Below are 461,373 nucleotides of genomic sequence, written 5' to 3'. Positions count from 1 at the left end.
TGTGCGTAGAATGCTCGAGCTGCATGGGGGGGATATCAGCCTGGCTAATTCCACGGCTGGGGCCTGTTTCCGTTTTTCATTGCCGCTGGCGGATTCTCCACTAAATAGCTGACGATAATGTTCTGGCGATAAGCGCTATACCGCAATCCTCGTGTGAACCCGTGGCCATTGCGTAAAAGTTGGTAGGTTGTCAGTGATAATGAGAATTTTTATCATATATCGATAATTCATCAACTTATCTTTGATAAGCGCAAGGAGATCGTATGTCACAGGATGCCGACAACCTGTATATCGTCAGAACCAAAGCGGTTGCTGGCTGTTTTTCCATGTTTTTACTGATGTTTGGTCTCACGTTTACCCCGTTATTTTTCCCCGCGAGCCAGACACTGCTTGCCAAAGGGCTACTTTTTCCGCTGCTGTTTGCGCTGGAATTTGTTGTGCTGGTTCCGCTGTATTATTTCTTCTTCAGAAAAAGAGAGGGGTTGGGCAAAGGAATTTTCAACGCCAGGTGGTTTACCATTTTGTTCGTGGCGCTGTTGTTTATTCAGCTCATCCTGCCATGGATTCTGGGCCTCAGACAAACCGAAGCGTGGGTGACCAGCCAGATATCCCTAAACAGCTACGCGCTGTGGTTATCCACTCTGACTCTGATATTTATTGCGCCAGTTTATGAAGAAATTGTTTTCAGGGGCTGTTTATTCAACGCATTCCAGTACTGGTTCAATAATAAAACCTGGCTGTCGTCGGTGGTGGTATCGGTCATTTTTGCCATCATGCATACACAGTATGTGGATTTGCGCACGTTGCTGATGTTGTTTCTTGTGTCGCAGGTTTTGATCATCGCCAGACTGAGAAGTAACGGGCTGTTGATGCCGGTTATGCTGCATATAGTGATGAACGGGACGGTTATTGCCCTGCAAATGGCGGCTCAGACGTTACAGCCTGGTTGATGAAGGTGATGCCCGGAACCCGGGCATCGTAGATTAAACGTGCAGACGATGGTGCAGACGTGTGCCGACCAGCAATGCCAGCACCAGCATCAGGGCGATAAATCCACCCACGCCGTTCCAGCCGTAGCTGTGCCAGAATACGCCGCCCAGCGTACCGGCAATGCTTGAACCCAGATAATAGCTGAACAGATACAGGGAAGACGCCTGACCTTTAGCGCGTTTTGCCCGCGGTCCAATCCAACTGCTTGCCACAGAGTGCGCGGCAAAGAACCCGGCTGAAAAGAGCAGCATCCCGGCAAAGATCAACCACAGCGAAGTGAACAGAGTCATCAACAGTCCAGCCAACATTACGCCGGTTGAAAAGAGCATTACCGGGCCACGTCCATAGCGGGTAGTCATAGAACCCGCTTTCGGCGAACTCCAGGTCCCGGTCAGATACGCTACGGAAAGCAGGCCGACCACCGCTTGGCTGAGTTCCCACGGAGAGAGCATCAGACGGTAGCCGATGTAATTAAACAGCGTGACAAACGACCCCATCAGTAAAAAGCCTTCCGCAAACAGCAGCGGCAACCCTCTGTCGCGCCAGTGCAAACGAAAGTTGATAAACAACGTTTTCGGGCGTAGCGACGTTGGTCTGAAATGACGTGATTCCGGTAAGATTTTCCAGAACATCAGCGCGGAGGCGAGGGCAAAACACCCAATCGCCGCCAGCGCGATACGCCAGTTAAAAAAGTCGGTAAAAACGCCGCTGATCAAACGACCACTCATACCACCAATTGAGTTACCGCTGATATATAAGCCCATTGAAAAGGCGACGAAGCTGGGGTGAATTTCCTCGCTCAGATAGGTCATTCCCACTGCCGCCACGCCGCTGAGCGAAAGCCCTATCAGCGCGCGCATGATTAAAATACCGTGCCAACTGGTCATCATCGTCGAAAGCAACGTACAGCAGGACGCGAGCAGTAGCGCCGTAACCATTACCGGCTTGCGGCCTATCGCATCGGAAAGTGGACCGGTAAACAGTAAACCGATCGCCAGCATCGCCGTTGAGATGGAAAGCGAAATACTGCTGCTGGCAGGAGAGACTCCAAACTCGTTTGAGAGCACTGGTAGTATGGGTTGCACACAATAGAGGAGAGCAAAAGTCGCCAACCCGGCGGAAAACAGCGCCAGAGTGACGCGCATAAATGGGGATGTTCCGCGTTTGATAAAACCATCCGGCGGGGTAACTATCTGTTCATCAACATCGCTGGTTGGCGCGGTATCGACAGTTGTTGTACGGCTCACTTGAAATCCTTGCTCAATCAAAACTTCTACAGGACTAGCCTTAAGAGTATGAAAATCACAATATTCTGTCTAATATATTAATAATCTCAAATGATATCTTAAAAATATGAATATCGAACTGCGTCATTTACGTTACTTTGTAGCGGTTGCCGAAGAGCTGCATTTTGGTCGGGCGGCGGCGCGGCTGAATATATCGCAACCGCCGCTTAGCCAGCAGATCCAAATCCTGGAGCAGCAGGTCGGCGCCCGGCTTCTGGCGCGGACTAATCGCAGCGTGGCGCTGACCTCTGCCGGAAAGCAGTTCCTGGCGGACAGTCGGCAAATCCTCGGTTTGGTTAATGAAGCCGCTGCCAGGGCTGAGCGGCTTCATCTGGGAGAAGCGGGGGAATTGCGTATCGGTTTTACGTCTTCGGCACCGTTTATCAAAGCGGTTTCAGATACCTTATCCGTGTTTCGCCAAAGCTACCCTGCAGTGCATATGCAAACCCGCGAAATGAATACGCGCGAGCAAATTGCTCCGCTTAATGAAGGAACGCTGGATTTGGGACTTCTGCGCAACACACAGCTTCCTGAAACGCTGGAGCATGAAATCATTCTGCATGAGCCGCTGATGGCGATGATCCCGCGTACGCATCCGCTGGCGCAAAAGCCCGTGGTCACATTGGCGGAACTGGCCAATGAGCCATTTGTCTTTTTTGACCCCCATGTAGGGACGGGGTTGTATGACGATATTCTTGGCCTGATGCGTCGCTATGGACTGAAGCCGACTATCGCTCAGGAGGTTGGTGAGGCGATGACTATCATCGGGCTGGTGGCCGCAGGATTAGGTGTCTCCATTCTTCCCGCTTCCTTTAAACGGGTGCAATTGTATGAAATGTGTTGGATCCCGATAGCGGAGGAAGATGCCGTTTCAGAAATGTGGTTAGTGTGGCCAAAGCATCATGAGCAAAGTCACGCCGCGCAACGCTTTCGGGAACAGCTTCTGGCGGTCGTTAAGGCGATTAATTTAGTTTAAAAATGAGCGAAAATGTGCAGTAAATCACAAGGCTAAGTAAAAAGTTGACGGAAGCCATTGAAGTGCTTCACCATAGCCCGCAGATTATTTCGGAGCGCGAAAATAAAGGGAGTAAGTGGTGGTTGCTGATAGTCAGCCTGGGCATATCGATCAAATTAAGCAGACCAATGCTGGCGCAGTTTACCGCCTGATTGATCAGCTGGGTCCGGTATCGCGTATTGATCTCTCTCGCCTGGCGCAACTGGCGCCAGCCAGTATTACTAAAATTGTCCGCGAAATGCTCGAAGCGCACCTGGTGCAAGAGCTGGAAATCAAGGAAGCGGGCAGCCGTGGGCGTCCGGCTGTTGGGCTGGTTGTTGAAACGGAAGCCTGGCACTATTTATCCATTCGTATCAGTCGCGGCGAGATCTTTCTGGCACTGCGCGATCTGAGCAGCAAACTGGTGGTAGAAGATTGTCTCGAAATGGCGCTGGTCAGTGAAACACCGCTGCTGGAACGTGTTATTACTCAGGTCGACCAGTTTTTCATCCGGCACCAACAAAAGCTGGAACGCTTAACCTCCATCGCCATCACCTTACCCGGCATTATTGATACTGAAAACGGTATCGTGCATCGCATGCCATTTTACGAAGATGTCAAAGAGATGCCGCTGGGCCAGGCGCTTGAGAACCATACTGGCGTACCGGTCTATATTCAGCATGACATTAGCGCCTGGACCATGGCTGAGGCGCTTTTCGGCGCATCGCGCGGCGCGCGCGACGTCATCCAGGTGGTGATCGATCATAACGTGGGTGCCGGGGTGATCACTGACGGTCATTTACTGCATGCTGGTAGCAGTAGCCTGGTGGAAATTGGCCATACGCAGGTGGATCCGTACGGTAAACGCTGCTACTGCGGTAACCATGGGTGTCTGGAAACGATCGCCAGCGTCGACAGCGTGCTCGAACTGGCGCAGGTGCGCTTGAAGCAGTCAATGAGTTCTTCTTTACACGGACAACCGCTGACGGTAGACGCACTGTGTCTGGCGGCAATGCAGGGTGATTTATTGGCGAAAGATATCATTAGCGGCGTAGGGACCCACGTCGGACGCATTCTGGCCATCATGGTGAATTTGTTCAACCCGCAAAAGATATTGATTGGTTCTCCGCTCAGTAAAGCGTCGGATATTCTGTTCCCCACTATTGCTGACAGCATTCGTCAGCAGGCGCTCCCGGCCTACAGTCAGCATATAGTCGTTGAAAGTACGCAATTCACCAATCAAGGGACGATGGCGGGGGCCGCGCTCGTTAAGGACGCGATGTATAACGGTTCTTTGTTGATTCGTCTATTACAGGGTTAACATTTTTTAACTGTTGTACGAAAAATTGCGCTATCTCAAGCTGATTCTCGTCATCATACCTTAGACTTTCTCCACTGTTTTATTTTCCTGATTTATATTTTCAAAGCATAACGGTGGAGTTAGTGATGCTGAAGCGTTTCTTTATTACAGGTACAGACACTTCTGTTGGGAAGACCGTGGTTTCCCGCGCATTACTACAAGCGTTAGCGTCAGGGGGTAAAAGCGTTGCGGGTTACAAACCCGTAGCCAAAGGAAGCAAAGAGACACCTGAAGGCCTGCGCAACAAAGATGCGCTGGTGCTGCAAAGCGTGTCCACTATCGAACTGCCTTACGAAGCGGTCAACCCGATTGCGCTCAGCGAAGACGAAAGTAGCGTAGCGCATAGTGGTCCGGTCAATTACACTCTGTTATCCAACGGTCTCGCAAGCCTCAGCGAAAAAGTCGATCATGTTGTCGTGGAAGGTACCGGAGGCTGGCGCAGTCTGATGAACGATCTGCGTCCGTTATCGGAGTGGGTGGTGCAGGAACAACTGCCGGTGCTGATGGTGGTGGGTATCCAGGAAGGCTGTATTAATCATGCCATCCTCACCGCACAGGCGATTGCCAGCGACGGACTGCCGCTGATTGGCTGGGTCGCGAACCGAATCAACCCGGGGCTGGCGCATTATGCGGAAATCATTGATGTGCTAAGTAAAAAATTACCCGCTCCGTTAATCGGCGAACTACCTTATCTGCCTCGTGCAGAGCAGCGCGAGCTGTCTCAGTACATCCGTCTGTCAATGCTCGGCAGCGTGCTGTCGGTAGATAGAGTCCTGGCGTAACGTTCGCGACAGCACTGACGCCAACACGCAGGCAATCAGCAATCCGGGGAGTAGACGATACTCCCCGGTCATTTCACAAACCATCAGCGTCGACATTATTGGCGCATGCGTAGTTGCTGCCAGCAGCGTGGCCATCCCCGTTAATCCCAGCAAAATGGCAATCTCATCCGGACCCGGAAGCCACAAGCCCCATACCCGTCCCAGCAGCATGCCCACCGACAGACCGACAAACAGCGTTGGCGTGAACACGCCGCCTGGCGCGCCGGATCCACTGCTGGCAAGCACAGCCAGTAATTTGCAGATGAAGATCCCGCTCACCACGGCCAGCAATGGTGGGGAAAGTAAATATGACTGCACCACGCTGTAGCCATTACCCCAGACTGCTGGTGTGAGTAATGACAGCAGGCCAACGATCAGCCCGCCAAGCGCCAGTTGCCACGGGGGCGAGAGTTTAAAGCGTAAAAAAACATTATGACTGGCGGTCATTAACCACATAAAAAGCGGTCCGCAAACGCCGGCAGCCAGACCCGTACTGACGATCATGACGTATTCCAGCACATGCAGCTCCCGTGTGAAGTGCACGGCATACAGCAGCGCATTGCTGTCGCTCAGCACATTGGTGGTGAGCAGAGCGACGACGGCGGAGACCACCACCGGTCCCAATGACGCCAGGATCAACGTGCCGAACAACACTTCGGCAATAAATAAACTGCCTGCCAGCGGAGCATGGTACGCTCCGGCCATACCCGCAGCGGCGCCGCAGGCAATCCATAACTTCCATTCTGTACGCGGGGTAAAACGTTGAGCAAAGCAGGAGGCCGCAAGCGCCGCCAGTAAAATCATGGCGCCTTCACGCCCGATGGCGCTCCCGCTGGCAACGACCAGTAACGAGGCCAGCGATTTCACCAGGCTTGCACTGACGTCAAATTGTCCGTCGGTTTGCAGGGCCTCCATATAATCAGTGGGAGCCTGCGGGCGTAAACGGTTGAACTTTTGCCATCCCCAAAGCAGCAATCCTGCCGCCAGCCCCCCTAATGCAGGCGTCAGCATACGTCTTAAAGGGGAAAGGTTTGTCGCTGCATTGACCAGACTCCCGGTGTCGTTGCTCAGGAACAACCATTCGAGAAGAAACATAGCATGACGAAATCCTGCTACGGCCAACGCAGCAAGGATACCAATCAGCGCGGCAATCAGCAGGCGGCGAAACATGGCGCGCAGGTCTGGATAAGCATGTAAATGATGCATGTGTGGCCAGAGAGGAAGTTTCAGACGCTGTATTTTGCGGCTATTTGACAACAGAAGCAAAAGCTCAGCGTGCGCAACAGGATGCACGACAGGCAGGATGCATCCTGCCTGTCGTGAAATTAACGAAACAGGGGCTTATCAGCTATCGGGATCAGTAACTGCGACTGCCACTGGGCCAGCGTCAGGCGCGCCAGCTCACCCAGCGCCTGGTAAAACGGGTGGTCAGCTTTTTCGATAAATACCTCAAGGAAGCGCGATGACCACGGGAAAAGATGCCAGGCCAGCAGCTGTTCGCACTCGGTGTGGCGTTCGTTCTCAGCAAGCCAGGCTGTCAACAATAGCAGCGAACCAAAGTGATCTTCTGGCTCATTTTGCTGCATGGCAAACTGGATGCCGTTGTCCCGCATCCACTGACGCAGAGCCAGCGTGGAGTCGCCAAACAACACATTTTCACGATCCAGCCAGACGGATCCCCAGGGCGGAGAAGGTAGCGCATACGGACCGACAAACAAGCGTTGCCAGGCCTGCGGCAGAGGCTCATCGGTCTCGGCTTGCAGTTGTGCTGCCAGCGGGGAGAGTGTTGCTTGATCAAGCGGCCATTGCGCCTGCCAGCCATCGGCCCTTAACGCACTGACTACTGCAGAGGCTTCCACGCTGTCTGGCGCATAGTAAAACAGCGCGCCAAGTACGCGCGCTGCGGTAGAAAAGTTGTCACCTTGCGAAAAATGGGTCATGCAAAAAATCCTGAACAGTGCGGGTTACCCCGCACCCAAAAGTTAACCTGCAACAGCCATGCCGACTGTCATATGTAAACCGTAAAACAAACCCCGGCCGATGATTTCACCGCCAAGTACTAAAACCAGGCCCAGCGCCAGTCCGCCGACTGACGGCTCTTTGCGACGGATTAACGGACATATCCAGCAACCCAGACCCGCAGCCAGCAACAGGACACGCCAGACCTGTAAACTGCCATAGTCGGGAACCAACGCGCTGGCGTTTTGTACCGAGCTGTGAATATCACTGAGCGATACACCCTGCAGGACAATAACGGCCACCGCCACCAGCAGGGCCACAACGCTGATACTGGCGAATCTGGCGGCGTTAAAAGAAACACCCGCGGCGCGCAGCAGCAGGGCGGCAAACAGTGGTCCGCTTAGCAACAGTGTCATAAAAAATGCCAGCGTGGTGTAGCCATTATACCAGGTCGGAACGGTATCTATCTGGTAGACGCTGGTCATCGCCAACACAAAAACCAGGCCCAGCAGCATGCCAGCCAGCAGCCAGATTTTACCTAACGCTGCGGGCATTTTACCGAGAAACGCCACCAGCCACCACAGGCCGCCGACGGCGAAAAACAGAGAACCGCTGGCGATTTCATTACTCAGCGCAGATGCGCCGACCCTGTTCAGCGAGTTAAAGGCGCGCAGCGGTGAACCTAAATGCATTACCGAGGCGAGAAAGGCGATGCCCATCACCAGCCACAGAAAAAACATGCTGCGCACGATACGTTGTTTTGCCATTCCGTCTTTAGCGGTCAGCCAGCCATAGCCACTCACTATCAGCGCGCCAGCCACGCACTGGCCGAGCACCGTAAACAGGACCAGCGGCCATTCATGCCATCCATTGCCCATGTTACACCTCCTTCGGATTTGCCAGATAACCCGTGGTATCCCCGGTCGGGCGGCTATTGGCGTTGGGTTTGATCACAATGCTCGGTTTGGTGAAATGCGCGCCCGGCAGCGGAGCGACTGCCGCCAGCTCACCGTGTTTTTTGCGCAGTGCATCAATGGGACCAAAGTCCAGCGCGCGCAGCGGGCAGGACTCGACGCAGATGGGCTTTTTGCCGTCGGCGACGCGGTCATGACAACCGTCACACTTGGTCATATGTCCTTTGGCGGCATTGTACTGCGGCGCGCCATACGGGCAGGCCATGTGGCAGTAGCGACAGCCGATGCAAACGTCTTCATCAACCACCACAAAACCATCTTCACGTTTATGCATGGCTCCGCTGGGGCAAACCTTGGTGCAGGCTGGATCTTCGCAGTGGTTACAGGCAATGGAGAGGTAATAGGCGAAAACATTCTGGTGCCAGACGCCGTTATCTTCCTGCCAGTCACCACCTGCGTACTCGTAAATCCGCCGGAAACTGACGTCGGGGGTGAGGTCTTTGTAGTCTTTGCAGGCCAGCTCGCAGGTTTTACACCCGGTGCAACGGCTGGAATCAATAAAAAATCCATACTGAGTTGTCATGGGTTAGTCCTTATACCTTTTCAACCTGAACGAGATTACTGTGGGATGGATTCCCCTTCGCTAATGGAGAAGGTCGATGCGACGTGAGAATGTTAATGGAACCACCATGATCGATCCGATCGCCGAACATATCGGCATTGAGCCAGGCACCTTGTCCGATAGCTGTGACGCCGGGCAAAATGCGCGGTGTAACTTTCGCGCTGATCAACATCTGGCCATTATTGTTAAACACCCTTACCGTGTCGCCGTTACGAATACCACGTGCATTGGCATCAATGGGGTTTATCCAGACCTCCTGCGGGCAAGCCTGCTGTAAAACATCGATATTGCCGTAGCTGGAGTGGGTTCTCGCCTTATAGTGGAACCCCGTGAGCTGCAGTGGATACGTTTGGCGCTTAGGATCGTCCCAACCGTCAAAGCCTGGGGCATAAGCAGGAAGAGGATGAACAATTTCGTCGTCTTTGAGTTCCCATGTTTCTGCGATGACGGCAAGCCGTTCAGAGTAAATCTCAATTTTCCCTGATGGCGTTTTCAATGGGTTAGCGGCGGGATCTTCCCGGAAAGAACGAAAGGCAACATAGTGTTCTTCGGGACATTTTTTCTTGAATATGCCTGTCGTTTTCATTTCCTCGTAATCCGGCATTTCCGGGTTACGCTCTTTGGTTTTGGCATGAAGGTATTTCACCCATTCATGTTGTGTACGACCCTCGGTGAATTTTTGGTACACATCCGGGCCCAAACGTTTGGCGACTTCACTGAGCATCCAGTAAATGGGTTTACGTTCAAATTTTGGCGAAGTCGCAGGTTGACCAAGGATGACATACCCCATGTTCCCGGCAGACTCGTGGGAGATGAGATCTTCCTGTTCGGTTGGCATCAGGTCAGGCAGCAGGATGTCGCAGTATTTTGCGGAGGCAGTCATAAAATGCTCAATACCGACGATCATCTCGCACTTGCTGTCATCCTGTAAGACTTCATGGGTATGCGAGATATTGCCATGCTGGTTGACGAGCGTATTACTGGCATAACACCAGATAAATTTGATAGGCACGTCCAGCTTATCTTTGCCGCGAACACCATCTCTGGTCGCGGTCATCTCTGCGCCATGATCGATAGCATCCGTCCAGGTAAAGACAGATATCTGCGTTTTAACCGGATTTTCTAACATGGAGAACCATTCCACGCCCAGATCCCACGTCCCTTCACGCATCCCTGAGTTACCACCGTTTATCCCCACATTGCCGGTTAAAACGGAGAGCATCGTAATCGCGCGAGCGGTTTGTTCACCATTGGAGTGACGCTGCGGTCCCCAGCCCTGGCAGATATAAGCGGGTTTCGCTGCGCCGATTTCACGCGCTAAGTGGATAATTTTCTCAGACGGAATGCTGGTAATGTGAGAAGCCCATTCTGGCGTTTTGGCAACTCCGTCTGGCCCATCCCCCAGAATGTATGCCTTATAGTGCGCATTACGCGGTGCACTGGCGGGAAGAGTGGTTTCATCGTAGCCGACGCAGTATTTATCAAGAAAAGGTTTATCGATGAGATCTTCGGTGATCAACACCCAGGCAATTGCCGCAGCCAGTGCAGCGTCAGTTCCTGGTCGAATAGGAAGCCATTCATCTTCACGACCAGCGGCAGTATCGTTATAACGAGGATCGATAACGATCATTCGTGCGTTAGAACGTTCGCGGGCTTGCTCAACATACCAGGTTACACCACCGCCGCTCATACGGGTTTCGGCAGGGTTGTTGCCAAACATGACAACCAGTTTTGTATTGGCGATGTCGTCCGGGCTGTTGCCGTCGTTAGCACCAAACATATAACTCATGGCGGCGCTGATTTGCGCGGTACTATAGCTACCATAGCGACTCAAATAGCCGCCGCATGAATTCATCAAGCGATAGGGGACGTTGGAGTTTGTAATATTCCCACCATCTACACCTGTACCGTACAGCACATGGACCGCTTCGTTGCCGTAATCCTTCAGGATCCGCTGCAAATTACCGCTAATAGTGTCCAGCGCTTCATCCCAGGTGATCCGCTCAAATTTTCCTTCTCCACGCTTGCCTACGCGTTTCATTGGATATTTCAGGCGGTCAGGGTGATTCATCCGGCGACGGATCGATCGGCCGCGCAAGCAGGCGCGTACCTGGTGATTACCATAGGTATCATCGCCCGTTGTGTCAGACTCTACCCAGTAAACGGCATCATCTTTAACGTGCAGACGTAAAAGGCAACGGCTGCCGCAGTTAACGGTACAGGAACTCCAGACAGCCTTCTCTTCAACCGGTTGCATCGCTTGTTGTACTGCCGCGGCAGCGGATCTCATACCAAAGGGTAAGGACAGGCTACCCGCGGCAAGCGCCAGTGAACCGATAGCTGAGGACTTCACTAACGTCCTACGGCTGATGCCTCCGGATTGTTCGGTTTCAGACATAACTCACTCCATTGAAATCATCGCTATATATCTAATTATATAATGAATAAATAGCATGCTAATTGTAGGACGAGTTTACCCATTTATAGGTATGTTTTATTAATGCGTATCAAAGTGTGGGGCGATCTTATTAATGTGTCTCGAAATGGACTTTCAAATACTGACAATACTAAGCCCAGCGCCAGCCCTGAAAACTTCCTCATCGAGAACGTTTCGTCCTCTTTGCAACGGCTGGAATCAATAAAAAATCCATGCTGAGTTGTCATAGGGTAGTCCTTAAACTTTCTCGATCTCGACCAGATTAGTATGCTGTGGATTGCCTTTTGCCAGAGGAGACGGGCGCTGAGTGGTCAAGGTGTTGACGCAGGCGCCATGGTCAATCTTATCGCCGGCCATATTGGCATCGTGCCATGCGCCCTGGCCCATTGCGCTTACGCCGGGCAGGATCCGCGGCGTCACTTTCGCAGGGATGCGCAGTTCACCGCGATCGTTAAAGACCCGCACCATATCGCCATTTGCAATCCCCCGTTTTTGGGCATCGACCGGGTTTATCCACACTTCCTGACGGCAGGACGCCTGGAGAACATCGATATTGCCGTAGCTGGAGTGCGTACGGGATTTGTAGTGGAAGCCAAACATTTGCAGTGGGAAAGAACTGCGTTTTGGGTCATCCCATCCTTCAAACGTTGAGGCGTAAACGGGAAGCGGGCTAATCACTTCATCTTTTTGCAACTCCCAGGTGTTGGCAATCTTCGCCAGTCGGCTGGAGTAAATTTCAATCTTACCCGACGGTGTTTTAAGCGGATTGGCCTGCGGATCGTCGCGGAATTTTTTATAGGCGACAAAGTGCCCGTTTGGATCTTTGCGTTTATAGATCCCCATTTTTTTCAGCTCGTCATAAGAAGGGAGAGCGGGGTCCTTAGCCAGCATTTTCGCGTACAGATACTGAAGCCATTGCTCCTGGGTACGACCTTCCGTAAACCGTTGATACACATCATTGCCAAGACGCTTTGCAACTTCACTCATTATCCAGTAAATCGGTTTGCGCTCGAACTTAGGCGACGTCGCAGGTTGAATAAAAATGAGATACCCCATATTGCCCGCGTAGTCGTTTGGAATGATGTCTTCCTGTTCAACGGTCATTAAATCAGGCAGTAGAATATCGGCATATTTGGCTGAAGAGGTCATGAAGTTTTCAATGACAACTATCATTTCGCATTTCGTGTCGTCCTGAAGGATCTCATGCGTTTTATTGATATCTGAGTGCTGATTGGTGATGGTATTGCCCGCGTAGTTCCAGATAAATTTAATCGGCACGTCGAGCTTATCTTTTCCGCGTACGCCATCGCGGGTAGCGGTCATTTCCTGACCCCGGGCGATTGCGTCCGTCCAGCTAAAACAGGATATCTGGGTTTTGATGGGGTTCTCTGGTAGCGGCATACGTTCAATCGTGATGGTGTAGGTTGATTCTCGTGCACCACTATTGCCGCCGTTGATGCCGACGTTGCCGGTGAGGATTGGCAACATGGCGATTGCGCGTGAGGTCAGTTCACCGTTAGCCTGACGTTGCGGCCCCCAACCCTGACAAATATATGCCGGTTTTGTACTGCCGATTTCCCGTGCCAGTTTAATAATGCGTTCGGCTGGGATCCCGGTGATATGTGAAGCCCATTGCGGAGTTTTGGCAATACCGTCATCACCGTTGCCCAGAATATAGGCTTTGTAGTGTCCGTTAGCCGGCGCGTCGACGGGCAGGGTTTTTTCGTCATAACCAACGCAGTACGTGTCAAGGAATGCCTGGTCGACGAGATCTTCGTTAATCAGGACCCAGGCGATTCCCGCCACTAATGCGGCATCAGTTCCCGGACGAATAGGGAGCCACTCATCTTCACGACCCGCTGCGGTATCAGTATATCGCGGGTCAATGACGATCATCCGGGCATTAGAGCGCTCCCGGGCCTGTTCAAGGAAATAAGTTATTCCGCCGCCGCTCATACGCGTTTCGGCAGGGTTATTGCCGAACATCACTACCAGCTTCGTGTTTTCGATATCGGAAGTGCTGTTGCCTTCGTTAGAACCGTAGGTGTAAGGCATTGCCGCCGCGATTTGCGCGGTACTGTAGGTGCCGTAATGGCTCAGGAAACCGCCATAGCAGTTCATCAGGCGAGCCACCAGCGAGGCATAAGGTGAGGAGCGAGTAATGTTGCCGCCTACAATGCCAGAGGTGTAGTTGATATACACGGCCTCGTTACCGTATTTGTGCACGGTATTTTTCAAACTGGCACTGATGGTATCCAGCGCTTCCTGCCAGGTTATGCGCTCGAATTTCCCTTCACCGCGTTTGCCCACGCGCTTCATTGGGTAATTCAGGCGATCCGGATGATTGATCCGTCGACGAATTGAGCGCCCACGCAAACAGGCGCGAACCTGGTGTTGACCGTAAATGTCGTCTCCGGTCGTATCGGACTCCACCCATACGACTTCGTCATCTTTGACGTGGAGTTGCAGGGCACAACGGCTGCCGCAGTTCACCGAACAAGCACCCCAAACCACTTTTTCTTCAGCAGGTTGTAGCGCCTGTTGTACCGCAGCGGCTGCAGTGCGCATTCCGAAAGGTAACGACAGCCCACCTGCAGCAAGCGCCAGCGAACCGATTGCCGAGGATTTCACTAACGTCCTGCGGCTGATGCCTCCATATTGCTCAGTTTCAGACATAACTCACTCCATTATAGTTATCGCTATATATTAATTTCTATAACGAAATTAATAGCATGCTAATAATGGTTTGAGTTTACCTGGTTATGAGTATGTCATATTAATGCATATCAAACTGGAGTGACCCTCCGCGCACGGAGGGTGTAATTTATTGCGGTTCGGCGACGTGTCCATCCTGTGCTGGGGTTCTATTGGCAGGGGCGTTGCCACTGTTGGTACGGGTATAGAGAATTTTATGTGTGTCGTTTGCACAATGGCCCACGACCAGTGAATCAGGCTGATCGGCCTGATCGTTGGGGACAATGTTCAGCGTAAAGCTGGATTCTGCCACGCCGTTATTAATGATGCGCTGTTCGATATCGCTTTTCACGCGTTCACATGACGCCGGTGCCGCCAGAACCTGCGGGGACGCGACTACCAGTAAGAGCGCGGCAATTCCTGTTATGTATTTCATCATCAGCTCCTTTATTATCGATATAGACTAAGATTAGCATTTCTGGTGTAAATAACTGTATTTGCTAATATGATTGAGAATTATCTTCTTATCCCGGTGAAAAATGTGAAGAAACAGACCCTGTTAGGATTCCTGTGTGTCGTACTGGTCGGGTGTGATAACGCCAAAGGCCTGGATTCCTTTACGCCGGAAATGGCCAGTTTTTCCAATGAATTTGATTTCGATCCTCTGCGCGGGCCGGTAAAAGATTTCAGCCAGACGCTGCTTAATGACAAAGGTGAAGTCACCAAACGCGTTGTCGGTACGCTCTCACAGGAAGGGTGCTTCGATACGCTTGAGTTGCATGATATCGAAAACAATACCGGTATGGCGCTGGTCCTGGATGCTAACTATTATCGGGATGCCGAAACGCTGGAAAAACGGATCCGCTTACAGGGTAAATGCCAGTTAGCAGAGCTGCCTGCGGCGGGTGTGGTGTGGGATACCGACGATAACGGTTTCGTTGTTTCTGCCACGGGAAAAGAGATGAAAGTGAAATATCGCTATGATGCGGAAGGCTACCCGTTGGGCAAAACAACCGTCAATAAGGACAATACCTTGCAGGTTGATGCCAAACCATCGGTCGACCCGTTGAAGAAACTGGATTACACCGCAGTGAGCCTGCTCAACGATCATCCGTTAGGTAATGTCAAACAAACGTGCAAGTACGATGACTATGCTAATCCTGTCAACTGCCGGCTCGTTATCGTTGACGAGAGCGTTAAGCCGGCAGTTGAACATCATTACTCAATTGAAAACACTATCGATTACTACTAATCGCCTTTACTGAGCGGTAGGTTGCAACAGGTTAGGACCTGACGTTTTATGTTCTGCCAGATACTGCTGCTGGAAGATGCACATGCGGATAGTGTTGCGGTATTGGCCGTTGATAAAGAATTCATGAATCAGCTCACCTTCGACCATAAAGCCGAGTTTACGATAGATATGGATGGCTTTTTCGTTCTCTTTATCAACGATCAGATACAGCTTATATAAGTTGAGTACGGTAAAGCCGTAATCCATTGCCAGCTTTGCCGCGCGCGTTGCCAGACCTTTGCCCTGATAGTCAGGCGAAATAATGATCTGGAATTCGGCCCGACGGTGCACATGGTTAATTTCAACCAGCTCCACCAGACCGGCTTTTTCACCGTCACACTCCACCACGAAGCGACGTTCGCTTTGGTCGTGAATATGCTTGTCGTACAGGTCTGACAGCTCAACAAACGCTTCGTAAGGTTCTTCAAACCAGTAACGCATTACGCTGGCGTTATTATCAAGCTGATGGACGAATCGTAAATCTTCACGCTCCAGCGGGCGCAACTTAACACTGAGGGCGCTAGTCATATCGTATCCTTTCAATATCCTTCAACGTGCAATGATTATGGGGCAACGGTGCGGCCAGTACGGCGGTCAAGGCAGCGCAGGGTGTTGGGTTCCCAGTACGCATTAATATTAGCGCTCTGTTCGCACTTATCACGGCTATCGAACGCCGCGTCGGTTTTGTCCCACTCTTTCTCTACACGTTTATTAACTTTCTGGCGTAGCTGACGCGTATCGTTCCATTGTTCCTTTTCCATTGCTGCCTGTTGACGACTTTGCGCACTGTCTCCGGATTCAATGATCAGTTTACTGGTTTCAGCGAATGCGGAAGAGGTGTACACAGCCGCAGCCAGCGTCAGCATAGCCGTCAGGCACAGGCGTTTGGTCAGTGTAATTTTCATGGCGAATTCCTTTTATGGGAAAGGGAAAAAACGATAAAACAGGGTTAAATTCTACACTATTCCGGCTTCCGGGCATACCCACTCAGCGGATATGGATACGCTGGCAATATTCTGTCGTATCATGCTTAAACCTAAGGTAACTGAATAACATCAATGCTTAAGACTACTTTGCTTTTTTTCGTCACCGCATTATGCGAAATCATTGGCTGCTTTTTACCCTGGCTCTGGCTTAAGCGAGGGGCTACGGCCTGGCTACTGATACCCGCCGGGGTGTCACTGGCGTTATTCGTCTGGTTGCTGACGCTGCATCCGGCAGCAAGCGGACGTGTTTATGCAGCCTATGGCGGGGTGTACGTGGTGACCGCGCTGCTATGGCTACGCATTGTCGATGGCGTAAAATTGAGCCTGTATGACTGGTCAGGCGCGGTGGTGGCGCTGTGCGGCATGCTGATCATTGTGGCTGGATGGGGGCGCGCATAGCGCCTTTTTTGTGATCAATCAGCGCTTTTTTGATCATTATACTTGTATGGTAGTAGCTCAGTTGGGTAAATTTCCTGCATCACAAGAACAGATGTAAGGGATAAAAAATGAAGATTGTTGGGGCTGAAGTGTTTGTCACCTGTCCGGGGCGTAATTTTGTAACGTTGAAAATTACGACAGAAGATGGCATCACCGGACTGGGAGATGCCACATTAAACGGACGCGAGTTGTCCGTGGCGTCCTATCTGAAAGATCATGTTTGCCCGCAGCTAATTGGCCGGGATGCACACCGAATCGAGGACATCTGGCAGTTCTTCTACAAAGGCGCGTACTGGCGTCGTGGTCCGGTCACCATGTCGGCGATTTCCGCAGTGGATATGGCGCTATGGGACATCAAAGCGAAAGCGGCAAATATGCCATTGTACCAGTTGCTCGGCGGTGCTTCTCGTGAAGGGGTTATGGTCTACTGTCACACCACAGGCCATACCGTTGATGACGTACTCGAAGACTATGCGCGTCATAAAGAGATGGGCTTTAAAGCCATTCGCGTACAGTGTGGCGTACCTGGCATGAAAACCACTTACGGCATGTCTAAAGGAAAAGGACAGGCCTATGAACCGGCCACCAAAGGGCAATGGCCGGAAGAGCAGTTGTGGTCAACGGAGAAATACCTGGATTTCACGCCAAAACTGTTTGCTGCCGTACGCGATAAGTTTGGTTTCAACGAACATCTTCTGCACGATATGCACCACCGTCTGACGCCTATTGAAGCGGCCCGTTTCGGCAAAAGCATTGAACAATACCGTCTGTTCTGGATGGAAGACCCAACCCCGGCTGAAAACCAGGAGTGCTTCCGCCTGATCCGCCAGCATACGGTCACTCCGATTGCGGTAGGGGAAGTGTTCAACAGTATCTGGGACTGTAAACAGCTGATTGAAGAACAACTGATCGACTATATCCGTACCACCATCACCCATGCGGGTGGTATCACCGGTATGCGCCGGATTGCCGATTTCGCCTCGCTGTATCAGGTACGTACCGGTTCACATGGGCCTTCCGATTTGTCACCAGTATGCATGGCCGCCGCGCTGCACTTTGATCTGTGGGTGCCGAACTTTGGCGTACAGGAATATATGGGATATTCCGAGCAGATGCTGGAAGTGTTCCCACATAACTGGACCTTTGATAACGGCTATATGCACCCAGGAGACAAACCCGGTCTTGGGATCGAGTTTGACGAAAAACTGGCGGCGAAATATCCGTATGATCCTGCGTATCTGCCCGTTGCTCGCCTGGAAGATGGCACATTGTGGAACTGGTAAGGAGTGAGTTGCTATGAAAAGTATTGTGATTGAAAAACCGAATGTGCTGAATATTGCCGAGCGACCGATACCTGAACCCTCAGCCGGCGAGGTCAGGGTAAAGGTGAAACTGGCGGGAATTTGTGGTTCTGACAGCCATATTTATCGCGGACACAATCCATTTGCACAATACCCGCGGGTGATTGGCCACGAGTTTTTTGGCGTAATTGATGCGGTAGGCGACGGCGTGGACTGTTCACGAATGGGTGAGCGCGTGTCTGTTGATCCGGTCATCAGCTGTGGACATTGTTATCCCTGTTCAATTGGTAAACCTAACGTCTGCACGTCATTAGTGGTACTGGGTGTGCATCGCGATGGCGGTTTCAGCGAATACGCCGTGGTACCGGCGAAAAATGCCTGGACTATCCCGGATGCAGTGCCTGATGAACATGCCGTTATGGTGGAGCCTTTTACCATCGCTGCAAACGTGACAGGGCAAATTAACCCAACAGAGAACGATATCGCACTAATTTATGGCGCGGGCCCTATGGGGCTGACCACCGTACAGGCGCTTAAACGTGTCTATAAAGTAAAAACAGTGGTGATTGCCGACAGAATCGATGAACGCCTGAATATGGCAAAGCAGTGCGGTGCAGACTGGGCCATCAATAATAGTCGGCAATCGCTGCAGGATTTTCTGACGGAAAAAGGGCTAAAACCGACCATCATCGTGGATGCGGCTTGTCATCCATCCATTTTACAGGAGGCTATCACGCTGGCATCGCCAGCCGCGCGGATTGTTCTGATGGGTTTCTCCAGTGAACCTTGTCAGATTGTTCAACAAGGCATTACCGGGAAAGAACTTTCAATTTATTCTTCAAGATTAAATGCGAACAAATTCCCGGTTGTTATTGATTGGTTGGTTAACGGACTTATCGATCCTAATCAACTTATTACCCATACTTTTGACTATCACCACGTTACAGACGCAATTGAATTGTTTGAGAAAGATCAGCAGCGCTGCTGCAAAGTTTTACTCACATTCTCTGAATAATATAAATAACTGCGAGTAAGTGGTACGCATCTTACCTCTTAGAGATAGCCAATATGAACCAAGAAAAGCACGAAAGATCGACGATGGATCTGGTTAGAGCTGCCGTATCCGGATGGTTGGGAACTGCGCTCGAATTTATGGATTTTCAGTTATATTCCTTGGGTGCCGCGCTGGTATTCCATGAGATATTTTTCCCGGAACAGTCTGCCGCGATGGCGCTCATTTTAGCGATGGGTACCTACGGTGCAGGATATATTGCTCGTATCGTCGGAGCATTTATATTTGGCAAAATGGGAGACAGCATTGGCCGTAAAAAGGTGCTGTTTATTACTATCACCATGATGGGGATCTGTACAACTTTAATAGGCGTACTGCCTACGTATGCGCAAATTGGCATCTTTGCCCCCGTATTGCTGGTGACGCTGCGCATCGTGCAAGGGCTTGGCGCAGGGGCTGAGATCTCGGGCGCGGGTACCATGCTTGCTGAATATGCGCCAAAAGGTAAACGCGGGATCATTTCTTCGCTTGTTGCTATGGGGACCAACTGTGGAACCCTTAGCGCAACGGCCATTTGGGCGGTGATGTTCTTCGCTCTTGACCGCGAAGAGCTGTTAGCCTGGGGCTGGCGAATTCCGTTCCTGGCAAGTGTCGTGGTGATGATTTTTGCCATCTGGTTACGTATGAATCTCAAAGAAAGCCCGGTATTTGAGAAAGTTAATGATGAAGAAAATGCGTCGGCATTAAACAATGCTTCGGAAAATACGCTGGGAGCGATGTTTACCAGTAAATCCTTCTGGCTGGCAACCGGTTTACGCTTTGGTCAGGCGGGCAACTCCGGGTTAATCCAAACCTTTCTTGCCGGTTATTTAGTACAGACATTGTTATTTGATAAATCAATACCCACCGATGCCCTAATGATTAGTTCGGTACTTGGATTTATTACCATACCGCTGCTCGGTTGGTTATCTGATAAGTTTGGTCGTCGGTTGCCTTATATTATTCTGAATATTTCAGCAATTATCCTGGCTTATCCGATGCTGTCAATTATCGTGGATAAAACGTATAGCCCGGGCGTTATTATGACGGCACTTATTGTTATTCATAACTTTGCCGTATTGGGATTATTTGCTCTCGAAAATATTACCATGGCGGAAATGTTCGGTGCCCGTAACCGATTCACACGCATGGCGATCTCAAAAGAAGCGGGCGGGTTGGTTGCCGTTGGTTTTGGTCCGGTTCTGGCAGGTATCTTCTGCAACATGACAAATTCCTGGTGGCCAATTCTGGTGATGGTCATCGCCTACTCACTGATTGGTCTGATTTCCGCGTTGCTGATGCCGGAAGTGAAAGACCGCGATCTGAGCGTGCTTGAGGATGCTGCCGAGGTGAATAAAGCCGAGAAGGTTCGTTGCTCGGTGACTCAGACAAACTGATGCCAGACAGTAGCATGGATGGATGTCTCTTACGCCGTCCATGCTATTACACAGCTTTTCATGATGTCATACCAATCATAAAAAGCTTAATGCAAATCAAAACATACAACCATACAGGCGTTACTCTGAGACAGTCCTGATTCCATTGATAAGTAGGCCATACCATGCAAAACAAGCTCCTGGCAGCAAAGGCTGTGCTTCCCGACTACGATCGTACAAAACTGGTTCCGCGTATTGTCCATCTGGGTTTTGGCGCGTTTCACCGCGCACATCAGGGGGTTTACGCTGATATTCTGGCTGCAGAACATGACAGTGACTGGGGTTATTGCGAAGTGAACCTGATTGGCGGTGAGCAGCAGATTGCCGATCTCAAACAGCAAGATAATCTGTATACCGTTGCAGAAATGTCTGCGGATGCCTGGACTGCAAGAGTCGTGGGCGTGGTGAAAAATGCCCTGCATGCGCAGGTTGATGGTCTGGAAAGCGTACTGGCCGCGATGTGCGAACCGCAGGTTGCGATCGTTTCCCTGACCATCACCGAGAAAGGATATTGCCACTCTCCGGCGACCGGTCAATTGATGTTAGACAACCCAATGATTGCCGCCGATCTGCAAAACCCTACACAACCAAAAACTGCGCCAGGCGTTGTTGTTGAGGCTCTTGCGCGTCGCAAAGGTGCGGGTTTAGGCGCCTTTACCGTGATGTCTTGCGACAACATGCCAGAAAACGGTCATGTGATGCGCAATGTTGTCACTGCGTATGCCCGGGCGGTAGATGCTGATCTGGCTGCGTGGATTGAACAACATGTGACATTCCCTTCAACAATGGTTGACCGCATCGTCCCGGCGGTTACCCAGGATACGCTGGACAAAATTGAACGCATCACCGGCGTTCGCGACCCGGCAGGCGTGGCATGCGAACCGTTCCGTCAGTGGGTTATTGAAGATAACTTTGTCGCCGGTCGCCCTGAATGGGAGAAGGCTGGCGCGGAGCTGGTCGCTGATGTTATTCCGTTTGAAGAGATGAAACTGCGTATGCTTAACGGCAGTCACTCTTTTCTTGCTTATCTTGGCTATCTGGCTGGGTATCAGCACATTAACGACTGTATGGGCGATGAAAACTATCGTCTTGCCGCCCGCGCGCTGATGCTGCAGGAACAAGCGCCAACCCTGAAAGTTAAGGGCGTGGATCTACAGCACTATGCCGATCTGTTAATTGAGCGCTACAGCAACCCGGCACTGCGTCATCGTACCTGGCAGATTGCTATGGATGGCAGTCAAAAATTGCCGCAGCGTATGCTTGATTCCGTTCGCTGGCACATTGTACACGGTAGCTGCTTTGAGTTACTGGCCCTGGGCGTGGCAGGCTGGATGCGCTACGTCGGCGGTGTGGATGAACAGGGCCAGGCGATTGAAATTAGCGATCCACTGTTGCCGGTGATCCAGAATGCAGTGCGTAGCAGTAACGAAGGTGAAGAGCGCGTTCAGGCGCTGCTGGCTATCGATGCTATATTTGGGCGTGAACTGCCGCAGGTTGAACGGTTCAAAAACCAGGTCACACAAGCGTATCTTGCTTTACTGGCAGAAGGGGCGAAGGCAACGGTTGCGAAGTATGCTGCAAAACTGAAGTAAAGAAGAACACCTTTCAGGTCGCCATCTGGCTGTAAACGGGCCAGATGGCGCATTGTTTTCTGGCATTCACACCAATTAGTTCATGCCCAAACGAATCAGTTCGAGGGGGGCATATTTACCTTCACACCCTTCGATTTCCACTGTTTTTCCGCGGCGAATTTGCTCAGCGGTCAGGCCATCGGTATCTATCGCTGTAATGCGGCCTGTGAGTCCGGAGTCGCTAATCATGACGCGGCTGCCAGTGGTGATTGCGTTGCGGTTACGATCGTATGTTTTCATGGTGTTTTCTCCTTTCCAACTTACCGTCAAAGCCCGTGGGCTTTTAGTCCCACGTAACGGGCGCAATATAAATACGCTTCTCGTTAATGATTTTTTTTGTTTTCGATCAAAATCACAGCTTTTTTTATGCAGATGTGCGGGAGAGGGAAACATACAGGAGAAACTCACCTCGATGTGAGGTGAGTGTGGTATTAATCTTCGCTGAACCAGTCGCTATTTTCCTGACGGATCAACTGAACGGACTCACCAATTTCCTGGAGGTGCAGCATCATTGCACGCTCAACGGCATCGCCATCATGTTTCTCAAGTGCGGCAAAGATATCGTGATGCTGACGCAGCAGCATTTCTGGCGGGGAAATATGATCCAGGCTCATATAACGAACGCGGTCGATCGTGGCCTTAATATTCTCGACGGTGTCCCAGGCAAGCTGGCACTCGGCGATGAGAGCCAGTTTCTGATGAAACTCGTCATCAAGCTGGAAGAAATCATTAATTTGCTTGCGGTCAATCGCAATGCGCTGCTGATGCAGGTTTTGCTCGAGCTGATAACACTGTTTATCGGTGATCAATGATGCGGCGCGGCGGACCACGGCACATTCAATTGCCTGGCGAACAAAACAGCCGTTTTGTACCTGCGACAGCGAAATTTTATTCACGTAGCTGCCACGCTGCGGACGGATCTGAATCAGGCCATTCTCTGCCAGTTTAATGAATGCTTCTCGTACCGGCTGGCGTGACACATTAAAGCGTACGGAAACCTCTTTCTCCGACAACGGGGTACCGGGCGCAATCAGACAATGCACGATATCACGACGAAGAATACGGTAAATCTGTTGATTTACTGGCTGTGTAGGGTTGAGCTGCGTTTCTACGGTCATTCATTCTTACTTTTTAGAGAGTTAACCCAGGTATTTTATCACTTATTTCAGGCTATCTATACCCGGCGCAAGGCCGGGCAGAGAAATTAGCCACGATGAATACTCAGTCCGGCAAAAGACTGTGCCACAGGCATCATTTCAAGGGTGTTAATGTTGACATGAGCGGGTAAAGACGCCACCCACCATACCGCTTCAGTGACATCTTGCGGGGTCAGCGCTGTGGTATTTTCGTAAGCTTTTTCAGCTTTAGCGTCATCGCCTTTGAAACGGACATTTGAGAACTCCGTACCGCCAACCAGACCCGGTTCAATGTCGGTGACGCGAATCGCAGTACCGTGTAAGTCAGTACGTAAATTCAGGCTAAACTGGCGAACAAACGCCTTGGTTGCACCATAGACGTTACCGCCAGCGTATGGCCAACTGCCCGCCGTAGAACCAATATTGATAATATGACCGCGGTTGCGCTCAACCATACCAGGCAGAACAGCACGGGTCATATAAACCAGGCCTTTGTTGTTGGTGTCGATCATATTTTCCCAGTCTTCAATGCTGGCTTTATGAGCAGGCTCAAGGCCCAGCGCCAGACCCGCGTTGTTGACCAGAATATCAATATTGCGCCATTCAGCAGGTAAGGCGTCCAGCATCTCTTCAATTGATGCACGATTACGTACGTCCAGTTGCGCAGTATAGAGACGGTCACCCAACACATCTTTGAGTTCCTGCAGGCGCTCCTGGCGGCGTCCGGTGGCAATAACTTTATGCCCATTCTCAATAAAACGACGCGTAATGCACTCACCAAAACCTGCGGTTGCTCCGGTTACTAAAACGATCATCTCACTGTTCCTCAACGCTTTTTATGTAGTACTACCATAGCACGTCACTTCCGTTCAGAGCTATTGCTGCTTAACACGATTGCGGTCGATTCGTGGGAAGTCTACTCTGGTAAACAAATCGTTTTCAGGAGTGAAAGATGTCGTTAACGAATCCTTTTTTACACCACAGCACATTACCTTATCAGGCGCCGCAGTTTGATCAGATTGACGTGCAACATTATCGTCCTGCGTTCGATGAAGGTGTGCGTCAAAAGCGCGCAGAGATCGCAGGGATTGTGCAAAACCCGCAGCGCCCTGATTTTGCGAATACTTTACTGGCGCTTGAGCAAAGTGGCGCGCTGCTCACGCGGGTGACCAGCGTTTTCTTTGCGATGACGGCGGCGCACACCAACGATGAACTACAACGCCTTGACGAAGAGTTTTCCGCAGAGTTGGCGAGCCTTGCCAATGATATCTATCTCAATAGTGCGCTTTTCGCCCGCGTCGAAAACGTCTGGCAACGGCGCAGTTCCTCAGGACTGGATAGCGAATCAATACGCCTGCTGGAAGTCGTCTACCAGCGTTTTGTATTGGCCGGCGCCTGTCTGAATGAGACGGATAAAGCCCGCCTTAAAGCGCTTAATACGGAGTCAGCCACGCTGACCAGCCAGTTTAATCAACGCCTGCTGGCGGCGAACAAGTCTGGTGCTATGGTGGTGGATGATGTCCGGCATCTGGACGGGCTCAGCACAGAGGAAATTGCTGTTGCCGCCGAAACTGCAAGGGAAAAAGGGCTTGAAGCGCGTTGGGTTATCCCGTTATTAAACACCACTCAGCAACCAGCGCTTGCGGTATTACGCGATCGTCAGACCCGTGAAAATCTTTTCACCCGCGCATGGACACGGGCTGAAAACAATGATGCTAACGACACTCGGGCTATTATTCAGCGACTGGTGGAGATCCGGATGCAGCAGGCGAAACTGCTCGGTTTTGCTAATTACGCTGCATGGAAAATTGCCGACCAGATGGCAAAAACGCCGGAAGCGGCACTGACATTCATGCGGTCTATTGTTCCGGCCGCGCGAGCGCGAGCGTTAGATGAGCAGGCTGAAATCCAGAAAGTTATCTTTCAGCAAGACGGGCAGTTTAGCGCCGAGGCCTGGGACTGGTCGTTTTATGCCGAGCAGGTCCGTCGTGAGAAATATGCCCTTGATGAGGCTCAGCTCAAACCTTATTTTTCCCTGGATTCGGTACTGAACGAGGGCGTTTTCTGGACGGCCAATCAGCTCTATGGCATCAAATTCGTGGAGCGATTCGACATTCCTGTTTATCACCCGGATGTACGGGTATGGGAAATATTCGATCATGATGGCATAGGGTTGGCGTTATTTTACGGTGATTTCTTTGCCCGGGAATCAAAAAGCGGTGGAGCCTGGATGGGTAATTTTGTTGAGCAATCGCTACTTAACGAAACCAGACCGGTTATTTACAACGTCTGTAATTATCAAAAACCTGCAAAAGAGCAGCCCGCGTTACTGCTGTGGGATGATGTTATTACGTTATTTCATGAGTTTGGACATACGTTGCACGGTCTGTTTGCCACTCAGCGTTATGCCACACTTTCAGGAACCAATACTCCGCGGGATTTTGTCGAGTTCCCTTCGCAGATCAACGAGCACTGGGCGAGTCATCCGCAAGTCTTTTCCCGTTTTGCCCGGCATGTTGATACCGGGGAGCACATGCCGCAGGCATTGCGAGATAAAATGCAGCAGGCAAGTTTGTTTAACAAAGGTTACGACATGACTGAACTGCTCAGCGCCGCATTGCTGGATATGCGCTGGCACTCTCTGGAAATGAGCGACGCATGTCATCCGGTCGATCAATTTGAACAGCAGGCGCTGGTGGCCGAAGGGTTGGATCTCAAGGCCGTGCCGCCACGTTATCGCAGTAGTTATTTTGCCCATATTTTCGGCGGCGGCTATGCCGCTGGTTATTACGCCTACCTGTGGACGCAAATGCTGGCCGACGACGGCTATCAGTGGTTTGTAGAGCAGGGCGGATTAACCCGGGAAAACGGGCAGAAATTCCGCGATGCGATTTTGTCGCGCGGGAATAGCACTGATTTAGCTGTGCTTTATCGCCACTGGAGCGGACGCGATCCACAAATGGAGCCGATGCTCAAACATCGTGGTTTGAGCGCGTAAGGTTTGTTTAGATGACGAGAAGAACCGGGCGTGATGCCCGGTTTTTTATCTTGTGTTCATCGTTCCAATTGATAACGCTTATTCTCATTTTAACTATGCTGTCCGAGTTGTATATTGTTTTGCTTGATATGTTTTCGTTTCATTAAATATGAAACAAGGAAAGGGGTGATTAATATATCTCATTGATATTTAATGGTTAAATGTGAGTTTCAATCATCTTGCGACCTATAATGAAGGAGGCGTTAATTTGTTGTCTAATAACTACTATTAAAAAATTTACATAAATTTTCTTTTTTGTCGTTAAGATAATTACATCTGAGACGCTCGAACAGGGAGGGAGGTCGTGATGATGAAAAATACGGCGGAAATAGATGCGATTTTGCTAGCATTGAACAAGTCCATTGATGCTCACTATAAATGGATGGTGAAAATGTTCCGCTGCGTTGTGTCCTCCGATGTCACTCAGCCGGATATTGTAGGTGACAACTCTCATTTTGTTTGTCAATTTGGACAGTGGCTTAATTATCATCCATTGCACAATGAGGATGATTGTAGTTATGTAAGTAAGATAAATGCAGCCCATGAAAAGATGCATTTATTAGGAAAGGAGTTGCTATTGGCAATAGTGGAGAATCGTAGCCATTCATGGCATTTCGACAGCTTCCAGGACGCGTTACTGGCATTTACGTCTGCTGTAATGGACTACAAAATATATTTACTGAACATCCGCAGTAATATCGATGTATTAACAGGCTTACCCGGTAGAAGAATGCTCGATGAGTCTTTTGACCAGCAGTTACTCGATGCCGAGCCGCTTAATCTCTATATCTTGTTGCTGGACATCGACCGTTTTAAGCACATTAACGATACTTATGGTCACCTGGTGGGGGACGTGGTACTACGCGCTCTGGCATCAAATTTGTTGTCATGGACACGATATGATGAGGTGGCTTACCGCTACGGTGGTGAAGAGTTTATTATCATCATCCGCACAAAAACGGATGAACAGGCTTGCCAGGCAGGTTTGCGATTGTGTCAGCTTATTGGCCAGAAAAAAATACCCTATGCTGATGGAGAGATCGGAATCACGGTAACGGCTGGAATAACACGAGTTCAACAGGGAGAAGCGCTGGATACCGCTCTTGGTCGGGCTGATAACGCGATGTATCAAGGAAAACAGACCGGCAGGAATCGCTGTATGTTCATGGATGAACGCGAGCGGATCACTCTGGTTGACGCCAGTGATGAGATCTCATACCCCTTGAGCGCGTGAGATTTGCGAACACCGTTTCAAGGTAGTTGCGTTTCGTTTAACTTTCATTGGGGTTGTCGATGATAGATTAGTCAAATATCCGTTATCTTCGCAGGGAATTGCCAGATAGCGTATAAAAGCAAAACACAAATCTATCCATGCAAGCATTCACCGCTGGTTTATCCGGCGGTTTTTTTTATCTGTAAACCAGGGAAAAAGTGCCAGGAGGGCGATTCAGGTAAAAAAAATGGCCCCTTGTGCAGTTACGCTACAAGGGGCCGGGTCGGTGCAGGACTATCTCCGTTCATCAATCATCCCATCTGTGGCTAAAATACGCGGCCAGGAAACCGGAAAATAAAATAATTCCCAGAACAGCCATAAAAATATTCATATTACCCAGCATAGTAAATGCTCCTTTATCTGTGAGTTTCCTCTCTTACCTTAAGTTCACCTCGCTTATGACTATAGTAGCAATTCAATCTTAAACAAAGGCTGAACTGTGTGATTATTTTGGCTGAAAAGTAAAATTTTGACGTGATGGCGTCGGGAAAAATAAATAATAGTGACGAGACACATTTATCTGTAGGCAAATAACCCTGCTTTTCAACCCGGAGACGCCGTTATCACGGTGTGCTGCAGACACAGATTGTTGCACGTTTATAATGCAGAGTTGTCTCATGGTGGTTCAATTTTTCGTTTGATTAATCCTTCTGGTGGGAGATTTTAATACTAATCTTTGTAAACGATGCGCTAATCTATTGATTTTATGTGATGTTTTAATATCTGGCATCGTTTTTGCCTTATCACTTCTGAATACCCTTTATTTGCACCGTTTTGTCTGCCCGGCTGCACCGGAGCTTTCAGCAAGTCTAATTTCAGGAGTGAAACTATGCAGCGTCGTACATTTTTAAAAGCTTTTGCGCTTTCCGCCTCTGTAGTAGCAATGGGAATGAGTTTTACCGTTCAGGCAGCCGACACCATTAAAGTTGGCATCATGCATTCGTTATCCGGCACGATGGCTATTTCCGAAACGCCGCTGAAAGATGTGGCGTTGATGACCATTGATGAAATCAATGCGAAGGGTGGTGTGTTGGGTAAAAAGCTGGAGCCTGTAGTGGTTGACCCGGCCTCGAACTGGCCGTTATTTGCTGAAAAAGCACGTCAGTTGCTGAGTCAGGATAAGGTGGCGGTGGTTTTCGGCTGCTGGACATCGGTTTCGCGTAAATCTGTTTTACCGGTGTTTGAAGAATTAAACGGTCTGCTGTTTTACCCGGTGCAATATGAAGGTGAGGAGATGTCGCCTAACGTCTTCTATACCGGCGCGGCGCCTAACCAACAGGCGATCCCGGCGGTTGAGTACCTGATGAGTGAGGACGGCGGCAGCGCTAAGCGCTTCTACCTGCTGGGTACGGACTATGTCTATCCGCGTACGACTAACAAAATTTTACGCGCCTTTTTGCATTCGAAAGGCGTTGCCGATAAAGACATCGAAGAGGTGTATACCCCATTCGGACACAGCGATTACCAGACCATTGTCGCCAGTATTAAAAAATTCGCCGCAGGGGGGAAAACGGCGGTGGTATCAACCATCAACGGGGATTCTAACGTTCCATTCTATAAAGAGTTAGCGAACCAGGGGCTGAAAGCCACCGATGTTCCGGTGGTGGCATTCTCCGTGGGTGAGGAGGAATTACGAGGAATTGATACCAAACCGCTGGTGGGCAACCTTGCTGCGTGGAACTACTTTGAGTCCGTAGATAATGCGGCCAATAAAAAGTTCGTCGCGGATTATCGGGCGTATGCCAAAGCCCATAAGCTACCAAACGCGGATTCGGTGGTAACGAACGATCCTATGGAAGCCACCTGGGTAGGCCTGCATATGTGGGCGCAAGCGGTAGAAAAAGCCGGAACTACCGATGTGGATAAAGTTCGCGCCGCTATGGCGGGGCAATCATTCGCTGCGCCATCAGGTTTTACCCTGACCATGGATGCAACCAACCATCACCTGCATAAACCCGTCATGATTGGCGAGATTGAAGGCAACGGCCAGTTTAACGTGGTGTGGCAAACCGATGAGCCGGTCCGCGCCCAGCCGTGGAGTCCGTACATCGCCGGTAATGATAAAAAATCTGACCAGCCCGTGAAAACCGCCAGCAACTGATCTTACGCCCTCCCGCGGGAGGGCAACGCTTTGGAGAACGCTTATGAAAGCTATGCGTTTTATTCGTGGTGTGCTGTTGCTGATGTGGTTTATGCCGTGGATAGCGCAGGCCGCAGATGCCGATACCTTTACCGCCGGCAGCCGAACTCAGCAGGCCGCCTTGCTTGAACAATGGGCGGTGAATCCAGACGTTCAGCGTATGCCGCTGCTTAGCGCGCTGCGAGATGAGAACCTGCTGACCGATGACGCGAAAAATGCGTTCATCGTGGACGACTCGCACGTACAGCCGTTAGGAGTCGCGGCATCTCCGTCCGGCGAGCTTAAAAAAGTCCGCCTGACTAACCGCCTGCGTAATCTGGTGGCCGGAACGTGGGCCGTTCATCAACTTTTAAGTGACAGTGTCACCATGAGAAAAGGGGCAGCACGTACATTACAACGTGAGGCACAGCCGGGCATGCTGCCGTTTTTGCAGCAACAACTGGCCCGGGAGCCAGATGCTGGCGTGAAATCCGCGCTGGAGATTGCACTGGCAAACCTGCAACTAACCAGCACCTTGCCAGAGGTCAGACGGCAGGCCATCGAACTTCTCGGGGCGTCAAACGATCCTGAAACCCAGGCACGCCTGCTGCCATTCACCCAGGCTGAACATGAACCTGATGCGCGCGTTCGTGCGGCCGCTGGCGAAAGCCTGAATTCCATCGCGCATCGCATGAAGGTTGGCGATCTTCTTGGACAGGCATTTATGGGGCTGTCGCTGGGCTCAATTTTGCTGTTGGCGGCACTGGGGCTGGCTATTACCTACGGGCTACTCGGCGTCATTAATATGGCGCATGGCGAGATGTTAATGCTTGGCGCTTACTGTACCTGGATGGTGCAACAGATTATCGGCCAGTTTTTCCCGCAATGGTTGGCCTGGTATCCGGTTATTGCGCTTCCGGTCGCCTTTTTACTTACCGCGGCGGTGGGAATGCTGCTCGAGCGCGGGGTGATTCGCCATTTATACGGACGTCCACTCGAAACACTGCTGGCGACATGGGGGATCAGTCTGATGCTGATCCAGTTGGTGCGTATGACCTTCGGCGCGCAAAACCTTGAAGTCGCCAATCCGGCATGGCTTTCCGGCGGCATTCAGGTTTATGCCAATCTGATTTTGCCGTGGAACCGAATTGTGGTGCTTGGCTTTGCCATGCTGGTGCTGTTCTTCACCTGGCTGTTGTTGAATAAAACGCGTCTCGGGCTGCGCGTGCGTGCAGTGACGCAAAATCGCAATATGGCGGCCTGCTGCGGCGTACCTACCGGACGCGTCGATATGCTGGCTTTTGGTCTTGGTTCAGGGATTGCCGGGCTGGGGGGCGTCGCGCTCTCGCAATTAGGCAACGTAGGACCGGAACTGGGGCAAAGCTACATTATCGATTCGTTTCTTGTGGTGGTGCTGGGCGGTGTTGGGCAACTCGCCGGGAGTGTGGCCGCCGCGTTTGGGCTGGGGATCTTCAACAAAATTCTTGAGCCTCAGGTGGGGGCGGTTCTCGGCAAAATTATGATTCTGGTGCTGATTATTCTGTTTATTCAGAAACGTCCTCAAGGGCTGTTCGCGCTAAAAGGGAGGGTTATTGACTGATGACGATGCCAATGACATTGACGCTGGCGCGTAAAGCGCCGCGGGCGACACGCGTCCTGGGACTGTGCTTATTGCTCGCGTTGATTGTTCTGCCGTTTCTGGCGCTGTTACCTGCGGAACATCCGCTGGCCATATCGGTGTGGACGCTGACGCTGGCCGGAAAAATTCTCTGCTATGCCATTGTGGCGGTCGCGCTGGATCTGGTGTGGGGTTATGCGGGAATGCTTTCGCTGGGCCACGGTATCTTCTTTGCGCTTGGGGGCTATGCGATGGGAATGTACCTGATGCGTCAGGCCTCCGGCGAAGAGTTACCGGCCTTTATGTCGTTCCTGTCGTGGACCGAGCTGCCCTGGTTTTGGTGGGGGACGCAACACTTTATCTGGGCGATGCTGCTGGTTGTGCTGGTGCCGGGCCTGCTGGCCCTGGTATTTGGTTGGTTTGCCTTCCGTTCAAAAATCAAAGGGGTCTATTTTTCCATCATGACCCAGGCTCTGACTTTCGCCGGAATGCTGCTGTTTTTCCGTAACGAAACCGGCTTTGGAGGAAATAACGGTTTTACTGGCTTTACCACCATTCTGGGATTCCCGGTGACCGCGACCTCAACCCGTATTGCGCTGTTTCTGGCGACAGTCCTGCTGCTGGTTCTGGCAATATGGCTGGGGCTGGCGCTGGCCCGCAGTAAGTTTGGTCGTATTCTGACTGCCGTACGCGACGCCGAGAATCGTCTGATGTTTTGTGGATACGATCCAAAAGGTTTCAAGCTGCTGGTGTGGACGCTTTCCGCCGTGCTGTGCGGTCTGGCGGGTGCGCTGTATGTTCCACAGGTGGGAATCATTAACCCCAGCGAAATGTCGCCGACTAACTCGATTGAAGCGGCGATTTGGGTTGCGCTCGGCGGGCGTGGAACCCTGATCGGCCCGGTTTTTGGCGCCGTACTGGTGAATGGCGCTAAAAGCCTGTTTACCGTCATCATGCCGGAATACTGGCAGCTGTTTCTTGGCCTGATCTTTATCGGCGTTACGCTTTTTTTACCTCGCGGCGTGATTGGCCTGTTTCGCAAGGGAGACAAATAATGCAGCCAGATGAAGGACTTTTCACTCGCCAGATGCCTGGGGATCGGTTTCGCGACCAAACGGACCCCGTGTTACAGCTGGAAAAAATTAACGTTAATTTCGATGGATTTCAGGCGTTAACGGATCTCACGCTCAATATTGGCGTTGGGGAGTTGCGTTGCATCATTGGTCCCAACGGCGCCGGAAAAACGACGCTAATGGATGTCATTACCGGCAAAACCAGGCCGCAAAGCGGTCGTGCGATATACGATCAGTCAACCGACTTAACAACGCTGGATCCCATCGCCATTGCACGTCAGGGGATTGGGCGGAAATTTCAGAAGCCCACGGTATTTGAAGCGTTAACGGTGGAGGAGAACCTGGAGCTGGCGCTGAAAAGCGATAAATCTGTCTGGGGCTCTCTACGGGCGCGCCTAACAGGCGAACAGCGGGATCGTATTGATGAAATACTGGCGCTGTTGCGCCTGGGTAACGAGCGGGCCCGTCGCGCCGGGCTGCTTTCGCACGGGCAGAAACAATTTCTTGAAATTGGCATGCTGCTGGTTCAGGAACCTCATTTACTGCTGCTGGATGAGCCTGCTGCGGGTATGACGGATGCGGAGACGGAATACACGGCGGAGCTGTTTCGCCAGCTTGCCGGGAAGCACTCCCTGATGGTTGTTGAACACGATATGGGATTTGTCGAAACCATCGCCGATCGCGTCACGGTATTACATCAGGGACGTGTACTGGCTCAGGGGAGTCTGCGTGAAGTGCAGGCCAATGAGCAGGTTATTGAAGTTTATCTCGGACGTTAAGGGGTGCAGATGCTGCAGGTGAAAGAACTGAATCAATATTATGGTGGCAGTCATATTCTGCGAGGTGTGAACTTTGACGCGCGTATCGGCGAGGTGACATGTCTGCTGGGGCGTAACGGCGTGGGGAAAACGACGCTTCTGAAGTGCCTGATGGGGCTTATTCCTGCCCGTAGTGGAAGCGTGCTCTGGCAGGAAAAAAATGTCACTCAGTGGAAACCACATCAGCGGGTCAGGGCCGGTGTGGCGTATGTCCCACAGGGGCGCGATATTTTTCCACGTCTGACGGTGGAAGAGAATCTGTTGCTCGGCCTTTCCCGTTTTTCAGCACAGGAGGCCCGATGCGTTCCGGATGATATCTACGCGCTCTTTCCGGTTTTACAGGAGATGAAGCACCGGCGGGGCGGTGATTTGTCCGGTGGGCAACAGCAGCAACTGGCGATTGGACGGGCGCTGGCAAGTCGCCCGCAGCTGTTGATCCTCGATGAACCCACTGAGGGGATCCAGCCGTCAGTGATTAAAGAGATTGGTCAGGTGATTTCTCAACTGGCGCACCGGGGAGATATGGCCATTTTACTGGTGGAGCAGTTCTATGATTTTGCGCAGCAGTTGGCCGATAAATATCTGATTATGTCGCGCGGCATTATTATTCAAAGCGGCGACGGCAAAAATATGGAGACCGAGGGCGTCCGGGGACTGGTCGCCATTTGAAATATGCGACAGAGCGGCTTCGGCTCTGTCGCTTTACTCATTAGCAGACCGCTGTCTGTCCCCAGGGTTTGGTGCGCATGCCTTTTATCATTAGCGCCCAGGCAAGGATGATTGCGACCATCAGCGCCACAAACAGCGACCACGGCGGCAATGTAGTTAAAATGACGCCGCTGACTAATGGGTTTACCGCTGCGCCCAGCCAGCCTAACGACTGAGCGGAAAAGTAACTGGCTTTCATGCCAGTTGGCGCGATGTTGTCGATGAGCATGTATTCACCTGGCGCGTAAATAACTTCACCAATAGTGAAAAAGGCGGCAGATATCCCCCATAACAACAGACTATTACCGGAGAAGGTGAAGCCAACCAGGCCAACCACAAAGAACAGCGTCGCCACCGTCATTAACGGGCGGATATTCGTGGCGGTGAGCCTGCGGCCGAAGGCATATTGCAGTGATACCACAATAGCGGCGTTGACGGGCAGAACCACTGCCACCACCTTCTCGGCAAAATCGCCGTCAGCAACCACCATGACGTATTGTGAAATACAGGACGCAAACGCGCCGCTAACGAATGACGCCAGGAATGCGGATAGCGTAAACCAGCATAATGCTCTGTCGCGTAGTAGTACCGAGGGGGACCAAACCGCGGCGTTTAAACCTTCTGATGCTGCCGGTGAACGTTTTACCCAGGTCTGGATAAACACCAGTGGTAGGGCTGAACAAGCCGCAGCGAGCCAAAACGGCAGGTTAATGCTTTGCATCACCAGCAGCGTGCCCAGCGGTGGGCCAACGGTCCAGCCAATGTTCAGCACGGTATAGTTAAGCGAGAAAATTTTCGTTTTGTTGGTCGCGGAGAGGTTATCGGCAAACCAGGCCTTCAAAACCGTGGCGAAGACGGAGTAGGCGCAGTTGATCAGAGCGAAAAGCAGAACCACCACCACCACGTTATGCACCAGTGGAATAGCAATAAAGCCTGATGCAAAGCCGCAGATAGCCAGCAGCATGTAGCGTTTTTTATCGAACTTGTCGGCCAGAATACCAAAGCCAAGGCTGAACACCACGCCAATGGTCAGAGCGACCGTCATCGCATAACCGATCAGGTCGACGCTCAGGTTGTACTGTCGACTGAGGTAGATAGTCATAAATGGCAGCGTGGCGCCACGGCCAATCGTTAATAACAATGATGATGCGAGTAACGCGAGAGTGGACCTTCTCAAAGAGATATTCATTTTCCTGCCCGACAATGCATGTTGTTATGTTTTTTTAGATATCAAAAACAAATAGCATGCTAAAAGTGTGATGTACACTCAATAAGTTGTCCGAAAACGCCCTGTGTGGCCTACCTGAATTAATGATCTGTTACGGCACAACGATTTCCGTTACTTTAACTTGTTTACAAAAATTTAATATTTGCAGGGGCAGTGGTATGTCGCGTAAAGACGGGTTATTAGCGTTACTGGTCGTTGTGGTTTGGGGGCTGAACTTTGTTGTCATTAAAGTGGGGCTGCACAATATGCCCCCCTTAATGCTGGCAGGACTGCGATTTTTACTGGTGGCGTTTCCGGCGATATTCTTTGTTGCCCGTCCGAAAATACCGCTTTCGCTACTACTCGGTTATGGACTAACCATCAGTTTTGGGCAGTTCGCGTTTCTCTTTAGCGCCATCAAATTCGGTATGCCTGCCGGGTTAGCTTCTCTGGTATTACAGGCTCAGGCATTTTTCACCATCATTCTGGGGGCATTTGCCTTTGGCGAGCGTCTGCAGGGTAAACAACTGGTAGGAATTGCGCTGGCGGTCTTTGGCGTGCTGGTGTTGATTGAGGCCAGTCTGAACGGACAGCATGTCGGCATGCTCGGTTTTATGCTGACGCTGGCGGCGGCGCTGAGCTGGGCCTGCGGTAATATCTTTAACAAAAAAATCATGCAGCACCCGTCACGCCCGGCCGTGATGTCGCTGGTGGTATGGAGTGCGTTGATTCCTGTTGTTCCATTCTTCCTGGCCTCATTACTTCTCGATGGACCGGCGCAAATTACCCAAAGTCTGGTGGCAATAGATATGACCACCATTCTGTCACTGGTCTATCTGGCGTTTGTGGCGACCATTGTGGGTTACGGTATCTGGGGTTCTTTACTCGGGCGTTATGAGACCTGGCGTGTCGCGCCGTTGTCGCTGTTGGTACCGGTGGTTGGACTGGCGAGCGCGGCCGTGCTGCTGGATGAAACGCTGACCGGATTGCAACTGCTTGGTGCGTTACTGATCATGGCGGGGTTGTATATCAATGTGTTTGGCTTTCGGTTGCGTAAGACTGCGCAGGCGAGAGGATAAAAAAAGCCCCGCAGTGACGGGGCAAAAAAATCACAGGTTGCGCATATTGTAATAAGGCACACCTAATTCGTCGGATTTGTCGCTGCCTGCACCCATATGATTAAAATCGAACGGGGACTGATCGTGCGCTGGCGGCATAATCATCGCGTCGCGACTGTTTTGTGTGGCAGGCTGCGCGGTCTGTTCCGCCATGCTCTGGCCCGAAACAACAAACAGCAGGGCCAGCATTGCATAAGACAGAAGTTTCATGATTTCCTCGGTTACGTCGTTAACTGGCGATTAGCAATTACATTGATTGAGTGGAAGCAAATAGCGCGATTCGCCGTGCATATTCGTCATACGGTATTTATGCGGCGGAACATCAAAATAGTTTTTGAATGTTCGGGTCAGCGTTTGCTGAGACTCAAAGCCGTAACGTTCCGCCAGATAAAGGATCGGCTCGTTACTCTCTTTTAATTTTTGTGCTATTTCAGTCATTTTACGGCTGCGGATGTATTGGCCCAGTGAATGACCGGTTTCTTTTTTAAACATCCGTTGCAGGTGCCATTTGGAGTAACCTGAACGCTCTGACACTTTTTCCAGTGAGAGCGGCGATTCAAGGTTATTTTCGATCCAGTCCAAAATGCTATGAATAGTGATTGTGTCAGTATTGCGTCTGGACATCGTCATACCTCTTTCTGTTTACGGCAGGATTTTCTTAAGCAAATGCTCAAGCGTGGTCACTTCATCCGCCGTTAAGTTTTTTGTTAGTTCCTGGTGTAGGTCTTGCCCTACTAATTGATGACACTGCTCGCAAATTGCTGCGCCATGCTCGGTGAGTTTCACCAGCACGCCCCGCTTGTCATGTGGATTCGGAAGCCTTTCAATCCAGCCTTTACAGGCCAGTCTGTCCAGCATCCGCGTCAGAGCGCCGAGATCGACAGACAGCACTTTTTTCAATTCGACAGGGGTGATGCACACCGCGCAACGGATGGAGCAAAGCACCTTGAACTGCGATGCCGTGATATCCAGCGGTGACAGATAGTCGTTTAGCAAACGATCTTTTTTCTGATTAACCATGTAGATCAAACGACCCAGTGGGATGATTTCGTTAAACAGATCACTGGTGCTTTTCACAATGGTTGCCCTGGCAAGTAGTTAGTCACGGCTGATATTATTGCTTAGGCAAATATAAGTCAAATGAATGAGTCGGCAAATGCCACGTTTTGCTAAAGCATCAGGCCGAACACCTGGCGTGTGTAAATTTAACGGTTTGATAATTATGGTTTATACCTGCAGATGAAAAATGAATCCTTACAGCGCGAAAATGGCTTATCTCCCGGATTTCACCGTATACTTGCCGTTGACGATTAACGCACAGGAAAGATGACATTATGATGGACTTGTTTAAAGCAATAGGACTGGGGCTGGTAGTCCTGTTACCGTTGGCAAACCCGTTAACCACCGTGGCGTTGTTCCTTGGCCTTGCCGGCAACATGAACAGCGCAGAGCGTAACCGTCAGTCACTCATGGCGTCCGTTTACGTGTTCGCTATCATGATGGTGGCTTACTACGCCGGACAACTGGTGATGAACACCTTTGGGATTTCGATTCCCGGGCTACGTATTGCGGGTGGGTTAATCGTTGCGTTTATCGGCTTTCGGATGTTGTTTCCACAGCAGAAGGCGCATGATTCTCCGGAAGCGAGAAGCAAATCAGAAGAACTCGAAGACGAACCGACGGCCAATATTGCATTTGTTCCGCTGGCCATGCCAAGCACCGCGGGTCCGGGTACGATTGCAATGATCATCAGTTCGGCGTCAACCGTGCGTCATGGTTCCGAGTTTCCGGACTGGGTGATCATGGTCGCGCCGCCGATTATTTTTGCGGCAGTCGGGGTGATCCTGTGGGGCAGTTTGCGCAGTTCCGGTGGGATTATGCGCCTGGTCGGTAAAGGCGGGATTGAGGCGATTTCCCGTCTGATGGGCTTCCTGCTGGTATGTATGGGCGTGCAGTTTATTATTAACGGCGTGCTGGAAATCATTAAAACTTACGCTTAAAACAACGCGCCCGGCATGGCCTGCCGGGCACGGTTTTTTTTACGAATGTTGAGGCTGTTCTTCCAGTGATACCGGCCATTTACGGAAGATAATTATCGACCAGATCAACGCCAAAACGGCAGGCACTGCGCCGACATAACCAATCGTAGACATTGACCAGTGCAGACTCACCTGATTTCCCACCAGCGCGCCAGCCCCTATACCGATATTAAAAATGCCTGAGAAAAGGGCCATTGCGACGTCGGTGGCATCCGGGGCCAGCGCCAGCACTTTGACCTGCATACCCAGACCTATCAACATAATGGCGATGCCCCAGAATATACTCAGGACGGCCAGATGCATTTCGCTGTTCGCGGCGGGAAGTAACAACACCAGGCACACCGTCAGCAGGGCAATGGCGCTGCTAATCAGTACGGATGCATGTTGATTACCCAGCTTGCCAAAAATGACGCTACCGACAATTCCCGCACCCCCCAGAACCAGCAGTAGCACGGTTGCAAAGTTTGCGCTCAGCCCGGCGACGGTCTGCACAAACGGTTCGATATAGCTGTAGGCCGTGTAATGCGCGGTGACCACAATCACTGTCAGCAGATACAGGCTCATTAACGCCGGACGATGAAATAACACGGGCAGGCTTTTCAATGAACCAGAATGCTCGCTGGGTAATTTGGGCAGGAGCTTAATCAGGCAAAGCAGGGTAACTAACGCCCCCATACCGATGGCGAAGAAGGTGGTGCGCCAGCCAAAATACTGGCCAACGATCCGCCCGATAGGCAGACCAAGCACCATCGCCAGCGCGGTGCCGGTCGCAATCAGACTGAGCGCCTGCGCGCGTTTCCCGGCAGGTGCCAGGCGAATCGCCAGCGAGGCGGTGATCGACCAGAAAATGGCGTGCGCAAAAGCAATACCAATACGGCTAATTACCAGCACGGTAAAATTCCATGCCAGGAAAGAGAGTACGTGGCTGGCGATAAACACCACAAACAAGCAGATCAGAAGTTTACGTCGTTCTACCTGGCTGGTAAGCAGCATGAAAGGCAGCGACATCAGAGCCACAACCCAGGCGTAGATCGTCAGCATGATCCCGACCTGCGCGGTCTGCATATTAAAACTTTGTGCGATGTCGGACAGCAAACCGACAGGGACAAACTCAGTGGTATTAAAAATAAAACCGGCAATGGCAAGCGTAACTACCCGTAGCCACGCGACCTTGCGGGAAACAGTGTCTGTTGTCATATCAAATAGGTGGATTAGCTGCGAAAAGGTAAGGTCACGATCTTAAAACGTTTGCTGGCGAAAATACAATCATTTCGTGATTTATATCACATTATTCTGCTGAATGTTTGGCGGTTTTTCGGGGAACCGGTCAGTACGATGACTGACCGGGAAACAGAGCAAAGTAATTGCAGGTGTTAATGCTGTCGTGCCTGGTTCATGCACAATGCGTCATACTCGCTGTCAACGATGGGTTCGACTTTGCCCATTAAAAACAGGTAATTCAAAATACCCAGTACGACGAGTGCCGCGGAAAATACAAGAGCCCACGTAAATGAACCCGTGGCAGCGACGATTGCACCTGTAATAATCGGGCCGACTGCACCGCCCATGTTTGAGACGGTATTCTGTAACCCGGCAACAATCGACACGCTGTTTTTGGGGGCAACATCGCCTGGTAATGCCCAGACCTGTGAGGCCGCGACGGTAGTTCCTGATTTAGCTACACACAGTAAAAAGACAGTCATGAAAACGGAGTCAGTAAAGGGGGCAAAACCAATACATAAAGCCATCAATAAACCAATAGTCAGGAATAATTTTCTTGTAGCGGTGAGCGATAATATCCGTTTATGTACCATGCGATCCGACGCCCAACCTGCGAACACTTCAATCACCATTCCGCAAAGCAATGGTAGGGCCGCGACCATACCCATTTTGATAAAATCCATACCTTTGTCTTTTACCAGATAGGTCGGCAACCAGGTAATAAAGAAATACGAAGTGTAATTGATGGTGAAAAAACCGATACACATTGCCCAGATATTGCGATAGCGTAGCAACTTATACCATCGCATGGGTAATACAGATTTATCACCATGTTTCTGTTTTTGCCCCTCGCGAATATGTTTCACTTCCGCCGGGCTGATTTTTTTGTGATCTTCCGGGTTTTCGGTATAAATAAAATACCACGCAATGACCCATAAAATTCCCACGCTACCAATAATAAGAAACGTTAATCGCCAGTCGAATTGATAAATCATCCAGACGATCAGCGGCATGGCAACGGCTCCGCCGAATTTTGAGGCACTGTCAAACAACCCGGAAACAGTTGCTCGCTCTCTGTCAGGGAACCATCGTGCGGCGATCCCCGCATTGCTTGGATAGGCAGCGGCTTCACCCACGCCCAAAGCCAGTCTGAGTGCCAGCAGCGACTTAAAACCAGTGGCCAGCCCCATCATTGATGTGGCTATTGACCACCACGCTACGGCAATGCCCAGACCTTTTTTCTGGCCGAAGCGATCGGCGAACCAGCCTGCAGGTATTTGCAATAAGGAGTATGACCAAAAGAATGCTGCCATTATAAACCCCATCATTTCGGGATCGAGCTTAAGCTCATCAATAAGATGCGGAGCAGCAGCTGATAATACCGTTCGGTCAATATAGTTAATTGCAATAGCAAGCCACATTAATCCCGCAATCCACCAGCGAATTCGGGATTTTTCAGCTAAATTATTCATATATTTGGCCCATGGTAGATGTTTATTGTTTTAGTATGAAGGGTACATTTTTACCGTTCTTTTAGAGTGAGTTCATAATGTTTTGCGGCTTATGTTGATGTATGACGCACGCAATAATATTGTGTACGCATTGCTCTCCAATATTGCTCACCGCACCTTCGGTATATCCTGCGATGTGCGCCGTCGGAATAAAGTTTTCAAGGGCAAACAAAGGATGTGAATTGCAGGGCTCCTGTATAAAGACATCGGCTGCAGCTCCTTTAATAACGCCCTGAGTCAGCGCCTGGAACAGATCCTCTTCATTAACGACACCACCGCGTGAAACATTGATTAAATAGCTGCTTTTCTTCATTTTCTGCATGCGGGCCAAATCAAAGAGATTTTTTGTTTCAGGGGTTAGCGGTGTATGGAGGGTAATAAAATCACTGTTTTCTGTTAAAGCATCTAATGAGACATACTCAACGCAATTTGCTTTGGCGAATGACTCATCCTGCCAGGCATCGTGTGCCAGTATGCGCATGTTGAAACCGCGGGCACGTAGCGCGACCTGTTTACCTATGTTGCCCAGCCCAATGATACCTATGGTTTTGCCATAGACATCAGAGGCGAAAATACGTGGCCAATTTCCGGCGCGAGTTTGCTCAATTGCACCGGGTAATTGCCGCGCACAGTTGAGAATCAATGAAAAAGCAAAATCGGCGACGGCATGTTTGTTGGCATCCGGCACATTGGTAACATAAATGCCTTTTTCCCGGGTGGCATCCAGGTCGATGTTATCGACACCGACGCCATGCTTACAGACGATTTTCAGCTGAGGGGCCGCTGCCAGCAATTCAGCATTAACCTCTGTGAAGGCAACGATCATCGCCACCGTGTCTGCAAGGTATGGTTCGAGTTCTTTTCGTCCGATATCTGCGGGAAGCATGATTAATTTAAGACCCGCATCCTGCAGTTGCTCGATTGGCTGCCGATCGTATTTGGCAAATGACGGAGAAGTACAGATGACGTTCATAATACAATCCTGTTAGTTAAGCGGCGTTACCGCCGCTGTAAAAGAGGTTATTGCAGATAGTTATTGATAATCTGTTGGATCAGATTTTCCTGTTGTGCGTTAAACGTGACAGCGTAACGACTTGCGCCAACCTCATGCCCCATGATTTGCAACGCTTTTTTGACTGCAGCGGGCGAGAAGGCAACTTTATAGAGATCGGTTCGCAAACCCGTGACGCTTTCCTGTGCCTCATGCGATCCGGCAATATCACCGGCCTTGAATCGCGCCCAGATAGCATTAATTTCTTTTGGCGCCACGTTTGCCAGACCAGAAATACAGGCAGAACAACCGTCAACGAATCCCTGGTGAATCAGCGAATCCGGCCCATTCAACACATCAAAACCTTCAATATCTTTGACGGCGTCAAGGAATCCACCGAGGCTTTCATAGCTACCGGCGCTGTCTTTGATGCCAATGATGTTGGGATGCGCCGCCAGCACTCTTGCGGTTGCCGGTTCAATGGTGTTACCCGTACGTGCCGGGATGTTATAGAGAAATACCGGCACCGATAGCGCGTCGGCAATCGCGGTATAGTGGGCAATCAGTTCCTGCTGTTTGAGCGGAACAAAATACGGGGTAATCACCGATACGGCATCGACGCCCAGTTTTTCTATTTGTTTACCCAGACGAATGGTTTCACGGGTTGAGATTTCACCAATATGCGCCACCACATTTGCCCGTCCAGCAACTTCCTCAACGCAAGTACGGGTCACCGCTATTTTTTCTTCCTCGTTAAGTACAAAAAACTCGCCATTGGTGCCGCCGCAGAAAATACCGTTTCCAGCGTTTAGCTGGCGATTAACCTGGTTTTTGAGTTCGGTGAGGTTTAATGCCCCTTCGTTATCGAAAGGGGTGACGATTGCCGTCAGTACGCCACAGATTTTTTTACTCATGATTCACTCCTTTGGTAATCAGTTCTGGAAAAAGTGTTTGATAAATAGCCTTAACATCGTCATGGCTCACCTGACAGGGCGCGTTGTTCATAAGACGTTTTACGTTAAGCGCGGCATCGGCCAGCGCGGAAAGGTCAGTGGAGGGCACGCCAAGCGTTGCCAGGTTGTCGGGCAGGTTGAGCCGTTTCACGAGCGCGGAGAAGTACTCCACCAGCGCGAAAGATTTTTCTTCAGCGCTGAGTGTGCGATCGGCGTCAGGTAGCAGATCCCAGACCTGGGCAAATTTGTTGACCGCGTGAGGGCGAACCACCTTCATGCAGGGTGCTAACAGAATCGCGTTAGCGACACCATGTGGGAGATGGTATCGCCCCCCCAGCGGATAAGAGAGCGCATGAACCAGATGTGTACCGGCGTGATTAATCGCTACACCGCCATAGTATGACGCCCACAGCATTTCCAGTTTAGCCAGCAAATTGTTCGGTTCATTAACCGAGGTTTCGATGTTTTTCAACAATTTCTGTAAACCGATGAGCGCAGCGTTGTCGCTGATTGGGTTGGCGATAGTTGCTGTAAAGCACTCAATCAGATGACAGAGCGCGTCAATGCCGGTGGATGAGGCGATGTGCGCTGGCATGCTGGTGGTGAGTTCCGGTAGCAAGGCGACATAATCCGGCAGCAGCACCGGGGAGATGATACCCACCTTGGTGTTTTGTTCGGGGATGGCCAGTATCGCGTTTGGAGTGGCTTCTGAACCCGTGCCTGCTGTGGCGGGGATTAGCACGGAGGTCACACGTTGTTGCGGTTTTTCACCTGCCAGCATGGCGTCAAGCGTCGGGGACTCAGGGTGACATAAGACGGAGAGCAGTTTCGCCACATCCAGTACGCTACCGCCGCCAATGCCTATCACCATTTCCACATTGAGGTCAGCCACGCGTTTGACGAGTTTGCTGACGTCATGATGTCCCGGCTCGGCGGGTACGTTATCAATCAGTGTCACCTGACGGCCATCATTAGCCAGCAGGGTACGGATCTGCGCTACTGCATCCAGTCGAACAATATTTGCATCAGTTACCAGCAGTAACTGGCGTTTACCGCTCAGTAATGGCTCCAGAGCGGGGATGGCATGCGAACCGCTGATCACGGTGCTATTAATTGTTGCCACAACATTCTCCTGTTGTTTGAGTGATTGAATTCGCTCACTGTGATTCAGGAACGATGACATCATGGGCTAAATTTATAATTTATCTCGGAACTGAATAACTTGAGCTTGCTCACACTTAATCAATTGTGATTGAATATAATCATTAACAACACATAACGACCCGGAGCATGGATGAGTAAACAAGTAGCTAGACCGCAAATCCTGGTTATCGCCGATGACTTTACCGGGGGGAACGATGCGGGGGTCAGCCTTGCGCTGACGGGAATGACGGTGAATGTCGCCTTCACGTTACCCTCCACCGAGGAGACCGACGTACTGGTCGTTAACAGTGATAGTCGTGCGTTGGATGCACCGCAGGCATCTTCCCGCGTGAGAGCTTTAGCGCTTGCCTGTCATGCAGACTCGCGGGCGCTGTGGCTAAAGAAAATGGATTCCACATTACGTGGCAACCCAGGGGCCGAAGTTGAGGCGTTAATGCAGGTCACCGGTAAAAATCTGGCCATTGTTGCGCCAGCGTTTCCCCTGGCCGGTCGGACGACTGAAGAAGGTCTTTGCCTTATCAACGGTGTCCCGGTTACCCAAACCGAATTTGCCAGTGACCCGAAAACCCCGGTAGCTAGCGCTGATATTTGTGCGGTACTTCAGGCACAAACCACCATCACATGCCGGGCTATGTCACTGAGTGACTATTTGCAACGCCTGACAGAACCTGCCGCTGATATGCCGCAAATTTGGGTGGTTGATGCGCAGAGTAATGCCGATCTCGATGCCATTGTTGTTGAAGCAAGGGAGCGAAATGATACGCCGCTTTTGGTGGGGTCAGCAGGAATCTGTGACGCACTGGCTCGCCATATCCAGACGGCATCTTCCCGGCGTTTACTGGCGATTGTGGGCTCAATGAGTGAAATTGCTCAACGCCAGATTGCTGTTGTGCGCAGAAACCCGCAGGTAGAGACGGTATTCATTGATATCGAAGATATGTTGAAGGGGGCTGTGACGGGGTACGTTGCCCGCATTATTGGCGTTCTGGCATCCGGTAAACACTGCATTGTTCACACTTGTCCTGATACTGATGCGCGGCACCATATTCCGCATCTTTGCGCCCGCTGGCAGGTAAGTCGCGCTCAGTTGGGCGAAAAAATCTGCCAGTTCCTTGGGCAACTTACCCGACAGGTTGCTGATGATATCTCACCCGCTGCGCTGTATCTCTCTGGCGGCGATGTTGCTATGGCGGTTGCTGAAGCGCTCGGAGCAACAGGATTTCGTATCAGCGACCGTGTGGCCCAGTGCGTGCCGTATGGTCATTTTGTTGGTGGATACTGGCAGCGCCCGGTTATGACAAAAGCAGGGGGGTTTGGTGACGAAACGACCTTGCGTCAGGTTTTGAATTATGTTGAGGAGAAAATGAGTGAATAACACTATTGCGGTAACCATGGGCGATCCGGCGGGTATTGGACCGGAGATCATTCTTAAATCACTGGCGGAGGGAGAGCTTTCTGGCGCGCCGGTCATTGTTGTTGGATGCGTGCAGACGCTGCGACGGATCCAGTCATTGAATATAACACCGCCAGCGGAACTTCGGGTGATTGAAAGTGTAGCCCAGGCGCAATTCGCCGCAGGTGTAATCAATGTCATTGATGAACCGCTTGCCGATCCAGATTCTCTCCAGCCCGGTGTAGTGCAAGCACAGGCCGGGGATCTGGCTTATCGCTGTATCAAACGTGCCACGAAGTTGGCGCTGAATGGCGAAGTTAAAGCGATAGCCACTGCGCCTCTGAATAAAGAAGCATTACATCTGGCGGGTCATCATTATCCTGGGCATACCGAACTGCTGGCGCAACTGACCAACAGTAAAGATTATGCAATGGTGCTGTATACCGACCAGCTCAAAGTCATCCATGTCACCACCCATATTGCGTTACGAACATTCCTGGATACGCTCAGCGAACAGCGGGTGAAAACTGTTATTCAGGTAGCACATGATTTCCTGCGTCGCGTTGGGTATGAAAATCCGCGTATTGCGGTGGCGGGGGTGAATCCACATGCTGGAGAAAATGGTCTTTTTGGCGATGAAGAAATCAAAATAGTTGGACCCGCAATCCAGACTATGCAGGCGCTGGGACTAAATGTCACCGGGCCGTGCCCACCGGATACGGTATTTATGCAGTGCCACGAAGGAATGTACGACATGGTGGTAGCGATGTATCACGATCAGGGGCATATTCCGCTAAAATTGCTTGGATTCTATGATGGGGTGAATATCACCGCCGGGTTACCGTTTATTCGCACCTCTGCAGACCACGGTACGGCGTTTGATATTGCCTGGACAGGTAAAGCCAAGTCTGAGAGCATGGCGGTGTCCATCCAGTTAGCAATGCAAATCACGCGGGATTAAAATGAAGGGATATAATCGGTTAGAACAGATTATGGATTATCTGAAAGGGCATAATCTGGCGACGGTAGAACAGTTGGTTGCCGTGACGGGCGCCTCTCCGGCGACTATTCGTCGCGACCTGATTAAACTCGATCAGGAAGGCGTGATCAGCCGTACCCATGGTGGTGTGACGCTTAACCGATTTATCCCATCGCAGCCTACTACGCATGAGAAAATGCAACGCAGTCTGCAAGAAAAACAAGCGATCGCCAGCGCGGCAGCAAGCCTGGTGAAGGCAGGGGATTCTATTGTTCTGGATGCAGGTACGACAATGATTGAACTGGCTCGTCAGCTCACCCATCTGCCGCTGCGGGTCATCACCAGCGATCTGCACATCGCACTTTTTTTCTCCGAGTTTAAACAAATTGAAGTGACGATCATTGGCGGGCGGATTGATGACTCCAGCCAGTCATGCATCGGCGAGCATGGGCGTAAACTGTTGCAGAGCGTCTGGCCGGATATCGCGTTTTTAAGCTGTAACGGTTGGGATCTGGCGCGTGGGATCACCGCGCCGACGGAAGAGAAGGCCGGGGTAAAACGTGACCTGATTGCCAACGCCAGTCGCCGGGTACTGCTGGCAGACAGTTCAAAATATGGCGCGTGGTCATTGTTTAATGTTACCCATTTGAATGCGCTGACGGATATTGTGACCGATGCCCGGCTCAATGAGGGCGTGCGCGAGCAACTAGAACAATTACCCTGCCAACTGACGATTGCCAGTTAATCCCTATTCTGCGACAACTGGGGGTTCAAGACCTCAATAAACGCTTCCAGTTGCCTCGTCATTGCGCCTCTGCGCCAGACCAGCCACGTATTCAGCCAGCGCCAGTTTTCGCTTAGCGCCCAGGCGTTGACCTGATGATGCCCAGGCATGCTCTCCAGCATCGAGCGCGGGATCAGCGCGATACCCGCGCCGGCAATAACGCAGGCCAGCATTCCGTGATACGACTCCATTTCATGAATGGTGCCGGGCATTGCGCGATCGGCATGAAACCAGCTTTCAAAGTGGCGGCGATAGGAACAGTTGGCGCGAAAGGCGTAAATACTACAACCGTTAACATCACTGGCCCGCTGGATGGGAGGGTGACCGTGCGGCGTGACAATCATCATCTCTTCACGGTAGACCGGCATTCCTTCAAGGCCAGGATGGGTAATCGGACCGTCAACAAAGGCGGCGTTCAGCGTCCCCTCGAGCACACCATCCAGCATCGTGCCCGAAGGGCCTGTCGCCAGCGCAAACTGAATTTTGGGGTAACGCTGGTTATATTCCGCCAGCGTGGCGGGGATTCGCACAGCGGCAGTACTTTCCAGCGAGCCAAGAGAGAACAACCCCTGAGGTTCATCCCCGGCGACGACCATTCTCGCTTCCTCAACCAGTGCGAGGATCCGCTGGCTGTAGCGCAAAAAGTTGTGCCCGGATGGGGAAAGCCGCAGACGCTGGTTTTCACGAATAAACAGATCAACGCCAAGGTCGGCTTCAAGCTGGCGAATGCGGGTGGTGAGATTAGATGGCACGCGATGCACCTTTGCGGCCGCCTGCGTAATACTGCCGGTCTCTGCGACGGCATTGAACATTTCCAGTTGCGTCAGATCCATGTTGTTCTCTATTCGTGAATGGCGTGGTTAATATTATTCATTTTTCAGAAAGAGTAAATATGCGCATGATATAACCATACCTTGCGATAAAGAGAGGCAACTATGACTATCACAGCAGCAACACATGCGATTTCCGTTAATCCTGCTAATGGAGAAAGGCTGGCAGCGATGCCATGGGCGAGCGCTGAAGAGATTGCACATGCGCTGAGCCTTGCTGCGAAAGGCTACAGCGAATGGAAACATACTTCCGTTGAACACCGTGCGCAAACGCTGCGTGATATCGGGCAGGCTCTGCGTCATCGTGCGGAAGAGATGGCGCAATGTATTTCCCGCGAAATGGGCAAACCCATCAAGCAGGCACGGGGTGAAGTTGCCAAATCGGCCGCATTGTGCGACTGGTACGCCGAACATGGCCCGGCGATGCTCAATCCTGAACCTACGCTGGTGGAAAACAATCAGGCGGTGATTGAGTACCGCCCCGTAGGAACCATTCTGGCGATCATGCCGTGGAACTTCCCACTCTGGCAGGTACTGCGTGGCGCTATTCCGATTCTGTTGGCCGGAAATGGCTACCTGTTAAAGCATGCACCGAATGTAACCGGCTGTGCTGCGATTATCGCCCAGGTATTTGCTGATGCGAACGTTCCCGCCGGGGTTTACGGTTGGGTTAATGCCGACAACACTGGGGTAAGTCAGATGATCAATGACCCGCGTATTGCGGCGGTAACGGTGACGGGCAGTGTTCGTGCCGGTGCGGCGATTGGCGCTCAGGCAGGGGCGGCGTTGAAGAAATGTGTGCTTGAGCTGGGTGGTTCCGATCCGTTTATTGTCCTTAATGATGCTGATCTTGACCTGGCCGTTAAGGCGGCAGTTGCCGGGCGTTACCAGAACACTGGGCAGGTGTGTGCGGCAGCCAAGCGTTTCATTATTGAAGAAGGTATTGCGGCAGAATTTACGGCTCGTTTTGTCGCGGCCGCGAGCGCGCTCAAAATGGGCGATCCGCTGAACGAAGAAAACGATCTGGGTCCGATGGCGCGATTTGATCTGCGTGATGAGCTTCATCAGCAGGTTGAAGCCTCCCTTGCTGAAGGAGCGCGATTACTTCTTGGCGGGGAAAAAATTGCAGGCCACGGCAATTACTATGCTGTGACGGTACTGGGTGATGTCACTCCAGAGATGACGGCTTTTCGTCAGGAGCTGTTTGGCCCGGTTGCAGCGATTACCGTGGCAAAGAATGCGGAACATGCCTTAGCACTGGCAAATGATAGTGATTTCGGTTTATCCGCCACGGTGTTCACCGCAGATGAAGCGCTGGCGCAGAATATGGCGTCACGCCTGGAATGTGGAGGCGTATTCATCAATGGCTTCAGTGCCAGCGATGCCCGTGTTGCATTTGGCGGCGTGAAGAAAAGTGGTTTTGGCCGCGAGCTCTCTCACTTTGGCCTGCATGAGTTCTGTAACGTGCAGACCGTCTGGAAAAACCGCCTCTGATGGTGTGGGTGCCTCCATCGGGGGCACCTGTCTTATTTCTGCAATTTTTCTGTCATTTACTCTCCGTATATTCGCGTCTAACGCTTTGATACAGAAGAGTAATATGAACATAACGCAAATTTTTCAACGTCTGATCCCCCGTCAGTTTGGTTTGTTAACTGGTATTTTCTGCATAATTGCACTGTTCTCTGTATTGCAGGTCGCGTCCTCTTTGATGCTCTCGGCCTCAGTCAGCGACGCGCAGCATAATGAAGGTCGTAATCAGCTCGCGCTAATACAGCAGGCGAAGATCGATGAAGCGAGGGTGGCATTATTGTCTGCCAGCGATCTGCTTAACCGGGCTGGAGTTTATTTTATGCAGGATGCCGCCACCGGCTCTGATGGAAGTTGGCGGCCATTAATGGAGGAGGCTCATCGGGCGCTGACACAGTCAAAAACCGCATGGGATGCATGGAGTCATTTAAAACCGCAGCCGGATCCAGAACTCACGGAGAGCTATCAGCGCTTTTATAGCGGCATTCAGGAACAGGCGGACGGGCTGATGCAGTCCGGTTCGATTGACGCTTTTTTTGCCGTGCCCGTACAGGCGTTTCAGTCAGATTTTAACGACAACTACGCCCGCTTTCAGCAGGAAAGTGGGCGACATGCGGAAGTCGGGCGTCAGAAATTGTTGACCAGTCTTGAGCGTTTACAGCATCTGTTTTTGTTTATTCCTCTGGTGCTGGTGGTTATCGCTGTGCTGGTCTGGCGCAGTATGTCTCGTTGGGTGATAACACCGCTGCGACGGCTGATCGATCATATCGATATTTTAGCGGCAGGCGATCTTTCCCGACCAGCTCCGCAGGTGAGTCAGTTCAATCGGGAAGTGATGCAATTAAGTTTGCGAATTGCTGCAATGCAGCAGGGACTCTGCGCGCTGGTACAGCAGGTGAATGACGCCACAACCGCAATGGTGGGGAACATCAGCGAACTTGCGCAAAATAATAAGCAGTTGTATCAGCAATCGGCGAAACAAAGTGAAGAGTTGAGTACCGTGACTTCGCATATTGGTTTCCTTGAAACGCATGTTGAGGATAACAGTGGCTTTGCTCAACTGGCGAATCAGCGTGCTGTACAGGCCCGTGATATTGCGGCGGGCGGAGACCGAATGATGGCGACGGTAAATGCGTCAATGCAGGCGATTGTGACGCGCTCGTCTGAAATGCGCGGAATTATAACGCTAATCGACAACATCGCGTTTCAGACAAACATCCTCGCACTGAACGCGGCAATCGAGGCTGCACATGCTGGGGAACAAGGGCGCGGGTTTGCAGTGGTCGCCAAAGAAGTTGGACTTCTGGCGCGAAAAAGCGGTCAGTCGACGCAGAATATTCAGGCGCTCATTCAACACTCTTTACAGGGCATTGAAGAGGGCTTTCATGCCGTAAACGGGCTGGATGAGAATCTACAGCAGGTTATTTCGCTGGTGGAAAACCTCGGCGCATTGCTGAACGATATTTCGGCGGCAACGTTAAATCAGGGGGACAGTATTCACCAGTTGACTCGTAAGCTTCATGTTCTGAACGGAGAGGCCCGGCAAACCAGCGATCTGGTGAATGCCGCATCCAATTCTTCCTTGCAGCTACATCATGAATCTCACCAGCTTATGCAGGCAGTGGCCAGATTCCGCCTTCCGGCCTGACGCTGCGTATTCAGCTCTGTTATACTCGCAGGCCTTTCATACCTGCGAGCAAGGAGCATGTTGTGGCCAGGGCCATGGACAATTCAATTTTAGAGACCATTGTGCAGCAGGTTCGTCCGCTGATTGGTCAAGGTAAAGTCGCTGATTACATTCCTGCATTAGCTTCCGTGGACGGTTCAAAACTGGGTATTGCCATTTGCACCGTCGATGGACAGCACTATCAGGCGGGGGATGCGCAAGAGCGCTTTTCTATTCAGTCAATTTCAAAGGTGCTCAGTCTGGTCGTGGCGATGCGTCATTATCAGGAGGATGAGATCTGGCAACGTGTCGGCAAGGATCCATCCGGTCATCCTTTTAACTCCCTGGTACAGCTGGAAATGGAACAGGGGATCCCGCGTAATCCCTTCATCAATGCCGGGGCGCTGGTGGTTTGCGACATGCTGCAAGGGCGACTGAGCGCACCGCGTCAACGGATGCTGGAAGTGGTTAGGGCGTTAAGCGGCGTATCGGATATCGCCTATGATTCGACAGTGGCGCGTTCTGAGTTTGAGCACTCGGCGCGTAACGCGGCTATCGCCTGGCTGATGAAATCATTTGGCAATTTCCATCATGATGTGACCACCGTTTTACAAAATTACTTTCACTATTGTGCGTTGAAAATGAGCTGTGTAGAACTGGCGCGTACGTTCGTCTTTCTGGCAAATCAGGGACACGCCTTTCATCTTGCGGAGCCCGTGGTTACGCCCATGCAGGCCAGGCAGATCAACGCGTTGATGGCTACCAGTGGCATGTATCAGAACGCAGGGGAATTTGCCTGGCGAGTAGGTTTACCGGCGAAATCTGGCGTTGGCGGCGGTATAGTGGCTATCGTTCCCCACGAGATGGCGATTGCCGTCTGGAGTCCGGAACTGGATCCTGCGGGAAATTCGCTGGCGGGTATCGCCGTGCTGGAGCAATTAACACAACAACTGGGGCGCTCGGTTTACTGATGAATACGCTCGATCCTCTTTTTGCCAGGCTGGCGAAATCAACGTTTCGCTCGCGGTTTCGTCTTGGTCAGAAAGAAAGGCAGTATTGTCTGGATAAAGGTGCGCCGGTTATCGAGCAACACGCTGCGGATTTTATTGCCAAACGGCTGGCCCCGGCGTTACCGGTCAATGATGGTAAGCAGACGCCCATGCGTGGGCATCCGGTCTTTATCGCTCAACATGCCACGGCCACCTGTTGTCGGGGCTGTCTGGCGAAATGGCATGATATTCCTCAGGGTGTCGCGCTTAACGATGAGCAGCAACGTTACGTTGTCATGGTTATTTATCACTGGTTAGTGCTTCAAATGAATAAGCCATAGATAACATAATCCTATGATATGTCTCCTTGTGTTGTGCTTTTGTTAAAAGCAGTATAAAGGGGTCAATCTAAGGAGAAAAAATGGCTACCTGCAAACCCTGCTTTGTGATGAGTACGGCACAGATTCTGTCGAGAATCGACGAGCTCAGCGACATCCTTGAAACATGCGTCAATGATGGCGCCTCTGTCAGCTTTATGCTGCCTTTTACGAGTGAAAAGTCACGACCTTTCTGGATGAGCGTCGCGCAAAGTGTCGACCGTGGAGAAAGGATTGTTCTGGGGGCACAGGACGCACAGGGGGTTCTAGTTGGTACCGTCCAGCTCATTATCGATCAACCCGAAAACCAACCCCATCGTGCGGATGTCGCCAAACTACTGGTTCACACCTCTGCGCGACGGGGCGGTGTGGCCCGGGAATTGATGAACGGACTCGAACGTTGCGCGCATCAACAAGGTAAGACGCTGCTGGTTCTTGATACGGCCACGGGCAGTGGCGCTGAGTTGTTCTACCACAATTGCGGATGGCAAAAAGTTGGGGTGATACCCGACTATGCCAAAATGCCCGACGGGACGCTGACCGGGACCACACTTTTCTATAAAACTCTCTAATTTGTTATCGGGGATTGATCAAAACAGGGTTTCAATGTATTAAAGTTTGCTAACCTATTGGACCAATTCAATCAGGTTGTATGACTAATCATAAAGGGAACCCATTGTGCAAACACTAAATCGTCGCGATTTCCCCGGTGCTCAGTATCCTGAACGCATCATTCAGTTTGGTGAAGGAAACTTCCTGCGCGCCTTCGTTGACTGGCAGGTTGATCTGCTGAATGAGCATACCGATCTGAACGCAGGTGTGGTCATTGTTCGTCCTATCGAAAGTACCTTCCCACCATCGCTGAGTACACAGGATGGTCTCTACACCACCATTATTCGTGGCTTGAATGAGAAGGGCGATGCCGTAAGTGATGCTCGTTTAATTCGTTCAGTTAACCGCGAAATCAGCGTCTATAGCGAATACGATGAGTTCCTGAAGCTGGCGCATAATCCAGATATGCGTTTTGTTTTTTCTAACACCACTGAAGCAGGCATCAGTTACCACGCGGGCGATAAGTTTGAGGATGCACCGGCGGTGAGTTATCCCGCTAAACTGACCCGGCTGCTGTTCGAGCGGTTCAGCCATTTTAATGGTGCGTCGGATAAAGGCTGGATAATCATCCCTTGCGAACTGATTGATTACAATGGTGATGCGCTGCGTGAACTGGTCCTGCGCTACGCTCAGGAGTGGGCGCTACCGGAAGCATTTATTCAGTGGCTGGATCAAGCCAACGCATTTTGTTCCACGCTGGTGGACCGCATTGTTACCGGTTATCCGCGTGACGAAGTAGCGCAACTTGAAGCTGAGCTTGGCTATCATGATGCATTCCTGGATACGGCTGAACACTTCTATCTGTTTGTCATTCAGGGGCCAAAGTCATTAGCCGCCGAACTGCGTCTGGATAAATATCCGCTCAATGTCCTGATTGTTGATGACATCAAACCGTACAAAGAACGGAAAGTGGCCATTCTCAACGGCGCGCACACCGCACTGGTTCCTGTTGCCTGGCAGGCAGGGCTCGATACTGTGGGTGAGGCGATGAATGACGCAGAGATTTGCGCCTTCGTTGAAAAAGCTATTTATGAAGAGATCATTCCGGTACTGGATTTACCTCGCGATGAGCTGGCATCTTTCGCCAGCGCGGTGACCGGTCGATTCTGCAATCCGTACATCAAGCATCAGCTGCTGTCGATTGCCCTGAACGGCATGACTAAATTCCGTACCCGTATATTGCCGCAGTTGCTGGCAGGGCAACAGGCCAGCGGCAAACTGCCGGCGCGCCTGACGTTTGCGCTTGCCGCGCTGATTGCCTTTTATCGTGGAGAGCGTAACGGTGAGTCATATCCGGTTCAGGATGATGCGCACTGGGTGGAGCGCTTTCAACAGCTTTGGTCTCAGCATCATGACCGCCAGATAAACACCGAAGATCTGGTTAAATCTGTACTGGGCGTTAAAGAGCACTGGGAGCAGGACCTGACTCAGGTTTCTGGGCTGGTGGAGCAGGTTTCTGCCGATCTGGATACCATTCTGGCAAAAGGCATGCGTGAAGCCGTTAAACCACTGTGCTAAGAAAACAGCCCGGCTCAGGCCGGGTTTTTTGCAAAACAATTATTAGTTACAACATACTATTGTATGTTAAATACTAAGCCATTCTGTAACTCAGGTGCGGGAATTGTCTGGCAGGAAAAAGATGTTTAGTTAATGTTGCGATTAACTTGCAACATTGATCACTATCGCGTCTAATGTGACGGGTTTCACATTTTTCCGAAGATAACCATGATCGTTCGCCCCCAACAACACTGGCTACGCCTGATTTTCGTCTGGCATGGTTCCGTATTATCAAAAATCTTTTCACGTCTGTTGCTGAACTTCCTGCTCTCCATCGCCGTTATTATCATGCTTCCGTGGTATACGATGCTGGGTATTAAATTTACGCTGGCGCCGTTCAGCATTCTCGGCGTGGCTATTGCTATCTTTTTAGGCTTTCGCAATAACGCCTGCTATTCACGTTACGTTGAGGCCCGCCACCTTTGGGGGCAGTTGATGATTGCTTCCCGATCGCTTTTACGAGAGGTAAAGACCACCTTACCGGATGACGTCGAACTGGGGCAGTTTGTTCGTCTGCAAATCGCGTTTGCCCACTGTTTACGCATGACTTTACGCCGAAAACCGCAGGCAGCGCCGTTGGCGAAGTACCTCAGCGAGAAAGATCTGCAGACGGTATTTGCCTCACAATCACCGGCAAACCGCATATTGTTGCTGATGGGGGAGTGGTTGGCCGTGCGCAGGCGTAATGGACAACTATCAGATATATTATTCCATAGTTTAAACAATAGGTTAAATGATATGTCTGCGGTGCTGGCAGGTTGTGAGCGGATTGCGAATACTCCGGTCCCGTTTGCGTATACTTTGATCCTTCATCGCACGGTGTACCTGTTTTGTATCATGTTGCCATTCGCCTTAGTGGTGGATCTGCACTACATGACACCTTTCATTTCAGTGCTTATTTCCTACACTTTTATTTCGCTCGACACGCTTGCAGAAGAACTGGAAGATCCGTTTGGTACAGAGAACAACGACCTGCCGCTGGATGCGATTTGCAATGCTATTGAAATCGATTTACTGCAAATGAACGATGAAACAAATGTGCCAGCAAAACACATGCCGGATAAACATTATCAACTCACTTAGCGACGTTCGTTTTGCCACCAGGCGGGTTGCATATCGGAAAACGAATGAAACTCTGGGGCCAGATCTTCATCGTTAGGATCGTCAAAAGCTCCGGCTAAAAGTGCAATTACCGGGGCGTCATCAATGGCGCCCACGGAACTCCCGCACTGAGGGCAAAAGGCCCGACTGGTCGTTTCAGATGAGCGCCAGGTTGTCGGTTTTCCGGCTTTTCCCGTCCATTCTACATTTTCTGCAGCAAACTCAATCCAGACGACGGTCGGCACGCCAGTATGTTTCCGGCATATATCGCAGGAACAGGTATGGGAATTATTAGGACTGCTGGCAGTGAAGCGGATCGAGCCACACAGACACCCACCAATGTAGACTTTAGACATAACAACTCCCGTCAGAAATACGTGGCAAGACACTAGCAGATGCATGCCATTGCCACTAGAACCTTATAATAAAAAGGCGAGGGCGCGCATAGACGATAGTTCATTCCTGTGATCTGTCTGATGATTAACGCTTAACTATTGCGTCTGGCAACCATAAACATTCGCGGAAACGCCAGTAAAATTTTGCCATTCTCCTGTAATGGATATTGCTCCTGCAGGAGTTCGTGGTAGCGCGCCAGGTACTGGCGTTGCTCTCTTTCGCTCAAATCCTGCAACCAGGGGCGCAGGCCTGTAGAACTTACCCAGTCGATAATCGCCTGATGAGAATCCATAATGTGATAATACGTTGTGCGCCAGATATCTACCTCACAACCTGCCTCGCTCAAGATATCATAGTAGGCGTGTACGCCTGGAAGTGGCGTCCGGCCCCGGTCGGGATAACCCTGTTCATAAGCTACTTCGCGCATCAGAACATGCGTGGGTTCCAGCCAGTTATCCGGCATTTGCACGGCCAAAACGCCGTTGCGACCAAGAAGCGATACCAGATTTGGCAACAGTTCATAGTGATTGGGTACCCACTGTAATGACGCATTGGCATAAAGCAGATCTACGGGATGCTCTACCTGGAACTTACTGATATCCGCTTCAATAAAACGGCATGTCGGTAATACGTTTCGCGCCTCATTAAGCATGGCGGGTGAGGAATCAACTCCGGTTATTACAGCCGAGGGCCAGCGCTGATATAGCAATGCCGTACTGTTTCCCGGACCACAGCCAAGATCGACGACTGAACGGACACTCTCTAACGCCACTCTGCTGAGTAATTCCGCAGCGGGTCTTGAACGTTCAGTTTCATATTGCAGATAAAGCGAAGGGTTCCAGTCGGCCATGAATGAATCTCCAGTATGAGAGAAAAAGGCGGAAAGGGTGCATAAATCCTTGCCGATGAGCCATTTCTTTTAGAAGATTATATGAAAATGAAAGATAAGGGCAGAAATATGCTGGAAACATCGAGACTGGTTTTACGCCAGTGGGAAGCCAAAGACAGAGCCCCGTTTGCTGCGCTAAATGCCGATCCGGACGTGATGCGTTTCTTTCCGACTCCGCTGCAACGAACGGAAAGCGACAACCTGGCTGCAAGGTTCGAGGAAGGCATTACAGAGCGCGGTTGGGGATTCTGGGTCGTTGAACTTAAAGAAACACACCAGTTTGTGGGGTGTGTAGGTTTACATCCACAGCCTGATAAATTTCACTTTTCACCCTGTACCGAAATAGGCTGGCGTCTGGCTAAAGACTACTGGCACCAGGGGCTGGCATTGGAAGCCGCCGAGGCATGCCTGACGTTTGCTTTCGAGGAGCTGGGGTTAAGTGAGGTGGTTTCATTTACTTCCGTACTGAATAAACCGTCAGAGCGCCTGATGATACGGTTGGGCATGAATAAGACTGAAGAGTTCCTGCATCCCGCGTTGCCGTCTGATCATCGGCTAGCACAACACGTCCTGTATCGTCTTTGCCGATAATTAGTCAGACTATTTTGAACCCTTTCTCATATCAGAAAAAATAACTAAGCCTATTCCAGCTAAAATAATAATGCTTGCAAGAAGGATCCTGGCGGTGAGCGTTTCACCCAAAAACACGATCCCGCCGAGCGTGGCGAGACAAGGAACGCTGAGCTGGATGGTACTGGCCGTCGTGGCTTTGAGCAACGGAAGAAGCGAGTACCAGAGCAGGTAAGCGCCTCCCGATGTTAGTGCGCCTGATAATACTCCCAGCATGATTCCGTTTATATCAATGTGAAGATGGGTATGAAAGATGAGGGGAATAATCAGTGCAACCGGGACCGTCAGGATGAAATTACCACTCGTTGAGGCTACGGCATGCGTGATTTTTTTCCCTGCGATACTGTACATAGCCCAGGCAACACCGGAAATAATCATCATGACTGAGGCATACAAGGAAGGCCGCTCAGCACCAGGAAGTAGCAATATCGCTATTCCAACCAATGCTCCCAGAATCCCTGTTATTTTTAATATTACGAGTTTTTCTTTCTGAGCTAATCCCCATACCGTCATGACGAGCTGAACGGTACCAAAGAGCAGCAGGGCGCCGGTGCCGGTATTGAGCGAAACATAGGCAACGGAGAATGAGAAAACATAAATGCAAAGTAGCAGGGCGTTTAACCATCTAAACTCTATTTTTTTACTCTCAGATGCTATCGTGATGAATAAATAAAGGGCAATCGCACCACTGATTAACCTGAGACTGCTAAAAGAAATGGCATCGGCGTGCATACCCTTTAGCGCGATTCGGCAAAGCACTGAATTTCCTGCAAATGCGCTCATTGCGATAACGATTTTGATAAGCAAGTTAGCGTCCTCAATCTAATACAACAGTCAGTGCCGGTGCCGGTGTTCAGGTTTCAAAAACAGGTGTTTTGATCGATGTATTTACCCACATCTACGACGTTGTTCGTTTCAGGATCGACATTGAGAACCACAAAACGCGTTTGCGGACAAAATTGCTCAGCACTTTTCTTGCTGCATTCAGTTTGCAGCCATCGATGTTGACCATAATCGGTGACAACCGTATTGAGATTGCTATATTCGCTGCATACAAAACCTTTTTCAGTCGCTCTTTGTCTCGCGGCATCCAGACTCAGACCAACAACATTCAGGCTGTCGACTTCTTTGGCATGTGCGCTGTCGGAAACGCGGGTCAATACGCATCCCGTTAGCGTACAGGCAAAGAGCAGTAAGAGTGCCAGGCGTTGGATGGGTTGAGCATTTTTATTACGCATTGTCTGGATAGTGGTCAATTTTATTACCGTTTTTCTGAAAGTGAGCGATGCCTCATGGAGCAGTATATAACGATTACATGCATCTGCTTTAGAATCGCCGACATGCTGCTTTCCGTTTTTAAATGAAACATTTCAATGCCGGGACGCACAGAATAAATAAGGGAGATAGATATCAGTTAGGTCGCGGCGCTTTAAACAACGGTTCGACATCATTATTGAGCAGCACAAGGACTACCATAAAACCCTTAGATTCTTCCTCATCCCATCTTGGTGCGCATAATGTATATTATGTTAAATCACCTACTGTGGTAAATAAGTTCATAAGACACTCCCACTAATCGATAAATCAATACGTTAGGATTTCTGATCTCCCTCTCGTTTCTTGCATTAGGTACAGAGTACATTCTCTTCATATCCATGTTAATTTTGAGGTAAATATTGTGTATTCACTAAAGCAGTTGGTTATCTCAGACCGTAAAAGACGATGGATCCTGATGGACTTGGAAACCTCTCTGCCGTTGCTGTATCCCCTTAGGTACCATATTGACCATTTGGCTTTCCGCTCATTGTCCACACAGTCAGCTTCACTTCAATCTGTGAAGTTTTTTTACGAATTCTGGAGGCAAAAGTATGGTGTCTCGTTTTGCTACAGCTTCTATTCATCTGACCACAATCCAGACATTGCTGTCGGTGAAATGCCCGCATTTTGGATGTATCTAGAAAATGGCCATAACGTCCAGTCAAATGTGTTGTCTTTAACGAGAGTCACAAAAGCCAATAGCTTAACTCATACAGTCAGAGTTCGTGCTGTGATCCATTTCATTTCTTTTTTGGTTAACACCTACATATCACCTGCATACCGGGATGACTCTCCCAAAGCATTATCACTTTTGGCTTCGCGTTTACACACCCGTTTACAGCTTTGCCGGGAGAATTATCGAACGCTTACATCAAACAAATTTTCGCTACATAGTCACAGCAGCCAAGGATTTCAGAGTTTGTCTGGGGCAATGGTGCTCAGCCTGTATGGAATAATAACCCCCTCTTCTGCCCAAAAGCATAACCCGCTAAATCCTTTCCCTTCCGGGCATCTTCAGTTCCGCAATTTTTTGATTATTCGTCTGTTGTTAAATTATGGTTTACGAACAGGTGAGCTATTGTTGTTAGAGTGCAGCTCAATTAAACCTAATTTAAAAGGTGATAAGTTTAGTTTGATTGTGACAACTGTCGACGAGGCATACGAACCAAGAAAGAATGCGCCATCTCTCAAAAATGCATGGGCTAATCGTGTGTTGGAGCTCGATAAGCAGGATTATATTTTTTTAAGCATTTATATAGCAAAGCTTCGACCAAAAACTGATAAACACGATTTCATCTTTACATCGAGTCAACAGTCAGCGAAGCCTTTGTCCTACACATCAGTTCATTCTATTTTTTCGAAAGTCGATAAGGTCTTCACTAACCAATATCCAGAGTACAAATCACCATTGTACTCTGACTCGTTGCAACGATTGACTCCGCATACAACCCGACATACTTGGGCCTTTTTGACATTGCAAAAAATATGGCATTCAAAATATTTGAAACGCCAGCAAAATAAAACACACTTTATTGCTGGAGTCCCTTCCCTCTCAGGGATAATGGAAGAAGCCAAAGATGAACTACGACTGATGGGTGGATGGAGTCCGACAAGTCAAATGCCTGATCTATACGCAAAACGTTTCCTGTCTGAGCAGGCTAATGCTGCCAATGTCCAACGAATTATTCAAGACAATGCAGCGCTACATAATACGTTAGATACTATAATGGATAGATATAACGATGACATCATTTGATAATGCATTAAAATCTGACGAAGGGAACTCAGGTTACCCTCCTGATTTAGCCCAGGCTATCTTTGAACTCGATATTCCTGATCGAATTTATCTAAAAACGGCAATGGAGTTTGATGATAAATATATTGTTAACAAAGGAGATAAATGGGCTTTCGATTATTCAGGCAGTCGGCGATATCTTGTTTTCAATCAAGATCATATCTCAAATAAATTAAATAAGTATATCTGTTTCAAATATGCATCGACTAGATTTCCAACCAAACTTCCAGCGTTGCACCTTGATTGGAGGAATATCATTTCATATTGTCGAGAACATGGTGGGTTTTCGCTTAGTACGCTCCGATTATTTATCGAAAAAGAGGATATTGATAATGCTACTTTTTATTCCGTGTTATTCGGATTAAAAATACTTTGTGCTGAAACATTCCCAGGTTTCAATCTTGAAGATTACGATGATCTTGAGTTCGTCCCTCGACCGTATCTCGAACATTGGGGGGTTTACCAAGAAATCGATAATATTCTTGACCCTCTTGAAAAAAACATGATTTGCAATGGACTGTTTGAAATGGCTTCGTTGTTACGCGATGGCAAAAGTTTCAGTCACAGCGAAGTGCGAAATGCAGCTATCCTTGGGTTGGCTTATGTAACGGGTGCACGCCCAGCACAACTCGCTAGGCTGGCGGTCAAAGATGTTCGTATCGATACACGAAATCAGGAATCTGGTCTGATTCGATACAGTGTTTTTTTACCATATGCTAAACAAAGACGAGTGACGACAGAGCGGTTATTTCTGGCGATCCCCCCAGAAATTGGGGAGTTAATTATGAACTATACCGTGAGATACAAGAAAAACCCCGAAGATAAACTATTCGATTTCAGCGTTTCAGCTCCGCATTATGTGTCTCAGGCAATTAATCAGGCAATCCTAAATTTCTGTCCTCCTGAATATCAAGCCGCCGTAGCATGTGGCGAAGCTGCATTGCCCACAATTATACCCACTGATTTACGCCACAATGTTGGGCACTCTTTGGCGATGCAAGGTGCTAGCGCTGAAGAGATAGCACATGTACTGGGGCACACCTCTCTTGCCGTAGCTAAATACTACATTATGGCAACTCCCGCCTTGGCCTTGATCCGTGCTAAAGCGCTTGGGTCGAATCCCGTTTGGCAAAATATGGTGGCTATGATGCTCACTGGGGAACTGGTCGACTCAGCACATTGGAAAGGCCATCCAGTGGTGGGACTCGTTGGTGACGAGTTGCATGATAAAATTGGTGGTTGTTCCAGGAACAGTAGTACATGCCCTTTCAGCGAAGTGCGTTCTTGTTACGGCTGTCTGTATTATCGCCCTTTTACGGATGGTGAACATCAGGCTCTACTTGAATGCGTCAAAAAAGAAGTCGATGAACTAATCGCTATTTCAGACGGTGTAGGTAATTCTCGAAATCCGCTCATTTTAATCCATGAAACCACACAGTTTGAAATTGAGTCTGTTATCGCCCGCTGCCGTTTTCATCAGAACAGGTGAAGTCCAATGAAAAATCACTTTGAGCATTTTCAGGCTTTTATTGAAGAGCAAAAAAAATGGTTCGAACAGCACCTGTCTGCTGATTTTGCCCAAACATGGAATGATCATATCTGGGTAAGTGGTAACCAGGGAAGTGGATGGTTGCGAGGGAACGGCAGAAATACATTACGTTTTGATGAGATGAACAGATTCAAAGGTATTGTAGAACATCTGCCCATCGACAAAGAATATAGTCAGTTCATGAAAGCTATGCTGGTAGTGGTTTACCGACAGGGAAATAGGAGTATGTCGCCAGCGGTGGCAAAGGCAACTTTAATGATTCTGAAACGATGGTACCATGCGATGCTTTATGAGACAGGACAGACCCATCCATCTTACCTGAGCACAGTTGTCATTCAACGAGCGATGGATCTTCTCAGTAGCGTTTCATCTCCTGGTGACCCCAATACAGCTAACTATAAAGGGCGGTGCGTTAGCCTTCAAAAATTGGTCAATCACTTCACATTTACGTTGGTTAAACTGCAATACAACTCTGATGTGAAGTATACCAACAAAACCAACTTGACCCGCAAAGCCCGGGAAACCATGGCGCTGAAACAGCAGGCCAAGCTGTCTGATACCACTACCGATGGTGAAGATGCGTTGATTACCATTCGCGGATTTCTGAACATAGTTGCATTAATCCAGCGGGTGGAAAGTGATGCTGAGAAAATCGCGTTGAATTGCCTGTTGTTATTGGTTATTACCGGCTTTCGCTCCATTGAAGCGTTTAATCTCAGACAGGATGCCCTGTTTAAACGCCAGATTGATGATCCGGCAATCTGTAAACGATTTCAGGACAAGGGATTACCCGATTATTTTCTTGGTATCCGTTATGTTGGTGTCAAAGGTGCCGGGGAGCGAACGCATTGGGTAGAACCACTGGCAGTACCGCTGGTCGAGAATATATTCAGTACCGTTAAAATGTTGACCGCACCAATACGAAGCCATCTTACTTATCTACGGGCAAAATCTTTTGATGATTACCTGCCACAGGCCATCAGCAACATGCCCGGTGAACGAGTCGAACTGGATGATGTGGTGAAGTACATCACCCAAACTACCTCAAGTTTTCGGGGCCGGGCAGGACAACGGGACAAAACATCCAAAGCCCTTAGCAAAAGAGGTGTGCTGCCCGTTCAAGAAATACCAGGCCCGAAAAACAGCAAATCTATCTATTATTCCAAGACTGATCTCAATTATTACATTAAGACTGAATTTGGCCTGGCGAATGCCAACGAACCCTGTACACACGCCTGGATGGAAAATGGCAAACGCTACCAAGTTAACTACGAGGACCTGCTATTTCTACACGAGAAGGGTTCGCTGGCATTAAAGCGCACTCTGGCTTTGCTTGCTACACCGATACCCTTCACTAACACACTTATGAATAAATTCTTAGGCAATGTTGAGCCTGATGGATCAGTATTCAGCAAATATCAATTACTGGAGGAGGATGGCACCTCGACGCGGATGCGTACCCACATTCCCCGGCACAACATCAATACCTTTCTTGCTATTGCGGATATCTCTGACCACTTACAGGCAATGTTGATGGGTCGAGTGGACATCACGCAGAATCAGCATTATCAACATCTTGCGCTTGCAGAACGGCGAAAAGCCGCCTCGTTGGTGCCCTTGCAGCCAATATCGACAGCACTAACTGCCGCGCCCTCTTCGTCCTCCATTGCTACGCCACTGGAAATCGTCAAACGGACCGGCCAACTGGCGGTCACGGAACACATGACTTTGGACAATACCATCAAAGCCAACCTGCATACTTTTGACGATCGGGATGATGTAGCCAGGTTTGTCGAGGCGTCATTTGCTAACGGCCTCTTTGAAGATGTTGCTGCCGCCTTTGAAGAAATCCGCGACGCAGAAGGACCAGAGCAAGCCTCTGACATGGTGGCAAGACATGCCGTGCTGTATCCGCTGAAATTTGGCTCCTGTATGCGGGAAGTTAACCTCTGGGGATGTCCTTATCGACTGAAATGCCAGAGTGCTGCCTTTTGTGAACATTTCACGCTGACAGGCCGGATAGATGAGCTACCAAATCTGATTGCCAAAAAACAGGCTTTACAGCAAGCACATTCGAAGTTGACCCAACTTACTCAACATCAGCCTGATTACCAGACCAGACTGGCCGACATCGAACGACGGTTACAGCAACTCGAGGCGATACAAGCACAATGGCATCGTCGTGCCAAGACTCAACAACTGGTTGCTGCGGAGAGTGTGTTGTCTGGTGGAGTAATCACCGAGGGCAAAGTCCGTACACTGGCCCAGCTTTTTGCACTTGAATACCAACAATTGATGCAGGAGAAAGACTGATGCGCGGCAAGGAACTGAACACACTGATTGAGCACGAATTACAACTGATGCTGGTTGAAGGCTTTGACAAGTCCCCTATTTCCGCCAAGGCCCTGCATATTAGGCTCAAGGCAAAAGGTATCGTTAACGGTGGTTTAAGTACGCTGAGCAGCCTAGAGCGTAAACGCCTAATTGCTGCCTATGTTGATCAGCAACTTGGCCCATTGAATCTACGCCCAAAAGAAAAACAGCAATACGTCAACCGCAAAACCCGTCAGGCTTTGCTGGCCAGAAACCAGCAGTTGCAGGCTGAAGTAAGTGAATTGCGAGACCAATTAGCGCAAAATACCCTTTCGTTGATAGAAATTGTCAAAGCGGTAAAAATCAATTCGGTTATACCGGTGGAAAGCCTGTTGGCCAACCATATGATTCGGGAACTACATAAGTAGTCATATTTCTGACATAGAAGATTTAGCCGACAGCTTCCCGGTTGTCGGCAGAATGCTGGTTGTATTGATAAACATATATTTATGGCTCCCTCTTTTGAGTTTGTTATCTGAGAGGGCGTCTTCCACTGTGATGCCGTGCTTGGTTCATTGCATCAGTGTAATGCTACACTTTCGTTACCTTCAAAAAGTTCAGTCACTTTATGTGTAATATCATTTTTTGTCAGCATGCTTTTCGCCTGGATGCATTTTTGAGTGCTTCGATAAGATTACTTCGCTCTTCCTCTGTCATCCGTGATATGAGTAATGCAAGTTCAGCTGTGGTCTGATCATCACAAAAAAAGTAGTTCAACGGCACGTTTAACTCTGCCGCCATCCGTCGAAGCGTATCAATATCGGGGACATGGCGCCCTTTCTCATAATGATTCATACGACTGCTAGCCGAAGCGGGATCAAACCCAACAAGGAGGCCCAATGAGCGCTGTGATAAACCCGCCCTGCATCTCGCTTCCTTAAGTCTTTCTGGTATCGGATTTTTTTCAGACACTGATTCATCTTCATTGGCCTCGAATGCTTAGATTGTCTAAGTATCTGCCATTGTTGTATACTTAGCAATCCTAAGTTAACTGCCTTGTTTTAGTCATATGAATAGTCGAGTATCCAACCCTGAGTCGTACATATTTTCTGCAATAATCCACATTGGCAAGGATAACTTCACCAGTAATGATGTAGCAAAAATTCTTGTGGAGCGATTTTCACTCCCGAAAACTTATCGAAAGGCAAAAGCTTTTGCTTATAACCAAACTCAATATCTAGTAAAAAAAGGATTATTAAATAAAGTAAGAAAATCAGGCGTGTATCAATATTTATACTCAATCACATCAGAATTCAATATAGCAAAAGAAAATGTGCAATTAATTGAGGCAAGCCACAAAACCTCCCTTCAACTTTCAAGTGCTACCAGCCATGAACACAGTGATGTAAACATTCAAATAAGATCTCTCATTGAAAAATACAGCAGTGAATTGGAAAAAGTGTCAGGAGCAAAAGAAATTTATGAAGAATTGATAATTGCCGTGCCGAGCAGGGAAAATGAATTCAGGAAACTTTCTCTTGAGCAAGATAAAAGACATATTAAGATAAATGAAAAAATAAACACACTGATTGGGATTGTTAATAAAAACATTGCAATAAGGCAATGAGCTTTAAAAAGGATTTGAAGTTTAATACAGTCATGAAAAAGAGAGGGCAAGACCGACCCTGCCCTCTCCCTTCATGCACTGATAAACCTCAATAATATGAGTGTTAGCAGCGTGTACCACTATATGCTAGTCCTGAAAAATATAATCTTAGTCAGTCCCAGATGCAACCTTTAACACTTTAATGCAACAAATTAAACAACGAGTTCATCCTTACAACTTAAGAGCTGTAAAGTAAAAAAAACACCCTGAAGGCTGTTTTTTTACGCAATGTGAACTTATTTTAAATAATCGACATGGTCACCTACTTATGGATAATGTTTTCCCGGTCAGACTTCTTAGCCAGTTACGGCCACTTTTAATTGGTTTTCGTAAATCAAAAGGATTAACTCAAAGAGAATTATCCGCCAGGTTGGGTGTCACTCAGCAGACTTATGCTCGCCTTGAAGCAAACCCTTCAAAAGCAAGTTTTCAGCGTCTATACAACGTGTTAAATATTTTAGGAGTGGAGATTTCGCTTAGTTCTGGATCTATTTCAACTTATACAAAGGCTTCAAATTTGGCTGAAAAGGAGTTTGATTCACCGGCAAGGCGTGAAGAATGGTGATAGAAGCTAGGCTATTTGATAGGGCTGTACGTCAGGCACTGCCCCTAATGACGTCGAACATGCAGCTTCGGTAGATGATTTACAACGGCAATGCGCCGCCGTTGTGGTGTTCGGACCAGTTGTACCGGGCAGTGGCGATAATGTGATTTCTTTCGACCGACCCGTGGTGGATGCGAAAAGTCAGGGCTAAGATTTCGCATTTGCTACGGAGAGCGCCTGCCGCTACATGATAGGTAAAGGCCATCGCAACATCGCGCTGGTTATCGATAACGAGACGGATGACGCAAGCAAGCGAATGGTTGAAGGTTATCGCAACGTGTTGCAGAACTACTCATTTCCGTTTAATCACCAGTTGGTATTAACAGCCAATGAGAATGTCGAACGCGCGCTGTTGACGCTTATTAATAGTCTGAGCAAGTTCTCTTCCATCGTAGTTAAGCGTGATGCTTATGCTGCAGAGACCATGCGCCTGTTCCGAGAATTTAATATTGCCGTGCCTCAGGAGGTATCCCTCCTCAGTCTTGAGGATTCACCGTTGGCCACGAAGTTATACCCGCAACTGACCTGCATTTCCTGGCCAATGGAACCCCTCCTGTGGAGTGCCCCCGAGCCCGTAGACAAATCTGCCCTATAGTTTGAGCATAGGAGAAGTCTATGGGCACACCACGTTTTACCCCTGAATTTAAGGAGATAGCGCCTAACCGCGTACAGCGTGAATTTACTGTGGTAAAGCCCAATCAGGTCTGGGTAACAGATATTACTTATATCCGCACCTGGCAGGGCTGGCTGTATCTGGCAGTGGTCATCGATCTCTTCGCCCGTAATGTGGTGGGCTGGTCGATGAAACCAACACTGTCGCGCGAGCTGGCACTGGATGCGTTGCTGATGGCGGTCTGGCGGCGAAAGCTTTCAGAAAACGTCACTGTGCACAGCGATCAGGGTAGTCAGTATGGCAGTGATGACTGGCAGCGGTTCTGCCAGGCCAACAATCTGGCGCCAAGCATGAGCCGTCGAGGAAACTGCTGGGATAATGCAGTGGCAGAATCGTTCTTCAGTTCACTCAAAAAAGAGCGCATCAGGAAGCGGATATATAAAACCCGGGACATGGCCCGGGCGGATATTTTCGATTACATTGAAGTGTTCTACAACCGTAACCGACGCCACAGCCACCTCGGTGGCGTCAGCCCGGAGGCCTTCGAAAAGGCCTCGCCGTGAGGACAGAAACTGTCTACCGGAGCGTGGTCACTCCATAAATGACTCTGAGGTGTCTGTTAAAACCGTGGCGATTCATTTCGAATAGTTAGCGAGACAAGGTGAACGCAACCAATCGCGCAATTCCGCCCCATTTGTGAAGTTAGCAGCCGTATCGGTGACGGCTTTGATGGCGGCCAGTCGTGAATTGAACCCGTCTGGATCAGAATTGAGGCGGAGTGATTCATTGTCCCCGTTTCGACAGCTGGAACAGCAAGGCCGAGTTCATAATCCTCCAACGCTAGTGGAGGCATGCCTACGGTATCACCGTTGGCGGTGGTACGTACCCGCAACGCCTCCATAGCCCAAGGAAGACGATAGCCCAGACCGGCCTCAATAAATTGCAATGCGTCTACCTCATCTCCGGCGATCATCATTGCCAACGGATGCCCGAGCAGCCAACCTCTGAGGATTTCACGCCAGTTCGCTGGGAGTATGTCTGGCTCAAACGGATAAAAGGTGAACACTCGTTCGACGATATCTGTGATCGCAGCGATTGCAGCCTCATGATCTGATACAATCAAGGCTGTATTGGCTTGCATGAGAAGATTGTTCGCCACCGGTGCAATTGCATCCAGCGCACGTCCTGCTCACATCAAGCTGGACAAGAACAATCCCCAGGCAGGCTGCGAGAGTAAACAACTGTTTGCAGGTCGGTGAATTTGTCATTTAATCTCCCCCGTTTAAGTATTATTTTCGTCATCAGACGAAAAACATCATTCATGTCAGCCTGCCAGCAATGTCTGCAAGACAGTGACCGCCGGGCTGATGCGAAAGGAAGATTTTAACCCTGTGAGATGCGATTTATAATAATCATAAGTCCACGATACTTTCGTGAAAGTATACTGTAAGGAAGGGCACTGCCAGTCAGTCATTTTCAGCAACATAAGGACGAAGCGGATAAACAGGCCCTTCACGGTATTGCATGCGATGCGCCGTTGGAGAAAACCCATTGACACGCTTAAAGACGGTACTGAAGGTGCTTTCATTGGCATAGCCAAGCCGGAAGGACAGATACTTAACTTATTCAAGTGCTTAGTATAATCCTGTAAAGAACGGAGTTCTAATGTGGAAAATCTGACGCTGGACAGACTCGCAGGTATCATTTCATTCGCTCGCGTTGCATCTCTTGGTAGTTTCACTGCGGCTTCCCGTGTTTTGTCTATTTCCCCCTCTGCCGTAAGTAAAAACGTCAAAAGACTTGAAGAACGACTTGGTATTAAATTATTTAACCGAACTACACGTTCGCTTACGTTGACACCGGAAGGGGCCGAGCTTTATGAGAAAGCTGTGCGTTTACTTCGCGAAGCTGAGGATATCGAGCAGACTGCCTTTGCTGCCCGTCACGAGCCGGCAGGCCTGATTAAAGTGACAGCTTCTATTCCAGTCGGCAAATGTCTTATTGCACCCCATTTACCCGATTTTCGCAGGCGATATCCGAATCTTGGCGTTGAACTAAGTCTCTCAGACATGATGACAGATCTGATCGAGGAAGGAATTGATTTGGCGGTACGCATAGGTCCAGTTGCTGATTCCAGACTTATAGCAAGCCCTCTTACGCCGAATATTGTTAGCGCCTACGCTTCGCCTGGCTACCTCGAAAAAAGAGGCGTGCCGGAAACACCTAAGGCATTAGCAGGGCATGAGCTAGTCAGGGTTCGATATCACAGCACAGGACAGATCATGAAGTGGCATTTTCGTGAAAATGACGTAATAACTGAAGTTGATCCAATCGCAGCCATCACCGTTAATAGCCCTGAAGCCGTGCTGGCCATAATCCTTCATGGTGGTGGAATAGGAATGCTACCTACATTTCTTGCTACACAGCACGTGGCGAGTGGAGAACTGGTTCCGGTTATGCCTGAAAGATGGGCCGTGCGGCATAATATTACCGCATTTTGGGCTGAAAGCCGACGGGGAAATCCGAACGTTCAAGTCTTCAGTACATTCCTGAAAGAAATCATTCCCACTTCCGCGCCCTGGAACCAACTTTTCAATATGGATTATACAGGCTAACTCGAAATTCTCCCTGGTAGAAAATCGAATGATTTTCTACCAGGGATTCATGACAACTCTTATGAAGACCTTTCATCACATCCAAGTTTTCTATACCACGACCTAACTATTCTGCTACTTGCGTCTGTGAAAGTATTGTTCTTTGCTGTTGAACACAATAATGAATCAATATTCCTGAAGAATAGGGAGAGATACATTTAAGATTTTACTCCATGGGACAACTTAAAAACATTTTATTGTTGACTGTATGGAATAACTATAAAGAAATAGTAGAGGATAGTGCGTTGTTTACTTTTATGATATTTTTAGCACACATAGTAAATTGGGTTAAAATTTCTTTGATTGGAGGTCTGAGTGAAAATTTCGATTATTGGTACCGGTATGGTCGGACGCGCCTTTGCGCTGCGCCTGACAGATTTAGGACATGATGTAGTAGTGGGAACCCGAAATGTGGATGCTACGCGTCACCGTACCTCTCCTGATGCTAAGGGTATACCCGCCTGGCAATTCTGGGCTAAAGAACACCCTGAAATTAATCTTGTTTCCTTTATTGATGCTGGTCGGTTTGCCGAAATCATCGTAAACGCAACAGAAGGTTCAAATACCCTACAAGCCTTGAGTGTGGTAGGTAAGGACAATATGAAAGGTAAAATTATCCTGGATCTTGCGCTGCCCCTCACCTATTCCCCCGATGATATACCGCGTCTGACATTTGCCAATGATGACAGCCTGGGCGAACAGATTCAACGGACATTCCCCGACTCGCATGTTGTTAAATCCCTTAACACGATGGCTTATTCTATCATGCTTAATCCTGCACTGCTGCCAGGCTCACATAATGTGTTTATGTCCGCAGAAAGTAACGACGCTAAATCAAGGATAAAAGAACTACTTATGCAATTGGGATGGCCAGATGGGAGTATCATGGATTTAGGCGGCATAATAACATCAAGAGCTACGGAAATGTACTCCACATTACTATTTCAGATATCAAAAAACATCGGGGGATATAATTTCAATATTTCCATTGTCAAATAGCAAACAAAAACCATAAAGCTTTTTAAGAAAGCTTTATGGTAATTAATTCTGTTCAATGAATTATCACTATTCTGGAAGTCCTTCCACAATGTAGGTTCTGGTGTTGCCTGAACGCTGCCTCACCGGAATCAGTTTTTGATATTCTGGTGAGTTGTACCATGCTTCTGCCTGAGATAATGAGTCAAATTTAATAATGATTAATCGCCCTTGTGCACCAAATCCTTCCTTAACATCCATATTACCTCCACGAACAATGAAACGCCCGCTGAACGGCTTAAAGGTTGCCTCTACGTTCTGACTGTAAGGCTTTATACTTTGAGCATCCGTTAACTGAAACTCTGCAATATAGTATGCTGGTTTTTTTTCGTTAGCGGTAGGCTGACTGGCACTGGCTGAGGTAATCCCTAACCCCAAAAGGCATGCCAAAAGAACATAACGAAGAGTAATATTCATACTTCCTCTATTTAAAATAGAGCCTGCCGACAGTCATGGTTAATGACTGATAAGATCAGTGTCAGAAGGCTCATAAATTAATAATTAAAGCCCTGTAAAAAACTTATCACAGAACCCGTACAGGTAAAAATTTAACGCAGATTGCGGGCGTCAAAAGCCTTCTTAAAATATGGCATTGCAGCAAAAGTATTAGGCCAGCCAATGTAAAATGCCAGCTGTGTAAGTATTTCCGAAGCCTGTTCCTGTTCGAGCCCATTATCCATAGCCCTGTTTAAGTGATAGGGAACGGGCCCGACATTACCTGTAGTGACTAGAGTAACTACGGTAATAAGACTTCGGTCTCTTGGCGCCAGTGCAGGGCGTAACCATAATTCCCTGAACAAAGCCTCTGTGGTGTATTTGATTACTCCCGGTGCCACTGAACCATATTCTTTATTGACATCGGCTTCACGTGCACGTTCTACCTCCGCATTAAGCGGTAACAGGTTAACATCCTTGCCTGGCAAATCCTCAGACCTAATCCCCCTTTTCTTAAAAACAGGTCGTATTGCTACGGCTGCTGAGTAGGCGTTTGGCTGTCCAGCGTAGAATGCAAGATGGGTTATCATTTCTGATATTTGGGCGGGACTGACGCCGTTATCAAGCGCTATTTCGGTATACATCGGTAATTCTGTTGTATCATTTCTGGCTATCAGCGCAGCCATGGTAATCAGACTTCTGTCTCTTCTTGACAGCTCAGTACGATTCCATAAATCATTATGAATGAAGGCCTGGCTATAGGCCTGGAGCGCGGGAGCCACTTCAGCAACGCTTTCTCTGGCTGGGTTAGCATAAATTTTTGATGTTTTATCTTCCTCCATGGCGGAGATATTTCCTGAAAGCGTGGTTGTGGCTATCAGCATAAGTAATGATGACTTATTCATTTCTCCCCCTGTGACAGTTTCTGTGTGTATTGCAGTTCGGTAACTTTTTCAAGCCAGTCAACATTCTGCCCCTGGTCGTTTTTTTCCTGAACGGCAATATGGCTCATCATGCTGTCCATGGTGGCACCATGCCAGTGTTTAACACCGGGTAAAAAATTCACGACATCACCGGCTTTTACTGAAATTTTCGCCTTTCCCCATTCCTGTACCCAGCCATTTCCGGAGGTAATATAGAGAGTTTGCCCTACCGGGTGGGTGTGCCAGTCTGTACGGGCGCCAGGTTCAAAGGTGACCATTGAGCCGCTCAGACGCTGAGGGGATGCAAGGTTCAGAAAAAGAGGATCCAGGAACACACGACCTGTAAAATGCGCCACTGGCGTCTGGGTTGTCTTTCTTTCCTGACCTGAAGAAATAATGATCCCGGAATTTTCATTGGTATTAAGACTCACTGGACTTTTGCTGCCAGATATGTCTGCTGCAATAACGTAGCTGCTTAGCAATACCGGGCTGAACAGTATGCTGGAAACAACTTTTTTCATAACATCTCCTTTTTCACATGTAATAAAAAGTGTTTCTTTGCCAGTAAAAAAACATCCCTGTCGTTAAGTTAATTAATAATTAATTTTTAATAATTTTTTCTACCACGGTACAACTTCACCATCTTCAAAGAAGCCACCGGTAGGACCATCAGATGGCAGAAGTGCCAGTTCAACTGCGGTTCTGGCTCCTTCAGAGACAGGTCGCCCGCCAACTGCACCAGGCACGAGTTCGGTATCGGTAAAGTTAGGGTTGGCTGCATTGACTTTTACCGGTGAATCCCGAAGCTCCCAGGCCAGCTGCACGGTCAGCATATTAAGTGCAGCTTTTGACGCGTTATAGCCAATCAGTTTTGTGTCCGCAAATTCCCACGAAGGATCTTCATTTAAGGCCAGTGAACCCAGACCACTGGACATATTGACAATACGTCCGGCCGGGGATTTTTTAATCAGCGGCAGCATAATCTGCGTAACCTCAAGTGCACCATAAAAGTTGGTCTCAAACGTCCGTCTGACGGTATCAACAGAGGTTGTTGAAGGCACACCGTCCTGCGGATCAATTACGCCGGCATTATTGACAAGAATATCCAGGTGGCCGTGTTCTTTTTCAATAAGTTGAGCCGCCTGTTCGATGCTTTCTTTTTTATCCAGATCAATCAGGACTGCACGCGCATCCACACCTTCCGCAATCAGTTTCTCAACGGCCGCTTTACCGCGGGATTCATTACGTGCCCCTACATATACGGTAATACCCTGTAAACCCAGTTTATGGGCAATCTCATAGCCCAGGCCTTTATTCGCACCTGTAATCAGGGCGATTTTTTTCTCGGTCGACATAATAATTCCTCCTAGTATTTGGTATCAGGCAGCCAGACGGTCTGACAGTGTTTTCTGAAAACGATTGATTTTTTCCTGGTCAGCAGACGCAACCTCAAAAAAGGCAATCGGCTGAACATATTTCATCCCTACATACAGGGCACTTGCTTTCAGAGGCGTCAATACTTCCTCCATTGAGCTTTTAATTAACCCTTCATGCGAATAGGTAAATTCACTCGCGCCGGCGGAGGTCACAACCAGCAGTTCTTTTCCTTTTAACGCCTCACCGCCGGGGCCAAACGCCCATCCGTATGTCCACACCTGATTGAGATAGGCTTTCAGCATAGGCGTCAGATTGAACCAGTGTGTCGGATACAGGAAAACAATACGATCCATATCGTTACAGGCATCCTGTTCAGCCTGAATATTAATGGATTCAGTCTTATTTCCGTAGAGCGACTCCAGGTTACGGACTGTCACGTCTTTCAGATCCTGTACGGCATTCTGAAGAGCCTGGATCACGGTAGACTGATTTGGATACGGATGTGAAACAATAACTAATGTCTTCATTATATTAACTTCCGTTCATTTAGTTGGTGTTTCTGGTACACCGTCTACAAGCCATGCGTGAGTCTTCGCTGCAGCATGGCGATGATGAATGATTGCCTGGTATTCGGGAGAACTGTGCCACGCCTTAGCCTGCTCGCGGCTGTCGAAGCGTAGCATAACGAAAATACCGTCAGGTTCTTTACCTTCAACCGTTTCTGCATTACCACCTAAAATCAGGAGTGTGCCGCCATAAAGTTTATAACTTGCTTCGACCTTTTCCTGATACGGTTTCAGTAACTCAGGGTCGTTTATTTTCACATCAAAGATAAAATAAGCTGGGATTTGATTTTCCATGCTGATCTCCGGTTGTATATTTAAAAAAGCATCAGATACATGCTTCTAAAATTGTTCTGCATTGCTCTGGCGTAATTGACTGATGCTCGCCCAGACTGGTCATGTCATGTTTTATTAACTGTTCAGTGACGGCGTTGACAGCATTCTGTCCAAGCCCATATTCCGAAAGACGGGTTTTTATCCCCAGACTTTCAAAAAAGCGCCGTGTCTGTTGAATCGCCAGGTCAATTCTTTCATTCTCATCACCTTCCGCAATTCCCCATATCCGTGATGCGTACTGGAGTAACTTTTCTCGTTTACGGTCACGATATAACGCCATGACAGAGGGAAGAATAATTGCCAGAGTGCGCCCATGATCGATTTCATATAACGCCGTCAACTCATGACCGATATAATGCGTTGTCCAGTCCTGAGGTACGCCCGCACCAATCAGACCATTCAGTGCCATGGCTGCGGCCCACATAAGATTTGCCCGGGAATCGTACTGTGCGGGTTCATGTACCACTTTCGAGCCTATCTCCACCAGAGTCTGCATCACTCCTTCGGCAAAACGATCCTGGATCCGGGCTTCGACGGGCCAGGTCAGGTATTGTTCCGCGACGTGTACAAATGCATCAACGATGCCATTGGCAAGCTGCCGGGCAGGCAAGGTATAGGTCCTGGTCGGATCCAGGATGGAAAACCGGGGGAACACAAAGGGGGTCTGCAGAACCGCTTTCGTCTTCGTTGCTTTTCGGGTGATCACGGCAGCGGAGTTCATTTCTGAACCTGTTGCGGGCAGCGTCAGCACCACACCAAAGGGTAATGCCTCCGTCACGCTGCTGCCTCCGTCAGCCAGGATGTTCCACGAGTGTCCGGAATACTTTGCCGCTGCCGCAATAAATTTGGTGCCATCAATAACTGAGCCCCCCCCAACAGCCAGTAAAAAAGAGACTCGCTTGTCGCAGGCAAGCGCCACTGCCCGGCTTAATGTTTCCCAGGTCGGATTCGCTTCGATACCGCTGAATTCATAAATCTCACGCCCCGCTAACGCCAGACGGACCTCTGACAGCGTCCCATTACGCTCAGCACTGTGACCGCCAGACAGGATCAGGACTCTGGCATCCACAGGGACGAGGTTATTGATGGCTCCGGTGCTTTGCCCGCCAAAAATTATCCGGGTTGGGTTATGAAACTCAAAATTCTGCATTACATGCTCCCTATACTTCACGACAATCGAAACTGTCGCGTGATGAGTGAAGTATGCGCGCTTTTATTGGTAACTTTAATGAGGGGTATGGTTGAAGGATGCATAACCAGAAGTTGATAATCAGCTGCACAGGTTGTGCTAACTGTGCAGCTGCGAAGGTTACGGCAGGCCACCAAAGCCTGCCATTTTTGATACCCGCAGCGTCTAATCCTGATCGCTGTCTTCACGTTGCGGGATCGGCGGAAAACGCCTGCGAACCACCACAAAGAACACCGGAACAAAGAAGATTGCGAGAACGGTCGCGGCCACCATGCCCCCCATCACGCCGGTTCCGACAGCGATACGGGCTCCGGAACCTGCTCCCGTACTCAGGGCCAGAGGCATAACGCCAAGAATAAACGCCAGTGAGGTCATCAGAATGGGCCGCAGACGCAGGCTGACCGCTTCCAAGGTGGCTTCAGTAAGCCCTTTGGCTTCTTTTATCATCTTATCGTTAGCAAATTCCACAATAAGAATGGCGTTTTTGGCTGACAATCCAATGGTGGTCAACAGCCCTACCACGAAATAAGTGTCGTTATTCAGCCCCCGTAACTGGGTCGCCAGTATGGCCCCGGCCACACCCAGGGGGACTACCAGAATGACAGAAAAAGGGATTGACCAGCTTTCATATAAAGCGGCAAGACACAGGAAGACAATCAGCAGCGATAAGGCATACAACGCCGGAGCCTGCTGGCCACTGAGTCTTTCCTGATATGAGATCCCCGTCCAGTCAAAACCTATTCCTTCCGGAAGCTCTGACGCCAGTTCCTCCATCAGAGCCATCGCTTCTCCGGAACTCTTTCCGGGAGCCGGCTGCCCCAGAATTTCAACAGAAGGTATCCCGTTATAGCGTTCAAGTCGTGGCGAACCATATGCCCAGCTGGCTGCAGAAAAGGCAGAGAAGGGAACCATAGCACCGTTCACCGCTCTTACATGCCATTTAGCTATATCATCCGGCAGCATGCGCCAGGGAGCATCACTCATGACATATACCCGTTTGACCCGTCCGTTATCGATAAAGTCGTCGACGTAGTTTCCGGCCCATGCCGTGCTGAGCGTCGTATTGATATCCTCCAGGGAAATGCCCATTGCCGACGCCTTTGCCTGGTCGATACTGACCCTGAACTGAGGCATATCCTCCATTCCGTTCGGACGTACGCCGGTGAGTATATCCGGGTGCTGGCGAGCTTTATCAAGCAATGTATTTCGTGCTTCAATCAGTTTTTCATGACCGAGACCGCCACGATCAAGCAGCTGAAAATCAAATCCATTTGCGTTACCAAGCGCAATGATCGGCGGCAGATTAAACGGTACTATCAGCGCATCGGGAAGCGATGAAAATGCCTGTGTAGCCCTGCTGACAATGCCATCCACTGAATTCTCTGGCCCCCGTCTTTCATCCCAGGGTTTAAGCCCGACAAAGGCAATGCCCATATTCTGTCCCCGACCGGCGAAGCCAAAACCGTTGACGGTGACGACATTCTGCACATTCGGCTTTTCTTTTTCGCGATAATACTGGCTCACCTGATCAAGGATTTTCTGGGTCCGTTCCTGAGTTGCACCGGGGGGCAGGATCACCTGGGTTGCAAAAATCCCCTGATCTTCTGCCGGAAGAAATGAGGTTGGCATACGGACAAAAAGTATGGCCATTCCGATAACCAGCAAGCCATACAACAACAGAAAACGGCCCGTGCGGGTCAGCATGGCCGCTACCGAACGGGAGTAATGGGCACTGCTGTTGCTGAATATCCGGTTAAACCAGTAAAACAGTCCTCGCTGTGCTGGCCGGTGACCGGGTTTCAGCAGTGTCGCGCAGAGCGCCGGGGTTAAGGTCAGGGCGACCAGAACGGACAGAACCATAGCGGAGACAATGGTGATGGAAAACTGGCGGTAAATGACGCCGGTACTGCCGCCAAAAAATGCCATCGGGACAAAAACCGCGGACAATACCATCGCAATCCCGACAAGCGCCCCCTGTATCTGCGTCATCGATCGCCGGGTAGCGGTTCGTGGCCCCACATTCTCTTCTGCCATCACCCTTTCGACATTTTCAACCACAACGATAGCGTCATCCACCAGTAACCCGATAGCCAGCACCATGCCGAACATGGTCAGTATATTGATGGAGTAGCCAAACGCTGCCAGTACGCCGAATGTCCCCAGCAGCACGACAGGGACTGCAATGGTCGGGATCAGTGTGGCCCTGAAATTCTGCAAAAAAAGATACATGACGAGAAAGACCAGCACGATGGCTTCCAGAAGCGTTTTTACCACCTCCTGAATCGATATGCTGATAAACGGGGTTGTGTCATAGGGGTAGACGACTTTTAATCCCGGAGGGAAGAACGGCGCAAGCTCTGCCAGCCTGTCTTTGATGAGCTGTGCAGTATCAATCGCATTGGCCCCGCTCGCCAGCTGGATCCCCAGCGAGGACGCGGGTTTACCGTTGGCGCTGACCACAAACTGATAATTTTCTGCACCGCGCTCCACGCGCGCTACATCATGCAGTTTCACCTCTGAGCCATCAGGGTTTACTTTAAGCAGGATATTCCCGAACTCTTCCGGAGAAGTCAGACGTGTCTGCGCAATAATAGAGGCATTGAGTTGCTGGCCACTGACAGAAGGGGCTCCTCCGAGCTGGCCTGCGGGGATCTGAGCATTCTGAACGCCAATCATCCTTGACACGTCAGCAGGGGTCAGCTGATAGCTGTTAAGCTTATTGGGATCGAGCCAGATCCTCATGGCGAAAGGCGAGCCAAACTGAGTTGTGTTCCCGACGCCATTTATCCTGCTGACAGGCTCCCTGATATTTGACGCGACATAGTCGGCAACCTTATCCATGGACATCCGGCCGGTTTCATCAAAAAAGCTGATAACCTGAAAAAAGGCACTTGAAGATTTTCGCACCGTGATGCCCTGTTGCTGAACCGCACGCGGCAGTAACGGTGTGGCAACCTGTAATTTGTTCTGCACCTGAACCTGTGCAATATCAGCATCAGTACCATTTTCAAAGGATAACGTCAGCTGTAGCGCCCCTGATGAATCACTTGTCGATGACATATACATCAATCCATCCAGACCCGTCATATTCTGTTCAATGATCTGGGTCACCGTATTCTGCATTGTCACCGCATCGGCTCCCGGATAATTGACCTGTATCTGAATGGCCGTCGGAGCGACATCTGGATACTGTTCGATGGGCAGTTTAAGGATAGCGATTATCCCGGCCAGCATGACAATGATAGCCAGCACCCAGGCGAAAATTGGGCGTTTAATAAAGAAAATGGACATTGAGGAGAACCCTGGTAAACAGTTAATGTTTGTTTTGAGGGCGTTCAGAGATATTGGATAAACGCCGGTACTGTGCCGGTGGCACATGATATTTCTGGGAAAAAGAGCGGGTAAATGCAGGCTGAGATTCAAATCCATATTTCATTGAAATGGATATGATGCTTTCGTGAGTGTGTTGCAGGTCGTGTGCGGCAAGTGATAATTTTTTATCCCTGATATAACAGGCCATGGTGATATTCATGGTCTGCATAAACACGCGCTGAAGGTGCCATTTAGAATAACCAGCACGTGCCGCGACATCATCAATACGGATAGGTTTATGTATGTTGGTATCAATCCATAAGATGATTTCATCGATGATATTCTCAAGTTTTACCATAGCACTTCCTGTGAAAAAGCTGCAGGGATGCCCGGAGAGGAGCGGTAAGTTCAATATCATTACCGCCTTCTCCATCAGGTCTGTTATTTATAGATTTCAGCAACCGCAAATAACTTATTATCCCCACCCAAAGAAATGACTTTGAATGCGGTGGCACCCTGTTTATCTGCTTTTTCTGAAAGACTGTTTACAGCCTCATCGACTGTTGATGCGCCCGTTACCGAAACAACACCCTGTTTTACATTACTGGTGTTATGTGCAACCTGTGTGGCAGCATTAACCTGGTGTGCAGAAAAAGCCAGAACCAGTACCGCGATAATGGTTTTCAGTGATTTCATAAGGTATTCCTCATCAATATTAAGCCCGGGAGGCAGTTTATAAAGAAAATGACACCATCCTGGCAGGGCCGGGAGATAATTATGGTGTGTTATGTGATTTTATTATTATGCTCTGACGACATTCTGACATCAGACCATGGTTAAGTTTACGGAAAGGAGTATGCAGCAGTTTTTATGTCAGGTAAACGCTGACGCTGGTTGATACATAATCAACTACAAGTTAATAATCATTATTTCTTTTTAGGCTACAAAGCTCAGAATGGTAAGTTTAAGTAAAGATAATAAAATTACTGCCTTAGACAGTTCATTCTTACACTAATTAACAGGGTAACTTATTTATATCAGGAATATGCGTCCGCTGTGGTCTGTGGCCTGAATCGTCTCCCGCTAAATTACACCTGTTTTTTTCTCTTTTGTGCGAACGTAACCTCATATGCTCTCTGGTGTACGCCGCTTATCTAAGAGGTGAGGTATGATAATGTTCGTCGTATTCTTAACGCTCTGCTCGACAGTGATGAGCCTCCTCTTAACATTAAGTGCAGGAAACGACGATGTTGAACGACTTTTCTGGCAATAAAGGACAATGACTTATGGAACTCTCTCAACGCGTACGCGCGATCCTTTCTTTTGTGGAGGCCAGCGATGCTGGCAGCTTTGCCTCAGCCGCACGGGCGCTGGGGATCAGTTCTGCGGCAGTAAGTAAGAATGTCGCGAGCCTGGAACAGGCGCTCGGGATCCGCTTGATGAACCGGACGACCCGAAAGCTCAGTATCACGGAAGAGGGGGAGGTCTTTCTGAAACAGGCCAGAATCGCTATTGAGGCGCTGGATACTGCCGTTGACACGGTTATTGCCAGAAAGATGGAAACGAGTGGTCATGTACGCATTTCGACGAGTGCCGCATTCGGGCGTGATCAGCTTATACCTGTCCTCCCGGGTCTTCGTACCCGTTATCCGGCGCTGTCCGTGGAGGTCGATTTTGATGACAGGGTCGTTGACCTGGTCAGGGATAACTATGATTTAGCCATCCGGGGGGGGCGTATCATTGATTCATCTCTTGTATCCCGTCCGGTCTGCCGGTTGAGTATGGTGTTAGTCGCATCACCAGACTATCTTGAGGCTCACGGTACTCCCCGGATACCGGAAGATCTGAAACGTCATAATCTTATCGCCCGCCGGTTTCTTGGCGGTAAGTTAACCCCATGGGGATTTCGGATGAATGATGGCAGCCTGACCACAATGGAGCCCGATTCTCCTGTGCTCACATTGTCTGCGCCTGAAGCGCAGATCCAGGCCGCGTGCCTTGGCATGGGGATCGCTCAGGTTGGCGTGCATCATGCGCTGGAAAGTCTGCGTAGCGGAAAACTCAAAACGGTGTTGTTAGGTCAGCATGATCCGGGCAGTTACGAACTGGTTATCCAGTATCCACATCGCGCACTCATTGCGCCGCGCGTAAGAGCGACGGTGGAGTATTTACTGGCCGCATTTAAACAGGATGAATCCATTCATTATTCACTGGATGAACTGCAACATTATTCTTAATCCACCAGTTCACCGGTTAAATCCGGTGACTGATGATCAAGCCGTTCCCCCTGCCGGGGTAAAATCCCGGATTAACTGTTTTCATACTGATGACTGCGCTTCCGTCTCCTTCCGTTACGTAGTTGCTCCGAAGTCAGTCGCCCACAGGGTACATTAATATGTTGCCGCAAAAAAACAGCCGTTAAACCGGCATAGATTCTTAACGTTATGTTAATTATAAATCAACTATGCATGCCCTAAACGTTTTTAATGCACGGTATATACTTATTCCGCGCGTTGAGATGCCCTGTTCGTTATGCACTCCGGATCAATACATACGCGTATCGGTTTCAGAAGATCCTGCTGAGAATACATTATTGTAAATATCCTCAGGGTTATATTGCTTCACTCATTTCGTCACAGGAGAGTTGATAGATGAAAAAGTTACCAAAAATTGCCTTGGGCACGTGGTCATGGGGGACCGGATTTGCGGGTGGAGATACCGTTTTCGGCAACAGCTTGTCTGACGAACAAATGAAAGACGTGTTTGACACCGCAATGCAGGCCGGACTGAATTTATGGGATACGGCTGCAGTGTATGGCATGGGAAGCTCAGAGGAAGCTGTAGGGAAACTTGTACGACAATACCCGCGTGAAGAGATTATTGTTTCAACAAAATTTACGCCCCAGATTGCTGATTTAAAACAGGAAAAACCCGTCGAAGCCATGCTTGAAGACAGTCTTAAGCGTCTTGGCGTGGATGACATTGATATCTACTGGATCCACAATCCCTTTGACGTTGAAAAATGGACCCCGGGCCTCATCCCACTGCTCAAAAGTGGCAAAGTGAAGCGTGTTGGCGTATCCAACCATAATCTGGCTCAGATCCAGCGTGCCAATGCCATTCTGGGCGAAGCGGGCTTTGCTGTCAGCGCGGTTCAGAACCATTACAGCCTGCTTTATCGCGATTCGGAAAATGCCGGCATTCTGGATTACTGCAAAGCACATGATATTCAGTTCTTTGCCTATATGGTTCTTGAGCAGGGGGCACTGAGTGGCCGTTACAACCCTCAGAACCCAATGCCAGAGGGCAGCGGGCGTGCTGAAACCTATAATAAAGTTTTACCGCAACTGCAAAAACTGACCGATGCGATGAAAACGATTGGTGAAAAGAAAGGTGCCAGCGTTGCCCAGGTTGCCATTGCGTGGGCAATCGGCAAAGGGACTTTGCCGATCATTGGCGCAACTAAAGTCCACCATATCGCCGATGCTGCATCTGCAGCGAATTTAGAACTGACAGAGGCTGAAATCGCCACAATCGAACAGCTTTCTCTGGAAGCCGGTGTGAATACCCGGGGCTCCTGGGAGCAGCCAATGATGTAATCAACCGCATCGGTTGATATCACAAAAGAGGTATCGTTCTGAAAAAAGGGCAAAGGGAATTCAAAATCTTTGCCTTTTTATCATTTCGCGGTTGTTGATTACGTTGAAACCCACAACAATGTTGATATTTTTGTTGAAGTAGTAAGTAGCATCGATATCGAGATATTTTTCGGTGTGCTGGTCACAGTAGGATTTGAACCAATATTTCTCCCTTTCTGCGAGTTATAGGCAACAAACGGCTGCAGCTTAAAATCGAACTCATAAGAGGCATAGTTCTCAACCATCTGAGATTATTAACATAGCCATATGCCATGGTGGTATCGTAAGCGTTACAAAAGTGTGAGGTATTATAGGCCTGCGAAAAAAATTCTAAAACCCTCACCTTCTCAGCCATCATTTTCCTGAGTTGACGGCACGTGGATGATATCTGTGCTTAGGCATATAGTAGTCCGCAAAGTCTACAAGAAATTGTGCTTCCCCACCCTTCAATTTATTGTAATAAGCTGGTTTGACGTTATCCGCATCTTTCCAACGCTGAAAACTCATCTGTTCGAGAGCCTGCTCGCGCTGTTCTTTTAGCTTCCGAGTTGAACGCTTTCAATTAAGAAGGCGTTCAATAATGTTGTAAGATATCTTACTTTGACAGGCGCTCGATGAGCTGGCGCTGATATTCAGGCAACTGGCTCGCACTTACCCCCTGGAAAACTAGAGGTGGTAGCCATGTCATGCCTGCATGTAATGCACTGGCTTTCATGGGTGTGAAAATATCGGCAAGCTCTGTACCTGTTCTGCCATTTTTTCCGTAAGTTGAGTCGTTACCGGCAGCAGTAGTAACAATAAGCATTTCCTTACCCTTCCATAAATCTGGGCCAACGCTACCCCATGTGTCATTCATATACGATTTCATCATTGGGGTAATATTGAACCAGTGAGTGGGAAAGATAAACACTATCCTGTCGTTTTCGCGTGTAATACGCCTTTCCTCATCACCGTTTATTTTGCGTGTATCAAAACCATAGAGGGTTTCAAGGTTACGAACAGTCACTCCATCAACGCTCTCAGCCGCCTGCTGTAGCCCTTTAACCATAACGGACCGCTCCGGATACGGATGAGAAACGATTACAAGTGTTCTTATAGGGCTTTTCTCTTTACTGATGGCCGCTTTTAGTGGCATCACTAAGACCAGCAGAAAAAGCGCCAGCATTTTAACAGGATAGCCCGGAAAGAGTGATTTCATACTTGTCTCCAGTATCAGGGAAATTAAAGTTTTACAGGCAGATTTTGCCTCACAGAACACGCAGTATCGCTTTTACAGCAAATCACGAAGGTAAAATCTCAATCGTTGCCGCTCTGGCGCGAGTCCCTGTCATTACGGAAACATAGCTGCTGCCGGAGTACTTTTTCAGGTAAGCCAGGTCAATTTTACTTTCAAGCTTAAGGTCTGATGGTTTTGCGAACAGGACGTCGAACTCCTGTCCAATAGCCAGTATCTTACCCTTTTGCTGGGACAATGCAGCCTGATACCATTTTGAACTGGTACCATTATAGGCTCGGACGAAAAGTCGGTTATCCACCTGCACTTCCCAAATCCATGTCGGCGTACCGGTCGTATTCATATCGGGATGATACGGAGCGATTTTAAGGTCATCGGCAGCATCTATTCTTGTTAATACTTCAGAGTTCCAGAACATAAACCTCTCCTCTTTCATAAACGGTTGCTTTTTTCTCTTGCATGTCGCGCAGACACTACATCTGAAAACATCGGATGGTGCTATGGCTTACTTATTAAGATTTTTGTTAAAAAATGCAGTGATGTTATCGAACGGGATTTTATCCATACGATCATATAAATCGACATGTGTGGCATCTTTAACAATTAGAAGCTCTTTTGGTTGATTTGCCGCTTCATAAGCTGTTTTGGAGAAATAAAGCGAATGTGCTTTTTCGCCATGGAGGAACAGGATCGGGCGCGGAGAAATTTCCTTAATATAGGTCATGAGCGGGAAATTCATGAAGGGCATCGGCGTTGTCACGGACCATGAGTTACCAGAGTTGACGGCTCGTGGATGATAGCCGCGTTTGGTCATGTAATAGTCCGCATAGTCCACCAGGAACTGTGCTTCACCGCCCTTCAATTTATTATAGGCTGGCTGGTATGCAGGTTTGCCGTTTGCCGCATCTTCCCAGCGCTGGAGGCTCATCTTCTCCAGCGCCTGTTCGCGTTGCTCCGGTGTTACGCTGTCATTGTAGCCTTTCGACATCACGCGGCTCATATCATACATGGTGCTGGCAACGACCGCTTTTACGCGTTTATCCACGGCAACTGCGTTCAGGGCAATCCCACCCATGCCGCAGATACCGATGACACCGATACGTTCACGATCCACATAAGGTTGCAGTCCAATGAAATCGACTGCGGCCATAAAGTCTTCGGTATTAATATCAGGTGAAGCAATATTGCGGGGTTCACCGCTGCTTTCACCGGTATAAGACGGATCAAATGCCAGCGTCACGAATCCGCGCTCTGCTAAGGTCTGAGCATAGAGACCTGAGGCCTGCTCTTTTACCGCGCCAAATGGCCCGGAAATCACAAGCGCAGCAAGCTTCTTGTTCCCGCGATCTTTAGGAAGATATACATCAGCGGCAAGTGTAATGCCGTAACGGTTCTTAAAAGTAACTTTTTGATGATCCACTTTTTCGCTCCTTGGGAAAGTTTTATCCCACGTCTGAACCAGTCGGACTGAAGAATCTGGTGTGCCTTGTGCAGGCTGGGCGACCGCCGCTTCTGTTGAAATCAGAGCCATCGCTCCGGCAAGGATTGCGCCATTAAAAAAGTGCGTTGAAGATTTTACCTTCATGATTTTAAAACCTTTCATTGGATGTTGAGGGTTATGTTTCAGACAGCATGCATGAGCATTTCAGTTACAACTTCCGGCGGGTAATCACTGGCAATACCAAACGCTTTGACATTGATCTGGACGTTCTCAACGATAGCGGGCAGATCTGCTTCCCTGATGTTCAGCTGTTCAAGACGTGTTGGCGTACCAATTTCTTCGAACCACTTCTCAAGCGCTGCGATGCCGTCGTCTGCCGAACTGAGTCCGAACACATATTTTGCGAAACGCTCAAACTGCGGTGTATTTCGGTTTTTGTACCATTTCATCCAGGCGGGCATAACAACGGACAACCCTGCCCCATGCGGGACGTTGAAAAGTGCGGATAAAGAGTGCTCGATTGCATGATTCGGATAACTGAATCCGGCACAGCCTGACAGGATAAAACCGTTTTGAGCAAGGGTTGCAGCCCAGGCAAATTCCCCACGCGCAGCCTCATCATTCGGACAGGCGATGAGCGTTGGTGTGGTTTCAATTACCGTATTCAGGAGTGCTTCAACCAGACGCGACTGAATTTCAGGCTGAACTGTTGCAGTGAAGTACACTTCGATAAGGTGTGAAATGATATCAGCGGCAGAATAGACTAGGTAATCGCGGGAGACGCCCGCCATCAGTGTCGGACTCAGTACGGATACCACCGGACGCGTGTAGTCGTTACCGAACGATAATTTTTCATGTGTTTCTTCATTGGTGACAACGGCATACGGGTTCATTTCGCTTCCCGTTGCGGCCAGAGTAAGAATGGCAAACAAAGGTAAAGCAGAGGAAAGCTCGCCTTTACTAACGAATAAATCCCAGACGTCCCCATTATAATGTGCACCGGCCGCAATAGCCTTAGCACTGTCAAGTACGGAGCCGCCTCCAACGCTCAGGACAGCGTCCACGTTATGGCGTTTCGCCAGTTCCACTCCTTCACGGACTTTGGATATCACCGGATTACTTACGATACTGCCAAGTTCTATATACTCGATGCCGTTATCGGCAAGATTCTGGCTGACCGTATCGAACAGGCCTTCTCGTTTAATACGTTCGCTTCCGTAGCACAGCAGGACTTTACGTGCGCCAGCACTGGCAATGTGTACACCGATAGTATCCTCTTTTCCGGAACCGAATTCGATTCGGGTTGGGTTGTAGAAAGTAAACTCTTTCACGTATTTTCCTCCGGATAACCTGTCTGGCAGTTAAAAATGCCCTTAACCTGAACGGGTTAAATTTGCTCGCGGTAATCCCTGGCTTAAAGGACAAAGCCTCATTTCGGTGTTGTTATTTTGAGTTCGTTTAATGGAAGGTGTTATTAAAATACTCTGCATTATTTGCCTGATCCTCTGAACCTGATCTCAAAGCGTATATTTCAATTTTCATAGCTGCTAAGTTGTTAACGTCAAAAGACATAACAAATGTGAGGCATTACAGAATGATTTCTGACAAGTCGGTTGAAAAACTACTGGGTGAACTTTCGGTCGATATTGCTCAGCGCACTCCCTGCACCGGTGATTTCCCTACAGCCGTAGAAGGACTCGAATTGTTCCGCCGAAACGAACCCGCCTCTCCGGTAAGCTGCCTTGTCCCTCCCAGTATCGTTCTGGTGGCCGATGGCGCGAAGATCATGTGGGTTGGTGGTGAACCTTACGAATACAATGCGGAAAAATTCCTGATCACCTCTCTTGACCTGCCAGCCAGCTCGGAAATATTACAGGCTTCGACATCCCGTCCCTGCGTGGGCGCAGCCTATAAACTTGACCAGCGCGTACTGATGGAATTAATTGCACAGGGAAGCCTGCCGCCGGTTAAAAAACGAGACGCGGGAACGGGTGTCGGTATAGGAACTATTACTGATGTTTTGCTGGAGCCTTTCTGCCGTCTGCTTTCTTTACTTGACGAGCCTGAAGCCATTCCTGTTCTCGGGCCGCTGATTAAAAGAGAGATACATTACCGGCTTTTGATGAGCGATCAGTCCGATCATCTCAGACAGATTGCAGCAGTAGACGGCCATGGTTACCGTATCGGTAAAGCTATTGACTGGTTAAAGACCAATATTGCATCACCTTTACGCGTAGAAGAACTGGCAGGTCGGGTGCAAATGAGCACGCCCTCTTTCCACCAACACTTCAGGCAGCTTGCGGGCATGAGCCCGCTACGGTATCAGAAATGGCTGCGCCTCAATGAAGCCAGGCGACTGATGCTGAATGAACATTACGATGTCACCACAGCAGCCTATGCTGTCGGTTACGAAAGCCTGTCCCATTTCAGCCGGGAATATACGCGGATGTTCGGGCAATCACCCAAGAGGGATATTACTGTGCTGAGAAAGTCAGCCGGTAAGCTTTAGTAAATTCTTGACTGCCCTGCCTCCCCCGGTGAAATCGATTATATGTGACGGCTGTTTTTGACCTTTCAATATTAGTTGGTTATGGACATCGAAACTCAATGAAGGTGTATACAGACTACCATCCCGTCATCAACATGCTCCATCAAGTGAGCAATTTCGTTGATGAGATGTCCTGCACCATGCCCCGTTAACAATACTAAGTAGTTCATGAAGTGATCTTGAATTGAGGTTAGATTTACATTAAAAATACTCAATAAAGCAATGAGTTATGACATGCGTTTCTTATGAACTGAGTTTTCGCACAACATAAGTTAAATTTAACCTCCATAGATCTTTTACTTCATGGATATCTGGTTCAGCCACAGAAATCAGCATGTTGTGAATTTTGAGATACCTCCCTTTTCTTGCATTAGGTCTGTCGTACATTTAGTTCATAATTGGCCGCAGACTACGATTAATCATACACTTACCCATCCCCCATCTTCTTCTTGCTGGACGTTATGTTTGTCGGCTACTTTGTTCATAACAATACTATATATGAGGTTTAATGCCCCAGCTTGCAATCGAGCGCGCCGCCTCATCAATGATCACTCAGTCGTAGATATTCTCCTGAATGACAATGTGCCCCTGTCCAATACCTACGCATGTGCCAGCCACTAACTGCCTGGACCGCGAATAAAACTCGTCCAAGTTCACTCGCTCTCCCGACATAGCATCCTGCATATCACGGGATATTTAGCTAACTCCTTTACTCGTCTTGCCTCATCAGGTCTGACACCATACCCCGTACACAGCCTGGAAATCAGAATATCTTTTGCTGCAGATACTTTCGCTCCTTTGTATCGAAAAGCATCAGGCTGGGTTCAGCATCAAAGCCATGTGTCGGGTGCTGCGCGTGGCCCGCAGAGGCTGGTGCGCCTGGTGCTCCCGGCGTCATCAGATAAACACGCGACAGCACTTCCTTCTGGCCTGTGATGCCGCAGTTCTCAGGGCATTCACTGATGCAAAACAACGGTATGGTGCGCCACGACTTGCGAATGAGCTCCCGGTCTACAACAACAAAACGATAGCAGCCAGCCTGCGTCGTTATGGGCTGCTCCGTCATTTCCAGCACGCCGGGGGCCACGACCTGCATAGCGCGATATTTTTTATTCTTAAATTCACCGGTCAAAGAGCGGGGAGCGTCAGATAAGAATCAAATCACCCTCTATCGTCATGTTCTGAGCCAATAACCAACGGTTAAGGGAGGCTTTAATGACCTGCTGATGGACGCATTCGAATTGATGGGCCGTCCCTTCCCCGCTGACGTGAATGGCATACTGCAGCCTGCCAACAGAGGCATCAGTGTTTTTTTTACAGATAAGGGGCATTCCAGTCAGGAGTTCACCGCGGGTCTCGATATCAAGATGGGTCAGCGTGATGCCCGCACTAATGGCTTCCTGAACAAAGGCGGCCGTCATGCAGGCGTTAAAAGCTGCCAGCATCAGATCCTGAGGGCCGGGCGCCCGCCCTTCGCCACCCAGCGCGACAGGTTCATCTGAATCGATAACGTGGCTTTGACGCTTGTCCCCCGTCATAGACTGGCAGCGCGTGCGGCTGGCCATGCCCCCCTGCCATGTGGTGACAAGGTCATAGTTTGCGGTCTGGATTTGCATAAGTACTCCAGTGCCGCACGCGGTCGCCCACGTGCGGCAGAGTCATCAGGCGTTACGGCCAGCCATCACGCCACCATCGATATCCCAGATGGCGCCGGTGACCCAGCCAGTCTTGTCAGAAAGCAGGAAGGCAACGGTCTCCGCGATATCGACCGGGGTACCCACACGGCCAATCGGGTGGAAGCTGTCGAAGCTGTTCATCACGTCCTTCACGTCGTCTTTCGGAATGAAGCCTTCGTAAATCGGCGTGTGAACAACGGCCGGAGAAACGGCATTCACGCGGATCCCTTTTTCGCCAAGCTCAATCGCCAGGTTTTTGGTCAGTGCGTGCAGACCGGCTTTCGCCATGGAATAAGCAGCAGAAGGAGTGGCACCGATGGCCTGCTGCGCCCACATTGAACCGATATTAACGATTGAACCTTTAATACCGGCTTCTACCATATTGCGCACCACGTCGCGGGTAATGAAGAAGGTCGCACGGTTAATGTCCATATACATGTCGTAGTCAGACGTTTCATTGTCGACGAAGGGTTTCGGGAAGAACACACCCGCTGCATTCACCAGCAGGCTAATGTCTTTATGTTCCGCGTTGATAGTATTAATAACGTGCTGCATGCCTTCTTCTTTCATCAGGTCAGCAACGATGATGGAGACCTGACCATCAGCAGAAAGCGCCTGACGGGCCTGTTCAGCCTTGTCCTGACGATTGCCAACCAGCACCACGCTGCCACCATTTTTCAGAACCAGTTTCGCCGTTTCGAAACCCATACCGCTCGTACCGCCGACCACTAACAGTTTTTTACCGGAGAAAGATGCGTTCATCGCTAACCTCTTTACATTCATTGGATTGTCATTGATGAGAAGGCAGCCCCCTCATCCTGTGAAATCAGAATGCCACCCTCCCCCGGTATTAACGACTGAGAAGAAATTGCGACGCAGGAAAGAAAATCTTTCTCGTTAACGTATACTGAAGAAAATAATGAGTCAGGAAATATGAAATGAGATCGCTAAATCGCCTGAAATGGCTGCATGCTTTTGAAGCTACAGCCCGGCATGGAAGTTTTACTGGCGCGGCACAGGAGCTGGGCGTCACGCCAGCCGCAGTAGGCCAGCTTGTCCGCGCACTGGAAGACTGGGTGGGACATCCGCTTCTTCACCGCACCCGTTCAGGGAAGGAGCGCCTGACGCTGGTTGATGAAGCACAGGAAGCCCTGCTGGACATCACCCAGGGATTGGACAAACTGGAATCTGGACTGAACAAACTACGCGGACGTCGCGCGCGTTCGGTCGTCGTAGTAACCGCCTCTCAGGTACTGATGATGAACTGGCTAATGGAACGACTGAACCGGTTCTCAGAAACCCATGAAAGTATCGACCTGCGGCTTAACGTTACGGAAAAACTAATGGACGTGTCGCACGGGGAGGCGGATATCGGTATCCGTTGTGGACAGGGGGATTGGCCGGGCGTCAATAAAACCTGGCTGATGGATGAAGAAGCCGTACTGGTTTGCAGTCCGCGTCTTGTTCCGGAAGGCAAAATAACCTGTGGCGAGTGGCTGGCCACGCAAAAGCTTATTTATGATGATACCCCTCACCCCGGCGCAGATTTTCCATCGTGGGACGAGGTGCTCCAGACTGTGAATGCCCCCGAGGCACTTGAAAGCGGACTTCATATCAATTCCACCTCAGCGGTGATTCTGTCCGCTCTGAGCGGTCGTGGTGTAGCTATCGTACGATATGCTCTGGTGAAGAAACTTATCGAAACCGGACAGCTTGCGCAGCTGCAGCCCGACTATCGCTGGCCGCTAAAATGGTCGTATTATCTGGTGACCCCGCAGCAGCAGGTTATGCGTAGTGAAGTTAATATTTTTCACGACTGGCTACTTCAGGACGTCCTGTCGGAAAGTGAATAATATCCAGGTACAGGCATTACTCGACCGCGTGATGCCCCTTCCGCTACCAACCTCACGACATAGAATTTCTTCACCGCTTCGCAAGAATATCTGATTTGTTGAAGTTACCGGGCTTTCTGATAATCGTCCCCAGTGAATGATATACACCCTTACTAATGCGCCAGAGACGTTGGCAAGGGACGTCATTTTTATCTGAAACCTATACCAACCGGAGCCCAACATGTTTTTAAACTGGAATGAATATCGCAGCGGCCTGCTCGCAACCATCGGTAAATTTGCCAAATTACAGCCAGAATTTATGAAAGGCTTTCAGCAGATGGACAAAGGCGCATCTGAGAATAAACATCTCGATCCCAAGACCCACGAACTGATCGCGCTGGCCGTCGCCGTCACCACGCGCTGCGATGGTTGTCTGGCCGTGCATGTAGATGCTGCGGTTAAGCACGGAGCCACCCGAGAAGAGATTGCAGAGGCATTGGCCGTCGCCATTAACCTGAACACTGGTGCAGCGCTGACATACACTGCACGTGCCCTGGATGTTTACGACAGCCTGCCGAACAAATAACCCCTAAAGGGCACCTGCAAGGGTGCCATATTATGAATATGATGTTACTGAATTCAGATTTTTCACAGCGTGCTGTAATGACGCCTGACCGCTACCAGTGGGTAGCTTCCCCTCAGCCTGGTGTCGAACGAGTGATGCTCGACAGAATCGGCCGCGAGCAGGCCCGCGCGACCAGTCTTGTCAGGTATGCCCCTGACTCTATGTTTCCTGTACACAATCACCCTGGTGGAGAAGAAATTCTTGTCCTGAGCGGCATCTTTACTGAGAACGGGACAAATTATCCGGCAGGCTGGTACCTGCGCAGCCCGGATGGTTCTTCTCACCAACCTTCGAGTCATGGCGGTACGACTATTTTCGTGAAGCTGCGCCAGATGAATCCTGAAGAACGGCAGCCTTTAAGAATCAATACGAAGGATATGTCGAACTGGCACGGTCAACCGGGAAGACAAGTATGCCCTCTTTTCTCCAGCACATCTGAAACCGTCATGCTACTGAAAATCGCGCCTGGAGAGCGTCTTTTTTGTACTCCCCTGACTGGAGGAGCAGAGCTGATGATACTGGAAGGGACTCTCACAGATCCGCAAGGCGAATATGAGAAAGGTAGTTGGTTACGGCTGCCGCCAGGAGATATGCCCGCATTGCTGGCCGCTGGGACGGATACTCTTCTCTATTTGAAAACGGGACATCTTAGCCCAGAAACCCTGTTCGGAGTCACTTCATGAGCGGCAAAGTTGTTATTATCGGCGCAGGCGTGAGTGGTTTATACGCCGCGACATTACTTCAAAAGGCGGGTGTGGCCTGTACGATACTCGAGGCAAGAGAAAGAACCGGCGGGCGTGTCCTTTCAAGCCAGATGTTAGCAAACACCCCTGACGGACTTCATGTCGATATGGGTGCTACATGGTTCTGGCCTGATATGCAGCCCGAACTCGCGCGCCTTGTTAATGCGCTCGATCTCTCTCTTATCCCGCAGACTCGCCCGGGAGAAATGATGTTTGAACGCCATTGCCATTCTGCACCACAACGTTATCCATCGTATGAAACATCACCACCATCATTCAGGCTAAAAGGCGGTATGCAGGCCCTGACATCTGCGTTGAAAAGTCAGATCCCGTCCGGGAAAATTATGCTCGGCCAGCAGGTTATGGCAGTCTCCAGTAAGGGTGAAGAAGTACTGGTGCAGAGCCGAGCGGAAAATGGTAAAAGCATGGCCTACGCCTGTGATCACCTCCTGCTGGCTCTGCCACCCGCACAGGCGGCAAGAATTGACTTCAAACCGGCGTTGCCAGATGGGCTGCTTACAGGCTGGAGTAAGATCCCAACATGGATGGCTCCCCATGCTAAATATGTCGCCTTATATAATAAAGATTTCCTGCAGCAACAAAATCTCTCTGGTGATGCAAGCAGTCAGATTGGGCCTATGGTAGAAATTCACGATGTGTCCGAGCCAGAATCAGGTATCACCGCGATATTTGGTTTTATCGGTGTGCCAGCACAAGCGAGAAGGAAAGTCTCTGAAGCTGTACTTATGCAGATGTGCCGGGAACAGCTTGTACGATTGTTTGGCCAGTCTGCGGCAGACCCACTAAGAGAATTTATAAAAGACTGGGCAGCCGATCCTTTTACGGCGACAAAACAGGATTTGCGGCAGGAGTTTGGGCATTCATTACCTGAACAGACGCCAGTGAACGGAGTTTGGGCAGGTAAAATGACGGGGATTGCCAGTGAATGGTCGCCACAATTTTCAGGTTATCTTGCGGGCGCAGTTGATGCTGCATCAGAGGGAGTTAATCATTTACTGCAGCGATTATAAATTATGATAGGCTCCAGTGCCGCTTGACCTCAAGTGCAGCCACAAGGGCTGCCCGATTCCTAAGCCATGTTCTGGCAATAAAGTTGTATAGAAAAAACTATCTGGCGTAAGCAAGCTCTATCATGGAATCTGTCAGCACTTCGGAAAACGGCGCAGTATCTAACTGTACGAACTCCCAGGACTGTTGATTTTGTAGAACACTTCTGATGAGGAGATTGTTAAGAGCATGACCGGATTTATATGCGGTGAACGCGCCCAAAATGTTATAGCCGCAGACAAAAAGATCTCCTATTGCATCGAGTGTTTTATGTCGGACAAACTCATCTTCGTATCGCAGCCCGTCTTTATTCAGCACCCGGAACTCATCAAGGCCAATTGCATTGTCTAAACTCGCACCCAGACCCAAGCCCTTCGACTGAAGATACTCAACGTCGCGCAAGAAACCGAACGTACGGGCCCGGGAGATTTCAGCGATATAAACTTCAGGATTCAAGGTGGTTGTATATCTTTTATTGTCCGAACTTATCGCTGGATGATTAAAATCAATAGTAAAATCCAGGTGAAAACCGTTAAAGGGGGCTAAGGTTGCCCATTTATCGTCAAGCTCTACACGTATTTCTTCGTTAATTTTTAGGAATTTCTTAGGGGCACTCTGCTCAATGACACCTGCATCATTGAGCAGTAAATATACAAATGGCGCAGAACTTCCATCTACAATGGGAATTTCACCTGCGTTAAGTTCGATCAAAAGATTATCGATTCCTAACCCAGATATTGCCGAGAGTAAATGTTCGATTGTTGAAACTCGTACACCATCATCATTGAAGATAGTAGTAGCAAGCGTCGTTTCATTAATACTTTCGGCACGTAAAGGAATATCGACTGCTGGGTGCAGATCAACACGACGAAAAACGATCCCCGTATTGATTCCTGCAGGAATGACATTCATTTGGACTTTTAATCCACTATGTAACCCTATGCCTGTCATTGAAACAGAGGTTCTGATAGTTTTTTGCTTAATCATATCAAGGCCTGTAATCGAAACTAATTCTCTTTGCAAATGTATTCGAGTAGTAAATTAAATCAATAGCAACGCAGTCAGCGACTCGCTTAGCTCTCGCTGACTGAATCTATTTCCTACAAAGTTGATTTCTCAGGTGTGCGAGTGATGTCTGTGTCGTAAACGATGGGAGCGCCCAAAAAATCCACATGCTCTCTTTTAGGCCCAAAAGGACTCATAAGGAACTGCATGAGCTTCGTCTTTTCTAGTCGCTTCCACCTATAAAATAGCGCAATACCCAGTTTGGTTGAAGGTTGTTCGAGTCGTATAGTCCAGGGTTTTATCGACTGAGCTTGTTGCACATAGGGTCGCATTTTTTGCTCGTACGCTTTGTATGCAGCATGATGATCCTCACTGGTCAACAGTGACTTGGCCAAAATATATGCACCTACGATTGAAAGAGTGGTACCCATACCACTTACAGGCGTCGCGCAATAAGCCGCATCCCCAAGCAATACGACTCTTCCCCTGGACCATGAGTCCATTCGTATCTGCCCAAGATCTTCAAAGAAGATATCGTCAGTTTTATCAAGTTCTTCAAGTATGCGTGGTGCTTCCCAGCCATCGTTCCTGAAAGTGCTTTTTATGAAGCTATTAACGGCACTTCGGCCTGTAAGGTCAATGCCTCGATTACTGCTTCTGATATACAGATATGCCCGGGTTGAGCGTCCCTGGTCCGGGCGTAACAGAATAGACTTTCCACCCGTACAATTGTTCCAGCGCACCCATGTCCCATCCTGAGGCTGATAAGGCATCGCAAAATAGGCAGTGTATAGACCAATGTGATGAACAGGAACCTTACCAAAAACGAGTTCGCGCGTGGATGACCGCATACCTTCAGCAATAACCATAAGGTCAAAAGTTCTCTGAGCATGATTTTTGAAGTTAACAATGACTTCAGCTTCATTCTCGTGACAGGAAGTGACGTAATCTCCAAAAATATACTCAACATCATCTTGTGTCGATTTCAGCAGAAGCGTCGATAAGTCGGCTCTGAGTATTTCTATATCTGTAACAAATGACTTCTTCCCACCTGCACTTGGATATTCAGCCTGAATGATATTTTTGCTGTCAACGAAGCGCAAACCCTCTTCATTTGTCATTAATTCTGAAATGTCTTTAAGAAGCCCCATGCGCTCAACCACATCACGGCCTTCATCGCGAATGTCTACAGTTTGCCCCGTTAAGCGTAAGCTTGATGCTCGCTCAACGACAGTGACCTTATGCCCTTGCTTAGCTAACCAAAATGCCAGTGTTGGTCCGGCAATACCTGATCCACAAATGAGAATGTTCTTTTTTTGATCTATCTGTTTCATATTTAAACCATCGTTATCTAATTTTCAATTCCACGCAGAGCGCCAGGAATGATGCAGAGAATGTGTAGACTGCTTCAAATAGAGCTCAGCAAAAACGAGCAAAACCAGCGTTAGCGTTAAAAAAAATCATCTGAGCGGCAACGTTTTCTTTGATTTAATGGAGTCAAAACAGAATGAATAACTGATTTAAATATTACACAGAAACCTGACAGTTGAATTTTCATGAGTATCCTCACATTGCTAATGATTCTACTGAATCATTTAAGGAATGTGCTGAACTATCAGTTCACCTGCACAGTAAGTTAATACTATGTTAAGGCTCCATCTTTATTGGGTCAATCACAAATTGAATGCCCAAATAAAGATTGCCAGACATAACCAATTGATTTGGCGCATATTTATCAATTAATTACTTGTGTCGCTGGCGACAATTAAACATATGATGTCGTAAAACCTACATTCTTAAGCGCTAATTTTTCATTTAACGCCTATTGTACCAAGGTGAAACACTCCCTCTTATCATATAAATCCTTCACCTTTCGTTTTAAAGTTCAGCATGGCGAGATAGCAATGTTATTTGTCGCTTTATCAATATTCTCTGCCAGAACAAAATAATACTGTATCCACGATCAAACCGGGGCCACTCCGCCCTGCGATGTGAATAAAAATCACTCTCATTGGCATTCAGGTTGTTTATACCAGGAACAAAACATGTATCGCTCTTCTGTAAACGCGTCTCGCAAAGTATCTGGACTAAGCCCCCTTTTTGTAACCCTGAAAATCGCCTTACTGTCAGCTCTTACAGCAAACACCGTATACGCAGAAGATAGCATTCTGGTCAGCGCTGATGCTGAAAAAAACAGCAGCGAAGACCCCTGGGGAGCAACTCCTGGGCTGGTATCCAAAAAGTCGGCTACGGGTACAAAAACCAGTTCTGATATAAAAAATATCCCCCAGTCCATTTCCGTGATCACCCGAAAAGAAATCGATATTTTGCAGCCTAAATCGTTAAAGGACGCGCTCGGATATACGCCAGGAGTAACCGTATCTGACAGAGGTAGCTCTAACGCTTTTGATATGGTTAAGATTCGTGGTTTTTCATCCGGACAGGGACAAAACAACTATCTGGATGGCCTCAAACTCACTGGCGACAACTGGAACGAGATGTCGACCGAACCCTATTTGCTCGAACGGATTGAGGTACTTCGAGGCCCCGCCTCAGTTCTGTATGGAATGAGTAATCCTGGTGGCATTGTTTCGATGGTAAGCAAGCGCCCGATCTACACTCCAGTACGCGAAGTGCAGTTTAAAATGGGATCGAATAACCTCATGCAAACTGGTTTCGATTTCGGTGACACGCTGGATGACCTGGGGATTTACGCCTTCAGGATTACAGGGATGGCCCGTTCTTCCGATGAGGAACAAAGCCTTTCAAGGCAGCGGCGTTTCGCAATAGCGCCTTCTTTTACCTGGCGTCCGGACGAAAACACAACGTTTACATTCTTGTCCAACATTCAGAACGAACCTGAGGTGGGATATTATGGATGGATGCCAAGACAAGGTACTTTAGATCCGTTGCCTGACGGGGTTAGACTGCCTGACGATTTTGACGACAGCGCACCCAATAATACCTGGTCACGTTACCAGCGATCCGTAGGATATAGCTTCGAACGGGTATTGTCCGACAACTATACGTTCAGGCAGAACCTGCGTTATTCCAGAGTCAAAACGTCACAGCAAAGTGTCTATGGAAGAGGAATTTGCTCCACGACTGATTGCCCTGATGTACCTTCTGCCGATTTAAATCACACGATCTCGCGCGGGCAATTTATTGATAACGAGCGGATGAATAGTTTCTCTGTGGATACTCAGCTTGAGAGTGATTTTCACACAGCGAATATTGACCACACTCTTTTATCAGGTATCGATTACAGAAATTTAAACAATGACATCAGTAACCTGTATGGTTCTGCGACATCTCTGGATTTGTATAATCCAGAGCAGAATGATTTTGCTTTTGGTGACGCAGAACCTTATGCGCATGACAAGACTCGTCAGACAGGTATTTATGTACAGGATCAGGCGCAGTATGAAAACTGGTTGCTCACGCTGGGGGGACGCTATGACTGGTCACGTCAGGAAACCTATCTTCGCCAGACAAATACCGGTATCTCCCGAAACGACCATCAGTTTACCTGGCGGAGTGGATTAAATTACCTGTTTGATAATGGCATCACACCTTACATCAGCTACAGCCAGTCATTTGAACCTAACAGCTTCGGGTTATCTTCAACTCCTCCGGTCTCCTATGCACCATCACGAGGTGAACAGTACGAAGCGGGCGTGCGCTATGTGCCACATGGACGTTCTGCCATGCTCAGTGCAGCAGTATATCAACTCACCAAAACGCATAATCTGACAACAGACCCAGATAACCCTCTGTTTAAAGTGGCCGCTGGTGAAATTGAAGTCCAGGGTATTGAACTCGAAGCGAAAGCCGGATTAACGGATAATCTGAACTTAATTTCCTCATACAGCTATACACACGCTGAATATACCAAAGACACACAACTAAAGGGAAAGACGCCTGATCAGGTTCCTGAACATCAGGCTTCCCTCTGGCTCGACTACACCTTCAGTCAGGGAGCACTGAATGGGTTGACCCTTGGAAGCGGAGGGCGTTTTATTGGCTCCAGTTGGGGGGATTCAGAGAATACGTTCAAAGTGGGTAGTGTTGCCGTCTGGAACGGACTGGTTAGCTATGAACTTAGCCAGCTCGGACTGAGAGGGGCAAACATTGCTCTTAACGTTACTAATATTCTGGACCGAAAATACGTTTCAAGCTGTTTTGCCGACTATGGCTGTTTCCGTGGCGCTGGGCGCCAGATGACAGCCACTGCCACGTTCCATTTCTGAGGGTAAACGGGCAGGCACCTGCCCGCTTTACAGGGTCTGATGAACAATACGATAAAACACAATGCGCTATTTCTATTGTCAGAAGCAGCATTTCAAATTAACGGACAACAATTATTATATCCATCCTCGGTCACTATCCCAGGCGGGGAATTTAACGCCCTGATAGGGCATAATGGCTCGGGTAAATCAACGCTGCTCAGGCTATTTGGCAAACATCTTTCTCCTTCAACGGGGAGTCTTATATTTCAGGGACGTCCTGTCGAGCAATGGGGACATGCTGAATTTGCGCGCGAAGTTGCATACCTACCTCAGCACCTCCCTGCCGCACAGGGCATGACAGTCAGGGAGTTGGTTTCATTAGGACGCTATCCCTGGCATGGCGCACTGGGCCGATTTACCCAATACGATATGCAGAAAGTTGATGAAGCAATCGCTGACACAGGACTGTCACGACTCTCTAAGAGGCTGGTTGACTCTTTGTCCGGCGGTGAAAGGCAAAGAGCATGGATTGCGATGACTCTTGCACAAGACACTAAATGTCTTTTACTTGATGAGCCGACCTCAGCGCTGGATATTGCCCAGCAGTCTGAAATATTGTGTCTGCTAAAAAAATTATGCCATCTAAAGGAAATCACAATCATCGCGGTACTGCACGATATAAATATGGCAGCCCGATATTGCAGTAATCTTCTCGCGCTTAAATCCGGACATTTAATTGCTCTGGGTTCGCCCGCTGAGATTGTTACACCGGCGTCATTAAATACTATTTATGGTATTCAGATGGGTACCTTTTCCCATCCGGTTGAAGGGCATCCTGTCTGTTATGTTCAGTAATAACCCCTCCCCTGCAGTGGCAGATTTTAAACGTCGGCAATTTTTAAAGTATCTGGCTGGCTTATCCTTATTCCTGGGGTTACCTGCGGTCGGTAAAAGTCCCGCTCCCTCGCGCGATCTGCAGCGAATAGCAGCCACAGAATGGCTGGCTGTTGAAATGCTTCTGACGCTGGGTGTTATGCCCTTTGCTGTATCAGAAATTGAGAATTACCGATCACTGGTTAAGGAGCCCGTCTTGCCTGATGGCTCCACGGAACTCGGTTTAAGAACAGAGCCAAATACGGAACTTTTAGCAGCGATGCAACCCGATCTTATCGTTTACGCGGAAGGTTACGGCCCTTCACCGTCAGTATATAACTCGATTGCCCCATCTTTTGGTCTTGTATACAGCGATAAAAATGGCAGACCGCTCACAACGTCCTGCCAATCCCTGACGGCGCTCTCTGTCCGATTAGGTCGATACGACAGGGCGAAAGCAATAATTGCTACCATCGAGTCAGAAATCTCTGCACTGAGGCTTAAATATGCTCAAAAGAAAAGAAGACCACTACTTTTAATGTCGCTTGTTGACCAGCGACATGCTCTGGTTTTTGGACAAAATAGCCTGTTTCTTGAGGTTATGAGCAAAGCAGGTATTCCGGGAGGATGGCAGGGAGACACCAGTTTCTGGGGAAGTGCGGTCGTTGGGATAGAACAACTAATAGGTCTGCAAGAAACCGAGGTTATTTGCTTCACTGAAAATGATGATACAACAATGGCAAACCTTGCAGATACCGCACTCTGGAAGATGATGCCTTTTGTAAAAGAAGAGCGTTTCAGACGGGTGCCCGGTATCTGGTATTACGGAGGTCCAGTAACAGCGCTGCGCTTTTGCCATCTGCTTGATGCAATTCTGGAGGAGATATGATTTCTCTTCGCTTATCCACCTTACCCGTCGCGGTGATAACGGCCAGTATCTTAGTCATTTTCAACGTAAATCACATTTTACCGATAGAGTTGTGGGCTGCTTACAGTCCTTTTAATACACATTACGCGGTTGAAATAACCTTACTTCAGTACAGTTTTTTACCCCGTTCAGCGATGTCTGTGATGATCGGTGCAGGGCTTGGGCTGGCCGGTCTGCTTTTCCAGCAGGTGCTACGTAATCCTCTGGCAGAACCCTCAACACTAGGTATTGCTAACGGGGCTCAGCTAGGCATGACAATGGCGACTCTCTGGGGTTGTAATATAATTTCTCCAGGTACGGGTTCGCTCCTTGGCGCTGTTTTTATGGGGGCTGTCATCGCGTTTATGACGCGAGGAAAACAGCTTTCTCCGGTAGGGTTGATTCTTATAGGGTTAGTCCTGACCCTTTACTGCAGCGCTGTCAGCCAACTGATTGGTCTGTATTTTCACGAAAGATTACAGAGCGTTCTTCTGTGGGGAACAGGTTCGCTGACGCAAACTGACTGGGCAGTCGTCCTGCGCCTGCTTCCGCAGTTGTTGATTTCTTTCATCATTATTCTAACGCTACATCGGCCCCTGACGTTACTTGGCATGGATGAAATGATGTCCAGAAACCTGGGGCTTAAGCTTCAGCTCATACGGCCCTTTGCGCTTCTGGTAGGCATATACCTTACGGCTACTCTGGTGACATCTGTTGGCATCATTGGATTCATCGGGCTATTTGCGCCTCTAATTACAAGGCTACTTGGTGTTAGACGTCTGGTAACGCTGATCATGATGGTGCCAGTAACCGGCGCGCTGTTGCTTTTCATTTCGGATCAAATCGTCATTTTACTGGCATCTTACTGGAAGGAGATCCCTACTGGCACTGTCACGGCCGTTGTTGGTGCACCAGGGCTCATTTTATTACTTCCCAGGCTCAAAGAGCGTATGTATTCAACAGCCGGGGAATCTGAAAACTATTCAGCTTCCAAAAGAAGCCTGAAAAAATGGCTTTTGTCAGGTGTAATTATGCTTTCAGCCCTGACGCTATTAGCATCAGGGCTGGGGAAAAATGCTAACGGCTGGGCCTGGGCTACAGAATCCGTGCTTTCGTTCCGAATCCCACGGGTACTTGGCGCGTTTTCTGCAGGAATCATGCTCGCCCTTGCTGGTTGTATTATTCAACGCCTGACCGGAAACCCGGTAGCCAGCCCGGAGGTCATGGGCGTAAGTACCGGTGCGGCAGCAGGTATGGTGATTGGAATGCTGGCATTTCCTGGAAACATAACAGCCTGGTATTTTCCTGCAGCCTGTCTGGGTTCAGTGGCCACGCTGATCATTGTTACCACCATAGCTGGTATCAGAGATTTTTCTCCCCAACGTATGATGTTAACCGGGATGGCACTAAACGCTGCATTTCTGGCTTTACTAATGCTTATGATTTCAGGTGGCGATCCCAGAACCTCCATGCTGCTATCGTGGTTTGCGGGTTCAACATATGGTTTAACGGCTGAAAAAGCTATTAGCGTGTCTCTGGCTGCGCTAGTGCTTACCTTTTGTATTCCGCTGGTTCATCGATGGCTGTCATTACTTCCATTTGGCGGGGTTGTTGCGCGTTCATTAGGAGTGCCCCTGTCACTGAGCCGTCTCGCGTTAATGTCACTTGCGGCTGTGCTAACCGCCCTTTCCATTTTCATTGTCGGCCCACTAAGTTTTGTCGGCCTTATGGCTCCGCATATTGCCAGATATCTGGGCTTCAGGAGAGTGACGGGACAGTTGGCAATAGCAGGCCTGGCAGGAGCCAGTCTGATGGTCGTATCAGACTGGGTAGGTAGAATGGCTGTGTTTCCATGGCAATTACCTGCGGGCTTAATCGCGGCATTAGTTGGCGTTCCATTCTTTTTATGGCTAATTCGAAGCCGCTGATTCAAATCGGAAATAGCGCGATGGCGTAGTGCCAAACATCGCCCGAAAAGAGGCAATAAAGCTTGAGGATGATTCATAGCCTGCCTCAAGTGCGACTCGGGTGACATTTTCACCGTAAGCCAGCTTTTCGACGGCGAACAGCATACGGTGACGGTGTCTCCATGCGCCAAAAGATAGATGCGTTTCCTTTGAGAAAATGCGCTCAATCGTACGTGCACTCGCCCCCACTTCGCGAGCGAGCACGTTAAGAGGATCCCGGTTTCCCGGGTCTTTTTTTAAGAGCTCTATCACTCTCAGCGCGCGCTCATCTCTGGGAAGATTCAAATCAAGCGGAGAGAGATCAAGCTTTTTGATCTGGTCGATCAAGACTGTAGAAAGCCTGTATTCAGGCGTATTAGTTTCATAATCCCAGGCATGTTGGGAACAGGTTGCAATCAACTCCCGTACCAGGGCGGTGACCTCAACGACACAACATTGAGCAAAGCTAGTGAATGGATAGATAACTGGGTCAATATAAAGAATATTGATTTCTGCCGGGCGCTTGACCGTAAGTGCATGCTTAGTGCCGCCGCTGATCCATAGCGCACGACTCGGTGGCAAGATCCACTCCCCAACAGCAGTAGACATATGAACCACCCCACGGGTGGCATAAATCAATTGATGCCGCTGATGACTATGTTGTGCCGTTGTGTAAGGTTCACAAATTTCTGTCTGACCTACGATCAGAGCAGCAGCATTATCAGGGTTAGCTGAATTTTGGCGATTTATCGACATATTTCGTCATAACAGATAAATTTTACCAAGCATACAATACGTAGAATCTGTCCTCAATCGAAATGATTATCAGGAACAGAATGATTATGAGTCAAAATGAAAGCAACGTTGATAGCATCAACGACGCTCAGCTTGCTAAAAAGCTGAGTTCCGCGAAATGGTCTACACGTGTAGCATTTTTTATAGCAGGTTTTAGCCTCTCCTGCTGGGCACCTTTAGTACCTTATGCTCAACAACGGATCCATGCTGATTCTGCCATGTTGGGTTCAATTCTGCTTTGCCTGGGACTTGGTGCCGTGGTTGGTATGCCTACTGCGGGTGGGCTCGCAGGTAAAGTCGGCAGCAAAAAAATAATCCTTGCGGGTGCGTGTGGTTTATTTATTGCTTTGCCATTACTTGCAATGGTTTCTACACCAATAGCACTGGGCCTGACCTTGCTTCTTTTCGGAGCGTCAATTGGCGCAACGGACGTCGCAGCTAACATTCATGGCACTGAAGTACAGAATGCAGCTGGCCGTCCAATGATGTCTGGCTTTCACGGCTTCTACAGTATCGGCGGACTTGCGGGCGCAAGCTTTGTTACGTTACTGATTGCTTCAGGACTGGATATCAAAATCGCCGCTGGTGCAGCCGCGCTGGTTGTATTGATTAGTATCTCTTTAGCTGCATCGGGTTTTTTCACCAACCGCTCGACAGAAGATCATCCACTTTTCGTGGTGCCAAAAGGCAAGGTTATTGGGATCGGTGTGCTCGCAATGATTATTTTCCTTGCGGAAGGAGCCATGCTTGACTGGGGAGCTATCTTCCTGATTCAAGTGAAAAACGTGGCAGCTGGTGTGGCAGGAACAGGATATGTGGTGTTTGCAATCGCTATGGCGTTGAGCCGCTTTATCGGCGACCGCGTGGTTACCATTATGGGTGAAAAATCCATGCTCCTTTCCGGAGTGGTATTCACCGCTATTGGTATTTACCTTGCGACTGTTTTCAACACTTACGAGTGGGTTCTTGCTGCAATGGCAGTGGCTGGTTTTGCTGCCGGTAATGTCGTCCCTGTACTGTTTTCTTTGGCTGGGCGTCAAAAATCGATGCCAGCAACACTGGCTATATCAGCAGCAAGTATTCTCGGGTACCTAGGGGTATTGCTTGGGCCAGCGTTGATTGGTTATGCAGCGCATTTTATTGGTCTGACGAATGCTTTCATTTCACTCAGCGTCGTTGTTCTGCTTTCGGCTTCCATAGTTACAGTAGTTATGTCGAAAACAGAAGATAACTAAAAGAGTTTCAAAAACTGATTGTCACAGCCAGACGGCCTGATAGGAATCAGGCCTTCTGATATTGTCATGTTAAACACCATGCCTCTTCGGAAACATGTTAATGAACTCAAGTAAAACCGTCACTGCCGATCCACTACACATTCCTAAAATAGCGAAAACGTCATTCAAAATATTGGGGGCAATAAGCGCAGCTCATTTATTGAATGACATGATACAGTCGCTACTCCTGGCTCTGTATCCATTGCTACAGCCTGAGTTTTCACTCAGCTTTGTGCAGATTGGCCTGATTACATTAACGTTTCAGGTCACGTCTTCCCTGTTGCAACCTCTTATTGGCATTTATACTGATAAATATCCACAACCGCGTTCTTTACCTGTCGGGATGGGATTTACACTCGTAGGTCTGATTATGCTCTCATTAGCTCAAACCTATCCTGAATTACTGATTGCGGCTGCTTTAGTAGGTACCGGTTCGTCTGTATTCCATCCCGAATCGTCAAGAGTAGCAAGAATGGCTTCAGGCGGCAGACACGGGCTGGCTCAGTCACTATTCCAGGTCGGGGGTAATCTTGGTAGCGCTTTAGGGCCCTTACTGGCTGCGATAATTATTGCACCGTACGGCAAAGGTCATGTGGCATGGTTTGTGCTGGCAGCCTTGCTAGCTATGATTATTTTAATGCAGGTTAGCCGATGGTACAGGGTACAGACTAAAAACACAGGGCCTGCAAATGCTGCAAGTGAAATATCACCTTTTCCGAGAAAAACGATTATCACTGGCATCAGTGTCTTGCTGATATTGATATTTTCCAAGTTTGTATACATGTCAAGCTTGAGTAGTTACTACACCTTCTATCTCATCAACAAGTTTAATTTGCCTGTGCAAAAGGCACAGCTCTATCTTTTTGCTTTTCTGTTTGCAGCTGCAGCCGGAACGGTAATTGGAGGGCCACTAGGGGATCGCTTCGGAAGGAAAAAGGTTATATGGTGTTCAATCCTGGGCGCTGCGCCATTTAGTCTTTTTCTGCCATATCTGAATCTGGAAATGACCTGTTTATTTACAATAATAATTGGTCTGGTACTTTCATCTGCATTTTCAGCAATATTAGTATTTGCTCAGGAACTCGTACCTGGCCGCATTGGTATGATCTCAGGTCTGTTCTTTGGGTTTGCATTTGGCATGGGTGGACTTGGTGCAGCAGGGCTAGGTGTTATTGCTGATCATTCTGGAATCGACACGGTCTTCCAACTATGTTCTTTCCTGCCTCTGATTGGATTAATGACAGTATTTTTGCCAAAGAAAGAGTGAGCTAAAAAATATGAGGCAGTACGTTGACACGTTCTGCTTCATATTCTGACTCTACTTAAGAATTAAAGATATTTCATAATCCAGCATTTTCGCATCAAGCTCAGCGGCAATTTGACTTATTAAGGTATCAAGGCGAGTATCAGTAAGTTCAATGATCTTTCTTGGATAGATGTAAGAGATATGCTTACTCCTTTCTATTTTTTTGATTTCATAAAAAGCATCGTTAGATAAAGTTAGTACTTTTATTAGCACTCCTTTATGTACCAGGCGCCTGAGTATATTATACACGGTAGACTGCGCGATTTTATTACTTGACTGTAGAGAATTATAAACATCCATGGCTGTTAATTTTTCCTCTCCAGCCATATCGATAGTATTTACAACCACAACCTCTTGAGCATTTAAATTTATAAACATGATAACACCTACTGAAAGAATTAATTTTAGCAAACCATAAACTTACATTTAAACCTAATCAACTCATTAAAAGCAAGTAAATATTAATATGAAAAATGCGACAATATATGATCAGATGATATTCAAAGTAATTAATGAACTAGATACAGGAGACTTTACCGTTACAGAAATATTCAAATTTTGCTTAGCAAAAGGATATGATATACCACAATCAATGATATATAAAGCGGTCGCAAACCTTGTTAAATTAGGAAAAATACAAAAAATAACAAGTAATGAAAGATCTTGTCGCTACGAAAAATGTGACGAAGGTAAAAATGTAAAACTCATTTGTACCAAATGCCATAAAGAACTAAAGATTCATGACAAGAGAATAGATGGGTTGTTAGTGACAATAGCAAGTGAAAACAAGAGGAAAGTTGCAGAAAGCAATCTGAAAATATATGTATCTCATATTAGCCGCATATGTCAACATGACTGATATCAAACTGATATATTTCAAACTTACTGTAAAAATTCACGATTGAAGCATATTAAATATATTTATGGCACTTGTATGGTGCATGTAGGAATAATGCACACATATTAATTTCCAGTATAAAATACGGTGTAATTTATCATTACCCATGGCACACTTTGTAAAAGAAATTATCAAAGAATAATTTAGCCTCGATCCGCAAAGTATCTTCCAGGTGGTTTTCCTGCTAAATTTTTGAACATTGTTATAAATGCATTTACTGAATCATAACCTAAATCATTAGCTACTCTTTGAACTGAGTCCCCTTTAGATAGATTTCGCATAGCAATGCTTAAATGCAATTGTCGATGCCATTTGCCAAAAGTTAATCCTGTCTCTTTCACTACTAATCGTGATAATGTTCTGCTGCTCATACCTAGATATTTACTCCACTCAGCCAATGTTCTTCTGTCTGAAGGATCTGCCAGCCATGTCTCTATTATCTTTGTTAGTCTAGGTTCTTTAGATATTGGTAAACAAAAATTTTCAATAGGCATCTTGCTCAATTCTTCAAGAAGGACTGAAGCTTTAAGAAACGTCAAACTGCCCTTCATATAATCTGATGGCTGTTCAGTAATATCTAAAATTAGCTCACGCACTAATGGAGAAACGGAGATGGTACAGCAACAGTGTGGTAATACTGCAGAAAACACAGACTCAATAAAAAGCATACATAGCCTGACATCCGTTGTAGCACGAATACTATGTGGCATATCACCAGGAATCCAGACACAGCATTGAGGTGGAACCATCCAGAGTTCGTTTACAACTTCGCAAGAAACAGCGCCAGATAGAGACATAACAAGCTGACCATGCCGGTGAACATGGAATGGAAGTTGTTCATCCACGTGCATACCAATCTTCATCCCTGCAACTGGTCCCAGAGTATCATTTCCATCAAAATCCCAAAGTTTAGGCATTCGTTCTGGCTTCATCATTTTGTCCGTTTTTAGGTATAGGAAGTCATTATATCTATATTACCCCATCGTACAAATTGTTACCTTAGGCCAACGTTAATACATATAGAGACTTTTCATGGAACAAAAACATCTCGCGGCACAAGTCAAAAAGCCAGCGTTGATACTTATCGGCTTGCTGGCAATTGCAACGACTCTTAGAGCCCCAATACTGGGTGTAGGCCCCCTGGTGCAAACACTCCAGTCAGAATTATCAATGACAAGTACTATGGCGGGTTTCATAACCGCCTTCCCTCTGATAGCGTTAGGACTGATTGCTCCTTTTGCAGGAAAACTGTCCCGGTATATCGGTTTTGAAAAATCAATTGTAATAGCTCTGCTTATTATGATTGTTGGCGTTTGCATACGATCCGCAGGACAGGAATGGCAATTATACTTTGGCACAGTGTTGATTGGCGTTAGCATCGCTATAGGTAACGTTCTGCTACCAGGAATGGTAAAACGCGACTTCCCAAATAAAATTGCCAAAGTTACCGGCAATTATGGAATGGCTATCGGGCTTTCAGCTGCTTTAACATCAGCAACAGCGGTGCCTCTGATGAACTATTTTGGATGGCAGACCGCGCTGGTATGCTCGTTGATTTTCCCTGGCATTGCGCTACTTCTAGTGACCTTAAGAATAGGCCGGGAAGGTAATCTATCTCCCATAACAACTTCCCTTGGGAAGAGCAACAAAAACGTTTGGTCCTCGATCCTAGGGTGGCAAGTGACCTTATTCATGTCACTGAATTCCATAATATTTTATGCAATTGTGACCTGGTTACCTTCTATTTTAACGGACGCAGGTAACACCAGAGAAGCGGCAGGATCTATACATGGCTTTATGCAACTTGCCTCAATCGTGCCTGGGTTAGTCCTTGGTCCAATTGTTGCCAGAATGAAGGATCAACGTATTGCTGCGGCTCTTTTGAGCATTCTTCAGTTAGTGGCGCTGGGCGGATTTATTTATCAGCCATCATTTGCGTTTATTTGGGCTTTTATATTTGGAATGGGAAGTGGGGGAGCATTGATCCTTTCACTGATGTTCATCGGTCTCAGAACATCCAGCCCACAAGAAGCCGCATCACTATCAGGTATGGCTCAGTGTGTTAACTTCCTGATTGGAGCATTTGGACCTGCCCTGGCTGGTAAAATGTATGCACTATCAGGAAGTTGGCTCTCAACGTTGTACGCAGGGATTTTATTGGCTGCAATTATGGCACTAGTTGGTATCTTTGCAGGTAGAAATAAGACAATCTGAAACGCTCACCTTAACCCCGCTCGTTTGAGCGGGGTTTACTCCATCAGGCTTCATGGTACCGCCTACAGCAACCAGAAGGCTCAACCATCTACTCTTTTAAATCACAATTTGGGAACCAGCGTTTCTCCGTTACTGCGAATAACATTACGGTACCAATAAAAACTTGCCTTGCGGTAACGAGCAAGATCACCATGTCCTTTATCATCGCGATTTACATAGATAAATCCGTAACGTTTACCTAGTTCTGCCGTGGAGTTGCTTACTAGATCAATAGGGCCCCAAGACGTGTAACCCATGACGTCGACACCGTCTTCTATTGCTTCGTATACCTGGTACAGGTGGTTGTTCAAATATGCAATACGGTAATCATCATCTACAGTGAAGTCATCTTTTAGAGTGTCTTTTGCCCCCAGACCATTCTCGACAATAAATAATGGTTTTTGATAACGATCCCAAAGGATATTTAGCAAGATTCGCATCCCCGTCGCATCAATAGTCCATCCCCATTCAGAGGACGGAAGTAAAGGGTTTGAAATCATGCTAAGTATATTTCCACGCGATTTTTCAATAATCTCGTCATCCGTGCTGGCACAACCACTGTTATAGTAGCTAAAGGAGATAAAATCGACCGTATTCGTCTTAAGATGCTCACGGTCTTGTTCTGTTATATCCAGTTCAATCATGTTTTCACGGAAAAAACGCAGCATATAACCAGGGTAGCAGCCCCTACTCTGAACATCACCAAAGAACAGCCAACCGCGATTTTCTTCCATAGCTTTAAGAACGTCGTCCGGGCTACAGGTAAGCGGATACAATAGTCCTCCCAGCAGCATGTTACCGATTTTTGCATCGCTAACAATTTCATGGCATTTCCCTACCACAATAGCGCTGGCCACCAGTTGATGATGGATCGCCTGATATATTTCAGACTGACTGCTGCCTTCCGGTAATCCAACACCAGTCATAGGTGCGTGCAGAGACATGTTTATTTCATTGAATGTTAACCATAACTTAACTTTATCTTTATAGCGCTCAAACGCTGTCTCTGCATATTTAACAAAAAGGTCAATAAGAAGCCGGTTTCCCCAGCCATGGTAACGCGTGACTAAATTCCACGGCATCTCGTAGTGAGATAGCGTCACCATAGGGGTAATCCCATGGCTAAGCAACTCATCGAACAACCGATCATAATGAGCGAGACCGGCTTCGTTTGGAGTTTGTTCATCGCCATCAGGGAAAATCCTCGCCCATGCAATGGACACTCGCAGACAGGTAAACCCCATTTCGGCAAATAGCTTTATATCTTCCGGATACCGGTGATAAAAGTCGATGGCAACATCTTTGATGCTGCTAACGTTTTCTTTACGCGGAATCACTCCACCAAAAATACCTTTAGGTTGAACATCGGAGGTTGAGAGTCCTTTTCCGTCCTGATTCCATGCCCCTTCGACTTGGTTTGCAGCGATGGCACCACCCCAGTAAAAATTATCCGGAAATCTTTTCATTTTATCCTCCATCATTTATTGATGCTCATTAAGAATGCGTTACTGGTCACTTTATCTTCTTCTGTCAGACGTATCGCGTTGTAACTATCACTATTGTTAATCAACACTGGTGTATCCAGTAAATATCCTGCCTTCTGAATAAAATCGATATCGAATTCAAGCAAAAGCTCTCCGGCTTTGACGCTATCGCCAGATTTAACATGAGCAATAAACCCTTCACCATTCAACCTGACCGTATTTATACCGACATGAATTAATAATTCGACACCATTATCACTAACCATATTGATTGCATGTTTAGAACTGAACAGGGATGAAATTACGCCATCAAATGGCGCAACAACTTTACCTGATGTTGGAATAATCCCTACACCTTGACCTAATAACCCACTTGAAAAAGTGTGGTCTTTAACCTCGGCGATGTTGATAACTTTCCCTGTTAACGGGGATTGAATAATTATTTCACTATTGTCATTTTTATCTATTATGGCCTGTTCTGCCTTTGGCAAACCAAAAAACAGTGTCAGGACAGTGGAAAGTATCAGCGATACAAGCGTACCGATAATAGCTCCCCATACGGTCATATCCATACCGGTAGGCGGGATCATTTGTGCAAGTGTAAAGAAACTGGTCAGTCCAAAGGAGTAAATACTGCCGCGGAAGCTGCCGACGATCATCCCACCAACAGCGCCAGCAATACATCCGAAAATAAATGGTTTCCTGTTCGGTAGGTTGACACCGTATACAGCAGGTTCTGTAATGCCGAATATAGCTGCACTCACTGCTGAACCTGAGAGCGTTTTTAACTTCGGATCCTTTGTTTTGAGAAACACACCTAAAGCTGCACCCAATTGTCCTACAACAGCAGGCACCAGCAATGGCTGCATAATGTCATGACCCAACACAGTGACATTGTTGAGCATCACGGGTACAAGACCCCAGTGCAGGCCAAACATAACGCAGACCTGCCACAACGCCCCCATTATGATACCCGCGACAGCTGGCGCAAACTCATATGCGGCCAGGAAGGCGTTCGCCATTGACTCGCTAAGCCAGGTAGCAATGGGACCGATGAGTAAAAAAGAGAATGGTACGACAACGGCTAGTGCGATAAACGGTGTAAATAAATTTTTTACAGCTGACGGCAGTATTTTATTACAATTCTTCTCGACAAGACTGCTGAGCCACGATGCGAAAATAACGGGTATAACTGAACCAGCATAATTAATGTATGTAATTGGGATACCAAAAAAGGTGTCTGACGTCCCCCCCAACTGTAGTTGAGCATCAAAAGCCGAAATCATGCTTGGGTGCATTAAAGCGCCACCAATCACCATGGAAAGGAACGGAGAACCACCGAATCTTTTACCCGCCGTATAACCCAGCACCAGAGGAAAGAAATAGAACAAAGCGTCCCCGGCAGCTGAGAAAATCTTAAAGGCTCCACTTGATTCAGACATTACTCCACAGACCACTGAAAGGGCTAGTAGCCCTTTCAGTATACCTGAGGCAGCAAGTACACCCAAAAAAGGCGTAAAAATGCCAGAAACTACGTTAATTAGGCGGCTGAACAAGTTTTCTTTTGATTTATCACCATTGTCCTCAACATTATCAGGAAGTAACTTGTCCGTGGCCCCTAAAGCCTCAATTGCCTGATACACCTCGGAAACATTGTTACCGATGACAATCTGTAGCTGGCCACCACTTTCAACAACCATAATTACATCTGCATGATCATGAAGCTCTTTTTTATTAGCATTTGTGTTGCTTATCAATTCAAAACGAAGTCTTGTTGCACAATGGCTAACACTTTTAATGTTTTCACGCCCACCAACACCATTAATTATGAACTCTGCAAGTGACTGATATTTCATAGGGGTTTTACCTTTCAGAAAACAAAAAAAACCCACCCAAACCAGTTAGAACTGGTTCGAAGTAGGTTTTGCCTGCATATGCAGTAACAATCCAATCTGTCACAAAAAAATAAGTTAAAGGAATGCCTTTAAAGTTTTCACTTTTAGGAAACTTATTATTTCTGTCAAATAGGTTATATACCAATTGTTATCTTAAAAAAAGGTAACAAACTTAAGTTGTCGTATTATCACTATATAACGTCGATTTATGAATACTTACCTGCAACACTATAATGAATCCAGTGCTACCCATACTCTGCTCGCTTTTGACATGACCGAAAGCTTACAGTGCGCAGTGTCTGCTTTGTCTTGGAGTTCAACGGGTAGCTGCAACGCTTTCCATCGGTTGAACTCATAGCATAGAGTGGATACCCAACATTCATTATCGCCAGTTCATTCAGGGATAAAACTATGCTTTTCTGGTGGCCTCTGCTAACTGTGAAAATCCAGCCCTATTTTTTGCTCAAGGAGTTACAGATGGTACATAAATCAAAACGACCAATTGGCATCTGACTGGCTCAGAGTGGCAATATTTAATTGGTTCATGAAGTAAACTTCTGACAAAACGATTAATAATGATTAAATTAATTTAAAAACAAGGACCTATTAATGATATCATCTATGAACCATTTTTATACACAACATAAGTTAAATGCAATCTAATGATCTCTCAGTTCATGGCCCTCAGCATATGGCGCTCACTCGCGTGCTTACCCTTCCCCAATCCGGCTTCGGTTAAAGCGAATAAGTTTTCTATCCGTTCTGGTGCCGGAAACATGGCGTCAGTTTCTGTTCGTCGAACTCATACATGCGGTCCTGGCCACCAACTGTCTGCCAGCAATCTTCACAGAATCCTTTAATGAAACTAACTTCAGCGTAAAATCGCTTCCGCTATTTTTTCCTGCTCATCAATGCGCTGAGCAATCCGTGTGTTTACTTGCGACTGCTGCGGTAAAGCTTCAGTCAGATCCTTCGAATAAAAACTCGTTTGATATCTATAGTCTCTCTGATGCGATGTCCGCTGTTACGAATTAGCCCGACCCGGCTATCCTTTGGATACATTTTCAAGGGTTGGTAACGGTGATGATAAACGACAAGGTCAAACCTATAGTCGCATTTGAACGTGGAGGCGGTTTTTGATTCCCGGGAAAAGAACGCCCTGACTCATCCTGTGGGCAAACAGTGAACATGACTGTCTGCTTTGAGTGTAAAACAGACAGTCACCTGGATTTTCTACGTAAACTTTATCTATTTCTTATAATCAATGCATCTGGCTGGATGTTTTTATAACAAATTTGTAAGTTCAAAATCAGCCACAATGACACTTCCCTTTTAATTTACAATTAAAGGTTTGCAACGTTATGATATACTTTTTGAACATCATCGTCAGCCTCAAGAGCGTCAACGAGTCCTTCAAAGATTTCTAAATCTTCAGGTGAAAGTTCAATTTCTGATTGAGCAATCATTTCTAATTCTGTTGTTGAGAACTCAGTAATGCCAGCTTCTTTTAAAGCAGCAATTCCTTTGTGGAGATCTGTAGATTCAGTATAAACAACGATGTTCCCTTCTTCTTCGGTTACATCGCGGACATCTACTTCGGCATTCAGCAAAACTTCAAAAATATGGTCAGGGTCTGTTCCTTTAAATACAATCACCCCGGTATTGTCAAACATATAGCTGACTGCACCTGCTGCTCCAATATTCCCGCCTTTTTTATTGAAGATTGAGCGGACATTAGCAATTGTACGATTAACATTGGAAGTCAATGTTTCAGCGATAATCAGTGAACCACTTGGGCCAAAGCCTTCATAGCGCCCTTGTACGAACGTTTCATCGCTGCCACCTTTGGCTTTATCGATTGCTTTATCAATAACGTGCTTAGGAACCTGGGCTTGTTTTGCACGCTCAATAACGAATTTTAAAGCTGAGTTTGATTCTGGGTCAGGCTCACCTTGCTTAGCGGCAGCATAGATTTCTACACCAAATTTTGCATATATATTAGACGTTGCACCGTCTTTAGCTGTTTTTTTAGCAACAATGTTTGCCCATTTACGTCCCACTGGAATGGTCTCCTCAAAAATTCATTTATGCTACGGACAGGTTAATAACCTGCATATTTTTCCGCCGCATTATATCATGATACACAAACTCTCGTCCATGAAAACAAAAATATACAGATTATATGGAGTGTTACTTTAATTACATTAATTATTAACATTATGGATAAAATATTCCCACATTATATTTCAGATCTTTTTTATTCTTAATAATTGAACCGCAGCAATAATAAAAAACCCGTCATTGCTGACGGGTTATTACATGATTTCTATCTACAATTAAGGCGTCACAATGTTAAACCAGAAATCAAAACTGTCTAAATATCCGACGAACTCGTCAAGTTTGGCGTGATTGCCAGTGATCTGTACCTCACCTTTCTCTTCCGCTTGCTTCAGCGATTCTTCCTTCAGGATAATTTTGTTCAACGTCGCCCGATTCAGCGTAATGGAGGCATCAGCATGACTGGCCTGAGTATCAGCACTATGGTTAAGAACACCGTTTTCTAGTTCCAACTTGTATTTACCACCGTCAGCGCCTAAATCAACGTTGAAGACAGCCTGGGCATTTGCCGCTTTTTCGCCATTAATATGTACAGCCAGATAATCGAAGAACATTTCCGGCGACATAGCTTTAACCGTATCCGGGCTGGCGGTATTGGGGGTTGCGCCTTTTACCACACCATTGCGTAATTCTTGCGCACCAGTCAGATAAAAATTACGCCATGGACCGGACTCTGCCTGGTAACCCATCTGCTCAAGAGCATCGGCTTCCAGATTACGAGCCTCTTTATTGCTCGGATCCGCAAAGACGATATTGTTAGTCACCTGCGCCACCCAACGGTAATTACCATGGTCATAATCCGCTTTTGCTTTTTGCATGATGGCATCGGCCCCTCCCATATAATCGACATATTTCTTCGCGGCATCTACTGGCGGTAGTTCGTTCAGCGTTGCCGGGTTACCGTTGAACCAGCCGAGGTAAAAGACATAAGTTGCTTTCACGTCATGGCTAACGGAACCATAGTATCCGCGGCTGGCCCATGATTTTTCCAGACCAGACGGCAGTTTGAAGTTAGCGGCGATTTCGTCACGAGTCAGACCCTGGTTAGCCATCCGCAATGTTTGATCGTTGATGTAACGGTACATATCGCGCTGGCTCTTCATTAACTTCACAACATTTTCATTACCCCAGGTTGGCCAGTGGTGCTGAGCAATAATAATGCTCGCCTTACCTCCCCAGCGGCCAATAACGTCATTGATATATTTTGACCATGCCAGCGGATCGCGGATCTTCGCGCCCCGCAGCGAATAGGTGTTATGCAGCGTGTGGGTTACATCTTCAGCGGCCTCAATCATTCCCTTCTCTTCTACATACCACAGCATTTCAGAGGGCGCTTCTGAACCAGGCGCCATCATGAAATCATAGGTTAGACCGTCGATAACTTCTTTCTGCCCGGTGTGGGTAATGTAATTAGTAGGTTCAATCAGTGTCACCGTACCCGCAGAGGTTGTCGTACCAAGGCCTGCACCTACCTGACCTTTTGCATCCGGTTTTAACAGATTGCCATACATATAACTGGCCCGGCGACTCATGGCGTTACCTGCCATAATATTTTCAGATACGGCCTCCTTCATAAAACCAGCCGGTGCATATACCTTCACTTTGCCGGATTTAACATCAGCTTCATCCACGACACCACGTACGCCGCCGTAGTGGTCAACATGGCTGTGCGTATAAATGACGGCAACAACGGGTTTTTTACCGCGATTTTCATAATAAAGATCCATTCCGACTTTTGCCGTTTCTGCCGATACCAGCGGATCAATGACCGTAATTCCCTCTTTCCCCTCCATTATCGTCATATTCGAGAGATCCAGATTACGGATTTGATATACACCATCGGTTACCTGGAACAGACCACCGATATTGATCAACTGCGACTGACGCCACAGGCTTGGATTAACCGTAGCGGGAGCTTTTTCGCCTTCCTTGATAAAAGCATATTGCTGCGGATCCCAAACGATGTTCCCTTGCTTTCCTTTGATTAGTTCATCGGGAAGCGGAGCGATAAATCCCTTATGGGCATTTACGAAATCTGTTTTATCAGTGAATGGCAATTGCCCGTATAAGGCATCATTCGCGCTTTTGGTTTGAGCTGTAGCATCTTTTGCCCCTTCCTGTGCGATTGCAGGAAGTGACATTAACGATGTCGAACAGACACCGGCTAAAGCCAGATAGCTTACTCGTTTATTTAGTTTCATAAATTCTCTGCTAATAATAAATTTTCAAGCAGGATCAAAACTGCTTCATTGATTATTGACATGCATCTGCGATGCGATGTTTATCAGGACGGCGTGATTGAGTATTGAAAGGTTAACATAACCTTATAAGCCAGTATCATTAAAAAATATTTAATTATAAATTTTTATTTAAATAAATCATCCGTAGACAATGGATTGTTTAAAAAGATAATGACTGGCATCCATTTCCTTAGGTCAATAAATATGCGTGCACTTTATCTATTACTCATCATTGGAACCCTCTCTGGTTGTAGCTCTTCGCCACCGGAGAAAGTAATTAGAATTAATAAAATGATTATTCCTGTTATCCAGAATAACTCCGTGACTAAATCGAGCAGTAATTCGAGATCCTTGTCGTTATATCAAGAAAATAAACTGCAAATTAAAAACGTGGCAAACACGCTAAAAAGTGATTATCTTCATGATGTTAAGCGTAATGAGATGTTTGATGTTCATAGCCAGGCATACCAGGTGTATGCTTCATTATCTAAGCTTGAGCAAATGCAACAGATGAACAATTTTTATTATAAGGAGCATAATCAAACGGGTCTGTTGAGCATCAATCAGTCGGTTAATTCTCTTATTGAATAATAAAAGAGCCTCCTCATTGATGAATGTGGAGGCTCTTAAATATGGGCTGTTTGATTAACTAAGGTTAGTCATGCTGGCCAAAACGATATGACAGCCCCGCCGTAACAGAACTGACATCGCTGGTTGCTCCAATCTGGTTTTCGTTACCGACATTGCTTACCCATTGATACTCAAGGCGCCCTGCCCAATTATTATTAAAGGCATATTCAGTACCTACCGCCACTACCGGACGGACACCGGTATCAAAACGATTATTCCCTTTAATATCGGACTCTGCGCGATATCCCATGGCACCTGCCCGACCATATACATCCCAGGCATCGTTCAGACCATAACTTGCTTTCAGTGTGAGTTGCAGCCCCTGGCTTTTCATTTGCGAACCTGATGCGCCATTTTTACCATTGAACTGCATATTACCTAAATAATCATAACCACCTTCAACGGCGAGCCATGGTGTAATTTGATAACCGGTGAATACACCGCCACCAACATTATCGCCATCGGTGCCAACATTACCAAATTTTTCACCGTGATTATTGCTCTGTTGAGTGGTGCTGGAGTCAAAATAGTGTGACCAACCAAATTTCCCGCCAGCATACCAGGTTCCGACATCCGCTGCAGCAAAAGCGGTTGTGGCTGTAAAAGCGTTAGCAATAATAAGTGTAATAAGCGTCTTTTTCATGATTTTCCTATCGAGGCTTTCAGTTACGATTGATACAAATAACGTGTCGCTACAATAGGGTATTTAAGTTGTGGTGATAATTACTTTTTAATTTATTTTTGGATTTACTCAAAATCGCTCAGGTAATTTATTGATGGTGGTAAGATATCCCCCGCGTTCAAAATCAATATAGCCTCCTTTTTTTAGGGCTGAAATGACATTTAAAACGCTGCTGCGTGATAAGTGGGTGCGATCCTGAATGTAATCCAAAATAGACATGCGTTTGCGGGTCTCTTCCGGTAACAAAATCATTTCCTCGAGATGGTTTCGTATCACCGAATAGGTACGCTGCTGTACCACTAGATCATCGCGATAAAAGAGATAACCCGTGTGATATGAAAGCACAGCCGCCGCATCTTCCCACAACCCTTGTTGATGGAAGAGCTCTCGCGCTTTATCGGCATCCACGCGTAATATTGTCGACTCGGCTTCTGCGCGTAATAAGTGACCATGGACCGGCTGGATCATCTCGGCAATACCGAACAGATGAGGTTCATAGACAGTCACAATTAACAGGCCATCAGACGAACGTAAGATGGAGAGTTCTCCTTGCAGGAAAAGATATAGCTGAGGCTTATTTTTGTATTTCCACATGATACGGCGTCGAGGTACAACCTTAAGCTTTTCTGCAATTGGCTCAAGCACTTGCATTAAACGTTGTATGCTTTGTTCAGGGCGTACCGGGGGTGAAATTTGCATGTTCAAACCTGTATTCTTTTGATTGAGATAACGCTATGATTCTACGTATATTCCATGAAGAATAGTACAGCCTCATATTAAAACCATAGGTTGCGCAATACTAAAAGTACAAATTTATTTTTATTTAAATGATTTTTTTAGAAGGCCACCAGCAGACGTTCACTGAACATTAGTGCATGGATGCTTTGCTATGGTGATTATTGACAATACATAACATTTCGACTTGATAACAACGATGCTAAAACTGATAGCTGTAGTTAACGCTGGCAAACCAAAGCCACGGATTTTTATACTCACCGGCATAGATATCAGATTTAACGCTGGATGACTGCATATGCAAATACTCAACGGCTACCCCGATATTACTGGCTGGGGTAATCTGGTACTGAGCTCCGGTGGCAAATCGCCATTCATCCCCGGTCGGTAACGAAAGCGCGGCATTACTTTGTGTTTTGTACGGTGAACTGTCAAATGCGACCCCGGCATTAATTCGCCACTGCTCATCGGGATGATATTGCACACCCACCGCCGTATGCCATGTATCTTTCAGCCTATTATCACGATCGTCAGGTTGACCATTTATTGTAATCTGAGGGCTACCAAACTGACTCCAGTCCTGCCAGCCAAGATCCCCCATCACTGACCATCTTCGGTTAATATCGTGAACCAAGCTAGCCATTACCTGCTGTGGCGCGCGGACCTGGGCGGAAATCGGCAGGTCATAGCCAATATTAGGTAGATGTGGGAAACGCGCTTTGCCGTCAATATTGAAATGATAATCAGTCTTGCTGCTCCAGGTTATGCCCGCCCGTGTTTTGTCATTTAAATCCATCAATAAGCCAAGGCGGTAATTCATCGCCCAGTCATGATCGCTTTGTTTTTCATCGTGGCCGTCGACATTTCTTTTTAAAGACAGAAAACCGTAGTTCAAACCCGCAGCAGCACCAACCGACACCTTGTCACTCAGTTTCCATGCAACGCCTGGACTCAGCGTCATCGCAACCAGGGTGCTTTGTTTAATCAACCGATCCCCGGCCCAGTTGCCAAAATCGATACCCAACCCATAGTTGCCATATAATCCCAGCCCGGCTGAAACGGTATCGCTCAGGCGTTGCGCATAAAACATACTGGAATTGGGGAACAGCGTCATTACGTTCCCCGGACTTTGCCTTTCGTCAGCGCTATTGTTCAGCGTATAGGGAATATCTCCCCCCATCGCCTGCAACCCTCCGCTGACCATATGGTCAGACAGACGGGTCATTCCCGCTGGGTTCGTTAATAGCGTTGAGGCATCCTGAGCGCGAGCGGCCTGCCCTGCACCAGCGAGTGCTGTATCCTCCGTTCCGACTTCATAAAAATAGAGCGTACTGGCGTTACCGAATGCCGAAAAGAGCATTCCGGAAAGAAGAATTATATTTTTTTTCATTGTATTACCTGTCTGGATGGGAACTTAACAAAACGTAGGCCAGTTATCACACAGTATTGATTTACGCTAATAGCATAATCAGGCCTCTGGAATGATGTCGCGTTAAGTTTCATCCAATATTAAATTTTATAATCTGCCCCTGCTCTCTTAAATATCGCCTTAATGAGAATTCTTCTTAATAAGAAATTTGGCATTAATTCAAATGTAAAGAAATGAAAATTTAATGTTTTCATAAAAAAGTATGAGTGAAGTCGGCAACGGAAAAACCATAGTTATGATCATCACATAAATGTAATCTGAGTTTAAAAAAACCTACACATTCACTGCTTGAGAAGACCTCGTCTTCTCAAAACTTCGCGCCCCGAATATGCCTTTAATTTCAATAAGGCACGGTTAGCATTGGTCACTAAAACCCAATTCATAAGTGAGGTGAATATCTTATTGGTCTGGTTAAATATCTGGAGAATAACACCATTCCGGTCGTGGATATCGTTTGTGTTTTAAAATACGGAGCTTAATCATGTACTAACAATCAGATATCTGATGCGACTCATTCTTCTGTCCGCTTTTGTAAGCAGAAGAAAAGAGTGATGATAGCTAATACAGGTAAAGATAGGGGTAATGACTTATGGCCTCACAATATGACTTTACTGTCACTCTGCACGATCTGGCTTTTATTCTTAAGCAGATCAAAATATCCGAAGCGGCAACTAACGCGGATGGTAGCGTTAATGATGAAATGCTTCGAGAATTAGTCTCCAGTCCGCTATTACCTTATGGCCTTCGTACGGTGGATGGTTCATGGAATAACCTTTTACCGGGTCAAGAGTTATACGGCTCTGCCGACCAGACTATGCCAAGATTAACCGCATTAAACTGGCAAGACGCGGATGAAATGACCAGTTATATCCAAATTGGCGGGATGGTTATTGATGCTGACCCGCGAATTATCAGTAACTTAATTTCGGACCAGACGGCTTCAAACCCGGCGGCTCTGGAGGTATTCAACGCATTAAAAGATGCGCCTGGTGGTGGTACTATTACAGGAGAAGGCAGCTTATCTATTCCCAACCAGTCTCCGGATATTGGACTTTCCCCCGCTTTTAATGGCTGGATGACCTTCTTTGGTCAGTTTTTCGACCACGGTCTGGATTTGATACCGAAAGGTGGCAACGGTATTGTTTTCATTCCGCTACAGCCAGACGACCCATTATATGTTGAGGGGTCGGATACAAACTTTATGCTATTAACCCGGGCGACGGTCAACGAAAACCGAGAGACGGTAAACCTGACAACCCCTTTCATTGATCAAAACCAGACCTACACCTCCCACCCTTCACATCAGATTTTCATCCGCGAATACGTAATCATTGACGGTAAACCCGAGCCAACGGGAAATCTGTTAGGCGGCGCTAACGGAGGACTGGCGACCTGGGCTGACGTTAAAAATCAGGCTGAAACTCTACTGGGTATAAAACTCACCGATCAGGATGTTTTTAATGTTCCTCTGCTGGCAACGGACCGCTACGGTAATTTGATTTTAAGTGAAAACGGGAAGGTACAGATTGTGACCACCAACGGCCTGGTTGAAGCCAATGGCGGCCTGTTACCTGCGGAGACGTTCCGCACCGGCCACGCGTTTCTGGATGATATTGCTCATACTGCCGCGCCAAAAGCGGGCCTGCTGGCGGATGATGACAGTGCTATCGGCGGCGAAGGAGCGCAACCTGCGGGAACCTATGATAACGAACTGCTCGACCGCCACTTTATCACCGGCGATGGGCGTGGTAATGAAAACATTGGCTTAACCGCTGTGCATGCCGTTTTTCACAGCGAACATAATCGCCTGGTTGAACAGTATAAAACCACACTGCTGGAAACCGGCGACATCGACCTCATTAACCAGTGGTTGATGCCGAATCACCAAATCACTGAGATGCCTGCCAATACCAGTACTCTGGTATGGAATGGCGAGTACTTATTCCAGGCCGGTCGCTTCTCCACGGAAATGCAGTACCAGCACCTCGTGTTTGAGGAGTTTGCACGTACCGTACAACCCGCCGTCGATCCGTTTGTCTTCTCCAACACGGCGGATATTAACCCCCTTATCTTTGCCGAGTTTGCGCACGTGGTTTACCGTTTCGGGCATTCAATGCTGACAGAAACCGTGGCGCGTACCAACATTGATATGCAAAGCGGCGATATCGGCCTGATAGCCGCGTTCCTGAATCCTGTGGCATTCAATGAAATCAACGGTGCCACCGTCACTGACGACCAGGCCATCGGCGCGATTGTGCGTGGTATGACGCGTCAGGTGGGCAATGAAATTGATGAGTTTATTACCGATGCTCTGCGTAATAATCTCATCGGCCTGCCCCTTGATTTAGGCGCGCTTAATATTGCCCGTGGCCGTGATACGGCAATGCCTTCGCTGAACCAGGCTCGCGAGCAGTTTTTTGCATTAAGCGGTGATAGCCAACTACGCCCCTATACCAGTTGGGCTGACTTTACCACCTACCTGAAAAACCCGGCCTCTATTATTAACTTTATGGCCGCTTACGGTCAGCATGAACTGATCCTCAATGCCACCAGCCTTGAAGGTAAACGCGCGGCGGTTAACTTCCTGCTGTTTGGCGATGCCAATAACGCCCCACCTGCGGATGCAATGGATTTCTTTAATAGCACCGGGGCGTGGGCAACGAAAGAAACCGGCCTGAATATGGTCGATTTCTGGATTGGCGGACTGGCTGAGCGCAAAAATGAATTTGGCGGCATGTTGGGTTCAACCTTCAACTTTGTTTTTGAAACGCAAATGGAAATGTTGCAGGACGGCGATCGTTTCTACTACCTGAGCCGCGTTCAGGGGTTGAACTTACTCAATGAACTGGAGGCCAACTCGTTTTCCGCGCTGGTAATGCGTAACAGCGATCTTGGTGAGGAGGGTTCCTCTCACCTGCCCGCCAACCTGTTCCAGACGCCGGACCATATTTTTGAAGTGAACCGCGTGCTGCAAACGGAAATCGACCCGAAATGGGGTAATCCGCTGAAAGATCTGCTCTCGCCGTTGTTGGTGCGTCGCGACCCTGGCGCGGATGTTGACGGCGATAGCTTTGCGGACGGTGGTTATCTGAAATATACCGGTGATGGGCATGTGGTACTTGGCGGAACGGCAGGCAACGATACGTTAATCGGCGGTAAAGGGATCGACAGCCTGTGGGGCGATGGCGGAGATGACCGACTGGACGGCGGTGACGAAGCCGATGTGGTCCACGGCGGTGACGGTGATGACATTATTACCGATACCGGTACACCCGTTGGCGATGCTGACTTCCTGCACGGCGATGCCGGACATGACGTTATTTTCTCCGGAAATGGCAACGATCTGGTCTTTGGCGGCAGCGGCAGCGACTTCGTGGTGGTCGGTGAAGATGCGCAGGAGGTCTTCTCGGGTCAGGATAATGACTTTGCGCTTGGCGGCTCGGGTGGTGATTTCCTGATGGGCAACGAAGGCGATGACTGGCTGGAAGGCGGCGACGGGTTTGACACGCTGGCGGGTGATAACTCTGAGCTGTTCTTCAACAGTACCATTATCGGTCACGATGTCCTTAACGGTCAGGGTAACGACACCGACTACGATGGCGAAGCTGGTGACGACATCATGGTTCAGGGCGCGGGGATCCAGCGTAATAATGGTATGGCCGGTTTCGACTGGGCTATCCATAAAGGCGACCCAAACGGCGCTAACTCTGATCTTGGGATCCCAATTTTCGTTAACCAGCAGGAATTTATTCTGCGCGATCGTTTTGACCTGGTTGAGGGGCTGTCGGGCTGGAAATACGACGATATCCTGACCGGGACGGAACAGCCGATAGGCACCGCCCCGGTTCAGGGTGTTCCCCTCTCTAACAACCTGACCCAGGAAGGTGCGGACCGGATCAACGGGCTTCAGGCCATTCTCGGCGTAGAACGTTCTGCTAACCCGGACGCGGTGCTACTGAACCCTGATGATGGTAGCGATATTTTACTCGGCGGCGGCGGTAGCGACCGCATTATGGGTAAAGCTGGTAACGATATTATTGATGGCGATGCGTGGCTCAACGTGCGTATTGCCGTTACCGGTATGGCAGGACTCACCAGCGCCGAAGGCATGACCGAACTGAAGTCGTACATGCTTGCTGGCACGCTGAAACCGAATCAACTGTCGATTGTGCGCGAAATTCTGCATGAAGGTAACGGCACGGAAACCGACGTTGCGGTGTACCGTGATGTCAGCAGCAACTATGTCTTCACCCGTATGGCTGACGGTAGCCTGCGTGTCGATCACGCTACGCCCAATGCCGCGCTGAACCTGAATGATGGCATTGATCGTTTGTTGAACATCGAAAAACTGGAGTTTGGCGATGCTCAGCAGTTGTGGGTGACGGCGCAGCAAGCGACGGGCGATCTCACCATCAGCAATCCTAACCCTTCGGTGGGCGATCTGCTGCGCGTCAACGTGGCGAATTTGCTGGACGGTAATGGGCTGGCAGCGGATGTGGCCATCACGATGACCTGGCAGGCATTCGTCAACGGCCAATGGCGGGATCAGGCAACCGGTGCGGAGTTCAGAGTGCCTGGCGCTATTCAGGGCGCGCCGCTGCGTGTGGTAGCCAGTTTTAACGACCGTATGGGTGACGCAGAAACGCTGGTGTCGGCACAAACTCAGGCAATCCTGCCGAGAAATCAGGCCACCACCGGTGCGCCGGTAATTAATGACCTCACTCCGACTGAAAGTCTGACGCTGACCGCGGTGGTTTCGGGCATTGCGGACGCAGACGGTCTGAGCGGCGGTAATTTCACCTATCAATGGAGAATGAGTTCGCCAACCGGATTCGTCAACATTAACGGCGCGACATCCGCGACCTATACGCCGGGCCAGGCCATGGTCGGTCGAACGCTGCAGGTGGTGGTTACCGTCGTCGACGATGAAGGCAACCCCCCTGTTGTTCTGACCTCGACCACCACACAGCCTGTGGGCGATCTGATTGTCGGTACCAACGGCGCGAACATGCTCGTCGGTACCGCATGGAGCGATATTCTGCGCGGTGAAGGTGGGAATGACACTTTGTTGGGCGGCGCAGGTGACGATCTGCTCGTGGGCGGTGCGGGTAACGACAGTCTGTCTGGTCAGGCGGGGCAAGATATCCTGCAGGGGGATGCGGGTAATGACACGCTTGATGGTGGTCTTGGCGCCGACAGTATGACCGGCGGCGCGGGCGATGATACCTACATCGTTGATGATTTCGGTGATGTGGTTATTGAAGGTGTGAATGGCGGTACGGACATTGTGCGTACCGGCCTCAGCAGCTATGACCTCACTGACAACGTGGAAGAACTGGTCTTTACCGGCAGCGGCAGCTTTATCGGTACCGGGAATGCTATTGCTAACACCATTACGGGCGGTTCCGGCAATGACTATCTGTTTGGTATGGGAGGTAATGACCAGTTGTTTGGCGGTACCGGGAATGACTTCCTCGATGGCGGAGATGGCGCTGATAACCTGCAGGGCGGAAACGGCAACGACGTCATGATTGGCGGCGCGGGCGCGGATACCCTCTCCGGCGGTAGCGGCGACGATATTCTCAATGGCCAGGAGGGTAACGACATTCTTGACGGAGGGGCCGGGAGCGATATCTTCGCCTTCGGTGCTAACTTTGGGCAGGACCGGATCACCGGTTTTGACAGTAACCCCAACGGCGGCCAGGACTTCCTCGATCTCGTCTTGTTAGGCATCAACGCGGGTAATTTTGCCAGCAGCGTGTCTATCACCGGAAACAATGGCAACACTATTGTGACTATCGGCACTGACACCATCACATTAGTGGGCGTCAATTCGACCACCGTGAATATTGGTGACTTTTATCTGGAAATGCCCACCACCCTTGCCAGCAACAATGGCAATAGTTCATTGATCGTATAAGGAGAAGACTATGTCGCGCCAGCATACGCCAACAGAACTGAATGATGCATTCAAAGGAACGAAACCCACTTTTCTGATGCTGCTGTTTTTTAGTTGTGTGATTAATATGCTTATGCTGGCGCCGGCAATTTATATGCTACAAGTATACGACCGCGTGCTGGTGAGTAAAAATACCACCACGCTGTTAATGCTAACCTTATTGATTGTCGGCTTGTACATCGTTATAGCCATGATTGAATCCGCCCGCGCGCAGGTCATGGTCAGGCTTGGCAACCGGCTGGATATAAAGCTAAGCCAGTTAGTCTTTAATGCGGCATTTAAAAGAAAGATGGTTACCGGTGATAATAACCCGGCGCAATCTTTAGCCGAACTGGATCAGCTCCGTCAGTTTCTTTCCGGGAATAGTCTGTTCGCCCTGCTGGATATTCCCTGGACGCCGATATATCTGTTCATCGCCTTTCTGGTCCATCCTCTGCTGGGCTATCTCTCCCTCGGTGGAATAACGTTATTATTCATTCTGACGCTGGTCTCGGAAATCGCTACCAAGCGCCCTATTCAACAAGCGCACGCCTTAACGATTAACAATGCCAGTAAACTGAATAAACAGCTACAAAACTCCGATGCCATTGAGGCGATGGGAATGCTCTCAACCCTGAAGTCCAACTGGCAGGAACAGCATAACAAAGTGCTGGCGTTACAAACGCTGATTGCCGACAAAACGGCCGGGTTAAGCAGTCTCAGCCGCTTTGTGCGGGTGTTGCTGCAGTCGATTGCGCTGGGCGCCGGGGCTTTACTGGTGATCGGCGGCCATATTACCCCGGGCCTGATGATTGCCGCGTCGATTATTCTTGGCCGCGTCCTGAACCCGGTAGAACAGGTGATCGGCAGTTGGAAGCAGTTTGTGCAGTTTCGTAGCGCCTGGCACCAGCTCTCTGACCTGCTGAAAGAGTATCCGGCACCGAAAGAGGTGCTGACCCTGCCTCGTCCGAACGGCAACATCAGCGTTGAAGGTGTTTTTGCTGCGGCTCCCGGTCAGTCTTCCCCACTATTGCGTAATATCTCATTCCAGTTGGAACAAGGCGAAGTGCTGGGGATTATCGGTCCCTCTGCCTCAGGGAAGACATCGCTGGCCAAGGTTTTGGTTGGCGTCTGGAAGCCGTTATCAGGAAAGGTCAGATTAGACGGGGCGGATATTTGTCAGTGGGATAAAGCACTGCTGGGTCCGTCCATTGGCTATCTGCCGCAGGATGTTGAACTGTTTGACGGCACCATCGCGCAAAACATTGCCCGTTTCACCACAAATGACAGTGAGCTTATCGTCGCTGCCGCCCTGCTGGCCGGCGTACATGAGATGATTCTGCGTTTGCCGCAAGGATACGACACACCGCTTGGCGCAGGTGGGTACCAGCTCTCCGGCGGGCAGCGACAGCGTATCGGGCTGGCTCGCGCCGTTTACAACAACCCTGCGTTTATCGTGCTTGATGAACCGAATGCCAATCTTGACGACGCGGGGGAGTTCGCACTCATTAAAGCCATCAATACCCTGCGCACGCAGGGACAAACTACCGTCATTATCTCGCACCGACCCACGCTGCTCGGCGTGGTCAATAAAGTTTTGCTGCTTAACGATGGCGCTATACAGGAGTTTGGCACCCGCGATCAGGTTTTTGCCCATTTGCGTCAGGCCAACGTACTGAAACCGGTGGCTACGCCTTCTCCATCCACTACTGAACAGCAACGTGAGGCCTGATGATGAAAAAGAATCCCCACAACGCGGCCTCCGCTGGCGTAGATACCAATATCTGGTCGCCGATTATTCGGGGCGTGATCGTCATTATGCTGGGTGTCGGCAGCTTTATCCTCTGGGCTGTACAAGCGCCGTTAGATGCGGGCGTGGTCGCCGATGGCACGGTAACCGTATCGAGTAACCGTAAAACCATTCAGCATCTGAGTGGCGGTCGGGTAACGGATATCTTTATCAAAGAAGGCGACCTGGTGAAGAAAAACCAGGTTCTCGTCCGGCTGGATAAAATGCAGCTCGAAATGCGTTTCAGCGCCTTAAATGCCCAGTATATTTCTGCTAAAAGTATTGAAGACCGCCTGCTGGCAGAACGCGATGGTCTGGAAACAATCGGCTTTAATACGACGTTGACGCAGCAGTTCTCCGGCAATAAACGGCTGGCGGAAGTGAGAAATCTGCAGGCTAAACTTTTCGATACGCGCCGCAAGACCATTCAGGACGAACTATCGATGATTCAGGAGACGCTCGATGGCCTGGTGGGACAAACGGATAATCTTTATAAAATAAAAGGCTATCGCGACCGCCAGTTCAATCTGATTAACCGGGAACTGGGTGCTATTCGCGCACTGAGTGAAAAAAACTATTACCCCAAAGCGCAGTTACTGGTGCTTGAGCGCGAAGCAGCAGAAATATCCAGCAGCGTTTCAGAAGATATACTTAATATTGCCAAACTGAAATCCCAGCAGAATGAATTAAAAATTAAAGCCTACCAGGTGCGTCATCAATATTTACGTGAGGTTGAGTCTGAACTGACCGAAAACCAAAAAGAGGTGGCAATGTTGGAGGATGAACTGGTATCCACGCGTCATGAACTGGATAACACCGAGATCCGCTCGCCGATTAACGGCATCGTGCTGGATGTTAAAGTCAGTACCGTTGGCGGCGTCATCCAGCCTGGAGAACATTTAATGGATATCGTTGCCGCCGGGCAACCGATGCAAATCGATGCCAAAATACCGGTGCACGCCATTGATAAACTGGTCCCCGGTTTAACCGTTGATGTGCTATTCCCTGCCCTTAACCACGCGCTGTTACCGTCGGTCCCGGCCCGGGTTCTCACCATCTCGGCGGATCGTTTAATTGATGAGGCCACACAGCAGCCTTACTACCTTGCTGAAGTACAGGTTTCAGCAGAGGGCGCGCGTTTGCTGGGCGATTACAAAATTAAAGCGGGAATGCCCGCCAGCGTGACGATCAAGACCGGTGAACGAACCCTGATGAGTTACCTGTTTAAACCGTTGATTGCCCGTCTGGAACTGGCCTTTAAAGAGTATTGATCCATCCATTGCCGGTTGGGTGCTCGTCTTGTCGCGCCATGCCGGTTTCTGCCATTGCTGGCAGCTTTGCTTTCTTGTAACCTTCTTCCCGTAAAATCTGGAACCACTGAACTGGACTTCATATGAATGCTCATATTTCTAAAGACCCATTACATGGCGTAACGCTTGAAATGCAGGTCAATGCCCTGGTTGATCGTTATGGTTGGGCTGAACTGGCGCAACGCATTAATATCAACTGCTTTAAAAATGAACCGAGCGTTAAATCCAGTCTGAAGTTTTTGCGCCGTACGCCGTGGGCGCGGGCAGAAGTCGAAGCGCTGTACCTTGATTCGCTGCATGACCAGGTCTCAAACAACACCCCCGAACCGGCCTTCGACCCATGGGCTAACAGCCGCAACAAGAAGAATTAAGAGCAAAATCTGATGTCAGCATCCGGTTTTATTTCAGGAAATTATCAGAAAAAACTGGCGAATGTTCTCGCCCGTTCCCGCGCCAGGCTGCCGCTAACCAACATGAAGTGGTTCGCGCTGCTGGTAGGCAGTATGTTGCTACTGGGCAGTTGTTCATCGCAACCGCCCGGCTCCAGAATTACGCCACAGCCTCCGGTGAGTAAACCACAGCAAAGCAAGGAGCCGGTGCGTGGTATCTGGCTGGCAACGGTTTCGCGTCTGGACTGGCCGCCGATTTCATCTGTCAACATCAGTTCGCCTGCCGCTCGCATCAGCCAGCAGCAAAAAGCGCTGACGGACAAGCTGGACAACCTGAAGCGGCTTGGTATTAACACCGTTTTTTTCCAGGTGAAACCTGATGCCACCGCGTTGTGGCAGTCTAAAATCTTGCCATGGTCAGATACCCTGACCGGTAGGATTGGTCAGGATCCGGGTTACGATCCACTCCAGTTTATGCTCGATGAAGCGCATAAACGCGGCATGAAAGTCCATGCCTGGTTTAACCCCTACCGCGTGTCCGTGAACACCAGGCCTTCGACGGTCACCGAACTAAACAATACCCTGACGCAGACGCCCTCCAGCGTTTATGTCCTGCACCGGGACTGGATCCGCACCTCGGGTGAGCGTTTTGTGTTAGATCCCGGTATTCCCGAAGTGCGTGACTGGATAACCAGCATCGTGGCTGAAGTCGTTGAGAATTACCCGGTTGACGGCGTGCAGTTTGATGATTACTTCTATACCGAATCTCCCGGATCTGCGCTCAACGACACTCAGACCTTCAGAAGATACGGCCAGGGATTCGCTTCCAAAGCGGACTGGCGGCGCGATAACACGCAACGACTGATCGCCCAGGTTTCGCGGACCATCAAGAAACTCAAACCTGAAGTCGAGTTTGGCGTCAGTCCTGCGGGCGTGTGGCGCAACCGTTCGCACGATCCGGCAGGTTCCGACACGCGCGGTGCGGCAGCGTATGATGAATCGTATGCTGACACCCGTCGTTGGGTGCAACTAGGTCTGCTGGACTACATCGCTCCGCAGCTGTACTGGCCTTTTGCCCGCGACGCGGCGCGCTACGATGTACTGGCAAAATGGTGGGCTGATGTCGTCAAATCAACCAACACCCGCCTGTATATTGGGGTGGCGCTGTATAAAGTCGGCGAACCGTCGCGAAAAGAGCCGGACTGGACGGTCAAAGGCGGCGTACCGGAGCTGAAAAAACAGCTCGATCTGAACGAGTCTGAACCGCACATTAATGGCACAATTCTGTTTCGCGAAGATTACCTTAATCAGCCGCAAACGCAGGAAGCCGTGACCTACATTCGCAATCGTTGGGGGCGCTAATGGTTGTCCTGACCGCGAAGCCTGAGCCAGACGCTCACGTAGCGGCTAAATTTCCCCACAAAAACACCGGCGAAGATGCCGCCAGTAATGATAGCCATGGCACTCATTGCGGGCTGGCGTAAAACGTCGGGGGAAACGGCGTTAAGTACGCCAAGTACGTACTTAACGCTGAATGCCAGCAGCATAAACGGCAATGCGGAATAGTCCGCCGGACGGTGAATACTCCGCGGTGCGCTACCTCGACTCAAACGGCTGGGGTTAATCAACATGTAGCCAATTATCGCGCCACTGATAATACCTATTACCCACTGGATATAGGTAATGAGGGTCGGATCGCGATAAGTGATTAAATCGTAGATATCCCAGAACAGAAAAATAGCGGGGATTAGCGCCAGTTTTTCCAGCGTGACGGTGGCGGGCGTTCTGGCTTTAATCCCCCGGTAAAGCAGAAAGACAAACAACAGATACACCCAAACTGGTGTGTGTTCCAGCATACCCAAGACAAATTCAGCCATAACATTGCCCCGCTCAGCTTTAATTCTCCGGTAAGTGTAGCGGCTATATCTGCGTCACCGGGACATTAACCGGCGGACATTATCATTAATTTGTTTCTGTATCGTATTCAGCGTGGATTGCGTTATCTGATCGGGATATTTATCCCTGGCGACAGCGCTCAATCCTGTGGCAGAGTGACAGACCTTTTCGATTATGCCGTTCACATGATCAGCAGATAACTCAGCTTCCTGAACGCCTAGCGACAGAAGGTGCTTTCTTTCGATATCCAGCGCCTCTCCCAGTACGTCCATTTGGTGATATCCACCAGGCCCTTCACACCAGGTGACGTCGTAGGCCGGAGCCAGAGTCCAGTTTCCATCAGCTGACATTAAATAGGCAAAATTCTTCGGATGATCGTCGCGGTTGTTAAATGCTACGTTGAAAACCACGCGTTCGAACGCTTTTGCCTTTTCTCTGACATCATTGGTACAAATCTGCGTAGCGCGCAGAAAATCCCGGTAGTCTAAAGCGCCGGGTATCTGGTAATTTGCCCCGGTAAGTGCCGCCAGGCTCTGCATAGGAATACGTATCGACTGGTCACGGTCGAAACGGCGAGTGGCAAATGCAGCCTGTCCGCCGGGCAGATTAAAATACGCCGTGTCTGGCGTGGTGATCCCACATTGGCGCAAGCATTCAGCATAAACCGCTTCGATGGCACATACCTCAGCATGCTCATGCCTGGCGGGAAATTTAATCAGCCAGCTTTCGCTCCCGGGTAGCGGCGCCGTGGTGAATTTAGACGTGACAGTGTCACGATAAAGTAGCGCCTTAGGCCTTGCTCCCTGTGGCGAACCGCCCATCTGGAGTAGTTTTTGCAAGAATTCCCCGCCTTCCCCGCTCAGGACTTCCTGAACCTCCGCGGCCAGTTGTGCGAGAGGAACATCCTCTTTTGACAGCGTCTCGACATCTGACTGAACGGGCTGGAATGTCATGGCGCCCATCGCGTTGTTGCCGACCCAGGTTAAGCGCTCCAATGGACCAATGCGTGCTGCGTTGAGCCCGCGGCGTTTAAATAGTCGGTCCATCAACAGCATACCCCAGCCATCAGGTAGCGAATCATAGACCGGCCCTGGTAATCCCAACTGATGAGCCGGGAAATCCCTGCGTAAACGGGGACCGTTTAGCGGTAACATCAGTCGGGACAGTTCCAGCCCCTTACGTAAGGCCTCTTCACTGTATTCAAAGGCGATCAACGGACGTCCGGTCAGGGCTGTGGAAGACACCAGTTTGCCCCACAGCCATTTCTCACCCCAGCCTTCATAGAAGACATCAACTTGCTCAGGCATCAGAATTTTTCCTTTTGATCCGCTGACGTGCTGCGCTCTTTTCGTAACGCAAAATATCATCGAGACTATCAATCCTGGGTTTGAATAACCCCTCCAGCGCATCGCCATAGCCTAACACCATCGCGACTTTGACCAGATTCTCAAATCCTACATTTTTCCCCGCTTCCAGATTCGAAACGGTATTCACACCGACCCCTGAACGCGCGGCAACATCAGCCTGCGTCATTTGCCGGGCGAGTCGTTCTTTACGCAATCTGTCGCAAAGTAGTTTGACGATATCGGCTGCAGTATTTAGCGTTAAATCCATAATATTGGCTCTTATTGGGATATAAACGACTTTACACCCAATATTATAGAGTTAAGCGGGGAATGATTCAAAGCCTTATAAGGCACAATAAAAGGGAGTTAAACCGGAAAATCTTGCTTAAGGGCCATTATACTGGAGTTATCCGGGCACATTGCCTGTACCCGGATAGGGTGTGGTTATCCGGCAACGCCAGGCTCAGGTAATCTGAAGGATGAGACCAGCAGTGCCAACTGTTCCGCCTCCTCTTTCAGCGCCTGCGTCCGTGCTGCGGCATCATCAATTAATGAGGCGTTTTGCTGAACGGTGCTGTCCATTTCGGTAACGGCCAGCGTAACTTCGGAAACGCCCTTACGTTGTTCTTCACCCGCAACGCGTATTTCCCCCATCAACTGGCGCACCTGACGCACATTGCTCACCAGTTCTCCCAGACGTTCGCCGGCAGTGTGGATTTGCTGACTTCCGCTACCTACATGAGAAACGGATTCATCAATCAACGCTTTAATTTCCTGGGCAGCAGTGGCACTGCGCTGAGCCAGCGTGCGCACTTCTGAGGCCACGACGGCAAACCCTCTGCCAGCATCACCCGCTCTGGCGGCTTCAACCGCGGCATTCAGGGCGAGAATATTGGTCTGGAACGCAATGCTGTCGATGACCGCGACAATTTCCACCATTCTGCCGGATGAGGCGCTGACGTTATCCATCGTAGAGATCACGCCCTGCATCACATCGCCGCAACGGTTTGCCGTTTGCGCGGTACTGTCGGATAGCTCATCCGCCAGTTGTGTGTTACTGGCATTTTGATGAACGGTCGCATTTAACTGCTCCATAGCCGCCGAACTCTCTTCCAGAGCAGCAGCCTGCTGCGTTACGCGAGATGAAAGCTCCATATTACTGTCAGCCAGGCTAACGGCGTTATTCGCCACCACTGTGCTACTGCTTCTGACGGTGATCAGAATGGCTGAGATTTTATCGACGAACAGGTTAAACGCCTCGGCAATAGCAGAGATCTCATCTTTGCCGCGAACATCCAGACGACGGGTAAGATCGCCTTCGCCCTGCGCGATGTCATCAAGAGCCTGACGGGTATCATCGAGACGTGAAATCAGTCGGCGAACCACCAGCCAGGATCCCACCAGCAACAACGTCATTATCGGGATTAATACTTCCAGGACGTCCTGCATCATTACTTTGGCAAGGCCGACGATACGCGACTCAGGTGTCACCAGACCGACAACCCAACCGGTATCCGCCATCGGGAACAGCATTACCCGTGACGCCGTATTCAGAACGTTGTCGTTTGCAAGCGTAATCGTCTTCACCCCATCGGCCGGGCGCAGAGATTTCAGCCCCTTTTCCACCGGGATAAGCCATTGCGCGCTTTGCGCCAGATCGTTAATGGTTTTATATTTTGCCAGGTCGGCCTGCGGGAAATAGAGAATTTGTCCCTGCTTGTCTACCACAAACGCGTAGCCGCCGGTGCTGTTGCCCTGCTGCTGCATGAAAGTAGCGACATTATCCAGGCGAATGTCGGTGGTGGCGACCCCGGCAAACTTGCCCGCCAGTTGATAAGGCACGCTGCATGTCACCATGTTGACGCCAGAACTGGCATCCTGGTAAACATCAGACCATAGGCAGTTGTTTTGTGATTGCCCTTTGGCGTGCTGATACCAGCTTTCATTGTGGTATCCGCTTGATCCTTCGACATTGTAGTCGTTGGAATACGCCAGTTTTCCTTCAGCATTACGCGCCCAGAAAAAGCTTCTTTTCTCTACACCAGCGGTGAAGGCATCAGGTTCTGGCCAGATGCCGCCGCCGGTAATAATCGAGTCTTTACCTTCACCAATCAGATGTGGAACGACGTTTTGGTACAGAGATTCATCATTTGGCAGCACCTCAGCCAGCCGTGACAGGCTGACGGTCTCGCCTTCAATTCTGGACAATACGGTACTCAATTGACGGGTTAAACCTTGCCCTGTTTCTTCGATCAGGGCGGTGTTGATTTCAACGACGCGCGGCTGACCACGCCAGAGCATAATCACCACTATCACAAGGCTCGTGACTGCAAGCAGCAGAATGCCGCCGATGGTTAAACGCGTTGAAATACGAGTAGGATACCAGGCCATACAAACTCCTTCTGCAAAAGGCTAACTTTTATCCAGTATCGGCACAGGAGTTTATATCTTTATAAAGTTTTCTTAAGTATTACAAAACAAATAAGTGACGTTGTCACGAATAGCAAAACCCAGCACTCTGGCTGGGTTTTAATAACAACTTAATCTTATTTGGATAATTCTTTTTTGATTTCGTCTTTTATTTTGCTTAATTCACTCTGAGGATGTTTTTTACAAAGTTCAACGGTCAGGGGAACAGCAGTCGTCACGGTTTCGTTATAGTCTACGTAATCGCCACCTTTGAAGTCTTCGTCTTCATTGAGCACCCAGAAAGCCACCGGAGCCATAGTTTGCGGGTTCAAATCAATAAACTCCTGGCAGCTCATGCCTTTCGGAGTCACTTCAGTTTTAGCGTTATCAGTTGCTGCATTGACGCTGACACTGGTTAACAGCGCTGCGACCAGAATACCAGCTGTAGAAAGAGAAAATTTATTCATTGTAGAACTCCATTTATAATATAAATAATATCTACACTTGCGCTTCAAACCGTTAATGTAGTTCGCAAAAATAATACCCCTACCATCATGAGAATAAAGATTGCCGCCATGGATATAGCTGAAATTTATATTTCACATTACTGATTCTGATGTTTGGGCGTAAAACGTGGCCACAATGTGATCGTTCCGACGAAATCAACAGAATCCTGCCCCGCTCCCCCTGCCGCTGCACCAAAACTGAACTACGCTGCACAAATGTTGATCATTAGTTAACGAATATGAGTTTGTTTTAACAAAAACAGCCAGTGTGCCGCTGTTACCGACCTGGCACGCGTCCTGCATTGTTAATTTGCTAACAGTGAACCGTAATCTGACAGACAACTAACAGCGAGAAGGTAATGACAGCGAAACCTGAGTTGTTTACCCGCATAGAGCAGACCTTTAGCCAGCTGACGCCCAGCGAAAAGCGCGTGGCCGGGTGGCTGTTAGCCCATGCTGTACAGATCCCTTTTGAAACCGCGGATGGTATCGCTAAAGCAACCGGAACCAGCGGTATTACCGTTGGACGCTATCTGCGTAAACTGGGGTTTCGCAATCTGGAAGATGCAAAAGCCAGTCTGCGAGAGCTACCCGTTGTCCCGTATCAGCCCTGGGGAATGAACGAGCGACTAGACTCCTGGCACCAACAGCAAAGCCTGCCGGATCGCGCGCAGCAGTCGCTGTTACTGGAAATCGACGCCATTACCCACGTCTATCAACTTGCACAAAGCGAAACGTTTTTACGCATTGCGCAGCAGCTGGCGCATGCGGAAGCCGTGTATATTCTCGGGATCCAGTCCACCCGTGGGATCGCCAACGCCTTTTTTAGTCACCTGGAATACCTGCGACCTAAAGTTAGCTACTCCGAAGGGCTTTCCGGCAGTTGGGTGGAGTCGCTGAATTCGGGATTCACCCAGCCTTACGTGGTGATCACCGATATGCGCGCCTATTCCGCTATCTCGCGACAATATTGCCGCGTCGCCACGGAACGTTGCATTCCGCTGGCGCTAATCACCGATGTGTGGTGTCCATGGGCCAGAGACTATTCTATTGATTTACTTCAGGTAAAAACCGACACCGGACATTTCTGGGACTCACTGGCGCCGGTGAGTTGTTTGTTCAATTTATTACTCTCTGCGGTGGTGGCCCAACTGGGTGACTCCCTCGCAGGACGCCTGCAAACCAATCGCCAGTTACAACAACAATTTGGTCAATTCGAACAATGAACAGGAAACGTGCTATGTCAGAAACCCCAGAACTGGTCGATCTGTCGGTGATATTTCCGTCGCTGCATATCGATCTTAAATACGCCACTGCCGACAACATTACCGGTGCACCTATCTATCGGGAAGCGCGCTGCCTGTTGCACGCCGAGGCGGTAACCGCGCTGGCTAAAAGCATTAGTATTGCGCAACTGGCGGGATTGTCGCTGGTGGTGTACGACGCGTATCGCCCTCAGCAGGCGCAGGCGGTACTGTGGAATGCCTGTCCTGATCCCCAGTACGTTGTTGATGTGGCGATAGGATCCAATCACAGTCGCGGAACGGCCATTGACGTTACGTTAATGGACGATCGTGGCGTTCTACTCGATATGGGGGCCGGTTTTGATGAAATGCACGACCGTTCCCATGCCTGGCACCCTTCTGTTCCTCCGGCTGCGCAGCGCAATCGGCTGCTGCTCAATGCCATTATGTTCGGGGGCGGTTTTGTCGGTATCAACAGCGAGTGGTGGCATTTTGAATTACCTGATGCCGCTCGTTATCCGCTGCTTGACGACCAGATAGCCTGTTTCCCTGCTTCACCCATAACAACACAACATCCCCTTTAATTCTGGAGCCTGGTTATGAAGACTACACCTGCGTTAAACGCGTTTTTTCGCCCCGCTCTGATAGCCGTTGCGTTGGCGTTTGCCCTACCCGCCGCGCAGGCCGCCGTGCCTAAAGACATGCTGGTGATTGGTAAAGCCGCCGATCCTCAGACGCTCGATCCCGCCGTGACCATCGATAACAACGACTGGACGGTCACCTATCCCTCTTATCAGCGGTTGGTTCAGTACAAAACCGATGGTGGCAAAGGTTCCACGGAAGTTGAAGGCGATTTAGCCAGTGGCTGGAAAGCCTCGGACGACCAGAAAGAGTGGACGTTTACTCTGAAAAACGATGCCAAATTCGCCGACGGAACGCCGGTGACGGCTGATGCGGTAAAGCAATCCTTCGAACGTTTGCTCAAAATTGGTCAGGGTCCCGCAGAAGCGTTCCCGAAAGACCTGAAGGTTGAGGCGATCGATAACACCACGGTGAAATTTACCCTGAGCCAGCCGTTTGCTCCGTTTCTGTATACGCTGGCAAATGACGGGGCTTCAATTATTAACCCGGCTATCTTAAAAGAGCATGCCGCAGACGATGCCCGCGGATTCCTCGCGCAGAACACGGCGGGTTCCGGGCCATTCATGCTTAAAAGCTGGCAAAAAGGACAACAGCTGGTGCTGGTGCCTAACCCGCATTATGCCGGCACTAAACCGACGTTTAAGCGGGTTTCGGTAAAAATCATCGGTGAAAGCGCCTCCCGCCGCCTGCAATTGTCGCGTGGCGATATCGACATTGCCGATGCGCTTCCTGTTGACCAACTGGCTGCCTTAAAACAAGAAGGCAAAGTGAACGTAGCGGATTACCCCTCATTGCGCGTGACCTATCTGTATCTCAACAACAGTAAGGCCCCGCTCAATCAGGTGGATTTACGCCGCGCCATCTCGTGGGCCACCGATTATAAAGGCATGGTCAACGGGATCCTGAGCGGCAATGGGAAGCAAATGCGTGGCCCGATCCCTGAAGGCATGTGGGGTTTTGACGACAAGGCCATGCAGTACAGCTTCGATGAAGCCAAAGCGAAAGCGGCCCTGGACAACGTTGCCACCAAACCTGAAAGCCTGGGCTTCCTGTACTCTGATAATGACCCTAACTGGGAACCTATCGCGCTCGCGACCCAGGCAAGCCTTGGCAAACTGGGCATTAAGGTGAAGCTGGAAAAACTGGCGAACGCCACTATGCGTGACCGCGTGGGTAAAGGCGATTACGACATTGCCATTGGCAACTGGAGCCCGGACTTCGCCGACCCGTACATGTTTATGAACTACTGGTTTGAGTCAGACAAGAAAGGCTTGCCGGGTAACCGTTCGTTCTATGAAAACGCTGAGGTCGATAAACTCCTGCGTAGCGCGCTGGCCACGACCGATCAGGTTGCCAGAACCAATGACTACCAGCAGGCGCAAACCATCGTGATTGATGAAGCAGCCTACATCTATCTATTCCAGAAAAACTATCAGCTGGCGATGAACAAAGACGTCAAAGGATTTGTATTCAATCCGATGCTGGAACAGGTCTTCAATATCTCCACCATGAGTAAATAAGCCACGTTGATGCGGAGCCGCTCTGGCTCCGCAAGGGGAAGCTAATGACGTTCTGGAGTATTTTACGCCAGCGATGCTGGGGACTTATTCTGGTGGTTATCGGTGTTTGCGTAATCACCTTTATTATTTCACACCTGATACCAGGCGACCCCGCGCGGCTGCTGGCGGGCGATCGCGCCAGCGATGAAATTGTCGAAAATATTCGCCAACAGCTGGGGCTGAATCAGCCGCTGTATGTGCAGTTTTTTCGCTATGTCAGCGACATTTTTCATGGCGATTTAGGCATCTCTATTCGCACCGGACGTCCGGTACTGGATGAGCTACGCATTTTCTTCCCCGCTACCCTTGAGCTGGCTTTCTGCTCCTTGTTGCTGGCGCTGATTATTGGGATTCCGTTAGGTATTTTATCTGCAGTATGGCGCAACCGCTGGCTTGATCACCTCGTTCGCCTGATGGCGATCACCGGCATCTCCACGCCTGCATTCTGGCTGGGGCTGGGGGTTATCGTGCTGTTTTATGGGCATCTGCAAATTTTACCCGGCGGCGGGCGTTTAGACGACTGGCTGGATCCGCCTGCTCACGTTACCGGGTTCTATCTGATAGATGCACTGCTGGAAGGCAATGGCGAAGTCTTTTTCAATGCGCTTCAGCACCTGATCCTGCCATCACTGACGCTGGCATTTGTGCACCTGGGGATTGTCGCTCGCCAGATTCGCTCCGCCATGCTTGAGCAACTGAGTGAAGATTACATTCGTACCGCTCGCGCCAGCGGGCTGCCGGGCTGGTACATCGTATTGTGTTACGCGTTGCCTAATGCGCTCATCCCCTCGATAACCGTTCTCGGCCTGGCATTAGGCGATCTGCTCTACGGCGCGGTGCTGACTGAAACGGTCTTCGCCTGGCCAGGCATGGGCGCGTGGGTGGTGACGTCGATTCAGGCGCTCGACTTCCCGGCGGTAATGGGATTTGCCGTAGTGGTCTCTTTCGCCTATGTGCTGGTTAACCTGGTGGTGGATTTGCTCTATTTGTGGATAGACCCACGAATTGGACGTGGAGGCGCACAATGATGCTCACACAAGAAACGCCGACCGCCCCTCAGACAACACGCCGCCGCACGGACTGGGCTAAACTGTTCTGGATGATGAAAAGCAGCCCACTGACGATGGTTGGCGGGGTCATCATTGTACTGATACTACTGCTAATGGTGCTGTCGCCGTGGCTAACCCCTTACGATCCCAATGCTATCAATTTGAGTGCACGTCTGCTACCCCCGTCAGCCGCGCACTGGTTTGGTACCGATGAAGTTGGCCGCGATCTGTTCAGTCGCGTTTTGGTGGGAAGTCAGCAGTCGGTCGTTGCGGGGCTGGTGGTGGTGGGTATTGCCGGAGGATTGGGTTCGCTGCTGGGGTGTCTGTCTGGCGTCATGGGCGGACGTGCCGATGCGATTATTATGCGGATAATGGACATTATGCTGTCTATTCCCTCGCTGGTGCTGACGATGGCGCTGGCCGCCGCGCTGGGTCCAAGCCTGTTTAACGCCATGCTGGCGATTGCCATCGTACGTATTCCGTTTTATGTGCGCCTCGCCCGCGGTCAAACGTTAGTGGTGCGCCAGTTTACCTATGTGCAGGCCGCACGAACCTACGGGGCTTCACGCTGGCATTTGATTAGCTGGCACATTTTACGTAACTCTCTGCCGCCGCTCATTGTGCAGGCGTCGCTGGACATCGGCAGCGCGATCCTGATGGCCGCCACGCTCGGGTTTATTGGTCTGGGTGCACAGCAGCCCAGTGCTGAATGGGGGGCGATGGTCGCAATTGGCCGCAACTACGTGCTTGATCAGTGGTGGTATTGCGCTTTTCCTGGCGCCGCCATTCTGATTACCGCCGTGGGTTTTAATCTCTTTGGCGATGGTATTCGCGATCTGCTGGATCCGAAAGCCGGAGGAAAACAGTCATGACACAACCTGTGCTGGAAATTGAAGATTTGCATCTGAGTTTCCCCGGCTATAAAGCTGACGTGCATGCGCTGAACCATGTATCGCTGCATATCAACCGCGGAGAAATCGTTGGCGTGGTGGGTGAATCCGGTTCCGGTAAGTCCGTGACGGCTATGCTCACCATGCGTTTGTTGCCGGAGGGAAGCTATCATATTCACCAGGGGCGCGTTTCGCTGCTGGGTGAAGATGTGCTCAACGCCAGCGAGAAGCAAATGCGCCAATGGCGCGGCGCACGTGTGGCGATGATCTTTCAGGAACCCATGACGGCGCTGAATCCGACCCGACGTATAGGTCAGCAAATGGTGGAAGTTATTCGCCATCATCAGGCGTTAAGCCGCACGGATGCTCGTCAGAAAGCCATCGCTTTACTCGACGAAATGCAAATCCCGGACGCGTCGGAAGTCATGAAACGTTTCCCGTTTGAGCTTTCCGGCGGGATGCGTCAGCGGGTAATGATTGCCCTGGCCTTTTCGTGCGAGCCGGAGCTTATCATTGCCGATGAACCGACCACCGCGCTGGACGTCACGGTACAACTGCAGGTGCTGCGTTTGCTGAAGTTAAAAGCGCGCGCCAGCGGGACAGCCGTATTATTTATCAGCCATGATATGGCGGTGGTTTCACAGTTATGCGATCGGTTATACGTCATGTATGCCGGGAGTGTGATTGAGAGTGGCCCGACGCAAACTGTTATTCAACGCCCAACGCATCCCTATTCCATTGGTCTACTGAAATGCGCGCCGGAACACGGTGAGCCACGCGCATTACTGCCCGCAATTCCCGGTACCGTGCCGAACTTAACCTGTTTACCGGCCGGATGCGCATTTCGCGAGCGCTGCTTTGCCGCTGGCCCACGTTGTGAAGAAACGCCTGCGTTAAGCAGTCAGGGAGGCGCGGATCAACAATCTGCCTGCTGGTATCCGCAACTGGAGACAACACATGTCTGATTTTTTACTGGCGCTGCAGGATGTTCATGTCAACTTCCCTGCGCGTAAAAACTGGCTCGGCAAAGTAACGGAACGGGTGCATGCGCTCAACGGCCTGGATTTACAGATCCGTCAGGGAGAAACGCTGGGGATTGTCGGTGAGTCCGGCTGCGGAAAAAGTACACTGGCGCAACTGCTGATGGGGATGCTGAAACCCAGTCAGGGTAACTATGCTTGCCGGGGGGACACGCAGCACAACGGTATGCAGATGGTCTTTCAGGATCCCCTTTCATCGCTGGATCCGCGCTTACCGGTGTGGCGGATAATGACCGAGCCGGTGTGGATCCAAAAGCGGAGTCCGGAGCGTGAGCGACGCATGCTTGCCGAGGATTTGGCGCGCCAGGTGGGGATTCGCCCGGAATACCTCGATCGCCTGCCGCATGCGTTTTCTGGCGGACAGCGTCAGCGTATTGCCATCGCCCGGGCGCTATCATCAGAGCCCAATGTGATTGTTCTCGATGAACCTACCTCGGCGCTGGATATCTCCGTGCAGGCGCAAATTCTCAACCTGCTGGTGTCATTGCAGGCGCGCAGGAATCTGACTTACGTGCTGATATCGCACAACGTGTCGGTGGTCCGCCATATGAGCGACCGGGTGGCGGTAATGTACCTCGGGCAAATTGTCGAGCTCGGCGATGCGCAGCAGGTACTCACTCAGCCCGCTCATCCCTACACGCGATTATTACTGGACTCGGTCCCCAAAACGGGCGCACCGCTGGCGGAAGATTTGGTGTTGCGCAAAACCGAACTCCCGGGGAACCGTACGCTGCCTCAGGGCTGCTTTTTCCGTGACAGATGTCCGCTGGCAACCCGCGGTTGTGAGCAGAAACAGCCATTGCTGAAAAGTGACACCGGATGTGAGGTTCGCTGCTGGCGGGCGTTGGCATAACCTTAACGGCTGGCGTAATGCGTGAGAGCATCAGGCGCAATAGGCCTTTTTCAGTGAATCCACCAACACTTCTGAGGCGGTGGACAACTTATGATGCGCCGAACGCAAAACGCCGATCCGCCGCTGGATCACCGGCGTATCCAGATCGATACAGGTAGCGCCCAGCTCGGTCATTTGCGTACGGCACAGGGCGGGTACGGCACTGCCGCCCAGTCCGTTGGCTACCAGCCGGCCAATGGTCACCAGTTGATGGCTCTCCAGCGCCACCTCCAGCGTATGTCCACTTTGCACCAGTTGTTCTTCCAGCATCAGGCGCACGGCAGAAGGACGTTGCAGTGTGATGAAATCCAGCGTTAACAGTTCGCGCCACGCAATACGATCCCTGCCCGCCAGCCGGCACGTTGGCGGCACAATGGCGATAAAACGATCCACACCGAGCGGCGTGAAATGCAGATGACCTGAATAGTCCGGCTCAAAGGCAATCCCCATCTCTACCCGCCCTTCACTGACCATTTCAATTACGTGTTCGTTAATCACATCGTGAACCGTTACGTTGATACCGGAGTAGGAGTCCCGAAACGTTTTTAGTACCGATGGCAGGACGTTAGCAGCGAATGAGGGCATGGCGGCAATAGAGATTTTCCCGCGCTGTAGCGTGAATCGCTGGCGCATTGCCTCTTCCGTATTTTCCCAGTCCGCCAGCAGTTGTCGCCCCATGTTCAGCAGCGTTTCGCCCTCTTGCGTCAGGGTCACTTTGCGTGTGGTTCTCAACAGTAACGCCCCGCCCAGCGAATCCTCCAGTCCTTTAATCGCCAGACTTAGTGCGGGTTGCGACATATTCAGTCGTTCACTGGCATGAGCAAAATTCAGAGTGTGAGCTACCGCTAAAAACGCGCGTAACTGTTTGATGCTCATTCCCATTTCGCATTCCCTTAACTTGTTGAATACCTTTAATTAACATTAAATTGATAAAAAAACCCAATGAGTGAGTCACAAATTTAAAATTAACAAATCATTTTTCACCCCCAATGATGTCAGCAAGGACAACAGAAGGGGCAAGTGTATGGCTGGACTGGATAAACGGGTTGCCACTTATCAAGAGGCGCTGGAAGGACTAACCGATAACATGACGTTGCTGGCTGGCGGTTTTGGCTTATGTGGGATCCCTGAGAACCTGATTGCCGAAGTACGTCGTCGGGAGGTTCAAGGGCTTACGGTTGTGTCAAACAACTGCGGCGTGGATGGTTTTGGCCTTGGTGTACTGCTGGAAACGCGCCAGGTACGCAAGGTTGTCGCATCTTATGTGGGTGAAAACGCCCTCTTTGAGCAACAGGTACTTAATGGTGAACTGGAAGCTATCCTGACGCCGCAGGGCACGCTGGCAGAGCAACTGCGTGCGGGCGGTGCGGGGATCCCGGCATTCTATACCGCAACCGGATACGGGACCCCGGTTGCGCAAGGCAAAGAAGTTCGCGAGTTTGCCGGACGCCCTTACATCTTAGAACAGGCGATAACCGGTGATTTTGCGTTGGTTAAAGGCTGGAAAGCTGACTGGTACGGCAACGTTATTTATCGCCACACCGCGCAGAATTTTAATCCGCTGATGGCCGCCGCCGGGCGTATTACCGTTGTGGAAGTCGAAGAAATTGTCCCTCCCGGAGAGCTGGATCCCGCCGCAATTCACACCCCAGGAATTTTCGTTAACCGCCTGATTCAAGGGCAGTTTGAAAAACGTATTGAACAACGCACCCTGCGCCAGAAAGGAGCCTGACCATGTTAACGCGTGAACAAATGGCGATGCGTGTTGCCCGCGAACTGCGCGACGGTTATTACGTCAACCTTGGGATTGGTATCCCCACTCTGGTGGCGAACTATATTCCCGATGGCATGGACGTAATGCTGCAATCGGAAAATGGTTTGCTGGGTATGGGCCCGTTTCCTACGGAAGATGAAATTGATGCTGACATGATCAACGCCGGGAAACAGACCGTGACGGCGCGCAAAGGTGCGGCGATCTTCGATTCGGCGCAATCTTTCGCCATGATCCGCGGCGGCCACGTTGATCTTACGGTGCTTGGCGCATTTGAAGTGGATGTTAACGGCAATATCGCCTCATGGATGATCCCCGGAAAAATGGTGAAAGGCATGGGCGGCGCGATGGACCTGGTTGCCGGAGCCGACAACATCATCGTGGTGATGACGCATGCCTCCAAAAGCGGAGAGTCGAAACTGCTCCCCGCCTGCACCCTGCCGCTGACCGGCGTAGCCTGCATTAAACGCGTGCTTACCGATCTGGCGCTACTGGAAATTGCCGACGGCGCGTTCATTCTGCGTGAGCGTGCGCCGGGCATCAGTGTGGATGAGATTGTCGCCAGAACCGCCGGCAAGCTGATCGTTCCCGAAAATGTCCCCGAAATGCACTTTAGCTGAGGAGCTGACCATGCAGGATGTTGTTATTGTCGCGGCAACGCGCACCCCGATTGGCAGTTTTCATGGCGCACTGGCGCCGCTTTCGGCGGTTGAACTGGGTTCGGTGGTGATCCGTTCGTTGCTGGAAAAAACAGCCGTAACCCCTGAGCAAATTGATGAAGTGATTTTAGGTCAGGTCCTGACGGCGGGCTGCGGCCAGAATCCGGCCAGACAAACGGCATTACGCGCAGGCCTGCCGGTAACTACGCCGGCGTTAACCATTAATCTGGTGTGCGGCTCGGGCCTTAAAGCGGTGCATCAGGCGGTACAGGCTATTCGCTGCGGCGATGCGCAAATCGTGATTGCCGGTGGGCAAGAGAGCATGAGCAATGCGCCCTATTTTCTCGATGGCGCTCGGGCGGGCCTGCGACTGGGTCATGCCAGCATGAAAGACAGCGTGGTGCATGACGGTCTGTGGGATGCGTTCAACGACTATCACATGGGTATTACCGCCGAAAATCTGGCGGATAAGTTTGCCATTAGTCGTGAGCAGCAGGACGCTTTTGCCCTTCGCTCCCAGCAAAAAGCCGCCGCCGCCATTGAAGGTGGTCGTTTTAGCGCGGAAATCACGCCGGTCAGCGTCCCACAGGGCAAAAAACCGCCGCGTGTAGTGGATCATGACGAACAGCCACGTCCGGATACTCAGGCCGATAAACTGGCGCAGCTCAAGCCAGCATTTCGCCCAGGTAACGGCACGGTGACCGCCGGGAATGCCTCGTCAATCAATGATGGCGCCGCCGCGGTAATGTTGATGAGCGCCGCCAAAGCGGCAGAACTCAACCTGCCGGTTATGGGCCGGGTGGCGGGCTACGCCGTCTCCGGCGTCGACCCTGCGATTATGGGCATTGGGCCAGTAGAAGCGTCACTCCAGTGCCTGAAGCGAGCGGGCTGGACGTTAAATGATGTCGATCTCATTGAAGCCAACGAAGCCTTTGCCGCACAAGCGCTGGCGGTTGGCGAATCCCTGAACTGGGACGGTAATCGGGTGAACGTGAACGGCGGAGCGATTGCGCTGGGCCATCCCATTGGTGCCTCAGGTTGTCGAATTCTGGTGACACTGCTGCATGAAATGTCCCGCAGCAATGCCGTCAAAGGGCTGGCTACGCTGTGCGTAGGCGGCGGTCAGGGCGTAGCACTGGCGGTGGAACGTTCGCAGGAGGCATCTCATGCAAAGTAAACCTATCTGCGTACTGGGTGCGGGTTTGATGGGCGTCGGTATTGCCACTCACTTCGCCCGGTATGGTCACGATGTCTGGCTGTATGACACCGACAGCAGCCGCATTGCGGACATTGGCGCCGTTGCCAGCGGCATTATGGATGAACTGATTGCTACCGAACAGTTTGCCGCAGACGAAAAAACACAGGTTGTGAGCCGTCTGCATGGCACTACCTCGCTACAAGATATTGCCGCGTGTGGGTTGCTGATTGAAGCCATCCCGGAGCGACTCGAACTCAAGCACGCGTTGTATGCGCAACTGGAAGAGCTGATCGCGCCGGAGGCCGTGATTGCCAGTAATACCAGCGGCCTGCCGCCGGATGCGCTGGCAGAAAAGCTCGCCCATCCCGAACGCTTGCTGATCGCCCATTTCTGGCACCCGCCGCATTTTATTCCGTTGGTCGAAATTGTCCCCGGCACGGCCACGAAGCCAGAATACCTGCATGCGCTGCAACAGCGACTGCTTTCAATGCAACTGGAAGCCGTGGTGCTCGATCGCGCCGCACCGGGGTTTGTTGGTAATCGCCTGCAGTTTGCCCTGCTGCGCGAAGCGTTGCATATCGTCAAAAGCGGTATCGCCAGCGCAGAGGTGGTGGACCAGGTCATGCGCGCCTCGCTTGGTCGTCGCTATGCGATGGTTGGTCCGCTGGAGGCGGCAGATATGACCGGACTTTCTACGGTGCAGGATATTTGTCGGCATCTGCTACCGGAACTGGCAACCGGTAGCGACATGATGTCGCTGGTCGCTGACAAAGTTGCCAACGGTGATACCGGTTTACGCAGCGGTCAGGGATTTTATCGTTGGGATGATTCGCGCAAGGAATATATCCAGCAACGCAGAGAGCATCAGCTGCGCTTTGCCCTGAAACCGTAACTTCTCTTTCTGTACCCCACTATAACAATGATATTGAGGAGTCATGATGAGTGTATTAATCGCCCTGGCAGCGCTGGGCCTGCTGATGCTGGCAGCCTATCGCGGATATAGCGTCATACTTTTTGCCCCCATCGCGGCATTAGGTGCTGTATTGCTTACCGAACCCAGCGCCGTCGGACCTGCTTTTACCGGCCTGTTTATGGAAAAAATGGTCGGTTTTGTGAAGCTTTACTTCCCGGTGTTCTTGCTGGGAGCAGTGTTTGGCAAGTTAATCGAGTTATCTGGTTTTTCACGCTCCATTGTCGCCGCCGCCATCAACATTCTCGGCCGTCGCCACGCCATCCCGGTGATTGTGCTGGTGTGTGCGCTGTTGACCTACGGTGGCGTGTCGCTGTTTGTAGTGGCGTTTGCGGTGTATCCGTTTGCGGCGGAACTGTTCCGCCAGAGTAATATCCAAAGCGCCTGATCCCGGCAACCGTTGCGCTGGGGGCCTTCTCTTTCACTATGGACGCCCTGCCAGGCACGCCGCAGATCCAGAACATTATTCCGACCAGCTTCTTTGGGACTAACGCCTGGGCCGCGCCGTGGCTGGGTTTGATAGGTTCCGTGTTTATTATCGTTGTCGGTCTGGTTTATCTCGAGCGCCAGCGTCGTAAAGCCCAGTCGAAGAATGAAGGATATGGCACTGAACTGTTAAACGAGCCCGAAACGCCAGATAACATTAATCTGCCGAACCCGATAATTGCTATCTCTCCGCTGATCCTGGTTGGCGTATTTAACCTGCTGTTCACCCGCTGGATCCCCCAATGGTATGGCGCCACGCATCAGTTAGAGCTTCCGGGTCTTGCCAAACCGATTACCACCGAAGTCGGTAAAATCACTGCTATCTGGGCGGTAGAAGCGGCGCTGATTTCTGGAATTTTACTGGTGGTACTCTTCGGCTATCGCAACATTAAAGGTCGTCTGGCGGAAGGGAGCAGAACGGCGGTTGGCGGTGCGATCCTCGCAGCGATGAACACCGCATCAGAGTACGGCTTTGGCGCAGTGATCGCCGCCCTGCCGGGTTTCCTTGTGTTGTCCAAAGCGCTGGCGGCCATTCCCGATCCACTGCTCAATGAGGCTATCAGCATCACCACGCTTGCCGGGATCACCGGTTCGGCGTCTGGCGGGATGAGTATTGCCCTCGCCGCCATGTCTGACACTTTTATTGCCGCTGCCCATGCCGCCAATATCCCACTTGAAGTCTTCCACCGCGTGGCGTCAATGGCCAGCGGTGGTATGGACACCCTGCCACACAACGGCGCGGTCATTACCCTGCTGGCCATTACCGGTCTCAGCCATCGTCAGGCGTACGGTGGGATTTTCGCCATTACCGTCATTAAAAGTCTGGCCGTGCTGTTTGTTATCGGCGTCTTCTACACCACCGGAATTGTTTAAGGAGAATCATCATGAACTTAACGGGAAAAACTGCCCTTGTAACCGGTTCAACCAGCGGTATCGGATTAGGCATCGCACAGGTGCTGGCGCAAGCGGGAGCAACCCTGATCCTTAACGGGTTTGGCGATGTTGAAGCCGCCAAAGACGCCGTGGCGCAGTATGGCAAAACGCCGGGCTATCATGGCGCGGACCTGAGCGATGAAGCGCAAATTGCTGACATGATGCGCTATGCTGCAAGCGAATTTGGCGGTGTGGATATCCTGGTTAATAACGCCGGGATACAGCACGTTTCACCGGTGGAAACCTTCCCGGTTGATAAATGGAACGCGATTATCGCCATTAATCTCTCTTCTGTCTTTCACACCACGCGCCTGGCGCTTCCCGGCATGCGTAAGCGTAACTGGGGGCGCATTATTAATATCGCTTCTGTTCACGGGCTGGTGGCCTCAAAAGAGAAGTCCGCCTATGTGGCAGCGAAGCATGGCGTGGTGGGACTAACCAAGACCATTGCGCTGGAAACCGCGCAAACGGGCATCACCTGCAATGCGCTGTGCCCCGGTTGGGTGCTCACACCGCTGGTCCAGCAGCAGATTGATAAACGAATTGCCGAAGGCGCTGAGCCTGAAGCCGCGCGTGACGCCCTGCTGGCGGAAAAGCAGCCGTCGCGCGAATTCGTCACGCCGGAACAGTTGGGTGAGCTGGCGCTATTTTTGTGCTCAGACGGCGCGGCGCAGGTGCGAGGCGTTGCGTGGAATATGGATGGCGGTTGGGTAGCGCAATAACATCATCTGGTGCCGGATAAGACGCAGTCGCATCCGGCACGCCACGATTAAGACTTCAACTGATAATCCAGCGTAATTTCCGCGTTCAGCACCTGCGATACCGGGCAGCCCGCTTTCGCTTTCTGGATAATGCCGTCAAACGTGGCGGCATCGATCCCCGGGACGCTCACCTCGCTGTGCAGCGCGACTTTGGTGATAGCAAACCCGGCATCCACTTTATCCAGAGAAACATCGGCAGTGGTATCAATGGCATCTGGCGTAAAACCCGCTTCGCCCAACATCAGAGAAAGCGCCATTGAGAAGCAGGCCGCATGGGCCGCGCCAATCAACTCCTCGGGATTGGTGCCTTTCACCCCTTCGAATCGGGTATTAAACCCATACGGTTGCTGATTCAACACGCCACTTTCGGTCGATACGGTACCTTTACCGCGCTTAATGTCGCCTTCCCAGTGTGCCTGACCTTTCTTATGGATAGTCATTACCGTTCTCCTGTGTTGTCGTTGGAGTTACAAGTATAGGACGGCTGAGAAAAAGCATGGCACATACGGGAAAGTTCTCATTTGCCGCTTAAGCATTGACCTTTCAGATAAAATGACCGACCATCCAGAAAGCCGTTATTTTGAACATCGGCTTTCTATCAGGTTGTATTTCGTCCGTTGTCATACGGGCTCGCCCTTGAAACCAGTAACAGGATTAAGGAGTTAGAATGAAATCGAACCGTCAGGCCCGTCATATTCTCGGACTGGACCACAAAATCTCAAATCAACGTAAATCCGTGACCGAAGGTGACAAAACCAGCGTGGTCAATAATCCTACCGGAAGAAAGCGCCGCGCTGACGGCAAGTAGACCTTTCGCACGTCTGACTGAATAACGAGATAAACACCATTGCAACCGCAGTGGTGTTTTTGCTTATAAAACCCCTTTACCCATTCACAATGCTTTATACTTCGCCCGTTTCCCTGGCGAACAGGCCACATACGATCATAAAGAGTGCCAGGGACGGTTATTCAAAAAAGAGTGAGTGACATGGAAAACGAAACTAAAAAACTGCGTTCCCTTTACATCCCTTACGCTGGCCCGGTACTGCTGGAATTCCCCTTACTGAATAAAGGGAGCGCTTTCAGTGTGGAAGAACGCCGTAACTTCAACCTGCTGGGGTTACTGCCGGAAGTGGTCGAGACGATTGAAGAACAGGCCGAACGCGCCTGGATCCAATATCAGGGATTCAAAACTGAAATTGATAAACACATTTATCTGCGTAACATCCAGGACACCAACGAAACCCTGTTTTACCGACTCGTGCATAATCACCTCGATGAGATGATGCCGGTTATCTACACCCCAACGGTCGGCGCGGCCTGTGAGCGTTTCTCTGAGATCTATCGTCGCGCGCGCGGCGTATTTATCTCTTATCAGAACCGCCACAATATGGACGACATCCTGCAAAACGTTCCTAACCACAATATCAAGGTTATCGTCGTTACCGATGGCGAACGTATTTTGGGTCTTGGCGATCAGGGCATCGGCGGAATGGGGATTCCAATCGGTAAACTGTCGCTGTATACCGCGTGTGGCGGAATTAGCCCGGCCTACACCCTGCCAGTGGTACTTGACGTCGGGACCAACAATCAGCAACTGCTCAACGATCCGCTGTATATGGGCTGGCGTAATCCGCGCATCACTGATGATGAGTACTACGAATTTGTCGATGAATTCATCCAGGCCGTGAAGCATCGCTGGCCGGACGTACTGTTGCAGTTTGAAGACTTCGCGCAGAAAAACGCCATGCCTCTCCTGACCCGTTATCGCGATGAAATCTGCTCGTTTAACGACGATATTCAGGGTACCGCGGCGGTGACCGTTGGCACGCTGATTGCTGCCAGCCGCGCGGCCGGTAGCCAGTTGAGCGAACAAAATATCGTCTTCCTCGGGGCGGGTTCCGCCGGTTGCGGGATTGCCGAGCAGATCATCGCGCAAATCCAGCGTGAAGGCTTAAGCGAAGAAGCGGCGCGTCAACGCGTATTCATGGTTGATCGCTTTGGCCTGTTAACCGATAAGATGCCGAACCTGCTCTCTTTCCAGACCAAACTGGTGCAAAAACGAGAAAACCTCCAGCACTGGGATACGCAAGAAGATGTGCTGTCGCTACTCGACGTGGTACGCAACGTTAAGCCGGATATCCTGATTGGTGTTTCCGGACAGACCGGCCTGTTTACAGAAGAAATCATTCGCGAAATGCATAAACATTGTCCGCGTCCGATCGTCATGCCGCTGTCTAACCCGACTTCCCGCGTAGAAGCTACGCCACAGGATATTATCGCCTGGACAGAAGGTAATGCGCTGGTTGCGACCGGTAGCCCGTTCGCGCCGGTACTGTGGAAAGAGAAAATTTATCCGATCGCCCAGTGTAACAACGCCTATATCTTCCCGGGTATCGGTCTGGGGGTTATTGCTTCTGGCGCGTCGCGCATCACTGATGAAATGCTGATGTCGGCAAGCGAAACGCTGGCGCAGTATTCACCGCTGGTGCTCAACGGCGAAGGACTGGTGTTACCGGAGCTGAAAGACATTCAGACGGTGTCGCGCGCCATCGCTTTTGCCGTGGGGAAAATGGCCCAGCAGCAAGGCGTGGCGGTTAAAACGTCCGCCGAAGCGCTACAACAGGCGATTGACGATAATTTCTGGCAGGCGGAATATCGCGACTACCGTCGTACTTCTATCTGACGCTTTGCCCGGCGGCAAACTGCTGCCGGGCAATGTTAAGCGTTTGATGAACAAAAGGCTGTATGTGGATCACTGCTCTGAAAGTTCAAGCTCAGCAATAACCGGCAGGTGATCGCTCGCCGTAGACCACGTAAATTCGGATGAATTATGTGGGATCTGCAGATTTTTGACGTTCCACTTTTGCCCTTTAAATGTGAAAATATGGTCTATATCAATCGCTGGGTTAACGGCTGGCCAACTGCGCGTATCAATTCCCTCTTTCGTCACTTCATTGAAAAAGTAACGTATTTCTTTAAGGGGTTGTTCATCCCGGGTTGAATTGAAATCGCCCGCCAGGATTTTAATTGAAGATGCGATATCCGGGAAATCTGTTGTTGCGTCACCAATGCTAATATCTAACAGGTAACGCGCCTGCTCAGTTCGCATGGTTGGATCTTTTTGCCAGTCGAGGTGAGTTACCATGATGATCGGTGCGGAATCAAAGCCGGGAACATCTATCTGCGCCAGTAATGCCACACGCTGTTCTGCATCACCCGACGGTAATTTCACGACCTGCGAATGCAGTATTTTATATTTGGAAAGAAGACCTAATCCGTATTCACCGCCGTCAAAGTCGATAGCTTTTCCAAAGACATAATGCAGTTTATTGGCATCAGCGATTTTTTTGAGTTGATCAATTTTTTGGCTACGACCTGTTTTATTATCAACCTCCGGAACCGCAATAATATCGGCATTTATTCTTTCAATCGCCGAATTAAGTGCAGTAAAATCCGCTACATCAGCAGAGGCTTCATTTTTACCAATGTTATAGGTGGCAATCTTTAAATGAGGTTTTTGTTGCGTGTAAATTTTGTCGGGAACCCCACCTTTTTGAACTTTAAGTATCTCATTACCCGCAAGTTTTTCACTTGCCTGTGCATTTGCAAATAAACATCCCAGCGCAATCATCGTTAATGTAATTGTTTTTTTCATGTTATCTATTCTCCAAATAATAAAATAGTGTGCAGAGGATACTGGAGAATGTAGATCGTTGTTGTGATCCTTAACTCATACTTTTGACGCGATGAAAATTAACTTTCGCATGAATAATCTGCGTTCATTCCTTCTGAATCAAGGTAACTGTTCCCGTATCAGTGTTTACGGTTCCAATGCTGCCGCGTGCAAAGCTTGCGCGACCGCGTAACTTGCGATTACACTTTCGCTACCGATCAACATTCTGAAAAACAAAAGGAGGATACTTATGCTGTACTGTGAACGTTTTATCGTTTCACATGCTTTTGGCGATCGCCAGTGCTCAAGCGTTATCGGTATCGTGCTGCGATAACTTCTGCTTGAGCGAAGCTAACTTCTAAATCCCCTTCTCTCGGGCTTACCGGGTTATCGTCAGCGATGTTTGACGAGGCGTTTTCACGCCTGTAACTCTTGAGTAAGCAACAATGAGCACATTACTAACCGCACAATCCTTACACGTTGATACGGCATTCGGCACGCTATTCGACGATCTTTCCTTTACCCTGAAAAAAGGCGACCGCATCGGGCTTATCGGTTACAACGGCTGTGGCAAAAGCACGCTGTTAAAACTGCTCGACGGCACGATCTCGCCCACCAGTGGGGCAATCGCGCAGGCGAATCACTGTCATCTCGCTCGTGTGGAACAACATCTACCTGACGATATACTGCCGCTTACGCTGCAGGAAGCCGTTCTCGCTCAACTTCCCGAGCATGAACGCGCAGCTCAGCAGTGGCGGGTTGAAGCACTGCTTGCCGAAATGGGGTTCACGCCGGAGAATTTATCCCTGACAGCACAAACGCTGAGCGGCGGCCAACATACGCGTCTGCTATTAGCGCGGGCGCTGATGCGAAATCCTGACTTACTGCTGCTGGATGAGCCGGGTAACCACCTGGATTTGCCCACATTACTGTGGCTGGAACAGTTCTTACAGAACTGGTCTGGCAGTTTTGTGGTGGTTTCTCACGACCCGCAGCTGCTGGACGCGGTGACTCACGGAACGTGGATCTTGCGCGATCGCACTCTCCATGCTTTTGATCTGCCCTGTAGCGCGGCGCGTCAGGCGCTGGCAGAAAGAGACGTCAGCGATGCTTTGCGCCATAAGGCTGAACAAAAGGAGATCGACCGTGTGGCCGCCAGCGCCAGGCGGCTGGCTACCTGGGGGCGGGTCTACGACAACGAAGATCTCTCCCGCAAGGCCAAACAGATGGAAAAACAGGTACAACGCCTGAAAGAGGTACAGACGGAAGTGACGTCAGGGAGTCAGTGGACGCTAACATTGCAGGGGGATGCTCTGCGTGCGGATCGTTTGCTGGAGATGACAAATCTGTCCGTAGCCCCTGCTCCCGGCGCTGATACGCTGTTTTCCATTGCCGGTATCCGGTTAAAAAGTGGCGATCGCGTGGCGATTGTCGGGCGTAACGGTTGCGGGAAATCGTCGCTGTTAAGGCTTATCTGGCAACAGTTTCAGTCACAGATGGCATCACCTTCACTGGTGTTACACCCGCGCGTTACGCTGGGGTATTACGACCAGACGCTGCATCAGCTCGCAGACAACGATTCGTTATTTGACGCGCTGGAAGCGTTTGCCCCGCAGCCGGAGATTCGCAAGATGGCGCTGATTAGCGCGGGTTTTCCGTGGGTCCGACATGCGCAGCGAGTCAGTACATTAAGCGGCGGTGAACGATCCCGGCTGCTGTTTGTGGGTCTGACGCTTGCGCGCTACAGCCTGCTAATGCTCGATGAACCGACCAACCATCTGGATATGGAAGGTAAAGAAGCGCTGGCAGAAACGCTGCAGAGCTATAACGGCGGCGTGTTGCTGGTCAGTCATGACCGTCAGCTTATCAGCCAAAGCTGTAACCGGTTTTGGTTAATCGACAATGGCGAACTGAGCGAATGGCACGATCTGGACGCGGTCAATGCGCGTATTCGGGAAACATCCTCTGAGATAACTGTTCCCAAAACGGTGGTCGAAGCGAGGTCCGAAATCAGCGTTGACAGCGATGGATTGCTGGAACAACTCCTCGAGCTGGAGCAACGTCTGGCCGACGATCTTGCGCGCAAGCCAAAACATCAAAAGCCGTTGTTACAGGCACAATGGCGGAAGGAGATTGAGCGTCTGAACTCACAACTGGAGTAAACCGCATTGCCGGATGGCGCAAGCTTATCCGGCCTACATCAGCAAAATGCGCGTGTAGGCCCGTCATCCGGCAATTCTTGCGTGACGCTTTCCAGATATTCCCCTTCTCCCTTTTTCTTTTTGCACATTCGCCGCAAAATTTAAAACATCGCAATCCTGGTGTTGCGCTTAAAGGAACATTAATGGTAATGTTCCTCTTGAAGGAACAAGGAAGATATGGATGATCATGAACTTCAGACACAAAGGATTGCGCGATTTGTTTCTTTATGGGCGAACATCAGGCGTTATGGCGAAGCATGTCCGACGATTACGACACAGGCTTGCCGTTATTGATGCGGCAAGTAAGGTTACAGATATCAATATGCCCGGCTATAAGCTACATCCTCTGGTGGGTGAGCGTGACGGCATATGGGCAATTACTGTTTCAGGTAACTGGCGTATTACGTTTGAATTCGTCAATGGCGATGCGTACATACTGGACTACGAGGACTATCATTGATGAAGATGGCAAATCATCCCCGTCCTGGGGATATCATTCAGGAAGCGCTGGACGAACTCAATGTCAGCCTGCGCGAGTTTGCCAGGGCTATGGAAATTGCACCTTCAACGGCAAGTCGACTATTAACCGGGAAAGCGGCCCTGACGCCTGAGATGGCGATTAAACTCTCTGTGGTGATTGGCAGTTCACCCGAAATGTGGTTAAACCTGCAAAATACCTGGAGTCTGGCAGAGGCCCAAAAAAGCGTGGATATTTCACGCCTGCGTAAGCTGGCAGTACAATGATAAAAGTTGAATGCCGGATCAACTTTTGCCATCCGGCATGCTAATTATTGCTGCGGTTTTTTCTCTTTCCAGGCCTCCCAGGCCTGTTTGATCTCTTGCTTCGCCGTAGCGGCATCGTTGAAACCGTTTAATTCGACCTTCTTGCGCCCTTCCGGCAGATCTTTGTACACGCGGAAGAAAGATTCCAGACGTTGAACTTCAATCTTTGGCAGATCGCTCAGCTCTTTGATGTTGTCATAAGTAGGGTCAATTTTACTGGCCGGAACGGCAACAATTTTGTCGTCCTTTTCACCGCCGTCGATCATCTTCAGTACGCCAATAGCGCGCAGCTTAATCAACGTTCCCGGAGTCAGCGGCGCGCGGGTATAAAAGATAACATCCAGCGGGTCGCCGTCACCGGCTAAAGACTGGGTCAGAGAACCGTAGTTGGCGGGATAGGCAACCGGCATGGACTGGAAGCGATCGGCAATGATAAAACCGGTTTTGGCGTCAGTTTCATATTTGATTATTCCACCTGCCGGGATTTCGGTCACGGCATAAAACTCTTCCGGGTTATTCTCCGGCTGCGGAAATTCGAGGACATTCTGCGCCTGAGCGGATGCACAAAGAAATAGGCTGACTGCGAGTAATTTTTTCACCAGATGCATTGTCTTTTAACTCTTCTATTATTGGAAAGACAACACCTTACGTTCAGCAGATGACAGAAACATGACGTTTTTTTGGCAAAAAAATGGCGCTACATCGGTAGCGCCATTACGTACAGGGAACGTCAGGAGTTAGTTAACCCCTTCCTCGCTCTCTTTTTTCGCTTCTTGTCTTTCAACTTCGCGATACCAGCGTGGGTGATGTTTCTTCGCCCAGCGACGGCTCACTTTCCCTTCAACCATGCCTTTAATCGATCCTTTCACCCAGAATGCCATATACATATGGATGAGGATGGCGTGCATCAGGATAATCCCCGCCGCCGCATGGATCAGCAGGCTATAGCGCACAACCTGCATCGGGAAGAACTGCGCAAAGTACGGACGCCAGATAATGATACCAGTAATCAACAGCACGAAAATCATGCTCATGATTGACCAGAACATCATTTTCTGCCCGGCATTGTACTTGCCCACATCCGCCACTTTATGTTCATTGCCTTTCAGCACTTCCACAATGTTTTTCAGCCACGGGATATCTTTTTTATCCGGGATGTTGTGGTGAACAAAGCGTACAAACATGAACATCAGCGCCACGAAGATCAGTATGCCGAAGAACGGGTGCAAAATGCGTCCCATCTGCGGCGTACCGAAGGTCTGCGTCAGCCATTGCAGAGTCGGGAAGAAAAAAGAAATCCCCGACAACGCCACCAGGAAGAAGCAGATCACCACCGTCCAGTGACAGGCGCGGTCGATAAACTTCGTGCGCACAATCATTTTCGACTTACTCATGATGATCCTCCTCGTCGTCGTCCACTTCCTTATTCGGGCCGATACCAATGTAGTGGTAAATCAGCCCGGCGAAGGTGGCGATAAATCCGGCAGCGGCCAGCGGTTTCAGCGCCCCTTTCCACAGATTGATAGAGGTATCGATCTGCGGATCTTTCGGCAGGCCATGATACAGCTCCGGCTGGTTGGCATGATGCAGAACGTACATAACGTGCGTACCACCCACACCTTCCGGATTGTAGAGACCGGCGTGTTCGAAACCGCGAGCCTTCAGTTTTGCCACGCGCTGTTCGCCCATTTCCAGCATTTCCTGCTTAGTGCCGAAATGTATTGCTCCGGTCGGACAAGTCTTCACGCAGGCAGGTTCCTGCCCGACGCTGACCCGGTCCACACACAGCGTACATTTATACACGCGGTTATCCTCTTTATTGAGGCGCGGAATATTAAATGGACACCCGGCAATACAGTAGCCGCAGCCAATACAGTGTTCTGACTGGAAATCGACAATCCCGTTGGCGTACTGGATGATAGCTCCGGCAGACGGGCATGCCTTCAGGCAGCCCGGATCTTCACAGTGCATACAGCCGTCTTTACGAATCAACCACTCCAGCTTGCCGTTCTGTTCGGTTTCGGTAAACCGCATCACCGTCCAGGACTTGGCGCTGAGATCGGCGGGGTTATCATACACCCCGACGCAGTGGCCGACTTCATCGCGGATATCGTTCCACTCTGAGCATGCCACCTGACAAGCTTTACAGCCTATACAGGTGGAAACGTCGATCAGCTTCGCGACCTCCGCTTTATAATCACGGGCCTGAGGCGGCGGCGTGATGGAGTTTGTTGCGGACCTTTTGATGATGTCCTGCGTTTCCATAGACATATGTTCGCCTCCCTTACGCCTTCTCGATGTTAACTAAAAACGCTTTGTATTCCGGCGTTTGCGAGTTTGCATCACCGACATTCGGCGTCAGGGTGTTGGCGATATAGCCTTTACGCGCGACTCCTTCAAAGCCCCAGTGGATTGGGATCCCAACCGTTTCAACCTGCTGACCGTTGACGTTCAAAGTACGCAGACGACGGGTCACCACGGCAACTGCGCGAATAAATCCACGCTTGCTGCTGACTTTCACGTGATCGCCGTTGTTGATACCTTTCGCTGCCGCCAGCGTTTCGCTGATTTCCACAAACTGCTCTGGCTGGGCAATCGCATTCAGCAATGCGTGCTTGGTCCAGGTATGGAAATGTTCGGTCAGACGATAGGTCGTCCCGACGTACGGGAAGTCCTGTTTCGTACCCATGCGGAGCTTATCCGCTTCGTACAGACGCGCTGCCGGGTTGGAGATCACGTTCGGGTGCAGCGGGTTAGTACCCAGCGGAGTTTCCATCGGCTCGTAGTGTTCCGGGAACGGACCTTCCGCCATCTTATCGATAGCAAACAGACGCCCCAGCCCTTCCGGCTGCATGATAAACGGATTGGTGCCGCTGCCTGGCGCTGCGGTATTGAAGTCCGGGATATCGTTCCCCGTCCACTTCGTACCGTTCCACTGGATAAGCATGCGTTTTGGATCCCACGGTTTACCCTGTGGATCCGCCGAAGCGCGGTTATACAGCACGCGACGGTTCAACGGCCATGCCCAGGCCCAGCCCAGCGTATTACCGAGACCTGACGGGTCGGCATTATCGCGATTGGCCATCTGGTTGCCCTGCTCGGTCCAGCTACCGGTATAAATCCAGCAGGACGATGACGTAGAACCATCATCACGCAGCAACGCAAAGCTGTTGAGCAACTGACCTTTTTTTGCAACCAGCACGCCGTTGGCATCATAGAGGTCTTCCAGCGCATAGCCGTTGTTCTCTTTTGCCACTTCCTCGGAGTGCGGTTCGTCCGGCTGCTTATAGTTCCAGCTCATTTTCAGAACGGGTTCTATCGCTTTACCGCCTTCAGTGCGATACATGTCGCGCAGACGATGGTAAATACCGGCCAGAATTTCGCCGTCGTTGCGGGCTTCACCCGGTGCGTCCTGACCTTTCCAGTGCCACTGCAGCCAGCGGCCGGAGTTGGCGATGGAGCCGTCCTCTTCCGCAAAGCAGGTCGATGGCAAACGGAAGACTTCGGTCTGAATAGATGCCGGATCGACGTCGTTTGATTCACCGTGGTTCTGCCAGAACGTTGAGGTTTCGGTCACCAGCGGATCGATAACCACCAGATACTTCAGTTTGCTCAGGCACTGCACCACTTTGTTTTTGTCCGGGAAGGACGCAACGGGGTTAAAGCCCTGACAGATGTAGCCGGTGACTTTTCCGCTATCCATCATGTTGAAGTATTTGATGACGTCGTAGGACTGATCCCACTTCGGCAGCCACTCAAAGCCCCAGTCGTTCTCTTTCTGCGCCGCATTGCCGTAGAAAGATTTCATTAGACTGACGAAGAACTTCGGATAGTTACCCCAGTAGTTAACCTGGTCGGCCAACGTCGCTTTTGGCGTATTAGCAGCCAGATAGGTTTGCAGATCCGTCTGTTTCTCTGACGGCAGCGTCAGGTAACCTGGCAGACTGGTAGAGAGCAGACCTAAGTCGGTTAATCCCTGAATGTTGGAGTGACCACGTAAGGCGTTAACCCCGCCACCTGCCATCCCCATGTTGCCGAGCAGCAACTGGATCATCGCCATGGTACGGATGTTCTGCGCCCCTACGGTATGCTGTGTCCAGCCCAGCGCATACAGGAACGTAGTGGTGCGATCCGCCGCGCTGGTGGAAGCCAGTACTTCGCAGACTTTCAGGAAGTCTTCTTTCGGCGTACCGCAGATGTTTTCCACCACATCTGGCGTGTAGCGGGAAACGTGCTGTTTTAGCAGATTCCACACGCAGCGAGGATGGCTTAACGTTTCATCGCGTTTCGCGTAGCCGTTTTCATCGAACTGGTAGTTCCAGGACGATTTATCGTATTGGCGTTTTTCCGCGTCATAGCCGCTGAACAGACCGTCTTCAAAAGCAAAGTCATCCCGCACCAGCAGACTGGCGTTGGTGTAATGCTTCACGTATTCAGCGTTAATTTTGTTGTTTTCAATCAGGTACAGTAAGACGCCGGACAGGAACGTAATGTCCGTGCCGGAACGAATTGGCGCATAGATATCCGCCACCGAGGCTGTACGAGTAAAACGAGGGTCAACAACAATCAGCGTGGCATCATTGTTGTTTTTGGCTTCCATCGCCCAGCGGAATCCCACCGGATGTGCTTCAGCGGCATTACCGCCCATCACCATCACGACGTTAGCGTTTTTAATATCAACCCAGTGGTTGGTCATCGCACCGCGACCAAATGTTGGAGCAAGACTTGCTACCGTTGGTCCGTGTCAGACGCGCGCCTGGTTGTCTACTGCCAGCATGCCGAGTGAGCGCACAAATTTTTGCGTCAGCATGCCAGTTTCATTACTTGCCGCAGATGCGCATAGCATCCCGGTTGAAAGCCAGCGGTTTACCGTTACGCCCTGCTCATTCTTCTCAATAAAGTTGGCGTCACGGTCAGTTTTCATCAGCTTCGCGATGCGGGTGAATGCTTCATCCCAGCTGATACGCTGCCATTTGTCGGAACCAGGAGCGCGATATTCCGGGTAACGCAGACGGTTTTCACTGTGCACGTAATCCAGTAATCCTGCGCCCTTAGGACATAATGCCCCGCGGCTCACCGGATGATCCGGATCCCCTTCAATATGGTAAATCGACTCTTTGGCGTTTTTTGCTCCATCTCCCAGGCTATACATTAATAGCCCGCAACCTACGGAACAGTATGTGCAGGTGTTTCGGATCTCTTTGGCGCGTAACAGCTTATAGTTTCGCGCCTGAGCCAGTGCCATTTTGGGTGCAAAACCCAGAGCGGCTACTGTTGTTCCCGCCATACCGCCCGCGCAGATTTTAAAAAATTGTCTGCGGCTGACGTCCATTGCTTTCCTCTTTTTTGCAGGGGTTCGTACAGGAAATCTCTCAAATTGCGCGAGCGCGGCAGTCTGAAAGATGCCATGTACAACTTCGCGACGAAACTATCAGCTATATCCATATTTTTTTTGCGTCAAATCAATAACGAAACGGTTCCGCTACTAAATAGTGCACTTTGTTTAACCTTTGTACCCATAAGGGAGTATGGGAAAGGCAATTGATTAGCGCGCTACGGTATAAAAGTGCTATAAATTTCAGCTTAATTTTTTGCCAGCACCATGGACAGACAATCAGAATGACAAAACAAAAAGCAACGTTAATTGGGCTCATTGCCATAGTGCTCTGGAGCACTATGGTCGGACTCATGCGTGGAGTAAGTGAAGGGCTGGGTCCTGCGGGCGGCGCGGCAATGATTTTTTCGTTAAGCGGCCTGTTACTGATTTTTACCGTCGGCTTTCCGAATATCAGGAAAATACCTGTTCGCTATTTAATCGCCGGTAGCGTGCTTTTTGTTAGCTATGAAATCTGTTTAGCGCTGGCTCTCGGTTATGCGGCTACTCGTCACCAGGCTATTGAAGTCGGTATGGTTAATTATCTCTGGCCAAGTCTGACGATATTGTTTGCTATTTTATTTAATGGTCAAAAAACAACCTGGCTGGTAATCCCTGGATTAATTATCGCATTGACCGGGGTGTGTTGGGTGTTGGGTGGCGAAAATGGCCTTAACCTTGATGAAATTATCAGCAATGTTGCCAGCAGTCCGCTCAGCTATTTTCTCGCCTTTCTCGGCGCTTTTATCTGGGCAACGTATTGCACGGTGACCAATAAATATGCAAAAGGCTTTAACGGCATCACCGTGTTCGTTTTACTGACGGCAGCAACTTTGTGGGTTTACTATTTTATTACCCCTCAACCGCAAATGGTTTTCAGTACTTCGGTGACGATTAAAATGTTCACTGCAGCGTTAACGTTAGGATTTGCCTATGCTGCGTGGAATATTGGCATTTTGCACGGCAACGTGACCGTCATGGCTGTTGGGTCTTATTTTACCCCGGTGCTCTCCTCCGCGCTGGCCGCTGTGTTGCTCAGCGCCCCGCTGTCGCTTTCGTTCTGGCAAGGTGCGCTGATGGTCTGCGCAGGCTCTCTGCTTTGCTGGCTGGCAACGCGACGAGCCTGATAAAAAGTCGGGTTTTATCACAAACAAATAAAACCCGGCTATACTTTAGGCAAATTGATGAATAATATTTGTCCATCCTACCTGCGAATTATGTTTATATTTGTTTAATTAAATGTTAAATATATGGTAATTAATTAACGTCCGAAAGTATTACCGGGTCATCTATAATCTCTTCACTTGTATATATTACACCTACGAAATTAACACCATTTAAACCATAGCCCGCACAATAGTCCCGTATGTAAATATACCCATTCAGATCTGTCACATATTATGATTAATACAATCAGCTATATTATGTAGATCTGGATCACACAACTTCAAATATTTCGCAATAATATGAAACTTATTATTGAACTTATACCACTGCGTCATTTAAAAATAGTTTGCCATTGACGAACCCATTCGTTTAGCAATGGTTTAGGAAACACACCAAGAAAAAATTATAAGGATTATTTAGAATGAAACTTAAATTAGTTGCAGTGGCAGTGACTAGCCTGTTGGCGGCAGGTGCGGTAAACGCAGCTGAGGTATATAACAAAGACGCAAACAAACTGGATATCTACGGTAAAGTTCACGCTCAGCATTACTTCTCTGACGACAACGGCAGCGATGGCGACAAAACCTACGCGCGTCTGGGCTTCAAGGGCGAAACCCAGATCAACGACCAACTGGTTGGTTTCGGTCAGTGGGAATATGAATTCAAGGGCAACCGTTCTGAAGATCAGGGTTCCGAAGCAGACAAAACTCGTCTGGCATTCGCTGGCCTGAAATTCGCTGAATACGGTTCTTTCGACTACGGTCGTAACTACGGCGTAGCATACGACATCGGCGCATGGACCGACGTTCTGCCAGAGTTCGGTGGCGATACCTGGACCCAGACTGACGTCTTCATGACCCAGCGTGCTACTGGCGTTGCAACCTATCGTAACACCGACTTCTTCGGTCTGGTTGAAGGTCTGAATTTTGCCCTGCAGTACCAGGGTAAAAACGACCGTAGCAACGACAAAGAAGCTAACGGTGACGGCTTCGGTCTGTCTACCACTTATGAGTACGAAGGCTTCGGTGTAGGTGCAACCTATGCGAAATCTGACCGTACTGATTCTCAGAACAACCACAATGGTCTGTTCAAAGCTGACGGTAAGAATGCTGAAGTTTGGGCTGCTGGCCTGAAATATGATGCGAACAACATCTACCTGGCAACTACCTACTCTGAAACCCGTAACATGACTACCTTTGGTGGTACTGTTAACGGTAGTAAGATCAATGGTATTGCAAATCAAGCACAGAACTTTGAAGCTGTTGCTCAGTACCAGTTCGACTTCGGTCTGCGTCCGTCCATCGCTTACCTGAAATCCAAAGGTAAAGACATTGCATTCTTCGGCGACCAGGATCTGGTTGAATACGTAGACCTGGGTGCTACCTACTACTTCAACAAAAACATGTCTACCTTCGTTGATTACAAAATCAATCTGCTGGACGACAACAACTTCACCCGCGCTGCCGGTGTAAGCACTGACAACATCGTGGCTGTTGGTCTGAACTACCAGTTCTAATTTTGTTGTAGCCTGAATAAAAAGCCAGTCCTTCCAGGGCTGGCTTTTTCTCTTAATGTAGACTCGGTCATAAGGAGTATGCCGTGCAGACATTCACTGGTCGTTGTCTTTGCGGACAGAGTCATTTTACCGTCGACGTCGAAATGCTGGATGTCTATGCCTGCCATTGCACCCTGTGCCAGAAGTGGTCGGGCGGCATCGCTATGTATCTGGAAGCCAGCAGTCATCCGCTGATGTCGCCAGATTCAGCAGAACCTGCGCACTTTCCTTCTTCAAATCGTGGTGAACGTTTCTTTTGTTCTGGTTGCGGGTGCCCGCTGTGGTTTACCCTGACGGGCAGCGATCGCTATTTTGTGCCGTGGACGCTGCTGGAGCTTAATGAGGTAGATCGCCGCCGCCTGGTGTTAGCGGCAGAGATCTATACGGAAACGCAGCCCGCATTCTGGAGACTGACGGGGCAATACGCTCGACTCAGTGGGAAAGAAGTCGAAGAGATGGATTACCCCTGTCATTTAGCTCATTAGTTATTGACGCTGTACCTTTGCCAGACTGAACCACATTCCTACCGCTAATACGATAAGCATGCTGCCGGCGCTGCTTAAGGCTACGCTGTGCGACCAGGTAAAGGCTTCTTTAGCAGCCGACAGCAACGCCTCACTCAGCGACGATGGGAGCGAATGCGCCAACTGCACCGCCTCACCCATTGACGATGAGGCTCGTTCTATCTCCTGCGGATTAAGGCCAACTGGCGGCAGAATCGAGGCTGAAAAGCTGCGGCTTAACAGCAAACCAAAGATAGCGATCCCAAGCCCGGCGCCCAGTTCATAAGCCATCGTCTCAATGGCGCCCGCGGCTGCGGCTTTTTCTGCCGGAGCTGCCGCCATGATAGCCGCCGTTGAAGCCAGAAGCGCACTGGCGGCGCTGAAGCCGAGCAAAGCCATCAAAATCCAGGCTTGTACCTGTTGGCTACTGAAATCCGTCATCGCCAGGCCGTAAAAGCTAACGGCGCTCAGCGCCATGCCCGCCGTGGCCACACACCGTAATCCCAGACGTGACACCAGCATGCCGGCAATCGGTCCGCTGAAGCCGCTTGCCAGCATCACCGGCAGCATAAAAAGGCCCGCCTGATAAGGCGTTAAACCATGAACAAACTGTAGCTCCTGAGCCATCAGTAACTCGAACCCTACCAGAGTTATCATCGCGGTCATCGCCATCACTACGCCGCTTAAGATAATGCGATGCGTGAACAACCGCATATCAATCATCGGGCGGGAAGCAGCTAGCTGGATACGGACAAACTGCCACAACAATAAAGCGCCGGTTAACAACGTCAGCGCGATCGCAACGGTCGCCGTATGCCCTTTCAGGGCGGTTTTAGCGCTGTAGACCAGCAGCAGAATGGCGACAATCAGCATTATCGCATGACCAAAATTTAACGATTGATCGCGACGTCCGGCCTGACGCGGCACTAAGCGTGCAGTTAAGGCCATTACCACCAGGACAATCGGCACATTAATTAAGAACACGGATCCCCAGTAGAAGTGCTCCAGCAGCATCCCGCCAACGAGTGGGCCAAATGCCGCACCGCCAGAACCGACCGCGGCCCAGACGCCGAGCGCCATATTACGATGCCGTTGCTCTGCGAACGTGGCGCGAATCCCCGCAAGCGTTGCCGGCACAATCATCGCCGCGCCAATCGCCAATACCGCCCGGGTGGCTATCAGCCAGCTTGCGCTGTGGGCAAAAGCGGCCGCCAGCGATGCGAGACCAAACAGTCCAGCGCCTAACAGCAGCAGGCGTTTAAAGCCGATGCGATCGCCCAGCGCGCCCATTGGCAATACCATACCGGCCATTACCAGGGAATAAATATCAATGATCCACAGCAGCTCGTTACCACTGGCACCCAGCGTCATACTCAGCGTGGGCGCGGCAACGTGCAGCACCGTTGCATCAATCGCAACAGGGATGTAGACCAGCACAATAATGACTAACGTTAACCACTGACGAAACATAAAACTCCCTAACGAAACTTAAACTGGACACACGTCCAACTTGAGCGATCCTACGGAAAATTGAACATATGTCCAACTTTTTGTTAGACTGCGTGATACACGAGTACAGGAGGAAAGATGAGCTATCTGAATCGGGATGAACGTCGGGAAGTTATTCTGCAGGCGGCCATGCGTGTCGCGCTTGAGGAAGGGTTTACCGCGATGACGGTGCGACGCATTGCATCTGAAGCACATGTGGCAACGGGCCAACTACACCACCACTTTGCCTCTGCCGGCGAACTTAAATCCCAGGCATTTGTACGTCTGATCCGTACCCTGCTCGATGCGGAACTGGTCAGTGAAAATGCCAGTTTTCGTGAGCGACTGCATGCCATGCTGGGCAGCGAAGATGGCGGATTCGAACCCTATATTAAGCTATGGCGTGAAGCGCAGGTTGTGGCGGGTAAAGATCCAGAAATCAAAAGCGCCTACCTGTTGACCATGCGGATGTGGCACGAAGAAACCGCCAACATCATCACTCAGGGACAGAAAGCCGGTGAGTTTTCCTCCACCCCAGATGCTGCCGACGTCGCCTGGCGCTTAATCGCATTGGTCTGCGGTCTGGATGGTATGTACATATTAGGCATTGAGGAAATGGCCGATCCTGCATTCGATCGCCATCTTGACCGTATGATTACGCTGGAACTTCTTCCATCATGAGCGCCGCACCACTACATAACCCGCTCAAAAGCGACGAACTATTTCATCTCATGGATGATACGTTCAATCACCAGAAGTTACTTTGTATGATAATGCTATTCTTGTGGTATCCATTCAGGGTTTATTGTAAATCTACCAACCCGTGCTAGCTGAACTGCAGAACTCCATTTTTTATCGATTTCCGGAGCTGCTTGTTTAATCAGCTTAGCGCATTTATCGTGTATTACCCCACCAAAATCATTCAATCCTGAAACGACTTCAGTATTAGGGATATCACCGAAATTAAAATAGATACTTTGTGCATCGATATTATAAGTCATTGGTAATGATTGAGTGAGAATGTCATTGCTTTCTTTAAATTTTGTTAAAAAACCATCGCCAAATACTGTTTTGTGAGGATAAGTGGCACCTTTAAGTTCCAGACCAACGTTTACGTAGCGGCGGAGGCCATTTTCGTCTTTGATATATTTATCTAATTGTGTTGGCGACATCGCACTGGCGATATTTTCCGGAATATCGTGTGATGTGATATATGGAAACGGTTTATCAATGATAAAATCATTTAACCTTTTGGTTAATGGTACGGTCAGTTGGCAGTATACCTTTGGGTTAAAGTCGCTATAGGGATCCGTATATCCCGTAATACTTATTTTCTGAGTATAGACAGAAACTTCCGCTTTTTCCCAGTTCAAACTCGTAGACTGGCTGCCATTTTTCTCCATGCCAGCTCTTTGTACAACATTAAGCAAATCTCTTTCACTCGCATCTTTCGCATTGGCTATATTAGTAAAGTTGACGGTTAAATTTGTATTCCGGGCATCTTTTAATCGTTCAACGTTTGATACCAACGATTCCAATTGTTCTTGAGTGTAGCCCTTATCTACTAACGTTACATAAAAAAAATGGTCATTACCTGAACTTTCTAATTCAGAAACTTCAATATCTTTTGAAGTCAAATTTTGATCAGCGCTGGTTATTAATGAAACAATATAGCTTTTATTAAAGCTGCCTTCTGGATTTATCCACTCACCTTTAATCTCTGCTTCTTTGCAACCAATTAAAAACAATGGAATAGATAACGATAAGAGATTTTTTTTGAAATTTAAAGAAAGCATTTCATATCCTTTTTTGAACGCCGTTAATTTCATGTCAACTGAAATTATTTTATCATGTAAATTACCATATAAATATTTTAAAACTATGTGGATGTGAAAAATCAGAATATATCAATAATTGGACTGATCTTGAGATACCGTGACACCTCTTTCTCCTGCCCGCAACGAAGTGGATACTCAAAAGTAAAACAGTAATCAAACTCTGACGAAAAAGAGATGTGTCTTGATAACCTAGCCCTACATCACAACCTTGATCACATGTTGGCACTGAAGTTATGTAACTGATGTTAGAGATGTATTCATAATGCACTTTTTATGTTTACAATTGGTAACACTTAAGCAGCATGTAATTCTCCCATCACGCCGCGTTATTGCGCTTTTTTATCTATTCTTTCAGTCAATATTCCTAAAACTTTTCAATAGTTTCTAAAAAGAAGCCGCGCGGCGCTGCATGCGTTTATTTCTTTTTCATGAACGGCATGTGCATGGAGAATAATATGTCATCATCAAATGAGAAAAATAATCGTTATCTTTTAACTGACTGGAAACCAGAGAACCCCGGCTTTTGGGAAAACAAAGGCAAGCACATTGCACGCAGAAACCTATGGATATCAGTGAGTTGCTTGCTGCTTGCTTTCTGCGTCTGGATGTTGTTCAGCGCCGTTGCCGTCAATCTGAATAAAATAGGCTTTAATTTCACCACCGACCAACTGTTTTTATTAACGGCATTGCCCTCTCTTTCTGGTGCAATATTGCGCGTTCCCTACTCCTTTATGGTACCTATATTTGGTGGGCGCCGTTGGACCATTTTCAGTACGATCATTCTGATTATTCCCTGCGTCTGGCTCGGATTTGCCGTGCAAAATACCGCTACTCCGTTTGGCGTATTTATTATTATTGCGCTGATGTGTGGTTTTGCTGGCGCTAACTTTGCCTCCAGCATGGGCAATATCAGCTTTTTCTTCCCCAAAGCGAAGCAAGGCAGTGCGTTAGGCGTAAACGGCGGTCTCGGAAACCTCGGCGTCAGCGTAATGCAGTTGATTGCGCCTTTGGTTATCTTTCTGCCCATCTTTACCTTTTTGGGCGTTCAGGGCGTACCGCAAGCTGACGGCTCGTTATTGTCGCTGGCCAATGCCGCATGGATTTGGGTGCCGTTACTGCTGATAGCCACCGTGGCGGCAGGTATGGGAATGAACGACATTGCCAGTTCGAAGGCTTCGATCGCTTCCCAATTACCGGTCCTCAAGCGTTTTCATCTGTGGTTATTAAGCCTGCTGTATCTTGCCACCTTCGGTTCATTTATCGGTTTTTCTGCAGGTTTTGCCATGCTGGCAAAAACCCAGTTTCCTGACGTGAATATCCTGCAACTGGCGTTCTTCGGCCCTTTCATCGGCGCGCTTGCGCGATCGGCGGGCGGCGTTATCTCTGACAAGTTCGGCGGTGTACGCGTCACGTTAATTAACTTCATCTTTATGGCGCTGTTTAGCGCCCTGCTGTTTCTCACCCTGCCAGGATCAGGCGAAGGGAACTTTGTCGCTTTCTACCTGGTGTTTATGGGATTGTTCCTGACCGCGGGTCTGGGAAGCGGGTCGACCTTCCAGATGATTGCGGTGATCTTTCGCAAAATCACGATTTACCGGGTGAAGCTGCATGGTGGTACCGAAGAGCAGGCTCAACGTGAAGCGGTAACCGATACCGCCGCCGCCCTGGGATTCATCTCAGCCATTGGCGCTGTAGGGGGCTTCTTCATCCCTAAAGCGTTTGGCTCATCACTGGCGTTGACAGGCTCTCCGGTGGGTGCCATGAAAATATTCCTCGTGTTTTACATCGTCTGCGTGCTGGTGACCTGGCTGGTCTATGGCCGTAAATCACAAAAAAAATAACGAAATGGATACCGCAGGATCGGACATTCGGCCAGGCCGGGAGTTCGATTCACCGTCGGCAATATTATCGAAGCAGGAGTTATGTCATGAGTAAACTGTTAGACCGCTTTCGCTACTTTAAACAAAAGGGCGATACGTTTGCCGAGGGGCACGGGCAAGTGATGCACACCAACCGGGACTGGGAAGACAGTTATCGTCAGCGCTGGCAGTTCGACAAAATTGTGCGTTCTACCCACGGTGTTAACTGTACCGGCTCATGCAGCTGGAAAATCTACGTCAAAAATGGACTGGTAACCTGGGAAACGCAGCAAACCGACTACCCACGAACCCGCCCTGACTTGCCAAATCATGAACCCCGCGGCTGCCCGCGCGGCGCCAGCTATTCCTGGTATCTTTACAGCGCCAACCGCCTGAAGTATCCGCTGGTGCGTAAACGTCTGATAGAACTGTGGCGCGATGCCCTGTCCCGCCAGCCCGATCCGGTGCTGGCCTGGGAATCCATTATGAACGACCCGCAAAAATGCCAGAGCTACAAGCAGGTACGCGGGCGCGGAGGTTTTATCCGCTCCAACTGGAAAGAGCTTAATCAGTTGATTGCCGCCGCTAACGTCTGGACAGTGAAAACCTATGGCCCGGACCGCGTGGCTGGATTCTCCCCGATCCCTGCGATGTCGATGGTCTCCTATGCTGCAGGTACACGCTATCTCTCGCTACTGGGCGGAACCTGCCTGAGTTTCTATGACTGGTACTGCGACTTACCGCCCGCCTCACCAATGACCTGGGGTGAGCAAACCGATGTGCCAGAATCCGCCGACTGGTATAACTCCAGTTATATCATCGCCTGGGGCTCTAACGTGCCGCAGACCCGTACCCCAGATGCGCACTTTTTCACCGAAGTACGCTACAAGGGCACCAAGACGATTGCCATTACACCGGATTACTCGGAAGTCGCTAAACTGTGCGACCAGTGGCTGGCACCTAAGCAAGGCACCGACAGTGCGCTGGCGATGGCAATGGGCCACGTCATCCTGAAAGAGTTCCACCTCGACAATCCCAGCGATTATTTCCTCAATTACTGTCGTCGCTATACCGATATGCCGATGCTGGTTTTACTGGATGCCCGGGAAGATGGCAGCTATGTGCCTGGACGCATGATGCGCGCCTCAGACCTTGTCGATGGTCTGGGTGAAAGCAACAATCCGGAGTGGAAAACGGTAGCCTTTAACAGTGCTGGCGAACTGGTTGTCCCGAACGGATCTATCGGTTTTCGCTGGGGTGAGCAAGGCAAATGGAACCTGGAACCCCTGGCGGCTGGCGCGGAAACTGAGCTTACTCTCTCGCTGCTCGGTCAGCATGATGAAGTGACCGGCGTGGCATTCCCCTATTTTGGCGGAAATGAAAACCCGCATTTTCGCAGCGTAAAACAAGAACCGGTGCTGATCCGTCAACTGCCGGTAAAACATCTTACCCTCGCCGATGGCAGCCGTTGCCCGGTGGTGAGCGTCTATGATCTGGTATTGGCGAATTACGGCCTCGACCGTGGTCTGGATGACGTTCATAGCGCGCAAGATTACAGCGAAGTGAAAGCCTATACCCCTGCCTGGGGCGAGCAAATTACCGGCGTGCCACGCCGTCATATCGAACAAATCGCCCGCGAGTTTGCCGATACGGCGCATAAAACGCATGGCCGTTCGATGATCATTCTCGGGGCTGGCGTCAACCACTGGTATCACATGGATATGAACTACCGTGGCATGATTAACATCCTCGTGTTCTGTGGATGCGTGGGGCAAAGCGGCGGTGGCTGGGCGCACTATGTGGGCCAAGAGAAACTGCGACCGCAAACAGGTTGGTTACCGCTGGCCTTTGCGCTCGACTGGAACCGACCACCCCGTCAGATGAACAGCACTTCGTTTTTCTACAACCACTCCAGCCAGTGGCGTTATGAAAAACTCACCGCGCAAGAACTCCTCTCTCCGCTGGCCGATGCGTCGAAGTTTACCGGACATTTGATTGACTTTAACGTGCGTGCAGAAAGGATGGGCTGGCTGCCGTCCGCGCCGCAGCTTAACCTCAACCCACTGACCGTTAAAGCAAAAGCCGAACAGGCGGGGCTGTCTCCTGCGCAATACACCGCCCAGGCGCTGAAATCGGGGGATATTCGTTTTGCCTGCGAGCAGCCGGATAGCGGTAGCAACCATCCGCGCAACCTCTTCGTCTGGCGCTCTAACCTGCTCGGCTCCTCCGGTAAAGGGCATGAATACATGCTCAAGTATTTACTGGGTACCGAAAGCGGGATCCAGGGGGAAGCGCTTGGCTCAAGCGAGGGTATCAAACCTGAAGAGGTTGAATGGCAGTCGGCGGCGATAGAGGGCAAACTTGATCTGCTGGTCACGCTCGATTTCCGTATGTCGAGCACCTGCCTGTTCTCCGATATCGTTTTGCCAACCGCTACCTGGTATGAAAAAGACGATATGAACACCTCGGATATGCATCCGTTTATTCATCCGCTGTCGGCGGCGGTCGATCCCGCCTGGGAATCGAAGAGCGACTGGGAAATTTATAAAGGCATCGCCAAAGTATTCTCTGAAGTTTGCGTCGGACATCTTGGACAAGAAACGGATGTGGTATTGCAACCGCTGCAACACGACTCCCCGGCAGAGCTGGCGCAGCCGTTTGACATTCTGGACTGGCGCAAAGGCGAATGCGATCTTCTTCCTGGGAAAACGGCGCCCAATATCGCCGTTGTGGAACGCGACTACCCTGCCACCTACGAACGCTTTACTTCACTTGGTCCACTCATGGACAAGCTCGGCAACGGTGGGAAAGGCATAGCGTGGAATACCCAGGCGGAAGTCGATTTCCTCGGCAAGCTTAACTACACCAAGCGCGAAGGTCCGGCGAAAGGAAGACCGCTAATTGACACCGCGCTGGATGCCTCTGAGGTGATCCTTGCCCTGGCGCCGGAAACGAACGGTCAGGTGGCGGTGAAAGCCTGGGAAGCGCTGGGGGCGATGACCGGACGCGACCATACGCATCTGGCGTTGAACAAAGAAGACGAGAAGATCCGTTTTCGCGATATTCAGGCCCAGCCGCGCAAAATCATCTCCAGCCCTACCTGGTCTGGGCTGGAAAGTGAACATGTCTCTTATAACGCTGGCTATACCAACGTCCATGAGCTGATCCCCTGGCGTACCCTGTCCGGTCGCCAGCAGTTGTATCAGGATCACGCATGGATGCGTGCGTTTGGTGAAAGTCTGGTGGCGTATCGCCCGCCTATTGATACCCGCAGCGTCAGCGAAATGCGCGAAGTTCCGCCTAACGGCTTCCCGGAAAAAGCGCTCAACTTCCTGACCCCACACCAGAAATGGGGGATCCACTCTACCTACAGCGAAAACCTGCTGATGCTGACGCTGTCACGTGGCGGACCCATTGTCTGGATCAGCGAGACCGATGCCAAAGAGTTGGGCATTGAGGATAACGACTGGATTGAAGCCTTCAACGCCAACGGCGCGCTTACCGCGCGTGCAGTGGTGAGTCAACGCGTGCCGCCGGGAATGACCATGATGTATCACGCTCAGGAGCGAATCATGAATATCCCCGGCTCGGAAGTCACCGGAATGCGTGGCGGGATCCATAACTCGGTCACCCGCGTCTGCCCGAAACCCACGCATATGATTGGCGGCTATGCGCAACTGGCATACAGCTTCAACTATTACGGCACGGTCGGCTCTAACCGCGATGAGTTCATCATGATTAGAAAAATGAAAAATATTAACTGGCTGGATGATGAAGGTCGCGATCAGGTACAGGAGGCGAAAAAATGAAAATACGCTCACAGGTAGGCATGGTTCTTAATCTGGATAAGTGCATCGGCTGCCACACCTGCTCCGTTACCTGCAAAAACGTCTGGACCGGACGTGAAGGGATGGAATACGCGTGGTTTAACAACGTCGAGACCAAACCGGGTATAGGTTATCCGAAGAACTGGGAAGATCAGGAAGAGTGGCAAGGCGGCTGGGTTCGCGATGTTAACGGCAAAATAAGACCGCGTCTGGGCGGCAAGATGGGCGTAATCACCAAAATTTTCGCCAACCCGGTGATCCCGCAAATTGACGACTACTATGAACCGTTTACCTACGATTATCAGCATCTGCATAGCGCGCCGGAAAGCAAGAATCAGCCCACCGCACGTCCGCGCTCGCTGATTGATGGTAAACGGATGGACAAGATAATCTGGGGTCCCAACTGGGAAGAGCTGCTGGGCGGCGAGTTCTCAAAACGCGCCCGCGACCGTAACTTTGAGAAAATGCAAAAGGAGATGTACGGGCAATTCGAAAACACCTTCATGATGTATTTACCGCGCCTGTGCGAACATTGCCTGAACCCAAGTTGCGTCGCCACTTGCCCGAGTGGTGCCATCTATAAGCGTGAAGAAGATGGCATCGTGCTGATCGATCAGGACAAATGTCGCGGCTGGCGCTTGTGCATCAGCGGTTGTCCGTACAAAAAAATCTACTTTAACTGGAAGAGCGGTAAGTCTGAGAAGTGCATTTTCTGCTACCCGCGTATTGAGTCTGGCCAGCCGACGGTATGTTCGGAAACCTGCGTTGGACGTATTCGTTATCTCGGCGTATTGCTGTACGACGCCGACCGTATTGAAGAAGCGGCCAGCACCGAGCATGAGACCGATCTCTATGAGCGTCAGTGCGATGTGTTCCTTAATCCGCACGACCCGGCGGTCATTGAAGAAGCGTTAAAACAAGGTATTCCGCACAACGTCATCGAAGCGGCCCAACGTTCGCCAGTTTACAAAATGGCGATGGACTGGAAGCTGGCGCTGCCGCTGCACCCGGAATATCGCACCCTGCCGATGGTCTGGTATGTTCCGCCGTTGTCACCGATTCAGTCGGTCGCTGATGCGGGCGGGCTGCCGCACAATGGCAACATTCTTCCTGCGGTTGAATCACTGCGAATTCCGGTTCAGTACCTCGCCAACATGCTAAGCGCAGGCGATACCGGTCCGGTGCTACGCGCGCTCAAACGGATGATGGCCATGCGCCACTATATGCGCGCGCAAACCGTCGAAGGCGTGACGGACACCCGCGCGATTGAGGAAGTGGGTCTGAACGTTGAGCAGGTTGAGGAGATGTACCGCTATCTGGCCATCGCCAACTATGAAGACCGCTTCGTGATCCCAACCAGTCACCGTGAAATGGCGCGTGACGCCTTCCCGGAGAAAAATGGTTGCGGGTTTACCTTTGGTGACGGCTGCCATGGTTCAGATACCAAATTCAACCTGTTTAACAGCAGTCGTATTGATGCCATCGACATCACCGAAGTGCGCGATAAAGCGGAGGGGGAATAATGCAAATCCTGAAGGTTATCGGCCTGCTGATGGAATATCCCGACGAGCTGCTGTGGGAGTGTAAAGACGAGGCGCTGGCGCTTGTGGCCAGCGATGCCCCTATGCTTACCGAATTTAGCCAGGGGTTGCTCAATGCGCCACTGCTGGATAAACAAGCCGAATGGTGCGAAATATTCGACCGGGGCCGGGCCACCTCTCTGCTGTTGTTTGAACACGTCCACGCCGAGTCCCGTGATCGGGGCCAGGCGATGGTTGATCTGCTGGCACAGTACGAAAAGGTCGGGCTACAGCTTGACTGCCGCGAACTGCCGGATCATTTGCCGTTGTATCTGGAGTATCTGAGCGTGCTGCCGGAGGCCGAGGCCAAAGAAGGACTGCAGAACGTCGCACCGATTCTGGCGTTACTGGGTGGGCGCTTAAAACAGCGCGATACACCGTGGTATCAACTGTTCGACGCCCTGCTGCTGCTTGCCGGAAGCCCTCTTTCAAGTGACAGTGTCACTAAGCAGGTTGGCGCGGAAACCCGCGATGATACCCGTCAGGCGCTGGATGCAGTCTGGGAAGAGGAACAGGTGAAGTTTATCGAAGATAACGCCACCGCCTGCGACAGTTCACCGTTACAAAACTATCAACGACGCTTTAGCCAGGACGTGGCGCCGCAGTATGTCGACGTCAGCGCGGGAGGCCCGAAATGATACAGTACCTGAACGTCTTTTTTTACGATATCTACCCGTATCTGTGTGGGACGGTGTTTATCCTCGGCAGTTGGCTACGCTATGACTACGGGCAATACACCTGGCGCGCCTCTTCCAGCCAGATGCTGGACAAACGCGGTATGGTATTATGGTCCAACCTGTTCCACATCGGCATTCTGGGGATCTTTTTCGGACACCTGTTCGGCATGTTAACGCCGCACTGGATGTATGCCTGGTTCCTGCCGATTGCGGTAAAGCAACAGATGGCAATGATTGCCGGTGGGCTATGCGGCGTGCTAACGCTGGTTGGTGGCGCAGGTTTGCTGGTGCGCCGTCTGACCAACCCGCGTATTCGTGCGACATCTTCCACCGCCGATATTCTGATCCTCTGCGTTCTGTTGATTCAGTGTATCCTCGGCTTAACCACCATCCCGTTCTCTGCGCAACATCCAGACGGCAGTGAAATGCTGAAACTGGTCGGTTGGGCCCAGTCGGTGGTGACCTTCCAGGGCGGCGCATCTGCGCATCTGGATGGCGTGGCGTTGATTTTCCGTGTGCATCTGGTTCTTGGGATGACTATCTTCCTGCTGTTCCCGTTCACTCGCCTGGTCCACGTCTGGAGTGCACCGTTTGAGTACTTTACCCGTCGCTACCAAATAGTGCGTTCCCGCCGATAATTTCCTCTGCTGCCCGGTAGCGCTTGCGCTTACCGGGCCTGGATGGCGCATGATGGGGAAACGTTACGTGTTCAGGGACATCAGGGCCGCGCGCTCGGGCGTGACGGGATTGTTGATGTAACGGTGACTATCCGTGAAAACCTGCCGGAAAAAGTCACCATTACCGGTTCGGCGGTGAACTTGTTTCACGCAGAATGGGCAATAGATTTTTAATCATTTCCGTAAGCCGGATAAGGCGATGACGCCGCATCCGGCATGACTTACGATGCCCCTATTTTCCCGCCTCCGGATGCGTATCAAACGCCGCCATAACCGTCGCCAGCTCACCGAGTGTAAACCCATGCTTCACATCATCCACGCCTAGTCCAAAACGTTCTTGCAACAAAGCATACAGGCTGGCGACGTCCGGCAGATTAATCTGCTCCACCGCGTGTCCATCCTGATAATGGGTAAAGTGAAAATTGGTTAATGTTAATTTCCCGCCGTCAGGCAGATGACGACACATCAGCAGATGATGGCGAAAATGCGATTGTGGCCAGTGAGCAGACCAAAAGTTGCCCATCAGATAATCGCTCTGGTGCTGTACCACCAGGTCGAAATGGTACATCGATTGCCAGTGTTCATGATGACGGAATTGCAGGATCCAGTCTTCACCTTCCTGAATCAGCCGATACTCGCCGTGTGGCGTCTTCTGCTCAATGTTAGCCTGCAGACGAATCGGCGCCGTCAGCGTTTGCCCGCCGAAGCCAACGTCGGCAATCCACTGTTCTCCCTGTAACTCGACCAGCAACAAACGATGCGTGCGCGGCGGCAGGCTTGACGGATTTGCCAGTACCACACGCCCGAGCAGACTGCGTACGTTAAAACCGATCTCACGTAGCGCTCGTTCAAACACTCCGTTCTGTTCAAAGCAATAACCGCCGCGACGCGCCGTTACCAGCTTCTCTTCCAGCGACAAATCGTCAAGCTGCATTTCACGGGGCAGCAATACATCCAGGTTTTCAAAAGGTATGGCGGCGTTGTGCAATAAATGCAGCGCTCGTAAGGTTTCAATGTCGACCCAGGCCAAATCTGACCAACCAATACGGGCAAAATAAGTGGTTAAAAAAGGCGTCATACGGAGTTCCTGTTCGGTTAATGCAGTACTTATAACGCATTTTTAAATTTACGCCGTCGATTTTGTGCGTTGTTCCTCCTGGTGAGGCGACAAAATCGCTAATACCGTTAATATCTATGTTTATTGTGGTGTGTTATCTCTCAGCCAAGGAGCATCCATGAGCCATTTTCGTCCGATCGAATTAAAACACGCCAGTCGGCTACTCAATCACGGTCCTACGATATTGATAACCAGCCGGGATGAGCATACCGAGCGGCGCAATGTGATGGCAGCGGCATGGTCAATGCCCGTGGAGTTTGAACCACCGCGGGTAGCAATTGTTGTTGATAAGACCGCCTGGTCGCGTGAACTAATCGAACGTAGCGGTAAATTCGGCATCGTTATTCCGGGCGTTGCCGCCGTCAACTGGACCTGGGCCGTAGGCAGCGTTTCTGGTCGAGCGGAAGATAAATTCAACTGCTACGGCATTCCCGTAGTGCAAGGACCGGTCCTGGGTTTACCGCTGATAGAAGCGAAATGCCTGGCCTGGATGGAATGTCGCCTGTTGCCGGCCACTGCGGCACTAGAAAAATATGACACGCTGTTTGGGGAAGTCGTCTCGGCTGCCGCTGATGAGAGAGCCTTTGTCGAAGGACGCTGGCAGTTTGATGATGGCAAGCTCAATACGTTGCATCACCTTGGAGCCGGAACGTTTGTCTCCAGCGGGAAGCGTTTTATCGCTGGTGAATGATACTCTGCCAACGGATGGCAGTTCTCCGCTGTCATCCGCAACTGTTTTCTTAAAACTGCTGAAAAACCAATCAGATAAATTCTCCCTCCTTCCTTGCTGAATCATTCGCGTGAATTATAGTTAATCTTGCACTAACGCAAATATCTAATCAAAACATTATCCGTGAAAGCAGCATCCCCCAACTCTACTTATGAAGTGTCAGAGAGGTTTTACGATGCAACTTAATAGAATCGCACAGAGTTTTATACTGGCTGGGTTACTCACATCGTTTTCTGTTCCCGTTATGGCCGCTGAAGCTCCCAAAGACGCCACCGCCGCCACGCAACAAGCCAACAACGCGCTTTACAACCAACTACCATTCTCCGATAACACCGACTTTACCGATGCCCACAAAGGCTTTATCGCGCCACTCCCGCAGGAAGTGATCAAAGGTGAAGAGGGAAATGTTATCTGGAATCCGCAGCAATACGCGTTCATCAAAGAAGGCGATAAAGCGCCGGATACGGTAAACCCGAGCCTGTGGCGCCAGTCCCAGTTGATCAACATTAGCGGGCTATTTGAAGTAACGGATGGCGTTTACCAGATTCGTAACCTCGATCTGTCGAACATGACCATTATTGAAGGTAAAGAAGGCGTTACCGTCGTTGACCCGCTGGTTTCTGCAGAAACGGCTAAGGTCGGGATGGATCTTTACTTTAAAAACCGCGGTCAAAAACCGGTTGTCGCGGTGATTTATACCCACAGCCACGTTGACCATTACGGCGGCGTACGCGGCGTTGTTGATGAAGCCGACGTTAAAGCGGGCAAAGTGAAAATTTATGCGCCTGCCGGATTTATGGAAGCAGCGGTCGCTGAGAATATCATGGCAGGTAACGTCATGAGCCGTCGCGCGAGCTACATGTACGGCAACCTGCTAAAACCTGATGTCAAAGGTCAGGTCGGCGCGGGACTGGGAACCACAACTTCTGCGGGAACCGTTACCCTGATTGCGCCAACGAATATCATTGAGAAAGATGGACAAAAAGAGGTCATTGACGGCCTGACCTATGATTTCATGCTGGCTCCGGGTTCTGAAGCGCCTTCGGAGATGCTGTGGTACATCGAAGAGAAGAAACTGATTGAATCTGCTGAAGATGTCACCCACACCCTGCACAATACCTACTCTCTGCGCGGAGCCAAAATCCGTGAACCGCTGCCGTGGTCCAAATACATCAACGAAGCGATTGTCCGCTGGGGTGATAAAGCAGAAGTGCTGATGGCGCAGCACCACTGGCCTACCTGGGGTAATGACAAGGTTGTAAGCCTGCTGAAAAGCCAGCGCGATTTGTACCGTTACATCAACGACCAGACGTTGCGCATGGCTAACGAAGGTCTGACCCGCGATGAGATCGCCGCAAACTTTAAGCTACCGGACTCACTGGCCCACACCTGGGCTAACCGCGGTTACTATGGCTCCGTGAGCCATGATGTAAAAGCAACCTATGTGCTCTATCTCGGCTGGTTTGACGGCAACCCGGCAACGCTGGATGAACTGCCGCCGGAAGAATCTGCGAAGAAATTTGTTGACTACATGGGCGGTGCGGACGCCATTTTGCAGAAAGCAAAAGCCGACTATGACCAGGGTAACTACCGTTGGGTAGCTCAGGTGGTGAGCAAAGTGGTGTTTGCCGATCCGAATAACCAGGCCGCGCGTAATCTGGAAGCGGATGCGCTGGAGCAATTGGGATATCAGGCTGAATCCGGCCCGTGGCGTAACTTCTATCTGACCGGGGCGCAAGAGCTGCGTAACGGCGTAGTCAAAGGCCCAACCCCGAATACCGCCAGCCCGGATACCGTTCGCGCCATGACGCCGGAAATGTTCTTCGATTATCTGGCGGTGCATATCAACGGACAAAAAGCGGGCGATGCGAAGTCGGTGTTTAACATCGATCTGGGTAGCGACGGTGGTAAATACAAACTTGAGCTGGAGAATGGCGTACTGAACCATACCGCCAATGCCGAGGCAAAAGACGCCGACGCCACCGTCACGCTGAATCGCGACACGCTGAACAAAATCATCCTCAAGGAAGTGACGCTAAAACAGGCGCAAGACAGCGGTGATGTGAAGATAACCGGTGACGGCGCCAAGCTTGATGCCATGCTCGGCTATATGGATAAGTTCGAATTCTGGTTCAACATCGTTACGCCGTAATCACAACGAAAATGGGCGGATTATCCGCCCGTTTTTTCTTACATACTGTAGCCGGGTTTTTTAATCAACTTTGCCATCTGCGGCGCTATTTCCGCATCCCACACGCCCTGCCACGCCTCGGGCTCAATTTCATTGAGCGCCACGCTCACGGAACTGTCTTTGCTTTGCAAATGACGAATAATGACCTCGGTAATATCCGCCGCCAGCGCATTTTTTTGTTCGTCGGTAAGGGAGCGGGGAAAACATTTAATATCAACGTGCGGCATAGCAGATTCCTTAATGTTTTGGGATGCAGGTAACTTATGCGGACTCTCGTTCAACCAGGTGAAATCCGACATCAATAATATCGTCTTCACGCGGGATTTGTTCGATACGATCGGCAAGCAGAGAGGCGGCACGTTGTCCAATGGCCCGTCGGTCGACGCTGACGGTGGTGATGGCTGGTCGGTTACTGGCAGCAAAATCGAGATCGCCAAAACCGATAACCGCTAACTCCTGCGGCACGCGTAGACCACGACTTTCGGCTTCCATGATCGCCCCCTGGGCTAGCGTATCTGAGCTACAGACAATGACATCAAAAGCGCCTTCAGCCAATAGTTGAGCTAATCCGCTGCGCCCCAATGCCAGAGAGGCCGGTAGCGGGACATCCACCTGAGCCTCAGCGGCAATACCATGACGACTCAGCGCATCGCACAGTCCTTGTTTACGCTGGCCTGCCCGACGATCGGCTGTCCATAGCAAGCCAGGACGGCGATAGCCTTTTTCCAGCAAATAATCTGCCACCGCCATCCCGACTTTTTCATGCGAAAATCCGACCAGCATATCAATAGGTGTTGGCGTTAAATCCCAGATCTCCACGACCGGAATGGCTGCATTAAGAATCACCTTTTTCAGTTCGGCGGTATGATGAATGCCGGTGAGCAGTACGCCATCCGGGCGGCGAGAAAGCAGTGTCGCCACCAGCTCAGCCTCTGTTTGCGGCGTATAACCCGACACGCAGAGTAAGATGTGGTATCCGCGTTCAGCCAGTTCATCGCTCAATGACTGGATGGTATCGACAAACATATTGTTGTTAATTTGCGGGACCACCACGGCGATAAGCTTACTGCGTCGTGACGCCAGTCCGCCGGCCAGCGCGTTGGGAATATAGCCGGTGGTGCGTACCGCTTGCATTACTTTTTCCACCGTTTTCGGGCGCACCAACTGCGGGGTATTCAACGCCCTGCTCACCGTCATGGGTGACAATCCCGCGGTACGGGCAACATCTTCCAGCGTGGGGGCGCGCGGAGGTCTGGAGTTTTTCACTGTCGATGCCCTTGTCAAAAATCGCCGATGTATCCTGGCATTATTCATCATGATTTGGGCTATTGCCAGCGTCGCTCGGTGATAATGCAGGGAAAACAGCAGCTTAGTTAATTATCGCCGCTCAAAATGATAGCGCAATCACAACGATTTGTGCATTTCTCCATAAAGTATTGGAATGTGACGTCGTTTATAATTTACCACCCTTTTCTCTCAGTATTTGTGAGCAATTGTTCAAATCGCAGTCAATTCACTGGCACAGTGATTGCGCTAACATTAAAAATGATAGCGCAATCATTTGTTATCACCAGGAGAGAACATTATGTCTTTAAGTGCCAATTCTGATGCCGTGACCTATGCCAAATCGGCCAATGCAAAAACCGCGGCAGAAACCGGCGATCGGATCGAATGGGTTAAGCTATCCCTCGCTTTCCTTCCCCTGGCAACACCAGTAAGCGATGCCAAAGTGCTGACCGGTCGTCAGAAACCTCTAACCGAAGTCGCCATTATCATCGCCGAGATCCGCAGCCGTGACGGGTTTGAAGGCGTTGGATTCAGTTACTCAAAGCGGGCTGGCGGTCAGGGGATCTATGCGCATGCCAAAGAAATTGCCGATAACCTGTTAGGCGAAGACCCAAACGATATCGACAAGATCTACACCAAGCTGCTGTGGGCTGGCGCCTCCGTGGGACGTAGCGGCATGGCGGTTCAGGCAATCTCCCCTATCGATATCGCCTTGTGGGATATGAAGGCCAAGCGTGCAGGGTTGCCGCTGGCAAAACTGCTGGGTTCGCATCGGGACTCCGTGCAGTGCTACAACACCTCCGGTGGATTCCTGCATACCCCGCTGAATCAGGTGCTTAAAAACGTGGTTATTTCCCGTGAAAACGGCATTGGCGGTATCAAGCTCAAGGTTGGTCAACCAAACTGCGCTGAGGATATTCGTCGCTTAACCGCGGTGCGTGAAGCGCTGGGTGATGACTTCCCGCTGATGGTCGATGCCAATCAGCAGTGGGACCGGGAAACCGCCATCCGTATGGGACGTAAAATGGAGCAGTTCAATCTGATCTGGATTGAAGAGCCTCTGGACGCCTACGACGTTGAAGGTCACGCCCAACTGGCCGCCGCGCTTGACACCCCGATTGCCACCGGTGAAATGTTGACCAGCTTCCGCGAACATGAACAGTTGATCCTCGGAAATGCCAGCGATTATGTGCAGCCCGATGCTCCGCGTGTGGGGGGAATTTCACCGTTCCTGAAAATTATGGACCTGGCGGCGAAACACGGACGCAAACTGGCTCCGCACTTCGCCATGGAAGTTCACCTGCATCTGTCCGCAGCGTATCCCCTTGAGCCATGGCTGGAACATTTTGAATGGCTGAACCCGTTATTTAATGAACAGCTTGAGTTGCGTGATGGCCGGATGTGGGTTTCCGACCGTCATGGCCTGGGGTTTAGCATCAGCGAGCAGACGCGCCGCTGGACACAATTGACCTGCGAGTTTGGTAAACGTCCTTAATTTATTTGGCGGGTAAGTAATACCCGCCCTCTTCCCTACGGAAACGCTCTCAACCTTATGAAAGGAGTGGGTGATGAACACAATAATAAAGCGTACAAAAGTGCGTTACGGCATTCTGATATTTCTGTTTCTTGCTACCGTATTTAATTACGCCGATCGCGCGACATTATCCGTCGTGGCTCCGATTATGAGCAAAGAATTAGGTTTTGATCCTGAAGCCATGGGGCTGGCCTTTTCTGCCTTCGGTATTTCTTATGTCATTATGCAACTGCCCGGCGGCTGGCTCCTGGATCGCTATGGTTCTCGTCTGGTATACGGCTGCGCATTGATTGGCTGGTCGCTGGTAACGATGTTTCAGGGCACCATTTATCTGTACGCCAGCCCACTTGTCGTATTGATTATCTTACGACTACTGATGGGGGCGATTGAAGCTCCAGCCTTTCCGGCCAACAGCCGATTAAGCGTGCAGTGGTTTCCTAATAACGAACGGGGCTTTGTTACCTCTGTCTATCAGGCCGCACAATATATCTCGTTAGGGATTATTACGCCGTTAATGACGATTATTTTGCATAATCTAAGTTGGCACTTTGTTTTTTATTACATTGGGGCGATTGGCGTTATTCTTGGCATTTTCTGGCTGGTGAAGGTCAGAGACCCTATGCATCACCCGAAGGTAAACCAGCAGGAAATTGACTATATCAGGGAAGGCGGTGGCGAACCGTCGCTGGGTAATAAAAAAGAGCCACAGAAAATTACCTTTGCGCAAATCAAAAGCGTCTGCGTCAACCGCATGATGATTGGCGTTTATATTGGACAGTTCTGCGTGACGTCAATCACCTGGTTTTTCCTGACCTGGTTTCCTACCTATCTGTATCAGGCTAAAGGCATGTCGATCCTTAAAGTGGGATTTGTCGCCAGTATCCCTGCCATTGCCGGTTTTATCGGTGGATTGTTGGGCGGCGTTTTCTCCGACTGGCTTTTAAAACGCGGCTACAGCCTGACAATTGCCCGTAAGCTGCCGGTTATCTGTGGGATGTTGCTTTCCTGCGTCATCGTTATCGCGAATTACACATCGTCAGAATTTGTGGTTATCGCCGCGATGAGTCTGGCGTTCTTCGCCAAAGGCTTTGGCAATCTGGGATGGTGCGTTCTCAGCGATACCTCACCAAAAGAAGTGCTTGGCATTGCAGGAGGCGTATTCAATATGTGCGGCAATATGGCCAGTATCATCACACCACTGGTGATCGGCGTCATTCTGGCGAATACCCAGTCCTTTGATTACGCCATCCTGTATGTCGGCTCGATGGGGCTGATCGGCCTGGTTTCCTATCTGTTTATCGTGGGTCCGTTGGATCGTATTACGCTCACCCCTTCTGTTGCGTAATTTAAACTTATGGCGATAGTCCGCCCGCTGTTCCGGGAATTGCACTCCTGCGGAACAGCGTTTTTTTTATTTAAATAATCTTATTGTTTTTCAGTACAGTACGCAGCCGTGGGTGCTGACAAACCGCATCGGCGATAGCGCTAATATTCGGCGTGTTGTCCTGAAACCAGTCATGACCCGGTCCCCAGGTGCGCATAACGGCAATATAAACGTCCAGCAGCGTTAACTGCTCCCCGAACGCGTACGGCTCGGCGCTTAGCTGGTCGTTCAGCCATATATAAAGCGATTTACGGTACTCAATACCGTTCTTTTTCAACTGCGCCGGGGCGTCCGGTGCCCAGCGTTGTGGGTAATCGGCATAGGTAAACGTGGGATAGACATTTGCCACCAGCCATATCAACAGACGCTGAAACTGCTGGCGTTCGGCGTGCCCAACGGGTGGTGAAAGTGCTGGACAACGATCGAGGATCATCAGCGCGATCGCCGCCGTTTCCGTCATCACGCTGCCATTTTCCAGTATCAGTGTGGGCACCTGGCATAGCGGATTCATTGTTTTAAGCAACTCCCGCGAAGGACCATCGCTGTCAAAACCGTCCACATCAATAAAGCGGTAAGGGATATCCGCCAGTGTGAGCATCACTTCACTGATGGCCGATCCCCAGCCCGGTACCCCATAGACCTTAATCATGCTGCACCCCACAAAGTTAAAACCCTAAGTGTAGAGCAGCATTCGACATCCTATGCAGACATGCCCATCTTTCCCTGAAACTCACAGCACTTTCGACAAGAACTGCTGGGTACGTGTGTGGCGTGGATGATTCAACACCTGCTCGCTGCTGCCCTGCTCGACGATTTTGCCATCGACCATAAACACCACCTGATCCGCGACTTCCCGGGCGAAGCCAATCTCGTGCGTCACCACAACCAACGTGGTTCCCGACTGTGCCAGTGCTTTAATGACATCCAGCACTTCACCGACCAGTTCAGGATCCAGCGCAGATGTCGGTTCATCAAACAGCATAACGCGCGGATTTAGCGCCAGCGCACGGGCAATAGCGATCCGCTGCTGCTGACCGCCGGACAGATGTCGCGACCAGGCATCGGCTTTATTCCGCAGTCCTACCGCATCAAGCAGAGTTAATGCTCGCTCGGTGGCGGCTTTTCGCGATGCCAGACCGTGCGCAATGGGCGCTTCAATCAAATTCTCCAGCACGGTTAAGTGCGGGAACAGATTAAAATTCTGGAACACATAGCCGACGTTAACGCGCTGGCGCAAAATTTCCGCCTCTTTCAGCTCATACAGCGTGTCTCCCTGCCGACGATAGCCAATGTAATCACCATCGATTTGAATAAATCCCTCATCGACGCGTTCCAGATGGTTGATGGTCCGCAGGAGTGTGGATTTCCCTGAACCGGACGGCCCGAGAATGACCGTTACCGTACCAGGAGGGATCTCCAGCGACACATTATCCAATGCTTTGTGGCGGCCAAAGTATTTGCTGACGCCGGTAATGGAAATATGGCCTTCAGGCGAGTGGGACATGGACGGTCTCCTGCTGTGGATGTTGACGACTGCGTTTTTCTGCACGACTCACTCGGGCAGTATTGATGGCTGAACGTCGTTCGCTGCGCGCCAGCGCGCGTTCGACCAGGTGCTGAATTAGCGACAAAACGCTGGTGATCACCAGATACCATACCGCGCCCACCATCAGCAGCGGGATCACTTCCTGCGTGCGGTTGTAGATCATCTGGATGGTATAGAACAGCTCCGGCATTGCCAGCACGTATACCATCGCTGTCCCTTTCGCCAGACTGATGATTTCATTGAAGCCAGCAGGCAAAATGGTGCGCAGCGCCTGCGGCAGAATAATCCGCAGCGTACGTCGCCATGCCGGTAAACCCAGCGCTGCCGCTGCCTCATACTGACCGTGATCGACCCCTAAAAATCCACCCCGAATAATTTCAGCGGTATAGGCGCTTTGCACCAGTGTCAGGCCAATCACCGCAGTGGAAAACTGGCCGAGCACATTGATGGTCTCAAAACTTCCCCACTGAATGGGCGTAAACGGAATACCAATCGCCAGCGTGTCGTACAGATAGGAGAAGTTGTATAAAACGATCAGCACCACAATCAGCGGTAACGAACGAAACAGCCAGATGTATCCCCATGCCAGAAAGTTCAACAGCCAGGAAGATGAAAGCCGTGCCAGCGCCAACAGACCGCCGATAAGAATACTCAACAGCGTCCCGATAAGCGTCAGTAACAGCGTTTGCCCGAGGCCGGACAAGATAACCGGATCAAAGAACCAGCGGGCAAACACGCCCCATTCCCAGCGCGGATTAAACGCCACAGACTGGATAATCACCGCCAGAACAAACAAAGCAATGACCGCGCCAACGGTGCGCATGGGATAACGCGCCGGTACGACTTTAATGCTATCCGTCGTTTTCATCTTCTCTCCTCAGGCGATTCTGGCCTGACCGGCGATAGTTAACAGTTTGGTAAAGCGCAGCCGGCCATCAAACGGCGGCAGGCTGTACTCTTCGGGATCGCGCGTCGTATCAAATTGCGGATCGTAGCCCTGACTTAAGTAAAGCCGGACGGCTTCCGGCTGGCGAAATCCCGTGGTCAGATAAATCCGGCTGTAGCCCGCGAGCAGCGCCCGGCGTTCCAGCTCCTGCACCACACGCGCCGCCAACCCCTGCTGACGCAGGCTGCTTTTCGTCCAGATCCGCTTAATCTCAGCGGTGTCCTTGTCGTAAGGTTTGTAAGCTCCGGTGGCGATAATCTCACCGCGGCGCTCCAGTACCACGAAAAGTCCCTGAGGCGCCAGATACCATTCCGTCAGTTCTACTTCAGCGTCGCGAGAAAAATAATCGCCATAGCGGGCGGCATATTCACCGAACAGACCGTTCAAAATGGGCTGCAGTTCGCTGGCTTCAGGTGAGACCACGCGAAATTTATCGCTCACGATGACCTCCTTAGTCGCCTAAACCGGCCGGGTTTATTTCAGATTGCGGAATACGTTCCACCCCTTCACCCCAGCGATTCAGCACCTTGTCATAGTCGCCGTTGCCAATGACCCCGTTGAGGGCAGTTTGTACTGGCAAAACCAGACCGCTGTCCTTTTTCAGCGTCACGGCAATATGCGCCGCTTTTGGCCAACCGCCATCAACGCTACCCACTAATTGTGTTTTACCGTTGAGCGCGGCTTTCCACGCGCCAATAACGTTGGGCCCGAAGTAGGCATCGGCACGGCCCGACTGCAGTGCCAGGGTTTGCGCGGCATCGTCTTTGGTATACACCGGCGTAAACGGCTGCAACCCTTTCTTCACGTTCTCATCGTTCCAGGCGAGCAGGATGGCTTCCTGGTTCGTCCCCGAACCGACGATGATGCGCAGACCGGCGATATCTTCCGCCTGATCGATTTTCTTCAGCTTGCTGCCGGTTTTGACATAAAAGCCAAGAGAGTCTTTCCGGTACGTCGCGAAATCGAATTTCTCTTTGCGCGCTTTGGTGACGGTAATATTGCTGATCGCGGCATCGTATTTGCCGGAAGTGACGCCCAGCGGCCAGTCTTCCCATGACGTGGGTACAACGTTGAGCTCCAGCCCCAGACTGTCTGCCACCAGACGCGCGATGTCCGCCTCGCTGCCGATCAGTGTTTTATTGTCATCGGCAAAGACGGTCAGCGGCGGCTGGCTGAGCCCGGCAATCGCCACGGTGAATTTGCCCGGTACGGCCAGGTGCAGGTTTGCTGGCAACTGTGCAATCGCCTGCGGATTTTTTACCGTATTAATCGGCGCTTTATTCGCTTCCAGGCTTACGCCCGTGCCGTTGATCGTTACCTCATTTGCCCAGACGGTAGCGCTGAAAGCCAGTGACAGCGCGAGGAATACTGATTTTTTCTGCATAGCGTTTTCTCTTATTGTGTGAATTGATTTGCAGGTGTCGCTAATCCCAGACTTGCGCGCAGGGTCGTACCGGGATATTCATGGCGGAACAGGCCGCGCGCCTGAAGCTCGGGGACAACCTGTTCGACAAACCGCGGGAAGGTATCCGGCGTTCCGCCCTGGATGATAAAACCGTCAGCGGCTTTTTCGTCGAACCACTGCTGCAGACCGTCGGCAACCTGTTGCGGCGTGCCGCTGAAGCGCGGACGTGGGCTGGCCGCCTCCAGTGCAACCTGGCGGAGAGTTAAGCCACGCTCACGCGCAGTGCGTTTGATCTCATCAGTCGTACTGCGAAAGCTGTTTTGCCCGAGAGAGCCCAGATCCGGGAACGGTGCATCCAGCGGATATTGGGTAAAATCATGATGTTCAAAGTAGCGACCAAGGTAGTTCAGTGCGTCGGTAATAGAGACCAGCGCAGCGGTAGTCTGATACTGCTGCTCAACGTCTTCCGCGCTGTCGCCAACAATAACGCTAACGCCCTGGAATATATGCAGTTGATCGGGATGTCGTCCGGCGTTTTCCAGCTGGCTTTTTACATCCTGATAGAACGCTTTCGCCTCTGCCAGCGACTCCTGATGGGTAAAAATGGCATCAGCATGCTCCGCCGCTAATTTCTTGCCATCTGCTGAAGCGCCCGCCTGAAATATAATCGGACGGCCTTGTGGCGTACGCCCAATATTTAATGGCCCAGCGACCTGGAAATAATCTCCATGATGGTTAAGCGTGTGCAGTTTTTGCGGATTAAAAAATTCCCCGCTTGTTTTATTACGGGTAAAAGCATCGTCTTCCCAGGAATCCCACAATCCTTTCACTACCTTTAAATATTCATCGGCAATACGATAACGCTGAGCATGCTCTGGATGCTGAGCACGGGAATAGTTTTTTGCCGATCCTTCCAGAGGCGACGTAACCACGTTCCATCCTGCGCGCCCCTGACTGAGGTGGTCCAGACTGGCGAACTGCCGTGCGGTCGTAAACGGCTCGCTGTATGAGGTGGACACCGTGCCAACCAGCCCCAGATTCTGGGTGATGCTGGCCAAAGCGGATAATACCGTTAACGGCTCAAAACGATTTAAAAAGTGCGGGATTGATTTTTCATTAATATACAGACCATCGGCGACAAAAATAAAATCCAGCTTCCCTTTTTCCGCAATAAGCGCTGTCTCTTTGACAAAATCAAAATTAATACTGGCATCGGCCTGAGCCGCTGGATGACGCCATGCGGACATATTTCCCGATGCGCCATGCAGAATAGTGCCGAGCCGTAGTTGCCGATTTTCAGCCATAATACCCCCTACCCAACAGGTAAACTTAAAGATGTGCGAATGCCGTTTTTGCTAACTGCGCAAAATAATGCGCGGCAGGTTCAATTAAACGCTCGTCCGGTTTGAATCCCGGGTGATGTAATCCGTATTCACTGGCGCTGCCAATACTGACGAATGCGCCTGGCGTATTTTGCAGGTAGACGGCAAAATCCTCCCCGCCCATATGCAGATCGGCATGGTGGGTGGTATAACCTGACTGTTTCGCCACCGCGGTGGCAATACCGGCCCAACGATCATCATTTACCAACGCGGTCGGTCCCGCATGCCAGATTACGTCGATTTGTGCGCCAAAGGCGTGAGCAAATCCGGCAGCGATGTCATTAACTCGGGCCTTAACCTGCTGCTGTACCTGGGTTCTGTGCGTTCTGAGCGTCCCTTCCAGCTCAACGGACTCTGGTAATACGTTCCATGTATTTCCTCCCTGAATACGGGTTACGCTTAGCACGACTGAATCCAGCGTGTTAACGTCGCGACTGGCAACGCTTTGCAACACCGTTACCAGTTGGCTGGCGAGCAGGATGGCATCTTTGCCTTCATGCGGACGCGCCGCATGTGCACCTTTGCCATTAATGCGCAGTACGAAGCGGTCGACATTGGCATAAAATGCGCCGCCGCGTGTGGCAAATTCGCCCACCGGTAAACCCGGCTCATTGTGCATACCAAAAATAGCCGCTACGTTTTGTAGCGCACCAGCGCGGATCAGCGTTTTTGCGCCACCGAAACTCTCTTCAGCTGGCTGAAATAAAATACGTACTCGCCCCGGTAGGTATGTTTCCTGCTGTTTAAGCAGCAGCGCAGCGCCAAGCATGACGCTGCTGTGAACATCGTGCCCGCAGGCATGCATCACACCCGGCGTGAGGGAGCGAAACGGAACATCGGCACTTTCTTCAATTGGTAGCGCATCGATATCCGCGCGCAGCGCGATGATATCTTCTCCCTGGCCGATTTCCGCGACCAGACCGGTTTTCAACTCAAACGGCAAAATGTCGACGTCCGCTGCGCGCAACCAGGCGTGAATGCGCGCCGTGGTTGCTTCCTCCTGCAGGGAAAGCTCCGGATGCTGATGTAATTCACGACGCCAGTCGATAAGCGTTGAGCCGAGGGTCATCAGAGCACCTCCACGGCGTTATGGGCTTGCGCCAACAAACGCAGCGATGTCAGACGCGCGTGCCCTTCCGCCACTGGCGTGTCGATAATGAACTCGTCAATACCAAATTGCGTATGCAGAGCATTCAACTTTGCCATCACTTCCTGAGCGGTGCCGTGTAACAACGCCAGCTCACGACGCGCTATTTTGCGTGGGGGACTGCCAGCCTGTGCGGCAAATGCCAGCGCCTGTTCTTCGCTGGCTACTGTGACACGTTGACCATCTTCCAGTTCTACGCCCCAGATTTGTACGTTTTCCGCCAGTTGCGCAGCGGTGTCGTGACTGTCCGCCACAATCACCTGGACGGCGACTATCGTCGGGCATGTGCTGTGGGCCTGCCAGAAAGACAAAACGTCATGCAATAACGCTCTGTCACCGTTAAGGTGCGCAGCGAAGATAAAATTCCAGTCGGATTGCGCTGCTAATTGAGCGCTTTGCACACTGGCTCCCAGCACAAATCCTTCCGGCGGTAACGGTGGAATTGGCGTTGGGAATACCGTCACCCCACTTTCCGTTCCACTCAGCACCAGCCAGTCGTTAAGCTGGGAAAGCTGGTCAGCAAAACTGCCTTTTTCATCCTGATGTAGTCCCTGCTGTAACGCCTGGGTCGAAAGCGGTAAGCCGCCAGGGGCTTTCCCTACGCCGAGATCGACACGTCCAGGGGCCAGTGATGCCAGAAGATTGAAGTTTTCCGCCACTTTGTACGGGCTGTAATGTTGCAACATCACGCCGCCGGAACCTACGCGGATACGCTGGGTTTGCCCGAGGATCCAGGCGATCACCAACTCCGGCGATGGACTGGCCAGCTGTGGCGTATTATGGTGTTCCGCGATCCAGAAACGATGGTATCCCCACTCTTCTGCCAGTTGCGCCAGACGCAACGTCCGGTCAAGCGCCATCGCGGCGGTTTCACCTTCCCCGATGGGGCTTTTATCCAGAATACTCAGGCGATATGACATGTTACGGGCCTATGCTTGTTAACATGTCTTTATTATTAATTTATTGAATAACCATACAGAAACATTTAATTCACATTTGTTCAGCTAAAAAGTAGATAACCAACCCTGTTGCCATCAGGGATAATACCAGGGGCTTGTTTTACTGGTCGGAACACTCAGCGGAACAAATCCGGACTTTATGGCCTACAAAATATAATAGGGTTACTGGTTTCACAGAAATAGCATCAAAATAATTTCATACCAGTTTTCTTTTTACGAAAACGTTTTTTAGCGCGATTTACGTTAAGTCAGGTTAAACGACTTGCAACGTTATGCGGTTGTATTAAATGTTTCACTTTTATGACGCTGAATGAATAGTTCACCTGGTTTTTTTAAATTTAAATACTTCCACAGCAATGATGATTAGTAGAGAATGCAGCGTTTCTTATTAAAACGGTTTAAAACAGCTTTTTAATATCCCCCGATTTTATTGCGGGGATTTTTGTATGGATTATACATACCATCATGGGGCCTCTATGAAAAGTAACATGCCCGTTACACAAATTGAGCACACACTTAACGGCAAAGCGACGCTGCTTTCAACGACGGATAAAGAAAGTCATATTACCTACGCCAACTCTGCTTTTATTGATGCCAGTGGATTTGACGAACATCAGTTAATGGGCGAACCGCATAATATTATTCGCCATCCCGACATGCCTCCGGCTGCTTTCGCCGATATGTGGTACACGCTACAGCAGGGAGACAGCTGGACAGGGATGGTGAAAAATCGCCGGCAGAATGGCGACCATTACTGGGTTCGCGCCAACGTTACGCCGGTCTGGCACAATGAAAAGCTCACTGGCTACATCTCGGTGCGTACCGTTCCTTCGCGCGATGAAATAACTCAAAGCGAAAGCTTATATCAAAAAATTAATAATCAGCAGCTTAAAGGATTTCAACTTTTTAAGGGCATTATGATTCGTCGCGGCATATTGTCATGGGCATCAATGTTTAAATGGTTGAGTATTAGTCAGCGCGTCAATTATTCTTTAGGGGTAATCTCCCTGTTCTCTTTGTTATTTATCTTCGCCCCTGTCAATCCATTTATTCAGGCGGGTGGATTGTTGTTCTTATTTCTAATGCTTGCTATTTACCTTAAGTATCAAATTTGTCAGCCAGTTAATACGCTACTGACGCAAATGAAGAAAGTGGTATCGGGGCGAAAACCTGATAACTGTCATTTAAATCGGGTGGATGAGATCGGAATGCTGATGCGTCTGGTTAATCAATCCGGGCTTAATCTGAATTCTCTGGTCGATGACGTCAGTAAGCAAATAACCGGTATTCGCGCTATCAGTCAGCGGGTATCAAAAGAAGGTACAGCGCTGCATAAGCGTTCAGAAGAAACCTCTGCCGACCTGCAACAAACGGCTGCAGCCATCGAAGAAATTGGCAGTGCGGTACAGCAAACCGCTGAAACCGCGGCACATACTATGACTATGGCCGATAAAACCAGCGCCAACGCAGCAGAAGGTGGCGATATCATGAAACAAACTATCGCCATGATGCAGGCGATATCGCGTGACAATGGACAGATCGTCGACATCATTGGCGTTATCGACAGCATCGCCTTTCAGACCAATATTCTGGCGCTCAATGCCGCGGTTGAGGCCGCACGAGCCGGGGAATCAGGGCGCGGCTTCGCCGTTGTCGCGGCAGAAGTTCGCAATCTGGCGCAGCACTCGGCGTCGGCGGCAAAAGAGATTAAACAGCTTATTGAGAAGAATGTCGCTAACGTTAACAGCGGCGTCAAAATGGTGGAGCAAACGGAAACGCATCTCACCGGGATGATTGGCGATGTAATGCAGATGTCGATGATGATCAAAGACATTAGTCTGGCCACGCGCGAGCAAACCCAGGCGCTGGATCTGATTAACGATTCGATTTCACGCGTTGGCGCCATGACACACAATAATGCCGAGATGGTGGAGCGCGTCACCGACGCTACCGCCGATCTGACCCAGCGTTCATCGCGCTTACAGCAGGCCGTTCAGGTCTTTGGCGTATCAGCATAACGTTGCAGCGCTTATCGGGTAAATGTCTCGATAAGCGCACGCCTCTCCATGTATTAACACCCTTCTCTTTTATTGGCTGAATCGAGGCCACACCGCACCAGCTGTGGCTGCATAAAAATGCTGAATTCTTGTTATCGGGGCTTTGCGGAACCGATCAATTGAATGTAGGATGCTCGGCCGGCCGTTTTACTCCGTAACACCATGAAGGGTAAGGCTGTTTTCGCCGCAACTGGTGCGGCAAAAAGGATTTTGTATTTTGTCAGGTCAACAGGAATCGTAATGAACACAAACAACACGCAAGCCGCGGAGCAACATGCGGCGAAACGACGCTGGTTGAATGCCCACGAAGAGGGGTATCACAAAGCGATGGGCAATCGACAGGTACAAATGATCGCCATTGGTGGCGCAATTGGTACCGGGCTGTTTTTAGGCGCTGGCGCACGCTTGCAGATGGCCGGCCCCGCTCTGGCGCTGGTCTATCTGGTGTGTGGTATTTTTTCGTTCTTTATACTGCGCGCGCTCGGCGAGCTGGTTTTACATCGCCCTTCCAGCGGCAGTTTTGTCTCCTACGCCCGCGAGTTTCTCGGCGAAAAGGCCGCCTACGTGGCGGGCTGGATGTACTTCATCAACTGGGCAATGACCGGTATTGTCGATATCACCGCGGTGGCGTTGTATATGCACTACTGGGGCGCCTTTGGTGATGTACCGCAATGGGTGTTCGCTCTCGGCGCGCTGGCCATTGTCGGCACCATGAACATGATCGGCGTGAAATGGTTCGCAGAGATGGAGTTTTGGTTTGCGTTGGTGAAAGTGCTGGCAATTGTCATTTTCCTTGTAGTGGGTACCGTCTTTTTAGGCACCGGAAAACCGCTGGACGGTAACGCCACGGGTTTTCATTTGATTACCGACAACGGCGGATTCTTCCCGCATGGCCTGCTGCCTGCGTTAGTTCTGGTACAGGGTGTGGTTTTCGCATTCGCCTCTATTGAACTGGTGGGTACAGCCGCCGGTGAGTGCAAAGATCCGCAAACGATGGTGCCGAAAGCGATCAATAGCGTCATCTGGCGTATTGGTCTGTTCTATGTGGGTTCTGTCGTACTGCTGGTTCTGTTATTGCCATGGAACGCCTATCAGGCGGGGCAAAGTCCGTTTGTTACTTTCTTTTCCAAACTGGGCGTGCCGTACATTGGCAGTATCATGAATATTGTGGTGCTCACCGCGGCGCTTTCCAGCCTTAATTCAGGGTTGTACTGCACCGGACGTATTTTACGTTCCATGTCGATGGGCGGATCGGCGCCGAAATTTATGGCTAAAATGAGTCGTCAACAGGTGCCCTGGGCTGGGATCCTCGCCACGCTGGTCGTGTATGTCGTCGGTGTTTTCCTGAACTATCTGGTGCCGTCGCAGGTATTTGAGATCGTGTTGAACTTCGCGTCATTAGGCATTATTGCGTCATGGGGATTTATCATGGTCTGTCAGATGCGTCTGCGCCGGGCCATAAAAGAAGGCAAAACGGCAGACGTCAGCTTTAAACTGCCGGGCGCGCCATTTACCTCCTGGTTAACGCTGCTGTTCCTGCTGAGCGTTCTGGTGCTGATGGCGTTTGATTATCCGAACGGCACCTATACCATCGCCTCATTACCGCTGATTGCTATCCTGCTGGTTGCGGGCTGGTTCGGCGTTCGTAAACGCGTTGCAGAAATCCACCGCACCGCGCCATAACGGCAGAAGGCCTGACAGGTTACCCCTTCAGGCCTTCTTTTTTAGTTCGCTTCAATCAACTGCGCAACGTCGTTGCTGTTAATTTCCCGCGCATTCCCATCCTGATCGGTATAGCTGGTCATTCCCGTGTCTTTATCCAGTTTTGGCTTACCCTGGGTGGTGATGGTTTGTCCGCTTTTCGTCGTCATGACGTAATCGGTGGTGCATCCTGCCAGGGTAAACAGCATCACGCCTGCACACAGACAGATAAGTGGCTTTTTCATGGTATTCCTGCGTTATTCAGTTAGCCGTTGAGGGCGTAGTGTAAGTCCCTGAAGTGGGTGAGGCTACTGGCGGGGTGTAACGAGGCGTATCGTGGGGTTTAGAGAAATGACAGGAGGGGTTTCCCCCTCCATTTATATTACAGCGCAATACGAATAACATCGTCCGGCTGAGTGGCTTCCTGCTCGCGAGTGGATTTTTGTTTCACGCTGACGTACAGGGTTTTACCATCGGCGGAGAGCGCCAGGCTGTTCGGGAATGTTGGGGTCTCGAACGTTTTAACGACTTTATAGCTTTTCGCGTCGATCACGCTCACTTTGCCGGCCTGACGATGGGTCACGTAGGCTTCATTACGTGCCGGGTTAAACAGTACGGCCAGGGATTCTGGCGCAGCGACTTTTGCCAGAACGTTGCCATTACGGGTGTCGATGACCAGCACTTCCGCCCCTTTAGAGTCGGTGACAAAGGCGCGGTTGCCCGCGGTGTCCAGGCTCAGGTTGATGAAGAAATGCTCTTTTCCATCATCCAGCAGCTTTTTACGGCTGAGAATTTTGTTGGTGGTAGTATCGACGGTGATGAATTCACCGTCCGCATTGGCGGTGTACAGGCGCTTAGCTTTACTGTCGACAGCCAGAGCGGTGCTCATTTTGCCGGTATTTTGAATGGTGTCCTTCAGTTTAATAGCATCACCGTCCACAACCCAAATCACGCTCTCTTTACCAATACCGCTAATGTATACGGTGTTGGTAGCATCATCGGCGACCAGTTCACGCGGCTGCAGCGGGCGAACATCTTCAGAACGCTTACGCGCATCAAGTACCAGGCGTCCTTTCACCGCGCCGGTTTTGGCATCCATCGCCGTTACCGCGCTGTTTACCGTGTTGCCGAACCACAGCGTTTGCGTGGCGTTGTTGATGGTGGCGCCGAACGGTTTGAGATCGTTATGAATAACCTGAGTCACTTCGAGGGTGACCGGGTCAAGACGATAAACCACCCCGCCGGTATCCAGTTTGCGGCTCTGTGAGGTCGCCAGCCACAGTGCGTTCTCTTGCTGGCTGTATGCCATTTCATAGGCACCTTTGCCCACGGCTTTGCGCAGCAGTTCTTCTGCAGCCTGCGTAGTAAAAGATGATGCAACGAGCAGTGAACCTAACAGTAAAGAACCACGCAGACGCGGTGAAAACAGATGACGTAAAGACATGACGACTCCCTTTGATAAATTCGTTTGTTACTGCTTCACATAGCTTCAATGAGCAAAATCATGGTTTTGCTTTTTTTGGAATGAGAATAGTAATCATTATTCATCGCAAAGTGGAGCACTTCTTCACATATTGACTACAATCGTTTTCATTGCCCGAAAAATTACCGCAATTACGCAGCGCTAAAATTCATCTTTTATAAAAAAATTCACATGCTTACCGTTCGTTTTTCAACGTAAGCATCATAACTGGCCTTATTCATGACGATTTTTTCAGCCCGCTATACTGTTGTTCCTGTTTCTTTATTGCCTGCCTTCTTCTCGCCTTTTGCCTTGGCAGAAAGTGAGATAAACGATCAAACGCTGATCGTGAGTGCGACGCCACAGTCCTTTTCTGAGCTGGATACTCCTGCTGCCGTCAGCGTTGTTGACGGGGAGGATATGCGTCTGGCAACGCCGCGCATTAACTTGTCTGAATCCCTGACCAGCGTCCCGGGGCTACAGGTACAAAACCGACAGAATTACGCCCAGGACCTCCAGCTATCGATTCGTGGATTTGGTTCGCGAACCACTTATGGTATCCGCGGTATTCGTTTGTACGTCGATGGTATTCCAGCAACCATGCCGGATGGACAGGGTCAAACATCCAATATCGACATTAGCAGCGTACAAAATATTGAGGTTTTACGCGGCCCCTTCTCTGCTCTGTATGGCAATGCGTCCGGCGGAGTGATGAATGTCAGTACTGAAACGGGACATGAGCCGCCAACCATTGAAGCCAGTAGTTATTACGGCAGTTTTGGCACCTGGCGCTACGGGTTAAAAGCAACGGGAGCTCTGGGCGATGGTACTCAGCAAGGCGATGTGGATTACACCGTTTCAACAACCCGGTTTACCACCCACGGTTATCGCGATCACAGTAGCGCGCAAAAAAATCTGGCCAATGCCAAACTTGGCGTGCGCATAGACGATGCGAGCAAACTGACTCTGATTTTCAATAGTGTAGACAGTAAAGCCGACGATCCCGGCGGTCTTACCGAGTCGGAATGGCAGGTCGATCCGCAGCAATCGCCCCGCGCTGAGCAATTCGATACGCGAAAAACCATCAAGCAGACCCAGGCGGGATTGCGCTATGAACGCCAGCTTAGCGCGCAGGATGATATCAGCATCATGACCTATGCGGGGGAACGTGAAACCACTCAGTATCAGTCAATCCCGATGGCTCCACAGTTAAAACCGTCTCATGCGGGAGGCGTCATTACCCTGCAACGTCATTATCAGGGGATAGACAACCGCTGGACTCATCGGGGTGAGCTGGGCATACCCGTGACTTTCACCACCGGTCTGAATTATGAAAACATGAGCGAAAACCGTAAAGGCTACAATAACTTCCGTCTTGATGATGGCGTGCCGGAGTATGGGCAAAAAGGCGACTTACGCCGTAACGAACGCAACCTGATGTGGAATGTCGACCCCTATCTGCAAACCCAGTGGCAATTAACGCAGAAACTCTCACTGGATGCCGGCGTTCGTTACAGTTCAGTGTGGTTTGATTCTAACGATCGCTATATTACGCCCGGTAACGGAGATGACAGCGGTGACGCCAGCTATCACCAATGGTTGCCTGCCGGATCGTTAAAATATGCCATCACCGATGCCTGGAACGTCTATTTGGCCGCGGGTCGCGGGTTCGAAACACCCACCATCAACGAACTGTCCTACCGTTCCGACGGCCAAAGCGGCATGAATTTTGGTTTACAGCCGTCCACAAGTGACACCGTTGAAATCGGTAGCAAAACACGTGTTGGCGATGGATTGTTTACCGCGGCCTTGTTCCAGACTAACACGGACGACGAAATCGTCGTTGACAGCAGCAACGGCGGACGGACAACGTATAAAAACGCCGGAAAAACTCGCCGTCAGGGAGGCGAGTTATCCTGGGACCAACGCTTTGCCGCAAACTGGCGCGCAAAAGCGTCATGGACCTGGCTGGATGCCACCTACCGCAGCAACGTTTGTGGGGATCAAAACTGCAATGGCAACCGACTGCCCGGCATAGCGCAAAACATGGGATTTGCGTCACTGGGCTACGTTCCTGATGAAGGTTGGTATGCGGGAGCAGATGTTCGTTATATGGGCGACATTATGGCCAATGATGAAAATACGGCGAAAGCCCCGTCATATACCGTTGTTGGCTTGAATATCGGTTATAAATTTTATTACAGCAGTCTCATGGTAGACCTGTTCGGTCGGGTAGATAATCTGTTCGATAAAACTTATGTCGGCTCGGTGATTGTGAATGAGTCAAATGGCAGATACTACGAACCGGCGCCAGGACGAAACTATGGCGTAGGTATTAATCTGGCCTGGCATTTTGAGTAAAACTGGCGGGAATGACTCCCGCCATCAGTTTTTACGCATCATCGGCAAGACGAATAACCACCTTGCCGAAGTTTTTACCGGTCAGCAAACCGATAAAAGTCTGCGGTGCATTTTCCAGACCGTCGGTGATTTGCTCGCGGTAATGGATTTTGCCCTCTTTAACCCAGCGCCCCATCTCCCGCTGAAACTCATGAATGCGGTGACCGTAATCCTGACCAATAATAAAGCCCTGCATGCGGATACGCTTTTTCAGTAGCGTTGCCATCAGCAAAGGTAATCTGTCAGGTCCTGCCGGAAGCGATGTGGCGTTATAACCGCTGACCAGTCCGCAAAGCGGAATGCGCGCAGAGGTGTTGAGTAACGGCAGGACTGCGTCAAATACCTTACCGCCAACGTTTTCGTAATAAATATCAATCCCCTGCGGGCAGGCTTTTGCCAGCTGTTGCGCAAAATCTTGCGCGTGGTGATCGAGACAGATATCAAAACCCAGTACTTCGGTGGCATGTCGACATTTCTCTGCCCCGCCAGCAACGCCGATCACCCGGCAGCCTTTGAGCTTACCAATCTGCCCTACCGTTGCGCCAACCGGGCCGGTCGCGGCGGCTACCACCAGCGTTTCTCCCGCTTTCGGCTGACCGATATCCAGCAGCCCCATATAAGCGGTAAAACCGGGCATCCCCATAACACCCAGCGCCCAGGAAGGATGCTCGGGATTATCGCCAAGCTTCACCAGGCCACTACCGTCGGAGATGTCATAATCCTGCCAGCCGCTGTAGCTCAGCACCCACTCGCCAGGCTGGTAGTCAGGATGGTTGGATGACTCCACTCGACTTACGGTGCCGCCCACCATAACGCCGCCAATCTCTACCGGTGGGGAGTAAGATGGCTCATCGCTCATACGGCCACGCATGTACGGATCGAGGGAAAGAAAAACGGTACGCAGTAAAACCTGGCCTTCACCCGGCGTTGCCACCTCATCTTCTTCAAGACGGAAGTTTTCCGCAACCGGCGCGCCATGCGGGCGGGAAGCCAGTACCCAGCGACGATTACGATTAGTCTGTTGACCCATGATGTGCTCCTCTGCTTTTGGCATGAATCCATCAATAGTAGCAGCCTGTGCCTGCCATTTAGCTGACGGCATGATTTAACCGCACAACCAGGTAAACGCAGGGTTGCGCGGTTTCATTGATAAATCGACAGTCATTCGGCGGGCCAAGTTCCAGACAATCGCCCGCCTGCATTTCATGACGTACGTCTCCTTCTACAAAGACGAGTTCTCCCTGTTGTAGCCAGATAAGCTGTCTGGCCTGCACGTAGGAAGAGGCTGGCATTGGGATATCGCTACCGGCAGGCAATTCTATCTGCACCAGATCGATAGGCAGATCGCTGCGCGGTGAAACATGGCGGCGCAGATAGTGGCTTTGCGGGTCGTGCCAGACGGGCTGGTCAGCGAAGCGCAGCAGCTTGCCCTCCTGCATTTCGGCCCGCGCAATCAGCATAGACATGCTGATACCAAAGGCTCCGGAGAGCCTGCCCAGCAGCGTGGCCGTTGGGCTGCTCTCACCGCGCTCTATTTTGTGGATCATCGCCCGCGACACCCCTGCTCGCTCGGCAAGTTCCGTCAGTGACCAGCCGCGAGATTCCCGCTCAATGCGAATTCTTGCTCCGATCCGTTGATTTATGCTGTCTTCAATAGTATTCATATTGTAATACTATAGTGAACAATCCCTGAGGTTCAACATGTCAATTCGATTTGCCAGCAAAGAAGACTGTGCCGCCATTGCAGAAATCTACAACCACGCGGTACTGCATACGGCGGCTATCTGGAACGATCAAACCGTCGATGCCGAAAACCGTATCTCCTGGTATGAAGCCCGCCAGTTGATGGGCTATCCGGTGCTGGTGAGTGAAGACCGTGGCGTGGTCACGGGGTACGCCTCCTTTGGCGACTGGAGAAACTTTGATGGATTCCGTCATACTGTTGAACATTCGGTATACGTACATCCGGATCATCAGGGAAAGGGCCTGGGACAAGCGCTGCTCAGCAGACTGATAGCAGAAGCGCGCGAGTGCGGCAAGCACGTGATGGTGGCGGGCATTGAGTCTCAGAATCAGGCGTCGCTACATCTGCACAGCACGCTGGGTTTTAAAATTACCGCGCAAATGCCGCAGGTTGGCACCAAATTTGGTCGCTGGCTGGATCTGACCTTCATGCAATTACAATTAGACGATCGCCGCGATCCGGATGCCAGCAGATGAACCAGACGCTGACCCTCTCCTTTCTGATTGCCGCAGGTATTGGTCTGGTGGTGCAAAATACCTTGATGGTACGCATTACGCAGACATCCTCGACGATCCTCATCGCCATGTTGCTTAACTCGCTGGTCGGGATCGTGCTGTTTGTCAGCATACTGTGGTTTAAGCAAGGTGCGGCGGGATTTGGTGAGCTGGCCTCCAGCGTACGCTGGTGGACGCTAATCCCCGGATTACTGGGATCGTTCTTTGTTTTTGCCAGTATCAGTGGGTACCAAAATGTGGGGGCTGCGACCACTATCGCGGTGCTGGTGGCCAGCCAGTTAATCGGCGGACTGGTGCTGGATATTCTGCGCAGCCACGGCGTGCCGCTGCGAGCGCTGGTGGGTCCGGTCTGCGGCGCGGTGCTGCTGGTCGTCGGGGCCTGGCTGGTGGCGAGACGCTCATTTTAATTACGCTTATCCGGCCTACGAAACGTGCATGCAGGCCGGATAAGAGGCAACAAAAAGTCAGAGAATAGAGCCGCCTTTGGTCAACTGTTCGCGACGGGATTCCATATCCTCTTTATGCTGACGGCCATGATGTGCGATCGCCGTACGCAAACGCTGTTGCTGGGTATAGCGTTCTTCCCGGCTCAGCGCGGCATCATCGCTGAGTTCAATCAGCAATTCGTTCATATGCGTAATGACGCTCTCTTCAATGGCGGCATCAACACGTGCGCTAACCTCATCCAGATGCGACATAACCTCTCCTTAACTCATTAATTTAATTTTGCTTTTGAAAAATCACTGCCCATCAGGCTGACGCTGTATCCGCTAACGTTGCTGCGCGTAGCGTAGAACGTTTTGCCGTTTGCCAATGCAATCCACGGAGCCTGCTGGTAAAAAATCTCTTGCGACTGCTGGTAAAGCGCGGCGCGTTCCTCTGGTTTGCTTACCAGTTTCGCCTTTTGCACCAGCGAATTATACTCTTTATCGCACCAGCGCGCGGCGTTAGATCCGGTTTTAATGCTGTCGCAGCCCAGCAGTACATCGGCGAAGTTATCCGGATCGCCGTTGTCTGACATCCAGCCGAACAGCGCGGTGTCATGCTCACCTTTGCGCATTCCGGAGAGATATTCGCCCCACTCGTACGACACAATTTTCGCCTTCACGCCAACCTTTGCCCAGTCGCTCTGGATCATCTCGGCAATTCGTCGGGAGTTCGGGTTATATGGGCGCTGAACCGGCATTGACCACAGCGTCGCTTCAAAGCCATTTTCCAGCCCAGCCTGCTTCAGCAGGTCTTTCGCTTTTTGCGGGTCGTAAGCGTAATCCTGCAGATCTTTATTAAAGCCCATCATATTCGGTGGAATCGGCGATTTTGCCACCGTACCGGAACCTAAAAAGACAGCGTTTATAATGGCCTTTTTATCGGTCGCGTAGTTTAGCGCCTGACGTACCAGCACGTTATCAAACGGTTTTTTCTCGGTATTAAACGCCAGATACCCGACGTTTAGCGCTTCAACTGAATGCAGCGTCAAATCTTTATTCTTTTTAATCTCGTCAAATTGTACGGGGGCTGGCGCCGGGATTATCTGGCATTCATTGGTTTGCAGTTTTGCCAATCTGGTCTGAACGTTTGGCGTGATGGAGAAGATCAGGTGCTTCGTTGGGACAGCGCCATCCCAGTAGTTAGGGTTAGCGAGATAGCGGATTTGCGAATCCTGCTTGTACTGCTGCAACACGTATGGCCCGGTGCCAATCGGCCAGTTATCGACATTTTCCGGGGTACCTTTTTTCAACATCGCGTCGGCATACTCGGCAGAGAGGATGGAGGCAAAATCCATTCCCCAGTCGGCAAGAAATGCGGCGTTAGGTTCATTGAGGACAAACTGAACGTGATAGTCATCGACCCTCTTAACTTCTTTAATCAGTTTATCCAGACCGACATCGTTAAAGTATTCGTAGCTTCCCTGAGAAATCTTATGATACGGATGATCGGCATCTTTCTGCCGTAATACCGAGAAAATCACGTCATCAGCGTTGAAGTCGCGGGTCGGTTTAAAGAATTTATTACTGTTAAATTTTACGCCCTGACGCAGGGTAAAAGTGTAGGTTTTACCGTCCGGGGAAATCGTCCAGTCCGTTGCCAGAGAGGGTACTGGCGTATTTTTTACCGGGTCGAAGTTGATGAGTCGGTTGTAGAGCACTTGTGAACTGGCCACAAACGATGGACCGGAACTGGCAATTTGCGGGTTAAAAGATTCCGGCGATGCTTCTGAGCAGTAGATGATGGTGTCAGTATTGGCCGCGAACGCTGCGCCTGACGGTAAGACGGCGCTGAGAGCCAGCGCGAGTAACGTTTTCCTTGCAATCATGGTTATAAGCCTTCTTATTTTATTATTAACTGGAATATCAGAGCATAGCTGACAAAAACTGACCAATAACAAATCACTATCAGGTTATTCTAATCTGGTGTATTTCGCTGAATAATTCATCAGCCTGAGCGAATTAATTTCCCTTAAGTCTTTTTCAAAACGTCAAGATTTTTCCCGGCACTCTATGCCATGAAAATTCGCCCCTTTTTGCCTCTCTTCCACCGTTTGCTCGTTTTTATAAAACGTAAAGTAGATACGTGAAGAAGTCTAAGGGGTAACAACGTGGCAAAAACTCTCTTGCGCAGCGGCAATTTGGATGACTATCAGGCCGTGGGCGGCGGCGGTCAGGCCGTGTTTGATTCAGCATTGCAAATTCGTGAAACGCTTCGTCTACGCAAACAGCAGGCGATGGTGGATTGTCTGGCGATCCCACAAATTAACGACAGCGGCGATCGGGTGGACTGGTACTCGCGGGTTGAAGGGAAAGCCGTTGCGTGGAAAGCCGCTGATGAAGATGCACGTTTTCGTGCGCTGCGCTATCTGGGGAGCACGCTGGAAAATGCGGCGGCCCTGAGCCGTAAAAGCCTGCAATCGGGTAAAACCTCCCTGCAGCTATTTGGCTCACTGCTCGAAAAAGCCATCCAGTTTCCTGGTGAAAACCACGTGTTTCTGGTTGATGGCAAACCCGTTATTACGTTCTGGGGCTTCGTCAATCTGAATGAAAATCCTCGCGACGATGTGCTTGATTGCCTGCGCCTTATTGACAATCCTCCGGTCATCACCGTAACAGAGCCTGAACCGGAAGAAGAAACCACCGCGGAAATCACCTTCGCCGAGGCCGACGCGCCTTTGCTGACCCCGGTCGTTGAGCTGCCTAAACCGGCAGAGCCTGAACCTCAACCCCCGGTCGTTGTTAACGAACCTGAAGTTACACCGCCCCCGGTACAGAAAAAGCCCGCACGCCGCCTGCCGCTGTGGAGCCTGCCCGTTGCCGCAGTGATCGTTGCCGCCATTGTTGGACCACTGCTGTGGAAGCAACAAACCGCCGAGCCCGTACCCGTAGTGCCTCACGGCGAGGTTGCGAAAGCTGATGTGGCGCCGCTGCCAGAACTGACATCGGCACTGCCGCTGCATCGGGCTGAAGTGATCCCGGCTGCGAAAAAAGAGAAACCCGTCGAAGGGCCGGTTGTGATCGCTGCTATTCCAAAAGATGCGCTGGTGATGGACGCCAACCAGATGAAGGCTGGAACGACGCGTTTTCTTAACGGCAACTGGCGCGTCATAGTCGATGTTAAAGATCCGGTTAGCGGTAAAGCGCCGTCGCTGCGCTATCAGATCCAGACCAATAAAGGCACTGCGCGCGTGGTTCATGGCGACAATATCGTTTGTCGCGCCGAGATTTTCTCCGGTTTGCACCAGTCAGGTGAATTAATGATTAAGAGTCGCGGCAATGCCCGTTGTACGGACGGTTCTCGTTATCCGATGCCTGAAATTACCTGCAAAGCGGGAACCAATGACGTCGCCGCCTGTACCGCACGATATGACGCTCACGCGGAAATCCCTCTGACGATCAAAAAGATAGGTGCCTGATTTTATGTTGGTGAATCTGTGTGACTACAAACAGAGCGTGACGCTCATCGCCAATAGCGGTGTGCAATTTCTGGATTTTGGCCTGACGCCGCAGGAGTCTGCGCATCATGGCCGCTTTGTGCGCAAAACGGCCAACGGCCCCCTGCTACGGCTGGACTTCGATCTGACAACGGGACGCTATACCCTGCCAGGCAGCACCGGCGGTCAGCCCGAAGTCGTAAAGCCGGAAAGCACCCAAATGCTGCATTATTCCCTGGACGTGCTCGACGGCGTCTGGCTGCCGCTGCCGTTCCTGCGCTTTAACCCGCCGCGAACGTTTGTTGAAGGCCCGGATAACTGGGCGCGCGTACAGGTACGAAAACTGGCGCAACCTGACAGCGCGGGCAACACTCACCGCGTTACCGTGGCGCTGGACAGCCAGCTCACTGAAAATGCCCCTGCGGCATTAACCCCCAACGAAAATGACCTGCTAAACGGTACACGGTTTGCGCTAGCCTGGCATGACAACGAAATTGCTGATTTCCTCGACCAGACCTGGATTGACGGCTGGTTGCGCGAATCCTTTATGCATCATGTCACTCAACATGAGAATCGCTCTGAACAAGAGATCCAGCAGGCGCTGCGTAACTTTGAATACCAGGCGCACTGGTTGAATGTTCTGACCCTGTTAGGCGAGCAGCTTTCTGTCCCGGAAGTGAAACTGGTCACCCATACCCTCAGCACGCCCGCCATTCCGGTCGATCTTATCCTGGATATCGGTAATACCCATACCTGTGGCGTCCTGATTGAAGATCACGGCGATGCCAATGACGGACTACGCCAGACCGCTGAATTGCAGGTGCGTTCCTTAAGTGAGCCACAGTTCCTTAACGATCCGCTGTTTACCAGCCGGCTGGAGTTTTCCGAAGCCCGTTTTGGCAAGCAGCACTTTTCCGTTGAGAGCGGTCGCGATGATGCCTTTATCTGGCCGTCGATTGTTCGCGTTGGCGACGAAGCCCGAAAGCTGGCGATGCAGCGCATGGGCACCGAAGGCAGCAGTGGGATCTCCAGCCCGCGCCGTTATCTGTGGGATGAAACGCCGGTACTGCATGACTGGCGCTTTAGCCAGATGAATGGCAAAACCCAGCGCGAACCGCTGGCTACCGCCTTCCCGCTGATGAACCTGATGAACGATGACGGTCAACCGCTGTTCAGTCTGCCGCAGGACGATCGTCTGCCAGTGTTCTCACCGCAATACAGTCGCAGCACGCTGATGACGCATATGCTGTGCGAAATACTGGCCCAGGCGCTGGGGCAAATCAACAGCGTGGCGACGCGTTTGCGCCTCGGATTCCCGGCGTCTCCTCGTCAGTTGCGGACGCTGATCCTGACTCTGCCGTCGGCGATGCCCAAACAGGAGCGCGAGATTTTCCGCCTGCGCATGTTTGAGGCTATTGCGCTGGTCTGGAAAGCGATGGGCTGGCATCCGCAGGATGAAGATTTTACGACCCGTAAGCAGCAGGAAAAGAGCGTGGTTCCCGTACCGGAGATCCAGATGGAATGGGATGAGGCCAGCTGTGGGCAACTGGTGTGGCTGTATAACGAAGCTATCTCTCACTACGATGGTCACACCGAATCATTCTTTAACGCCCTGGCCCGCCCGGACCGTTTGCCGGAGCCTGGTGAGACTAAAGGCCGAGCGTTGCGCGTGGCATCGATCGACATCGGCGGCGGGACAACGGATATGGCCGTCGTCCATTATCAGCTTGATGACGGCGTTGGCGCGAACGTCAAAATTACCCCGCATCTGCTGTTCCGTGAAGGTTTTAAGGTCGCGGGCGACGACATGCTGCTGGACGTGATTCAGCGCTGCGTGTTGCCCGCGCTGCAAACCCGCTTACAACAGGCTGGCGTGACCGATGCCGCCGCATTGCTGGCCACGCTATTTGGCGATTCCGGGCGTATCGACACCCAGGCGATTCTGCGTCAACAAACGGCATTACAGCTCTTTATGCCGCTTGGTCATGCGGTACTCTCAGCCTGGGAACAAAGCGATATTAACGATCCGGTAGCCGGGTTGCATGCCACCTTTGGCGAACTCCTGAGCCAGCAACCCACGCGCAACGTAATGAATTACATTCAGCAAGCTATCGATCATGCGTTACCAGCAGGATCGCCAGCGTTTGATGTCCGGAGTGTACCGCTACAGGTGCAGTTCAGACAGTTACAAGAGGCGTTACTGGCGGGGCAATTTACCCTGACCTCCCCGCTACACGCGGTCTGTGAGGCCATTTCACACTATCGCTGCGATATTTTATTAGTAACAGGCAGGCCCGCCTGTTTACCGGGCGTACAGGCGTTGATCCGCCATCTGCAGCCCGTTCCGGTTAATCGTATGATCTGGATGGATAACTACCGTGTACATGAGTGGTATCCGTTTAGCCAACAGGGGCGGATTGGTAACCCCAAATCCACCGCGGCAGTCGGTGCTATGTTGTGCAGCCTGGCGCTGGATTTGCGCTTGCCGCGCTTTAACTTTAAAGCTGCCGACATCGGCGCTTACTCGACCGTACGTTATCTCGGCGTGCTGGATAATACGGTCAATACCCTGCGCGATGAGAACATCTGGTATCACGATATCGATCTGGATAAACCCGGCGCGAAGTTGGATGCCCGCCTGCACTTCCCATTACGTGGCAACGTGACGTTAGGTTTCCGCCAACTGGCAAACAGCCGCTGGCCTGCCACGCCGCTGTATACGCTCAGCATAAATTCTGCCGAACTGGCAAAAACCATCGCCGGAGATGGCGTGTTGAATGTACGGCTGCAGCTACGCGGCGGTAGCAAAGAAAACGGCCCGGAATTCTTCGTGCTGAGCGATGCCTGGTTACAGGATGGCACCCCCGTTGCCGCCAATGCCTTAACGTTAAAACTGAATACGCTGGCAGACCGTCGCCATAGCGGTAGCCATTACTGGATTGATAGCGGGAGCGTGTACCTGAAATGAGTAAGATGTTAAACACCGCGCAGGCCGCCATCACATGGGTCGCTGATACCCGTCAACGTTCGGCGCGTCTTGATGATGAAGCCGATGCCCTGCTGGCGCAGCTCACCCTCGCCGCCGTGAATGAAGCTGCATTGAAGACGACCTTTTCATCGCAAGGATGCGTTGGGTTATACGGGCATTCGCAATCGGCAAAAGCACACCTGCTCGCGGCGTTGTGCAGCAATGCCAATGGCAAAGTGAATATCGTTACCCCGGATCGCAGTTTTGATTATTTTTCGCATATTAATCCTGGCCATGCGCCAACCAATATGGCGATCCGCTTTACGCGTGATGAAAATCCGCTCGATAGTGAATGGCCGTTGCGTCTGCGATTACTTAGTGAAGCCGAACTGGTACAGCTTTTTATTACCCAGTTTTGCGCCCTCCCGGACAACCGCCAGGTTGAGAAATCGATTATTGAGGCGCGCCTGGAAAAATGGCAGACGCTGCGTCAGCGTCATCCGGTACCGGGAATTACCGCACACGATGTTGCAGCAATTGGCCGTTTCTGGCGCTCCAGCGTGCCAGCCAACCAGCAGCAAATCGACGATGCGCTTTGGCATCAGTTTGCCACACTGCTGCCGGCACTGGATCTGACGACCCGGGCAAACGCCTGGGCGTTACTGTGGGGAGAACAACCAGAGCTCACGCAGCAGTGGCTGGCGCTGGCGCATACGCTGCAACAAACCGGGAACGCGCAGGAACTGGCGGCTCCGTTGAGCCTGCTGGTTGACCATTTTGGTTTACCTGCCGAGAGTTTCCTGACTCAGGTGGCATTGACTGGCAATGAGGCGCAGAGCGATGTGGTGGTTCATCCCATTGAAAACCATCAGTTGCTCAATGCGGTCAGTCTCTCGCAGGCGTCACTGGCGCTGCTGACGCGCGAACTGGTCCTGACGGTTGAAGACGCCGTACTGGAGAATGTCGATCTGCTCGATATCCCCCTCGCCCCGGATGCGCATTCCCATCCGCTGTGGCAGGCCAAATTAGACTGGATGCTGGAATATTATCGCCAGCATCTGCAACCGGATGTGCTCTTAATCTGTAATGCGGTATCGACCCGTTCCCAGACGCCTGCTATCACCCGCAAGCTACTGGGCTGGGTTAACGATACTCAGCCTGTCCATGATGCCGCATTGCCGGGCGTGGTTTGGGCCATTACCCCGCAGGATGCACGCTTTAGCACCCAGCAAAATCTTGATGAGTCCGTGCAGCAATTAATGGGCAAACCCGGACTACATTGGGGCACGCTGCAGGCGCTGGATAAACATAGCTTACAACGCCTTGTCGAATGGCTGACTCAGGCAACTTCGCCACAGCAGCGTCAGGCCAGATTGACCTCCCTGCGTGAGCAGCACCAGCAGCGCGTACGCGAAACCCTGATCGGCTGGATTAATCCCGTTGAGACCGAATCTGGAGGCAATGAGTGGGTGATCCGCCAGCTACAAGCTCAGGCGGCAAAGCATGGTGAACTCCTGGATGGTTTGCTCCCGCCGATGCGTCTCTTTGAGTCGCTGCTGCGGGTTCAGCAGCCACGCGAGGAACAGGTAAGCGGGTTATTTAATGAGGAGATTGACCTGTTTGCCGAGGTGCGTGACACACCGCTCTCACCGGATAGCAAAGAGAGCGGTTATCAGGCGCACAAAATGTGGGTTAATCACGTGCGCCAGTGGTGTCGCGATGAGAATAATGCCCGTCGTTTACGTCTCGAACCGCGTACGCTAAGGCAGGTCGCCGATATCCTCGTCACCGCCAGCTATCGCCTGGAGATGCCGCAACGCTTACAGCGCATTATGCAGCGAGAAAACGTCTGCGCCGCGCAGCTTCACGCCGATATTGGTGATTTTATTACCTGGCTTGGATTTGCCAATGTCGCCGAAGAACAGCGTCCTGCCAGCAGGATCCAAAAAGGATCGGCTATTTTTAGCGCGCCGAAGCAACAGCCGATGTTACGCCTGACGAAGCTGGATGAACAACCTTCGCACGGCGCAAGCCGGTACGTTTACGACTGGCTGGTCGCGTTGTATACCCGCGCCAATGAAAACGTGGGATATCAGCATCCGCAGGATGTCAGCGAAGCCGATAAAAAACGATTAGATGCCCTGTTTTCCTCCTGAAACGGCGTTAACGCCGTCATCAGAAGAGAGAAAACATTAACGCGACGGGAAAACTCATCGGCCAGGTCGCCCCGACTAATACCGCGCTGAGAAAACGAATTCGCTTTTTATCGCGGGAAAGAAACCAGGTGATGATTGCCGTGATAGCGGCCATCACCGCGTAAAAAACCAACATTTTTTGGTACAGAGACATGTAAGGCGTCCGGGCCGAAAGGTAAAATCGCGCGCAATATGCTCTTTTTCATGACCCACATCAAGTTTTATTAATTATTTTAAGGGAAACAGCGGGAAAACAAGCCGTTTTCATTATGTTCAGAATCCGTACTATTGCGGATAGTTATAACCCGTACTATACCCATAGGGGTTATAACGAAAGGTGGCACAAATGAATGTTTCCAGTAAAACTGTGGTGCTGATAAATATATTTGCTGCTGTAGGACTTTTCAGTCTGATTTCCGCAAGGTTCGGCTGGTTTGCTTGATGTGATTCTTGTTGATTAATTGCAGCGTCCGCTGGCAGAGGGGGTCTTCTCTCTGCCATTAGTGCACGATCTTCCCACTCTCCCGCCGCCGGGTAAATTATCCTTAGTATGTAATGTCCCTAATCCTTCTGCGGCATTATATTGCCCGAATAACGGCTCGGCGTTGTGCCGGTATGTTGATGGAAGAACGCGATAAAAGCGCTGTCGCTGACAAACTCCAGATATTGCGCCATCTGGCTAATAGGGCATCCATCCGCCAGCATCTCCATGGCTTTTAGCAACCTGAATTGCTGCCGCCAGTTCTGATAATTCATCCCGGTATCCCGGGTAAATATTCGACCGATTGTTCTCTCACATGCCCCAACCCGTCGGGACAATTGATTCAGTCGCGGTGGGAGTTCGCCCATACGTAATCCCTCTAGCCACACGTTCAACCGCGGATCTGAGGGAAACTGCAACGTCCAGTTTTCACTGCGGGCGGCGCGTATTTCCTCACAAAAAACGGTGATGAGGCTGGCCTGCTGCGCGGCTGGCATATCCCATGGCCAGAAAGCCATACGTTCTATCACTTCAAAAAAGAGAGGGTTAACCTCGACTATCTGCAGCGGTAACTCAGATAATGGCAATGCGGTTGAAAAGTACAAAGAACGATAAGCCATCCCCCCTCGCATTATGGCGCGATGTACCGTCCCGGCCGGGATCCAAACCGCACGCCGTGGCGGTAACAGACACAGAGCCTGCTCCAGCTCGATCGTAATGCTCCCCGCAGCCGAAAAAAGTAGCTGATGACGAAGGTGGCTGTGCCGTCCTGAATCATGTAGCCCCATATCGGCGGCTATACCGATTACCGGTTTGTCAAAGCTATCCGCATCGAAAGCATCATCAGGCGCAATTTTCATTATCTGTCCGATATTTGATATTTAATGTCCTGATAATGGTAATGAGACACACCCCTTTCAGCAATAATGCCCGCCTGTTTTGTTTCTCTGGATATTGTATGAATACGCTTCGCCGCCCGCCGCTGTGGCTTCTTACGCTACTGATTATGTTCCCGCAACTGGTGGAAACCATCTACAGCCCGGCACTGCCAGGTATCGCCACTGCTTTTCACATCAGCAGTGAGCGTGCGGCTCAAACACTCTCCGTTTACTTTGCTGCCTTCGCCGTCGGTGTGGCGATGTGGGGTTGGCTGAGCGACTGCATCGGGCGACGTTGGGCTATGCTGGCAGGACTTATTTGTTATGGAACAGGCTGTGCCTTAGCCATTGTTGCCGCCGACTTCAGCGTTTTACTGCTGGCACGGATGGTCTCCGCCATCGGAGCGGCTGCCGGGTCAGTGGTGGTACAGACCATGCTAAGGGACAGTTATGAATCACCCGCGCTATCCCGCGTCTTTTCTGTGATGGGCGCCGCACTGGCATTGAGTCCGGTTTTCGGCCTGCTAAGCGGAGGTTGGCTGGTAAGCCTGTACGGTCATACTGGTGTATTTGTTGCCCTTATGCTGCTGGCGCTGCTACTGCTAATACTGACAGCAACCCTTTTGCCGGAAACAAGGCCGGAGAATACGGTCCGCCCACGGATGACGGTGCTCTTTCCCCGTATGGCGCGGGACGGTGAGCTGTGGAAAAATGCCATCCTGGTCGCGTTGTTAAATACCATGCTGTTTAGTTATTACAGCCTGGCGCCATTTCTTTTCGGGCAGTTGGGATGGCGTTCCCGAGCCTTTGGCTGGACAGGAGTGTTACTTGCGCTGTCTTCACTGTCGGGTAGCCTGCTGAACCGGAGGTTGCTAACGGCAGGTCTTACACCGGAACAACTGGTACGTTATGCCTGTGCGCTGGCAGCGTTGTCAGGTCTCGTCGCGTGGTGGCTACAGCACTGCGCGTGGATCCTGCTGCCGGTGTTCGGCGTGGTGTTAGCCTATGGGATCGCGATTCCTAATGTGCTGAGTCAGGCGCTGCGTCACTACCGTGAACAAGCCGGTGCTGCCGGTGCGTTGTTCGGGTTGAGCTATTACCTGTTACTGGGAATGATGCTGGGGTTGGCAGGCATGGTGCAACAGTTGGGGCTGGTTCTGAGCGTTTGTGCGCTACTCGCCTGGCTTTGCAGCTTGCGCCGCTGATACCCGGACGGTAAACCAGAAAGCACAAAGCCCCGACATTAAGCTGGGGCTTTGTTGTTTCAATTAGCCTGACCTCGCGGATATTTCCAACTTACCGCCGTCCGATGGCGACGAGGCCAGTGGCGCGAATAGTATCGACACACGTTTGCCAGTATTTAGCTATCCGTGCCCCCTTTACCGTTCGCGCTTAAGAAATTACTCATGCTTGATCATGACATGGCGAACAATCGTGTAATCCTCCAGTCCATAAACCGACATATCCTTGCCATAACCAGACTGTTTTTGCCCACCGTGCGGCATCTCACTAACCAGCGTGAAGTGAGTATTGACCCAGGTGCAACCATACTGCAGGCGAGCGCTAAATCGATGCGCGCGTCCCACATCCCGGGTCCAGACGGAAGAGGCCAGGCCGTATTTCGAATCGTTAGCCCACGCCAGCACCTGATCCTCATCCTCAAATACGGTTACGCTGACCACCGGGCCGAAAACTTCCCGCTGCACGATGGCATCATCCTGCTTTGCCCCGGCCAGCAGCGTCGGAGCAAAGTAGTAGCCTGCGCCATCCACTTTTTTACCACCGGTGATGACTTTGATATGCCCCAGCGCTTTGGCTTCATCGACCGCTTTCGTCACGCGATCGAGATGCGCCTGCGAGCTTACCGGTCCCAGCTCGGTCGATTCGTCATTCGGTGCGCCGATTTTCAGGCTTGCTACCGCAGCGCCAAGTTTCTCGACCAGCGCGTCATAAATGCCTTTCTGGGCATAAATTCGACAAGCCGCGGTACAATCTTGTCCAGCGTTGTAATAGCCAAAAGTTCGCACGCCGCTCACCACAGCATCCAGATCGGCATCATCAAAAATGATGACCGGAGCTTTGCCGCCCAGTTCCATATGCGTGCGCTTAATCGAAGGCGCGGTATGCTGGATAATGTGTTCACCGGTCGCAATGGAGCCTGTCAGAGAAACCATCCGGACTTTTTCATGACCGGTCAGCGGATCGCCTACCGTTTTGCCACGGCCAAACAGCACGTTGATAACGCCAGCCGGATAAATATCTTTGGCAAAATCAGCCAGCTTAAGCGCCGTCAGCGGGGTAATTTCTGACGGTTTAATCACCACACAGTTACCCGCCGCCAGTGCCGGCGCCAGCTTCCACGCCGCCATCATCAGCGGATAGTTCCACGGTGCAATAGAGGCCACCACGCCCAGCGGATCACGACGGATCATCGACGTATGCCCTTCCAGATACTCTCCGGCCGCCTGTCCTTGCAGGGTACGAGCCGCCCCGGCAAAGAAGCGGAAAACATCGACAATTGCCGGAATTTCATCGTTGAGGACGCAGTGCAACGGCTTACCACAGTTGAGTGATTCCAGCTCTGCGAAGGTTTGCGCGTTATCGGCGATTGCGTCAGCCAGTTTCAGCAGCAGTTCTGAACGCACTTTTGGCGTGGTTTGCCCCCAGGCGGCAAACGCGCTGTCGGCTGCGCGTACCGCGGCATCAACCTGCGCGGCTGAGGCTTCGGCAATCTCCAGAATGAGTTCACCAGTGGCAGGGTTATAGACTGGCTGCTTTTCACCTTCACCGTTGACCAGCTCGCCATTAATCAGTAATTGATGTTGCATAGCAATTTCCCATATCGTCGTTTATTTACCGTTTCCAGCGAGAGTGTCGCCTTCACGCGTTAGCCACCAGGCCCCTAAAATTGGCAGTGTCGTCACTAGCATTACCAGCAATGCCACAACGTTGGTGACAGGCACATCTCGTGGTCGACCCAACTGATTGAGCAGCCACAAAGGAAGTGTTCTTTCATGTCCGGCGGTGAACGTTGTCACGATGATTTCATCAAACGACAAGGCAAACGCCAGCATCCCCCCCGCCAGCAGCGCCGATGCCAGGTTTGGCAGCACGACATAACGAAAGGTTTGCCAGCCATTGGCGCCAAGATCCATAGACGCTTCAACCAGACTCCATGAGGTACGGCGAAAACGCGCCACGACGTTGTTAAATACCACCACCACGCAAAACGTCGCATGGCCCACGACGATCGTAAGAAAACCGGGTTCCAGGTTGATGGTTTTAAACGCCGTCAACAGCGCCAGGCCGGTAATAATCCCCGGCAGCGCGATCGGCAACAGCAGCAACAGCGATATTGCGCTTTTACCAAAAAAGTCCCTGCGCCACAGTGCTGCAGCGGCCAGCGTCCCCAGAACGAGGGCGATAGCTGTCGACAACGCAGCGATTTTAAGTGACAACGTCACCGATTCCAGAATATCGCCACGCTGCGCTGCAACGCTAAACCACTTCAGCGTTAACCCCTGCGGTGGAAAACTAAAAGCAGCCTCCTCAGTATTAAAAGCATAGGTGGCGATGATGAGGATGGGAAAGTGCAGGAAAATAACCCCACCCCATGCCGCCAGTTTGAGTAACCAGGGTGCGCGTTCAGAGTGCATCAAAAGCTCCCAGACGCTTCACGAACGCCAGATACAGTGCGATTAATACAATCGGCACCAGAGTAAATGCCGCCGCCATCGGCATATTGCCAATCGCCCCTTGCTGCGAATACACCATGTTGCCGATGAAATAGCCCGGCGGCCCCACCAGTTGCGGCACGATAAAATCGCCCAACGTCAGAGAGAAGGTAAAAATCGAGCCTGCCGCAATACCGGGTATCGCCAGTGGGAGGACCACATAGCGGAAAGTTTGACGCGGACGTGCGCCTAAATCAGCGGAGGCCTGTAATAGCGACGGCGGGAGTCTCTCCAGCGCGGCTTGTACCGGCAGGATCATAAACGGCAGCCAGATGTAGACGAACACCAGAAAGCGCCCTAACCCTGAAGTCGACAGCGTATTGCCGCCGACGGCAGGCAGCGTCAGAAACGAGAGCAGCAGCGGCTCCAGCCCCAGATGGGTTAAAAACCATTGCGCCACGCCGTCTTTAGCCAACAGTAACGTCCATGCGTAGGCTTTAACGATGTAGCTGGCCCACATCGGCAACATCACCGCAATGTAAAAAAAGGCTTTCATTTTGCCGCTGGTATAGCGCGCCATGTACCACGCCATCGGAAACGCCAGAATCGCGCTGGCAATGGTGACCGCCACCGCCATCGTCAGGGTACGCAAAATGATGTCGTAGTTGGCCGGATTAAACAGCGCCTGCAAATTCGCCAGCGTCAGGTCCGGCGTGACCGACATGGTGAAATCGTCGAAGGTATAAAAACCCTGCCACAACAGCGTCAGCAATGAGCCGAAGTAGACAATGCCAAACCACATCAGCGGTCCGAGGAGCAGCAAAAACAGCCCCAACCCCGGATTACGCCAGAAGAAACCTGAAATCCGGTTCAGACCTGTCGACTGTGGAGGCGAATGTAAGACATTCATAGCCATTCACCTCTCCTCAACCAGCGGTACCATCACGTCGCGTGACCACGACGCCATCACCTGCTGACCTGGCGACAACGTTGAGGGCAGCATTTCGCCCGTCAGATTCGCCTGGCTAACCAGCAACTTTTCACCACCGGCCAGTTTCAGTTCAAATCGTGTCGCCGCGCCCTGGTACTGCACCGCCTGGATAACTCCCGTAGCCTGGACTTCTCCCCCGGCATCATTCAAACGAATATGTTCCGGGCGCAGGGAGAACATCCCCTGTAACCCGCAAACGTTCGCTGACATCGTGGCATCAAAGACATTGGACGTCCCGACGAAACTTGCCACAAACGGTGTCCGCGGACGCATGTACAGTTCGCGCGGAGAATCCACCTGTTCGATGCGACCGTTATTAAACACCGCCACACGATCGGACATCGACAGGGCTTCCCCCTGATCGTGAGTGACAAAAATGAAGGTGATACCAAGAGATTGCTGTAATTTTTTCAGCTCCAACTGCATCTGTTCACGCAGCTTGAGATCCAATGCCCCGAGCGGTTCATCCAACAGCAGGACGCGCGGCTCATTGACCAGCGCCCGGGCAATCGCCACGCGCTGCCGCTGACCACCGGAAAGTTGCGACGGTTTGCGTTCATAAACAAAACCGAGCGCAACTTTATCCAGCGCCTCTCGCGCTTTGGCGTGGCGCTGTTTTTTATCAATGCCTTTGACCATCAGCCCGTAGGCGACGTTGTCGAGAATCGACATATGCGGGAACAACGCGTAATCCTGAAATACCGTATTGACGTCCCGTTCCCAGGGCGGCAATTCGCTGGCCTGCTTACCAAAAATGGTGATTGCGCCGCCTGACAGCTGCTCAAACCCTGCAATCAGGCGCAGACAGGTGGTCTTGCCGGAGCCGGATGGCCCCAGCATAGAGAAAAACTCACCGTCATTAATCGCAATACTTACGCCATCAACTGCACGAACATCCCCGTACAGACGCGAGACGTTATGAAACTCCACTGCGTACGTCATAAAACCCCCAGCGGAATTAACGACCGCCCATAATGGCGATGTAATCCTGCGTCCAGCGACTGTAAGGAACGAATTTGCCACCTTCTGCGATCGGCGTTTTCCAGAAGGCAATTTTGTCAAAGTAACTATAGCCGTTGGTTTCACAGCCCTTTTCACCCAGCAACGGGCTGGCTTTACAGCCTTCAGGCACTACTGGCAGAGAACCAAACCAGGCCGCAACGTCGCCTTGAACTTTCGGGGTTAATGACCAGTTCATCCATTGGTAAGCACATACCGGGTGTTTCGCTTCGCTGTGCAGCATGGTGGTATCAGCCCATCCGGTAACCCCTTCTTTTGGGAAAACCGTGGCAATAGGTTGGCCTTCCCCTTTCAGAGCGTTAGCCTGATAAGGCCATGCGCTTGACGCCACCACACCTTCGTTTTTAAAGTCGCTCATTTGCACGGTGGTATCATGCCAATAGCGATGGATTAGCGCGTGCTGATCGCTCAGAACTTTGATAACCGCCTGATACTGCTGTTCGGTGAGCTGATAGGGATCGGTAATGCCCAGCTGCGGCTGAGTTGCTTTAACGAATAACGCGGCATCGGCAATATAGATCGGCCCATCGTAGGCCTGAACGCGCCCTTTATTGCTTTTCCCGTCCGCAAGTTTTTGTTCAACAAAAACCACGCTCCAGCTATCTGGCGGCGTTGGGAAGATTTTTGTGTTATACATCAGCAGGTTTGGTCCCCACTGGTACGGCGTGCCGTAAACTTTTCCGCCAACGTTGAACCACTCGCCTTTTACCACGCGTGGATCGATGCTTTTCCAGTTTGGGATCAGCGCGGTATTAATCGGCTGAACGCGTTTACCCATAATCAGACGCAATGAGGCGTCACCGGAAGCGGTAACCAGGTCGTAGCCGCCTTTTGCCATCAGGCTGACCATCTCATCAGATGTGGCCGCCGTTTTGACATTGACCGCGCAGCCAGTATCTTTCTCAAACTGCGAGACCCAATCATATTGTTTATCGGTCTGTCCACGTTCGATGTAGCCCGGCCAGGCAATAATATCCAGACGGCCTTCCGGTTTATCTAATGATGTCGGGGGTTCGGCTGCCTGTGCAGTCATCAGCGTCATACTGAGTGCGCACAGGCTACTGAGGGCAAGCTGCTTGCTCATAACGTCTTACTCCTGTCTAAAAAATATTGAGCGGCAGCCTTGCCGTAAATATATGTCCTTTCCTAAAAATAGTCGGGGTGTGGTAAGCGTTCCTGTTGGCGCAAGGAAATTTAATCAGGTTGTGAGCTAACGCTCATTACGCTACTGACGCTGACCGGGGATTTTATCTTCTGGAGTATAGACAAAGAGTTAGATGCAATGGTGGCAATAGTAATAACTATTGATTTTTTGTATGGTAGCGCCCGATATAAATAACATCAGGGCGAGGTATCCTCTATTTCTGAAATATGAACGCGCCATTCTTTTATATTAAATAGCGCGTTATGTTTTATTTCATCATCTCGCGAATTAATTTTCCCAACTGTTTTACAGCCTGTTCCTCACGTTCCCCCCAGTGCCATGCGGTATTAAAACGGAAGAAACGTGTCCAGCTCCCCGAGGTCGAGAACATTTTTCCCGGCGCAATGCTGATATGGTGCGCCAGCGCCTGGGTGCTGAGCACGCCTGCATCAAGCGGTTCTGGCAGTTCCAGCCACAGGAAATAGCCGCTGTCGTTGTGGTGAATTTTGACTTCCGCCGGAAGATGACGCAGCAGCGTTTGCCAGGCTTGCTGTTTGCGCTCCGCCAGCTGTCGGCGTAAGCGACGCAGATGTGCGTCATAGCGCCGGGTTGAGAGGTAATCCACCAGTGCAAGCTGCATAGGGGAACTGGTGGATAAGGTGCTCATTAGCTGGAGTCGCTGAATACGCCGGGCATGCTTCCCGGCCGCTACCCAGCCAACGCGAAATCCGGGCACCAGGCACTTCGAGAAAGACGAACAATGCAAAACGCTGTCGGCGCGATCCCAGGCTTTGGCGGGCAGTGGTTTTTCACGGCCAAAATACAGCTCGCTGTAGACATCATCCTCTATCAGCATTACATGGTATTTCTCCAGCAATGCGACCAGATGCGCCTTCTTCTCTGGGTTGAGCGTAAAACCAAGCGGATTTTGGCTATTGGTCATCAGCCAGCAGGCTTTGACCGGATACTCCTGCAACGCCTGCTCCAGCGCGGTAAGATCGATCCCCTCTTTTACGTCGGTGGCGATCGAAAGCGCCTTCAGGCGTAATCGTTCAAGGGCCTGCAACGCCCCGTAAAAACACGGGTTTTCGACAATCACCCAGTCCCCCGGTTCAGTAACTGCCTGCAGGCTCAGGTTGAGGGCTTCCAGCGCACCGGTAGTGATGACTATTTCATCAGGTGAAATGGTCATCCCCTGTTGAGCATAGCGACGGGCAATGGCATGGCGCAGTTCAGCATTTCCCGGCGGCAGGTTTTCGATCACGCTCATGGCGGTGGCGGTTTTACTCACCTGCGCCAGCGAGCGGTTCAACTGCTGGAGGGGAAACAGACGCGGATCGGGGAATGCAGAGGCAAATGGCATCACTGACGCATCCCGACTGGCCTGCAACATATCAAAAATATAGGTGTTGATATCCACCGCTTCATCGCGCATTACCTGCGCCTGCGGCGCGGCCAGTTCACGTTCAGGGCGCGCAGCAACGTAGTAACCCGACTGTGGTCGGGCGATAATTCGCCCCTGACTCTCCAGCAACTGGTAGGCGTGTCCGACGGTCATAAAACTCATGCCGCTGCTGACCACCTGTTCACGCAATGATGGCAAGCGATCGCCGGGCTGCCATACGCCAGACGCGATTTGATCGCGAATTTGCTCAGCCAGTCGCTGGTATTTTTTCATTTTTTGTCCTGATTACCGGTGTCGGTGACAACCACTGTATATATCAGTTTACATAATCAGGGTATTTTATATAACTGTTATAGTTAACAGTTTTACAACATCGCTAATGACAGTTCTTTGCCTAAGGCGCGGGCAGCTATCTGCACAGCATCAATTTTTGTCGCGTGCTTTAAATCGAATAAGCGAGTGATTTCCTGCTTAGGCCTGCCGATCCTGTTTGCCAGTTCCTGCTGGGTAATATTCGATTCAAGGAAGGCATTTAACAACAGAACTTTAGACGCAACGCTCAGTGGTATTTCCACATAGTCAGCGCCAGCGACAACCGCCGAAGGCAAAGGAATCGGTTCGTTATCGTCGAAATAGAATTCAAAAGCGGTGACCAATGCGGCTTGCGCAGCCTGCAAAGCATCATGACGGGTTTCTCCCTGAGTTAATGCTTCAGGAATATCCGGAAAAGACACCACAAACCCACCTTCCACGGCGGGTACTAGATTAACGGGATAACGCATGATTTTCTCAAAATTTCTCATATAATCAGCCTTATATTGATGATGATTACTGTAAGCCTGGCTGCTTTTGGATCGCTTTTCGCAGAGCCTCTTTTATCTCATCACCAGGATGCCTGAGCATAACGCTACGCCTTCCCTGATACCTCAACTTCAGATGATTTGAGCCGTTTGTAACTTCAACTCCCTGAGATTCAAGCCAGCGTCTGAACTCACTTTGCTTCACTGCGCCTCCCTGTCGTCTATTATACACACAAAGTAAACATTTATGATTACTCTTTAATTACCTTGCTAGTAACATCGCAAAATTACTAGCGTGGGAAGGACGCTATTCAATAACGGGAACCCAGCTTCCAGATTTCATATCAGCCGGGCCAATCTATAACAGCGCGACAACTGTTATGGTTAAAAAGAACTGTTCTGTTTCTGCCTTCCAGTGCTTCGCAGCCTTAGAATTGCGCTAAATCAATTTTGCCTGCGGAGTTAAGCATGTTCGGTCTTGACGCGTTTCACCTGGCAAGGATCCAGTTCGCGTTTACGGTATCCTTTCACATCATCTTTCCGGCCATTACCATTGGCCTCGCCAGTTATCTGGCGGTGCTCGAAGGGTTATGGCTAAAAACGAAAAATCCCGTCTGGCGCTCGCTATACCATTTCTGGTCGAAAATATTCGCCGTAAACTTTGGGATGGGCGTAGTTTCCGGGCTGGTGATGGCCTATCAGTTCGGCACCAACTGGAGCGGTTTTTCCGAGTTCGCCGGTAGCATCACCGGGCCGCTTCTGACCTATGAAGTGCTCACCGCCTTCTTCCTTGAAGCAGGTTTCCTCGGGGTAATGCTGTTTGGCTGGAACCGGGTTGGCCCGGGGCTTCACTTCTTCGCGACCTGTATGGTTGCGCTGGGTACTATTATTTCTACCTTCTGGATCCTCGCCTCCAACAGTTGGATGCAAACGCCGCAGGGTTACGAAATAGTTAACGGCCAGGTCGTTCCCGTCGACTGGTTCGCCGTTATTTTCAATCCTTCATTCCCTTATCGTTTGCTGCATATGTCCGTTGCCGCTTTCCTGAGCAGCGCGCTGTTTGTCGCAGCGTCGGGCGCATGGCATTTATTGCGCGGGAATAACACTCCGGCTATTCGCGCCATGTTCTCAATGGCGCTATGGATGACGTTAATCGTCGCCCCACTGCAGGCTTTGATTGGCGATATGCACGGTTTGAATACACTGAAGCATCAGCCTGCAAAAATTGCCGCGATTGAAGGACACTGGGAAAATCCGCCCGGTGAGCCTACTCCGCTATTGCTGTTCGGTTGGCCGGATATGGAGCAGGAGCGCACCCGCTATGGGCTGGAAATCCCGGCGCTGGGTAGTCTGATCCTGACGCATAGTCTGGATAAGCAGGTTCCGGCCCTTAAAGAGTTTCCTAAAGAAGACAGGCCCAACTCTACCATGGTGTTCTGGTCGTTTCGCATAATGGCCGGACTGGGCATGCTGATGATCCTGTTGGGCGCATTTGCTCTGTGGCTGCGCTATAAGCAACGTTTATACACCTCGCGCCCTTTCCTACGCTTTGCCTTGCGGATGGGTCCCTCCGGTCTGATTGCCATCCTTGCTGGCTGGGTGACTACTGAAGTTGGCCGTCAGCCGTGGGTGGTTTACGGGTTGCAACGTACGGAGGATGCGGTTTCCGCCCATGGCGATTTACATATGAGTATCAGCCTGCTGTCCTTCTTTGTGGTGTACAGCTCGGTGTTTGGCGTGGGTTACAGCTACATGATCCGCCTGATCCGCAAAGGGCCGCAGGAAGATGACCCGACCGTTCCGCCCACCGGCACGCCTGCCCGGCCGCTTTCTGCTGCCGTCCTCGACTCTCAACCGGAGGCACACCGCTAATGGGTATCGATTTATCAGTTATCTGGTTTGTAATTATCGTGTTCGCCACGTTGATGTATATCGTGATGGACGGTTTTGATCTTGGGATCGGTATCTTATTCCCGGCGATTCAGGACTCTGATGACCGCGATGTGATGGTCAACAGCGTCGCCCCGGTATGGGACGGCAATGAAACCTGGCTGGTGCTGGGCGGAGCCGGATTATTCGGCGCTTTCCCCCTGGCCTATGCGGTGATTGTCGATGCGCTGACGATCCCGCTGACACTGATGCTAATCGGCCTGATTTTTCGCGGCGTCGCCTTCGAGTTTCGTTTTAAAGCCACGCCGGCGCATCGACCATTCTGGGATAAAGCTTTTCTCGGCGGTTCAATCCTCGCGACATTCACCCAGGGTGTCGTGGTGGGTGCCGTACTCAATGGATTTTCCGTCACCGGACGCAGCTACAGCGGCGGTCCTTTCGACTGGCTGACCCCGTTTACGCTGTTCTGCGGCGTTGGCCTGGTTGTAGCCTACGCTCTGCTGGGAGCGACGTGGCTGGTGATGAAAAGCGAAAATCCGTTGCAGGAAAAAATGCGCCGTGTGGCAAAAAAACTGCTGCTGACGATGCTGGTTGTCATTGCCATTATCAGCCTGTGGACGCCGCTGGCGCACAGTGCGATTGCCGAGCGTTGGTTTAGCCTGCCCAACCTGTGGTTCCTGATGCCGGTTCCACTGCTGGTTGCGCTTATCAGCATCTGGCTGTGGCGTTCACTGGGGCAGCATCACTGCCATACGCTGCCTTTTGCATTGACGCTGGGGTTGATTTTTCTTGGGTTCAGCGGGCTGGGGATCAGTATCTGGCCACATATCATTCCGCCGTCCATTACGCTCTGGCAGGCGGCGGCTCCGGCGCAAAGTCAGGGCTTTATGTTGGTTGGCGCACTGCTGATTATCCCGATAATCCTGGTGTACACCTTCTGGAGTTACTACGTTTTTCGCGGCAAAGTTCAACATGGTGAGGGGTATCATTGATGCAACAAACAATCTGGAAACGCCTGATGTGGCTGGTGATCCTCTGGGGCGGCAGCGTGCTGGCTCTCGCCGCCGTTGGTATGTTCTTTCGTCTCCTGATGACGGCCGCCGGATTTAAGTCCTGAATCTCTCCCTGATAACAACCGGGCAGCGTCGCGCTACCCGGTTGTGACAAATCCCAACGTTGGCTAAACAAAAATGTAAAAAACATCGAAATGACAAAACAGAGATTGTCATTATGCCGATTAAAATATTGAATAGTCACCAGGCGAAATTATCGCCAATTCCGCAGCTAACGTACCAGAGGGTGCATGATGTTTAAGAAAGGGTTAACGGTGTTATTGCTGGCCAGCGCGCTTTTTTCCGGTCAGCTTTTCGCTACTAATCAGGGACATGAGTATCTTCAGGTGCAGGATGCCGATCACTTACTACGACATACCGCCGACAGCGATGAACTGCGAGTGACGGCGGAAGAATCCGCCGCCGATCTTCGCGAACACCATTACTGGCAAAAATCACGCAAGCCCGATACTCATCTGAGCTGACCTTTAGTTTTTACGCTTTGGCAACGTTTTCAGCAGTTCTTCGGGGCTGACGGAAGCCACCACGCTGCCCGGCAACGGCATCTTCAGAATGTGATGTTTCATCTTGCCGATCACGTGCATTTCGCATGGTCGGCAATCAAATTTCAGCGTCAGGACCTCATCGCCGTTAACCAGTTGCATCGGCGTGGCTTTCCAGCTTTTGATATTCCCTTTCGCCTGTTTCGGACACAGGTTAAACGCAAAACGCAAGCAATGTTTAGTGATCATCACCGGCACATCGCCCTTTTCTTCATGTGCTTCATAAGCGGCATCAATCAGCTGAACGCCATAACGGTGATAAAACTCACGCGCTTTATGGTTATAGACGTTAGCCAGGAAGCTCAGATGCGTTTGCGGATAAACCGGCGGCGGCTGTACAACCGGTTTACGGCGACCACGCTGATAGTTTTGCAAACGTGCAGCATCCAGCATGTCGACCGCTTCACGTCGCAACTGATTCAGTTGACCGTTTGGCACAAACAGCGCTCCCGGCAGATTCACCTGAATGCTGCGGGCGTAATAAAGCGTTTGTCCAAGCTTTGCCAGACCATCCTGCAGGTTGCTCAACGCTTTTTCCGCATTGTTCGCTTCCTCGAACTGGCCATCCAGCGTATGGGTAATACTCACCCCCTCCTCACTGGTGAGCGTCAGGATCAACTGCTCCTGCCAGCCACCCAACTCAATATCGACCGCGACGCGCCGCTCGCTGGAGGTTTTGGTCAATGCCTGCTGCCAGTTATGATCGAGGTTGCGGTTCAGCGGGTGATTGGCACGTACTTTGTGCAGATCGGCGGGCATTTCATTCGGCCATACCCGATAACGATTGTGCCCCGTTTTTTCTACGGTGTTGGCGCGAAATCCGACCACTTCGCGTTTGATTAACACGTTCAGGCCATCCCCGTTAGCCAGCGGTTCTGTCACTTCAACATCGAGATGATCTTTTGCCACCTTCAGGACTTCGCCGACCGGCAAACCGATAAACTTTGGTGAGTCGAATGCGCCGATATCACCTTTACGAGCATTCACAAAGTAATCGGTACTGCCGCGATGGAAGGTTTTTTCCGTGGATGGCGTAAAGAAATGTTCGGTACGCCCGGCTGAAGAACGGGCCAGATCGCCCCGCTCTTCAATGATTGCGTCCAGCATCTGACGATAATGCGCGGTAATATTCTTCACATAGCTCATGTCTTTGTAGCGCCCTTCAATTTTGAAGGAACGCACACCAGCATCAATCAATGCGCCGAGGTTGGCGGTCTGATCGTTATCTTTCATCGACAGCAGGTGTTTTTCATAGGAGACCACGCGCCCCTGATCGTCTTTCAGGGTATACGGCAAGCGACAAGCCTGAGAGCAGTCGCCGCGGTTAGCGCTGCGTCCGGTTTGCGCATGTGAAATATAACACTGGCCTGAATAAGCGACGCACAGCGCCCCGTGAATGAAAAATTCAATAGTCGCATCCGTAGCCTGATGGATGGCCTTGATCTGCTCAAGGCTCAGTTCGCGCGCCAGGACAATCTGGGTGAATCCGACATCAGCAAGAAACTTCGCCTTCTCGACGCTGCGAATATCACATTGAGTGCTGGCATGCAGCTCAATGGGCGGAATATCCAGCTCCAGGATTCCCATGTCCTGCACAATCAGGGCATCAACGCCGGTCTGATACAGATCGGTAATTAACCGCTGCGCGGGCTCCAGCTCATCATCATGCAAGATCGTATTTAGCGTCACAAAGATTTTCGCCCCGTAACGATGAGCGAAAGGCACCAGTTCGGCGATATCTTTCAGGCTGTTACTGGCGTTATGGCGCGCGCCAAAACCCGGTCCGCCAATGTACACAGCGTCTGCGCCGTGTAATATGGCTTCACGCGCAATGGCGGTATCCCGGGCCGGGCTTAACAATTCAAGGTGATGAGGCTGCTGGCGCATACAGTTGTTATCATCCACAAGCGATAAAAATGGCGGCTATTGTAGTCACAAGCGCGGCTTTTCGGAATAGTTTTCCCGATTAACTACGCGGGTAATGGATCAGCGAATGAAAGTGCGCTGTTTGTTCGTGACCGTTACGGTAGCTATGCGCCCTGTCTCCGGCAAAACGCACCCCCTCGCCGGGTTTAATGGTGCGCCATTGTCCCTCAATACACATATCCAGCAGCCCATTTATCACCACCACGTGTTCTATCACGCCGGTTTCATGCGGAGTCGATTCACTGAGCGCGCCGGGTGCCAGCAGTATCGAAAAATGATCGAAGCACAACTGCGGATCCCACGGAAACAGCGGTGTGACGACCATCGCCTGCTGCTGGGGATCAAATATTGGCGCACTGTCTGACTCCGGTGGTGAAATGAAGGTCGAAAACGGGACGTTCAGTCCGGTGGCAATTTTCCACAATGTCGCCACCGTTGGGCTGGATTCGTTGCGCTCAATTTGCCCCAGCATGGCTTTCGACACGCCGGTTTCCTCCGCCAGACGCGACAGACTCCATTCCCGCTGGTGACGTAGCGTCTTGAGCGTTGTGGCCAGATAGTGGGTTAAGTTATCCATTTTTCTCCTTCCTAACTATCCCTTCTCAGGGCTACAGCTTAACACTTGTACGCTATAACGCACAGTGCTACAGTGATTGACCGTTATAACGCACACGGAGTCACTATGCGTGCATTTTCCATCCCTCTGCCCACCGTACTATCGGGCTTCGTGGCTGTCCTGGTCGGCTACGCCAGCTCGGCTGCCATTATCTGGCAAGCGGCTCTGGCCGCAGGTGCGACGACTGAACAAATCGCGGGCTGGATGACCGCGCTGGGAATAGCAATGGGTGTCAGTACGCTGGCGCTGACATTATGGTATCGCGCTCCTGTGCTCACAGCCTGGTCAACGCCCGGCGCTGCGCTGCTGGTGACGGGCCTGCAAGGCGTCACAATTCAGGATGCCATCGGCGTTTTTATCGTAGCTAATGCGTTGATTGTGTTGTGCGGCGTAACCGGGCTGTTTGCCCGTCTGATGAAAATAATCCCCCATTCACTGGCATCAGCCATGCTGGCTGGGATCCTGCTGCGTTTTGGTCTGCAGGCGTTTAATAGCCTCAACAGTGAGCTTATTTTGTGCGGTAGTATGCTGGTGGCATGGCTGGTATTTAAAGTCACAGCCCCACGGTATGCAACGATCGCCGCGATGCTGGCGGGTATTGCTATCGCACTGATGAAAGGTGACGTTGTCACTAGCGGAGTGGATCTGTCGCCGGTGATGCCAGCGTTTATTGCCCCCCACTTTTCTTTGGCCCACAGTATCAGCATTGCACTACCGCTGTTTCTGGTCACTATGGCTTCGCAAAATGCTCCAGGTATTGCCACTATGAATGCGTCGGGTTATTCGTTACCCGTTTCACCACTCATTGTCTTTACCGGCCTGCTGGCCATGTTGTTTTCACCGTTTGGCGTCTATTCCATTTGCATTGCCGCTATCACCGCCGCAATTTGCCAAAGCCCCGAAGCGCATCCTCATGCTAAACGGCGCTGGCTCGCCGCCGCCGCTGCTGGTGTTTTCTATCTTCTGGCTGGGGTGTTTGGCGGTTCGGTCACAGGAATGATGGCGGCCCTGCCGGTAAGTTGGATCCAGATGCTGGCCGGTCTTGCTTTGCTCGGGACGATTAGCGGTAGTTTATATCAGGCATTGCATAATGAAGCAGAGCGCGATGCAGCTATTGTTACGTTTCTGGTCACGGCCAGCGGCCTGACGTTACTGGGTGTTGGCTCTGCATTCTGGGGATTAGTGGTCGGCGGTATCTGCTACGCAGTGTTGACGTTATTTCGCCGCACGTAACTGCGTTGGCGTTTTACCCGTTACCTGTTTAAACCGATTACTAAAATGGCTCGCAGAACTGAATCCGCAGGCCATCGCAATGTCCGACAAACTGCGTGAAGAATAACAGACCAGATGCTGCGCCAGCGCCATACGGCGTTGCATCACGTACTGATGCGGTGCCGTTTTCATCGACTGGCGAAACATTCTGGCAAAGTGGAATTCACTAAGCGCCGCCTCGCTTGCGAGGTCGCTCAGGGTTATTGGGTACGCCAGATGCGCGTCAATATAGGCCAGCACGTTGCGTAAGGTGGCCGGCGCCAGTCCTCCAGTGACGGTAGGCAGTCGCCATTGAACATTACTGTAATGCTGGATCAGATGCGTTAACAGCAGCGAAGAGGCAGCGCTGAGCGTGAGATGATTGGCCGGTTGCTGCCAGTCGTTACCAAGCAAAAACTGACGGTAAACCGCCGTGATCCCCGGGTCACTGCCAAATGTATGCTCGTCCAGCGTAAAGCTATAGGGGCTTTTGTCCCAGACTTTTTCACCCACTTCGCGCAGATGAGCGTCGGTACAATACAGGTGAACAAAGGAGAGATCGTCGCGGATATCCCAACTTGACTCGCTTTCTTTCGGCATCAGGCAAAAACGGTCAGGTCCCCCGCCATTCTTCCAGCCTCCCGCCGTTTTGTGGTAACTCTCGTAGCCATCCGCGATGTATAAACTGAGCGTATGGTGATCGCAATACTGAGTGATGGTATCACGCTTATTTGACCAGGCCGCCAGTTGGATCCCTGAATGTAACGCAACCGATTCATGCAGCACGGCATTATGTTTGCGTAAGTTTTCAAAGGCATCGTAGGGCTGAGGCATACCATCACATTCAAAATAAGTTAGCAGGCTTTCAGTCTATAACAGCCACATATTGTTAACAGCTGCCTTTTCGCTTTTACGCTAAAAAAGCGCAAGATTTTGCAAGTCCGCCGCAAGCCGATGAAAGCCTCCTGCCACCAGACATGACACAGTGTGAGCCTGACGACAAAAAGAGAGAGTTGTATGAACGCACTGTTGTACTGCCTGGTGGTGGTCATTTGGGGAACGACATGGATTGCGATTTATTTGCAGCAAGGCCCGGTTTCTGCGCCGGTTTCTATTTTTTGGCGCTTTGCCGTTGCCAGTTCGGTGATGATAGTTATCCTGCTGGTTAGCGGTAAATTACGCAAACTGTCTGGCCGCGATCATCTGTTTTGCCTGTTACAGGGCGGATGCGTTTTTTGCTTCAATTTCTGGTGCTTTTATACCGCTGCAGCGTGGATTAATACCGGCCTGGAGTCGGTGATTTTCTCAATGGCAGTCCTGTTCAATGCGATCAATAGCTTCATCTTTTTTGGGCAAAAACCACCGCTGCGCTTTTATATTGCAGCCGGTCTGGGACTGACGGGCATTGTTACCCTATTCTGGCAAGATTTGATCAACAGCGGGTTCAACCATTCACTGCTGCTGGGCATCGGTTTAAGCGCTTTGGGAACCTTCGGCTTCTCATTGGGTAATATGATCAGCCTGCGTCACCAGAAAAAAGGGCTGGAAGTGTTAACAACCAACAGTTGGGCCATGCTGTACGGTACGCTGCTGATCGCCGCCATTGCGCTGGTGCGCGGTGACAACTTCACGCCGCAGTGGACATTCAGCTATCTTAGCGCGCTGTTGTATCTGGCTATTTTTGGCTCAGTGATTGCCTTCGGCGCGTATTTCACACTGGTAGGTCGCATTGGCCCCAGTAAGGCGGCATACAGTACGTTGCTTTTCCCGTTGGTCGCGCTGACGCTATCAACATTGTATGAAGGATACGTCTGGCAGGTTAATGCGATTGCCGGACTCGTATTGATATTACTGGGGAACATGGTGATGTTTGCCCGACCAGAAGCGCTGATGGGTAAACTATTATATCGACGCCGGACGGCATAAAAAAACGCACCATCCAGGGATGGTGCGTTTTTCATTATTATTATGGTTTTTTATTCACGTCAAACATGGTGGCATCAGTCGCCATGTCATCAACAACTTTCTTCAAAGTCTCGAACGCCATCGGCGTGCTTTCGTTGTTCAGGTCTTTGCCTTCACCCTTACGTACAACTTTAATCACTGGTTTATTGGTCGCCGCATCAATCAACTCACCCTCGAAATAGAGGTTGGTATCCATGGTACGGTGACCCGTCGCCATTTGCGTTCCTGCAACGAGCAGGGCAACCGGAACCACTTCATAGAACTGCAGCCCTTCTTTGCTGGTCGCAACACCGGTAATCGCTCCGCGGAAAATCAGGCTACGTGGTCCAGGGGTAGCCACCAGCGGTTTACGCTTGCTGATAGCGGATTTCAACTGTGTATTGGTATAGGTCAGCAGTTGATCAAGAACCTGCTGCCCTACCTGCGTAGTAGGCTTAGGAACCGGATAATACGTTACCGGGTTATAAACAATGTTGTCATATTTGGATTCGTTGTAGCTCGGATCAACCCAACGGAGTACCGTTTGTCCCGATGCTGATTTTGTTTCCTTCAGATCAGAGTAATTTTTTAAAAACCCAGAATATTTTTCCGGCTCGGTTACTTTTGACGCACAGCCGGATAATGCCAACAAGCCAGTAAGCACTGCAACTTTAAATAAAGTTTGAGTACGCATGAAACGATCCCTTTAGTTTTCGCAATGATGCCTAAAAAGGATAGCAAAACAGTTTCATTTTAGATGTACTAAAAATGGTAAGCACCGCACAATTTTATCTCTGCGCTCAGCACAAAAAATGCTGAACGCAGAAAGAGTTAACCCAGACGGGAGACTCAGGCAGTTTTACGTGCCAGCATTGTGGCAAAGCGCAGTTTAATTCGATTACCGTTTTCATCCGTACGATGAAGTTCGCCCACGTCTTCGTTATATTTCAGCAGATCCCACCCGTTGTAATAGTTGCGTAATTCTCCGGCTTTAAATGCGAACGGAAAACCAACGGTGCACGGGAAATCATCGGTATCCATCGCCGCAACGATTAAGTTATATCCACCCGGTTTCGTGCAACGTTGCATATTTTCAATAAGGCCAGGGATAGTTTTGGCTTCAAGGAACATCAGCACAACGGTAGACAGAATAAAATCATATTCGCCATCAAAGCGTAATGCGTTGAGGTCCGCAACATTCGCCTGCAGATTAGTCAGCCCTTCAGCGGCTTTGATCCTTTCAAGATTAGCGATGCTCATGGGGTTTTTATCCCATGCTGTCACGTCATAACCGTTTGCCGCAAGGTACAGGCTGTTACGACCGTTACCGCAGCCCAGATCCAACGTTTTTCCCGGTTTTACAATTTTTGCCGCTTCAACGACATCGGAATGTGTACGGGTTAAATCGTATTTCTCAGTAAAGTAGTTTTCGTCGCAAAGGGTCATTATTTATCCTCAGATTTCAGTAATGCAGTACGCTCCGTGCGGATGAGCAGTTTTCCCTGCATCAGCAATGCAAACGTACGTACCAGTAATAATGCAATGATAAAATTGGTAAAAATAAACAGTGGGATCGACAGCGTATGAAAAAATCCCGAATCGCTTCCGTGCCCCAGGTGCAGCCCTGTTGTCGCCAAAGCCGACACGCCAAACGAGAAGCTCCAGAAAGACGCATTAAATGGCTGTGACAAATACCACGGCATAAGGCGTAGCATGAACAGAAGTTGCAGCAAACCATAGCCGAACAGCATTTTAGCTAACGTATCGCCCTCGCCGCCGTTGACGCTAAGCCAGGCGCTGCAAGCGACCAGCGCAGGCGCCAGTTGAATGCCAAGTGAGGTTCGTAAAACCGCAGGCAGCTCGCCGCAGCTACGTAAACGTTGCAGAATCACTGGCTCCAGGCTGAGCCAGGAAAATACCCCTGCGCCCAAAAACACCAATCCTGCATCATTGAAACCAAGCGCTCCACAGGCCATTGCGCTGATAAAGTTATTGGCGACAGTTGGCAGATACAGACCCGGAGTGGTGGCTTCCTCTGGATGCGCACCGCGCCATAACCCTGCCGTTTGCCAGGCCGCGTATGCCAGCTGTATCACCACCCCAATGCTGAACAATCCAATTGCCAGTGGTCGATACCATGGGACAAAACCAATCGCTACCAACATCGTGGTGGCCGGAAACAGACTGACAAAGCTACTCATCACTGGGTGACGAATTTCCGCCAATACGCTATGCGGAAAACGCAGTAAACGGCTCAGAAAGGCTAGCGTCAGCAGCCCCCAAATGACCATGGCGAGAATCACTAAACCGTCGCCAATCCGGTGGCTCACTGGCCACACCTGACTGGCATAACGCCACGCGAATCCCATCCCGATGATGCCCAGTACCATGCCAAAATAACCGGCCGGAAGATTGAGGACCCGCTCACTCTGTTTGCTCTTACTCATTTTGTTTATTTTTTAAAGTATATTTGAAATGCATTTTATGGAATTTCCGCTGATTTAGCCAGTGCGGAAAACTTTGCTACGTTTAACTAAGGTGCGCCACACGGAAATGAGCTATGACCAAATATCGTCTGGGCGATGAGCCTCGTTCCTTTAGTTACCAGGATAATGGCAATAAAAAAAGCGTATTACTACGCCAAATCATTGCGCTCACTGATTTTAGTGATGTCCTGGCCGGTACACCGGGCGGCTGGATTGATGACGAATGCGTATTGTCGCAAAGCGGCGACTGCTGGATTTACGATGAAAACGCGCTCGCGTTTGCCGGGGCGACGATTACAGGAAACGCCCGCATTACCCAGTCAAGCGTAATCAGAGATGGCGCGCAGATTAGCGATGCCGTGTGGATTGACCGGGCTGAAATCAGCCACAACGCGCAAATACGTGACAACGTCACCATTCAGGATTCGGTGGTTCGCGGTGAGTGCCTTCTCTTCGGTGATGCGCGCGTTATGTGTGGCTCTGAAATCATCGCCGCCAGGGGGCTAACCCGTGAACGCGACCAGCTTCTGCAAATTTACGAACGGGCCACCGTCAGTCATTCTCGGGTGGTTCATCAGGCGCAGATCTATGGCGATGCGCAAATCAACTATGCGTTTATCGAACATCGGGCGGAAGTTTTTGAGTTCGCCCGGGTGGAAGGTAATGAAGAGAATAATGTCTGGATTTGCGATTGCGCCAAAGTCTACGGCCATGCGCGCGTCGTCGCCGGAACCGGAGAAGACGCTATTCCTACCCTGCGCTACAGCTCGCAGGTGGCGGAGCACGCGGTGGTTGAAGGTAACTGCGTGCTGAAACACCATGTGCTGGTCGGCGGTCACGCGCATTTACGCGGTGGGCCGCTCCAGCTTGATGGTCATATCCTGATTGAAGGTCACGCCTGCGTGCAGGGCGAAGTGCTGATCGAGCATCATATTGAAATAACCGGCCAGGCGCACATTGAAGCGTTTGATGGCGATGCTATTCATCTGCGCGGGCCGAAGGTGATCAACGGTGAGCAGCGCATTACGCGCACACCTATCGCAGGCTTATTCTGAGGGACCATCAATGATGCGGGCATACAGATTCACATCATGGTAATCACCGTTAAGGAACTCCGCCTGTTGCATACACCCTTCCAGTTGGAAGCCATTGCGCAGCGCCACCTGGTTGCTCTCAACGTTCTCCACACGACATTTAATCACAAAGCGGCGGATCTCCTGACGCTGTGCAAAATGATGAATCAATGCCTGTAACGCCAGGGTCATGATGCCTTTTCCCTGCTGCTCCTTATCCAGCCAGTAGCCAATATAAGCCGCTTTGTTCAGCGGTTCTATCTGGTTAAACGAGATGACGCCCACCACAGTTTGTTGCGCAAAAATAAGGAACATTTTGGCGTAACCGCGCTGGTGCAGCATCATATTGCCCTGCACGTTCTTGCGGGTGTCTTCCTCAGAGGCAACAAACTGCGGCCAGTTCAGCGACTGCTGGAGCCAGGTTTTATTTTTAAGCACCAACTGATGCAGAGGTGTGACGTGTTGCTCTTCTACGGCACGCAGTTCTAACGTGTCATTGATGGTAATCACTTCTGACATTTTCATTCCGTTATGCTGGTTAATCTCATTAAATAAAAACAGGAAGGGCTTCCCTTTTGGAAGCCCTTTTACACAGCAAGTGCCGTTTTGCTTAGCTCTCGCTGACACTCTCTTTTTGCAATATTTTGAGCAGATCTTCCTTCAGGTGGAGTTTCTGTTTCTTAAGGCGAACAATGTCCAAACTATACCCCCGACCATCCGAACCTTCCAGTCTGGAGATCTCATGATCAAGGCTGTTGTGTTTTTCGAATAAGGACAGAAAGCGAGGGTTCTCGGTTTTCAGTCGGGAAATAAGGTCTCTGTATTCTGGAAACATACTTTCTCCCTGTTAGTGGACAAGAATGTGTATAAGAAATACACACCCACAGAGTACCCATTTGGCATACAGAAAAATGCGAACAGGATCGAGTAAATAGTGTACAGAGTCGTTATGAGGAGGATTGCAGATACGGCTCCCCATCTGGAGAGCCGTAAAGGAAGTGATTAACGCATCTCGCGGTCGTCAACGTACTGACGTTTATCCGGCGCTGGCGGGAAGTACTGATACAGCCAGGTTTCGCTGATGGCGTCGCCCTGACAACGCAGGAACATACGCATATCTACCGGATCGGTTGAGTCAGAGGTCGGATACCAGTCAAACTGAATGCGATAACCGTCGATAGGTTCCACGTAGAGGATCTCAATCTGTTTCGCTTCACCGCTGGAGAGCGTAATTACCGGTTCAATACCCTTCGGCGCAGCCGCTTTCAGGTCGCCGCCGACGAAATCAACGGCAAAACGACGCGCCCATTTTTCCGGGTAGTGCTCGCCCGGCGCCCATCCTTCCGGGAAACCGCCCATGCCAGTCCGGGTCGCCATCACGCGAGCCAACGGCGAACGCACCGGCGGCTGAGCGCTCCAGTACAGGCGATATTTGAATTCCAGCTCATCGCCGGCTTTGATCTTCTTATCCGGCTGCCAGAAGCAGACGACGTTATCCAGCGTTTCACCGGTCGTTGGGATCTCCATCAGGCCGATGGTCCCTTTGCCCCACTGGTTACGCGGTTCGACCCACAGGCTTGGACGTTTGTTATACCAGCCCATAATGTCCTGGTAATGGGAGAAGTCGCGATCGAGCTGCAGCAAGCCAAACCCTTTCGGGTTGTTATCGGTATAGGCGTTGAACTGCAGTTTTTGCGGGTTATTCAGCGGGCGGCAGATCCACTCGCCGTTGCCCCGCCACATCGCCAGACGATCGGAGTCATGAATTTGCGGGTGAATAGTGTCGCACATCCGACGTTCATTATTGCCGCAGCTGAACATGCTGGTCATCGGCGCAATGCCGAGCTGCTTGATGTCTTTACGCGCGTAAATATGGTTTTGTACATCCATGATCACCTGCGTTTTCTCGCAGTGGATCACAAACTTGAATGCGCCCGTTACGCTAGGGCTGTCGAGAAGCGCATACACGGTAAAGGAGGTTGCGCCCGGTTTAACCGTTTCGAACCAGAAAGAGGTGAAATCAGGAAACTCTTCTTTGCTGTCGGTGTAGGTATCTACCGCCAGACCGCGGGCCGATAAACCGTACTGGTAGGTGTCATCCACGGCGCGGAAATAGCTGGCGCCCAGGAAAGAAACGACATCGCGGCGAGCCAGTTCTGGCGCTTTAAACACGCGGAATCCGGCGAATCCGAGGTCAGTCTGCCCTTCCAGCTGTTTGGTATCCACACCCGCATCGTTGTATTTAAACAGTTCCGGACGGAAGTGAATTTCACGCGCCATATGCGTAGTGCCATCAACCGAGAACATGCGTACACGGCGACGGAAGCCCATTCCCACATGGAAGAACTGTGCATCAAGCTGACGATTTTCAACGTTGTTCCACAGAGACTGCTCTGCGTCATATTGAATGCTGTTGTAGGCCTGCGGCGTCAGTTTCGCCAGCGTGTCCGGTAACGCGCGCGGTGCGCCGCCCCAGGGCTTCTGTGCTAAGTCATGGGCCATCGATTGCAGAACGGAAAAATCAAAACGTACGGTTTTTCCGTCTGCAATGTCAGACTCTGCCGCAAAGGCGGCGCGGGAAAAGAGTGATGCAATACCACTGGTTCCGCACACGGCGGCCACTGCCATTGAACCTTTAATAAATCGTCTGCGATTCATGCCTGAAAGTGAGTCCTTCTGGTCGTGTAAATGGTCCCGCGCCGGTCAAAATCAGCGGCAAGAGAGTGCACATTTCTGACCGCTCACTCTAGACAAAATTCATTAATAATCCAATTGTTGGTCGCCGATTATCTGTACAAAATCGAAAATATTTTATGTCGATGGGAACAGATCGAATCCCATGTAAATTCCATTAAAGTAAACCACACCGACGTTTACTTCGATCTTGCGCCTCCTGATACAGCGCGAACTCATCATAAACCGCGCACCCCAATGCCTGTTCAAACGCGTCGCGGCTGGAATTCCCGTGGCTGCGAGCCTGAGTTTCATTCCCCAGATTAGACTGGAAAATTCCCGCGGCGCTCACCGGTAAAAAATCTTCGTAGGTGATGGGTTGCGCAACCAGCCAGCCCCGTTCAATGAGCGGCTGCGGGTCGTCATCCGGGCGAATCGCCTGCCGATGCGCTTCGCCTGATGGCGTCAGACGATAGCGGAACCAGGCGAGTCCCTGCTGGCGCAGCAGGAATTCGCTGTCCGGGAAGGCTTTGAACACCTCCTGAAGATGTAGCTGGTGTGTCAGGTTGTCTTTTCCCGTTCCCGCGTTATTCAGCAACTCGTCGTACAACGCTCTGCCTTTCGGCGTCAGGGCCACGCCGCGCTGTTCGATCTCGCCAAAACGCGCCGTGTGAGTGCCGCGCATTTCTCCGGCAAACAACACCGGTTCTTCCAGCGCTTTGAAACTGGTCTGACGTAATAAAATCGGCACCTCGCGGCGCGGCGGCCCTTCAATCAATATTTTCGGCTCAATGCCGCATTCCGGCATCATTGACTGTACCCGGTCAATATCCAGCGTACGCGGCGTCAGGTGGTTGATATGACAACCGGGGAAACACACCACATCGGCAATCAGCCGGTGTTCGTTGTGTAATGCGTGATAGGTCGCTTCATCGACCGTGGCATGCTGATGCCAGCGAAAAGTTTCCAGCGCCTCATGCACAAACTCCTGCGCCTGCTCAGGCGTAAAACTGCCCTGCGCATCAAACTCATCCAGCAGTGCATGACAACGCCGGGTGAAAATGTCGCGTTTTGCGAGGATCTCCGCGGCCTTCTGCCGCAGCGCGGCGTTTTCGATTAATTCGAGTCGTAATAACGAGGTGAATACCCGAAACGGGTTGCGCGAAAGCGACGCATCGTCGATGGGACGAAAAGCGGTGGAATGTACAGGCACGCCGGCCTGGGAGAGATCGTAATAACTCACCGGATACATGCCCATAATGGCAAACATCCGGCGCAGCGTAGAAAGTTCTTGCGCAGTACCCACCCGAATAGCGCCGTGGCGCTCAACGTTGAGTCGGGCCAGCTCATCTGCATTAGCCAGTTTTTCATGCAGAGTGGGATTATTTTCCAGTACCGCCAGATTCACATCAGCGACAAGTTCCAGCAACGTGCCATATTGCGGGACTTCCTGCTGGTACATTGCTGACATTGCCTGCGAAAATTGTTCCCGAATCTCATCTGCCGTGATGGTGTTCGCCATAATGTCATGTCTCCAGTGAATATTACCTGGAGTGTAGAGAACGCCGCTGACTCCGGTGGGAAGAATTTACAAAGTGTGACCCCGCGTAAACTTCCCACCTATACAGACGGCGAACAAAACCTACTGGCGTGGTTTTAAATGACTTTCCAGCCAGGGCAGCATCTGTTTTTTACGGCTGAGCATACCTTCAACTTTGCAGGGCTGCGGGATGTCTGCGAGCTCAGAACCGGCGAACCACAAGCTGGTGTCGCCCAGATTAATATCGGTGAGCATCAGTACCACCAGCGCAGCATTCTTTTCCTCTGCATAGCGCGCCATTTCCAGACGAAGATCGGCCAGCACGGCATCCACCTGTTGCAGCGCATACAGTTCAAGCTGCGCCACACAGACCGAATGTCCATGGATAGTGAAAGTTTTAATGTCTTTGTGCAGAAGTTCGCGGGCGCTCATCCCATCCACGCTGGTTTTGGCAGACAGCAGGTCGCGACTAAAAGCGTCAAGGTCCACACCGGTTTTTTGGGCCAGCTCATCCACGGCCAGGCGATCGTCGGAGGTGGTCGTTGGCGAACGAAGCGTGACAGTGTCACTCAACGCGGCGCCCAGCAGTAAAACGGCCTCAGCGGCAGACAGCTGGTTACGCTCATCTTCCGTCATCAGTTGCCATAACAGCGTCGCGCTGCTGCCGACGGGCTTCACCCACACTTCTGGCGGCAGGCGAGTCACTAATCCACCGAGTCGGTGATGATCGATAATTCCCACCACGTTACTTTCTGCCAGCGATTCCGGCCCCTGGGCCGGCTCGGTAAAATCGACCAGCCAGACATCACTATCGGTCAGTTCGAACGTCAGCCGTTCAGGCATTTCCAGCCCCGCATGCTCAAAAATAAATTGCGTTTCGCGGTTCGGTTCGCCCAGACGCCATGCCGTCGCCTGTTGGCCACGTAAAGTAAGCCAACGCGCCGTCATGGCAGCAGTACAAATGGCATCGCTGTCGGGGTTAAGGTGCCCTATTACATGTATCATTAATCAGTGCCTTGTGAAGAGAATGGTTCAAAAGCAAACAATACCTACAGTATATCGACCTGGCCCATTCCCTTCCATGATCCCATCCCCCAGCAACGCTGTACAAAACATAAGCAAAACAAATTAGTTGTAAGTAAAACATGATAAATGTTAATAATATTTTGCTATCAGGTTATCAGAAACGAACAACTTCACTTGTCACCGATACGGCTCTGTTTTTAACATCGCTTATGGAAAAAAATGTTCTGTTCAATCAGCGCATTCGCTTGCGCCACCTTCATACTTTTGTCGCCGTTGCACAGCAGGGAACGTTGGGGCGCGCGGCTGAGACCCTTAACCTGAGCCAACCGGCCCTCTCCAAAACGCTAAATGAACTGGAGCAACTGACCGGTACCCGGCTCTTTGAGCGTGGCCGCCTCGGTGCACAGTTAACGCTGCCCGGAGAGCAGTTTCTTACCCACGCAGTAAGAGTGCTGGATGCGCTTAACACCGCCGGGCAAGCGTTAAACCAGCGTGAAGAGTCGCAGACTGATGTCGTACGGGTTGGCGCCTTACCCACCGCGGCTCTGGGCATCCTGCCGGCGGTCATTGGCCCGTTTCATAAGCAGCAAATGGAAACCACGCTGCAGGTTGCCACCATGAGTAATCCCATGATCCTGGCGGGTTTAAAGTCAGGGGAAATTGACCTCGGCATTGGCCGTATGGCCGATCCGGAATTGATGGTCGGTCTGAACTACGAATTATTGTTTCTGGAATCGCTCAAACTGGTTGTGCGCCCTAACCACCCGTTGTTGCAAGAAACCATTACGCTGAGCCGGGTCATGGAGTGGCCGGTGGTGGTTTCACCAAAAGGAACCGCGCCTCGCCAGCACGCAGAGGCATTGTTGCAAAGTCAGGGCTGTAAAATGCCGCCTGGCTGTATTGAAACGCTGTCAGCATCGCTCTCCCGCCAACTGACAGTTGATTACGACTATGTATGGTTTGTCCCTTCAGGCGCGGTTAGAGAAGATTTACGCCAGGCGACGCTGGTGTCATTACCGATTCCCACCCACGGTGCGGGTGAACCCATCGGGATTCTTACCCGGGTCGATGTGCAACTCTCTCAGGCCGCGCAGATCCTTATCGCCGCAATACGTAAAACCGTACCGTTTTGATGCCAAAAATAAAGGGACCAGATGGTCCCTTTATTTATTGTTAAAACGTTTCCCAGTTATCGCCGCTGGCCGTTGCCGCCTGCGGACGAGAATGATCCGCAGTAGTGGTCACCGGAGCGCGTTTAATTGCGCTTGTCCCGGTTAACCGGAATGTGCCAACGGCTTGTGTTAAGCGTGCCGCCTGCTCTTCAAGAGAGGCTGCCGCAGCCGATGCTTCTTCAACCAGCGAGGCATTTTGCTGCGTAACCTTATCCATTTCTGATATCGCCTGGCTCACCTGTACGATACCCCGGCTCTGCTCATCAGAGGCTGCCGCAATTTCCAGCATGATGTCGGTGACGCGTTTTACTGCATCGACAATATCCGTCATCGTATTGCCCGCCGCGACGACTTCTCCGGAGCCCTGGTCAATCAGTCGGACCGATTCGCTGATCAATCCTTCAATCTCTTTTGCCGCCTGAGCGCTGCGGCTTGCCAGCGTACGTACTTCACTGGCAACGACGGCAAACCCGCGCCCCTGCTCTCCTGCTCGCGCCGCTTCGACCGCTGCGTTCAGCGCCAGAATATTGGTCTGGAAAGCAATGCTGTTAATCACGGCGGTGATTTCGGAGATTTTCTTCGAACTCGTTGAGATATTGCCCATGGTTTTCACCACACCAGAGACCATCTGACCACCCCGGCTGGCCTTGCCGGAAGCATCTTCCGCCAGCTTGCTCGCATGATGCGCGTTGTCGGCGTTTTGCTTCACCGTGGCCGTCAGCTCTTCCATGCTGGCCGCCGTTTGTTCAATCGCCGCGGCCTGTTGTTCGGTACGTGAAGACAGATCAGTGTTCCCTGCCGAAATCTCACTGGTACCGCGATAAATTTCTTCCGCCCCCTGACGTACAGTGCCCACCGTTTTCCCAAGCGATCGTTGCATTGTCTGCAGATGGCGGCTCAGGCGACCAATTTCGCTGCGCCCGGTCGGTTCCTCCTGCATGGTCAAATCCCCTGCGGAAATTTGCTCAATACGCAGGGCTGCGCGCAGCAGAGGATGAATGACGGTACGACGCAGAACAATGAACGTCATTACGGTCAGCGCCAGCGCAAGAACGAATGCACCCAGCATAAAAGCCATGCCGAGCTGTGTACGTTGGTGCGCCTGTTCGCTTAACTGGTTCGCCCTTGCGGTACGAATGTCGATCGCTTTTAACAACACCTTGTTGTAAGCAGAGTCCAGCGGTCTGGCCTGTTCATTTTCATGATTGATGATCGCTTCAAACATACCGTTTTTAGCGTACTTCAACATAGGCTGTAAGCCGTCGGTATAGGCTTTGAAGCTGGCGCTCAGTTCAGCATCTAACGCTTCATCGGCAGAGGTTTTTACCGCGCGTGACATATAAGCATTGAAACCGTCCTGCGACTGCTTAATCCGTTTTTCTGCCTCGGCAATATTGGCCTTCATGTCATCCATTTCGGCAATACGGCTCGCCGCGCCGGCGTGGATCATGTTGATACGTGCGGTGCGTAAATGGTTAGAGCTGTTAGATAACCCCATCCTGACCTGAATCTCATCGGTCACGTCGCGCTGATCGCGATCGGCCTGCATAAGAAAATAGCTTGCCAGTCCGGAACTTAAGGCGAACAGCAGAAGGATGCCACCGAGAATGGAGGAAAACAGCGGAACCAGCCGGATTTGATGCAGAAAGCCCAGTTTATTCTGGGCTTGCATCGATGTAGTGTTGTCCATGACCGTCGACTCTCTTGTAGGGTTTATGCGTGAAAACACGCCCGTTAGATAGTCATCGGCAATCCGGGAAGTTTACTTACCGTGAAAAGCGCCGGATTCGTCACACTTTCACAACATAATTCTAAAAAATTCAGGAAAGTGCCAGCGGTGAAATCCGCTGGCCAATGAATCAGTTATCGCCAAAGTGGATAACGGTACGGATGGACTTACCCTGATGCATTAACTCAAACGCTTCGTTAATCTGCTCCAGCGGTAAACGGTGGGTAATAAAGGGATCCAACTGAATTTTCCCGCTCATAGCTTCTTCAACCATGCCTGGGAGCTGGGTACGGCCTTTCACGCCGCCAAACGCAGAACCGCGCCAGACGCGCCCGGTTACCAACTGGAACGGACGCGTTTTGATCTCTTGCCCTGCTCCCGCCACGCCAATGATGATGCTTTCGCCCCATCCTTTATGGCAGCATTCCAGCGCCGCGCGCATCACGTTAACGTTACCGATGCATTCAAAGCTAAAGTCCACGCCGCCGTCGGTAAGCTCGACAATCACATCCTGAATCGGTTTGTCGTAATCCTTCGGGTTGATGAAATCGGTCGCGCCCATTTCACCTGCCAGCTTAAATTTTTCCGGATTGGTATCAACGGCCAGAATACGCCCGGCTTTCGCCTGCACCGCGCCCTGAATGACCGCCAGACCAATACCGCCCAGACCGAATACGGCTACGGTATCGCCTTCTTTCACTTTTGCGGTGTTATGGACCGCTCCAATACCGGTGGTCACGCCACAACCCAGCAGACACACTTTGTCCAGCGGAGCCTGCGGGTTAACCTTCGCCAGAGAGATCTCCGCACAAACGGTGTATTCGCTGAAGGTACTGGTGCCCATATAGTGATAAATCGGCTCACCGTTGTACGAGAAGCGCGTTGTGCCATCCGGCATCAAACCTTTGCCCTGGGTCGCGCGTACGGCCTGACACAGGTTAGTTTTACCCGATTTACAGAACTTACACTCGCCACATTCAGCGGTGTACAGCGGGATCACATGATCGCCCGGTTTCAGGCTGGTGACGCCTTCTCCCACTTCAACCACAATACCGCCACCTTCGTGGCCAAGTACCGCCGGGAACACACCTTCCGGATCGTCGCCGGAGAGCGTGAAAGCGTCAGTATGACACACGCCGGTGTGGGTAATTTTAACCAGCACTTCACCTTTCTTTGGTGGTGCGACGTCGATTTCGACAATTTTTAACGGTTGGCCGGGGCCGAATGCAACTGCTGCACGTGATTTCATTTGTCTCTTCCCATTATTGCGAGGTGATGGTGTTATTTTAGATAAGCACGCAGAAGATGGCCGATTTCAGCCATACGCACGGCACGCTGGTCTGGCGTCGTTTCCCCGCTGACCAGTTCGTCTTTCAGGTGGATCTCAACCATTTCGCCCATCAGGCCATTGGATGCGCCGCGCACGGCGGCAATTTGCTGCAGGATAGCCAGGCACGGTTCGCCGGACTCCAGCGCGCGCTCAAGCGCATCAACCTGACCGCGAATACGGCGTACACGGGTGAGAATGCGCTTTTTATCTTCAGGTGAATGCGGCATACGCCCTCCTAATACTATAGGGGGGTATACTATCAGATTTGTTATTTAGCTGTAAAATATATGATTTATTAAATATCAATGAGTTAGTTTAAACGTTTAGTAACCCTCTTCCACTCTCCAGTTTTGTCATAAGTGGATTCGAAGGCATTTGATATTGTCAGGTCCTGAATACACCATTCATCGAACGTATCGGCAACCAACCTGACATGATCAATTTTTTACTAATCTATATTCTAGGCTAACAGCACTAATACTCTCTCACGTCAATAACCACTAAAAGTTAATGGTTTATAAAACAATTTAACCTTACAATAACCATCCTTTTTCATGTCTTAAGTTTAAGCAGGAGAAAAAATGGAGCTCAGCCGGAGGCAGTTCTTTCGAATCTGTGCGGGCGGTATGGCAGGAACAACTGTTGCATCTCTCGGATTCTTATCATCTTTTTCCGTTCACGCGGAAACCCGTCAATATAAACTCTTAAAAGCAAAAGAGACGCGTAATAACTGTACGTACTGCTCAGTAGGCTGCGGCATGCTGATGTACAGCCTTGGCGATACAGCCAAAAACGTCAAAGAAAGTATCTACCATATTGAGGGCGATCCGGATCATCCGGTGAGCCGTGGATCGTTGTGCCCGAAAGGCGCTGGTGTGCTGGATTATATTCATAGTGAAACGCGTCTGCAGTATCCCGAATATCGCGCACCGGGTTCGGATAAATGGCAACGTATTAGTTGGGACGATGCGATTAACCGTATTGCCCGACTCATGAAAGATGACCGCGATGCCAACTTTATTGAGAAAAACGCCCAGGGCGTTACCGTCAACCGCTGGCCCACTACAGGCATGCTATGTTCTTCAGCGGCAAGCAATGAAACCGGGATCCTCGACGGTAAATTTACTCGGGGATTAGGGATGGTCGCTATCGACTGTCAGGCACGATTATGTCATGGCCCCACCGTTGCTGCTCTTGCACCAACTTTTGGGCGTGGCGCAATGACCAACAACTGGGTCGATATCAAAAACGCCAACGTAGTGCTTATTATGGGTGGCAATGCCGCTGAGGCGCACCCGGTAGGTTTTAAATGGGTGGTCGAAGCGCAAACTAAAAACGACGCCACCGTGGTGGTGGTCGACCCGCGCTTTAACCGTAGCGCCGCAGTCGCTGATTTGTACGCACCAATTCGCGCTGGTTCCGACACCGCATTCCTGCTAGGCGTGATCCGCTATCTGCTGAAAAACGACCGAGTACAGCACGACTATGTTCGTCATTACACTAACGCCAGTCTGATTATCCGTGATGACTATCAGTTCCATGACGGCTTGTTTAGCGGCTACGACGATAAGAAACGTCAATATGATAAGTCGAGCTGGTTTTATCAGCTTGATGAGCAGGGTTACGCCCTGCGTGATGACTCGCTAAACCACCCACTTTGCGTGTTGAATCTGTTGAAAGCCCATGTCGAACGCTATACGCCCGAAATGGTTAACCGCTTGTGTGGGACCTCATTGGCAGACTTCAATCGTATCTGCGAAATTCTCGCCAGCACCAGTGTGCCTGACCGCACTGCAACTATCCTTTACGCTTTGGGTTGGACTCACCACTCCGCCGGAGCGCAAATTATTCGCGCCGCCGGTATGCTCCAATTACTGCTGGGCAACATAGGCATGGCGGGCGGTGGCGTTAACGCCCTACGTGGCCACTCCAATATTCAGGGCTATACCGATCTTGGCCTGTTATCGACGAACCTGCCGGGTTATATGCCGCTACCATCGGAAAAACAGCCAGACTACCAGACCTATATTTCTCAAATCACGCCGCCTGCGCTAGGCGTGAATGAGGTCAACTACTGGCAAAATACGCCGAAGTTCTTTGTTAGCATGATGAAAAGTTTCTGGGGCGATCGCGCAACCGCGAAAAATAACTGGGGTTACGACTGGCTGCCTAAATGGGATCGCCTGTATGACGTAATGACTCAGGCCGAATTGATGCTTGAAGGGAAAATTAATGGTTACATCGTTCAGGGATTTAATCCGCTGGCGGCGTTTCCCGATAAAAACAAATCATCCCGCTCGCTTTCAAAACTGAAATATATGGTGGTTATCGATCCCCTGGTCACTGAGTCTTCCAATTTTTGGCAGAATCATGGCGAAATGAATGATGTGAAACCGGCAGATATTCAGACCGAAGTTTTCCGTCTGCCCTCTTCCTGCTTTGCTGAGGAAAACGGCTCAATTGCTAACTCCGGGCGTTGGTTACAGTGGCACTGGGCGGCAGCAGAACCACCTGGGGAAGCCTTACATGACGGGAAGATCCTTGGCCGCCTGTTTATGCGGCTGCGCGAGCTATATCAGCAAGAAGGCGGCGCGAATCCACAGCCCTTGTTGAATATTGCCTGGAATTATAAAGATCCCTACGACCCGCACCCGGAAGAGATTGCGCGTGAAGCAAATGGCCAGGCACTTGAAGACCTTTATGATGACAAAGGCCAGCTTATTGCCAAAAAAGGCCAGCAGCTCAGCAGTTTTGCACAGCTGCGCGATGACGGTTCGACCAGCAGTTTCTGCTGGGTTTACTGCGGAAGCTGGACCGAGCAGGGTAACCAGATGGCCAATCGCGACAACAGCGATCCGTATGGTCTGGGCTGCACACCGGGCTGGGCGTGGTCCTGGCCTGCCAACCGCCGTATTCTCTACAACCGCGCTTCGGCCGATCCATCAGGAAAACCATGGGATCCAAAACGCGCCCTGCTGCACTGGGATGGCAAAAAATGGGCCGGTATGGACGTAGCCGACTACGGCCAGGCCGCACCGGGCAGCAACGTTGGTCCGTTTATCATGAACCCGGAAGGCGTAGCGCGTCTGTTCTCCATCGACAAAATGAACGACGGGCCATTCCCGGAACATTACGAACCCATTGAGTCGCCTATTGGTACCAACCCGCTACACCCGGATGTTGTATCCAGCCCGGTTGCACGTATTTACCATGACGATATCGCCAATATGGGTAAAGCGGATGCCTTCCCGTACGTCGCCACAACTTACTCTATTACCGAACTGTTCCGCCACTGGACCAAACATGCACTGCTCAACGCCATCGCTCAACCCGATCAATTCATCGAAATCGGTGAGGCGCTAGCGAGCGAAAAAGGCATTGCGGCAGGTGATACAGTGAAAGTGACGTCGAAACGCGGCTTTATCAAAGCAAAGGCGGTAGTCACTAAACGTCTACAAACGCTGATGATAGATGGTAAGCAGGTCGATACTATCGGTATCCCTTGTCACTGGGGCTTTGAAGGTGCTACGCGCAAAGGGTTCCTCGCTAATACCTTAACGCCATCGGTGGGTGATGCCAACTCGCAAACACCGGAATATAAAGCGTTTCTGGTCAACATCGAGCGAGCGTAAGGAAGGGAACTCATGACAATGCAATCACAAGATATTATTAAACGCTCGGCGACGAACAGTATCACGCCACCGCCCCAGGCGCGGGATTACCGTGCTGAAGTGGCGAAACTGATTGATGTCACCACCTGTATTGGCTGTAAAGGCTGTCAGGTGGCCTGCTCAGAGTGGAACGATATTCGCGATGAAGTAGGCTACTGCAACGGCGTCTACGACAATCCGACCGATCTCAGTGCTAAGTCCTGGACGGTAATGCGCTTTAGCGAAACCACCCAGAACGACAAGCTGGAATGGCTTATCCGCAAAGACGGCTGCATGCACTGTGCCGACCCGGGATGCCTGAAAGCCTGTCCATCCGCCGGAGCAATCATTCAGTACGCCAACGGGATTGTCGACTTTCAGTCAGAGCACTGCATTGGCTGCGGCTACTGCATTGCTGGCTGCCCGTTCAATATTCCACGGCTTAATCCTGAAGATAACCGGGTCTACAAATGTACGCTGTGCGTCGACCGGGTCAGCGTAGGTCAGGAACCTGCCTGTGTGAAAACCTGTCCGACCGGCGCCATCCAGTTTGGGACTAAAAAAGAGATGCTGAACGCGGCGGATACTCGCGTTATGCAGCTGAAAAAACGCGGCTATGCCAATGCGGGCGTCTACAACCCGCAAGGGGTCGGCGGCACTCACGTGATGTATGTGCTTCATCACGCGGACCAGCCGTCGCTGTACCACAACCTACCGGACGATCCAACGATCGCCGCGCCGGTGAATCTGTGGAAGGGGATCCTAAAACCGCTCTCCGCCGCTGGATTTATCGCCACCTTTGCCGGGTTGATTTACCACTACGTGGGCGTCGGGCCAAACAAAGAGACGGATGATGATGAAGAGGAGAACGGTCATGAGTAAACGCAAAATGATTCTGCGCACCAAATTCATCGACCGGGCCTGTCACTGGACGGTGGTGATAAGCTTCTTCCTTGTGTCGCTTTCCGGTATTGCGCTGTTCTTCCCGACGCTGCAATGGCTCACCGAAACCTTCGGTACGCCGCAAATGGGGCGAATTTTACATCCGTTTTTCGGGGTGATGATTTTCGTCGTGCTGATGTTTATGTTCGTCCGTTTCGTACATCACAATATTCCCGATAAACAGGATCTCCCCTGGATTAAAGGGATCGTTGAGGTACTTAAAGGCAATGAGCACAAAGTTGCTGATGTTGGAAAGTATAACGCAGGTCAGAAAATGATGTTCTGGAGTATCATGAGCCTGATTCTGGTATTGCTGGTTACCGGCGTTATTATCTGGCGGCCCTACTTTGCCCATTACTTCTCAATTACCATAGTTCGCTGGAGTTTGTTAATCCATGCGACAGCAGCAATTGTGCTAATCCACGCCATACTGATTCATATGTACATGGCGTTCTGGGTGAAAGGTTCAATTAAAGGCATGATCGAAGGGAAAGTGAGTCGACGTTGGGCGAAGAAACACCATCCTCGCTGGTATCGAGAGGTTGAACTTAATGAAAAAGAAACGCAGGAATTAGGGCCTAAATAAAATCAATAAGACCGCTATTATTTAGCGGTCTTATTCTCTTAATTGCCCAATGATATGCTACGGCGCTGCGTGACCTGAGTATGGAGCTGATAACAAACCCTACCCCACGCGCAATAAATCACTGTATCTCGTGGTATAACGCGGCGAAAGCATATCCCGCTTCATCGCCCACGGTTGCTGTATACCTTGCCCGGCAAAATAGAGCGTTCCTTTACCTTTTTCCGCATTAAGCGTATCCAGTACGTCCATCAGTTTATCGCTGTTACGCCGCGGCGCGTTGTCATCAAAAAGATTAAGCTGCGCAACGCCAGAGCTAAAAAAGTCTCCCAGCATGACCCCGGCTTTTTGATAACGCCGCCCCTCTCGCCATATTGCGTCCAGGCTGCGCGTGGCTGCAGCAATAATTTCCCGACTGTCCTGAGTTGGCGTCAGCAGTTTTATCGACGCGCTGTTACCGTAATAAGGTTCATTCAAAACAAACGGACTGGTTTTGATAAACGCAGAGATAAACCGGCAATACTGGTGTTCTCTGCGCAGCTTTTCCGCCGCTCGTGAAGCATAAGTGCAAATTGCCTCTCTCATGGCGTTGTACTCGGTAAGTTTTTCACCGAACGATCTTGAGCAGATAATTTCCTGTTTAACTGGCGCAAACTCTTCCAGCGCCAGACAAGACTCACCGCGTAATTCCCGTACGGTGCGCTCGAGCACGACGTTGAAATGTTTGCGAATAAAGCGAATGTCGGTATCTGCCAGATCGAGGACCGTTTTAATGCCCATGGCGTCCAGTTTCTTACTGATACGGCGTCCAACACCCCAGACTTCATCAACCGGCAGTGCAGCCATCAGCTTACGCTGACGTTCAATATTGGAGAGATCCACGACTCCGCCGGTTTGTTCCTGCCACTTTTTGGCAGCATGGTTTGCCAGTTTGGCCAGCGTTTTGGTCTGGGCGATGCCGACCCCAACCGTGAGACGTGTTTTCTGTAAAATGGTTGCTCTGATTTCCCGACCAAAATCCGTAAGATCCCGACAGTTTCGCACGCCCGTTAAGTCACAAAAGGCTTCATCAATACTGTATATCTCCACGCGTGGAGACAACTCCTCCAGAATCGACATCACCCTGCTGCTCATATCCGCATACAGCTCGTAGTTCGAGCTAAAGCAGAACACGCCGTAGCGCCTGAACAGATCTTTCTGTTTGAAGTACGGAGCGCCCATATTAACGCCAAGAACCTTCGCTTCCGCGCTGCTGGCAATGACGCAACCATCGTTATTTGAAAGAACGACAACGGGTTTGCCCTTCAGATCGGGTCGGAATGCCGACTCACAGCTGGCATAAAATGAATTAACATCCACCAGAGCAAACATAATCACCCAGCCGCTTTAACGATAAATGTCACCACGCCAAATATATCCAGCGAGTCCTCGCTGCCGATCATGATCGGCGCGTAGGCGCTGTTCTCTGGTTTCAGCATCACCACCGGATGTAATTGCAGGCGTTTAACGGTGAACTCGCCCTCAATAGCGGCAATAACGATATCTCCGTGAGTGGGCTTTCTGGCACTGTCGACAATCAGCAGATCGCCCTCACCAATCCCTGCTCCTGTCATGGATTCACCAGATGATTTTACAAAATAGGTTGCGCTGGGATGGCGCACCAGCAGGTCATTGAGATCGATTCGTTTCTCAACGTAGTCCTGCGCCGGAGAAGGAAAGCCACAGGGTACAACGTCTCTGAATAGCGGTAAGCATTTGATTTCGCGGTGTTGCGCAGGCTGGAAAAACAACATAATAATCTGCCTCTTATTTACTGTATTTATATACAGTAGTTTTAATGAGCGCAGCAATCAAGTGACGTGAGTGGCGAACTGAGCGTTGTTTAGCCATCTCGTCGGTAAGCTTTTATCGCATCTGGAAAAATAATTTCTGTTTTATTCGGCAAAGGAAGACGTTCATTTAGCCGGAACGATAAGGACGGTATTGGCGTAGGTAATAAATATGCTATTTCAGGGAAAGGGTTCCGTTCACCTCAGCCGTATCGCTTCTCTGTACACTGAACGCCAGTGAACGTGTTAAGGGTGCTATCGCCGCACCCTTAACAATCCCGGCTCCCGGCGGGAAAATTGCCACTTCGTGGAATATTCGCCCCATCCCTGGGGCTCACCCCTTCGGGGCCAGCGTAAGCGCTGTTCAAAATTGCTCCCGGCAATTTTGTCCTCCGCTTATTCCTTCAGGCTTCCGGGCCGGGCGCGATGAAGCGTCCTTGCAAAGCGCGCCCTGAACCCGCATCCCTGCGGGTTCTCCCGGCCTTACGGAAACACGTCGGCAATTTTCAGCCGGGCCAGCCCACACCTCACTATCTGCGTTTTTGGTCTGAACAGCAAAACAGATTTAACTGGAAGTCAGAGCGTTGAAGCAATGACTCCGGTCCGGCTGAAAATCGATGAGTCGTTGACGGCTGACCGGGTCTGCCCGCAGGGATGCGGGCAGAGGGGACGGCCTACAGGGACGCAGGCTCGGCCCCGACCCGACAGGCAGACGGCATAAGACGAATAACTCGCGCAGCGACGATTTTCCCGCCGGGAGCCTGGGATGCAAGGGAGGCGGCGGTGAGCCTCCCTTGCACGTTCACGGGTATCTGTGCTTTAGAAAAGTGATACGGCTGAGGTGAACGGAACCCTGATCAAGAATCACATGTTCAACCTGAACGACATTGCGCGCTTGCGGGGCGTTACGTCAGGAACGCTTACGCGGCATCATGCGCAACAGCGTATTGTCCTTCCAGAAATAGTGGTGCATCAGGGCCGCGGCGGCATGCAGGGCAATAACAAAATAACCCAGATTTGCCAGCGTCACGTGCCAGGACTTCAGCATGTCCACTAAATCAAAGTTGGCCTCTGCCGCATGCGGCATAACGATGCCGAATGCAATCCACGGGTTACCCCGGTTGTACATCATCACCAGCCCAATAATCGGCAGAACAATAAACAACAGATAGATAACCAGATGCCCCAGATGCGCCATTCCGGTCATCATCGGCTTCGGTTTTGGCACAATCGGCGGAGCCGGGTATTTCAGCCTGACCAGCAGACGCACCACCATCAGCGTTAAAATAGTGATACCGCAGGAGACGTGCACCATGTTGAACAAGGGGCGATAGCTGCGCGGGAAAAATCCGCGAAACTCCATGGCGCTGTACGCCACGATAACCAACAAAAAGACCAGCCAATGAATACCAATTTGCAGGCCAGAATACTTATTCCCCATAACACTTCCTGAATAAAAACAATAATGCGTCAACATAACGGGCTTTTGTTAAAAATTCATTAACTTTTGTTCACCCATTTTCAGTCGCTTACGCTTAACCGCAAGAACAGCTATTGCCCTGAATGCCTGTCTGAACTAAGCCTGGTAGGGAAAATATGTCGTACCGCCCCATCCTGACAGGAGAAAACCATGAGTAAAATTGGCATTAACGGTTTTGGTCGTATCGGTCGTCTGGTATTGCGTCGGCTACTGGAAGTCAAAAGCAGCGTGGAGGTTGTCGCCATTAATGACCTCACCTCGCCCAAAATTCTCGCCTATCTGTTAAAACACGATTCAAACTACGGGCCGTTTCCCTGGAGCGTCGACTTTACCGAAGACGCGCTGATTGTCGATGGCAAAAAGATCGCCGTTTACGCGGAAAAAGAGGCCAAAAACATTCCGTGGAAAACCACTGGCGCTGAGATAATCATCGAATGCACCGGTTTTTATACCTCGACAGAAAAAGCCAACGCGCACCTGGATGCTGGGGCCAAAAAAGTCCTGATATCCGCCCCTGCCGGCGATATGAAGACGATCGTCTTTAACGTCAACGACGACACTATGGAGGCGAACGATCGGATTATTTCAGTGGCGTCGTGCACCACCAACTGCCTGGCGCCGATGGTAAAAGCGCTGCACGACAGCTTCGGTATTCAGCTTGGCACCATGACCACCATTCACGCCTACACGGGGACACAGTCGCTGGTTGATGGCCCACGCGGGAAAGATCTGCGCGCCTCACGCGCGGCGGCGGAGAACATCATTCCCCATACCACCGGAGCCGCCAAAGCCATTGGTCTGGTCATTCCGGCATTGAGCGGAAAATTAAAAGGCCACGCCCAGCGTGTGCCGGTGAAAACCGGATCCGTCACCGAGCTGGTATCCGTGTTGGGTAAAAAAGTCACCGCTGAAGAGGTTAACAACGCGCTGAAAAAAGCCACGCAAAATAATGAATCATTTGGTTATACCGACGAAGAAATTGTCTCGTCAGATGTCATTGGCTCGCATTTCGGTTCGGTATTTGATGCAACGCAAACCGAAATTACCGAAGTGGGCGATCTGCAACTGGTAAAAACCGTCGCCTGGTATGATAACGAATACGGTTTTGTCACCCAACTTATTCGTACGCTGGATAAGTTTATCAAGATCTAGCTGGTTAATTACATCCGGTTACTCAATTCTGCGTTGAGTAACCGTTATGTAGTCATTGGCATCATGACGGTTCACCTTTTCTCTGTCATTATTGTGTTTCGCTACATAAGCAAAAAAAATCCACGCCATAAATATATTCACATCCAAAATGTTAAAATATGTAAATTTGATATTTAATTTTACTTAATTGCCAGTATCGCCTTCCCCAATATATTATGAATTCGGTTTATACATTGAGTTCATACATAAACTATTAAGATATCCAGAGATTATCTCAGCGATAACATTTGTTAAGGATTAACAATTGAAAAAGACACTTCTTCTTACTGCGCTATCACTGTGCACAGCATCTGCATTTGCCGCAGATCAGACCGTATTGCAAGTCCAGGGCGTGTTAACAAACTCTGCCTGTACGCCAGAAATCGGCGGTGGCGCAACTATCGACTACGGCACAATTCACTTGAGTGCGCTTTCCGCAGTGGACAATAATCAGTTGGGCGCTAAAGAAACCAATCTGGTCATTAACTGCCCGGCGCCAACGCAACTGGGTTTTCAGGTTTCCGATGACCGTACTGACAGCGTGGCGGGTATTATGATTGAAAACGCGGCAACGGATGGTGGAGTAATTGGTGCCTCACCTCTCATATTTGGCGTAGGTAAAACGACCAACGGCGTCAATATTGGCAACTATAGCATCCGTGCAGCATCGGAAACGGTCACTGCTGACGGAGCCTCCGCAACGCTGCTCGTTCGTTACGGCCATGGCGGCGTTAATACATGGAGAAGCATGATGACGTCAGTGAGTTACAAAACAACGTTCGCGCATAACGAATATGAATACACCGTTGGCAAGTTTGGTACCATCGAACCACTGGCATTCACCACGGTGACTATACCGCTGGTTACCACGCTGGCAATTCAAAATACAGCAACGCTGGCAATTACTGACGATACCAATATGGATGGTCAGGCGACGTTTACCATGTTTTATCTGTAATTACGTTATTTAACTAATTCATCTGAGCATAAATCTTAAATAACGTCTGTATTTTAATGTTAAGGATTAACAAATGAAAAAACTGCTTCTTGCGACGGCACTTTCCCTGTGCGTGACTTCCGCTTTTGCAGCAGACCCGACTGCCGTATTAAAAGTGAAAGGATTACTGACTAACAGTGCCTGCACTCCCACGCTGAGCAATAGCGGTGTCGTTAACTATGGCACTATTCGCCTGGGATCTCTGTCTGCATCGGATGTCAATCAGTTGGGTCAGAAAGATATTGATTTGACCATTACTTGCGCCTCCGCCACCAAAGTGTCCTGGAATATGGTCGATGACCGCGCGGACACGCGTGCGGATATCACGGTGAATGACGCTACCTTTACCGGCGGCACCTATCTCGGCAGTGCGCAGAGCTACGGCGTAGGGTTAACCGGCGGCAACGTTAAAATTGGCGCTTACACCCTGTTTGTTAAAACCAGCGGCGTCGTTGCTGATACCAACACAGTTGATACGATTTATCAGCAAAATAAAACCGGCGACTGGACGAAAAGCGCTGATGGCGCGACCCAGGGTAGCAACGTACGTGACATCACCGTTGCAACTACGGGTACCACCGAGCCGCTGGCGTTCCTGAGCGCAACATTCCCGCTGGTGACATCTCTGGCGATTCAGGATACCGCGACCCTCGCAATTACTGACGATACCAACCTCAATGGTCAGGTAACCATCAGCCTGCGTTATCTGTAATTTAGCCTGGCGATCGCACCAAGAGTAAACGGATCCCGTTTACTCTTTTTTCAGGCATCACGCTAAACATGGAATGTTATTTTTATCAAGGAGATACGATTTATGTTATTCAAAAACACCACGCTCAACGCTGTTCTGGCGAGTGCTTTATTGATATCGCAGGCACCGGCCTTCGCGGCTGGCATGGTCCCCGAAACCAGCCTGCTGGTGATCGACGAAGCCACCCACAGCGGAACCATCAATATCAAGAACACGGACGACCATCCATCACTGCTGTATACCAATGTGATAGATATAAAGGACGATCAGGGGTTAAAACTTATTGTGACGCAACCTGTTGTTCGTCTTGAACCACAACAAACACAGCAACTGCGTTTTATTTTACAAAGCAATGAACCGCTGGATGTTGAACATTATAAGCGCGTCACATTTGAAGGAATACCGCCGAAAAGCGATGATAATCGGATTAAAATCGGCATCAATATTCGCCAGGATATTCCCGTACTGATTCGCCCGGCCAGGCTTGCGGTTGTTACCGATGCGTGGAAATATCTGGAATGGCGTCAGTCTGGTAAAACAGTTACTTTATCCAACCCCAGTAAATATGTAGTCAGACTGGCGCAAAATGCCGTTTTCTTACCATCAAAAACGACGACTGACATTGGCAAAACACATATTCTGCCCGGCGAGTCCATCACTCTGACGCTAAGTAAAGACACTGGTGGTGATAAACAAGTCAAATTCTTCCCTGCCAGTCGCTATGGAGTAGAAGTTCCAAGCTTTATTGCTGAATTAAACCATAAATAATAAGAGAGTACGACTTTGTACAATAAAAGCCGTCTGGCGCTTTCTATTCAGATAATTATGGCTGGCGCATTTCCTCTGCTGCTGTTTAGTTCAGCCGACCTCTGCGCCCGCGAGGTCACTTTTGACACGGACATAATTAAAAATCGTGGCCTGAGCCAGGATCTTAATCGTTACTTCGCCAAATCCCCACGTTTTTTACCGGGAACACATTCCGTTCAGGTAAAAATAAATAATAAAACGCGCGGCACCGCTGCCGTACGTTTTGGGGAAGACGGCACACTCTGTATTGATAAAGATTTTCTGGACTTTGCCGGGCTGATGCCTGTTCCACTCAAGGCAGATGAACAATGTCATGATATTCGTGATGATTATCCCCAGGCTATTGTTAATGCCCTGCCCGGTGAAAATACGGTAGCGCTTTATCTGCCAGAAACGGCGCTGGATAATTTTGCGGCTGACAGTAAAAACTTTCAGCATGGCGGCACGGCCGGTTTACTGAACTATTCATTATTCAGCACCCGAAATGAATTTCAGGGGGGCGACAGCCGCCAGTATTCCCAGGCAAGCCTGGAAGGCGGCTTTAACGTTGCCGGCTGGGCATTGCGTAGTCGCTATATTCTTGCCGATGATGACGGCACAAAAAGCACTGACAGTATTTATACTTTTGCCGAGCATGTGTTTGCCGAACAAAAACAGACCCTCCAGGTCGGTGAAATCAACGCCAACTCCGATGTGCTGAGCGGTGTCTCCGTTACCGGCGTGCAGTTAATGCCAACCAACGGTCTGCTGGGAAGCCGTTCTGGGGTGAATGTCTCAGGTATTGCCAGAAGCGCCCAGGCGCGCGTTGAAGTCCGCCAGAGCGGTCAGTTGATTTACAATACGCTGGTAAATGCAGGCCCCTTCACTCTTGAAGATGTTCCCATCGCGCGTAACAACGTCGCGCTGGACGTGACCGTGTTCGAAACCGATGGCTCCAGCAGCCGTTTTATTGTTCCGGCGTCTGCCGTAAGAACGCAGCAGCTGTCGCGACCACAGGGACTGACGGTATCTGCCGGTCGCGTCCGGGATATTGACGGTGATTATGATAACCCGTGGGTTGTCAGCCTGTCCGACGGGTGGCGAATAATGCAAAACGCCAACTTGCTCGCCTCCGGTATGCTGGCTGAAGATTACCAGGCCGCGGGTGTCCGCTCAGAATATATGCTCAATGAGAGCTTCAGCGTCTCCGCAAGCGCCGCCGCGAGCCAGGAGCAATTTGGTGAGGACAGCCACGGGTTTAAAAGCGAGCTGCAAAGCGATCTCAGGCTGACGGAAGGCGTTGGCTTATCGGTGAGTGCCGCCCATTACAACAACGGGTATCGGGAGTTGTCCGATGCGCTGAATGAAGATTATCAGCCATATGATAATATGTACTCGGGAACACTAAGCTGGGGCTCTTCCCTGGCTGGCGCTTTTAGCGCAGGTTTTAACTATAACCAGAGGGCTGGCGACGCTGAAGACAGCCGCTATTTGCTGCTCTCCTGGGGGAAAACCTTTAAATACGCTTCCGTTACCGTCAACTGGCAGAGCGCTGTCGGGAATGTCGATGACGATCAGGACAACGAATTACTGTACGTTAACCTCAGCATTCCACTCGGTAGCGGACAAAGCATCAGCACTTACATGCGTAAAGAAGATGACCGCACAACCTACGGCGTACAAAACGCCGGTCAGTTAACGGAAAATACGAATTACTCGATCTCCGCCGATCGGGACGATGAGGACCGGACTAACAGCTTCAATGGCAATCTGAACTCTAACCTGCATTATACCCAACTGGGACTTGGTGTGGGTAACAGCAGCGACCATCAGCGCAACTACAACGCTACATTATCAGGCGGCATCGTCGCGCATAAAAATGGAGTGACGTTCTCTCCCTATTCCATCCGGGATACCTTTGCCATTGCCCGGCTAAATGAGCATACAAGCGGCGTTGAAATTGAAACACCGCAAGGCACGATTTGGACTGATTTCTGGGGACAAGCCGTGGTGCCCGGCCTGACCGAATGGCGTAATTCGCGCCTGGAGATTAATGCCAACAAACTGCCGCAAAGTATGACGCTGGCAAATGGAACCAAATACATTGCTGCTGCACATGCTTCGGTAAGTGAGGTCAGTTTCAAAGTGCTGAACAGCCGTCTCGTGATGCTGCGCGTTAAAAACCCGGACGGTACACCGCTGGCTAAGGGCCTCTCTATTGTTGATGGAAAAGAAAATTACATCGTAACCAGCGTGGATGATGGACATGTATTTCTGACGGATGCAGATCAGCTTGACGCACTGTATGCCATGGATAACAACGATAGCAAACTATGCAAGATTGATTTCACTCTGAATCCAACACGAGATGAACAGGCATTTTATGAAGAAGCCAACGGAGTGTGCCAGTGATGATTCAAACCGCCTTTAGCGCGTCAGTACGATTAACCGCTTTAACTTTGATAACATTGTTGGCGTCATCACTTGCCTATGCCTGTGAGGATGAATGTCATATTACACTTTCAAGTAGTGAAGTTAACTACGCCCGGATCCAGCGTGAGAGCATCGTAAGTTCACAGCAAAACTGGCATAAGCTGGAAGAGCGTGAAGTAAACGTGAATATCTACTGCCCAGAGAAACAGCGCGTGGCCGTACTGTTAAACGGCTCTGCAGGTGAGAAAGGTCGTTTCAAATTTGGCGAACAGGGAGGCGTAGGCGTAAAAGTCAGTAATATGATCGTGGATGGCAAAAGCTACACGGTTGGCAAAACAACCGATCAGGTGAATTTCTCACCTGCAAGCGGTACGACAAATCCTCTTTATATTCACAATAACGAGGCCGTCATCGCCGTTGAAAATAACGAGGTGCCTCTGGGCCAGCAAGTCAGCTTTACGGTAACCTTATTTCCTGTACTGAAGGACAGCGCCTTTAGCAACATATCCGATCAAACGACGCTGGAATCTGACATAACCTGGCGTTTACTCACAAAATCATAAAGCAAATGCGTAAAGCAGTCGTGACCGCCTGTCGTATCACTGCTTTACGCCCTGCCATCTTTTATGATGTTCCTTTGCGGTTGTAAGGAACACATAGCATGAATCTGCCCCATTCAGAATTGACTCAAATGATGGCGCACGCCGTTAGCCTTTCTTCCACGTTTACCCTCTGGCCACAGGGTGAAGCCCCCGGAGCAAAAAACAGCGATGCGGTATTTACGCCTGAACCCCGACATACCGGAACGTCTGATTACGATCGCGCGGTCACCGGCATTCGCGCCCCGGAAATTACCGTTTACGCCCCTGCCAAACCTAACGGTATTGGGATCCTTGTTACCCCTGGCGGCTCTTATCGTCGCGTGGTGATGGATAAAGAAGGCAGCGCACTGGCACCGTTCTTTAACGCCCGCGGTTATACCCTGTTTGTGATGACCTACCGCATGCCGGGTGATGGCCACGAAGAAGGCGCCAATGCACCGCTGGCCGATGCCCAACGCGCCATGCGCTACATTCGCGCCAACGCCCATGAATGGAAAATTAACCCTGACCGTATCGGGGTGTTGGGCTTCTCCTCCGGTGGTCACGTAGCCGCCAGTCTGGGAACCCGGTTTGCCGAATCGGTTTATACGCCAATTGATGACGTAGACGAGCAACCTGCGCGCCCTGCCTTCATGGCGCTGGTGTACCCGGTTGTCACCCTGCGCGAAGACATCGGTCACCCGGGCTCTCGTCTGGAGCTGGTTGGCGCTACGCCCAAAAAAGAAGACCTGCAGCGCTATTCTCTTGAAGAACGAGCGGATAACACAACGCCGCCGACGTTCCTGCTACACGCCATCGACGATCCGGCGGTGAAGGTGGAAAACAGCCTGGTTTTCTTTAATGCGCTACGTGGGCTGGGCATTCCGGTCGAAATGCATCTGTTTGAACGCGGTAAGCACGGATTTGGTATTCGCGATGCGCAAGGGTTACCGCTGGCCATCTGGCCGGAAATGATGATGAACTGGATCGCCACCAAAGTGTGAGAATTGCGCCGGGTGGCGTACAGGCTCACCCGGCGAGAAACTTAGGACTGCAAATACACCACCTGCGTTTGCAGGTATTCGTTCAGACCGTGTTTACCGTCGGCCCCGCCAATCCCGGACTTGCGCCAGCCAGCGTGAAAGCCTTGCATCGCCTCGAAGTTTTCTCGGTTAATATAGGTTTCGCCAAACTTCAGCCCTTTAATGGCTTTCATCGCCGTATTCAGATTCTGCGTATAGATCGATGAGGTCAGACCGTAGTCGCTGTCATTAGCCATCGTCAGCGCCTGATCCAGCGTATCAAACGCCACCACCGGCAGCACCGGACCAAACGTCTCCTCGTGCATAATCGCCATCTCCTGGCGCACGTCTAGCAGCAACGTCGGCGGGTAGTAATAACCTTTGCCGGCAACGGCCTTACCGCCCAACACCACACGGGCGCCTTCCTGCACCGCCCGTGCAACTTTCTGCTCGACACGCTCCAGCGCAGCGGCATTGATCAGCGGTCCCATCGCGATGTCGTTGCGTTCCGCCGGATTGCCGAACTGTACGGCTTTCATCGCCTCGCCCAGACGATTGACGAACTGATCATAAATACCTTTCTGAACGTACACGCGCTCGGCACAGTTGCACACCTGCCCGGTGTTAATCACACGGGAGTCGACAATGGCCTTCACCGCCAGCTCGAGATCCGCATCATCCATCACAATCGCCGGAGCTTTACCGCCAAGTTCCAGACACACTTTAGTGATATTTTTCGCCGCTGCGGCCATAATTTTCTCCCCCGCGCCGACGCTACCGGTCATGCTCACCATGGCGACCTTCGGGTTTCCGGCCAGCTCCTGACCGACCGTTTCACCGCGCCCCAGGACCAGATTAAATACCCCGCGCGGCAAGCCGATATCATCAACAATTTTGGCAAAGGCGATGGCGTTATTCGGGGTGAATTCACTCGGTTTAATGACAATGGTATTCCCCGTCAGTAATGCGGGAGCCAGTTTGCGGGCAATCAGGAAAAATGGGAAGTTCCACGGCAGAATGCCCGTAGTCACGCCCAAAGCGCGTTTAAACAGCAAAATATTTTCGCCCGGACGATCGCTTTGCAGGATCTCGCCTTCATAGCGACGCGCCCACTCCGCCATGTAATCGATATAGTCGGCGGTAAACGAGACTTCGACGTCTGCCAGTTGCTGTATTTTTCCGCCCTCCGCCACAATCAGCGCGCTGATTTCACTGGCTCGCTGGCGAATACCCGCAGAAATTTTGCGTAACCAGTTCGCCCGTTCAATGGCGGGCAGCGCTTCCCATTGCGGCTGGGCGCGTTCCGCCGCATCGATAGCTTTACGCGCATCTTCGGCGCGGCCATCGGGAATACGCGAGATCACCTCTTCTGTGGCCGGATTGACGACATCAATCCAGGCGTCATCGTGCCAGGTCACAAACTGCCCATCGATATACATAGGATGTTGTACGGGTACTGACATGCGGCTCTCCTGTGATTGAATTGTTTTTAACAAGTAAAACTATTGTTAATTAATATCAATCATGCCTGTCACATTATGGCCGGAGTGGCTGTTCTGTGAGCGGCTTCATAAAAGCGTCTGGCAAAGTAAGGATAAAGAGAAAAACCAGGTGGGATTTCTGCCCGTTTGCCGCAAAACATCAACAAACGGGCAGCAGGAATTACAGAGAACGGCTTTCCAGTAAGTCAGTCAGCGCGGTGTCATTTTGCAACTGCTGCCAGGCTTGCTCAACGTTCTGAGGAATATCAACATGGGCAATAAAATCGCGGCCGCAAGGTCCGTAGCCGGTGGCATCATCACGCAAGCGCGGAAGCTCACCGGTAATGAGAGAAAGATAGCGATCTACCGACCACAAACCTTCTGCTGCTGGCACAAAATCCACGCCGTCTTGCCGTTGGGCCAACTCGGGGATGAATCCAGGGAAACTCAGCCAGCGCGGCGCATGCGGCTCATCGCGGGTCACGCGCTGAAACGTTGCCATCGTGCGACGTTGCATAGTGGGATCCTGCACCACAATGACGGTATGAATACTTTCTGTCGCCTGATTCAGTAATGCACAGCTAAATCGGGCATTCTCGCCGCAGTTTGTTGACTGGTCTTCCACCCAAATCTTCTCTCCCGGGATTTGCCAGAACTGATGAGCGATATCAGCAAGGATCGCCGCTTCCGCACGTCCGGTGGTACGAATGATGTTGTAACGAGGATGCTCTGCAATCGCGTCATACAGAAATCGTGTGGAGTGGCCGATACCACCGCTAATCAACAAGGGAACCTGTTGCTCTTTGGCGATCCGGCAGGCGGCGTCGATAGTCGGAATAACCGCATTCCCTGCCAGAATCACGCAATCTGACTGAACGGTGATATTCCCCGTAAAATCATTCTGCGCCAACCATCGCCCTACGGTATTTATAGCCGCGAGGGTGGTTGCGGCAAGTATCGGAAACTGACTCATACTTATAACTCCTGGCGTTTATTCTTTACCGGGTACAGAGGCCGGATGGCGGCTACGCCTTATCCGGCCTACAGTCCAGCACCGTATTACCCTGTAATCTGCTCCATCGCCTGCAAAATACGTTTATCGGAGATGGGATACGGCGTACCAAGCTGCTGGGCAAAATAGCTGACGCGCAGCTCTTCTATCATCCAGCGGATCTCTTTGACATCGTCATCTTCACGCCGCGCGGGAGGCAGTTTATTGAGCCACTGCTTCCAGGCCTGCTGCACGCTATCTACTTTCAGCATTTGCGCACGGTCACGATGTGGGTCGATAGCCAGTTTCTCCAGGCGTTTTTCGATAGCCTGCAAATAGCGCAACGTATCGCCGAGACGTTTGAAACCATTGCCGGTAACAAATCCACGGTACACCAGCCCGCCCATCTGCGCTTTGATATCCGCAAGCCCCAGCGCCATGGTCATATCCACGCGCCCTTTCAGACGTTTGTTGATATTAAATACCGCGGTCAGGATCTGCTCGACCTGCTTAGCAATATCCACCACCGTATCGTTCAGTTCAGCCCGCACTTTCTCATGCAGCGCGGTGAAGCCTTCTTCGGTCCACACCGGACCGCCGTTGGCGTCAATTAACTGATCCACACCGCAGGAGATACAGTCGTCAATCAAATCCAGCACTTTACCGTACGGGTTAAAGTACAATCCCAGCTTGGCTTTGTTGGGCAGTTTTTCATGCAAATATTTGATCGGTGATGGAATATTCAGCAACAACAGGCGGCGTAAACCACACCACATCGCCTGCTGTTGCTCCAGTGGGTTATCAAACAGTTTGATGGCGACGCTGTCACGCTCATCCACCAGCGCTGGCCACGCTTTGACTTTATAGTTACCGCGTTTTTGTTCGTAACTTTCCGGAAGCTGACCGAAGCTCCAGATGTGCAACCCGCTTTGTTCGATACCGTCATCCGCCACCGCAGACAATGTTTCCTGAACTTTACCCTTCAGCGCATCCTTCAAATCTTGCAGCGAACGCCCTTCCTGCAGCTTCTTATTTTTATCATCCACGACCCGGAAGGTGATTTTCAGGTGATCGGGCACCTGATCCCAGTGCCAGTCTTCACGGTCAACGGTAACGCCGGTCATGCGGCGCAGTTCACGCTCCAGCGCGTCCAGCAGCGGCAGTTCCAGCGGCGTGACGCGACCTAAAAACGCTTCGGCATAGTTCGGCGCAGGCACAAAGTTGCGTCGTACCGGTTTCGGCAGCGACTTAATCAGGGCGATCACCAGTTCGCGGCGTAGCCCCGGAATTTGCCATTCAAAACCGCTTTCGTCGATCTGATTGAGCAGCGGCAGCGGAATATGCACAGTCACACCGTCCGCATCAGCTCCCGGTTCGAACTGATAGCTCAGGCGAAGTTTGAGGTTACCCTGATGCCAGAAGTTCGGGTAATCCAGCTTACTGATTTTTTCCGCGCCCTCTTTGATAAGCATGCTCTTTTCAAAGTTGAGCAGATCCGGCGTTTCACGGCTGACCTTTTTCCACCAGCTGTCAAAGTGACGCGCGGAGACCACATCATGGCTGATGCGCTGGTCGTAAAACTCAAACAGCGTCTCATCATCGACCAGAATGTCGCGACGGCGCGATTTGTGCTCTAACTCTTCCACCTCCGCCCGTAGCTTCAGGTTATCGCGGAAAAACGCATGGCGCGTTTGCCAGTCACCTTCCACCAGCGCATGGCGGATGAACAACTCACGCGACAGTGCGGGATCGATCTGGCTGTAGTTCACCTTACGGGCCGCCACAATCGGTAAACCGTAGACGGTGACCTTTTCTGTTGCCATCACCGCGCCCTGCGCACGTTCCCAGTGCGGTTCACTGTATGAACGTTTGATCAGATGCTGGGCAACTGGTTCCACCCATTCGGGATCGATACGCGCGGCAATGCGTCCCCACAGGCGACTGGTTTCCACCAGCTCCGCTACCATCGCCCACTTCGGCGGTTTTTTAAATAGACCGGAGCCCGGAAAGATCGAGAAGCGGGCGTTACGCGCACCGGTAAACTCCTGTTTATCAGTATCTTTCATCCCGATATGCGACAGTAAACCGGTCAGCAGCGCGACGTGGATTTCCCGGTATTCAGCTGGTTCGCTGTTAACCGGGATCCCTAACTCTTTCACTACCTGACGCAGCTGGGTGTAAATATCCTGCCATTCACGCACGCGCAGGTAGTTCAGAAAATCAAGTTTGCACTGGCGACGGAACTGGTTTGACGACAGCGCTTTTTGCTGCTCGCCGAGATAGTTCCACAGGTTCACAAATGCGAGGAAATCAGACTCTTTGTCATGGAAACGGCGATGCTTCTCGTCGGAAGCCTGCTGCTTGTCCATCGGACGCTCGCGCGGATCCTGAATAGACAGCGCCGAGGTAATGATCATCGCCTCACGCACACAGCCATGTTTTTGCGCTTCCAGCACCATGCGCGCCAGACGCGGGTCCACCGGCAGTTGCGACAGCTGACGGCCCAACGGCGTTAACTTATAAGCGGTTGCCTGTTCGTCGGTGGTTATCGCCCCCAGCTCTTCGAGCAGGCGTACGCCGTCCTGAATATTGCGTTTATCCGGCGCCTCAACAAACGGAAACGCCGCGATATCGCCCAGCCCCAACGCCGTCATCTGCAAAATAACGGACGCCAGGTTAGTACGCAGGATCTCCGGATCGGTAAACTCCGGGCGCGACAGGAAATCATCTTCGGAATACAGACGAATACAGATCCCTTCCGAAACACGACCGCAGCGACCTTTACGCTGGTTAGCGGAAGCCTGTGACACCGGTTCTATCGGTAAACGCTGGACTTTAGTGCGGTAACTGTAACGACTAATACGCGCAGTGCCCGGGTCAATCACATACTTGATGCCCGGTACGGTCAGCGACGTTTCCGCCACGTTGGTCGCCAGCACGATACGGCGACCGCTGTGCGACTGGAACACGCGGTTCTGCTCGCTATTGGAGAGACGCGCATACAACGGCAGCACTTCGGTGTGGCGTAAATCCAGCTTATTCAGGGCATCGGCGGTGTCGCGGATTTCGCGCTCGCCGCTCATAAAGATCAGAATGTCGCCCTGACTTTCACGGCCTAATTCCTCTACAGCATCAAAAATAGCCTGCAGTTGGTCACGTTCGATATCATCTGCATCTTCAACAATCGGACGATAGCGAACTTCCACCGGATACGTTCGACCGGAGACTTCGATAATCGGCGCATTATTGAAATGCTTAGAAAAACGCTCTGGGTCGATAGTCGCCGAAGTGATGATAATTTTTAGATCCGGACGGCGCGGCAGAAGCTCTTTCAGATAGCCGAGCAGAAAGTCGATATTCAGGCTGCGTTCATGCGCTTCATCGATGATGATAGTGTCGTACTGCATCAACAGCCGATCCTGCTGGATTTCCGCCAGCAAGATACCGTCCGTCATCAGCTTCACCATCGTGTTGTCGCTGACATGATCGCTAAAACGGACCTTATAGCCGATACAGCCGCCCGGCTCGGTTTGCAGTTCTTCCGCAATACGGTTCGCTACCGTACGCGCCGCCAGTCGACGCGGTTGGGTATGGCCGATCAGCCCTTTTATCCCGCGTCCGAGCTCCATACAGATTTTGGGTAACTGGGTGGTTTTACCTGACCCGGTCTCACCGGCAACAATCACCACCTGATAGTCGCGAATCGCTTCCAGAATATCCTGTTTTTTCTGGCTGACGGGCAGGTTTTCCGGATAGCTGATGACCGGACGCGCCGCTTCACGCAGCACAACTTTACCGGCTGCGTGATCAATCTCTTTTGCCATCTCCTGGTAAATGGCCTGTTGTGCATCAGGATTTTTAACCTTCTTAACACCGTGCAGGCGGCGGGCAAAACGCTGTCTGTCACGCAGCATCAGTGAATCCAGCTGTTGCTGCAACATGTTGAAGGTTAATTTTTGTTGTTCTGTCATAGCGTTAAAAGGCAGTGCTCTGCCGGGTTAAATCTCTTTTAGATGATAGGTATAGAGTACCACATCGGCGCTTTTCATGTGTTGTTCAATAATTTCGAACATAGGATTCGATATATTGCGCTATCACTGCGACAGGATTGTGAATAAAGTGTCAACAAGCAACGGGGCATAACCCCTTCAAACACATAAAAGGAAACACCCATGAGCAAGGTATTAGTTCTGAAATCCAGTATTCTGGCAGGGTACTCTCAGTCTGGTCAGTTGTCTGATTATTTTGTTGAACAGTGGCGTGAAAAGCACTCCGCTGATGAAATCACCGTCCGCGACCTGGCTGCAAATCCTGTTCCGGTACTGGATGGCGAACTGGTGGGTGCCCTGCGCCCGAGCGATGCGCCGCTGACTCCGCGTCAACAAGAAGCGCTTGCGTTGTCCGACGAACTGATTGCTGAGCTGAAAGCGCATGATGTAATTGTTATCGCCGCGCCGATGTATAACTTCAACATCCCAACGCAGCTGAAAAACTATTTCGACCTGATTGCCCGTGCTGGCGTAACCTTCCGTTATACCGAGAAAGGTCCGGAAGGTCTGGTAACAGGGAAACGCGCAGTAGTACTGACCAGCCGTGGTGGTATCCATAAAGATACGCCGACCGACCTGATCACGCCGTATCTGAACGTATTCCTGGGCTTTATCGGCATCACCGACGTGAACGTCGTCTTTGCGGAAGGCATTGCGTACGGTCCGGAAGTGGCGACCAAAGCGCAGTCCGATGCGAAAGCCGCTATCGACAGCGTCGTCGCTGCCTGATAATTCACCCTCTCACCATCCGGTGGGAGGGTTTCTCCAGTATTTACTTCTTTACCTGCACCCGAACCTGTTTGCCGTGAATGCGATTAATATCACGCCAGATGGTTGCATAATCCCTGCATTTCGCCAGATTCTCTTCCCAGCAATGCAGCAAAAATTGTTCTGGCTCGGCGACATCCCGGCTTAATAGCTTGAATACCCAACGATTCCAGACATACCACTTGAGAAGCCACATGATCTCACTCCGCATCGCGACCGATATAGAACTATATCAGCCTGAATTTGATGCCGTGTGGCAACTATTGCGATGTTGATGAATAATCCAGATGAATGCTACATCAACAGCATCAGCCAGAAAGCCCACAAAATCGCAATCATGTAGAGCGTATGACGAAACTGTTTCAATGCGCCGGACTGCCGTTCAGCCAGCGTTAACGTTTTCAACCGTTCACGTCGCCAGATAAAACACAGCGCACTTCCGGCCTGCTCGTTGTTTTGCGGATTAATCAGCGAAAAATAGCGCTCGTCGAGCCACAGTCGCCAGCAACCAAACCAGGCCACAGCGCACAGCAATGCCATGACGGCACGCAGTACTCCTGACGGAGCAACAAACAGCACCCATGCCATCGGCGGGAGGGAAAAAAGCAGCATGAAGCGCCAGCTTGCCAGCGTATGCCGCAGCAGAGCATGCTGAAGCACATCACCATTCGTTACATTGTCACTTTCTGTTGCCATTGTCGCAGCATCTCCAGATGTTTATCTGTCAGTACCACCGGTGGCCGACTCGCCCGAATCTGCGCCACGGCGTGCTCTACCGTCGCCGCATGGCCATAACGCAACAGCCACGCTGCAACCACCATTGCGCTGCGCGACAGCCCTAAGGCACAGTGCACCAGCACCGTTCCCTGTTCCTCACGCAGAGTCTCCAGAGTGCTAACCGCCTGCTGCAGTTCAGCTTCATGCGGGATCACTAAATCCAGCATCGGTACGCAATGATAAGTACGCGAGGACGTCGCCCGCCCACGTGAAAACTCAAAGGTTAAGTCAAGCACCGCCTTTTGCGCAGGTACCGAGCGCGGAAAACTGCCGAGATATACGCCAGCCACAACCTGACTTACTGCCGGTATACGGCGGGTAAACCAGCGCATCGACAGCCACATTCCCGCACGCCACGGCAATGATAGCCAGTAAACCGCGGGAGAAAGCCTGCCCTGCGAATCTTTCGCCGTCACCGCCGCGCCGAATCCCGCGTAACCGCAGCCGACCATCAACAAGGCCATCGCTGGCCATAGCAGCCATGGCGTCAGCAACGCTGCAGTAATAAAACATAATGCCGAGCCCAGCAGGTAACGGCGCATCAGCCTCTGACGGGCTGCATCCGGTCTGCACCAGCGCCAGCGGCATTGTTCCGGTACCATCCAGTCAATCAACATTCCTGCCGCCAGCCCGGTAATAATATCGATAAAGTGATGCTGCCAGGTGGTCAGCACCGATACCGCGATCAGTAGAGACCAGCCATCGCACAGTCTGCGCCAGCCGCCGGACAGATGGCGACTGAAATGCCGCCACAGCAGCCAACAAAGAATGATATGCAGCGACGGCGACTGGTTATAAGGCAGATCGAACTGTTCGAGCTGAGCAAACAGCCAACCCGCCGCGCCCGTCACTTCGGGGCGGGTAAAGGTAAACTGTAACGGGAACAGTAAAAAACCGGCGCAAGCAATCAACGATGCCAGTACCAGTCTGAGCACCAACCGACGCTGCTCGAAACGTGTAGTGCAAACAAACAGAGATAACCCGTAAAACAGATCCAGACTCCAGTACGGGATGATGGTCCACGGAATAAAAGGAATGGCAGATTCCCAGGCAAAAACGATGCTGCCAACGTTCTGATAATGAGCATCCTGCCAGGCGGTATATTGATTCACCTTGCCGTAGGTAAGGAAAAAAAATGGCGCCAGCAGCAGTAACCAGCCTACCGCCTGCACCATAACTTTACGCTGTTCAGGATGCACGGCGTACCGCCATAGAAACGGTGAAAATACCCCACTCATCAATCAGTTGGGTACACTTCTCAAAGCCCGCCTCGCGGACCAGCGCGTCCATTTCACCCTGTGTACGCACGCGCATAACCCATGCTTTGCCGTCTTTATGACTGGTCAGCGACCAGGCTATCGTTTTAAGCTGCGGATGCCACGGCTGCCCGGTGTAAATCAATACGCCCCCCGGCGCTATCGCCTCTGCCAGCCCGGCCAGAGAGTTTTTGACCAGCGCATTTTCAGGAAAAAGCTCGTACAAACCAGAGACAATCCCCAGACCAGGACGAGGCTCCAGCGCCGCCAGTTGTTCGCGGTTGAAGGCGTCGCCTTGCTCAAAACGCGCAATGTCAGCCATGCCTCTGCTGGCGATCATTTCCCGACCTTTATTCACATTCAATTCACTGTAATCACGCAATAAAATTGAACGTACCGCCTTTTCGCCTTCCAGCGCATCAAGCACATAGCGTCCATGTCCGGCAGCAATATCCACCACATGTACCGGCGTGCCCTGCTCATTCAACTGTGCAACAGCCTTACTAATCAGCATCTGCAAATGAATCTTACGCTGGCGGATCCCCTGCCAGCCGACATTGTTCAGGTAGTTCTTGTCGATTAAACGCCCCAGCGCACCGTTGCCCTGCGGCTGGTTGCGATAGACATAATCCAGTGTGCTACCGGAATCAAAACCGGTTTCAAATCCAAGACGCACGCCTGTTGATTGTGTGCCCAGAAGCTTCATTCCGTAGCGCAGGCCACGGTACGCAATATCGTCGAGAGAATACGGCGCGGGTCCCCCGTTGAGCATCCGCCAGGTATCGGCGCCAGGGCTCCAGCGATCTTCGTTGCTGTAATCAAAACGCTGTGGAGGCATAGCGTAGAGCGTAGAAATGAAATCACGCATTTTATCGAACGCCAGGTGCCGGTCTTTTTCGCCCAGCGTGTCGTGGTAAAAACCCGGCAGCACGTGCAGCTCTTTGAGGGGATTTCGCAGACGCTGATAAAAATCAATTTGCGGCTGGCGATGCACAACGAAATCATCGCCGGAGACCAGCAACTGCACAGGCATCGTAATGGCGGCGGCATCGCTGACAATGCGTTCTGCCGTTTTGTAGAGATCCAGCAAGATATTAACCGCAATAGCCCGGGTTATCTGGGTATCGAGGTTAAAGCTCGCCACACGATCGACGTCATGCGTCAGGTATTTACCCTTAACATAAGAGTTAACGAAAAACAGGCCGCGCAGTCGGTGCATTAACGCCAACCCCTGACGAGCAAACGGCACATACAATTTCACTTTAAAGGCCGGTGATGCCAGTACTAATCCGCGAATAGCGGGAGCATAGTCATGTACCCAGGTCGCGGCCAGTACCGCGCCAACGCTTTGCGCCACCACCACCACATCTTCCATGGCGGCATGACTGTCTGCAGCGGCGAAACGCACAAATTCTTCGACATCCTGTACCGAGCGCGCCAGAGAAGGACTATAGCCGCGCTGGCCCGGAGAGTGGCCATGACCACGCGCATCCCAGGCATAAAATGCGGTATCCGGCATCGCCAGCTCGTCCACAATATGCTGTAACCGCCCGGAATGTTCGTGTCCGCGATGGAACATGACGATCACTTTAGGCGCTGCGCCAGGGGCAATTGCCGGCCAGTAGCGATAAAACAGTTCGGTATTGTCACTGGTCACAAAATGACGTTCGTCAGGTACGCGTGTATCACTCATGCGAATGTAATCCTTTAGTTTGTTGCTCCAACAGCAACAGTTGCTGTCTGAGTCCGTCCATGAAGAGGGCTTTATCCCCGTGAAAATACAACGCACTGCCTATATTGACATCAATAAACAGCGGCAGCGGGATACGATTCCCTTTCGCCATGACAGATTCGGTACCACGCAGCCAGACGGGAATAATCGGTACCTCCGGTACGCACTGGCTCAGATGCCACAATCCGGATTTCAGCGGCGACAGTTTCCCCGGCTCGCCCCGCGTGCCTTCCGGAAAGAGGATCAGGATCTTGCCGTCGCGTAATGCCTGTTCGCACTGCGCCAGCGGATTGGCTTCTCCGCCCTTTCGCGAAATGGGAATAATGTTAAGAATATTTAGCGCAAACCAGGCCATGGCTTTATTACGCAGGAAATAGTCAGCGGCAGCCACCGGATGAACCGACGCCTGACGGCGCAGCGGAAAGAGCGAAAGCAGCGCAAAAACATCCATATGGCTATTGTGATTGGCGACAATAATTGCCGGGCCGCGGGTAGGCAAACGCTCCCGGTGCCTGATACGCAGCCCCAGCCACAGCCAAATCACCGGCCAGACGATGCACAGCGTAAACAGGGTTCGCAGAATTGAGTTCAGCATAAGTTAATAGCAAAAGTAGCGAATGAAATGGAAAAACACCGGCGCGGTAAAGATCAGAGAATCCAGTCGGTCAAGGATCCCGCCATGACCTGGCAGCAATGTTCCGCTGTCCTTCACGCCGATATCGCGCTTGATTGCCGACATCACCACATCGCCACAAAAACCACTGATGCCGATAATAAAGCCCGCCAGCAGCGACAACGGAATGCTTAACGGCGTCATCAGCGGCCCAAGCAGCGCCGCCATCAGCGTGGTGGTCGCTACGCCGCCGACCAGTCCCGCCAGTGTCTTATTAGGGCTGACTCTGGGGATCACTTTGATGCGCCCAATCGATTTGCCCCACAGGTACTGCGCAATATCATTGAATTCCGTTAAGCCAACCAGGAACAGCACCAGCAATGCGCCGGTTTGTTGACCATCATCAGGCAGAACCAGCAAAAACGCGACATGGCTGAAGGCAAAAACGGTGGTCATCAGGCTCCAGTGATGCTGCGAGGCGTAGCGCAAGAAGCCCTGCGTATCGCCCGCAATCACCATCCGCACGGGTAAGAATAAAAAAGCGTAGACCGGGATAAACACCACAAACATGCCGTACCAGTTAATACCGATCAGCCAGTAGTTGACTGGAATAGCAATGAACATCCACAGCAGCGGCATGCGATCGGTCTGACGCGACGGCGCCAGCGTTAAAAACTCCTTTAACGCCATAAAGCTGACCAGCGCGAAAAAGGTCAGCGCCAACCAGTGCGGACTTAAAATCGCCAGAGAAAACAGGACGATGATTATCCACCAGGTGCGTATACGTAATGTCAGTTCCCGCCAGTCTTTATCCGGTCGTTGCCACACCAGTAATCCATTCACCGCTGTTGCAACCAGCAGCAGTGCAAAAATGACCGCGAGTGACGTCTCCAGCATCATCATTGCGCCACCTCTTCGCGTAATGCGCTTCTACAGCGGTTAATCACTGTCCATAGCAGCAGGAGAATAGCAACACTCCACAGCACATTGTTCCACTGTACAAGCTGCGGCCACAGAGTCAGCGCCAGACCCCATGCGCCAAATACCAGCGCCCGGTCACTTTTCCCCAGCGGCCCGGCATAGCTGCGAACGCCATTAATCGTTTGTGCCAGAACGCCGCAAAACTCCGTCATTACCGCACAGAACAGCATCACCATAACCAGCAATCCATTACTGTCAGGAAGCAGCATAAACGGCAGATAAAGCGCTATATCTGAAAGAATATCCCCGCTCTCGTTCAGAATGGCCCCAAGGCGTGACTGCTGGTGACATTCACGCGCCAGCATACCGTCGAGGGCATTGAGCGCCATTCGAATAAACAGCACGATGGGCAGGAGAACAAAGTATTCAGGCTGGGGGAAAATCACCAGTACGCCGCCGGTCACAAAAGAGAGTGCCATTGCGGCAAGGGTAACGTGATTCGCCGTGACGCCTTTTTTATGTAGCCAGAACATTAATGGGCGCAGAAGTGCCTGGAAGGCGGGCTTGATCTGATAAAGCGTCATCATCACTCCTTGATAATTTACGGTGTTGACTATAGTGGATTAATTAACAGTACCCGCCTATTACTTTTCTTTGGATTAAACAGAAATCGGATTCTATCTACAACTCCGTTGATTATTTTCTCAGCCACTTGCCATTAATACCCTGCACATACTCTCCTGGTTTCGCGCGAGCAACCAGCTTTTGCCCGGCCATTTTCGCCACTTCATCAGGCGGAATGTTGTTGCTTCTGGCCAGTTGCTGATAGCTGGCGCTGCGCGCTTTGTTAATCTCATTCACCAGCGCCTGCGTTTCTGCGTCGGTTTGCAATGCCACCAGATAACCATTAAGCGTTTCGCCCACCCGCCCCTCGGTTCTGGCTTCACTCAGGGTCAATGCCCACACGTTGCCGCTCAAAAAACTCAACGCCAAAAGGATCGCTACAAGCTGTTTTTTCATTGTGACCTCAGAACAGATCGCTGCGCGATTTTAATAAGCTCTCAACGTCTTTATCGACTTTGATATGGATCTCATGCTCAATTTTGACGTTCATATTAATCGTGATCGGCTCTTTTGGCGCAGCCACTTCGATTCTTGGAGTACACCCGACCAGCAGAGATGAAGCCAGCAGACCCAGCATGGCAGCTATCGTTTTCATTGTTGTTCCTCACATTCCTTGCCTTCCAGGCAATGGGGTTCCGGCAGCGCTGCATTTTGTTCAAGCCATGCCTGTAAATTGTCGCCAAAACGCAAACTGCGCCAGAGCGTAAAGACGTTTTCCTCGTGGGTGTAATTCAAATTAACCGTCCCCACTTTGCCATCCACCCGGCTATTACCAGTCACGTTTGCCTGCATGGTTAAAACGCCGAGGTTATCCAGATTTATTTTCGTCCAGGAATGGCTTATTTCCATATAGCGCAGCCAGTTAATGGCCGCACCCGCCGCCATATTATCTTTGACGACGGCATCTGCGGTATCCTTATCAATACGCAGCGTCATCGGCCCCGGGTTGGTTAACCATCCGTCTTTAATGATCCACTTCTCGTTATCCAGCCATAACGGCAACGCGCCGCTGACCGGGCCAGACATGGCGAATTGCTTGGGGTTAACCGCGCTGATAAGCTCACTCGAGGAGATATTCTGCACCCGCAATAATGCAGGATCGTGTTGCGGCATCCGCAGTTGCTGCATGATGACTTTGCCCCCCAGCAGTTCGGCGCTGACATCGCTTAACAGTAACGGATTAGCTTCGCTCCAGGGATACGCCCCCTGCAGATCGGCGGCGATATTTTTCACCGTCACCTGATTAACCACTTCCGCAATACGCAGTGAAATAGGCCCACGCGTACCCAACTGCCATGCGCCTTCGCTAAACCGGAAAGGCAGCACAAAATCGACGCCATTAATTTGGTTATCGGGCATCCAGGCGCTACCGCCTTTTAATACCCCATGACCACCGGCTTCAAAGCCCTGTTCCGGGGCAGCTGAAAACGCTACCTGCGCATACAGTTCCCCTTCACGTAGCTTCATTTTCCAGTCAGGTGGGATGAGCGGTTGAAAGACGGTGAGCGATTGTTTTGGCCACCAGGCCTGTCCGCGCAGTCGGATCCCGTCCCAACGACCATTTAGCTGTACAGGGCCAATCGCCCCCGCGTGGAGCTGGCCTTTATACTGGAAAATCGTCGGGTCGGAGCCTTCCACACTGAACTTCAGGGTCGACGGTGGTAACACACTTCCCCCGGTGAAAGTGGTGTTCCCTGCGTCCAGTGACAGCGCACCGCTAAACGTCGGTTTGTTGGCATCCCGCACCCAGACAATGGGTTCGTCCATCACCAGGCGCGGGTTCTCCACCTGCATGGTGCCGTATTGCAGATGATCAAACCCGGTGGAGAGATCAAAAAGCTTCAGGGTATTGTCATGCCATTCCCCCTTACCCGCCACGTCCCAACGCGCATGCATCGGCGTAAAGCTGCCTTTGCCCCAATATCGCCACTGCCAGCGACCCGCGTCGGGGAGAAAATCATTTGCCAGACCATCCAGATGCAATTCAAAACCGCCCATCTGGTTTTCATGCGCGCGCAATATAGCCTGCAGACGGCCATCCACGCCGCGTTGCGTTACCTTTACGCCCGCCAAAGGCCAGCGAATTTCGTCAATATCCAGCGAGTCGATCACCCGTCCGCGTGAACGCAGCAGCGCCCCTGGCTCAAAAACAAGTTGCGGGTCGTTCAGGCTGCCGGTGAGTCTGGCGGGTAACCTGGCGTAGAAAATGAGATCGCCCTGTTTCGCCTCGCCGATCAACTGCAACGGCATATCGCTACTATCCACACCCAACTTGCCCGGCCCCAGCGTTAATACGGCGTTTCCTTTACCCGCATCGCCTTGAGTAAGTATGTTCAGACGTCCGCTCACCACGGCATTTTCCAGCCCGGCCTGCCAGTTTTCAACTTTCATGCCCAGCCGTCCGCTTAGCGGAAATCCCTGATAAGGCCAGTTCCAGCGACCGTCGCTAATGGTTAATTGCTGACGGGTTATTTCCCACGGAAGATCAAGCAGCGGATCGGCATTATTTCGCGCCATGACGATCAGTTGTCCGCTGTTTTCTTGCCATTCAAGTTCGGCATCCACAAGCGTTGGCTCCTGCGGCAAGCTCAGAGTAGCAACCGCATGACCGCTCACCGGTAATCCATCGGGAACCAGCGGCATGGTAAATTCACCGACCAGTTTTATCGGCGGCTGCCCTTCAAATGCGGCGATATCCAGCTCATTTACCGTGAGATTTTGCCCATGCAGGCTCCCCTGGAATTTAACCTTTTCACCCTGGTAGCGCAGTTGCTGGCTAGAGGGAGTTAGCGAGAGCGACAGTTTTCCCTGCCATTCCTGCCAGGGAGAGAGAATGACTTTGTCGATGTTAATCCAGGTATTGGGCAGCATAGATTGCCATTCTGCCAACGTTTTGGGCGCTACCGGGGATGATTCTGTCTGCGGCAACCTGGCCAGGCAAGCTGAATCCAGCTCCACAGCCCCGACATTGAGCAACCAACGACTGGGATGGGAAAGATCCGCCTGAGTAATGCGCGCTAGCGGGCAATCATCGACCAGATAGCGGAGTTCCGGAATATGCAGCCCATGCCGTGTCAGCCGTGGACTCTCATCCAGCGCGATACGCGTGCCAACCGGTAACCAGATGCCGACCAGCGTAGGAACCCACAGGCCAAGCGTCATTACCAGCGTCAGCGGCACGAGAATTAATAATAAGAGGAGTGCCAGAACGGCTTTATATTTACCCTTCATGGGTAGTTAATATCCTGATTTAGCGAAAATTTAAGCCGGTTTAGGCCAGTATTGTGGCATGTTTAACAGGATATGCCCACATTAAGAATAAATTCCCATGAAGTATACACAGAGTTAATGAATGAAAGAGAACCAGGAAAATATCATTTAATTCAATGAGATAAATCATTATATTATATGGCACGCTGTTACACGTGCCGTCGGGAATAGTAAGATTCAGACTCAATGAGGCCTCAGTTGTCCATCGCTATGTTTAGGTCCTATACGACCTGCTTCGATCAGAATTTCCTCGATAAGTTCTTCGAGGCACTCCCTACCGTGATGATCGCAGACCAGATGTACCTGCCGGGAAATCTCATCAGGTTTCATACCATCGCATAATGCCGCCTTGAGCATTAAGGTGGCCCATCGTTTTGCTTCAGAGTGAGTTAACATGACCCCTCCCGATATTTGCTACCTGTATAAGCGTAGCCTTCCGGATGTGATTCGGCTGGCTTTTTATCTGCGGCGATATCTGGGGGTTGAGTTGGATGGAAAAATATCCGGTTGTTGAAATTGAGTAACCTGCCCACACTAACAACAGATGCGCTGAAATTATTCATTACGCCTATGACTATCAATAACTTTTTAGATTTTGTAAAATAATTTGAATTGGATTAATGTGACCTCAAAATCACTGGAGAAAGTCTTATGAAACTCGCCATCTATAGTACAAAACAGTACGACAAGAAGTATCTGCAGCAGGTTAACGAGGCTTTTGGTTTTGAACTTGAATTCTTTGACTTTCTGTTGACGGAAAAAACAGCGAAGACTGCCCATGGCTGCGAAGCCGTATGCATTTTCGTCAACGACGATGGCAGTCGCCCTGTTCTGGAAGAGCTGAAAAAGCATGGCGTGAAATATATCGCGCTGCGTTGCGCCGGGTTTAATAACGTCGATCTCGACGCGGCAAAAGAGCTGGGTCTGCAGGTCGTACGTGTACCGGCCTATTCACCTGAAGCCGTCGCTGAGCATGCGATTGGCATGATGATGACGCTGAATCGCCGTATTCACCGCGCCTATCAGCGTACCCGTGATGCCAACTTCTCTCTTGAGGGCCTGACCGGCTTTACCATGTATGGCAAAACAGCCGGGGTGATCGGTACCGGTAAAATCGGGATTGCTGCGCTGCGTATCCTGAAAGGTTTTGGTATGCGTCTGCTGGCGTTCGATCCTTACCCGAGCGCAGCTGCGCTGGAGTTAGGCGTTGAATATGTCGATCTTAAAACTCTGTTCGCAGAGTCCGATGTCATCTCCCTGCACTGTCCGTTAACGCCGGAGAATTATCATCTGCTCAATCATGAAGCCTTTGAGCAAATGAAAAATGGCGTGATGGTGATTAACACCAGCCGCGGCGCATTGATCGATTCGCAAGCCGCTATCGATGCGCTGAAAAACCAGAAAATTGGTTCTCTGGGTATGGACGTGTATGAAAACGAACGCGATCTGTTCTTTGAAGATAAATCCAATGACGTGATTCAGGATGATGTGTTCCGTCGTCTGTCGGCCTGTCATAACGTGCTGTTTACCGGTCATCAGGCCTTCCTGACCGCCGAAGCATTGACCAGTATTTCTGAGACTACGCTGCAAAATCTGGCGCAAATCTCCAAAGGCGAAACCTGTCCAAACGCCCTCTTTTAATCCCAGTGCTCCCCTGACTTCAGGGGGGCATTTTCAGACAATCACCGATGATAAAACATTCAGTATCATTATTATATTGAATGTATCCCGTCACAAACGTAGAGAAATTTAATGAAGAAAGTTGTCACGTTGATTGCGCTCAGCATGCTGATGGCTGGCTGTGTGAGCAATGGAAAAGTTTCCGTCAATCGCGATCAGTTGCAGCATCACCGCTTCGTTTTACAGAGCGTGAATGGTAAGGCCGTCACCGTCGCCAATAACCCGCCCGAATTGAGTTTTGGTGAAAACATGACGGTGTCGGGAAAGATGTGTAATCAATTCCACGGTCAGGGCAAACTGTCCGACGGCGAGTTGAAGGTAAAAGATATGGCGATGACCCGCATGATGTGCGCCGATCCACAGCTTAACGCGCTCGACGGGATCGTCAGCGAAATGTTTAAGCAAGGCGCACAGGTTGATCTGACTGCTGACCAGTTAACGCTGGCGACAGCAGAACAAACGCTGACGTATAAACTCGCGGACTTAATGTAAGAAACGCGCTGGCTTAATAGTTGCCACAGCTTCCGGCGGCAAGCGACTGCTCACTACAGCGTTTGCCGTTGGGTAACGCACACATTCCGATAGCTGAACCATCCAGTTGACGGGCAACGGAGAGCGAACCACCAATCATGGCGCAATTAGCTTCTCCAGAACTGGACATTGCAGCCCTCATCCCCGGTGCGACATGCGCGGCGGTTGCCTGCTGAACAGGTTCACTGCTACAAGCCGATAATAATAACGCGGCACACCCTACCCAAAACGCTGCGCGCATCTTACTCCCCTCTGAATATTAACCAAACGACACAGCCATAAATAATAGGCAGCGGAAACACCGCCGTCGAGAGGCAATATGCGCATTTATGCGCGTTGTTTACATTTTCTGGCAATTTTTTGCCTGCTCCTTTGATCAAACCATTCATTCTGTTAATTCCAGGGACACAAAAGCGAAAATCTGTCTGAACGGCTTTTGCTAAAATAGAAAGATAATTACAGGACTCGCCGCTGTTACGCGTGTCCCTCTTTTTGCGCAATGTAAGGGTGTCAGTATGATCACAATTGACGGTAATGGTGCGGTTGCTTCAGTCGCATTTCGTACCAGCGAGGTTATCGCCATCTACCCAATTACGCCAAGTTCGACTATGGCTGAACAGGCAGATGCCTGGGCCGGGAACGGGCTTAAAAACGTGTGGGGGGATACTCCTCGCGTCGTGGAAATGCAGTCGGAAGGCGGTGCGATAGCGACCGTTCATGGCGCATTGCAGACCGGTGCGCTCTCTACGTCGTTCACCTCATCGCAGGGCCTGCTGCTGATGATCCCGACGCTGTACAAACTGGCCGGTCAATTGACCCCGTTTGTACTACACGTTGCGGCGCGTACGATAGCCACTCACGCATTATCGATCTTTGGCGATCATTCTGACGTGATGGCGGTGCGCCAGACGGGATGCGCAATGCTGTGTGCCAGCAGCGTCCAGGAAGCACAGGACTTTGCGCTAATTTCGCAAATGGCCACCCTCAAAAGCCGGGTCCCGTTTATTCATTTCTTTGATGGTTTCCGTACTTCGCATGAAATTAATAAAATAGTGCCGCTGGCCGATGACACGATCCTCGGACTGATGCCGCAGGCGGAAATCGATGCTCACCGTGCCCGCGCACTTAATCCTGAGCATCCGGTTATTCGCGGCACGTCTGCGAACCCTGACACCTACTTCCAGTCACGCGAAGCAACTAACCCGTGGTACAACGCGGTTTACGATCACGTCGAGCAGGCAATGAACGACTTCGCCGCTGCGACGGGTCGCCAGTACCAGCCATTTGAATATTACGGCCATCCGCAGGCAGAACGCGTCATTATTCTGATGGGCTCGGCAATTGGCACCAGTGAAGAAGTCGTTGAAGAGCTGCTGGCGCGCGGCGAGAAAGTGGGCGTTCTGAAAGTGCGTTTGTTCCGCCCATTCTCTGCCAGACATTTGCTACGCGCCCTGCCGGAAACGGTACGGAGTATTGCCGTCCTGGATCGCACCAAAGAGCCTGGCGCGCAGGCTGAACCGTTATATCTGGATGTGATGACCGCGTTGGCAGAAGCCTTTAACTGCGGCGAGCGAGAAACGCTACCGCGCGTGATTGGCGGGCGTTATGGCCTTTCCTCCAAAGAGTTTGGCCCGGACTGCGTCATGGCGGTCTTTAATGAGCTGAGTAACGCCAGGCCGAAGCCTCGCTTTACGGTCGGGATCTATGATGATGTCACTAACCTGTCGCTACCGCTGCCAGAAAACACGCTACCCGGTAGCGCTAAGCTCGAAGCGCTGTTTTACGGGCTGGGCAGCGACGGTAGCGTGTCGGCTACCAAAAACAACATCAAGATTATCGGTAACTCTACGCCGTGGTATGCGCAGGGTTATTTCGTCTATGATTCGAAAAAAGCAGGCGGCCTGACGGTTTCTCACCTGCGCGTCAGTGAGCAACCTATTCGCTCAGCATATCTGGTGTCGCAAGCCGATTTTGTTGGCTGTCACCAGTTGCAATTTATCGATAAGTATCAAATGGCCGAGCGCCTGAAACCAGGCGGTATCTTCCTGCTTAATACCCCGTATAACGTGGATGAAGTCTGGTCGCGTTTGCCGCAGGAAGTTCAGGCTGTACTGAATCAAAAGAAAGCCCGTTTCTACGTCATTAATGCCGCCAAAATTGCCCGCGAGTGCGGCCTGGCTGCGCGTATTAACACCGTTATGCAGATGGCGTTCTTCCATCTGACGCAAATCTTACCCGGCGACAGCGCGTTGATCGAATTGCAGGGTGCGATTGCGAAAAGCTACAGCAGTAAAGGACAGGATCTGGTGGAACGTAACTGGCAGGCGCTGGCCCTGGCGCGTGAATCCGTCGCCGAAGTGGCGCTCCAGCCCGTTGATCCGCATAGCGCCAACCGCCCACCGGTGGTTTCTGATGCCGCACCTGATTTCGTGAAAACCGTCACCGCGGCGATGCTCGCCGGTCTCGGCGATGCCCTCCCCGTTTCAGCACTGCCGCCAGACGGCACCTGGCCGATGGGCACCACGCGTTGGGAAAAACGCAATATTGCAGAAGAGATCCCCATCTGGAAAGAAGAGCTGTGTACTCAGTGTAACCACTGCGTTGCCGCCTGCCCGCACTCGGCTATCCGTGCCAAAGTGGTTTCACCAGAAGCGATGGAAAACGCCCCTGCCAGCCTGCATTCTCTGGATGTGAAATCACGCGATATGCGCGGTCAGAAATATGTCCTGCAGGTTGCGCCAGAGGATTGCACCGGCTGTAACCTGTGCGTTGAAGTGTGCCCGGCGAAAGATCGCCAGAACCCGGAGATCAAGGCCATCAATATGATGTCGCGCCTTGAGCATGTTGAAGAGGAAAAAGTTAACTATGACTACTTCCTCAATCTGCCGGAAATCGATCGCACGAAGCTGGAGCGTATTGATATTCGTACCTCGCAGTTGATCACTCCACTGTTTGAATATTCTGGCGCCTGCTCTGGCTGCGGTGAAACGCCGTATATCAAACTGCTCACGCAGTTGTACGGTGACCGCATGCTGATCGCCAATGCGACCGGGTGTTCATCAATTTATGGCGGTAACCTGCCCTCAACGCCGTATACCACCGACGCCAATGGTCGCGGACCTGCATGGGCAAACTCACTGTTTGAGGATAACGCCGAGTTTGGTCTGGGCTTCCGCCTGACGGTGGATCAGCATCGTGTGCGCGTCATGCGTTTGCTGGAACAGTTTGCCGATAGCATTCCGGCTGAACTGAATGACGCCCTGCACGCTGAAGCCACGCCAGAGGTACGTCGTGAGCAAGTTGCAGCACTGCGCCAGCACCTGAAGGATGTCGAAGGCGCACAGCAGTTGTTAACCGACGCCGACGCGCTGGTCGAGAAATCTATCTGGTTGATTGGCGGTGATGGCTGGGCTTACGATATTGGTTTTGGCGGCCTGGATCACGTCCTAAGCCTGACCGAGAACGTCAATATTCTGGTGCTGGATACTCAGTGTTACTCCAACACAGGTGGGCAAGCGTCGAAAGCCACACCGCTCGGAGCCGTCACTAAATTTGGTGAGCATGGCAAACGCAAGGCTCGCAAAGATCTTGGCGTCAGCATGATGATGTACGGTCACGTGTATGTTGCACAGATTTCTCTGGGCGCTCAGTTGAACCAGACGGTGAAAGCTATTCAGGAAGCGGAAGCCTATCCGGGGCCGTCGCTGATTATCGCCTATAGCCCATGCGAGGAGCACGGTTACGATCTCGCACTAAGCCACGATCAGATGCGTCAGCTCACGGCGACCGGATTCTGGCCGCTGTACCGCTTCGATCCACGTCGCGCAGACGAAGGCAAACTGCCGCTGGCGTTGGACTCTCGCCCACCGTCAGACGCCCTGGCCGAGACATTGCTTAACGAGCAGCGCTTCCGTCGTCTGAATGCTCAACAGCCAGAAGTGGCTGAACAGCTGTGGAAAGACGCCGCCGCCGATCTACAAAAGCGTTACGACTTCCTGGCCCAACTGGCAGGAAAAGCGGAAAAGAGCGGTACTGAGTAATACGTTTATCTCAGTATTAACCTGGAACCAAAAAAAAAGCCCGAACAGTCGTTCGGGCTTGTCAATTTATTCGCTGGCTAATTAATAATAGCTATCAATAGGTCAACGAAAAATAAAACGTGACAATAAAGGCATATAACACGCGCAGAATAGCCCAACACAATTCACTTGTATAATTTTTATTTTATATATTTTCATACAACACATTCATCGCAATTATCATCATTTCCGTAGAATTATTTATTTAAGGTTTTACTTAAGGCGTAACAATTCATATTTATCTCTTTACGGAACTTCTCCTTTAGCATGCTTTTACTCCCTACATGGGTAGTCACAGGTTAATAAAAAAACTAAAGGATTATTTCAATGAACAGAAAAGTACTGGCTCTCGTAATTCCTGCCCTGCTGGCTGCAGGCGCTGCTCACGCGGCTGAAGTTTATAATAAAGATGGCAACAAATTAGATCTCTATGGCAAAGTAGACGGCCTGCGTTATTTCTCTGATGACGCTAACAGCGATGGCGATCAGACTTATGTTCGTGGCGGTTTCAAAGGCGAAACTCAGATTAACGATATGCTCACCGGTTATGGCCAGTGGGAATATCAGGTTAATGCCAACACCACTGAAGGCAACCGTAACAACAACTTTACTCGTCTGGCATTTGCCGGTCTGAAATTCGGCGACTACGGCTCATTCGACTATGGTCGTAACTATGGCGTACTGTACGACGTTGAAGGCTGGACCGATATGCTGCCAGAATTCGGTGGCGACTCTTACACCAAAGCAGATAACTTCATGACCGGCCGTGCGAACGGCGTAGCAACCTACCGTAACACTGACTTCTTCGGTATGGTGAACGGTCTGAACTTTGCACTGCAATATCAGGGCGCGAACGAACAAGCAGGTGATGAACAAGAAGGCACCGGTAACGGTAGTGACCGCAACGTCCAGAACTCTAACGGTGACGGTTTCGGTATCTCCTCTACCTACGATCTGGGTATGGGCGTAAGCTTCGGTGCGGCGTACACCACTTCTGACCGTACTAACGAGCAGACTACTGCTGGCGGTACAGTTGCTGGCGGCGATAAAGCTGACGCATGGACTACTGGTCTGAAATACGACGCCAACAACATCTACCTGGCAACCATGTATTCCGAAACCCGTAACATGACTCCGTATGGTTCAATGGCGAATACTGATCAGGGCGGTGTTGCAAACAAAACCCAGAACTTTGAAGTGACTGCACAGTACCAGTTCGACTTTGGTCTGCGCCCGGCAGTGTCCTTCCTGATGTCTAAAGGTAAGGACCTGACATACAACGGCAACGCTGGTCAGGATAAAGATCTGGTTAAATATGCTGATATCGGCGCTACCTACTACTTCAACAAAAACATGTCCACCTATGTTGATTACAAAATCAACCTGTTGGACGAAGATGATCAGTTCTACAAAGATACTGGCATCTCTACTGATGACGTAGTCGCAGTAGGTCTGGTTTACCAGTTCTAATCCCTCAGCCCGCTGGCAACAGCGGGCTCTCTTTATGTTCTAACAATTCTGTTTTATTCAGATCAAAACATTATATCTGTTGCGCTAAAACACTTCTCTGATAGATGATATCTTGCATTAAGATCGGTAGTAGAGGATACCTGCAATGAATCATCATCCTGTAAAATCATCCCGTATTGCATCCGTCGGCTATGACGAATCCTCCCGTACGCTAGAAATTCGCTTTCACCAATTGGCGACCCTGCAATATCAGCATGTGCCTGCCCGTATTTTTCGTGATTTCCTCAGCGTCGTTTCTAAAGGTCGATTTTACGATGGAGTAATAAAAGGAAAGTTTCCTGAAATTAAAATAAAGTGATGCCAAAATGTGATCGTTGTCATTGTACATAAAGTGCCATTACGCGGTAAGCTTTAGGAGGATGCTTAAACAGGAGGTTTTATGAACAGAACGATTCTTGTACCCATCGATATTTCAGACTCAGAATTAACTCAACGCGTTATCGCCCATGTTGAAGCAGAGGCAAAAATTGACGATGCACAGGTCCATTTTTTGACCGTCATTCCGTCACTGCCCTATTATGCTTCTCTGGGACTGGCCTACTCGGCAGAGTTACCGGCCATGGAGGATCTGAAAGCCGAAGCGAAATCTCAACTGGAAGAGATTATCAAGAAGTTCAATATCCCAACGGACAGAATGCACGTTCATGTTGCAGAAGGTGCACCGAAAGACAAGATTCTGGAGATCGCTAAAAAATTACCGGCTGATATGGTCATTATTGCCTCACACCGACCCGACATCACCACCTACCTGCTGGGTTCTAACGCCGCAGCCGTAGTGCGTCATGCGGAGTGTTCGGTACTGGTAGTTCGCTAATCTGTCTGGCCCGCACATCGCTGCGGGCTTTTTGTTTCGCCCTCATTTTCCCCACGATTCCTGATCGAAGCATACAAGGCCATTTCAATATGGCTATGTCGTGACATCATTACGCCCTCTCTTGAAACCCGGATAAAAACAGAGTATAAATACTGTATATACATCCAGCAAAAAGAGCGATAAGCAATGTTCGTGGAACTCGTTTATGACAAAAGGAATTTTGATGGTCTGCCCGGTGCAAAAGATATCATTCTGGGCGAGTTAACTAAGAGGGTTCACCGGATCTTCCCCGATGCTGATGTTCGGGTTAAACCGATGATGACACTGCCGGCGATCAATACTGACGCCAGCAAGCATGAGAAAGAACAGATAAGCCGAACGGTGCAGGAAATGTTTGAAGAGGCTGATATGTGGCTGGTTTCAGATTAAACGCCTTGAACCGTCATATTGCTTAAGTACAATCCGCTGTGACTGGCAATCATTCAATACTCGCACTATCGGATGTTTGCCAGTTGGCCGCAGCCATGCTCTTGCATACGGTATGGTTGCGGCAGTTCACCACACCTTGTGGTTTTGCTTCCAGACACTACACGTTGATGGTTCAGAAATGAATTATCTGGCAGTGAGCGGTTCCACGAATATCTTCAGCGCTTCAATATCCGCCTTCGGTTGATTAATTACTTCCCGCCCGGGGCCACGCACCTTTATTCAATTATGCGGTTCCCTGTTCATTCTGGTCTGGTCACGGAGAGCAAAAACCTTACTACTCTATGAGTAGCATCAGTGCCAGATGGAACGCAGCTGTAAAACGTGCTGGTATTCGTCGCCGTAATCCGTACCATACGCGACATGCTTTTGCCTGCTGGCTGCTAATGGCCGGAGCAAACCCATCATTTATAGCTAATCAGATGGGGCATGAAAACGCGCAAATAGTGTCCGAAGTCTACAGTACATGGATTAAAGAAATGAATGGCGATCGGGTTGCAATGTTGAATAACAAACCAGCCCTGTGATGGAAGTTTGCCCCTTATTATGCCCCTTTGGTTTTTGAGAACGGTAAGAATGCAAGATAATCAACAAGCTACAAAGAAAGAACAATACAACCTGAACAAATTACAAAAACGTCTGCGTCGTAACGTCGGGGAAGCCATTGCCGACTTCAATATGATCGAAGACGGCGATCGCATTATGGTGTGTCTTTCCGGCGGGAAAGACAGCTATACGATGCTGGAGATACTGCGTAATTTGCAGCAAAGCGCCCCGATCAGTTTTTCCTTAGTTGCGGTTAACCTCGATCAGAAACAACCCGGCTTCCCGGAGCACATTCTGCCGGAGTATCTGGAAAATCTGGGCGTTGAATATAAGATTGTCGAAGAAAACACCTACGGGATCGTCAAAGATAAAATCCCTGAAGGTAAAACGACCTGCTCACTCTGCTCTCGCCTGCGTCGCGGCATTCTGTATCGCACGGCAACTGAATTAGGCGCCACCAAAATTGCGCTCGGCCACCATCGCGACGACATCCTGCAAACGCTGTTCTTAAACATGTTCTACGGCGGGAAAATGAAAGGCATGCCGCCGAAGTTGATGAGCGATGACGGCAAACATATCGTCATCCGTCCGCTGGCTTACTGCCGTGAGAAAGATATCGAGCGTTTCTCTGAAGCAAAGGGTTTCCCGATTATTCCGTGTAACCTGTGCGGCTCACAGCCTAACCTGCAGCGTCAGGTCATCGCCGATATGCTGCGCGACTGGGATAAACGCTATCCTGGCCGGATTGAAACCATGTTCAGCGCGATGCAGAACGTTGTGCCTTCACATCTGAGCGATATCAATCTGTTCGACTTTAAAGGTATTAAGCACGGTTCAGAGGTTGTTGACGGTGGTGACTTAGCGTTCGATCGTGAAGAGATCCCGCTGCAGCCTGCGGGCTGGCAGCCAGAAGAAGAAGATGCTCAACTGGATGAGCTGCGTCTGAACGTGGTGGAAGTGAAGTAAGCGTCTGTCAGGCCTACAATGCGTACAAGCGCCTGTAGGCCTGATAAGCGGAGCGCCATCAGGCGCCCCAACGGGCAGTTATTTCAATAACCGAACCCGGCAAGTCTTGCCTTTAATCTTACCGTTTTGCAATTGCTTCCACGCCTTATGCGCTACAGTCTGGCGAACGGCGACATAGACGTGCGCCGGATGAACGGCAATTTTGCCGATGTCGGCGCCATCCAGACCAATATCGCCGGTCAGCGCGCCGAGAACATCGCCGGGACGCATTTTGGCCTTTTTACCGCCATCAATGCATAACGTCGCCATCTCGGCTTCCAGCGGCAGGATTGAGCCGTTAGCCGGCGCAGGCAGCCAGTTCAGCTTCAGTTGCAGCATTTCAGAAAGAATGTTGGCCCGCTGCGCTTCTTCCGGAGCACAGAAGCTAATCGCCAGACCGCTGTTGCCGGCACGCGCAGTACGTCCGATACGATGGACGTGGACTTCCGGATCCCATGCCAGTTCGAAGTTCACCACCAGCTCAAGTGATTTAATATCCAGACCACGCGCGGCCACATCGGTGGCAACCAGTACGCGCGCACTGCCGTTGGCAAAACGTACCAGCGTCTGATCGCGATCGCGCTGCTCAAGATCGCCATGCAGTGAAAGTGCGCTTTGCCCCGCCGCATTCAGTGCGTCACACACGGCCTGACAATCTTTTTTGGTATTACAAAAAACCACGCAAGAGGCAGGCTGATGCTGACTGAGTAATTTTTGCAGTAGTGGAATTTTTCCGTGGCTGGAGGTTTCGAAAAACTGCTGTTCAATCGCCGGCAGCGCATCAACCGTATCAATTTCGATCGTTAATGGATTTCTCTGCACCCGGCCGCTAATGGCGGCAATAGCTTCCGGCCAGGTTGCCGAAAACAGTAGGGTCTGACGAGATGCTGGCGCAAAGCGAATAACATCATCAATCGCATCGCTAAAGCCCATATCCAGCATGCGGTCGGCTTCATCCATAACCAGCGTATTCAGGGCGTCTAAAGAAACCGTGCCTTTTTGCAGGTGGTCGAGTAAACGCCCCGGCGTGGCGACAATAATATGTGGCGCATGCTGCAGGGAGTCGCGCTGTGCGCCAAAGGGTTGCCCACCGCACAACGTTAAGATCTTGGTGTTTGGCAGAAAACGCGCTAAGCGACGCAGCTCACCCGCAACCTGGTCGGCAAGCTCGCGCGTTGGGCACAGTACCAGCGACTGCGTTTGAAATAGCGCGGCATCGATGTGCTGTAGCAATCCAAGACCAAAAGCCGCCGTTTTGCCACTGCCGGTTTTAGCCTGCACGCGAACATCTTTCCCCGCCAGGATTGCCGGTAACGCAGCAGCCTGAACAGGCGTCATTTCAAGATATCCCAGCTCGTGAAGATTCTCGAGTTGGGCAGCAGGTAAAACATTCAGGGTTGAAAAAGCGGTCACAATTTAATCTCGCGGTAAAAACTCACATTCAGCAGGCGCGTATCCTCGCAGATCTGCGCCCGCGATGCGACAATTTAATCGGCTCTTCATCCGGCGGCGGATCCGGCATGGGCTGCGGACGAGGAATGGGATCGGGAATGGGAACCGGGTCAGTCGGTAGTGAATCAGTGTGCGACGTTGCAATCAGACAGGTCATATACCCCTCCAGTCATTCAGGTTGACTCTTTTAGGGTAGACGCTGATTTCATGCAGGCAAAAAAAAGCCGACTAATCTAAGTCGGCGTCGTACGAATCAATTGTGCTATGCAGTAATTCAAAAAAGGAAGTAAGACAATATGGAGCGCAACGCCCATCGCTTGACGTTGCATTCACCTGCGAGAGAGATATTGCCCCGAATAGGTAGATGGTTTATTGACCTCGCTCAAAAACCAGGACGTTTTCATGCCAGAAAGTCACTAAAAAACGTAGTTGTTACAACCATTTACTACGATGCAACCATAAAGTAACACCACCAATCAGGACCACTAACAGAATACAAAAAAGTGAGAAACCAAACGGCCAGCCACCGCCGGGGATACCGCCGAGGTTAACGCCAAACAGCCCGGTTAAAAATGTACTGGGAAGAAAAACCATTGCCATCAATGACATTGTATACGTTCGGCGAGCCAGAGACTCCTGCATCACCTGTGCAATTTCATCCGCCATAATACCGGTCCGGGCAATACAGGCGTCTATTTCATCCAGCCCTCTCCCCAGCCTGTCAGCGATATCCTGCATTCGCCGCCGATGGTCGTCAGTCATCCAGGACAACCGTTCGCTCGCCAGACGAGCATAGACATCGCGCTGCGGCGCCATATAACGGCGCATCACAATGAGCTGTTTACGCAGTAATGCCAGGAAACCACGCGGGGGGATCTGCTGATCCAGCAGGTTATCTTCCAGATCGATAATTTTGTCGTGCAGCTGTTCGATAAATTCGCTGGCATGATCGGTTAGCGCATCACAAACATCCACCAGCCAACCACCACAGTCAGCCGGTCCCGTACCTTCCTGGAGATCGCTGACAACATCATCCAGCGCCAGCACTTTACGCTGGCGTGTTGAGACAATCAGACGTTCATCCATATATAAACGCATCGCCACCAGTTGGTCAGGTCGCTCATCGGTGCTGCCATTGATACAGCGCAGTGTAATCAACGTACCTTCCCCAACTCTGCTGACGCGTGGGCGCGTGCTTTCACCTGCCAGCGCATCACGCACATTATTGGGAAGTAAAGGTGTTGTCGCCAGCCATTGCGCGCTTTCAGGATGAGTATAATTAAGATGTAGCCAACAGGGATGCTGACTGTCGATAACATCGTTATCTTCCAGTGGTTTCACCCCACCCCGACCATCCAACAGCCAGGCAAACACGGCATCCGGCACATTAACATCCGTTCCCTTAATGGCTTCCACAGCGCCTCCACAAACATTCAGCTTTTTTCGTTAGTCTAGCCGTCAGAATATGTTAAGCAATATCTCATTGTCCCATTGTGCTGAAATGATTCATAAAAATATCTGATAACAAGCAAAGCGCCGACGAATGCGGCGCTGTTTACGAGATTCCCCAGTTAAGCCTGCTGGCGTCTTTCTGACTCAAGAGCATGACTTAAGCGGAATTTATGCGTTCGCGATTGAAGGTCAATCACCTGATTTTTCAGGATACCTGAGGAATCAGAAAGCTCATCAACCATGATGGCATTACTTTGGGTTACGTTTTCCAGTTCGGCCAGAGCATGGGTGATTCTGATAATCCCTTTCTCCTGCTCCTGCGTGGTGGTTAATATCTCGCTCATCAGTTGGTTTAATTGCCCGGCCCCTCCGACAATATCATGCATATTTTTTTCAGCTTCACGCACAACAGCTGCGCCTTGCTGAACATTTTGATGGGTTTGGGCAATCAGTTGCTTAATATTCTTCGCTGCATCTGCGCTGCGGTGCGCAAGCATTCTTACCTCACCGGCAACCACGGAAAAACCTTTACCATGTTCACCAGCCCTCGCCGCTTCTACAGCAGCATTCAGGGCCAGAATATTTGTCTGGAATGCAATACCATCTATTAGCGTAATAATTTCTGTCATCTGTTGTGCGCATTCGGTGATTGATCGCATATTTGTCGCTACCTGCACCATTAATTCGCCACCCTGACGGGCGCATTGCGTGGCAATTGTTGCCTGGGCGCTGGCTATTTGCGTGTTATCAGCATTATTTCGCGTATTAACCGCTATTTCATCCATGTTGGCAGCTGTCTGCATCAATGCTCCGGATTGCTGTTCTGTTTTCACAGAGAGCTCAGCGCTGCGTTCTGCAAGCTGTTCAGAGAGCGCCATCGCCGTTTGCGAGGATGTTCTGATCTCATTAACGAGTGTTGAGATATTACTTGATAAACTATTGATACCAGGAATTAGTCTACCCGCACAGTTATTGCCAAACTCTGGAATACTGATTGCCAGATTTCCGGACGTCACTTCTTCAATGCTTCTTTTAACCGTATTAATCGGCATGACCAGATATTTCGTCATGTACCACCATAAACACAATATAGAAATAATACTTACCGCATTAGTGCCAATAATGATTTCTGGGGTGGCGGAGAAAATTATTTCAACAAGATTGAGTGCAACCGCCGTAATGATCAGAAATAAAATAATAAAGGTTCTGACGCTAATATCATTTAACATTTTAGTCCTGTACACCAAGAAATAACGTGGATGTTATTTTTATAGCATCTGCAATACAGATTTCCATAGCTCGGTGATGAAAGCTTAACTTTCAATGAGAGCCAGAGATCCTTTTACTTAAGACGATAAATTGCACTGTTTATTTAGAATAACTCAGTACCTTATCCCGCAAACAGAGACGATGATGCCCGCTATCAGATTTTTGTGATGGCGAGCACGTGACGAGCATAAAACACACAGAATTATAATTTTTATGAATAGATATATTAGTAATGGCCTGTTATTTTCAATATCTGGCCCTTACTTCTAATACTCATTGTAAAAACACAAGAACATACCTGATTTTATCAGGTTAACTGGACAAAACCTGCTAGATTTACCATCACGGCTTTTTTTCGATAGGTAGCAAGATGTTGCACGTGTCGTGGGACCCAGTATTGATTGGGATTTCCTTTGTTGTCGCGTTTATTGCCTCCTTTATAGCCCTCGACAGTGCGGGTAAAGTAGCAATCTCCAGCAGACGTGAATCTACCTTCTGGCGACTCTCTGGCGGCGCTACGCTGGGTATGGGGATCTGGTCGATGCATTTTATCGGTATGCTGGCCATGAAAATGAGTATGCCGATCAATTACCACTTAGCACTCACGGTGTTTTCGTTCTTTATTGCGCTCATTTCTGCGACTCTCGCTATCAATATCGCTATTTCAGGTCATACGCTATCAACAAAACGGCTGGTCATTGCCACTGGTATATTGAGCGCTGGCGTTGTCACGATGCACTACGTCGGCATGTACGCCATAATCGAACATGTGGCTATCGCATGGGATCACTCACTGATTTTACTCTCGGTGATCATTGCCATCGTTGCGTCTGGCGTCGGCTTATGGCTGGCTTTCCATTTACGCCAAAACACCCGTCGCGCGCTGATTAACCGGCTTATTGCTGCCCTTATTATGGCGCTGGCAATAGCCTCGATGCATTACACCGGTATGGGAGCGGCATCCTTCACCCATTTTGGACATACTGCACACGATGGGCTCAGTACCCTCGAACTCTCTGTGTGGGTCTGCGCTGTCACGCTGATTATTTTGGGGATCATGCTGGTGGTTTCGATGGTGGATTCGCAACTGCGCACCTCCCGACTGGCCGACAATCTGCATCAGTTGAATTGCCAGCTTGAACACCAGGTCCACTTCGACGCGCTGACCGGACTTGCCAATCGAACGCAAATAGACACCTGCTTACAGGCCTGCCTGCGGCATTCCAAACTGCATCAACAGCATTTCGCGTTGGTGTTCATCGACCTCGATCGCTTCAAAGTCGTTAACGATACCTGGGGACATCACATCGGCGATCAGTTGCTGATTGCCAGTACACAAAGAATCTATAGTTGCCTTGATGACTCAATGACGCTGGCAAGACTGGGAGGAGATGAATTTATCCTGCTGGTTCCGGACTGCAATCAGCAGGCTATCTCTGCCCTGCTGGCGCGGATTGCCGATGCGATCGGCGACCCTTTTACCTTGTTCGGACATACCATTCGGGTTTCGTTAAGCGCGGGGAGCAGTATTTATCCAGAACATGGTTCTACACTGCATGAGCTAAAAGTGAAGGCCGATATGGCGATGTATCATGTCAAACAGGCGGGCAGAAACGGCTGGGCTATTTATAGTCCCGAGATGGAAGCTATCGCGGATACGCCGCCGACATTTCTTCAGGAACTGTCACAAGCGCTTGAACGCGACCAGTTTGAGCTATGGTATCAGCCTAAATATACTGCCGGAGATCATTCTCTGACCGGCTTTGAAGCGCTATTACGCTGGCATCATCCGGATCGCGGCATGCTGCTCCCAGCTGAATTTCTTCCTGCATTGGAAGAAACGGGCCTGATTATTCCCGTCGGCAAATGGGTTATCCAGCAGGCGTGCATGCAGTTGCATCACTGGAAATTACAAGGAAATACAGAATGGACGCTTGCCGTTAACCTCTCTCCCGCCCAGTTTGAACAGCATGATATTATTGATGTTGTGTGTAATGCCCTGGCGCAATATCAACTTTCACCGGCCAGCCTTACGCTGGAACTCACTGAAAGCACTGCGCTAAAAAATTTAAAACGCAGTATTGAAATACTGAATGCTTTTTCTGCTTTGGGGATCACCGTTTCTATTGATGATTTCGGCACTGGTTATTCAAATATATTGATGTTGAAGTCTCTCCCGGCGCGGGAATTAAAAATCGACAGGATATTTGTCAAAGATATTAGCGAGAACAGCAAAAATACAAAAATTGTGTCTACCATTATTGATATAGCTCACTCCATGAATATGCGCGTAGTAGCTGAAGGAATAGAAACCCAGGAGCAGGAAATACTTCTTACCCAAATGGGGTGTAGCATGCTGCAAGGATTCCTGTTTGCAAAACCGCTGCCAGCGCATAAGATTCATGAACTGCTACAACCAGAAAACAGCATCAAACAAAAGCCAGTCGTACAACCCTTGTCTCACCGACAATCAATAACCTTGTGAGACTGCGATATCTAAAATATTCGCCATTAAATGGGCTGCACAGCAGATAAAGATAACGGGATTATCGATGAGCACAACCGAGCTGAATTCACTGGATTTATTAACCTTTCCGGTGTGGATTGTTTCGCCGCATACCGAAGAGCTGGTCTTCGCTAATAACGCTGCACGGGAGCTAATGCAGGATCTCTGTTTTTCCCCACTGCGTAACGGCCTATTTTCAACACATGCGCAAAATGATTTAACTATGTATCTCAGCGACTTGAGAAATCATCACGGTATTGTAGAAATTCTCACGGTTTATCGCGACGGCGAAAAAAACGCAATGGCCTGTCGCCTGTCGATCAGGACGTTGCCAGATGTGGGTGACGTCATCCTTTTTGAAGGCATTGAGACGCCTGCAGCGCAGGGTTTGAAAGCGAGCCGTTCAGCAACTTATCAACGAAAAAAGCAGGGATTTTATGCGCGTTTTTTCCAGACCAACTCCGCGCCAATGTTACTTATCGATCCGTCCCGCGATGGCCTAATCGTTGATGCGAACCTCAGTGCCCTCAATTTTTATGGATACAGCCATGACGTGATGTGTCAGAAACATACCTGGGAAATCAACATGCTGGGGCGCCACATACTGCCGGTAATGCATGAAATCGCCCACCTGCCCGGCGGCCATAAACCTTTGCATTTTGTTCATAAACTGGCAGACGGCAGCTCGCGTCATGTACAAACCTACGCCGGACCGATTGAAATCTACGGTAATAAACTCATGTTGTGCATCATTCATGACATTACCGAACAAAAACGACTGGAGCAGGAGCTTGAGCGAGCAGCACTGCGTGACGCCTTAACGGGATTACTGAACCGCCGACATTTTTATCAGGTAACAGAGCCCGAACCAACGCATGCGATCTCATTGACGCAGGACTACAGCCTGTTGTTGATCGACACCGATCGTTTTAAAAGCATTAACGATCTCTTCGGTCATTTAAAAGGCGATGAGGTGCTTTGCGCTCTGGCACGCACTCTGGAATCGTGTGCGCGAAAAGACGATCTTATTTTTCGCTGGGGTGGTGAAGAATTTGTACTGCTTCTGCCGCGAACCTCGCTGGAGTCCGCACTCAATCTTGCAGAGGTGATCCGCGCAACGGTCGCCAGGGTGACGCTCCCTGGTCTTCCCCGCTTTACCGTCAGTATTGGCGTTGCGCGGCACGAAACAAACGAAAGTATTGATGAATTATTCAAACGCGTGGACGACGCGTTGTACAAAGCCAAGAACGAAGGCAGGAACAGAGTGCTGGCCGCCTGATGAACCAGGTTGCTCAGCGACTGCGTTTAGCGTGACGCTCCCAGTTTTCCTGTTTTGCCTGCGCGGTTTTACGTAATGCGACATAACATGCCCCGCTGCCGCCGTGATGCGGCAAAGCGGTGCAGTAGGCCTGTACGTCATCAAATTCCGTCAGCCAACGCGCCACATAGCTGCGCACAATATTGGCATGGGAGTTATCATCACGCCCCTTGCCGTGTATCACCAGCACGTTACGTAACCCATCTTGCTGCGCCTGCAGTATAAAACTGAATAACATCTGACGGCATGTTTCTACAGGCTGACGGATGAGATTAAGGCTCGCCTGCTGCGGGTATTTTCCGCTTCGCAGTTTGTCAGTCACGCCGTGCTGCAAACCTTCGCGACGAAACTCCAGCGGTTCGCTCAACGGGATAATATCGAGAAACCCCGTCGAGAGAAAGTTGTCCAGTTGCAACATATCTATACGCGCTGGAGTGCGGATATTGCGCGTTGGCTGCCAGTGTACATCGGCGCAGCCCTTCAGCGGTTGAACATCCCCCATAGCATCAAGAAACAGCGAAGCATCATCAAGGTTCATGTTTCATCCTCCAGCGAATTACGACGAACGTTATCATAACCGCGCACAATTATACCGACAACGGTTTACGATTATTTCCAGTAATTCATCCGCTTCACTCCGCTGAAAAGATCTACTCACGACATGCCGATCTCCGTTTTTAGGGGTATAGCTGCGACGGTCACTGGCGTGATAATGTGTAACCTCGCCTGAACGCTGTAATGAGAGATATGGATGCTTAACTTACTGGAAGACATCATCGACACGCCGCTGGGCCCGCTGTGGGTTATTTGTGATGAGCAATTTCGCCTGCGCGCGGTGGAATGGGATCAGCACCGCGATCGTATGGAACAATTGCTGGATATTCATTACCGCGCGCAAGGTTATCTGCGCATTGCAAACAAAAACCCCGGCGGATTAAGCGATAAGCTTTCGGAGTATTTTGCCGGGAACCTCAGCATTATTGACACGCTGGAAACGGCAACCGCTGGCACGCCTTTCCAGCGTGAAGTCTGGCAAGCATTACGCACTATCCCCTGTGGGCAGGTCATGCACTATGGTCAGTTGGCCGAACAGTTGGGACGCCCCGGCGCTGCAAGAGCCGTCGGTGCAGCTAATGGCTCCAATCCAGTAAGCATTGTGGTCCCCTGTCATCGTGTCATCGGACGTAACGGCACCATGACCGGATATGCCGGTGGCGTACAACGAAAAGAGTGGTTATTGCGCCACGAAGGTTATTTGCTACTCTAGATTCCAGGCAATTAATGCCTTATTCATCACACTTCCGCATAATGCGACCCCGAATTAAGTGTGGTTAATCAAGCAGATACAAACATTCACTCCAGTTATGCCTGAATTATTCTCTATTGGGAGTAGCTCAGGCTTACGTGCTCACCAAAAAGATGTTAAAATTGACAAATATCAATTACGGCTTGAGCAGACCTATGATCCCGGAAAAGCGAATTATACGGCGCATTCAGTCTGGCGGTTGTGCTATCCATTGCCAGGATTGCAGCATCAGCCAGCTTTGCATCCCGTTCACACTTAACGAGCATGAGCTTGACCAGCTCGATAACATCATCGAGCGCAAAAAGCCTATCCAAAAGGGGCAGACGCTCTTTAAAGCAGGTGATGAGCTTAAATCACTCTATGCTATCCGCTCCGGAACGATTAAAAGCTATACCATTACCGAACAAGGCGATGAGCAGATTACTGGCTTCCATCTGGCGGGCGATCTGGTCGGTTTTGACGCGATTGGCAGCGGACATCACCCGAGCTTTGCCCAGGCGCTGGAAACCTCAATGGTATGCGAAATTCCTTTCGAAACCCTTGATGACCTGTCCGGCAAAATGCCAAATCTGCGTCAGCAGATGATGCGTCTGATGAGTGGCGAAATCAAAGGCGACCAGGACATGATCCTGCTGTTGTCGAAGAAAAATGCAGAAGAGCGCCTGGCGGCCTTTATCTACAATTTGTCTCGTCGCTTTGCCCAGCGTGGATTCTCGCCTCGTGAATTCCGCCTGACCATGACCCGTGGCGACATCGGTAACTACCTCGGTCTGACGGTCGAAACCATCAGCCGCCTGCTGGGTCGTTTCCAGAAAAGCGGTATGCTGGCAGTGAAAGGTAAATACATCACTATTGAGAATAGCGACGCGTTGGCAGTTCTTGCTGGCCACACGCGTAACGTTGCGTAATCCTTCCGCAAGCATCTCTGTTATCCTTCTGTCAAATCGCTAAATTTTCCCGATTTATTGATCTGGCAGGAGGTTATCCCCTGTTTCAATCCACATTATTGGGTTACTCTTTTAATTACAAACTGCAGTGACAGTTGTAAGGAGACCCTGTATGGCTATGTATAAAAATATGCTGGTCGTCATCGACCCGAACCAGGACGATCAACCAGCATTACGGCGAGCTGTTTATTTGCATCAACGGATTGGTGGCAAAATTAAAGCCTTTTTGCCGATCTATGACTTTTCCTACGAGATGACTACCCTGCTGTCGCCCGATGAGCGTACGGCAATGCGTCAGGGGGTCATCAGTCAACGAACAGCATGGATCCGTGAACAAGCGAAATACTATATCGAAGCAGGGATCCCCCTTGAAATTAAAGTGGTATGGCACAACCGTCCCTTTGAAGCCATCATCCAGGAAGTCATTAGCGCTCAACATGACCTGGTCCTCAAGATGGCGCACCAACACGACCGCCTCGAAGCCGTAATTTTCACCCCCACCGACTGGCATTTATTGCGGAAATGCCCAAGTCCGGTATGGATGGTCAAAGACCAGCCGTGGCCTGAAGGTGGCAAAGCGCTGGTTGCGGTTAACCTCGCCAGTGAAGAGCCTTATCACAATGCGCTCAATGAAAAACTGGTCAAAGAAACGATCCAACTGGCAGAACAGGTTAACCATACTGAAGTGCATTTAGTTGGCGCCTATCCTGTTACGCCAATCAACATCGCAATTGAACTGCCTGAATTTGACCCCAGCGTTTATAACGATGCGATCCGTGGACAGCATCTGCTGGCCATGAAGGCGTTACGCCAGAAATTCAGTATCGATGAGAAAGTGACGCACGTTGAAAAAGGATTGCCTGAAGAGGTCATTCCCGATTTAGCCGAGCACTTGCAGGCGGGTATTGTGGTACTGGGGACCGTTGGTCGTACCGGGATTTCTGCCGCGTTTCTTGGTAACACCGCAGAACAGGTTATCGATCATCTACGCTGCGACCTGCTGGTCATCAAGCCGGATGAATATCAGACGCCCGTTGAACTGGACGACGAAGAAGACGATTAACCGCTCAACTCAATGCCGGATGGCGACCTCATCCGGCATAACAAACGTTTAATGCTGTTCCTCACCGCCGAGGAAATAGATACCCAGCGGGATAGCCAACAGAATCGTAAATACCATACTGTAGACACAAATCATCGCAGATTGAATGGCGTACATTGAAGCGGTCCAGTCGGATAGCGGAATGTCATACTGTTCAATAACGCCACCGATCGTCGCTCGCGTCACGACCGACGCTGCGATAATAAACACCCCAAGCAGGCACAACAGAAACTTCCGTCCCTTCGCTGTCTTCAGCTTAGCCATGATCATAGTACTGTCCTTTTGCAGATGAAAACCCTGTTACTTTGCGCTAACAATACCATGACATCAACTGACTGTCTGCTACATAAACTGCTCACAAAGGTGATGCCTGCGCTATTTCCCCGAAAATAGCGCTAATTGCATTATATATCTCTCCTGATGATTAATGATCTGACCGCCTGAACTGAGTAAAATATTTGATGATGAGGATGTCAGATGATATTTAACTACCACGGAGCTACCTGGAAGAATCATGATCGCTGAACTGTTTATAAATAATGCGTTTAATTTGACGGTAATTCTCAGCAGCTGCGCAGCGCTGGTCCTGATGAGCGTCTGGTATCATCGTGGAGAGCGGCGCTGTAAAGGATTCATATTTCACGCAGCGCAATTTTTTGTCTATGCCATTATCATCGGGACGTTTGGCAGTATTGCTAATAACGTTATCGAAAGCTACAGCCTGAAATTTATCTCCCCCAGCGTGGTCGACTTTATCTGCACCTCGTTGATTGCGCTAATCCTGACTATCAAACTTTTTCTGGTGATTAATCAGTTTGAAAAGACGCAGATCAATAAAGGCAGAGATATCACCAGCGCGAGGATCCTGTCGCGAATTATCAAGATCACCATCATCGTTGCCATCATTTTGCTGTATGGCGAGCATTTCGGCATGAGCTTATCCGGCCTGTTAACCTTTGGCGGCATCGGCGGTATCGCTGTCGGTATGGCGGGCAAAGACATTCTGAGCAACTTTTTCTCAGGAATTATGCTCTATTTTGACAGACCGTTTAGCATCGGCGACTGGATCCGTTCTCCAGACCGCAATATTGAAGGCACGGTTACGGAAATCGGCTGGCGAATGACCAAAATAAACACCTTCGATCATCGTCCGTTGTATGTCCCAAACTCGATTTTCTCCTCCATCAGCGTAGAAAATCCAGGCAGGATGACGAACCGCCGCATCAAAACGGTGATCGGGTTACGATATGAAGATGCCGATAAAGTCGCTGCTGTTGTCGAATCGGTCAGACAAATGCTGCAAAATCATCCGGGAATAGACCAGAAACAAACCCTGCTGGTTTATTTCAATGAATTTGCCGATTCATCGCTGAATATCATGGTGTATTGCTTCACGAAAACCACCGTCTGGAAGGAATGGCTCGCGGTACAGCAAGACGTTTATTTGAAAATTATTTCGATTGTCCAGTCAAACGGCGCCGACTTTGCTTTCCCCAGCCAGACACTGTATATGGATAATCCTGAAGCATCGTCCTCGACACACTAACAAAAGAAAAGACGCGGAAATCCGCGTCTTTATTTGTATTTATTTCAATGAAGCAATATCAATTACAAAGCGGTATTTGACATCGCTTTTCAACATCCGTTGCCAGGCATGGTTAATATCTTGAATATTGATCACTTCAACATCGGCTGTAATACCGTGCTGGCCGCAGAAATCCAGCATCTCCTGGGTTTCAGCAATACCGCCGATAACCGATCCCGCTACAGACCGTCGTCCGAGGATTAACGGTACCGAGTTCACGAAGGGATCCAATGCCCCCAGATAACCCACCAGCACCAGCGTACCGCTTAGCGCCAGCGTTGGAATATACGGATTCAGGTCATGTACATACGGGACAGTATCAATAATCAGATCAAACTGATTCGCTGAGGCTTTCATCTGCTCGCTGTCAGTCGAAAGTACAACATGGCGGGCCCCCAGACGCCGGGCATCGGCTTCTTTACCCGGCGAGCGCGTAAACAGCGTGACTTCAGCACCCAGCGCATTAGCCAGTTTGATCGCCATATGCCCAAGGCCGCCCAGCCCGACAACCGCGACTTTACTCCCTTCCCCAACCTGCCAGTGACGCAGCGGCGACCAGGTGGTGATCCCGGCACATAGCAGCGGTGCGGCACCGCGTAAATCGATACCTTCAGGAACCTTCACAACAAACTTTTCAGTCACGACAATCTTGTCAGAATAACCGCCGAAAGTGGGTAAACCGTCGTGACGATCGGTATCGTTATACGTCAGCGTGTTGCCTTCTTCGCAATACTGCTCTAATCCCTGTTCACAGGCGCTACAATGTTGACATGAATCGACCATACAGCCGACCCCGGCGAGATCGCCCACTTTAAATTTCGTTACCGACTTACCAACATGTATCACGCGGCCAATGATTTCATGGCCTGGTACCATCGGATATTTAGCGCCACCCCAGTCGTTGTAGGCGTTATGGATATCCGAGTGGCAAACACCGCTGTATAAGATGTCGATAACCACATCATCTTCACGCGGATCGCGACGAACAAAACTGTGTGGGACTAAATCTTCTTTCACCGCCAGCGCGGCATAACCCTTCACGTTCATGACCATGTAGATTTCCTCAGGGATTGGGTATTACCAGAACCAGCATAGTTCAGGGCAACAGGTTGTACTCAGCGTCGCTCACCGGTTCCAGCCACTCATTCGATGCGCCAGGCGCCGGGATTTCAACCGCGATATGGGCAAACCAGCTGTCACGCGCGGCGCCGTGCCAATGTTTCATGCCTGCCGGGATGTGTACGACGTCACCGGTTTTCAGCTCACGCGCCGGTTGACTCCATGCCTGATACCAGCCTCTTCCACCAGTCACCAGCAATATTTGTCCCCCTTGATGATGGATATGCCAGAAGTTACGGCAACCCGGCTCAAATGCTACGTTGCCAATTACCACACCTTCCTTGGAGAGCATGGTCAGATAGCTGTCGCCAGTGAAATACTTCGCATACGCTTCATTTTTCTCCCCTCGCGGAAAGACGCTGTTGCCATCAAATTGGTGATTCATAATCTCCGCATCAGCGCTGGACACGGTATTCAGTTGATTTTGCATTTCGACTCTCCAAAACGGTGGCGGCATGCGCCACCGGATGCTGAAAACTATAAAAATTATAGAGACTCGACAGGCTGGTGATTAGAGGTGGAAAGAAGGACAAACTTATGAATCATACTCATTAATAATAAGCGTACGATTTATCTCCTGGCGCTTGCGTTAAGCTCTACGCCACAATTTCAATCAGGTTACCGTCCGGATCGCGTATTACCGCTTCGTAATAGCCATCACCTGTGGTGCGTGGGCCAGAAACTAATACACCCTGTTCTTTTGCACGCATCGCCATAGCATCAACATTTTCGCTACCGCCAACGGAAATGGCGAGATGCACCCACCCTGAGGTGTTATTGTCCGGAGTATGTTTTGTCAGCCCGGGCTTAGTCATTAACTCAATCGCGATATCTTCACCCATTCTGACAAAATAGGATTCAAATCCAGGATTGGTTTTACTGCAGTATTTTTCGTTGATCCTTGCGTCAAAAAACGTAACCCAGAACTGAGCTTGCTGCTCGAGATCCAATGTCCATAACGCGATATGCGCAACCTTCATAGCTGACCTCTACTTGCTGTAACCAAAAAAATAGGTTCCCCACAGGGATGTTGACATCGCGAACCATAATGCACGATCATGCTTGTTGTTGCTCTATTTTTATTTTCTCTGGAGTGTTTATGCTCGATTACGCAGCGTTCCCGGAACAACGCCAGGCGCTTATCTATCAGATCCTGCAGGAAAACGGCAGAGTCATCTGTTCCGAACTTGCCAGCAGGTTAGGTGTTTCTGAACATACAATCCGCCGTGATCTGCATGAACTGAGTAAAGATGGCGTGTGCAAAAAGGTCTATGGCGGCGCGGTCATTGCACTCCCTGAGTCCGAAGACATCACCGTGCGCAAGAATATTAATGTGGCGAAAAAGAGCAACATCGCGCAGAGATGTGCCCGGTTGGTCAAATCGGGAAGCTGCATTTTTATTGACACCGGCAGTACCAACCTGGCGATGGCAGAAGCCCTGCCCGCCGAGCTGGCGTTAACCGTAGTGACAAACTCACCGGAGATTGCTGCCGCTTTGCTAAAAAAGCCGTTGTTTGAGGTCATTATGCTGGGCGGCGCGGTACAGCGATCTTCGGGAGGGTGTGTGGGCGCCCCAGCCATCTCACAGGTGCAGGGTATTTTATTCGATCAGGGATTTATTGGCGGCTGCGCGATGTCGCCCGAGTCCGGATTAACGGGATTTGATTACGCGGATTGTGAGTTCAAAAAAGCGGTGATCAAGCAGTGTAATGAAACTATCGTCGCGCTGACGGCGGAGAAAATCCCGGCAGTTGCCCGTTATGTCGTCACTGAAAGCAGCAATATTGATGTAATTGTCGTCGAGGAAAATATCAGCAAAGAGTATGCCACGGCTTTCCAGGCGCACGACATCCGGATTTATACCGTGTAGCGGCGGCGCTACGTCCCTTTCAATATGGCCGTATGGCTCATCGAAATCTCACTGTGCTGAACGACGCCCCTGGCGTCAGCGCGGTGATTGATGACAGACAATCCAGACGAATTTTTTGCTCATTTTCATGCAGCTCCACCAGCAGAAATTCTTCTTTATCGGCGGTGGTACAGGTTGTCAGCGCTTTGGCATCAAAACATGTGCTATCCGTTAACTCAATGCGCAACAAATAGTGGTACATACAGGCGATTTCCAGGTAATCATGAAGATCGCAATCTATCGGATGATACTTTTCCATTGCTTTCATAACCCCACCTTCGTCACAGCCTTATTTGTTCGGGAAATAGCCAGTACCACTTCCCGAACGAGCGAGCTATTTCAGTGCTTCACAATATACATTGTGCGACTGTATGCGACATCTTCAGGGTTAGTAATCGGATATCCTTTCAACCACGGTTTAATTAAACGTCCGTTGGTATACTGATAAATCGGCGCAATAGGTGCCTGTTCCATCAGAATTTTCTCCGCGGCATTATAATCGACATTGCGCGCTTTCTGCGTATTCTCCAGAGTAGCCTGGGTCAACACTTTGTCGTAAGCAGGATTATTAAAGCGGGAGATATTACCCGTATGGGTCGAGGTTAATAGCGACAGGAATGTAGATGGCTCATTGTAATCACCTACCCAGGAAGCGCGGATCACATCAAAATTACCGGTATTACGGCTATCGATGTAGGTTTTCCACTCCTGGTTTTGCAGTTTTACGTCAACGCCGAGATTTTTCTTCCACATCGACGCGACAGCAATAGCGATCTTCTGATGGTTTTCAGAGGTGTTGTACAGCAGCGTCAGTTTAAGCGGTTTCTGTGGACCATAGCCCGCCGCACGCAGCAGCGTTTTCGCCTGCGCATTCAGTTCTTCCTGACTCATTTGCTCAAACGGTGAAGGTTCCGGCACAAATCCTGCCGTGACATCCGGCGTAAAATGCCATGCGGGCTTTTCACCGGTTCCCAGAACTTTCTCCGCCATCAGACGACGATCGATAGTCATGCTAAGCGCCAGACGCACGCGTGAATCTGCCGTCGGTCCCTTCTGGGTATTGAAGGCATAATAGTAAGTACCAAGCTGCGGCGGGGTGTAAACCTGGCCCGGGATATCCTTCAACAATTTCTGATACATGTTTTTCGGGAAGGACTCGGTAATATCGATATCACCAGCAAGGTAGCGCTTGGTTGCTGCCGATTCCTGGTTAATTGGCAGGAAGGTCACTTTTTGCAGCACCGTTTTGGCGTTGTCCCAATAATGCGTATTCGGCACAACTTCCAGTTTTTCGTTGACGACGCGATCTTTGAGCACATAGGCGCCGTTACCGATCAGGTTGCCCGGTTTGGTCCACTCTTTACCGCTCTCAACGTTAGCTTTTTGTACCGGATAAAACGCGAAACTCGCCGTCAGATTGGCAAACCAGGGCAGCGGTTTATCCAGTTGGACTTTTAATGTACGCGCATCAACCGCGCTAACGCCGAGCTTATCCGGAGAGGCTTTCCCATCGATGATCGCCTGCGCGTTGCTAATTCCCGCCAGCGCAGCAAACCAGGCAAACGGCGACAGCGTTTTCGGATCAACCAGACGCTGCCAGCTATAGACAAAATCCTGGGCCGTTACCGGCGTACCATCGGCCCATTGCGCATTGTCACGCAGCGTAAAGGTCCAGATACGGTTATCGTTGCTTTTCCATTGGGTGGCGACGCCGGGCACAATCTCGCCCTTCTCATTCTGGTTGACCAGCCCTTCAAATAAATCACGAATAACCTGAATTTCAGGAAGCCCGACGGCCTTTGCCGGATCCAGCGACGCAGGTTCGTCTTTGATATGACGCACCAGTTCTTGTTTTTCTGCCAGTACCGTTCCGCTGGGAACATCAGCAGCCCAGGATAATGAAATGCTGCTTACCAACAGCGCACAACAGGTTACTGAAACAGAATGCTGCATAAAATACCCTCAATTCCGGCTACTAAGTGAATGTGTAATTATTTGTATCGCCAGCAGGAAATGCAATTAACTTCCGACAAGAAAGTGATATTACACCTGAAAAGATAAGTGTGTGAAAACGATTTGATTATCCATACATTTTGCACAACACTGCGAGTAATAACCCATGCATTCAGAGATGACTATGACCGTTACCCGCCCCCGTGCCGAGCGCGGCGCATTTCCACCTGGGACCGAACATTACGGACGTTCATTGTTAGGCGCGCCGTTAATCTGGTTTCCCGCATTGGCAGCCGATCGTGAAAGCGGCCTGATACTGGCAGGAACGCACGGCGACGAAAACGCATCGGTCGTCACTCTCTCCTGCGCATTGCGTACGCTTAACCCTTCCTTGCGTCGTCACCATGTGGTGCTGGCCGTTAACCCTGACGGTTGCCAGCTCGGACTACGCGCAAATGCCAACGGCGTGGATCTAAACCGTAACTTTCCCGCCGCAAACTGGAAAGCGGGCGAAACGGTGTATCGCTGGAACAGCAGCGCAGAAGAACGCGATGTGGTGTTGCTGACCGGCGAAAGTCCGGGCTCAGAACCGGAAACCCAGGCGCTATGCCAACTTATTCACCGAATTCATCCGGCGTGGGTAGTCTCTTTTCACGATCCGCTGGCCTGTATTGAAGATCCCAGGCGCAGCGAATTAGGCGCGTGGCTGGCGCAGTCGTTTGAATTGCCCCTCGTTACCAGCGTAGGTTATGAAACGCCCGGCTCTTTTGGAAGCTGGTGCGCAGATCTGAACTTACACTGCATAACCGCCGAATTCCCCCCCATTTCATCAGATGAAGCGAGCGAGAAATACCTGCTGGCCATGTCCAATCTCCTGCGCTGGCACCCTAGAGATGAAGGTGTCCGGTCGTAAAATGCAGTGCCGGCTCCGCGTCGCTGGCAAGCCAGGTAGGACCATCAAGATCGGCAAAGCTAACCTGCGGCGTAAGGGGTAACGCCGCGCCGATCGCCCGGGAGGTGCACAGCATACAGCCCAGCATGAGCGCAAATCCCTGCTCGCGAGCTTCATTTGCCAGCGCCAGCGCTTCCGTCAGGCCGCCTGTTTTATCCAGTTTGATATTCACCATTTCATAGCGCCCGTGCAGCGCTTTCAGGCTGCTGCGGGTATGACAGCTTTCATCCGCGCAGATCGGCAGCGGATGCACAAAATTCTCCAGCGCGGCATCGTCCTGCGCCGGCAGCGGCTGCTCCAGCATCGCCACACCTAAATCAGCCAGGAGCTGACAGCGTGCCGCCAGGCCTTCTGCCCGCCAGGATTCATTGGCGTCGACAATAATCGTGGCATCAGGGACCGCGGCACGAATAGCGACCATCCGTTCGCTGATTAATCGCGCATCCAGTTTAACCTTTAATAGTTTCGCGCCATTTTCCCACAACGCAGCCGCGCTCGCCGCCATTTGTTCCGGCGAGCCAATCACCACGGTTTGCGCCGTCGTCACCACTTCCGCCAGTTCACTTCCCACCAATTCCGCCAACGGCTGCTGCTGTTGGCGCGCACTCAGATCCCACAACGCGCAGTCCACAGCATTACGCGCAGCCCCCGCTGGCAGCAGCTTTTGCAGCTCTTCACGGGTCAGTCCGTTTTCCAGTTGTGGCGCAATGCTCATAATTTGCGCCAGCACAGAAGCATCGCTTTCACCGTAGCGCGGGTACGGTGTGCACTCGCCGATACCGGTGACGCCGTTTTCTGTGACTTCAACTACCACCACATGCGCTTCGGTTCTGCTCCCACGGGCGATAACAAAGGGAGTGTGCAGCGGCCAGGCTTCCTCATACACCTTAACTGTTCTCATCTGTTTTCCTTAATGCAGTACCTGAAGCGGATATCCGCAAATAGCGTTTGCCGTGTTAACTACTGATGGCATAAACTAGCCCTGACGTTAACTATATGTAAACAGGAAGATAACCATGTCACAAACCGTTCATTTCCAGGGCAACCCGGTAGCCGTTGCCGGCTCTATTCCTCAGGCTGGAAGCAAAGCTCAGGCTTTTACCCTTGTGGCTAAAGACCTGTCTGACGTTACGCTGGGCCAGTTCGCAGGCAAGCGCAAAGTGCTGAATATTTTCCCAAGCATCGATACCGGCGTTTGTGCGGCATCGGTACGTAAGTTTAACCAACTGGCGACAGAAATCGACAATACCGTCGTACTGTGCATTTCGGCCGACCTGCCATTCGCCCACTCTCGTTTTTGCGGCGCGGAAGGTCTGAGCAACGTTATCACGCTGTCCACCCTGCGCAACGCAGAATTCCTGAAAAACTACGGTGTTGAAATCGCTGAAGGCCCGCTGAAAGGCCTGGCCGCACGTGCCGTGGTCGTTATCGATGAAAATGACAACGTTGTTTTCAGCCAACTGGTCAATGAAATCACCAACGAACCAGACTACACAGCGGCGCTGGACGTACTGAAAGCGTAAGCTGCGTCTGCATACAAAAATGCCTCCGAATGGAGGCATTTTTATTTACGGCATTACTCTTCGCTTTTTTTCTGTTGGCTCAAACCATACTCACGCAATTTGTTGGCAATCGCGGTATGCGAAACGCCGAGGCGCTTGGCCAGTTTGCGCGTACTTGGATAATTCATATAAAGCTGCGTCAGCACTGAGCGTTCAAAGCGGCTGGTAATTTCATCCAGCGACCCTTCCATCACCTCTTCTCCGACCGCAACCGTTGCCGCATCGTAATCTGGCAGTAAGATATCCTGCGGCCGCAGCTCATAACCTTCAAGCTGGGTCAGTGCCCGGTAGATGGCATTTTTAAGCTGACGCACGTTACCCGGCCAGCCGTAACGGGTTAACACCGTGCTGAGGTCAGCGGACAGCTTCGGACGTGGCACGCCCTGCTCATCGGCGAAGCGCGCCACAAACAGTTCGGTAAGCGGCATAATATCCTGCGGGCAATCGCGCAGCGGCGGCAGGTTTAACGTCAGTACATTCAGACGATAATAGAGGTCTTCACGGAAAAGTCCTTTTTGTACCAGCTCAACAAGATTCTTTTGCGTCGCGCAAATCACGCGGACATCAACGTTAACCTCGTGATCTTCCCCCACCCGACGGAACGTGCCGTCATTGAGAAAACGCAGCAATTTGGTCTGCATTCGCGGCGACATTTCGCCAATTTCATCTAACAGAACCGAACCGCCATTCGCCTGCTCAAAGAAGCCTTTTTTGCCTTCCGGTGCATGGCCAAACAGTTCGCTTTCGACCGCATCTTCAGGAATTGACGCGCAGTTGAGCGCCAGATACGGTTTCGACGCACGCGGACTGGCCAGGTGGCATGCATGAGCAAAGAGATCTTTGCCGGTGCCGGTATTACCGGTAATCAGCAGCGGCGCGCTCAGCGTCGCCAGCTTTCGCGCCTGTTCCACCACGTGTTTCATTTTGGCGCTGACGGCAATAATCTGGCTAAACGCGCTCAGATCCTGGGTCGTCATATTTTGCAGCTGACGTCCCATCCGCAGGGTGGAACGTAGCATGACAACTGCACCGGTCAGCATCTGCTCCTGATTTTCACCCTGCAAATGGACAGGCGTAATTTCCATCAGGAAGTTCTGGCCGTTAATAACGACATGCTCGCTATGAGAATCCTGTGGATTGCTTTCGAGCCAGCGCTGGAAGTTAAACCCGTTGATTAACTGGGCGGCGGTATGATTGCGCATCCGATCCTGAGTGTGCGCGAAAAGCTGACAACTCGCAGGGTTCGCCATCTCGATTTTGCTTTTCATGTCCAGAGAAAGGACCGGTTCTGGCAATGCCTCAAGCAGCGCGCTCAGCGCAAGATGTTCACGCTCGGAGGGCATCCAGGGCACGGTACGCACATCCGTAACCCCTGAGATACGGCGGATTTCAGCCATCAGGCTGCTGAAGTTAGTGAACTCCAGTTCCGCAAAATTGAGGTAAATTCGCCCGATGGGGTCAATCTCGATACCGCGTAAATCAATGCTTCTGAGTACCAATAAATCGAGCAATTCGCGGGTCAGACCAAGTCGGTCTTCACAAAAGACTTCCAAACGCATAAGAACCTTCACCTGGACAAGGGATTATGTGTTAAATGATAAGACAGTATTTCGTTTGCAGGAAGAACTCTGTCAACAAATATTGACAGCTCGTTGGAAAATTGGGCGCCGGGGCGTAAACTTAAACAACTGGCGCCCAATTTTAGTTAACTTTCGCGTGGAGATTTGTTCTTTTGTAAGGTCTCTTTCACCTGACCAATCAATTGACGGCGAAAATCGCCCAGTCGCGGCTTATCGTCATCTATCCACGGCAGCGGTCGGCACAGTTCCATGGCTTTAATGCCCAGTCGCGCCGTTAATAACCCCGCGCCAATGCCCTGTGCGGCACGCGTTGACAAGCGGGCGGCTAAATCCTGCGACATCCAGTCCATTCCTACTTCCCGCACCAGCTCACTGGCCCCGGCAAAAGCGATATTCAGCAGCACCAGTCGGAACAAGCGCAGGCGGCTGTAATAACCAAGTTCAATGCCATAAAGCGATGCAATACGATTGATCAGCCGCAGATTGCGCCAGGCGATAAACGCCATATCCACCAGCGCCAGCGGGCTGACGGCAATCATCAGTGTGGACTCTGCCGCTGAACGGCTAATCTCACGTCGGGCCTGCGCATCCAGCACTGGCTGCACAAGATGGGCATACAGGCTGACCACTTCGCGATCGTTCTGCGTTTCATGAATTGAGGCATACCAGCGCTGTAGCGCCGGATGGGACTGATCGATACCCGCCTGCTGCGCCAGCTTTTCACAAAATGCACGACCTTTTCCGGTTCCATGGCTGTGGAGCAGATCTCGTGCTTCGTCACGCTCGTGCGCGCGCTGGCGCAAGCGCCATAACCGACGCCACTCGGTCGCAACCGATCCAACACCGGCACCGATAATCAATGCGCCAGCGGCACATCCTCCCAGCGCGACCCAGTCCTGAGTCTGCCAGGCGTTCATGGTCCACTGCACGCCCTGCGCGACGACGCTCACGCCAAACAGCGCCAGGCCCCCCATCACCATCTTACGCCACAGACTGCGTTTAGGGCGTAAGGCCGCATCAATGACGGCCTCAGCCTGACCTTCGTCTTCCAGTGGTTCATCCACTTTCGCCGGAGAAAAAGTCTGTGCCTCCGTCTCATTGAACATCTGCTGCGCTTTAAACGCCGCGTTTTGCTCCACCTCCAGCGGACCTGAGAAATCGATACGCGGTTTTAACGGCTCGCTCATCGCAATTTATCTCCTATTAAAAACTCCAGCGCGGCATCAAGACGAATATGCGGTAAGGGTTTATCGACATCCATAACCTGCGGGCGAAACGCCTCAAACTGGAAGCCCTGGCTGTCCCAGAATGCCTGTCCGGGTAAACGCGCGGGTACTTCCCCCGGATAAACGGTTAGCGGTTCGCCATCGCTCAGCCGATTACCACGCAGCGCCGGGATCTTCTCGCCCTTCAGATCGATCAAGCCGCTGGTGGTTGCCTGTACCGATGCCAGTCCCAGACAATCCATGCTGATACCTTCGAACGCGGCGTTTTGCCAGGCGTCCTGGATCAGCTGCTGCAATAACGACACCATATTGGCGTGCTGATCCACCGTGACGTGATCGGCTTTGGTAGCGGCAAACAGCAGCTTGTCGATCACTGGAGAAAACAGCCGACGAAACAGCGTGCGCTGTCCGTAATGGAAGCTCTGCATCAGTTGGGTGAGCGCCAGACGCATGTCGTTAAACGCCTGTGGCCCGCTGTTGAGCGGTTGCAGGCAGTCGACCAGCACAATCTGGCGGTCAAAGCGCAGGAAGTGATTCTTATAAAATCCCTTGACGACTTTTTCACAGTAATAGTTAAACCTGTCGCGCAGCATGCCCGCGTTGGTGTGTTTGTCTGCCTGGGCCAGCTTCGATTCACCATAAGCATCAACGTCCGGCCACGGGAAGAACTGTAACGCAGGCGCGCCCGCCATATCCCCGGGCAGGACAAAACGGCCCGGCTGAATAAAATGCAGCCCCTGCTGCTTGCACTGATGCAGATACTCAGTCCAGGCGGCAGCGATTTCCGCCAGACGGTTTTCATCAGCAGGCGCCAGCGGATCCAGCCCCTGGCATAACTGACGCCATCTTGCCGACCATTCGCCCCGCTGCCCTTGCAATAACCCGGTCATTTGCCGCGACCAGCTCAGATAATCCTGGGCCAGCATCGGTAAATCGAGCAGCCACTCTCCCGGATAATCGACGATCTCCAGGTACAGCGTGGAGGTGTCTTTAAAGTGGCGCAATAAAGAGTCATTGGATTTGTAGCGCAGCGCGAGGCGTATTTCACTCACACCGCGCGTAGGCGTCGGCCAGGTCGGCGGTGAGCCATACAACTGCGCCAGTCCCTCATCATAGGTAAAGCGCGGAATGCCAAAATCGCGTTGTGGAACCCGTTTAACGCCAAGCAAACGCTCTTCGCGCACGCAACTGAGCAACGGCAGACGCGCACCGGCATGAATATTGAGTAACTGGTTTACCATCGCGGTGATAAACGCCGTCTTACCGCTGCGGCTAAGTCCGGTGACAGCCAGGCGCAAATGCCGGTCTACGCCGCGATTAACCAGCGAATTGAGTTCATTTTTAAGTCGCTTCATCGCCATCCCGTTTTGCTGAAGGAACCGAAGAAATTATAACAAACAGGAAGTAAAGATAGGGGTCAATTCTTACTTATCAACTACCTGAGCTGTATCAGGCGGCATTATTCTTACCGCCTGCTGCAGAATGAATGCGGGCGGTTTATTTATTCTCTACTTTAGGAAGCGCTATCTGATTGATGCCTCCTTCGTTGGTCACCTGCGTGTAGCCCATTTCAGTCAACATATCCCTGGCCTGCCCCGATTGACGCCCGGAGTTGCAGTACAGCTTCACAGTGTCGTTCTTATCAGGAACTTCAGCTGCGATACGCGTCTTCATCTCTTTCAACGGTATGTTGACGGCCCCCTGAATATGCTGCTGTTGGTACTGTTCAGGAATACGAACATCAATCCAGTGTTCGGCTGCAAAAACCGGCATGCCAATGACCAGTGCCAACGCTAATACGCCTTTTTTCAACATAATATCTTCCCGACTGATTGTTGGATTTAACCACCACACTATACGCTTGTTCTTAAGAAAATATTGCGACCACATTATCACCGTCTGCAGGTGCGGACGATTGTTCCTCAGGTGACACGTACTGCAGTTAGCCTTTTGATTTTTCTACCCGCATTCCGAGATTGTTGTCATTCGCCAATTAACTCCATAATATGTCCGCCATTGACTCTCGGACGGAGCTTGGGATCTATGTCTCCTACCATTTATGATATTGCACGAGCCGCTGGCGTATCAAAATCCACGGTATCGCGCGTGCTGAATAAGCAAACCAACATCTCGCCAGAAGCGCTTGAAAAGGTGCTGCGCGCTATTGATGAGTTACAGTATCAGCCTAATAAACTTGCTCGCGCGCTCACCTCTTCCGGGTTTGATGCAATAATGGTGATATCTACCCGTTCTGCAAAAACTACCGCCGGTAATCCGTTTTTCTCTGAAGTACTGCATGCCATTACGGCCAAGGCCGAAGAAGTCGGTTTTGATGTCATATTGCAGACGTCGCGAAGCACCGAAGATGATTTACAAAAATGTGAGAGCAAGATTAAGCAGAAATTGATCAAAGGGATCATTATGCTGAGCTCTCCTGCTGATGAATCATTTTTTGCACGTCTGGATAAATACAACGTCCCGGTTGTGGTTATTGGGAAAGTTGAAGGTGACTACGCCAATGTCTATTCTGTAGACACAGATAACTATCGCGACAGTATTACTCTGACAAATGCGCTGATTGAAAGTGGGCACCGTAATATAGCCTGTTTGCATGCGCCGCTTGACGTTCATGTTTCTATCGATCGCGTGAACGGTTATAAAGCCAGTCTTCAGGCGCATAACATTAATATGCGTGATGAATGGATTATTGACGGTGGCTATACCCATGAAACAGCCCTGCTCGCTTCACGAAAATTACTGAGTCAACAACCGTTACCCGACGCTGTATTTGCTACCGATAGTTTGAAATTAATGAGCTTATATCGCGTGGCGGCTGAGAAGAATATTACTATTCCGCAACAGCTTGCCGTCGTAGGCTACAGTAATGAGCTGTTATCGTTTATGCTGACACCGGTTCCAGGCGGAATTGATGTACCTACCCAGCAGTTGGGCGAGCAAAGCTGTAATTTATTATTTAACCTGATCGCAGGCGAGAAAGGATTAAAGAATATCACGGTGAGCACACACATATCGCTGGCCGACTCACTGGTGTAAAAACTGGGGCATTAATGCCCCAGTTTCTTTTAGAATGCGTAGTTCACGCCTATACCAGCATAATGGAATCTGTCACTTTCGCCTTCGTCGTGATCTTCCCACTCATAGGCATACTCCAGCGACATTGATAAACCGTTCTGGAAATCATATGCATACAGTAAACCGAGACGATTGAAGTCATGGCCTTCACGTGCAGGGTCATCCTGCCAGTCCCAGTTTGACCAGCGATCAAGCCCCAGACGGGTATACGGCGTCAGGGTGGTATTGCCGAAAGACAGCGGCAAATATGCACGAATTTCCTGGGTTGAGAATTCACCATTATTGCGCAAATCAGCCAGATTAAAACCGCGTTCGAGGTAATAGTTAACCGTTAAACCCACCGTTTCGTTAAACGTATAATTCAGACCGCTCTCACTTTCAACGCGGCTATCAGAGTAGCCAGTGGTGCTCAAATCATTAACGAACTGATACATCGCCAGCCAACCGCTAAAGCGCAGGTCGTCGGTCAGTTTAACATCCCAGTCCGGCTGAACTTTCCAGCGCTGCATATTGGCGGTGTCTTTTCCGGGTTCATTGACATAGTGATAACCGTAATTACGGAAACCACCGGTCAGGCCGAAATTAACATCCTCGCTTTCCAGAAATTGATAGCGGACTTCCAGTTCCGGGCGATCAAACCAGGTTCCACGTTTCCCCTCGCTGTAATCAACCGGTCCTTCCTGATAATAGGCCAGCGATATTTGCCACGGCCCATTAGACGCATTAAAATAGACGGACGGCTCAGCCAGTCCATCCATATCTTCGCCCTGACCTTCAACGTTTTCTATTTCGTACATAGCACCAATATTAAAGTGCCAGTCATTCTTTTCAGCAGCCTGCGCGCAGGCCATCCCTGCGCTCATAATCAGCGCAGTAGCAGACAGTAGGGTTTTCATTATTATTCCTTGTTAAAATACTCGCAAAAATGCCCCAAGGCTTGGGGGATGATTATCCCCCCGGAATTTTATTGAATAGCCACTTCAGTTTCAGCATCAAAGAAATGGCATTTCGCCATATCAAAATGAATAGTGATGTTCTCTCCTGCGTGATAATCATTCACTGCCCCAGCACGGACCACTAACTCATGCCCCCCAACAATGGTATAAAGCATAAATTCAGCGCCGGTTAATTCTGCAACGCTAATTTTTGCCGATACACTATTTTCATTATTAAGCTGCGGATGTATATCTTCAGGACGAATTCCCAGCGTGACCGCCTGATGTTCATAACCCTGAGCTTTTAATTGTGCTAATTTATTTTCTGGAATCGTTAATTTGAGTGTTTCTGTGACAAACTTATCACCGTCAATCGCGCCACGAATAAAGTTCATAGCCGGTGAGCCAATAAATCCGGCGACAAACATATTTGCCGGGTGGTTATAAACCGTTTTCGGTGCACCAACTTGCTGAACAATGCCATCCTTCATAATCACAATACGCGTCGCCATCGTCATGGCTTCGGTTTGATCGTGGGTAACATATATCATGGTGGTATTGAGTTTCTGATGCAGTTTGCTGATTTCTGCCCGCATCTGTACGCGAAGTTTGGCATCGAGATTCGATAAGGGTTCATCCATCAGGAAGACCCCTGCCTCACGAACAATCGCACGCCCCAGCGCCACACGTTGACGCTGTCCACCGGATAACGCGCCAGGTTTACGCTGCAGATAATCGCGCAGGCCAAGGATTTGCGCCGCCCAGTTGACACGCTCTTCAATCACGGCAGGGGCAATTTTCTGCATTTTCAGGCCAAACGCCATGTTGTCATAGACTGTCATGTGCGGGTACAACGCGTAGTTCTGAAAAACCATCGCAATGTTGCGCGATTTCGCCGGCACATCGTTCATCCGTTTACCGTCAATCAGCAGATCTCCGCCACTGATCTCCTCCAGACCGGCGATCATGCGCAACGTAGTAGACTTCCCGCAGCCGGAAGGTCCAACAAAAACAATAAACTCTTTGTCTTCGATTTCCAGATTGAAGTCTTTAACGACGTGTACCTGGTTGTCGTAAATTTTTTGAATGTGTTGCAACGAAAGCTGTGCCATGTTGAATCCTTTACTTGTCGTGTTGCCAGAAAGCCGATAAGCACGGCCACGTCAGAAATTCGGTTGCAGGAAGCTGCAAGCCTGCCCCATTCAGCCCTGTACCGATGCCGACAGAAAGCATGCCGCAGGCGTTGATTGCATCAATTCCCGCTTGTGCATCTTCTATGCCAATACACTGCTGCGGGTCAACGCCAAGGCCCGAACACGCGGCCAGGAATATTTCGGGATCTGGTTTCGAGCGGGAAATCAGCGCCGCATCTGCACAGAAATCAAAATAAGAGCTAAGATCAAGCGCTTGTAAAATCGCAGGGGCATTGAGCGACACAGAGGCCAGCCCCACTGGAATCCGCTCTTCCCGCAGCGTCATCAGCAGCTCACGTATTCCCGGCAATACCGAGTTCACCGTCAACTGGCGCAAAGAATGGACATACAGTCTGTTTTTTCTCTCGGCCAATTGTACGCAGGCCTCAGCAGAAAACGCCCCCGCCTTCCCACCATGGCGCAAAATACGCTGTAGCGATTCGCTGCGACTAATCCCTTTCAGGCTGTCATTAAATGCTTCGTCAATCGCAACCCCGATTTCAGCGGCTACCTGCCGCCAGGCGAGAAAATGCAGATGCGCAGTGTCGGTAATCACGCCATCTAAATCAAAAATGATGGCCTGTGGTTTGAGTATCATTCATCGCCCCTTCTTGTGGTAGCGGTCCCATAACTGGGCGAAATAATGGCGTCATTACTGATTACGGCCTCCCCCTGCACGGAGATTTTTTCGCCATTAACCCAAAGGAAAATTTGCTCAGCACTGCGAATACGGATTTCGGCAGCGTTGATAGTTATCTGCATAGCGGAACCCTGCCAGCGCAGCGGAAAAGACAGCATTTGCCAGTGAGCAGGTAATGCAGGCGCAAGATGTAACTCTCCGTGGCGAACGTTCACACCAGCAAATCCCTGAATTGCGCCCAGCCAGATGGCCCCCGTCGCCGCGGCATGAATTCCGTCATCACAACTATGTGGATCATCCCCAAGATCGATAAGCGATCCTTCGCGCCAGAACCGATACCCCTGAGCCGAATCACCGCAACGTGCAGCCACAATCCCATGGATCGCCTTACTCAAAGACGAGTCGTGTATTGTGCGCGGCTCGTAAAAACGCAGGTTAGCCAGACAGGTTTGCGGGCTAAACTGCTCCGGCAACATGTAGGTCAGCATCACTACATCGGCCTGTTTGAGAATTTGCATCTCATTGACTTCTGCACGGGAGTAATCGAGTAAAACGGTCTGCTTGCCCGCTTTGGCTTTGTACTGCGACAGGTCGATAACCGGTTTGTTCAGGAAGGTATCATCCTGAGGAAGCACGCCATCGGGCTGAACTTCCGGTCGCCAGAGATGCTGTAAAAAATGCTCTGCGCGATGAATAAACGTGTCATCGCCGCAGCCCAACCGACGGACAAAACCCAGCGCCTGCTCTACGTTGTACCAGGCCATGTAGTTGGTGAACGCATTGTTGTTCACATGCTCAGTGTATTCATCCGGGCCAATCACATCGTGGATCTCTAAACGACCGTTGACCATGATCGCTCTGCTTATCCAGAACTTTGCCGTTTCCAGAAGCAGCGTTATACCTTCACGGGACATAAAGTTCATATCCCCGGTGGCATGCCAGTAATTGATTACCGCCCAGGCAACATCCGCCACGAGGTGATGTTCAGCCTGCGCGGAGGCCACTTTTTGCCGCAGCCCGGTACGGATGTTGATCGCCGCGAATTCAGGCGTTTCCTCATCACCGCTGCGAGCGCTTTCCCACGGGAAAAGCGCGCCCTGCCAACCGTTACGGCGGGCTTTCTCACGCGCGCCGGGCAAATTATGCCAGCGATAACGCAGTAGACTTCTCGCGGTTTTCGGTTCGGTAAACAGGTGAAACGGTAACAAAAAGACTTCAGTATCCCAGAAGATGTGCCCTTTATACCCTTCGCCCGTCAGACCTTTGGCCGCAATACTGCTGCGCTCATCGTGGTCTGGGGTCATCACACGCAGATGATAGAGCGCATAGTCCAGCGCCCGCTGATCGCTGATATCCGTGCTGGTAACCTGAACGCGACGAGTTTGCCACCAGGCATGCCAGTTGGCGGTCGACTCAGCCAGCAGTGCGTCATATCCCTCCTGGGCGCATGATTCCAGGTTACGCAGTGACTGACGTCCCCAGGTCTCCAGCGACAGGTTGCGTTCGCTCGCCCAGTCTACCCAGCTCATTTTCGTCAGCGTGACGCGCTGCCCGGCTTGCGCATGCACGCTGTTGTGTTGTAACAACCGGCGCTCTTTCGCGGTGAAACAACGCTGCGCCGCGCCATCTACATCACAATATGTCGTGATAGCGATGTCATTACGATTGTCCTGGGTGGTGTAAATCCCTTGCATAAGATGCTGGCCAAAGACCCGGACCTGCGTTTCGTCCAGATGCTGGCGACCATGATTAGTGATCGTGGCATCAATACCGGTCGAGATACCAATGTTGGCATCGGCATCCAGTGGTGTTACGACAACTTCCATAGCAAACAGCGGCAGTTTATGTGCCGAGACAAATCGCCTGCTCTCAATGGCAAAACGCGCCCCGTCAGACGCACGCCAGGTAAGCGTACGGCGTAATTCTCCGCTGGCAAAATCCAGTTCACGATGCCAGCTTTCAATCACACCGCCGCTGAGTGTGAAAATCTCGCCATTGAGTGAAATCTCGACTCCCACCACATCAGGCAGATTAACCAGTTCATTAATTTCGCCTTTCCCTGCCCGGTGATACAGTCCTGCAAGGTACATGCCGCGAGTTTGTAAGGTGTAGGCTTCCTCGTGGCTGGCGCGAATGCCCATATAACCGTTGCCGGTCGTCATGAGTGACGCATATTTATTCAGGCTGTGTGGGCAAAAAGCCGGTTCAGTTAGCATTACTGGCTTCGTCATAAGTCTACGTAGGTCCCTGTTTCAGCCGATTGATACAGTGCGGCAACCAATTGTTGAATAACGACGCCTTGTTCTGCGTCAGCAATAGTGACAGGCTCACCCTGGACATGATTCACGAAAGCGTCCATGCTGCGATAATGACGGTTGTCATCAGCCATTTCGCGCGCAAGCAGCACGTCAAGCGCACCATCGCGGTCGGTGTAGACCTGGGCCGGGAATAACGTTGCCCCCGCCAAATCGCCGCAGAAATTAACGTTCATAATCGATTGTTCCGGGATATTCAGCGCGAAAGAGGTTTCCAGGCGCAGGATACCGCCGTTATGAAATTCAATCGTGCCGAACAGGGAATCCTCCACGGTATACGTCGCGGGATCCCATTTCCCAAACTGGCCGCTGTTTTTACGCGTGCCAATGCGTTGATAGCTGTGCGCGTTAACGCGCTTTACCGCCGGGAACCCCAACACATACATGGCGGCATCCAGCATATGAATACCAAGATCAATTAACGGCCCGCCGCCCTGCAGTTCTTTGTTGGTAAACACCCCCCAGCCGGGCACGCCGCAGCGGCGCAAAGCACGGACATTGGTGACATAAATTTCACCCAGCACACCGGCCATAACCTGCTCACGAAGCAGTTGCGTATCCAGTGCGAAACGATGATGAAAATCATAAGCCAGTACTTTTCCCATCCGACGCGCCGTTTGACACATTTCCAGCGCCTCGTCTGGCGTCATCGCCGGAGGTTTCTCGCACATCACATGACACCCAGCGTTCAATGCCAACATGGTGTGTTCATAATGAAAACGATTGGGCGAGCAAATACTGACGATATCTGGCTTAGCCTCACGTAACATCGTTTGAGGATCGTCCCAAACCTGCGGATTACCGTATTTTTCTGCAAACAGCCGCGCCTGTGACAGGCGGCTGTCGCAGACAGCCACCAGTTCCAGATCGTTACGGGTGCAGTAGTACGAAGCATGAACTTTATCCGCCACCTGCCCGGCGCCGATAATGGCGACGCGTAGCGGAGAGCTTGTCAGTGCACTTTTCACGGAAATCCTCTTAGCAGGTACGCAGCCAGGCCAGTGACTGACGGTACGCTTCCGGCAGATTCTCTGCCCGCACGCGCCCTTCGTACACGACGTAACCCTGATAATTATCTTCACGCAACTGGTCAAACAGCGCAGCGAAATCCAGCGTACCGCTCCCCGGCTGATAACGATGATTATCCGCAATATGGACGTGACCCAGCAGATCGCGGTTGTCGTGCAGCGCCTGTGCCATATCGTCTTCTTCGATATTCATATGGTAAAAATCACCAATGATTTGCACATGCTTCAGGTTGTTTTCCACGATATAGCGACGGGCATCCGCCAGGGTGTTGATCATATGATCCTGATAGCGATTGAGCGGCTCCAGATACACCACCGTCCCCGTACGCTCGGCAACTTTATCAAGATAAATCAATGAATCACTGACGGCCTTACGATCGCCTTCCAGGCTACGCGGGGACGTCATCGGCGGTAAGCGGAAGGTAAACATGCCCCATGCCGCGGGTACAATGATGCCTTGCCCACCGACTTCGGCCAGCGCTTCGAGAATGCGGGTAATCTGCTGTAAACCGTTCAAACGACGCTCTTCGATAAAATCACCGATCCAGCCGTCATATCCGCCGCAGGCGGTCGTGACGGGCAGCCCCGTTTCTTTGATTGCCGCTTTTACTTCTGCAAGATTATTGACCAGCAATTTGCCGTCAATTTCAAAACCATCAAACCCCATTTCTTTGATATAACGGAATTTTTCAAGAATGTTTTCCGGGAAAAAAGCCTGGTTCTGTGTTCCGATTTTCATTTTCTGCATTCCTTAATTAAAACGTCACGCCCATTTTGATGCTCTTTTCCGGATGTCGGTCCACATACTGCATATAGCTTTCCGGGCTGCTGGCAAAAGTTACTACCGGGTCAATAAGTTCTTCACAGTTCAGATAACCGTTCATCAACAGCTCCCAGCAGGTCTCCTCAATACGCTTGCGGCTCCAGCGCGGATAATCTGGATTTGGTTCACTGCAGGCGCGGGAGAAGACAATTTTGGCGTTGTTGAAGTGCGCTTCACGCCCAAGGTTGAACCCTTCTGCAAAAGGTTTCGCGAAAGCGACATAGGAGATGGTTCCACCATAGGCCAGACCACGTAGCGCCGATTGCAACGCATCCGCATAACCGCTGGTTTCGATGATCACATCCGCGCCCTGCTTGCCGGTCAGCTTCTTAATTTCCATTCCCACATCGGTGCCCAGAGGATTCAGACAGAAATCCGCGCCGTGGCGACGTGCGATATCGCAGCGATGAGCAATCGGATCCACGCCAATAACCACCGAGGCTCCCGCTTTCTTAGCTAACTGGACGGCAATCTGACCAATCGCACCTAAACCCACGATGACTACGAAGTCGCCGACACGCACATTGGCGTCGCGCACACCGCTCATGGCAAATTGTGCCGGGTCATAGCAAACGGCATTTTTCCACGAACTGCCTTCCGGCATTTTGCGCAATTTATAGTTGTTCACCGCATTAAAAATAACCGTTTCAGCCAGAGGACCGTAGCCGCAAACTGAATCGCCAACGGCGTATTCGGTCACATCGCTGCCACACTCAACAATATCGCCTACCACCATGTTGCCAAGCTGGAATTTGCCGAATTCAATCCCGCGCGGCGCCCCTTCCGGACGCGGCATGAACATTTGCCATTCGCTGTTAAAATCTTCGTCAATAAACGGGCTGGCCGCGCGAAAATCGACGACTTCCGTGCCATGTTTCGGCGCACCAAAGCGAACGCGTACTTTAACTTCATTGGCGGATACCGCTCTGTCTTCATATTCCACCAACGCCGCAACGCGCGGTTCTGTGGCAACTAACTTCTTCATTTACAACTCCTTAATTAAACTGGCCGCTTAGCCTTTCACGCCGCCTGCGGTCAAACCACTTTTAATAAAACGTTCGGAAAGCGCATACATAATGACAACCGGCAATGCAGTGACTAACGATGCAGCCATCATGCGTCCCCAGATATAGTCAGGCGTACTGAACAGCGCGTTCAGACCGACCGGTAAGGTAAAATTGCTGGCGCTGGAAAGGAAAATCGAGGCAAATAGATAGTCATTCCACGCCACCATAAAGCAGTACACAAAGACCGAAACCAGACCAGACATCGCCAAAGGCACGGTAATGCGAAAGATGATCTGCAGACGATTCAACCCATCCATCATCGCGGCTTCTTCTATCTCATCCGGAATAGTGTCGAAGTAACTTTTCAGCATGAACACCGCGGTCGGCAGCGTCTGGGTGACCATGGTGATAATCAACGCCATTTCGGTGTCATAAATACCGAGCGCCGTGATGATTTTGAAAAGCGGCACCACCAGCAGGATCCCTGAAAACATGTACACCGTATAAAAGCTGGCATTGATGGTCATTCGTCCCTTAAAACGCAGGCGGGAAAGCGCATATGCCCCGAGCACGCCCAGAAATACCGCCACCACCGATGACGTGACCGATACCACCAGGCTATTACGGAAGTAGTCAACAAACGGGAAAATCATCGGGTTGAAGATGTCGATGTAATGTTCCAGCGTCCATTGCTGCGGTAACAGCGTCGGATGCAGCGAGATCGCCTCTTTTGCGCTTTTGAATGAGGTCATCAGCATCACAAAAAATGGAAATAGCGTGATGCCCAGAAAGACAATTAATCCACAGTAAAAGCCAATGCGGCCAAGCGTGCGCTTATTTGTTGCCATTGAGGTTCACCCGTTTTCTGGTCAGCAGGATTACAGCGAAAATGATGACGAAGAGGACGACAGAGATCGCGGCCGCTTTGCCTAAGTCATTAAATGCAAACGCCGTTTTATAGAGATAGACCCCGAGAATATCGACTTTAGTGGTCAACAGATAAACATCGGCGAACATGTAGAACATCCAGATCGTACGTAGCGTGACCACGGTCGCCAGCACGGGCATAATCGCCGGCAGCGTGACGATACGAAACCGTTGCCAGGCATTCGCGCCGTCCATTTCTGCCGCCTCATACAACGATTTATCAATAGTCTGTAAAATCGCCAGAAACGAGATAAAGGCGTATGGGAAATAGCGCCAGATGGCGAACAGCACGACCAGCGCGAAGCTGCTGCCGGGATTGTCGAACCACAGCGGCGCCTGATCGTAGAGATGCAACAGATCCACGCCGAGGTAGTTCACAATGCCGTAGCCGTTGTTGAACATGTATTTCCAGGCAAACACCAGCGAAATTGATGGCGTTACGTAAGAGAGGATGACCAGTGAGCGCGCCGTTTTCCGCAGACGAAACTCACGGTTAAAAAACATCGCCACTCCCAGCCCCAGTACCGTGCTCCCTGCCACAACCAGCGCGGTATACCAGACCGTCATCCATAGCGAATGCCAGAATCCAGGATCGGATAAGATCCGGATATAGTTGCTCAGCCCGACAAACGTAGACTCAATTTGCGGATTAAGCGGCAGACGCATAAAGCTGATTTCGATATTAGATATCATCGGCCACGCCACTAAACCGCCCAATAACAGTAAGCTGGGCGCCAGCAGGAGCATGGCAAATGGCATATCAGATCGACCTGAAAAGAACTTATTCATCACGGCTTTCCATTTCCCCATTAGCGCTGTTCAACGAGGTCATCCAGTTTTGTCTGGCTGGCCTTGATAGTCGATGAAAGGTCAGCTTTCCCTACCGTGACGTTGTGCACCATGGTACTCACAACACCCGATCCGGTTACGTCGCCCATGCGGGTAAAGTTCTTATCACCGACAGCGCCAAAGACCTGAATATTCGGCAGTTCGGCAATCAGTTGATCGGGTAATTCACCCAGCGCTTTGATAACGGCGTTATCTTTCCACGTCGGCGTATTCACCACCGCTTTGTTGACCGGCAGCGCAGCCCCTGGCGACATCATGACCCAATCCGCAATGTTGTCGGCCTGCTCCATGAAGGTGACAAATTTCTCTGCTGCTTCTGTCTCTTCGGTTTTTTGACCAGCAGTAATGGTTAGCGACGTCAGCATGCCGTAAACCGCGGAATTTTTTTCCGTCGGTACCATAAAGCCAACATTTTTAGGATCGCCCTCTTTGATCACCGCCGGGAGGATATAGGTGGAATAAATCGCCATTGGCGCCGTGCCGTTCATGAAAGCGTCTTTGACTTCCATGATGTCGTTAGAGCCCGGCATGGTGTTCATGGCAAGTTGGCGGTAATACTGCAGCGCCTGCGCCATCTCAGGGGTGTCGAGCGTAATCTTTCCCTGCGCATCAAAAACGTTGGCCTGGTTAGAGAGCGCGAACTGAGAGAATGACTGTTCGGTCAAAACGCTTTCTGCCGTGGGTAGCGCAATACCGTATTTCTTACTGCCAGGATTGTTGAGCTTCTGGGCCACGTTCAGCAATTGCTGCCAGTCTTTTGGTTCTTCCAGTCCAGCTTTTGCCAGCACATCTTTGCGATACCAGATCCCGCCAATCCAGGCGCTGACCGGAACCCCAGTCCATGCACTACCGTCTTCAGTACGCACAATACGCAGGACGCCATCATAAAAAGTACCTTCACCGACGCCGTTGATGACCTGCGCCACCGCTTTACGATCGATAAGGGATTCTTTATCCATAACTTTCGCGTAGTCATGGCTGGTTTCAATGACTTCAGGCAGTGAACCGCTGCGCGCCAGGGTGATGACCTTGGTGTTGTAAGCATCTTCTTCCACAGGAACCTGTTTGACGCTGATGCCCGGATTTTCTTTTTCAAAACGCTCAATCAGTTTTGCAATAACTGCTTGCCGCTCCTGCTCGACAGAAGAGTGCATAAATTCAATCGCGACAGAGGACTTTTTATCATCCTTACACCCGGAAACCAGGGCGCAGGAAACCAGTGCTGAAATCAGCACAATTTTAGCTTTAAGCATGAAATGTTCCTTTTTATTACTTAACCCACATGACCTGCCAGGCGTACAACGTTAATTCTTTACCTGAAATAGTTTCACCGCTAATCAAATCAAATCCATTTTCAATATCAATGCAAATGGTTTGCGTATGACCGCTGACATTAAATAGTCCAGTAATTTCCTCGCCTGTTTCCGCCGTACGTTTAATTTGCATGACGGCTGGTGTAACATTGCAAATTTGAAAATCACTATCAGGGTGGAATGCTTTATTATTACGACGTATTACAATGAGTCGGGATAACTCATGATAAATAGCGTTACGCAAACTGGTTTCATCTGCCAGTTCCGTTTCTATTTGTCTTATCTGATATTTTTTGCGGTTGATCGCACGGTTATAACCTAACGTCTCAACACCTTTATAGTCATTGCGTGATCCAAGGATGCTTTGAATGTAAACCGCCGGCACACCAGGAAAACTCAGCAAAATGGCATGTGCGAGAATAAAGCGAGAAAACCGCTCAGCATCGCTACAATTTCCTGGCGTTAGCGCATCCATATATGTCACGTTAATTTCATACGGACTGCGAGTACCATCAGGATTATTTTTCCAGTTAACCAGTGCGCCTTCCTGTTGTAATTCTGTCACCAGACGCATGATCTCGTCTTCAGGCAACAAACCGCGCAATGGATTGAGACCAATACCGTCATGCGATGCGAGAAAATTAAACCAGGTGGTCTCGCCAGACGGCAGTTCCAGTGATTGCGCCCACTGGCACAATGTCGACGTGTCCTGGCGTTGTACCGCATGCAGCACCAGCGGCGGCAGCGAGAACTGGTACACCATATGCGCTTCATCACGGCCATTACCATAGTAAGACACGTTATCCTTATGTGGGACGTTCGTTTCGGTAATAATCGCTGTGCCAGGCGCCGCACAGTCAGCAATAGCGCGGAATAGTTTGATAAGCTGATGCGTTTTTTCCAGATGAATACAGCTCGTTCCTGGCTCTTTCCACATAAAGCCAACTGCATCCAGGCGGACATAATCTGCGCCCTGCTCAAGATAGCTCAATAGCACATCGACCATCGCCAGTAGTACTACCGGGTTGGCATAATTGAGATCGACCTGGTCGTCGCTGAACGTCGTCCATAAATGGCGTACGGTGTTATCTTTTAGCGTAAACGGCGTCAGTAACGGTAATGCGCGTGGACGTGTGACGTTGCTCAGGTCCGTATCAGGATCCATTGCAATAAAGAAATTTTCATAACCGTCAAGTTGTTGTAAATAATTATTAAACCACTCGCTTTTAGCTGACATATGGTTACAAACAAAATCAAACATCAGTCGACTGGATTCACCTAATTCCTTAATATCATTCCAGTCACCCGTTTCTTCGGCAACCTGATGGTAATTAATCACGGAAAACCCATCATCCGATGACCACGGATAAAACGGCAGCAGATGCACATGAGAAAATGTCGTCTTAAGCCATTCATTATAAAATTGATTAAATGTAGGCAGCGGTTTTTTACCAGCCCCGTGGAATTGATCGGCGTAGGTAATAAGAACGACATCGCCCTCATCCCAATGCGCTTTACGGATCTTTTTAATTAATCCCTGTGACTTCTCTAAACGTGCAAGCAGCGCTTCATAGTGGCATGAAGTAAATGTATCACCATAAACTTCTGTCAGACATTTTTGGATTTTTTGGTTCACCTTCAATTCTCGTGGTAGCGGTCCCATGAATCAAGAGACTACTCTGCGGAAAATAAGCTGTCAATCAGCTGAGGTGGTCTGGAGGGGGGTAAAAAAAGAATTTTGGCAGCCAAAAAATCGTATTTGTGAGCTGCCGCAAATTAACTGATGGAATGTTGATTAATTGTTGCTTGCTTTTGCTGATTCAGATATCAGGTTTGATTATCAGAATAGCGTTTCGACAATTTTGCTGCAGCCCGACTCAACACCGGCTCCAGAACCAACGCCAGCAGCATTTTTAGCGGGCGTCGGGCGACGGATTTCACCGCCCACCCTGCTACCCCTGCCGGGCCGTAACGAAGCGCCGTCAAAAGCACCAGCTTACCTGCTATTTTAAAGCCCGGCTTAACCCTTTGCCCGGCACGTTGCCAGCGATTGTTCATGTCTAACCTCACAATTGGCGGAAACGACTACGTAATGAAAAAGTATCAGACGTCACATAACGTTCCATTTCACGCAAACGCTTTTCACCTGCTGCCAGTTCGCGATCGACAGCATCCAACAGCTCGCCGCTAGATGGCTGTTGCTCGCCACAGACCACATTGTCCGGCATCGGGTCTAACACAAACGTCAGCACGATGTAGGCGACGAAGGTGAAAAAGGCCAGGCCAAAAAAGACTGACAACACCACCAGGATCCGTACCAGCTTCACAGGTACATCGAGATAATGCGCAATACCTGCGCAAACCCCCTTCACAATGCCCTGCTGCGGAATACGCCACAGTTTTTTGTTCAGGTTAACGCCTCCCATTAGCGGTCCCTCCAGTTTGGATGTTCAGCATCAAGGATGTCTTCCAGCGCCTGAATGCGCTCGCGCATCCGCTGTGCGTCATCGTTGAGTTCGACCAGACGTTGCTGTTCACTTTGCGACAGTTCGCCACGACTGGAACGGTTGCTGTAATGCAGCCAGAGCCAAATCGGTAAAACGAACAACACAAAGATGGTTAACGGGATAGCCAGAAATAGCGCGCTCATGAGTACTCCTTACAGGTGATGAGCGGCGGCGCGTTCGGGCGCCGCCAGATGTTATTATTGCTTGTCTTGCTGCATTTTGGCTTTAAGTTGCGCCAGCTGCTCGCTGATTTCATCATCTGCTTTCAGGTCAGCAAATTGCTGATCCAGAGACTTTTGTTTACCGAAGTTATGGCTTTCAGCCTCAGCTTCCATATGATCGATACGACGCTCGAAAGATTCAAAGCGCGCCATCGCTTCATCCAGTTTACCGCTGTCCAGTTGACGACGGACATCACGCGAAGAACTCGCTGCCTGATGACGCAGCATCAGCGCCTGCTGACGAGCCCGGGTTTCACTGAGTTTATTTTCCAGCTCACCAATCTCTTTTTTCATACGCGCCAGCGTATCGTCAACCAGCGTCACCTCATGCTCCAGAGAAGCAATCAGGTCAGTCAGTTTCTGTTTTTCGATTAACGCAGAACGCGCCAAATCTTCTTTCTCTTTACGCAGCGCCAGCTCGGCTTTTTCTTGCCACTCTGCCTGTTGCGCGCTGGCCTGTTCAATACGGCGAGATAATTGTTTCTTTTCTGCCAGAGCGCGTGCGGAATTTGAACGCACCTCAACCAGCGTATCTTCCATTTCCTGGATCATTAACCGCACCAGCTTCTGCGGATCTTCAGCCTTTTCCAGCAACGCATTAATGTTGGCGTTCACGATGTCGGCAAAACGAGAAAAAATACCCATAATGTAATCCTCACTTACTGTTCTGATATCGGGCTATGCCCTGCTGATTTCGTAATGCACTTGGCGTGCCAACTTTTTATCCCATTGATTTTAATAATTATATCTAATTTTACCTGTCGAGATAATTAGGGTAAATTGGTGAATAACACTAACAAATGGTGAATTTCATCATGGCAGAATACAAAGATAATCTTCTGGGTGAAGCAAACAGCTTTATTGAAGTGCTGGAGCAGGTTTCTCATCTGGCGCCACTGGATAAACCTGTGCTGGTTATCGGTGAGCGAGGTACAGGGAAAGAGCTTATTGCCAACCGCCTGCACTACCTCTCTACGCGTTGGCAAGGCCCGTTTATTTCACTTAACTGCGCGGCGCTCAACGAGAACTTACTCGATTCCGAACTGTTTGGTCACGAAGCGGGTGCCTTTACCGGCGCGCAAAAACGCCACCCTGGACGTTTCGAGCGCGCCGATGGCGGCACGCTGTTTCTTGACGAGCTGGCGACTGCCCCCATGCTGGTGCAGGAAAAACTGTTGCGCGTCATTGAGTATGGCGAGCTGGAGCGCGTTGGCGGCAGCCAGCCGTTGCAGGTTAACGTACGCCTGGTTTGTGCGACCAATGCCGACCTGCCACGTATGGTCAGCGAAGGCACTTTCCGCGCAGACCTGCTGGATCGTCTGGCCTTTGACGTGGTGCAACTTCCCCCGTTACGCGAGCGTCAAAGCGACATCATGTTAATGGCCGAACACTTTGCCATTCAGATGTGTCGCGAGATCGGGTTACCGCTGTTCCCGGGGTTTACCGCCGAGGCCAGGGAGACCCTCCTCCACTACCGTTGGCCGGGCAATATTCGTGAACTAAAAAACGTCGTGGAGCGTTCCGTATACCGGCACGGTACCAGCGATTACCCGCTGGATGAGATAATCATCGACCCCTTCCGTCGCCATGTTGCGCAGCCGCAGGTAGAGGAAACAACGCTGGCATCTGCAGCATTACCGCTGGATTTGCGTGAATTCCAGCAGCAACAAGAGAAAGACTTTTTACAAACCAGCTTGCAGCAAGCGAAATTTAATCAGAAAAAGGCCGCTGAACTACTGGGTCTGACTTACCATCAGCTTCGTGCCTTGCTGAAGAAACACCAGATTTAGGACAATTTCGCCGACGTTATACTGGAGGATTTGACGCATAGCGTTAAAACAGATTACCATGATGAAATTACTGTATAAAAAAACAGGTATATCATTATGACTCTGGCACTAGTTAGCGAAAAAATTGACAGAAACCGCTTCACCGGGGAAAAAGTTGAAAACAGTACTTTTTTTAACTGTGATTTTTCAGGGGCCGATCTTAGCGGCACTGAATTTATCGGCTGTCAGTTTTATGATCGCGAAAGCCAGAAAGGGTGTAATTTTAGTCGCGCAATGCTGAAAGATGCCATTTTTAAAAGTTGCGATTTATCCATGGCGGATTTTCGCAACGTCAGTGCCCTGGGAATTGAAATTCGCCACTGCCGCGCGCAGGGTTCAGATTTTCGCGGCGCGAGTTTTATGAACATGATCACCACGCGGACCTGGTTTTGCAGCGCATACATCACGAATACCAATCTAAGCTACGCCAACTTTTCGAAGGTTGTCCTGGAAAAGTGCGAGCTGTGGGAAAACCGCTGGATGGGAACTCAGGTAGCGGGTGCAACGTTCAGTGGATCAGATCTCTCGGGCGGTGAATTTTCAGCGTTCGACTGGCGGGCCGCAAACTTCACGCACTGTGATTTGACCAATTCAGAACTGGGTGATTTAGATATTCGGGGTGTAGATTTACAAGGCGTCAAATTGGATAGCTATCAGGCAGCGTTGCTGATGGAGCGGCTTGGCATCGCGGTGATTGGTTAGCATTCTCGGAGCGGTAAGTACCGCTCCCGTCCTTATACAATAGTGTCCGTCCTTGCCTTAAAAGTCACTTTCGACGTACAGAGCATAAACGTTAGAGGGTTCCGGTTCCCCCATCAGAACACCAGACCTGACCAGACGTATAGCTGTTCTCCTGAGCGGCCAGGGTGACATAAAGCGGCGCGATTTCCACCGGTTGTCCAGGACGTCCCAGCGGCGCATTTGCCCCAAATTTCTCCACCTTTTCCTGCGGTTGACCGCCACAACACTGCAGCACCGTCCAGTATGGACCCGGCGCGACGGCATTAACACGGATCCCTTTCGGGGCCAGCTGTTTCGCCAGCGATTTAGTAAATGCCACGATAGCTGCTTTAGTCTGAGCATAATCAAGCAAGATTTCACTTGGCTCATAAGCCTGTACCGAGGAGGTATTAATTATCACGCTGTCTGGTGAAAGATGGGGTATGGCCGCTTTGGTGATCCAAAACATAGCGTAGACATTGGTCTTAAATGTTGCGTCGAAATCTTCTGTGGTGAGTTCCTCAATTGACTCACAAAATTGCTGACGACCCGCATTATTGACGAGGATATCCAACCCTCCCAGTCCTTTTACCGCCTGTGTTACCAGATGACCGCAAAAAGCCTCATCACGGATATCTCCGGGGATGGCCAAAACATTTCTGCCTGCTTTTTTTATCAGGTCGACCACTTCACGCGCATCGTCTTCTTCTTCAGGTAAATAGTTGATCGCAACATCAGCGCCTTCACGAGCATAGGCAATAGCAACAGCACGACCAATCCCTGAATCCCCACCGGTAATTAATACCTTGCGCCCATTCAGGCGACCGCTTCCCTGATAGCTGTCTTCTCCATGGTCGGGACGCGGTTGCATTTTCCCCGCGAGCCCTGGAAAGGGCTGCTGCTGCTGTTGAAAAGGCGGCGCCGGAAAACGCGCAGAATTGGTTTTATTGATGGTCTTTTTTTCCTTGTTTAAGCCAGCCATGCAATTACCTCTCTTTATTTATCACAAAGACTAATAAGCGTAGACCAAAATGAATGGCATGACCGATATTCCCCAGCAGTACTTAATTTTCTCGGAATATTCCCCTCCCTACTTCCCCCTACCGTTACGCTTATATCCCCACCAACGTTAGACTTAATTTGAACAATATCATTTGAGACTTATCCAGTTCGCAGTATTAATAAATAGCAACCACAATTTACATCTCACCCCAGGCAAAAGGGAGAACGTATGAAATTATCCATAACGCCATTATTATGTTGTTTTTTATTGTCGCCAGCGCTTGCTGATGATAACGGCGGGTTGAAAAATGATACAGCTCCACCGCCAGCCCACGCTCTGGATGAAGGTTATCGTGGGACCGAAGATGCAAGAATCATGACTGTCGAACAGGCCAAAACGATGCATGACGGTGCGACCATTTCTCTACGAGGTAATCTCATCGAGGATCAAGGCGGAGACAAATTTATCTTTCGTGATAAAACCGGCAGTATCCAGACTTTAATTCCACACGCGGTTTTCGATGGCCGAACGGTTAAACCCGATCACATGATCAGTATTAACGGTAGCCTCGATGCGAAAATGCAACCACCAGTGGTTCGCGTAAATAAGATACAGAAGTAACGCAATAACCGGGAAGGAAGCCACTCTTCCCGGTCGATTTTCTTTATTCCTACGATTTTGCTAATGCTCACTTCTGCCCGTCATGGTCATTTCCTCCCCTCTTTTCCCTCACGTTTTTCTGTCTGCCAGCGAATCACGCGTTTAAGCGAGTCAGATGGGTCATGAAAATGCTAAGATAGTTAACAGAGTAGATTCAAAGTGGATAGCGGGTATGAATGTTGAACATGTCGCGATGTTGAATTCGCGGTTATCACCCTTGCTGCCCCCAAACACAAACGGTAATGGCAAATGTCATTAAGTATTAGTAAGATAGCCTCTTTATTTATAATCCTTTAAAATTATGCGCCTGGTTTTATCATCTCTGATCGTGATGGCTGGATTTCTGAGTGGTCAGGCTGCTGCCGCGCCTGAACAGGCTTCGCACGCTGATATTCGTGACAGCGGCTTTGTCTATTGCGTCAGCGGGCAGGTCAATACGTTCAATCCGCAAAAAGCGAGCAGCGGCCTCATCGTCGACACGCTGGCGGCCCAATTGTATGACCGACTGCTTGATGTCGACCCGTACACCTATCGACTGGTGCCTGAGCTGGCCGAAAGCTGGGAGGTGCTGGATAACGGCGCAACCTACCGCTTCCACCTGCGTCGTGACGTCCAGTTTCAGAAGACTGCCTGGTTTACCCCCACCCGTAAACTGAATGCGGACGACGTGGTGTTTACCTTCGAGCGCATCTTTGATCGCCAGCATCCGTGGCATAATGTGAACGGCAGTAGTTTCCCCTACTTCGACAGTTTACAGTTCGCCGATAATGTCCAAAGCGTACGCAAGCTGGACAATAACACCGTTGAATTTCGCTTAACCCAGCCCGATGCCTCCTTTATGTGGCACCTTGCCACGCACTATGCTTCGGTGATGTCAGCGGAATATGCGGCTAACCTTGCAAAACAGGATCGCCAGGAACTGCTCGACAGACAACCCGTCGGCACGGGCCCGTACCAGCTTTCGGAGAATCGCGCCGGCCAATATATTCGACTGCAGCGCCATGAAAAATTCTGGCGTGGTACTCCGCTGATGCCGCAGGTGGTTGTGGACCTTGGCTCCGGCGGCACCGGACGCTTATCGAAACTCCTGACCGGCGAGTGCGACGTTCTGGCCTGGCCTGCCGCCAGCCAGCTCAGCATTTTGCGTGATGACCCACGCCTGCGTCTGACACTGCGTCCGGGGATGAACATCGCGTATCTGGCATTCAACACCAATAAACCGCCGCTGGATAACCCTGCCGTGCGGCATGCGCTGGCGCTGGCCATTAATAACCAACGACTGATGCAGTCCATCTACTACGGGACGGCGGAAACCGCAGCATCTATTTTGCCTCGCGCCTCGTGGGCTTATGACAACGAAGCTAAAATTACAGAGTACAACCCGGCAAAATCGCGCGAACAGTTAAAAGCGCTGGGGCTGGAGAACCTGACCTTGCAGCTTTGGGTTCCCACCAGCTCACAGGCCTGGAACCCAAGTCCGCTGAAAACCGCCGAGCTGATTCAGGCAGATATGGCTCAGGTGGGTGTGAAAGTGAAAATCATTCCGGTAGAAGGTCGATTTCAGGAGGCGCGATTAATGGATATGAACCATGATCTGACGTTATCCGGCTGGGCGACGGACAGTAACGATCCTGACAGTTTTTTCCGACCGTTGCTAAGCTGTGCCGCCATCAACTCGCAAACCAACTTCGCCCACTGGTGTAATCCGGAATTTGACAGCGTTCTGCGCAAAGCCCTCTCGTCGCAGCAGCTCTCATCGCGAATTGATGCCTATGACGAAGCGCAAAATATTCTCGCGAAAGAGTTACCAATCCTGCCGCTGGCCTCTTCACTGCGTCTGCAGGCTTACCGCTACGATATCAAAGGGCTGGTGCTCAGTCCGTTCGGTAATGCCTCTTTTGCCGGGGTTTCCAGGGAAAAGAAAGATGAGGTGAAAAAACCATGATTATCTTCACCTTGCGCCGTTTTTTATTGCTGCTGATCACCCTGTTCTTTCTGACCTTTATTGGATTCAGTCTAAGCTACTTCACACCTCATGCGCCGTTACAGGGCGCATCACTGTGGAACGCCTGGGTATTCTGGTTCAATGGCCTCATCCACTGGGATTTCGGCGTCTCCAGTATTAATGGCCAATTGATTTCAGAACAGTTGAAGGAGGTGTTCCCGGCGACAATGGAACTGTGCATTCTGGCCTTTGGTTTTGCGCTGATGGTCGGGATCCCCGTTGGTATGTTGGCAGGCATCACGCGGAACAAATGGCAGGACCGCTGCATCAGCGCATTAGCGCTAATGGGTTTTTCGATTCCGGTTTTTTGGCTGGCGCTGTTGCTGACATTGCTCTTCTCACTGACCCTCGGCTGGCTTCCCGTGTCGGGCCGTTTTGATCTGCTCTACGAAGTAAAACCCGTTACCGGTTTTGCCATTATTGATGCGTGGATCTCCGACTCGCCCTGGCGCGATGAAATGCTGGTCAGCGCAATCCGGCACATGGTGCTCCCGGTGTTGACGCTTTCCGTCGCCCCTACCACCGAAGTTATTCGCCTGATGCGTATCAGCACCATCGAGGTCTTTGATCAAAACTACATCAAAGCGGCCGCCACGCGTGGTCTGTCACGCTTAACAATTCTGCGCCGTCACGTCCTGCACAACGCCCTCCCGCCGGTGATCCCGCGCCTGGGTTTACAGTTTTCCACCATGCTGACGCTGGCGATGATCACCGAGATGGTCTTTAGCTGGCCTGGCCTTGGCCGTTGGCTGATTAACGCGATTCGCCAGCAGGATTACGCGGCGATTTCGGCGGGCGTTATGGTGATTGGCTCACTGGTGATCATCGTCAACGTCATCTCTGATATTTTGGGTGCTATGGCTAACCCTCTGAAACATAAGGAATGGTATGCCTTACGATAGCGTCTACAGCGAAAAGCGCCCACCGGGAACGCTGCGCACCGCGTGGCGTAATTTTTACGGCGATGCGACGGCGATGATTGGCCTGTATGGTTGCGCGGGATTAGCGATTCTGTGTGTTTTTGGCGGTTGGTTTGCCCCTTATGGCATCGACCAGCAGTTTCTCGGTTATCAGCTTTTACCGCCGTCATGGTCGCGCTATGGCGAAGTCTCATTTTTCCTCGGAACTGACGATCTGGGGCGTGACGTGTTAAGCCGCCTGCTCAGCGGTGCGGCCCCGACCGTTGGCGGCGCGTTTGTCGTCACCCTTGCCGCTACCCTGTGTGGTCTGTTGCTGGGCGTGGTTGCCGGAGCGACGCACGGTTTGCGCTCCGCGGTGCTGAACCACATTCTGGACACTCTGCTCTCGATCCCTTCGCTGCTGCTGGCGATTATTGTGGTGGCCTTTGCGGGGCCGCATCTGACCCACGCGATGTTTGCCGTCTGGCTGGCGCTGCTGCCGCGCATGGTACGCTCCGTCTACAGCATGGTGCATGACGAGCTGGAAAAAGAGTACGTTATTGCCGCTCGTCTGGACGGCGCAACCACACTCAATATTCTGTGGTTCGCCGTTCTGCCCAATATTACCGCCGGGCTTATCACCGAAATTACCCGTGCGCTGTCGATGGCGATTCTGGACATCGCCGCGCTGGGTTTTCTCGACCTTGGCGCACAGTTGCCGTCACCAGAATGGGGAGCCATGCTGGGCGACGCGCTGGAGCTGATTTATGTCGCGCCGTGGACGGTGATGCTGCCAGGTGCAGCGATTATGATAAGCGTGCTGCTGGTTAACCTGCTGGGTGATGGCGTGCGCCGCGCAATTATTGCGGGGGTGGAATAATGCCATTACTGGATATCCGTAACCTGACCATTGAATTCAGGACTGGCGACGAGTGGGTAAAGGCGGTTGACCGCGTCAGCATGACCCTCAATGAAGGTGAAATCCGCGGGTTGGTCGGCGAGTCCGGGTCCGGAAAAAGCCTGATCGCCAAGGCCATTTGCGGCGTTGCTAAAGATAACTGGCGCGTAACCGCAGACCGTATGCGCTTTGATGATATCGATCTGCTGCGCCTTTCAGCTCGTGAACGACGCAAGCTGGTCGGTCATAACGTTTCTATGATCTTTCAGGAACCGCAATCGTGTCTCGACCCCTCCGAGCGCATCGGACGTCAGCTAATGCAAAATATTCCGGCATGGACCTACAAGGGCCGCTGGTGGCAGCGCATTGGCTGGCGCAAACGCCGCGCGATTGAACTCCTGCACCGCGTCGGGATAAAAGATCATAAAGATGCCATGCGCAGCTTCCCGTACGAACTCACCGACGGCGAATGCCAGAAGGTGATGATCGCTATCGCCCTGGCTAATCAGCCACGCTTGCTGATTGCCGACGAACCGACGAACGCGATGGAACCCACCACTCAGGCGCAAATTTTCCGCCTGCTGACCCGGTTAAATCAAAACAGCAACACCACCATTTTGTTGATAAGCCATGACTTGCAAATGCTCAGCCAGTGGGCAGACAAAGTTAACGTGATGTACTGCGGGCAAACGGTGGAAACTGCGCCCAGTAAGGACCTGGTGACGATTCCGCATCATCCTTACACTCAGGCGTTGATTCGCGCCATTCCTGATTTTGGTAGCGCAATGCCGCACAAAAGCCGCCTGAATACCATGCCAGGAGCAATTCCATTGCTGGAACAATTACCTATCGGCTGTCGTCTGGGGCCGCGCTGCCCTTATGCTCAGCGCGAATGTATCGAAACCCCAAGACTGACCGGAGCAAAGAATCATCTCTACGCCTGTCATTTCCCGCTGAATATGGAGAGAGAGTGAGATGGTAGAAACCCTGCTCGAAGTTCGTAATCTGAGCAAAACCTTTCGCTACCGGACGGGCTTATTTCGCCGTCAGACCGTTGAAGCCGTTAAGCCCCTGAGCTTTACCCTGCGCGAGCGTCAGACGCTCGCCGTGATAGGCGAAAATGGTTCTGGTAAATCTACTCTGGCGAAGATGCTGGCCGGTATGATTGAGCCCACCAGCGGTGAGGTACTGATTGACGATCACCCGTTAAAATATGGCGATTACTCATTCCGTAGTCAGCGTATCAGGATGATTTTCCAGGATCCGTCAACGTCACTTAACCCGCGGCAGCGTATCTCACAGATCCTCGATTTCCCGCTACGTCTTAACACCGACCTCGAGCCGGAACAGCGTCGCAAGCAGATCGTTGAGACCATGCGTATGGTGGGTCTGCTGCCTGACCATGTGAGTTATTACCCGCATATGCTGGCCCCGGGACAAAAACAGCGTCTGGGCCTTGCTCGAGCGCTCATTTTACGACCCAAAGTAATTATCGCCGACGAGGCTCTGGCCTCTCTCGACATGTCGATGCGTTCGCAGCTCATCAATCTGATGCTGGAATTGCAGGAAAAACAGGGTATTTCATATATTTATGTGACCCAGCACATTGGCATGATGAAGCATATCAGCGATCAGGTATTAGTCATGCACCAGGGGGAAGTGGTTGAACGCGGCAGCACAGCAGATGTTCTGGCCTCGCCGCTGCATGAGCTTACCCGTCGCCTGATTGCAGGCCATTTCGGCGAAGCGCTTACCGCTGACGCGTGGCGTAAAGATCGCTAGCAGATGCAGCCCTCCTTCAGCGGAGGGCAATTTTGCACTCAGTGGCAAACGCTGGGTAAGAGCAGTGTATCTACCTCGCTAAAAGCAACCGAAGGGAAAAGGGTTCCCTGCATCACCCAAACACCCGCAGCGCCTGCCTCGTCGATAAGACGTGCTGTTTCCACGCCCTCCACTGCAATACGGTCGCAATATTCACGAATGTTTTTCATTAGCACCGGGAACATTGGTTTTTCAACCTGCTCCAGGAAGAAACCACGATCCAGCTTCACAACGTCAAAACGACCGCACACCAGCGGACTGGCACCAATGCTGCCGGAACCCAGATCGCCCAGCCATAATGCGTTTGGGCCGTCGCGAAGTGAATTAATCAGTAGATTATTCAGACACACCGTATTCGTCAGAAAGCGTTCTGAAAGTTCCAGTGCAACAAATGGCATTGCATGTAATGCCGATTTGACGATCGGGTCTCCAATCGCCAGTAGCGCCATTTCATCAATAAGGTTCAGAGTACAGAAAAGGTTGTGGCTTTCAAACCAGTCACGTTTTTCGGCAATTAATCGAATTTACTCGAGCATGAAATGACGTTTTTGTTCGCTATTCCACGCTGAAATGATGAACTCCGGATGTAACGGAGAAACCGTATCTGAAGTAAACCGGGCGCTCATCTCAACTCCCAGTAACGTATCAGTTGTGTCTCTCATCGGTTCCGCGATGAAATGATAGTGCATAAGACCACTCCAATTGATCATAACTTCCTGATAATGCACTTTTAATCACAATCAATCAATAATATCGATCAATGTATCAATATCGATCGATAAAAACAATATATCATAAAGAACTGAATCTGGTCATATTTTTTGTTTTAAGAAAGTTCCTACCTTGCTATGTTTATAAACATAAGCTAGCAGTTAATAATACCATTGAGATGCCTTTAAAGCCTTGTATTTTCTCCATCCTTCCGCGCTTGTATGATCCTCATATGTCATGGGTAGTGATTGTCACTGCGGGCTGATTACTCTTCTACAAGGAACAAAGAGTGGGATATAATTGCAGCCCCATTTCGGGCAAGCTTGAAATTGTGATCATAACTCATTGATTGCTAAAAATAAGCAATGACCATAAGGATTAAAACTATGGGTTTCCTTTCCGGTAAGCGTATTCTGGTAACGGGTCTTGCCAGCAAACTTTCTATCGCCTGGGGTATCGCTCAGGCAATGCATCGCGAAGGCGCAGAACTGGCTTTCACATACCAGAACGACAAACTAAAAGTCCGCGTGGAAGAATTTGCAGCTCAACTGGGTTCCAGCATCGTACTGCAGTGTGATGTGGCGGAAGACGCCAGCATTGATGCAATGTTTTCGGAACTAAGCAAAGCCTGGCCGAAATTCGATGGTTTCGTTCACTCAATTGGATTCGCGCCCGCTGACCAACTGGATGGCGACTACGTGAATGCAGTCACCCGCGAAGGCTTCAAAATTGCTCATGACATTAGCGCTTACAGCTTTGTAGCGATGGCAAAGGCCTGCCGTTCCATGCTGAATCCAGGCTCTGCGCTGCTGACGCTATCCTATTTAGGCGCTGAGCGCGCCATCCCTAATTACAATGTGATGGGCCTGGCGAAAGCCTCTCTGGAAGCGAACGTTCGCTACATGGCTAATGCGATGGGTCCTGAAGGCGTGCGTGTGAACGCTATTTCCGCAGGTCCTATCCGGACACTTGCCGCTTCCGGCATTAAAGATTTCCGTAAAATGCTGGCGCATTGTGAAGCGGTTACGCCGATTCGCCGCACTGTAACCATTGAAGATGTGGGTAACTCCGCGGCATTCCTGTGCTCCGATCTCGCTGCCGGCATCTCTGGTGAAGTCGTTCACGTCGATGGTGGCTTCAGCATCGCGGCTATGAACGAGCTGGAACTGAAATAATCGTAAGTCCCCAATGGGCGGAATTAACCCGCCCATGACTCTTCTCTACCCGCCGCCATATATGCTTTTCTGATATTTATTATCACGTAACAATCTTTCATCCCCTCTTCTGCTTACGTCAGGATATTGCAGCGCAAACGATCCGGCGTAGTGGTATGACGACGTGTCCGGGTCGCCACTTTTTAGACCAAGGACCGCCCATGGAACAACGCCGAATTGAAGGCAAAAGCCACTGGTATCATGAGACGCAATCCAGCACGTACCCGCAAGATGTTTTGCCGCTGGTGCCGGAAGCCGCTCATGTCGACGACAGCTTTTTACTGGATCTGGCGATACCTGATGACGCCCTTTTGCCTTTTCAATCCTGGTTAACTCCTGCCCGTAAACTCGCCCAGATCCTCTTCCCGGCTCATGTAAACCAGGATCAGATGCACACATTCAGCGCCTATGATCGGATGAGTACAGCCTTAACTGTCGCTCAGGTGTATGGCGTCCAGCGATTGTGTAATCACTATGCCGCACGTTTAACACCGCTTCCTGGGCCGGACTCCTCACGGGAGAGTAACCATCGACTGGCGCAAATCACCCAATATGCGCGTCAACTTGCCAGCTCTCCTGCCGTGATAGGTGCACGCGATCGCCAGCACCTGGATGCTGTCGGGCTGACCACCAGCGATACCATTTTGATGAATCAAATTATCGGATTCGTCGGTTTTCAGGCCCGTATCGTAGCCCTGTTTCAGGCCTGGTCCGGACATCCGGTACGCCGAATTCCGGGACTGGATATACAGCAATTCGCTCACGCTGCGCCATTTAATGCAACAAACACAACCTGGCACGCTGCGCCATTCCCGATAGAAAAACATCCTGGTCTTGATGAGGCGGCGACCAGACGTTATCCCGATGAACTGCAAGCTCTGGTGCCATTACTGATTCATTCACCGGTCATTTTGGATTTACTTGCGACGCTTATTTCCAGTACCCGGCGCAGCGCTGTACCGGCGCGGGCATTTTCTCTGACGGTGCTAATGACGTCACGGATTAACGGCAGCGTGGCCTGCTTTAATGAACATACTCACACAGCAAATGAATTAGCCGAGGTCATCGCCCTGCTTCGCCTGGATGAGCGTGAATTACAGCGTTGGGAACAACGACATCCGGTTGAGCGCGTCACCCTGCAGGCGGTACAATGGCTAACCCGAGCGCCTGACCGCTTTAGCGCCGCGCTGTTAACTCCCTTGTTCGATCAGGACATCTCCTCTGAACAAGCGATTAACCTGCTGGCCTGGAGCGGATTGTGCGGATGGTTGAATCGCTTGAAAATCGCGCTGGGCGAGACTTGTTAACCGATCCACTTACTGAAAGAGCGCTTGCCGCAACTGATAGAATCGCGTAAAACTGTCAGCCGCTCTTTTAGCCACGAAAATAGACAATTATGCTTCAGGACAACCCGCTGCTAGCGCAGCTTAAACAGCAACTGCATTCCCAGACGCCACGTGCTGAAGGGGTGGTAAAAGCCACGGAAAAAGGCTTTGGCTTCCTGGAAGTCGATGCACAAAAAAGCTATTTCATTCCGCCCCCGCAGATGAAAAAAGTCATGCATGGCGACCGTATAGTAGCGGTTATCCATACAGAAAAAGATCGTGAATCTGCCGAGCCGGAAGAACTGATCGAACCCTTCCTGACGCGCTTCGTGGGTAAAGTTCAGGGCAAAAATGACCGCCTGGCGATTGTGCCAGATCATCCGTTACTGAAAGATGCTATTCCTTGCCGTGCCGCCCGCGGCGTCGAGCATGAATTTAAAGAAGGTGATTGGGCCGTAGCTGAAATGCGCCGCCACCCGCTGAAAGGCGATCGCACCTTCTATGCCGAGTTAACCCAATTTATCACGTTTGCTGATGACCACTTTGTTCCGTGGTGGGTCACGCTGGCACGCCATAATCTCGAAAAAGAAGCACCGGACGGTGTGGCAACTGAGATGCTGGATGAAGGTCTGGTTCGTGAGGACTTAACCGCCCTCAACTTTGTCACTATCGACAGCGCCAGCACCGAAGATATGGACGATGCGCTGTATGCTGAAGAACTGGCCGACGGCAAATTGCAATTAACTGTCGCCATTGCCGATCCTACCGCCTGGATTGCAGAAGGCAGCAAACTGGATAAAACGGCAAAAATTCGCGCGTTTACTAACTATCTGCCGGGATTCAATATCCCGATGCTGCCACGTGAACTGTCTGACGATTTGTGCTCTCTGCGTGCAAACGTTGAGCGTCCGGTTCTGGCATGTCGGATGACCATCACCGCGGATGGCGCGATTGAAGACAACATCACGTTCTTCGCAGCAACGATTGAGTCGAAAGCGAAGTTGGTCTACGACAACGTCTCCGACTGGCTGGAAGGCGCAGGCGACTGGCAGCCTGAAAACGACGCGATTGCTGAACAAATCCGCCTGCTGCACCGTATTTGCCTGAGTCGTGGTGAGTGGCGTCATAATCATGCACTGGTGTTTAAAGATCGCCCGGATTACCGTTTCGTTCTGGGTGAAAAAGGCGAAGTGCTGGACATCGTCGCAGAGCCACGCCGCATCGCAAACCGTATCGTGGAAGAATCCATGATTGCGGCGAACATTTGTGCCGCCCGCGTGCTTCGCGACAAGCTGGGCTTCGGTATTTATAACGTCCATATGGGATTTGACCCCGCTAACGCCGACGCTCTGGCCGCGCTGCTGAAAACCCATGGTATGCACGTGGATGCCGAAGAGGTCCTGACGCTGGAAGGTTTCTGCAAACTGCGCCGCGAACTGGATGCGCAGCCTTCTGGTTTCCTCGACAGTCGAATTCGCCGCTTCCAGTCTTACGCTGAAATAAGTATCGAGCCAGGTCCGCACTTTGGGCTGGGTCTGGAGGCTTATGCCACCTGGACATCTCCTATTCGTAAGTATGGCGATATGATCAACCACCGCCTGCTTAAGGCCGTCATCAAAGGTGAAAACATCGCCCGCCCTCAGGATGATACCACCGTGCAAATGGCGGAACGTCGTCGCCTGAACCGGATGGCTGAGCGTGATGTTGGTGACTGGTTATACGCCCGTTTCCTGAGCGACAAAGCCGGGACCGATACCCGCTTTGCCGCCGAGATCATTGACGTCAGCCGTGGCGGCATGCGTGTGCGTTTAATTGATAATGGCGCTGTTGCATTTATTCCTGCCCCGTTCCTGCACGCCGTTCGTGACGAACTGGTATGCAGCCAGGAAAGCGGCACTGTACAAATTAAAGGTGAAGTGGTTTACAAAGTCACGGATGTGATTGACGTAACTATCGCCGAAGTGCGGATGGAAACCCGCAGCGTTATCGCACGTCCCGCCATGTAAAATGTCGTAATCCAGCGACCTTTCTCATTTTGTGAAAGGTCGTTTTCTTTTTTCCGCCCAAATTCCCACCAGGCACTACACTTCTTTCAATCGGTCAAAATTATTTTTTTACTATTTTCAGTTCCGTTTGCTTTGCTTTTTACGGATTCTGGATTACACATAAATATATAAAAAAAACAATACGTTCAGCCATAATCACCCTGAATGAATCATGGCTACCCTTACTTTTGAGGCTCTATGCGCTTTAAACGGGATAGTACACATCATGAAAGACGTCCGGGAGCTGGTTACGTTGTATAGCTATGTGGGCACTCATAACCCCTACTGGCGTTTGTCAGAGGATTGCAACATCCTGCATTTCTCTATCGACGAAACGTCAGGCGCCGATCAGACCATCGAGTTATCACCTGAACAAGCCGATCGCATTCGCGAGATGACGGTGATTACGTCAAGTCTGTTAATGACGTTGCCCATTGAAGATGATGACATACCAGTGCATCTGGTCGGTCGAAAAATCAATAAACGCGAATGGGCCGGAAGCGCATCCGCCTGGGATGACACCCCTTCCGTCGCCCGCGACCTGGCTCACGGGCTCTCTTTTGCCGAACAGGTCGTTTCTGAAGCCAATTCCGTTATTGTCATTCTTGACCGGATGGGCAACATTCAGCGGTTTAATCGCCTGTGTGAAGAGTACACTGGCCTCAAAGAACGTGAAGTTATTGGCCAAAGTGTATTCACATTATTTATGAGTCGACGTGAGGCTGCGGCTTCACGGCGCAATATCGAGGTCTTTTTCCGCGAAGGTAATTCGTATGAGGTTGAGCGCTGGGTGAAAACCTGCAAAGGCCAGCGTCTGTTTCTGTTTCGCAATAAATTTGTGCATAACGGTAGCGGCAAGAACGAAATATTTCTGATCTGTTCCGGGACCGATATCACTGAAGAACGCCGCGCGCAGGAGCGACTGCGGGTGTTGGCAAATACCGACTCCATCACAGGCTTACCTAACCGCAACGCAATTCATGAACTGATCGGCAATGCGATTGAGAACGCAGGCGATACGCAGGTCGGGATTGTGTACCTCGATCTGGATAACTTCAAAAAGGTAAACGATGCCTACGGGCATATGTTTGGCGATCAATTATTACAAAGCGTATCGCTGGCAATCCTCAGTTGTCTCGACGACAACCAGATACTGGCGCGGTTTGGCGGCGATGAATTCATTGTCCTGGCCACCGAAACATCCCAGGGCACACTGGAAGCTACCGCATCACGCATTCTGACGCGCCTGCGCCAGCCATTTCGCATCGGCCTGATTGAAATCTATACCGGATGCTCTATTGGTATTTCCCTCGCCCCTCAGCATGGTCAGGACTGCGAGAGCGTCATTCGTAATGCGGATACAGCCATGTACACCGCAAAAGAAGGCGGTCGCGGACAGTTTTGTGTTTTCTCTCCGGAAATGAATCAGCGCGTATTTGAATATCTGTGGCTGGATACCAATCTGCGTAAGGCGCTGGAAAACGATCAGTTGGTTATCCATTATCAGCCAAAGATAACCTGGCGCGGTGAAGTGCGTAGTCTGGAGGCGCTGGTACGCTGGCAGTCCCCGGAACGTGGCCTCATTCCCCCACTGGAGTTTATCTCCTACGCCGAGGAATCGGGGCTCATCGTCCCGCTGGGTCGTTGGGTTATTCTCGACGTAGTGCGCCAGGTCGCGAAATGGCGCGCCAAGGGCATAAACCTGCGCGTGGCGGTAAACGTTTCTGCCCGCCAGCTCGCCGACCAGACGCTTTTTACCGCACTGAAGCAGGTACTTCAGGAACTCAACTTTGAGTATTGCCCCATCGATGTTGAATTAACGGAAAGCAGCCTGATTGAAAATGAACAACTGGCGTTGTCCGTTATTCAGCAATTTAGCCAGTTGGGAGCGCAAATCCATTTGGATGATTTTGGTACCGGTTATTCGTCGCTGTCGCAACTGGCCCGCTTCCCGCTGGATGCAATTAAACTGGATCAGACCTTTGTCCGAGATGTACACAAGCAATCCATTTCACAGTCGCTGGTGCGAGCCATTGTTGCAGTAGCACAGGCGCTCAACCTGCAGGTGATTGCTGAAGGCGTGGAAAGCGCGAAAGAGGATGCGTTTCTGACCAAAAATGGCGTCAATGAGCGTCAGGGGTTTTTATTCGCTAAACCAATGCCAGCAGCCGCATTTGAACGTTGGTATCGCCGACATCTGAGTAAAAAATTGCGTTAATGTAGAGAAATTATACGTAGTGAATAGCCATAAATGGACATTACATGGAGATCTTATCTGCATGTAATCACAGAATATATAATATTCTCCAATCGTTCAGGTTAATACTATTTTTCCCTTCTCTTTTGCCATGAAATTCTGCATCATGAAATTCAAACTCTATTGCCATTAGGATGATGACCATGTCTGATATCGACGCTCAGCGTCTGGCCGAACGTATTGATACCGTGCTGGATATCCTCGTTGCAGGTGATTACCACTCAGCCATCCATAACCTTGAAATTCTGAAGGCTGAACTGTTAAACACTGTCAAAGAAGATACCGAATCTTTGGCGAAAAAGCCTAAGGCTCCGTGGGAGATCTGATGACATCGCACTTTTGATGTCGCTGCTATCAGCAAACTGCGGATAATGCAGTTTCCGTTTAATTTCCGATACGATATCGCTATAAAATTAATACTATGAATTCCCGACAACAATCTATTTTGCAGATGGTGACCGACAAAGGTCAGATGAGCGTCGCCGATCTGGCAAAACTCACCGGCGTATCAGAAGTGACGATCCGACAGGATCTGAACACGCTGGAAAAACAGAGTTATTTACGCCGAGCGCACGGCTTTGCTGTTTCATTGAACAGCGATGATGTTGAAACACGCATGATGACCAATTTCACCCTGAAGCGTGAGCTGGCTGAATTCGCCGCATCGCTGGTAAGCCCAGGCGAGTCCGTGTTCATTGAAAACGGCAGCAGCAATGCGCTTCTGGCCAGAACATTGGCTGAGCAAAAGGATGTCACCATTATCACTGTGAGCAGCTACATTGCCCATCTGCTGAAAGAAACCTCCTGCGAGGTAATTCTTCTCGGTGGAATTTACCAGAAAAAAAGCGAGAGTATGGTCGGCCCTTTAACTCGCCAGTTTATCCAGCAGGTACACTTCAGCAAGGCCTTTATCGGCATTGATGGCTGGCAAGCAGACACCGGCTTTACCGGACGCGACATGATGCGTTCTGACGTGGTTAACGCGGTGCTGGAAAAAGGCGCAGAAGTCATTGTGCTAACCGACAGCTCAAAATTCGAAGCCATCCACCCTTACACGTTGGGTCCGTTAGAGCGATTCAGCCGTGTAGTGACGGACTCCAGACTCAGTGCCAGCGTGCAAATGCAGCTCGAGCATTCAGGATTGACCGTCAATATCATTGATGCCCACGCATAAAATCTTCAGCAGATGATTTGTCAGCAGGCAAATCATCTCCTCTCTGAGAGTTATCTGACAGTCCAATTAAGACTTTTTACCTGTCGTTAACAGGATAAAGTCGTAAAATTAATGTTAGCGATATAACAGGAACGAACATCCTACTTCAGGATAGTGTTTGTAATGCCTTCGCTACACGGTTTCACGGAAATATCTTCTATAGTCTTAATTTAGCGCTATTCTTAAAGAACACTGGATTCCGTGAATCAATAATTCAGGAGAAAGTATTATGTTAGTAACGAGCAAAAAAATGACCGCCGCCATTCTGGCAATTACTCTGGCAATGTCTCTGAGTGCCTGCTCTAACTGGTCCAAACGAGACCGTAACACCGCTATCGGCGCTGGTGCGGGTGCAGTGGGTGGCGCAGTCCTGACTGATGGCAGTGCGCTGGGTACGCTGGGTGGTGCTGCAGTAGGTGGTATAATTGGCCACCAGGTGGGTAAATAATCTACGGTTGAACGGCTCGATATAATAATACGTTTACTTTTTCAGGTCTGTATTATTAAAAAGCCACGGATTTTTTCCGTGGCTTTTTTTATTAACCGCCTGCCAGTTTAACCTTCATTCCTTTGGCTTCCAGCAATGATTTAATCAGGTCGCGTTTGTCACCCTGTATTTCAATCACACCGTCTTTTACCGCTCCACCACACCCACACTTTTTCTTCAGTTCAGCGGCTAATTTGGTCAGTTCGGCATCGTCTTGATCAAGACCGGTAATCAGACACACTCCCTTACCTTTGCGGCCACTGGTCTGGCGCTGGATACGCACAATGCCATCACCTTTTGGGCGCTCAGGCGCCGTTTTCGGTTCATCAATACGCCCGGAGTCGGTTGAATAGACCAGACGAGAGTTTGAGTCGTTCATTTACGCACCTCGTTTCAGGGAGGCGTTGATCATCTTCAGCGTCTGCGCGGGATCCGCAGACTGCGTGACCGGACGACCAATCACCATGTAATCCACACCGGCTAACTGCGCCTGCTCCGGCGTCATAATACGACGCTGATCGCCCGCCTCGCTACCTTCCGGACGAATCCCTGGCGTCACCAGCTTAAATGCCTGACCAAACGCCTGCTTGAATCGCACCGCTTCCTGCGCTGAACACACTACCCCGTCCAGACCACAATGTTGAGTTAAGCGCGCCAGTCTCTCAGCATGCTCTGCAGGTGACAACGTCACGCCAAGATCGGCGAGGTCGCTGGCTTCCATACTGGTCAGAACCGTTACCGCAATCAGCAGCGGCGCGTCCTTGCCAAAAGGGAGTAAGGCTTCACGGGCTGCGGTCATCATACGTGCCCCGCCAGAGGCATGAACGTTAACCATCCACACACCAAGATCGGCTGCGGCTGCAACGGCATGCGCGGTGGTATTGGGAATATCATGAAATTTCAAATCAAGAAAGACATCAAAGCCACGCTGTTGTAAATCGCGAACCATCTGAGGTCCAAAAAGCGTGAACATCTCTTTGCCCACTTTCAAACGGCAATCACGAGGATCAATTCTGTCGACAAAAGCTAATGCTTTATCACGATTGGAATAATCGAGAGCGACAACGACAGGAGAATCAGTAACAGCACGAGAAGAAGATGAAGCAGTAAACGTCATGACCAGACCTTCTTGAGGATGGGCGCCTCCGGCGGCGCGAAATGGGTAAACGGCGTGCATTCTACCTGCGGTAATAGAAAATTAACAGGCGCGATTACATTTCTGCCAGGCGAAACTGGCAGCGGAGTTGGAGGATGGATTTATTAAATATAACTAGTATGTTGTAACTAAAGTGAGATTTTTTTAAAAATTACAGCCCATCAAGTCCGCGAATGGGCTTAATGCTTGACCATGAACGGCAAGATGGGCAATGCCAGTACAGCGTATACGCGGTAAAACCACACTTCTGGCAGCGGTAGCGCGGCTTGCTGCGTACCTGCTCCCCGACCATATCGCGCAGAACCATCAGGCTTTCTTTGGCACGCCCTTCTTCTGCTTCGTTGAGATGGTAATCCATCAGTTTGTGGAACACGCGCATCGTAGGATGGCGTTGCAACTGACGAGTGATATAAACCTGAGCTGTCTCAGCACCCTCACGCGCTTCAAGAATATCAGCCAGCATCAGTTCGGCGGCGGCGCCAGTATTCTCCTCAACGGCCCGACGCAAAAACTCCACCCACTCATCGTTTTTCCCCAGATGCTGGTAGCAGCTTTGCAGCATTTCCAGCGTTTCACTGACCAGTTCTTTATCCTGGGAAATCACCCGCTGTAGGCTTTCAACTGCCTTTGCGTAATCACCTTTCTCCATATACACGCGCCCCATCATGATGGATACCCGCGCACTGTTTTTATCTGCCGCTGCGCCTTTTTTCAACAGCGTCATGGCGCGATCCATATCGTCGCTACCCATTTGCTGTAGGGCCAGTTCGCAATAGAAGTGGGCTATCTCATTACGCTGCTTGTCTTTGCCAAGCTTCACCAGACGCTCCGCGACATCAATGGCTTTTTGCCATTCGCTGGTGGCCTGATAAATTTGCAACAGCTGCTGTAATGCGCCGACGCGAAAATCAGTTTCATCGGTCAGCTGATTGAACATGTCTTCAGCGCGGTCATACAAACCCGCGGCCATGTAGTCGCGTCCCAGTTGTTGCACGGCCAGTAAACGCTGCTCGTAGGTCAGCGAGGCACTTTCCATTAGCGTTTGATGGATGCGGATTGCGCGATCGACTTCACCGCGAGAGCGAAACAGGTTTCCGAGGGTGAGATGAGCCTCAACGGTGCCTGTGTCCTCTTTTAGCATATCAAGGAACAGATCCACCGCTTTGTCTTGTTGGTTGCTCAGGAGGAAGTTAACCCCGGCGACATAGTCACGGGAAAGACGGTTAGCTTCATCCTGCTTGTTTTGTTGCGCACTTCTGCGACCCATATACCACCCATAGGCAGCGGCTACAGGTAAAAGCAGAAACAACAACTCCAACATAAATAATTATTCCTTCACAACCGACGAATCGGCAGAAACCGCAACGTCGGTCGCAGGCGCAAGCTGGTTTTCCAGTCGTTTGATTTTACGTTCGGCGCGCGCAAGAGACACACGAACCTTCAGCCAGAAAAGGCCGCAAATTAACCAACCAATCGCAAAACCTGCGGCAAACAATACAGCAAGCAGCGTAGAGATACGATACTCACCCTGAGCCAGCAGGTAATTAAACGTAACCTGTTGATCGTTTTGCGCGCCTAATGTCACCGAAATAACAAAAATCGCCAACACCAGTAAGAAAATGAGTAAATATTTCACATTACTTCCCGTTATGTGGTTTGAGCGAATAAATCGTGTCCAACTTACCGCGTTGAGCCCTTTAAATTACCATTTTCACAACGAGTGCGAAACGGAAAAGCGCTTTCCACTTTCTGATTTAAGGGCAAAATTTGAAAAATCAATCATCGCTAGCTTTCTTGTTCTCGCTGCGCAATTTCTTTTTTCTCCTGTACTGGCGGTGTTAATGGCCCGCATACCCGCTGCGCAAGCCACGTCGCCAACGTCACCAGCAGCCACGAAATCAGCGTTGCCACCACCAAATCACGGGGCCAGTGCATGCCTAACAGCAAGCGGCTACCCATAACGCCGGTGGCCCAGGTCAGCAAAAAAACAATTGTCAGCGTACGTCTGCGCGGCCATAACAATCCTACTGCCAGTAAAGCCCAACTGGCGGCAAACATCGTATGCCCGGATGGAAAAGCGAACCCCGTTTCTTTTTGCCAGTGCTTGCGTAAAAACGTTGGAATATCCTGCTGTTCTGCCAATTGTTCTTTGACTAAGTGCCCACGATCTTTACGTTTTAAAGTGTAGAACTCATCAACCGGAATATGGTGCGTTTTTTCCAGCCACATGACAAAAGGTCGCGGCTCTTGCACCCTGTCTTTGACCCAGGACTTCACGCCCTGCCCGACTAAAATCGCTGCCGCCAGAATAGCAAACAACATCACTGCGGCTTTCAGACGAAAGCGCAGGCACCACAGAAACCATGCGCAGAGAACAACATGAGTGATAATTCCCCACGGCTGCGTCACGGTTTCCGTTACCCAGTACAAGGACTTTAACCACCAGACATTGTGTCCCGGCTGCCAGCTCCAGCCAGATACCCATACGGCAACCGGCATGATAAGTAGTAGTCCAGCCCCAACTGCGGTGCGCTTTGCAATAGAAAGCATTGCCTCTCCTTTCGTCGATAAGTCTCACAATCATAACTGAAAATTACGCATGCCGGGAAAATTGACAATTTTGTGCCATTCCAAAAGCGAATCCTTGGTCGCGATTAGGTGAACGTCGTTGCCTTATGGCAAAATAGTGTAATACAGAACAGAAGCCGACAGGCGAAGGCACGACGAGTGCCAGCATAATCTGGAGAATTACATGCAGCTTAAACGTGTGGCAGAAGCCAAACTGCCAACCCCCTGGGGTGATTTCCTGATGGTGGGATTTGAAGAACTGGCAACCGGACACGATCATGTCGCATTGGTTTTTGGCGATATTACAGGCCAAACGCCTGTCCTGGCGCGCGTCCACTCGGAATGTCTGACTGGCGATGCGCTGTTTAGCCTGCGTTGCGATTGCGGTTTCCAGCTCGAAGCGGCCCTCACCCATATTGCTGAAGAAGGGCGAGGGATACTGCTTTATCACCGTCAGGAAGGACGTAACATCGGCCTGCTCAACAAAATCCGCGCTTACGCGTTGCAGGACCAGGGTTATGATACCGTTGAAGCTAATCATCAATTGGGATTTGCGGCAGACGAGCGCGATTTCACGCTGTGTGCGGATATGTTCAAGCTGCTGGGTGTGGATGAAGTTCGTTTGCTGACCAATAATCCGAAGAAAGTAGAAATCCTGACCGAAGCAGGAATCAATATTGTTGAACGTGTGCCGTTGATTGTGGGCCGTAACCCAAACAATGAACATTACCTGGACACCAAAGCCGCCAAGATGGGACATTTGCTGAGCAAATAAGCATTGCCAGCACTGGTAAAAAAGCCTGCTCTCGCAGGCTTTTTGCATTTTAATTCAACATATTACGAATCACGTAATGCAGAATACCATCGTTTTGATAGTACGTTAGCTCCGTTGCGGTATCAATACGACAGCGGCATAGTATCACCTCTTTACGCCCATCCGGGCGTACCATACTCACCGGGACTGTCGCCCCCGGCTTAATGTTTTGTAAGTCCGTGATATCGATCGCTTCCTCACCGGTTAATCCCAGCGTTTTACGCGTGACGCCCTGCGGGAATTCCAGCGGTAAAATCCCCATACCAATCAGGTTAGAGCGGTGAATACGCTCAAAAGACTCAGCGATAACTACGCGAACCCCTAGCAAGCGCGGGCCTTTCGCCGCCCAGTCGCGGCTGGAACCGGAGCCATACTCTTTCCCGGCAATAACCGCCAGAGGTACGTTCTCCTGCTGATATTGCATGGCCGCATCATAGATAGCCACCACTTCAGTTCCCGGCAAATGACGCGTCATGCCGCCTTCCACGCCGGGCACCATCTCATTGCGAATACGAATATTGGCAAAGGTACCACGCATCATCACTTCATGATTCCCGCGTCGTGAACCGTAGGAGTTAAAATCTTTACGTTCAACGCCGTGACTTTGCAGATAACGCCCCGCCGGGCTGTCTGGTTTAATACTGCCGGCAGGAGAAATGTGGTCGGTGGTGACGGAATCCCCGAGCATTGCCAGAATACGCGCGCCGTGAATGTCCTGAACCGGGTCTGGCGTAGCCTGCATACCATCGAAGAATGGCGACAAGCGGATATAGGTCGAGTCAGACTGCCAGCCATAGGTATCAGCCCGATCAACCTGGATTGCTTTCCATTCTGGCGTGCCTTCAAACACTTCAGCATACTCTTTATGGAACATGGCGGTAGAGACCTGCTCTACGGCACGGGCTATTTCCTGGGCTGTCGGCCAGATATCTTTCAGGTAAACGGGATCGCCTTTTCTGTCATGGCCTAACGGATCTTTCGTCAGGTTGATATTCATATTTCCCGCCAGCGCGTAAGCCACCACCAGCGGCGGAGACGCCAACCAGTTAGTTTTCACCAGCGGATGGATACGACCTTCGAAGTTACGGTTGCCGGAAAGTACCGCCCCTACCGTCAGATCGCCTTTTTTGATGGCGGTCTCGATAGGATCGGGTAAAGGCCCAGAGTTACCTATACAGGTGGTACAGCCATAACCTACAAGATTGAATCCCAGCTCATCAAGGTACGGTGTGAACCCGGCCTGTGCCAGATAATCAGAGACCACCTTCGATCCAGGCGCCAGCGAGGCTTTTACCCACGGCTGACGTTTCAGACCCAGCGTCACTGCTTTTTTCGCCAGTAGCCCCGCCGCCATCAGTACGCTTGGGTTGGAGGTGTTGGTACAGGAAGTGATAGCGGCTATCACCACCGCACCGTCCGGCAGCTTATACTGCTGGCCGCTCATGGTGTAGTCCACGGGCTGACGGTCTTTCAGCGAGCTATTCACCTCAAGTTCATTACTGGCCGAAAAAGCTTTCGGTACATCAGCCAGCGCCACCCGATCCTGCGGGCGCTTTGGTCCGGCAAGACTTGCCTCCACGCTGCCCATATCCAGCTCCAGCGAACTGGTAAATACGGGTTCATCGCCGGCGTTACGCCACATGCCCTGCGCTTTGGCGTAAGCGCTGACCAGCTCAACCTGCTCCTCACTTCGCCCACTCAGACGCATGTATTCGAGGGTGATGTCATCGATCGGGAAGAAACCGCAGGTTGCGCCGTATTCCGGCGACATATTCGCAATGGTTGCCCGGTCGGCCAGCGGTAAGGTGTCCAGCCCATCACCGTAGAATTCAACAAATTTACCGACCACGCCGTGCTTACGCAGCATCTGGGTGACGGTCAGAACCAGGTCAGTCGCGGTGATACCTTCCCGCAGCTTGCCCACCAGTTTAAAGCCCACAACATCGGGGATAAGCATTGAGACGGGTTGACCCAGCATTGCCGCTTCGGCTTCAATGCCTCCAACGCCCCAGCCCAGTACACCGAGACCATTAATCATCGTCGTATGAGAATCGGTACCGACCAGCGTATCGGGATAAGCCACCCACTCACCGTCCTGTAACTCGCTCCAGACGGCTTTGCCCAGGTATTCAAGGTTAACCTGATGGCAAATCCCCGTCCCCGGCGGCACAACGCTGAAGCGACTAAATGCCTGCTGTCCCCATTTCAGGAACACATAACGCTCATGGTTACGTTCCATTTCCAGACGAACGTTTTCTTCGAAAGCATCATCATCACCGAAACGATCCACCGTTACCGAGTGGTCAATGACCAGATCCACTGGCGAAAGCGGATTCACTTTTGCCGTATCCCCACCCAGACGTTTCACCGCTTCGCGCATGGCGGCCAGATCGACCACCGCCGGCACGCCGGTAAAATCCTGCATCAAAACGCGAGCAGGTCGATAGGCAATTTCACGATCGGCATGGGCGGTTTTCAGCCAATGCGCGAGCGCATGAATATCTTCTTCAGTAACAGAATTTCCGTCCTGCCAACGAAGCAGGTTTTCCAGCAAAACTTTTAGCGACTTAGGTAGGCGGGTGATATCACCCAGTGATTTCGCGGCCAGCGGCAGACTGTAGTAACGGTAGGTTTTATCTTTAACCTGCAATGTGTCCTTACTGGCTTCTCGTAGGGTCGACGACATAGCTCCTCCTTAAATGACAGGGTTGGATCCCCTGATTTTCTTCAGGGTTAGTATTAAAGATAACACAAACAAAATGTAACGCTTTGATAACAACTCAAATTGATAAAAGTGGCAGGTGAAGTCAATGGCGAGAGAAAGGTTAAAGCAATGAAAATTTAAACGGTGAATGTGTAACAGACAACGGCCACTCGATAATACGCGGATTAACGTGGCTCAGGGCGCTTGTTCGGAATTAATTAGTAGAGATACGAGACGGTGGGCTAATAATAGTAATAAAAAACATATCAATTATTGTTTCTGTTCATCATCATCAGCAAACAGATCGATAAAGGCCCGCTGTTCAGGAGAGAGTTTCCAGGTCACAGGAATATTCGGCTTATTCTCTGCGTCGCGTTGACTCTCATGTTCACGAGAGTCAGGAGATGGCGTTGCGGTGGAGCGTTGTTCCGGTGTGGACATCACCTACTCCCACACATTCCAGGCCACGAGCGCGACGATGATCCAGAATATCGCAGAGCCAAGAAACACAGCGAACCAGGCTTTACGTTTCATTGCGGGATCCCGGCGTGCTGGCTGGTTTCCTGAAGGCATCGCTAACCTCATACTATCGAAATCACTTATCATTTAGGCACCAAACAATTGGTACAATTAATCATCAGATAGGAGGAATCCTAATAAAAAAGGTGAAAAAAAGCCAGATAATTTTCGTGCTCGACCTGATAAATAAATTAATAGTTTGATCGGTTATAAATATTTGTGAAGGATTTTTGGCGCGCTTAGTAATTTGAAACTACTTTAGTGAGACTTCACCATAAACAATATACGGTTAATATAGAGATGAAAAATAATGAATAGTTCAGATTCTGTCGTCGGTATCGATTTATGTTTAAGGATACCGACGAGGTTACAGTCGTTATTATTTCTCAGGTAATTTAATATCTTTAAACATGGCTTCAATATCGTCGTTGGAACGCAGCGCCACCGCCGTATCCACCACATCACGCGTCAGATGCGGTGCGAAACGTTGAATAAAATCATACATGTAACTGCGTAAAAAGGTGCTGCGACGAAAACCAATTTTGGTGGTGCTATGGCTGAAAATGTCATGCGCATCAACGCGAACCAGGTCAGGGTCGGACACAGGATCAACCGCCATACTGGCAATGACCCCCACGCCGAGACCCAAACGGACATAGGTCTTGATGACATCGGCATCGGTCGCGGTAAAAACAATGCGCGGCTCCAGTCCGGCACGATTGAACGCGGTGTCCAGCTCCGAACGCCCGGTAAATCCAAAGGTGTAGGTCACCAGTGGATACTGCGCCAGTTCCTCAATAGATACGGAAGATTTGCCCGCCAACGGATGGTCCGGCGTAACGACAATCGAACGGTTCCAGTGGTAGCAAGGCAGCATCACCAGGTCGTCATACAGGTGCAAAGCTTCCGTCGCGATAGCAAAATCTGCATTCCCTTTCGAGACGGCTTCGGCGATTTGCGTCGGCGATCCTTGATGCATATGCAATGAGACGCGAGGATAACGTTCAATAAAGCCTTTAATCACGTTTGGTAGCGCGTAACGCGCCTGAGTGTGGGTAGTAGCGATATACAATGAGCCTTTGTCCGGCCAGGTATGTTCGCCAGCTACGGACTTAATGGCCTCGACCTTGGACAAAACTTCGCGCGCAATACGAATAACTTCCTGTCCCGCTGGCGTAACCTGGGTCAGGTGCTTACCGCTACGGGCAAAAATCTGGATGCCAAGCTCATCTTCCAGCATGCGAACTTGCTTACTGATACCTGGCTGGGAGGTATAAAGCCCTTCCGCGGTTGAGGAGACATTAAGGTTGTGGTTCACCACCTCAACAATGTAGCGAAGCTGCTGTAATTTCATGTTAAGCCATCCCGATTTGCGCCATCAAATCATCGTTTCAGAGCAGGCTCGTTGGCGCTGCTAATACGATTTAATAATAAAAAGTGTGTTAACTATAACCACTATATCATTTCTATGTGAGCTGTATAGTGATGAAAAAAAATAATACGCCAGAAACAAAAAGGGCCGCTTACGCGACCCTTTGAGGAGAAATTCAGCCAGAATGCTGTTATTTCTTCCCTTCTACCCATTTGCCATCAACGAAGAACGCGGACCAGCCGGTAGCCTTACCGTCTTTCTCAGCGGCAACATATTGCTGCTTAGTTTTACGGCTGAAACGAACCATGGACTTGTTGCCGTCTGGATCGGTCTGCGGCGCATCTGCCAGATAGCGCAGTTTTTCCGGCAGACGATCGCGGAAACGGTACAACTCTTCCACTAACGGCGCACGGGTCTCACGTGATTTCGGGAACGTATTTGCCGCCAGGAAGATACCCGCAGCACCATCACGTAACACGAAATACGCGTCAGATTTTTCACACGGCAGTTCTGGCAACGGAACCGGATCCTCTTTCGGCGGAGCGACTTCACCGTTACGCAGGATCTTACGGGTATTTTTGCACTCGTCGTTGGTACACGCCATGTACTTACCGAAACGTCCCATTTTCAGGTGCATTTCAGAGCCACATTTCTCGCACTCAACGATAGGACCGTCATAACCCTTGATACGGAATTCACCCTCTTCGATCTCATAGCCGTCGCAGGTAGGGTTATTACCACATACATGCAGCTTGCGCTTAGGATCGATAAGGTAGCTGTCCATCGCCGTGCCGCACTTCTGGCAGCGTCGTTTGGCGCGCAGCGCGTTCGTTTCCGCATCGTCGCCTTCCAGCACGTTCAGCACTTCGTTTTCCGGCACCAGGTTAATGGTGGTTTTGCAACGCTCTTTTGGGGAAAGCGCGTAGCCGGAACAACCAAGGAAAACGCCGGTACTGGCGGTACGAATACCCATCTTGCGTCCGCAGGTTGGGCAATCAATACTGGTCAGCACCATCTGGTTCGGACGCATACCGCCTTCTTCAGGGTCTTTCTCAGCTTTATCCAGTTGCTGAGTAAAATCAGTGAAGAAGTTGTCGAGTACGCCCTTCCATTCGGCTTCGTGATTTGCCACCTGGTCGAGACTGTCTTCCATCTGCGCGGTAAAATCGTAGTTCATCAGTTCGCGGAAGTTTTCTTCCAGACGATCGGTGACGATTTCACCCATTTTTTCAGCATAGAAACGACGGTTCTCAACGCGAACATAACCGCGATCCTGAATCGTAGAGATGATCGACGCATACGTGGATGGGCGACCAATGCCACGTTTTTCCAGCTCTTTAACCAGCGAAGCTTCGCTGAAGCGCGCAGGCGGTTTGGTAAAGTGTTGCGCTGGCGTCAGTTCGATAAGCGTCAACGTATCGCCTTTATCTACCGCCGGTAAAATGCGATCTTCATCGCCCTTACGCAGCGCAGGCATTACTTTGGTCCAGCCATCGAAGCGCAGAATACGGCCACGCGCCTTCAGACGGAAATCACCCGCGCCCACGGTCAGCGTGGTGGAGTCATATTTGGCTGGCGTCATCTGACAGGCAACAAACTGGCGCCAGATCAGCTGATACAGTTTCTGCGCATCGGCTTCCATATCTTTCAGCGATTCCGCCTGTACGGCGACATCAGAAGGACGGATAGCTTCGTGCGCTTCCTGCGAATTTTCTTTGCTGGCGTACTGGTTCGCGCTCTCCGGCAGATACTTGTTGCCAAAATTATCGCCGATGTACTCGCGAACCATGTTCACCGCATCCTGGCTCAGGTTGGTTGAGTCAGTACGCATATACGTGATGTAGCCCGCTTCATACAAGCGCTGCGCCATCATCATTGTTTTCTTCACGCCGAAGCCCAGACGCGTGCTGGCAGCCTGCTGTAGCGTGGAGGTGATGAACGGCGCGCCCGGCTTGCTGCTGGTCGGCTTATCTTCACGTTCCAGGACGCTGTAGCGCGCTTTTTCCAACAAGCTAACGGCGGCAAGCGTTTGTTCCCGGTTGACCGGGCGGAACGGTTTGTCATTCTGATGCGTTACCTGAAGCGGTAACGCGTCGCCGCCTGGCGTAGTCGTGCTGGCATCAATCTCCCAGAACTCTTCTGGAACGAATGCTTTGATTTCGCGTTCACGCTCAACCACCAGACGCACAGCAACCGACTGTACGCGGCCAGCGGAAAGACCGCGCGCAATTTTTTTCCACAGCAACGGCGACACCATATAGCCCACAACACGGTCCATAAAGCGGCGCGCCTGTTGCGCATTCACACGGTCGATATTCAGTTCGCCCGGTTTTTCAAACGCCTGACGAATAGCGTTTTTGGTAATTTCGTTAAACACCACGCGGCTGTAACGGGTGTCATCGCCGCCGATCACTTCCCGCAGGTGCCACGCAATGGCTTCCCCTTCGCGGTCAAGGTCGGTTGCGAGATAGATGTGGTCTGCTTTTTCAGCCAGTTGCTTCAGTTCAGAAACAACTTTTTCTTTACCGGGCAGCACTTCATAGCGCGCGTCCCAGTTGTGCCACGGGTCAACACCCATACGGTTGACGAGAGCGCCACGTTCATCCTTTTTGGGCTTTTTAGCCGTTTTGGTGGAGGTTGAGTCGGCGCTCTTTTTAGTTGCTGAGCCACTGGTCGGCAAATCACGGATATGACCGACGCTGGATTTCACCACGTAGTCATTACCCAGATACTTGTTGATCGTTTTGGCTTTTGCCGGGGACTCAACGATGACAAGAGCTTTACCCATATTCACCTTTACCTAATTTGATTCTTCCAGAATGCGTCGCACGTTGATTCACCTTCCACTGGCGACGAGACATCGATATGGTCTCTGCGTCGGCGGATATCAACCCCTTAAACTGATTCGCGCTTGTAATGTAACTCTCATGTTACTGAGTTAACAGGCTTTTTTGCTCACAAACGCTATAGCACGACGGAGTATTGGTCGAATGTCAAGCAAATCTGTTGCCAGATTGACGAAAGCGTCACACTGTACCTGATAAAATGCGTTACGCAACTTTATTAGCATGCAAAAACAAATCTCGCCAGTTGCAATCCCCTCCTAAAGCCTTCATTTAAGTCAGGGAATATTTGCCCACAAGCCGGGCTCGGCGTAGACTAATGTCCTTGTTTAAGGAGTAAATAATGCAAAAAGACACTCAACCCATCGATCGCGAAACACTGCTGATTGAAGCCAACAAAATCATTCGTGAGCATGAGGACACGCTGGCGGGGATTGTCGCCACCGGCGTTACGCAGCGAAATGGCGTGCTGGTTTTCAGCGGAGATTACTTTTTAGACGAGCAAGGGCTACCAACGGCCAAAAGTACGGCGGTGTTTAATATGTTTAAACACCTGGCGCATGTACTTTCTGAAAAGTATCACTTGATCGATTAACGCGAGAAATGATTTGCCGGATGACGATGTTCGCGCCATCCGGCAATGTCAATTTACATCAGCGGCTTTTGACCCCGCTGCCACCAGCGCAGCAGTAAACGATCGGCGCTCTCGGCCGCACTGCCGGTAAAACGGTCCATCAGTTTTTTACGCTGCAGATAACGTACGTTAAACACTTCGCGACCTTCCATCAGGCTGAGAATCACCTCATCGCTGGTATTAATCTCATCCACCAGCCCGTTTGCCAGCGCCTGTTGCCCAAACCAGTGCTCCCCGGTGGCTACCTGCTCAATGTCCAGAGTCGGACGCATGCGCTGCACAAAATCTTTAAACAGATGATGCGTTTCGTTCAGGTCTTCGCGGAATTTCTGCCGCCCTTCTTCCGTGTTCTCGCCAAGCAGCGTCAGCGTACGCTTATACTGTCCGGCCGTGTGCAGTTCGATATCAATGTCTTTCCCTTTCAGGAAGCGGTTAAAGTTCGGGATCTGTGCCACGACGCCAATAGAGCCGACGATGGCAAACGGCGCAGAGACAATTTTATCCGCCACGCAGGCCATCATATATCCGCCGCTCGCAGCGACTTTATCCACCGTGACGGTCAGTGGGATCTGCTTATCGCGCAGGCGTTGTAACTGCGACGCGGCCAGGCCATAGCCGTGTACCACACCGCCCGGGCTTTCCAGACGAACCACTACCTGATCCTGAGGTTTAACGACCGCCAGCACCGCCGTCACCTCTTCGCGTAATGCGCTAACCTCATGGGCATCCATACTGCCTTTAAAATCAAGTACCCATACACGCGGTTTATCAGATGACGTGCTGTCTCCCTGTTTTGCTTTAGCTTTGGCAGCCTTAGCCTCTTGCTTATGTTTCTTTTTCTGCGCCTTATGCCAGAACTTTTGTTGATGCCCATCCAATAGGGCCAGCGACAGGTCTTCTTTCATCTCTTTATATTGATCGCTGAGATTAATAACCCGCAATTCCCCACGCTGACGTTTGCGTTGTGTCGCGTTGACGATCAGCATAACTATCACCGCAATAGCCACCACGACAGTGACAATTTTTGCCAAAAACAGCCCATATTCAGACAACAATTCCACGAGACCCACCTTGGTTAAACAACGCTACTTTCGCTCAGTGTACAACAGCCTTGTTAACCCGTCTTGTTTCATCCACCCCGCAAGGAATCAGCAAAAAGCATGACAAAGCGTTCATTTTGCGGTGTTATTGCCTTTGGCTGATTGAAAAAGAACAGGGTTTAAGGCATAAAGCCCAAAAGTTATCGCGAACGAGATGGCCAGGCGTCGCCGAGGAGTAGCCGTGCATTATCAACCTAAACAAGACCTTCTACAGGACCGTATTATTCTGGTCACCGGTGCCAGCGACGGCATCGGACGTGAGGCCGCACAAACTTATGCGCGTTACGGCGCGACCGTTATTCTGCTAGGGCGTAATGAAGAAAAGCTGCGTCAGGTTGCCCGCACCATTGCCGATGAAAACGGTACGCAACCACACTGGTTCACGCTGGATCTGCTCACCTGTACTTCTGATGAATGCCACCAGCTCGCACAGCGTATTGCCGCGCATTTCCCGCGTCTGGATGGCGTACTGCATAATGCCGGTCTACTCGGCGATATTTGTCCGATGAGTGAGCAAAACCCGCAGGTCTGGCAGGACGTGATGCAGGTAAACGTCAACGCCACCTTTATGCTGACCCAGGCATTGTTGCCGTTGTTGCTCAAATCCGATGCCGGATCGCTGGTCTTTACTTCTTCAAGCGTTGGCCGCCAGGGGCGCGCCAACTGGGGGGCGTATGCTACCTCCAAATTTGCTACCGAAGGAATGATGCAGGTTCTGGCAGATGAATATCAGAACCGTCACCTGCGCGTAAACTGTATCAATCCAGGCGGTACACGTACTGGTATGCGAGCCAGCGCGTTCCCGACGGAAGATCCGAACAAATTGAAAACCCCCGCCGATATTATGCCGCTCTACCTGTGGCTGATGGGCGATGACAGCCGCCGTAAAACCGGTATGACTTTCGATGCCCAACCGGGCCGTAAACCAGGAATTGCCCAATGAGTGAAGAACGCTATCAGCAGCGCCAGCAGCGCGTAAAAGACCGGGTTGACGCCCGTGTTGCCGCAGCGAAGGATGAGCGCGGGATTATTATTGTGTTCACCGGAAATGGTAAGGGTAAAACCACCGCTGCGTTTGGTACCGCCACGCGTGCGGTAGGCCACGGTAAAAAAGTCGGTGTGGTGCAATTTATTAAGGGTACGTGGCCAAACGGCGAACGAAACTTACTCGAACCCCACGGCGTAGAGTTTCAGGTTATGGCGACAGGATTTACCTGGGAAACGCAAAATCGCGAGTCCGACACCGCAGCCTGTATGGCCGTGTGGGAACACGGCAAGCGGATGCTGGCCGACGCTGAACTGGATATGGTGATACTGGACGAGCTGACCTATATGGTGGCATACGACTACCTGCCGCTTGAAGAGGTCATCAATGCCCTAAACGCGCGCCCTGCCCATCAAACGGTCATTATCACCGGTCGTGGATGCCATCGCGATATTCTGGAGTTAGCGGATACGGTCAGCGAACTGCGCCCGGTCAAGCACGCGTTTGAAGCGGGTGTGAAAGCCCAAATAGGAATAGATTATTGAGTGTAGGCCGGATAAGGATTTGCACCACATCCGGCTCCACGCTAACGCCTGATGGCGCTTTGCTTATCAGGCCTGGTCATGATTAACCGTTGTTGCTACGACCGCCCGGACGACGGCTGCTGCCGACCTGTGAATGGCGCTTCACCGCACGACGGATCTGATTCGCCTTCATACGGCGACGATCTTTCTCGACGGCAACTTTAGAGGTCGTTTCCGGCTTCAGTTCTACCAGCTCACGCAGATAGTTGGTCTGGGCAAGATCAAGCTCCGTCCAGCCGCCACGCGGCAGGCCTTTCGGCAGCGGGATATCACCGTAACGGACACGGATAAGACGACTTACCTGCACACCCACGGCTTCCCACAGGCGACGGACCTCACGGTTACGCCCTTCGGTCAACGTAACGTTGTACCACTGGTTGATCCCTTCACCACCGCTGAACTTGATCGTTTTAAATGCCGCAGGACCATCTTCCAGCTGCACGCCACGGCTCAGATCGCGCAGTTTTGCATCATCAACCTGACCAAACACACGTACCGCATATTCACGTTCAACTTCGCGGCTTGGGTGCATCAGACGGTTAGCCAGTTCACCATCGGTGGTAAAGAGCAGTAAACCACAGGTATTCACGTCCAGACGCCCTACGGCAATCCAGCGCGCATCGCGCAGTTTTGGCAGACGATCAAACACGGTTGGACGACCTTCCGGGTCGTTACGGGTACACAGTTCACCTTCGGGCTTGTAATAGGCCAAAACGCGGCAGATTTGCTCCGCAGACTCTTTAACCGAAATCAGATGACCGTCGATACGGATTTTCAGACCCGGAGTGACTTCAACGCGATCGCCGAGCGTGGCAATTTTGCCATCAACGCTCACGCGACCCGCGGCAATTATGGATTCAATTTCACGGCGAGAACCGTGGCCAGCGCGCGCCAGCACTTTTTGTAACTTTTCGCTCATAGAGCTTCCTTTAGATGTCGCCTTCACAGGCGTCGAACAGGAGAATCAACGGCGCCAGTCAGCGCCATTTTAAGGCCGCGTAGTATAGCGGTTCGCGTCCTTATAAGAAAGGTTTAACGTCGCCGACGCCTTCACGCAACACGACCGGAGAATCGTCGGTTAAATCGATGACCGTGGTCGGCTGCTGGCCGAGATATCCGCCGTGGATAATTAAATCCACCTGTTTCTCCAGGCGATCTTTAATTTCTTCCGGATCTGACTCGGTAAATTCGCTGCCCGGCAGCATCAGCGACGTAGAGAGCATCGGCTCGCCCAGCGCTTCCAGCAACGCCAGCGCAATGGGATTCGAGGGTACACGCAGGCCGATGGTCTTACGTTTTTCCTGCAACAGTCGACGTGGCACTTCTTTCGTCCCTTTCAGGATGAAGGTGTAGTTGCCCGGCGTGTTGTTTTTAATTAAACGAAAGGCCACGTTGTCGACAAACGAATAGGTCGACAGTTCAGACAAGTCACGGCACATCAGCGTAAAGTTGTGCCCGTCCGGCAGGTGACGAATGCGACAAATGCGCTCCATCGCGCCTTTATCTTCAATTTTGCAGCCCAACGCATAGCCGGAATCGGTTGGATAGACGATCACCCCACCTTTACGCACGATTTCAACGGCCTGATTGATCAGTCGCTGTTGTGGGTTTTCGGGATGAATATAAAAAAACTGGCTCATACTTTCCTCTCTGTGGTCTCGGGCTGTTCCCAGAGTTGCCAGACGCCTTCTACGCCTGCGGGCAACCAGAGTTTACGCCCCAGCTCAATCCATGGACAGGGTAGATGAAAATCAGACCCTTGCGATGCCCACAGTTGATGCGAACGCGCAAGCGTCGCCAGATGGGTGCGTTCATTGGGAGACTGCTGGCACTGTGCCACTTCCATCGCGTCGCCGCGATGTTCAGCAAAATGCGCAACCAGTCTTTTCAGCCACTTAGCGCTAAGATCGTACCGCCCAGGATGAGCCAGAACTGCCTTACCGCCAGAATGATGAATGACATCAATAGCTTGTTCTATTGTACACCACTGTGGCGGAACGTAACCGGTTTTCCCACGGGCAAGATATTTTTTAAAGACATCCGCCATGGTTGTGGCTTTTCCGCATTCCACCAGAAAACGCGCAAAATGGCCCCGGGTAACCGCCCCGCCATCAGCAAGACGTAACGCCCCTTCCCACGCCCCGGGAATATGCGCTTTATCGAGCCGTTCGGCAATCAGGCGTGCGCGCTGCTGACGACGTTCCGTTTGTTGCGCCAGAAAATCGCGCATCATTGGATGGGCGGTATCAATGTTCAGACCCACTATATGGATCTCATGATTTTCCCAGACCGTTGATATTTCGACGCCGGGGATCAAATTTAACGCTAAACCCGAACGTGAAATTTCTTCTCTTGCCGCCGCAATACCCGCCGTGGTGTCATGATCGGTGATCGCCAGTGTACCGACTCGCATCTCTACCGCACGGTGTACTAAGGCTTCTGGCGTTAATCGTCCATCGGAGGCTGTAGTATGACTGTGCAGGTCATAAATCACTGCGTAATTCGTGTCGCTCAAGGCGGCTCCCGTTTCAATAAATGTCTTAACACGCTCATCATAGCGGTTTCGACAAATATACTGAAATCAGGTGTTGACTTTATTCCATCGAACTAGTTAACTAGTACGCAAGTTCACATGAAGAAGGTATCTGAGATGAAAGCAACATTTTTTCTGCACGGTTGGTGGCGCACTTCCTGATTTCGGGCAGTGTCTTACGTCTGCAATATGCAACCAGATACCCGGCCCGCCAAATGAGCGGGCTTTTTTTTGAACAAAATTAATGAGAATAACGATGCAAACTCAAAAACCGACACTCGAACTGCTAGCCTGCGATGCCGCCTACCGTGAAAATCCAACGGCGCTGTTTCACCAGGTGTGTGGCGCACGCCCGGCCACGCTGCTGCTGGAATCTGCCGATATCGACAGCAAAGACGATCTGAAAAGCCTGCTGCTGGTCGACAGCGCATTACGCATTACCGCCCTCGGTGACGCTGTCACTATTCAGGCATTATCCGCAAACGGCGCATCGCTGCTGCCCCTGCTGGATGCCGCTCTGCCAGCTGGCGTTGAGAACGAACAACAACCAAATGGCCGTCATCTGCGATTCCCTGCCGTCAGCCCGCTGCTTGATGAAGACGCTCGCTTATGCTCCCTTTCCGTATTTGATGCTTTCCGTTTATTGCAGGAGCTGGTTAATGTTCCTGCGCAAGAACGTGAAGCCATGTTCTTTGGCGGTCTGTTTTCCTACGACCTGGTTGCCGGTTTTGAAGAGTTACCACAACTTGAAGCGGGCAACCGTTGCCCTGACTACTGCTTCTATCTGGCTGAAACGCTGATGGTGATCGACCACCAGAAGAAAAGTACCCGCATTCAGGCCAGCGTATTTACCCCTGACGATGTAGAAAAACAGCGACTCAACGCCCGACTGGCGCAGTTGAGCCAGCAGCTTACCGAGCCTGCGCCGCCGCTGCCCGTCACTGAAGTCCCGCAGATGCGCTGTGAATGCAATCAGAGCGATGAAGAATTTGGCGCCGTGGTGCGTGGGATGCAAAAAGCCATTCGCGCGGGCGAAATTTTCCAGGTTGTTCCGTCCCGCCGTTTCTCGCTGCCCTGCCCGTCACCGCTGGCAGCCTACTATGTCCTGAAGAAAAGTAACCCCAGCCCGTACATGTTTTTCATGCAGGACAACGATTTCACGCTGTTTGGCGCCTCCCCGGAAAGCTCACTGAAATACGATGCCACCAGTCGCCAGATTGAAATCTACCCGATTGCCGGAACCCGCCCACGCGGTCGTCGTGCAGACGGTTCGCTTGACCGCGATCTCGACAGCCGTATTGAGCTGGAGATGCGTACAGACCATAAAGAGCTTTCCGAGCACCTGATGCTGGTTGACCTTGCGCGTAACGACCTGGCGCGCATTTGTACGCCGGGCAGCCGCTACGTTGCTGATCTGACCAAAGTGGATCGGTACTCCTTCGTGATGCACCTGGTTTCCCGGGTAGTAGGCGAGCTGCGTAGCGATCTGGATGTGCTGCATGCTTACCGTGCCTGCATGAACATGGGCACGCTTAGCGGCGCGCCGAAGGTTCGCGCCATGCAGCTTATCGCCGAAGCCGAAGGTCGCCGCCGCGGCAGCTATGGCGGCGCGGTAGGTTACTTCACGGCCCATGGCGATCTGGACACCTGTATTGTGATTCGTTCTGCTCTCGTGGAAGACGGTATTGCCACCGTGCAGGCCGGCGCCGGGATTGTGCTGGATTCTGTTCCACAGTCTGAAGCCGATGAGACCCGTAATAAAGCACGAGCGGTTCTGCGTGCTATCGCCACCGCGCACCACGCACAGGAGACTTTCTAATGGCTGACATTCTGCTGCTCGATAATATCGACTCTTTTACTTATAACCTGGCAGATCAGCTGCGCACTAACGGTCACAACGTGGTGATTTACCGCAACCATATTCCGGCCCAGACGTTAATTGACCGCTTAGCAACCATGAAAAACCCGGTGCTGATGCTCTCTCCGGGTCCTGGTGCGCCAAGCGAAGCCGGCTGCATGCCGGAGCTGTTAACCCGCCTGCGCGGCAAACTGCCAATTATCGGCATTTGTCTGGGGCATCAGGCGATTGTTGAAGCCTATGGTGGTTATGTCGGTCAGGCTGGCGAAATCCTGCACGGCAAAGCGTCCAGCATTGAACACGACGGCCAGGCAATGTTCGCCGGTCTGGCAAATCCGCTGCCGGTGGCGCGCTACCATTCGCTGGTTGGCAGTAATGTGCCCGCCGGATTGACCATCAACGCCCACTTTAACGGCATGGTGATGGCGGTGCGTCACGACACCGATCGCGTCTGCGGCTTCCAGTTCCATCCGGAATCCATTCTGACTACCCAGGGCGCGCGTCTGCTGGAGCAAACGCTGGCCTGGGCGCAACAGAAGCTCGAACAGACCAATACGCTGCAACCCATTCTGGAGAAACTGTATCAGGCTCAGACGTTGTCTCAGCAGGAAAGCCACCAGCTGTTTTCTGCTGTGGTACGCGGTGAACTGAAGCCGGAACAACTGGCTGCAGCACTGGTGAGCATGAAAATCCGTGGTGAACACCCGAATGAAATTGCCGGTGCGGCAACCGCGCTACTGGAAAACGCCGCTCCGTTCCCGCGTCCTGATTATCTGTTTGCCGATATTGTCGGTACCGGCGGCGACGGCAGCAACAGTATCAATATTTCTACCGCCAGCGCGTTTGTTGCGGCGGCTTGCGGATTGAAAGTCGCCAAACACGGCAACCGTAGCGTATCCAGCAAATCGGGTTCTTCGGATCTGTTAGCGGCATTTGGTATCAATCTGGATATGAACGCCGATAAATCCCGTCAGGCGCTTGACGACCTCGGGGTGTGCTTCCTGTTTGCGCCGAAATATCACACCGGATTTCGCCATGCCATGCCGGTACGCCAACAGTTGAAAACCCGCACGCTCTTTAACGTGCTCGGCCCACTGATTAACCCGGCGCATCCGCCGCTGGCGCTGATCGGCGTATACAGCCCGGAACTGGTGCTGCCGATTGCCGAAACGCTGCGCGTATTGGGATATCAGCGGGCAGCCGTAGTGCACAGTGGCGGCATGGATGAGGTTTCATTGCATGCGCCGACCATTGTGGCAGAGCTGCACGATGGCGAAATCAAGAGTTATCAACTGACGGCAGAAGACTTTGGCCTGACGCCGTACCATCAGGAACAGCTGGCGGGCGGCACGCCGGAAGAAAACCGTGACATTCTTAGTCGCTTGTTACAAGGTAAAGGTGAAGCCGCTCATGAAGCTGCTGTTGCCGCAAATGTCGCCATGTTAATGCGCCTGCACGGTGAAGAAGATTTAAAAGCCAATGCGCAAACCGTGATTAATGTACTGCGCAGCGGTGCGGCCTATGACCGCGTCACTGCACTGGCAGCAAGAGGGTAAATGATGCAAACCGTTTTAGCGAAAATTGTCGCAGACAAGGCGATTTGGGTAGAAGCCCGCAAACAGCAACAACCGCTGGCCAGCTTTCAGAATGATGTTCAACCCAGCTCTCGCGATTTCTACGATGCGCTGCAGGGTGCGCGCACCGCCTTTATTCTGGAGTGCAAAAAAGCGTCTCCGTCAAAAGGCGTGATCCGCGATGACTTTGACCCGGCACAGATTGCGGGGATATATAAACATTATGCTTCCGCAATTTCCGTCCTGACCGATGAGAAATATTTCCAGGGGAGCTTTGATTTCCTGCCCATCGTCAGCCGGATCGCACCGCAGCCGATTCTGTGTAAGGATTTTATTATCGATCCATACCAGATTTACCTGGCACGTTTCTACCAGGCGGATGCCTGTCTGCTGATGCTGTCGGTGCTTGATGATGAGCAATACCGTCAACTCGCCGCCGTCGCCCATAGCCTGAAAATGGGCGTACTGACCGAAGTCAGTAACGAAGAAGAGCTGGAGCGTGCTATCGCTCTGGGCGCCAAAGTCGTTGGTATCAATAACCGTGATTTACGCGATCTGTCGATTGACCTGAATCGCACCCGCCAGTTGGCGCCGCGACTGGGTCATGGCGTAACCGTCATCAGCGAGTCCGGCATCAATACCTATGGTCAGGTGCGCGAGCTCAGCCACTTCGCCAACGGTTTTCTGATTGGCTCCGCGCTGATGTCGCACGATGATCTGCATGCCGCCGTACGTCGCGTACTCCTTGGCGAGAATAAAGTCTGCGGTTTAACCCGGGCTCAGGATGCAAACGCGGCATACGAAGCGGGCGCCATTTACGGTGGCTTGATTTTTGTGCCCACATCGCCGCGCGCGATCGGCGTTGAACAGGCGCGAGAGGTCATGACCGGCGCGCCGCTGCAATACGTCGGGGTGTTTCGCAACACAGAGATTAGCGACGTGCGTGAAATAGCGGCTGCTTTGGGACTCACTGCCGTGCAACTGCATGGTAGTGAAGACCAGATCTATATTGATGCACTACGCGATGCGCTACCCGCGCAGGTACAAATCTGGAAGGCGCTGAGCGTCAGCGAGACCTTGCCAGCCCGTGATTATCAGCATGTCGATAAATACGTATTCGACAATGGTCAGGGCGGCAGCGGTCAACGCTTCGACTGGTCACTTTTAGGCGGACAATCGCTGGATAACGTTTTACTGGCTGGCGGACTCGGCGCAGATAACTGCGTTGACGCGGCAAAAGCCGGCTGTGCCGGTCTCGATTTCAATTCTGGCGTAGAGTCACAGCCGGGCATCAAGGATGCACGTCTTTTGGCTTCGGTCTTTCAGACGCTGCGCGCATATTAAGGAAAAGGACATGACAACATTACTCAATCCATATTTTGGTGAATTTGGCGGTATGTATGTGCCACAGATTCTGATGCCTGCCCTGCGCCAGCTGGAAGAAGCTTTTGTCAGCGCGCAAAAAGATCCTGAATTTCAGGCGCAGTTTACAGACCTGCTGAAAAACTATGCTGGTCGCCCAACCGCACTGACCAAGTGCCAGAACATTACTCAAGGCACCAACACGACGCTGTATCTCAAACGTGAAGATTTACTGCACGGCGGCGCGCACAAAACCAACCAGGTGCTGGGCCAGGCGTTGCTGGCGAAGCGTATGGGTAAAACAGAGATCATCGCCGAAACCGGCGCGGGTCAGCACGGTGTTGCATCAGCTCTCGCCAGCGCACTGCTGGGGTTGAAATGCCGTATTTATATGGGTGCGAAAGACGTTGAACGCCAGTCGCCTAACGTTTTCCGTATGCGTCTTATGGGTGCTGAAGTCATCCCGGTTCACAGCGGTTCCGCAACGCTGAAAGATGCCTGTAACGAAGCGCTGCGCGACTGGTCTGGCAGCTACGATACCGCGCACTATATGCTCGGTACGGCGGCAGGTCCGCACCCCTTCCCGACCATTGTTCGTGAATTCCAGCGCATGATCGGTGAAGAAACCAAAGCACAGATCCTCGAAAAAGAGGGGCGCCTGCCGGACGCCGTTATCGCCTGCGTGGGCGGCGGTTCTAACGCTATCGGTATGTTCGCCGACTTTATTAATGAAGCCAGCGTCGGTCTGATTGGTGTAGAGCCAGGCGGTCACGGGATTGAGTCCGGGGAACATGGCGCGCCATTGAAACATGGCCGTGTCGGGATTTACTTCGGCATGAAGTCCCCCATGATGCAGACCGAAGAAGGACAGATTGAAGAGTCTTACTCTGTATCTGCGGGGCTGGACTTCCCGTCAGTCGGACCACAGCATGCGTATCTGAACAGCATTGGTCGCGCCGATTATGTTTCGATCACCGACGATGAAGCGCTGGAAGCCTTCAAAACGCTGTGTCTGCACGAGGGGATTATTCCGGCACTGGAGTCCTCCCATGCCCTGGCGCACGCATTGAAAATGATGCGTGAAAACCCGGAAAAAGAGCAGCTACTGGTGGTTAATCTCTCCGGTCGCGGCGACAAAGACATTTTCACCGTACACGATATTCTGAAAGCGCGAGGGGAAATCTGATGGAACGTTACGAAAACCTGTTTGCACAGCTGAAGGACCGCAAAGAAGGTGCTTTTGTCCCCTTCGTAACCCTGGGCGATCCGTCCGTTGAGCAGTCACTGAAAATCATTGATACGCTGATTGAAGCCGGTGCCGATGCCCTCGAGCTCGGTATTCCGTTCTCCGATCCGCTGGCTGACGGTCCAACGATTCAGGAAGCCACCCTGCGTGCGTTTGCCGCCGGCGTTACGCCGTCGCAATGCTTTGAAATGCTGGCGCTGATTCGCCAGAAGCACCCAACTATTCCCATTGGGTTGCTGATGTATGCCAACCTGGTGTTCAGTAAGGGCATCGACGAGTTTTACGCCCAGTGCGAAAAAGTAGGTGTGGATTCGGTGCTTGTAGCCGATGTTCCCGTTGAGGAATCCGCGCCATTCAGAGCTGCGGCACTGCGCCACAACATCGCACCTATTTTTATCTGTCCGCCGAACGCCGATGAAGAACTGCTGCGCCAGATTGCCTCTTACGGTCGCGGCTATACCTACCTGCTTTCGCGTGCAGGTGTTACCGGTGCGGAAAATCGTGCGGCGTTACCGCTGCATCACCTGGTCGAAAAATTGAAAGAATATGATGCGCCGCCTTCTTTACAGGGGTTCGGTATCTCTGCGCCTGAACAGGTCGCCGGTGCTATTGAAGCCGGCGCTGCTGGCGCAATTTCCGGCTCGGCGATTGTGAAAATCATTGAGAAGAATGTTGCGGTACCAGAACAAATGCTGGCTGAGCTGAACGCTTTTGTCAGCGCGATGAAAGCCGCCACCCACCAGTAAGCTACATCAACCGCCAGAAACTTCTGGCGGTTTTATCCCTCTTTCTTGTGCTTCATTTTATACATGGCGTTATCCGCATTCTGAATCGCCACATCCAATTCGCCGTTCACCTCTGCAATCCCCCACGAGACTGACAATGGCACGGTATGGCCGTCCACCACAAACACATGGCTGGTCACCTGCCCGCTAATACGTTGCGCGATCGCGAAGGCGTCATTAGCCTGCGAGCGAAACAGCAGGATCATAAATTCATCCCCGCCAGTACGGATCACAATATCGTGGCTGGTGCGGGTGTTTGACAACATCCTGTTGGCAATAATTTGCAGCGCACGATCGCCCGCCGCATGGCCCCAGGTATCATTAACGGCCTTAAACTTATTGCAGTCCAGTAGCACCACCGAACAGTGTGATAAATCACGGCGCTTAATGATGTCGAGAATTCGACGATTAAAACAGCCGGTCAGCGTATCAATATAAACTTTAAGATCGCTTTCGTTCAGCCATGACTTTAACGAGAAACTAATGATGATAAAAAAGAACGGCGCCAGCAGCATAACGATTCCTGCATGCGGGTCGCGCGCCATAAAACGGCCTAATGAAAGCGAATAGTGCAGTGCATATTTCTCCGAAAAATTGCGCACCATAAAGCGGGATTGACCGTTACATTTACCGGATAAGCAGAGACTCTCATTATTGGTTAAATTCACCAACTCCACATTCAGCTCCGGTGGAATTTGGTCGTCAAAGGCCTGAGCCAACGCTTCCTGCAATTCTGGCTTTGAATGGTCATAGACCAGATAGGCCACAATTTGGTCTGATATCTCTTTACCAGACAGATCGTAGATATAGCTCACCACGCTGTAAGCTTTTTCACCGGTAATTTTATCGGTATAAAAGTTCGTGGAACTAAGGGCTTTGTTTTTGACATTTTTCTGCAGCAGTCGGGTATAGAAATCGACCGGCGGATAGAAAAAGTTGGTGATATCCCGCGCCATTTCAGAATTAGAGAAACTGAAATTGCGCGAATCGGAAGCCATAAACCAGTAAAAATAATCTGAATTTTTGGCAATAATATAACGATGTGCATCGAAGCTGCCTGGGTTCAGCTCATTGACCATGCCGCGAATAAACTCCGCCGCCGTATACATACACAGCGCGTTGTGACCGATTTGCTGGGCAACCATTGTCCCCGTCGCCGAATGCAGCCGCTTTGGGTCGGCGTTAATTCCCCATTCATTTTCAAAGCGGGGAACAAATTGTGAAATATCGCCGCATTGTTCACCCGTTTTGATATGGTGATAGCGCTCACCAATCGCATCGGCGATCAGCTCGTTATCGTTAAAAATGTCCATCATACGCGCTTGCAGGCGGTTAACACCTTCGCTGGCTGCAGCCATCCGCTGCTCATAAATAATAAACAGAAACAATGAGGTAAATATCAACGTAATGAGCCCTGATACCAGCAGTGCCTGCCTGTTTCTGAGCTTGTCCTGCACAATCTTCACGAGTCCACCCTGATAGTTAACATATTGCCAAACCGGTTACCCGTTTATGTTGTTGCATAACTGCGCTGTACGTTGATTGAGAATAGTGACCTTCCCTAAGCTGATGAGTTAGAAGTCCGCTGTTATGCGAGCTAAAGTTACAGATTTATACAATAAAAGCACATCTTTGTTAACATAAATGCAAACTAATCATCGCCCTCAATCGGATATCCTGCCCGACGAATGGCCTCACGACAATCGCTCACGCCTGCGGCGTAGCCCGCTTCTATCTCACAAACCGGACTTGCGCTGCAAAAAGGTAGTGTAACCGGAGTCGCAATACGTTTTTCCAGTGTCTCAATTTTATCCATGTAAATCAGTAATTCACGCGCGGCACTCACGGCAAACGCTGCCGTTTGATCTTCGGTGAATGGTTCCAGAAGCGTGATTTTTTGTTGTAGCAGGTGGCGAGTCAACATCATTGTGAATGCCCTCAAAGCCAGTTTGCTTAAAGAGTAGCATTACATCGACGGGGAGAGTGGCTGGAAGAAATAAATGGGCAATAAAAAAAGCTGACCGTGGAGCGATCAGCCTTTCAGCATTTTAATCACGGACTTAGAAGCGATAACCCGCAGAGAACATAAACACCCACGGATCGAGGCGTACGCTGTCATGCTGCTGCGCGCCAGCCAGTTTGTAGCTCGCGGTGGTATCGATATCCATGTACCAGACCGACATGTTAATCAACCAGTCGCGGTTAATCAGATAGTCCATACCCACTTGCCCTGCCGCGCCCCAGGAATCTTTCAGGCTCAGGTCAGATAACCCAGTTTGTTTGCCGTTATCGTTAAAACCTTCGTCAAAGAAGGTCGTGTAGTTCACACCGACACCCACGTAAGGACGCAGTTTGCTGCTGGAATCACCGAAATACCACTGTGCCATTAAGGTCGGCGGTAAATGGTGGACGGTAGCAATGTCACCCGTTGCGGCAGTGCCAATTTTATGGCGGAACGGCGTGGCTGCCAGTAATTCAACACCGATATTGTCGGTTGCCATATAGGTGAATGTCAGACCCAACTGCGTGTTATTGCTGACATTAAAGCCACCCAGGCTTCCCAGCGTACCCCCCGCGCCTTCCGTCGGTCTGACGGTGGCAGAACCTGCACGAATAAAGAATTCTCCGGCCTCATGCGCAAATGCGTTGCCAGAGAGAAGAGTTGTTAAAGCCAATGCTGCAACTGTTAATTTTTTCATGTCCGCTCCATCGTTATGGTTATAAAAGCGGAACGAATATACCCACATTGGAGTAATAAGTGATCTAACCTGGATCACATTGACTTTGATAATTTAACATTTATTGATCCAGATTAAGTTAGAACTTGCATTCAAAATCCTGGTTAACTTAATTCAGATCAATTTTGATATATTTTCACCGCGCAAATAACTGACCTGCGTTGCCGGATGGCGATGGTTATTTGTCCGTGATGCGCAGAGAACAACCAACGTTCTTGCATGACGCTGAAGTCATAGCCAAAAATTACCGGGGCTTTACAAAGATATGCTTTTCCATACATCGCGCGATGCTGCCACTGTGGAGTTATCCAGGGTACAATTGCCCGCAAATGAACACCTGCAAAACTCAAGGAGAGTGCATGTCTATCACGGCGAAATCCGTTTACCGTGACACGGGAAACTTTTTCCGTAATCAATTCATTACCATCTTGCTGGTATCGTTGTTGTGCGCGTTTATCACAGTGGTGTTAGGGCATGCCTTTTCTCCCACCGACGCACAAATTGCGCAACTCAGTGAAGGCGATCAGTTAACCAGCAGCGTGGGCTTGTTCGATCTGGTACAGAACATGACCCCGGAGCAACAGCAAATTTTGCTACGCGCTTCCGCGGCGTCGACGTTTTCCGGCTTGATTGGTAATGCCATCCTCGCCGGGGGTGTCATCCTGATGATTCAACTGATTTCAGCCGGTCATCGGGTCAGCGCATTACGCGCCATCGGTGCCAGCGCGCCGGTTCTGCCTAAGCTGTTTATTCTGATTTTTCTGACTACTCTGCTGGTGCAAATCGGTATTATGCTGGTTGTGGTGCCGGGTATTCTGCTGGCCATCCTGCTGGCGCTCGCACCGGTGATGTTGGTACAGGACAAAATGGGTGTCTTTGCCGCTATGCGCAACAGTATGCGCCTGGCATGGTCGAATATGCGCCTGGTTGCGCCAGCAGTGATCGGTTGGCTGCTGGCAAAAACTCTGCTGTTGCTTTTTGCGCCAAGTTTTGCGGTACTTACGCCAAATGTAGGCGCGGTATTGGCGAATACGCTGAGCAATATGATCTCCGCCGTGTTGCTGATCTATTTGTTCCGCCTGTACATGCTGATTCGCCAATAAACCCTGAACGCTTCCGGGCTTGTACCCGGTGCTTTTGATGACGGAATCGAAGAATGAAGCAGTTTCTTGATTTTTTACCGCTGGTTGTCTTTTTTGCTTTTTATAAGCTCTACGACATCTATGCGGCGACCTCGGCGCTGATTGTCGCGACTGCTGTTGTTTTAATTTACAGCTGGGTTCGCTATCGCAAGGTCGAAAAGATGGCATTAATCACCTTTGTTCTGGTAGCCGTGTTCGGTGGCCTGACCATCTTCTTCCACAATGATGAATTCATTAAGTGGAAAGTAACGGTGATTTATGGACTGTTTGCCGGTGCACTGCTGGTTAGCCAGTGGGTGATGAAAAAGCCGCTGATCCAGCGCATGTTAGGCAAAGAGCTGACCCTGCCTCAGCCGGTATGGTCAAAACTTAATTTAGCCTGGGCCGTCTTCTTCATCCTGTGCGGTCTGGCGAATATCTATATTGCGTTTTGGCTACCGCAGAATATTTGGGTCAACTTTAAAGTATTCGGCCTGACCGCCCTGACTCTACTCTTTACGTTACTAAGCGGAGTCTATATTTACCGCCATCTTCCGCAGGAAGATAAATCGTAATACATGCTCGCCAGATCTACGGATCTGGCGAATTTTTATCCCCTCGCGTTCCTTATCTCCTTTAACCCGACTGACTTCCGCTCCACACGCTCCATCCCTCTGTTCTCAGCGCGTAAATTCTAGTAGCATCGCGCCTGTAATCTTTCTCTATAGTCGGTTCTACAATGACAACAACGAATAACACTCCCCAGGGCGAACTGGTTTTACGCACTCTGGCTATGCCTGCCGATACCAACGCGAACGGTGATATTTTTGGCGGCTGGCTGATGTCACAAATGGATATAGGCGGCGCTATTCAGGCCAAAGAGATCGCACATGGTCGTGTGGTAACAGTGCGGGTTGAAGGAATGAGCTTTTTGCGCCCGGTCGCCGTAGGCGATGTGGTTTGTTGCTATGCGCGCTGCGTGAAGCGCGGGACGACTTCAATCAGCATTAATATTGAAGTTTGGGTAAAGAAAGTTGCTTCAGAACCTATCGGCCAGCGCTATAAAGCCACCGAAGCCCTGTTTATCTATGTTGCCGTTGATAAAGACGGTAAACCTCGTCCAATCCCTACCCTGGCCTGATAGCTCGCGCCAGCACCGCCTGCCGGAAATCATACTTTTGATCATTACCGGCAGGCGGCGGACCGCCAAATTCGGCCTGACGTTTACTCGATTTGCGTTGTGCCGTTCAGGCGGAAGACAATATTCACTACCAGCCCGGAACCTGGCTTACCGGCCTCATAGCGCCATCTGCGCATTGCATTTTTCACTTCACGCTCAAACATATTCGCAGGCTGTGCGGACAGAACTTCTACATTTTCAACCCGGCCATCCGAGGTTACGTCAAATTTGACCTTCACACGGCCTTCAATGCGCAGCGCCTGGGCACGCGCCGGATACTGCGGCTGATTACGGCTTAAGGCTCGCGGACCAGAAGGTGCGCTCACCGCCGGTTTAGTCGTTGCCGGGGCGCTACTGGTCGTTGGACGCGCAGGCGCAGTATTTTCAAACGGAGACGACTGACGCGGCTCGGCTGGCTTAACATCACGCTTCGGCTGCTCTTCCACCTTTTTCACCGGTTTTGGCTTCGGTTTAGGCTTGGGCTTCGGTTTCTCAATCACTACCGGCGCTTCTTTTGGCGGTTCCGGGATCGGCTCTGGTTCCGGTTCAGGCTCGACGACAGGTTCCGGCGGCGGCTGAACGGCCTGAGGCGGTTCAAGATCGGCAGGCGCAACCATCGTAACGGAGATCGGCTGCGCTGGCGCAGGCAGTTCAATAACCTGATGTACCGAGGTATACAGCAAACCTGCCACTACAGCACCATGAATGCCGACTGAAAGTAACGTAGGCCAGGGAAAGCGACGAGGTAAATCAAGGGTCATTGAAGTCATAATCGTTTCAGTAAAAAAACCAGGCCCTGATTTTAAATGCAAATAGCAATCATATTCAATAAGACCGTGAAGCTAACTGGCATTTAAAACGCGATTTTATGATAAAAAACCATTTCCATAGTATGGCCTTAACATATCAGCTATCTTTCCGTTGCAGTTATCAGGCCTTTCCAATAACGTAAATATGACCTTTTACCCTTCAAGGAGCTCTACCCGTGCTGTACGTTATTTACGCTCAAGATATTGCAGACTCTCTCGAAAAACGTCTTTCTGTACGCCCTGCCCATCTGGCTCGTCTGCAACTCCTGCATGACGAAGGCCGCTTGCTGACTGCAGGCCCCATGCCAGCGGTTGACAGTAACGATCCGGGTGCAGCAGGGTTTACCGGCTCAACGGTGATTGCAGAATTTGAATCTTTAGAAGCCGCGCAGGCGTGGGCTGAAGCCGATCCGTATGTGGCGGCAGGCGTTTATGCGCAGGTTTCAGTAAAACCGTACAAAAAGGTTTTTTAAAAACAGAACGAAAAGCAGACATTGGGCACCGCCAGCGGTGCCCTTTTAGATCAGATACTGTGGATCGCAAACAGCAACGAGTTGCGTTGATGGTTGAGAATGCACTTTCTGATAGTGTGGATACGCATATTACGACGCGATTGTCCTTCAAGCCAACGTGCTTTACGGCGGCTAGCCTGACGCAGCATCCGCCAGCGTCCCACTTCCGTTCTACTACGCTTCATGTTTACTACTCTTTCAGTCACTGAGTGGCCATTATAACGCCACACCGAATGCAGACCAGCGGTTTTCCCGTGTTTTTATTTGCCAGATTAATCCTGATGCGTAAACTCTTAACAATACGCTTTCAAAAGGATTTTTAAATTTATGACAACCTTCTACACCGTGGTGAGTTGGCTGGTCATTCTGGGTTACTGGGTACTCATTGCTGGCGTAACATTACGCATTCTAATGAAACGACGCGCAGTGCCCTCCGCAATGGCCTGGCTTTTGATCATCTATATTCTGCCATTGGTCGGGATCATTGCTTATCTGTCCTTCGGTGAGCTCCACCTGGGTAAACGTCGCGCCGAACGTGCCCGGGCAATGTGGCCGTCAACGGCCAAGTGGCTGAACGACCTTAAAGCCTGTAAGCATATTTTTGCGCAGGAAAACAGCAGCGTCGCCTCATCCTTATTTAAACTGTGCGAGCGTCGTCAAGGAATTGCCGGCGTTAAGGGAAATCAGCTGCAGCTGCTCACCAGTTCAGATGACGTGATGCAGGCATTAATCCGTGATATTCAACTCGCGCGCCACAACATAGAGATGGTGTTCTACATCTGGCAGCCGGGCGGTATGGCCGATCAGGTCGCCGAATCATTAATGGCCGCCGCCAGACGCGGGATTCACTGCCGCCTGATGCTGGACTCGGCGGGCAGCGTGGCGTTCTTCCGTAGCCCATGGGCGGCGATGATGCGTAACGCAGGGATCGAGGTTGTTGAAGCGCTGAAAGTGAACCTGATGCGTGTGTTTTTACGCCGGATGGACCTGCGCCAGCACCGCAAAATGATCATGATCGACAACTACATTGCGTATACCGGCAGCATGAACATGGTCGATCCGCGCTTCTTCAAACAAGATGCTGGCGTTGGGCAATGGGTTGATTTGATGGCAAGAATGGAAGGCCCGGTAGCCACCGCTATGGGCATCGTCTATTCATGCGACTGGGAAATTGAGACCGGAAAGCGCATTTTACCCCCGCCGCCGGACGTCAATATCATGCCGTTTGAGCAGGCCAGCGGCCATACCATTCACACTATCGCCTCGGGTCCTGGTTTCCCAGAAGACTTGATTCATCAGGCGCTGTTAACCGCAGCTTATTCGGCTCGCGAATATTTAATTATGACCACGCCCTACTTTGTTCCCAGCGACGATTTGCTGCACGCCATTTGTACGGCGGCGCAGCGTGGGGTCGACGTCAGTATCATTCTTCCGCGTAAGAATGATTCCCTGTTGGTTGGCTGGGCAAGCCGGGCCTTTTTCACTGAACTGCTGGCGGCAGGCGTCAAAATCTATCAGTTCGAAGGCGGCCTGCTGCACACCAAGAGCGTACTGGTTGATGGCGAGCTGAGCCTGGTCGGTACCGTTAACCTGGATATGCGCAGTCTGTGGCTCAATTTTGAAATCACGCTGGTCATTGACGATGCCGGATTCGGCGGCGATCTCGCCGCCGTGCAGGATGATTATATTTCGCGTTCCCGCCTGCTTGATGCCCGTTTGTGGGTAAAACGACCTCTCTGGCAGCGGATCGCCGAGCGACTGTTTTACTTCTTTAGCCCGTTGCTGTAAAACGTGCCCATCAGACAGTAAACAGGTAGTCATTATGGATATGGATTTGAACAATCGTCTGACTGAAGACGAAACGCTTGAGCAGGCTTACGATATTTTTCTCGAACTGGCTGTGGACAACCTCGATCCGGCAGATATCATTCTGTTTAATTTGCAGTTTGAAGAGCGCGGCGGTGCCGAATTATTCGATCCGGCAGAAGACTGGCAGGAGCATGTTGATTTTGACCTGAACCCTGATTTCTTTGCCGAAGTGGTGATTGGTCTGGCAGATACAGAAGATGGAGAGATTAACGATATTTTTGCGCGCGTTTTATTATGTCGCGAAAAAGATCACAAACTCTGCCATATTCTCTGGCGTGAATAATCAAACAAAAAAGCTGCTCTCGCAGCTTTTTTCATTTTTAGCCCGGTAGTTTACTTCCGCAGCGGTTACAAAACTGCGCGCTATGTTCGTGCTGCGCCTGCTGGCACTGGGGACATTTTCGTTCATTCTGTCGATGCTGGAAAGCGCTGCTCATGTGTGTGGTAATCAATCCCGTCGGTATCGCAATCACCGAGTAACCAATCAGGATAAGCACAGACGCGACCATACGTCCCAACGGCGTGTGCGGCGTGATATCGCCATATCCGACGGTAGTGACCGTTACAATGGCCCAATACACCGACGCATTCAGCGTAGTAAAGCCATATTTTGGCCCTTCTATCAGATACATCATCGCGCCAAAAACCACCATCAGAATGGCAATAAAAGAATAGAACAGCATCAACTGATGCCGGGCGCTTTTTAACGCATTCCAGAACACACGCAGGGAAGGCATAAAGCGCAGCAACTTGAGAATGCGCAGGACACGCAGGACGCGCATCGCCCGCCAGGCGAAGACATAACTCAGACTTATTTCAGGCCATAGCCACATCACATACAGTGGCAGAATAGTGGCCAGGTCGATTATCCCCCAGAAGCTAAACACATATTTAGCAGGGTTGGCCCAGCAGCATAAGCGCAGAAGATATTCGAGAGTAAAGACCAGAGTGATAAAGATCTCCAGCCAGACAAAAATATGCCACTCATCGTAAGTTAAATGGTATTGCGTCCCTACTCCGGACTCAATGAAGATAACAATAACGCTGAGCAAGGCGAACAGCGCGCACAGACCTTCAAAGCGACGCCCGGAACGGGAGTTTAAATCGAATAACTTGCGATAGAGCGCGCGGCGGACGGAAGAGACTAAACCTGGCACAGATACCTCACCAAAAAAAAGGGCTGACCTTTGTCAGCCCTCACGATTATAGCGGGTCTACTTTCAGGCAGGAAACGGCGTGTCGGAAACTTCCTTCGAGAACCGGACGCGTTTTTGCGCATTCCGGTCCGGCAATCGGGCAGCGCGTACGGAACACGCAGCCGGAAGGAGGGTTTATCGGCGACGGTAATTCGCCTTCCAGCAACTGGATAACCTTGTTCCTTTCCTGATCCGGATCGGGGATCGGCACCGCAGACATCAGCGCTTTGGTATATGGATGCAGCGGGTTATGGTACACCTCGTCATAGGTCCCTAATTCCACAGCATGGCCGAGATACATAACCAGCACGCGGTCGGAGATGTGTTTAACCACCGCCAGGTCGTGGGCAATAAAGATTAACGATAATCCCATTTCACGTTGAAGCTGTTGCAGCAGGTTCACCACCTGGGCCTGAATGGATACGTCCAGCGCCGAAACGGGTTCATCGCAAATAATCAGCTTCGGTTCGAGAATCAACGCACGGGCAATACCAATACGCTGACACTGACCACCAGAAAACTCATGCGGGTAGCGGTTAATCAGGTTGGGCAGTAATCCAACCTTCATCATCATCGCCTTCACACGGTCGCGGACTTCCTGACCCGGCAGGTTCGGATGATAAGTCCGCAGCGGTTCGGCAATGATTTCACCAATGGTCATACGCGGGTTTAACGATGCCAGCGGATCCTGGAAAATCATCTGGATATCGCTGCGCACCTCCCGCCACTCATCGGGTTTCATGCCCAGTAAATCTTTACCCAGCCAGGCGACCTTTCCATCAGTGGCTTTCACCAGGCCAATGATCGCACGGGCAAAGGTCGATTTTCCGCAGCCTGATTCGCCTACCACGCCCAGGGTTTCACCTTCATACAGCCGTAGGGTTACGCCATCAACCGCCTTCAGGGTTTTAGACGGTTGCCAGAACCACTGTTTGCCATCTTTAATGTCGAAATGGACTTTAAGATCGGCAATCTCCAGGAGCACTTTTCGTTGTTCGGTGACCGCATTCATACCAGTTCCTCCACCGGTTTAAAGCAGGCGCGCAGACGGCCCGGACTAAATTCCTCCAGTGGCGGAGCGCTGCTACAGATGTCCATCGCATGCGGGCAACGCGGCTGGAATGGACAGCCTTTTGGCAGGCGCAGCAGGTTCGGAGGGTTGCCAGGGATAGTCAGCATCTCTTCCCCTTCGGCATCCAGACGAGGTACGGCATTCAGTAAACCAATTGAATACGGATGAACGGGTTTATAAAAGACATCCCGCGCGCTACCGTATTCCATAGTGCGTCCGGCGTACATCACCAGAACTTTATCGCAAATACCAGCAACAACCCCCAGGTCGTGGGTGATCATGATAATCGCGGTGTTGAATTCACTTTTCAGTTCATTCAGCAGCGTCATGATTTGCGCCTGTACCGTCACATCGAGTGCGGTGGTCGGCTCATCGGCTATCAGTAATTTAGGCCTGCACAATAGCGCCATGGCGATCATTACGCGCTGACGCATGCCGCCGGAGAATTCATGCGGATACATTTTCATGCGCTTACGCGCTTCCGGCATTTTCACCGCATCCAGCATTCTGACAGACTCTTCAAAAGCTTCCGCTTTGCTCATGCCTTTATGCAGCATCAGAACTTCCATCAACTGCTCGCCAACCCGCATGTACGGATTGAGGGAGGTCATCGGGTCCTGGAAAATCATCGAGATTTGCTCAGCGCGCAGTTTGTTCAGCTCACGTTCCGGTAAGTTCAGAATTTCACGCCCATTGAAGGTTGCAGAACCTCCGATACGGCCATTTTCGGCCAGCAGGCCCATCAGAGCAAAGGCCGTTTGCGATTTACCCGAGCCGGATTCCCCGACAATCCCCAGCGTTTCTCCGGCTCGCAGAGAAAAGTTTAAATCGTTGACCGCAGTCACATCGCCATCGGGGGTGGCAAACGTCACGCGCAGATCTTTTACGTTCAGCAGTGCGTTAGCCTGTTGTTGCGCGAGCGGCGCGGTTGAGGTTTCAATTACGCTCATGGCTGCACTCCTTAACGGTCTTTCGGGTCGAGGGCATCACGCAGGCCATCGCCAATAAAGTTAAAACAGAACAAAGTGACCACCAGGAAACCTGCCGGGAACAGCAGCAGCCATGGTGAGACTTCCATCGAGTTGGCACCATCACTGAGCAGCGCGCCCCAACTACTTAACGGTTCTTGCGTACCTAATCCCAAAAAGCTGAGGAAGGATTCAAACAGAATCATGCTCGGCACCAGCAATGAAGCGTATACCACCACTACGCCCAGCACGTTCGGCACAATATGACGGATAACGATGCGTACGGTAGACACTCCACCCACTTGTGCTGCTTCAATGAACTCTTTGCGCTTGAGACTCAGCGTTTGTCCACGCACGATACGCGCCATATCGAGCCAGGAGACCATTCCGATAGCAACAAAAATCAGCAGGATATTTTGTCCAAAGAAGGTAACCAGCAGGATCACAAAGAACATGAAAGGGAAGGAGTTGAGGATTTCCAGCAGACGCATCATCACCGAGTCGATTTTACCGCCGAGATAGCCCGACAGAGAGCCGTACAGCGTACCGACGACTACCGCCACCAGCGCCGCGGCAATGCCGACCATCAGCGAGATACGCCCGCCAATCGCCACACGAACCAGCAGGTCACGACCCGACGAGTCGGTGCCGAAATAGTGTCCGGACTCCGTATCCGGCGCGCTGGACATCATGCCCCAGTCGGTATCGAAGTAGGTAAACTGCGACAGCATCGGCGCCAGCGTCACAAACAACGCAATGATCACCAGCACCACCAGGCTTGCTACCGCCGCGCGGTTATGCATAAAGCGTCGACGCGCGTCTTGCCACAGGCTGCGGCCTTCGACCTCCAGCTTTTCACTGAAATTCTCCAGCGCTTCGCTGTTTTTCTTACTTAACATCATAGCGAGCTCCAGTATCAGTAACGAATTTTCGGGTCGATAACGGCATACAGCACATCGACAATCGCGTTAAACACGATGGTCAGCGTACCCACCAGAATGGTCAGGCTCAGAACCAGCGAATAGTCGCGGTTTAACGCGCCATTGACGAACAGTTGGCCAATGCCCGGCAAACCATAGATGGTTTCAATAACCATCGAACCGGTGATAATGCCGACAAATGCTGGCCCCATATAGGACAGCACGGGCAACAGCGCAGGTTTTAACGCATGGCGGAAAATAATCCGCCGCATCGGCAGCCCTTTAGCGCGTGCGGTACGAATAAAGTTAGAGTGCAGTACTTCAATCATCGAGCCGCGAGTAATACGGGCGATACTGGCGATATAGGCCAGTGACAAGGCCACCATCGGCAGGATCATAAATTTCAGCGCCCCGCCGTTCCAGCCCCCGCCGGGTAGCCATTTCAAGGTTATGGCAAATATCATGACCAATAAGGGAGCGACCACGAAACTGGGGATAACGACCCCGGTCATTGCCACCCCCATCACCGTGTAGTCCCAGCGCGTATTTTGCTTCAGCGCGGCTATCACCCCGGCGCTAACGCCCACGAGGACGGCCAGAATAAAGGCGGCAGCGCCAAGCTTCGCAGAAACCGGAAAGCTCGAGGCAACGAGGTCGTTTACCGTATAGTCTTTATATTTAAAGGATGGCCCAAAATCGCCATGTGCCAGCTGCTTCAGATAGCTGAAGTACTGCGTCGAGATAGGATCATTCAGATGATATTTCGCTTCAATATTTGCCAGTACCTCTGGCGGTAACGCGCGTTCTCCGGTAAATGGGCTTCCCGGCGCAAGGCGCATCATAAAGAATGAAATTGTAATAAGAATAAATAGCGTCGGAATCGCTTCCAGACAGCGACGTAATATGAATTTTAACATTGCCCGTACCTTCTGGCGTGTGCCTTTATACCCCTTTTGCCCCGACGTTCAGGTAAAGCGGTATTTATAGTTCGAAGAAAAAGACACTGTGGGGCAACCTTGATCGCCCCACGTCTTGCCATTAATGCTTGATAATATACAAGTCTTTAACGTGGATATTATCCATCGGGTCTTTACCGGAGTATCCGCCAACCCATGGTTTCACCAGGCGGGCGTTCACATAGTAATAAACCGGTACAATCGCAGAATCTTTATCCAACTGCTGCTCTGCTTTTGAATACAGTTCGCTACGCTGTGCTTCGTCGGTCACTTTCAGCGTATCCGCAATCAGCTTATCAAACGCCGGGCTCTTATAATGGACGGTGTTGTTAGAGCTGTCGGAAAGCACCATGTTCAGGAAGGAGGTTGGTTCGTTGTAATCCGCACACCAGCCAGCACGCGAAACATCATAGTTACCCTGATGGCGCGTATCGAGGAATGTTTTCCACTCCTGATTTTCCAGCTTCACGTTGGCGCCCAGATTTTTCTTCCAGATAGATGCCGCGGCGATAGCCAGCTTCTTGTGCAGGTCTGAGGTATTATACAGCAGGTCAAAGGTCAACGGTTTTTCAGCGGTATAACCGGCTTCAGCCAGCAGTTTTTTCGCTTCTTCGTTGCGTTTTTCCTGTGACCATTTGAACCACTCTGGCTCAACCAGTTTCGCGCCATCGGTGTAAGGAGGGGTAAAGCTATACGCAGGCAGGTCGCCCTGATTTTTCACTTTGTTGACGATAATGTCACGATCCATCGCCAGTTTCAGGGCAGTACGGACACGAACATCGTTGAACGGCGCTTTCTGGTTGTTGATTTCGTAATAATAGGTGCACAGATACGGGTCAACGTGAACTTCGTTCGGGATTTCTTTTTTCAGTTTCTGGAATAACTCGATCGGCATGTTGTTATAGGTCATGTCGATTTCGCCGCTGCGATAGCGGTTAACGTCAGTCACTTCAGAAGCAATTGGCAGGTAGGTCACCTGGTTAATCACCGTTTTAGCGTTGTCCCAGTAATTGGCATTACGTTCAAGTACAATGCGCTCGTTGACCACCCAATCTTTCAGTTTGTATGCGCCATTGGTGACGATATTAGCGGGCTGGGTCCATTTCTCACCGTATTTTTCAACCGCGGCTTTAGGAACCGGTGAAACAGATGAGTGCACAAGCAGTTTGTAGAAATAAGGAACAGGCTCGCTCAGAGTGACTTCAAAGGTATGGTCATCAAGAGCTTTAACACCGAGATCGGTGACCGGCTTTTTGCCGGCGATAATATCATCAATATTGACGATGTGACCGTACTGCAAATAACTGGCGTACGGTGACGCGGTATTTGGGTTAGCCAGTCGTTGCCAGCTATACACGAAATCTTGCGCGGTGACAGGCGTGCCGTCAGACCACTTAGCATCTTTACGCAGATGGAATGTCCAGACTTTAAAATCTTTATTTTCCCATTTTTCAGCCACGCCAGGCGATGGTTTGCCATCGACATCACTGATTAATAAACCTTCAAACAGATCGCGGCTAATGTTGGACTCAGGTACACCTTCGATTTTATGCGGATCGAGCGACTGAACTTCCGAACCATTATTACGCACCAGAGTCTGCTTTTCAGCAAGCTGTACTCCCGCTGGCACAACTGCCGCCGTGGCAACATTTCCAGCGACTAGCGCAGTTAAGATCCCCGCAGCTACTAAACTTTTTTTGGTGATGTTAGTCATTGTGTTTGTACTCCCTCATTATTATGGCTGGTTTTTTAACCAGACTGTTAATCCTGTCAGGATCACTGTACGGCATCGGAGATTTTCTGCCGTCAGGTCGTTTTTTGTTTTTACTGCTTGCTATCACCGACTTTATTTATTCTGGCGATTCGTATGACCGCCTTACGTCGATTATCTACGTGCCTCCCCTGCCGGAAACACGCTATTACTCTGTTGAGAGAAACTAACTGCAAATGATTCTCATCAACGTGAATTCTTCTGCATAATACCTGGCCGGAAAGTATCAAATGCGTTTCTTAACCGCCAATACATTTTACAAATTTGTTAACCAATTCTCTTTTATTGGAAATAAATCTCACTAAGAAAGTCTTACGAATGAAGGCCTGTTATAATAAATCTATAAAAATCAATGCACTACATCAAGCACGGTGTTAACTACCCTGTCCGGAGTCAACATCATGCCAAAATGCACATAAATTTAACAATTGGTTATTAATTAGCACATTCAACTGAAAAAAACGCTGAAATAACTAATAACATTTCGATAATCCTTCAGCAAGCCCCAGAGTATGATGTTAATTAAATAACAGCGATATCAGACTCTCTCTGGCGGACGGATGAGTGTTACATTCATAAAATCAATGAATAAACAAATGAATAACCATCAGCATTTTTTATTATTACTATGCTGATTTTCAACTTTAGTGAGAAGTTTTACTAATAATGAAAAGAAACGGAGCCGCAAGCGGCTCCGTTTATCCCGCAGAGGGATATCAGGCAAGCAAACCGGGGAAAATGGACTTGATTCCAGTCACGATGAATTCGATCCCCAGAGCCATCAACAACAACCCCATAATACGCGTAATGACGTTGATGCCGGTCTGGCCTAACAGTCGTACCAGCCATGGCGCCATGCGAAACAGTCCCCAACAGCACAGGGCAAACAACGCAATCGCGACGAAAAAGCCAAACAGGTTAATTGCACTGTGATAGCGCGTACCCCAAACGATAGTTGAGCTTATCGCCCCAGGTCCCGCCATCAGCGGCAACGCCAGTGGCACTACACCAATACTTTCACGAATTGCTGTTTCTGATTTTTCCTGTTTGTTTTGCTTATCTTCGCCAAGTTTTCCGCTAATCATCGACATCGCGATAGTCACTACCAGAATGCCGCCGGCAATCCTGAACGAATCGATCGAGATACCGAAGAGTTGCAAAATACCGTCGCCAAGGAACAGTGAAGTCCACAGGATGATAGCAACTGACAGGTTTGCAGTGAGGTTGGTTTTGTTTCGCGCAGCAGCCGTTTGATAGCTGGTCATACTGATAAAGACAGGGATGATCCCTACCGGGTTGACCAATGCAAATAACCCAATGAAAAATTTAAAATAGACAGGAAAATCAAATAGCGTTTGGGTCACGGTTAGCTCCGAAGCGTTAGCCGGATAAAATGAGTCATAAAAATTGATAAAATCCGCGCTGAAGATACGCCTTTTGTCAGCATACTTCACCTCCTATCTGCGTATATCTACGTAAATACGCTACCAATAGTTAGTGTTATTAATATGTATTGAATATGCTAATGTTATTAGCATTCACCCCATCAATTTGTTAACACTTACCGATAAACGCTAAAAGGGCCTGCTGAAAGGTGTCAGCTTTGCTAAATCTTGATCCAGATCACGCAATTACTACTCAGAAGTGAGTAATCTTGCTTACGCCACTTGGAGATAACGCGTTAGAGTTAACTGGCGCTAGTGCATAAGCTCTTTTAGTAAATCAAGGTAAAGTGGACGTTAATTAACCGTTTGATTTTCAAAACGTTACACAAATTTTCGTCGGTCTGTCTATACTCTCGTATCGAGCAGATGATTTACTAAAAAAGTTTAACATTATCAGGAGAGCATTATGGCTGTTACTAATGTCGCTGAACTTAACGCACTTGTAGAGCGCGTAAAAAAAGCCCAGCGTGAATATGCCAGTTTCACTCAAGAACAGGTTGACAAAATCTTCCGTGCCGCCGCTCTGGCCGCCGCAGACGCTCGAATCCCTCTCGCGAAAATGGCCGTTGCCGAATCTGGCATGGGCATCGTCGAAGATAAAGTGATTAAAAACCACTTCGCTTCCGAATACATTTATAACGCATATAAAGACGAAAAAACCTGTGGCGTGCTGTCTGAAGACGACACTTTCGGTACCATTACCATTGCTGAACCGATCGGTATCATTTGCGGTATCGTTCCAACCACCAACCCGACTTCTACTGCAATCTTCAAATCTCTGATCAGCCTGAAGACGCGTAACGCCATCATCTTCTCTCCGCACCCACGTGCTAAAGATGCAACCAACAAAGCAGCTGACATCGTTCTGCAGGCAGCCATCGCTGCTGGCGCCCCGAAAGATCTGATCGGCTGGATCGATCAACCTTCCGTAGAACTGTCTAACGCGCTGATGCACCACCCGGACATCAATCTGATCCTTGCGACAGGTGGCCCAGGCATGGTTAAAGCAGCATACAGCTCTGGTAAACCGGCAATCGGCGTAGGCGCAGGTAACACCCCGGTTGTTATCGACGAAACCGCTGATATCAAACGTGCTGTTGCATCTGTTCTGATGTCTAAAACCTTCGATAACGGCGTAATTTGTGCTTCTGAACAGTCTGTTGTCGTTGTTGACTCCGTCTACGACGCAGTGCGTGAGCGTTTCGCGACTCACGGCGGCTACATGCTGCAAGGCAAAGAGCTGAAAGCAGTCCAGGACGTTATCCTGAAGAATGGCGCGCTGAACGCGGCTATCGTTGGTCAGCCGGCATACAAAATTGCTGAACTGGCAGGCTTCTCCGTACCAGAAACCACTAAGATTCTGATTGGTGAAGTTAAAGTTGTTGACGAAAGCGAACCGTTTGCTCACGAGAAACTGTCTCCAACGCTGGCAATGTACCGTGCGAAAGATTTCGAAGACGCCGTTATTAAAGCTGAAAAACTGGTTGCGATGGGCGGTATCGGTCATACCTCTTGCCTGTACACCGACCAGGACAATCAGCCAGAACGTGTTGCTTACTTCGGTCAGATGATGAAAACCGCACGTATCCTGATTAACACCCCAGCATCTCAGGGTGGTATCGGTGACCTGTACAACTTCAAACTCGCGCCTTCCCTGACTCTGGGTTGTGGTTCCTGGGGTGGTAACTCCATCTCTGAAAACGTTGGTCCTAAGCACCTGATCAACAAGAAAACCGTTGCTAAGCGAGCTGAAAACATGTTGTGGCACAAACTTCCGAAATCTATCTACTTCCGTCGTGGCTCTCTGCCAATCGCACTGGATGAAGTGATTACCGATGGTCACAAACGTGCGCTGATCGTGACCGACCGCTTCCTGTTTAACAATGGCTACGCTGACCAGATCACTTCTGTTCTGAAAGCTGCTGGCGTTGAAACCGAAGTGTTCTTTGAAGTTGAAGCTGACCCAACTCTGAGCGTTGTACGTAAAGGTGCTGAGCTGGCTAACTCCTTCAAACCAGACGTGATCATCGCGCTGGGTGGTGGTTCCCCGATGGACGCCGCGAAAATCATGTGGGTTATGTACGAACATCCAGAAACCCACTTCGAAGAACTGGCGCTGCGCTTTATGGACATCCGTAAACGTATCTACAAGTTCCCGAAAATGGGCGTGAAAGCGAAGATGGTTGCCGTCACCACCACTTCCGGTACCGGCTCTGAAGTAACTCCGTTTGCGGTCGTTACTGACGATGCAACGGGTCAGAAATATCCGCTGGCTGACTATGCGCTGACTCCGGATATGGCGATTGTTGACGCCAACCTGGTTATGGATATGCCGAAGTCACTGTGTGCGTTCGGTGGTCTGGATGCAGTAACTCACGCTCTGGAAGCTTACGTTTCCGTACTGGCTTCTGAGTTCTCTGACGGTCAGGCTCTGCAAGCGCTGAAACTGCTGAAAGAAAACCTGCCAGCGTCTTACCATGAAGGTTCTAAAAACCCGGTAGCGCGTGAGCGTGTACACAGTGCAGCAACCATCGCCGGTATCGCGTTTGCTAACGCCTTCCTGGGTGTATGTCACTCAATGGCGCACAAGCTGGGTTCTCAGTTCCACATTCCTCACGGTCTGGCGAACGCCCTGCTGATCAGCAACGTTATTCGTTATAACGCCAACGACAACCCGACTAAACAGACTGCATTCAGCCAGTACGACCGTCCGCAGGCTCGTCGTCGCTACGCTGAAATCGCAGACCATCTGGGTCTGAGCGCACCGGGTGACCGTACTGCTGCAAAAATCCAGAAACTGCTGGCCTGGCTGGAAGAAATCAAAGCTGAACTGGGTATTCCTAAGTCTATCCGTGAAGCTGGCGTTCAGGAAGCTGACTTCCTGGCACACGTGGACAAACTGTCTGAAGATGCGTTTGATGACCAGTGTACTGGTGCTAACCCACGTTATCCGCTGATTGCTGAACTGAAACAGATCCTGCTTGATACCTACTACGGTCGCGAATACAGCGAAGGCCAGGCCGCCGCTAAGACTGAAGCAGTAGCAGCACCGAAAGCTGAGAAGAAAGCGAAGAAATCCGCTTAATTCGTCCAGATAAGTTTTAGTTTCACCATAAACGGTCCCTGATGGGACCGTTTTTTTTTACGTCTTGCTTTTTTAAAATCGGCGTATGACCCATTCAGCAGCGTGTAGAGAAGTGTGACCAGGAGGATATGAGAATATCGTCAGGAGAGAGCCTGACAGGGTAGCGAACATTAGCGAATGGTCGTAAGCCTACCCCGTGCTAATAAGCGCCCAGAAGCGCGTAGAGTTAGTCGTGGCAATGCCGTTCTTGTATCGCCGTCAGAGAGCCCTCAGACTGTGCCTGTTTATAATGCTTACGACATACCGATACATAGCGTTCATTCCCACCGATCACCACCTGCTCGCCCTCATTATAAGGTCTTCCAGACTGATCAAGTCGTAACACCATGCTGGCCTTACGCCCACAGAAACAAATGGTTTTTAATTCAACCAGTTTATCTGACCATGCCAGCAGGTATTCGCTACCGCCAAATAACTCACCGCGGAAATCTGTGCGCAACCCATAGCACAGCACGGGAATATCCAGCCGATCGACCACTTCAGATAATTCATAAACCTGCTGTCGAGTCAGAAACTGCGACTCATCCACCAGTACGCAGTGAATTCTTTGCTGTTCATTCTCAGCGCGAATCTCTTCGAACAATGATGAATTTTGGTTAAACAATTTTGCAGGTGACGACAGACCTATACGTGAACTTACTTTTCCAGCGCCAAAGCGGTCATCAATTTCCGCTGTATATACAACGGCACGCATCCCACGTTCCTGATAATTGTACGAAGATTGCAGCAATGCAGTCGACTTACCGGCATTCATTGCAGAATAGTAAAAATATAGCTGTGCCATTGAGCGTAGGCCCTCACCCGGGGAAATAAATATGGGCGGGATTGTAGCATATTTCACGAAAGTGTCGGTGTAGCGTTGTCCGCAAAGGCGTATAAATGCACGTGCATACTCGTTCAGTGATGCCTAAATAACCGGCCCTTTAAGCTACAAGGGAGCGTGAGTACACTCAGACATAGCTCAGGCAGCCTGAAACTGGACGGGTATATACACACTCTTTCACAAATAGTGCTCATGAAATTTATCCATGCCACTTATCTTCTTGCGGCAATAAAGAAACCCTTTCCTTATTGTTATTGAATCTACCCACTGTCACCATGTATTAGTGAATTCATGTAAGCAAAACTAATACAAAAGGTTGAAATCACTGCAAAGAGATACTATTTGTACACCATAAAATGTGACCTGAATCTTGAATTTTTACTCTCAGCCGCGGAGAAGCCCCCTCACCAATAAGCCTTTTTTATGCCCAACATCGTGGTGAATTTAAGACAGATGAATTAATTCTGATACTAAATAAAGCGCAATTTTGAATTCCTTACATTCCTGGCTATTGCACAACTGAATTTATCGCTCTATTATTAGCTCAACAAACCACCCCCAATATAAGTTTGAGATTACTACAATGAGCGAAGCACTTAAAATTCTGAACAACATCCGTACTCTTCGTGCGCAGGCAAGAGAATGTACTCTGGAAACGCTTGAAGAAATGCTGGAAAAATTAGAAGTTGTTGTTAGCGAGCGCCGTGAAGAAGAAAGCGCTGCAGCTGCTGAAGTTGAAGAACGTACTCGTAAACTGCAACAATATCGTGAAATGCTGATCGCTGACGGCATTGATCCGAACGAACTGCTGAATAGCATGGCTGCTGTTAAATCTGGCACCAAAGCTAAACGCGCTGCGCGTCCGGCTAAATATAGCTACGTTGACGAAAACGGTGAAACTAAAACCTGGACTGGCCAGGGTCGTACACCGGCTGTGATCAAAAAAGCGATGGAAGAACAAGGTAAACAACTGGACGATTTCCTGATCAAGGAATAATTCAGAAATAGTTTGCTTAAAATCCCGCCACTGGCGGGATTTTTTTTACCTGTACTTCACACAGTCCCTACCCGGATTAGGTATAAAAAAACGGTGCTGGATTAGCAGCACCGTTCAGACCTGATAATACCAGGAGGTTACTTCTTAATACCCATCTCATCTTCCAGCCAGGCTTTAAATTCAGCGCCGAGAGTATTATGGCGAATACCATATTCAACGAACGCCTGCATATAGCCCAGCTTATTACCACAGTCATGGCTTTTGCCCTTCATGTGATAAGCTTCAACCGTTTCTTTTTCAATCAGCATATCGATAGCATCGGTCAGCTGAATTTCGTCACCCGCTCCTGGAGGCGTTTTTGCCAGCAGAGGCCAGATATCCGCACTAAGGACGTAGCGTCCCACCACGGCCAGATTAGATGGCGCAACATTCGCTTTCGGTTTTTCAACAACGCCAACCATCGGTACGCTTTCGCCTGGCGCTAATTCAACGCCTTTACAATCAACAACACCATAAGCGGTAACATCTTCTACCGGCTCAACCATAATCTGGCTGCTGCCTGTTTCATCAAAACGATGAATCATTTCGGCAAGGTTGTCGCGTGATAAATCAGATTCGTATTCGTCGAGAATCACGTCCGGCAGGATAACGGCAACCGGCTCATCACCAACAACCGGGTGCGCGCACAATACCGCGTGGCCCAGACCTTTGGCCAGCCCCTGACGCACCTGCATAATAGTGACATGCGGCGGACAAATAGATTGCACTTCTTCCAGAAGCTGGCGTTTTACACGTTTCTCCAGCATAGCTTCAAGTTCAAAGCTGGTATCGAAGTGGTTTTCAATAGAATTTTTAGACGAGTGAGTTACAAGTACAATTTCAGTGATGCCCGCAGCAATACATTCGTTTACGACGTACTGAATTAATGGCTTATCAACCAACGGTAGCATCTCTTTCGGGATTGCTTTCGTAGCCGGTAACATCCTGGTTCCTAATCCCGCAACCGGGATAACGGCCTTTTTGACTTTTGAATTAAGGGCAGCCATTTAAAACTCTCCTGGACTGTTCATGTATTGAACGTGTTCATCAATCTGTATCGCATCCAAGTATATCAGTACCGCGACAAGCTTCTGGTCTGAAAAGGACGCGCATCGGTATAATTAAGATAAATACGAATAAATCTGGCGCTGATAGTAGCACTCACAACATGAGGGGGGTGAGCCAATTTCATTCCCACTCCTATCGGTTGTTCATTCCGCAGACAACATCAGGCGCAGGCGACCACCTGCCCCCCAAATTTGGCACTGCCAGGACTCGCAACGTTGGCTCAGTTGATTAAGATATGCATTCCCTAAGGTTCCCAACGGAACGCCATTGCTGATTTGTACATTGTGGGAACCTGTATTTAATGTCGCATTCAGCCCCGCTGATACCAAAATCAGGTTTTTTAATCCGCTGTGGTAATAGCCAACCAGCAGAGGAAATTGTCCGGGCAAATTAGCCTGACGCAATAAATGGTTTACCTGTTTCAATAACGCACCCAGCTCTGGCAATCGTTGATTTTGATGCGCCAGTTGTTCCTGCAGCAAACCGTTAAATAGCGCACGCAGTAATAATGCCGCCAGAACGCCATTATCCCCTGCCCGCGTCACATCCAGACAATAAAACGCAAGGTCATGGTCCGATAGCGGCGCAATATCCAGTACCAGCCCCGGCTGATCGGCGGCCACCAGCTGGCGATAGTTGATCCGACATTGCGAAATCACTTGCGACACCGGAGGCTGTAATTCTTGCAACAGCTTCGCTGCAGCAGCAGGATCACCAACCATCGCATCCCAGTCGCGAAATAGCCGCTCTTCTTCTTCCACGCGTGAATTAAACATATTGGGATACAGGCAGGCAAAGACCGTTTCTCGCAGGCGATTAAGATCTTTCACCGGCTTTAACAGAACATCATCGACACCCAATCGTAGCGCTTTGGCTATGTCAGACATATTTTCCGTCGCTGATATCACCAGGATTGGGGTCTGATCGCCACGATTACGCAGATACTCCACCAGCTTGAGACCATTCATGCGTGGCATAGCCAGGTCGCAGATCATCAGGTCGGGTTTAAAATGCCCGAGTAAATCCAGTGCTTCAAGTCCGTCGCCAGCTACCGCCGTTGTCGCTCCCAAAGAGGAAAACCATGAGTCCATGAGTGAGCGAAATACCGGCTCATCCTCAACGATAAGAATCTGTTTTCCGACCAATGGCTGCGTCATATTCTCCCCCCTGACTGGCTTTAGTAAATAGTGGCATGCTATTGCTACTCACGCCTGTCAGAATTTGCTTAAGTGTTGATAAAAAAATGCGTTAGACGTTGGTTTTCACCAGGGGTAGAAGCTCATCCATTTTCTTCTCGACCGCCAGTTGTCCGGCAGCAATTGCTGCGCTGGCACGGTGAAAATCCAGCGTGGATATTTGCGGACAGAACGGCTGAATCAGGATATCTGGCGGGTCACCGGCCATACGGTTACGTTTCAGACGGTTTTCCAGAACCTGAATAGACGTCGTCATGATCTCCATCGCCGTCGGCGCGGTCACCGTACGCCTGGCCGTTATATTGCTCAAGCGCTCTTTCAGGCGGGCACGCCATGAGAGTTCGTCAGCATCCTCACCCGTTTCGGTATCACTGCTGACGTTGAAGGAGAGTAAATCTTGCTGCATGAGATGCGCATCGTGTTGCAGATCAACGGCAATAACGATGTCGGCGCCCAGCGCACGGGTTAGAGACACAGGAACGGGATTCACCACCGCGCCATCGACCAGCCAGTAACCATTATGCGCCACGGGAGACATCAAACCAGGAATACTGCATGAGGCCCGGACAGCCAGGTGCAAATCACCTTCGGTGAACCATAGCTCCCGACCCGTACTCAGATTAGTTGCCACTGTGGCGAAACGTCGGGTGCATTGCTCAATCGCTTCTACCGGCATGACATTACGGTACTGATTAAAAACCCGTTCACCACGCAGTAAACCGCCCCTGCGCCACGAGAGGTCCATCAGACGTAAAACGTCCCAATAGCTGAAAGAACAAACCCACTGTTCTAGAGCAGGTAACTTATTGCATGCGTAGGCTGCACCAACCAGCGAACCAATGGAGCACCCTGCCACGATATCAACATCAATGCCCATATGCTTTAGGGCTTTAATAACGCCAATATGCGACCAACCTCGCGCCGCGCCGGAACCTAGCGCCAGCCCAATTTTTATTTTTCTCATTGTACGTACAAACTTCCCCTGGCTTGCAGACGTAGCAACATCGCTACCGCTCAGTTAACATAGTGCCACTCTGGCGTTTTTACGCCGTTTTTTTATTCCAGGGAGTACTTTGTGTCTCAGCTTTGTCCCTGTGGTAGCGCTGTCGAGTATAGCCTATGTTGCTACCGTTATGTGTCCGGCGCGCAAGTAGCACCTACGCCGTCACATCTCATGCGTTCTCGTTACTGCGCTTTTGTGATGAAAGACGCAGATTACCTTATCAGAACCTGGCATCCGGACTGTCATGCCGCCGCGTTTCGCGACGACATTATCGCAGGATTTGCCCACACCGAATGGCTCGGGCTGAACGTTTTTGAACAAGACACGGCAGACACAGATAATGTCGGCTATGTCAGCTTTGTTGCACGGTTTTCTGAACAAGGTAAAACAGGCGCAATTATCGAGCGCTCTCGTTTTTTAAAAGAAAACGGTCAGTGGTACTATATAGACGGTACACGCCCTCAAATTGGACGAAACGATACCTGCCCTTGTGGCTCCGGTAAAAAATTTAAAAAGTGCTGCGGCTAATCAACGCCCGACAGTATCAATTTTGCAAACATTCTCAACAGGATCACCGCTGCAAATGCATTCATTACAACGAAAAGTGCTGCGTACTATTTGCCCCGACCAAAAAGGTCTGATCGCACGCATTACGAATATCTGTTACAAGCATGAACTGAACATCGTGCAAAACAATGAGTTCGTGGACCACCGTACCGGGCGCTTTTTTATGCGTACCGAACTGGAGGGTATTTTTAACGACGTCACGCTGCTTGCCGATCTGGATAGTGCCCTACCCGATGGCTCCATTCGTGAATTAACGCCAGCAGGACGCCGCCGTATCGTCATTTTGGTCACCAAGGAAGCACATTGTCTGGGCGACCTGTTAATGAAGGCCAATTATGGCGGTCTGGATGTTGAAATCGCGGCAGTTATCGGCAACCACGAAACGCTGCGCCCTTTGGTTGAACGGTTTGATATTCCGTTTGAGCTGGTCAGCCACGAAGGTTTAACGCGTGACGAACACGACCAGAAAATGGCCGACGCTATCGACGCGCACCAACCAGACTATGTCGTGCTGGCAAAATACATGCGCGTTTTGACGCCAACGTTTGTTTCACGCTTCCCGAATAAGATTATCAATATCCACCATTCATTCCTGCCGGCGTTTATTGGTGCTCGTCCTTACCATCAGGCTTATGAGCGCGGTGTGAAGATCATCGGCGCAACGGCTCACTACGTGAATGATAACCTCGATGAAGGTCCAATCATTATGCAGGACGTGATTCACGTTGATCACACCTACACCGCAGAAGACATGATGCGTGCGGGTCGTGACGTTGAGAAAAATGTATTAAGCCGCGCACTGTATCAAGTGCTGGCTCAACGCGTGTTTGTTTACGGCAACCGAACGATTATTCTGTAATCGATTGATAATTTAATTGGTTACCTTTACATCTTTACGCGTAAAAATCAGGCAACCAGTTCTTTTTTATCAACGGAATACTTTACAGGGGCGCATCATTTGATATGATGCGCCCCGCTTCCAACGGAAGCAGGCCAGTAACTAGCATTACCCCTAGTGGGGTTCCCGAGCGATCATAAGGGAGCTGACTGCAAATCTGCCGTCAACGACTTCAAGGTTCGACTCGAGCGATAGTGAGAGAACGTTGCCGCAGGCAACGGCCCGAAGGGTGAGGAGCTTTAGCTCCGAATAATCCTTATCACTATAGAATGCAAGCAGCATAATGAATTTACCCTGTGGTGGGGTTCCCGAGCGGCCAAAGGGAGCAGACTGTAAATCTGCCGTCATCGACTTCGAAGGTTCGAATCCTTCCCCCACCACCATTATTCACTACAGCGATGTAGTAACCCCAATAAGCTATGCTGAAGTTTGCACTTACTGGGAAGGGTGAGAGCCTTCGATTAAGGTTCGACTCGAGCGAAAGCGAGAGAACGTTGCCAACGGCAACGGCCCGAAGGGTGAGGAGCGAAGCGACGAATAATCCTTCCCCCACCACCATTCATTACGTTAGATTCACAAATTAGTATACCCCTGGTGGGGTTCCCGAGCGGCCAAAGGGAGCAGACTGTAAATCTGCCGTCATCGACTTCGAAGGTTCGAATCCTTCCCCCACCACCATAACTTCATAAAGCAACACACCCAATTCATCTGCAATGCCCTATATTCTGCCCATGCGGGAAGGATGAGAAACTTCGACTAAGGTTCGATTCGAGCGTAGCGAGAAAGCGTTGCCAAAGGCAACGACCCGAAGGGCGAAGCGCGCAGCGCTGAGTAATCCTTCCCCCACCACCATAACTTCATAAAGCAACACACCTCATTCATCTGCAATGCCCTATATTCTGCCCATGCGGGAAGGATGAGAAACTTCGGCTAAGGTTCGATTCGAGCGTAGCGAGAAAGCGTTGCCAAAGGCAACGACCCGAAGGGCGAAGCGCGCAGCGCTGAGTAATCCTTCCCCCACCACCATCACTTCATAAAGCAACACACCTCATTCATCTGCAATGCCCTAATTTGCCTGATGCGCTGGGCTTATCAGACCTACAAAGCTCACTGACACCTGTGTAGGCCGGATAAGGTGTTAACGTCGCCATCCGGCAAACAGGCATAAAAAAACCCCGCCGGAGCAGGGTTTTGTCTTGAACAGATAACCGATTAGTGACGCGCGCGAACAATCTGGTATTTGCGTGTCAGATATTCGACCGGAACGCTCCAGATGTGTACCAGACGCGAGAACGGGAACAACAGGAACAGCGTCATACCCAGCACCAGGTGCATACGGAAAATGAACGCAACACCATCCAGATATTGAGACGCTCCGCCGTGGAAAGTCACCACTGTCTGCGCCCAGTTCACCAGCTTCATCATCTCGCTACCGTCCATATGCTGGGCGGAGAACGGAATGGTCAGCAGGCCCAGCGCACACTGAATCACCAGCAGCGAGAGGATCAAAATATCCGCTCCGGTGGTGGTCGCCCGCACGCGTGGGCTGAACAGACGACGTTTTAGCAGCAGTACGCCACCAATCAGACACATCAAACCACTGGCACCGCCCGCGAACATTGCCATCTTTTGTTTCACTTCAAGCGGCAACCACGCTTCATACATCCAGTGTGGCGTCAGCATGCCAAGGAAGTGCCCGGCAAAAATCCCCAGGATCCCGATATGGAACAGGTTTGACGCCAGGTTCATCCCTTTGCGATCCAGCATCTGGCTGGAGGCCGCACGCCAGGTATATTGCCCATAGTCATAACGCAGCCAACTGCCGATCAGAAAGACAGAACCCGCAATGTACGGATAGATGTCAAAGAAGAACGTATTCAGGAAGTGCATTATTGCTGTCCTCCGGTGGTGATATTCAGATACTGCGGCGCAACGGCCCCGGCAAAACGACGCTGGTGAGCGGAGATTTCCGACTCGCCACACCCCTGATCGGCGAAGAATTTTACCTGCTCTTCTTCCCAGACCGCATCCAGCGCTTGTGGGGTATCATCACGTGCTTCATCCGCAATTTTTTCAGCCACTTTGTCGCTGTCGATAACGGTATTCGCCAGTTTTAACAGCAGATCGAACAGCACCGCATAACGGCTTTCACGCTGTTGCAAACGAGCGCTGAGCAAAGCCAGAATCGGCGCGATATCCTGCAAACCACCTAACGCTTCACTTTTTGGCAACTGCGCAAGGTATTCCAGATACAGCGGCAGATGATCGGGAAGTTCGCGGCTGTCGAGCTGCAAACCGTGCTGCTCATACTGCGCCATCAGATCAACCATCGCCTGACCGCGGTCGCGGGACTCACCGTGAACATGTTCAAACAGCAGCAGCGATGTGGCGCGGCCACGGTCAAACAGTTCGCTGTAGGCGGCCTGTACATCCAGCATGTCCTGCGCGGTCAGATCGCGAAGGAAAACGCCCAGGGTCTGGGCATCCTCTTTATCCAGGTTCTCAGATGACGCGAGTGCATCGAAAAGTTCCTGCTGATGCTGCCACAGGGCAGCATCCGGGTACTCGAGCAGACGCGAAACAATGACGAGTTCAATCATTGGTGCGGCTCCGTTTTGCTGGTCACATCAACAGCGTCAATGCGGCGGCTGTTGAACAGATTGAATTTAGTATCAGAACCATGGCAACCGTCGCCGAAGGTAAAGCCACAACCGCTTTTCTCCGGGAACGCGTCACGCGCCAGTTCGCGATGGCTGCTCGGTACCACGAAACGATCTTCGTAGTTGGCAATCGCCAGGTAACGATACATTTCCTGTGCCTGCGCTTCGCTTAAACCCACCTCTTCCAGCGCACGAGTATCAACTTTACCGTCAACGGTTTCCGCGCGTTTGTAGTGACGCATCGCCAGCATACGTTTCAGCGCTAACAGTACCGGCTGAGTGTCGCCTGCGGTCAGAAGATTCGCCAGGTACTGAACCGGGATACGCAGACTGTCAACGTCCGGCAGAATACCGTTGCTGCCAAGCTCACCCGCATCGGCGGCAGACTGAATCGGTGACAATGGCGGCACGTACCATACCATCGGCAGCGTGCGATATTCCGGATGCAGCGGTAGCGCCAGCTTCCAGTCCATCGCCATTTTGTAAACCGGAGACTGCTGTGCGGCATCAATGACGCTCAGCGGAATGCCATCCTTCAGCGCCTGTTCAATAACAGCCGGATCGTTCGGATCGAGGAACACGTCCAGTTGACGCTGGTACAGATCTTTCTCGTGCTCGGTGCTTGCCGCACTCTCGATCGCATCCGCGTCATACAGCAGTACGCCGAGGTAACGGATACGACCGACGCAGGTTTCGGAGCACACGGTCGGTTGACCGGCTTCGATACGCGGGTAGCAGAAGATGCACTTCTCAGACTTCCCACTCTTCCAGTTGAAGTAGATCTTCTTGTACGGGCAGCCGGTGATACACATACGCCAGCCGCGGCACTTATCCTGGTCGATCAGCACGATGCCATCTTCTTCACGCTTGTAGATAGCGCCGCTTGGGCAGGTCGCCACGCACGCCGGGTTAAGGCAGTGCTCACACAGACGCGGCAGGTACATCATGAAGGTGTTTTCAAACTGACCGTACATCGCCTTCTGCATGTTTTCGAAGTTCTGGTCTTTGGCGCGTTTTTCGAACTCGCCGCCCAGAATTTCTTCCCAGTTTGGACCGCTGGTGATTTTGTCCATCCGCTGACCGGTGATCAGCGAGCGTGGACGGGCAATCGGCTGCGCCTTACTGTCTGCCGGGGCGTTGTGCAACGTCTGGTAGTCAAAATCAAACGGCTCGTAGTAATCATCCATACCCGGCAGATGCGGGTTAGCAAAGATTTTACCCAGCAGCAGCGCTTTGTTACCCATGCGCGGCTGCAGTTTGCCATTAATTTTACGGATCCAACCGCCCTTCCATTTTTCCTGGTTTTCCCAGTCATTCGGAAAGCCAACGCCGGGCTTACTTTCGACGTTGTTGAACCAGGCGTACTCCATACCTTCACGGCTGGTCCAGACGTTTTTACAGGTCACTGAACAGGTGTGGCAGCCGATGCACTTATCGAGATTCAGCACCATGCCGACTTGTGAACGAATTTTCATTTTACGCTCTCCTGTACCTGGTCATTGCCTTCGCCATCCAACCAGTTAATGTTCTTCATCTTACGTACAACTACGAACTCATCGCGGTTTGAACCGACGGTACCGTAGTAGTTAAAGCCGTAGGCCAGTTGCGCATAGCCGCCGATCATATGGGTCGGTTTCGGCGTAATACGGGTCACCGAGTTGTGGATCCCACCGCGCTGCTGGGTGATTTCTGAACCCGGCAGGTTAACGATACGTTCCTGCGCGTGGTACATCATGGTCATCCCAGCCGGCACACGCTGGCTGACAACTGCACGCGCCGTCAGTGCGCCGTTGCTGTTGAAGACTTCGATCCAGTCGTTATCCTCAATACCCAGATCCTTCGCATCGACTTCGCTCATCCATACAATCGGGCCGCCGCGTGACAGCGTCAGCATCAACAGGTTATCGCTGTAGGTGGAGTGGATACCCCATTTCTGGTGCGGCGTCAGGAAGTTGAGCGCTTTTTCCGGGTTACCGTTAGATTTCTCGCCGATTACCGCTTTCACGGAACGGGTGTCGATTGGCGGACGATAAACCAGCAAGCTTTCACCGAAGTCACGCATCCACTGATGATCCTGATACAACTGTTGGCGACCAGACAGCGTACGCCATGGGATCAGCTCATGAACGTTGGTATAACCGGCGTTATAAGACACATGTTCATCTTCCAGGCCTGACCAGGTCGGGCTGGAGATAATTTTGCGCGGCTGCGCCTGAATATCGCGGAAACGAATTTTTTCGTCTTCTTTATTCAGCGCCAGATGTGTATGGTCACGGCCGGTAAATTCACTCAGCGCCGCCCAGGCTTTAACGGCCACCTGACCGTTGGTTTCCGGCGCCAGGGTGAGGATCATCTCTGCGGCATCAATCGCTGTATCCAGCATCGGCTGGCCTTTCGCCGGACCTTCAGCCTTGGTGTAGTTGAGCTTACGCAGCAGATCCATTTCGCTCTGGGTGTTCCAGGCAATCCCTTTACCGCCATTACCGATTTTTTCCATCAGCGGGCCGATGGAGGTGAAACGCTCGTAGGTAGCCGGATAATCACGTTCAACGGTCATGATATGCGGCGCGGTAACACCAGGAATCAGGTCACATTCACCTTTTTTCCAGTCCTTCACGTCTAACGGCTGCGCCAGTTCGGCAGCGGAGTCGTGCTGAATTGGCAGCGTGACGACATCGGTTTCTTTACCGAGGTGGCCCACGCAAACTTCAGAGAACTTTTTGGCGATAGCTTTATAGATTTCCCAGTCGCTCTTCGATTCCCAGGCCGGGTCAACGGCTGCAGACAGAGGATGAATAAACGGATGCATATCCGAGGTATTCATATCGTCTTTTTCATACCAGGTTGCGGTCGGCAGCACGATATCGGAATACAGACAAGTACTCGACAGGCGGAAGTCCAGCGTAACGACCAGATCCAGTTTGCCGTCCAGTCCGTTATCCTGCCATTCCACTTCTTCCGGCTTCACGCCGCTCTGCTGGCCGAGATCTTTGCCCTGAATACCATGTTCAGTACCCAGCAGATACTTCAGCATGTACTCGTGGCCTTTACCGGAAGAACCGAGTAGGTTAGAACGCCAGATAAACAGATTACGCGGATGGTTTTTACCGTTTTCCGGCTGCTCTGCCGCAAAGCGAATGGAACCATCTTTCAGGGATTTAACGGTGTAGTCCACCGGCGTCATGCCTGCTTTCTGCGCTTCTTCGGCGATACGCAGCGGGTTAGTCCCTAACTGCGGCGCAGATGGCAACCAGCCCATACGTTCAGCGCGAACGTTAAAGTCAATCAAATGACCGCTGTAGCGGGATTTGTCTGCCATCGGGGACAGCAGTTCCTGCGCAGTAACCGTCTCATAGCGCCATTGGCTGGAGTGGTTATAGAAGTAGGAGGTGCTGTTCATATGACGAGGCGGACGCTGCCAGTCAAGCGCAAACGCCAGCGGCTGCCAGCCGGTTTGCGGGCGCAGTTTTTCCTGGCCGACATAGTGGGCCCAACCGCCGCCGCTCTGGCCGATACAGCCGCAGAACACCAGCATATTGATCAGGCCACGATAGTTCATATCGAGGTGATACCAGTGGTTCAGACCCGCACCGACGATAATCATCGAACGACCGTGCGTTTTATCGGCGTTATCCGCAAATTCGCGGGCGATGCGTACGATCTGAGAGCGTGATACGCCAGTGATTTTTTCTGCCCAGGCCGGTGTGTACGCTTTCACGTCATCGTAGCTGGTTGCGCAGTTTTCATCGTTCAGACCGCGTTCCAGACCGTAGTTGGCCATAGTCAGATCGTAAACGGTGGTCACCAGCGCGGTAGAGCCATCGGCGAGTTGCAGGCGTTTAACCGGCAATTTATGCAGCAGAATGTTTTCCAGTTCTACTTTGCTGAAGTGCTCGGTGCCTTCGCCGCCAAAGTACGGGAAGCCCACTTCGGCGATATCATCCTGGCTACCCAGCAGGCTGAGCTGCAGTTCGGTTTCATCACCAGACGTGCCGTCGCGCTGCTCGAGGTTCCATTTGCCTTTTTCACCCCAACGGAAACCAATTGAACCGTTTGGCGCAACCATATCGCCGTTGCTGTTGATAGCGACGGTTTTCCATTCCGGATTATTTTCCTGGCCCAGGGAGTCAACCAGATCCGCTGCACGCAGCATACGACCAGCAGCATAGTAGCCGTCGCGCTCTTCGAGCATCACCAGCATTGGCATGTCGGTATAACGACGAACGTAGTCGGTGAAGTACTGGCTCGGGTTATCGAGGTGGAACTCGCGCAGCATGACGTGGCCCATCGCCATTGCCATTGCCGCATCGGTTCCCTGCTTCGGTGCCAGCCACAGGTCGCAGAGTTTGGCGATTTCTGCGTAGTCCGGGGTAATTGCTACCGTTTTGGTCCCTTTGTACCGAACTTCGGTAAAGAAGTGTGCATCCGGAGTACGGGTCTGCGGGACGTTAGAGCCCCATGCAAGAATGTAGCTGGAGTTATACCAGTCAGCAGATTCCGGTACGTCAGTCTGCTCGCCCCAGGTCTGTGGGGAAGCCGGCGGCAGGTCACAGTACCAGTCATAAAAGCTCAGGCAGGTACCGCCAATCAGCGACATATAGCGTGCGCCGGAAGCATAAGAAACCATCGACATCGCCGGGATCGGTGAGAAGCCTGCGACACGGTCAGGACCATAGGTTTTGATGGTGTATACGTTAGATGCGGCAATCAGTTCATTCACTTCCTGCCATGAAGAGCGAACAAACCCACCACGACCACGCGCTTGTTTGAAGCTTTTTGCTTTATCGGCGTCTTCGATAATGGATGCCCATGCATCTACCGGATCGCTGTGCAGCTTTTTGGCTTCACGCCACATCTTCATCAGACGTTTGCGCATCAGTGGGTATTTCAGACGGTTAGCGCTGTAGAGATACCAGGAATAGCTTGCACCACGTGGACAGCCGCGAGGCTCGTGGTTAGGCATATCTGGACGCGTGCGTGGGTAGTCAGTTTGCTGGGTTTCCCAGGTCACCAGACCATTTTTCACATAGATTTTCCAGCTGCATGAGCCTGTGCAGTTTACCCCGTGGGTTGAACGTACGACTTTGTCATGCTGCCAACGCTGGCGGTATCCGTCCTCCCAGTCCCTGTTGGTATTGAGAAGCTGGCCATGCCCATCGGCAAAGGTTTCGCCCTTCTGCTTGAAGTAGCGAAACCGGTCCAGGAATTTACTCATCGGTTTTCTCCTGTAGGAGCCTGACGGCTCTCTGATAAATCGACATTGCTTGATTGAGTGCGAAGGTAACGCTCTGAAAGGGCGTGAGAATTGATAACGATCAAGGCAGGCAGGGATGAAAACAGAGGGTCGATTTTCACATACCCCCTTAGTGGGATATTAATAAATCAGTCAACATATTGAATTTAAATGATTTTATTAAAATCACTTATCATACAAATGTTAAATTCTTTATAAGTGGGTATTAAGGGGTATCCCCCCTGCCAGGCATATCACCCGCACCGTTTTCGCAGACTTACGTCATGGGCTCATATATAAGTATGTTGTAACTAATTTAGAGCAAAAAAAAGCGCGGTCTAACGCCGCGCAATGGATAATCAACTGCTACTACTTTTTTACTTTTTAGAATGACGTCCGTATACCGCCCAGGTGATAACCACACAAGCGACATAGAAAATCAGAAATACTTTCATCGCATCGACCGGAGATCCGGTTAATGCCAGGGACGTACCAAATGCTTTCGGGATAAAGAAGCCGCCGATCGCACCAATAGCTGAGATAAAGCCCAGCGCCGCCGCAGTGTCGGTTGCCGCCTCACGCATTGCTTTCTCTTCAGAACCCCCTTCAGCTTTCACTCTGTCCATCGTCAGCTTACGGAAGATAACGGAGATCATCTGGAAGGTTGAACCACTTCCCAGACCAGCCGTCAGGAACAACGCCAGGAACACCGCAAAGAAGGCGATAAAGTTGCCGCCGACACCGTTAGATGGCAACGTCAGGAACAGCAAGGCACTGAAAATAGCCATCAGTACGAAGTTCACCAGCGTAACGCGGGTTCCCCCCAGACGGTCAGAGATAGCCCCGCCCGCTGAACGAGCCAGCGCGCCAATCAACGGTCCAAAGAAGGCGTAATGCAGGATCTGCACCTCAGGGAACTGCGTTTTTGACAACATGGCAAAACCGGCAGAGAAACCGATGAATGAACCGAAGGTTGCCAGATACAGCAGGCTCATAATCCACAGATGCCCACGTTTCAGCACCGGCAATTGCTCTTTCAGCGACGCTTTTGAGGTTGCCAGTTCATTCATACCAAACCATGCAGCCAGCGTTAACACCGCAAGGAACGGTACCCAAATCCATGCGGCGTTTGCCAGATACAGCTGCGTACCATCCGGTTGTTCAACCCCGTGGCTACCAAATGCGGCAAAGATTGACAGTGAAACCACCAGCGGCGCAACCAACTGCATCACGCTGACGCCCATGTTGCCCAGACCACCGTTCAGACCCAGCGCACCACCCTGTTTCTGTTTTGGAAAGAAGAAGCTGATGTTTGCCATGCTGGACGCAAAGTTCGCACCAGCGAAGCCGCACAACAGGGAGATAATAATAAAGGTACTAAACGGCGTGGAGGTATCCTGCACCGCAAAACCTAACCATACGCAAGGAATGATCAGGATACCGGTGCTAAACGCCGTCCAGCGACGTCCACCAAACAGGGGAACCATAAAGGAGTACGGAACACGCAGCAGCGCGCCGGACACCGAAGGTAATGCCGTCAGCATGAACAGCTGTTCAGTGGTGAAATCAAATCCTACTTTCGGTAAGTTCACCGCCACGGCGCTAAATAACATCCACACGCAAAACGCCAGCAGCAAGCAAGGGACGGAAATCCACAGGTTACGACTGGCGATTCGTTGACCACGCTGCTGCCAGAAGGCGGGATCTTCCGGCCGCCATTCGGTAATTACAGCTCCAGATGCCCTTTCCGGGGCAGATGAGTGACTCATAGACACCTCTGATACTTGTTTCGATGCCTGCAACATTAGGGTTTACAGCTGGAGGTAAGTTGATATAAATCAAAGGAAAAGATGTCATTATTCATGCCTAAAATTTATCATTACCCTTAATGAGTACATAACTTCGGTAAAAAAGATGTGGTTTTTCACGCTTCTGTCGTCCCCTACTCCCCCTCGTCCTGGAACTCTCCCTCTACTGGCAATTAAGAGGTAGCCCGTTTGAGGTATGGGTATACTCCAGTGTATCGCCGAGAATAACGCCACTGCCTGCAGCAGAATCGTCATTCAATAAGGTTTTCTGAACAGCGAAAACCCGAAGGAACTAGTCACCATGTTTAAACGTTGTCTCTCCCCGCTCACGCTGGTCAACCAGGTGGCGCTGATTGTTTTATTGTCTACTGCCATCGGCGTGGCGGGTATGGCTGTCTCTGGCTGGCTGGTTCAGGGTGTTCAAGGTAGCGCTCATGCGATCAACAAAGCGGGTTCGCTGCGTATGCAGAGCTATCGCCTGCTGGCAGCCGTACCGCTTGACGCGAGCGATCAATCGCTGCTGGATGAAATGGAGCAAACGGCGTTTAGCCCGGAATTGACGCGCGCTGCGCAGCGTGACGGACAACAGGCGCAGTTAAAAGCATTACAGGATTACTGGCATACCGAACTGGCGCCGGGGCTTGCGCATGCGCAAACGCCTGATGCGGTAGCGCAAGATGTGACGCGCTTTGTGGACGGGCTGGATAAGCTGGTCACTGCCTTTGACCATACTACCGAATTACGCATTGAACGCGTCGTCCTGCTGCATCGCCTGATGGCCGTATTTATGGCATTACTGCTGGTTTTCACCATTATCTGGCTGCGCGTGCGCCTGTTAGAGCCGTGGAAACAGCTGCTGGCGATGGCGCGAGCAGTCAGCCAGCGTGATTTTACCCAACGCGCGAATATCAGCGGGCGCAATGAGATGGCGGCGCTGGGCTCGGCGCTAAATAATATGTCGAAGGAACTGGCCGAAAGTTACGCGGTGCTGGAACAGCGGGTACAGGAGAAAACAGCGGGCCTGGAGCACAAAAACCAGATCCTCTCTTTCCTGTGGCAAGCCAACCGCCGCCTGCACTCTCAGGTACCGTTGTGCGAACGCCTCTCGCCGGTACTGAACGGCCTGCAAAATTTGACCCTGCTGCATGATATTGAACTTCGGGTTTATGACCTGGAAGATGAAGACAATCATCAGGAATTTACCTGCCAGTCCAATGCCAGCTGTGATGAGAAAGGCTGCCATTTGTGTCCGCGCGGCACGCTGCCCGCCATTGACGGCGGTATCACGTTGAAATGGCGACTGACCGATGCGCATACCCAGTATGGTATCCTGCTCGCTACTTTGCCGAAGGGACGCCATCTCAGCCACGATCAGCAGCAACTGGTTGATACCCTGGTGGAGCAACTGACCGCCACGCTTGCGCTCGACAGGCATCAGGAGCGTCAACAGCAGTTGATCGTGATGGAAGAGCGTGCCACCATTGCGCGCGAACTTCATGATTCTATTGCACAATCGCTCTCCTGTATGAAGATGCAGGTTAGCTGTTTGCAGATGCAGGGCGATGCGCTTTCTGACAACTGCCGCGAGCTGCTCAGTCAGATTCGTAACGAGCTGAATGCTTCGTGGGCGCAATTGCGTGAGCTGTTAACCACTTTCCGTTTACAACTGACGGAACCGGGATTGCGACCGGCGCTGGAAGCCAGCTGTCAGGAATACAGCGCCCGTTTTGGATTTACGGTGAAGCTGGATTATCAGCTGCCGCCGCGCCTGGTACCTTCACATCAGGCTATACACCTGCTACAAATTGCGCGCGAAGCCCTGAGCAACGCCCTCAAACACTCTCAGGCCGACGAAGTGGTCGTGACGGTGGTGCAAAATGGCAAGCAGGTCAAACTGACAGTGCAAGATAACGGCTGCGGCGTACCGGAAAACGCCGAACGCAGTAACCATTATGGCATGATAATCATGCGCGACCGTGCGCAAAGCTTACGCGGCGATTGCCGTGTACGCCGTCGCGAGACAGGCGGTACTGAAGTTGCTGTCACTTTTATTCCCGAAACAAACTTCACAGAAGTCCAAGGAGATACCCATGAGTAATCTGGAACCGGCAACCATCCTGTTGATCGACGATCATCCGATGCTGCGAACCGGTGTGAAACAGCTTGTCAGCATGGCGCCCGATATCACCGTTGTCGGCGAAGCCAGCAATGGTGAGCAGGGTATCGAGCTGGCAGAATCCCTTGATCCCGATCTGATCCTTCTTGATTTGAACATGCCTGGCATGAACGGTCTGGAAACGCTCGACAAACTGCGTGAGAAATCCCTGTCGGGTCGTATCGTTGTGTTTAGCGTATCCAATCATGAAGAAGACGTGGTTACCGCACTGAAGCGTGGCGCCGACGGTTATCTACTGAAAGATATGGAGCCGGAAGATTTACTGAAAGCATTGCAGCAGGCTGCCGCTGGTGAAATGGTGCTGAGCGAAGCCCTGACCCCGGTTCTGGCCGCCAGCCTGCGCGCAAATCGCGCAACGTCCGACCGTGATGTCACCCAACTGACCCCGCGCGAACGCGATATTCTTAAGCTCATCGCCCAGGGTTTGCCTAACAAGATGATCGCCCGCCGACTGGACATCACCGAAAGCACGGTAAAAGTTCACGTGAAGCATATGCTGAAGAAAATGAAGCTCAAATCACGCGTTGAAGCCGCGGTATGGGTGCACCAGGAACGCATTTTCTGATAACGCATTCATGCGTCATTGTTAACGAGGATCATTTTCCGAAACCGTAAAAAACGGTTCGGTCAGTGATAGCGTGATCTCATTGGAAGAGACACGCTGGCCCTGCTCATCTTCTACCACCACAGACAACCGCCAGCGGTTCATCGCACCTTCTCTGTTGTCCCACTTCGGCATAATAATCGTCCAGCCCTGCGCGCTTCGGCTATTGCTGCCAGCCGTTAAGCTCAACGCCTGAGTATCGCCCTGCCACGCCAGATGGCGGATCCCATGCAGACTACGGACCTGCAGCGTCAGCGCCACCGTCTCTCCCGGTTTGAGATCCCAGGGCGGCGTGGCCAACAATACCGACAGCGTTTTACGCTGGCGATATTCCAGCGTCGGCAAATTGTTACGCTGCGGAGCATCATAGCGACTGCCGCGCAGCGAACGGCTGTTTGCCACCTCGCTGACCATCAGCTGTTTTTTTAGCGGCACGCCAAAACGGTAATTAAGCGTGAAGCCGAGGTTATTCTGGCTGATGCCGCTTTCACCCTGTTTGTGTTGTGCTGTCACTGTGATCAGCGGCACCGGCGTATAGCTCAGTCCGAGGTTCACCGCCACCGGATTGTGATATCCGGTTCCCGAATGAAACAGATCCACCTGGTCGCCAAAATACTGTTCCACGCTGACGCTGGTATTGAGGTGTTGATAAAACGGCATACGCATTTGCGCGGTCAGATCGTAGCCGCGGGCCATCCTTTGTTGCTGGGTTATTGAACGCTCCTGCCAGGAGGACAACGGTTGATAATAGTTTGCGGATAAGCGCAAATATTCACCCCACGCCTCTGCGCCGAGGCCGCCCCGGGGCAGATTTTCATCCAGCAGGTTATCATAAAAGGTGTTATAACCCACTAACCAACCGTCACGCACCCAACGCTGCCCAATCCCCGCATTACTGACTAAGCCTTCATCCTGTTGCGTCAAACCCAACTGGCTCCAGGTCAGAAATCGCTGATTGTCCTGCCACGGAATAAACCAACTTCCCCGACTTCCGGTAAAACTGCCTTCATTATCAACCTGCAACCCGACGCTGGCGTTTCCCCGTACAGAGAGCCAGGATTCCAACTGCTGATTCACCTGTTCGCTGACCGTGTCACGCACCTGGCCAAAGGCGTACTGCTTCGCCTGTTCACCGGTATCAAGCCCGTTATCGATCATGCTGGCTTCACCAAACGCTTTAACCATTTCGGCAAAGTGCTTTTCACCTGCCCGCGATTCAGGCGCCATACCGAGATCGGGCAAGCCATCGCTATTGTTGTCGAAAGGGTTTTCAGCCTGGTGAATAAAAGACGACTGCGCGCTGGCAGTACCGCCTGCCAAAGGCAAGAGTAGGAGAAGAGAAAATCTACAACTTAAAATACGGCTCAAATCGTTACTGGCTTTAATATCATTGAATTTGGGGATCACAGCTTAAATCCTACCTGCCCGCGCTCCCCTTTGCAGCCTTTTCTCAAATTTTCAGGAATATCCTTAATCATTGAGTGTGATTTTTTGTGCCAGTAATGCCTTCAGTTCCGGAATACATGAGCCGCAATTGCTTCCACAACGTAATGCCTGTCCCAGTGCCTGAACCGTATCACAACCGTTAGCGATAGCCTGGGTAATGGCTTTTTCTCCTACGTTAAAACAACTGCAAATAGTCACTCCCTTATCAGCCGGAATTCCTCCGGATTTCCCGCCCAACAGCGCATGACGAGCCTGAGCATTTTCCGGCTTTTGCATGAATGCGCAGAGGATCGCCTCATCATCAATCTGCGGCGGCGTTGCTGCTGACCAGAACCCGAGCATCAGGTTGCCATCATGCCAGGCCAGCAGATTCAGCCCCCGTTCCCATTGCGCCAGTTGAAGTTGCCAGCCCTGCGCCACACAATATTGTTGTAGCCAGACGAAAATATCGCTGTCACCCGCAAGGGTATAGCGCAACGCATTGTCAGCACTTTTACGCCACCAGTGGACGAATCCCGGCAACGTCAGCGTAGAGCGGCAAAACAGCTCTGCCTGCCACCGGGGCTGCCACGCCATAATGCGCACCGCAGTCTGTTTGCTTTCCGGCTGTCCAGAGTCAGGATCGCAAACCGGGGAAACCAATGCATTTACTCGCCCCTGACGGGCAAAACGGTTATTCCAATGCATTGAGGTGAAGACGCACCCCGGCCTCTGTCCAGGGTGGATGGTTACTCTACCGACCATCACGCCGCGCGGGGAATTCACCCGGCATAGTGCACCTTCATTAAGTTTGAAGCGACCAGCATCTTCAGGTGCAACTTCTACAAGCGGCTCATTGATATGCTGCATCAGGCGTGAAATTGTCCCCGTGCGCGTCATGGTGTGCCACTGATCGCGAATGCGACCACTGTTTAACACCAATGGATATAGGGCATCGCAGGTGGTTTTCATCCCCTGCGGCGCAACAGCGACCAGGCGTAAACGTTGGTTACCACGCCACCCCTGCCAAAGATTAAGCGTTGATGAGCCTGTGCTCACCGGCCAGCGAACCGGCGTCATCTCATCCCACTGTTGGTGCGTCAGCTCAGCTAACGCGCCAATATCAAATGCACGTTCACCTCTGTTTTCATAACCAGAAAGCGCCGCATGTTCACAAAATACCTCCCAGGCGCTTTGCCAGCCAAACGCCTGGGCAAATCCCAACTGTTTCGCCATTTGCGCGACAATCCACCAGTCTGGCCGCGTCTCACCCGGCGCAGGTAAAAATGCACGCTGGCGCGAGATCCGACGTTCTGAGTTGGTCACCGTACCGTTTTTCTCCCCCCAGGCCTGCGCCGGAAACCGGATATGCGCATAGCGGCTGGTATCCGTGTCAGCCACAACTTCGGAGACAATCACCAGTGGACAGGCGGCCAGCGCCTGGCACACTGCATGGCTGTCCGGTAGTGACACCGCCGGGTTAGTCCCCATGATCCATACCGCTTTGACATCGCCTTTACCGATCGCCTCAAACAGATCTACCGCCATCAACCCTGGCGTCTGCGCCAGCCTTTCGGTGCCCCAGAAACGGGCCAGGCGGGCAAGATCCTGAGGTTCAAAATTCATATGCGCCGCCAGTTGGGTCGCCAGCCCACCAACCTCCCGTCCGCCCATCGCATTGGGTTGTCCGGTCAGCGAAAATGGGCCGCACCCCTCCCGTCCAAATTTACCGCTGGCCAGATGTACATTGATAATCGCATTGCATTTGTCGCTACCGCTGGCGGACTGGTTAATGCCCATGGTGTAAAGCGTGATGGCTGTTGACGCGCGCGTAAACCAGTCATAGAAGGTGACAACATCAGCAACATCCAGCTCGCAAAATTGCGCGACACGCTCCAGATTCCAGTCGCGGGCGATAGCAAACGTTTCTGCAGCGTCATCAAATTCACTCCGCGCATCACCCTCAGCCACAATCCGGTTCAGTAAGCCTACAAACAGTCCGGCATCGCTACCGGGCAGCAGGGAAAGATGCAGATCGGCGATATCACAGGTGGCGGTGCGACGAGGATCGATAACCACAACCTTCATCGACGGATTGGCACTACGCGCCTGTACCAGACGCTGATACAGCACCGGATGCGTCCATGCCGCATTCGATCCCACCAACACCACCAAATCGCTGCATTCGATATCCTCATAGCTGCAGGGCACCACATCCGCCCCCAACGCCCGCTTGTACCCGGTCACCGCAGACGACATACAAAGCCGCGAATTGGTATCAATGTTGGCCGCGCCAATGAAACCTTTCATCAGCTTATTCGCCGCATAGTAATCCTCCGTCAGCAGTTGCCCGGAGGCATAAAAGGCCACGGCATGCGGACCATGCTGAGCAATGATAGCGCGCAGGCGTTCACCGGCGGTATCCAGCGCCTGCGACCAGCTTGCCGTTGCGCCATCCACCATTGGCTGCAACAACCTGCCGCTGAGTCCTGTGGTTTCAGCCAGCGCCGCGCCTTTGACGCACAAGCGGCCAAAGTTTGCCGGATGTTCGGGGTCGCCTCTGACGGTGACACCATTGTTGTCCACCTGCGCAATTACGCCGCAGCCAACGCCACAGTACGGGCACGTTGTACGAGTCTCACTCATGATGCCTCCGCCCGCAGGATCAGCGCCTGAGTTCCCACCCACACTTTTCCAGCCTCCACTTTCACCGGCCAGGCGCGTACCGCCTGTTCTCCGCTGTCATACTGGCGGCCATCGCGCAGACGAATACGTTGTTTATACAGCGGCGAGATAACAATCGGCTCACCCTGCACGTCCCCCAGAATACCGCGTGATAACACCTGAGCAGAACTACCGGGTTCAAGGTTATCAAGGGCATAAATCGTCTGCCCAAAGCGAAATAACGCGATTTGTACGTCTCCCAGGCGAGCACCAATACCCGCCTGCTCAGGGATCGCATCAAGGGCGCATATTTCCTGCCAGGGTTTTGTCGGTAATAACTCCCGAACTCTGGATGCAGATGCCGCCAACTGCGGCTGCCCGCGCAAAGGCGCGCGTGCAATCGTCTCATCCGGCTCATCACTATTGATGTAAGAACGAAACAGCGCCAGGCGCTGCGGGCTGCTGAGCGTGGTTTGCCATTCACACTGATAACTTTCCACAACCCGCGCCATCTCTTGTTCCAGTTCGCTGGCAATACCTAAACTGTCGTCAAGGATCACCTCACGTAAATATTCAATACCGCCTTCCAGGTTATCCATCCAGGTGCTGGTACGTTGCAGACGATCGGCGGTGCGAATGTAGAACATCAGGAAACGGTCGATGGTACTCATCAGCGCGACATCATCCAAATCACTGGCAAACAGACAGGCATGGCGCGGTTTCATTCCTCCGTTGCCGCACAGATAGAGATTCCAGCCTTTATCCGTCGCAATGACGCCGACATCTTTGCCCTGCGCCTCGGCGCATTCCCGGGTACAACCGGAAACCGCCATTTTAATTTTGTGTGGCGCGCGCAGCCCTTTGTAGCGATTTTCAAGTATCACCGCCATTGCCGTTGAGTCCTGTACACCGTAGCGACACCAGGTTGAGCCCACGCAGGACTTCACTGTACGCAACGACTTCCCGTACGCATGCCCTGTTTCAAACCCCGCCGCCACCAGCTCGCGCCAGATATCTGGTAACTGCTCCAGACGCGCACCAAAAAGATCCACCCGCTGCCCGCCGGTAATTTTGCTGTACAGCTGGAAACGTTTCGCAATCTGGCCTATAGCGATCAGGCCGTCTGGTGTGACCTCTCCCGCAGGCATACGTGGAACCACGGAATAGGAACCGTCTTTTTGAATATTGGCAAAATAGCGATCGTTAGTGTCCTGCAACGGTAAGTGCGCAGGTTTAAGCAGATACTCATTCCAGCAGGACGCCAGCACTGACCCCACCAGAGGTTTGCAGATTTCGCAGCCGTGACCATGACCGTAACGGCTAATCAACTGTTCGAAAGTATGAATATGGTTCACCCGTACCAGGTGATAAATCTCCTGGCGCGACCAGGGAAAGTGTTCACAGATATCCTTTTTAACCTCAACGCCCTGGGCCGCAAGTTGGTGCTCCATCACCTGTTTAACCAGCGCGCTGCATCCGCCACATCCAGTCGCAGCTTTCGTGCACTGCTTGATGGCGCCCATGTCCGTCGCGCCCGCGCTCACCGCCTGACATATATCGGCCTTACTGACGTTATGACAAGAGCAGATTTGCGCAGTATCGGGCAATGCCGCAACCCCAAGCGCTTTCGACGCACCGCCCGCCAGCGAGGGCAGGATCAGCGATTCCGGCTGACCGGGAAGCGGCATCCCATTGAGCATCATTTGCAGTAGCGTGGCGTAATCGCCAGCATCGCCAACCAACACCCCACCCAACAGCGTTTTGCCCTCCGCGCTGACGACGATTTTTTTGTAGATCTGCTCGGGACCATGCGTCCATTGGTAACTTTTCGCGCCCGGCGTACGGGCATGCGCATCGCCAAAAGAAGCGACATCGACGCCCAGCAGCTTGAGTTTGGTACTCATATCCGCGCCGCTAAAGCTGACATCGTCTCCGGCCAGCTGTGCGGCGACCACCCGCGCCATTTGATACCCCGGCGCGACAAGGCCAAAGACTCGCCCTTCCCACAGCGCACATTCGCCGATTGCAAAAATGGCGTCATCTGACGTGCGACAGTGGTTATCGATACAAATCCCACCGCGTTCGCCAATATTTAATCCGCTACGACGCGCCAGCGCATCCTGCGGACGAATCCCCGCAGAAAAGACCACCATTTCAGTTTCCAGCTTTTCGCCATCGGCAAAGTGCAGTACCAGCCCGTCAGAAGTGCTTTCAATTTCCGTGGTCGATTTCGCGGTGTGGACGCCAACGCCCAGCGCTTCTATCTTTTCTCGCAGCATCGCGGCACCGGCGTTATCCAGTTGTACCGCCATCAGATTAGCCGCAAATTCAACGACATGCGTTTCCAGCCCAAGCTGACGCAGCGCGTTCGCCGCCTCCAGACCAAGCAGGCCTCCGCCGATAACCACCCCGCGGCGCGCACTTTTCGCTTTCGCTGCAATGGCATCCAGATCGTCCAACGTACGATAAACAAAGCAGGATGGAGAATCCCCACCTTTCACGGGAGGGACAAACGGATACGATCCGGTGGCAAGCACCAGCGCATCCCAGTGGGTTTCATGTCCGTCGGCGTTACGGATGACGCGCGTTTCACGATCGATCCCGGTCACGCATTGCCCCAAACGTAGCTCGATGCCATTGCGGGCAAAGAAATCATCTGCGACAAGCGAAAGTGATTGCGCGCTGCGCCCGGCGAAATACTCAGACAGATGCACCCGGTCATAGGCGGCATAACGTTCCTCGCCAAACACCACGATGTGATAATGCAAATGCAGATTACGGCTTACGCATTGCTCGAGAAAATGGTGGCCAACCATACCGTGTCCCACAACAGCCAGCGTCGGTTTTGTCATCGTCATCTGTCCTGCAGCCGATGGCTGCGTATCAAAGCGGTCGAAGAGCCAGTCTGATTGTGCTGTCGCCCCCTGGGCCAGCAAATCGGTTAACGGCGCGGCGCTGCGGCAATCGCCCATCAGCAGCACGCCATGGAGTTTTCCGTCACGCGTCAGCAAGCGGCGGTAGTGCCCGCTAAGCGGATCGTATGTACTCAGGATGGCATCCGTCGCCGTCGCGTCTGTTACACCTGCACTAAACAGATCAATGCCCGTCACCTTGAGACGCGTTCCGCTCGACTGCCAGCCAAATCCGGCACAGGTAAAACCCGCCAGTCGCGCAGCCAACACCTCTGCCTGCTTCAGACACGGCGCGACCAGCCCCCACGTCTGGCCGTTAATCTCGCAGCATTCTCCGACAGCGCTAATGTTGGGCGTTGAGGTGCGAAGTTGATCATCCACCACGATCCCCTGCTGACAAACTACGCCGCACGCCTGCGCCAGGCGGATATTGGGTTTTACCCCCGTGGCAATCACCACGCCATTCGCCGCAATCCGCTGGCCATCCAGCAACGTGACGCTGTCGGCTTCGATACTGGTGATGCCTGAACCAAGTTCACAGCGAATGCCACGACTCGTCAGTTGAGCCTGCAACAGGTCGCTGGCCAGTTGATCAAGCTGTTGTTCCATCAGCCTACCCGTGCGATGAATTAACGTGACGTTGTCACCATTAAGGCGTAATGCTGCCGCCGCCTCTACGCCAAGAACGCCACCGCCCAGCACCACCTTTGGCCCAGACCGCTGGAGAATCGCCTCAACATCCTGCATCGAGCGAAAAGCATGAACATGCGGCTGTTTACCGCCGGGAATAGGCGGAATAAACGGATACGATCCGGTGGCAAATACCAGCTCATCCCAGAACATAAGCCGTTTTGTCGTGGTCAGGCTGTGGCTGGCGGCATCAACAGTCAGCACGGTTTCACCGCTTAGCACCGTCACGCCGTGGTCGAGATACCACTGCGCCGGGTGAAGTAAGGTTTGCGCAAAGGCCTTTTCTCCCCCCAGTACCGGTGAAAGTTGGATCCGGTTGTAAGCAAGCTGCGGCTCTTCACCGATAACGGTGATGGCAATGTTGCAATCCCTGTACGTAATAAGCGCCTCAATCAGGCGAGTAGCCGCCATGCCATGACCTACAATGACCAGTCGCGTCATATCACCCTCCTTACGCCGCCTTCGGCTGTTTCTCATACAGAAAATGGAGAATGCGTTGTCGTAGCTGATGGTATCGGCTGTCATCGGCGAGCTGGACCCGATTGCGTGGGCGCGGCAAATCAACCGTCAGGATCTCGCCTACCGTCGCCGCCGGCCCGTTGGTCATCATCAGAACCCGGTCGGAAAGCAGCACGGCTTCATCAACGTCGTGAGTGATCAGCACAATGGTGGTGTTCAGCGACTGTTGAATGTGCATCACCGTATCCTGCAGATGCGCCCTGGTGAGCGCATCCAGTGCGCCAAACGGTTCATCCATGAGCAGGACTTTGGGTTTCATCGCCAGCGCCCGGGCAATACCCACGCGCTGCTTCATCCCACCAGAGACTTCACCGGGGTGTTTATGCATCGCGTGGCCCATCTGGACGCGATGCAGGTTGTGCTCGATCCACTCGCGTCGTTCGGCTTTGCTCATGGTGTGGCGGAAAACCTGATCGACGGCCAGGGCTACATTGTCGAAGCAGGTCAGCCACGGCAGCAGCGAATGATTCTGGAAAACGACCGCCCGCTCAGGCCCAGGCCCGGCAATTTCGCGATTATCACAAATCAGGCCTCCTTCCGTAGGCAGCGTAATGCCGGCAATCAGATTCAAAAGCGTCGACTTGCCGCAACCGGAGTGTCCAATCAAACTGACGGTCTCCCCTTCATGGATATCAAAAGAGACATTGTGGAGCGCGAGGAACTCACCGCTGGCGGTCGAGAAACGCTGGCTGACCGCCTGGATCTGAATAATGGGTTTCATGTTGTCTCCTTATTTTTCCTGCCAGCTAAACCGACGTGCCACCAGCATTAGCCCCTGCTCAAGCAGCAGGCCTACAACGCCGATGATGACGATAGCGATGAGAATGTTTTCGACGTTAAGGTTGTTCCACTCATTCCAGATCCAAAAACCAATCCCCAACCCGCCGGTGAGCATTTCGGCTGCCACAATCACCAACCAGGCGATGCCGATAGACAGGCGTATGCCAGTGAGGATCGCCGGCAGCACGGCGGGGAAAAGTATCCGTCGCATCACCGTCCACTCTGAGAGCTGCAGTACGCGAGCAACGTTGAGATAATCGTCAGGAATTCTCCGCACCCCTTCGGCGGTGTTGATCACCATCGGCCATATAGAACAGATAAAGATGGTCCAGCTCGATGCGGGTTCCGCTTTTTGAAACAACAGCAGTCCAATCGGCAGCCAGGCCAGCGGGCTGACCGGGCGCAACAGCGCAATCAGCGGCGAAAACATGTGCGAGAAGAAGGTATAACGCCCAATCAGAAATCCCAGCGGGATCCCCACCAGCGCCGCTAATCCGAAACCGACAGCAACCCGTTGCAACGACGCCAGCACGTTCCAGCCGATCCCCATATCATTCGGCCCGCCGTTATAGAACGGATCGGCAAACAGCGTCAGGGCTGAATCCAGAGTGCTCAGCGGCGTAGGAAATCCTTTGCTGTTGATAGCGGCCAGTTGCCAACACACCACCAGCAAGGCAATCCCCAGCAGAGCGGGTATGGCTCGCCTGAGCCATGCGTTTAACCATAACGACCACGGCATTTTGCGCTTTCTGACCTTCATCGTTGATAGCGTTATGACTTCACCAACTGCCGGTTCAGGGGATTTAAGCTGCGTATTTTGTTTCATCTCAGGCTCCTGTACGGTGGAGGGTAAAACTGTTGGCATAGGCTTCTGGATTGCGGCCATCCCATACGGAACCGTCCATCAGCGTACTGGTACGTAACAGTTGCGCAGGCGGTGTTATCCCACCAACCGCAGCTGCCGCATCGCGCCAGATATCGGTCCGGTTGATGCGCGCGGCAATGGCTGCATAATCCGGTTGTTGCTTTAACAATCCCCAACGGCGGAACTGGGTCAGAAACCACATGCCATCTGAATGCCATGGAAAACTCACCTCGCCGTCGCAAAAAAAGCGTATGGCATGCGGATCCTGCCAGCGACGACCTGCCCCGTTGACGTACTCACCCAGCATTCTTCCCGTCAGATAGCTTTCTTTGGTATTGAGCCAGGCCCGGCGCGCCAGAATTTGTGCTGTTTCGCGTTTGTTGGCGTCACTGGCATCTATCCAGCGCGACGCTTCAAGCAGCGCGCTAACCAGCGCCCGGGCAGTATGTGGATATTTTTCTACCCACTCCCGGCGCGTACCGAGTACTTTTTCCGGATGGTCGGGCCAGATTTCCTGAGACGTCGCCGCGGTAAAACCGATGCGGTCGTTGATCGCCCGCGCATTCCACGGCTCGCCGACGCAGAATCCGCTCATATTGCCAATGCGCATGTTCATCACCATTTGCGGAGGCGGTACCACGACGGTGCGAACATCGGTGAAAGGATTGATGTCAGCGCTGGCCAGCCAGTAATAGAGCCACATGGCATGTGTGCCGGTGGGAAAGGTATGCGCGAAGGTATAGGTTCCAGGCGCCTGCGAGACGATCAGTTTCTTCAGCGCAGACGCATCGGTAATCCCCTGCTCCAGCAGCGTTGCGGAGAGCGTGATCGCCTGCCCGTTCTGATTGAGCGTCATCAGATTGGCCATTGGCTGCGCTTTACTGGCAATCCCCAGTTCCAGTCCATACAACAGGCCGTACAGAACATGCGCAGCATCCAGCTCTCCAGAGACCAGTTTGTCACGCACTGCGGCCCAGCTTGCCTCTTTGGTCGGCACCAGCGTAATGCCGTATTTATTATCAAAACCTTTCAACGCGGCGATAACCAGCGGCGCGCAGTCGGTTAGCGGAATAAAACCGACCCGAACGGTAGTGATCTCCGGCGCATCAGAGCCTGCCGCCCAGACCGAGGACATCAGTCCTGGAATCAGGGAACTGGCCCCCATCACGGCACTTGCCTGCAAAAACCGCCGCCGCGTTAACGAAACTGCTCTGTCACCCATACATGCTCCCCATAAAAAAAGGCGTCCAACAATGCCGAAGCATTGCAGGACGCCTTTATCCTCAAAACAGTCAGACCGCCGTTGGCCTGCTGCTAAATTGTCTGTATGAGTGAATGCAATTCAGATGCCAGAATTACACTGGCAGTTTTAGCGGGTTCGACGCGTAGCAGACGTCGCGGTGCACCCAAATATGGCAGGCGCTGCCCGTCCGTTGTGCAGCCGCTATCCCTGCATCAGGGATTTGACGGTAAGCAGTGCCCGGGCGATATCCACCATCCGTTGGTTCTTATCCATCGCCATTTTTCGCAATAGCTGCCACGCCTGTTCTTCGCTGACCTGCTGATGATTCATCAGGATGCTTTTTGCTTTATCAATCACCTTGCGCTCCTCTAAGGCATCCTGCAATGAGGCCAGTTGGGCGCTCATTTGTTCCAGCTGGCGGGCCTGCTGGCGAACAACCCACAATAATTGTTTATCCCGGCGTAGCGAGAGGGGTTCCTCAGCACGGTCATCAAGCCAGTTGTCGAGCGGCAACGCGTAAGTTTCTTCCGCCAGCCGACCCGCCACGGCGTTCAGCCATTCGGTAATCAGCATCTCTTCGAGATGGCGTAATTGTTCAAGGCGCTGCGTTTGCAGCGTGAACCAGCGTAGCGCACTTTCGCCGTTATCGAGTTGGGGTTGTCTCGTACAGGCCTGGCGTCGCAGTTGTTCGATCTCGCCCGATGCCTCGCATTGCTGGCGAAAATGCTGCACCAGCACAGGTGAAGCCAGGGAAATAAAGGTATCAAAGCACGGCTGCTGCCCGTCGATTCTGTCCACCAGCTCCTGGCGCATCGGAGGATTAAACTCGCCCTGGGTAAAGCCAATGGCCCCTAATGCCCGCTCTTGCCCCACCAGTTCTTTACCCTGCATAAAACTGTACAGCGCCACCAGTCCACCTGCGACATGGGGATAATCGATGCTGTCGTTAAGCTGCGGTACAATACCCAGCAGATGGCGTAACATCCGGCTATATTGCTCCATCGCCTGCTGCGCATCGACAATCTGTCCGCTGACAGACTCACGCAGCGTCGTTAGCTGATCGAGACACCAGACGGTGCCAGCAATGCGGTGACACAACGCACTGCCCACCACCGGCATAATGTGCTGGAAAAGGATATGCAGTTGCCGACACTCCTCATCCACCAGCGCCCGACTGGCACGGACCTCCCGATCATAAAGCGTACCTTGAGAACACAACCAGATATTGGATGCACCGCGTTCGCACTGTAGCATATGCACCAGATGGCTGATGCGTATCACCAGCTTACCGGACTGCGCCAGTTGGCGAAGCTGGGTGTTCTCAAGCTGGCGGGCATGGCGAAACCATTGCGTCGCGCCGGAATTTTGTGCATTTGTCATCATCTCTGCCCTCACCGATAACGGGTTATCCCTGAGGACAAGCAATATCCATGCCCCCCTGACAACAGGAGTAATAATGCAAAAGATAGTGATCGTCGCGAACGGTGCGGCCTATGGAAGTGAATCCTTATTTAACAGCCTGCGACTGGCTATCGCCCTGCGCGAACAAGAATCGGATCTCGACCTGCGCCTGTTTTTAATGTCGGACGCGGTAACCGCGGGATTACGAGGACAGAAACCAGCGGAAGGATACAATATTCAGCAAATGCTGGAGATTCTGACGGCGCAAAATGTGCCGGTAAAACTGTGCAAAACCTGCACCGATGGCCGAGGCATAACGGAGCTGCCGTTAATCGACGGAGTCGCCGTCGGTACGCTGGTAGAACTGGCTCAATGGACGTTGGCTGCAGATAAAGTGCTAACCTTCTGATACACCGCTTTCAGGCAAGCACACTGAAAGTGTCGATAATTTCCGGATTTAATCGTAGATGGGCGCGGTTTCGTTGAACGTTAGCACGCCCTTTCAACCCTTTTGAGGGATTTTGTCACTTTTGTTTAATCGTTATGCCATTTTTTGATCAAAATCAGCATCCTGTGGCTCACCCTTTGGTGTTATGCCATGAGTGAAATGTGAACAACATCACGCAGCACTTTCGACAGAAAGTACGTTGTTTTCAAGAACGGGGTGAAAAATGGCATTAGTGAAGGCGAGTTTAAAGTTATTTGGTGGCGATACGGTGGTGGTGCGCTGTTCTGAGCGCTGTCATATCCATCTGATGAGCGAGAAAAATCACGTCAAAGACACGCAGTCCGATATTTTAAGCGTGCAGGATCGTGATAACGCATGGTTGACCGTGCCCTATACCGGCATCTGGAATGTGCTGATCGACAGCCACAGCCAGTCGCTCGAGCATTCGATAAGTTATATTGCAGCCTAAGGGTTAAATGCCCGAAGAGCGTCTGGCTTTCGGGCATACAGTTCCAGACTGGAGTCAGGCGAACCCTGGTCGCATAACGCCTTCTGGCAGGTTCTCTCCCAACAATCGTTTGACCGTGATCACCAAATCGTTAAGACAATCATCCTGCATCCCTAACTTAACCAGCTCTTGTTCCAGCGAGAACAGATACTGGGCGTTAGTGCCTAAAGGTCCACTGGCGGCGGCAATCAGCGGCGCGATCACCTGCGCTCGCGTGTCTGACTCAAACAGCGGGTGACGCGGATCCATAATAAAGACCAGCGCGTTCACCGTCCTGCCATCATCCAGCGCCAACTGACACCAGGTCGGCAGATAACAGCCGGTGATCATTTCTCGCTTCCACAGCAGCGAAAGCTCTTGTTCCAGGGATGCCTCCGGCAAGCGGTAGGCCACACCGGTGGTGCGTCCCCCTTCTTTCAGGGCCAGCATGCGTCCTGGCTGACACGCCGTTCCTCGTCCCGCCGTCAGGCGCAGACAGAAAGCACGGTGCCAGCCGACTAACGTCCCGGTACAAGACTCTTCAAACTCTAAGGCCGGGTTCCACATCAACGATCCATAACCAAAGATCCACACCGGTCCATCATCTGGTCGGCAAGCGAGCGTGGCGGCCAGTGAGGCTGCACGTTGTTCCGCTGACCAGAGTAGTGATTCTTCAATAGCACCAAATGCCGTCTTACAGTCGGCATTCAATAAAAAATCACGCGTTAACACCTTACACCTCCGCCACTGCAGCTTCCCTGCGACAACTTTTTTGACGCCTTCCGGGCTTTTTTACTGCTCATTTTGAAACCAATAGCTGGACAATAGGCAATTCACCGCTCGCTTGCAAGCCAGCAACGGCGCGGCGTAGCACGATTCGCTAACGCCTGATGCTGGCTAGTTCATAAAGGCATTATAATTGATACTGTTACGTCTTTTTATGCCATTTATCATCATCACCTTTTTGATAATCATTTTTGACCGCGGCCCACGCCACCTTGTGCGCCGTCTCTTCGCGGGTGGCATCATCACGACGGTCAGATTTATCTTTATACTGTTCCCAGGCGCTGTTGAAAGCTTCTTTGTAGATGTCCTGAGCATGGGCTGGCAGAACATGCTGCACGCTGTCAGGCAGATCGCTTTTAGATTTATACGGCATTGTGAACTCCTCTTTTTAGGCTAAACCTTAAGTGTGGTTAACAATGCGGCGATACGCCAACAAAAGACATTTTTAGAAACTTTCTTCATCTAACCTTCTGTTAATTAAACAGTCTATAAACAAGAAATTTGTTTTTGACCGCTTTGAGAGGAAAAATAAGCGATGTAGTAAAATTTCGTAAAATGTCACCTACAAAACCAGGTTTTCTGTTATTTTTTACATTCTTTAATACTTTTTATAATTATAAATACCTGCAGAGATGGAGAAATTAGTTCAATGACACAAGTACATGAGGCGGTAAAAACCCGCCACAAGGAGACCTCTCTCGTCTTCCCGATTTTGGCGCTGGTAGTACTGTTCTTCTGGGGGAGCAGTCAGTCACTACCAGTGGTCATCGGTATCAATGCGCTGGCCCTTATTGGTATATTAAGCAGCGCATTTAGCGTTGTCCGTCATGCGGATGTATTAGCGCATCGACTTGGCGAACCCTACGGGTCGCTGATCCTCAGCCTGTCCGTTGTTATTCTTGAAGTCAGCTTAATCTCCGCATTAATGGCGACCGGCGATGCCGCGCCTACGCTCATGCGCGATACGCTGTATTCAATCATTATGATCGTAACCGGCGGTCTGGTCGGTTTTTCATTACTGTTAGGTGGCCGTAAATTTGCTACTCAGTACATGAACCTGTTTGGTATTAAGCAGTATTTAATCGCCCTGTTTCCGCTGGCTATTATTGTACTGGTGTTCCCAATGGCTTTGCCGGGAGCGAATTTCACTACCGCGCAGGCGCTGCTGGTGGCATTAATTTCTGCGGCGATGTACGGCGTGTTTTTGCTGATACAAACTAAAACCCACCAGAGCCTGTTCATTTACGAGCATGAAGACGAGGGTGACGACGATGACCCGCATCACGGTAAACCGTCAGCCCACAGCAATATGTGGCACGCCGCCTGGCTTATCATTCATCTGATCGCTGTAATCGCCGTGACCAAGATGAACGCCAGCCCGCTGGAGACATTGCTGACTGAACTGAATGCCCCAGTGGCATTTACCGGTTTCCTGGTCGCATTGCTGATCCTCTCTCCTGAGGGTCTGGGCGCGCTGAAAGCGGTTCTGAGTAATCAGGTTCAGCGGGCGATGAATTTGTTCTTCGGTTCGGTGTTAGCCACCATTTCACTGACCGTTCCGGTCGTAACGCTGATCGCATGGGCAACCGGGAATGATTTGGTCTTTGCGCTGGGCGCGCCAGAGATGATTGTGATGGTTTCATCGCTGGTACTGTGCCATATCTCTTTCTCTACCGGACGCACCAACGTGCTTAACGGCGCGGCGCATCTGGCGCTGTTTATCGCCTATCTGATGACGATATTTGCCTGAAAAAAAGCCGGATACGACGCAATGCGTCTTATCCGGCCTGGAGTATGTTTCACTTCATTTCTTACGGTTTTGTCGGCCCGATAAGCGTTGGCGCTATCGGGCGGTCAAACCAGACTTAGTTCTCGGTATCCAGCTCGTCGAAGCTTTTCACCAGGTCATCAATCGCTTTAATCTGCGTCAGGAACTGTTCCAGCTTCGCCAGCGGCAGTGCGGATGGGCCATCGCATTTCGCATTGGCTGGATCCGGATGCGCTTCAATAAACAGACCTGCCAGGCCTACCGCCATACCGGCACGCGCCAGTTCGGTAACCTGCGCGCGACGACCACCGCTTGCTGCGCCAAACGGGTCGCGGCACTGCAGCGCATGGGTGACGTCAAAAATCACCGGTGAATTGCCGGAGACTTTCTTCATCACGCTGAAGCCAAGCATGTCCACAACCAGATTGTCATAACCAAAGTTCGCGCCACGGTCGCACAGAATAACTTTATCGTTACCGCCCTCATGGAATTTATCCACGATATTACCCATCTGGCCCGGGCTTACGAACTGCGGTTTCTTCACGTTGATAACGGCACCGGTTTTCGCCATCGCTTCCACCAGATCGGTTTGACGAGCGAGGAATGCCGGCAGCTGAATCACATCCACCACGTCAGCAACAGGCTGTGCCTGGCTGGCTTCGTGAACGTCGGTGATCACTTTTACGCCAAAAGTCTGCTTCAGTTCCTGGAAGATTTTCATCCCTTCTTCAAGGCCCGGCCCACGGTAAGAGTGGATGGAAGAACGGTTGGCTTTATCAAAGGAGGCTTTGAACACGTAAGGGATACCCAGCTTTTGAGTAACGGTTACGTAGTGCTCACAAATGCGCATCGCCAGATCGCGGGATTCCAGCACGTTCATTCCGCCAAACAGCACGAACGGCAGGTCATTTGCCACGTTGATGTCGCCAATGCTAACCACTTTTTGTTTCATAGGATCGCCTTAAACGGTAGGTAAAGTGTCATTAATCAATGCAATACAATTTGCTTGTGCGAAATAGTATTAATCTGCGCACGAATCATTTCGCTGATCGGGTCTTCCGGACACTGTTCAACGAAATAACTTAAGTCGGTCAGCGCAACATGTTCACACTCGAGCTGCGCGTATATCAATCCGCGATCGCGTATTTCATACGGATCTTCGGGATTAAACTGTAATAGTGCTTCGCTGGCACGCAGCGCCAGCTCCATTTGCCGCTCTTCCATCAGCGATGATTTCAGCGTGTCGAGCAGCTTGCGGATGACTTCTGCATTATCCGCCTCATCCAGGTCTTCGTTAAACAACTCCGCGACCGGGCTGATATTCCCCTTCAGCCATACTTCCAGCGTGTGCTCATTCAACGTTTCGCCATTGAACGGATTGATTAGCCACATTTCGCCATCGAGCGATTCGATACGCAGGATAAGTTGTGTCGGGAAAATCACCGGCACCAGCGGCAGTTCCAGCCGGTTGGCAATCCACAATAAGATCGCCCCCAACGACACGGCGCTGCCCTGACGATTTTTCAGTACCTGATCAAGCCATAATGCATCAGAAAGACGATAGACGCCGTGGGTATCCGTAAACCCCCATTCGCCGTAAAAAAGTGCCAGCAGTTTTTCCAGTTGCTCATCCTGAGACAGGAGCTGGCTAATTTCTTCTTGCGCCAGACTGACCAGACGTTCCAGTTCGTCATAGACAGTTTGTGTTGGAAAATCCAGACGGATAGACTCCGACGCCAGGATCATCCCATCACACAATGGCGCTTTATTAAATTCGAAATCAGCTAACGACCTCATGCTTACCCCAGTAACGGTATTTTTGTGGTGGCGAGTTTAATGATGATGTACAGCACCACCAGCGCCAGCGGAAATGCGATTAATCGCGCCTGCTGACTGCGCGCCCGACGATAATCGAGCGCAATAAAACCCAAAACGATGTAAATGATAACCCCAAACAGCTTTTCAGTCAGCCATGTCCCGTGCTCAGTGAATGGCAGGATGTGCGCTTTAACCATTAACGCCACGCCGCTGAGTAATAAAACGGTATCCACAACCGGCGGCACAACGCGCGTCCAGCGCGCGCAGGCAAGACGCGAGTCGGTGTAACGCCACCAAAAACGCAGCGTCAGCAGACCAACAGAAAGCGCAATGCTGATGAGATGGACGTTGAGTAACATACTGAAAGTATTCATGATGGGATGCGTCCAAGCGTAATTCGCTCGTTGCCGCCATAGTCACGGCAGGTTTCAACCGCCTGATAACCCGCCCGAGAAAAGGCGTCGCGGACTGCCTGTCCCTGCTGCCAGCCATGCTCCAGCATCAGATAGCCCCCGGGCGTTAACACATGCTGAGACTGGTCAATGATGTGTACGATATCCGCCAGTCCCTGATCGCCTGCCACCAGTGCCGACAGCGGTTCAAAGCGAACGTCGCCTTGCGCCAGGTGAGGATCCTGCTCGTCGATATACGGCGGATTGCTGACAATCATATCAAACCGCTGTCCCTGCAATGCACTGAACCAGTTGCTTTGCAGCACGCAAACATTGTCGATGCCCAGATGCTGTTTGTTGCGAATGGCCAGCGCCACGGCATCCGGCATACGATCGACCGCCGTCACCGCACAATCCGGACGCTCGCTTGCCAGCGCCAGAGCAATGGCGCCCGTGCCGGTTCCCAAATCGAGAATACGACACGCTGAGGCCGGCAGGCGAGCCAGCGCCTGCTCCACCAGACACTCGGTATCCGGACGAGGGATAAGCGTCGCCGCAGACACAAACAGCGGCAGCGACCAAAACTCGCGCACGCCGGTAAGATGTGCCACCGGCTCACCCCGCTGACGGCGTTCCAGTAATGTGTCGAGTTGCTGACGCTGCGCCTCGGTTAACACCGTTTCGCCGAAAGCCAGAATAAAGGTGCGACCCTTACCGGTAACAGACTCGAGTAAAATCTCGGCGTCACGGCGCGGGCTTTCGCTTGCCTGTAATTGGCTTATCGCTTCACGCAGCCAGTGCTGATAATCCATTAATCCTGCTCGGACAACGCCGCCAGTTGGTCGGCCTGGTATTCCTGGACAATCGGCTCAATGAGCATATCCAGTTTACCTTCCATCGCTTCATCCAGACGGTAGAGCGTCAGGTTAATGCGGTGATCGGTCACGCGACCCTGCGGGAAGTTATAGGTACGGTTACGATCGCTACGGTCGCCGCTACCCAACAGATTGCGTCGTTCAGAGGCTTCCGCCTGTTGACGTCTTGCCACTTCGGCGGCACGAATTCGCGCCCCCAGCACCGACATCGCTTTCGCTTTGTTCTTGTGCTGCGAACGTTCGTCCTGGCATTCCACTACGATACCGGTCGGTAAGTGGGTAATACGGATTGCGGAGTCGGTGGTGTTAACGTGCTGACCGCCTGCTCCTGATGAGCGGAAGGTATCAATACGCAGATCGGCCGGGTTGATGTCCGGCAGTTCGGCATCCGGTAATTCCGGCATAACTGCGACCGTACAGGCAGAGGTGTGAATACGGCCCTGTGATTCCGTCGCAGGTACGCGCTGAACGCGATGGCCGCCGGACTCAAATTTCAGTCGCCCGTAAACGCCTTCACCGCTAATCTTGGCAATGACCTCTTTAAACCCGCCATGTTCGCCTTCGCTGGCGCTCATGATCTCAACCCGCCAGCGACGGGACTCAGCATAACGGCTGTACATGCGGAACAGATCGCCGGCAAACAGCGCGGCTTCATCACCACCTGTTCCCGCACGAACTTCGAGGAAGGCGTTACGTTCGTCATCGGGATCTTTAGGTAACAGCAGAACCTGCAGATGTTGCTCCAACTGCTCGCATTTCTCTTTTGCTTCACGCAGTTCATCCTGCGCCATTTCACGCATTTCAGGATCGTCGAGCATCATCTGAGCCGTTTCGATATCTTCCTGAACCTGTTGCCAGTCCGTAAAACAGCGAGATACATCGCTTAATTGCGCATATTCACGCGACAGTGCACGAAAGCGGTCCTGGTCTGCGATAGTACCCGCATCACCGAGCAGCGCCTGAACTTCTTCATGGCGTTCATGCAGGGCTTCCAGTTTGGCAACGATAGAAGGCTTCATAGGCGTAAATGCACCCTGTAAAAAATAAGATTGGTGTGCTGCTACTCCAGCCCGAGGCTGTCGCGCAGAATATTCAGGCGTTCACTATCCCCGTCACGGGCAGCCTGTTGAAGTGATTTGGTTGGTGCATGGATCAGGCGGTTGGTCAGTTTCCAGGCCAGATCCTGCATAATGGCTTGCGCATCACCACCCTGTTGAAGAGCAGCCAACGCTTTGGCGGTCAGTTCATCACGAATTTGTTCTGATTGACTGCGATACTCGCGGATAGTGTCGCTTGCGCCCTGGGCACGTAACCAGGCCATAAACTCGCTGGCTTCCTGCTCCACAATCGTTTCGGCTTCCACGGCCGCCGCTTTGCGCTGGGCCAGGTTATGCGAAATGATGCTTTGCAGGTCGTCTACGCTGTACAGATAGGCGTTAGACAATTTACCCACTTCCGGCTCGACGTCACGCGGTACGGCGATATCCACCAGCAGCATAGGTTGATTACGACGATTTTTAAGCGCGCGTTCTACCATTCCTTTGCCGATGATCGGCAACGGGCTGGCGGTAGAACTGATAATAATATCAGCATCCTGCAAACGCGCGTCGATATCACTCAGTGAAATCACCTCAGCGCCGACTTCATCCGCCAGCACCTGCGCACGCTCACGCGTACGGTTGGCGATGATCATCTTCTTCACTTTGTGCTCACGCAGGTGTCGCGCCACCAATTCGATAGTTTCGCCTGCGCCCACTAACAGCACGGTTACCGTGGAGAGCGATTCAAATATCTGCCGCGCCAGGGTACAGGCGGCAAACGCCACCGACACGGCGCTGGCGCCGATGTCAGTTTCTGTACGTACACGTTTAGCGACAGAGAATGATTTCTGGAACATGCGTTCCAGCGCACTGGCGTTCAGGTGACCTTTTTGCGAATCCGCAAACGCTTTTTTCACCTGCCCCAGAATTTGCGGTTCACCGAGCACCAGTGAATCCAGACCGCTGGCAACACGCATCAAATGACTAACGGCGTCGTTGTCCTGGTGCCAGTACAAGCTGTTGCGCAGGTCTTCTTCATTGAGGTTGTGGTATTCGCACAGCCAGCGAACCAGCGCTTCTTGCAGGTTATCCTGCTCTTCAACGCTGAGATACAGCTCCGTGCGGTTACACGTCGACAACACCACCCCGCCCTGCACCATTGGCTGCGCGAGCAGGCTGTCCAGCGCCTGATCGAGCGTATCCGGCGAAAACGTTACGCGTTCTCGCAGCGATACAGGTGCCGTTTTATGGTTAATACCAAGCGCTAAAAGGGTCATGTGTGCGGGAATAGTACCAGCGTTGATAAGGTTAGACTGGGTGCATCATACAGGATGCGTGCGGTCAATAAAAGAGACTGACCCCTTTTGGAGTAATGGCTTAGTGCACAAATTTAAGCGATTTAAGATAACTTGAACGTAGACGATGCCTGATGGCGGCGCTAGCATTAAGAATTATAACTGCAACGTATCTCAAGGATTTGTCATCATTATGACCCTGCCCGATTTTCGCCTGATTCGCCTGCTGCCGCTGGCGGCCCTGGTTCTTACCGCTTGTACGATCAACGCGCCGAAAGGTCCCGGCAAAAGCCCCGACTCGCCACAGTGGCGCCAGCACCAGCAGGAAGTACGCGCCCTGAACCAATATCAGACGCGCGGTGCGTTTGCCTATATCTCCGATCAACAGAAAGTGTATGCCCGCTTTTTCTGGCAACAAACCGGACAGGATCGCTATCGTCTCCTGCTGACCAACCCGCTGGGCAGTACTGAACTGGAACTCAATGCGCAGCCGGGCAGCGTCGAACTTGTCGATAACAAAGGCAAGCATTACACCGCCGACGATGCCGAAGAGATGATTGGCAAACTGACCGGCATGCCTATTCCATTGAACAGCCTGCGCCAGTGGATCCTTGGTCTGCCAGGTGACGCCACCGATTACAAGCTCGATGACCAATATCGTCTGAGTGAGGTGAACTACAGTAAAGACGGTAAAAGCTGGAAAGTGGTCTATAGCGCCTACGACAGCAAAACCCAGCCCGCGATGCCGGCAAACATGGAACTGTCCGACGGCTCCCAGCGTATTAAGCTGAAGATGGATAACTGGATTGTGAAATGATGACCCATTGGCCCTCTCCGGCAAAACTGAATCTGTTTTTATACATCACCGGGCAGCGTGCGGACGGTTACCACACGCTGCAGACGTTATTTCAGTTTCTTGATTATGGCGACACGATTGATATTGCGCCGCGCGGCGACGGCGAAATTCGCCTGTTAACCCCGGTGGAAGGCGTTGAGCATGAAGACAACCTGATCGTCCGTGCGGCACGTTTGCTGATGAAGGCGGCATCTGAAAGCAATCGTCTTCCTCAAGGGAGCGGCGCCGACATCAGTATCGAAAAACGCCTGCCGATGGGCGGCGGTCTTGGCGGAGGCTCGTCTAATGCGGCGACCGTTCTGGTGGCGCTGAATCATCTCTGGCAATGCGGACTCTCGGTTGATGAACTGGCGGCACTCGGCTTAACGCTGGGGGCAGACGTTCCCGTGTTCGTGCGTGGCCATGCGGCCTTTGCCGAAGGCGTAGGAGAAATTCTGACACCGGTCGAGCCAGAGGAAAAATGGTATCTGGTTGCACACCCGGGAGTCAGTATTCCGACACCGGTGATTTTTAAAGATCCCGACCTCCCGCGTAACACGCCAAAAAGGTCAATAAAAACGTTACTAAAATGTGAATTCGGCAATGATTGCGAGGTTATCGCAAGAAAACGTTTTCGCGAGGTTGATGCGGCGCTTTCCTGGCTGTTAGAATACGCGCCGTCGCGCCTGACTGGTACAGGGGCTTGTGTCTTTGCTGAATTTGACACTGAGTCTCGTGCTCGCCAGGTGCTTGAGCAAGCCCCGGAATGGCTCAAAGGCTTTGTGGCGAAAGGTGTCAACCTCTCCCCATTGCATAGAGCGTTACTCTAAATCATTCGGGTTTCAGGAAGATGGCGAGATGACAAATCGCCAGGAGCATACAAAAGTATGTGACTGGTGCGAGAAATTGATGCCAACGCACATGAAACACGAAGGATCACGAGTAAGCCGGGCAAGCTGAGTTGCGGTGACAACGTCACCCTGTTCCAGACGTTGCATCGCGCTCTTTAATACACCGCATGGAGAGGATACTGCCTGGCCCGCACAGTTTTCGGCAGATTCTTTCCACCAATGGACGCATGCCTGAGGTTCTTCTCGTGCCTGATATGAAGCTTTTTGCTGGTAACGCCACCCCGGAACTAGCACAACGTATTGCCAACCGCCTGTACACTTCACTCGGCGACGCCGCTGTAGGTCGCTTTAGCGACGGCGAAGTCAGCGTACAAATTAATGAAAATGTACGCGGTGGTGATATTTTCATCATCCAGTCCACTTGTGCCCCTACTAACGACAACCTGATGGAATTGGTCGTTATGGTTGATGCGCTGCGCCGTGCTTCCGCAGGCCGTATCACCGCCGTTATTCCTTACTTCGGCTATGCACGTCAGGATCGTCGCGTACGTTCCGCTCGTGTACCGATTACCGCTAAAGTCGTCGCTGATTTCCTGTCCAGCGTTGGCGTTGACCGCGTCCTCACCGTTGACCTGCATGCTGAACAGATCCAGGGCTTCTTCGACGTACCGGTTGATAACGTATTCGGTAGCCCGATCCTGTTAGAAGACATGCTGCAGCTGAACCTGGATAACCCGATTGTGGTTTCTCCGGATATCGGTGGCGTCGTGCGTGCCCGCGCTATCGCTAAACTGCTGAACGATACCGACATGGCTATCATCGACAAACGTCGCCCGCGTGCAAACGTTTCTCAGGTGATGCACATTATTGGTGACGTAGCAGGTCGTGACTGCGTGCTGGTTGATGACATGATCGATACCGGCGGTACGCTGTGTAAAGCAGCAGAAGCACTGAAAGAACGTGGTGCAAAACGCGTATTTGCTTACGCAACCCACCCGATCTTCTCAGGTAATGCGGCAAACAACCTGCGCAACTCAGTGATTGACGAAGTCGTTGTCTGTGACACTATTCCACTGACTGACGAAATCAAAGCACTGCCAAACGTGCGTACATTGACCCTGTCGGGTATGCTGGCCGAAGCGATTCGTCGTATCAGCAACGAAGAATCCATTTCTGCCATGTTCGAGCATTAATCGAGCCCGGCTCAAAAACCCGCTGCGGCGGGTTTTTTTATCCTTTTTATTTATTTGTATGATTTATGCCAACTTCAACTATCGTTTTTTAGATAGATGATGCGCTCATGGATGAAACATTATTGTGAACAGATTATTTTCCTCACATGTGATGCCTTTCCGCGCCCTCATCGACGCTTGTTGGAAAGAAAAATATACCGCTTCTCGCTTTACCCGCGACCTGATCGCCGGGATTACCGTTGGGATCATTGCCATTCCGCTGGCGATGGCCCTGGCAATAGGCAGTGGCGTTGCGCCGCAGTACGGCCTGTATACCTCAGCCGTCGCTGGGATTGTCATCGCCCTTACCGGGGGATCGCGCTTTAGCGTATCAGGTCCAACCGCCGCCTTCGTGGTGATTCTGTATCCGGTGTCGCAACAGTTTGGGCTGGCAGGCCTGCTGGTTGCCACGCTGATGTCCGGGATATTCCTGATCCTTTTCGGCCTCGCCCGCTTTGGTCGCCTGATCGAATATATCCCGGTGTCCGTTACGTTAGGTTTTACCTCGGGTATTGGTATCACCATCGGTACCATGCAGATTAAAGATTTTCTTGGCCTGCAGATGGCTCATGTCCCGGAGCACTACCTGCAGAAGGTCGGCGCGCTGTTTATGGCCCTGCCGACCATCAACGTTGGCGATGCCGCTATTGGCGTAGTGACGCTGGGGATCCTGATTTTCTGGCCGCGTCTGGGGATTCGACTGCCGGGTCACCTTCCTGCACTGCTGGCAGGCTGTGCGGTAATGGGTATCGTGAACCTCACCGGCGGGCATGTCGCCACCATCGGTTCTCAGTTCCACTACATTCTGGCTGATGGCTCACAGGGCAATGGTATCCCACAGCTGCTACCGCAGTTGGTATTACCGTGGAATATGCCGGAGTCAAACTTTACCCTGAGCTGGAGTTCGTTACAGGCGCTGTTACCCGCGGCCTTCTCGATGGCGATGCTCGGGGCGATCGAATCTCTGCTGTGCGCCGTCGTACTCGATGGGATGACCGGCACCAAACATAAAGCTAACAGTGAGCTGATTGGTCAGGGACTGGGTAACATCGTCGCGCCGTTCTTCGGTGGTATCACCGCCACAGCGGCAATTGCCCGTTCTGCGGCAAACGTCCGCGCCGGGGCGACCTCGCCAATCTCTGCGGTTATCCACGCGATTCTGGTGATCCTTGCCCTGCTGGTGCTTGCGCCGCTACTTTCCTGGTTACCGCTTTCCGCCATGGCCGCTCTGCTGCTGATGGTGGCATGGAACATGAGTGAAGCGCATAAAGTGGTGGATCTGCTGCGTCATGCGCCGAAAGACGACATCATCGTCATGCTGATGTGTATGTCTCTGACGGTGCTGTTCGACATGGTTATCGCCATCAGCGTCGGTATCGTTCTCGCCTCTCTGCTGTTTATGCGTCGTATTGCACGCATGACGCGTCTGGCGCCGGTCAACGTTGACGTACCGGACGATGTGCTGGTATTGCGCGTCATTGGCCCACTATTCTTTGCCGCTGCGGAAGGATTATTTACCGACCTCGAGTCACGTATTGCAGGTAAACGCATCGTGGTCCTGAAGTGGGACGCGGTCCCGGTACTGGATGCCGGTGGTCTGGATGCTTTCCAGCGTTTTGTAAAACGGCTGCCGGAAGGTTGTGAATTACGCATCAGTAATCTGGAATTCCAGCCGCTACGTACCATGGCGCGCGCAGGCATTCAGCCGATTGCCGGGCGTCTGACTTTCTTCCCGAATAAAGACGCCGCGCTGGCAGACATCATCTAACCGTAGCCCGGCCAGGCGAAGCGCCGCCGGGGCGACAAATGACAGAAAAAAAATGGCTCCCACATGTGGGAGCCATTTTTATAACAAGCTTATTGCTTAGGCTTTCAGCAGTTGCTCAGCCGTTGCCTTCACGCTTGCCAGCAGAACTTTAATGTCCTCCAGACACACGGTAGGATTCAGCAGCGTCAGCTTCAGGCAGGTGACGCCATCGGCTTCGGTCACGCCGACGTTGGCGCTACCGGAAGCCAGCAGAACGTCACCAATACGCTGGTTCAGCAGCGCAACGAAGGCCATGTCGTCACTTTGCGGGCGGAAGCGGAACAGTACGCTTGCCAGCTGCGGCTCCATCACCAGTTCCAGATGCGGCTGGGTTTTCACAAACTCAGCCACATCACGCGCCAGCGTTACGCCGTTATCAATGATTTCGGCATACTGCTTTTTGCCCAGCGCTTCGAGGCCCATCCACAGCTTCAGCGCGTCGAAACGACGCGTGGTCTGCAGCGACTTCGACACCAGGTTTGGCACGCCAGCCTCTTCATCGAAATCAGAGTTCAGGTATGCCGCCTGATAGCGCATCAGCTCATAGTGACGCGCGTCTTTTAACAGGAACGCGCCGCAGCTGATGGTCTGGAAGAACTGCTTGTGGAAGTCCAGGGTCACGGAATCCGCCAGCTCCAGGCCATTCAGGAAGTGACGATACTTCTCAGAAAGCAGTAGCGCCCCGCCCCATGCCGCATCCACGTGCATCCAGATCTGGTTTTCTGCCGCCAGCGCCGCGATATCCGCTAACGGATCGATTGCGCCCGCATCGGTCGTTCCGGCCGTGGCAACAATCGCCATCACCTGCTCACCGTTAGCTTTCGCCTGGGCCAGCTTGACTTTCAGATCGGCCAGATCCATGCGCGAGAACGCATCGGTCTTCACCTGGGTGACGGAACGGTAGCCCAGCCCCATCAGCGCCATGTTCTTCTGCACGGAGAAGTGCGCGCTTTCAGAGCAGAACACTTTGATTTTGCTCAGATCGCCGGTCAGACCATTCTGCTGAATGGAGTGCCCCTGGCGTGCGAAGAAGGCATCACGCGCCAGCATCAGACCCATCAGGTTGCTCTGGGTGCCGCCGCTGGTGAATACGCCCGCGTCGCCTGCGCCGTAGCCTACCTGCTCACGCAGCCATTCGATCAGTTTGATCTCAATGATGGTGGCCGACGGGCTCTGGTCCCAGGAGTCCATGCTCTGGTTGGTGGCATTGATCAGCACTTCCGCCGCCTGGCTAATCACCAGGCTTGGGCAGTGCAGGTGCGCCACGCACTGCGCATGGTGAACCAACAGGCTGTCTTTCAGAAAGTATTCAACCGCACGCTCAATAGCGGCCTGGTTGCCCAGGCCCTGAGACGTAAAGTTCAGGTTGATACGTTCACGCAGCTGTTCAACGGTTTTGCCCTGATACATCTCAGGCTGCTTCAACCATTCAACGACCGCTTGAGTACTCTGCTCGATAGCGTCCTGGTAGGCCGCGATGCTCTGCGCCGAGCCGGACAGAATCGGGTTTACGTCTGACATTCGATCCAACTCCGTTTAAACCGGCTTCACGCCAGCACCCAGCAGGGCGTTTTCGAATTTATCGAGGAACACTTCCAGCTCAGCGTTGGTGATCAGCAGAGACGGCAGCAGACGCAGGACGCAGCCATTGCGACCGCCGCGCTCCAGAATCAGGCCGTTTTCGAAGCATTTTTTCTGCAGCAGCGCGGAAAGCTCGCCATCGGCCGGGTAGCAGCCCATGTGATCCTGCGCTTCGTTCGGCTTCACGATTTCCAGACCGATCATCAGACCCAGACCGCGCACCTGGCCGATAACCGGGTAGCGTTTCTGCAGGTCAGCCAGTTTGCCTTTCAGCCACTCGCCCTGGGCGGCGACTTTATCGGCAATCTTGTCGTCTTTGAGGATCTTCAGCGTTGTCAGACCGGTCGCCATCGCCAGCTGGTTGCCGCGGAAGGTGCCGGTGTGGTGGCCCGGAGACCACGCGTCGAACTGCTTCTTAATACCCAGCACCGCCAACGGCAGACCGCCGCCAACCGCTTTGGACATCACGATAATGTCTGGCTCAATACCGGCGTGTTCGAAGGCGAACAGTTTACCAGTACGCGCGAAGCCAGCCTGAACTTCATCGATAATCAGCAGAATGCCATGTTCCTGCGTCACTTTACGAATGCGCTGCAGCCACTCGACCGGCGCCGGGTTCACGCCGCCTTCGCCCTGCACCGCTTCGAGGATCACGGCTGCCGGTTTACGCACGCCGCTTTCAACGTCGTTGATCAGGTTTTCGAAGTAGTAGGTTAACGCTTTCACGCCAGCCTCGCCGCCGATACCCAGCGGGCAGCGGTACTGATGCGGATACGGCATAAACTGCACTTCCGCCATCATGTTACTGACCGCTTCTTTCGGCGACAGGTTGCCGGTCACGGACAGCGCACCGTGCGTCATCCCGTGGTAGCCACCAGAGAAGCTAATGATGCTGGAACGGCCGGTCACTTTCTTCGCCAGCTTCAGCGCCGCTTCAACGGCATCAGCGCCGGACGGCCCGGTGAACTGCAGGCAATATTCTTTGCCCTGGCCCGGTAATAAGGAAAGTAAATAAGATGAGAATTCATCTTTTAACGGCGTGGTAAGGTCAAGCGTATGTAACGGTAAGCCGCTTGTGATGACACTTTGAATGCTTTGCAGCACTTCAGGATGGTTATGACCAAGCGCCAGAGTTCCGGCGCCTGCCAGACAATCAAGATATTGATTATTTTCTACATCAGTAATCCAGACGCCCTGTGCTTTGGCAATTGCCAATGGCAGTTTACGCGGATAGCTGCGGACATTAGATTCAAACTCAGCCTGTCTTGCTAAAAAGGTATCATTGCTCTGTGGTAATGAATTAGCACTTAAAGTATCAATACGGACTTTATCCGTCATCATATCACTCCTACAACCAGGTTTAGATTAACGCCTGATTGAATAAATGGTTATAAGGATTACCTGTAAAAAAGCGCGGCTAATATATGTTGTTTTAGCACAGGACTCAATCATTTATTTTCACGTCGCTTAAATAAGCATTTTTACCTTAAAATTCAAAACGTAACACTCATTCAACATTACGAAATCATAAAGTAATATAGCTATTTATTTTACAAAACCGTACCCAGTTGCAACGCCTGTGTTGTAATAAAAACCATGGAATTTTCATGTTTTTATTATTTTTTTACACGTTTTTACCATTAATAATGTACGCGTTTTCTTGTTACGACATGATTTTTCACTTATTTATCGATAAATCGAATAAAAAAGTCGATCCCTAAATATAAATCACTTAGTATGGCGCGCTTATTTACAGGCTATGTAGATAAAATTAATGCGCAGCACCCGATAACGCGTACAGGCGACACGCGTTATCGACAACAGGTATTCCCTGGGTTGTCAGCAGAAATGTTCGCGGGCGGACATTTCGTAAGGTGAACGTCGTTCCCTTATGCCGAGAATGAAAATTTTCTAGCCATACTTTTATGGCGCCCTGATATGAGATTGTTATGACTCGCATTTATCCACCATCCGTCGTTGCCAAATTTGGCGGCACCAGCGTCGCTGATTTTGATGCGATGAACCGAAGCGCCAGCATTGTCCTTGCTGATCACGATGTCCGTTTAGTCGTACTGTCTGCTTCCGCAGGCGTCACAAACTTACTGGTCGAGCTTTCTGAAGGTCTGGAAACGCATCAACAATTAGATAAGCTTGAGACCTTACGCGCCATCCAATACAACATTATTTCCCGCCTGAAGCAGCCGTCCGTTATCAGTACGGAAATCGATAATCTTCTCAACAATATTCGTCATCTTGCGCAAACGGCGACGGTTTCACCGTCCGATGCGCTAAGCGATGATTTGGTTAGTCACGGCGAGCTGATGTCCTCTTTGCTGTTTACTGAAGTGTTACGTGAACGGCATGCTGAGGCCGGGTGGTTTGACGCCCGCAGCGTAATGCGTACCAATTCGAACTTCGGCTGCGCGGAACCCGAACTTAGCACCCTGCACCACCAGGTGGAAACTCACTTGCGCCCTCGTCTTGAGCAAGCGATTATGGTGACTCAGGGATTTATTGGCCGTGATGCCGCTGGGCATACCACAACGCTTGGACGCGGCGGTAGTGATTACACGGCAACGCTTCTCGGTGAGGCGCTTCACGCCACACGCGTGGACATCTGGACCGACGTTGCAGGGATCTACACCACCGATCCGCGCATTGCGCCGCGGGCCAAACGCATCGACCACATCTCATTTTCCGAGGCCAGCGATATGGCCGCCTACGGGGCGAAGGTCCTCCACCCGGCTACGCTGCTCCCGGCAATGCGTAAAAGCATTCCGGTCTTTGTAGGCTCCAGTAAGGATACTGCCGCCGGAGGTACGCTGGTACACAATACCACCGATAATCCACCGCGCTACCGTGCGCTTGCCGTGCGCCGTAAACAGACGTTGTTGCGATTACATCGTCTGGAGACACAGCCGTTCTGTTCTTTCCTGGCACAGTCCTTCACCATTTTAGCTCGCCACGCGGTCACGGTGGATTTGGTTACAACCTCAGAGAATAGTATTGCGTTGGCGCTGGACGCCACTCATGCAACCTCAGGTGAAGACCATGTGCTGACCACGGCATTGTTTACCGCATTGTCCTCCCACTGTCGTGTGGAAGTGGAAACCGGACTGGCATTAGTCACTTTGGTGGGGAATCAACTGACCCAGGCTGCGGGGGTTTGCAAAGACGTTTTTGCCTGGCTCGAAGAGCATACGGTGCGAATGATTTGCCACGGTGCGTCAAACGATAACCTGAGCATTCTGTTACCGGCTGAAGCTGCGGATAGCGCGGTTAAGGCGTTACATTATCGATTATTCGAATAACGTTTCTTATATTCGGTAGTGAACAGAAGAGCGTTTAATGCAAGTGTAATGAACAAACAGAGCCCTGGTTTTTCGACCAGGACTTTGTGTTCTTAACGCAGCACTTATTTAGTTATGACGATGATTGGTATCACCGCGACGGCAGCGTTTGTCATAATGGCGCACCCACCAGTAACGGTCACTGATTTGTTCATGCCCACCCACTCTGGCACCTGCCAACCAGAGAACACCACCAACAAAAATACTGAGCACGGCACCATGTGCGAAAAACTGTGGCAGATTAAATTGCGGCAGTTGGTTTAAAATAGAGTAACCGACACCACCTACCATCACCACCAACCCTAAAGCCATGAGCACGTTACCGAGTAACGAAGCGTTTTTGCGTTTCATGTGTCACCTCCGGAACTTTGGGTTGTTACAGGGAATACCCCTAATCCTTATGTGTAAAGTATAGACAACACTGCCGTTCGCAAGTGCGGGAGCGATCACAATTACAAACACTCACGCAACAAAACTTTACAAATAAGCTACTGAACACACTCAATTTCTAATAGTCCACTTGTGCAATTATTCAGCTTTTGGCGATTAGCACGCAGTTTTTTGTCAACAGCAGCCTCAGACAGTAAACTACACGTCGTTTATGGAAACACTCAGGACAAAACACGTGGCGATTAAATTGATTGTCGGCCTGGCGAACCCCGGCGCAGAGTATGCGGCAACGCGACACAACGCAGGCGCATGGTATGTCGATCTTCTGGCAGAGAGATTACGCGCTCCCCTGCGCGATGAGCCGAAATTCTTCGGCTATACCTCCAGAGTAACGCTCGAAGGGGAAGATGTTCGTTTGCTGGTGCCGACCACATTTATGAATCTGAGCGGCAAGGCTGTCGGCGCGATGGCCAGTTTTTATCGAATTAATCCCGATGAAATTTTGGTCGCACACGACGAGTTAGACCTGCCGCCTGGTGTAGCCAAATTTAAGCTTGGCGGCGGTCATGGCGGACACAATGGCCTGAAAGACATCATCAGTAAGTTGGGCAATAACCCTAACTTTCATCGTTTACGCGTCGGAATTGGGCATCCGGGCGATAAAAACAAGGTTGTCGGATTTGTTTTAGGCAAACCGCCTGTTTCAGAACAGAAGTTAATTGATGAAGCGATTGACGAAGCGGCACGTTGTACCGAGATTTTATTCAAAGATGGCCTGACCAAGGCAACGAGCCGGTTACACACCTTTAAAGCGCAATAAGCAGCGATGTGCGGCATTTTTCTCGCGTGCTGTGTATAATAGGCAAAGTTATTTACTTTTCTACAATCTGTTTTCTATAACAGGTTGAATATCAAAAGATTAAGGTGATTTAAACATGGGATTCAAATGCGGTATCGTCGGTTTGCCAAACGTAGGCAAATCTACCCTGTTCAACGCGCTCACAAAAGCGGGTATTGAAGCGGCAAACTTCCCGTTCTGTACTATCGAGCCGAACACGGGTGTTGTCCCGATGCCCGATCCGCGTCTGGATCAGCTGGCCGAAATCGTCAAACCGCAGCGTATCCTGCCAACCACGATGGAATTCGTCGACATTGCCGGTCTGGTAAAAGGCGCATCCAAAGGTGAAGGCCTGGGTAACCAGTTCCTGACCAACATCCGTGAAACCGAAGCTATCGGCCATGTGGTTCGCTGCTTTGAAAACGACAACATCATCCACGTTAATAATAAAGTGGATCCGGCTGACGACATTGAAGTTATCAATACCGAACTGGCACTGTCTGACCTGGATACCTGTGAGCGCGCTATCCATCGCGTACAGAAGAAGGCCAAGGGCGGCGATAAAGACGCTAAAGCGGAACTGGCTGCGCTGGAAAAATGCCTGCCACAGTTGGAAAACGCCGGCATGTTGCGCGCTTTGAAAACGCTGACCGAAGAAGACAAAGCAGCCATCAAATACCTGAGCTTCCTGACGCTGAAGCCAACGATGTATATCGCCAACGTCAACGAAGATGGTTTTGAAAACAACCCATACCTCGATAAAGTGCGCGAAATCGCGGCGGCAGAAGGGTCTGTTGTTGTTGCCGTTTGCGCTGCCGTTGAAGCTGACATCGCAGAACTCGATGATGCTGACCGTGAAGAATTCATGGCTGAAATGGGTCTGGAAGAGCCGGGCCTGAACCGCGTTATCCGCGCTGGTTACGAGCTGCTGAACCTGCAGACCTACTTCACCGCTGGCGTGAAAGAAGTCCGTGCGTGGACCATCCCTGTCGGTGCGACCGCTCCGCAGGCTGCCGGTAAGATCCACACCGACTTCGAGAAAGGCTTTATCCGTGCGCAGACTATCGCGTTTGAAGACTTCATCACCTACAAGGGTGAGCAAGGCGCGAAAGAAGCCGGTAAGATGCGTGCAGAAGGTAAAGACTACATCGTTAAAGATGGCGACGTGATGAACTTCCTGTTCAACGTCTAAATAAAATCTGCTGTCTCATGAGATCTCAATACATCTCATAAGAATCACTAAAAACTATAAAATCCACGCAATTGCGTGGATTTTTCATTTCACAGACTTATTCAGGTAAACATAGCCATCACATGCCCAATTGTTTTATGAATTTAATTCATAGCGGCTATTTAATGTGCGTAATTATCTTTCTGCCCAGTTTCGTTAAGCTGAACAATAAATACTGAATAAGTCGATACCCCTCGGGGTATCGACAGATACGGATTAAATATTTTTATCAAAAAAGACATCTAACTTTTGCATCGCCTGGTCAACGTACTCAGGAACCCAATAAGTCTCGATGTGAGTAGCGCCATCGATCAATAAGAGTTCTTTGTCCTTCGTACCGGTGGCTTTCGCGAACGCATCTTCAGTCATATAGAGCGTATCCGCTTTTGTACCGGCAATCATCAGCAGCGGTTGATTGATGAGATTGATATGGTCCGTGACGTCAAAACTCATCAAATCCAGCAGACTGCTGGTGGTGTATTTAAACGTAGAGTTCGGGTGGGCGTGAGTTTTCCAGTAATACTCGTAGCCCTGGCGATATAAGGCAAAGGGTAATTTAGCAATCTGTTCATCAGTCAGATTGGCATCGCCGGAGTAAAGCACTTCGCCTCCGGCAGCTTCCTGAGCGCGTGCGTCAGAAGCCTGCTGAAGACGCTGCTGGATAGTATCCAGCTGTGAATCCTGCATACCGTTACGTCGCACCAGGCCTGAATTAAACATACTGATGGTCGCTATCGATTTGAACCGCTTGTCAGTTTCGGCGGCTATCAGTGAATACCCGCCGCCTCCGCAAATACCCAGCAGACCAAGGCGGGCGGTATCTACGCCGGGGTACTGGCTGATGTAATCAGCCATACCGTGGATATCCTCAATGCGATTAGCGGGTTTATCCACGCTGCGAGGCATCCCACCGCTAGCACCCTGATAAGCCGCGTCGGCGGTAATCGTGATGTAGCCCTGTTCGGCGAGACGCTGGGCATACAACCCGGCGACCTGTTCTTTTACGCCGCCATTAGGATGTGCCACCACTACAGCAGGGTATTTTTTGGCGGGATCGTAGTTAGCAGGGGTATAGACATTCGCAGCAATCTGGATGCCATGCAGATCGTATTTCACGGGGTGAATGTTGACCTTGCCTTTGACGTTCTCAGTGATGGCGCCGTCATAGGCCAGCGTGAATGGATTTTTTTTGTAATCGGCCGCATTGGCTGAGGTCACTCCAGCCATTGCCGTGAGTAGCATTGCACTGATAAGCGTGAATTTCATGGTCTCTCCCGATGAGTGTCGGCCTGGTTATTCAGGCTCGCGGATTAAATTTGCAGGCTCAGATTAGGGTGCGAGCGCTGTCAGCATCCTGACGCGGAAATAACATTTTTGTCAGGTAACCGTCAGCTTTATGTTGGCAATCAGAAGGCAAAATGGTCTCAGTAACAGGGTTGTTCAGGTATTGAAGCACCGATGAAAAGCTAAGAGGAAGTCCCGTTATGCGCCTGTTGTTAGTCGAAGATGAAGAAAAAACGTCAACCTATCTCAACCGTGCGTTGAGCGAGTCCGGATTTACGGTAGATGTCTCTGCAGACGGCGCTGAAGGTCTTCATTATGCGCTGGAGTTCGACTACGACGCGATAATACTGGATGTGATGCTGCCGGGGATGGATGGTTACCGGGTACTTGAGGATGTGCGAGCAGCCAAACAGACGCCGGTGCTGATGCTTTCGGCTCGCGGCTCAGTCGATGAACGTGTTAAAGGGCTGCGTCTTGGCGCGGATGATTATCTGCCCAAGCCCTTTTCGCTTATTGAGCTGGTGGCGCGTATTCAGGCCCTGGTGCGTCGTCGTTCTACGGATGGCGTGGACATCACTCAACTGCAAATTCACGACCTGCATCTCGACCTGCTGGCGCGTCGGGTATTTCGCGCCGGAACACGGCTGGAACTGACCGCGAAAGAGTTTTCCCTGTTGAGCCTTCTGGTCCGACATCAGGGAGAGATCCTGTCAAAGATGATGATTGCTGAGCAGATATGGGATATGAACTTTGATAGCGATGCCAACGTGGTTGAAGTGGCCATTAAACGCCTGCGAGCCAAAGTGGATGCCCCGTTCGATATCAAACTGCTGCATACCGTTCGTGGCATGGGTTATGTCCTCGAAGTCCGGTCCAAATAAATGAAGGGGATATGCTTGCCTGAGCGTTCCATCTCCGTTCACCTGGCGCTGATGTTTGCCTTATCCGCGCTGCTGATTGTGTCCGTTATCGGCATCCTGCTCAGAAGCTCTTTGCATGACTCTTTGCAAAAGCAGATGCACAACGAATTGTTATTTCGTGAGTCATTGATGAGTCCGTGGATCACCGCACGAACGTCGGCTGACGGCTGGTCACTGCTTGCCAATAAATTCACCGTGTTAACCAATTCTGAAGGTGAACGCGTTCGTTACTGGATAGTGAGCGATAACCCACGCTTTAGCATGGGGGGAACACCACCGGTGGGTGTTGAGTGGTCTTCTTTACAGGAAGGCTTTAATAAAGTGCCCGGCGCATCGGAAGGTGCCTGCTCGCTGTTTCTGTTAGTGAAAACGATCCCCGCCAACGGTGAAAGGCCTGAGCTGCGCTATATCGTTGCCATCGACTCCACGCCGTATATGGGCACACTGAATGCCTTCACCCGGACGCTGTTAATCATTACCGCGCTGGGCGTCGTGATTGTCGCTTTACTGGGATACATCGTTTCAAGGATCGGTCTTCGTCCCGTTGGGGCGCTCAGTAAACAGGCCCGGCATCTTGCACCGGGAGACCATGGCCAGCGCCTGAATACCGAAGCATTACCTGACGAATTACAGCAGTTAGCATCATCTTTTAATGGCGTGCTGGAACGGCAAGAGGTCGCCTGGCGACAGCTCGACAGCTTTAATGCCGATGTTGCGCATGAACTCCGGACTCCGCTTACGAATCTGATCGGCCAGACGCAACTGGGGCTCTCGCGCCGACGCTCGCATGATGAACTGGAAGAATTATTGGGCTCCAATCTGGAAGAACTGGAACGCATGGCGTCTATCGTTAACGACATGCTGTTCCTGTCCCATGCCCACGCGGGTGAACATGCGTCCCAGTTGACCCAAGTGTCGCTGCGAGAAGAAACCCTGAAAACAGCGGAGTACGTTGAACCTTCTTTTGCTGAAAAACAGCTCTCTCTGGATGTTCAGGGCGACGTGATCGCGCACATCGACCGACGTCTGTTCCATCGCTCATTGGCTAATTTACTGGAAAACAGCGCAAGGCATTCGCCGTCCAATAGCACGGTTACGGTGCGGTTAAGCGAAACCGGTCATCAAGCCTGTGTTGAAGTGTCAAACCTGGGCGATCCGATAGCACCAGAGCACTTACACCGGCTTTTCGAGCGGTTATATCGCGTTGACACCTCCCGGGCGAGGAGTGATACCCACCATGGACTGGGCCTGTCGATCGTGCGTGCCGTCGCCATTATGCACAAGGGAGATGTCTTTGCCCGTAGTGAAGGTGGCATCAATACATTTGGCCTCACCTTTGCGATACAAGCGGATAAAGCGGCGGGCAATGCTCAATCCGGCACTGAGCCGGGACCCGGGTTAACTGACAGAATTGTCAGGGGGGCGTCAGCCTGACGTCATCACCCTCTCGATAAAATCATCGCAGGCAATCCCCTCTTCATTGATAAGGACGCTTTGCATGATCAGACATTTACGTTACCTCGGGCTGTTACTGCCGATTACATTTTCATCCTGGGCAGCGGAGCAAAATCCCGCTGTCCATATCACCCCCGCAGGAAGTCAGAACGCGGTATATGGACCCGCCGAGAACTTTACCGGTCGCGTCCGGGTTGATCCTCTCTTCAGACCGGATAACAACATCCCTGTTTCCGGGGCTTATGTCACGTTTGAACCCGGCGCTCGTTCCGCCTGGCATACGCATCCGGCAGGTCAGCGGCTGATTGTAACCTCGGGTGTGGGGCTCACCCAACAAGAAGGCCAGCCGGTGCAGGTTATCCGCGCCGGTGACGTTGTCTCTTGCCCGGCGGGCGTCAAACACTGGCACGGGGCGGCCCCCGGCAGCGCGATGACGCATCTGGCGATAACCGGGATTGTGGATGGCAAAAGCGTTAACTGGAAGGAGTTAGTGACAGATGAACAATACCACGCCCATTAAGGCATTAGCGGCAGGGGTACTGCTGACCTTTGGTTTTGGTCTCGCGGCACATGCTGTGCCCGTCAATAAAGGAGCCTCAGAAATGAACCACGAACAAACGGTTTCAGATACGCTGTCAGCCCGCCAACAGGCCATCCCGCTGATTGCCGCATCGATGGCCAGCAGTCAGATGGATAAGCTGAATGCCGCCCTGAATCAGGGTCTTGACGCTGGGCTCACGATAAACGAAACCAAAGAGATTCTCGTCCAGCTTTATGCCTATACGGGCTTCCCCCGTAGCCTGAATGCACTTAGTGAACTGATGAAGGTCGTCGAAGCACGTAAACAACGTGGCATCAAAGATGCTGAGGGCCAAGAACCGGTCGCCACCATCCCTGTCGGGGATGAGCTTCGCCGTGTCGGTACCGCAAACCAGACGAAAATCTCAGGCGCTCCCGTCCAGGGTCCGCTGTTTGATTTTGCCCCAGTGATTAACCAGTTCCTGCAAACGCATCTTTTCGGTGACATTTTCGCCCGCGATAACCTCGACTGGCAAAGCCGCGAGCTGGCAACGGTGGGTGCATTAGCGGCCACGCCGGGCGTCGAATCACAACTGCTGTCGCATACGCGAGCAAGCATGCGGGTCGGCCTGACGGCGTCGCAGCTGCGCCAGCTCGCACAGGTTCTGCGTGAACATGGCGAAAATGATGCAGCAACGCGAGCAGAAAAGGCGCTGCAACAGGCGCTCGATGGCAATTAAGGGCAATCAGTGGTGCTAAATAATTACCGCTGACAACTCAGATATGATTGAACGGCAAACATAACAGAGGATGTAATCTTGAAGACAATCTTAAAAACGCTGGCCATCTGCGTAATGGCGGGTGGCCTGGTGGCTCAGTCGGTCTATGCCGAGCCGCTGGTCATTCAGGAACAAGGAAGCTTTTCTGCTGGTGGCACCATCATTACCGCCCCAGGAACATTTGATGCGAAAAAGCCGCTGGATTCAGCTGGCCAAACCTGGCATGGCGATCATGCGTCTGTGTTCTACCAGATCCCGGAGAATCCGCATAAATACCCTATTGTCATGCTGCACGGCGCAGGTCAGTTCTCCCGTACCTGGGAAAGTACCCCGGATGGTCGTGAAGGTTTCCAGAACATATTCCTGCGTCGCGGGTTCTCAACCTATCTTGTCGATCAGCCACGCCGTGGCAGCGCCGGGCGCACGACGGTAGAAGGTACGGTTACGCCTAAACCGGATGAACAAATGTGGTTCAACCAGTTCCGCGTTGGCGTGTGGCCAGAGTATTTTAAGGACGTTCAGTTCTCTCACGACAAAGAAGCACTGAATCAGTATTTCCGTCAGATGACCCCGAACACCGGGCCGTTTGATATCAATGTCATCTCTGATGCGATGTCCGCCGTCGTGGATAAATCCGGCCCCGCTATCCTCTTCACCCACTCTCAGGGCGGTGGACCAGGCTGGTACACGGCGATGAAAAACAACAAGGTCAAAGCCATTGTCGCCTTCGAGCCTGGCAGCAGCTTTGTCTTCCCGGAAAAAGAACTCCCAGCCCCTATGCCAAGCGCGTTCGACACACTGAAGGGTGAGCCAGTGCCGATGGAGCAGTTTATGGCTCTGACCAAAATCCCGATTCTGATTATTTACGGCGATAACATACCGGATAAACCTGTCGCCATGCCCGCGCAGGACAGCTGGCGCGTACGTCTGGCGATGGCTCGCGAATGGCGTGATGTGGTGAACAAGCAAGGCGGGGATGTCACTGTGACGCATCTGCCAGAAGTGGGAATCAAAGGGAATACCCACTTCCCGTTCTCTGATTTAAATAATGTGCAGATTGCTGATTTGGTGAGTAAATTCTTGAAAGAGAAAAATTTGCAGTAGCCGTTTTAGAAAATCACCTAAATCATTTAAAAGAGCGCCCAACACATAGTGGGCGCTCATCGCCTTGTGTAACTTATTCAAGTACCGGCAAAATATAACCTTTACGCGCACTTTGCCATGCAAGAACAGCGAGGCCCAACGCAATGAAGGACAGAATTGCGCCCGCCCAGTTCGGAGAAGCCAGTCCAAAACCCGCAGCAATGGTTACCCCACCGGCCCATGCCCCCAGCGCATTTCCCAGATTAAACATGCCGATATTGACCGAGGCCGCCATTGTCGGGGCTCCCGCATGGCTGGCGCGCTCCATAACCAGTTTCTGAATCGGTGAGACCGTCGCGAAGCCGAAGGCCGCCATCAGGAAGACTGAGATGCCGGCAACCCACTGGCTTTCAACACCCGCCCAGAAGACCAGCAGCACCAACCCCTGAGCCGCGAGGGTAACGAACAGCGTGCCAAACAGAGAGCGGTCAGCGAAGCGTCCACCAATCCAGTTACCGACAGCAAGTCCCAGACCAAACAGCACCATTAACCCTGCCACGCCGCCTGAGGAGAAACCGGCCTCCTGCACCATCATTGGCGCAATATAGGTAATCGAGGTGAAAAAGGCGGCCGGACCGAAAATCGTGATCCCCATGACCAGCAGCACCTGCGGGTCAACAAAGGCTCTCAGTTCGTTGCGTAAAGCAATAGCTTTGCCTTTCGCAATATGCGGAACCAGCACGGCTATGCTTGCCATCGTCAGCACCCCGATACCAGCAATGATCCAGAATACCAGCCGCCAGCTAAAGGTTTGCGCAAGCCACGTACCCACCGGAACGCCAAGCAGATTGGCTAACGTCAGCCCCGAAAACATAAAGGCAATGGCGCTTGCCTGGCGTCCGGGTGCCACCAGCGATGCGGCAATAATCGAGCCGATACCAAAAAAGGCACCGTGATTAAAAGAGGTAATAATACGACCGACAATTGCTATCGCCATCGTCGGCGCGATGGCCGTAATGATATTACCGACCGTAAAAATACCCGCCAGCGTAATCAGCATGGCCTTGCGGGGGATCCTCGCGCCAATAATCGTTAACAGCGGTGCACCAATAAATACGCCCAGCGCGTATGACGTCGCCATCATTCCCGCCTTCGGGATACTGACGCTAAATTCTGCTGCGATTTGTGGCAGGATCCCGGCGATGACAAATTCCGTCAGGCCGATACCAAATGCGCCCACGGCGAGGGCGAAAAGTGCGATAGGCATTGCAACTCCATTATTCGTTTTATGGCTTAATAATATTAGGTAGAATTAAGTATATTCATATTTTCATTCAGATTGAGAAGCCCTATGAGCGCATTTGATAAAGAAAAAGATGGTATTCGGCAGACAAGACATAAACCGGCGGAATTGGATGCCATTGACCGAAAAATATTAAGTGCCCTGGCAGAGGATGCAGGACGCAGCTACACGGAATTGAGTGAGATTGTGAACTTATCAGCCCCGGCGGTTCACGATCGCGTAAAACGACTGAAGCGCGATGGGGTGATCAAGGGTACCGTGGCGGTCCTGGATGGCTGCAAGCTGGGACGGACGCTGTTAACGTTTCTGGTTATCGACACCAGTAGCTATCAGGCGACGCGCGCCCTTTTGCAGTTCACCAGCCGCAAGGAGGTGGAAGAATTGCATACCGTTGCCGGCGACGGCTGCGTCTTTATCAAAGTACGCGCCGCCGATACCGAATCGCTGGAAAATTTCCTGATGGAGATTCAGAGCCTTGAGGGCGTACGTTCCGTACGCAGCTATATTGCGCTTTCCACTTTTCTGGAGCGCGGGCCCTCGCCGGATTAACGCGCACCGGCCTTCTGGCGTGCGGTAAAAAAGGTCAGTACGCCCGCGCAAAGGAGCAGCACGCTACTCATGGCAAACGTGCTCTGCCAACCGAGGTGGTCAAACACGATGCCTCCTGCCGTTGATCCAAGGGCGATGGAGAGCTGAATCACCGCGACCATGAGCCCGCCTCCGGCTTCTGCGTTATCAGGCAACGTACGCGCAATCCATGTCCACCATCCGGTTGGCGCAGCGGTGGCCAGCATGCCCCAGAGGCCTAACAGCAGAGAAACCGTCCAGACGTGATGCCCGGTCAGCATCAGGCCGATGGCAATGACGGCCATCAGTCCGGGTATGACCATCAGCGTGGGATAGAATTTTCTGTTGAGGAATGTCGAAACAACCAGCGTGCCGATAAAACCGGCTACGCCGATAATCAGCAAAATCAACGACAAGCCTGAGGAATCAACCCGCGTCACGGTCTCCAGGAACGGGCGCACATAGGTAAATAGCGTAAACTGGCCCATGAAAAACAGGCCGCAGGCCAGCATGCCAACCGCAACCACGCGGCGGCTAAGTATGCGGAATACATCGCCAGGTGACGTGCGGCTTTTATTCGCATCCATACTGGGCAGGCTGATGCACTGCCAGATAAAGGCGACCACCGCGATGGGCACCAGGCACAAGAAAGCGCCTCGCCATCCGACCGTGGCACCCAGATAGCTTCCCAGCGGCGCGGCCACGACCGTCGCCAGCGCATTACCGGCATTGAAAATCGCCAGCGCACGCGTGACCTGTTGCTGCGGCACCAGACGAATCGCCGTTGCCGCAGACATCGACCAGAATCCGCCAATCGCCATACCGATCATCGCGCGACCGATCATATACATCAGATAACTGGAAGCCAGCGCAATAATAAGCCCCGATACGGCCATCAGAACCGTCATTCCCAGCAGCAGGAATTTACGATTCATCTTTCCTGCTAGCGTTGAAAGCGTCAGGCTGGTCAGAACCGCCAGTGCGCCGGAGATGGCAATCCCCTGGCCTGCCAGCCCCTCCGTCACGCCTAAATCGCGGGCAATCGGCGTGAGCAGGCTGACGGGCATAAATTCAGAAGCAATCAGCACAAACACGCACAGGGTCATGGCAAAAATACCGCCCCAGTATGCGCGCTGATGAGGATGTGATGGTGTTTGGTTTAGCGTCGACATAGTGAAATTTCACGAAGATCAGGATAAAAGCCACCCGCCAGAGGCCGGTGGCTTTGCATCAATTCAGGAGAGGGTTTATTTCAGTTTGGTCTGGAAAAATTGTTCGAACTTCGCGAAAGGTATTTTTCCGGCCACGTTATCGTAGAGGTCCACATGATTTGCCCCTGGCACCACTACCAGTTCTTTGTCTTTACTGCCAATCGCCTTGAAAGCATCTTCAGCAAAATAGCGTGAATGCGCTTTCTCACCGGTCACAATAAGCGTTGGGATGGTGATTTCACTGGCGTAGCTCAGCAGCGGCATATTCATAAACGACAGTGGCATCGTTGCCGTCCACGCCCCGGTCGAGTTAACGGAACGCTCGTGGAAGCCGCGCGGCATGCGATAGTAATCGAAGAACTCTTTCAGTATCGGATGCGGATTTGCCGGCAGCGTTTCTGGCAGAACGCGCTCGCCCGCGCTGACCTTACCGTTGCTGTCGACGTTAATATCATGACCGCCGTGTGCGAACGTGCCGCTCTGCGCATCCTTCCAGCGCTGTTCATTCAGATATTGCAGAACAGCACGACGGTCGGCGGTGGAATAACGGTCTTTGCCATCCCCCACACCATGGCCCATCGCCCGGCTCATGTCGTACATCACGCTGGTAGCCACCGCTTTAACGCGGGTATCCATCGCGGCATCGTTCAGCGCCATGCCGCCCCAGCCACAAATACCGAGCAGCCCGATACGGTTGCGATCCACCTCTTTTTGCAGCCCTAAGAAATCCACCGCCGCGCTGAAATCTTCAGTGTTGATATCCGGTGAGGCGACGTTTCGCGGATAGCCGCCGCTTTCCCCGGTGTAAGAAGGATCGAACGCCAGGGTAACAAACCCTTGTTCCGCCAGCGTCTGCGCATACAGGCCGCTGGATTGCTCTTTCACCGCGCCAAATGGCCCACTGACCGCAATCGCCGCCAGCTTGCGATCGCCACGGTCTTTAGGCAGGTAAAGATCGCCCACTAAGGTGATGCCATATCGGTTCGGGAACGAGACTTTACGATGTTCGACTTTCTGGCTCTCGGCGAACGTTTTATCCCATTTATCTGTCATGGACACAGGGGCATTAGGATTGGTTGAATCAGCATAACTCATTGTCGTGACTCCACTTAATGATGCGAATAACAGCATGGCCGGCATCGCGTTTTTTAGCGTTAGGGTGAAGGCTTTCATAAAAATCCCCATAAAAAACAACAGAGAGATACAGGTTTCCGACGGACAACGCTGCGGTGCTTTGCTTTGATGGGGTCATTATAGTGAGCAGAATTAGTGCTGATTAGGGGCGATTACTGCTAAGATTGATACCATATTGTTATAAATCAATACTGAATTTGCTGTCATTCCGGGGGGATTTTTCAATGGCGAAAAGGGAGAACTACAACGAGCTGTACCTGTTTATGCAGGTGGTGCGGGAAGGCAGCTTTACCGCAGCGGCTCAGCGGCTGGGGCTTGCTCAGTCAGGAGTCAGCCGTTCTGTTCGCGAGCTTGAAGAAAGGCTGGGCGTCCAGCTGCTGGTGCGTACCACGCGTAAACTATCGCTGACGCAAGCAGGCGAGCAGCTCTACCAGAAGACGGCATCTGGATTTGATACGTTAGATCTTGGGCTTGCCACGCTGGCGCACTATCGAGAGACGCCCTCCGGTACGGTACGTATCAATGCCAGCCAGCACGCCATTGATAAATGCCTGCTGCCAAAGCTGGCGGTATTTAAACAGCGCTATCCTGATATCAGACTGGAACTGATGAATGAGAGCCGGTTCGTCGATATCATCGAAGAGCGATTCGATGCTGGTGTCCGTCTGGGGCCTGAAGTCGGCCAGGGCATGGTCGCGGTGCGCATCACGCCCGATATGGAGATGGCGATTGTGGGGACTCCGGAACATTTTCGTCGCTACGCTTTTCCGCAAACCCCGACAGATTTAAAGACGCATCCCTGTATCGCCTATCAGTTTGCCGACGGCAGCGTATACCAGTGGGAACTCACTCAGGATGATAAAAAAATCACTCATCAACCCGAAGGGCAATGGGCCTTATCCGACAGCTATATGGAAGCAGAGGCCGCCCGACTGGGCCTCGGATTGGCCTATGTTCCTGTTGAACTGGTCGCGCATGATTTAGAAAGCGGTAAGCTTATCAGGGTGTTGCAGCGTTACAGCCTGCGAATGGAAGGATTGTTTCTTTATTATCCTCATCGCAACGTCTCTCCCGCCCTGCGGATGGTCATTGATACATTGAAAATCTGAACGTTAACAACGCCCGACTCTTCACTGTGCAAAATTGTGTCAGGTAGTCCCTCTGCTTTCAATTCCAAGGTCTGCTTTGAGCTGAAGAGCGGACTTATCCGTACAAGGCCTACCATCCAGAAATGGAAGTTCCCCCAAAAGGAAAACACTCGCAAACCTTCTAGACAACCTTTTCCCGAGCATTTAGCCTGAATTAAAATTTTAATATCTGTCAGGCTAGTTCATTATGAAAAATGATATCAGAACCCTCGACCTTAACCTTCTTAAGGCCCTTGATGCATTACTGGATGAGGGAAGCGTGACTCGGGCTGCACAGCGCCTCTCACTGACGCAGCCTGCCGTCAGTGGTATGCTTATTCGCTTGCGTGATTACTTTGACGATCCACTCTTTGTTCGCACCAGCCACGGTATGGTCCCCACAATGCGGGCCAACGAACTTTCTACGCCGGTAAAACAAATCCTCACCGATATCGCTATCCTGCTGAAACCAAAGAAATTTGATCCCGTGACGGTGGAACTGACTTATACCATCGTCGCAACGGACTATGCACTTAAGGCTGTTGTCGTTCCGTTGATGGCTGAGCTAAAACAACGTGCACCGTATATTAAAATCGCCGTGCGGCCCGTGGACAATGAGCGAATGTATCAGCAGTTATCTCGGGGTGAAGTTGATCTGGCTTTGATAACACCGCAAACAACCCCCGAAGACCTGCATGGAAGAGCGCTCTATGAAGAAGATTATGTCTGCGTAGCACGACGTCATCATCCTCTGGCAGCGAGTTCAGAAATGACGCTCGAACAATTTTGCAAACAGGAACATATTCTGGTGTCTTCAGAAGGTAACTTCACCGGTGTTACAGATGAAGCACTGGCTAAGCTCAGTCTGACACGACGAGTAGGCATGTCAGTTAATAGTTTTCAGGTGATACCTGATATATTACAAGTGACTGATATGATTGCAGTTGTACCTCACCGCATGGTCCTGACTAACAACGATCTCATCATTCTCCCTTTGCCCCTGAAAGTACCCGGCTTTACCAAGAGCATGGCCTGGCATGAGCGAACCCATCGTGACCCAAGTCATCAGTGGATTCGTGCTTTATGCGCAGAAGTAAGCCAACATCCCGCGTCCTGATATAATTTATCTTATTAAGAATATAAGTAATGACAATTCGCCTTATAACTCCATTGCACCAATAATCACTGTCATCACGTTACTGCCGTAATGACACACGCAGTGCACTCAACTATAGCAATTGGAGAAATTTATGAACGCGATTAACTGGCCAGAAGGCTTTGTTCCGGGTTTTACCGATAACTTTGTTTCTAATGAAATGATCATCTCAGGTCTGAACGTCAATGATGTCTGGCCGCTCCTGAGTCAGCCATTGCTATGGCCGGAATACTATAAAAATTCCGCCGATGTGCGCTTTTATGACAACAAAGGTCCAGAATTGGAAAATGGGGTTCGCTTCTACTTCAGCACGTTTGGTTTCCCAGTTGAAGCTCAGGTTGTGGAGTTTGTTCCACCTGCTGAAGGTAAACCTGCTCGTCTGGCATGGCACGGATGGGCCGGTGAAAAAGATACCGCTCAACGACTCGATGTCCATCATGCGTGGCTACTGGAGGATCTTTCCGGTCACAGGGTCCGTATCCTAACGCAGGAAACACAGAACGGAGTCCCGGCAAAAGATCTGGCAAATACCCGCCCGAACCCAATGCTTAATGGTCATCAGGAATGGCTTGACGGCCTGATTCGAGCAGCAAAGAAATAATAAACCGCTTTCCACAGTCATATCACTGAGGCTGCACTTCCCCGCAGCCTCAAGAATATTTGCCCGTTTGCTATTGCACTTGATTACAGGTAAATCATGTAACCCCCGCAAGTGACACCGCGCGGCCATATCTGTAATGTCCCCTCCTGGCACAAAGCCGACCTTGAGCCCCTCCAAATTAATGAGCCCACCTAATAAACCCTAGCTAATTACCCCATCTAATCGAATAAATCAGTTTGCGTTATGCTTTTCCAACACAACAACTGAAGGATAACGTCGTGCAAACTGTAAAACTGAACAACGGGATTGAAATGCCCCTGCTGGGCTTCGGTGTCTTTCAGATGACGGATGCCGCTGAATGCGAAAGAGCCGTTATTGATGCCATCGATACTGGATACCGTCTGATCGATACCGCCGCGTCTTACCAGAATGAAACCCAGGTCGGGAACGCGCTGAAACAGACCGGCATCGCCCGTGATGAACTGTTTGTCACCACCAAACTGTGGCTGCAGGATACGAATTACGAAGGCGCTAAAGCCCAGTTCGAACGCTCTCTGAACCGACTGCAGCTTGATTACGTTGACCTGTATCTGATTCACCAGCCTTACGGCGATGTCCATGGGGCATGGCGTGCGATGGAAGAACTGCAGCAGGCTGGCAAAATCCGCGCCATTGGCGTTAGCAATTTCCATCCTGACCGACTGGCCGATCTTATCGCCTTCAACAAAGTGGCCCCTGCGGTGAACCAGATTGAAGTTAACCCCTTCAACCAACAGTTGCATGCGGTTCCATGGAATCAAAGCCGCGGCATTCAGCCGGAAGCCTGGGCACCGTTTGCAGAAGGTAAAAACGGCCTGTTCCAGCACCCGGTGTTGACGGCAATTGGCCAGAAGTACGGCAAAAGCGTGGGCCAGGTTGTGCTGCGTTGGATCTTCCAGCGAGGCATCGTTTCACTGGCGAAATCGGTGCGCAAAGAACGCATGGCAGAGAACATCAACATTCTCGATTTTGAACTCAGCGCTGGAGATATGCTGCAGATTACCGCTATCGACACCGCAACGAGTGCATTCTTTTCCCATCGCGATCCTGCCAGAGTTGAATGGCTGGCTGGCCGTAAGCTTGATGTTTAAGTCGCGATAAAAGAGGTATTCATACAATGCAAAAACGTTATCTGGGTCAATCCCGACTCGAAGTCTCCGCGCTTGGGCTCGGTTGCATGGGCTTAAGCCACGGCTACGGCCCGGCGACCGATACCCGGCAGGCTATCGAACTCATTCGTGCAGCGGTTGAACGTGGCGTCACCTTCTTCGATACCGCTGAAGTGTATGGCCCCTTTCTTAATGAAGAGGTGGTAGGCGTTGCCTTAAAACCGTTTCGTGACCGTGTGGTTATCGCCACTAAATTTGGTTTTACTTTTGGCGACGACAACAAGCAGCAGATTTTAAACAGCCGTCCGGAGCATATCCGTGAAGCCGTTGAAGGATCATTACGCCGTCTTAAGACTGATGTCATTGACCTGCTGTATCAACACCGTGTCGATCCGGATGTCCCCATTGAAGATGTTGCGGGTACGGTAAAAGACCTGATCGCTGAAGGCAAAGTTAAACATTTCGGTCTGTCCGAAGCGGGTGCGCAAACCATTCGCCGCGCGCATGCCGTACAACCGGTCACTGCGCTGCAAAGCGAATACTCGATGTGGTGGCGTGAGCCTGAGAAGGAGATTCTGCCGTTACTGGAGGAACTGGGCATTGGTTTTGTGCCCTTCAGCCCATTAGGCAAAGGCTTCCTGACGGGATCAATTAAGCCAGGAACCACTTTTGGGAAAGATGATTACAGAAGCCAAGTGCCGCGTTTCGCCGAGCAGGCGATTGAAGCCAATGAAAAGCTGGTCTCATTGCTGGGGGAACTGGCGGCAGAGAAAGGCGTGACGTCTGCACAAATCGCGCTGGCATGGCTGCTGGCACAAAAGCCGTGGATTGCTCCTATTCCTGGTACCACCAAACTGCACCGGCTGGAGGAAAACCTGGGGGCTGCCGACATCATCCTTTCGCAGAATGACTCACGGCAGATAACCCAGGCGCTTGAAACGATTAAAATCGTCGGCGAACGTTACTCTCCTGAGCATCAGGCTCGCGTAGGCCGTTAATACCCGAACGGGTCCGCTGAGATTGTCGGACCCGTTATTCCTGGTAGCGAAGCGCATCGATCATCAGCGCAAAAGCGGGTGGATGCTGCTTACGGCTCGGGTAGTAGAGGTAATATCCCGGGAAAGACGGACACCAGTCCTGCAGAATCTGGATAAGCTCTCCTGTATTTATATAATCCTGCACCCTGTCTTCAGGTATACAGGCGATACCAAAACCGGATAACGCCGCATCAATTCGTTCCGCCTGCAGATTAAAGGTTACCTGCCCTTCTACTCTGACACGTAACGGTTTCCCTTCCTTCTCAAACTCCCAGTGGTAAAGCCCACCGGCTGTCGGCAGACGCATATTGATGCACCGATGATTTTGTAGCTCGTGCGGCGTTTCAGGTGCAGGATTTGCAGCGAAATAAGACGGCGCTCCTACAACAGCCATTCTCATATCCGGCCCAATTCTTACCGCAATCATATCCTTATCCACACTTTCGCCAAGGCGGATCCCTGCATCAAAACGCCCCTCAACAATATCGACAAAGCCGTTATCAACCACCAGTTCGAGATTAATTTCGGGATATTCCCTGAGGAAGGGTTTTAGCTTCGGCCATACCAGACTTCGCGCGGCATGCTCCCCGGCAGATAAACGGATATTGCCGGAGGCGGTGCCGTTCAGTTGAACAAGCGATTCCAGCTCCTGTTCAAGATCGGCAATGCGAGGTTCAAGGCAGGCAATAATTCGCTCACCGGCTTCCGTAGGGGCAACGCTTCGGGTCGTGCGAGTCAGAAGGCGGATATTCAGCCTTTCCTCCAGGGCCTTCATCGCGTGGCTGAGTGCAGACTGAGAAACGCCCAGTTTACCCGCTGCTTTGGTAAAACTTCGCTCCCTTGCCACCACAAGAAAGATTTGCAGTTCATTGAAGTTTTCTTTGAGCATCGGCGAATTCCTTATGGCGGCATTCCCTTCATCGCACACTCATGAAGGGTGTTCATAGACACAATCATTTTAGCCCTATTACTGACCATAATGATAATTGATATTCTGACTGTATCGAAAATAAGTCCGAATTATCAGAAGGTTTATCATGAGAATACTCGTTGCTGGGGCGACAGGAAGTATTGGTCTTCATGTCGTGAATAGCGCTATTAAAATGGGCCATCAGCCCGTCGCGCTGGTCAGAAATAAGCGCAAAGTTAAATTGCTTCCTCGGGGAACGGCTGTTTTTTACGGCGATGTTTCAATCCCGGAAACACTCACCGAATTACCGAAAGATATTGATGCCATCATCTTCACGCTCGGTTCCGATGGTCAGGGTCGTATCGGTGCCAGAGCGATCGA

The 461,373-nt window shown here is 51.1% G+C and carries 413 protein-coding genes, 2 tRNA genes, 4 other RNA genes, 14 pseudogenes and 1 other annotated feature (2 of these 434 cut by a window edge); of the genes and pseudogenes, 210 read left to right on the top strand and 223 right to left on the bottom strand.

Going from position 1 to position 461,373, the window contains the following annotated elements:
- Together LA337_11985 and LA337_11980 are read left to right on the top strand one after the other, a co-directional pair.
- Positions 1-112, top strand: the 3' portion of a protein-coding gene (locus LA337_11985; protein UBI18354.1) for a two-component sensor histidine kinase. Its footprint begins 1,379 nt before the window's first position; the window shows 112 of its 1,491 coding nt (coding positions 1,380-1,491); the start codon falls outside the window, past its left edge; it ends in the stop codon at positions 110-112.
- Between the two features lie 151 nt (positions 113-263).
- Positions 264-950 carry a CPBP family intramembrane metalloprotease gene (locus LA337_11980; protein UBI18353.1) on the top strand — a complete coding sequence of 229 codons (687 nt, stop codon included), beginning with the start codon at positions 264-266 and terminating at the stop codon, positions 948-950.
- Between the two features lie 33 nt (positions 951-983).
- Here the strand turns inward: LA337_11980 and LA337_11975 are convergent, their stop codons facing one another.
- Positions 984-2,237 carry an MFS transporter gene (locus tag LA337_11975; GenBank protein ID UBI18352.1) on the bottom strand — a complete coding sequence of 418 codons (1,254 nt, stop codon included), beginning with the start codon at positions 2,235-2,237 and terminating at the stop codon, positions 984-986.
- A gap of 106 nt (positions 2,238-2,343) precedes the next feature.
- Between LA337_11975 and LA337_11970 the strand changes: the two genes are divergently transcribed.
- From LA337_11970 to bioD, 3 genes are all read left to right on the top strand, one after another.
- The gene (locus LA337_11970; GenBank protein ID UBI18351.1) at positions 2,344-3,252 is read left to right on the top strand and encodes a LysR family transcriptional regulator; all 909 of its coding nucleotides are present in this window, start codon (positions 2,344-2,346) and stop codon (positions 3,250-3,252) included.
- 118 nt (positions 3,253-3,370) lie between these two features.
- Positions 3,371-4,591 carry an ROK family protein gene (locus tag LA337_11965; protein ID UBI18350.1) on the top strand — a complete coding sequence of 407 codons (1,221 nt, stop codon included), beginning with the start codon at positions 3,371-3,373 and terminating at the stop codon, positions 4,589-4,591.
- A gap of 125 nt (positions 4,592-4,716) precedes the next feature.
- A complete protein-coding gene (gene bioD / locus LA337_11960; GenBank protein UBI18349.1) occupies positions 4,717-5,412 on the top strand; it encodes a dethiobiotin synthase in 696 nt (231 codons plus the stop codon).
- Here the strand turns inward: bioD and clcB are convergent.
- The 7 genes from clcB to LA337_11925 all read right to left on the bottom strand — a co-directional run bounded on the left by clcB (position 5,368) and on the right by LA337_11925 (position 14,516).
- On the bottom strand, positions 5,368-6,657 hold the full coding sequence (gene clcB / locus LA337_11955) for a voltage-gated ClC-type chloride channel ClcB (protein UBI18348.1): 1,290 nt from the start codon (positions 6,655-6,657) through the stop codon (positions 5,368-5,370). The two genes, bioD and clcB, sit on opposite strands and share 45 nt — an antisense overlap.
- A 119-nt stretch (positions 6,658-6,776) precedes the next feature.
- On the bottom strand, positions 6,777-7,391 hold the full coding sequence (dmsD, locus tag LA337_11950) for a Tat proofreading chaperone DmsD (GenBank protein UBI18347.1): 615 nt from the start codon (positions 7,389-7,391) through the stop codon (positions 6,777-6,779).
- Between the two features lie 42 nt (positions 7,392-7,433).
- Positions 7,434-8,288 carry a dimethyl sulfoxide reductase anchor subunit gene (locus LA337_11945; protein UBI18346.1) on the bottom strand — a complete coding sequence of 285 codons (855 nt, stop codon included), beginning with the start codon at positions 8,286-8,288 and terminating at the stop codon, positions 7,434-7,436.
- Between the two features lies 1 nt (position 8,289).
- On the bottom strand, positions 8,290-8,907 hold the full coding sequence (gene dmsB, locus LA337_11940) for a dimethylsulfoxide reductase subunit B (protein UBI18345.1): 618 nt from the start codon (positions 8,905-8,907) through the stop codon (positions 8,290-8,292).
- A 10-nt stretch (positions 8,908-8,917) separates the two neighbouring features.
- Positions 8,918-11,344, bottom strand: coding sequence for a molybdopterin-dependent oxidoreductase (locus tag LA337_11935; protein UBI18344.1), 2,427 nt, complete (start codon positions 11,342-11,344; stop codon positions 8,918-8,920).
- 276 nt (positions 11,345-11,620) lie between these two features.
- Positions 11,621-14,059 carry a dimethyl sulfoxide reductase subunit A gene (locus LA337_11930; GenBank protein ID UBI18343.1) on the bottom strand — a complete coding sequence of 813 codons (2,439 nt, stop codon included), beginning with the start codon at positions 14,057-14,059 and terminating at the stop codon, positions 11,621-11,623.
- A gap of 148 nt (positions 14,060-14,207) precedes the next feature.
- On the bottom strand, positions 14,208-14,516 hold the full coding sequence (locus tag LA337_11925; GenBank protein UBI18342.1) for a DUF1161 domain-containing protein: 309 nt from the start codon (positions 14,514-14,516) through the stop codon (positions 14,208-14,210).
- Between the two features lie 102 nt (positions 14,517-14,618).
- Here LA337_11925 and LA337_11920 point away from each other — a divergent pair, with 102 nt between their 5' ends.
- Positions 14,619-15,329, top strand: coding sequence for a YnfC family lipoprotein (locus tag LA337_11920; GenBank protein ID UBI18341.1), 711 nt, complete (start codon positions 14,619-14,621; stop codon positions 15,327-15,329).
- Between the two features lie 6 nt (positions 15,330-15,335).
- Here the strand turns inward: LA337_11920 and speG are convergent, their stop codons facing one another.
- Positions 15,336-15,896: a spermidine N1-acetyltransferase gene (gene speG, locus LA337_11915; protein ID UBI18340.1), complete on the bottom strand. Its 561-nt coding sequence runs from the start codon at positions 15,894-15,896 to the stop codon at positions 15,336-15,338.
- A 35-nt stretch (positions 15,897-15,931) separates the two neighbouring features.
- Entirely contained in the window at positions 15,932-16,273 is a 342-nt protein-coding gene (locus tag LA337_11910; protein UBI18339.1) for a DUF1283 family protein, read from the bottom strand.
- 153 nt (positions 16,274-16,426) lie between these two features.
- Here LA337_11910 and LA337_11905 point away from each other — a divergent pair, with 153 nt between their 5' ends.
- The 5 genes from LA337_11905 (at position 16,427) to LA337_11885 (ending at position 22,172) form a co-directional block, all read left to right on the top strand.
- Positions 16,427-16,753 (top strand): YnfA family protein, encoded by a 327-nt coding sequence (locus LA337_11905; protein UBI18338.1) that lies wholly within the window; start codon positions 16,427-16,429, stop codon positions 16,751-16,753.
- 107 nt (positions 16,754-16,860) lie between these two features.
- The gene (rspA, locus tag LA337_11900) at positions 16,861-18,075 is read left to right on the top strand and encodes a starvation-sensing protein RspA (GenBank protein ID UBI18337.1); all 1,215 of its coding nucleotides are present in this window, start codon (positions 16,861-16,863) and stop codon (positions 18,073-18,075) included.
- Between the two features lie 13 nt (positions 18,076-18,088).
- Positions 18,089-19,108, top strand: coding sequence for a Zn-dependent oxidoreductase (locus LA337_11895; protein UBI18336.1), 1,020 nt, complete (start codon positions 18,089-18,091; stop codon positions 19,106-19,108).
- A 53-nt stretch (positions 19,109-19,161) separates the two neighbouring features.
- Positions 19,162-20,541, top strand: coding sequence for an MHS family MFS transporter (locus LA337_11890; GenBank protein UBI18335.1), 1,380 nt, complete (start codon positions 19,162-19,164; stop codon positions 20,539-20,541).
- Between the two features lie 164 nt (positions 20,542-20,705).
- The gene (locus LA337_11885; protein UBI18334.1) at positions 20,706-22,172 is read left to right on the top strand and encodes a mannitol dehydrogenase family protein; all 1,467 of its coding nucleotides are present in this window, start codon (positions 20,706-20,708) and stop codon (positions 22,170-22,172) included.
- 75 nt (positions 22,173-22,247) lie between these two features.
- Here LA337_11885 and ydfZ read toward each other — a convergent pair whose 3' ends face one another.
- The 3 genes from ydfZ to ydfG form a co-directional block, all read right to left on the bottom strand.
- A complete protein-coding gene (gene ydfZ, locus LA337_11880) occupies positions 22,248-22,451 on the bottom strand; it encodes a putative selenium delivery protein YdfZ (GenBank protein UBI18333.1) in 204 nt (67 codons plus the stop codon).
- A 191-nt stretch (positions 22,452-22,642) separates the two neighbouring features.
- Positions 22,643-23,329 carry a GntR family transcriptional regulator gene (locus LA337_11875; GenBank protein UBI18332.1) on the bottom strand — a complete coding sequence of 229 codons (687 nt, stop codon included), beginning with the start codon at positions 23,327-23,329 and terminating at the stop codon, positions 22,643-22,645.
- 86 nt (positions 23,330-23,415) lie between these two features.
- On the bottom strand, positions 23,416-24,162 hold the full coding sequence (gene ydfG / locus LA337_11870; protein UBI18331.1) for a bifunctional NADP-dependent 3-hydroxy acid dehydrogenase/3-hydroxypropionate dehydrogenase YdfG: 747 nt from the start codon (positions 24,160-24,162) through the stop codon (positions 23,416-23,418).
- Positions 24,163-24,299: 137 nt separating this feature from the next.
- Here ydfG and dcp point away from each other — a divergent pair, with 137 nt between their 5' ends.
- Both dcp and LA337_11860 read left to right on the top strand, forming a co-directional pair.
- Positions 24,300-26,345, top strand: coding sequence for a peptidyl-dipeptidase Dcp (gene dcp, locus LA337_11865; GenBank protein UBI18330.1), 2,046 nt, complete (start codon positions 24,300-24,302; stop codon positions 26,343-26,345).
- A gap of 346 nt (positions 26,346-26,691) precedes the next feature.
- Positions 26,692-27,618 (top strand): diguanylate cyclase, encoded by a 927-nt coding sequence (locus LA337_11860; protein UBI18329.1) that lies wholly within the window; start codon positions 26,692-26,694, stop codon positions 27,616-27,618.
- Between the two features lie 286 nt (positions 27,619-27,904).
- On the opposite strand, the gene mgtS is transcribed toward LA337_11860, so the two are convergent.
- A complete protein-coding gene (mgtS, locus tag LA337_11855) occupies positions 27,905-28,000 on the bottom strand; it encodes a protein MgtS (GenBank protein ID UBI18328.1) in 96 nt (31 codons plus the stop codon).
- 486 nt (positions 28,001-28,486) lie between these two features.
- On the opposite strand from mgtS, the gene urtA reads away from it, so the two are divergent.
- From urtA to urtE, 5 genes are read left to right on the top strand one after another with little or no spacing between them, the layout of a single operon-like run.
- Complete coding sequence (gene urtA / locus LA337_11850) at positions 28,487-29,758, top strand: urea ABC transporter substrate-binding protein (GenBank protein ID UBI18327.1); 1,272 nt, start codon at positions 28,487-28,489, stop codon at positions 29,756-29,758.
- A gap of 43 nt (positions 29,759-29,801) precedes the next feature.
- On the top strand, positions 29,802-31,376 hold the full coding sequence (gene urtB / locus LA337_11845; GenBank protein ID UBI18326.1) for an urea ABC transporter permease subunit UrtB: 1,575 nt from the start codon (positions 29,802-29,804) through the stop codon (positions 31,374-31,376).
- Entirely contained in the window at positions 31,376-32,449 is a 1,074-nt protein-coding gene (gene urtC, locus LA337_11840; protein ID UBI18325.1) for an urea ABC transporter permease subunit UrtC, read from the top strand. The genes urtB and urtC overlap by 1 nt, the downstream gene beginning before the upstream one ends.
- Positions 32,449-33,246: an urea ABC transporter ATP-binding protein UrtD gene (gene urtD / locus LA337_11835; protein UBI18324.1), complete on the top strand. Its 798-nt coding sequence runs from the start codon at positions 32,449-32,451 to the stop codon at positions 33,244-33,246. The genes urtC and urtD overlap by 1 nt, the downstream gene beginning before the upstream one ends.
- A 9-nt stretch (positions 33,247-33,255) precedes the next feature.
- The gene (urtE, locus tag LA337_11830) at positions 33,256-33,954 is read left to right on the top strand and encodes an urea ABC transporter ATP-binding subunit UrtE (protein UBI18323.1); all 699 of its coding nucleotides are present in this window, start codon (positions 33,256-33,258) and stop codon (positions 33,952-33,954) included.
- 40 nt (positions 33,955-33,994) lie between these two features.
- Here the strand turns inward: urtE and ydeE are convergent, their stop codons facing one another.
- Positions 33,995-35,182 carry an efflux MFS transporter YdeE gene (gene ydeE / locus LA337_11825; GenBank protein UBI18322.1) on the bottom strand — a complete coding sequence of 396 codons (1,188 nt, stop codon included), beginning with the start codon at positions 35,180-35,182 and terminating at the stop codon, positions 33,995-33,997.
- Between the two features lie 197 nt (positions 35,183-35,379).
- Between ydeE and eamA the strand changes: the two genes are divergently transcribed.
- Positions 35,380-36,279, top strand: a complete 900-nt coding sequence (gene eamA, locus LA337_11820; GenBank protein UBI18321.1) for an O-acetylserine/cysteine exporter — start codon at positions 35,380-35,382, stop codon at positions 36,277-36,279.
- A 30-nt stretch (positions 36,280-36,309) separates the two neighbouring features.
- On the opposite strand, the gene marB is transcribed toward eamA, so the two are convergent.
- Genes marB through marR form a run of 3 tightly spaced genes read right to left on the bottom strand, consistent with a single transcriptional unit; the run spans position 36,310 to position 37,395 of the window.
- Entirely contained in the window at positions 36,310-36,528 is a 219-nt protein-coding gene (marB, locus tag LA337_11815; protein UBI18320.1) for a multiple antibiotic resistance protein MarB, read from the bottom strand.
- A gap of 30 nt (positions 36,529-36,558) precedes the next feature.
- A complete protein-coding gene (gene marA, locus LA337_11810; protein UBI18449.1) occupies positions 36,559-36,942 on the bottom strand; it encodes an MDR efflux pump AcrAB transcriptional activator MarA in 384 nt (127 codons plus the stop codon).
- Between the two features lie 18 nt (positions 36,943-36,960).
- Positions 36,961-37,395, bottom strand: coding sequence for a multiple antibiotic resistance transcriptional regulator MarR (gene marR, locus LA337_11805; GenBank protein ID UBI18319.1), 435 nt, complete (start codon positions 37,393-37,395; stop codon positions 36,961-36,963).
- A gap of 257 nt (positions 37,396-37,652) precedes the next feature.
- On the opposite strand from marR, the gene LA337_11800 reads away from it, so the two are divergent.
- On the top strand, positions 37,653-38,318 hold the full coding sequence (locus LA337_11800; protein UBI18318.1) for a MarC family NAAT transporter: 666 nt from the start codon (positions 37,653-37,655) through the stop codon (positions 38,316-38,318).
- Between the two features lie 39 nt (positions 38,319-38,357).
- Here LA337_11800 and LA337_11795 read toward each other — a convergent pair whose 3' ends face one another.
- The 5 genes from LA337_11795 to LA337_11775 form a co-directional block, all read right to left on the bottom strand.
- Positions 38,358-39,554 carry a sugar transporter gene (locus LA337_11795; GenBank protein ID UBI18317.1) on the bottom strand — a complete coding sequence of 399 codons (1,197 nt, stop codon included), beginning with the start codon at positions 39,552-39,554 and terminating at the stop codon, positions 38,358-38,360.
- 176 nt (positions 39,555-39,730) lie between these two features.
- Entirely contained in the window at positions 39,731-41,050 is a 1,320-nt protein-coding gene (locus tag LA337_11790) for an MFS transporter (protein UBI18316.1), read from the bottom strand.
- 61 nt (positions 41,051-41,111) lie between these two features.
- A complete protein-coding gene (locus LA337_11785) occupies positions 41,112-42,062 on the bottom strand; it encodes a phosphoglycerate dehydrogenase (GenBank protein ID UBI18315.1) in 951 nt (316 codons plus the stop codon).
- A gap of 47 nt (positions 42,063-42,109) precedes the next feature.
- Entirely contained in the window at positions 42,110-42,994 is an 885-nt protein-coding gene (locus LA337_11780) for a dihydrodipicolinate synthase family protein (GenBank protein UBI18314.1), read from the bottom strand.
- Positions 42,987-44,156, bottom strand: a complete 1,170-nt coding sequence (locus LA337_11775) for an iron-containing alcohol dehydrogenase (GenBank protein UBI18313.1) — start codon at positions 44,154-44,156, stop codon at positions 42,987-42,989. The genes LA337_11780 and LA337_11775 overlap by 8 nt, the downstream gene beginning before the upstream one ends.
- Positions 44,157-44,327: 171 nt before the next feature.
- Between LA337_11775 and LA337_11770 the strand changes: the two genes are divergently transcribed.
- The 3 genes from LA337_11770 to LA337_11760 are packed head-to-tail and all read left to right on the top strand — an operon-like array spanning position 44,328 to position 47,314.
- Entirely contained in the window at positions 44,328-45,572 is a 1,245-nt protein-coding gene (locus tag LA337_11770) for a four-carbon acid sugar kinase family protein (GenBank protein UBI18312.1), read from the top strand.
- Positions 45,565-46,551 (top strand): D-threonate 4-phosphate dehydrogenase, encoded by a 987-nt coding sequence (locus LA337_11765; protein ID UBI18311.1) that lies wholly within the window; start codon positions 45,565-45,567, stop codon positions 46,549-46,551. Before LA337_11770 ends, LA337_11765 begins: the two co-directional genes overlap by 8 nt.
- A gap of 1 nt (position 46,552) precedes the next feature.
- Positions 46,553-47,314, top strand: a complete 762-nt coding sequence (locus tag LA337_11760; GenBank protein ID UBI18310.1) for a DeoR/GlpR family DNA-binding transcription regulator — start codon at positions 46,553-46,555, stop codon at positions 47,312-47,314.
- Here the strand turns inward: LA337_11760 and LA337_11755 are convergent.
- Positions 47,311-48,186, bottom strand: a complete 876-nt coding sequence (locus tag LA337_11755) for a LysR family transcriptional regulator (GenBank protein UBI18309.1) — start codon at positions 48,184-48,186, stop codon at positions 47,311-47,313. The genes LA337_11760 and LA337_11755 overlap by 4 nt on opposite strands.
- Positions 48,187-48,288: 102 nt before the next feature.
- Between LA337_11755 and sad the strand changes: the two genes are divergently transcribed.
- The 7 genes from sad (at position 48,289) to LA337_11720 (ending at position 55,994) form a co-directional block, all read left to right on the top strand.
- Positions 48,289-49,677 (top strand): succinate-semialdehyde dehydrogenase, encoded by a 1,389-nt coding sequence (gene sad, locus LA337_11750; GenBank protein UBI18308.1) that lies wholly within the window; start codon positions 48,289-48,291, stop codon positions 49,675-49,677.
- A gap of 103 nt (positions 49,678-49,780) precedes the next feature.
- Positions 49,781-51,358, top strand: a complete 1,578-nt coding sequence (locus LA337_11745) for a methyl-accepting chemotaxis protein (protein UBI18307.1) — start codon at positions 49,781-49,783, stop codon at positions 51,356-51,358.
- A gap of 62 nt (positions 51,359-51,420) precedes the next feature.
- Positions 51,421-52,347: a glutaminase B gene (gene glsB, locus LA337_11740; GenBank protein UBI18306.1), complete on the top strand. Its 927-nt coding sequence runs from the start codon at positions 51,421-51,423 to the stop codon at positions 52,345-52,347.
- Entirely contained in the window at positions 52,347-52,706 is a 360-nt protein-coding gene (locus tag LA337_11735; GenBank protein ID UBI18305.1) for a DUF4186 domain-containing protein, read from the top strand. Before glsB ends, LA337_11735 begins: the two co-directional genes overlap by 1 nt.
- 80 nt (positions 52,707-52,786) lie before the next feature.
- On the top strand, positions 52,787-53,314 hold the full coding sequence (locus LA337_11730; protein UBI18304.1) for a GNAT family N-acetyltransferase: 528 nt from the start codon (positions 52,787-52,789) through the stop codon (positions 53,312-53,314).
- A gap of 106 nt (positions 53,315-53,420) precedes the next feature.
- Positions 53,421-54,872, top strand: coding sequence for a tagaturonate reductase (locus LA337_11725; protein ID UBI18303.1), 1,452 nt, complete (start codon positions 53,421-53,423; stop codon positions 54,870-54,872).
- 207 nt (positions 54,873-55,079) lie between these two features.
- Entirely contained in the window at positions 55,080-55,994 is a 915-nt protein-coding gene (locus LA337_11720; protein ID UBI18302.1) for a bestrophin family protein, read from the top strand.
- Here LA337_11720 and LA337_11715 read toward each other — a convergent pair.
- Together LA337_11715 and tam are read right to left on the bottom strand one after the other, a co-directional pair.
- Complete coding sequence (locus LA337_11715) at positions 55,991-56,368, bottom strand: GFA family protein (GenBank protein ID UBI18301.1); 378 nt, start codon at positions 56,366-56,368, stop codon at positions 55,991-55,993. The genes LA337_11720 and LA337_11715 overlap by 4 nt on opposite strands.
- Positions 56,369-56,499: 131 nt before the next feature.
- Positions 56,500-57,258, bottom strand: a complete 759-nt coding sequence (gene tam, locus LA337_11710) for a trans-aconitate 2-methyltransferase (protein UBI18300.1) — start codon at positions 57,256-57,258, stop codon at positions 56,500-56,502.
- A 108-nt stretch (positions 57,259-57,366) separates the two neighbouring features.
- Here tam and LA337_11705 point away from each other — a divergent pair, with 108 nt between their 5' ends.
- A complete protein-coding gene (locus LA337_11705; GenBank protein ID UBI18299.1) occupies positions 57,367-57,888 on the top strand; it encodes a GNAT family N-acetyltransferase in 522 nt (173 codons plus the stop codon).
- Positions 57,889-57,897: 9 nt separating this feature from the next.
- On the opposite strand, the gene LA337_11700 is transcribed toward LA337_11705, so the two are convergent.
- Both LA337_11700 and LA337_11695 read right to left on the bottom strand, forming a co-directional pair.
- On the bottom strand, positions 57,898-58,734 hold the full coding sequence (locus LA337_11700) for a DMT family transporter (protein ID UBI18298.1): 837 nt from the start codon (positions 58,732-58,734) through the stop codon (positions 57,898-57,900).
- Between the two features lie 53 nt (positions 58,735-58,787).
- A complete protein-coding gene (locus LA337_11695; GenBank protein UBI18297.1) occupies positions 58,788-59,183 on the bottom strand; it encodes a hypothetical protein in 396 nt (131 codons plus the stop codon).
- 476 nt (positions 59,184-59,659) lie between these two features.
- Here LA337_11695 and LA337_11690 point away from each other — a divergent pair, with 476 nt between their 5' ends.
- From LA337_11690 to LA337_11675, 4 genes are read left to right on the top strand one after another with little or no spacing between them, the layout of a single operon-like run.
- A complete protein-coding gene (locus LA337_11690; GenBank protein ID UBI18296.1) occupies positions 59,660-61,000 on the top strand; it encodes a site-specific integrase in 1,341 nt (446 codons plus the stop codon).
- On the top strand, positions 60,987-62,528 hold the full coding sequence (locus LA337_11685) for a site-specific integrase (GenBank protein UBI18295.1): 1,542 nt from the start codon (positions 60,987-60,989) through the stop codon (positions 62,526-62,528). Before LA337_11690 ends, LA337_11685 begins: the two co-directional genes overlap by 14 nt.
- A gap of 6 nt (positions 62,529-62,534) precedes the next feature.
- A complete protein-coding gene (locus LA337_11680; GenBank protein UBI18294.1) occupies positions 62,535-64,901 on the top strand; it encodes a hypothetical protein in 2,367 nt (788 codons plus the stop codon).
- Complete coding sequence (locus LA337_11675) at positions 64,901-65,329, top strand: hypothetical protein (protein UBI18293.1); 429 nt, start codon at positions 64,901-64,903, stop codon at positions 65,327-65,329. The genes LA337_11680 and LA337_11675 overlap by 1 nt, the downstream gene beginning before the upstream one ends.
- Positions 65,330-65,549: 220 nt before the next feature.
- Here the strand turns inward: LA337_11675 and LA337_11670 are convergent, their stop codons facing one another.
- On the bottom strand, positions 65,550-65,873 hold the full coding sequence (locus LA337_11670; GenBank protein ID UBI18292.1) for a helix-turn-helix domain-containing protein: 324 nt from the start codon (positions 65,871-65,873) through the stop codon (positions 65,550-65,552).
- Between the two features lie 97 nt (positions 65,874-65,970).
- Here LA337_11670 and LA337_11665 point away from each other — a divergent pair, with 97 nt between their 5' ends.
- The 4 genes and pseudogenes from LA337_11665 to LA337_11650 all read left to right on the top strand — a co-directional run bounded on the left by LA337_11665 (position 65,971) and on the right by LA337_11650 (position 68,347).
- Positions 65,971-66,528, top strand: coding sequence for a hypothetical protein (locus LA337_11665; protein UBI18291.1), 558 nt, complete (start codon positions 65,971-65,973; stop codon positions 66,526-66,528).
- Between the two features lie 307 nt (positions 66,529-66,835).
- Positions 66,836-67,132, top strand: coding sequence for a helix-turn-helix domain-containing protein (locus tag LA337_11660; GenBank protein UBI18290.1), 297 nt, complete (start codon positions 66,836-66,838; stop codon positions 67,130-67,132).
- A 46-nt stretch (positions 67,133-67,178) separates the two neighbouring features.
- Positions 67,179-67,727, top strand: a pseudogene (locus LA337_11655) (substrate-binding domain-containing protein).
- A 95-nt stretch (positions 67,728-67,822) separates the two neighbouring features.
- Positions 67,823-68,347: pseudogene (locus tag LA337_11650) on the top strand (IS3 family transposase).
- 78 nt (positions 68,348-68,425) lie between these two features.
- On the opposite strand, the pseudogene LA337_11645 reads toward LA337_11650, so the two are convergent.
- A pseudogene (locus LA337_11645) lies at positions 68,426-69,033 on the bottom strand (DEAD/DEAH box helicase).
- Positions 69,034-69,451: 418 nt separating this feature from the next.
- Between LA337_11645 and LA337_11640 the strand changes: the two are divergent.
- Positions 69,452-70,399, top strand: a complete 948-nt coding sequence (locus tag LA337_11640) for a LysR family transcriptional regulator (protein ID UBI18289.1) — start codon at positions 69,452-69,454, stop codon at positions 70,397-70,399.
- 354 nt (positions 70,400-70,753) lie between these two features.
- Positions 70,754-71,437: an NAD(P)-binding domain-containing protein gene (locus LA337_11635; GenBank protein UBI18288.1), complete on the top strand. Its 684-nt coding sequence runs from the start codon at positions 70,754-70,756 to the stop codon at positions 71,435-71,437.
- Positions 71,438-71,503: 66 nt separating this feature from the next.
- Here the strand turns inward: LA337_11635 and LA337_11630 are convergent, their stop codons facing one another.
- The 10 genes from LA337_11630 to LA337_11585 all read right to left on the bottom strand — a co-directional run bounded on the left by LA337_11630 (position 71,504) and on the right by LA337_11585 (position 80,304).
- Positions 71,504-71,890, bottom strand: a complete 387-nt coding sequence (locus LA337_11630) for a DUF1330 domain-containing protein (protein ID UBI18287.1) — start codon at positions 71,888-71,890, stop codon at positions 71,504-71,506.
- A 131-nt stretch (positions 71,891-72,021) separates the two neighbouring features.
- Positions 72,022-72,813: a carboxymuconolactone decarboxylase family protein gene (locus LA337_11625; protein UBI18286.1), complete on the bottom strand. Its 792-nt coding sequence runs from the start codon at positions 72,811-72,813 to the stop codon at positions 72,022-72,024.
- A complete protein-coding gene (locus LA337_11620; protein ID UBI18285.1) occupies positions 72,810-73,352 on the bottom strand; it encodes a cupin domain-containing protein in 543 nt (180 codons plus the stop codon). Before LA337_11620 ends, LA337_11625 begins: the two co-directional genes overlap by 4 nt.
- A 99-nt stretch (positions 73,353-73,451) precedes the next feature.
- Positions 73,452-74,186: an SDR family oxidoreductase gene (locus LA337_11615; GenBank protein UBI18284.1), complete on the bottom strand. Its 735-nt coding sequence runs from the start codon at positions 74,184-74,186 to the stop codon at positions 73,452-73,454.
- Between the two features lie 24 nt (positions 74,187-74,210).
- Entirely contained in the window at positions 74,211-74,735 is a 525-nt protein-coding gene (locus LA337_11610) for an NAD(P)H-dependent oxidoreductase (protein UBI18283.1), read from the bottom strand.
- A 15-nt stretch (positions 74,736-74,750) separates the two neighbouring features.
- Entirely contained in the window at positions 74,751-75,068 is a 318-nt protein-coding gene (locus LA337_11605; GenBank protein ID UBI18282.1) for a DUF1330 domain-containing protein, read from the bottom strand.
- A gap of 31 nt (positions 75,069-75,099) precedes the next feature.
- Positions 75,100-76,257 carry an iron-containing alcohol dehydrogenase gene (locus LA337_11600; GenBank protein ID UBI18281.1) on the bottom strand — a complete coding sequence of 386 codons (1,158 nt, stop codon included), beginning with the start codon at positions 76,255-76,257 and terminating at the stop codon, positions 75,100-75,102.
- A gap of 204 nt (positions 76,258-76,461) precedes the next feature.
- Positions 76,462-79,587 (bottom strand): efflux RND transporter permease subunit, encoded by a 3,126-nt coding sequence (locus LA337_11595; GenBank protein UBI18280.1) that lies wholly within the window; start codon positions 79,585-79,587, stop codon positions 76,462-76,464.
- Positions 79,588-79,609: 22 nt separating this feature from the next.
- Complete coding sequence (locus LA337_11590) at positions 79,610-79,966, bottom strand: helix-turn-helix domain-containing protein (GenBank protein ID UBI18279.1); 357 nt, start codon at positions 79,964-79,966, stop codon at positions 79,610-79,612.
- Between the two features lie 83 nt (positions 79,967-80,049).
- A complete protein-coding gene (locus LA337_11585; protein UBI18278.1) occupies positions 80,050-80,304 on the bottom strand; it encodes a DUF1471 domain-containing protein in 255 nt (84 codons plus the stop codon).
- Between the two features lie 590 nt (positions 80,305-80,894).
- Between LA337_11585 and LA337_11580 the strand changes: the two genes are divergently transcribed.
- Both LA337_11580 and LA337_11575 read left to right on the top strand, forming a co-directional pair.
- Positions 80,895-81,845: a LysR family transcriptional regulator gene (locus LA337_11580; protein UBI18277.1), complete on the top strand. Its 951-nt coding sequence runs from the start codon at positions 80,895-80,897 to the stop codon at positions 81,843-81,845.
- Between the two features lie 414 nt (positions 81,846-82,259).
- Positions 82,260-83,207 carry an aldo/keto reductase gene (locus tag LA337_11575; GenBank protein UBI18276.1) on the top strand — a complete coding sequence of 316 codons (948 nt, stop codon included), beginning with the start codon at positions 82,260-82,262 and terminating at the stop codon, positions 83,205-83,207.
- Positions 83,208-83,606: 399 nt separating this feature from the next.
- Here the strand turns inward: LA337_11575 and LA337_11570 are convergent.
- The 4 genes and pseudogenes from LA337_11570 to LA337_11555 all read right to left on the bottom strand — a co-directional run bounded on the left by LA337_11570 (position 83,607) and on the right by LA337_11555 (position 86,083).
- A pseudogene (locus LA337_11570) lies at positions 83,607-83,780 on the bottom strand (alpha/beta hydrolase).
- Between the two features lie 61 nt (positions 83,781-83,841).
- Positions 83,842-84,381 carry an NAD(P)H-dependent oxidoreductase gene (locus LA337_11565; protein UBI18448.1) on the bottom strand — a complete coding sequence of 180 codons (540 nt, stop codon included), beginning with the start codon at positions 84,379-84,381 and terminating at the stop codon, positions 83,842-83,844.
- A gap of 145 nt (positions 84,382-84,526) precedes the next feature.
- Positions 84,527-84,898 (bottom strand): DUF2255 family protein, encoded by a 372-nt coding sequence (locus LA337_11560; protein ID UBI18275.1) that lies wholly within the window; start codon positions 84,896-84,898, stop codon positions 84,527-84,529.
- Positions 84,899-84,985: 87 nt separating this feature from the next.
- Positions 84,986-86,083, bottom strand: coding sequence for an alpha/beta hydrolase (locus LA337_11555; GenBank protein ID UBI18274.1), 1,098 nt, complete (start codon positions 86,081-86,083; stop codon positions 84,986-84,988).
- A gap of 29 nt (positions 86,084-86,112) precedes the next feature.
- Between LA337_11555 and LA337_11550 the strand changes: the two are divergent.
- A pseudogene (locus tag LA337_11550) lies at positions 86,113-86,295 on the top strand (hypothetical protein).
- Here the strand turns inward: LA337_11550 and LA337_11545 are convergent.
- Positions 86,242-87,252 (bottom strand): annotated as a pseudogene (locus LA337_11545) (iron-containing alcohol dehydrogenase). The pseudogenes LA337_11550 and LA337_11545 overlap by 54 nt on opposite strands.
- 263 nt (positions 87,253-87,515) lie before the next feature.
- On the opposite strand from LA337_11545, the gene LA337_11540 reads away from it, so the two are divergent.
- Positions 87,516-88,430: an AraC family transcriptional regulator gene (locus LA337_11540; GenBank protein UBI18273.1), complete on the top strand. Its 915-nt coding sequence runs from the start codon at positions 87,516-87,518 to the stop codon at positions 88,428-88,430.
- A 591-nt stretch (positions 88,431-89,021) separates the two neighbouring features.
- Here the strand turns inward: LA337_11540 and LA337_11535 are convergent.
- Positions 89,022-89,263 (bottom strand): annotated as a pseudogene (locus LA337_11535) (hypothetical protein).
- Between the two features lie 2 nt (positions 89,264-89,265).
- Between LA337_11535 and LA337_11530 the strand changes: the two are divergent.
- Positions 89,266-89,526, top strand: a pseudogene (locus LA337_11530) (IS3 family transposase).
- An 88-nt stretch (positions 89,527-89,614) separates the two neighbouring features.
- Here LA337_11530 and LA337_11525 read toward each other — a convergent pair.
- The gene (locus tag LA337_11525; protein ID UBI18272.1) at positions 89,615-90,085 is read right to left on the bottom strand and encodes an OsmC family protein; all 471 of its coding nucleotides are present in this window, start codon (positions 90,083-90,085) and stop codon (positions 89,615-89,617) included.
- Positions 90,086-90,130: 45 nt separating this feature from the next.
- On the bottom strand, positions 90,131-90,907 hold the full coding sequence (locus LA337_11520; protein UBI18271.1) for an SDR family oxidoreductase: 777 nt from the start codon (positions 90,905-90,907) through the stop codon (positions 90,131-90,133).
- 176 nt (positions 90,908-91,083) lie between these two features.
- Here LA337_11520 and LA337_11515 point away from each other — a divergent pair, with 176 nt between their 5' ends.
- The 4 genes from LA337_11515 (at position 91,084) to LA337_11500 (ending at position 94,376) form a co-directional block, all read left to right on the top strand.
- Entirely contained in the window at positions 91,084-91,998 is a 915-nt protein-coding gene (locus LA337_11515) for a LysR family transcriptional regulator (protein ID UBI18270.1), read from the top strand.
- Positions 91,999-92,218: 220 nt separating this feature from the next.
- Positions 92,219-92,563: a carboxymuconolactone decarboxylase family protein gene (locus LA337_11510; GenBank protein UBI18269.1), complete on the top strand. Its 345-nt coding sequence runs from the start codon at positions 92,219-92,221 to the stop codon at positions 92,561-92,563.
- Between the two features lie 32 nt (positions 92,564-92,595).
- Entirely contained in the window at positions 92,596-93,285 is a 690-nt protein-coding gene (locus LA337_11505) for a cupin domain-containing protein (protein ID UBI18268.1), read from the top strand.
- Complete coding sequence (locus LA337_11500; protein ID UBI18267.1) at positions 93,282-94,376, top strand: FAD-dependent oxidoreductase; 1,095 nt, start codon at positions 93,282-93,284, stop codon at positions 94,374-94,376. Before LA337_11505 ends, LA337_11500 begins: the two co-directional genes overlap by 4 nt.
- Before the next feature lie 97 nt (positions 94,377-94,473).
- Here LA337_11500 and lpxC read toward each other — a convergent pair whose 3' ends face one another.
- Positions 94,474-95,400, bottom strand: a complete 927-nt coding sequence (gene lpxC / locus LA337_11495; protein UBI18266.1) for a UDP-3-O-acyl-N-acetylglucosamine deacetylase — start codon at positions 95,398-95,400, stop codon at positions 94,474-94,476.
- A 113-nt stretch (positions 95,401-95,513) separates the two neighbouring features.
- On the bottom strand, positions 95,514-96,752 hold the full coding sequence (locus LA337_11490) for an FAD-dependent monooxygenase (protein ID UBI18265.1): 1,239 nt from the start codon (positions 96,750-96,752) through the stop codon (positions 95,514-95,516).
- A 711-nt stretch (positions 96,753-97,463) separates the two neighbouring features.
- Here LA337_11490 and fhuA point away from each other — a divergent pair.
- From fhuA to fhuB, 4 genes are read left to right on the top strand one after another with little or no spacing between them, the layout of a single operon-like run.
- The gene (gene fhuA / locus LA337_11485) at positions 97,464-99,668 is read left to right on the top strand and encodes a ferrichrome porin FhuA (GenBank protein UBI18264.1); all 2,205 of its coding nucleotides are present in this window, start codon (positions 97,464-97,466) and stop codon (positions 99,666-99,668) included.
- Between the two features lie 39 nt (positions 99,669-99,707).
- Positions 99,708-100,502, top strand: coding sequence for an ATP-binding cassette domain-containing protein (locus LA337_11480; protein ID UBI18263.1), 795 nt, complete (start codon positions 99,708-99,710; stop codon positions 100,500-100,502).
- Positions 100,492-101,409 (top strand): Fe(3+)-hydroxamate ABC transporter substrate-binding protein FhuD, encoded by a 918-nt coding sequence (gene fhuD, locus LA337_11475; GenBank protein ID UBI18262.1) that lies wholly within the window; start codon positions 100,492-100,494, stop codon positions 101,407-101,409. The genes LA337_11480 and fhuD overlap by 11 nt, the downstream gene beginning before the upstream one ends.
- On the top strand, positions 101,406-103,355 hold the full coding sequence (gene fhuB, locus LA337_11470; protein ID UBI18261.1) for a Fe(3+)-hydroxamate ABC transporter permease FhuB: 1,950 nt from the start codon (positions 101,406-101,408) through the stop codon (positions 103,353-103,355). The genes fhuD and fhuB overlap by 4 nt, the downstream gene beginning before the upstream one ends.
- Here the strand turns inward: fhuB and LA337_11465 are convergent.
- The gene (locus tag LA337_11465) at positions 103,338-104,129 is read right to left on the bottom strand and encodes a helix-turn-helix transcriptional regulator (GenBank protein ID UBI18260.1); all 792 of its coding nucleotides are present in this window, start codon (positions 104,127-104,129) and stop codon (positions 103,338-103,340) included. The two genes, fhuB and LA337_11465, sit on opposite strands and share 18 nt — an antisense overlap.
- An 86-nt stretch (positions 104,130-104,215) precedes the next feature.
- On the opposite strand from LA337_11465, the gene LA337_11460 reads away from it, so the two are divergent.
- Both LA337_11460 and LA337_11455 read left to right on the top strand, forming a co-directional pair.
- A complete protein-coding gene (locus LA337_11460; protein UBI18259.1) occupies positions 104,216-105,403 on the top strand; it encodes an MFS transporter in 1,188 nt (395 codons plus the stop codon).
- A 100-nt stretch (positions 105,404-105,503) separates the two neighbouring features.
- Positions 105,504-106,709 (top strand): MFS transporter, encoded by a 1,206-nt coding sequence (locus LA337_11455; GenBank protein ID UBI18258.1) that lies wholly within the window; start codon positions 105,504-105,506, stop codon positions 106,707-106,709.
- Positions 106,710-106,760: 51 nt separating this feature from the next.
- Here LA337_11455 and LA337_11450 read toward each other — a convergent pair whose 3' ends face one another.
- Complete coding sequence (locus LA337_11450) at positions 106,761-107,126, bottom strand: transcriptional repressor (GenBank protein UBI18257.1); 366 nt, start codon at positions 107,124-107,126, stop codon at positions 106,761-106,763.
- An 88-nt stretch (positions 107,127-107,214) separates the two neighbouring features.
- Between LA337_11450 and LA337_11445 the strand changes: the two genes are divergently transcribed.
- The gene (locus tag LA337_11445; protein ID UBI18256.1) at positions 107,215-107,607 is read left to right on the top strand and encodes a transcriptional repressor; all 393 of its coding nucleotides are present in this window, start codon (positions 107,215-107,217) and stop codon (positions 107,605-107,607) included.
- Between the two features lie 182 nt (positions 107,608-107,789).
- Here the strand turns inward: LA337_11445 and LA337_11440 are convergent, their stop codons facing one another.
- A complete protein-coding gene (locus LA337_11440; protein ID UBI18255.1) occupies positions 107,790-108,581 on the bottom strand; it encodes a helix-turn-helix transcriptional regulator in 792 nt (263 codons plus the stop codon).
- 97 nt (positions 108,582-108,678) lie between these two features.
- Between LA337_11440 and LA337_11435 the strand changes: the two genes are divergently transcribed.
- The gene (locus tag LA337_11435) at positions 108,679-109,860 is read left to right on the top strand and encodes an MFS transporter (GenBank protein ID UBI18254.1); all 1,182 of its coding nucleotides are present in this window, start codon (positions 108,679-108,681) and stop codon (positions 109,858-109,860) included.
- A gap of 101 nt (positions 109,861-109,961) precedes the next feature.
- Here LA337_11435 and LA337_11430 read toward each other — a convergent pair whose 3' ends face one another.
- From LA337_11430 to LA337_11415, 4 genes are all read right to left on the bottom strand, one after another.
- Positions 109,962-111,365 (bottom strand): glycoside hydrolase family 1 protein, encoded by a 1,404-nt coding sequence (locus LA337_11430; GenBank protein ID UBI18253.1) that lies wholly within the window; start codon positions 111,363-111,365, stop codon positions 109,962-109,964.
- A gap of 11 nt (positions 111,366-111,376) precedes the next feature.
- Positions 111,377-113,239: a beta-glucoside-specific PTS transporter subunit IIABC gene (locus LA337_11425; protein UBI18252.1), complete on the bottom strand. Its 1,863-nt coding sequence runs from the start codon at positions 113,237-113,239 to the stop codon at positions 111,377-111,379.
- Between the two features lie 1,382 nt (positions 113,240-114,621).
- The gene (locus LA337_11420) at positions 114,622-115,338 is read right to left on the bottom strand and encodes a YebC/PmpR family DNA-binding transcriptional regulator (protein ID UBI18251.1); all 717 of its coding nucleotides are present in this window, start codon (positions 115,336-115,338) and stop codon (positions 114,622-114,624) included.
- A 276-nt stretch (positions 115,339-115,614) separates the two neighbouring features.
- A complete protein-coding gene (locus tag LA337_11415; GenBank protein ID UBI18250.1) occupies positions 115,615-117,597 on the bottom strand; it encodes an MBL fold metallo-hydrolase in 1,983 nt (660 codons plus the stop codon).
- A gap of 243 nt (positions 117,598-117,840) precedes the next feature.
- Here LA337_11415 and LA337_11410 point away from each other — a divergent pair, with 243 nt between their 5' ends.
- On the top strand, positions 117,841-118,227 hold the full coding sequence (locus LA337_11410; protein UBI18249.1) for a hypothetical protein: 387 nt from the start codon (positions 117,841-117,843) through the stop codon (positions 118,225-118,227).
- A 64-nt stretch (positions 118,228-118,291) separates the two neighbouring features.
- On the opposite strand, the gene LA337_11405 is transcribed toward LA337_11410, so the two are convergent.
- From LA337_11405 to LA337_11395, 3 genes are all read right to left on the bottom strand, one after another.
- On the bottom strand, positions 118,292-118,909 hold the full coding sequence (locus tag LA337_11405) for an outer membrane beta-barrel protein (GenBank protein ID UBI18248.1): 618 nt from the start codon (positions 118,907-118,909) through the stop codon (positions 118,292-118,294).
- Positions 118,910-119,017: 108 nt separating this feature from the next.
- Positions 119,018-119,647, bottom strand: coding sequence for a helix-turn-helix domain-containing protein (locus LA337_11400; GenBank protein UBI18247.1), 630 nt, complete (start codon positions 119,645-119,647; stop codon positions 119,018-119,020).
- Between the two features lie 238 nt (positions 119,648-119,885).
- Positions 119,886-121,073, bottom strand: a complete 1,188-nt coding sequence (locus LA337_11395) for an outer membrane protein transport protein (GenBank protein UBI18246.1) — start codon at positions 121,071-121,073, stop codon at positions 119,886-119,888.
- 628 nt (positions 121,074-121,701) lie between these two features.
- On the opposite strand from LA337_11395, the gene LA337_11390 reads away from it, so the two are divergent.
- The 5 genes from LA337_11390 (at position 121,702) to LA337_11370 (ending at position 131,900) form a co-directional block, all read left to right on the top strand.
- Positions 121,702-127,032: a heme peroxidase gene (locus LA337_11390; GenBank protein ID UBI18245.1), complete on the top strand. Its 5,331-nt coding sequence runs from the start codon at positions 121,702-121,704 to the stop codon at positions 127,030-127,032.
- Positions 127,033-127,042: 10 nt separating this feature from the next.
- Entirely contained in the window at positions 127,043-128,782 is a 1,740-nt protein-coding gene (locus LA337_11385; protein UBI18244.1) for a type I secretion system permease/ATPase, read from the top strand.
- Entirely contained in the window at positions 128,782-130,110 is a 1,329-nt protein-coding gene (locus LA337_11380; GenBank protein ID UBI18243.1) for an HlyD family type I secretion periplasmic adaptor subunit, read from the top strand. The genes LA337_11385 and LA337_11380 overlap by 1 nt, the downstream gene beginning before the upstream one ends.
- A gap of 122 nt (positions 130,111-130,232) precedes the next feature.
- Positions 130,233-130,520, top strand: a complete 288-nt coding sequence (locus LA337_11375; protein UBI18242.1) for a VF530 family protein — start codon at positions 130,233-130,235, stop codon at positions 130,518-130,520.
- A gap of 12 nt (positions 130,521-130,532) precedes the next feature.
- Entirely contained in the window at positions 130,533-131,900 is a 1,368-nt protein-coding gene (locus LA337_11370) for a glycoside hydrolase family 10 protein (GenBank protein ID UBI18241.1), read from the top strand.
- Here the strand turns inward: LA337_11370 and LA337_11365 are convergent.
- The 5 genes from LA337_11365 to hdeB all read right to left on the bottom strand — a co-directional run bounded on the left by LA337_11365 (position 131,897) and on the right by hdeB (position 136,656).
- Entirely contained in the window at positions 131,897-132,415 is a 519-nt protein-coding gene (locus LA337_11365; protein UBI18240.1) for a hypothetical protein, read from the bottom strand. The two genes, LA337_11370 and LA337_11365, sit on opposite strands and share 4 nt — an antisense overlap.
- A gap of 54 nt (positions 132,416-132,469) precedes the next feature.
- Positions 132,470-133,741: a type II toxin-antitoxin system HipA family toxin gene (locus tag LA337_11360; GenBank protein ID UBI18239.1), complete on the bottom strand. Its 1,272-nt coding sequence runs from the start codon at positions 133,739-133,741 to the stop codon at positions 132,470-132,472.
- Positions 133,734-134,048, bottom strand: a complete 315-nt coding sequence (locus LA337_11355) for a helix-turn-helix transcriptional regulator (protein UBI18238.1) — start codon at positions 134,046-134,048, stop codon at positions 133,734-133,736. The genes LA337_11360 and LA337_11355 overlap by 8 nt, the downstream gene beginning before the upstream one ends.
- A gap of 176 nt (positions 134,049-134,224) precedes the next feature.
- Positions 134,225-136,171: a methyl-accepting chemotaxis protein gene (locus LA337_11350; GenBank protein ID UBI18237.1), complete on the bottom strand. Its 1,947-nt coding sequence runs from the start codon at positions 136,169-136,171 to the stop codon at positions 134,225-134,227.
- Positions 136,172-136,326: 155 nt separating this feature from the next.
- Entirely contained in the window at positions 136,327-136,656 is a 330-nt protein-coding gene (hdeB, locus tag LA337_11345) for an acid-activated periplasmic chaperone HdeB (protein UBI18236.1), read from the bottom strand.
- Between the two features lie 398 nt (positions 136,657-137,054).
- Between hdeB and LA337_11340 the strand changes: the two genes are divergently transcribed.
- Genes LA337_11340 through LA337_11310 form a run of 7 tightly spaced genes read left to right on the top strand, consistent with a single transcriptional unit; the run spans position 137,055 to position 143,972 of the window.
- On the top strand, positions 137,055-137,921 hold the full coding sequence (locus tag LA337_11340) for a MurR/RpiR family transcriptional regulator (GenBank protein UBI18235.1): 867 nt from the start codon (positions 137,055-137,057) through the stop codon (positions 137,919-137,921).
- 14 nt (positions 137,922-137,935) lie between these two features.
- Positions 137,936-138,523, top strand: coding sequence for a D-alanyl-D-alanine dipeptidase (gene ddpX / locus LA337_11335; protein ID UBI18234.1), 588 nt, complete (start codon positions 137,936-137,938; stop codon positions 138,521-138,523).
- Positions 138,524-138,538: 15 nt separating this feature from the next.
- Positions 138,539-140,101, top strand: coding sequence for an ABC transporter substrate-binding protein (locus tag LA337_11330; protein ID UBI18233.1), 1,563 nt, complete (start codon positions 138,539-138,541; stop codon positions 140,099-140,101).
- Positions 140,102-140,145: 44 nt separating this feature from the next.
- A complete protein-coding gene (locus LA337_11325) occupies positions 140,146-141,168 on the top strand; it encodes an ABC transporter permease (GenBank protein UBI18232.1) in 1,023 nt (340 codons plus the stop codon).
- Positions 141,165-142,061 carry a D,D-dipeptide ABC transporter permease gene (locus tag LA337_11320; protein UBI18231.1) on the top strand — a complete coding sequence of 299 codons (897 nt, stop codon included), beginning with the start codon at positions 141,165-141,167 and terminating at the stop codon, positions 142,059-142,061. The genes LA337_11325 and LA337_11320 overlap by 4 nt, the downstream gene beginning before the upstream one ends.
- On the top strand, positions 142,058-143,044 hold the full coding sequence (locus tag LA337_11315) for an ABC transporter ATP-binding protein (protein UBI18230.1): 987 nt from the start codon (positions 142,058-142,060) through the stop codon (positions 143,042-143,044). The genes LA337_11320 and LA337_11315 overlap by 4 nt, the downstream gene beginning before the upstream one ends.
- A complete protein-coding gene (locus LA337_11310; protein ID UBI18229.1) occupies positions 143,037-143,972 on the top strand; it encodes an ABC transporter ATP-binding protein in 936 nt (311 codons plus the stop codon). Before LA337_11315 ends, LA337_11310 begins: the two co-directional genes overlap by 8 nt.
- 30 nt (positions 143,973-144,002) lie before the next feature.
- On the opposite strand, the gene LA337_11305 is transcribed toward LA337_11310, so the two are convergent.
- A complete protein-coding gene (locus LA337_11305) occupies positions 144,003-144,893 on the bottom strand; it encodes a LysR family transcriptional regulator (GenBank protein ID UBI18228.1) in 891 nt (296 codons plus the stop codon).
- 142 nt (positions 144,894-145,035) lie between these two features.
- Here LA337_11305 and LA337_11300 point away from each other — a divergent pair, with 142 nt between their 5' ends.
- The 6 genes and pseudogenes from LA337_11300 (at position 145,036) to LA337_11275 (ending at position 150,750) form a co-directional block, all read left to right on the top strand.
- Positions 145,036-145,743, top strand: coding sequence for a CoA transferase subunit A (locus LA337_11300; GenBank protein UBI18227.1), 708 nt, complete (start codon positions 145,036-145,038; stop codon positions 145,741-145,743).
- Positions 145,744-145,745: 2 nt separating this feature from the next.
- On the top strand, positions 145,746-146,402 hold the full coding sequence (locus tag LA337_11295; GenBank protein ID UBI18226.1) for a CoA transferase subunit B: 657 nt from the start codon (positions 145,746-145,748) through the stop codon (positions 146,400-146,402).
- Positions 146,403-146,412: 10 nt separating this feature from the next.
- Positions 146,413-147,618 (top strand): acetyl-CoA C-acetyltransferase, encoded by a 1,206-nt coding sequence (locus LA337_11290; protein UBI18225.1) that lies wholly within the window; start codon positions 146,413-146,415, stop codon positions 147,616-147,618.
- On the top strand, positions 147,608-148,531 hold the full coding sequence (locus tag LA337_11285; GenBank protein UBI18224.1) for a 3-hydroxyacyl-CoA dehydrogenase family protein: 924 nt from the start codon (positions 147,608-147,610) through the stop codon (positions 148,529-148,531). The genes LA337_11290 and LA337_11285 overlap by 11 nt, the downstream gene beginning before the upstream one ends.
- A 43-nt stretch (positions 148,532-148,574) precedes the next feature.
- Positions 148,575-149,968 (top strand): annotated as a pseudogene (locus LA337_11280) (GntP family permease).
- A gap of 11 nt (positions 149,969-149,979) precedes the next feature.
- Positions 149,980-150,750, top strand: coding sequence for a 3-hydroxybutyrate dehydrogenase (locus LA337_11275; protein UBI18223.1), 771 nt, complete (start codon positions 149,980-149,982; stop codon positions 150,748-150,750).
- Positions 150,751-150,797: 47 nt separating this feature from the next.
- On the opposite strand, the gene osmC is transcribed toward LA337_11275, so the two are convergent.
- Positions 150,798-151,229 (bottom strand): peroxiredoxin OsmC, encoded by a 432-nt coding sequence (osmC, locus tag LA337_11270; protein UBI18222.1) that lies wholly within the window; start codon positions 151,227-151,229, stop codon positions 150,798-150,800.
- 227 nt (positions 151,230-151,456) lie between these two features.
- Here osmC and sra point away from each other — a divergent pair, with 227 nt between their 5' ends.
- Positions 151,457-151,597, top strand: coding sequence for a stationary-phase-induced ribosome-associated protein (gene sra, locus LA337_11265; protein ID UBI18221.1), 141 nt, complete (start codon positions 151,457-151,459; stop codon positions 151,595-151,597).
- 180 nt (positions 151,598-151,777) lie between these two features.
- Positions 151,778-153,475: a malate dehydrogenase gene (maeA, locus tag LA337_11260; GenBank protein UBI18220.1), complete on the top strand. Its 1,698-nt coding sequence runs from the start codon at positions 151,778-151,780 to the stop codon at positions 153,473-153,475.
- Positions 153,476-153,544: 69 nt separating this feature from the next.
- Here maeA and LA337_11255 read toward each other — a convergent pair whose 3' ends face one another.
- Entirely contained in the window at positions 153,545-154,447 is a 903-nt protein-coding gene (locus LA337_11255) for an endonuclease/exonuclease/phosphatase family protein (GenBank protein ID UBI18219.1), read from the bottom strand.
- 464 nt (positions 154,448-154,911) lie between these two features.
- Between LA337_11255 and LA337_11250 the strand changes: the two genes are divergently transcribed.
- The 3 genes from LA337_11250 (at position 154,912) to LA337_11240 (ending at position 157,410) form a co-directional block, all read left to right on the top strand.
- Positions 154,912-156,627 (top strand): ATP-binding cassette domain-containing protein, encoded by a 1,716-nt coding sequence (locus tag LA337_11250; GenBank protein UBI18218.1) that lies wholly within the window; start codon positions 154,912-154,914, stop codon positions 156,625-156,627.
- Positions 156,628-156,847: 220 nt separating this feature from the next.
- Complete coding sequence (locus LA337_11245) at positions 156,848-157,126, top strand: type II toxin-antitoxin system RelE/ParE family toxin (protein ID UBI18217.1); 279 nt, start codon at positions 156,848-156,850, stop codon at positions 157,124-157,126.
- Positions 157,126-157,410, top strand: coding sequence for a HigA family addiction module antidote protein (locus tag LA337_11240; protein UBI18216.1), 285 nt, complete (start codon positions 157,126-157,128; stop codon positions 157,408-157,410). Before LA337_11245 ends, LA337_11240 begins: the two co-directional genes overlap by 1 nt.
- A gap of 44 nt (positions 157,411-157,454) precedes the next feature.
- Here LA337_11240 and LA337_11235 read toward each other — a convergent pair whose 3' ends face one another.
- The 4 genes from LA337_11235 to fdnG (LA337_11220) all read right to left on the bottom strand — a co-directional run bounded on the left by LA337_11235 (position 157,455) and on the right by fdnG (LA337_11220) (position 162,781).
- On the bottom strand, positions 157,455-158,057 hold the full coding sequence (locus LA337_11235; protein UBI18215.1) for an inorganic diphosphatase: 603 nt from the start codon (positions 158,055-158,057) through the stop codon (positions 157,455-157,457).
- Positions 158,058-158,186: 129 nt separating this feature from the next.
- On the bottom strand, positions 158,187-158,843 hold the full coding sequence (fdnI, locus tag LA337_11230; GenBank protein UBI18214.1) for a formate dehydrogenase-N subunit gamma: 657 nt from the start codon (positions 158,841-158,843) through the stop codon (positions 158,187-158,189).
- Positions 158,836-159,720: a formate dehydrogenase N subunit beta gene (gene fdnH / locus LA337_11225; GenBank protein ID UBI18213.1), complete on the bottom strand. Its 885-nt coding sequence runs from the start codon at positions 159,718-159,720 to the stop codon at positions 158,836-158,838. Before fdnH ends, fdnI (LA337_11230) begins: the two co-directional genes overlap by 8 nt.
- Positions 159,721-159,733: 13 nt before the next feature.
- Positions 159,734-162,781, bottom strand: a complete 3,048-nt coding sequence (gene fdnG / locus LA337_11220) for a formate dehydrogenase-N subunit alpha (protein ID UBI18212.1) — start codon at positions 162,779-162,781, stop codon at positions 159,734-159,736.
- A gap of 287 nt (positions 162,782-163,068) precedes the next feature.
- Between fdnG (LA337_11220) and yddG the strand changes: the two genes are divergently transcribed.
- From yddG to LA337_11205, 3 genes are all read left to right on the top strand, one after another.
- A complete protein-coding gene (yddG, locus tag LA337_11215) occupies positions 163,069-163,950 on the top strand; it encodes an aromatic amino acid efflux DMT transporter YddG (GenBank protein UBI18211.1) in 882 nt (293 codons plus the stop codon).
- 461 nt (positions 163,951-164,411) lie between these two features.
- Positions 164,412-165,506 (top strand): porin OmpD, encoded by a 1,095-nt coding sequence (ompD, locus tag LA337_11210; GenBank protein UBI18210.1) that lies wholly within the window; start codon positions 164,412-164,414, stop codon positions 165,504-165,506.
- A 143-nt stretch (positions 165,507-165,649) separates the two neighbouring features.
- Complete coding sequence (locus LA337_11205; GenBank protein UBI18447.1) at positions 165,650-166,030, top strand: GFA family protein; 381 nt, start codon at positions 165,650-165,652, stop codon at positions 166,028-166,030.
- On the opposite strand, the gene LA337_11200 is transcribed toward LA337_11205, so the two are convergent.
- Positions 166,031-167,518: an MFS transporter gene (locus tag LA337_11200; protein ID UBI18209.1), complete on the bottom strand. Its 1,488-nt coding sequence runs from the start codon at positions 167,516-167,518 to the stop codon at positions 166,031-166,033.
- A gap of 117 nt (positions 167,519-167,635) precedes the next feature.
- Here LA337_11200 and LA337_11195 point away from each other — a divergent pair, with 117 nt between their 5' ends.
- Entirely contained in the window at positions 167,636-168,217 is a 582-nt protein-coding gene (locus LA337_11195) for a TetR family transcriptional regulator (protein UBI18208.1), read from the top strand.
- Between the two features lie 95 nt (positions 168,218-168,312).
- On the opposite strand, the gene LA337_11190 is transcribed toward LA337_11195, so the two are convergent.
- Positions 168,313-169,332: a hypothetical protein gene (locus tag LA337_11190; GenBank protein ID UBI18207.1), complete on the bottom strand. Its 1,020-nt coding sequence runs from the start codon at positions 169,330-169,332 to the stop codon at positions 168,313-168,315.
- Between the two features lie 497 nt (positions 169,333-169,829).
- Between LA337_11190 and LA337_11185 the strand changes: the two genes are divergently transcribed.
- The 6 genes and pseudogenes from LA337_11185 to LA337_11160 all read left to right on the top strand — a co-directional run bounded on the left by LA337_11185 (position 169,830) and on the right by LA337_11160 (position 178,168).
- A complete protein-coding gene (locus LA337_11185; GenBank protein UBI18206.1) occupies positions 169,830-171,215 on the top strand; it encodes a NarK family nitrate/nitrite MFS transporter in 1,386 nt (461 codons plus the stop codon).
- 86 nt (positions 171,216-171,301) lie between these two features.
- Positions 171,302-175,042 carry a nitrate reductase subunit alpha gene (locus LA337_11180; GenBank protein ID UBI18205.1) on the top strand — a complete coding sequence of 1,247 codons (3,741 nt, stop codon included), beginning with the start codon at positions 171,302-171,304 and terminating at the stop codon, positions 175,040-175,042.
- Positions 175,039-176,583, top strand: coding sequence for a nitrate reductase subunit beta (narH, locus tag LA337_11175; GenBank protein UBI18204.1), 1,545 nt, complete (start codon positions 175,039-175,041; stop codon positions 176,581-176,583). Before LA337_11180 ends, narH (LA337_11175) begins: the two co-directional genes overlap by 4 nt.
- Complete coding sequence (gene narW, locus LA337_11170; protein UBI18203.1) at positions 176,583-177,278, top strand: nitrate reductase molybdenum cofactor assembly chaperone; 696 nt, start codon at positions 176,583-176,585, stop codon at positions 177,276-177,278. The genes narH (LA337_11175) and narW overlap by 1 nt, the downstream gene beginning before the upstream one ends.
- The gene (gene narI / locus LA337_11165; protein UBI18202.1) at positions 177,275-177,955 is read left to right on the top strand and encodes a respiratory nitrate reductase subunit gamma; all 681 of its coding nucleotides are present in this window, start codon (positions 177,275-177,277) and stop codon (positions 177,953-177,955) included. The genes narW and narI (LA337_11165) overlap by 4 nt, the downstream gene beginning before the upstream one ends.
- A 42-nt stretch (positions 177,956-177,997) precedes the next feature.
- Positions 177,998-178,168 (top strand): annotated as a pseudogene (locus LA337_11160) (PhzF family phenazine biosynthesis protein).
- Between the two features lie 58 nt (positions 178,169-178,226).
- Here the strand turns inward: LA337_11160 and nhoA are convergent.
- Complete coding sequence (gene nhoA, locus LA337_11155) at positions 178,227-179,072, bottom strand: N-hydroxyarylamine O-acetyltransferase (GenBank protein ID UBI18201.1); 846 nt, start codon at positions 179,070-179,072, stop codon at positions 178,227-178,229.
- A 157-nt stretch (positions 179,073-179,229) separates the two neighbouring features.
- Here nhoA and LA337_11150 point away from each other — a divergent pair, with 157 nt between their 5' ends.
- Positions 179,230-179,802, top strand: coding sequence for a flavin reductase family protein (locus LA337_11150; GenBank protein UBI18200.1), 573 nt, complete (start codon positions 179,230-179,232; stop codon positions 179,800-179,802).
- Between the two features lie 214 nt (positions 179,803-180,016).
- Positions 180,017-181,993, top strand: a complete 1,977-nt coding sequence (locus tag LA337_11145) for an MBL fold metallo-hydrolase (protein UBI18199.1) — start codon at positions 180,017-180,019, stop codon at positions 181,991-181,993.
- 38 nt (positions 181,994-182,031) lie between these two features.
- Here LA337_11145 and pptA read toward each other — a convergent pair whose 3' ends face one another.
- Positions 182,032-182,259 carry a tautomerase PptA gene (gene pptA / locus LA337_11140; GenBank protein ID UBI18198.1) on the bottom strand — a complete coding sequence of 76 codons (228 nt, stop codon included), beginning with the start codon at positions 182,257-182,259 and terminating at the stop codon, positions 182,032-182,034.
- Positions 182,260-182,293: 34 nt separating this feature from the next.
- Complete coding sequence (locus LA337_11135; protein UBI18197.1) at positions 182,294-183,298, bottom strand: LacI family DNA-binding transcriptional regulator; 1,005 nt, start codon at positions 183,296-183,298, stop codon at positions 182,294-182,296.
- A 319-nt stretch (positions 183,299-183,617) separates the two neighbouring features.
- Between LA337_11135 and LA337_11130 the strand changes: the two genes are divergently transcribed.
- Together LA337_11130 and LA337_11125 are read left to right on the top strand one after the other, a co-directional pair.
- Positions 183,618-184,814 (top strand): L-talarate/galactarate dehydratase, encoded by a 1,197-nt coding sequence (locus tag LA337_11130; protein UBI18196.1) that lies wholly within the window; start codon positions 183,618-183,620, stop codon positions 184,812-184,814.
- Between the two features lie 73 nt (positions 184,815-184,887).
- Positions 184,888-186,198, top strand: a complete 1,311-nt coding sequence (locus tag LA337_11125) for an MFS transporter (GenBank protein ID UBI18195.1) — start codon at positions 184,888-184,890, stop codon at positions 186,196-186,198.
- 70 nt (positions 186,199-186,268) lie between these two features.
- On the opposite strand, the gene LA337_11120 is transcribed toward LA337_11125, so the two are convergent.
- The 7 genes and pseudogenes from LA337_11120 to LA337_11090 all read right to left on the bottom strand — a co-directional run bounded on the left by LA337_11120 (position 186,269) and on the right by LA337_11090 (position 193,583).
- Complete coding sequence (locus LA337_11120) at positions 186,269-186,886, bottom strand: glutathione S-transferase family protein (GenBank protein UBI18194.1); 618 nt, start codon at positions 186,884-186,886, stop codon at positions 186,269-186,271.
- Positions 186,887-186,967: 81 nt separating this feature from the next.
- Entirely contained in the window at positions 186,968-187,741 is a 774-nt protein-coding gene (locus LA337_11115; protein ID UBI18193.1) for an amino acid ABC transporter ATP-binding protein, read from the bottom strand.
- A complete protein-coding gene (locus LA337_11110; protein ID UBI18192.1) occupies positions 187,725-188,651 on the bottom strand; it encodes an amino acid ABC transporter permease in 927 nt (308 codons plus the stop codon). The genes LA337_11115 and LA337_11110 overlap by 17 nt, the downstream gene beginning before the upstream one ends.
- A gap of 9 nt (positions 188,652-188,660) precedes the next feature.
- Positions 188,661-189,170, bottom strand: a complete 510-nt coding sequence (locus tag LA337_11105; GenBank protein ID UBI18191.1) for a GNAT family N-acetyltransferase — start codon at positions 189,168-189,170, stop codon at positions 188,661-188,663.
- A 10-nt stretch (positions 189,171-189,180) separates the two neighbouring features.
- Positions 189,181-191,438: pseudogene (locus LA337_11100) on the bottom strand (NtaA/DmoA family FMN-dependent monooxygenase).
- Positions 191,439-191,463: 25 nt separating this feature from the next.
- Positions 191,464-192,585, bottom strand: a complete 1,122-nt coding sequence (locus tag LA337_11095) for an amidohydrolase (protein ID UBI18190.1) — start codon at positions 192,583-192,585, stop codon at positions 191,464-191,466.
- Positions 192,585-193,583 carry an MsnO8 family LLM class oxidoreductase gene (locus tag LA337_11090; GenBank protein ID UBI18189.1) on the bottom strand — a complete coding sequence of 333 codons (999 nt, stop codon included), beginning with the start codon at positions 193,581-193,583 and terminating at the stop codon, positions 192,585-192,587. The genes LA337_11095 and LA337_11090 overlap by 1 nt, the downstream gene beginning before the upstream one ends.
- A gap of 515 nt (positions 193,584-194,098) precedes the next feature.
- On the opposite strand from LA337_11090, the gene LA337_11085 reads away from it, so the two are divergent.
- Both LA337_11085 and ansP read left to right on the top strand, forming a co-directional pair.
- A complete protein-coding gene (locus tag LA337_11085; protein UBI18188.1) occupies positions 194,099-195,640 on the top strand; it encodes a methyl-accepting chemotaxis protein in 1,542 nt (513 codons plus the stop codon).
- Between the two features lie 279 nt (positions 195,641-195,919).
- Positions 195,920-197,362: an L-asparagine permease gene (gene ansP, locus LA337_11080; protein ID UBI18187.1), complete on the top strand. Its 1,443-nt coding sequence runs from the start codon at positions 195,920-195,922 to the stop codon at positions 197,360-197,362.
- 41 nt (positions 197,363-197,403) lie between these two features.
- On the opposite strand, the gene LA337_11075 is transcribed toward ansP, so the two are convergent.
- Together LA337_11075 and LA337_11070 are read right to left on the bottom strand one after the other, a co-directional pair.
- A complete protein-coding gene (locus LA337_11075; protein UBI18186.1) occupies positions 197,404-197,625 on the bottom strand; it encodes a YgdI/YgdR family lipoprotein in 222 nt (73 codons plus the stop codon).
- A 137-nt stretch (positions 197,626-197,762) separates the two neighbouring features.
- Positions 197,763-198,824 carry a YncE family protein gene (locus LA337_11070; GenBank protein ID UBI18185.1) on the bottom strand — a complete coding sequence of 354 codons (1,062 nt, stop codon included), beginning with the start codon at positions 198,822-198,824 and terminating at the stop codon, positions 197,763-197,765.
- A gap of 258 nt (positions 198,825-199,082) precedes the next feature.
- On the opposite strand from LA337_11070, the gene LA337_11065 reads away from it, so the two are divergent.
- On the top strand, positions 199,083-201,203 hold the full coding sequence (locus LA337_11065) for a TonB-dependent receptor (GenBank protein UBI18184.1): 2,121 nt from the start codon (positions 199,083-199,085) through the stop codon (positions 201,201-201,203).
- A 31-nt stretch (positions 201,204-201,234) separates the two neighbouring features.
- On the opposite strand, the gene LA337_11060 is transcribed toward LA337_11065, so the two are convergent.
- Positions 201,235-202,272: an NADP-dependent oxidoreductase gene (locus LA337_11060; GenBank protein ID UBI18183.1), complete on the bottom strand. Its 1,038-nt coding sequence runs from the start codon at positions 202,270-202,272 to the stop codon at positions 201,235-201,237.
- A gap of 58 nt (positions 202,273-202,330) precedes the next feature.
- Complete coding sequence (locus LA337_11055) at positions 202,331-202,906, bottom strand: XRE family transcriptional regulator (protein UBI18182.1); 576 nt, start codon at positions 202,904-202,906, stop codon at positions 202,331-202,333.
- 37 nt (positions 202,907-202,943) lie between these two features.
- Between LA337_11055 and mddA the strand changes: the two genes are divergently transcribed.
- Positions 202,944-203,462 carry an L-methionine sulfoximine/L-methionine sulfone acetyltransferase gene (gene mddA / locus LA337_11050; protein ID UBI18181.1) on the top strand — a complete coding sequence of 173 codons (519 nt, stop codon included), beginning with the start codon at positions 202,944-202,946 and terminating at the stop codon, positions 203,460-203,462.
- The gene (locus LA337_11045) at positions 203,459-203,908 is read left to right on the top strand and encodes a DMT family transporter (GenBank protein ID UBI18180.1); all 450 of its coding nucleotides are present in this window, start codon (positions 203,459-203,461) and stop codon (positions 203,906-203,908) included. Before mddA ends, LA337_11045 begins: the two co-directional genes overlap by 4 nt.
- 57 nt (positions 203,909-203,965) lie before the next feature.
- On the opposite strand, the gene LA337_11040 is transcribed toward LA337_11045, so the two are convergent.
- Together LA337_11040 and LA337_11035 are read right to left on the bottom strand one after the other, a co-directional pair.
- On the bottom strand, positions 203,966-204,199 hold the full coding sequence (locus tag LA337_11040) for a YdcY family protein (protein UBI18179.1): 234 nt from the start codon (positions 204,197-204,199) through the stop codon (positions 203,966-203,968).
- Positions 204,200-204,216: 17 nt separating this feature from the next.
- Positions 204,217-205,815: an ABC transporter substrate-binding protein gene (locus tag LA337_11035; GenBank protein UBI18178.1), complete on the bottom strand. Its 1,599-nt coding sequence runs from the start codon at positions 205,813-205,815 to the stop codon at positions 204,217-204,219.
- A 282-nt stretch (positions 205,816-206,097) separates the two neighbouring features.
- On the opposite strand from LA337_11035, the gene LA337_11030 reads away from it, so the two are divergent.
- Genes LA337_11030 through LA337_11020 form a run of 3 tightly spaced genes read left to right on the top strand, consistent with a single transcriptional unit; the run spans position 206,098 to position 212,547 of the window.
- Positions 206,098-207,405: an SrfA family protein gene (locus LA337_11030; GenBank protein UBI18177.1), complete on the top strand. Its 1,308-nt coding sequence runs from the start codon at positions 206,098-206,100 to the stop codon at positions 207,403-207,405.
- A 4-nt stretch (positions 207,406-207,409) separates the two neighbouring features.
- Positions 207,410-210,391 carry a virulence factor SrfB gene (locus LA337_11025; protein UBI18176.1) on the top strand — a complete coding sequence of 994 codons (2,982 nt, stop codon included), beginning with the start codon at positions 207,410-207,412 and terminating at the stop codon, positions 210,389-210,391.
- Positions 210,388-212,547, top strand: coding sequence for a virulence factor SrfC family protein (locus LA337_11020; protein ID UBI18175.1), 2,160 nt, complete (start codon positions 210,388-210,390; stop codon positions 212,545-212,547). Before LA337_11025 ends, LA337_11020 begins: the two co-directional genes overlap by 4 nt.
- Positions 212,548-212,566: 19 nt before the next feature.
- On the opposite strand, the gene LA337_11015 is transcribed toward LA337_11020, so the two are convergent.
- A complete protein-coding gene (locus LA337_11015) occupies positions 212,567-212,740 on the bottom strand; it encodes a GhoT/OrtT family toxin (GenBank protein ID UBI18174.1) in 174 nt (57 codons plus the stop codon).
- A 192-nt stretch (positions 212,741-212,932) separates the two neighbouring features.
- Here LA337_11015 and yncL point away from each other — a divergent pair, with 192 nt between their 5' ends.
- Positions 212,933-213,028 carry a stress response membrane protein YncL gene (yncL, locus tag LA337_11010; GenBank protein UBI18173.1) on the top strand — a complete coding sequence of 32 codons (96 nt, stop codon included), beginning with the start codon at positions 212,933-212,935 and terminating at the stop codon, positions 213,026-213,028.
- 119 nt (positions 213,029-213,147) lie between these two features.
- On the opposite strand, the gene LA337_11005 is transcribed toward yncL, so the two are convergent.
- Positions 213,148-213,927 carry a helix-turn-helix transcriptional regulator gene (locus LA337_11005; GenBank protein UBI18172.1) on the bottom strand — a complete coding sequence of 260 codons (780 nt, stop codon included), beginning with the start codon at positions 213,925-213,927 and terminating at the stop codon, positions 213,148-213,150.
- A 98-nt stretch (positions 213,928-214,025) separates the two neighbouring features.
- Between LA337_11005 and LA337_11000 the strand changes: the two genes are divergently transcribed.
- Entirely contained in the window at positions 214,026-215,150 is a 1,125-nt protein-coding gene (locus LA337_11000; protein ID UBI18171.1) for an MFS transporter, read from the top strand.
- A 195-nt stretch (positions 215,151-215,345) separates the two neighbouring features.
- Here LA337_11000 and patD read toward each other — a convergent pair whose 3' ends face one another.
- The 8 genes from patD to LA337_10960 all read right to left on the bottom strand — a co-directional run bounded on the left by patD (position 215,346) and on the right by LA337_10960 (position 223,184).
- Complete coding sequence (gene patD, locus LA337_10995; protein ID UBI18170.1) at positions 215,346-216,773, bottom strand: aminobutyraldehyde dehydrogenase; 1,428 nt, start codon at positions 216,771-216,773, stop codon at positions 215,346-215,348.
- Positions 216,774-216,794: 21 nt separating this feature from the next.
- Positions 216,795-217,601 carry an ABC transporter permease gene (locus LA337_10990; protein UBI18169.1) on the bottom strand — a complete coding sequence of 269 codons (807 nt, stop codon included), beginning with the start codon at positions 217,599-217,601 and terminating at the stop codon, positions 216,795-216,797.
- Positions 217,591-218,535 (bottom strand): ABC transporter permease, encoded by a 945-nt coding sequence (locus tag LA337_10985; protein UBI18168.1) that lies wholly within the window; start codon positions 218,533-218,535, stop codon positions 217,591-217,593. The genes LA337_10990 and LA337_10985 overlap by 11 nt, the downstream gene beginning before the upstream one ends.
- Positions 218,536-219,552, bottom strand: coding sequence for an ABC transporter ATP-binding protein (locus LA337_10980; GenBank protein ID UBI18167.1), 1,017 nt, complete (start codon positions 219,550-219,552; stop codon positions 218,536-218,538).
- Between the two features lie 16 nt (positions 219,553-219,568).
- Positions 219,569-220,714: an ABC transporter substrate-binding protein gene (locus tag LA337_10975; protein ID UBI18166.1), complete on the bottom strand. Its 1,146-nt coding sequence runs from the start codon at positions 220,712-220,714 to the stop codon at positions 219,569-219,571.
- Positions 220,715-221,042: 328 nt separating this feature from the next.
- Positions 221,043-222,452: a PLP-dependent aminotransferase family protein gene (locus LA337_10970; protein UBI18165.1), complete on the bottom strand. Its 1,410-nt coding sequence runs from the start codon at positions 222,450-222,452 to the stop codon at positions 221,043-221,045.
- A gap of 92 nt (positions 222,453-222,544) precedes the next feature.
- Positions 222,545-222,961: a type II toxin-antitoxin system HicB family antitoxin gene (locus LA337_10965; protein UBI18446.1), complete on the bottom strand. Its 417-nt coding sequence runs from the start codon at positions 222,959-222,961 to the stop codon at positions 222,545-222,547.
- 46 nt (positions 222,962-223,007) lie between these two features.
- On the bottom strand, positions 223,008-223,184 hold the full coding sequence (locus LA337_10960) for a type II toxin-antitoxin system HicA family toxin (protein UBI18164.1): 177 nt from the start codon (positions 223,182-223,184) through the stop codon (positions 223,008-223,010).
- A gap of 263 nt (positions 223,185-223,447) precedes the next feature.
- Here LA337_10960 and LA337_10955 point away from each other — a divergent pair, with 263 nt between their 5' ends.
- The 4 genes from LA337_10955 (at position 223,448) to LA337_10940 (ending at position 226,406) form a co-directional block, all read left to right on the top strand.
- Positions 223,448-224,851 (top strand): cytochrome ubiquinol oxidase subunit I, encoded by a 1,404-nt coding sequence (locus tag LA337_10955; GenBank protein ID UBI18163.1) that lies wholly within the window; start codon positions 223,448-223,450, stop codon positions 224,849-224,851.
- Complete coding sequence (cydB, locus tag LA337_10950; GenBank protein UBI18162.1) at positions 224,851-225,861, top strand: cytochrome d ubiquinol oxidase subunit II; 1,011 nt, start codon at positions 224,851-224,853, stop codon at positions 225,859-225,861. The genes LA337_10955 and cydB overlap by 1 nt, the downstream gene beginning before the upstream one ends.
- Positions 225,861-225,986 (top strand): DUF2474 domain-containing protein, encoded by a 126-nt coding sequence (locus tag LA337_10945; protein ID UBI18161.1) that lies wholly within the window; start codon positions 225,861-225,863, stop codon positions 225,984-225,986. Before cydB ends, LA337_10945 begins: the two co-directional genes overlap by 1 nt.
- Before the next feature lie 189 nt (positions 225,987-226,175).
- Positions 226,176-226,406: a YncJ family protein gene (locus tag LA337_10940; GenBank protein UBI18445.1), complete on the top strand. Its 231-nt coding sequence runs from the start codon at positions 226,176-226,178 to the stop codon at positions 226,404-226,406.
- Positions 226,407-226,409: 3 nt separating this feature from the next.
- Here the strand turns inward: LA337_10940 and LA337_10935 are convergent, their stop codons facing one another.
- Positions 226,410-228,371 (bottom strand): U32 family peptidase, encoded by a 1,962-nt coding sequence (locus LA337_10935; protein ID UBI18160.1) that lies wholly within the window; start codon positions 228,369-228,371, stop codon positions 226,410-226,412.
- A 79-nt stretch (positions 228,372-228,450) separates the two neighbouring features.
- On the bottom strand, positions 228,451-228,987 hold the full coding sequence (locus LA337_10930; protein ID UBI18159.1) for an XRE family transcriptional regulator: 537 nt from the start codon (positions 228,985-228,987) through the stop codon (positions 228,451-228,453).
- Positions 228,988-229,092: 105 nt separating this feature from the next.
- On the opposite strand from LA337_10930, the gene LA337_10925 reads away from it, so the two are divergent.
- Positions 229,093-230,259 (top strand): benzoate/H(+) symporter BenE family transporter, encoded by a 1,167-nt coding sequence (locus tag LA337_10925; GenBank protein ID UBI18158.1) that lies wholly within the window; start codon positions 229,093-229,095, stop codon positions 230,257-230,259.
- Here the strand turns inward: LA337_10925 and LA337_10920 are convergent.
- Positions 230,242-231,111 carry an AraC family transcriptional regulator gene (locus LA337_10920; protein ID UBI18157.1) on the bottom strand — a complete coding sequence of 290 codons (870 nt, stop codon included), beginning with the start codon at positions 231,109-231,111 and terminating at the stop codon, positions 230,242-230,244. The two genes, LA337_10925 and LA337_10920, sit on opposite strands and share 18 nt — an antisense overlap.
- 183 nt (positions 231,112-231,294) lie before the next feature.
- On the opposite strand from LA337_10920, the gene LA337_10915 reads away from it, so the two are divergent.
- Positions 231,295-232,203: a DMT family transporter gene (locus LA337_10915; protein UBI18156.1), complete on the top strand. Its 909-nt coding sequence runs from the start codon at positions 231,295-231,297 to the stop codon at positions 232,201-232,203.
- Between the two features lie 40 nt (positions 232,204-232,243).
- On the opposite strand, the gene LA337_10910 is transcribed toward LA337_10915, so the two are convergent.
- The 3 genes from LA337_10910 to tehA all read right to left on the bottom strand — a co-directional run bounded on the left by LA337_10910 (position 232,244) and on the right by tehA (position 234,668).
- Positions 232,244-232,915, bottom strand: a complete 672-nt coding sequence (locus LA337_10910) for a DUF3313 domain-containing protein (protein ID UBI18155.1) — start codon at positions 232,913-232,915, stop codon at positions 232,244-232,246.
- 155 nt (positions 232,916-233,070) lie between these two features.
- A complete protein-coding gene (gene tehB, locus LA337_10905; GenBank protein UBI18154.1) occupies positions 233,071-233,667 on the bottom strand; it encodes a tellurite resistance methyltransferase TehB in 597 nt (198 codons plus the stop codon).
- The gene (gene tehA, locus LA337_10900) at positions 233,667-234,668 is read right to left on the bottom strand and encodes a dicarboxylate transporter/tellurite-resistance protein TehA (GenBank protein ID UBI18153.1); all 1,002 of its coding nucleotides are present in this window, start codon (positions 234,666-234,668) and stop codon (positions 233,667-233,669) included. Before tehA ends, tehB begins: the two co-directional genes overlap by 1 nt.
- Positions 234,669-234,781: 113 nt before the next feature.
- Here tehA and ydcK point away from each other — a divergent pair, with 113 nt between their 5' ends.
- The gene (gene ydcK / locus LA337_10895; protein ID UBI18152.1) at positions 234,782-235,762 is read left to right on the top strand and encodes a YdcK family protein; all 981 of its coding nucleotides are present in this window, start codon (positions 234,782-234,784) and stop codon (positions 235,760-235,762) included.
- Here the strand turns inward: ydcK and rimL are convergent.
- From rimL to LA337_10870, 5 genes are all read right to left on the bottom strand, one after another.
- Positions 235,754-236,299 (bottom strand): 50S ribosomal protein L7/L12-serine acetyltransferase, encoded by a 546-nt coding sequence (gene rimL, locus LA337_10890; GenBank protein UBI18151.1) that lies wholly within the window; start codon positions 236,297-236,299, stop codon positions 235,754-235,756. The two genes, ydcK and rimL, sit on opposite strands and share 9 nt — an antisense overlap.
- 91 nt (positions 236,300-236,390) lie before the next feature.
- Complete coding sequence (locus LA337_10885; GenBank protein ID UBI18150.1) at positions 236,391-236,615, bottom strand: YdcH family protein; 225 nt, start codon at positions 236,613-236,615, stop codon at positions 236,391-236,393.
- Between the two features lie 167 nt (positions 236,616-236,782).
- Positions 236,783-238,438, bottom strand: a complete 1,656-nt coding sequence (locus tag LA337_10880) for a glucan biosynthesis protein (GenBank protein UBI18149.1) — start codon at positions 238,436-238,438, stop codon at positions 236,783-236,785.
- 193 nt (positions 238,439-238,631) lie between these two features.
- Positions 238,632-239,975, bottom strand: a complete 1,344-nt coding sequence (locus LA337_10875; protein ID UBI18148.1) for a VOC family protein — start codon at positions 239,973-239,975, stop codon at positions 238,632-238,634.
- A gap of 120 nt (positions 239,976-240,095) precedes the next feature.
- Positions 240,096-240,998, bottom strand: coding sequence for a manganese-dependent inorganic pyrophosphatase (locus LA337_10870; GenBank protein ID UBI18147.1), 903 nt, complete (start codon positions 240,996-240,998; stop codon positions 240,096-240,098).
- Between the two features lie 230 nt (positions 240,999-241,228).
- Between LA337_10870 and pcaQ the strand changes: the two genes are divergently transcribed.
- A complete protein-coding gene (pcaQ, locus tag LA337_10865) occupies positions 241,229-242,152 on the top strand; it encodes a pca operon transcription factor PcaQ (protein ID UBI18146.1) in 924 nt (307 codons plus the stop codon).
- A 40-nt stretch (positions 242,153-242,192) separates the two neighbouring features.
- Here pcaQ and LA337_10860 read toward each other — a convergent pair whose 3' ends face one another.
- From LA337_10860 to LA337_10850, 3 genes are all read right to left on the bottom strand, one after another.
- Positions 242,193-243,881 carry a methyl-accepting chemotaxis protein gene (locus tag LA337_10860; protein ID UBI18145.1) on the bottom strand — a complete coding sequence of 563 codons (1,689 nt, stop codon included), beginning with the start codon at positions 243,879-243,881 and terminating at the stop codon, positions 242,193-242,195.
- Positions 243,882-244,050: 169 nt separating this feature from the next.
- Entirely contained in the window at positions 244,051-245,169 is a 1,119-nt protein-coding gene (locus tag LA337_10855; protein ID UBI18144.1) for an S-(hydroxymethyl)glutathione dehydrogenase/class III alcohol dehydrogenase, read from the bottom strand.
- A 32-nt stretch (positions 245,170-245,201) separates the two neighbouring features.
- Positions 245,202-245,477 (bottom strand): metal/formaldehyde-sensitive transcriptional repressor, encoded by a 276-nt coding sequence (locus LA337_10850; protein ID UBI18143.1) that lies wholly within the window; start codon positions 245,475-245,477, stop codon positions 245,202-245,204.
- A gap of 354 nt (positions 245,478-245,831) precedes the next feature.
- Between LA337_10850 and fdnG (LA337_10845) the strand changes: the two genes are divergently transcribed.
- The 3 genes from fdnG (LA337_10845) to fdnI (LA337_10835) are packed head-to-tail and all read left to right on the top strand — an operon-like array spanning position 245,832 to position 250,428.
- The gene (gene fdnG, locus LA337_10845) at positions 245,832-248,882 is read left to right on the top strand and encodes a formate dehydrogenase-N subunit alpha (GenBank protein ID UBI18142.1); all 3,051 of its coding nucleotides are present in this window, start codon (positions 245,832-245,834) and stop codon (positions 248,880-248,882) included.
- Between the two features lie 12 nt (positions 248,883-248,894).
- A complete protein-coding gene (gene fdxH, locus LA337_10840; GenBank protein UBI18141.1) occupies positions 248,895-249,782 on the top strand; it encodes a formate dehydrogenase subunit beta in 888 nt (295 codons plus the stop codon).
- Positions 249,775-250,428 carry a formate dehydrogenase-N subunit gamma gene (gene fdnI / locus LA337_10835; protein UBI18140.1) on the top strand — a complete coding sequence of 218 codons (654 nt, stop codon included), beginning with the start codon at positions 249,775-249,777 and terminating at the stop codon, positions 250,426-250,428. The genes fdxH and fdnI (LA337_10835) overlap by 8 nt, the downstream gene beginning before the upstream one ends.
- A 99-nt stretch (positions 250,429-250,527) precedes the next feature.
- Here fdnI (LA337_10835) and LA337_10830 read toward each other — a convergent pair whose 3' ends face one another.
- From LA337_10830 to cybB, 3 genes are all read right to left on the bottom strand, one after another.
- Positions 250,528-251,796, bottom strand: coding sequence for a Y-family DNA polymerase (locus LA337_10830; protein ID UBI18139.1), 1,269 nt, complete (start codon positions 251,794-251,796; stop codon positions 250,528-250,530).
- Between the two features lie 2 nt (positions 251,797-251,798).
- On the bottom strand, positions 251,799-252,218 hold the full coding sequence (locus tag LA337_10825) for a translesion error-prone DNA polymerase V autoproteolytic subunit (GenBank protein UBI18138.1): 420 nt from the start codon (positions 252,216-252,218) through the stop codon (positions 251,799-251,801).
- 946 nt (positions 252,219-253,164) lie between these two features.
- On the bottom strand, positions 253,165-253,695 hold the full coding sequence (cybB, locus tag LA337_10820) for a cytochrome b561 (GenBank protein UBI18137.1): 531 nt from the start codon (positions 253,693-253,695) through the stop codon (positions 253,165-253,167).
- A 189-nt stretch (positions 253,696-253,884) separates the two neighbouring features.
- Between cybB and gap the strand changes: the two genes are divergently transcribed.
- The 7 genes from gap (at position 253,885) to LA337_10785 (ending at position 261,477) form a co-directional block, all read left to right on the top strand.
- Complete coding sequence (gene gap, locus LA337_10815; GenBank protein ID UBI18136.1) at positions 253,885-254,886, top strand: type I glyceraldehyde-3-phosphate dehydrogenase; 1,002 nt, start codon at positions 253,885-253,887, stop codon at positions 254,884-254,886.
- A gap of 304 nt (positions 254,887-255,190) precedes the next feature.
- On the top strand, positions 255,191-255,883 hold the full coding sequence (locus LA337_10810; GenBank protein UBI18135.1) for a DUF1120 domain-containing protein: 693 nt from the start codon (positions 255,191-255,193) through the stop codon (positions 255,881-255,883).
- Between the two features lie 73 nt (positions 255,884-255,956).
- Positions 255,957-256,634: a DUF1120 domain-containing protein gene (locus LA337_10805; protein UBI18134.1), complete on the top strand. Its 678-nt coding sequence runs from the start codon at positions 255,957-255,959 to the stop codon at positions 256,632-256,634.
- Between the two features lie 102 nt (positions 256,635-256,736).
- Complete coding sequence (locus LA337_10800) at positions 256,737-257,441, top strand: fimbria/pilus periplasmic chaperone (GenBank protein ID UBI18133.1); 705 nt, start codon at positions 256,737-256,739, stop codon at positions 257,439-257,441.
- 15 nt (positions 257,442-257,456) lie between these two features.
- A complete protein-coding gene (locus LA337_10795; protein UBI18132.1) occupies positions 257,457-259,871 on the top strand; it encodes a fimbrial biogenesis usher protein in 2,415 nt (804 codons plus the stop codon).
- The gene (locus tag LA337_10790; protein ID UBI18444.1) at positions 259,871-260,455 is read left to right on the top strand and encodes a hypothetical protein; all 585 of its coding nucleotides are present in this window, start codon (positions 259,871-259,873) and stop codon (positions 260,453-260,455) included. The genes LA337_10795 and LA337_10790 overlap by 1 nt, the downstream gene beginning before the upstream one ends.
- 98 nt (positions 260,456-260,553) lie before the next feature.
- On the top strand, positions 260,554-261,477 hold the full coding sequence (locus LA337_10785; GenBank protein ID UBI18131.1) for an alpha/beta hydrolase: 924 nt from the start codon (positions 260,554-260,556) through the stop codon (positions 261,475-261,477).
- 41 nt (positions 261,478-261,518) lie between these two features.
- Here the strand turns inward: LA337_10785 and aldA are convergent, their stop codons facing one another.
- From aldA to hrpA, 3 genes are all read right to left on the bottom strand, one after another.
- Positions 261,519-262,958: an aldehyde dehydrogenase gene (gene aldA / locus LA337_10780; protein UBI18130.1), complete on the bottom strand. Its 1,440-nt coding sequence runs from the start codon at positions 262,956-262,958 to the stop codon at positions 261,519-261,521.
- 199 nt (positions 262,959-263,157) lie between these two features.
- Positions 263,158-263,955, bottom strand: coding sequence for a YdcF family protein (locus LA337_10775; GenBank protein ID UBI18443.1), 798 nt, complete (start codon positions 263,953-263,955; stop codon positions 263,158-263,160).
- Positions 263,956-264,035: 80 nt separating this feature from the next.
- Complete coding sequence (gene hrpA, locus LA337_10770; protein UBI18129.1) at positions 264,036-267,938, bottom strand: ATP-dependent RNA helicase HrpA; 3,903 nt, start codon at positions 267,936-267,938, stop codon at positions 264,036-264,038.
- 201 nt (positions 267,939-268,139) lie between these two features.
- On the opposite strand from hrpA, the gene azoR reads away from it, so the two are divergent.
- Complete coding sequence (gene azoR / locus LA337_10765) at positions 268,140-268,745, top strand: FMN-dependent NADH-azoreductase (protein UBI18128.1); 606 nt, start codon at positions 268,140-268,142, stop codon at positions 268,743-268,745.
- 43 nt (positions 268,746-268,788) lie between these two features.
- Here azoR and LA337_10760 read toward each other — a convergent pair whose 3' ends face one another.
- The 11 genes from LA337_10760 to LA337_10710 all read right to left on the bottom strand — a co-directional run bounded on the left by LA337_10760 (position 268,789) and on the right by LA337_10710 (position 278,373).
- Positions 268,789-268,980 carry a hypothetical protein gene (locus tag LA337_10760; protein UBI18127.1) on the bottom strand — a complete coding sequence of 64 codons (192 nt, stop codon included), beginning with the start codon at positions 268,978-268,980 and terminating at the stop codon, positions 268,789-268,791.
- A 98-nt stretch (positions 268,981-269,078) separates the two neighbouring features.
- On the bottom strand, positions 269,079-269,480 hold the full coding sequence (locus LA337_10755) for a hypothetical protein (GenBank protein UBI18126.1): 402 nt from the start codon (positions 269,478-269,480) through the stop codon (positions 269,079-269,081).
- The gene (locus LA337_10750) at positions 269,456-270,760 is read right to left on the bottom strand and encodes a phosphatase PAP2/dual specificity phosphatase family protein (GenBank protein UBI18125.1); all 1,305 of its coding nucleotides are present in this window, start codon (positions 270,758-270,760) and stop codon (positions 269,456-269,458) included. The genes LA337_10755 and LA337_10750 overlap by 25 nt, the downstream gene beginning before the upstream one ends.
- The gene (locus LA337_10745) at positions 270,750-272,510 is read right to left on the bottom strand and encodes a bifunctional alpha/beta hydrolase/class I SAM-dependent methyltransferase (protein ID UBI18124.1); all 1,761 of its coding nucleotides are present in this window, start codon (positions 272,508-272,510) and stop codon (positions 270,750-270,752) included. The genes LA337_10750 and LA337_10745 overlap by 11 nt, the downstream gene beginning before the upstream one ends.
- A complete protein-coding gene (locus tag LA337_10740; GenBank protein UBI18123.1) occupies positions 272,503-273,144 on the bottom strand; it encodes a 1-acyl-sn-glycerol-3-phosphate acyltransferase in 642 nt (213 codons plus the stop codon). The genes LA337_10745 and LA337_10740 overlap by 8 nt, the downstream gene beginning before the upstream one ends.
- A 3-nt stretch (positions 273,145-273,147) precedes the next feature.
- Positions 273,148-274,065 (bottom strand): phosphatidate cytidylyltransferase, encoded by a 918-nt coding sequence (locus LA337_10735; GenBank protein ID UBI18122.1) that lies wholly within the window; start codon positions 274,063-274,065, stop codon positions 273,148-273,150.
- Positions 274,062-274,667, bottom strand: coding sequence for a CDP-alcohol phosphatidyltransferase family protein (locus LA337_10730; protein UBI18442.1), 606 nt, complete (start codon positions 274,665-274,667; stop codon positions 274,062-274,064). The genes LA337_10735 and LA337_10730 overlap by 4 nt, the downstream gene beginning before the upstream one ends.
- Before the next feature lie 112 nt (positions 274,668-274,779).
- Positions 274,780-275,103 (bottom strand): YdbL family protein, encoded by a 324-nt coding sequence (locus tag LA337_10725; protein ID UBI18121.1) that lies wholly within the window; start codon positions 275,101-275,103, stop codon positions 274,780-274,782.
- A 7-nt stretch (positions 275,104-275,110) separates the two neighbouring features.
- Complete coding sequence (locus LA337_10720; protein ID UBI18120.1) at positions 275,111-275,302, bottom strand: YnbE family lipoprotein; 192 nt, start codon at positions 275,300-275,302, stop codon at positions 275,111-275,113.
- On the bottom strand, positions 275,299-277,938 hold the full coding sequence (locus LA337_10715) for a YdbH family protein (protein UBI18119.1): 2,640 nt from the start codon (positions 277,936-277,938) through the stop codon (positions 275,299-275,301). The genes LA337_10720 and LA337_10715 overlap by 4 nt, the downstream gene beginning before the upstream one ends.
- A 222-nt stretch (positions 277,939-278,160) precedes the next feature.
- Positions 278,161-278,373, bottom strand: a complete 213-nt coding sequence (locus tag LA337_10710; protein UBI18118.1) for a hypothetical protein — start codon at positions 278,371-278,373, stop codon at positions 278,161-278,163.
- 255 nt (positions 278,374-278,628) lie between these two features.
- On the opposite strand from LA337_10710, the gene LA337_10705 reads away from it, so the two are divergent.
- Entirely contained in the window at positions 278,629-279,618 is a 990-nt protein-coding gene (locus LA337_10705) for a 2-hydroxyacid dehydrogenase (GenBank protein ID UBI18117.1), read from the top strand.
- 111 nt (positions 279,619-279,729) lie between these two features.
- Positions 279,730-280,149: a heat shock protein HslJ gene (hslJ, locus tag LA337_10700; protein ID UBI18116.1), complete on the top strand. Its 420-nt coding sequence runs from the start codon at positions 279,730-279,732 to the stop codon at positions 280,147-280,149.
- A gap of 13 nt (positions 280,150-280,162) precedes the next feature.
- Here hslJ and LA337_10695 read toward each other — a convergent pair whose 3' ends face one another.
- Positions 280,163-280,429: a DUF333 domain-containing protein gene (locus LA337_10695; protein UBI18115.1), complete on the bottom strand. Its 267-nt coding sequence runs from the start codon at positions 280,427-280,429 to the stop codon at positions 280,163-280,165.
- Between the two features lie 274 nt (positions 280,430-280,703).
- Here LA337_10695 and nifJ point away from each other — a divergent pair, with 274 nt between their 5' ends.
- The 7 genes and pseudogenes from nifJ to ttcA all read left to right on the top strand — a co-directional run bounded on the left by nifJ (position 280,704) and on the right by ttcA (position 288,609).
- Positions 280,704-284,228, top strand: coding sequence for a pyruvate:ferredoxin (flavodoxin) oxidoreductase (nifJ, locus tag LA337_10690; protein ID UBI18114.1), 3,525 nt, complete (start codon positions 280,704-280,706; stop codon positions 284,226-284,228).
- A gap of 366 nt (positions 284,229-284,594) precedes the next feature.
- The gene (gene ompC / locus LA337_10685; GenBank protein UBI18113.1) at positions 284,595-285,737 is read left to right on the top strand and encodes a porin OmpC; all 1,143 of its coding nucleotides are present in this window, start codon (positions 284,595-284,597) and stop codon (positions 285,735-285,737) included.
- A gap of 145 nt (positions 285,738-285,882) precedes the next feature.
- Entirely contained in the window at positions 285,883-286,095 is a 213-nt protein-coding gene (locus LA337_10680) for a KTSC domain-containing protein (protein UBI18112.1), read from the top strand.
- Positions 286,096-286,176: 81 nt separating this feature from the next.
- Positions 286,177-286,611, top strand: coding sequence for a universal stress protein UspF (gene uspF, locus LA337_10675; GenBank protein ID UBI18111.1), 435 nt, complete (start codon positions 286,177-286,179; stop codon positions 286,609-286,611).
- Between the two features lie 186 nt (positions 286,612-286,797).
- On the top strand, positions 286,798-287,040 hold the full coding sequence (locus tag LA337_10670) for a DinI family protein (GenBank protein UBI18110.1): 243 nt from the start codon (positions 286,798-286,800) through the stop codon (positions 287,038-287,040).
- A gap of 314 nt (positions 287,041-287,354) precedes the next feature.
- Positions 287,355-287,624, top strand: a pseudogene (locus LA337_10665) (tyrosine-type recombinase/integrase).
- A gap of 49 nt (positions 287,625-287,673) precedes the next feature.
- Positions 287,674-288,609, top strand: coding sequence for a tRNA 2-thiocytidine(32) synthetase TtcA (gene ttcA / locus LA337_10660; GenBank protein ID UBI18109.1), 936 nt, complete (start codon positions 287,674-287,676; stop codon positions 288,607-288,609).
- A gap of 78 nt (positions 288,610-288,687) precedes the next feature.
- Here the strand turns inward: ttcA and dbpA are convergent, their stop codons facing one another.
- The 4 genes from dbpA to LA337_10640 form a co-directional block, all read right to left on the bottom strand.
- Entirely contained in the window at positions 288,688-290,061 is a 1,374-nt protein-coding gene (gene dbpA, locus LA337_10655) for an ATP-dependent RNA helicase DbpA (protein ID UBI18108.1), read from the bottom strand.
- Positions 290,062-290,089: 28 nt separating this feature from the next.
- Positions 290,090-290,257 (bottom strand): hypothetical protein, encoded by a 168-nt coding sequence (locus LA337_10650; GenBank protein UBI18551.1) that lies wholly within the window; start codon positions 290,255-290,257, stop codon positions 290,090-290,092.
- 275 nt (positions 290,258-290,532) lie between these two features.
- Entirely contained in the window at positions 290,533-291,516 is a 984-nt protein-coding gene (gene zntB, locus LA337_10645; protein UBI18107.1) for a zinc transporter ZntB, read from the bottom strand.
- A 155-nt stretch (positions 291,517-291,671) separates the two neighbouring features.
- The gene (locus tag LA337_10640; GenBank protein ID UBI18106.1) at positions 291,672-292,781 is read right to left on the bottom strand and encodes a methyl-accepting chemotaxis protein; all 1,110 of its coding nucleotides are present in this window, start codon (positions 292,779-292,781) and stop codon (positions 291,672-291,674) included.
- Positions 292,782-293,191: 410 nt separating this feature from the next.
- Here LA337_10640 and LA337_10635 point away from each other — a divergent pair, with 410 nt between their 5' ends.
- The gene (locus LA337_10635) at positions 293,192-295,306 is read left to right on the top strand and encodes an EAL domain-containing protein (GenBank protein UBI18105.1); all 2,115 of its coding nucleotides are present in this window, start codon (positions 293,192-293,194) and stop codon (positions 295,304-295,306) included.
- A 67-nt stretch (positions 295,307-295,373) separates the two neighbouring features.
- Positions 295,374-296,606 carry a sensor domain-containing diguanylate cyclase gene (locus LA337_10630; GenBank protein UBI18104.1) on the top strand — a complete coding sequence of 411 codons (1,233 nt, stop codon included), beginning with the start codon at positions 295,374-295,376 and terminating at the stop codon, positions 296,604-296,606.
- A 13-nt stretch (positions 296,607-296,619) separates the two neighbouring features.
- Here LA337_10630 and smrA read toward each other — a convergent pair whose 3' ends face one another.
- Positions 296,620-297,183, bottom strand: a complete 564-nt coding sequence (gene smrA / locus LA337_10625; protein UBI18103.1) for a DNA endonuclease SmrA — start codon at positions 297,181-297,183, stop codon at positions 296,620-296,622.
- 213 nt (positions 297,184-297,396) lie between these two features.
- On the opposite strand from smrA, the gene ogt reads away from it, so the two are divergent.
- The 3 genes from ogt (at position 297,397) to uspE (ending at position 299,961) form a co-directional block, all read left to right on the top strand.
- Complete coding sequence (gene ogt / locus LA337_10620; GenBank protein UBI18102.1) at positions 297,397-297,912, top strand: methylated-DNA--[protein]-cysteine S-methyltransferase; 516 nt, start codon at positions 297,397-297,399, stop codon at positions 297,910-297,912.
- A gap of 194 nt (positions 297,913-298,106) precedes the next feature.
- Entirely contained in the window at positions 298,107-298,859 is a 753-nt protein-coding gene (fnr, locus tag LA337_10615) for a fumarate/nitrate reduction transcriptional regulator Fnr (protein UBI18101.1), read from the top strand.
- Positions 298,860-299,010: 151 nt separating this feature from the next.
- Positions 299,011-299,961, top strand: a complete 951-nt coding sequence (gene uspE / locus LA337_10610) for a universal stress protein UspE (protein UBI18100.1) — start codon at positions 299,011-299,013, stop codon at positions 299,959-299,961.
- Between the two features lie 48 nt (positions 299,962-300,009).
- On the opposite strand, the gene LA337_10605 is transcribed toward uspE, so the two are convergent.
- On the bottom strand, positions 300,010-300,270 hold the full coding sequence (locus LA337_10605; GenBank protein UBI18099.1) for a DUF2534 family protein: 261 nt from the start codon (positions 300,268-300,270) through the stop codon (positions 300,010-300,012).
- A gap of 244 nt (positions 300,271-300,514) precedes the next feature.
- On the opposite strand from LA337_10605, the gene LA337_10600 reads away from it, so the two are divergent.
- Complete coding sequence (locus LA337_10600) at positions 300,515-301,546, top strand: mechanosensitive ion channel family protein (protein ID UBI18098.1); 1,032 nt, start codon at positions 300,515-300,517, stop codon at positions 301,544-301,546.
- Positions 301,547-301,585: 39 nt separating this feature from the next.
- Here the strand turns inward: LA337_10600 and LA337_10595 are convergent, their stop codons facing one another.
- The 3 genes from LA337_10595 to LA337_10585 all read right to left on the bottom strand — a co-directional run bounded on the left by LA337_10595 (position 301,586) and on the right by LA337_10585 (position 303,684).
- Positions 301,586-302,632, bottom strand: coding sequence for an NAD(P)-dependent alcohol dehydrogenase (locus LA337_10595; GenBank protein UBI18441.1), 1,047 nt, complete (start codon positions 302,630-302,632; stop codon positions 301,586-301,588).
- A gap of 49 nt (positions 302,633-302,681) precedes the next feature.
- Positions 302,682-303,089 carry a cupin domain-containing protein gene (locus LA337_10590; protein ID UBI18440.1) on the bottom strand — a complete coding sequence of 136 codons (408 nt, stop codon included), beginning with the start codon at positions 303,087-303,089 and terminating at the stop codon, positions 302,682-302,684.
- A gap of 211 nt (positions 303,090-303,300) precedes the next feature.
- Positions 303,301-303,684: a VOC family protein gene (locus tag LA337_10585; GenBank protein UBI18097.1), complete on the bottom strand. Its 384-nt coding sequence runs from the start codon at positions 303,682-303,684 to the stop codon at positions 303,301-303,303.
- A 119-nt stretch (positions 303,685-303,803) separates the two neighbouring features.
- Between LA337_10585 and LA337_10580 the strand changes: the two genes are divergently transcribed.
- Positions 303,804-304,574 carry a DeoR/GlpR family DNA-binding transcription regulator gene (locus LA337_10580; GenBank protein ID UBI18096.1) on the top strand — a complete coding sequence of 257 codons (771 nt, stop codon included), beginning with the start codon at positions 303,804-303,806 and terminating at the stop codon, positions 304,572-304,574.
- Between the two features lie 37 nt (positions 304,575-304,611).
- On the opposite strand, the gene LA337_10575 is transcribed toward LA337_10580, so the two are convergent.
- Both LA337_10575 and mppA read right to left on the bottom strand, forming a co-directional pair.
- Positions 304,612-304,881: a Rho-binding antiterminator gene (locus LA337_10575; protein ID UBI18095.1), complete on the bottom strand. Its 270-nt coding sequence runs from the start codon at positions 304,879-304,881 to the stop codon at positions 304,612-304,614.
- A gap of 71 nt (positions 304,882-304,952) precedes the next feature.
- Positions 304,953-306,566 carry a murein tripeptide ABC transporter substrate-binding protein MppA gene (gene mppA, locus LA337_10570; protein ID UBI18094.1) on the bottom strand — a complete coding sequence of 538 codons (1,614 nt, stop codon included), beginning with the start codon at positions 306,564-306,566 and terminating at the stop codon, positions 304,953-304,955.
- Positions 306,567-306,750: 184 nt separating this feature from the next.
- On the opposite strand from mppA, the gene mpaA reads away from it, so the two are divergent.
- Positions 306,751-307,479 (top strand): murein tripeptide amidase MpaA, encoded by a 729-nt coding sequence (gene mpaA, locus LA337_10565; GenBank protein UBI18093.1) that lies wholly within the window; start codon positions 306,751-306,753, stop codon positions 307,477-307,479.
- Here mpaA and ycjG read toward each other — a convergent pair.
- Positions 307,454-308,419: an L-Ala-D/L-Glu epimerase gene (ycjG, locus tag LA337_10560; protein UBI18092.1), complete on the bottom strand. Its 966-nt coding sequence runs from the start codon at positions 308,417-308,419 to the stop codon at positions 307,454-307,456. The two genes, mpaA and ycjG, sit on opposite strands and share 26 nt — an antisense overlap.
- A gap of 115 nt (positions 308,420-308,534) precedes the next feature.
- Here ycjG and tpx point away from each other — a divergent pair, with 115 nt between their 5' ends.
- On the top strand, positions 308,535-309,041 hold the full coding sequence (tpx, locus tag LA337_10555; GenBank protein UBI18091.1) for a thiol peroxidase: 507 nt from the start codon (positions 308,535-308,537) through the stop codon (positions 309,039-309,041).
- Between the two features lie 53 nt (positions 309,042-309,094).
- Here tpx and tyrR read toward each other — a convergent pair whose 3' ends face one another.
- The 4 genes from tyrR to pspE form a co-directional block, all read right to left on the bottom strand.
- A complete protein-coding gene (tyrR, locus tag LA337_10550) occupies positions 309,095-310,639 on the bottom strand; it encodes a transcriptional regulator TyrR (protein ID UBI18090.1) in 1,545 nt (514 codons plus the stop codon).
- A 146-nt stretch (positions 310,640-310,785) separates the two neighbouring features.
- Positions 310,786-311,847, bottom strand: coding sequence for a YcjF family protein (locus LA337_10545; GenBank protein UBI18089.1), 1,062 nt, complete (start codon positions 311,845-311,847; stop codon positions 310,786-310,788).
- A complete protein-coding gene (locus tag LA337_10540; protein UBI18088.1) occupies positions 311,844-313,241 on the bottom strand; it encodes a YcjX family protein in 1,398 nt (465 codons plus the stop codon). The genes LA337_10545 and LA337_10540 overlap by 4 nt, the downstream gene beginning before the upstream one ends.
- 142 nt (positions 313,242-313,383) lie before the next feature.
- Positions 313,384-313,701, bottom strand: coding sequence for a thiosulfate sulfurtransferase PspE (pspE, locus tag LA337_10535; GenBank protein ID UBI18087.1), 318 nt, complete (start codon positions 313,699-313,701; stop codon positions 313,384-313,386).
- A gap of 228 nt (positions 313,702-313,929) precedes the next feature.
- Between pspE and LA337_10530 the strand changes: the two genes are divergently transcribed.
- Entirely contained in the window at positions 313,930-314,940 is a 1,011-nt protein-coding gene (locus tag LA337_10530) for a LacI family transcriptional regulator (protein UBI18086.1), read from the top strand.
- Between the two features lie 29 nt (positions 314,941-314,969).
- Here the strand turns inward: LA337_10530 and LA337_10525 are convergent, their stop codons facing one another.
- From LA337_10525 to pspA, 15 genes are all read right to left on the bottom strand, one after another.
- The gene (locus tag LA337_10525) at positions 314,970-315,875 is read right to left on the bottom strand and encodes an OmpG family monomeric porin (protein ID UBI18085.1); all 906 of its coding nucleotides are present in this window, start codon (positions 315,873-315,875) and stop codon (positions 314,970-314,972) included.
- 68 nt (positions 315,876-315,943) lie between these two features.
- Positions 315,944-317,026 carry an ABC transporter ATP-binding protein gene (locus tag LA337_10520; GenBank protein UBI18084.1) on the bottom strand — a complete coding sequence of 361 codons (1,083 nt, stop codon included), beginning with the start codon at positions 317,024-317,026 and terminating at the stop codon, positions 315,944-315,946.
- 10 nt (positions 317,027-317,036) lie between these two features.
- On the bottom strand, positions 317,037-317,705 hold the full coding sequence (pgmB, locus tag LA337_10515; protein UBI18083.1) for a beta-phosphoglucomutase: 669 nt from the start codon (positions 317,703-317,705) through the stop codon (positions 317,037-317,039).
- Entirely contained in the window at positions 317,702-319,978 is a 2,277-nt protein-coding gene (locus tag LA337_10510) for a glycoside hydrolase family 65 protein (protein ID UBI18082.1), read from the bottom strand. Before LA337_10510 ends, pgmB begins: the two co-directional genes overlap by 4 nt.
- Entirely contained in the window at positions 319,975-321,030 is a 1,056-nt protein-coding gene (locus LA337_10505) for a Gfo/Idh/MocA family oxidoreductase (GenBank protein UBI18081.1), read from the bottom strand. Before LA337_10505 ends, LA337_10510 begins: the two co-directional genes overlap by 4 nt.
- Positions 321,031-321,040: 10 nt before the next feature.
- Entirely contained in the window at positions 321,041-321,829 is a 789-nt protein-coding gene (locus LA337_10500) for a sugar phosphate isomerase/epimerase (GenBank protein ID UBI18080.1), read from the bottom strand.
- 16 nt (positions 321,830-321,845) lie between these two features.
- Positions 321,846-322,898 carry a zinc-binding alcohol dehydrogenase gene (locus LA337_10495; GenBank protein ID UBI18079.1) on the bottom strand — a complete coding sequence of 351 codons (1,053 nt, stop codon included), beginning with the start codon at positions 322,896-322,898 and terminating at the stop codon, positions 321,846-321,848.
- 27 nt (positions 322,899-322,925) lie between these two features.
- A complete protein-coding gene (locus tag LA337_10490; GenBank protein UBI18078.1) occupies positions 322,926-323,768 on the bottom strand; it encodes a carbohydrate ABC transporter permease in 843 nt (280 codons plus the stop codon).
- A complete protein-coding gene (locus LA337_10485; protein UBI18077.1) occupies positions 323,755-324,636 on the bottom strand; it encodes a sugar ABC transporter permease in 882 nt (293 codons plus the stop codon). Before LA337_10485 ends, LA337_10490 begins: the two co-directional genes overlap by 14 nt.
- A gap of 20 nt (positions 324,637-324,656) precedes the next feature.
- Entirely contained in the window at positions 324,657-325,949 is a 1,293-nt protein-coding gene (locus LA337_10480) for an ABC transporter substrate-binding protein (GenBank protein ID UBI18076.1), read from the bottom strand.
- 16 nt (positions 325,950-325,965) lie between these two features.
- Positions 325,966-327,645 (bottom strand): sugar phosphorylase, encoded by a 1,680-nt coding sequence (locus tag LA337_10475; protein UBI18075.1) that lies wholly within the window; start codon positions 327,643-327,645, stop codon positions 325,966-325,968.
- A 191-nt stretch (positions 327,646-327,836) separates the two neighbouring features.
- Entirely contained in the window at positions 327,837-328,067 is a 231-nt protein-coding gene (pspD, locus tag LA337_10470) for a phage shock protein PspD (protein UBI18074.1), read from the bottom strand.
- Between the two features lie 8 nt (positions 328,068-328,075).
- Positions 328,076-328,435, bottom strand: a complete 360-nt coding sequence (gene pspC, locus LA337_10465; protein UBI18073.1) for an envelope stress response membrane protein PspC — start codon at positions 328,433-328,435, stop codon at positions 328,076-328,078.
- Complete coding sequence (gene pspB / locus LA337_10460; protein UBI18072.1) at positions 328,435-328,659, bottom strand: envelope stress response membrane protein PspB; 225 nt, start codon at positions 328,657-328,659, stop codon at positions 328,435-328,437. Before pspB ends, pspC begins: the two co-directional genes overlap by 1 nt.
- Before the next feature lie 54 nt (positions 328,660-328,713).
- Entirely contained in the window at positions 328,714-329,382 is a 669-nt protein-coding gene (gene pspA, locus LA337_10455) for a phage shock protein PspA (GenBank protein ID UBI18071.1), read from the bottom strand.
- 155 nt (positions 329,383-329,537) lie between these two features.
- Here pspA and pspF point away from each other — a divergent pair, with 155 nt between their 5' ends.
- Positions 329,538-330,527, top strand: coding sequence for a phage shock protein operon transcriptional activator (gene pspF / locus LA337_10450; GenBank protein UBI18070.1), 990 nt, complete (start codon positions 329,538-329,540; stop codon positions 330,525-330,527).
- Positions 330,528-330,623: 96 nt separating this feature from the next.
- Positions 330,624-331,268, top strand: a complete 645-nt coding sequence (locus tag LA337_10445) for a quinolone resistance pentapeptide repeat protein QnrB28 (protein ID UBI18069.1) — start codon at positions 330,624-330,626, stop codon at positions 331,266-331,268.
- A gap of 91 nt (positions 331,269-331,359) precedes the next feature.
- Here LA337_10445 and LA337_10440 read toward each other — a convergent pair whose 3' ends face one another.
- A complete protein-coding gene (locus LA337_10440; protein UBI18068.1) occupies positions 331,360-332,268 on the bottom strand; it encodes an SDR family oxidoreductase in 909 nt (302 codons plus the stop codon).
- 249 nt (positions 332,269-332,517) lie between these two features.
- On the opposite strand from LA337_10440, the gene LA337_10435 reads away from it, so the two are divergent.
- The 6 genes from LA337_10435 (at position 332,518) to sapF (ending at position 338,533) form a co-directional block, all read left to right on the top strand.
- Positions 332,518-332,910, top strand: coding sequence for a YdeI family stress tolerance OB fold protein (locus LA337_10435; protein UBI18067.1), 393 nt, complete (start codon positions 332,518-332,520; stop codon positions 332,908-332,910).
- A 340-nt stretch (positions 332,911-333,250) separates the two neighbouring features.
- Complete coding sequence (gene sapA, locus LA337_10430; protein UBI18066.1) at positions 333,251-334,894, top strand: peptide ABC transporter substrate-binding protein SapA; 1,644 nt, start codon at positions 333,251-333,253, stop codon at positions 334,892-334,894.
- On the top strand, positions 334,891-335,856 hold the full coding sequence (gene sapB / locus LA337_10425; GenBank protein ID UBI18065.1) for a peptide ABC transporter permease SapB: 966 nt from the start codon (positions 334,891-334,893) through the stop codon (positions 335,854-335,856). The genes sapA and sapB overlap by 4 nt, the downstream gene beginning before the upstream one ends.
- Positions 335,843-336,733, top strand: coding sequence for a peptide ABC transporter permease SapC (sapC, locus tag LA337_10420; protein ID UBI18064.1), 891 nt, complete (start codon positions 335,843-335,845; stop codon positions 336,731-336,733). Before sapB ends, sapC begins: the two co-directional genes overlap by 14 nt.
- Positions 336,733-337,725 (top strand): peptide ABC transporter ATP-binding protein SapD, encoded by a 993-nt coding sequence (sapD, locus tag LA337_10415; protein UBI18063.1) that lies wholly within the window; start codon positions 336,733-336,735, stop codon positions 337,723-337,725. The genes sapC and sapD overlap by 1 nt, the downstream gene beginning before the upstream one ends.
- A 1-nt stretch (position 337,726) precedes the next feature.
- The gene (gene sapF, locus LA337_10410; GenBank protein ID UBI18062.1) at positions 337,727-338,533 is read left to right on the top strand and encodes a peptide ABC transporter ATP-binding protein SapF; all 807 of its coding nucleotides are present in this window, start codon (positions 337,727-337,729) and stop codon (positions 338,531-338,533) included.
- Positions 338,534-338,571: 38 nt separating this feature from the next.
- On the opposite strand, the pseudogene LA337_10405 reads toward sapF, so the two are convergent.
- Positions 338,572-339,261 (bottom strand): annotated as a pseudogene (locus tag LA337_10405) (EAL domain-containing protein).
- Positions 339,262-339,669: 408 nt separating this feature from the next.
- Here LA337_10405 and fabI point away from each other — a divergent pair.
- The 7 genes from fabI to osmB all read left to right on the top strand — a co-directional run bounded on the left by fabI (position 339,670) and on the right by osmB (position 347,785).
- Positions 339,670-340,458, top strand: a complete 789-nt coding sequence (gene fabI, locus LA337_10400; protein UBI18061.1) for an enoyl-ACP reductase FabI — start codon at positions 339,670-339,672, stop codon at positions 340,456-340,458.
- A gap of 200 nt (positions 340,459-340,658) precedes the next feature.
- Positions 340,659-341,804: a CMD domain-containing protein gene (locus tag LA337_10395; GenBank protein UBI18060.1), complete on the top strand. Its 1,146-nt coding sequence runs from the start codon at positions 340,659-340,661 to the stop codon at positions 341,802-341,804.
- Between the two features lie 89 nt (positions 341,805-341,893).
- Positions 341,894-343,828: an exoribonuclease II gene (locus tag LA337_10390; protein ID UBI18059.1), complete on the top strand. Its 1,935-nt coding sequence runs from the start codon at positions 341,894-341,896 to the stop codon at positions 343,826-343,828.
- A gap of 265 nt (positions 343,829-344,093) precedes the next feature.
- Complete coding sequence (gene pdeR / locus LA337_10385) at positions 344,094-346,085, top strand: cyclic di-GMP phosphodiesterase (GenBank protein UBI18058.1); 1,992 nt, start codon at positions 344,094-344,096, stop codon at positions 346,083-346,085.
- Positions 346,086-346,267: 182 nt separating this feature from the next.
- Positions 346,268-346,450, top strand: coding sequence for a hypothetical protein (locus tag LA337_10380; GenBank protein ID UBI18057.1), 183 nt, complete (start codon positions 346,268-346,270; stop codon positions 346,448-346,450).
- A gap of 95 nt (positions 346,451-346,545) precedes the next feature.
- A complete protein-coding gene (locus LA337_10375) occupies positions 346,546-347,298 on the top strand; it encodes a DeoR/GlpR family DNA-binding transcription regulator (GenBank protein ID UBI18056.1) in 753 nt (250 codons plus the stop codon).
- 268 nt (positions 347,299-347,566) lie between these two features.
- Positions 347,567-347,785: an osmotically-inducible lipoprotein OsmB gene (gene osmB / locus LA337_10370; GenBank protein ID UBI18055.1), complete on the top strand. Its 219-nt coding sequence runs from the start codon at positions 347,567-347,569 to the stop codon at positions 347,783-347,785.
- Between the two features lie 91 nt (positions 347,786-347,876).
- On the opposite strand, the gene yciH is transcribed toward osmB, so the two are convergent.
- The 5 genes from yciH to pgpB form a co-directional block, all read right to left on the bottom strand.
- On the bottom strand, positions 347,877-348,203 hold the full coding sequence (gene yciH, locus LA337_10365; GenBank protein ID UBI18054.1) for a stress response translation initiation inhibitor YciH: 327 nt from the start codon (positions 348,201-348,203) through the stop codon (positions 347,877-347,879).
- Positions 348,204-348,941, bottom strand: a complete 738-nt coding sequence (pyrF, locus tag LA337_10360) for an orotidine-5'-phosphate decarboxylase (GenBank protein ID UBI18053.1) — start codon at positions 348,939-348,941, stop codon at positions 348,204-348,206.
- Between the two features lie 190 nt (positions 348,942-349,131).
- Complete coding sequence (gene lapB, locus LA337_10355; GenBank protein ID UBI18052.1) at positions 349,132-350,301, bottom strand: lipopolysaccharide assembly protein LapB; 1,170 nt, start codon at positions 350,299-350,301, stop codon at positions 349,132-349,134.
- A 6-nt stretch (positions 350,302-350,307) separates the two neighbouring features.
- Entirely contained in the window at positions 350,308-350,616 is a 309-nt protein-coding gene (locus tag LA337_10350) for a LapA family protein (GenBank protein UBI18051.1), read from the bottom strand.
- Positions 350,617-350,765: 149 nt separating this feature from the next.
- Positions 350,766-351,530 (bottom strand): phosphatidylglycerophosphatase B, encoded by a 765-nt coding sequence (gene pgpB / locus LA337_10345; protein ID UBI18050.1) that lies wholly within the window; start codon positions 351,528-351,530, stop codon positions 350,766-350,768.
- A 202-nt stretch (positions 351,531-351,732) separates the two neighbouring features.
- Here pgpB and ribA point away from each other — a divergent pair, with 202 nt between their 5' ends.
- On the top strand, positions 351,733-352,323 hold the full coding sequence (gene ribA / locus LA337_10340; protein UBI18049.1) for a GTP cyclohydrolase II: 591 nt from the start codon (positions 351,733-351,735) through the stop codon (positions 352,321-352,323).
- 49 nt (positions 352,324-352,372) lie between these two features.
- Here the strand turns inward: ribA and acnA are convergent, their stop codons facing one another.
- The 5 genes from acnA to topA all read right to left on the bottom strand — a co-directional run bounded on the left by acnA (position 352,373) and on the right by topA (position 359,745).
- Positions 352,373-355,048 (bottom strand): aconitate hydratase AcnA, encoded by a 2,676-nt coding sequence (acnA, locus tag LA337_10335; GenBank protein UBI18048.1) that lies wholly within the window; start codon positions 355,046-355,048, stop codon positions 352,373-352,375.
- 288 nt (positions 355,049-355,336) lie between these two features.
- The gene (locus LA337_10330) at positions 355,337-355,507 is read right to left on the bottom strand and encodes a hypothetical protein (GenBank protein UBI18047.1); all 171 of its coding nucleotides are present in this window, start codon (positions 355,505-355,507) and stop codon (positions 355,337-355,339) included.
- Positions 355,508-355,510: 3 nt separating this feature from the next.
- A complete protein-coding gene (locus tag LA337_10325; GenBank protein UBI18046.1) occupies positions 355,511-355,651 on the bottom strand; it encodes a YmiA family putative membrane protein in 141 nt (46 codons plus the stop codon).
- A 313-nt stretch (positions 355,652-355,964) separates the two neighbouring features.
- Entirely contained in the window at positions 355,965-356,939 is a 975-nt protein-coding gene (cysB, locus tag LA337_10320; protein UBI18045.1) for an HTH-type transcriptional regulator CysB, read from the bottom strand.
- A gap of 208 nt (positions 356,940-357,147) precedes the next feature.
- Positions 357,148-359,745 carry a type I DNA topoisomerase gene (gene topA, locus LA337_10315; protein UBI18044.1) on the bottom strand — a complete coding sequence of 866 codons (2,598 nt, stop codon included), beginning with the start codon at positions 359,743-359,745 and terminating at the stop codon, positions 357,148-357,150.
- Between the two features lie 398 nt (positions 359,746-360,143).
- Here topA and LA337_10310 point away from each other — a divergent pair, with 398 nt between their 5' ends.
- Positions 360,144-360,395: a YciN family protein gene (locus tag LA337_10310; GenBank protein ID UBI18043.1), complete on the top strand. Its 252-nt coding sequence runs from the start codon at positions 360,144-360,146 to the stop codon at positions 360,393-360,395.
- 53 nt (positions 360,396-360,448) lie between these two features.
- Here the strand turns inward: LA337_10310 and sohB are convergent, their stop codons facing one another.
- Positions 360,449-361,495, bottom strand: coding sequence for a protease SohB (gene sohB / locus LA337_10305; protein ID UBI18042.1), 1,047 nt, complete (start codon positions 361,493-361,495; stop codon positions 360,449-360,451).
- Between the two features lie 220 nt (positions 361,496-361,715).
- Between sohB and LA337_10300 the strand changes: the two genes are divergently transcribed.
- Both LA337_10300 and cobO read left to right on the top strand, forming a co-directional pair.
- A complete protein-coding gene (locus LA337_10300; GenBank protein ID UBI18041.1) occupies positions 361,716-362,477 on the top strand; it encodes a YciK family oxidoreductase in 762 nt (253 codons plus the stop codon).
- Positions 362,474-363,064 (top strand): cob(I)yrinic acid a,c-diamide adenosyltransferase, encoded by a 591-nt coding sequence (gene cobO / locus LA337_10295; protein UBI18040.1) that lies wholly within the window; start codon positions 362,474-362,476, stop codon positions 363,062-363,064. Before LA337_10300 ends, cobO begins: the two co-directional genes overlap by 4 nt.
- Before the next feature lie 82 nt (positions 363,065-363,146).
- On the opposite strand, the gene rluB is transcribed toward cobO, so the two are convergent.
- From rluB to yciV, 3 genes are all read right to left on the bottom strand, one after another.
- Complete coding sequence (gene rluB / locus LA337_10290) at positions 363,147-364,022, bottom strand: 23S rRNA pseudouridine(2605) synthase RluB (GenBank protein UBI18039.1); 876 nt, start codon at positions 364,020-364,022, stop codon at positions 363,147-363,149.
- 100 nt (positions 364,023-364,122) lie between these two features.
- Positions 364,123-364,743 (bottom strand): threonylcarbamoyl-AMP synthase, encoded by a 621-nt coding sequence (locus LA337_10285; protein ID UBI18038.1) that lies wholly within the window; start codon positions 364,741-364,743, stop codon positions 364,123-364,125.
- The gene (gene yciV / locus LA337_10280) at positions 364,740-365,618 is read right to left on the bottom strand and encodes a 5'-3' exoribonuclease (GenBank protein UBI18037.1); all 879 of its coding nucleotides are present in this window, start codon (positions 365,616-365,618) and stop codon (positions 364,740-364,742) included. Before yciV ends, LA337_10285 begins: the two co-directional genes overlap by 4 nt.
- A gap of 135 nt (positions 365,619-365,753) precedes the next feature.
- Between yciV and trpL the strand changes: the two genes are divergently transcribed.
- The 6 genes from trpL to trpA all read left to right on the top strand — a co-directional run bounded on the left by trpL (position 365,754) and on the right by trpA (position 372,422).
- Entirely contained in the window at positions 365,754-365,798 is a 45-nt protein-coding gene (gene trpL, locus LA337_10275; GenBank protein ID UBI18439.1) for a trp operon leader peptide, read from the top strand.
- Positions 365,775-365,869: a sequence feature (Trp leader region), on the top strand. It overlaps the preceding gene by 24 nt.
- Before the next feature lie 23 nt (positions 365,870-365,892).
- Positions 365,893-367,455 (top strand): anthranilate synthase component 1, encoded by a 1,563-nt coding sequence (locus tag LA337_10270; GenBank protein UBI18036.1) that lies wholly within the window; start codon positions 365,893-365,895, stop codon positions 367,453-367,455.
- Positions 367,455-369,050: a bifunctional anthranilate synthase glutamate amidotransferase component TrpG/anthranilate phosphoribosyltransferase TrpD gene (trpD, locus tag LA337_10265; protein ID UBI18035.1), complete on the top strand. Its 1,596-nt coding sequence runs from the start codon at positions 367,455-367,457 to the stop codon at positions 369,048-369,050. The genes LA337_10270 and trpD overlap by 1 nt, the downstream gene beginning before the upstream one ends.
- 3 nt (positions 369,051-369,053) lie before the next feature.
- Positions 369,054-370,412 (top strand): bifunctional indole-3-glycerol-phosphate synthase TrpC/phosphoribosylanthranilate isomerase TrpF, encoded by a 1,359-nt coding sequence (gene trpCF, locus LA337_10260; GenBank protein ID UBI18438.1) that lies wholly within the window; start codon positions 369,054-369,056, stop codon positions 370,410-370,412.
- A gap of 10 nt (positions 370,413-370,422) precedes the next feature.
- Entirely contained in the window at positions 370,423-371,616 is a 1,194-nt protein-coding gene (trpB, locus tag LA337_10255) for a tryptophan synthase subunit beta (GenBank protein ID UBI18034.1), read from the top strand.
- Positions 371,616-372,422 carry a tryptophan synthase subunit alpha gene (gene trpA, locus LA337_10250; GenBank protein ID UBI18033.1) on the top strand — a complete coding sequence of 269 codons (807 nt, stop codon included), beginning with the start codon at positions 371,616-371,618 and terminating at the stop codon, positions 372,420-372,422. The genes trpB and trpA overlap by 1 nt, the downstream gene beginning before the upstream one ends.
- A gap of 32 nt (positions 372,423-372,454) precedes the next feature.
- On the opposite strand, the gene LA337_10245 is transcribed toward trpA, so the two are convergent.
- The 3 genes from LA337_10245 to ompW form a co-directional block, all read right to left on the bottom strand.
- Positions 372,455-373,927, bottom strand: coding sequence for a GGDEF domain-containing protein (locus LA337_10245; protein ID UBI18032.1), 1,473 nt, complete (start codon positions 373,925-373,927; stop codon positions 372,455-372,457).
- Between the two features lie 185 nt (positions 373,928-374,112).
- A complete protein-coding gene (locus tag LA337_10240; GenBank protein ID UBI18031.1) occupies positions 374,113-374,388 on the bottom strand; it encodes a hypothetical protein in 276 nt (91 codons plus the stop codon).
- A gap of 133 nt (positions 374,389-374,521) precedes the next feature.
- Entirely contained in the window at positions 374,522-375,160 is a 639-nt protein-coding gene (gene ompW / locus LA337_10235; protein ID UBI18030.1) for an outer membrane protein OmpW, read from the bottom strand.
- A gap of 283 nt (positions 375,161-375,443) precedes the next feature.
- Here ompW and LA337_10230 point away from each other — a divergent pair.
- The 4 genes and pseudogenes from LA337_10230 to yciA all read left to right on the top strand — a co-directional run bounded on the left by LA337_10230 (position 375,444) and on the right by yciA (position 377,461).
- A pseudogene (locus LA337_10230) lies at positions 375,444-375,530 on the top strand (YkgJ family cysteine cluster protein).
- A gap of 28 nt (positions 375,531-375,558) precedes the next feature.
- Positions 375,559-376,302: an envelope biogenesis factor ElyC gene (locus tag LA337_10225; GenBank protein UBI18029.1), complete on the top strand. Its 744-nt coding sequence runs from the start codon at positions 375,559-375,561 to the stop codon at positions 376,300-376,302.
- Positions 376,303-376,355: 53 nt separating this feature from the next.
- Complete coding sequence (locus LA337_10220; GenBank protein UBI18028.1) at positions 376,356-376,895, top strand: septation protein A; 540 nt, start codon at positions 376,356-376,358, stop codon at positions 376,893-376,895.
- A 164-nt stretch (positions 376,896-377,059) separates the two neighbouring features.
- Positions 377,060-377,461, top strand: a complete 402-nt coding sequence (gene yciA / locus LA337_10215) for an acyl-CoA thioester hydrolase YciA (protein UBI18027.1) — start codon at positions 377,060-377,062, stop codon at positions 377,459-377,461.
- 83 nt (positions 377,462-377,544) lie between these two features.
- On the opposite strand, the gene tonB is transcribed toward yciA, so the two are convergent.
- On the bottom strand, positions 377,545-378,261 hold the full coding sequence (tonB, locus tag LA337_10210; GenBank protein UBI18437.1) for a TonB system transport protein TonB: 717 nt from the start codon (positions 378,259-378,261) through the stop codon (positions 377,545-377,547).
- Positions 378,262-378,485: 224 nt separating this feature from the next.
- On the opposite strand from tonB, the gene LA337_10205 reads away from it, so the two are divergent.
- Positions 378,486-378,782 carry a YciI family protein gene (locus tag LA337_10205; GenBank protein UBI18026.1) on the top strand — a complete coding sequence of 99 codons (297 nt, stop codon included), beginning with the start codon at positions 378,486-378,488 and terminating at the stop codon, positions 378,780-378,782.
- Positions 378,783-378,832: 50 nt separating this feature from the next.
- Here LA337_10205 and LA337_10200 read toward each other — a convergent pair whose 3' ends face one another.
- A complete protein-coding gene (locus tag LA337_10200) occupies positions 378,833-379,006 on the bottom strand; it encodes a YciY family protein (GenBank protein UBI18025.1) in 174 nt (57 codons plus the stop codon).
- 142 nt (positions 379,007-379,148) lie between these two features.
- Here LA337_10200 and cls point away from each other — a divergent pair, with 142 nt between their 5' ends.
- Together cls and LA337_10190 are read left to right on the top strand one after the other, a co-directional pair.
- Positions 379,149-380,609, top strand: coding sequence for a cardiolipin synthase (gene cls, locus LA337_10195; GenBank protein UBI18024.1), 1,461 nt, complete (start codon positions 379,149-379,151; stop codon positions 380,607-380,609).
- A gap of 34 nt (positions 380,610-380,643) precedes the next feature.
- Positions 380,644-380,973, top strand: coding sequence for an HI1450 family dsDNA-mimic protein (locus LA337_10190; GenBank protein ID UBI18023.1), 330 nt, complete (start codon positions 380,644-380,646; stop codon positions 380,971-380,973).
- 37 nt (positions 380,974-381,010) lie between these two features.
- Here LA337_10190 and LA337_10185 read toward each other — a convergent pair whose 3' ends face one another.
- The 7 genes from LA337_10185 to ychE all read right to left on the bottom strand — a co-directional run bounded on the left by LA337_10185 (position 381,011) and on the right by ychE (position 388,937).
- The gene (locus LA337_10185; GenBank protein ID UBI18022.1) at positions 381,011-381,847 is read right to left on the bottom strand and encodes an ion transporter; all 837 of its coding nucleotides are present in this window, start codon (positions 381,845-381,847) and stop codon (positions 381,011-381,013) included.
- Positions 381,848-381,893: 46 nt separating this feature from the next.
- A complete protein-coding gene (gene oppF / locus LA337_10180; protein ID UBI18021.1) occupies positions 381,894-382,898 on the bottom strand; it encodes a murein tripeptide/oligopeptide ABC transporter ATP-binding protein OppF in 1,005 nt (334 codons plus the stop codon).
- On the bottom strand, positions 382,895-383,908 hold the full coding sequence (oppD, locus tag LA337_10175; GenBank protein UBI18020.1) for a murein tripeptide/oligopeptide ABC transporter ATP-binding protein OppD: 1,014 nt from the start codon (positions 383,906-383,908) through the stop codon (positions 382,895-382,897). Before oppD ends, oppF begins: the two co-directional genes overlap by 4 nt.
- Positions 383,909-383,919: 11 nt before the next feature.
- Positions 383,920-384,828 carry an oligopeptide ABC transporter permease OppC gene (gene oppC / locus LA337_10170; GenBank protein UBI18019.1) on the bottom strand — a complete coding sequence of 303 codons (909 nt, stop codon included), beginning with the start codon at positions 384,826-384,828 and terminating at the stop codon, positions 383,920-383,922.
- A gap of 14 nt (positions 384,829-384,842) precedes the next feature.
- Positions 384,843-385,763, bottom strand: coding sequence for an oligopeptide ABC transporter permease OppB (oppB, locus tag LA337_10165; protein ID UBI18018.1), 921 nt, complete (start codon positions 385,761-385,763; stop codon positions 384,843-384,845).
- Positions 385,764-385,884: 121 nt separating this feature from the next.
- On the bottom strand, positions 385,885-387,516 hold the full coding sequence (gene oppA, locus LA337_10160) for an oligopeptide ABC transporter substrate-binding protein OppA (GenBank protein ID UBI18017.1): 1,632 nt from the start codon (positions 387,514-387,516) through the stop codon (positions 385,885-385,887).
- 773 nt (positions 387,517-388,289) lie between these two features.
- Positions 388,290-388,937 (bottom strand): NAAT family transporter YchE, encoded by a 648-nt coding sequence (ychE, locus tag LA337_10155; protein ID UBI18016.1) that lies wholly within the window; start codon positions 388,935-388,937, stop codon positions 388,290-388,292.
- 487 nt (positions 388,938-389,424) lie between these two features.
- Here ychE and adhE point away from each other — a divergent pair, with 487 nt between their 5' ends.
- On the top strand, positions 389,425-392,103 hold the full coding sequence (gene adhE, locus LA337_10150; GenBank protein ID UBI18015.1) for a bifunctional acetaldehyde-CoA/alcohol dehydrogenase: 2,679 nt from the start codon (positions 389,425-389,427) through the stop codon (positions 392,101-392,103).
- 226 nt (positions 392,104-392,329) lie between these two features.
- Here the strand turns inward: adhE and tdk are convergent, their stop codons facing one another.
- Positions 392,330-392,947 carry a thymidine kinase gene (tdk, locus tag LA337_10145; GenBank protein UBI18014.1) on the bottom strand — a complete coding sequence of 206 codons (618 nt, stop codon included), beginning with the start codon at positions 392,945-392,947 and terminating at the stop codon, positions 392,330-392,332.
- A gap of 622 nt (positions 392,948-393,569) precedes the next feature.
- On the opposite strand from tdk, the gene hns reads away from it, so the two are divergent.
- A complete protein-coding gene (gene hns, locus LA337_10140) occupies positions 393,570-393,983 on the top strand; it encodes a DNA-binding transcriptional regulator H-NS (protein ID UBI18013.1) in 414 nt (137 codons plus the stop codon).
- A 137-nt stretch (positions 393,984-394,120) separates the two neighbouring features.
- Here hns and galU read toward each other — a convergent pair whose 3' ends face one another.
- The 3 genes from galU to rssA all read right to left on the bottom strand — a co-directional run bounded on the left by galU (position 394,121) and on the right by rssA (position 397,250).
- Positions 394,121-395,029: a UTP--glucose-1-phosphate uridylyltransferase GalU gene (gene galU / locus LA337_10135; GenBank protein UBI18012.1), complete on the bottom strand. Its 909-nt coding sequence runs from the start codon at positions 395,027-395,029 to the stop codon at positions 394,121-394,123.
- 204 nt (positions 395,030-395,233) lie between these two features.
- Positions 395,234-396,247 (bottom strand): two-component system response regulator RssB, encoded by a 1,014-nt coding sequence (gene rssB / locus LA337_10130; GenBank protein ID UBI18011.1) that lies wholly within the window; start codon positions 396,245-396,247, stop codon positions 395,234-395,236.
- Between the two features lie 91 nt (positions 396,248-396,338).
- Positions 396,339-397,250, bottom strand: coding sequence for a patatin-like phospholipase RssA (gene rssA, locus LA337_10125; protein UBI18010.1), 912 nt, complete (start codon positions 397,248-397,250; stop codon positions 396,339-396,341).
- 111 nt (positions 397,251-397,361) lie between these two features.
- Between rssA and LA337_10120 the strand changes: the two genes are divergently transcribed.
- From LA337_10120 to LA337_10085, 8 genes are all read left to right on the top strand, one after another.
- Positions 397,362-397,817: a YchJ family protein gene (locus LA337_10120; protein UBI18009.1), complete on the top strand. Its 456-nt coding sequence runs from the start codon at positions 397,362-397,364 to the stop codon at positions 397,815-397,817.
- A gap of 55 nt (positions 397,818-397,872) precedes the next feature.
- Positions 397,873-398,715, top strand: coding sequence for a formyltetrahydrofolate deformylase (gene purU / locus LA337_10115; protein UBI18008.1), 843 nt, complete (start codon positions 397,873-397,875; stop codon positions 398,713-398,715).
- 166 nt (positions 398,716-398,881) lie between these two features.
- A non-coding RNA gene (locus LA337_10110) (RtT sRNA) lies at positions 398,882-399,019 on the top strand.
- 33 nt (positions 399,020-399,052) lie between these two features.
- Positions 399,053-399,137: transfer RNA gene (locus tag LA337_10105), tRNA-Tyr, on the top strand.
- A gap of 43 nt (positions 399,138-399,180) precedes the next feature.
- Positions 399,181-399,312: non-coding RNA, RtT sRNA (locus LA337_10100), on the top strand.
- A 35-nt stretch (positions 399,313-399,347) separates the two neighbouring features.
- Positions 399,348-399,432 (top strand) — tRNA-Tyr (locus tag LA337_10095).
- Between the two features lie 43 nt (positions 399,433-399,475).
- Positions 399,476-399,606, top strand: a non-coding RNA gene (locus tag LA337_10090) — RtT sRNA.
- 43 nt (positions 399,607-399,649) lie between these two features.
- Positions 399,650-399,780: non-coding RNA, RtT sRNA (locus LA337_10085), on the top strand.
- A gap of 186 nt (positions 399,781-399,966) precedes the next feature.
- On the opposite strand, the gene narI (LA337_10080) is transcribed toward LA337_10085, so the two are convergent.
- From narI (LA337_10080) to LA337_10060, 5 genes are all read right to left on the bottom strand, one after another.
- A complete protein-coding gene (narI, locus tag LA337_10080) occupies positions 399,967-400,644 on the bottom strand; it encodes a respiratory nitrate reductase subunit gamma (GenBank protein UBI18007.1) in 678 nt (225 codons plus the stop codon).
- Positions 400,644-401,354, bottom strand: coding sequence for a nitrate reductase molybdenum cofactor assembly chaperone (gene narJ / locus LA337_10075; protein UBI18006.1), 711 nt, complete (start codon positions 401,352-401,354; stop codon positions 400,644-400,646). The genes narI (LA337_10080) and narJ overlap by 1 nt, the downstream gene beginning before the upstream one ends.
- Positions 401,351-402,889, bottom strand: a complete 1,539-nt coding sequence (narH, locus tag LA337_10070; GenBank protein ID UBI18005.1) for a nitrate reductase subunit beta — start codon at positions 402,887-402,889, stop codon at positions 401,351-401,353. Before narH (LA337_10070) ends, narJ begins: the two co-directional genes overlap by 4 nt.
- Positions 402,886-406,629 (bottom strand): nitrate reductase subunit alpha, encoded by a 3,744-nt coding sequence (locus LA337_10065; protein ID UBI18004.1) that lies wholly within the window; start codon positions 406,627-406,629, stop codon positions 402,886-402,888. Before LA337_10065 ends, narH (LA337_10070) begins: the two co-directional genes overlap by 4 nt.
- A gap of 395 nt (positions 406,630-407,024) precedes the next feature.
- Positions 407,025-408,416, bottom strand: coding sequence for a NarK family nitrate/nitrite MFS transporter (locus LA337_10060; protein UBI18003.1), 1,392 nt, complete (start codon positions 408,414-408,416; stop codon positions 407,025-407,027).
- A gap of 340 nt (positions 408,417-408,756) precedes the next feature.
- On the opposite strand from LA337_10060, the gene narX reads away from it, so the two are divergent.
- Entirely contained in the window at positions 408,757-410,553 is a 1,797-nt protein-coding gene (narX, locus tag LA337_10055) for a nitrate/nitrite two-component system sensor histidine kinase NarX (GenBank protein ID UBI18002.1), read from the top strand.
- Positions 410,546-411,196: a two-component system response regulator NarL gene (narL, locus tag LA337_10050; GenBank protein ID UBI18001.1), complete on the top strand. Its 651-nt coding sequence runs from the start codon at positions 410,546-410,548 to the stop codon at positions 411,194-411,196. Before narX ends, narL begins: the two co-directional genes overlap by 8 nt.
- A gap of 21 nt (positions 411,197-411,217) precedes the next feature.
- On the opposite strand, the gene LA337_10045 is transcribed toward narL, so the two are convergent.
- The 7 genes from LA337_10045 to LA337_10015 all read right to left on the bottom strand — a co-directional run bounded on the left by LA337_10045 (position 411,218) and on the right by LA337_10015 (position 423,716).
- Positions 411,218-412,603: a YchO/YchP family invasin gene (locus tag LA337_10045; GenBank protein UBI18436.1), complete on the bottom strand. Its 1,386-nt coding sequence runs from the start codon at positions 412,601-412,603 to the stop codon at positions 411,218-411,220.
- A 102-nt stretch (positions 412,604-412,705) separates the two neighbouring features.
- Positions 412,706-415,306, bottom strand: coding sequence for a nitrate reductase (locus tag LA337_10040; protein UBI18000.1), 2,601 nt, complete (start codon positions 415,304-415,306; stop codon positions 412,706-412,708).
- Entirely contained in the window at positions 415,303-419,367 is a 4,065-nt protein-coding gene (gene nirB / locus LA337_10035; GenBank protein UBI17999.1) for a nitrite reductase large subunit NirB, read from the bottom strand. Before nirB ends, LA337_10040 begins: the two co-directional genes overlap by 4 nt.
- A gap of 10 nt (positions 419,368-419,377) precedes the next feature.
- A complete protein-coding gene (locus LA337_10030) occupies positions 419,378-420,166 on the bottom strand; it encodes an ABC transporter ATP-binding protein (protein ID UBI17998.1) in 789 nt (262 codons plus the stop codon).
- A 9-nt stretch (positions 420,167-420,175) separates the two neighbouring features.
- Positions 420,176-421,051 (bottom strand): nitrate ABC transporter permease, encoded by an 876-nt coding sequence (gene ntrB / locus LA337_10025; protein UBI17997.1) that lies wholly within the window; start codon positions 421,049-421,051, stop codon positions 420,176-420,178.
- A gap of 1 nt (position 421,052) precedes the next feature.
- Positions 421,053-422,312, bottom strand: a complete 1,260-nt coding sequence (locus tag LA337_10020) for an ABC transporter substrate-binding protein (protein ID UBI17996.1) — start codon at positions 422,310-422,312, stop codon at positions 421,053-421,055.
- Positions 422,313-422,534: 222 nt separating this feature from the next.
- A complete protein-coding gene (locus LA337_10015; GenBank protein ID UBI17995.1) occupies positions 422,535-423,716 on the bottom strand; it encodes a nitrate- and nitrite sensing domain-containing protein in 1,182 nt (393 codons plus the stop codon).
- Between the two features lie 73 nt (positions 423,717-423,789).
- On the opposite strand from LA337_10015, the gene LA337_10010 reads away from it, so the two are divergent.
- Both LA337_10010 and LA337_10005 read left to right on the top strand, forming a co-directional pair.
- Positions 423,790-424,143 carry a DsrE/DsrF/TusD sulfur relay family protein gene (locus LA337_10010; GenBank protein UBI17994.1) on the top strand — a complete coding sequence of 118 codons (354 nt, stop codon included), beginning with the start codon at positions 423,790-423,792 and terminating at the stop codon, positions 424,141-424,143.
- 262 nt (positions 424,144-424,405) lie between these two features.
- A complete protein-coding gene (locus LA337_10005) occupies positions 424,406-424,651 on the top strand; it encodes a DUF1883 domain-containing protein (GenBank protein ID UBI17993.1) in 246 nt (81 codons plus the stop codon).
- Positions 424,652-424,705: 54 nt separating this feature from the next.
- On the opposite strand, the gene LA337_10000 is transcribed toward LA337_10005, so the two are convergent.
- Together LA337_10000 and chaB are read right to left on the bottom strand one after the other, a co-directional pair.
- A complete protein-coding gene (locus tag LA337_10000; protein ID UBI17992.1) occupies positions 424,706-425,401 on the bottom strand; it encodes a gamma-glutamylcyclotransferase in 696 nt (231 codons plus the stop codon).
- A 196-nt stretch (positions 425,402-425,597) separates the two neighbouring features.
- On the bottom strand, positions 425,598-425,828 hold the full coding sequence (gene chaB, locus LA337_09995) for a putative cation transport regulator ChaB (GenBank protein ID UBI17991.1): 231 nt from the start codon (positions 425,826-425,828) through the stop codon (positions 425,598-425,600).
- Between the two features lie 276 nt (positions 425,829-426,104).
- Here chaB and chaA point away from each other — a divergent pair, with 276 nt between their 5' ends.
- Positions 426,105-427,205: a sodium-potassium/proton antiporter ChaA gene (gene chaA, locus LA337_09990; protein ID UBI17990.1), complete on the top strand. Its 1,101-nt coding sequence runs from the start codon at positions 426,105-426,107 to the stop codon at positions 427,203-427,205.
- A 115-nt stretch (positions 427,206-427,320) separates the two neighbouring features.
- Here chaA and kdsA read toward each other — a convergent pair whose 3' ends face one another.
- Genes kdsA through hemA form a run of 6 tightly spaced genes read right to left on the bottom strand, consistent with a single transcriptional unit; the run spans position 427,321 to position 432,625 of the window.
- Complete coding sequence (kdsA, locus tag LA337_09985; GenBank protein ID UBI17989.1) at positions 427,321-428,175, bottom strand: 3-deoxy-8-phosphooctulonate synthase; 855 nt, start codon at positions 428,173-428,175, stop codon at positions 427,321-427,323.
- Positions 428,176-428,210: 35 nt separating this feature from the next.
- On the bottom strand, positions 428,211-429,020 hold the full coding sequence (gene sirB1 / locus LA337_09980) for an invasion regulator SirB1 (GenBank protein ID UBI17988.1): 810 nt from the start codon (positions 429,018-429,020) through the stop codon (positions 428,211-428,213).
- 2 nt (positions 429,021-429,022) lie between these two features.
- Positions 429,023-429,415: an invasion regulator SirB2 gene (gene sirB2 / locus LA337_09975; GenBank protein ID UBI17987.1), complete on the bottom strand. Its 393-nt coding sequence runs from the start codon at positions 429,413-429,415 to the stop codon at positions 429,023-429,025.
- The gene (gene prmC, locus LA337_09970; GenBank protein UBI17986.1) at positions 429,412-430,245 is read right to left on the bottom strand and encodes a peptide chain release factor N(5)-glutamine methyltransferase; all 834 of its coding nucleotides are present in this window, start codon (positions 430,243-430,245) and stop codon (positions 429,412-429,414) included. Before prmC ends, sirB2 begins: the two co-directional genes overlap by 4 nt.
- The gene (prfA, locus tag LA337_09965) at positions 430,245-431,327 is read right to left on the bottom strand and encodes a peptide chain release factor 1 (protein ID UBI17985.1); all 1,083 of its coding nucleotides are present in this window, start codon (positions 431,325-431,327) and stop codon (positions 430,245-430,247) included. The genes prmC and prfA overlap by 1 nt, the downstream gene beginning before the upstream one ends.
- 41 nt (positions 431,328-431,368) lie before the next feature.
- Positions 431,369-432,625 (bottom strand): glutamyl-tRNA reductase, encoded by a 1,257-nt coding sequence (gene hemA, locus LA337_09960; GenBank protein ID UBI17984.1) that lies wholly within the window; start codon positions 432,623-432,625, stop codon positions 431,369-431,371.
- Between the two features lie 211 nt (positions 432,626-432,836).
- On the opposite strand from hemA, the gene lolB reads away from it, so the two are divergent.
- The 4 genes from lolB to dauA all read left to right on the top strand — a co-directional run bounded on the left by lolB (position 432,837) and on the right by dauA (position 437,329).
- On the top strand, positions 432,837-433,460 hold the full coding sequence (gene lolB, locus LA337_09955) for a lipoprotein insertase outer membrane protein LolB (GenBank protein UBI17983.1): 624 nt from the start codon (positions 432,837-432,839) through the stop codon (positions 433,458-433,460).
- Positions 433,457-434,308, top strand: coding sequence for a 4-(cytidine 5'-diphospho)-2-C-methyl-D-erythritol kinase (gene ispE, locus LA337_09950; protein ID UBI17982.1), 852 nt, complete (start codon positions 433,457-433,459; stop codon positions 434,306-434,308). The genes lolB and ispE overlap by 4 nt, the downstream gene beginning before the upstream one ends.
- A 266-nt stretch (positions 434,309-434,574) precedes the next feature.
- The gene (gene prs / locus LA337_09945) at positions 434,575-435,522 is read left to right on the top strand and encodes a ribose-phosphate diphosphokinase (protein UBI17981.1); all 948 of its coding nucleotides are present in this window, start codon (positions 434,575-434,577) and stop codon (positions 435,520-435,522) included.
- A 124-nt stretch (positions 435,523-435,646) separates the two neighbouring features.
- Positions 435,647-437,329, top strand: a complete 1,683-nt coding sequence (gene dauA / locus LA337_09940; GenBank protein UBI17980.1) for a C4-dicarboxylic acid transporter DauA — start codon at positions 435,647-435,649, stop codon at positions 437,327-437,329.
- A gap of 96 nt (positions 437,330-437,425) precedes the next feature.
- Here dauA and LA337_09935 read toward each other — a convergent pair whose 3' ends face one another.
- Both LA337_09935 and LA337_09930 read right to left on the bottom strand, forming a co-directional pair.
- Complete coding sequence (locus LA337_09935) at positions 437,426-438,889, bottom strand: aspartate aminotransferase family protein (GenBank protein UBI17979.1); 1,464 nt, start codon at positions 438,887-438,889, stop codon at positions 437,426-437,428.
- 15 nt (positions 438,890-438,904) lie between these two features.
- A complete protein-coding gene (locus LA337_09930; GenBank protein UBI17978.1) occupies positions 438,905-440,290 on the bottom strand; it encodes a diaminobutyrate--2-oxoglutarate transaminase in 1,386 nt (461 codons plus the stop codon).
- A gap of 608 nt (positions 440,291-440,898) precedes the next feature.
- Here LA337_09930 and lysC point away from each other — a divergent pair.
- Positions 440,899-442,260, top strand: a complete 1,362-nt coding sequence (gene lysC / locus LA337_09925; GenBank protein ID UBI17977.1) for a lysine-sensitive aspartokinase 3 — start codon at positions 440,899-440,901, stop codon at positions 442,258-442,260.
- A 108-nt stretch (positions 442,261-442,368) separates the two neighbouring features.
- Here the strand turns inward: lysC and ychH are convergent, their stop codons facing one another.
- Entirely contained in the window at positions 442,369-442,650 is a 282-nt protein-coding gene (ychH, locus tag LA337_09920) for a stress-induced protein YchH (GenBank protein ID UBI17976.1), read from the bottom strand.
- Positions 442,651-442,924: 274 nt separating this feature from the next.
- Between ychH and pth the strand changes: the two genes are divergently transcribed.
- Both pth and ychF read left to right on the top strand, forming a co-directional pair.
- A complete protein-coding gene (pth, locus tag LA337_09915; protein UBI17975.1) occupies positions 442,925-443,509 on the top strand; it encodes an aminoacyl-tRNA hydrolase in 585 nt (194 codons plus the stop codon).
- Positions 443,510-443,624: 115 nt separating this feature from the next.
- Positions 443,625-444,719 carry a redox-regulated ATPase YchF gene (gene ychF / locus LA337_09910; protein UBI17974.1) on the top strand — a complete coding sequence of 365 codons (1,095 nt, stop codon included), beginning with the start codon at positions 443,625-443,627 and terminating at the stop codon, positions 444,717-444,719.
- A gap of 255 nt (positions 444,720-444,974) precedes the next feature.
- Here the strand turns inward: ychF and LA337_09905 are convergent, their stop codons facing one another.
- Positions 444,975-446,000, bottom strand: a complete 1,026-nt coding sequence (locus LA337_09905; protein UBI18435.1) for an alpha/beta hydrolase — start codon at positions 445,998-446,000, stop codon at positions 444,975-444,977.
- 242 nt (positions 446,001-446,242) lie between these two features.
- On the opposite strand from LA337_09905, the gene LA337_09900 reads away from it, so the two are divergent.
- The 5 genes from LA337_09900 to LA337_09880 all read left to right on the top strand — a co-directional run bounded on the left by LA337_09900 (position 446,243) and on the right by LA337_09880 (position 450,819).
- Positions 446,243-446,923, top strand: a complete 681-nt coding sequence (locus LA337_09900) for a heavy metal response regulator transcription factor (GenBank protein ID UBI17973.1) — start codon at positions 446,243-446,245, stop codon at positions 446,921-446,923.
- 15 nt (positions 446,924-446,938) lie between these two features.
- A complete protein-coding gene (locus tag LA337_09895) occupies positions 446,939-448,396 on the top strand; it encodes a heavy metal sensor histidine kinase (protein UBI17972.1) in 1,458 nt (485 codons plus the stop codon).
- Positions 448,397-448,460: 64 nt separating this feature from the next.
- Entirely contained in the window at positions 448,461-448,937 is a 477-nt protein-coding gene (locus tag LA337_09890; GenBank protein ID UBI17971.1) for a cupin domain-containing protein, read from the top strand.
- A complete protein-coding gene (locus LA337_09885; GenBank protein ID UBI17970.1) occupies positions 448,915-449,676 on the top strand; it encodes a carboxymuconolactone decarboxylase family protein in 762 nt (253 codons plus the stop codon). The genes LA337_09890 and LA337_09885 overlap by 23 nt, the downstream gene beginning before the upstream one ends.
- 78 nt (positions 449,677-449,754) lie before the next feature.
- Positions 449,755-450,819 (top strand): alpha/beta fold hydrolase, encoded by a 1,065-nt coding sequence (locus LA337_09880; protein ID UBI17969.1) that lies wholly within the window; start codon positions 449,755-449,757, stop codon positions 450,817-450,819.
- Between the two features lie 73 nt (positions 450,820-450,892).
- On the opposite strand, the gene LA337_09875 is transcribed toward LA337_09880, so the two are convergent.
- On the bottom strand, positions 450,893-452,065 hold the full coding sequence (locus LA337_09875; GenBank protein ID UBI17968.1) for an MFS transporter: 1,173 nt from the start codon (positions 452,063-452,065) through the stop codon (positions 450,893-450,895).
- A gap of 84 nt (positions 452,066-452,149) precedes the next feature.
- Here LA337_09875 and LA337_09870 point away from each other — a divergent pair, with 84 nt between their 5' ends.
- Positions 452,150-452,650 carry an Lrp/AsnC family transcriptional regulator gene (locus LA337_09870; GenBank protein UBI17967.1) on the top strand — a complete coding sequence of 167 codons (501 nt, stop codon included), beginning with the start codon at positions 452,150-452,152 and terminating at the stop codon, positions 452,648-452,650.
- Here LA337_09870 and LA337_09865 read toward each other — a convergent pair.
- Together LA337_09865 and LA337_09860 are read right to left on the bottom strand one after the other, a co-directional pair.
- Complete coding sequence (locus LA337_09865) at positions 452,647-453,774, bottom strand: MFS transporter (protein UBI18434.1); 1,128 nt, start codon at positions 453,772-453,774, stop codon at positions 452,647-452,649. The two genes, LA337_09870 and LA337_09865, sit on opposite strands and share 4 nt — an antisense overlap.
- A 141-nt stretch (positions 453,775-453,915) precedes the next feature.
- Positions 453,916-454,974 carry an alpha/beta hydrolase gene (locus LA337_09860; protein ID UBI18433.1) on the bottom strand — a complete coding sequence of 353 codons (1,059 nt, stop codon included), beginning with the start codon at positions 454,972-454,974 and terminating at the stop codon, positions 453,916-453,918.
- Positions 454,975-455,237: 263 nt separating this feature from the next.
- Here LA337_09860 and LA337_09855 point away from each other — a divergent pair, with 263 nt between their 5' ends.
- The 5 genes from LA337_09855 (at position 455,238) to LA337_09835 (ending at position 460,043) form a co-directional block, all read left to right on the top strand.
- Positions 455,238-456,122 (top strand): LysR family transcriptional regulator, encoded by an 885-nt coding sequence (locus tag LA337_09855; GenBank protein ID UBI17966.1) that lies wholly within the window; start codon positions 455,238-455,240, stop codon positions 456,120-456,122.
- 226 nt (positions 456,123-456,348) lie between these two features.
- Positions 456,349-457,257 (top strand): LysR family transcriptional regulator, encoded by a 909-nt coding sequence (locus tag LA337_09850; GenBank protein ID UBI17965.1) that lies wholly within the window; start codon positions 456,349-456,351, stop codon positions 457,255-457,257.
- 133 nt (positions 457,258-457,390) lie between these two features.
- A complete protein-coding gene (locus LA337_09845; protein UBI17964.1) occupies positions 457,391-457,897 on the top strand; it encodes an SRPBCC domain-containing protein in 507 nt (168 codons plus the stop codon).
- Positions 457,898-458,175: 278 nt separating this feature from the next.
- Positions 458,176-459,027 (top strand): aldo/keto reductase, encoded by an 852-nt coding sequence (locus LA337_09840; GenBank protein ID UBI17963.1) that lies wholly within the window; start codon positions 458,176-458,178, stop codon positions 459,025-459,027.
- A 26-nt stretch (positions 459,028-459,053) separates the two neighbouring features.
- Positions 459,054-460,043 (top strand): aldo/keto reductase, encoded by a 990-nt coding sequence (locus LA337_09835; GenBank protein ID UBI17962.1) that lies wholly within the window; start codon positions 459,054-459,056, stop codon positions 460,041-460,043.
- 34 nt (positions 460,044-460,077) lie between these two features.
- Here LA337_09835 and LA337_09830 read toward each other — a convergent pair whose 3' ends face one another.
- Positions 460,078-460,971: a LysR family transcriptional regulator gene (locus LA337_09830; GenBank protein ID UBI17961.1), complete on the bottom strand. Its 894-nt coding sequence runs from the start codon at positions 460,969-460,971 to the stop codon at positions 460,078-460,080.
- 148 nt (positions 460,972-461,119) lie between these two features.
- Here LA337_09830 and LA337_09825 point away from each other — a divergent pair, with 148 nt between their 5' ends.
- Positions 461,120-461,373, top strand: partial view of an SDR family oxidoreductase gene (locus LA337_09825; GenBank protein ID UBI17960.1) — the start only. Its footprint extends 514 nt past the window's final position; only the first 254 of its 768 coding nucleotides appear in the window; the start codon lies at positions 461,120-461,122; its stop codon lies beyond the right edge, outside the window.

The sequence above is a fragment of the Citrobacter europaeus genome (genome assembly GCA_020099315.1).
GTDB lineage: Bacteria > Pseudomonadota > Gammaproteobacteria > Enterobacterales > Enterobacteriaceae > Citrobacter > Citrobacter europaeus.
The sequence above is the reverse complement of the archived record's forward strand: the minus strand, read 5'-3'. Positions and strand labels throughout refer to the sequence as shown.

What these genes read in the sequence shown, in the direction of transcription:
- LA337_11980 (UBI18353.1), top strand. Translation starts at nt 264, where the DNA reads ATGTCACAGGATGCCGACAACCTGTATATCGTCAGAACCAAAGCGGTT.
- LA337_11970 (UBI18351.1), top strand. Translation starts at nt 2,344, where the DNA reads ATGAATATCGAACTGCGTCATTTACGTTACTTTGTAGCGGTTGCCGAA.
- bioD (UBI18349.1), top strand. Translation starts at nt 4,717, where the DNA reads ATGCTGAAGCGTTTCTTTATTACAGGTACAGACACTTCTGTTGGGAAG.
- clcB (UBI18348.1), bottom strand. Translation starts at nt 6,657, where the DNA reads ATGCATCATTTACATGCTTATCCAGACCTGCGCGCCATGTTTCGCCGC.
- dmsD (UBI18347.1), bottom strand. Translation starts at nt 7,391, where the DNA reads ATGACCCATTTTTCGCAAGGTGACAACTTTTCTACCGCAGCGCGCGTA.
- LA337_11945 (UBI18346.1), bottom strand. Translation starts at nt 8,288, where the DNA reads ATGGGCAATGGATGGCATGAATGGCCGCTGGTCCTGTTTACGGTGCTC.
- dmsB (UBI18345.1), bottom strand. Translation starts at nt 8,907, where the DNA reads ATGACAACTCAGTATGGATTTTTTATTGATTCCAGCCGTTGCACCGGG.
- LA337_11935 (UBI18344.1), bottom strand. Translation starts at nt 11,344, where the DNA reads ATGTCTGAAACCGAACAATCCGGAGGCATCAGCCGTAGGACGTTAGTG.
- LA337_11930 (UBI18343.1), bottom strand. Translation starts at nt 14,059, where the DNA reads ATGTCTGAAACTGAGCAATATGGAGGCATCAGCCGCAGGACGTTAGTG.
- LA337_11925 (UBI18342.1), bottom strand. Translation starts at nt 14,516, where the DNA reads ATGATGAAATACATAACAGGAATTGCCGCGCTCTTACTGGTAGTCGCG.
- speG (UBI18340.1), bottom strand. Translation starts at nt 15,896, where the DNA reads ATGACTAGCGCCCTCAGTGTTAAGTTGCGCCCGCTGGAGCGTGAAGAT.
- LA337_11910 (UBI18339.1), bottom strand. Translation starts at nt 16,273, where the DNA reads ATGAAAATTACACTGACCAAACGCCTGTGCCTGACGGCTATGCTGACG.
- LA337_11905 (UBI18338.1), top strand. Translation starts at nt 16,427, where the DNA reads ATGCTTAAGACTACTTTGCTTTTTTTCGTCACCGCATTATGCGAAATC.
- rspA (UBI18337.1), top strand. Translation starts at nt 16,861, where the DNA reads ATGAAGATTGTTGGGGCTGAAGTGTTTGTCACCTGTCCGGGGCGTAAT.
- LA337_11895 (UBI18336.1), top strand. Translation starts at nt 18,089, where the DNA reads ATGAAAAGTATTGTGATTGAAAAACCGAATGTGCTGAATATTGCCGAG.
- LA337_11890 (UBI18335.1), top strand. Translation starts at nt 19,162, where the DNA reads ATGAACCAAGAAAAGCACGAAAGATCGACGATGGATCTGGTTAGAGCT.
- LA337_11885 (UBI18334.1), top strand. Translation starts at nt 20,706, where the DNA reads ATGCAAAACAAGCTCCTGGCAGCAAAGGCTGTGCTTCCCGACTACGAT.
- ydfZ (UBI18333.1), bottom strand. Translation starts at nt 22,451, where the DNA reads ATGAAAACATACGATCGTAACCGCAACGCAATCACCACTGGCAGCCGC.
- LA337_11875 (UBI18332.1), bottom strand. Translation starts at nt 23,329, where the DNA reads ATGACCGTAGAAACGCAGCTCAACCCTACACAGCCAGTAAATCAACAG.
- ydfG (UBI18331.1), bottom strand. Translation starts at nt 24,162, where the DNA reads ATGATCGTTTTAGTAACCGGAGCAACCGCAGGTTTTGGTGAGTGCATT.
- dcp (UBI18330.1), top strand. Translation starts at nt 24,300, where the DNA reads ATGTCGTTAACGAATCCTTTTTTACACCACAGCACATTACCTTATCAG.
- LA337_11860 (UBI18329.1), top strand. Translation starts at nt 26,692, where the DNA reads ATGATGAAAAATACGGCGGAAATAGATGCGATTTTGCTAGCATTGAAC.
- mgtS (UBI18328.1), bottom strand. Translation starts at nt 28,000, where the DNA reads ATGCTGGGTAATATGAATATTTTTATGGCTGTTCTGGGAATTATTTTA.
- urtA (UBI18327.1), top strand. Translation starts at nt 28,487, where the DNA reads ATGCAGCGTCGTACATTTTTAAAAGCTTTTGCGCTTTCCGCCTCTGTA.
- urtB (UBI18326.1), top strand. Translation starts at nt 29,802, where the DNA reads ATGAAAGCTATGCGTTTTATTCGTGGTGTGCTGTTGCTGATGTGGTTT.
- urtC (UBI18325.1), top strand. Translation starts at nt 31,376, where the DNA reads ATGACGATGCCAATGACATTGACGCTGGCGCGTAAAGCGCCGCGGGCG.
- urtD (UBI18324.1), top strand. Translation starts at nt 32,449, where the DNA reads ATGCAGCCAGATGAAGGACTTTTCACTCGCCAGATGCCTGGGGATCGG.
- urtE (UBI18323.1), top strand. Translation starts at nt 33,256, where the DNA reads ATGCTGCAGGTGAAAGAACTGAATCAATATTATGGTGGCAGTCATATT.
- ydeE (UBI18322.1), bottom strand. Translation starts at nt 35,182, where the DNA reads ATGAATATCTCTTTGAGAAGGTCCACTCTCGCGTTACTCGCATCATCA.
- eamA (UBI18321.1), top strand. Translation starts at nt 35,380, where the DNA reads ATGTCGCGTAAAGACGGGTTATTAGCGTTACTGGTCGTTGTGGTTTGG.
- marB (UBI18320.1), bottom strand. Translation starts at nt 36,528, where the DNA reads ATGAAACTTCTGTCTTATGCAATGCTGGCCCTGCTGTTTGTTGTTTCG.
- marA (UBI18449.1), bottom strand. Translation starts at nt 36,942, where the DNA reads ATGTCCAGACGCAATACTGACACAATCACTATTCATAGCATTTTGGAC.
- LA337_11800 (UBI18318.1), top strand. Translation starts at nt 37,653, where the DNA reads ATGATGGACTTGTTTAAAGCAATAGGACTGGGGCTGGTAGTCCTGTTA.
- LA337_11795 (UBI18317.1), bottom strand. Translation starts at nt 39,554, where the DNA reads ATGACAACAGACACTGTTTCCCGCAAGGTCGCGTGGCTACGGGTAGTT.
- LA337_11790 (UBI18316.1), bottom strand. Translation starts at nt 41,050, where the DNA reads ATGAATAATTTAGCTGAAAAATCCCGAATTCGCTGGTGGATTGCGGGA.
- LA337_11785 (UBI18315.1), bottom strand. Translation starts at nt 42,062, where the DNA reads ATGAACGTCATCTGTACTTCTCCGTCATTTGCCAAATACGATCGGCAG.
- LA337_11780 (UBI18314.1), bottom strand. Translation starts at nt 42,994, where the DNA reads ATGAGTAAAAAAATCTGTGGCGTACTGACGGCAATCGTCACCCCTTTC.
- LA337_11770 (UBI18312.1), top strand. Translation starts at nt 44,328, where the DNA reads ATGAGTAAACAAGTAGCTAGACCGCAAATCCTGGTTATCGCCGATGAC.
- LA337_11760 (UBI18310.1), top strand. Translation starts at nt 46,553, where the DNA reads ATGAAGGGATATAATCGGTTAGAACAGATTATGGATTATCTGAAAGGG.
- LA337_11755 (UBI18309.1), bottom strand. Translation starts at nt 48,186, where the DNA reads ATGGATCTGACGCAACTGGAAATGTTCAATGCCGTCGCAGAGACCGGC.
- sad (UBI18308.1), top strand. Translation starts at nt 48,289, where the DNA reads ATGACTATCACAGCAGCAACACATGCGATTTCCGTTAATCCTGCTAAT.
- LA337_11745 (UBI18307.1), top strand. Translation starts at nt 49,781, where the DNA reads ATGAACATAACGCAAATTTTTCAACGTCTGATCCCCCGTCAGTTTGGT.
- LA337_11735 (UBI18305.1), top strand. Translation starts at nt 52,347, where the DNA reads ATGAATACGCTCGATCCTCTTTTTGCCAGGCTGGCGAAATCAACGTTT.
- LA337_11730 (UBI18304.1), top strand. Translation starts at nt 52,787, where the DNA reads ATGGCTACCTGCAAACCCTGCTTTGTGATGAGTACGGCACAGATTCTG.
- LA337_11720 (UBI18302.1), top strand. Translation starts at nt 55,080, where the DNA reads ATGATCGTTCGCCCCCAACAACACTGGCTACGCCTGATTTTCGTCTGG.
- LA337_11715 (UBI18301.1), bottom strand. Translation starts at nt 56,368, where the DNA reads ATGTCTAAAGTCTACATTGGTGGGTGTCTGTGTGGCTCGATCCGCTTC.
- tam (UBI18300.1), bottom strand. Translation starts at nt 57,258, where the DNA reads ATGGCCGACTGGAACCCTTCGCTTTATCTGCAATATGAAACTGAACGT.
- LA337_11705 (UBI18299.1), top strand. Translation starts at nt 57,367, where the DNA reads ATGCTGGAAACATCGAGACTGGTTTTACGCCAGTGGGAAGCCAAAGAC.
- LA337_11690 (UBI18296.1), top strand. Translation starts at nt 59,660, where the DNA reads ATGGACTTGGAAACCTCTCTGCCGTTGCTGTATCCCCTTAGGTACCAT.
- LA337_11685 (UBI18295.1), top strand. Translation starts at nt 60,987, where the DNA reads ATGACATCATTTGATAATGCATTAAAATCTGACGAAGGGAACTCAGGT.
- LA337_11680 (UBI18294.1), top strand. Translation starts at nt 62,535, where the DNA reads ATGAAAAATCACTTTGAGCATTTTCAGGCTTTTATTGAAGAGCAAAAA.
- LA337_11675 (UBI18293.1), top strand. Translation starts at nt 64,901, where the DNA reads ATGCGCGGCAAGGAACTGAACACACTGATTGAGCACGAATTACAACTG.
- LA337_11665 (UBI18291.1), top strand. Translation starts at nt 65,971, where the DNA reads ATGAATAGTCGAGTATCCAACCCTGAGTCGTACATATTTTCTGCAATA.
- LA337_11660 (UBI18290.1), top strand. Translation starts at nt 66,836, where the DNA reads ATGGATAATGTTTTCCCGGTCAGACTTCTTAGCCAGTTACGGCCACTT.
- LA337_11630 (UBI18287.1), bottom strand. Translation starts at nt 71,890, where the DNA reads ATGAATATTACTCTTCGTTATGTTCTTTTGGCATGCCTTTTGGGGTTA.
- LA337_11625 (UBI18286.1), bottom strand. Translation starts at nt 72,813, where the DNA reads ATGAATAAGTCATCATTACTTATGCTGATAGCCACAACCACGCTTTCA.
- LA337_11620 (UBI18285.1), bottom strand. Translation starts at nt 73,352, where the DNA reads ATGAAAAAAGTTGTTTCCAGCATACTGTTCAGCCCGGTATTGCTAAGC.
- LA337_11615 (UBI18284.1), bottom strand. Translation starts at nt 74,186, where the DNA reads ATGTCGACCGAGAAAAAAATCGCCCTGATTACAGGTGCGAATAAAGGC.
- LA337_11610 (UBI18283.1), bottom strand. Translation starts at nt 74,735, where the DNA reads ATGAAGACATTAGTTATTGTTTCACATCCGTATCCAAATCAGTCTACC.
- LA337_11605 (UBI18282.1), bottom strand. Translation starts at nt 75,068, where the DNA reads ATGGAAAATCAAATCCCAGCTTATTTTATCTTTGATGTGAAAATAAAC.
- LA337_11600 (UBI18281.1), bottom strand. Translation starts at nt 76,257, where the DNA reads ATGCAGAATTTTGAGTTTCATAACCCAACCCGGATAATTTTTGGCGGG.
- LA337_11595 (UBI18280.1), bottom strand. Translation starts at nt 79,587, where the DNA reads ATGTCCATTTTCTTTATTAAACGCCCAATTTTCGCCTGGGTGCTGGCT.
- LA337_11590 (UBI18279.1), bottom strand. Translation starts at nt 79,966, where the DNA reads ATGGTAAAACTTGAGAATATCATCGATGAAATCATCTTATGGATTGAT.
- LA337_11585 (UBI18278.1), bottom strand. Translation starts at nt 80,304, where the DNA reads ATGAAATCACTGAAAACCATTATCGCGGTACTGGTTCTGGCTTTTTCT.
- LA337_11580 (UBI18277.1), top strand. Translation starts at nt 80,895, where the DNA reads ATGGAACTCTCTCAACGCGTACGCGCGATCCTTTCTTTTGTGGAGGCC.
- LA337_11575 (UBI18276.1), top strand. Translation starts at nt 82,260, where the DNA reads ATGAAAAAGTTACCAAAAATTGCCTTGGGCACGTGGTCATGGGGGACC.
- LA337_11565 (UBI18448.1), bottom strand. Translation starts at nt 84,381, where the DNA reads ATGCCACTAAAAGCGGCCATCAGTAAAGAGAAAAGCCCTATAAGAACA.
- LA337_11560 (UBI18275.1), bottom strand. Translation starts at nt 84,898, where the DNA reads ATGTTCTGGAACTCTGAAGTATTAACAAGAATAGATGCTGCCGATGAC.
- LA337_11555 (UBI18274.1), bottom strand. Translation starts at nt 86,083, where the DNA reads ATGAAAGGTTTTAAAATCATGAAGGTAAAATCTTCAACGCACTTTTTT.
- LA337_11540 (UBI18273.1), top strand. Translation starts at nt 87,516, where the DNA reads ATGATTTCTGACAAGTCGGTTGAAAAACTACTGGGTGAACTTTCGGTC.
- LA337_11525 (UBI18272.1), bottom strand. Translation starts at nt 90,085, where the DNA reads ATGCAAATCCAGACCGCAAACTATGACCTTGTCACCACATGGCAGGGG.
- LA337_11520 (UBI18271.1), bottom strand. Translation starts at nt 90,907, where the DNA reads ATGAACGCATCTTTCTCCGGTAAAAAACTGTTAGTGGTCGGCGGTACG.
- LA337_11515 (UBI18270.1), top strand. Translation starts at nt 91,084, where the DNA reads ATGAGATCGCTAAATCGCCTGAAATGGCTGCATGCTTTTGAAGCTACA.
- LA337_11510 (UBI18269.1), top strand. Translation starts at nt 92,219, where the DNA reads ATGTTTTTAAACTGGAATGAATATCGCAGCGGCCTGCTCGCAACCATC.
- LA337_11505 (UBI18268.1), top strand. Translation starts at nt 92,596, where the DNA reads ATGAATATGATGTTACTGAATTCAGATTTTTCACAGCGTGCTGTAATG.
- LA337_11500 (UBI18267.1), top strand. Translation starts at nt 93,282, where the DNA reads ATGAGCGGCAAAGTTGTTATTATCGGCGCAGGCGTGAGTGGTTTATAC.
- lpxC (UBI18266.1), bottom strand. Translation starts at nt 95,400, where the DNA reads ATGATTAAGCAAAAAACTATCAGAACCTCTGTTTCAATGACAGGCATA.
- LA337_11490 (UBI18265.1), bottom strand. Translation starts at nt 96,752, where the DNA reads ATGAAACAGATAGATCAAAAAAAGAACATTCTCATTTGTGGATCAGGT.
- fhuA (UBI18264.1), top strand. Translation starts at nt 97,464, where the DNA reads ATGTATCGCTCTTCTGTAAACGCGTCTCGCAAAGTATCTGGACTAAGC.
- LA337_11480 (UBI18263.1), top strand. Translation starts at nt 99,708, where the DNA reads ATGAACAATACGATAAAACACAATGCGCTATTTCTATTGTCAGAAGCA.
- fhuD (UBI18262.1), top strand. Translation starts at nt 100,492, where the DNA reads ATGTTCAGTAATAACCCCTCCCCTGCAGTGGCAGATTTTAAACGTCGG.
- fhuB (UBI18261.1), top strand. Translation starts at nt 101,406, where the DNA reads ATGATTTCTCTTCGCTTATCCACCTTACCCGTCGCGGTGATAACGGCC.
- LA337_11465 (UBI18260.1), bottom strand. Translation starts at nt 104,129, where the DNA reads ATGTCGATAAATCGCCAAAATTCAGCTAACCCTGATAATGCTGCTGCT.
- LA337_11460 (UBI18259.1), top strand. Translation starts at nt 104,216, where the DNA reads ATGAGTCAAAATGAAAGCAACGTTGATAGCATCAACGACGCTCAGCTT.
- LA337_11455 (UBI18258.1), top strand. Translation starts at nt 105,504, where the DNA reads ATGAACTCAAGTAAAACCGTCACTGCCGATCCACTACACATTCCTAAA.
- LA337_11450 (UBI18257.1), bottom strand. Translation starts at nt 107,126, where the DNA reads ATGTTTATAAATTTAAATGCTCAAGAGGTTGTGGTTGTAAATACTATC.
- LA337_11445 (UBI18256.1), top strand. Translation starts at nt 107,215, where the DNA reads ATGAAAAATGCGACAATATATGATCAGATGATATTCAAAGTAATTAAT.
- LA337_11440 (UBI18255.1), bottom strand. Translation starts at nt 108,581, where the DNA reads ATGATGAAGCCAGAACGAATGCCTAAACTTTGGGATTTTGATGGAAAT.
- LA337_11435 (UBI18254.1), top strand. Translation starts at nt 108,679, where the DNA reads ATGGAACAAAAACATCTCGCGGCACAAGTCAAAAAGCCAGCGTTGATA.
- LA337_11430 (UBI18253.1), bottom strand. Translation starts at nt 111,365, where the DNA reads ATGAAAAGATTTCCGGATAATTTTTACTGGGGTGGTGCCATCGCTGCA.
- LA337_11425 (UBI18252.1), bottom strand. Translation starts at nt 113,239, where the DNA reads ATGAAATATCAGTCACTTGCAGAGTTCATAATTAATGGTGTTGGTGGG.
- LA337_11415 (UBI18250.1), bottom strand. Translation starts at nt 117,597, where the DNA reads ATGAAACTAAATAAACGAGTAAGCTATCTGGCTTTAGCCGGTGTCTGT.
- LA337_11410 (UBI18249.1), top strand. Translation starts at nt 117,841, where the DNA reads ATGCGTGCACTTTATCTATTACTCATCATTGGAACCCTCTCTGGTTGT.
- LA337_11405 (UBI18248.1), bottom strand. Translation starts at nt 118,909, where the DNA reads ATGAAAAAGACGCTTATTACACTTATTATTGCTAACGCTTTTACAGCC.
- LA337_11400 (UBI18247.1), bottom strand. Translation starts at nt 119,647, where the DNA reads ATGCAAATTTCACCCCCGGTACGCCCTGAACAAAGCATACAACGTTTA.
- LA337_11395 (UBI18246.1), bottom strand. Translation starts at nt 121,073, where the DNA reads ATGAAAAAAAATATAATTCTTCTTTCCGGAATGCTCTTTTCGGCATTC.
- LA337_11390 (UBI18245.1), top strand. Translation starts at nt 121,702, where the DNA reads ATGGCCTCACAATATGACTTTACTGTCACTCTGCACGATCTGGCTTTT.
- LA337_11385 (UBI18244.1), top strand. Translation starts at nt 127,043, where the DNA reads ATGTCGCGCCAGCATACGCCAACAGAACTGAATGATGCATTCAAAGGA.
- LA337_11380 (UBI18243.1), top strand. Translation starts at nt 128,782, where the DNA reads ATGATGAAAAAGAATCCCCACAACGCGGCCTCCGCTGGCGTAGATACC.
- LA337_11375 (UBI18242.1), top strand. Translation starts at nt 130,233, where the DNA reads ATGAATGCTCATATTTCTAAAGACCCATTACATGGCGTAACGCTTGAA.
- LA337_11370 (UBI18241.1), top strand. Translation starts at nt 130,533, where the DNA reads ATGTCAGCATCCGGTTTTATTTCAGGAAATTATCAGAAAAAACTGGCG.
- LA337_11365 (UBI18240.1), bottom strand. Translation starts at nt 132,415, where the DNA reads ATGGCTGAATTTGTCTTGGGTATGCTGGAACACACACCAGTTTGGGTG.
- LA337_11360 (UBI18239.1), bottom strand. Translation starts at nt 133,741, where the DNA reads ATGCCTGAGCAAGTTGATGTCTTCTATGAAGGCTGGGGTGAGAAATGG.
- LA337_11355 (UBI18238.1), bottom strand. Translation starts at nt 134,048, where the DNA reads ATGGATTTAACGCTAAATACTGCAGCCGATATCGTCAAACTACTTTGC.
- LA337_11350 (UBI18237.1), bottom strand. Translation starts at nt 136,171, where the DNA reads ATGGCCTGGTATCCTACTCGTATTTCAACGCGTTTAACCATCGGCGGC.
- hdeB (UBI18236.1), bottom strand. Translation starts at nt 136,656, where the DNA reads ATGAATAAATTTTCTCTTTCTACAGCTGGTATTCTGGTCGCAGCGCTG.
- LA337_11340 (UBI18235.1), top strand. Translation starts at nt 137,055, where the DNA reads ATGACAGCGAAACCTGAGTTGTTTACCCGCATAGAGCAGACCTTTAGC.
- ddpX (UBI18234.1), top strand. Translation starts at nt 137,936, where the DNA reads ATGTCAGAAACCCCAGAACTGGTCGATCTGTCGGTGATATTTCCGTCG.
- LA337_11330 (UBI18233.1), top strand. Translation starts at nt 138,539, where the DNA reads ATGAAGACTACACCTGCGTTAAACGCGTTTTTTCGCCCCGCTCTGATA.
- LA337_11325 (UBI18232.1), top strand. Translation starts at nt 140,146, where the DNA reads ATGACGTTCTGGAGTATTTTACGCCAGCGATGCTGGGGACTTATTCTG.
- LA337_11320 (UBI18231.1), top strand. Translation starts at nt 141,165, where the DNA reads ATGATGCTCACACAAGAAACGCCGACCGCCCCTCAGACAACACGCCGC.
- LA337_11315 (UBI18230.1), top strand. Translation starts at nt 142,058, where the DNA reads ATGACACAACCTGTGCTGGAAATTGAAGATTTGCATCTGAGTTTCCCC.
- LA337_11310 (UBI18229.1), top strand. Translation starts at nt 143,037, where the DNA reads ATGTCTGATTTTTTACTGGCGCTGCAGGATGTTCATGTCAACTTCCCT.
- LA337_11305 (UBI18228.1), bottom strand. Translation starts at nt 144,893, where the DNA reads ATGGGAATGAGCATCAAACAGTTACGCGCGTTTTTAGCGGTAGCTCAC.
- LA337_11300 (UBI18227.1), top strand. Translation starts at nt 145,036, where the DNA reads ATGGCTGGACTGGATAAACGGGTTGCCACTTATCAAGAGGCGCTGGAA.
- LA337_11295 (UBI18226.1), top strand. Translation starts at nt 145,746, where the DNA reads ATGTTAACGCGTGAACAAATGGCGATGCGTGTTGCCCGCGAACTGCGC.
- LA337_11290 (UBI18225.1), top strand. Translation starts at nt 146,413, where the DNA reads ATGCAGGATGTTGTTATTGTCGCGGCAACGCGCACCCCGATTGGCAGT.
- LA337_11285 (UBI18224.1), top strand. Translation starts at nt 147,608, where the DNA reads ATGCAAAGTAAACCTATCTGCGTACTGGGTGCGGGTTTGATGGGCGTC.
- LA337_11275 (UBI18223.1), top strand. Translation starts at nt 149,980, where the DNA reads ATGAACTTAACGGGAAAAACTGCCCTTGTAACCGGTTCAACCAGCGGT.
- osmC (UBI18222.1), bottom strand. Translation starts at nt 151,229, where the DNA reads ATGACTATCCATAAGAAAGGTCAGGCACACTGGGAAGGCGACATTAAG.
- sra (UBI18221.1), top strand. Translation starts at nt 151,457, where the DNA reads ATGAAATCGAACCGTCAGGCCCGTCATATTCTCGGACTGGACCACAAA.
- maeA (UBI18220.1), top strand. Translation starts at nt 151,778, where the DNA reads ATGGAAAACGAAACTAAAAAACTGCGTTCCCTTTACATCCCTTACGCT.
- LA337_11255 (UBI18219.1), bottom strand. Translation starts at nt 154,447, where the DNA reads ATGAAAAAAACAATTACATTAACGATGATTGCGCTGGGATGTTTATTT.
- LA337_11250 (UBI18218.1), top strand. Translation starts at nt 154,912, where the DNA reads ATGAGCACATTACTAACCGCACAATCCTTACACGTTGATACGGCATTC.
- LA337_11245 (UBI18217.1), top strand. Translation starts at nt 156,848, where the DNA reads ATGATCATGAACTTCAGACACAAAGGATTGCGCGATTTGTTTCTTTAT.
- LA337_11240 (UBI18216.1), top strand. Translation starts at nt 157,126, where the DNA reads ATGAAGATGGCAAATCATCCCCGTCCTGGGGATATCATTCAGGAAGCG.
- LA337_11235 (UBI18215.1), bottom strand. Translation starts at nt 158,057, where the DNA reads ATGCATCTGGTGAAAAAATTACTCGCAGTCAGCCTATTTCTTTGTGCA.
- fdnI (UBI18214.1), bottom strand. Translation starts at nt 158,843, where the DNA reads ATGAGTAAGTCGAAAATGATTGTGCGCACGAAGTTTATCGACCGCGCC.
- fdnH (UBI18213.1), bottom strand. Translation starts at nt 159,720, where the DNA reads ATGTCTATGGAAACGCAGGACATCATCAAAAGGTCCGCAACAAACTCC.
- yddG (UBI18211.1), top strand. Translation starts at nt 163,069, where the DNA reads ATGACAAAACAAAAAGCAACGTTAATTGGGCTCATTGCCATAGTGCTC.
- ompD (UBI18210.1), top strand. Translation starts at nt 164,412, where the DNA reads ATGAAACTTAAATTAGTTGCAGTGGCAGTGACTAGCCTGTTGGCGGCA.
- LA337_11205 (UBI18447.1), top strand. Translation starts at nt 165,650, where the DNA reads ATGCTGGATGTCTATGCCTGCCATTGCACCCTGTGCCAGAAGTGGTCG.
- LA337_11200 (UBI18209.1), bottom strand. Translation starts at nt 167,518, where the DNA reads ATGTTTCGTCAGTGGTTAACGTTAGTCATTATTGTGCTGGTCTACATC.
- LA337_11195 (UBI18208.1), top strand. Translation starts at nt 167,636, where the DNA reads ATGAGCTATCTGAATCGGGATGAACGTCGGGAAGTTATTCTGCAGGCG.
- LA337_11190 (UBI18207.1), bottom strand. Translation starts at nt 169,332, where the DNA reads ATGCTTTCTTTAAATTTCAAAAAAAATCTCTTATCGTTATCTATTCCA.
- LA337_11185 (UBI18206.1), top strand. Translation starts at nt 169,830, where the DNA reads ATGTCATCATCAAATGAGAAAAATAATCGTTATCTTTTAACTGACTGG.
- LA337_11180 (UBI18205.1), top strand. Translation starts at nt 171,302, where the DNA reads ATGAGTAAACTGTTAGACCGCTTTCGCTACTTTAAACAAAAGGGCGAT.
- narH (UBI18204.1), top strand. Translation starts at nt 175,039, where the DNA reads ATGAAAATACGCTCACAGGTAGGCATGGTTCTTAATCTGGATAAGTGC.
- narW (UBI18203.1), top strand. Translation starts at nt 176,583, where the DNA reads ATGCAAATCCTGAAGGTTATCGGCCTGCTGATGGAATATCCCGACGAG.
- narI (UBI18202.1), top strand. Translation starts at nt 177,275, where the DNA reads ATGATACAGTACCTGAACGTCTTTTTTTACGATATCTACCCGTATCTG.
- nhoA (UBI18201.1), bottom strand. Translation starts at nt 179,072, where the DNA reads ATGACGCCTTTTTTAACCACTTATTTTGCCCGTATTGGTTGGTCAGAT.
- LA337_11150 (UBI18200.1), top strand. Translation starts at nt 179,230, where the DNA reads ATGAGCCATTTTCGTCCGATCGAATTAAAACACGCCAGTCGGCTACTC.
- LA337_11145 (UBI18199.1), top strand. Translation starts at nt 180,017, where the DNA reads ATGCAACTTAATAGAATCGCACAGAGTTTTATACTGGCTGGGTTACTC.
- pptA (UBI18198.1), bottom strand. Translation starts at nt 182,259, where the DNA reads ATGCCGCACGTTGATATTAAATGTTTTCCCCGCTCCCTTACCGACGAA.
- LA337_11130 (UBI18196.1), top strand. Translation starts at nt 183,618, where the DNA reads ATGTCTTTAAGTGCCAATTCTGATGCCGTGACCTATGCCAAATCGGCC.
- LA337_11125 (UBI18195.1), top strand. Translation starts at nt 184,888, where the DNA reads ATGAACACAATAATAAAGCGTACAAAAGTGCGTTACGGCATTCTGATA.
- LA337_11120 (UBI18194.1), bottom strand. Translation starts at nt 186,886, where the DNA reads ATGATTAAGGTCTATGGGGTACCGGGCTGGGGATCGGCCATCAGTGAA.
- LA337_11115 (UBI18193.1), bottom strand. Translation starts at nt 187,741, where the DNA reads ATGTCCCACTCGCCTGAAGGCCATATTTCCATTACCGGCGTCAGCAAA.
- LA337_11110 (UBI18192.1), bottom strand. Translation starts at nt 188,651, where the DNA reads ATGAAAACGACGGATAGCATTAAAGTCGTACCGGCGCGTTATCCCATG.
- LA337_11095 (UBI18190.1), bottom strand. Translation starts at nt 192,585, where the DNA reads ATGACCCTCGGCTCAACGCTTATCGACTGGCGTCGTGAATTACATCAG.
- LA337_11090 (UBI18189.1), bottom strand. Translation starts at nt 193,583, where the DNA reads ATGTCATATCGCCTGAGTATTCTGGATAAAAGCCCCATCGGGGAAGGT.
- LA337_11085 (UBI18188.1), top strand. Translation starts at nt 194,099, where the DNA reads ATGAAAAGTAACATGCCCGTTACACAAATTGAGCACACACTTAACGGC.
- ansP (UBI18187.1), top strand. Translation starts at nt 195,920, where the DNA reads ATGAACACAAACAACACGCAAGCCGCGGAGCAACATGCGGCGAAACGA.
- LA337_11075 (UBI18186.1), bottom strand. Translation starts at nt 197,625, where the DNA reads ATGAAAAAGCCACTTATCTGTCTGTGTGCAGGCGTGATGCTGTTTACC.
- LA337_11070 (UBI18185.1), bottom strand. Translation starts at nt 198,824, where the DNA reads ATGTCTTTACGTCATCTGTTTTCACCGCGTCTGCGTGGTTCTTTACTG.
- LA337_11065 (UBI18184.1), top strand. Translation starts at nt 199,083, where the DNA reads ATGACGATTTTTTCAGCCCGCTATACTGTTGTTCCTGTTTCTTTATTG.
- LA337_11060 (UBI18183.1), bottom strand. Translation starts at nt 202,272, where the DNA reads ATGGGTCAACAGACTAATCGTAATCGTCGCTGGGTACTGGCTTCCCGC.
- LA337_11055 (UBI18182.1), bottom strand. Translation starts at nt 202,906, where the DNA reads ATGAATACTATTGAAGACAGCATAAATCAACGGATCGGAGCAAGAATT.
- mddA (UBI18181.1), top strand. Translation starts at nt 202,944, where the DNA reads ATGTCAATTCGATTTGCCAGCAAAGAAGACTGTGCCGCCATTGCAGAA.
- LA337_11045 (UBI18180.1), top strand. Translation starts at nt 203,459, where the DNA reads ATGAACCAGACGCTGACCCTCTCCTTTCTGATTGCCGCAGGTATTGGT.
- LA337_11040 (UBI18179.1), bottom strand. Translation starts at nt 204,199, where the DNA reads ATGTCGCATCTGGATGAGGTTAGCGCACGTGTTGATGCCGCCATTGAA.
- LA337_11035 (UBI18178.1), bottom strand. Translation starts at nt 205,815, where the DNA reads ATGATTGCAAGGAAAACGTTACTCGCGCTGGCTCTCAGCGCCGTCTTA.
- LA337_11025 (UBI18176.1), top strand. Translation starts at nt 207,410, where the DNA reads ATGTTGGTGAATCTGTGTGACTACAAACAGAGCGTGACGCTCATCGCC.
- LA337_11020 (UBI18175.1), top strand. Translation starts at nt 210,388, where the DNA reads ATGAGTAAGATGTTAAACACCGCGCAGGCCGCCATCACATGGGTCGCT.
- LA337_11015 (UBI18174.1), bottom strand. Translation starts at nt 212,740, where the DNA reads ATGTCTCTGTACCAAAAAATGTTGGTTTTTTACGCGGTGATGGCCGCT.
- yncL (UBI18173.1), top strand. Translation starts at nt 212,933, where the DNA reads ATGAATGTTTCCAGTAAAACTGTGGTGCTGATAAATATATTTGCTGCT.
- LA337_11005 (UBI18172.1), bottom strand. Translation starts at nt 213,927, where the DNA reads ATGAAAATTGCGCCTGATGATGCTTTCGATGCGGATAGCTTTGACAAA.
- LA337_11000 (UBI18171.1), top strand. Translation starts at nt 214,026, where the DNA reads ATGAATACGCTTCGCCGCCCGCCGCTGTGGCTTCTTACGCTACTGATT.
- patD (UBI18170.1), bottom strand. Translation starts at nt 216,773, where the DNA reads ATGCAACATCAATTACTGATTAATGGCGAGCTGGTCAACGGTGAAGGT.
- LA337_10990 (UBI18169.1), bottom strand. Translation starts at nt 217,601, where the DNA reads ATGCACTCTGAACGCGCACCCTGGTTACTCAAACTGGCGGCATGGGGT.
- LA337_10985 (UBI18168.1), bottom strand. Translation starts at nt 218,535, where the DNA reads ATGGCTATGAATGTCTTACATTCGCCTCCACAGTCGACAGGTCTGAAC.
- LA337_10980 (UBI18167.1), bottom strand. Translation starts at nt 219,552, where the DNA reads ATGACGTACGCAGTGGAGTTTCATAACGTCTCGCGTCTGTACGGGGAT.
- LA337_10975 (UBI18166.1), bottom strand. Translation starts at nt 220,714, where the DNA reads ATGAGCAAGCAGCTTGCCCTCAGTAGCCTGTGCGCACTCAGTATGACG.
- LA337_10970 (UBI18165.1), bottom strand. Translation starts at nt 222,452, where the DNA reads ATGAAAAAATACCAGCGACTGGCTGAGCAAATTCGCGATCAAATCGCG.
- LA337_10965 (UBI18446.1), bottom strand. Translation starts at nt 222,961, where the DNA reads ATGCGTTATCCCGTTAATCTAGTACCCGCCGTGGAAGGTGGGTTTGTG.
- LA337_10955 (UBI18163.1), top strand. Translation starts at nt 223,448, where the DNA reads ATGTTCGGTCTTGACGCGTTTCACCTGGCAAGGATCCAGTTCGCGTTT.
- cydB (UBI18162.1), top strand. Translation starts at nt 224,851, where the DNA reads ATGGGTATCGATTTATCAGTTATCTGGTTTGTAATTATCGTGTTCGCC.
- LA337_10945 (UBI18161.1), top strand. Translation starts at nt 225,861, where the DNA reads ATGCAACAAACAATCTGGAAACGCCTGATGTGGCTGGTGATCCTCTGG.
- LA337_10940 (UBI18445.1), top strand. Translation starts at nt 226,176, where the DNA reads ATGTTTAAGAAAGGGTTAACGGTGTTATTGCTGGCCAGCGCGCTTTTT.
- LA337_10935 (UBI18160.1), bottom strand. Translation starts at nt 228,371, where the DNA reads ATGCGCCAGCAGCCTCATCACCTTGAATTGTTAAGCCCGGCCCGGGAT.
- LA337_10930 (UBI18159.1), bottom strand. Translation starts at nt 228,987, where the DNA reads ATGGATAACTTAACCCACTATCTGGCCACAACGCTCAAGACGCTACGT.
- LA337_10925 (UBI18158.1), top strand. Translation starts at nt 229,093, where the DNA reads ATGCGTGCATTTTCCATCCCTCTGCCCACCGTACTATCGGGCTTCGTG.
- LA337_10920 (UBI18157.1), bottom strand. Translation starts at nt 231,111, where the DNA reads ATGCCTCAGCCCTACGATGCCTTTGAAAACTTACGCAAACATAATGCC.
- LA337_10915 (UBI18156.1), top strand. Translation starts at nt 231,295, where the DNA reads ATGAACGCACTGTTGTACTGCCTGGTGGTGGTCATTTGGGGAACGACA.
- LA337_10910 (UBI18155.1), bottom strand. Translation starts at nt 232,915, where the DNA reads ATGCGTACTCAAACTTTATTTAAAGTTGCAGTGCTTACTGGCTTGTTG.
- tehB (UBI18154.1), bottom strand. Translation starts at nt 233,667, where the DNA reads ATGACCCTTTGCGACGAAAACTACTTTACTGAGAAATACGATTTAACC.
- tehA (UBI18153.1), bottom strand. Translation starts at nt 234,668, where the DNA reads ATGAGTAAGAGCAAACAGAGTGAGCGGGTCCTCAATCTTCCGGCCGGT.
- ydcK (UBI18152.1), top strand. Translation starts at nt 234,782, where the DNA reads ATGACCAAATATCGTCTGGGCGATGAGCCTCGTTCCTTTAGTTACCAG.
- rimL (UBI18151.1), bottom strand. Translation starts at nt 236,299, where the DNA reads ATGTCAGAAGTGATTACCATCAATGACACGTTAGAACTGCGTGCCGTA.
- LA337_10885 (UBI18150.1), bottom strand. Translation starts at nt 236,615, where the DNA reads ATGTTTCCAGAATACAGAGACCTTATTTCCCGACTGAAAACCGAGAAC.
- LA337_10880 (UBI18149.1), bottom strand. Translation starts at nt 238,438, where the DNA reads ATGAATCGCAGACGATTTATTAAAGGTTCAATGGCAGTGGCCGCCGTG.
- LA337_10875 (UBI18148.1), bottom strand. Translation starts at nt 239,975, where the DNA reads ATGGCGAACACCATCACGGCAGATGAGATTCGGGAACAATTTTCGCAG.
- LA337_10870 (UBI18147.1), bottom strand. Translation starts at nt 240,998, where the DNA reads ATGATACATGTAATAGGGCACCTTAACCCCGACAGCGATGCCATTTGT.
- pcaQ (UBI18146.1), top strand. Translation starts at nt 241,229, where the DNA reads ATGGAAAAAAATGTTCTGTTCAATCAGCGCATTCGCTTGCGCCACCTT.
- LA337_10860 (UBI18145.1), bottom strand. Translation starts at nt 243,881, where the DNA reads ATGGACAACACTACATCGATGCAAGCCCAGAATAAACTGGGCTTTCTG.
- LA337_10855 (UBI18144.1), bottom strand. Translation starts at nt 245,169, where the DNA reads ATGAAATCACGTGCAGCAGTTGCATTCGGCCCCGGCCAACCGTTAAAA.
- LA337_10850 (UBI18143.1), bottom strand. Translation starts at nt 245,477, where the DNA reads ATGCCGCATTCACCTGAAGATAAAAAGCGCATTCTCACCCGTGTACGC.
- fdnG (UBI18142.1), top strand. Translation starts at nt 245,832, where the DNA reads ATGGAGCTCAGCCGGAGGCAGTTCTTTCGAATCTGTGCGGGCGGTATG.
- fdxH (UBI18141.1), top strand. Translation starts at nt 248,895, where the DNA reads ATGACAATGCAATCACAAGATATTATTAAACGCTCGGCGACGAACAGT.
- fdnI (UBI18140.1), top strand. Translation starts at nt 249,775, where the DNA reads ATGAGTAAACGCAAAATGATTCTGCGCACCAAATTCATCGACCGGGCC.
- LA337_10830 (UBI18139.1), bottom strand. Translation starts at nt 251,796, where the DNA reads ATGTTTGCTCTGGTGGATGTTAATTCATTTTATGCCAGCTGTGAGTCG.
- LA337_10825 (UBI18138.1), bottom strand. Translation starts at nt 252,218, where the DNA reads ATGTTGTTTTTCCAGCCTGCGCAACACCGCGAAATCAAATGCTTACCG.
- cybB (UBI18137.1), bottom strand. Translation starts at nt 253,695, where the DNA reads ATGGGGAATAAGTATTCTGGCCTGCAAATTGGTATTCATTGGCTGGTC.
- gap (UBI18136.1), top strand. Translation starts at nt 253,885, where the DNA reads ATGAGTAAAATTGGCATTAACGGTTTTGGTCGTATCGGTCGTCTGGTA.
- LA337_10805 (UBI18134.1), top strand. Translation starts at nt 255,957, where the DNA reads ATGAAAAAACTGCTTCTTGCGACGGCACTTTCCCTGTGCGTGACTTCC.
- LA337_10800 (UBI18133.1), top strand. Translation starts at nt 256,737, where the DNA reads ATGTTATTCAAAAACACCACGCTCAACGCTGTTCTGGCGAGTGCTTTA.
- LA337_10790 (UBI18444.1), top strand. Translation starts at nt 259,871, where the DNA reads ATGATTCAAACCGCCTTTAGCGCGTCAGTACGATTAACCGCTTTAACT.
- LA337_10785 (UBI18131.1), top strand. Translation starts at nt 260,554, where the DNA reads ATGAATCTGCCCCATTCAGAATTGACTCAAATGATGGCGCACGCCGTT.
- aldA (UBI18130.1), bottom strand. Translation starts at nt 262,958, where the DNA reads ATGTCAGTACCCGTACAACATCCTATGTATATCGATGGGCAGTTTGTG.
- hrpA (UBI18129.1), bottom strand. Translation starts at nt 267,938, where the DNA reads ATGACAGAACAACAAAAATTAACCTTCAACATGTTGCAGCAACAGCTG.
- azoR (UBI18128.1), top strand. Translation starts at nt 268,140, where the DNA reads ATGAGCAAGGTATTAGTTCTGAAATCCAGTATTCTGGCAGGGTACTCT.
- LA337_10760 (UBI18127.1), bottom strand. Translation starts at nt 268,980, where the DNA reads ATGTGGCTTCTCAAGTGGTATGTCTGGAATCGTTGGGTATTCAAGCTA.
- LA337_10755 (UBI18126.1), bottom strand. Translation starts at nt 269,480, where the DNA reads ATGGCAACAGAAAGTGACAATGTAACGAATGGTGATGTGCTTCAGCAT.
- LA337_10745 (UBI18124.1), bottom strand. Translation starts at nt 272,510, where the DNA reads ATGAGTGATACACGCGTACCTGACGAACGTCATTTTGTGACCAGTGAC.
- LA337_10740 (UBI18123.1), bottom strand. Translation starts at nt 273,144, where the DNA reads ATGCTGAACTCAATTCTGCGAACCCTGTTTACGCTGTGCATCGTCTGG.
- LA337_10735 (UBI18122.1), bottom strand. Translation starts at nt 274,065, where the DNA reads ATGATGATGCTGGAGACGTCACTCGCGGTCATTTTTGCACTGCTGCTG.
- LA337_10730 (UBI18442.1), bottom strand. Translation starts at nt 274,667, where the DNA reads ATGACGCTTTATCAGATCAAGCCCGCCTTCCAGGCACTTCTGCGCCCA.
- LA337_10725 (UBI18121.1), bottom strand. Translation starts at nt 275,103, where the DNA reads ATGAAAAAACAGCTTGTAGCGATCCTTTTGGCGTTGAGTTTTTTGAGC.
- LA337_10720 (UBI18120.1), bottom strand. Translation starts at nt 275,302, where the DNA reads ATGAAAACGATAGCTGCCATGCTGGGTCTGCTGGCTTCATCTCTGCTG.
- LA337_10715 (UBI18119.1), bottom strand. Translation starts at nt 277,938, where the DNA reads ATGAAGGGTAAATATAAAGCCGTTCTGGCACTCCTCTTATTATTAATT.
- LA337_10710 (UBI18118.1), bottom strand. Translation starts at nt 278,373, where the DNA reads ATGTTAACTCACTCTGAAGCAAAACGATGGGCCACCTTAATGCTCAAG.
- LA337_10705 (UBI18117.1), top strand. Translation starts at nt 278,629, where the DNA reads ATGAAACTCGCCATCTATAGTACAAAACAGTACGACAAGAAGTATCTG.
- hslJ (UBI18116.1), top strand. Translation starts at nt 279,730, where the DNA reads ATGAAGAAAGTTGTCACGTTGATTGCGCTCAGCATGCTGATGGCTGGC.
- LA337_10695 (UBI18115.1), bottom strand. Translation starts at nt 280,429, where the DNA reads ATGCGCGCAGCGTTTTGGGTAGGGTGTGCCGCGTTATTATTATCGGCT.
- nifJ (UBI18114.1), top strand. Translation starts at nt 280,704, where the DNA reads ATGATCACAATTGACGGTAATGGTGCGGTTGCTTCAGTCGCATTTCGT.
- ompC (UBI18113.1), top strand. Translation starts at nt 284,595, where the DNA reads ATGAACAGAAAAGTACTGGCTCTCGTAATTCCTGCCCTGCTGGCTGCA.
- LA337_10680 (UBI18112.1), top strand. Translation starts at nt 285,883, where the DNA reads ATGAATCATCATCCTGTAAAATCATCCCGTATTGCATCCGTCGGCTAT.
- uspF (UBI18111.1), top strand. Translation starts at nt 286,177, where the DNA reads ATGAACAGAACGATTCTTGTACCCATCGATATTTCAGACTCAGAATTA.
- LA337_10670 (UBI18110.1), top strand. Translation starts at nt 286,798, where the DNA reads ATGTTCGTGGAACTCGTTTATGACAAAAGGAATTTTGATGGTCTGCCC.
- ttcA (UBI18109.1), top strand. Translation starts at nt 287,674, where the DNA reads ATGCAAGATAATCAACAAGCTACAAAGAAAGAACAATACAACCTGAAC.
- LA337_10650 (UBI18551.1), bottom strand. Translation starts at nt 290,257, where the DNA reads ATGACCTGTCTGATTGCAACGTCGCACACTGATTCACTACCGACTGAC.
- LA337_10640 (UBI18106.1), bottom strand. Translation starts at nt 292,781, where the DNA reads ATGTTAAATGATATTAGCGTCAGAACCTTTATTATTTTATTTCTGATC.
- LA337_10635 (UBI18105.1), top strand. Translation starts at nt 293,192, where the DNA reads ATGTTGCACGTGTCGTGGGACCCAGTATTGATTGGGATTTCCTTTGTT.
- LA337_10630 (UBI18104.1), top strand. Translation starts at nt 295,374, where the DNA reads ATGAGCACAACCGAGCTGAATTCACTGGATTTATTAACCTTTCCGGTG.
- smrA (UBI18103.1), bottom strand. Translation starts at nt 297,183, where the DNA reads ATGAACCTTGATGATGCTTCGCTGTTTCTTGATGCTATGGGGGATGTT.
- ogt (UBI18102.1), top strand. Translation starts at nt 297,397, where the DNA reads ATGCTTAACTTACTGGAAGACATCATCGACACGCCGCTGGGCCCGCTG.
- fnr (UBI18101.1), top strand. Translation starts at nt 298,107, where the DNA reads ATGATCCCGGAAAAGCGAATTATACGGCGCATTCAGTCTGGCGGTTGT.
- uspE (UBI18100.1), top strand. Translation starts at nt 299,011, where the DNA reads ATGGCTATGTATAAAAATATGCTGGTCGTCATCGACCCGAACCAGGAC.
- LA337_10605 (UBI18099.1), bottom strand. Translation starts at nt 300,270, where the DNA reads ATGATCATGGCTAAGCTGAAGACAGCGAAGGGACGGAAGTTTCTGTTG.
- LA337_10600 (UBI18098.1), top strand. Translation starts at nt 300,515, where the DNA reads ATGATCGCTGAACTGTTTATAAATAATGCGTTTAATTTGACGGTAATT.
- LA337_10595 (UBI18441.1), bottom strand. Translation starts at nt 302,632, where the DNA reads ATGAACGTGAAGGGTTATGCCGCGCTGGCGGTGAAAGAAGATTTAGTC.
- LA337_10590 (UBI18440.1), bottom strand. Translation starts at nt 303,089, where the DNA reads ATGAATCACCAATTTGATGGCAACAGCGTCTTTCCGCGAGGGGAGAAA.
- LA337_10585 (UBI18097.1), bottom strand. Translation starts at nt 303,684, where the DNA reads ATGAAGGTTGCGCATATCGCGTTATGGACATTGGATCTCGAGCAGCAA.
- LA337_10580 (UBI18096.1), top strand. Translation starts at nt 303,804, where the DNA reads ATGCTCGATTACGCAGCGTTCCCGGAACAACGCCAGGCGCTTATCTAT.
- LA337_10575 (UBI18095.1), bottom strand. Translation starts at nt 304,881, where the DNA reads ATGAAAGCAATGGAAAAGTATCATCCGATAGATTGCGATCTTCATGAT.
- mppA (UBI18094.1), bottom strand. Translation starts at nt 306,566, where the DNA reads ATGCAGCATTCTGTTTCAGTAACCTGTTGTGCGCTGTTGGTAAGCAGC.
- mpaA (UBI18093.1), top strand. Translation starts at nt 306,751, where the DNA reads ATGACCGTTACCCGCCCCCGTGCCGAGCGCGGCGCATTTCCACCTGGG.
- ycjG (UBI18092.1), bottom strand. Translation starts at nt 308,419, where the DNA reads ATGAGAACAGTTAAGGTGTATGAGGAAGCCTGGCCGCTGCACACTCCC.
- tpx (UBI18091.1), top strand. Translation starts at nt 308,535, where the DNA reads ATGTCACAAACCGTTCATTTCCAGGGCAACCCGGTAGCCGTTGCCGGC.
- tyrR (UBI18090.1), bottom strand. Translation starts at nt 310,639, where the DNA reads ATGCGTTTGGAAGTCTTTTGTGAAGACCGACTTGGTCTGACCCGCGAA.
- LA337_10545 (UBI18089.1), bottom strand. Translation starts at nt 311,847, where the DNA reads ATGAGCGAGCCGTTAAAACCGCGTATCGATTTCTCAGGTCCGCTGGAG.
- LA337_10540 (UBI18088.1), bottom strand. Translation starts at nt 313,241, where the DNA reads ATGAAGCGACTTAAAAATGAACTCAATTCGCTGGTTAATCGCGGCGTA.
- pspE (UBI18087.1), bottom strand. Translation starts at nt 313,701, where the DNA reads ATGTTGAAAAAAGGCGTATTAGCGTTGGCACTGGTCATTGGCATGCCG.
- LA337_10530 (UBI18086.1), top strand. Translation starts at nt 313,930, where the DNA reads ATGTCTCCTACCATTTATGATATTGCACGAGCCGCTGGCGTATCAAAA.
- LA337_10525 (UBI18085.1), bottom strand. Translation starts at nt 315,875, where the DNA reads ATGAAAACCCTACTGTCTGCTACTGCGCTGATTATGAGCGCAGGGATG.
- LA337_10520 (UBI18084.1), bottom strand. Translation starts at nt 317,026, where the DNA reads ATGGCACAGCTTTCGTTGCAACACATTCAAAAAATTTACGACAACCAG.
- pgmB (UBI18083.1), bottom strand. Translation starts at nt 317,705, where the DNA reads ATGATACTCAAACCACAGGCCATCATTTTTGATTTAGATGGCGTGATT.
- LA337_10510 (UBI18082.1), bottom strand. Translation starts at nt 319,978, where the DNA reads ATGACGAAGCCAGTAATGCTAACTGAACCGGCTTTTTGCCCACACAGC.
- LA337_10500 (UBI18080.1), bottom strand. Translation starts at nt 321,829, where the DNA reads ATGAAAATCGGAACACAGAACCAGGCTTTTTTCCCGGAAAACATTCTT.
- LA337_10495 (UBI18079.1), bottom strand. Translation starts at nt 322,898, where the DNA reads ATGAAGAAGTTAGTTGCCACAGAACCGCGCGTTGCGGCGTTGGTGGAA.
- LA337_10490 (UBI18078.1), bottom strand. Translation starts at nt 323,768, where the DNA reads ATGGCAACAAATAAGCGCACGCTTGGCCGCATTGGCTTTTACTGTGGA.
- LA337_10485 (UBI18077.1), bottom strand. Translation starts at nt 324,636, where the DNA reads ATGAATAAGTTCTTTTCAGGTCGATCTGATATGCCATTTGCCATGCTC.
- LA337_10480 (UBI18076.1), bottom strand. Translation starts at nt 325,949, where the DNA reads ATGCTTAAAGCTAAAATTGTGCTGATTTCAGCACTGGTTTCCTGCGCC.
- pspD (UBI18074.1), bottom strand. Translation starts at nt 328,067, where the DNA reads ATGAACAATCGCTGGCAACGTGCCGGGCAAAGGGTTAAGCCGGGCTTT.
- pspC (UBI18073.1), bottom strand. Translation starts at nt 328,435, where the DNA reads ATGGGAGGCGTTAACCTGAACAAAAAACTGTGGCGTATTCCGCAGCAG.
- pspB (UBI18072.1), bottom strand. Translation starts at nt 328,659, where the DNA reads ATGAGCGCGCTATTTCTGGCTATCCCGTTAACCATCTTTGTGTTGTTC.
- pspA (UBI18071.1), bottom strand. Translation starts at nt 329,382, where the DNA reads ATGGGTATTTTTTCTCGTTTTGCCGACATCGTGAACGCCAACATTAAT.
- pspF (UBI18070.1), top strand. Translation starts at nt 329,538, where the DNA reads ATGGTGAATTTCATCATGGCAGAATACAAAGATAATCTTCTGGGTGAA.
- LA337_10445 (UBI18069.1), top strand. Translation starts at nt 330,624, where the DNA reads ATGACTCTGGCACTAGTTAGCGAAAAAATTGACAGAAACCGCTTCACC.
- LA337_10440 (UBI18068.1), bottom strand. Translation starts at nt 332,268, where the DNA reads ATGGCTGGCTTAAACAAGGAAAAAAAGACCATCAATAAAACCAATTCT.
- LA337_10435 (UBI18067.1), top strand. Translation starts at nt 332,518, where the DNA reads ATGAAATTATCCATAACGCCATTATTATGTTGTTTTTTATTGTCGCCA.
- sapA (UBI18066.1), top strand. Translation starts at nt 333,251, where the DNA reads ATGCGCCTGGTTTTATCATCTCTGATCGTGATGGCTGGATTTCTGAGT.
- sapB (UBI18065.1), top strand. Translation starts at nt 334,891, where the DNA reads ATGATTATCTTCACCTTGCGCCGTTTTTTATTGCTGCTGATCACCCTG.
- sapC (UBI18064.1), top strand. Translation starts at nt 335,843, where the DNA reads ATGCCTTACGATAGCGTCTACAGCGAAAAGCGCCCACCGGGAACGCTG.
- sapD (UBI18063.1), top strand. Translation starts at nt 336,733, where the DNA reads ATGCCATTACTGGATATCCGTAACCTGACCATTGAATTCAGGACTGGC.
- sapF (UBI18062.1), top strand. Translation starts at nt 337,727, where the DNA reads ATGGTAGAAACCCTGCTCGAAGTTCGTAATCTGAGCAAAACCTTTCGC.
- fabI (UBI18061.1), top strand. Translation starts at nt 339,670, where the DNA reads ATGGGTTTCCTTTCCGGTAAGCGTATTCTGGTAACGGGTCTTGCCAGC.
- LA337_10395 (UBI18060.1), top strand. Translation starts at nt 340,659, where the DNA reads ATGGAACAACGCCGAATTGAAGGCAAAAGCCACTGGTATCATGAGACG.
- LA337_10390 (UBI18059.1), top strand. Translation starts at nt 341,894, where the DNA reads ATGCTTCAGGACAACCCGCTGCTAGCGCAGCTTAAACAGCAACTGCAT.
- pdeR (UBI18058.1), top strand. Translation starts at nt 344,094, where the DNA reads ATGAAAGACGTCCGGGAGCTGGTTACGTTGTATAGCTATGTGGGCACT.
- LA337_10380 (UBI18057.1), top strand. Translation starts at nt 346,268, where the DNA reads ATGTCTGATATCGACGCTCAGCGTCTGGCCGAACGTATTGATACCGTG.
- LA337_10375 (UBI18056.1), top strand. Translation starts at nt 346,546, where the DNA reads ATGAATTCCCGACAACAATCTATTTTGCAGATGGTGACCGACAAAGGT.
- osmB (UBI18055.1), top strand. Translation starts at nt 347,567, where the DNA reads ATGTTAGTAACGAGCAAAAAAATGACCGCCGCCATTCTGGCAATTACT.
- yciH (UBI18054.1), bottom strand. Translation starts at nt 348,203, where the DNA reads ATGAACGACTCAAACTCTCGTCTGGTCTATTCAACCGACTCCGGGCGT.
- pyrF (UBI18053.1), bottom strand. Translation starts at nt 348,941, where the DNA reads ATGACGTTTACTGCTTCATCTTCTTCTCGTGCTGTTACTGATTCTCCT.
- lapB (UBI18052.1), bottom strand. Translation starts at nt 350,301, where the DNA reads ATGTTGGAGTTGTTGTTTCTGCTTTTACCTGTAGCCGCTGCCTATGGG.
- pgpB (UBI18050.1), bottom strand. Translation starts at nt 351,530, where the DNA reads ATGCTTTCTATTGCAAAGCGCACCGCAGTTGGGGCTGGACTACTACTT.
- ribA (UBI18049.1), top strand. Translation starts at nt 351,733, where the DNA reads ATGCAGCTTAAACGTGTGGCAGAAGCCAAACTGCCAACCCCCTGGGGT.
- acnA (UBI18048.1), bottom strand. Translation starts at nt 355,048, where the DNA reads ATGTCGTCGACCCTACGAGAAGCCAGTAAGGACACATTGCAGGTTAAA.
- LA337_10330 (UBI18047.1), bottom strand. Translation starts at nt 355,507, where the DNA reads ATGTCCACACCGGAACAACGCTCCACCGCAACGCCATCTCCTGACTCT.
- LA337_10325 (UBI18046.1), bottom strand. Translation starts at nt 355,651, where the DNA reads ATGAGGTTAGCGATGCCTTCAGGAAACCAGCCAGCACGCCGGGATCCC.
- cysB (UBI18045.1), bottom strand. Translation starts at nt 356,939, where the DNA reads ATGAAATTACAGCAGCTTCGCTACATTGTTGAGGTGGTGAACCACAAC.
- topA (UBI18044.1), bottom strand. Translation starts at nt 359,745, where the DNA reads ATGGGTAAAGCTCTTGTCATCGTTGAGTCCCCGGCAAAAGCCAAAACG.
- LA337_10310 (UBI18043.1), top strand. Translation starts at nt 360,144, where the DNA reads ATGCAAAAAGACACTCAACCCATCGATCGCGAAACACTGCTGATTGAA.
- cobO (UBI18040.1), top strand. Translation starts at nt 362,474, where the DNA reads ATGAGTGAAGAACGCTATCAGCAGCGCCAGCAGCGCGTAAAAGACCGG.
- rluB (UBI18039.1), bottom strand. Translation starts at nt 364,022, where the DNA reads ATGAGCGAAAAGTTACAAAAAGTGCTGGCGCGCGCTGGCCACGGTTCT.
- LA337_10285 (UBI18038.1), bottom strand. Translation starts at nt 364,743, where the DNA reads ATGAGCCAGTTTTTTTATATTCATCCCGAAAACCCACAACAGCGACTG.
- LA337_10270 (UBI18036.1), top strand. Translation starts at nt 365,893, where the DNA reads ATGCAAACTCAAAAACCGACACTCGAACTGCTAGCCTGCGATGCCGCC.
- trpD (UBI18035.1), top strand. Translation starts at nt 367,455, where the DNA reads ATGGCTGACATTCTGCTGCTCGATAATATCGACTCTTTTACTTATAAC.
- trpCF (UBI18438.1), top strand. Translation starts at nt 369,054, where the DNA reads ATGCAAACCGTTTTAGCGAAAATTGTCGCAGACAAGGCGATTTGGGTA.
- trpB (UBI18034.1), top strand. Translation starts at nt 370,423, where the DNA reads ATGACAACATTACTCAATCCATATTTTGGTGAATTTGGCGGTATGTAT.
- trpA (UBI18033.1), top strand. Translation starts at nt 371,616, where the DNA reads ATGGAACGTTACGAAAACCTGTTTGCACAGCTGAAGGACCGCAAAGAA.
- LA337_10240 (UBI18031.1), bottom strand. Translation starts at nt 374,388, where the DNA reads ATGATGTTGACTCGCCACCTGCTACAACAAAAAATCACGCTTCTGGAA.
- ompW (UBI18030.1), bottom strand. Translation starts at nt 375,160, where the DNA reads ATGAAAAAATTAACAGTTGCAGCATTGGCTTTAACAACTCTTCTCTCT.
- LA337_10225 (UBI18029.1), top strand. Translation starts at nt 375,559, where the DNA reads ATGTCTATCACGGCGAAATCCGTTTACCGTGACACGGGAAACTTTTTC.
- LA337_10220 (UBI18028.1), top strand. Translation starts at nt 376,356, where the DNA reads ATGAAGCAGTTTCTTGATTTTTTACCGCTGGTTGTCTTTTTTGCTTTT.
- yciA (UBI18027.1), top strand. Translation starts at nt 377,060, where the DNA reads ATGACAACAACGAATAACACTCCCCAGGGCGAACTGGTTTTACGCACT.
- tonB (UBI18437.1), bottom strand. Translation starts at nt 378,261, where the DNA reads ATGACCCTTGATTTACCTCGTCGCTTTCCCTGGCCTACGTTACTTTCA.
- LA337_10200 (UBI18025.1), bottom strand. Translation starts at nt 379,006, where the DNA reads ATGAAGCGTAGTAGAACGGAAGTGGGACGCTGGCGGATGCTGCGTCAG.
- cls (UBI18024.1), top strand. Translation starts at nt 379,149, where the DNA reads ATGACAACCTTCTACACCGTGGTGAGTTGGCTGGTCATTCTGGGTTAC.
- LA337_10190 (UBI18023.1), top strand. Translation starts at nt 380,644, where the DNA reads ATGGATATGGATTTGAACAATCGTCTGACTGAAGACGAAACGCTTGAG.
- oppF (UBI18021.1), bottom strand. Translation starts at nt 382,898, where the DNA reads ATGAATGCGGTCACCGAACAACGAAAAGTGCTCCTGGAGATTGCCGAT.
- oppD (UBI18020.1), bottom strand. Translation starts at nt 383,908, where the DNA reads ATGAGCGTAATTGAAACCTCAACCGCGCCGCTCGCGCAACAACAGGCT.
- oppC (UBI18019.1), bottom strand. Translation starts at nt 384,828, where the DNA reads ATGATGTTAAGTAAGAAAAACAGCGAAGCGCTGGAGAATTTCAGTGAA.
- oppB (UBI18018.1), bottom strand. Translation starts at nt 385,763, where the DNA reads ATGTTAAAATTCATATTACGTCGCTGTCTGGAAGCGATTCCGACGCTA.
- oppA (UBI18017.1), bottom strand. Translation starts at nt 387,516, where the DNA reads ATGACTAACATCACCAAAAAAAGTTTAGTAGCTGCGGGGATCTTAACT.
- adhE (UBI18015.1), top strand. Translation starts at nt 389,425, where the DNA reads ATGGCTGTTACTAATGTCGCTGAACTTAACGCACTTGTAGAGCGCGTA.
- tdk (UBI18014.1), bottom strand. Translation starts at nt 392,947, where the DNA reads ATGGCACAGCTATATTTTTACTATTCTGCAATGAATGCCGGTAAGTCG.
- hns (UBI18013.1), top strand. Translation starts at nt 393,570, where the DNA reads ATGAGCGAAGCACTTAAAATTCTGAACAACATCCGTACTCTTCGTGCG.
- galU (UBI18012.1), bottom strand. Translation starts at nt 395,029, where the DNA reads ATGGCTGCCCTTAATTCAAAAGTCAAAAAGGCCGTTATCCCGGTTGCG.
- rssB (UBI18011.1), bottom strand. Translation starts at nt 396,247, where the DNA reads ATGACGCAGCCATTGGTCGGAAAACAGATTCTTATCGTTGAGGATGAG.
- rssA (UBI18010.1), bottom strand. Translation starts at nt 397,250, where the DNA reads ATGAGAAAAATAAAAATTGGGCTGGCGCTAGGTTCCGGCGCGGCGCGA.
- purU (UBI18008.1), top strand. Translation starts at nt 397,873, where the DNA reads ATGCATTCATTACAACGAAAAGTGCTGCGTACTATTTGCCCCGACCAA.
- narI (UBI18007.1), bottom strand. Translation starts at nt 400,644, where the DNA reads ATGCACTTCCTGAATACGTTCTTCTTTGACATCTATCCGTACATTGCG.
- narJ (UBI18006.1), bottom strand. Translation starts at nt 401,354, where the DNA reads ATGATTGAACTCGTCATTGTTTCGCGTCTGCTCGAGTACCCGGATGCT.
- narH (UBI18005.1), bottom strand. Translation starts at nt 402,889, where the DNA reads ATGAAAATTCGTTCACAAGTCGGCATGGTGCTGAATCTCGATAAGTGC.
- LA337_10065 (UBI18004.1), bottom strand. Translation starts at nt 406,629, where the DNA reads ATGAGTAAATTCCTGGACCGGTTTCGCTACTTCAAGCAGAAGGGCGAA.
- LA337_10060 (UBI18003.1), bottom strand. Translation starts at nt 408,416, where the DNA reads ATGAGTCACTCATCTGCCCCGGAAAGGGCATCTGGAGCTGTAATTACC.
- narX (UBI18002.1), top strand. Translation starts at nt 408,757, where the DNA reads ATGTTTAAACGTTGTCTCTCCCCGCTCACGCTGGTCAACCAGGTGGCG.
- narL (UBI18001.1), top strand. Translation starts at nt 410,546, where the DNA reads ATGAGTAATCTGGAACCGGCAACCATCCTGTTGATCGACGATCATCCG.
- LA337_10040 (UBI18000.1), bottom strand. Translation starts at nt 415,306, where the DNA reads ATGAGTGAGACTCGTACAACGTGCCCGTACTGTGGCGTTGGCTGCGGC.
- nirB (UBI17999.1), bottom strand. Translation starts at nt 419,367, where the DNA reads ATGACGCGACTGGTCATTGTAGGTCATGGCATGGCGGCTACTCGCCTG.
- LA337_10030 (UBI17998.1), bottom strand. Translation starts at nt 420,166, where the DNA reads ATGAAACCCATTATTCAGATCCAGGCGGTCAGCCAGCGTTTCTCGACC.
- ntrB (UBI17997.1), bottom strand. Translation starts at nt 421,051, where the DNA reads ATGAAACAAAATACGCAGCTTAAATCCCCTGAACCGGCAGTTGGTGAA.
- LA337_10020 (UBI17996.1), bottom strand. Translation starts at nt 422,312, where the DNA reads ATGGGTGACAGAGCAGTTTCGTTAACGCGGCGGCGGTTTTTGCAGGCA.
- LA337_10015 (UBI17995.1), bottom strand. Translation starts at nt 423,716, where the DNA reads ATGATGACAAATGCACAAAATTCCGGCGCGACGCAATGGTTTCGCCAT.
- LA337_10010 (UBI17994.1), top strand. Translation starts at nt 423,790, where the DNA reads ATGCAAAAGATAGTGATCGTCGCGAACGGTGCGGCCTATGGAAGTGAA.
- LA337_10005 (UBI17993.1), top strand. Translation starts at nt 424,406, where the DNA reads ATGGCATTAGTGAAGGCGAGTTTAAAGTTATTTGGTGGCGATACGGTG.
- chaB (UBI17991.1), bottom strand. Translation starts at nt 425,828, where the DNA reads ATGCCGTATAAATCTAAAAGCGATCTGCCTGACAGCGTGCAGCATGTT.
- chaA (UBI17990.1), top strand. Translation starts at nt 426,105, where the DNA reads ATGACACAAGTACATGAGGCGGTAAAAACCCGCCACAAGGAGACCTCT.
- kdsA (UBI17989.1), bottom strand. Translation starts at nt 428,175, where the DNA reads ATGAAACAAAAAGTGGTTAGCATTGGCGACATCAACGTGGCAAATGAC.
- sirB1 (UBI17988.1), bottom strand. Translation starts at nt 429,020, where the DNA reads ATGAGGTCGTTAGCTGATTTCGAATTTAATAAAGCGCCATTGTGTGAT.
- sirB2 (UBI17987.1), bottom strand. Translation starts at nt 429,415, where the DNA reads ATGAATACTTTCAGTATGTTACTCAACGTCCATCTCATCAGCATTGCG.
- prmC (UBI17986.1), bottom strand. Translation starts at nt 430,245, where the DNA reads ATGGATTATCAGCACTGGCTGCGTGAAGCGATAAGCCAATTACAGGCA.
- prfA (UBI17985.1), bottom strand. Translation starts at nt 431,327, where the DNA reads ATGAAGCCTTCTATCGTTGCCAAACTGGAAGCCCTGCATGAACGCCAT.
- hemA (UBI17984.1), bottom strand. Translation starts at nt 432,625, where the DNA reads ATGACCCTTTTAGCGCTTGGTATTAACCATAAAACGGCACCTGTATCG.
- lolB (UBI17983.1), top strand. Translation starts at nt 432,837, where the DNA reads ATGACCCTGCCCGATTTTCGCCTGATTCGCCTGCTGCCGCTGGCGGCC.
- ispE (UBI17982.1), top strand. Translation starts at nt 433,457, where the DNA reads ATGATGACCCATTGGCCCTCTCCGGCAAAACTGAATCTGTTTTTATAC.
- LA337_09935 (UBI17979.1), bottom strand. Translation starts at nt 438,889, where the DNA reads ATGTCAGACGTAAACCCGATTCTGTCCGGCTCGGCGCAGAGCATCGCG.
- LA337_09930 (UBI17978.1), bottom strand. Translation starts at nt 440,290, where the DNA reads ATGATGACGGATAAAGTCCGTATTGATACTTTAAGTGCTAATTCATTA.
- lysC (UBI17977.1), top strand. Translation starts at nt 440,899, where the DNA reads ATGACTCGCATTTATCCACCATCCGTCGTTGCCAAATTTGGCGGCACC.
- ychH (UBI17976.1), bottom strand. Translation starts at nt 442,650, where the DNA reads ATGAAACGCAAAAACGCTTCGTTACTCGGTAACGTGCTCATGGCTTTA.
- ychF (UBI17974.1), top strand. Translation starts at nt 443,625, where the DNA reads ATGGGATTCAAATGCGGTATCGTCGGTTTGCCAAACGTAGGCAAATCT.
- LA337_09905 (UBI18435.1), bottom strand. Translation starts at nt 446,000, where the DNA reads ATGCTACTCACGGCAATGGCTGGAGTGACCTCAGCCAATGCGGCCGAT.
- LA337_09900 (UBI17973.1), top strand. Translation starts at nt 446,243, where the DNA reads ATGCGCCTGTTGTTAGTCGAAGATGAAGAAAAAACGTCAACCTATCTC.
- LA337_09890 (UBI17971.1), top strand. Translation starts at nt 448,461, where the DNA reads ATGATCAGACATTTACGTTACCTCGGGCTGTTACTGCCGATTACATTT.
- LA337_09885 (UBI17970.1), top strand. Translation starts at nt 448,915, where the DNA reads ATGAACAATACCACGCCCATTAAGGCATTAGCGGCAGGGGTACTGCTG.
- LA337_09875 (UBI17968.1), bottom strand. Translation starts at nt 452,065, where the DNA reads ATGCCTATCGCACTTTTCGCCCTCGCCGTGGGCGCATTTGGTATCGGC.
- LA337_09870 (UBI17967.1), top strand. Translation starts at nt 452,150, where the DNA reads ATGAGCGCATTTGATAAAGAAAAAGATGGTATTCGGCAGACAAGACAT.
- LA337_09865 (UBI18434.1), bottom strand. Translation starts at nt 453,774, where the DNA reads ATGACCCTGTGCGTGTTTGTGCTGATTGCTTCTGAATTTATGCCCGTC.
- LA337_09860 (UBI18433.1), bottom strand. Translation starts at nt 454,974, where the DNA reads ATGAGTTATGCTGATTCAACCAATCCTAATGCCCCTGTGTCCATGACA.
- LA337_09855 (UBI17966.1), top strand. Translation starts at nt 455,238, where the DNA reads ATGGCGAAAAGGGAGAACTACAACGAGCTGTACCTGTTTATGCAGGTG.
- LA337_09850 (UBI17965.1), top strand. Translation starts at nt 456,349, where the DNA reads ATGAAAAATGATATCAGAACCCTCGACCTTAACCTTCTTAAGGCCCTT.
- LA337_09845 (UBI17964.1), top strand. Translation starts at nt 457,391, where the DNA reads ATGAACGCGATTAACTGGCCAGAAGGCTTTGTTCCGGGTTTTACCGAT.
- LA337_09835 (UBI17962.1), top strand. Translation starts at nt 459,054, where the DNA reads ATGCAAAAACGTTATCTGGGTCAATCCCGACTCGAAGTCTCCGCGCTT.
- LA337_09830 (UBI17961.1), bottom strand. Translation starts at nt 460,971, where the DNA reads ATGCTCAAAGAAAACTTCAATGAACTGCAAATCTTTCTTGTGGTGGCA.